This is a genomic window from Nocardia sp. NBC_01499, assembly GCF_045040275.1.
Classification (GTDB): Bacteria; Actinomycetota; Actinomycetes; order Mycobacteriales; family Mycobacteriaceae; genus Nocardia.
Genome location: NZ_CP109426.1, coordinates 1205479 through 1666851, shown reverse-complemented (window position 1 = coordinate 1666851; position 461373 = coordinate 1205479). Strand labels below are relative to the sequence as shown.

Below are 461373 nucleotides of genomic sequence, written 5' to 3'. Positions count from 1 at the left end.
CTTGCAGCACAGGGAAATTGTCTTCGTTCGAACTCTGGAGGTATCCGCCGTCGAAGCTCGTCGGTGCGGCCGCCTTCAGCTTGAACAGGTGCGACGCGTTGTTGAGGTTGCTGTCGAGCGCCCCCTCGTTCCCGATCGCGCCCGTCGTGGTGGCGGGACTCGCCGCCGCCGCTCCGATCAGGCCACCGCCGAGCGCGGCCGCCCCCACCGCGACGACACTGCCGCCGAGCAGCGCTCTGCGCCCCATCGCGCCGTTGTTGTTGTCCTGCTTCACATTCAAGTCATCTGACATGTGATCATCTCCTGACGGACAAGAACCGGGTGTAGTTAGTTAGCACCTCTAACGTTCAAGCTAACCTTGCCGCCCACGCGTGGCTAGGTGACATGTTTCATATATGCGCAAACAGCCTGTGTGCCAGTAGAATCCGATCCTGATAGCCGAAACCGGTTGGGCCGCTGTCTATTCGGGGTCTCTGGATGTTTCGTCGCACCACTGTTGCGCTCGCCGGACCGCTTGGGTCTCGTGCGGGCTGGCGTGTCAGGGGGCTTTGGCTAGCTCGCCGATCTGTTGCTGGCGATGAGGGCGAGAGCGCCGTCGAGGGCGCCGCGCAGGGCCTGGGGGTCGCGGCGGGCCTGGGCGAGCAGTAGGCCGCCCTGGAGGCTGGCCAGGGTCGAGGTGGCGAGCCAGGCGACGTCGGTGTCGGGACGCAGCTCTCCGGCGTTGGCCATGGTTGCCAATCCGGTGCGGATGGCGGTCTCCCAGCGGTCGAATCCGGATGCCAGTACGGCGCGGATGCTGTCGTCGCGTTCGCCGAGTTGGCCGACGAGGTTCGCGATCGGACATCCGCCGATGCCGCCGCGCTGCCGCTGGAGTTCGACCAGCGCGTCGGCCCACCGCACCAATCCATCCCAGGTGCCGAGCCCGGCGAAGAGGTCGTCCTGGGCGCCGAGTACCGCGTCGTTGGTGGCTTCGGCCACCGCGCGCAGCAGGTCGGTCTTGTCGTCGAAGTAGTGGTAGAGCTGGCTGCGCGAGGCGCCCGAGCGTGCACCCACCTCGTCCAGGCTCGCCCCGAGCGCGCCGTACTCGGCTACCACGTCACGTGCGGCGGACACGATGCGCTGCCGGGTCTGACGACCTCTCTCTGTGCTCGGCGCTGTTCCCATCGGCACAGTATCCCCGGACTGGACTTGACAGTCCAGTTGACCGTGGTCGAAACTACTCACTGGACTGCGTAGTCCAGTGAGTGTCTTACTCGACAAGCCACCAAGGAGGCCGCCATGCCTACCATCCGCCAACAGTCCGACGAGTTCAAAGCGGAAGTGGCAGAAAAACTTCCGGCCGAAGTGGCCGAGGTGTTCGACCGCAGCGTCGAGGGCTTTCTCGAACAAGGCATCCCCGCGGACGTGATCCGGCTCGGTGACAAACTGGAATCCTTCACCCTCGACGACGCCACCGGCACACCGGTCGGCCTCGATCAGATCCTGGCGACCGGCCCCGCCGTGATCGTCTTCTACCGCGGCGGCTGGTGTCCCTACTGCAACCTGGCGCTACGCACCTACCAGCGCGAACTCCTGCCCCGGCTCGGCGATTTCGCCGCGCGCATGGTGGCGATCAGCCCGCAATCTCCCGACGAGTCGCTGTCCACCGCGGAAAAGGCCGAACTCGAATTCACCGTGCTGTCCGATCCCGGCAGCCGGCTGGCCCACCGGCTCGGCATCGCCTTCCAGCAGGCCGACGACGTCCTGGCCGCACAACGCACGCTGGGCCTGAACCTGACACAGGTCAACGCCGAAGGCTCGATCCACCTACCCCGCCCCACCGTCCTGATCATCGACCAGGACCACATCGTCCGCTTCATCGACGTCCACCCCGACTACACCTCCCGCACCGAAGTCGCCGATATCGTCGCCGCGCTGGAAAACCTGCGCTGACCCCGGCCCGCCGTCCGTCCACTCGCGTGAGCGAACGGAAGGCGGGACGAAAAATGTTGCCGGACAAGGTATTCGGCGCGCGGCACTCGGAGGCTGTGCCACTGGGTTATTGAGATGCCATACGAAGTTGGCGCCAGGATCAGAGCGTGTTTCGAGGAACTCATTCGCGGCCGGATCGGATCGCGACGGCTCATCGAGCGCCCAGGGCTGGTAGCGCCGTAGTGGTCCGCACATCACCCGGTTCCGGTTCCGAGCGTCGCATGAATGCACGATAATCGGCACTCGCAGCCCACCGTATTCAACTCCAGCGCTTCCGCATTCTGTGCACGCTGGGGCGGCCAGCACCTACCGTAGGGTCGGTAGCGTCATGCTGATCTTCTTACTGGCACTTGCCGGGTTCGCCTTCCTCGATTCCCTGCACGTCTTGAACATAGGGATCACCGCTGCGGTGGTCGTCGACGGCCGACTGAGTCGTCGTTCGCCCGTCCCGGGTGCGTTGAGTTTCATCGCGGGAATCTTCGCTGTCACAACCGGTTTCGGTATCTGCGCCGTACTCGGATTGAGCTTCCTGACCGATCTGGTCCACTTCGACGTCACGCCGACGATTCGTTACTGGGGAGAACTCGTCGCCGGTGTAGTTCTGCTGATTCTCGGTGGTGTTCGGTTGCCGAGGAGCGCGGCAGGGGCAATACCGCCCTGGGCGATCGAGGCACGACGGCGCCCTTGGCTGCTCGGGTTGGTTGGAGCCGGTGTCGGCCTCGGCCAGGCACCGACCGCAGTTCCGTACCTGGCGGCGCTGGCGATGCTCTCGGTCCGTGAACCACGACCCGCACTGTGGCCATTGATCGTGATCACGTACTGCCTGATCGCTCTATTGCCGCCGATCCTGGTTCTATACACCGCGACACGACGCTCAGCCCGTGCGCGCCGGTTCTACCGTGTCTTCATCCGGGCTCTGCACCGTTTCGGTCCGATCTCGGTTCGCGTTCTCTTTGTGGTTTTCGGAGCCGTGCTCGTTCTGGGCGCGCTCCGGAACTACTCCTCGCTGTAGTGAACTGATGACCGGCTCTTCCGTGGTCGGGGTGCTGTCTGTCGGCCGGGTGTGGGAAGGGGCGTCGTTAGTGGGTTGGGACCGGTATGTTGGCTACGTATCAAGGGTTTTCATGGGAACGGTGACGTCGCGACGAGGAGGCCGCTGATGCCCGGTCAGGACGATCGTGGTGAGGTGCGGTTGCGGCCGGATCAGGCGCATCCGGCCCGCATGTATGACTACTATCTCGGCGGCAAGGACAACTTCGGGGTTGATCGGGAATTCGCGGCTCAGGTCGCGAAGGTGTTCCCCTCGGCGGGGCCGGCCGCGCGGATCAATCGGGAGTTCATGCATCGCGCCACGCGCTGGATGGTCACCGAGGCGGGTATAGATCAGTTCCTCGATATCGGCACCGGTATTCCCACCGAGCCGAACCTGCACCAGGTCGCGCAACGACTCGCTCCCGAGGCGCACGTGGTCTATGTCGACAACGATCCGCTGGTGTTGACCCACGCGCGGGCGTTGATGCAGGGCACCGCGCAAGGGCGCACCGCCTACGTTCAAGCCGATGTCAACGACCCGGCGTCGATCCTGTCCGCACCGCAGTTGCTCGAGACCTTGGATCTGAGTCGGCCGGTGGGCCTGAGCATGATCGCTCTAATCCATTTCGTGACCGACGAGCAGGACCCGCACGGCATCATCACCACCCTGATGAATGCCCTGGCACCGGGCTCGTTTCTCGCACTCACCACAGCCACACCCGATTTCGCCCCCGACACGTTCGAACGCATCACCACCATCTACCGCGAAGCCGGAATCCGCGTGCAGTTCCGCAGCCGTGACGAATTCGCCAGCTTCTTCACCGGGTTGGAACTGGTCGAACCCGGTGTCGTGGTACCGCACCGCTGGCGGCCGCCCGAAACCGATTTCCCCGGATCGATCGACGCGGATGTGTCTGTATTCGCTGGGCTCGCCCGCAAATAGACTATTGGGGGACATTAGCTGTGCAATGCGCAGCGGCGCGCGGATCGGGCACTCGGTAAGCGACGGTTGCGTGCGTTCGACTGGCAACTTCCGAGATGCACTGTTGGACAAGTGATCACGGGGAACTGAGGTGACTCTCCTCTCGGCCGATGCCGCCGTCAGTTCCCCGTGATCAATCGACCAACAGCAAGGGGTGTTGGTGATGGTCGTCGGCATTGATGCCGACGAACGTTCATCGGTAATGCCGGATGTTGCTGAGCCGCAACGGGTCTGGTTCGGTGTGGCGGATTCGAGCAGCGCGGGATTCCATTGGTGACCCATGGGCGGGGTCTTCTACGCTGGGCGTGTGGATGTCATTGAAATGCTGGTGCGGGTGAGTGGGGGTCTGCCGTGACCACCGCCCTGATCGTCGGAGATGTCCAGCGGGGCATCACCGGCGGCTATCCGTTCACCCGCGAGGTTGTTGAGCCGCTGACCGAACTGCTGCCGCGCGCTCGCGCCGCTGGTGTTCTGGTGGTGTTCGTGCACTTCGCCTTTCGGCCCAACGGGGCCGACTTGCCGTCGGGTAACGCGCTGTTCAGATCGTTCTACGAGGCGGGGGACGCATTCCACGAGAAGTCGGCTGGAGTCGAGATCGATTTGCCGGTCGCGGCGCAGGATGTTGTCGTCCTGAAGCGCCGTGCCAGCGCGTTCGCGGGCACGGACCTGGACCTGGTACTTCGGGCGCGCGGCGTCGACACGCTCGCGGTCGCCGGCGTCGCGACGAGCGCGATGGTCGCCGCTACCTGCTACGACGCGGCAGACCGTGACTATCGGGTGACCGTCCTGCGGGATGGCTGTGCCGACGGCGATCCGGCCATGCACGACTTCTTCATGGACGCCGTCTTTCCCAGCCGCGGGTTCGAGGTCGTGCCATGCGCCAGTTGGGATTTCACGGTGGTGTGACGAGCGAATTGTATTGCGGGGCCGGAGTATTCGGCGGATGATCAGCTGGTGAGAACAGATGGGGAGGCTACCTCGTTGGTGGACCTGTCGTGGCTGTGGCGACCGCGCAGCGTGATCGTCGTTGCGCAACTGCTGGTCAGCTTGCCGATGGTGGTGGTAACGACACTGCTGCTCGGGTGGCTCGGCCGAACGTTGGGGTGGCCGCAGTGGATCCTTCCGGTGGCCTGGCTGATCTGGTGCGTCATCGCCCGCTACCGGCCGGTCCGGGTCCGGCTCGTCTCGCGGATGCGCGCACCGACTGCTGACGAAGCCGCGCTGCTCACTGCGGCGTGGGCGCCGGTCGCACGCGCGGGCGGGATGCCGAGCGCGAAGTATCCGTTGCTGGTGCAGGACAAGCCGTTGCGAACGGGACTGGTTGTCCGCCCGCGGGCGATGATGGTCGTGAACGCGACGGCGCTGACCGAATCGGCGCCGAGAACCCTGTCCGCTTTGTACGCGCATGGACTGGGCCTGCAGCTGATCGGCCCGTCGTACGCGCATCGGCTGACGGCCCTGTATCGCAGGCCCGCCGCATTCGTGCTGGGGATCGCCGCGGCGGTGGTCCCGTTGGTGATGCTCGTGAGCTGGGGCGTCTTCGCGGCGGCTCGGGGTAGGGCCGACGTCAAGCGCGACCTGCCCAAGGGGGTCCGTGCGGGCGTGGAGATGGTGGGGTACCTGGCCATCGCCGGGGCGGTACTGCCGGTGTTCGGCGTGCCGGTTGCCGTGGCGATGGTGGTGGTGTGCGCCCTGGATTCCTACGGGAAGGAGTACCTGGGGCTGTACCGTGCGATCGTCGCCGACCGCGTCGCGTTCTGCCTCGGCTACGGCTGGGAACTGTACGACTACCTGGCAGCCCATCCTGACCAGGACCGCTTCCGGCGGTCCTTGCCGTGGAGCCGCGGCCGCCTTTGGTACTTGGAGCGGCGAATGTCAGCCGAGGGGGAGTCGGCCTGAGCGGTCGGCACGTCTCGCCGGAAGCCGAGCTGCTCGGGCCGGTCACTTCCGGCAATGCCACGCGCAGCGCCCATGCGGCGCCAGTCCAAACCGAATCTAGTTCTGCGTCGCGGCCGTCCATCCGGTGTCTAGAAGCGTGAAGATTCGGTCGAGTGCGGACTCGGCATCGTCTCGTCCGCTCACGAGGGTGACGGCTTCGAGGGCGAAGTGGGCCAGCGCCTGCGCGGCGGGGTCGTCCTCGGGTAGTCCGGCGTCGGCCGCGATCGCCGCGGCCAGGGCGTTCTCGTGGCGCAGGTGTATGCGGCGAAAGTGCTCGCGCAGCGCCGGAGTGGTGTCGATCAGGCGGCGGAACTCGCTGAAGCGAGGGTCGGTGTGGACCTGTCGGGAGCGCTCGTCGTGCAGCAGCTGGCGCAGCGCCTGTGGGATGGACCGGCCGGCGGGGCGCTCGCGGACGGCGGTGACGAGCGCTGCCTCGCGGTCGGCGTCCTGATCGAAGACCAGTGCTTCCTTGCCGTCGGGGAAATGCTTGAACAGCGTGGCCACCGAGACGTCGGCGGCATCGGCGATCTCCCGCACACCGACCGCGTCGTAGCCGCGCTCCAGGAACAGGTTCACCGCCGCGTCCGCCAGAGCTTGGCGGTTAGCGGCCTTCTTGCGCTCGCGGCGTCCTGGTTCGGTCACGTTCCTACCTTAGCGCACGGGTAGAACGGATTGAAAAGTAGAACAGCTATACTTTTAGAACGGATTCACTTATGCTGTTGAGGACAGGCTGGGATCGGCGGCGAAAACCACACCGCCGCAAGAAGTTCGGAAAGGATCCACCCTCATGACCACACCCCGTATCGCCATCATCGGCGGCGGCCCCGCGGGCTTGATGTGCGCACGTGTCCTGCAGGGACACGACATCCACCCGACGGTGTACGACGCGGACGCCGCCGTGGACTCCCGTGACCTGGGCGGCACGCTCGACCTGCACGCCGACGCGGGCCAGATCGCGTTGGAAGACGCCGGGCTGATGGACGCTTTCCGAGCGGTGGCCCGGGTCGAGGGCCAGGCCAAAAGCCGCCGCGACCAGCACGGCACCGTCCTGGCCGAATTCACGCCCGCCGAGGGCGACGAGGCGGCTCCCGAGATCGACCGCGGTCAACTGCGCACCATGCTCTATGCGCATCTGCGGCCCGGCACGGTCCGCTGGGGACACAAACTCCGGCAAGCGATCCCGACTGAAGGCGGGGCGCACCGACTGGAATTCGCCAACGGCGCCAGCACCGAAGCCGACCTCGTCATCGGTGCCGACGGCGCATGGTCACCGGTTCGTCGACTGCTCACCGACGCGGTGCCGCAGTACCTCGGCGTCTGCTTTCTCGACGCCCGATTCGACGACGTGGACACCCGTCACCCCGAGATCGCCGCGATCGTCGGCGACGGCCACATGTTCTCCACCGACGGCGACGGCCGCGCGGCGATCGTGCAGCGCAACAGCAACGGCGTGGTCCGCGGTTACGTAGCCTTCCGCGCCGAACTCGACTGGCATGTCACCGCGGGCATCGACGTCACCGACCGCGCGGCCGTCCGGTCCTACCTGTTGCGGGAATTCAGCGAATGGTCCCCGCTCATGCGCCCACTGATCACCGACAACGACAGTGACTACGTGCTGCGCAGCTTCTGGGCCCTGCCCGCGCCACTGACCTGGAACCACGTCCCCGGTGTCACCCTGATCGGCGACGCGGCCCACCTGATGGCACCCTTCGGCGGCCACGGCACGAACCTCGCTCTACTCGATGGCGCGGAACTCGCGCACGCCATCAAGAAAGAGAACAGTCTCGACGACGCGATCACCCGCTACGAGACAGCGATGTTCCTGCGGTCCGGGGAACTGGCCGTGAGCTCGAACACCGCACTCACCCGGTTCTTCGCGACAACCTCCCCCGATACGCCGCACCTGCCCCCGGACCACGCGCAGGAACACAAGAACTACCAGGCCAGGGCGGCCGAATATCGACGCACCCACGCTTGATCGCCCTTGCGAGGAGTGTCGTTCAGCGGAGTTCCTCGACCAGACCGATGATGATGCCCTCGGGGCCGCGGACGTAGCAGTACCGGTAGATGTCTTCGTATTGGGCCACCGTGCCCACGAGTTCGGCGCCGTGGGCACGCAGGCGGTCGAGGGCGTCGTCGACGTCGTCGGCGACGAACGTCAGGCGAGGGATGCCCGGGGTGTTCACCGGCGCTTTCGGTGCGGTGTCGGTGGTCGTTGGCGAGTGGAACGTCGAGAGTTCGACCCGGCCATGGCCGTCCGGGGTTCGTACGACGGCGATGTCCGCTCGGACGCCGTCCAGTCCGAGCAGGTCGTCGGCCCATTGGCCACCGACTGTTGCTTCGCCCTCCAGTTCCAGGCCCAGTTCGACGAAGAACGCGATAGCGGCCGCGAGATCCTCGACGACAATGCCGACGTGATCCATCCGGATCGTCATGATGTTCTCCTTAGGTTCGTTACGGCCCATTCTGTCCGGGTTGATCGGGTCCGTACTCCTGGGACGGAGCCGCCCGAGCGCCCTCGACATCCACGACGCATGAAATTCCGAACGCATCGGAGAACTCGGTCAGCCGCGGATGTCCTTGATGCAGTAGCCCTCTGGACCGTAGGTCAGTTCGAACACCAAAGGCTGGAGGCTCCCGGACGAATTCGTCACCGGCACCGATACCTCGACCTCGTTGTAGATGTTCGTTATCAACGAGGCACCCGCACGTGCCACGAGACCCCAAAACCGCGCATGGGAGCAGGTCGTGTTCGTTGCCGAGGTGCAAGTAGCGCCGTCGGCCGCGTTCGGTTGAGCGGCACGCGCGTTGGGCGCTGAGGCGGCGGAAACAGGCGTCACCGGGCACTGCCTTGCATCGAGTGCAATCATGATCGGCATGACACCTTCGGTCTACCTCATCTCCGGCATTCAGGCGGCCGGAAAGTCGACGGTGGCGCAGGCGCTGGCCGAGCGGTTGCCCCGGTCGGCGCATGTGCGTGGGGATACGTTTCGGAGGTTCGTGGTCGGGGGACGCGAGGAGATGAGTCAGGAGCCGTCGCAGGAGGCGCTCCGGCAGCTCTGCCTGCGGCATCGGCTTGCCGCGAAGACCGCCGATGCCTATGTGGCGGAGGGGTTTACGGCGGTCTTGCAGGACACGATGCTCGGCGAGTTGTTGCAGTACACCGTGGATCAGATCGAGACGCGGCCGCTGTATGTGGTCGTGCTGGTGCCGCGAGCGGAAGTTGTCGCGGCTCGGGAGGCCGGGCGGGCAAAGCAGGCTTATGGCGCGTTCACTGTCGCGGAACTGGATTCGGCGTTGTGGCATACGCCGCGCATCGGATTGTGGTTGGACACTTCGTATCTCACCGTTCAGGAGACGGTCGATCAGATACTGACCCGCGCGGAGCCGCTGTCGCAATGACCCCGCGCGGGTCTCCCCGCCGTGGGTGACCACATCACGCTAACGATCGACAAGCGTTCCGGGTGCCGATACCGGTAGGCAAGAATTTGCTATGCCACAGAAGGCATTACAGCGTGTGCGGCGCGCTCAGCGGCGTGAGCGGCTTGGTGGCGGGTCCTTCGAGGGGGGTGCCGTCGGGGGCGAAGCGGGAGCCGTGCAGCGGACAGTCCCAGGACCGTTCGGCGTCATTCCAGCGGACGATGCCGTAGAGGTGCGGGCAGACGGCGGACAGCTCGGTGGTGGTGCCGTCGACCGTGCAGGTGGCGGTGGGGCGCAGGCCGCGGCGTTCGACGGTGCCGCAACCTTCCGCGGGCGCCTGGTTGGTGGTGTGTGCGGCCATGCGCAGCCACCCGGTCGTGAGCTGTTGGGCCACAGCGCTGTTCGCGAAGCCCGCCGAGGGCAGCGACTTGAGTTCGCCAGGACGCCAACTGGCCAGTGCGTCCGCCCAACTCGGTGGTTTGCCGGTAATGCGCCCGGCCAATGCCAAAGCGGCGGCGACACCGTTGGTGAGGCCCCATTTGGCGTATCCGGTGCCGACCAGAATGTTGTCCTGTCCGGGCAGCAGCGGGCCGACGTAGGGGAGTTCGCCGACCGGCGAGTAGTCCTGGGCCGACCATTCCTGCATGGGTTCGGCTGTGGGGAACCAGGTTTGCGCCCAACTCAGCAGATCGTCGACCTTCTTGCGCTCCGACCTGGTGCGTCCCACGACGTGCCCGTTACCGCCGACGAGCAGAACGTCGCCGTCCGGCGTCGGCGCGTAGCGCAGCGAGCGGGTTGGCTGCCCCGCACTGATGTACATATCGCGCGGAAACGGCTCGTCCAGCCGGAAGGCGGCCAGGTAGGAACGCTGCGCGGTGAGCCGGGCGAAGAACCCGCCGCGATCGAGTATCGGTGTGCCCGTGGCCAATATGACGGTTCCGGCGCCGAGATCGCCGTGCTCGGTTTCGACGATGAGGTCGCCGTTCGGTCCTTTGCGCACCCCGCGCACCGTGGTCGACTCATAGATCTGCGCCGCATGTGATTCGACCTCGGCCGCGAGCGCGGCGAGCACTGCCATGGGATCGACCTGAGCCTGATCGGCCAGCCGCACCGCGCCATAAGCGGGGAAAGGCACATCCAGCTTGTCGATGAGTTCGGTGGGCAACCCGGCCTGCTGCGTCGCGTCGAATTCCGCACGCACCGCACCGATTTCGTCCTCGGATTGTGCGTAGGTGAGTGCGGCGACGTGCTGGACCGCCACCCCGTGCTCCGTGCAGAACCGCAACAACCATTGCTGCCCTTCGCTATTCGCCGCGACATACTCGCGCAGCGTGCTCGCGGTATGCCGCCGTCGAATCCGCTGGGCCCGAGTTCCCTGGAGCAGACTGACCTTTCCGGTGGTCGCGCCGGTGGTACCCGCGCCGACCCGGCTGCCTTCGACCACCGCTACTTCGACGCCGCTCTCGGCAAGCAGCAGCGCGGTAACCAGGCCGGTGAGGCCGCCGCCGATCACGACGGTGTCGAAGCGTGATCCCGGCGTTAATCGCAGACGCGCCGGGACCTCGGCATCGTTCAACCATAGTGATGTCATAACCACGGCATAGCCGGTGCGCGGACAGGCAAACCTGCCGGTTGTTGTACGGAAATCGGGTATCTGAACCGGAGAAATTCCGAGCGGCATGTCGTTTCTTTGCCTAAGATCATCCCATGAATTTGCGCGCAAGGGGACATGGGCTCGAATTCCCCGGAGCCACCGGGGAATTGAACGCGATCACCGATGTACCGGGTGTCGAGGTCGGCTACCGGACGCTGATTCGCGGCGAGGATGTGCGCACCGGCGTCACCGCGATCCTGCCGCGCGGCCGCGAGCGAGTGTTCACTCCCTGTGCCGCGGGCTGGTATTCGCTCAACGGCAATGGCGAGATGACCGGGACCACCTGGCTCACCGAGACGGGCTCGCTGGCACTGCCGATCCTCATCACCAACACTCACGCGGTCGGCACCTGCCATCGAGGGATCATCGACTGGCTGGTCGGCGCGTTCCCCGAACTGCCGAACGACTGGTCGCTGCCGGTGGTCGCCGAGACCTGGGACGGCTACCTCAACGACATCAACGGCACCCATGTCACCTCCGCCGACGCCGTGGCCGCCATCGCTGCCGCGGCGGGCGGGCCGGTCGCCGAGGGCAGCGTCGGCGGCGGAACGGGCATGAACTGTTACGGATTCAAGGGCGGCAGCGGCACGGCTTCGCGCCGAGTCGGCTACGGCAAGGACACGTATACGGTAGGCGCCTTCATCCAAGCGAATTTCGGTGCCCGCAAAGAACTTACGATCCGCGGCGTCCCGCTCGGCGCGCTGCTCGCCGAGGACAACCCACTGGGTGAGTGGTTCGCGCCGCAGGGCTCCGGCTCGGTCATCGTCGTCATCGCGACCGACGCACCACTGCTGCCCGGACAGCTGACCGCGCTGACCCGCCGGGTGCCACTCGGCTTGGCGCGCACCGGAACCAGCGGCTCCCACTTCTCCGGCGACATCTTCCTCGCCTTCTCCACCGCCAACGAGGGCGCGCTCACCAGTACCTACCCGAACGGTGAATCCCCTTACGAACAACTGACATTCATCCCGTGGGGCCAGCTCAACCCGTTCTACGACGCGGTCGTTCAGGTCGTCGAGGAGGCCGTGATCAACGTGCTCTTCGCCGGTGAGACGATGATCGGCCGCGGCGGCCACCGCTCGCCAGCGCTGCCGGTCGAGATGGTGCTGGAGTTGCTCACCGCGAAGTGACGGCGTCCTGCCGCAGCTCCGCCCGCATCAACTCCGCCTCGGTCGCCTCGTGCACGGCGAGCCAGCGCACGAACTCCTCGAACGACTCCCTGCGGTCCTGCCCTGCCGTCGACAGCAGGTCGTCGAGGAGCTCGCGCATCCGGTTGTGTTGCAGAACAAGGAGTTCCACGATGTTTCTGTGATGACGCGATGTCATGTTTTCGCCTACTTCGGGACCAGGATGCCGGTCAGATCGGCCTTGTTGATCGGGGTATCCGGATTCGCCTGTGCCGCGCACATCAGCTTGATCGATGCGATGGCCGCGTCGATCGTCGCGTCCTGGGTGGTCGGCGTATCGCCGTTGCGTTCCTGCTCGAGGAACTTGGTGACGGTGATCCGCTGCTTGTCCGGATCCTGCGCGGAGAACTCGGTGCACGGCGTGCTGCCGCCCTTGTTGACGAGCTTCTTCGGCTCGTCACCGCAGCCGCCGATGAAAAACGCTACGGCAAGGACGAAGACAAAGAACTTGGTGGTCTTGATCATGATCAGCCTCCGAATCCGACTAGGGCACTGGCGAGATCGGCTGTGCCGAGCGCGTCGATCGCCTGCTGGCGCACGTCCGGGCAGTTCTGCTTGGTGATCTGGTCGACGATGCCTCGGTCCTTGATCACGGTGTCGTTGAGGCCGCCATTGCGGGCGGCCCAGTCGTGCACCGTGGCATTGAAGGCCACCCGGCCGCTGTCGCCGTCGGTACGCCACTTGTCGATGTCTGGGCGCATCATGTCGCACAACTGTTTCTCCGCCGCGGTGGAGATATGGTCGTCCGGATTGGGCACCTGCGCGGAGACCGACGGCATCGTCAACACGATCGAACTGTGCGAAGTGGGGGTCGCCGGAGCCAGCGCGTCCTTGGCGTCGTTCGAACACGCGGCGAGCAGCGGGGCGGCCGCGAGCGCACCGGCGACCAGCAGTGCGCGCAGCACCGGCCGATGGCGATATCGGGTCATCAATGGCCGGCCGGATCGCTGAGTTTCAAGCCCTCGCGGTTCTTGAGGCGACGATGTTCGGCAACAACCAGGAGTACGCCGAGACCGACGCACACCACGGTCGCGATGGCGCCGATGATGGCCCAGCCCGCGAACCCGTATCCGGCCGCTGTCAGCGTCAAACCGAGGCCGACCAGGCCGAGCGCGACCAGAATGATGCCGGGCCAATTGCGGGTGTCCTCGATGGATTCACCGGCGTGGGTCCGCGTGGTCCTGGTGTGATCCGGGAAGTTGTCGTCGGGGCCGCCGTGGTGCTCGGCACCGCTGTGTCCCGCGGTCGTTTCGTCCGGTCCGGGAAGCATAGGGATCCTCTCTGGTCCTACCACCGAAAAGGGGGCAGTCGATCGGATACCCGGACGAACCGGTATCAATCGGTGGCGCGAAGTAGCTGCTCGGTGGCGGCGACGATCGCGATGTCCGGGATGGCGTCGAGGTCGTGGCGGCCGCAGGGCGCGGTCTGATCGCCGAGCACGACGGTCGGCACGCCGTAGGGCGCCCAGCGCCGGGCCGGGACGACCGGCGCGAACAACGAAACGACCGGGGTCGCCACGGCTGCGGCCAGCGGCGCGGCACCGGTGTTCGGCGCGACCACCGCGTCGGCGTCGCGCAGCACGGCGGCGAGACAGGCCAGATCGGTGGCACCGCCGAGATCGCGGGCGTGCCCGTCGGCGACGGTATCGGTGAGCGCGCGTTCGGCCACGCTTCCGGTCACCACCACCCGATGGCCCGCGTCCGCCAGCGCGGCGGCCACCTGCCTGCTGCGCGGCGCCGACATCCGGCGGGAGGGCTCCGTCGCGCCGGGATGCAGCACGACATAGCCTGGGCCACCGGTCAATTCGGCGACCTCGGGGAGGTCTTCGCGGACCCGAAGCCGGTGACCGACGGGCGGATATCCCGCCGCGACGGCCAACGATAGAGCCCGAATCTGTTCCGGCATATCGTCTTTCACCCGATGACGAACGTCGAGCAGCGATCCGGCATCGTCGGTGGTTATCGCGCTGATGCGCGGCACGCCCGCCATCCGCAGGATCAGCGCGAGCGGCAGCGGCGACTGGTGCAGCGAGGTGCTGATGATCGCCTCGTCCGGCTCGAGCATGCGCACGCATTCGATCAGGGCCCGCACGGCCGCGCTGGTCAGCGGCGGCGGATCGGCTTCGACCCAGGCGGCCTCGAATTGGAGCACCCGGTCGACGCCGGGCAGCAGCGCGGCGGCCGAGCTGCCGCGCGGACCGGCGAGGAAGGTGACAGACTCGGCTCGGCGGGCGACCGAGCGCACCGCGGGCCCGGTGAGCAGGACATCACCGGCGCTGTCCAACCGCGCCACCAGTACGTGGCCGGTCATCGGGGCCGCAACGTCGCGACGCTATCGGCGAGCAGCCGATCCCAGCGGCCTAGGAATTCCTCGATGCCGAAATTCGCCTGCGCCCAATGTCGTGCGGCTTTTCCGGTCAGCTCGGCGAACACCGGCTCGTGCATGAACTGCCTGATCGCCTCGGCCAGAATCGCGGGCTCGGGCGACACCACGCCCGCCTCGGCGGGGATCGACGCGGACGCTTCGGTCGTGCCGAGCGCGACGATCGGCATGCCGAGATACATCGCCTCGATCACCGACAACCCCAGCGACGTCCAGCGCGGCGTGTGCACGAACACGCGACGGCGGGCCACCTCCGTATGCAGCAGGTCCTGAGTGAAATCGCCTGCGCCGCAGACCCGTTCGGGCGATACCCGCAGCGCGGTGTGCACGCCTTCGGTGCCGGTGCCGTACACGTCGATCGGGGCGGCCTCGGACAACGGGCCGAGCAGGTCGGTGCCGGTGATCCGCCAGCGCGGCATCGGTTCGTTGATAATCGTTGCGGCCCGGTGGAGTTCGCCGGTATAGAGCAGGCCGGGATCGCGCACGCCGTGCGGGATAACGGTGGTCGGGCAGCGGCCGTTGTCCCACATCAGCCGGTTGAAGTGGGTGACGTGCACCAGCGGGATATCGGTGCGCTCGGCCAGCGGATGCGTGGTGAGTGCCGCGTGCTCGTGCGGAGTGTCGTGCTCGACATAGACCGCGGGCAGGTCGGTGCCGGGAGACCGGCGCAGCCATTGCGAGACCAGGTCTAGTTCTTTAGGGCGTTGCAGGACAACGACATCGATGTTCTCGTCGGCCAGATCATCCGGCGCGATATCGATCGTGCCCGGCCCTGAGCGGCCCCGCGCCCACGCGCTGCCCGGTGCGCCGTCGCGACCGTCGTACGGCACCAGGTAGCGATGCTCGCCCTGCACGAACGAGTTCATCCAGGGGCCGTGCACATGCCAGACAAGAACGTTCAGCGGACCGGCCGCCCCGTTCGGATCAGTCGTCGGAGCTTCCATACGGCCCGGGTGCCCGCGTCGGGAAATCCGAAACACACGCTCTCCATCGATTGCCGATCACGCGCTGGCGGGCTGCAATTCGTAGACGCGGCAGGCGGCGTGGATGACCGGCTTGGCGACATTGCGTACGGGGACGCCGCCCGGAGTCGTTCCGTGCTCACTGCCCGCGTGCGCATGCCCGTGTAGCGCCAGGTGGGCGCCGTATTCATCGATCGCCTCGCCGAGCAGGTACGAGCCGAGGAAAGGGTAGAGCTCGAGCGGCTCGCCGACCAGGGTGTCGGTGACGGGGGAGTAGTGGGTGAGCGCGATGATCACGTCGGTGGACAGCTCGGCCAGCGCCGAGCCGAGTGATGCCGCCAGATCCACTGTGTGCCCGGCGAATTCGCGCATCTGCCGCTCGCCGAAGATACCGGCGCACTTACCGGCGAAACCGCCGCCGAAGCCCTTGGTTCCGGCGATGCCGAGGGTCCGGCCGTTGATGTCGAACGTGGCCGAGGTGCCCTCCAGGACGACGATGCCGTGGTCGGTCAGCAGTTTCGCGATGTCGTCCTCGGCGTCGCTGTGATGGTCGTGGTTGCCGAGCACCGCGACCACCGGCAGGCCGAGGTCGGCGAACTCGGCGACCACCACCCGCGCCTCGTCGAGGGTGCCGTGATTGGTCAGGTCGCCAGCCAGTAGCAGCACGTCCGCCCGCTCGGGCAGTTCGCGCAGTTCAGGCCGGATCAGGCCGCCTGATTCGGTGCCTAGATGGACATCGCCGATCGCCGCGATCCGCATGAGGCTTCAACTCTTTCCGTCTTCGGTGGGTCTTGACGCCTGCGTGCTGGGCGCGCATGGGGGTGGTACCCGGCGTCTGCCTGGTTAATCGTCGGCGGGCCGGGTATCCGCGTACCTGCGCGAACGCGCGGTCCGGTAGGAGATGACCGACGATGGATTCGTCTCGACGATCGAGAAGGCGGGGAGCGCTAGTGCCCGGAAGCGATGAAACCTGGAACCGGGATGCGCGTGGCGAGACCGAAACCGAACGGCTGGACCGCAATTGGAACAATCTCGTCCAGGAGCTTCGGGTCGTGCAGACCGGGGTGCAGTTCCTCATCTCGGCCCTGTTGATCGTGCCGTTCCAAGCGTCGTTCGGGACGCTGTCGCATCCGTTGCGGGTGCTCTATCTGATCACCCTGTGCGCCGCCATCGGGGCGACGGTGTTCCTGGTCGCGCCGGTGTCCTGGCATCGGATCCTGTTCCGGCGGCATCGCCTGGGCAACGTGGTCGCCGCGGCGCACCGGTGCGCGATGGCGGGCATCAGCCTGCTCGGCATCGCGTTGACCGGGGCGATGGTGTTGGTGGTGAGCATGGTGGCCGGGACGGTCGGAGGGGTGATCGCCGGGGTGGGGATCGCGGTGCTGTTCCTGGTGGCATGGTTGGTCGCGCCGTTGTTCTGGCGCGGACCCAGCAAGCCTGCCGAGTGAGCCTGTCGCCGCCGAGCGAGCCTGCTGACTGAGCTTGTCGACGCCGAGCATGCCTGCTTACTGGGTCTGTCGACCTTGCCCGCCGAGCGAGCCCATCGACGGGGCCCGTCGGCGTGGCACAAGCGGTGGTGGAGCCGTCAGCGGGCCGAGACGACGTCGCCCGCGTGCGCGGGTGCGGCCCGGTGATAGGCAGTGAGCGTTTCCAACGCGACCTGATCCCACGCGTAGCGACTCGCGGCACGCTGATACCCGGCCGCACCCCAGGTGTCGCGCAGGGTCCGGTCCTCGAGCAGTTGCCGCACCGCCCTGGCCACGGTGAGCGGATCCGGTGGCGCGACGAGCCGACCGGTGACCCCGTCGACGATGGTGTCGAGCATCCCGCCGACCGCGGTGGCGACCACCGGCTTCCGGCACGCCATCGCCTCCAAGGGGACCATGCCGAACGGCTCGTACCACGGGGTGCTCAGCACCACATCGGCCGAGCGATACCAGCGCGGCAGTTCGCTGCGGCGGACGTGGCCGAGCATCCGAAGTCGGTCCTGCACATCGTATTCCATCGCGATGCGGCGCAGTCGCCTGCCTTCGCTGTCGTCCTCGATATCGTCGCCGACCGGTCCGCCCGCGATCACCAGTTCGGTATCGGGCAGTTCCTGCAGCGCCTTGATCGCGACGTCGAATCCCTTGCGCGGCACCAACCTTCCGACCGAGAGGACGCGGTGCAAGCGGTGCCGTTGCCCGCGTTCGGCGGTGGCGCCCTCCGGGGTGAAGGCCGAAAGGTCCACTCCGCTCGGCACGGTCGAGATGCGGAACCGGGGGACGCCCATCCTGGTCAGCTCCATCACCTCGTCCGAGGAGGTGGCCACGATATGCGCCGCACGCCCGGCGATGAGGCGCTCGAAGCGAATTCGCGAGCGCGGACTGCTATCGGCAAGTCCTTGATGACGCCGCCGCACGGTGCCGAGTGCGTGGAAGGTGACCACCACCGGAATCCCGTGTGCGCGTGCGGCCAATTCCGCGGCGAGCCCGGACATCCAGAAGTGCGCGTGCACGATGTCCGGGGTATCGAGGCCCCACTGCCGCTGCAGGAAGCTGCCGAAATCGCCTAGGTGCGGCAGGCTTTGGTCGCGCGGCAGCGGTTCGGCCGGGCCAGCGGTCACGTGCACAACGCGGTAGCCCGCGTCGGTGACCAGCTCCGGCGGGAGTCTCGGATCGTCGCGGCGGGTGTACACGGTGACGTCGTGTCCGCGCCGCACGTAGGCCGCGGCCAACTCCGCGACGTGGATATGCTGGCCGGTCGCAGTGGTTCCGAGCCCGGCGAGGGGGCTGGCGTGCTCGGAAACCATGGCAATCTTCACGATGTGCTCCGTTCTCACCACGGGTGACGGGCACACGGCGGCGCTGCACGGTGCCCGCGACCAGGCATCGCGTGACATGTGTTGAATTCGGGTATGCCCCAGTTATGCCCGTGCGGGCGAGAACGAAACCACCGACCCCACTTCGCAATACGAGACGCGATCAGATCATGGACACGACGATCCCGAACGCGACCGCCGTGAAAACGACCACTAGCAGCATCGTCGCGACCATCGCCGCGACGCCGGTGCCGGGGAAGTGGTGGCTGGTCGACGGCTCGGGCGCCGACAAGCCGGCGGTCTGCGCCGTCTCCGGTGGGGTCGAGCCCGGCGGTACGCCACCGCCCGGCTCGAGGTCGGGTGTCGTCATCGGGTCGGGGTCCATCCACTAGGCCTACCCGGTCTGCGGACCAGCAATCCGGGCCTGGTTTGCCAGCGCGGATTACGGGCAGTCGACCAACAAGAGGACTTCCGCGCGCCCACTGAACAGCGCTCGGAGCCCCGCGCACTCGCCTGAATCTGTGACATCGGCTACAGACCGTGCAACACTGTAGGGAGGTTGAGACTACAGCCGACCCCGGTTCGACGCAGGGCGCACCACACCCGCCGGAATCCGGACGATGGGATCGTAGCGACAACCTATTCGCGATGTTGCGACAGTTGTTCGCCCCTTTGGTCTCCTCATCGGCCGATCCTGTCGCGTAGGACTGGAATTGCCCCCTTATACGGGAGGTTCAGTTATGTCCGCTAGTTCCGCACTGCATGAGCACGCCGAGGGCGTGCACCGGAACGGCTCGGTGCCGCGCGTAGACCGCCGCCAAGAATGTGTGGTGGTCCGCGTCGAAGGCGAACTGGATGCGGCCGCGAGTCCGCAATTCTTCGCCACGATCGAACGGGCGGTTCGCTCGAACTGCCATGCCGTGGTCATCGATCTGCGGGCAGCGCGATTCCTCAGTCTCCGGGCCGCGAGCGCGCTCGGTTCGGTCAGGCAACGTGCCGCGTCCGACGGCACCGATGTGCGCATCGTCGCCGGTCAGCAGGCGATCGAGCGGTCGCTGGAGGTCTCCGGCGTGCGGCCGCTGTTCAGTAACTATCCGTCGATGCGCGCCGCGCTCGACGGGTAGGGATCAACTGATTCACGATCTGGCGTGGCGCCCGCCGATCTGGTCGCGTGGCGTGCCCGAACGACGGATACTTGCGCTGTGACTGAAATGGGGCCGGTCCAGCCCGAGGATTCTCGTGCGCTGGATCGGGTGATCGGATTAGGGACACCGCAGAGTGTCGGCAGTTTTCGTTTCTGGTTCGCCGATCAGCGGTGGGAATGGTCGGACGAGGTCGCGACGATGCACGGGTATTCGCCAGGGAGCGTCGCACCGAGCACCGACCTATTGCTGACACACAAGCACCCCGATGATCGCGCCCAGGTGGCCAACGCACTGGCCAAGTCGATCGAGCACGGCGAGCCGTTCTCCAGCAGGCACCGCATCATCGACACGGCCGGCGGTATTCACCACGTCATCGTCGTCGCCGACCATTTGTTCGACGACGACGGCCAGGTGGCGGGAACCGCTGGCTACTACATCGACGTGACCGACGCCCTCGAACACCACAGGCAGGAAGCGCTCGACGACACGCTGCCCGAGCTGTGGGCCTCGCGCGCGGTGATCGAGCAGGCCAAGGGCGCGGTGATGCTGGTCTACGGCGTCAGTCCGGAACAGGCGTTCCGGGTGCTCAGCTGGCGCTCCCAGGAGACCAATATCAAGCTGCGCACCCTGGCCTCGCGGCTGGTCGCCGACCTCGGCTCGCTCACCGGCTCGACCGTCGGGCTGCGCACCCAGTTCGACCACCTGCTGTTGACCGCGCACGAGCGGATCGATGCCGGCTGATCTCGCCCGTACGTTTCGGGTGCACCGCGGCGGGTACGACGGTAGGGATGAGGAGCGCCGCGGCCTCGGAGTTCTGGCCTGTCGCGGGGCTGGGCAGCGGGCGGCCCGGAAGAACTCGGATCGGCGATAGCCGACGGCTCCGGGTTTGGCTGCGAGAGCAAGGTGGTGATGGGCATGGGGGAATGGACTTCCCGATCCTCTACGGAAACAACGACAATCGGTGTCCGAATCCCCGCGCAGCTGGAACAGTTGACGATGCTGCGCGCGCTCGCCGAGACGGTCGCCCTGATCGCCGACTTCGCCCTCGATGAGGTCACCGATATTCGCCTCGCGCTCGATGAGGTCGCCACCTCATTGATTCTGGACGCGGTGCCCGGCTCCAGCCTCGACTGCGAATTCACCTATGACACCAGCCAGATGTTCGTCCATGTCGCCTCGATAGCCACCTCGGAATCGGTGGTGGGGCAGGCCGGATTCGGCTGGCATATCGTGCGCACGTTGACCCATTCGATCGCCGCCGCGCAGGCCCCGTTCGACGGGGTCATTTCCGGGTATCCCACTGTTGTCGACTTCAGTTGGATACGAGGGGCATCGGATGCCGGGTGAATCGAGATCGCGCGGCGACAGCTACGACAATATCGAGCCACTCTTCGAGAAGATCGCCGCGTTGCGCGAGGACGACCCGCGGCGCGAGACTATGCGCGAGGAGCTGATCGGGCGCTGCCTACCGCTGGCCGAACACATCGCGCGTAAATTCGCCGGGCGCGGTGAGAATTTCGATGATCTGCTGCAGGTCGCCAGGCTCGGTCTGGTGCAGGCGACGGATCGGTTCGATGTTACCCGTGGTTCGTCGTTTCTGGCGTTCGCGGTGCCGACCATCATGGGCGAGGTGCGCAGGCACTTCAGGGACAACACCTGGTCGGTACGAGTTCCGCGGCGTACCAAGGAGATTCAGCTCAGTATCGGTTCGACGGTGGAGGCGCTGTCGCAGCGGCTCGGCCGGATGCCGCGGGCGCGGGAGATCGCTCAGGAGCTGGAAGTCGACATCGTCGAGGTCACCCAGGCGCTGATCGCGGGAAACGCCTATCAGTCGTCGTCCATCGATGCGGTGGCAGGCGACGATATCGAGAACGCGCCGCTGCCGCTGCTGGAAAGCCTTGGGGCAGAGGAGCCTTCCTTCCATCTGGTGGAGGACTACCTCGCCGTTCGGCCATTGATCGAAGAGCTGCCAGAGCGTGAGCGTCAGGTGCTGATCATGCGGTTCTTCGAGAACAAGACGCAGACGGAGATCGCGGACGTGCTCGGGGTTTCCCAGATGCATGTCTCGCGGATTCTGTCGCGAACTCTGAATCAGCTGCGCGAGCAGGCATTACGGGACTGAGAGTCCGGTCAAGGCTTTTCGAACCATTCTACCGAAATCATCCCGCATGTGGAATTCCTTGCAGCGTAGATGATTTCGACGTGACGCGCAGTATCAGCTATTGCTGTTAGGGATATGTTGCCCGTAAGTTTCTATTTGGCAGCACATTTCAACTCGCTGTCATGTTGTTCATTGGTTCACTGTCTTTCCTCAAAGGAGTGCGTAATGCTCAGCAAACTGTTTTTCGCGCGGGCGACCCTGGTTGCGGTGAGTTGTACGGCGGCCGCGATGGCGGTCGGCGTCGGCCCGGCACAGGCCGCGAGCTCGACCACGGTCAGCCCGGCCGGCGCCGCCGTCTCGGCGACCAACCAGGGGCCTGTGACCGCAACGGCAGGTGCGGTCACGGTCACCTGCAATACCGTCACCGCGACCGGTTCCGTGCCGGCGGCACCGAACAACCAGAACTCGGGCGGCGCGGTGACGGTGCAGATCGGCGCGCCGACCATCACCGACTGCTCGACCAATCTGCCGGGCCTCGACGCGACCGTAACCACCAGTGGCACTTGGACGGTGGCGGTGCAGAACGGGTCGCCGATCGTCGGAAGCCTGACGATCCCCAAGGGCGGAATGACGATCAAGAACTCCGGGATAGCGTCCTGCACCGCCGTGGTCGCGCCGGACGGACCCGCGACGGTGAACGGCACCTTCACCAATGGCAACCCGTCGACGGTGGCGGTCAGCAACGGTTCGGCGCCGATCAACGTGACCGGTGACGTCCTCTGCCCGACGAATGAGACAACGGGAACGGTGTCGGCCACCTTGGCGCTGAAGAACACCACCGATCCGTCGCAGCCGATCACGGTCGGCCCTTAAGGATCCGATCAGGCCAACAGGGCCCGCGTACAGGACGTTGTACGCGGGCCCTTCGTCTGCGTCACGGCGGCAGGTGTGGCCACTGGGTAGGTTCCCCACTTGCCTGCGGTGGTATCTAGGCGAGCCGATACAAACAATGCGGCCCGGATTGCTCCGGGCCGCATCGCATTTCGCTCTGTGAGATCAGCTGCCCGTACCCGAGCCGCTCGTGATCATCTTCAAGATAAGCCCCAAAACCGTAGTGCCGGAGCCGGAGCTGAGAAGACCGATCGGGTCCTGAACCGTGGAAGCGGACGGGGCACTCTGGCCCTGTTCGACGGGTACTGCCGCCGCGATACCCGAACCTGCGGAAACGATACCGGCCACCGCGAGGGCAACGCCGAACGCGCGCACTTTGCTCATCTGACTTCTTTCCCTTGCGAAACTGCAGTTGAAGACAGTCTCGGAACCAACCAAACATGCTGTAACACAAGGGTTATCATGTTTGTTGGCGGTGCGCGAGAGCTTGATCCGGCACGAACCGCTCGATCGGTCATGCCCGGAATGCGAACGGGCGCTTAATGATCGATCATGTTTCCGGCGCGCTGGTCTCAGATCGTTGGCTGTCCTGTTCCCGCAGTAGGCTGCGTCGGCGGGAAGGGCCCGCCCGGCTCCGGTACCGGCGGGAGTGGGCTTGGGCCGCCGGGATTTGGCGGAGCGGGTGCCGGGTCCGGACCGGGCACCGGCGGAACCGGATTCGGCGGAGCGGGTGCCGGATCGGGACCTGGCACCGGTGGAATGGGATCGGGATTCGGCATCGGTGGGACCGGGCTCGGCTCGGGAGACACTGGACTAGTCATCTGTTTCCTCCTCGGGTCCGTGTTACCCACCCGCGCCCGGCTGAATCGGCCGCGGTCGCCACCGTGTTGTGGGTGACTCGCCTCACAGATGCGCTGGTGGTCAGCATTTTTCGGGGCGCTTTTGCCCGATTCTGCGGTCGAGTGGCCGACAGCCGGTTTGCACGAAGTTCACGTCGGGTACGTGAAAGAGAGCCGGACATACGATGCCGATGGCTCAGGAGCTCGTTTATGAACGATCACCGACTAGGCACCCGGATTCCGTACGCCGGACCGGGGAGCGCAAGGTCGCCGAAATACTCGCAGGAAATCCAGTCGCCCGAGCGGATGGATCGCATGCGCGCCGCAAATGTGGAACGCACACGCGTCACCAGGAACCACGACATCATCCGGCAGTGGGCGGAGCGGCGTGGTGCACGCCCCGCGACCATGCCGGGTAGCGAAGACAACGGGCAAATCAGGGTGTTGCGCTTCGATTTTCCGGGATATGGGGGCGCGGTGCTTCGGCCGGTGGATTGGGACGAATGGTTCGCCACCTTCGACGCTCGGCACATGCATTTTCGCTGCCAGGATCGGCGCGCGGACGGGACGCCGAGCAATTTCAACCGCCTGGAACGTCCGACTCGCGAGGATCGCTGAGTTCGGCCCGATCGAGCGGCAAATCATCCGCTGACCGAGCCTCGATACACCATCGCGGCGGAGCGGATGAACAGCTAGTGGCTCCCATGTGTCGGGCATCACGTAACGGTTGCGTAACGAGTGCGATCGGGACAAGAGTGGAGAGTAGCCAGCCAGACGCTGACCGACTGGCCGGAAGGGAACTCGACATGCGTGCAGAACTCGCGGCCATCACGGTGGCGGCGTTCGGCAGCGGCTCGGCAGCCGCCATCGGCGTGAGTCCCGTCACCGGCGGCACCGAGGTCGAACTCGACCAGGTCGAGAGCGGTGCCAGCGCACTCCTGAGCCTCGGCCCGGCTATCGGCGCACTGCCCCCGAACTACCCGCCGCGCGGCAAACAGGTTCTGGGCGAAGCGATTTCGGCCAAGGCGCAGGAGTCGACCCGGTCGCCCAGCAGCGGCGCGATCCGCACCATCGTCGGTCCGATCACCGCACCCGCGGCGATCGGTGTGCGGCTCAATGGCTATTGATCGAGCGTCCAGTCGACGTTTACCCCACGGATTGCTGGGGTATTTGGAACATCGGCAAGGTGCTCGAACAGCGGAATGTCGCGTCGGTATGGGGATGCGAAGTTCCGTACCGGTGACGCGTTTCGCGTGTCTGCAAAGGATAGGTATTTGAGCGAGCGCAGCGAGCGAACAATGGGCACAGCCGCCATCGCGGTCACGGCGGAGCCGAGCGTCAGCGAGGTGGAGGCTTTGAGCGAGCGCAGCGAGCGAACAATGGGCACAGCCGCCATCGCGGTCACGGCGGAGCCGAGCGCTAGCGAGGTGGAGGCGTGAGCGCGAACCTGATGATCGTTGAGGATGACGACAGGGTGCGTGGTGCGCTTCGGCTCGCCATGGAGGACGAAGGCTATGACGTCGAGGAGGCGGAAGAGGCCGAGGACGCGCTCACCCATCTGCGCAGCAACGGTGTTCCCGATGTGATGATCGTCGATCTGATGCTCGGCGGCATGGATGGCTTCGACTGCATCCGCGAGATCCGCCGCGAGCACGACGTGCCGATCATTGTGGTCAGCGCCCGTGACGATACCCACGATGTGGTGGCCGCGCTGGAAGCCGGTGCCGACGATTTCGTGACGAAGCCGTTCGAGATCAAGGAGATCACCGCGCGGATGCGCGCGGTGCGTCGCCGCGCCCGCCTGACCGTCGAGCGCGACGCACCGCAGGAGATGGTGCTCGACGCCGATCCGGACACCCCGCTGGTACTCGCGCAGGACGGCGGCGTCGTCCGCCGCGGCGACGAGGAGATCCGGCTCACGCTCACCGAATTCCGCCTGCTGTGTGAGCTGGCCGAAGCGCCGGGCCGGGTGCTCAGCCGCACCGTGTTGCTCGAACGCGTTTGGGACCAAGGGTTTTTCGGTGACGAGCGGATCGTCGACGTGCACATGCGTCGGCTGCGCACCAAGATCGAACGGGATCCGTCCGAGCCACGCGTTGTTGTCACTGTGCGCGGGCTCGGCTATCGCCTCGATGTCCAGCGCTGAGCGCTGGTTCGATCCGAAACGCTGGAGTCTGCGCGGCCGGGTGACGGCCATGTTCGCGGCGATCGCCGCGCTCATGTCGCTGGTGCTCGTCGTGTCGGTGTTCACCATCAGCCGCAGCTATCTGGAACACGCGCAGGCCGGCGGCACCGACCTGCAGTCGAATCTGAACCTGCTGCGCAATGTGCTGATCGGCTGCGCCGTGGTGGTGACGCTGATCGGCGCCGCCGTCGGCTGGTGGGCGAGCAGGCGCGTGCTGACGCCGCTGCATCAGTTGGCCGCCGCGGCCGCCAAGATCGCCTCGGGTGATCTGGATCTGCGCCTGTCCGACACCCGTGACCAGGATCTGGCCACGACGGTGGAGTCGTTCAACAGCATGGTCGACTCGCTGCAGCGCCGGATCGAGCGCGAGCATGTGCTGTTCGGCGATGTCAGCCACGAGTTGCGCACGCCGCTGACCACCCTGATGGCCAGCGTCGACGTGCTGAACCGGCACCGCGAGGATCTACCGGAACGTTCCCAGCGCGCGCTCGGGCTGGTCACCGTCGAGGTGGATCATCTGCGGCGGCTGCTCGACGATCTGCTGGCCTTGGCGCGAGTCGAGGCTGGTATGCATCGCGGCGATATGGAACCGCTCTCGGTGCGCGATCTGCTGACGCACACCCTGGCCGAGCGGCGGTACGCGCCGGATCTGCTGACCATCCACGACGACGTCGTGGTGCGCGGCCGCAAGCTGGAGCTGGAACGTGCGGTGGGCAACCTGCTGCGCAATGCCGATCTGCACGGCGGCGGCGTGGTCGCGGTCGCCGCGGACCGGCGCGACGGCGCCGCGGTGATCATTGTGGACGACGCGGGGCCCGGCGTGCCACCGCTGGACCGGGTTCGTATCTTCGAACGTTTCGCCACAGCGCGCAGCGGTCGTCGCTCGGCAACGGGCACCGGCATCGGCCTCGCGCTGGTCGCGGAAACCGTCACAAAGCACGGTGGCCAGGTCGAATGCACCGATCGGCCGGGCGGCGGCGCCCGGTTCGTCGTCACCATGCCCGGACTCGAAGCAATCGAGTCGTAACACAACCGTAATGAAGTCGACCAGGCCACCTCAAAGTTGGTTCGTAAGCCTGGATAAGTACTGCGGACCCGACCAGGGAGTTGTATGTCACTGCCAACGTTGAACACCGCGGAGCTCGAACGAATCCGTGTCGAACAGGCCGCGGCCGCGCTGGGAAACGCCCCGGCCCGCAAACAGACCGGCCCCGCCGTCGTACTGCGCGCCCCACGCGTCAGCGACGGCGCTCAGCTGTGGCGGATCGCCAAAGACTCCGCCGTGCTCGACACCAATTCGAGCTACGCGTACGTGCTGTGGTGTCGTGACTTCGCGGCAACCTCGGTCGTCGCCGAGGTGAACGGCCGCGTCGTCGGCTTCGTGATCGGCTACCTCCGGCCACAGGCGCCGGACACGGTGTTCGTCTGGCAGGTGGCCGTCGATCAAGCCCAGCGGGGCAACGGAACCGGTGCGCAGCTACTCAACGCATTGCTCAACAACGTTGCCGCACAGGGAGTTTCGAAGCTGGAAACGACGATCTCGCCGGACAACGCCGCATCGATCGCCCTGTTCACCTCGGTGGCACGGCGCCGCGATGCCCGAATCACCAAGCATCCCTTGTTCGACGCGGGTGTCTTCCCGGACAGCCACGCGCCCGAGGATCTCTATCTCATCGCACCGAACGCTCGCACAACGCAGGAGGACCACCGATGATCAACGCCGATACGAGCATTTTCGAAAGTCTGGAATCGAACGTCCGCGGCTACTGCCGCAACTGGCCGACCGTATTCAGCAAAGCCAAGGGCAGCTGGTTACGTGACGAGAACGGCAACGACTATCTCGACTTCTTCGCCGGCGCTGGCGCGCTGAACTACGGCCACAACAACGACGTGCTCAAGCAGCCGCTGCTGGACTACATCGCGGGCGACGGCATCACGCACGGCCTCGACATGTCGACCACGGCCAAGCGCGACCTGCTGACCACCTTGCGCGACACCCTGTTCGTGCCACGCGGCCTCGACTACAAGGTTCAGTTCCCCGGGCCGACGGGAGCCAACGCCGTCGAGGCGGCGCTCAAGCTCGCCCGCAAGATCACCGGGCGGGAAACGATCGTCAGCTTCACCAACGCCTTCCACGGCATGACCCTCGGCGCGCTGTCGGTCACCGGCAATGCGGCCAAGCGCGCCGGCGCCGGTGTGCCGCTGGTGCACGCGGCGCACATGCCCTACGACGGCTACTTCGACGGCACCACCGCCGACTTCCAGTGGATGGAAAAGGTTTTGGACGACACCTCGTCGGGCTTCGACCGCCCCGCCGCGGTGATCGTGGAGACCGTGCAGGGTGAGGGAGGCGTCAATGTCGCTCGCGCCGAATGGCTTCGGCATCTGGCCGGGCTCTGCGAGGCCCGCGAGATCCTGCTGATCGTCGACGACGTGCAGATGGGATGCGGCCGCACCGGGCCGTTCTTCTCCTTCGAGCTCGCCGGGATCACCCCGGACATCGTCACGCTGTCGAAGTCGATCGGCGGCTACGGCCTGCCGATGGCGCTGGTGCTGTTCAAGTCCGAGCACGACCAGTGGTCGCCGGGCGAGCACAACGGCACCTTCCGCGGCAACAACCCGGCGTTCGTCACGGCGAGTGTCGCGCTGCGGCACTACTGGTCCGACGGCACACTGCAGGCCTCGACGCTGGCCAAGGGCGATCGGGTCGCCAGGACGCTCGGCGAGCTGGCCGACAACGTGCCCGGTCTCTCGACCCGCGGTCGCGGCCTGGTGCAGGGCATGGTGTTCGACGACGCCTCGCAGGCGAGCAAGGTCTGCCAGGTCGCCTTCGAGCGCGGCCTGCTGGTGGAGACCTCCGGCTCCACCGACGAGGTGGTGAAGTTGTTGCCGCCGTTGACGATTACCGATCAGGAACTCGACCACGGCCTCGGCATCCTCACCGGCGCCATCGACACCGTCTGCAGTGGAATGGGAGCAATCGCATGATCGTGCGCAGCACCGAAGAGATCACCGATACCGAGCGCGACGTGGCGGGCGAGGGGTGGCGCAGCAAGCGCATCATCCTCGGCGGTGACGGCGTCGGCTTCTCCTTCCACGAGACCACCATCGAGGCGGGCACCACCCACGAGTTCCATTACCGTTACCATGTAGAAGCGGTATGGCTGATCGAGGGCACCGGCAGCCTCACCGACCTCGACAACAATGTCACCTACGTGCTCGAGCCCGGTTCGATGTATCTGCTCGACGAACACGAACGGCACCGCCTAGAGGCGCGCACCAAGATGCGAATGATGTGCGTGTTCAATCCGCCGGTCACCGGGCAGGAGGTCCACGACAGTAGCGGCGCATACCCGTTGGTCGCAGCGACGATCGGGGGATAGGCGGTATGGTTTTGCAGCACACCGAAACTCGACCCGAGACCGGCCGAATCGATCGTTACCCGACTCGGCTCAGCACCCAGGGAACGCATCTGGATCGCAAGGATCCGACGGTGTGGGGCCGGGTCGAGAGCCCGGAGCTGGCGAGCTTCGACACCAATGGCTTCGCCAGCGTCGACGACCTGCTCACCCCCACCGAGGTCGCTGACTTCAGCGCCGAAATCGGCCGTCTCGCAGGCGATCCGGCGCTGCGTGATGACGACAGGGTGATCGTGGAGAAGTCGTCGAAGCGGGTGCGTTCGGTCTTCCAGGTGCACCGGCTCAGCGCGGCGATCGCCGACCTGACGCGCGAGTCCAGGGTCGCCGGGCTGGCCAGGCAGATCCTCGGTTCCGAGGTCTACATCCACCAGAGCCGGGTGAACTACATGCCAGGGTTCCGCGGCACCGGCTTCTACTGGCACTCGGATTTCGAGACCTGGCACGCCGAGGACGGCATGCCGGCGCCGAGGGCGGTGAGCCTGTCCATCGCGCTGACCGACAACTATCCGATCAACGGCAGCCTGATGGTGATGCCCGGCTCGCACCGGACGTTCGTGCCCTGCCTCGGCAGCACGCCCGCCGAGCACTATCGGGAGTCGTTGCAGGAGCAGGAAATCGGGGTGCCGACCCAGGACGACATCACCACGCTGGCGAACACGTACGGCATCAGCCAGTTCACCGGCCGGGCCGGATCGGCGCTGCTGTTCGACTCGAATCTGATGCACGGCTCGTCCAACAACATCACCCCGTTCCCGCGCTCGAACATCTTCCTGGTGTTCAACAGCGTGGAAAACACCCTGGTAGAACCGTTCGCGGCACCCGCGCCGCGCCCCGGTTACATCGGCAGCCGCGACTTCACGCCGCTGCCAGCCTGATTCGGCCACCGAAGGCGCCCGTGGAGTCCGACTCCGACGGCGCCTTCGGTCGGAGTCGGACACTCGCCGCGCGCCCCGAGCGCATCGGCGGTACGATCCTCTCGGCCATCCGCCGTTGTCTCCCCACACGGCCCGATCCGGCCCCGCATCCGGCAAGCCCGCCAAAGTTTCTTCCGGCGTGTGCAAAGTTCTGGACAACACGACGGCGTTGGCGTTCGCCACAAGATCACTCCTCGCCCCGGCGCCGCGTGATCGCGACCACGCGCCGATCAGGCCGCCGACCGACGCTGTGCGCGTGGCTTTCTCGATCCAATACCTGATCAGGGCTGGCCCGGCGCCGTTTTCGCGGTAATTGTGCAGAGTGCTGTCACGTGCCCGCACCTCGCACAAAAATGGGCGATCGACCAGTTAAGCGGCAAATCATGGGCAACGCGTGCAGTGCTTGACCTACTTGTTACCGATGGGTACAACTACGTAACCATGCCGACGCATACCGCTCGGTCGGCCCATGAAGAATTGCACGCAGTTGGTAACGGACGTCATCACTATCGATGCGGAGTTCGCGGCCGCACGCAAAGCACTGTGGGACTTTTTCATGGACCCGCAGACCTATACCCGGATGTTCCTCGGAATCGGAGACTGTGATCGTGCGGAAACCTCGGACACGCACCCCGTTCTCCTGATCCGTGCGCGGCACGCCGGCAACGAGCTCACCGTGCCCGCGCTGCGGCTGGTGATCGGCAAGGAGCTGGAGACCTTCGAGCTGCAGTGCCCCGGCCTCGGCAGTTTCGCCGCGGTGCGACTACGCGGCGAGCAGGAGCAGACCCGGATCACCATCACCTACTTCGGCGCGGCCAGGATCCATCCGTGGATCGCCGAGCAGGACAACGAACAGGTGATCGCCTGGACCATGGCCGGCCTCGACCGGATCGTCGATGCCATCATCGGCGCACCGACGTCGGTGCTGGTCAACGGCGAGGAGTCGGCGGCGAAACAGCAGGTCGGTACGCTGCGGCAGATGGTGTCGACCGGTGTCGTGCGCACCTACCGGCCCGACCGCGCGCTCAAGCAGATGGGCGGGCTTGCCAAATGGGGATTCACCCTGGCCGGTGGTTACGCGGCCGCCGCCGGGCATTCGCCGAATCGCTTGGCCGTGGTGGATGACGTGTCCGCTTATACGTTCGGTCAAATGCACGATCGCACACACAAACTCGCGTCGGCGCTGACGCTGCTCGGCATCGGCGCGCGCGACAAAGTCGGGCTACTCTCGCGCAACCGCGTGGCAATGGTCGAGTGCATGGTCGCCACCGGCAAATTGGGTGTGGACACGGTGCTGCTGAATACCGGGCTGTCGGCCAGGCAGATCGAGGACGTCGCCGACCGGCACGGGCTGTCCGCGATCTTCCTCGATGACGAATACGACGAGCAGTGCAAGTACCTGGCGTCCGGGGTGCCTCGGTTCGCCACCGGCCGGGAGTCGGTATTCGAGCGCAACACCGTCGACGACCTGATCGCGCTCGAGGCGCCGACCTTTCCCCGGCCTTCGCATCCTGGCCGGTTGATCGTGCTCACGTCGGGCACCAGCGGGACGCCCAAGAGCGCACAACGCCCGCAGCCCAAGGGATTCGGGACGGTCGCGGCGTTGCTGTCACGCATTCCGTTGCGGATGGACGAGACCATGCTCATCCCCGCGCCGCTGTTCCACACCTGGGGGTTGGCTGCGCTGCAGATCAGCACGCCGATCCGCGCGAGTGTTGTACTGCCGGAACGGTTCGACGCCGAGGACTGTCTTCGGTTGATCGAGGAGCACGCCGTCACCTCGCTGATCGTGGTTCCGGTGATGGTGAACCGAATCCTGGATCTGCCGGCCCACATTCGCGATCGCTACGACACGTCCAGCCTGCGGGTGGTCGCGAGTTGCGGTGCGCCCCTTGCCGGTCCGACGGTGCTCAAGTTCATGGACAGCTTCGGCGACGTGCTCTACAACGTCTACGGCTCGACCGAGGTCTCCTGGGCCACCATCGCCGATCCGGCCGATCTGCGCGCGGCGCCGACCACTGCTGGCCGCCCGCCGCTCGGCACGAAACTCGCTGTGCTCGACAAGGATCTGCGTCCGGTGCCGCGCGGCGTGACCGGACGCATCTTCGTGCTCAACCACATGCTCTTCGACGGCTACACCGACGCCAAGCCGCCGACCGAATCGGGCGGCATGCTCGACACCGGCGATCTCGGCTACCTCGACGCCGACGGGCTGCTGTTCGTGGCGGGCCGCGACGACGAGATGATCATCTCCGGCGGCGAGAACGTCTTCCCGCGCCCGGTCGAGGAGGCGTTGTCGCATCTGCCGCAGGTCAGCGAGGTCGCGGTGGTCGGCGTGCCGGACAAGGAGTACGGCCAGCGGCTTGCCGCGTTCGTGGTGACGCGGGAAGGGTTCGGGCTGGATCGCGACATGGTCCGCAACTACATCCGGCATCGGCTCAGCCGGTTCTCGGTGCCGCGCGACGTGACGTTCCTGGAGGCGCTGCCACGCAACGCGACCGGAAAGATCCTGAAGCGCACGCTGATTCAGCCGAGCTGAGCGCGGGCCCAGCTCGGCTGCCTGGGTCAGGGTAACCGGCGGATCGTCTCCGGGGTCAGCTCGGCGATCGTCGGGTAGCCGTCGACCGCCATCAGCAGATCCGCCTCGGCGAGCAGCGAGCGCAGCACGTGCACGATGCCGTCGGCGCCGCCGAGCGCAAGGCCGTAGCAGTACGGGCGGCCGATGCCGACGGCGGTCGCGCCGAGGGCCAGCGCCTTGACAATGTCGGCGCCGGAACGGATTCCGGAGTCGAACAGCACGGGCAGACCGTCGGCGGCCGCGACGACATCGGGCAGGTGCTCGATCGCGGGGATACCGCCGTTGGCCTGCCTGCCGCCGTGATTGGAGCAGTAGATGCCGTCCACGCCCGCGTCTTTGGCGCGGCGGGCGTCGTCGGGGTGACAGATTCCCTTGAGTACCAACGGAAGATCGGTCAGCGACCGGAGCCAGGACAGGTCGTCCCAGGTGACCGGGCTGCCGAACTGCGAAATCCAGGTCAAGATGGCGGTTTTCGGGTCCTCCTCGGGACTCTTCGCGAGCATCGCGCGGAACACCGGGTCGCTGAAGTAGTTCGCCAGGCAGTGGCCGCGCAGCTGCGGGAAGTTCGAGGTGCTCAGGTCGCGCGGGCGCCAGCCGGGCACCCACGTATCCAGTGTCACCACAATGGCTTTGAAGCCCGCGGCCTCGGCGCGGCTGACCAGGCTCTGCGCCAGGTCGCGGTCGGTCGGTGTGTAGAGCTGGAACATGCCAGGGGTGTCGCCGAATTCGGCGGCCACCTGCTCGAGCGGATCGACCGTCAGCGTGGAAGCCACCATCGGAACGCCGGTGCGCGCCGCGGCCTTGGCGGTCGCGAGGTCGCCGTGACCGTCCTGCGCGCAGAGTCCGATCACGCCGACCGGGGCCATGAAGATCGGTGACGGAAGCTTCATGCCGAAGAGGTCGATCGTGAGGTCGCGCTCCTTTGTGGCGCGCAGCATGCGGGGGATGAGACCGAGCTTCTCGAATGCCGTCGCGTTGGTGCGCTGGGTGAGTTCGTCGCCCGCGCCGCCCGCCACATAGGACCAGATGCCCGGCGGCAGCGCGGCCTGCGCCTTCGCCGCCAGTTCCGCGAAGGTCATCGGCAGGTTCGGCAGCACACCGCCGAGGCCCTGGAAGTAGATCTCGTACTGGTAGTCACCGAAGTTGCCGGTCACGGCGCTCCCTTCCTCGTTTGATACATGAATGTATCCGATACATTTGTGTAGCGGTGTGAGTTGGCCGGTGTTCGCAATGTCGCGTAAAGGACCAGCCAGCGGTTCGGGTCGATCAGGCCGACCGGTTCGTCCTGCGCGATTCCCGCGGCAGTACACGCGGCCCGTACGGTGTGCGCCGGGAACTGCTGGCGCAACGAGTTCGCCAGCGAGCCGCCGACGCCCGAGAAGCCGAGCTCAACCACTTGGCGGTAGTCGGCTTGCGCCGAGTTCGGCAGGAGTGGGCGTGGCCGTCGGTGCAGGTGCAGAATCGCGGTGTCGACGCGCGGCACCGGATGGAAGCTGTTGCGTCCGATGCGTGCACCCAATGTCATTGCGACAGTGGGCCAATGGGTAACGGTGAGTTTGGTCCAACGGCCGTAGTCGCCGGAATGCTTACGGGCGAACTCCCATTGGGTGAGCAGGGTCGCCGAGGTGAGATGTTCGGCCGCCAGGCACCAGCGCACGAGGTCGGTCGTCACGGCGAAGGGCACGTTGGCCACCACCGCGAATGGCTCCGCTGGTTCGCGCACCGTTCGGAAGTCCTTGTGGAACAGCATTATTCGATCGTTACCGGCATAGCGCCTGCGCAACAGGTCGACGTAATGGGCGTCCTTCTCGTACGCGCGTACCCGGCCTGCTGAGCCGAGCAGCTGCCGCGTCAACATGCCGTCGCCGGGACCGATCTCTAACACGAGATCCTCGGCGGTAACGCCCGACGAACGCACGATCAACCGCGCGGCACCGGCATCGGTGAGGAAGTTCTGGGACAAGCGTTTACGGGTGTCCGCTCGCGTAACTCGGGCACGCGGCAGCGAACGATTGCGGGACATGGGTGTCCTCCGAACGGAGTGGTCGAATCAGGGAATGTGATTCGCCCGGACCCATGCCAGAGCACAGAAATACCGACGGTCGCTATCGACCGCCGATGCCGAACCCGATCGGAGCTATCGGGACATCGGAGCAGTGCGGTGCGCTGGCAGAGCCAAGGCCTCCGCGCGCAGCCGCAGGTAGTACACGCCGACCGCGCACGCTCCGTTCATCGCCAAACTGCCCATGCCCGCAAGATATCGCACCGCCGCCGCGCCACGCGAGCGGTTTACGCACCCGTGCGGCTAGGCCGGTTCGAGCAGAGTCCGGCGCAGGGCGGCGACCAGGTCGTCGTCGACACCGAGCAGTTCCGTCGTATATCCGCGCGCGGAACCATGTTCGGTCGCCAGTGCCGCGAGGAACAACCGCATCACCTCGGCGGGCGCCCGCCCGTAACCGGGCCAGGTCAGCTCCCTGCCGGGATTCGCGGCCCGCCAGTCCGCGATGAAGCGTTCGGTGGCGAGCTCGGTGCGGGCGAAGTCCTCGATGATCTGCTCCTCGGGCACGCCGAGCAAGGTCAGCACGAGTGCGGCGAGCAGCCCGGTGCGGTCCTTGCCTGCCGCGCAGTGGAAGACCACCGGGCCGTCCGCGGTGGCGAGCACCTTCAGTGCCTGGCGGATTTCCGCCACGCCGTCATAGGCGACCTCGAGGAACCGTTCGGCGAGGTACGGGCCCACCGGGATGTCCGGGGCCAGACCCGCCTGATCGTAGGGGCGATGTTCGATACTGAGGTTGTGGTAAACGAGTGACTCGTGCTGGGGGACTCGACCTTTGGCCTCGATCTCCCAGGGATAGCGCAGATCGATGACGGCCGTGACACCGAGGTTCAGAAACCGCTCCCAGTCCGCGCCGCGCAGCTTGCCGAGCGAGTCGGAGCGATACAGACGCCCCCAGCGCAGTACCTGTCCGTCCTCGGTCGGGTAGCCGCCGAGATCGCGGAAGTTGTGTAGTCGTTCGAAGGCGATGTGTCTGTTCACCGGATGGACTCTATGTTCGCCGCCCCCAACGGGCTTCGCGGATATTCCGGAGGCGGGGGTGGCGGACCATAGGGCACACTTTGATCATGAACCTGCGTTCGGTAGGCGATCTGGTCAGGGTGACAACGGCGGGCGAGAAGGTGGACTATCTGCTGTTCTGGGGGCATCAGCCGGAACGGAGCGGGCGGATCGGGGCGAGCTGCCTGAGCCAGTGGTGGCCCGCGTCGTTCGTGGTCGACGGGACGGAGTTCGCGTCGGCCGAGCACTACATGATGTGGGGCAAGGCGCGGCTGTTCGGTGACGCGGAGAATGCCGAGCGGGTGTTGGCGGCGCGGACGCCGAAGGCGGCGAAGGGGCTCGGGCGGGAGGTCCGCGGCTTCGACGGAAGTCTGTGGAGCGCGCACCGGTACGAGATCGTGGTGCGCGGGAACGCGGCGAAATTCGGGCAGCATCCGGAGCTGCTGGAGTATCTGCTCGGGACGGGGGATCGGGTGCTGGTGGAAGCCAGTCCGGTGGATCGGATCTGGGGGATCGGGGTGGCGGCCGACGATCCGAGGGCGGAGGATCCCGCACAGTGGCCTGGGCTGAACCTGTTGGGCTTCGCGTTGATGGACGCGCGCGCGGAACTACGCGGCGGTCAGCCGACCGACTGATCGGCCTTCGTGACGCGTTCCTCGTCGGCGCACGCACGCCAGACCCGGGCCTCGGCGTAATTGCCTTGCCGGTCAAGGAGTTCGGCCAGGCCCGCCATCGCGCGCGGTTCGCGCCGGTCCGCCGCGGTACGCCACCAGCGTTCGGCGTCGGCTAGGTCGCCGCGGCGGAAGCGGACGACGCCGAGGTCGTAGGCGGCGCCGGGATGGCCGGCGTCGGCGGCCTGTGCCCACAGTCCGCACGCCTGGTCTTCCTCGCCGCGGCCGTACATGGCGACGCCGAGGTCGTAGAGGGCGGTCCGATAACTGTGGTCCGGTTCGGGGGTCTCCTCGGCCGGTGGTTTGGTCTGCATCGGGCGGGTGGGTGCCGATTGCACGCCGGGGCCGTACTGGGCGTCGGAGCCGAGGTGCGGCATCGGGGCGGGTCGGGTGTCGGAGCTGGGGTGTGGCGTGGGGGCGGACTGGATATCGGACCTGGGATTAGGCGTGGGGGCGGACTGAGCGCCGGACCTGGGATTCGGTGTCGAGTCAGATGAGTCAGATCTGAGACTCTGCGTCGGGGCAGGCTGAGCGTCGGATCTGAGATTCGGCGTCGGGGCGGGCCGGGTGTCGGACCCGGGATTCTGTGTGGGGGCAGGCTGCGCGTTGGGCCTGGGGTGCGGTGTCGGGCCGGAGTGGGCGTCGGGCCTGGGATTCGGCGTTGGGCCGGGCTGCGCGTCGGATCTGGGATTCGGCGTTGGGCCGGGCTGCGCGTCGGATCTGGGATTTGGCGTTGGGCCGGACTGTGCGTTGGGCCTGGGATTCGGCGTTGGGCCGGGCTGCGCGTCGGATCTGGGATTCGGCGTTGGGCCCGACTGTGCGTTGGGCCTGGGATTCGGCGTCGAGGCGGACTGCGCATCGGACCTGACGGGCGGGGTGGGCTGAGCACCGGCGTGCGAGTTCGGCTGTGGGACACCGGGTTGCGCGGTATTCGGGACCGGCGGCGGGTTGGGCGCGAAGCCGCCGCCGGGGTTGGTCTGCGCCGACTGCATGGTCGGCGGGTGGGCGTTGTTCTGGGTGGCCTGAGGGTATGCGCCGCTCGGGTTGGTCGGCAGGTTCGGCACCTTGGTCGGCAGGTTCGGCATCGACCGCAGCGGATGGGTGTGCTGGGCGTCCGGGGCGGGTTGCGGTTCCAGCTGCCTGGTGATCGGGGCGGTCTGCACCTCGACGACGAGGTTGGCGAAGTTGGCCGGCCCCTCGCCGATGCTGCACCACAGCACGATTCGGCCGTCCGGGCTGTTCTCGATGACGATCCCGTAATTGCCGACCCAGGACTTCTGCTCGCCGAACGCGTCGACCCAGACGGGTGTCAGCGTCACCAGGGTGACCGGAGCGGTGCCGATCACGTCGAAGCTGATGCCGCCGACCAGGGCGTCGGACCATACGTCGACACCGGCCAGGCGGCGACCGTTCAGCGCGACATAACCGTCGACCACCGACAATCCCATGCCGAGACCGCGCAGCCCGGCCGGGGGAGCGGCGGACAGCAGCGTCACCGTGATCGCCGTCGGCTCGGGCCCGACCTGCTCGGTGTACATCGGATAAACCTTGCTGCCACGCAGAACGATCGGCTCCGCACTCTGATATCGGGCGGCGAGCGGCCGGTCATCGGGCGAATTCCGAGCGGCCCATGACGAATACGGCTCGTTCATCGATGCCCGCCTTTCCGCCGAATGCGTCGTCCCGTCCTTGCGCTGTTGCGGCGGGGTATACCGTACTCGCCGAAGCCGGGAATGGCGCAGCAATCAGTCGGCCCCCTTAACGGGACAGCAGTGTATTGATACCCAAGAGTTCACAGGTTATGCGGGATGCCGCGTAATAGCGACGGGCGATCACCCTGACCGGGCGACGACGTGCTCCAGCGCGGCCCGCACCACCACGATAACGGCCGGGACCTTCTCGGGCGGAACGGCGGCGCGATGGCTAGGGCGGGGTGCGGATTTCTAGCCAGGAACACCGACGCGCTGACAGAGTTCCCGAACGTCGTCGCGCATTCCGGATGGCGGATGCTTTGCCAGGGCGTGCAGCATCTCGCGGGCGTAGCCGTTGTACCGGATCGTTTCGGGTGCGGTGCGCTCCGACTTGTCGAGTAGCGCAAAGACGGCAGTCGACTCGTCGCGCTGGGAGTGCCCGCGTGCTACCTCGATGAAATGTCGGCTGCGCCGCGGCAGCGAGACTATCCGGTCAGCGTCGAAGCCGTTGGACGCTTGCAGCGCTTCACCGGGTCGGCGAAGTTCTACGCCGAGCGTGGTCGCGTGTGCCGCCATGACTGGTATCGAGAACGAGGTTTGTACATGCCGATACGCGGGACCGAGCTGGCGGGCTGTCCGGTCGGCGCGTTCCCAGTACTCCCAAGCTTCGCCGTAGCGGCCTCGGCGCGCGTGAACGTAGGCGATCTCTGCGTCGAGGGCACCGGCGATCCCCCGCCAGTCGCCGGAGGTCTCGTCTCGATGGAGGTATGGCGAAAGTCGGTCTATCGCGTTGCGCGCCAACGCTATCGCCTCGACCCAGCGGCCCGAGTCCCGCAGCGCCTGCACCATCGCCCATGCGCTGCACGCAATGATGTACGGGTCGTCGGCTTCGTACGACTCGTTCAGCGCGCGGTCAGCGACGAGCCAAACCAGCTCAGGCGCAGGCTGATACGCGACGTAGAAATCTGCGAGCTGATAGACACCGGCCAGGGCGCGCCGAGCAGCCCGGCGCTCGTCTCCGGTCGAACGAGCCGCGCTCTGCGCGTCTCTGATCAATCCGGGCAGTAGCGCACCGAGCTGAGTCCGGTGATCCGGGCTCGCATGTCGAACGTGCCATGCCTGCCGTAGCCGCTCGGCCAGATGTTCTGAGCTCACCGCACGTTCCGGTGGGCTCAGCCGGAAGTCCGTCAGCGCCGCTTGCACAGCGTTCAACGTCGAATGTCGCTCACCGGCGAACACCGACACCGGCACAGCGTGGTCATTGCCGGTCAGTTCGGCCAGATCTTCGAGTTCAAGTGCTCGTGCGATCCGCAACAGCATCGGCAGCCGGGGAGTCTGGATGCGGCCGTTTTCTACCGCTTTCAGCCACTCGGTCGACCGGCCGACCAGACCGGCAAGTACAGGCCTCGACATACCGACGCGCGCACGCTGCGACTTGATCCGCTTGCCGACTGGCGCACTGTCGTCAGAGCTGTACACCCGCCTCACACCTTCCGCCGGTTGGTTCGAGTAGTTCAAGCGTAGCCGGACATAAGCGGATGGGCGGGGGGTACGAACCGTACCTGACCGCACATAAACAGGCATTTAGCGTGCTTCTTAGCCTCGCCGCCGGGTCGATCCCGGACTCCCCGGCGGCGGGTGCTCACCAACCGGACATCGAACACAGCCGGGGTGAAGTGGTGGGTTCAACTGGTGGCGGGAATCCGAATCGGACGGCCCGTCGGTGCAAGAGATCGTGGACCGCGTCCAAGCGGAATGGCGAGCCGAGCGCCGACGTATGGCGGGCCGAGGGGATCACCCCACCGACGCGGCTCTGTGGCCGCAGGGATCGCCGCATGAGGCACCCGACCGACCTCTGAGTGTGCCCGAGGCACACGGCATCATGCAGTGCCACAGGGAATGCCGCGCCGACGAGTGTCCGCGCAAGGCCGCAGCACGGCAAACCTTGATTGCCGCCGGGCGCATGAAGCCGGATGCGTCACGGGAGTACTGAGCTAGGCGGGTTGGGACTGCCAGGTGCGGTGGAAGGTGCGCAGCATGGCTGGGTAGACCAGGAGGTGGCGGAGGGGGCGGATGGCGGCCAGGTAGAGCTTGCCGAGGGGGCCGTTCGGCTTGACCAGGATGGCCATTTGGCCGCGGTAGCCGCCGGTTTCGTTGGGGACCCAGCCGATGTGCATGATCGCGTGCACGGTGCGGTTGGCGATTTCGGCGGCCCATTCGTTGTCGGTCAGGAAGACGGAGTGGAAGGGGACGCTCTGGAAATTCGGGCCGGGTGGTGCGTCGCGGAGATCGGCGGGGAGCCGGTCGCGCAGGGAGGGCACGCGACTGGCGATGCCGGTGTCCGAATTGTCCCAGCCGAAGAGTGCGCCGAGTTTCCAGCGGATCGCGAAAAGGACGCGGTAGGCGAGGGAGAAGTCGTTCGGATCGTTTTGGGACGCGATGAGTTGCACGAGGCGTGGGAAGTCGTCGGGGCCGCCGGGAGTGGGTAGGGCCCAGACGTCTTCGAGGTGGAAATCTTTGGTGAATTCGTGAATGCGCCAGGGTCGGGAGGTGTGGGCGGTCTTCGGGAGCGGCATTGCTCAGCCTCGATCCAGGTTGTACCGGTAGACGACTGCGCTCAGCCTGAGCATACCGAGCGGTTCTCTGTGGTAAGCGAGATTTCAGTCGGACGATCCGACACCGGCGGCATACACGACAGCTACACATCCACCTGGGCCGGCGGAAAAGCCCAGCGGGCGTAGGTGTTTTCGGGACGGACGGTGATCACGTCGCAGGTTTTGACCAGCGGATCGGCAGTGCCGTCGAGGTGGTCGAGGGTCGGGGTGATCACCGCTTCGGCTTCGCTGACCAGGACGGCGGTCTGCAGTTGATCGATGCGGTTGTCGGTGTCCGCGTCGAAGAGAATGGTTCGGGCCAGGTCGTAGCCGAGACGCTTTGCGAGGCTGCGGATTTGGGATTCGTCCCAGGACTGCTGCCGACCCGAGATATCGCGGCGCAGGTAGCCGAGTGCGGTGGGGTTCGCTGTCATCAGCACCCTCCTCGCAAGTAGGAATATGACCCGGCATAGCGCGTCATATCAGCAGCTCGCCCCCGAGCACCCCCAACCTAACTCCCATTCCGCCGTCGTGGATACAGAATTCGGGGACTGGGGAACATTTTCTTGACGGCAGGTTCGGGCGTGCGCTTGTCCGAGCCGCGTGCTCTGGTTGCTGTGATGTGTTGTGCGACAGTCGGGTTCGTTGGTGTCGAAACCCGGTCAGACCTGTTCGGTCTCGAAGCGCGCGACCTGGTCGGTCAGCTGATCCGTGGGAATCATGGATTCAGTCTTCCACTCGCACCTGCGGGAATGTTGCCGAAACCCGGTAACCGCATCCGTCCTACGCCGAGCGGGTTTATGTGTAACCGACGGTTACAGATAACTTCGGGAGGATTCTGGGGCGGATTTCAGTCGCGGATCGAATCACGCGGGGCCCCAAGCTGTACTCAGCGTACCTGCTACGTCCCATAGACGCCACCTTCGCGATAACCCCGTGAAACCGACCAAGCGCTTGCTACGCTCCCGGCATGATCTCCACGGCGGTGTGGGGCACCGGCAATGTCGGCCGGGCGGCCATTCGAGCCGTCGAGGCGCATCCGGCGCTCGAACTCACCAGTGTGCTCGTGCACAATCCCGACAAGGTCGGGCGCGACGCCGGAGAGTTGAGCGGTCTCGACTATCGAGTCGGCGTCGCGGCCAGCGATGACATCGACGCGGTGCTGGCGACGCGTCCACGGGCGGTCGTGTACGCCGCGTCCGGCGATATCCGCCCTGATGACGCACTCGCCGACATCATCCGCGCGATCCGCGCGGGCGCGATAGTCGTCACGCCGGCGCTGTACGCGCTCTACGACCCACGCAACGCACCGGCCGAGATCCGCGACCCGGTGCTCGCCGCGATCGCCGAGGGCGGCGGCTCGCTGTTCGTCTCCGGTGTCGATCCCGGCTGGGGCAACGATGCGCTGCCACTGTTGATCAGCGGCCTCGGCGGCACCGTCGACGTGCTCCGCTGCCAGGAGATCTTCGACTACTCCAGCTACGATCAACCCGACTCGGTCCGCTACCTGGTCGGCATGGGCCAGCCGATGGACTATCAGCCACCCATGCTCGCGCCGACGGTGCCGACCATGGTGTGGGGCGGGCAGATTCGACTGATGGCGCGGGCGCTCGGCGTCGAACTCGACGAGATCCGCGAAACCCTGGACCGGCGGCAACTCGAAACCACGATCACCACCCGATCGATGGGCGAGTTCGCGGCGGGCACCCAGGGCGCGGTGCGCTTCGAGGTGCAGGGCATTGTCGCGGGCGAGCCGCGCATCATCATCGAACACGTCACCCGCATCCATCCGTCCTGCGCGCCGGACTGGCCGGCGCCCGCCGACGGCGACGGCGCGCACCGGGTGATCATCGAGGGCCGCCCGCGCATCGAGGTCACCATCGAGGCGACCGACGAGAACGGTAATCGCGCCGCGGGCGGAAACGCCACTGCTGTAGGCCGTTTGGTGAGCGCGATCGATTGGCTCGCCGCTGCCGAACCCGGACTCTATGACGCGCTCGATATTCCGCTGCGTCCGGCAGTCGGCAAACTCGGAAGGAAACATCCATGATCATCGATATCCCCGAGGGCAAGGACCCGATCGGTTATGTATGGGGCGAAATGGTGCCCGGTATCGGCGTCGCCGCCGCTCAGTTCTCGATGTCGGTGTATTCGCACAGCACCCTCGGGTTGCGTGAATTCGAGGCCGCCCGCCTGCGTATCGCGCAAATCAACGGCTGCCTCTTCTGTCAGGATTGGCGCACCGAACGCGACGGCAAAAAGGTGGAGCCCGAGTTCGCCGACGCCGTCACCGAGTGGCGCCTCACCGAGGCTTTCGACGAACGCACCCGTCTCGCCGCGGAATACGCTGAGCGCTACGCCCTCGACCACCATGGCATCGATGACGAGTTCTGGACCAGGATGCTCGCCGAGTACTCCCAGGCCGAAGTCGTGGAACTGAGCATGAGCATCGGCTCCTGGCTCGCCTTCGGTCGCCTCAATCGGGTACTCGGCCTCGACACCGCCTGTGTGCTGCCGGGACATTCGGCCGCATAACAAACGATCACTCGGTTCGCTTGGACGGCAACGGCGTGTCATTCGCGGCATCGTAAAGCTGGTATTCCAAATTACCCTCGACAGTCAGCAGCGCAGTGGCACAACCAGCTACGACTTCGGCACCCAGGCGGGCTGGCCGTCGATGAGCCCGGTCTCGAACAACTCCGGCGCGTCGATGACAGCCTGCAGAAGGTCGTGTGCCTCCTCCAGCGAAAGCATGGCGGGGTAGCGGATGTATTCGAGGCGCGCGACGATTCGAACGTGGAAAGCGTGCCGAAATTCGTTGTCGTCGACGTAGGTCAGCGCGACGCGTCCATGCCAGGCGATGTCGTGGCCGCCGTCCGGCCGGCGCGTGAAAATCACCTCCTGGTCGGCGACGGAATCGTGGCCGAGCAGGTAGATGTTGAAAGCGAGATATTCGAGCTGATCGACTTCGGCGAGCGGGAGCGGATCGGCCGTCAATCGTTGTGGCGTCAACGATTTCAGATGGAATGGATTTCCGGGCGTGGCGGCGAGGAAACCGGTGCCGTCGTCCTCGCCCCAGTAGGTGGACGACAACGTGCAACCGCCGGAGTTTCGCCACACCTGCGGCGACGACCAATCATCGGCACCGACAGCACTTTTCGGTGAGCCCGCTTCGTCATACTTCGCCGACCGCAGGTGCAGGTCGAACCATAAATTGCCGTTCTCGTCGATCCGCCCGGTCCACGCGAACTCGTCGATCGCATGTCCTGCCGGCCACGGGTTTCCCGGAAACACAATCCGCCCGATGGCCGGATTGTCTTCCAGGTCGATCCTTTCCATGTGACGAACCTAGCGACCGGCACCGACAAACCGCGAACCAGTCGCCGGATCCTCGGGTACTACTGGTGTTCGGTGGCGGCGATCGCCTTGTCCAGCTCGGCATCGATCAGCGGCCACGAGGTCCGGCCGAAGTCGGCGTGGCTGCCCTGGATCCCGGTCAACCAGAGGTTATTGGTGTGCTTGGCCAAGCCGGTGATCAGATAGGGCCCGTCCGCATTGGATTGGAACACCTGCAGCACCGGTACCGCGAGGTAGTCGTACTCCGGGGCGGTCGCCAACCTCGTCGGCATATTGGCGCGGTAGATCGAAACTCCGGAAACCAGGTCGGCGTTCGTCAAATGGATCGGTGGGTCGCCGATCAGCGCGATCGCGGCGTTGAAGGCCGCGAGGTCGACCCCGCTGCCAGCCCAGAACTCGGGCAGGGCCGGTGTCGTCATCGCGGCAAAGTAACTCAGCTCAGGCATCATCGCCACGAATTGCGCTGGATCACGACCGGATTCGAGTACCGCGTAGTGCTCCAGATCCAGGCTTGGTGCACCGATCGAACTGAGCGAAGCGATCCGTCCCGGATAACGGTGCGCGTATTCGGCGGTGATGTACGAACCCCACCCGATGGTGAAGGTGTGTACCGCATGACCCGGCGCGGTCTTATCGATGACCGCGCCGAACTCTCCGGCAAGGTTCGCCAGGCTGTTCAACTCATCGTTCGTGTCGTGCCCGGACAGCCCCGCACCGCGATGGTCATAGCGCACCACGTGATACTTGGCGGCGAGCTTGCGGGACGCCACTTCGAATATCGACGAGTCGCCCGGCCAGCCGCCGGTGGTCACGATGGTGGGTGCCTGGTCGGCGCTCGGCCCATATTCGTAGATGGAGATCGGGATGCCCTGATACTCGGCGAAGCTGTGTCGCGGTTCGGCCGACGGGTCTGCGGTTGGGTCCGCCGAGGCCGGAGCTACCGCGAAAGCCGTTGATAGTGCGGCCAGGATGATGGTGCAGGCAGCCGTCAGCCACCGCGTGTTGACGAGTTTCATCGCCGTGCCTTTCGAAGTCGGTCGTTGATCTGATGCCGGGGCGCGCCCTGTCGCATCAGCGACCGGCCACGCGCCCCCGGTTAGCCGGATGGACGGGCGATCACGCTCCTCGTGGTCAGGCCCTGCAGCGGCGGAATGGGTGCGGCCGACCAGGTCGAGGTCGTCGTCGGTCGATGGCTCGGCTGGGTGGTGGACAGCGCGGCATAGAAATCGAGGTGCGCGCGGGCCGCGTCGGCCCAGCGATACCGGGACGCCACCGCGCGACCGCGTGCCCGCCTGGCCGGATCCGTGGGCAGCGCCGCGCGCAACGCGGCCGCCAACTGGCCCGGCGTCGACACATAGTCCACGGCGTCGTCGAAGACTTCCCGCAGCACCGGAAGATCGCGCGCCACAACGGGTACGCCCGCGGCGAGCGCCTCCATCGCCGCCAGCCCGAAGCCTTCCTTGCGCGAGAAGAACGGCACCGCGGCCGCGGCGGCAACCAACGAGGGCAGATCCGCATCGGCCACCGCGCCGAGGATCACCGGGGCGAGACCGAGTTCGTCGGCGCGCGCTGTGAAGCGAGCCCGGTAGTCGCGGTAGTCGAACAGCGTCTCACCACCCGCGAAGACCAACTGGAGGTCCTGATCCGCCAACAACGCGAACGCCTCCAGCAGATCGATCGAGCCCTTACGCGGCTCGATGCCACCGACCGCAAGCACATAGCGCCCCAATCGGTTCCGCCAAGCCTGCCGCTGTCCGGCGGCGTCCGGTCCGGCCGCCGCCGCGAATCGCTCGAAGTCGACACCGTTCGGGATCACCGTCGGCTCGAATCCCCAGCCCGCACGGACCTCGGCGGCTACCGCCGCGGAGACGCAGATCCTGGCGTACGGCTCGATGATCGCCCGCTCGTGGCAGGCCGCGAGCTCGGGCGTGCTGAACTCGTCGAGGTGATGGATCGTGCGGATGCAACGACCGGCCGCGTTGGCGCTGAGGCAATCCTGCGCGTGCACGATGTCGTACCGGGCGGCATCGAACGCCGCACGCAAGGTATCGATGGAGCGCAGGATCCGCTGCCCGACGGATTCTGCCTCGATCGCGACGAACGGAACGAGCTCGAGCCGCACCGCGTCCTCCACCGGCCGGAAGAAGCCCGGGTCGCCGTCGCGGGCCAGACTCCACACCGTCACGTCGGCTCCGGCCGCGGCGAGCGCCTCCGCCAGATTCAGCGTATGTACCACGCCGCCACGCGGTTTCGTGGAATAGGTGAGCAACGCGATCCGCATCATCCGACGCCTTTCTCGTCGACCAGGTTGTGATAGGTCTGCACTCGGCGTTCCTCCAGATGCCGCAGCACTCGCCTGGCCCGGTCCACCTCGCGATCGATGTCGATATCCGCAACGGCCAGGCCACCTTTCGACCATGTCCTTGCCAAAACGTCGCCGCCGGGACCGACCACTTTGGCCTGTCCGAGAAACCGCAGCGATCCGGTGACGCCGGTCTGGTTCGACGAGGCGAGCACCACCTGGTTCTCCGCGGCGCGCGCCATATCGTAGAGATCGAAGAGCCTGGCCTGCCGATCGTTCGGCATCCGCGAGGCCCGATCGGTGACACTGGCGGGCCACGCGGACAGCACCGCGAGGGTGCGCGCGCCGTCGAGGGCGAGGGTGCGGGCCGACTCGGGGAAGGTCTTGTCGTAGTCGATGAGCATCCCGATCCGGCCGACCGGCGTATCGAACGCGGTGAAGCTGTCGCCCGCCGCGTACGCCAGATGTTCGCCCGCTGGCTGGTGCACCTTGCGGTGATGGCCGAGCAGGCCGTCACCGGTCAGGCAGGTGGCCGCGTTATATCGCAGCTCACCCGCGCGCTCGGCGTACCCGACGCACACGGTCATCGGGCCGGCCATCGAGCACAGCAGCTTGATCTCCGGCCCGTCCGGGTCCAAGGCGACCGGGGTGGTCACCGGGTTGCGCAGATCGCCGATGTAGCCGCCGAGGGTCGCGTCCGGCAGCACGAGCAGGTCGACCTGCTCGGCGGCGAGCCGCTCGATGATCCCACCGAGTTTGTCCAGCGCACGCGCGATGTCCGAGCCGAAATGACCGGCCAGTGCGGCAACTCGCGTAGTGCCCATCGCGTGCTTAAGCCCGGACCGAACTCGGCGTCAACGCGCCGATGCGGTCGGCGAGGTACGCGGCGTCGCGGGCGACCGCGGCGAAACGGCCGGAGCCCCAGGTGTGTTGCCAGGGCAGCCCGATGAAGTACAGGCCGGTCGCCGTGGTCACCCCGCGGTTGTGGCACGGATGTCCCTCGCCGTCGAACACGCCGACGCGCAGCCAGCGATAGTCCGTCCGGAAGCCGACCGCCCAGACGATCGAGGTGATACCCGCTGCGGCCGAGACGATCTCGGTTGTCTCGTGCTCGGGACGCCAGACCGGTCGATAACGGGCCTCCCGTGGCGCGTCGATACCTTCGCGTTCGATGTAGGCGTCGATCGAATCCTTGATGCTCTCCGCGACCGCGTCCGCCGCGTCGAGCGATGCCGCCAACGTCGGCGCGAACCGCATCGTGGCTTCCGATACGTCGATCAGCCTGCCGTACAACGACATTCCCTCCGAGGCGAACCGGCGTAGGTCGATGTCGCGTCCGCCGTCGCGGCCGGTCACGTAGTGATTGGTGTTCTCGCGCTTGCCGATACCGCCAGGCTGGTCCTCGATAGGGATGTCGTAGTGGCCCATATCCTGTAGCCACGCAACGCAATCCCGGCCTCGATAGAAGCGGGCAACGCGCGGCGCGCTACCGACCACGAGATGCACCTTCCGCCCCGCCAGATGCAGGTCTTCGGCGATCTGAGCCCCGGACTGCCCGGTCCCGACCACCATCACCGCGCCATCGGGAAGATCAGCGGCGCTGCGGTATTCGGAGGAATGCAGCTGCCGGATCGAGGACGGGAGCTTCTCGGCGAGCCGGGGAATCGCCGGAATGTGGTATCCGCCAACGGCGATCACGACTTGCCCGGCGTGCAGCGGACCCGCCGAGGTCTCGATGTCGAATCCGCCGAAGGGGGAGTGGGTAACCGCGGTAACCGCGACGTGTTCGCGCACCGGTGCGTCGAATGTCGCCGCGTAGCCGCGCACGAAGTCGTACACCTCCTCGCGCTTCATGAAGCCGTCCGGCTCCGAACCTTCGTAGCGGTAGCCGGGCAACACGCACTGCCAGTTCGGCGTCACCAAAGTGAAACTGTCCCAGCGACTGTCGCGCCATTCGTGGGCGATCGTGTCGCGCTCGAGCACCACGTGGTCGATGCCGCGCCGCACGAGATGCCTGCTCACCGACAACCCGGCTTGGCCGGCGCCGATCACGACCACGTCGTGCTGTGTCCGCTCAGGCATCGATCGCCTCCAGTGCCGGAGGCATGCCGACGACGCCGAATTCGGCGACCACCGTGCGATAGAGGTCGGGTCGGCGGTCGCGCAGGTTGTACATGCCGCTATTGCGGGCGAGCCCGAGCTTCTCGTCGAGATCGATTGTCGCGGTGGCGAGTCCGGGCTCGGCGCCCGTCGTCGCCAGCAGTTCGCCGCCGGGCCCGACGATCTTCGCGCTACAGACGAAGCGCAGTGATCCGAAGGTGCCCGCCTGATTCGAGGCGACCCAGATGAGTTGGTTCTCCAAAGCACGGGCCCGGTCGTAGATGTCGAAGCGCTGCTTCCAGCGGTCGTCCTCGAGGTTGTCCACGGTGGCGGTGCGCGCCGACGGCCAGGCGGACAGCGACGTGACGATCTCGGCGCCGTCGAGCGCGAGCAGCCGCGCCGCCTCGGGAAACGCCTTGTCGTAGCAGATCTGCATGCCCATCCGCCCGATCGGCGTGTCGAACGCGCGATACTCCGATCCCGCTGAGTAGCACAGGTTTTCACCGAGCGGCTGGTGCACCTTGCGGTAGGTGCCGAGCACGCCGTCGCCGCTGAGCGTCGCCGCCGTGTTGTAGCGCGTTGCACCGTCGGCCTCGCAGAAGCCGAGCGTGATGACGAGATCGCCCGCCATCTCGATCACGCGGCGCAACTGCGGCCCGTCGATCTCGAGCGCGGGCGGCAGGCTGCGCAGCCTGCGCTGTTTGGCTTCCTCCGATTCGTCACCGCCGCCGAGGCTCGGCAGGTAACCGCCGAGGCAGGCCTCGGGCAGCACAAGCAGCTGGCTGCCGCGTGCCCGCGCCTGCTCGACCAGTCCGGCGATGGTGCGATAACCCGCTTCCATATCGCGGCCGAATTCCGCAGCCGCCACCGAGATCGTGACGTCGTTCATGATTCTCCTAATCCGGTGACGGTGCCGTGCACCGCACGTGTCGTGACGCCGTCGGGCCAGCGCAGGCCGACTCCCGGCGCCGAGGTCAGTCGTCCGCAGATGGCCGACGCGGCGGGTCCGGCCGATCCGGCGGACGTGCCAGGCCGGTCGGCGGTGATCATGGCGAACCCGGGAAAGCAGGTGAGCCATTCGCCCACCGAAGCGCCTGCGGGCCGGGGTATTCGGGCAATGTCGATCTCGGCACCGAGTCCGCTTGCCTCGGCGAGCATTCCGGCGGTGCCCGCCATACCCGCCATGCTGACATCCTTCGCCGCGTTCGGGCTGGTCCGCGCGACGAAGCCAGCCAGTAGGCGCAATTCGTCGCCGGTCCGCCGGGACGTCGAATCCCACTGCTGCCCTTGATATCCGGACCGCCAGTTGCCGCCGAGATCCGCGGTGACCCGCAACGCATCGCCGAGCCGCGCCCCGCCGCCGCGCACCGGACGCGCGGTGCGACCAAGCGCGGTCACCGAAAGTGCCGCTGGCACACCGAGTTGCGTATGCCCACCGAGCACCGGGACGCCCCACGCCGCACTCGCCCGCGCCAGGCCACGGATCACCCTGGTCAGGATCGATCGATGGGGTGCGCCGACGGCGTCGAGCAGTCCGACGGGCGCGGCTCCCATCGCGGACAGATCGTTGAGATTGACAAGCACCGCGCACCATCCGGCCCACTCCGGATCGCGCTCCACCATCGAGGGAATGATGGCGTCACAGGCGGCGATGAGGTCGCTGCCCGGCACCGGCGCGCCGTCGTCGCCGCGAAAACCGTTGCCGCCCAGACTCGACGGCAATCCGCGCAGCGGCGCCAACGCGGACGCGAGCAGCGCCTTGGTGGTTTGGGCCAGTCGCTCGATTCGATCGATCGGCCACCGCATGTGCACGTGCGGGCTGTGCGCGATCTCGATGTCGGCCAGCCGCACCCAGCCCAGCCGCGCGAACATCGCCTCGTGCCTGGCCTGCACCGTTGCCTCGAACCGCAGCACATTGTTCGACTCGGCATCGGCGGCCGCCGCCCGCACCAGGGCCGGTCCGACGCCGCGGGTTCGCCTGCGTCCGTCCACCACCAGCCTGCTGCCGGTCCACCAGCCGAGGTCGGGATCGGTCGCGGGAGCGAGCCGGACACCGCCCAGCACGGCGCCCTCGGCATCGAGCGCCACCAGCACCCTGGTTCGCGGATCGTCATCGATGTCATCGATATCGGTGCGGGCGAACAGGCCCTGCTCCGCGACGAACGAGTCATGTCGCAGCGCTCGATATGCGGCAAGATGTGCCGCGTCGGCAGGCTGGATCAGGAAGTCCGGCTCGGTGGGCCGGCGCGGCGCCGGGCCGGTCAGCACCGTGAAATCCACGTCCGAGAGGGTCATCGGTCAACCTCCCGCGTTCTGCAGCACGCTGCACGCCCCGCAGGCCGCGCAGCCCGCCCGCTGATCCGCGCCGAGCATCCCGGCCCGCCGCAACTCCTTCGCGACCCGGACGGTCACGTCCGCCAATACGTCGGGGCGCGGCGCGGTCGCACCGTCCACGTCGACGGCGAGGGTGCCGAGCAGCGGGCGAAACGGAACCACGAACGGGTACACGCCCATGTCGATGAGTTCGGCTGCGCCGGCGACCAATTCGTCGGGATCCTCGCCGAGACCGACCAGCAGGTAGGTCGAGACCTGGTTGCGGCCGAACACGCGGACGGCCTCCGCCCACGCCGCACGGTAATCGTCCAGCGGCACCGTCGCTTTGCCGGGCATCCAGCGCCGCCGGACCTCGTCGTCGAGCCACTCGACGTGGATGCCGATCGCGTCGGCACCCGCCGCACGCAACTCCGTGAGCGTCTGCAGGTCGCCGGGCGGCTCGCACTGCACCTGGATCGGCAGTTGCGGCACAACGGCTTTCACCGCCCGAACGCACCGGGCCAGATGGCGCGCACCGCGATCCTTCGCCGCGGAAGTACCGGTGGTCAGCACCATCTGGCCAACACCGTCGAGTCGTACCGCCGCCTCGGCGACCTCGGCCAGCTGATCAGGACGCTTTACCGCGATCGTGCTGCCCGCCGCCAGCGACGCTTCGATCGAGCAGAATCGACAACGTTGGTCCTCGCCGTAGCGAACACAGGTCTGTACCACGGTGGTTGCCAACACATTCGAGCCGTGCAGCCTGGCGATCTTCTCGTAGGACACCCCGTCGGCGGTGCTGAGGTCGTAGAACTTGGGGCGCCGAACAGGCTCGATCTCCAGGCCCATGTCCGTGCCGTCGAGCAATAGCCGGTTGCCTTCGACGACGTACGGGCTGTCGGCGCGGATCGGGATGGCGGCGCCGACCCCGCCGATCAGCACGTGGCCGTCGTCGCTCGGCCCGGCACCGGAACGGCGCCGCACCGGAGCGTCGACTCGGATACCGAGCAATGCGATATCCACCCGAGTTGACAGACCATTCATGACCGCACCTCAGAGTTGATAGGTGGAATTGATGATCGCGCCCTTGCGGGCATAGTGGATCAGCGCGTCCTGCACATCGAGCGGATGCGCCGGAATGACACCGGCGATCAGATCTTCCTCACGAGCACCGTGCAGTGCCAGGCCGAAGCGGCAGCAGAACACCGTCCCGCCCTCCTTGATGAAGGTGCCGAGCGCGTCGTTGATGTTCTGTTCGCCAGGGAAGCCGTTGTCGCCGGTGGTCGGAAAGCCGCGGTTGGCAATGGCATTGACGGCGCCGGGACCGTAGAAGTAGATGGCGGATTCGAAGCCCTTGCGCAGCGCCCTGGTGGCCTGCAGGATGGCGACGAAGCTCACCGACGATTCGTGCGCGATGCCGTGCACCAGGGTGAAATACGTTTCGCCCGCCTCGGCCTGGTAGTCGGGGAATATCTTGGTCGAGCCATAGATGTTCGTGCCCTTGGGCAGTGCCGGGTGTGGAATCTCTTCCAGTGACTTCTTTATGTTCTCCTCGATCACCTTGTCGACATCGGCGGTCGTCAACGGTGTGGACATTGGCTTCTCCCTCTGCGGAAAGTGACGGATGTCGACAGGGGCGGCCGTGCCAGGGAACCTCCGCCTCGGGCAATCACCCGATTTCGTATTCGTCAAGTTGACGTCTCGGATATTGCCGATTGGTTACGTCTGGAACAATCGACGATTGCGCAATACTCACCGGCTCGCGTGCCATCTACGGCATTAATACGTTGTGTGGCAAGCGATTACGGTGCTAGGCGGATAAAGGCGTTGTCGAGTGGCAGATCGACTTAACCGCCAGGAATCCGAAACGCCGGAATTCGCCCGATAAGAGTTAACGACCAGGGAGCATGCGGCGACGACACGTAACATCACCGAAACCGGCTCGACCGTAAAAACAGATCGGCCCGCTCGACACAAGCGAGCGGGCCGATCCGGTACAGCAGTTCGAACTCAGGCGTTGACCACCGTCTCGCCCCCGGCATCCGGGGCCTCCTCGACCGTGCGCTTCGGCCCGGTGAACCAGTTGCGTGCGGAAACCAGCCACCAGATGCCGATCGCACCGACAACGCCGACCAACGCGATCGGGGCGTAATTGACCGTGTTCCAGGTGAATTCGCTGTTCCACGGATAGCCGCGGTCGTCGGTGGGCAGGATGAACAGCAAGCTGATCAGCACGATCCAGATCAGCGCGACGACCCCGACCGGGCGATACCAGCGGCCGAGTTGCCAAGGGCCGGTACGGAATCGGGTTCCGTGCACCTGGCGAAGCAGGATCGGTATCCCGTAGGCGATGTAGAGGCCGATGGTCGCCACGGAGGTCGCGGCCGCGTAGGCGGTCGGCGCGTTCTCGGCGGGCACCAGCATCGACGGAATCAGCAGCACGAACGCGAACACCGAGATGAACAGCACCGCGTTCACCGGCACCTTGCGTGCCGAAAGTTTCGACCAGAGCGCCGATCCCGGCACCGCGCCGTCGCGGGCGAACGCGAACAGCATGCGCGAGGCCGAGGTGACCGAGGCGTACCCGCAGAACAACTGCGCGATCGCGGCGATGATCAACAGCAGCCCGGACCAGAACGAGTTGAGCGAGTTCTCCAGGATGTAGATCACCGGGTAGCCGCTGTTCTTGGTCGGATCGAGGGCGTCGTCCAGATTGGGGATCGCGAAGGTCACCGCCATGATGAGCAGATATCCGGCGATCGCCGACACCACGATGGTGTTGATGATGCCCTTCGCCGCCATCCGCGAGGCATCATGGGTTTCCTCGGACATATGCGCGGACGCGTCGTACCCGGTGAACGTGTATTGCGCGTGCAGCAGGCCGAGCAGGAAGCTGAAGGCGACACCGCCGAAGCCGACCGCGCTGTTGTCGACGGTTTTGGTGAACACGAACTCGACGCTCTGATGATGGTTCGCGCCGAACGCGAGCACGAGCACGAATATCGCCACGCCGCCAACATGCCACCACGCGGAGACGTTGTTGATCACCGCGGACAGATGCGGCCCGATCGCGTTCAGCACGGCGTGCAGCACCAGGATCACCACGAAAACCAGGAAGATCGCGGTCCGATCGGTGCCGATATCGATGCCGATCACATTCAGCACCACGGTCGTGAAGATCGCCGCCCCATAATCGATGGCCGCGGTCACCGCGATCTGGCCGATCAGGTTGAACCAGCCGGTGAACCACCCCCAGACCGGCCCGCCGAGCTGCGCCGCCCACCAGTACAGGCCGCCGGAGGTCGGGTAAGCCGAGGCCAATTCCGCCATGGCCATGCCGACGAACAGCACCATGATCGAGACCAGCGGCCAGCCCCAGGCCATGGTAATCGGGCCGCCATTGGCCAAACCGATTCCGTAACTGGCCAATCCGCCGGTCAGGATGGAGACGATGGTGAAACTGATGGCGAAGTTCGAGAATCCGGACCAGGATCGGGCCAATTCTTGTTTGTAGCCGAGTTCGGCGAGCCGACGTTCATCGTCGGACGGAGACGGTTGTTCACTCATGGATAGCTCCCGGGTGTAAACACTGCCCTCACACAGCGTTTGCCAGAAGATCAGTCTGAAGTAAACCCGGGTCAACCGCACGGCAACCAGGAATACCGCAGCAAATCGCGGCGACCCCCTCCGTCCCGCGATGGCGGGTCGGCCGTAGCGTGAGTGTATGGAACGACTGGTGGTCATCGGTGGTGACGCGGCCGGAATGTCGGCGGCGTCGCAGGCACGCAGGCTGCGCGGCGCGAGCGAGCTGGAGATCGTTGTCTTCGAGCGAGGCCGGTTCACCTCGTTCTCCGCGTGCGGCATCCCGTACTGGGTCGGCGGCGATGTGCTCGAGCGGGACGCCCTGATCGCCCGCACGCCCGAGGAGCATCGATCCCGCGACATCGATCTGCGGCTGCGCACCGAGGTGGTCGAGATCGACGTCGCGGGCAGGCGGGTGCGCGCCCGTGAGCTCGAGTCCGGCACCGAATCATGGACGGACTACGACAAACTCGTCATCGCCACCGGTGCGCGTCCGATCCGTCCGCCGCTGCCAGGCATCGATGCCGAAGGGGTGCACGGCGTGCAGACGCTCGATGACGGACAGGCGCTGATCGACACCCTCGAACGCATCGAGGGCAAGCGCGCGGTGGTGGTCGGCGCCGGCTACATCGGTGTCGAGATGGCGGAGGCGCTGATTCAGCGCGGCTACGACGTCACGATGGTTCATCGCGGCCCAGAGCCGATGTCGACGATGGATCCGGACATGGGCGCGCTGGTTCGAGATGCCATGTGCGGCATGGGTATCAAGGTGTTCGGCGACGCCGAGGTGACCGAGATCCGCACGGACGAGCACGGTCGCGCCAGCGCGGTGGTCACCGACAGCGCCGAATACCCCGCGGACGTGGTGGTGCTCGGCATCGGCGTGCGCCCGGACACGGGTTTGGCCGAGGCGGCGGGCCTGCCGGTGGGGGAGTACGGCGGGCTGCTCACCGATCTGGCCATGCGTGTGCGCGGTCACGAAAACATTTGGGCGGGTGGCGATTGCGTCGAGGTGCTCGATCTGGTGTCCGGTCGCGAACGCCATATCGCGCTCGGCACGCACGCCAACAAGCACGGTCAGATCATCGGCGCCGTTGTCGGCGGCGGATACGCGACCTTCCCCGGCGTTGTCGGCACCGCGGTGAGCAAGGTTTGCGACCTCGAGGTCGCGCGAACCGGCCTGCGGGAGAAGGACGCTCGGGCATCGGGGCTGCAGTTCGTCACCGTGACCATCGAATCAACCAGTCGCGCAGGCTATTACCCCGATTCTGCGGCGATGACCGTGAAGATGCTCGCCGAACGCAACACCGGGCGCCTGCTCGGCGTGCAGATCGTCGGCCGCGAGGGCGCGGGTAAACGTGTCGACATCGCCGCCGTCGCGCTCACCGCGCGGATGACGGTCGAACAGATGACCGCCCTCGATCTCGGCTACGCGCCGCCGTTCTCCCCGGTGTGGGATCCCATCCTAGTGGCCGCGCGCAAGGCGGTGATCGCGGTGCGTGAGCGCGGGTAGCGCGCTCAGTAGTCGGCGAACAGCTCCAGCAGATCGGCCTTGCCGAACATGACGGCAGCCTCGCGGGCGGACGGGGTGCCACCGTCCGGATCGGCGCCCGACTCGACGAGCAGTCGCGCGATCTCGTTCTCCCCTTTGAAAACCGCACCGGCCAAAGGTGTTTGTCCCTTATCGTTGGCCCGATTCGGATCCGCGTCCCGATCGAGCAGCGCCTCGACGGCATCACGATGGCCGTGGTAGGCGGCGAGCATGAGCAGCGTGTCACCCGAGTCATTGGTCAGATCCGGCGGCACCCCCGCATCCACATAGGTGGCCAGCCCTGCGGCATCACCCTGACGAGCGAAGTCGAACAACTTGGTCGCCAGCTCGATGAGTTCCGGATCGATTTCAGCGCTCATTCGCCCATTCCTACCATCACCCCTCCTTGGCTTCCCACCGAAGGCCCCTCCCACCTGGTGTGCCGGCGGAGATAGGTCGGTATAGTCGCCGCGGATGAGTAGTGTCACCACCCGCGTTGAGCCTGAAGCCAAGAACCGTCGACTCGGCGTCGTGGCATGGCTGGCACCGGCCCTCTGTATCGCGTTCGCCGCGTTCTGTCTCCTGCTGCCCGTGTGGCCGTTCCACACGATCACCGGCGGCTTCATCGACCTACAGGTCTATCGCCTCGGTGTCGACGCGCTACGCCACGGCAACGACATGTACGGCCAGCTCCCGCAGACCACCATCGGCGCAGGGCTGCCGTTCATCTATCCGCCGTTCGCCGCGCTGGCGCTGAGCCCGTTCGCGCTGCTGCCCTGGCACGCGGCCGCGTTCAGCTTCTTCGTCTCCTCGGTGCTCGCGCTGGCGCTCACGCTGTACCTGGTCGCCCGGCGGGTGTGGCCCGGCGAGGATCAGCGCAGGCTGGTGCTGACGGTGACCGCGTGCGCGACGCCGCTGGCACTGCTGCTGGAGCCGGTGCACTCGACGCTGGACTTCGGTCAGGTGAATCTGCTGCTGATGGCCTTGGTCGCGGCCGACTGCCTGGCGATCACACCGCGCTGGCGGCGCGGCATGCTGATCGGCATCGCCGCGGCCATCAAGCTGACCCCGGCCGCGTTCGTGCTGTATTTCCTGGTGCGCCGCGACTACAAGTCGGCGGCGACGGCCGCGGCCACCGGCGCGGCGGCCACCGCGCTCGGCTTCGCCGTGCTGCCACACGAATCGGCGAAGTACTGGTTCGGCGGTATGGGCAATGTGTCCGGCTTGAGCGGGTCGGCGTTCCATACCAATCAGTCCATTCAGGCGGTGCTTTCTCGGTTGAAGGTGCCCGAGCCCGCGTTCACCGCGCTGTGGCTGATTCTCGGCGCCGCGCTGCTCGTCCTGGTGATCGCGGCCATGCGGCGGGCGGCCGACTTCCCGCCGCTCGCGCTGGCGATCAACGCGGTCTTCACGCTGCTGCTGTCCCCGATTTCCTGGTCGCACCACTGGGTATGGATCGCACCGGCCTGGCTGGCCGCCATCGGCTACGCCACCAGGCTGCCGCGCCGCAGGGCCATCGGCTGGTCGGTGACCATCGTCGTCATCACGGCGGTCTTCGTGTACGGCCCGCAGAACTGGCTGCCCGACGGCGAGCATCGCGAAACCCAGTGGACGCCATGGCAACACATCATCGGCAACACCTATGTGTGGTTCAGTGTCCTGCTCGTCGCGCTGTTCTTCGTGTCCGGCCGCCGGACCGCGCCCGCGCCGGATCCGGCACCCGAACTGGTGCCGCAGCACTCATCTTGACCACCGCGTTGTTTGCTGCCGGAATCCCCGGGTAGGGCGTCAGTGACGGCACCGAGCCGTCGCCGACAGAATTACTCGAGGCAAGGAGGGACTCATGGCCAACGCCCCACGTGGTTTTGCCGCCATGGACGCGGAGCAGCAGCGCAAGATCGCCAGCCAGGGTGGCAAGGCGAGTAGCGGCAGCTTCGACAACGACCCCAAGCGCGCCAGCGAGGCAGGAAAGAAGGGCGCGGCGGCACAGCCGACCGCGGCCAAGCGCCTCGGCGGCGAACGCAGCCACCTGAACCGATAGTCCCGACAGTCGATGGGCGAGGCGGCCGTCTCGCCCATCGGCCAGGCTGTTCGACGCCGCGCAAGTGCGGTGCAAGGGTGCCGCAATCGGGGATCGGCACAGTCGGAACCATGAACGAGACATTTGACGTGGTGGTGGCCGGGGCGGGGCCCGTCGGGCTGATGCTGGCGTGCGAATTGGGGCTCGCCGGGGTGAATGTGTTGGTGGTCGAGCGGCTCGCGGAGATCGATCCGACGGTCAAGGCGGGTGGGATCAATGTGCCGACCGCACAAGCGCTTTACCGGCGCGGGCTGCTGCCGGACCTGCTCGCCGAGCAGGCGAAGGCGTTCGAGGCGATGGGGATGTTCCTCGCGTCGCGGAGCAGGTCGATCAACCCCGAGCAGCCGACGGACGCGTCGAATCGGCCGCCGTTCGCCGGGCATTTCGCAGGCATCATGCTCGACATCGATCTCATCGATCTCGACCACTCCTCCTTCGCCCACCTCGGCCCCGCCGCCGAGGTGTATCTGGTGTCGCAGCAGAGTATCGAAGCCGTCCTCGGGCGGCGGGCCGCCGAGTTGGGCATCACCGTGCGACGCGGCGTCGAGCTAACGGATTTCGTTGATGACGGTAATGGCGTCACAGTCCGGGTCGGCGACAACACTATTCGCGCGGGCTGGCTGGTCGGTTGCGACGGCGGGCGCAGCCTCGTGCGCAAGCGAGCCGGATTCGACTTTCCCGGCCTCGGCCCTGAACTGACCGGCCATCAGGCCATCGTCGAGATGACCGGCGCCGAAGGCTTGATTCCCGGCTGGACAACGACCGATACCGGTATGTACGCGCACATACCGGCACCGGGTCGCATCCTTACCGTCGAGCTGGACGGCGGGCCCACCGACCGCAACGCACCGGTCACCGCCGCCGAGTTGCAGGCGAGCCTACGCGCCGTGTCCGGTGTTCCGGTGGAGATCACCGCCGTGCACTCGGCCACCCGGTTCACCGACAACACCCGTCAGGTCACCGAATACCGCCGAGGCCGGGTATTGCTGGCAGGCGATGCGGCACACGTGCATTCGCCGTTCGGCGGGCAGGGACTCAACCTCGGCGTCGGCGACGCGGTGAACCTCGGCTGGAAATTGGCCGCGGTGGTGCGCGGCTGGGCAAAGACGGACCTGCTCGACACCTACACCACCGAACGGCATCCGATCGGCGCCTGGGTGCTTGACTGGACCAGGGCGCAGGTAGCCCTGATGCGAACGGACAAGCGCAGCAGGGAACTTCGCACGGTGATGACCGAACTGCTCGCCACCCGCGACGGCGCGAGCACCGTCTTCCGGAAGATCTCCGGTGTGCTGCACCGCTACGACCTCGGCGGCGGGCATGATCTAGTCGGCGGGGCCGTGCCGGACCTCGAGCTGTCGGACGGGACCAGGATCGGTGAGCACTTCATCGACGGCGGGGCGGTTCTGTTCGACCTGGGCGACTCGGCCGAACTGCGTGCCGTGGCCGGACCATGGTCGTCGCGGACGCGGGTGGTCACGGCCAAGCCGGTCGAACCGGGTGAGCTGACGGCGATGCTGGTTCGCCCCGACGGGTTTGTGGCGTGGGCCGCCGACGGGGGAAATCAGGATGGCCTGGAAGCGGCGCTGACCCGCTGGTTCGGCGCTGCGACGTAGTCGCCGAGCAATGCCGCGCGCATTCATGCCAGCTCCAACCGAGGACCGATATGGATCGCGAGATACACCTGGTTGCGCAGCTCGTTGGCCTCCTCGTCGGTGAGTGTGCGCGTCAGCGGCCGGAGGACCAGTCGCACAACGGCGTTCGTCTGCCCCGGCTCGATTCCTAGGCGGTCCCTTGCCTTTTCGGACAGTTCGGCCCACGGTGTCCGTGCCGTGACGAGCACCGATTCGATGTCGTCGACTCGATCGTTCAGCACCTTTCGCACAGTGTCGCCGAGGGTTTCGTCATCGGTATCGTCGGCGATCACCACCGACAGGTCGCGGCGGATCGGCGGCAGCATCGAGACCGGCCGCCACGGCGACAGATCCCGCAACTGATCGGCGATCCGCGGATTATCGGACCGGAGGTAGCGGATGTCGGGAATTCCCTTGCGTAGCATCAGCGCTCGGTCCAGGCCCATGCCGAGCGCGGTGCCGGACCAGCGGCCGGGATCGAGCCCGGCGCCCGCGAGGACATGGTCGGCGATGAGCCCGCATTCGGCGAGTTCCAGCCAGTCCTCGCCGAGTCGCACGTCTACTTGCCGCCCTAGGGCGGTGTAGGGGTGCTCGGCGGGCGTCGTGCGCCACTCGGCACCGGGCAGCACCGCTTCCACCAAGTGGGCGACCATGTCACGCACGTCGTCATCGCCGGTGTCCGGGGTGGACCGCAGCCGCCAGAGATCGACCTGATGTGGTTCGCCAACATGGATTCGATCGACGACGTCCCTGCGGTAGACCAGGCCAGGAACGACGATGAGGTCATCGACGTCGGCCGTCACGTCAGCGTATTTCCGCAGTGTCTCGGGGATGTCGGCGCTGGTGTGACTGCGCAACATGGTGGTGGGACTGACATATCGGGAGTAGCGCACATCGCGGGTGACGTCGGCCGAGTCGTAGCCCAGCTTGTCGTAGTTGTCGACGACGGCGACGAGTGGAGAGTTGCGCACCACGCGCACTCTCGACGCCCACGCGCGCACGAGTGCGTCAACGGTCGCGTCCAGGAGCGCCTGCATGGCGTGCGGGCCCTGCCCGACATCGCTGAGGTCACGCACGGTCAGCGCGCGCGCCAGATCGAGCGGAGTGAGATAGGTAGGCATGCGTAATTCCTTTGGTAGCCGGTCGGATTCGGTGAAACCCCCGAACCGGCGACGGCCACAGGAACTACGCGAGCGGACGCACGCGGCAGACCCCGAGGCCGACTGTCGGCCCGGGGCGCAGAAATCGCCTGCACGCGTTCATGAGTCACAGCTTAAGGGATCGTCCGGCTGTTCGACCAGTGGCGTCTTGGCTACCGCCCGGAACCCGTCGACAAGCGCTCGGCGACGTCGGGGAGCCGCCCGACCATCGCGATGGTGAACTCGGCGAGCAGGTCGACGAGGCCGTCGCGGTCGACATCGAGGCCGCCGTCGAGCCAGACCAGGACCAGTTCCGCGGCGCCGCCGGTGATCAGCTGCGAGGTCGCGGCGACGGCGGTGTCGTGGCCCGCGGGCAGGTCGAGAACGAGGCGGGTCTGTTCGATGATGGCGTCGGCGACCCGGCGCATGCCGTCGAAGCGGCTGCGCATCAGCGCCTCACTGCCGTAGGCCTGGGCGAAGACGACCTTCGCCCGGCGCGGGTCGTCGGTGAGTTCGACGATGAGGGCGGCGACACCGGCGCGGATCTTGTCCGACGGCGTGCCATCGGTGGCGGCGACGGCCGCGCGCGCGGTGTCGAGGGCGGCGTCCTGGATCTCGAGCAGGAGCTCGGACGCGAGCGTGTCCAGGTCGGGGAACGCCTCGTAGAAGAAGCGGGGCCCGACCTTGGCCTGCTCGCAGAGACCACGCACGGTCAAAGCGGACAAACCCTGGGTGCCGACGATATCGAGGGCCGTATCCAGCAGCCGCCTGCGCCGATCTTCCCGGCGCTCGGCCGTCGATGTGCCGCGGTAGGTGCCGCTGAATGCTCGGGTCACCTGAGCAGCCTCGCACAGGCGAAGTCGGGAATCAACTGTTTACGGAAACGTGCGTTTCCGATATCGTCTAGGAGACCGCAGCGTCGCGAAGGGACGGCCGTCATGAGTCTTCTGGTTCCCCCGAAAGTCACCGATGTGCAAGGGGATGTCCGTCGCCTCCGTGCGCGACTCGCGAAGCGAGCGCAAACAGTGGGTGCGCGCGTCGCCGACCAGTTTCCGTCCGCCGCGTGCCCGCTGGCACAACCACCGGCGGGCAGCGGATTGCGGCCCGTGCCCGGCGACTTCGGCGCTCCCGGCATCGGTTACACCCTGCACGCGCTGAGTGATCCGATCGGACTGGCGCGCAAACGCTTTCAGCGCTATGGACCGGTGAACTGGATGGGCCTGCTCGGCCGCAGGACGCTCGGCGTCAGCAGCCCCGCGGCCATCGAGGTCGTGCTGATGGATCGCGACAAGGTCTTCTCGGCGCAACGCGGCTGGGAGTTCGTGATCGGCCCGTTCTTTCGCGGCGGGTTGCTACTGCGCGATTTCGATGAGCATCTGTTCCATCGCCGGATCATGCAGCAGGCGTTCACCCGCCCCCGACTGGTCGGCTATCTGGACCTGACCACCCCGCGCATCACCCGCGACGTCGCGGCATGGCGGCCGAGCGAGCACTTCCCGGTCTTCGACGCGATCAAGCAGATCCTGCTCGCGCAGGCCACCGAGGTCTTCGCCGGCGCCGAGCTCGGGCCCGAAAGTGTGCTGCTGGAACGGGCTTTCGAAGACGCCGTGCACGGCGCGACCGCACTCATCCGCACCACTGTGCCCGGCGGGGCCTGGGCGCGCGGCATCCGAGGACGGCGCGTCCTCGGCGAGTACTTCCGGCGCGAGCTGCCGACCAAACGTGCTGGCGAGGGCACCGACCTGTTCAGCGTGCTGTGCCATGCCGAAACCGATGAGGGGCATGCCTTCTCGGATGACGAGGTGATCGAGCACATGATCTTCGTGATGATGGCCGCGCACGACACCAGCACGATCGCGGCGTCCATGCTCGCCTACGAACTCGCCCGCCACCCGGACTGGCAGGACCGGCTGCGCGCCGAATCCCGCGCGCTCGGCAAACCAGCCCTCGACTACGGCGACCTCGATCGACTACCCGGCCTCGACCTGGCGTTCAAGGAGACGTTGCGCATGTATTCGCCGGTGGCGCAGCAGATTCGCGAAACCATCGAGGACACCGACATTCTCGGCTACTACGTGCCGAAGGGCACGCTCATCATGGTCGGCGCGTATCCGATGATGCGCACCGACGACTATTGGCACGACCCCGACGTGTTCGATCCGGAGCGGTTCGCCACCGACCGTCGCGAGGACAAATCGCACCGCCTCGCCTGGGCCCCGTTCGGCGGCGGCGCGCACAAATGCATCGGCCTGTACTTCGGCGGCATGACCGTCAAAGCCGTTCTGCACCAGATGTTGTTGCAATACAGCTGGACCGTGCGGCCGGGTTACCAGGTTCCGCTGGTCGCGGGCACCGGCCCCATGCCAGCCGACGGATTGCCGATTCTTCTGCAACGATTGTCCTCATGAGAATCACCGTCGACCGCACCCGCTGCGAGGGCCACGGCATGTGTGAGGCCCTGGCTCCCAACCTGTTCCGCGTGGCAGATTACGACGTCGTCGAGCTGCTCGCCGACGCCGTAGCCGACACCGACCGCGACGCGGGCCAACTCGCTGTGGACAGCTGCCCGATGGCGGCATTACACCTCAGCTGAGTCTCCACCCGACCCGGCGCGGAAACTCCTGGGCGCAGCGCGATCCCAGTGGGTGACATCCAGGCGAGATCAAGAGTTTGGAACCTTTGCGGCGAGGCATTCCCTGTCCGAATACGACAGGCTCGGCAAGGAGGTACAGGTGTCGTCTGGAGTGTTGATCATTGTGATCGTTCTGGTCGTTCTCGCGGCGGTGGCGGTCGCGTTATTCGCGTGGCCCATGGTGCGCAGGCAGCGGTTACGCAGCCGGTTCGGGCCGGAGTACGACCGGACGGTCGAGGAACACGACGACCGCCGAGCGGCCGAACGTGAACTGGCCGAACGGGAGAAGCGCCACGCCGAGCTCGAACTGCGCGCGCTGACGCCGGAGCAGAAGCAGCTCTACACCGCGCAGTGGGTCGAGGTGCAGGAGCGGTTCATCGACGATCCGGCCGAGGCGCTGCAAGCCGCCGATCGGCTACTGACCACGGTGATGTCTCAACGTGGTTATCCCACCGAGAATTTCGACCAGCAGGTCGCCGACCTGTCCGTTGAGCACGCGGCCCCGCTCGGCCACTACCGCGCCGCGCACGAGATCGCGAACCGGGCAACCGCCACCGAGGTGTCCACCGAGGACCGGCGCACCGCCATCGTGCACTACCGAGACCTGTTCCAGGACTTGCTCAATGGTGCCACCGGCGAGAAGAAGTCAGACGACAACAAGTCCGAGCACGACAAGAAAGCACTGTCATGAGTACCGAATACGAACGCACCGTGCATTCCGACAAGTCCACCGAGGATTTCCCGTCGAGCGAGCAGGAGGCACGGTCTTCGGCGTGGCAGGGTGACCGCGATAAGGCGGAGAGCGCTTGGGCTGCAAGCGAATCAGCGGATCAGGCGGCCGACGCCGAACACGCGAGTGCGACGGCAGGTGAGCACGAATCGGAGCATGCGGGCACGACCGACCTTGACGTCGAACCGGAGCACGTGACAACGACCGAGTACGACGCGCAGCCGGAGCACGCGACAGCGACCGAGTACGACGCGCAGCCGGAGCACGCGACAGCGACCGAGCACGATGCGCAGCCGGAGCATGGGGCTGCGACCGAGCACGACGCGGAGCACGCGACCACGGCAGAGCACGACGTGGCGCCAGAGCAGGCGACCGCGGTGACAACCGACGCCGAGGCGGATCGGACGACCGCTGCGACGAGTAGCGCCGAAGCGGATCAGGTCACGCCCGCAGCACCGGACCAGGCAACCACCTCGGGCAATGGCGCTGGGCAGCAACAGACTTCGCTCGACGACGTCGGCGCAGCACTGTTCGCCGACGCCGACCTCGACCGGCTCCGCACCCAGTGGCGCGAGGTCCAAGGCAACTTCGTCGACAACCCGCGCGACGCGGTCACCAAGGCCGATCAGATCGTCGCGGACGTCATCTACCAGCTGACCACCGCCTACGCGGAACGTAAGCGGGTGCTGGAGGAGCGCAGTGCCGGTCTGCAGGAAGCCGATACCGAGGAGCTGCGCCAGGCACTGCGCGGCTATCGGGGCTTCTTCCGTCGGCTGTTGTCGATCGAGTCGTAAGCGTCGTCCCTAGCGGAAAGCGTTGCCCATGAATTTGTTTCGATTGCCGACCGACCGGATCGACCAGGTGTCCGACTGGGTGGCCAAGCAGGTGAACGCGCGGGTGCCCGCGGCCGATCCGGCCGAGCGAGATCCCGAATTCATCATCGACACAGTGGGTCCGGGCTGGTTGTTCGCGCGGCTGTACTTCCGCGCTGAGGTCCGTGGTCTCGAGCGGATTCCCGCCGAGGGCCCGGTTCTGTTGGTCGGCAATCATTCCGGGGGCAACGTCTCACCCGAAGTACTGGTAGCCACTTTGGCTTTCGTGCGTCGGTTCGGTCCGCACCGCCCGTTCTATCAGCTGGCGCACGACATGGTGATGGCCTATCCGGTCATCGGTACCCTGTTGCGCCGCTTCGGCACGGTCGGTGCGGACCAGGACAGCGCTCGACAGGTTTTACGCGATGGCGCGGCGGTGCTCGTGTATCCCGGTGGTGACTGGGAGGTGCATCGCCCGACCTGGAAAGAGGACGAGATCGACTTCGCCGGACGGACCGGTTTTCTCCGATTGGCCTGGGAGGAAAACGTTCCCATCGTGCCGATGGTCAACATGGGTGCCCAGCAGACCGCGTTGATGCTGTCGCGAGGGGATCGGCTTGCCCGATTCCTGCGACTGGATCAGATGTTGCGGCTGAAGGTCTTTCCCGTCTCGCTCGCCCTGCCGTGGGGGCTCAATGTCGGCGATCTCGCCGGGCATATCCCGTTGCCGAGCAAGGTCACCGTCGAGTTCCTCGAGCCGGTCGACCTGCGTGCCGAGCTGGGGCCGGAGCTGGATCTTGACACGGCCTACGAGTATGTCACCGGCATCATGCAGGAAGCGTTGAGCGGCCTCGCGGAGGAACGCGGGCTGCCGATTGTCGGCTGACACCCGTTGGGCGGCAACGGATTCAGCTCGTGCCGGGCAAGGCCTGCGCGACGAACATGTAACTTTTCTCCTCGACCCGCCGCGCGATGCGCCACTGGCCGTCGATACGCGCGAACGTATCCAGGTACCACAACCCGCACAGCATCAGGCTCGACGGACCATCGCCGCCCGACAGCATCATCGGGTTGTGACACATGGTCCGTCCGGTGGCGGTGTCGCCGTCGACGGTGATCGAGGAGTTGCTGATCAGGTGTTGGAACGCGGGGAAGTTCGGCAACATGGCGGCGAGGAACTTCTTCGTCGCCGCCACGTCGCCGACCGAGCCGCCCATCGCGCTGTAATCGATGTGCGCATCATCGGTGAAGATATCGTCGAGCAGGTCCCACTGTCCGGTGTCGACCGCGTGGGAATACCGGACCATCAGGTCCTGGATCTCCAGGCGGTCCGATATCTCTTGTAGGGACAGCATGTTTGCCTCCGAATCGCGCCGATCTGCTAGGCGCTATGCCACCAGGCTCGGGCCAGGGAATCAATAGCCCGGCGCTCAGTGTCGCAGCGGTGGCGGAGGCGAGAAGAGGTTATGCCTTGTGCGGCAGGATGGTCAGTACGAGTACGAGTCCGGCCGCGATGCTTGCACACGCGAGGACCGTGGTGACCGCAGACTGCGTAAGAGTGGCGATGCCGATCGAAAAGGCAAGGCACGTAGCGAATGCCAGTACCGCGGTCCCCGGCTCCACGCCGGCGATCCGGGCTGGTCGGTGATCCGTCGATGTCATACCTTTCGCAATACCCATTCGGCACCGTTACGAAACCGTGACTGTTGAATCGCCACGTCAGGGGCGCACTCGTGGCGATTCTGGCCTGCGTCCTTGGCGACCCGGCTGCTGCGGGTCGATCGCATTCGGCGTGTCGGTCAGGGCTATTTGACCGAAATGGCCACCCACAAGGGGTTCTGCCGCAACAGTCAGGCGCAGTCCCCGGTGGGCGACTTCGCTTCGTCCGCCGGGTGATCGAGGTTCATGCAGCAAAACCCAGGAGTACCCATGATTCGCAAAATAGCCGCCGCAACAGTCCTCACCAGCGCGCTTCTCGGCGCGGGCACGGGCATCGCGCAGGCTGAAACCCCCACGCCGCAGCCCGCTGTTCAGCCGATCTCCGCAGGTCAAACGCAGGCCATCGTCGGAGGGCAGGTCGGTGCTGTTGTCGGAACTGTCGTCGGCGTCGGTGTCGGTGCGGTCGCCGGTGGGACCTTCGCCTGCATCGTCACCCTGCCTGTGTGCCCTGTCTCCGCGGTCGTCGGTGTTGTTGCCGGTGGTATTGCCGGTGGCGTGATCGGTGCGGCCGCGGGTGGCGCGGCGGGCAGTGCGCTCGGCGCGCAGATCCCGGCGTAGACGGCCGTCGAACGGGACATCACCGTGGGCGATGTCCCGTCCTGGCGCAGGCTTACTGGAGCGTGCCGTCGTAGTCGGGGAGTTTGTAGGTGCGTTCGGCGTGGCCACCGTTGAGGTCGGTCCAGTTGTTGCCGACGTTCTGGATGATCGTGTAGCCGTCGTCCTCGATCTGCGCGCGGTAGGCGGTCTTCAGCTCCTGCTTGCCACGGGAGTCGCCCGGCGTGCGGTGGTAGATGGTGTGTACGGGTAATCCGGCCCGCTGCAACGCGATTCGCGTCTTTGAAGGCCTGTTGGTCTCGGTGTAGTTCCGGTTGGTGATGTAGAAGATCTCCACCCCACTCTGCTCGGCCTGCTTCGCGAGTTTCAATGAGCCGTCGACCGCCGGAATGTTGTCGCGGTCGATCGCGAAATCGGTGGCGAGAGTGGTGTCATCGATGTCGAAGACGATAGCCAACTTGCCGCCCTGAGCGACCCGACCACTCATATCGGCGGAAGCGGTGGACAGCGCGGTGTCGACATCCCGAAGCCACTGTTCCGGATCGATACCTTCATAGCTCTGCATGCCATCGGTACGCGCGGCGGTAGCGGTCCCCGTGCCCAGGACGGTAAGCGTCACCAGCATGGCGACAGCGGTCAGGACGAGTCGTGCGATTCTCGACTGCACTCGTAAAACCTTTCCCTGCGTGTCGATCATTGTCATTGCCCCGGCAGGCTATGACCACCCCCTTACCCGCGCGAGCTACCCAGATGAACGACCCGTGAATCCCCAGGCAGCAACCCATAATCCCCAGATGCTGGGGAATCGGCATCGGCACACGCGGCCTACATCCGCTTCGCCTGAACGATCCAGATGGGCATCAGCGTTCGGCCGTGGTCGTCGGTTGCCGCGTTCGGGTGCTGTGCCGCGAACTCGCGGATGGAGTCGGTTGCCGCGAGTAGTTTGCCGCTGGTGAGGTCGGTGATTGCCCAGCCTCCGGTGGTCAGGGTGTCGCGAATGTTGGTTTGGGACACGGGGAGTGGGGCGGGCGTTCCGTCGATTGTTTCGTCGGAGAAGCACAGGATGTTCAATAGGGCGTTGGGTTTTGTGGCGCGGTGTAGGGCCGCGATGTACATGGTGCGTTGTTCGGTGGTGAGGCAGTGGTAGAGGGCACTGTCCAGGACGGTGTCGAAGCGGCTGTCGAAGCCGGTGAGGGTGGTGGCGTCGGCGACGGTGAAATCGACGTTCACGCTATGTGCGGCTGCTCGCCGACGTGCCTGCTCGATGGCTGGTGTTGCGGCGTCGATCGCGGTTACTTGATAGCCGCGTTGAGCCAGGTAGATCGCGTTGTTGCCGAGGCCGCAGCCGACGTCGAGCACGGTGCCGGATATTCGTCCGGCACGCTCGAGCGCTACGACCGCCGGTTGGGGTTCGCCGAGGTCCCAGGGCACGGTGGAGGTCGTGTACAGGTCATCGAAGTTGAGAGTCATGATGCAAGCTCACGTGACTGGGCGCGCAGCCACCAGTCAGCAAGCCAGTTCTCGCTGATTCCGTCATAAATGATCGTCAGATGATGGAATTCGCCATGGTAAGTGCCGACGGCGATGTCAGAGGGGGAGGTTGTCGCGGAGGCGGGTGGCGGCGGTGATGATGGCCGAGGATTGGATTCGGACGAGGCGGTGGACGGGGATGGGGTGGCCGGGGGCGTTGGTTTCGATGTCGGTGCACCACTTTTCGAAGATCGCGGCGAAATGAGTGCGCTCGGTGGCCACTTCGGCGGACGGGCGGTAGCGGGTTTCCTCGTCGAGTAGGCGCAGGAGCATGCCGCCGGCGCGGAGGCGGGCTACGCCGACCCAGACGTAGTCCTCGATGAAGATCTCGCCGAGGGTCGCGGTGCGCGAATCGGTGGCGGAGCGTTTGGCGGTGGCGTTCCCGCGTAGGGCTCGTACGGAGTCGGTCAGTGCGCGTTCGAAGGGGCTGTGGCCGGTCAACTGGTCGGATAGTCGATCGAGGGCGCCGAGCACGATGTCGGCGACCTCCTCGTAAGCGGTTGCGGTAGAACACAATGCGCTCGCCATGGAGTGTCCGCTCGGTGCGTCGTCGGTGACTCGGGAGTCGACCCAGATCGGCAATTCGCAGACCAGCAGGGCGGTTCCGTGCGACGCGGCGTAGTCGCGAATTCCGCCGCCGTACATCATCGCCAACGGTTCGACACCCTCGGCGGCCAACGTATCTGCTATCCGCTGGAACGAGGGGAGTTCGAAAACCCCTGGCGCCCAGGTTCTTGCGCCGGGCACGTCGGGTTCCCCTGCATAGATCGGCACGCCCGCCGCGGTCAGCTGATCAGTGAGCCCGGTCCAGTAATCGCGATCGCCGCCGGTCGTGTAAAAGAATCCACCACCGAAATCGGCGTTGTGCAGCGACACGATCAGTGCGGGGCTGGTCCGATCGATCAACCTCATCAGCGCGCGCGTCTCCGGAAGTGGCGCGCCGACAGCGGTTCCGCGCCAACTGGTCGGAAAACACCACTCCGGCTGCTCGGCCGCGGGCGGACGGTAGAAACCGCGCGCGACCCCGGTCCTGGTCCGCGCCTTGGCGAACCATCCTTCGTTGAGCCGGGTGCCATCGGGATCGAGACACAGCACGAAATGCCAGGTGGCGTCCAGGGTTTGCGCGTCGTCGGCCGCCAGCCTGCCGAGCAGATGGCGAATCGTGGCCATCCCGATGGGCTCGTTCGGATGCGGATTCCCGATGACGACCACCTGCTTGGCCCCCGATCCGACCAGCACCTCCCGAATCGGATCGCCCCCGCGTGACCTGCCTATCTCGGCGACCGTCACCCGATCCGGCACCGCACCGGCCAACCTATCGACGAATTCGCTCAATTCATCCACCGTCGGAAACGCATCGATCCGCTCGACCGCACCGACGATCTTGCTCACATCATCCACCACCGAAACCTCATCCTCCGCGCCCTTATCCATAGTGGGCGCGGTAGGCGGCCTACGGGCCAGTTTTCCCCCAGCAGAAGGGTTTCCGCAGGATTGGCACACCTCCTAACATCCGATGATCGAACCAATCATCGCTAGCGAGGCACTACGAAAGACGGTGGTGCGTCGGCGACTGCGGTGCCGAAATCCGGGCCGGGTTCGGCGCCCATGGTGAAGTCGAGGCGGCCACCGGAGAGGGCGAAGGATTCGGGCAGCCACGCTTTCGTGGTGTTCACGCCGTTCACCTGCAACGCACGAATGTAGGGGGCGGCCTGGTCGGTCTCGGGGGCGCTGATCGTGAACATCTCGCCGGACGAGCGCCGGACCTCGGCTTGCGTGAACGCCGGTGCGTGCACGAAAAGCTCAGCGCGGCCAGGGATTACCGGGTAGAGGCCGAGCGAGGCCCAGACGTACCAGGCCGACATGGTGCCGAGATCGTCATTGCCGACCAGTCCGTTCGGGGTCGGCCCGAACAGTTCGGTGCGGGCGCGGCGCACCACGTCCTGTGTCCGGTAGGGAAGTCCGGCCCACGCGTACAACCACGGCGTTTGCAGTGACGGCTCGTTGCCGAGGTAGGCGTAAGGGGCATGTGGGCCCGCGTTCAACTGGGTGAAGAAGGTATCAAGCCGACCGGCGGCCTTGGCGCGACCGCCCATGAGGTCGAAGAGGGCACCGACGTCGTGGAAGGTCATCCAATGGTATTGCGCGCCATTGCCTTCCACGTATCCGTCGGTGCCGGCCGGGTCGTACAGCAGGGCGAACAGGCCCTGGGCGGAGCGCGGTTGCAGCCAGCCGGTGAGCGGGTTGTACAGATGCTGCCAGCCGTGTGAGCTGCGCAGGAACTTGTCGCTGACCGCGGTGTCGCCGAGCCGTTGCGCCAACTGGGATATGCCGAAGTCGGCGATGTTGTACTCGAGGGTGTCGGACACCTGATCGGGAACCCAGCCGAGCCGCTGATACTGGTCGTTGGCCGGTCGCTCCGTGTACCCGGCCTTCTCGCCGACGCGTTCGGCGCCCGCCACCATCGAGGCGAGCGCGCCCTCGGCGTCGAAGTCGCGCGCCCCGAACGCGTACGCGCTGGCCACGACCGAGTGGTACGGATCGCCGTTCATCACCCCGGTGATGGTGTTCTGATGCGACCAGCGATCCCACACGTCGCCGAGAACGTGCGCGTTGTCGTACATCGACTGGGCGATGTCGGAGGCGACATCGGGCGCGAGCCACGCGAGCAATTGCGCCTCGCTGCGGTAGATGTCCCAGCCGGAGAAGGTGGCGTAGTAGTGATGTCCGGGACGCACCTGGTGTGTCGCGCCATCGAATCCGGTGTAGGTGCCGTCGAGATCGTCGAAGATGTACGGCTGCAGAAACACGTGGTAGAGCGCGGAATAGAAGGTGCGCAACCGATCCTGATCCCCGCCGGTGACCTGGATCTGATCGAGCCTGCTCCGCCATGCGTCGTGCGCGTCCACCCGGACGGTGTCGAAGTCCTTCGTGCCGATCTCGGCGGCGAGATTGGCGCGGGCGCCGTCGATGCTGACGTAGGACAGGCCGGTGTGCATCTGCACCGGCTGAGCGGAGTCGAATTGCAGGAAGAGGCCGGTGCCGAGGCCATTGCTCGCGATGTCGCCGGAATTCGTGCGTCGCGTCGGTGCCGCGCCACGGGTTGTGCTCGCGCCCGGCTTGATGACGTCGTCCTTCCAGCTGCCCGATGCCGTGATCGGGCGGTCGAAGGTGGCGCTGAAGTAGACGCGGTATCGGGTGCGCGCGCCGCAGAATCCGCCGGTCAGCGCCCAGCCGGACACGGTATTGCCGTCGATGGTGATCTCCGCGTCGTCGACGCCGTTGACCGAGCCGGTGACATCGAGCAGCAGCGTGCCCGGCTTGTCCTGCGGGAAGATGAAGCGGGCGACACCGGCCCTGGTCGACGCGGTCAGTTCGGTCTGCACGCCGCTGTCGGTGGTGACGCGGTAGTAGCCGGGGCTGGCCTGCTCGTTCGCGTGATCGAAGGTCTGCACATAGCCCGCGCCGTCGACGGCCGGTGACCGGCCGATGATCCCGCTGATCGGCAGGACCGGAAAGTCTTGTGCGCCAGTACAACCGGGGCCGGAGATGTGCGTCATCGAGAACCCGTACAGCCGGTTGTCCTCGTACTTGTAACCACCACCCGCGGTGCGTACCGTATCCGGGCTCCACTGCATCATGCCGAACGGTGTGACCGCGCCGGGAAAGGTTTCCCCCGCACCGCCGCCGTGCCCGAAATCGGGCCCGCCGTCCTGCGTTCCGACGAATGGATTCACATATTTACTGGAATCGGCCACTGTCTCAGCGTGCGCGACAACCGGGAAGAAAGGAAGCAAAAGGGGGACAACGATGCCGAAAAGACGGCGACGCGACATACCTCTCCTCGACGAGCGTCCGACAACGTTGCCCCGGTGCGTGCCCCATCCTGGCAGCCCGCCGCCCGTCTCGACCCTCCGACACGCCGCTGATCAGCGCATTTGTGGTAGGTCTCGATCTGCTGCTGCCGGTACTGGTCGGCGTGCTGTTGCTCGGTGAACGACCGAGGCTTCAGTTTTTTTAGGGCAGCGAGGACACGTGGATCCCCGCTGCCCTAGCCAACACACTGACCGATCTCATCCCCGGTGCGACACTCCGGTTGGTCGGCGACTCGGGACATCTCATGCACTACGACGCCCCGATTCCGCTGACCGACGAGATCAGAACCTGGCTCAGCCGCGACTGATCAGAGCAGCCAGGGGTTCATCGAGCAGACCGGCGCCGGGTGGGTGGCCGGGTTGAGCGCCCGCAGCGCGAGCGAGACCGCACGAGGGGAGTAGAGCATCGAGTTGTGATCGGAGATGTCCTGGACGCACCCGTCCTGCAGGAGCACATCGTCGACCACCGCGCCCTCGCCCGCCGTCAGGTACGTGCGGGTGAACGGGCTGGACACCTCGTCGTAGCGGTCGGCAACGATCGTGTACTCGACGCCGGACATCGTGTCGCCGCCCTCGTTGAGCTTGGTGAGCACCGGCGAGCCGATGAGCTGCTGAATGCCCGCGTGGCCGATGAGCGCCTCGGTCGGAGTCGAAAGATCAAGTCCCATCCGGTCTTTGAAGACGCCGAGCAGGTTGCCGAGGCCGCTGAGCGTGGTGCCGTGATTGGTCGCGCCGAAGGTGACGAGCTTCTTCACCTTGTTCGCCGCGGGATCACCGGCGTTCGCGCCGCCATCGAACTTCAGGTACTGGCGTGCCACAACGCCGCCCTGTGAGTGCCCGATCATGTCGACCTGTCCCGTGCCGGTGGCGGCGAGGACCCGATCGACGAAGGCGGCGAGCTGTTTCGCGGAGTCCTCGATGTAGCCGGTGGCGCCAATGGTCGGCTGGTTGAGCCCGGCGCCCGCGACGTTGGCGCGGCCGTAGTTGAAGGTGAAGACGCAGTAGCCGGCCTTGGCGAGTTGCGGGGACATGTAGGAGTAGGCGCCGAAGGCGCTGGCCCAGGTCCCGTGCACCAGCACGACCGGACGCGGGTGCGCGTCATCGGGCTTGCAGGCCCAGTTGTTGGACCCCTGCGGAGCGACGTCCGGATTGACGAGTCCATAGGCGAAGGCCGCGGCCTCATCGGTCAGCACCGGGCCGTAGCCAACGGTATCGGCGGAGTGCGTTTCCGAGACCGGGCCCGGATCCCCAACGGCCACCGCGGCATTAAGCCCTAACCCGACAATCGCGGCTGCCATGATCACCGCGACGCTGCGCGACGAACGGAGGATGCTTCTCATTTGCTGGTTCCTAGGAAGAGGGGTGCTTTGGCACAGGTTTATGGAAGGTGACTGCTGGTGAAAACAGAAACTGGTCGTACGACCAGTTGAGGGAAGATTAGAGGTAATTCGCTAGGAATTAGCCGTGACTACTTTCACGCGGCGTTCGTCGGCGCCGACCAGTGAGAGCCAACGCCCGGTCGACGTGCGAATCGCCACGCGGGACCGAGGATTTACTCACCCACAGTTCACCCAACGTTTCAGCGGTTCAGCACTGTCGAATGCGCGTTGTTGCGCGTGCGCGAAGCGCGATCGGACAACCGCGGCCGGAGTCGTCACAGCAGCGCGGAGGTCGGCGTATTAGCTGGTCACGCGCTCGAGCGCGACCAGTCTTGGGGCGGACCCGCGGGAGGCAACTCGGTGCCGTCGACCACGAGCCGGGGAATTCAACTGGCGCGGTGGTGGATGGGGCGGACCCCGGCGAGAGCGCGTAAGGCGTCGGCGCGGGAGATGGGCTGGTCGTCGGCGAGGGCGGCGAGTTCTACGGCGAGCCAGTCGCGGATGAGTTCGCTCATGGTGATGCCGCGGGCCTGGGCTTCGGCCTTGATGGATTGGTCCATATCGAGGGGGATGCGCAGGGATCGCACCACCATGATGTCCTCGCTCGGCGTCATCGGCGGCGGTACGTCGGCATCGCGCACCGGTGTGTCATCGAAGACGAGGCTGTCCATCAGCGCGTCCACCCCCTGCGGGGTGGCGGGGAAGTCGTTGTCGCCCATCACTGGTTCTCCTGTTCCCACATTTCGAACTCGGCCACCTGCTCCGGGCTCATCGTTCGGGCGGCGACGATCTGCCATTGCCAAGGCTCGGCCTGGCGCAGGCCGACGATCAGCGGGCGACCCGCGGCCGTGCGGCCCCAGATCGTCAGCATCTCGATGCCCGCCGTACCGCGGCCGCGGCGCGGCCATCGTCGCTGCTTGGTCAGCACCTGCATCACCTCGTTCGGAGAGATCCCGATGAGCATGTCCAACGCCCAATCAGGCCACTCGAAACCCACACTTCGCATAATACGCGCGTATTACGCCTGGTGGCTATAGGGCGTCTACCGTGCGCCGAGCTCGGAGCGGCGGCGGTCGAGCAGGCGCAGGATCATCGGGGTGAAGATGAGCTGCATCGCGAGGTCCATCTTGCCGCCGGGGCAGACGATGGTATTCGGACGTGACATGAACGAGTCGTGCAGCATCCCGAGCAGGTAGGAGAAATCGATGTTGTTCGGGTCGCGGAATCTGATGATCAGGAAGGATTCGTCGGCGGTCGGAATCGTCCTTGCGATAAAGGGATTCGAGGTGTCCACCATGGGGACGCGCTGGAAATTGACGTCCGTGCAGGAGAACTGGCGGCACATGTAGTTGAGGTAGTCGGGCATGCGCCGCAGGATGGTGTCGGTCACCGCCTCGGAGGTGTAGCCGCGAACCATCTTGTCGCGGTGCAGTTTCTGAATCCATTCGAGGTTGATCACCGGGACCACCCCGATGCGCAGGTCGGCGTGCCTGGCGACGTCCACCTCGTCGGTGACGATCGCGCCGTGCAGTCCCTCGTAGAACAGCATGTCGGAATCGGCGGGCAGTTCCTCCCACGGGGTGAACGTGCCCGGTTGCTGCCCATACGGTTTCGCCTCGTCGGCGTCGTGCAGGTATCGGCGGATCTTGCCGGATCCCGTTTCGCCGTAGTGGTGGAACAGCTCCTCGAGATCGTCGAAAAGGTTTGCCGCAGGCCCGAAGTGGCTGAACGCGTGGTCGCCGCGTGCCTGCGCCTCGGCCATGGCGGCTTTCATCGCCACGCGGTCGTAGCGATGGAAGCTGTCGCCCTCGACGAAGGCGACGCGTACGTGTTCGCGCCGGAAGATCTGCTCGAAGGTATGCATCACCGAGGTGGTGCCCGCGCCGGACGAACCGGTCACCGAGACGATCGGGTGCCTGCGCGACATCAGCCGGCCGCTCGAAACAGGCCTCGGGTGCCGTAAAGCGGCCAGGCGCAGGCACTGTCGTTGTGTTCGCGGTGATATCGGTCGATCCGCCGCACCTCCTCGGTCGCGCCGAAGATGAACGGAATGCGTTGGTGCAGGCTTTCCGGGACGACGTCGAGCACGCGTTCCCGGCCGGTGCTCGCTGAACCGTCGGCCTGTTCGATCAGGAACGACATCGGATTCGCCTCGTAGAGCAGCCGCAGCCGTCCCGGCCGCGTCGGGTCCTTCGAATCGCGGGGATAGAGAAACACGCCGCCGCGGGTGAGGATGCGGTGCGTTTCGGCGACGAGTGACGCGATCCATCGCATATTGAAGTCCTTACAGCGTGGACCCGGCTTACCTTCCAGGCATTCACCGACATAGCGCTGCACGGCCGGTTCCCAGAAGCGCTGGTTCGAGGCATTGATCGCGAATTCGGCCGCGGTGCGCGGGATCTGGATCATCGGGCGGGTGAGGATGAACTCGCCGAGCCCCCGATCGAGCGTGAAGGCGTGCACACCCGTGCCGACGGTCAGCACCAGCATGGTGCACGGACCGTAGATCGCGTATCCGGCGCACACCTGTTCCGTGCCGAGCTGGAGGAAGTCCTCGGCGATCGCGTCCATCCCGGGTTTGGGCGCGCGCAGGATCGAAAAGATGCTGCCGATAGAGACATTCACGTCGATATTGGATGATCCGTCGAGCGGGTCGAACAACAGCAGATACTTTCCCCGCGGATATCCGTCCGGCAGCACATACGGTTGCTCCAGCTCCTCGGACACCATGCCCGCGACCTGACCACTCCATTCGGTGGCACGCAGGAAGTAGTCGTTCGCGATGATGTCGAGCTTCTGCTGCACCTCACCCTGCACGTTCGTCCGGTCGGCGGAACCGAGCACCCCGGCAAGGGCGCCGATGGCGACCCGATTCGCGATGGCCTTGCAGGCGAGCGCGACCTCGAGGATCAGCGCGTTCAAATCGCCGCTTGCGCTCGGATGACGCCGTCGCTCCTCGATGAGGAATTGCACGAGCGTCGTGTGATCGGCGAGCATATGCCCGCACCTCCTAGATTAGTTCCGGAATCGCTAGTGCCCGTACCGCATCCGGTACCGTTCCTTCTCGTAGGCGCTGCTCTTGCCTCGGTCGACAATCCCCGGATCCAAACCGTGCTGGGTGAGCCGGAACCGCCGCCACACATAGCTGTGCGCCACCGTGAAAATGACCATCGGGACGGCCATGATCACGATCATCTGCCATTTGATGTGCATCGGGCCGGGAAAAAGCAGCACGAATCCGTACAGCGGCAAGAACGGCACGATGAAACGGACCAGATACCGCTCCATGGCCAGCGGGCCGGTCAAATCGTGCAAGACCCACTCGTGCAGATATGCCGGAAGTTCACGGCCGAGGTTATAGGCAATTCGCTGCCGCATTGTGGGAGTCTTCATACCTGTCGAGCATCCCCTTTCATAACGGCGATTCCATCCCCCTGCGGGGTGGCGTTCGGGGGGTGCCAACCCAATTCGCGATGCGCCGTCAAATGCTCGACCAGAAGTTCGGTCGACGCGGTCGCCGCCATTTGGGTGACGACATGCCATGGCCGGTGCAGGGGGGTGCCTGGGACGTTCAGTTCGACCAGCGCGCCGCAATCCAATTCACGGCGAACGGATTGGCGGGAAACAAGCGTGACCCCCAGTCCAGCCACCGCCGCGGCGACAACTGAACCGTGCGAACCAAGCATCAATTGCGGTGGCGCGACGTCGAGTTCGCGCAACAACGTCGTGGTGGTCTCCCGAGTACCGGAGCCCGGCTCACGCAATAACCAAGTGGTGCGCGCGATCTCGAACTCCTCGGCGACATCCGGCGGCCCGACGACGACCAGGGTGTTGACGGACACGGCCCGCACCCACGCGTTCCGTAGGTCGGCGGGCGGACGCCCCGCGACGACGAGATCGACCGCGTGCTGCGATAGCAACGGCCAAATGCGCTGTCCAGGAGCAACTTCCAGCCGCAACACCACGCCGGGGTGCTTGGCCCGGAACGAGGCGAGCAGCGCGGGTATCAACAGCTCGCCCGCGGTGACCACCGCCGCCATCCGGATCGAACCCTGCTCGGGATCGGCCCGTCCGCGCGCCGCGAGCACCGCCTCGTCGTGCAATCCGAGGATGCGGCGCGCGAAGCCGACGTAGGTCAGGCCGGCCGGGGTCAGCCGAACCCCGCGGCCGTGCCGGTGCACGAGGGCGGTGCCTACCTCGGCGCTGAGCGCACTCACCGCCGAGGAAACCGCCGATTCCGTGACCACCAACCGTTGGGCGGCGCCACGTACCGAGCCCGCGGCAGCCAGCTCGACGAGCGCGCGTAGCCGAGCGTTGGTGGTCATCGCTCAGGTGCGCTGGAGCTCGGTACGCAACCGCACGGCTGCCGAATTGGCGCGCACTTGCTCGGCGACCGCGGCTTGGCCGTCGGCGTATCTGGCCGCGTCACCGCGCCAGGCCAGTAGCGCGGGCGTGACCAGGGCGCGGCCGAACGAGAATGTCAATGGCCAAGGGGTGCGCAGATATTGGAGTGCCGCGAGATTCGCGGTGGCGCGTTCGGGCGGCTGGCCGCCGGACAGGAACGCTACGCCCGCGAGGTCATCGGGCCACGCCCGCAACACTTTTCCGGTCACCGCGGCAACGTCTTCCGGAGCGGTCCGGTCGGGATTTCCGGTGCCTTCGATGACCATGTTCGGTTTGAGCACCATTCCCGCCGGGTCGACGTTGAGCAGGTCGAGCGCCGATCGAACCGCCGCATGGACGGCGGCGGTGATCTCCGCGCAGCGCGGCTGGGAGTGGTTGCCGCTCATCACTACTTCCGGTTCCACGATCGGCACCAATCCCGCTTCCTGGCAGGCGGCGGCGTAGCGGGCGAGCGCCGACGCGTTGACGGCGATGGCACCGGCGGTCGGCGTGGTATCGGTAATCGTGTACACCGCACGCCATTTCGCGAACATCGCACCGCGCTCGACGTAGCGCGTGAGCCTGGCGGACAGACCGTCGAGGCCCTCGGTCACGGTTTCGCCCGGCAGGCCAGGACAGGGCTTGGCGCCGGTATCTACCTTTATGCCAGGCAGAATGCCGACGGCACGCACTGCTTCGGCGAAAGGAGTGCCGTCGCTGAAGTGCTGTTTTATCGTCTCGTCGCACAGAATGATGCCGGAAATTCCGTCGGCGAGATCGGGCGTGGTCGCCAGCAGTTCGCGATAAACACGCCGATTCTCCGCTGTCGCCGCGACACCGGCCTGCTCCAGCCGGGTCGACATGGTGCCGATGCTTTCGTCGGCGGCGAGTATCCCCTTGCCGGGCGCCATCAATTGGGTAGCGATTTCCCGGCATGTGCTCATGTGCATGTCCTCCCGATCGGTTCGGCAAGGATCAAATCTACGAGCGGGCGTGAGATTACACATCACCCAGTCGGGTGGATTCGGTGATGGCGCGAATCATGAAGTGATCGCTGAAGTGTGCGCGGGAAACTCCCCATGGACGGCTTCAGTATCCGCGAGGAGTATTCGAACCATGACAGACCGCTGGAACGCCGGAGTTATCCCGTACGCCGAAATGGGTTACTGGCAGCCGGATTACGTGCCCAAGGATTCCGATATCCTGTGCGCCTTCCGGATCACCCCGCAGCCGGGGGTGCCGCCGGAGGAGGCGGGCGCCGCAGTCGCGGGGGAGTCGAGCACCGCGACGTGGACGGTGGTCTGGACCGACCGGCTCACCAGCTTCGAGCACTACCAGGCCAAGTGCTACAGCGTGCAGCCCGTCCCGAACGCGCCGGGGCAGTTCATCGCCTTGATCGCCTACGATATCGACCTGTTCGAGGAAGGTTCCATCGCCAACCTGACCAGTTCGATCATCGGGAATGTCTTCGGTTTCAAGCCGCTCAAGGCGTTGCGCCTCGAAGACATGCGCATCCCGACCCACTATGTGAAGACTTTCCAGGGCCCCGCGCACGGGGTGGTCATGGAGCGCGAACACCTCAACAAGTTCGGCCGTCCGCTGCTCGGCGCGACCACCAAGCCGAAGCTCGGCCTGTCCGCCCGCAATTACGGGCGCGTCGTCTACGAGGCGCTGCGCGGCGGGCTCGATTTCACCAAGGACGACGAGAACATCAACTCCCAGCCGTTCATGCGCTGGCGCGACCGGTATCTGTTCTGCATGGAGGCGGTCAACCGCGCGCAGGCCGCCACCGGCGAGATCAAGGGCCACTACCTCAACGTCACCGCCGCGACCATGGAGCAGATGTACGAACGGGCAACGCTAGCAAAGGAACTCGGCTCGATCGTGGTGATGATCGATCTGACGGTCGGCTATACCGCGATCCAGTCGATGGCCAACTGGTCGCGCGCCAACGGCGTGCTGCTGCACCTGCATCGCGCCGGTCACGGCACTTACACGCGGCAGAAGACGCACGGGGTCAGCTTCCGGGTCATCGCGAAATGGATGCGGCTCGCCGGTGTCGATCACGTGCACGCGGGCACGGTCGTCGGCAAATTGGAGGGCGACCCGCACGTCATCGCGGGCTACTACGACACTCTGCGACTGGACAGCATCAAGGCCGATCCAGCGAAAGGCCTGTATTTCGACCAGGAATGGGCCTCGATGCCCGGCGTCATGCCGGTCGCCTCGGGCGGCATCCACGCTGGCCAGATGCATCAGCTGCTGCACTACCTCGGCGAGGACGTGGTGCTGCAGTTCGGCGGCGGCACGATCGGCCATCCGATGGGCATTGCCGCAGGGGCGGAGGCGAATCGGGTCGCGCTGGAGACGATGGTCAAGGCGCGCAACGAGGGTCGCGACTACTTCAAGGAAGGCCCCGAGATTCTGCGCAAGGCGGCATCGCGCAATCGCGCGCTGGACGCGGCCCTGGCGACCTGGGGCGATATCACCTTCAACTACGAATCCACCGACACACCAGACGTTGTCGCGACGCCGACCGCGGTCTGACGGAAGGACAGCGACCATGCGCATCACCCAGGGCACCTTCTCCTACCTGCCCGACTTCACCGACGAGGAGATCACCGCGCAGATCAGGTACGCGCTGGACAACAAGTGGCCGCTATCGGTGGAATTCACCGACGACCCGCATCCACGCAACATCTACTGGGAGATGTGGGGGCTGCCGATGTTCGATCTGGCGGACGCCGCAGGTGTGCTGCTGGAGGTAAATGCTTGCCGGACAACACATCCTGATCTCTACATCCGGCTCAACGCCTACGACGCCCGGCCGTGCAGGCAGACGACGGCATTCTCGTTCATCGTGCAGCGGCCCGCCGACGAGCCCGGCTTCCGGCTCGATCGGACCGAGGGCGCGGACCGGCGAATCTCCTACACCACCTTCGCCTACGCGACCGAGCGGCCGGTCGGCGGCCGACACGCCCGCACTTGATGGACGTGCCAGCGGGAACCCGTACGCCATTCGGCTCTTGGCCCGGCAATTCCGCTGGGCCACAGTCGGATACGGACAAGCCAGCTCCGGAGTTCCTGCCCGCCGACGCCGTCGTCGATCTCGGCGCGGCCCGGCGGCAGTCCGGCATCGACGACGTGCTCGGCGAACTCGACACGCAGCTGGTCGGTTTGACACCGGTGAAAACCCGCATCGCCGAAATCGCCGCCCTGCTGCTGATCGACCGGATGCGCGCCCAATTCGGTGTACTCGCGCCGAAACCCACGCTGCACATGTGTTTCACCGGCAACCCCGGCACCGGCAAAACGACCGTCGCGCTGCGGATGGCCGACCTGCTGCACCGGCTCGGCTATCTGCGTCGCGGGCACCTGGTCAGCGTCACCCGAGACGACCTGGTCGGCGAGTATGTCGGCCACACCGCACCGAAAACCAGAGAGGTGATCAAGCGGGCAATGGGCGGCGTCTTGTTCATCGACGAGGCCTACTATCTGTACAAAGCTGAGAACGAGCGCGACTACGGCGGCGAATCGATCGAGATCCTGCTGCAGGTGATGGAGAACAACCGCGACGATCTGGTCGTGATCCTAGCGGGTTACGCCGACAAGATGGATCTGTTCTTCTCCGCGAACCCCGGCATGCAAAGCCGTATCGCGCACCATATTTCGTTCCCGGACTACACCTTGGCGGAGTTGGCGGAGATCGCGTGCCTGATGACCGGTGAGCTCGGCTATTCGTTCTCCGACGATGCGCGGGTAGCGTTGCGCCAGTACTTGGCGCACCGCATCGGGCAGCCGTGGTTCGCCAACGCGCGCAGCGTCCGCAACGCGGTGGAGCGCGCACGGCTGCGGCACGCGCGGCGGCTGGTCGCGGGCGACGATACCGAGGTCGATCTGACCGCCCTCACTACGATCGAGGCGTCAGATCTGCTCGCCAGCAGGGTGTTTCGGTGACTCTGTCGAAGCAAGCGGGATCTTGACCGTCACTGTTGTCCCCGAACCCGGTCGTGACCGGATGCTCAACCGCCCGCCGACGAGCTCGGCGCGTTCGGCCATCGACAGCAGGCCGTAGCCGCCCATTTCATTGGCGCCCAACGGTCGTTCGGACGTATCGAAACCTATTCCGTCGTCGGCGATTTCGAGCCGCGCGATGTCGTCGTGCACCGCGAAGCGCAGGGTGGCGACGTGTGCGTCGGCATGTTTGACGACGTTCTGCAGGCATTCCTGCGCGATGCGATACAGCGCGAGTTCGATGTGTTCGGGCAACCGGTGGTCGGTGAGTTCGAGTTCCAGATCGATCTGCGGTATCGATCGGGCCAGGCTGGCCAACCCGCCCGCCAGACCCAGGTCGTCCAGCACCGGGGGCCGCAGTCCGCTGATCGCCGCCCGCGCCTCCTGCAGCGTCAGCTCCACCAATTCCCTTGCCTTGTCGAGCTGTTCGGACGCCTCCCGTTGGTCGTCGACGACCGCACGCGCAGCGGCGTCGAGGCGATAGGCGAGGGTCACCAGTCGCTGGGAGATGCCGTCGTGGATGTCGCTGGCCAGCCGACGGCGCTCGAGCTCTTGCGCCGCGATCATCTGCTCGGCGAAGTCCTCGTGCGCCCGCTCACGCGCCGCGAGCTGTCGATGCTGCCTGGCTTGCTGCAGCGCACCGGCGACGAGCCTGCCGAGCAGTACCAGCAATTCCATGTCATGGCCGCTGAATTCGCGTCGCTCGACGGTGTGCACGTCGAGGACGCCGACCAGTCCACCGGGATCGGTCTCCATCGGAATCGACACCATAGAGGTGAATGCCGCGCCGCCCAGTGCCGCGATCGGCTGGTACCGGGGATCGGTCTCTTTGCTATCGCTGATCACAGCTGCTTGGCGACGGCTGGCCACCCAGCCGGTGATTCCGGAGCCGAGTGCGAGCCGCACCCGTCCGATATGGCGATCGAACGGCGGCGTCGCCCCAGCGAGGGTCAGCGAACGGTCCGAGTCGTCCAGGACGTGCACGAAACAGACATCCGCCGCGGTCGACGCGACAACCATTCGGGCGACCGCGGCGGCCAGCGGCTCGATCGCCGGGCCACTGGACATCGCCTGCACTATGTCGAGCAGGACATCCCGATCGTCACGCGCTGAATACGCACCTGCCGTGGGCAATTCGTGCTCCGGGCCCGACGCCATTATTGGAATATGCCCTCCCGGAGGGCGGTCGCGACCGCGGTCGTCCGATCGCTGACGCCCAGTTTGCGGTAGATCGATCGCAGGTGGCTCTTGACTGTTTCGTCGCTGATGATCAGCCGTGTCGCGATGCCGCGGTTGGACAGACCGGTGACCATGAAGGACATGATCTCGCTCTCGCGCTGCGTCAGTCCTTGTCTTGCGCCGGGCCAGAATTCGTCGCGCTGCATGCGGGCGGCGGTGTCCACGGCACGCACCGCCATGTCCGGGTCGATCGCGGTCGACCCGCTGTGCACCAGCTCCAATTGCCGGACCAGTTCGTCACTGCTGATGCTCTTCAACAGATAGCCGGAGGCGCCGACGCGTAAGGCCTGGAACAGATACTGCTCGTCGTCGTAGACCGACAGCAGCACGACCTTGCGTTCCGGGTCGAGCCCGCGCATCGACCGGCACAGGTCGAGCCCGCTGATGCCCTGCATGCGGATATCGCAGAGGACGATGTCGGGTTCGAGTTCGGTAATGACGCGCAGCGCGTCCTCGGCGCCGACGGATTGCCCGACGACGACCACGCGCTGGTAGAACGACGCGAGCATGGCCTTGAGGCCCTCGATAACCATCTCATGGTCGTCGACCAGGACAACGCGTACCGGCCCGGTGGCGGACGTGACCATACCCTCACGATACGGCGGTATTCGGCCATGTCCATCCCCTTGTCAACCCCCCGCTTCGGGGTGACTGTGCTGGGCAAACGGCGAATAGCATGGGTGGTGACCCATGAGGAGTTCGGGATGGATACGTCCGCTCGTAGTGCCCGCCGCCGAATTCCGGTCGAGCAGCGGATGACTCGTGGCTGACAAGACGCTGCGGATCTTTCGCGCGAGCCGAAACATCCGGCGCCGCCCCATCATGCTCGCGATCGCCGGCGACAGTGCCGCGGGCAAGACGACCGTGACCGCGGGATTGGTCGAGGCCTTGGGCGCGCACCGCTGCGTGTGGCTGTCCACCGACGACTACCACCGATTCGATCGTGTTGAGCGGCAAGACAAACCGTTCACGCCGTTGCATCCGGACTGTCACTACATCGATATCCTCGGCCAGCATTTGCAATTGCTGGCCACCGGACAACCGATTCTCAAGCCCGTGTACGACCACGACACCGGAAGGCTAACCCGGCCCGAACTTGTTGAGCCCAACGAGTTCGTCATCGTCGAGGGTCTGCTGCCGATGCACAACAGCCTCGCCCGCGCCTGCTTCGACCTCACGGTGTACCTCGACCCGTCCGAGGAGATCCGGCGTGGCTGGAAGGTCAAGCGCGACACCGCCACTCGCGGATACACCGCCGAGCAAGTCCGCTCCGTACTGTCGCGCGGCGAACCCGAGTCCACCGAGTTCATCCGCCCGCAGCGGGCACACGCCGATATCGTTATCCGGTTCGCCACGATCGAGGGCCGCGCCGGTCCACCCGAAACGCCGTTGTCCGCCGAGCTGTTGCTGCGCCCGACGATTCAGCAGCCGGACCTGACCGCCATCCTGCAACCCGAACTGACACACGCGATTCACCTCCGGCTCGCGCGGGACACCGACGGCAAGCCGGTCGACAGCGTGCACATTCACGGTTACGCGAGCGCCGAAGACGGTGCGGCCGTGGAGAAATTGATCTGGCACGCCCTCGGCGACCCGGCCGTCCCAGCGCCGGACAGTCTCGGTCGAGTCGGCCCCGACGAACACAGCACCCCACTGGCGGTCGCGCAGATGGTGCTGCTGCATCATCTGCTGGCGGGCACACCGTAGGGCAGTGTGCAGCCCATGGTTTCTGCGGGTTGCGTCGTCGCGGGCCGGTGACATCATTGAATAGATGGCGCTGCGAGGGCCCCACCGTGATTCGCGAATTCCGTTCTTGGGCTTTAATTTCGACGGCCGCGGCTGACCTTGCACTGTGCAACCCAGGGCGGACGAGTAGATCACTGGCCGCAGAACGACTTGCGAGAAAGCCCAATTCATGGATGAGAACGATGTCGACCCTGCCAAAAGACCGATACACCCCGTGCTGGCCGTCATGGTGACCGGTGGCGCGTTCGGGCTCGTCGGCACTCTTTTCAGCGGCTTGGCCTACTTGAGCTTTCGTCAAACAGCGGCATCAGCGGTTCCGGTATGCGATGTGGGTAGTGGCCAGACGATGAAACCCGGCGACGTCTGCCAGCAGGTCAGCCGTCTCACCCACGATGTCCAGTCCACCTCGACCTACGGAGAGATGTTGGACAAGGCCAACCATGCGGCCCACGACGCGAACATTGCGCTGGCGTTCCTCATCGTGAGCGTTGTTCTTATCGCCCTGGCAATACTGGCGCTCTGCCTCGACAATGTCCTGACAAAGTCCGACGCGGACTCCTGACCGTGGCGTTGAATCCATCGTGTGGCGGATCGAGACCACCGGCAGCGGTTTTCCCGGACAGGCCGAGCAGATCAGCGCAGGAATGTGGCGGCCTCGGTCGTCAGATCCAGCATCGGTTGTGGGACAACGCCGAGGATGACGGTGGTGATCGCGCCGAACGCGATGACGGCGGTGGTCAATACGCTGCCCGGCGCGACGACGACTTCGGTTGCGTCCGAGGGCGGTTCCGCGAAGAACATGACCATGATGACGCGGATGTAGATGTAGGCGGCGATCGCACTGCTGAGTACGCCGACAAGGACCAGCACGGTGGCGCCGCCCTGGATTGCCGCAAGAAAGATCGCGAACTTGCCGATGAAACCACTGGTCAGCGGGATGCCGACGAGGGCGAGGAGGAATAGGGCGAAGGCGGAGCCGAGTAACGGGTAGCGCCTGCCGAGACCCGCCCATCGCGCGATATCGGTGACTTCGCCGGCGGAGTCACGCACCAGGCTGACGACCGCGAAAGTGCCAATTGTGCTGAGCCCGTAGGCGAGTAGGTAGAACAGGATGGCCGACGAACCCACGGAGTTCGCGGCGATCACCCCGATCAGAATGAACCCGACGTGTGCGATCGACGAGTACGCGAGCATGCGTTTGATATCGGTCTGCGTGACCGCGGTGAGCGCGCCGACCAGCATGGTGACGATGGCGATGCCCCAGAGCAACGGACGCCAATCCGACTGCAGCCCAGGCAGTCCCACCGTGAAGACGCGCAGCAACGCACCGAACGCCGCGACTTTGGTCGCCGCCGCCATGAACGCGGTGATCGCGGTCGGCGCACCCTGATACACGTCCGGGATCCAGGAGTGGAACGGCACCGCGCCGACCTTGAACAGCAGTCCGATCGACAGCATGCCCGCGCCGATCACCGCGAGCCCGCGGTCGTCGGGACGTGCGGCGACCGCGTCCGCGATACCGGCCAGCTCCACAGTGCCCGCGAAGCCGTAGAGCAGCGCGACACCGAACAGGAAGAAGGCGGACGAGAACGCCCCCAGCAGAAAGTATTTGAGCGCCGCCTCCTGTGACAGCAGCCGCTGATGGCGGGCCAGCCCGCACAGCACATACAGCGGCAGCGAGAGCACCTCGAGCGCGACGAACATTGTCAGCAGATCGTTCGAGGCCGGGAACAACAGCATCCCGCCGATCGCGAACATGGTCAGCGGAAACACTTCGGTGGTGACAACGCCCGCCTTGGTCGCCGCCAACTCGGCAACGCTGCCGGGGATGGCGGAGGCCTGCGGGGTGAAGGCGACGCCACCCGGATCGCCCCGGCGCTCGGCCATCACCATGACCGCGGGAATCGACAGCACCAGGATCGTGCCCTGCAGGAACAGCGTCGGCCCGTCGACCATGACCGAACCCATCACCGCCGCACCATGGGGCGAATCCGATTGCCAGGCAAGCACAACGACCGCGACGAACGCCGCGACCAATCCGCCGAGACCGAGCACGAGTTGGCTCAGGTACCTGCTGCCGCGCGGCCCGAACGTTTCGACGAGCACACCCAGTATCGCCACACCGAAGACGATCAGCATCGGCGACAGCTGGGCATACTCGAACGCCGGAGCCGGAATCGTCGATGTCATCAGTGCCGCAACAGATTCGCGTCGTCCACCGAGACCGAACGGCGCGCACGGAAGATGGTCATGATGATCGCAAGGCCGACAACGACTTCCGCGGCGGCGACCACCATGGTGAAGAAGGCGAAGACCTGACCGTTGAGATCGGCGCGCATTCGCGCGAAGGTGACGAACGCGAGATTGGCGGCATTGAGCATCAGCTCGATACACATGAACACGACAATCGCGTTGCGGCGCAACAGCACTCCGGCGGCGCCGATGGTGAACAGGAACACGGCCAGATAGAGGTAGTTCTCCGGGTTCACCGCGAAGCCTCCTTGTCGGCTACGGTGCGACGGCGCAGCGTTCGGCTGACCGACAGCTCGGAATGCGTTCCGTCGGGTAGCCGAGCCCCCATGTCCACCGCGTTGTGCCGCGCGTAGACGCCAGGACTGGGGAGCGGCGTGACCCGCTCACCGGCGCGGACGCGGCCGGTGGACATCTCGCGCTGACCACGGCGTGCGGTAAGGCGTTCGCGGTGGGCAAGCACCATCGCCCCGAGTGCGGCGGTGATCAGCAGTGCGCCGGTGAGTTCGAACGCCCACACGTATCGGATGAACAACAGCTGGGCCAAATCGGTGACGCTGCCAGCGGATTCGTTGCCCGAAGGCCGATTCGACCGCACCTGTCCGATACCGACGATCAGCAGCAGCCCGAATCCGGCGGCCACCGCCACCGCGGCGACGCGCTGCCCGCGCAGCGTCTCGACCAGCGAATCGGACGAGTCGACGCCGACCAGCATCAGCACGAACAGAAACAGCATCATCACCGCGCCGGTATAGACGACAACCTGGACGACACCGAGGAACACCGCGCCCTGCGCCACATAGAACACCGCCAGGATGATCATCGAAGCCGCGAGGAAGATCGCCGAGTAGACCGCCCTGCTCGCGCACACCACGCCGAGCGCGCAGACCACCGCCAAGCTGCCGAGGATCCAGAACAGCACACTCTCGCCCACGGACGCGCGGACGGCGGGTTCGGCGGCGAGCAGTATCGAGGTGGTCATCGATCGGACTCGTCTTCCGCGACAACGGGAATGGTGCCGCAGTAGTAGTCGGCGGCCGTCGCGCCGGGCACCATCGGATGCGGCGCCTCGACCATGCCGGGCGCCAATGGTGCCAGCAGCCGGTCCTTTTCGTAGGTCAGGCCGGCGCGGTTGTCGTCGGCCATTTCGTACTCGTTGGTCATGGTCAGCGCCCGCGTCGGACACGCCTCGATGCACAGGCCGCAGCCGATGCAACGCAGGTAGTTGATCTGGTAGACGCTGCCGTATCGCTCACCCGGCGAGTAGCGTTCGTCGTCGGTGTTGTCGGCGCCCTCCACATAGATGGCGTCGGCGGGACAAGCCCACGCGCACAGCTCGCAGCCGATGCACTTCTCCAAGCCGTCCTGGTAGCGGTTGAGCTGATGCCGTCCGTGGTAGCGGGGCGCGGTCGGCGCCTTCTGCTCGGGGTAATACTCGGTGTTGGGCTTCTTGAACATCGTCGAGAAGGTGACCCCGAAACCTGCGATGGGGCCTAAGAATTCAGGCATTGCTGCCCTCCTTTTGCCAAGGCAAGGGTGGAACCGGGAACCCACCTGCCATCGGATCGAACGGGACGTCGGTCTCCGTGCCGGCGGGAGAGCGGTTGGGGCGCAGTGCCTTTACGAGAAGAGCGAGCAGCGCAATGGCGACGAGAGCCCCGGCAATCACCAGCGCGATGGACCCGACGCCGTATCCCTCGTTGCGGGCCGCACGGACCGCGGCGACGATCATCACCCACACCAGCGACGCCGGAATCAGGATCTTCCACCCCAGATTCATGAACTGGTCGTAGCGCAGCCGCGGCAATGTGCCACGCAGCCAAATGAAGACGAACAGGAAGCCCCAGACCTTCGCCACGAACCACAGCAGCGGCAGCCAACCGGAATTCGCGCCCGCCCACACGCTCAACGGCCATGGCGCCTGCCAGCCACCAAGGAAGAGCGTGGTCGCCAATGCCGAGACGGTCACCATGTTGACGTACTCGGCCAGCATGAACATGGCGAACTTCAACGACGAGTACTCGGTGTGGAATCCGCCGACCAGCTCGCCTTCCGCTTCGGGCAAATCGAAAGGCGCACGGTTGGTTTCGCCGACCATCGACACCAGATAGATCACGAAGGACGGGAACAGCAGAAAGACGTACCAGTGGCCTGCTTGCGCGGCGACGATCCCGGAGGTCGACATCGTGCCCGAGACAAGGAAAACGGCGGCGAAGGACAGTGCCATCGGGATCTCGTAGGAGATCACCTGCGCGGTCGAGCGCAACCCGCCCAGCAGCGGGTAGGTCGAACGGGATGCCCACCCGGCCAGCACGATTCCGTAGACACCGATCGACGCCAGCGCGAGCACATACAGCACTGCCACCGGAAAATCGGTGAGCTGCAATGCCGTTCGATAGCCGAGGATCGATACTGCGGGCCCCATCGGGATGACCGCGAACGCCATCAGCGCGGGCGTCGCCGCGAGAATCGGCGCCAGGATGTACACCGGCCGGTCCACGCCGGAGGGCACGATGTCCTCCTTCAACGCCATCTTGACGCCGTCGGCGACGCTTTGCAGCGCGCCCTTCGGTCCCACCCGATTCGGCCCGACCCGCATCGCCATGCGCGCGACGATCTTTCGTTCGGCCAGCACCGCGAAGACCAGTGTCATCATCAGGAACACGAAAATGACCAGCGCCTTGGCGAGCATCAACCACCACGGGTCATGGCCGAACAGACTGAGGTCGGTCATCGGGCATCCCCGAGGCGTATCCGCACGATGCTGCCCGCGGTTACCGCAAGGCTGCGGTGCACAGCGGACCCGGGGGAGTTCAGCGGCAGCCACACCACTCGATCGGGCAGGTCGGTGATCAGCAGCGGGAGCCTGATGCTGCCACGATCGGTTGATACCGTGACCGAATCTCCGGTGGCCGCACCGATTTCGGTGGCGGTACGCGCGGACAGCCGCGCCACCGGGGTGCGGGCGGTGGCGGCCAGTTGCGGTTCGCCGTCCTGCAACCGGCCGTCATCGAGCAGCATCCGCCAGCTCGCCAGCACCGCGGAGCCGCGTATCGGTCGTGGTATCGGTGCCACCGCGGCGACGTCCGGCCCCTGACCCCGATATCCGGTCCACCCGCCGAGCGCTGTGAGTTCGGCGCGTGCGGTCGCCGTATTCGGCAGCGCCAGTGGGAGATTCATCGCGTTGGCGATCGCGTCCAGCACTCGCGAGTCGGGCATGGCTTCCGCCTTGCCCAGGGCGGCGTCGAAACTGCGGGCGCGGCCCTCCCAATCGAGGAACGTGCCGGACTTGGCCGCCACCTCCGCGACCGGAAACACGACGTCGGCACGTTGGGTGACGGCACTGTGGCGCAATTCCAAGCTGACCACACACGCGGCCCGGTCGATCGCGGCGAGCGCGGCCTTCGGATCGGGCAGGTCGTCCGGCTCCACGCCGCCGAGGAGCAGCGCACCCAGTGTCGCGCGCAGGATGGCGCCGGTATCGCGGCCGGGTGTCGCGGGCAGGCCCGGCACACCCCAGATCGCCGCGACCCGGCGCCGCGCCCACGCATCCGCGACCGGCCGACCGCCCGGCAACAAGCCCGGCAGCGCCCCGGCCTCCAGTGCGCCCCGCTCGCCCGCCCTGCGCGGTACCCACGCGAGGTGCGCACCGGTGCGGTCGATTAGCCGCGCCGCCGCCGACAACGCGCCGGGCACGGTCGCGAGCCGCTCGCCGACCATGAGCACCGAACCCGGCCGGGCCAGCAGATCGCGTGCGTGCCCGCTGTCGAGCGCCGCGGGTTCGCCGCCAGGGACGGTCTGCAACAGTCGGCCCGACATCTTGGTCAGGCCGTTGGTGGCATATGGGGCGATGGAGTAAACGGCGAGGCCGTTCTTACGCGCCGCCTTGCGCAGCCGCAGGTAGACGATCGGCGATTCTTCTTCGGGCTCGAAACCGGCCAGCAGCACGACCGGCGCGTGTTCCAGGTCGTCATAGGTAGTGTCGAGGAACCGTCCGGCGACTCGGGCCGCGAGGAAGTCGGCCTCCTCGGCGGAGTGCGGCCGAATCCGGAAGTCGATGTCGTTGCTGCCCAGTGCGATTCGCGCGAACTTGGCGTAGGCGTACGCGTCTTCCAACGTGGCGCGGCCACCGACGAGCACGCCGGCATTGCCGTGCGCCGTCAGCAGACCGGCCGCCGCCGTAGCGAGCGCCTCGGGCCAGGACGCGGGTACCAGCGTGCCGCCGTCGTCGCGGACCAGCGGTGTGGTGATCCGATCCGGCTGGCTCGCATAGGTGAAGGCCCATCGTCCTTTGTCGCAGTTCCATTCCTCGTTGACGTGCGGGTCGTCGCCAGCGAGACGGCGAAGCACGGTGCCGCCGCGATGGTCGGTGCGCTGGGCACAGCCGCTCGCGCAGTGCTCGCACACGCTCGGACTGGAGACGAGATCGAAGGGCCTGGCGCGGAACCGATATGACGCACCGGTGAGTGCGCCGACCGGGCAGATCTGCACGGTGTTACCCGAAAAGTACGACTCGAAGGGCTCTTTCGCGTAGATGCCAACCTGTTGTAACGCACCGCGCTCCAGCAGTTCGATGAACGGATCACCGGCGACCTGCTGCGAGAACCGGGTACATCGCGCGCACAGCACGCAGCGCTCGCGGTCGAGCAGCACCAGGGCGGACAGGTTGATCGGTTTCGGGAAGGTGCGCTTGCCCTCGTCGAACCGGGTCTCGGCCCGCCCGTTGGACATTGCCTGATTCTGCAACGGGCACTCGCCGCCCTTGTCGCAGATCGGGCAGTCCAGCGGATGGTTGATCAGCAGCAGTTCCATCACGGTGTGCTGTGCCTTGTCGGCAATCGGCGAGGTGAGCTGAGTGCGCACCGCCATGCCCTCGGTGACGGCTATCGTGCACGACGCCATCGGCTTTCGCTGACCGTCAACCTCGACCAGGCATTGGCGGCAGGCCCCGACCGGGTCGAGCAGCGGGTGGTCGCAGAAGCGGGGGATCTGCACGCCGACCAGCTCGGCGGCGCGAATGACGAGCGTGCCCTTGGGGACGGCGAGCGCGACGCCATCGATGGTGAGGCACACCAGGTTTGCCGGTGTTGTCGCGGGTTCGCTGGTGCGGGTCATCGCGCGTAAGCCGCTACGGGTCGTACCGGCTCGCTGAGTCGCGTTGCCATGACCGTGGATTGGTATGGATCGAACGGGCACCCGCCGTGCGCGATGTGGGCGATGTACTCGTCGCGGAAGTACTTCAGCGACGAGATGATCGGGCTGGCCGCACCGTCGCCGAGCGCGCAGAAGGACTTGCCGAGCATGCTGTCGGCGATATCGAGGACCTTCGCAAGGTCCGCCGCGGTACCGCGACCCGCCTCTAACCGTTCGAGGACTCGCACCAGCCAGTAGGTGCCCTCGCGGCACGGCGTGCATTTGCCGCAGGATTCGTGGGCGTAGAACTCGGTCCAGCGCAGCACCGCGCGCACCACGCAGGTGGTGTCGTCGAAGATCTGTAATGCCTTGGTGCCCAACATGGATCCGGCCGCGGCGACACCCTCGTAGTCGAGCGGGATATCGAGGTGGGCGTCGGTGAGGAGGGGGGTCGACGAGCCGCCGGGGGTCCAGAACTTGAGCCGATGTCCGGCGCGGACGCCACCCGCACAGTCGAGCAGTTCGCGCAGCGGGACGCCGAGGGGTGCCTCGTACTGGCCCGGGTTTGTCACGTGGCCGGTCAGCGAGTAGAGGGTGCAGCCGGGGGACTTCTTGCTGCCCATGGAGCGGAACCAATCGACGCCGTGTTCGATGATCGGTGGCACGCTGGCGATGGTCTCGACGTTGTTGACCACGGTCGGGCAGGCATACAGACCCGCGACGGCAGGGAATGGCGGCCGGAGTCGTGGCTGGCCACGTCGCCCTTCCAGCGAATCGAGCAGTGCGGTTTCCTCGCCGCAGATATACGCCCCCGCACCGGCGTGCACGATGAGTTCGAGGTCATAGCCGGAGTCGAGGATGTTGTGTCCCAGATATCCGGCGGCGTATGTCTCGGCAGCCGCGGCGTGCAGCCGCCGCAGCACTGGAATCACCTCGCCGCGAACATAAATGAACGCGTAGCCAGCGCCGATCGCGTAGGCGGCGATGATCGCGCCCTCGATCAGCGCGTGCGGTGTTGCCAGCATGAGCGGGATGTCTTTGCAGGTGCCAGGTTCGGACTCGTCGGCATTGACGACCAGGTAGTGCGGCTTGCCGTCGCGGGGAACGAACGACCACTTCGTGCCGGTCGAGAACCCGGCGCCGCCGCGGCCGCGTAGGCCGGAATCGGTGATCAGCTCGATGATTTCGGTGGGGGACATGCGTAGCGCCGTCGCCAAGGCCGAGTAACCGGCATGCCGCCGGTAGGTGTCGAGGGTCCAGGAACGTGGCTCGTCCCAGTAGCGGCTCAGTACGGGGGTCAGGAGCATGTCAGCCTCCGCTGGTTTCGTCGGCGGAAAACGCTTCGGCGGAAGACAATTCGGCGATGCTCTGGGCACGGGCCAGATCGAGCCCGACGAGGGTGGCGTGGCCGACGCAGGTGTCGTTGGCTCCGCCTCGCTCGTCGGGGAAGCCCGCGAGGATGCGCGCGGTGCGACGGAAGGTACACAGCGGCGCACCGCGACTGGGCGTGACCTGTTCGCCCGCGCGCAGTGCGTCGACGATCGCACGGGCCGAATCCGGAGTCTGGTCGTCGAAGAACTCCCAATTCACCATCACCACAGGGGCGAAGTCGCATGCGGCGTTGCATTCGATGTGGTCGAGGGTGATGGTGCCGTCGGTGGTCGTCGCACCGTGGCGCACGCCGAGGTGTTCCTCCAGCGCGGCGAGGATGGCATCACCGCCGAGGACCGCGCACAGCGTGTTGGTGCAGACACCGACGTGATAGTCACCGGTCGGACTGCGCCGGTACATCGAGTAGAACGTCGCTACCGCAAGGACTTCGGTGCCGGTGAGTCCGAGTTGTGTTGCACAGAACTCGATTCCGGCCGGAGTGACGCAACTGTCCTCGGCCTGAACAAGATGCAGCAGGGGAAGCAACGCCGACCGTGCCACCGGATATCGGTTGATGATCGTGGCGGCGTCGGCTGCCAGCCGGGCCACGATCTCGGCCGGGTAGGTCTCACCCGACTGGACCAGTTGCCCGTCTTCGTCCGGCCGTGGGCCGAGCTGAATGAATACCCGTCGCGCTCCGCTGGTCATCGGTCGACCCCGCCCATGACTGGATCGATGCTGGCGACCGAGGCGATGACGTCGGCGATCATGCCGCCCTCGCACATCGCCGCCACCGCTTGCAGATTGGTGAACGACGGGTCACGGAAATGCACCCGAAACGGCCGGGTGCCACCGTCACTCACCATGTGCACGCCGAGCTCACCGCGCGGCGACTCCACCGACACGTACACCTGGCCAGCCGGAATACGCAGCCCCTCGGTCACCAGTTTGAAGTGGTGGATCAACCCCTCCATCGAGGTGGCCATGATCGTGCGGACGTGCTCGGGTGAGGTACCCGATCCGTCCTTGCCGAGGGCGAGTTGGGCGGGCCAGGCCAGCTTGCGGTCCTCGATCATCACCGGACCCGGCCGCAGCCGATCGAGGCACTGCTCCACGATTTTCAGCGATTCACGCATCTCCGCGACCCGGATCAGGTAGCGGCCGTAGCAATCCGCGCCGGTGTCGGTGACCACGTCGAACTCGTAATCCTCGTAGCCGCAATAGGGTTCGGACTTGCGTAGGTCGTGCGGCAGGCCGGTGGCGCGCAGTATCGGACCCGTGATGCCGAGCGCCATGCATGCACTCAGATCGAGGTAGCCGACGCCTTTGGTGCGGGCCTTCCAGATCGGATTCTCGGTGAGGAGCAGCTCGAGGTCGCGGAGTCCCTTGGGTAGCGTGCGCACGAGTTCGCGGACCTGTGCCACGGCGTCGTCGGGGAGGTCCTGGGCGAGCCCGCCGGGCCGGATGTAGGCGTGGTTCATTCGGAGGCCGGTGATCGCCTCGAACACGTCGAGAATCCGCTCGCGCTCACGGAATCCGAAGAACATCACGTTCACGGCGCCGAGCTCCATGCCGCCGGTCGCCAGCGCGACCAGGTGTGAGGAGATCCGGTTCAGCTCCATGAGCATGACCCGGATGACGGTGGCGCGCACCGGAATCCGCTCGGTGGCGTCGAGGAGCCGCTCGACGCCGAGACAGTAGGCGGTTTCGTTGAAAAACGGTGCGAGATAGTCCATTCGGGTCACGAAGGTGACGCCTTGGATCCAGTTGCGGTATTCGAGATTCTTCTCGATGCCGGTGTGCAGGTAGCCGATGCCGCAGCGCGCCTCGGTGACGGTCTCGCCGTCGATCTCCAGGATGAGGCGCAGCACGCCGTGCGTGGACGGATGCTGCGGGCCCATATTGACCACGATCCGTTCGTCGTCGGCGCGCTGGACGGCGTCGACGATGTCGTCCCAGTCCCGACCGCCTGCCACGTAGACCTTTTCGCGCGTGGTCATCAGCCGTATGCCCTGCGCTCGTCGGGCGGCGGGATCTGCGCGCCGTGGTATTCGACCGGGATGCCGCCGAGCGGGTAATCCTTGCGTTGCGGGTGGCCGTGCCAGTCGTCGGGCATGGTGATGCGGGTCAGCGAGGGGTGACCGTCGAAGATGATGCCGAAGAAGTCATAGGTTTCGCGCTCGTGCCAGTCGTTGGTCGGGTAGAGGTCATAGAGCGAGGGAATGTGCGGGTCGGCGTCGGGTGCGGTGACCTCGAGCCGGATTCGGCGGTTGTGGGTGATCGACAGGAAGGGATAGACGGCGTGCAGTTCGCGATCGGTGTCCTGTGGGTAGTGGACTCCGCTGACGCCTAGACAGAGTTCGAAACGCAGGGCGGGGTGGTTGCGTAGGGCGTTGGCGACCGCATGCAGGTGGTCGCGGCAGACGTGCACCGTCAGCTCCTCGCGGAAGACTACGACCTGTTCGATTGCTTCGGTGCGACGGACCCCCGCGAAAGTCAGTGCGGCCAGCAGGTTGTCGAGGATGTCGTCGAAGTAGCCGCCATAAGGGCGCATCGTGCGGGTCGGCTGCGCGATCGGGTGGAGGAGGCGTCCGTAGCCTGAGGTGTCGCCACTGCCGTGTACGCCGAACATGCCGCGCCGCAAGCCGATCGGTGCGTCATCGCGTGGGCCGGTCATCGAGGTAGCTCCTCGAGTGCGGGGTGTGCGCTCCAATGGCCAAGGGGGATTGCCGGTTTCGAGGCAAGTGCCGCCTGCTCGGCCGCGCGCACAGCTTCGACGCGATTGACGCCGAGTGGCGTCTGTTGAATCTTTGTGTGCAGGGCCAGAATCGCGTGCAATAGCATCTCGGGGCGGGGTGGACAACCCGGCAGATAGATGTCGACCGGGACGATGTGGTCGACGCCCTGCACGATCGCGTAGTTGTTGAACATCCCGCCCGACGACGCGCAAACCCCCATCGCCAGCACCCATTTCGGCTCGGCCATCTGGTCGTAGACCTGACGCAGCACCGGCGCCATCTTCTGGCTGACCCGTCCGGCGACGATCATCAGATCGGCCTGCCTCGGCGAACCGCGAAACGCCTCCATGCCGAACCTGGCGATATCGAACCGCCCGGACGCGGTGGACATCATCTCGATGGCGCAGCACGCGAGGCCGAACGCCGCGGGCCACACCGAGCCCTTGCGCAGATATCCGGCCAGGTCTTCGACCGTGCTCAACAGAAAACCGCTCGGCAGCTTCTCCTCGAGTCCCATGCCCTCACTCCCAATTCAGGCCGCCGCGCCGCCACACGTAGGCGTAGGCGACGAAGACGGTGAGCATGAACAGAAACATCTCGACCAGGGCGAAGATGCCGAACGAATCGAAGCCGACGGCCCACGGATACAGGAACACGATCTCGATATCGAAGATGATGAACATCATCGCGATCAGGTAGTACTTCACCGGGAACCGGCCGCCGCCCAGCGGTTGCGGGGTCGGATCGATACCGCATTCATAGGCGGCCAGCTTGGCCCGGTTGTACCGCTTCGGGCCGATGAACGACGCCATCGTCACCGACAAGCTGGTGAAACCGAGGGCGATCGCGCCGAGCACGAGCACCGGCGCGTACGCGTTCATACGAGCGACATTCGCTGGGTGAACTGCGGCATAAGATGTGTCCCACTCTCGGACGCGACCGCCGTATGACGGCGTGCGATCAGAAATCCGCGGGTGCGACGCTGCCTGCGATTTCTCCTGCTTACTGTCTACCTGCCGGTTATCGGTGGCTGCGCCCCCGAGTCGGGGGGTGTGCCGGGTGAGTTGCCTCGGGGAAACCCGGCTGCGTTGCGGTGGGTCGCGCTGGTAGAAGTTGATGCGTGATCTATGCCGATATCCCGCTGACCGAGGACATCCGCGCTGCCGTCGCGGCCGAATGGGGCTGCAAGGGCGATGGCGAGCGGTTGTTCGGCGGTGAGGAATCGGCCGCGTATCGGGTCGGCGAGGTGGTGGTGCGGATCGGGGGAGTTGACCGCGACCCGGCGGAAGTCGAGTGGTGCAACGGCATCGCGACCGCCGCTGCCCGCACGGTGCCTGAGGCCGTCGCACCGCTGCCGCGCGCGAACGGGGCGACGGTCGAGGTGGTGGCGGGGCGTCCGATCACCGTCTGGCCGCTGATCGAGGGGGAGTGGGCCAGTAGCGAGGATCCGGTGCAGGTGGCCGAGGCGGCCGGGCTGCTGGCGCGCGTGCACCGTGCGCTGGTCGACTATCGGCCGGTGCCGCGGCCGAAGCGGTCGTTTCTGGAGGTCGGGCTAGATGGTGCGCCGTCGGATGAGTTGCCCGACCCTGAATTGGACTCTTGGCTCGCCGAGTTCAGCAGTACCGCTCGTACCCAGCCGCTGCACGGTGACTATTACGAGGGAAACCTCCTCGCGCGCGACGGGCACGTAACGGCCGTGCTCGACTGGGATGAAGCGCTGATCGGGCCGCCGGAGGTCGAACTTGCCTCCGCTGCAATGGAATTCGCGGATGTACTGGGGATCGACCTGTCCGGTGCCCTGACCTTCGTCGACGCCTATCATGCTGCGGGCGGCACGGCGGGCCAGCTGGACGACCTCGCGCTCGCGCAGCTGATGCGGCATCGATTGCGCAGGGAGGCAGTGTATTTCGGCCTCGCCGTCGCCCGTGGCGTCCAGCACGACGCGGACGACCTGGAGTATCACCGGCAGCGGATGGACACGTTCCGGCTGCTGCGGCCCTGAACCGGGATCACCGAAAACTGCAATATTCAACCGACTTTGGCGCGCTGGGGAAACCGACCGCCAATTATGTAGGTGTGGACGGAATTTCAGTACTTTCCCCACTTCTGTTGGGGAGCTTCGGGCGGGTATGGACGTCTTACAGTGAGATCTATCCGAGACCGGACACATTGTGAGGCATCCCATGTACAAAAAGTTAGCTACCGTCGGCGCCGCTATATTCGCAATCGCTGTACCGCTGGCGAGTTCGCCAGCCTCCGCGACGCCGGACTGGAACTTTCCGGTTCCGCCCGACAAGATTGTCATCGATGTCGCGACCGTCAATGGATCCGGTTGCCCACAGGGCACCGCGGCCGTAGCCGTCTCGCCCGACAACACCGCCTTCACGGTGACCTACAGCCAGTACACCGCGAAAGTGGGTGTTGGCGCCGGTCCGACCGACTTCAGGATGAACTGCCAGCTCGACCTGAAAGTTCATGTCCCGCAAGGCTTCACCTACGGGATCGCGCAGGCGGATTACCGTGGATTCGCCTCCTTGGAAAAGGGCGCGACGGCACTGGAGCGGGCCAGGTACTACTTCCAGGGGGATTCGCCGACCGACTATGTCGACCACAACTTCAAGGGGTCGTACAGTGACGACTGGCAGGCGACGGACACCACCGAGGTCGGGGCGATCGTATACCAGCCGTGCGGCGAATCCCGCAATTTCAATATCAATACTCAGCTGCGCGTCGACGCCGGTAGTTCGGACCCGAAGAAGACCACCAGTTTTATCACGATGGACTCAACGGACGGAAGTATCCAAACCACCTATCACTTCGCATGGAAGCAGTGCTGAGTGATATTCGCTTAGGACTTCGATATCGGTGAATCGACAAGGTGATCGGTGCGCGATCACCTTGTCGAACTATCTTCTCGACCGCCACCGGGTGCTGGGGATATCTCGAATCCGGGTGCAGGCCGTAGTTCCATTCCGGGGCTAGCACGATAGTCATGCGTGCGCGGCTTTCCTACTGTGGTTCCCGACCGGGTGCGTGTGTGGTGAAGGGAAGAAATCAGTTGAGTGCGAGGATGTTTCGGCGATGGTTCGGTGCGGCCGTCGTCGTCGGGGTTGTGGCCGGAACCATTGCCGGGCTAGGCGTATCAGAGGCCGCAGGCGGTGATTTGGACCGCTTCACCCAGCAGCGCCTGGACTGGCAGCCGTGCCACGACGACACCTTGGATAAGGCGGGGGCGCAGTGCGCCGATGTGACGGTGCCACTGAATTACGCTGAGCCGCAAGGACGCACGATCACCGTCGCGATCTCCCGGGTACCGGCCGCCGACCAGGCCAACCGGCGCGGGATCATGCTGTCCAACCCGGGCGGACCCGGCGGGCTCGGGTTGACCTTCACGGTGGAGATCAGTCAGGGATTCCCGTCCTATCAGTGGAACCAGTACGACCTGATCGGGATGGACCCGCGCGGGATCGGTCGTTCGACTCCGGTCCACTGCCGGTGGCCGTTCGGAACGTATGGTCAATCGGCGGGAGTCGACCTTGTCGGGTTCGGTAAATCCGTTGCGACACAGGCTGATTTGGCCGCGCGCTGCCAAGCTGCCGAGGGTGACAAGCTGCCGTACATCACCACCCGCAATACCGCACGCGATATGGACGTGATCCGCGCCGTGCTCGGGGCAGACCGGATCAACTATTTCGGCGCCTCGTACGGCACCTACCTGGGCGCGGTGTTCACCCAGCTGTTTCCGGAACGCAGCGATCGAATCGTGTTGGACAGCGCGGTCGATCCCGAACAGTGGGCTGTCGGCACGTTCCGGGACATGGGCGCGGCAGACGAGGCCGCACTCGACGCCTGGGCCGACTGGACCGCGGCCCGTGACGGTGAATACCGCCTCGGCGCCACCCGCTCCGACGTTCGGGCCGTGGTGACCGGGCTGATCGCCGAGGCGGCGCGACAGCCGATCCGGATCGGCAGCTACGACGTCGACGAGCACTGGTTGCCGACGGTGATCTTCGAGAATGTCGTCTCACCAAGCCATTTCGATGTGCTGGCGGGCATGGTGCGGCAGTTCGCCGACGCTGCCGCGGGTGCGCCGGTGCAACCAAGCGCGAAACTGCAAGCGGTACTGAGCCATTTCCTCGACGCGTCGTCAACAGACGAGGCGGACGATGCGGGAGCCGCCGTGCGCTGCGGTGACGTCTCGGAATCGCGTGACCCCTCCTGGTATTGGCACAATATCGAGGCCAGCCGTGTGACCCAGCCGGTGTTCGGGCCGTTGGTCAACAACATCTCGCCGTGCGCGTTCTGGCGCACGCCCGTCGAACCGCCCACCGCCGTACACAATTCGGTGCCCGCACTGATCCTGCAAGCCACCGGCGACCCTTTGACCGCGCACCAGCAGGCGGTCGGCCTGCACCGTGTCATGACCGCGTCACGCATGGTGACGCTCCAGGACGTCATCGTGCACGGCGTGATCACCATCCCGAGCACCTGCACCAAGCAGGCCCTCGACGCCTACCTCCGCGACCGCACCCTGCCAACCACCGACCTCACCTGCCACGCGGACTGATCGCCGACTGGCATACCGATCGTCCGAGGCGCAAGGATGGTCGGTATGCATGATCGGACCGAGCTGATCGGTGGCGTCGAAAAACGGGACATCCGCATAGTCGACTACCACCCCACCTGGCCAGAACGCTTCGCCGGAGAACGCGACCGCATCGCCGCCGCCCTTGGCGCCACCGCCCGCCGCATCGACCACATCGGCTCCACTTCGGTGCCCGGCCTAGCGGCCAAACCGATCATCGACATCCAAGTCAGCGTCCCCGACATCGAAGACGAAACCGCCTACCTCGAACCCCTCCTCGCCGCAGGCTACCGACTTCGCGTCCGCGAACCAGCCCACCGCATGGTGCGAACCCCTGAACGCGACGTCCACGTCCACCTATGCACAGTCGGCAGCCAATGGGAACGCAGCCAACTCCTGTTCCGCGACCGGCTCCGACACGACCCCACCGACCGCACCGCCTACGAAAACCTCAAACGCCGACTCGCCCAGCAAGACTGGCCCGACATGAACGCCTACGCAGACGCCAAGGGCCCCTTGATCATCGAGATCAGCACACGAGCCGAAGCCTGGGCCCAATCCATCGGCTGGACGCCCACGGATTGAGATGGACATCGATGAAGCCTCGGTGCGATTACTGCTGCTCGAGCAACACCCGGACCTTGCGCAGCTCGACCTGCAGCGCATAGACGCAGGTTGGGACAACCAAATGTGGCGCCTCGGTACGGAATTGGCCGTGCGGATACCGCGCACGGAACGCGCCCCGGCTCTGTTGCGTAAAGAGCGGCAATGGCTGCCCATATTGGCTGCGCGGCTTCCGCTTCCGGTCCCGACTCCGGTGCGGTTCGGCGAAGCGTCGGCACTTTTCCCGCAGCCGTGGACGATCGCGCAGTGGGTTCCTGGCGAACCAGGTGATCGCGCGGCGATCAGCCGTGATCAGCACGCCGCCGACGTTTTGGCGGGCTTCCTCGGCGCGCTGCATCAGCAGGCGCCCGTCGAGGCGCCGTCCAATCCGAGCCGCGGCGGTGTGCTCGAGGCTTACGTGCGCGACGCAGGTCCATGGCTCGACGCCACTGTGCCCAGCGGTGTGGCCGCTGACGTCCAACGAGTATGGGACGCAGCCGTTTCCGCCCCTGAATGGGCGGGCCCGCCGATGTGGCTGCATGGTGATCTGCATCCGGCGAACGTCGTCGTTTCGGACGGGACGCTCGCGGGTGTGATCGACTTCGGTGAGCTCTGCGCAGGCGATCCGGCGGCGGATCTCGCTGCCGCGTGGCTACTGCTGCCGGCGGGTGCCGCCGCGCGATTCTTCGACTCCTACGCGAACGCGGACGCGGCGATGATTCGGCGTGCGCGAGGGTGGGCTGTGCTGCTTGCGGCCTCTCTCATCAGCATCGGGCAGGCTTGGGAGCGGGGTCTTCCCGGCGGGCAGCCGACGTGGGGACGGGCGGGTCGGCTGGCGCTGGAGCGGGTGTTGGGGGACTGCTAGGAGCCCGCTTGCGCGGGGCGGTGGGACGTTGCGGGGACGTCGGGGCGGGTTTGCCAGGGGTGGGGGCCGGTGAGGGGGCGGTATTCGACGCCGAGGGCGTCCAGGCGGGGGAGGTGGTGGTCGCGGAGGCGGGGGAGGAATTCGGCGTAGTCGCGGGGTGGTGGGCTCCAGGCGAGTTCGGCGACGGCGCATAGGCGGGGGAAGGCGGCGTAGTCGACTCGGCGTACCGAGTCCAGGTGTTCGCTCCACAGTTGGGCCTGGATGCCGATGACCTGTGGTGCGTCGAGCGGGGGCTCGTAGCGGTATACGTCTTCCAGGGTGCGCAGGTAGCCGACGGGGATCGGCTCGTCGGGGTGGTCGGATTGGCGATGGTCGAGATAGAGGTGGTCTTCCGGGCACAGCACGACGTCGTGTCCGGCCGTTGTCGCGCGGGTGGCGGCGGATTCGTCGCGCCACGCGCCGATCACCATGGGGGGTAACGCGCCTGCGTCGAGTACCTCGTCCCAGCCGAATGCTCGTCGGCCCTGGGTGGCGAGATACGTTGCGAGGTCGGCGACTAGACGGCCGTGCGCCGGGGTCGCGCCGGGGACCTCGTCGCCGCCGATGCCGATGACCGGCGACGGGAAGATGGTCAGCACGTGGTCGAAGACTCGGCAGAGGAAGTCCAGGGTCTGTGCCGTTGGCTTGAGCAGTGAGGTGCTGATGCCCCAGGAAGTCCATACCTCCCACGGGGTTTCGGGTTCGGAACCGAGTTCGGGGTAGGCGGCGATCACGGCGCGGGCATGGCCGGGGATATCAATTTCCGGCACTACCGTGATAGACCGCTCGGTGGCGTAGGCGACGATCTCGCGGAGGTCGTCGGTGGTGTAGAAGCCGCCGTGCGGACGGCCGTCGCGTTCGGGGCCGTCGTGTCGGCCGACCATCGATCCTGTTCGCCACGAGGCGATTTCGGTTAGCCTCGGGTAGGCAGGAACCTCGATGCGCCAGCCCTGGTCGTCGGTCAGGTGCAAGTGCAGCACGTTGAGTTTGTGCACCGATAGCAGGTCGATGAACCGCAGAACCTCTGCCTTGGTGCGGAAGTTCCGTGCGACATCGAGCAGGCAACCGCGCCAGCGGAATCGCGGATGGTCCTCGATGACGCCGCAGGGCACGGTGTGCTGCCGCGTGCCGATTGTCGCGGCGCGGAACGCGTTTGGCCCCACGAGTTGCCGCAGCGTCTGCTGTGCGTGGTTCCGTCCGGCGTGATCCGCGGTGGTGAGTGTGATGCCACTCGGCGCGATCGCCAGGCGGTATCCCTCGGGCGGCAGGTCGGGGTCGGTGCGTGCGTTGAGTTCCGCAGGCCACGCGCACACGCCGGGCAGCGGCGTCGCGGAAACGGGGCGGGGGAGCAGCGTGTCGAAACCTGGCATGTCAGCCTTTCACCGCCCCGCCGAGCCCGGAGACCAGCTTGCGCTGCACGAGCACGAACAGCACGAGCGCCGGAATGGTCATCAAGGTCGAGGCCGCCATCACCGCGCCCCAATCGGTGTCCTCCGGCTTGAAGAACACCAGAATCGCCTGCGGCAGTGTCTGGTTCTCGGTGTTGGAGATGATGAACGTCTTGGCGAACAGGAAGTCGTTCCAGGCGTGGATGAACGACAGCACGCTGACCGACACCAGCCCGGGCGCCACGAGCGGGAGCAGGATCTGCCACGCGAACCGAAGACGGCTCGCGCCATCGAGTTTCGCCGCCTCCTCCAGTTCGACCGGCACCGCGGCGACGAACCCGCGCAGCAACCAGATGGCCAGCGGCAGGCTGAACACCAGATCCACCAGCATGATCGAGCCGAGTTCGTTGAGCCCCAGTGCCGGGACGGTGCCGCCGATCGAGCGCATCAGGAAGAACAGCGGAATCGTCAGCGCCTCAACCGGAACCATCTGCGCCACCAGGATCATCACCAGCAGCATCGTCCGGCCACGGAACCGGAAGCGCGTCAACGCCACTGCGGACAGGAACGACAGCAGCAGCGAAAACACTACGACGACAACGGCAATCAGCAAGCTGTTGAGGAAGAACCGGCCGAAGCCGTTCATCGAGAGCACCCGGGTGAAACTGTCCAGACTCGGCGCCAACGTCCACGGTCTCGGGTCGGCCGACTGGATCTCGCCCGGCGGTTTGAGCGCCGAGAGCACCATCCAATACAGCGGGAAAGCCACGAATCCGGCGATCACCACCGTAACCGCCTCGGCGACAAGGCGTCCTGGCTTGCGCGGGCTACGGAGCAACGGTCTCACTGCCACGGCGTGCTCCTGCGCTGGGACCGGACGTAGAGGCCGGTGATCGACAACAGCAACAGCGTCATCAGGACTCCGATCGCAGAGCCGAGCCCGTATTCCTGCCCGGCGAACGCCTTTTGATAGGCGTAGACATTGAGCACCAGGTTGCGCCCGGCGACACCGCCGCCATTGGTCATGACGTAGATCTGGGTGAACACCTTGAAGTCCCAGATGATCGACTGGATCGTCGCGATCAGCAGCAGCGGCCGCAGCATCGGCAGGATCACCGAGCGGGCCGACCGCCACGTCGACGCGCCATCCAGCGCCGCGGCCTCCAGCACCTCCTCGGGGATCGCCTTGATGCCCGCGTACATGGTCACCATGACGAACGGGAACGAGCACCAGATCACCTCGGCAGCAACCAATCCGAACGCGCTGAGGGTGCCGAAGGTCCACGAGTGCCCGTCCATCGAACGTAACCCGAGGCCGGAGAGTGCTTCGTTGACAATGCCGAAGTCCGCGTCGAACAGGAAAAGCCAGACGTAAGACCCGGCCATGGCGGGGGTCGCCCACGCGCCGAGCGCCGCGAGGAACAGCAGCATCCGCGGTAGCGCGCGGACTCGTGTCGCGAGGACGGCAAGCGCCGTGCCGACCACGAGCCCGCCGACCACACAGACCCCGCCGAACACGAAGGTGTTGGCGAGCACGATCCAGAATTGACTGTCCGAGAGGAGTTCTCGGTAGTTGCCGAGTCCGATGAACTCCAATGGTGCGGCGCCGGTGGCCTGTGCTTGGCCGTAGTCGTAGAACGAGATCAGCACGATCTGGTAGATCGGATAGATCAGCACGGCAGCGAGCAGTAATCCGGCCGGTGCCAGGTAGAGCCACGCGGTGACCGTGTCTCGGCGGAGGCGGCGCGGTTTCGCCGACGGACGCGGCGCGGAGGTAGTGACCGGTAGTTCTTGAATTGCCATGCGCGCCTACCTGAATGCCTTGTTCATCGCGGCGGCCGCCGCGTTCAACGCCGCCGACGGTTGCTTGGCCCCGGTGGCGATCTGCTGCACCGCGGTCGGCAGCAGGTTCTGGCTGTCGATCTTCGACCACGCCGGTGTGCTCGGCACGAACTTGGTACCGGCCCTCAGTGTTTCGACGAATGGGGTGAGGAACGCGTCGTTCGCGGCGAGCCGGTGCTGCACGCTCGACAGCGTCGGCAGATTACCCATCGCCACGTACATCTTTTCCTGATACTTCGCGCTGCCCAGCAATTCGACGAAGTCGACGGCGAGACCGCGTCGCATGCTCGCCCGGAAAACGCCGAGTAGGTTGCCGCCCGCGAAAGCCGGTGCGACCGAGCCTGTTCCGGCGCCGGGCAGGGGGATCACCGCGTACTTGCCTTTGGACGCACCCTGATCCATCGCCTTTCGGCTGAAGTCGCCACCGATCGTCATCGCGGCCTTACCACCCGCGAAGGCCTGCACGCTCTGAGTTCCGGTGAAGTCGGCGCATTGCGCGGGCGGGCAGATGTCGTCGTGGATCAGCTCCGCGTAGCGGGTGATCCCGTCCTTCGCCTGGTCCGAGTTGACCGTCGCGTTCCACATCGTGCCGTCGTTCTCGGCGAGTTCCCCGCCGTAGGCCCACAGGTACGGCAGCAGCGCGTAGGTGTACTTTCCGCCGACCGAAATGCCATATAGGTCAGGCTTTTTCGCGTGGATGCGGCGGGCGGTATCGGTGAGTTCGGCCAGCGTGGCCGGCGGTCGCAGGCCTAGCTCGGTAAAGATGTCGGTGCGGTAGTACAGCGCGCGGATGCCGGTGTACCAGGGCAGGCCGTAGGTCTTGTCGCCGGATTTCGCCGTTTCCAGGACCGATGGGTCGATGTCCTTGCCTTCCGGCCAGGCCGCGAGATCGGTGCCGAGGTCGGCGAACGCGCCGGTGACGGCGTATCCGGCGAGATCGGTGTTGCCGAACTCGGCCAGGTCGGGAGCGCTGGCCGGGTCGTTGAACGCACCGGCGAACTTCTCCGCTCGTCCGGCAACCGGCACCCACTGCACGTCGACATCGACGTTCGGCCGAGTCGCCCTGAACTCCGCGATCGCCTCGTTGACCACCGCTTCCTTCGGCGCGCGGTTCGCCTCGTCGAACAGCCAGACCCGGACGGTGCCGGTCTTCTCATCACCGCCCGACCCGGCCGGACCGGACTGCACCGGGGCGCAACCGGCGAGCAGGAACAGTGCCGCGCCGAGTGTGAGTGCGCGTCGCATGGCCCCGCCCGGCCGGAATTCACGGTGCGGCATCTCGGTTCCCCATCATCACCTGTTGCATATTCTGCAACGTGTATTGCGTTGTGTGCCACAATTTTTAGCATCAAGAGCGGACACATTCAATAGGCGGATGTGATGCGCGTCGCAGAGCTGCCGGTCTATGCGCGGGTGGCGTCGGCGAAAGATGTGCTGCGGCAAAAGCGCTGGGGCCGCGGTTCAGGTAACGGATTGGATACGAGTGCCGATCATCCGCATGTGCGCGTTTACTGCCGACCGATTCTCGGCGCGTTGGCAGCCCTACTGCTCATGATCCTCGCTCTGTTTCTGATGCCGACGAATGAACCACCGGTGCCCGCGAATGATCAGCAGGTGCGGATATTGCCATTCATGCCGACGCCGCCGACGACTACCGTCGGCGGAATGCCTTCTGCACCAAGCGATCAGCCCGAGCCGGGTCGTCAGTAGGCGTTACGCAGTCACCGGGTGGACGCGGTCCGCGCCGATCCGATCGATGCGGTCGCGACCCCAAGCGCCGAGTGGCTCCAGCGCGCTGTTGAGGGCGGTACCCACTGCGGTGAGCTGATATTCGACGCGCGGCGGCACCTCGCGGTAGACCTCACGGGACACGATCCCGTCCTCCTCCAGCTCGCGCAGCTGCTGGATCAGCATCTTCTCCGAGACGCCAGGCAGGCCGCGGCGGAGTTCGCCGAAGCGGCGGATGCCGTGGGTCGCCAGCTCCCACAGGATCAGCGCCTTCCACTTGCCGCCGACCACGTCCATCGCCGCGTCGATGCCGCAAAAGTATGGTCCGGATCTCTTTCCACTCATCGTCCGACCTCGCTACCTGTTCACACACCCATTGGTAAGTACCGGACTAAATAGTAGGTACTTGTCGCTATCGGAAGCAAAGAGCAATCTTGGTTTCAGCGCGCTGACCACCCCGTTCACGACTTTCCAAGGAGTTGACCCCGCAATGGCGGAAACCACGAACACCCCCGTGACAGTCCTCGGCCTCGGCGCGATGGGCCAGGCGCTGGCCGCCGCTCTGCTGAAGGGCGGCCACCCGACAACGGTGTGGAACCGCACTCCAGGCAAGGACGCCGACCTCGTCGCCGCCGGTGCGATCGGCGCCGCATCCGTTGCCGAGGCGGTCCAGGCGGGCGGGCCGATCATCGTCGTCCTGTTCGACCACGCCTCCGTGCACGCAACCCTCGACCCGGCGGTCGGCGACCTATCCGGCCGCCAGGTCATCAACCTGACCAGCACCACCCCCAACGAGGCCCGCGAACTGGCCACCTGGGCGGCCGCGCACGGCATCGACTACCTCGACGGCGGCATCATGGCGGTCCCGTCCATGATCGGACAGCCCGGCGCGTCCATCCTGTACAGCGGCTCTCGGATAATCTACGACCAGCACCTCGAAGCCTTCGAATTGCTCGCTGCCGCAGAATATTTCGGCGACGACGCCGGACTCGCCTCGACCTACGACTTCGCACTGCTCGCCAACATGTACACCATGTTCACCGGTTTCCTGCATGGCGCGGCCATGATGCGCTCGGTAGGCGTCACGGCCAGCGCCTTCGCCGAACGAGCCGTGCCCTGGGTGACCGCCATGGCCCAGATGCTCCCCGCCTACGGTCAGATCATCGACAGCGGCGACTACACCACCCCCATCCAATCCCTCGCCTTCCACAAAGCCGCCCTCGACGCCATCAACCGCGCCACCCGCGACGCAGGCGTCACCGTCGACTTCGTCGCCCCGATCAAAAACCTCATCGACCGCCAGGTAGCCGACGGCAACGGCACCCTGGAATTCGCCCGAACCATCGAAGAACTGACCTGACCACCCGGCAGGGCTTCCGGCCACCGCCCCCGGCAGCCCCCCCACCAACCCTCCGCAAAACACGTGGTCAACCCGCGATTTGGTCCACGCCGCGACTTCCTATAATCTTGCTGAGCACCACCGGTCCGGGTGGCGGAATGGCAGACGCGCTAGCTTGAGGTGCTAGTGCCCTTTAACGGGCGTGGGGGTTCAAGTCCCCCTCCGGACACAGTACGAGCTGAAATCCCTTGCAACGCAAGGGATTTCGGCTTTTCTCGTATCGGTAGGCGATTTGAACCCCCACGAGGCGGACGGTCACCACCAAGTGATGTGGTCTGAGGGCCCTAACGTGAATAAATGGGCTCAGGGGGCGCGAGTGTGCCGTCGATCTCAACTGGCACCCAACTCGAAGGACTGAACCAGTGGCCGACAAACCTATCGATGAACAGGCCGATGGACTCGACGATCTCGATGAACCCGGCGTCGAGGGGCTCGCACCCAAGTCGGCCAAAGACTTCGTCTGAGGCTTCAAGCCCGCTCCAGGCGTCGGCGTGAGGACCAGGTCGGGGCGCTCTTGGCATTTCAGCTCGGGTCATAGTCGCCATAACGTCGGGGGATGGGCGCGGCGGCGAGTTCGGTTGCTGCCTGTTGTAGTGACACTGCCGCCGGGTGCTCGGCGCCGAGTAGGGCGACTGTTTCCTCGTAGATCGGTTGGATCTTGTCTCGCAGTTCCCGAGACGTGGTCACGTCGATGGGGTCTGGTATCGGGGTTCCTTTCATCGGCTCGGGCATTGGCTGGTCGGCACGTCACGGGTCGTCGAGTGGTTGCTGAACGCGAACGGGTGGCCTTGCAGGCGGCCGGTCACGCTCATACTGACACGCCAGGTTCCTGCGTAACAGGCTGCGCGCACCTCGTAGGACCTGGAATTCGGCGGACCCGGCGGGATCGCCGAATCGGTGATGTAGGTGGCAGTCTCCCACCTACCGCCCTGCTGGTATTCCGGCGCCAGAGTCAGGATGTGCTCGTCGGGTGGCGCTCGCACTGAGCGACGCCGTTACTCGTGATCATCGGCGGGTAGACCGATGGCCGACGGTAGGTGAATTCAAACCCGGAAGACTTGGCGGAGACGAACTCGAGGTTTGCAGTAGACGTGGCCTCGGCCGGTGTGTTGCCGAGCGCGGCGGAGCCGAGCAATCCGGCGAAAATGATTGCGTTACAACGAGATAGCATGGGTTCCCCCATCTCCCTTCTGTCTGAGCGCCCTTCGCGCCCAGTACCCCTGTGTGGGCCTCGACAGCCCCGGCGACTTCACGCTCCGGGTCGAACCTCGTGGGGCGCAGTGGTCGTTCTCATCCGCTACGCGCACTTCGCTCACCACTTGGTGCTCACTGCCTCATAGGCGACACACAGCAACGGATCGCGCCCACTACGTCAGTGCCTGTCGGCCGGTGTCCGTCGCTAGGCTCGTGCACCCACTCGCGGTATCCCAGCATCGAATCGAATTGTGGTGAAGGCAAGGCGACCTCACCGCCGATGGGAACGACAGATACGTTGTGGCGGAACAACTCTGCGAACAGAGCAATGTCTCCGGGGATGTCCGGACAGACCAAGAATGTCCATCTTTTCGAGCGTGGGTGCGAGACGATCGGCCCGATATGGCCGTTGCGCTCCGTCAGGATGTGCGCCTTGACCAGTGCGCCGAGTTGCGCGGGCATCGTGATCGCGCCGGCGCTCCCGACCGTGAATTCGATCCGTGCGAACTCGGGCCGTACGCGGGCGGGCAAACCGCACGTGACTATGTAGAACTTGCACCGTAACTCCAAGACAGCAGCGCGCCGGTCAGGAAGGAGGTCGCTGTTCGCCATGCCGGATCACTCGGTCCCGGCCGCTTGTTGTCGTTCGTCGGAATCCCGGCAGACTTCAATCTCATATTGCGCGCCGAGGGATACTTATCGCAAGAAACTACTTCAAAGGGAACGATTGCACATTTAAACTTGCTCACACTAGATACGTTACTTACCAGGCTGAATGTCCCAGGATTGCTACCAGATTGACGAGCCTTTGGTAGTTGTTGCTCGCACTCCTGCCCCGAACACAAAACGCTGAATACCGACCAGATCGCGACCCTGGAGTTCACCTCGATCTGCCGAGGGTAAGAATGGCCGGCCAAGCTGTGCCAGATGAGATGCTCGTTCGCGTTCCGCGAATCGCTCTACGGCCGCGGCACCAGCCAAACCCGCCACGCCCTCGGCTATTCCGGCGCGCGCCTGATCGCCGCCCACCGCGGTTCTGAGCGTCAATGTCGGCAGCGCGGTTTGGGTCCCGACCGCCAGGCCGGTAGATGATCAGCTGGCAATGACCTTGTTCGACTTGGTGCGGTTGCACCGCCAGCACAAGGTCTGAAGGTTGTCGGGCGCGGTCAGCCCGCCCTTGGACACCGGCATGACGTGGTCCACTTCGAGCAGCAGGTGAGGCTCAGCTGCGAGTGAGATAGAGCAGTATCTACAGGTGTAGCGGTCACGCTCCTTGATCATCGTCCGTAGCTTCGAGGTCATCAGCGCCCGTTGACCCGCTACGCTCTTACGGAACTTGATCTTCTTCGACATCGTCTCGATCATCGCGTCGATCGTCTCTCGGTTGAGCGTGACAGTCGTGCGTTGCGAGCTATTCCCACCAGCACTGACGTACTCGAACCTGTACACAGGGTGAGGCACCGTGATCGGCGACAACTCGACCCCGACGTGCTTCATGAACTCGCCTGCGTAGTGCTTCATGATGAACTTAGGTGGGCTGATCGACTGGGTGATGCTGGCCTCGCGCTGCCCAAGGTTGGTAACGGCATCTTCGAGGCGAGTGATGCCATCGCCCAGGTTCTCTACGTCAGCCAGGTCGGTCTCGGTGGGCTTGATGTTGAAGTACTTCATGACGTACTTGATCGGGTCGGCGCTCGCGGCGCGGGCGACCTGCAATGAGCAGTTGTGCACGAACGGCGTCCGATAAGTGGCGGTGTTGCGGTCGCGCCGATACTTGTGCCGGCTGGTGTTCTGGAAATTTGCCAGGTGCGCCTGCGCTCCACTGGACGACCCACCGAGCGCGAACGTGCCTCGACTGCGTATCTCACCGACGTACTGCGCGAGCTCGTTGTGCTCAGCGACGAAGGAGGCGACCGCAGCCTTGTGGGCCAAAAACTCGTCGCTCGCGAAGTACCGCGTCATGCGTATATGCCGGACCAACAGCACCAGACCCCACGTCCCGAGTAGGACGGTAGCGATCGCTGCGATCGGTAGCCAGTTCGCTGCTGCCCACTCGATGACCGCCAGGATCAGCCCGAGGATCAGCACTACGACTACCAAGGCCGCGAATGCTGGCAACTAGGCCGTGTTTAACAAGTGGCCGTTGCCGAGCCAGATGTTGATGGCTGCGATCTGGGCGGTGGCCAGGTAGCGGACGGCGAGTTTGTCGTAGCGGGTCGCGACGGCACGGTGTTGTTTGAGCTGGTTGATGCCGCATTCGACGGCGTGACGCTGCTTGTAGATCTCGGTATCGAACGCGTGGGGCCGGCCACCGGAGGTTCCTCGCCGTCGGCGGTGGGCGAGTTGGTCGGCAGGGATGGCGATAGTCGCCTTGATGCCTCGTCGCCGTAAGTAGGCGCGGTTGGCGCGGGAGCTGTAGGCCTTGTCGGCCAACACCCGGTCTGGTCGCGTGCGGGTCCGCCCGGTCTCGAAACGGGGAACCTCGATCGCGTCGAGGACTGCCTCGAACTGCGGACTGTCACCCCACTGACCAGGAGTAATCAACAGCGCCAAGGGTTTACGGCCCTGCTCACACGCCAAGTGCAGTTTCGTGGTCCACCCGCCGCGAGAGCGCCCCAGGCCGTGGTCGGCAGGCTCGACGGTAACCCCGCCGGGCGCTTCGACCTGCAGATCCCCCTTTTACGCGCACCAGCGGCGTGCTGGTGGGCGCGGGCGATCGTGGAATCCACGCTGACCTCCCAGACGATGTCGCCTGCGGCCTCGGCGCAGATCTGCAACGCCGACAAGATCGCCGCCCACACCCCGCCGCGCTGCCAGGACCGGAACAATCCGTACACAGACTGCCACGGTCCATACCGCTCGGGCACATCCCGCCACGGTGCCCCCACCCTTGTCCGCCAACGGATCCCGTCGATGAGCTGCCGTTTCATCCACTTCGGCGGGCGCCCGGCCCTCTTACCGACCGGCAGCAGCGGCTCGATCGCCGCCCACTGCTCATCGGTGAGATCCGCACGCCTCGATGCCGCTACGCTGGTCACGAGGTCTCCGGAATTCGGTTCGTCTTGGTAAACAAACCATCTACCGGAGACCTCGCCCATCTCCCGGCAGCGACACGCGAAACCCCAACGCTTACAAGCGACTACGCGTCAGCGACGCCGCCATCAACCACTTCTTAAACACGGCCTAGATCGCCCTCCCCGGGAAGTGCTCACTGTGCGTGTTCTGACGGTAGCAAGCGCCCGATAGAGAAGTGGGAGAACAGGAATGTCTTCCGGTGAGCGGCGGTGGTCTTCACCCACCGCGGCCTGCCCCTCGCCGCACATTGTGAGCGCGATCCCGAACACGCCGCGCGGCAAGGGTATCGAAGGGCGTGTGCTTGGGTGCAAGGTCTCCCTAAGCGCTGGCGGTGTGCGCTGGCGACTGGAGTTCGCCTACGCGGCAATCTTGAACTCTCGGGATCGTCGGATCTCCTGATAAGAGTCATAGATGTCTTTGTTATGGGCTTTGAACTCCGTTGCATCGAACCGTGGTACGAGATATCTCTCGTAGAGCTCCGGGTCGGCGGCTTTGACGAGGTCCGGATTGATTCGGCGGGTTACCTTGGTCCATCCCCAGGCAGCAACTCCATCGATCCCGCTTGTGGCACCGATGGCGAGCTTGAGATCGGTCTCCACCTGGATCTTCTTGGCCGATGTACGGACAATGGCTAATCGCAACTCCTGTTCTTTCTGATCGAGTTCAATCCACTGAAGACGCAACTGGGTGGCGTGGTCGTCGCGGGGCAGTACGGTCGGGTCAGGTTCGACCTCTTCGAGTTCCTTGACCCTTCTCGCTTTGGGTATTTCATCGTCGAGGTATGTGCGGCAATGTTGGAACGCCGCTGCGGCCTCGACCTCGGTGAGACGTAGGACCTCCCCGCGAGGCGGGTTGGTACGTCGGTGATCCCAGGAGTCCAGGATGTGTCTCTCACCTTGCTTGTAGTCGTCGGTCTCGATCGCGTCGAACAGGATCAGGGGATGGGCGGAAGCGGTCTGCATCGGAGCCTTCCGCTGTTCAGGTGTTCGGGATGTAAATCCGATTTTGAACAGATCTTCAGTGCCGAACCGGTATGCGTAGACGTATCCCATTTCCGAGAACTCCTTGTGTCTGTGGATTTTCGGGCAGACACCCTGCCCGACTTGACTTGCCATATCTCGCACGCCTGGTCTATAGGGATGTGCGATAGACGGCTATGAGCGAATGTTCAAACCGGGCTTGGTTTGGCCACTGGCTTCTTGTTATCGGCTGTTGACGCTAGAAGATCCGAGCAGCATAGAGAGACCGGCCAGCGGTGGCGCTGGTGCCGTACGGCCGCAGCAACGTGACCGACATGCTCGGCGAGGGCCGGTTTGTCGGCGGGGAGTGACTCATTCGGCCCATCTCGTCGACTTGTGCATCACAACTCCTCTGCAGCGGACCTCCGTCAGCGGACCGGACACGCTGCCGCGATCCCCAAGTCTTACGAGATGAACCCACTAGGGCCATCCGCTGAACGACTGACATCCTGGTCCCGCCAGTCCGATAGCTCGAGTGGTCTGAACCGTCCCCACTTTCCGGCCGGCTTCATGGTTGAGTCATCACCGGCTGGGATGGCTGTTGTTGAGCGTAATAGGCGGCTTCGTACTCGACGGGTGGGATATGGCCGAGCAGGCTGTGCAGCCGCTGGTTGTTGTACCAGTCGACCCATTCCATCGTCGCGTACTCGACATCGTCGAGCGCCCGCAGTGGCCCGGTGAGAAACGGGCTGTCACGGGCGAGGGCTTCGGTCTTGAACAGCCCGATCGTCGACTCCGCCAGGGCGTTGTCGTAGGCATCGCCGATACTGCCGATCGAGGCCGCAATCTGTTCTGCGGCAAGGGTTTCTGCGAATCTTATCGAGGTGTATTGCGATCCCGCGTCGCTGTGATGGATCAATCCATCCTCAACGGCGTGACCATCGTGATCGCGCCGCCACAGCGCCATTCTCAGTGCGGTGGTGACCATGGCAGTGTCCTTGATCGTGGCGGCCTGCCAGCCCACGATGGAACGGGAGAAGCAGTCGATCACGAACGCCACATACACGAACCCCGACCAGGTGGGCACGTAAGTAAAGTCGGTGACCCACTTGCGATTTGGCTCGGTTGCGGTGAAGTCGCGGTCGAGAAGGTCCGGGGCGCGGCGATGACCGGCGCCTTTCCCGCCGATCGTGGTGCGGTGTTTGCCGCCGCGGACCACGCCCGACAGACCTTCGTCACGCATGAGTCGGTCGACGGTGCCGATCCCTACCTGGAGGCCCTGGCGGCGCAGATACGGGGTCATCTTGCGGCGCCCATACATTCCCTCGGGCGTGCCGATGGTGGCCAGCAATGCGTCGGTCAGGCGCGCGTCGGTCACTGTCCGCGCCGAAGCCGGCGCGGTTTTCCAGTTCCGATAGGTTCGTCCGGCGACCTGCACGCCCTGCTCGGTGAGCACGCGACAGATCGGATCGACCCGGAAACCCAGCCCCCGCATCTGATCGATGAACGCACAGATCACCGGCGGCGCGGGTCGATCTCCCGCGCGAAGAAAATCGAGGCAGCTTTCAGAATCTCGTTGGCCTCCTTCAGATCTCGGACTTCGCGTTCGAGTTCTTTGATCCGCGCCTGCTCCGCACTCGTCACACCGGGAGCCTTCCCGGTGTCAATCTGGGCCTGCTTCACCCAGACCCGCAACGACTCCGGGTGGACACCGAGCTTCGGGGCGAGCGCCTGGCAGGCGGCATACGCCGACGGATACCCGTCGAGGCGGTCCAGCACCATCTTCACCGCACGCTCACGCTGCTCGATCGGATAACGCTTGGGCATGGCCCACATCCTTCACAAGGAAAGAAGCGGCCGAAAAGCCGGGGCGGTTCATTGAAGGGCGCGGGACTGGGGCTTTTGCAGACCGGTGGCGTGGATTTGGGTGCGCGCGGCCTTCAAGTCTTAGAGGGTCATCGTGACGGTTTGAACGCGAAGGACTGGCAGCAGATCGGGTTGAGTTCGCTGACTGGCACCGTCGCAGGGGGACTCGGCGGAGGACGGCTGATCGCGGATTCCGGATGGCATCAACCGGATGCTGACCACTGCGACAACTGGTGGTACGAATTGCCATGGCCGGCAAGCTCGGACGGTTATCGACGACTCGCGTCGAGGATCGTGGCTGGATTGCGGGACGCTTACGGGATAACCGAACCGTCGAAGCTGGTGTACAAGGCATGGAACGAGCGCGACGGCAATCGGGAGATCGAATTGCCGCTCATCGGACTGCGATAGGGGAGAGTTTGACATGGCAGGTCTCGGTCCGGGCAACGGCTATCCAGTGACCGAGTGGCGCGCGTTGGGGGACACTGAGGTCGTTGATTTGGCCGCTGAGCTGCGATCACTGGTCTGGTCGTGGCGGATGGACAACCTCCTGAGGTTGTTGGTGGTGTTCGGATGGCAGGATCCGATCATCGAGTCGTCTGACTGGGTCCGGTTCGACTCGGGGCTTGGGCCTGGCAGCTGCGATGTCATCGGTAGTGACGGTGAGGCGGAGCGGATCGAGGTCGCGGTAACCACTCTCGCCGCCGATGACTCGGCTGGTCGAGCTGAAGTGCATGATGTGTTCGCCCGGATGACAGCCGCGCTGATAGCGACGCTCGGTGAGCCGACCGGGCGGATCCTGGAGGCGATTCCCGAGATCCGTTGGGCCGGTGCGGAAACAACGCTGCTGCTGACCGATCTGTTGCTCATGGTGCGACTGCGCTTGGTGAGCAACGCCTGGCTTGCCGACTACGACGAAGCAAACGGGCTACAGGAAATGTGAAATCGAGGGTCGCGACATCGGTGACGTAGATCGACAGGTAATCCATCCGCCCTAAAGCCGGAATATTCGAAGGAAGCGAAAAGGAAATTAAAGGCGGGATTGCCAAGACGATCGATAAGGGATATGAAAGAGCTAACACACCTGGTGGGCTCGGCGAACTGTTCGATCGTCAAGGCGAACGGAGCCGAATACCGGGGCGTCGTCCGGTACTACCGGCTCGCCTCGGATGTCTGACGGGTAGCCCCCTACCAGTGGGCTACCTCGACGTCCATGCTCAACACCCTGGCAGGGAAGCACCAGCCCACGGTGGCCAAGATGTCTGCGGCAGTTGCCACGACACGATCCACCACCACCGATCCGGAACTCGCGCAGCATGAATCACTGGAGAGCCGCTCGGCCCGGGACATGTCTGTAGACCGCTTTGGATTCGACGGAATATAGAGTCGAAGCGTATTTGCGAAGTCCATGGCAGTGGTTACCGGTTGCGGAGTTCGAAGGTGGGGTCATCGACGAGTAGGTCGCTGGCGCTGAGGTCGTGGTGATTGTTGGTGGCGATCGCGGCGACGAGTGTGGTGGGTTTCAGGTGGTGAGCGTCGGCGAGGGCGATGGTGTCCAGGAGCACCACACCGATCGCGCGGCCGTTGACCAGCACCGCACCGAGATACTCGTCCAGATAGGCGCGTCGCGGTGCCGGTAGGAAGTTTCTCAGCGCTGCGGCAACCACCGGTATCGGCAGAATGACGAGGACGTCATGGCTGAGGTCGGCGACGGTGAGTACCTCGTCGCTGGGGTTGACGTCGCATCGGTGACGGTTGGCGGCCGGCACCTCGCGGACCGAACCACAATCATCCGGTGGTCTCCTGCGAAGGAGATCGGTTGCCCCGCAACCTAGTCGAGTGCCTTGATCGTTGACCGATCAGACAGTCGTCCGTGATCGTCAACGGCCGTCGTGGCGCAATGAAAACATGCAGCCAGGTCTTCGGAATGGCAAAGGGGAGAGCCGAATACGGCGGAATCGGACCGGCGGTGTGTATCGAGTGCGGGTGTGGAGTGACGGCAACTTGAGATAAAGCTCGGTCGGTCAACGGGTTTAGCCTGAGTTAACTGTTGCAGCGCGAGTGGAGGAACGTAGCGATGGCTATTGATTTATGCAATAAGTCACCGAGCGAGTTGGCAGAGAAGCGGTCCGCCGAGTGGAGTGAGTCCGGCGTGGCGGAGCCTGTTCTACTCGACGATCTCGGATCCGAACAGCGGGATGCGTTGAATTACGCGTATCGTGCCACTTTGGGTAATGTCGATCCGCGGTTCGTCGCGGGTGATCCGGCCGCGTGGGCGAGCGACTTCGGCTATGCGCTGGATCGGGTGGCGATCCGGCTTGATAACCGGAGTAACGATGAGCTGCGCACACAGGCGCTGGAACATCCGGACCCGGTGATGCGCGAACAGGCACTCTACGAGTATGCCGATCGCGATCATGCCGATGCGCTCGAGTTGCTCGAACAGGCGGTCCGGCACGACACTAACCGGGAGCTCCGTTGGGACGCACTGTGGGCCGCCGAGAAGCTCGGTGGGCCCGAGGGAATCTCGATGTTGCAGAATTTCCTTCGCGATGACGATCCCGAAATCGCGGAGTGGTCCAAGCTTTTCATCAGCGAACTGCAGAGTGGAGATCCCGCCTTCGACGGCAGGTCCTGCCTGTTCACTCCAGGTCGCACTTTCGACGAAACCATTTACCTGCTGATCCACTGCGACCTTTACGTTCGGCTCGATGACACCAATACCCATTGGGGCAAGATTTCATTGGCACCGCAGGGCCTGGCGCGGATCTTCGGTCAGGCGCATGCCTGCCCGAATGTGGCGACGCGCGAACGGCAACTGGTGATCGCGAAAACGATCAGCGGTCTGCACAAGGATGGTTCGCCGCATTGCGACAACTATCTTTTCCGTGGCTTCACCGATCGGACGCGGCGGGATCGGGGGAACTTCTTCTTCGAGTCCCTTGTGCCCCGGACATTCTTCAAGTCGGGGCGCGCGGACGATCCGAGCGAGGGCATCCGGCAGGCGAACATCGGCTTCGCCAGGTACGGCACCTGGCACTTGGAACCCCGATTCCAAATCCACCAGGATGCGGCGATTCGCTACGTGCGCGGACGGTTCCAGGGCTGGGGTTTCGTCAACCTGGCGAGAATCGCGGGCAAGCCGTTGGCCGAGGTGCTGACACCGGGCAACGGCGTGCTCTCTACCTTGCACGATCCCGAAATCGGGCCGATGACCAACGCTTTCATCGCAGGCACGTTCAAGGGAAAGCTGAACGACTGGGACGGCGACGGACTCATCGATCTCAATTCTCGCGACGTCTACTCGACAGCCGAAGGCGAGATCGATATGGATCAGGACGGGATCGCGGACAGCCGTGGTCGGACCTGCTGCGACCACACCACCATCCTGCCTTGATCTCTGCGAAAGGAGCTACGATGTCCACTCCCACTGTGATTTACGGTCGTCCCGTCACAACCGAGGGAATCCCTAATGTGTACGCCGGTGCGGAGGTGATCCCCTGGGCGACACCGGATCCAGGGATCGATAACCTCGGCATCACATCGGTGGACACCTTCGCCGTGCCAGGCATGGGCGAATACGCCGTCGAATTCGAGGGTTTCGTCCGGGTGGTTCGTTCCACGCCGACCTCCCGCGAATGGGCGTCGGCGGAGGTCTACACCAACCTGATCGAGATGAAGATGGTCGGCGACAGTCCGGAACTCGGCCGTATCACGGTCTCGCTCAATCCGGAATGCCTGTCCGCCGGACAGATTCGCACACCGTTCGATCCCTACGCCGGAGAAGGCCCGTCCGCCAAGGCCTGCCGGATGGCCGTCGGTGCTGTGTTCGCTCTGCCGAAGCTTGGTCTGAAACTTGTCAACAAGGAGCCGATCATCCTCACCATCGATGATGTCCGGCAGATCCCGCCTGCCGGTGCTCCCGGTAAGGGCCAGATCTATCGGATGCTGCCGCTGAACGATATCGAGCATCTCGATGACGCGCCGGTGGCCTATGTGACCAGCCTGCGGTTCAACATGGGCGGCTACCTGACCGAGGAGCAGATCGGGAGCATGTGACACAACAGGAGCGGGTGGCCACGGCCACCCGCCTCTTTTGCCGACCGACCCCTCGATGAACAGGAGCGCAGCATCGATGACCGAACATGAGATCGGATTCGGCGGGCCGTGGCCAGCGCGTGCCGCCGAATTGACCAAGGAGACAGCCGATTTCCGCCCGCTGCAGGGTGGCGCGATGCGCATTGCGCAGGACCGGCTCGAACGCGTTGCCAGCACGGTATCGATAACGGTGCCACCCGACGAGGTCTGGCAGGCGATGACGAACCCGGCGCGAGTGGCCGAGTGGCTCGGTGTGTGTCGCGGTGATTGGGCGCGGGCCGACGAGGAGGTGCTGCTCGACTTCGAAGACGGTGAATTCTTCTGGTGCCGAACCATGGAATCGTCACCGCCCTCCCTTTCCGATATCGGCATGCTGCGATACCTGTGGCGCTGGGTCGGGATCGGCCCGGCTACTTCGGTCACCTGGACGGTGGTCCCAGGGCCGAACGGCACGACCGTGACGGTCGTAGAGGAGGCGGTCAACCCGCCGTCGGACTGGCGTTCATGGAACGGCATGGGCTGGCCTGGCATCCTCGACCAGCTGGCCGGACATCTGCGGACCGGCACGAACTGGCGGTGGCCGTGGCGGCGGATGGGTCCATACCTGCAGATTCCGCTCCCGCAACCGGCCTTTCCCGCCTGGGAGGCGCTGACCGATTCGGGTGCCGTCAAACACTGGCTGCAGCGCACGCATGGCTCACTCGGCGTAGACGACGAAATGACGTTGATGATCGGCGATGCGAGCGGCGCGGTGCGGCTGCGCGTCACCAAGCTCGTGGACGCGGCTCAAGAATTCCCCTCCTACCTGCCCTATCTCGAATTCGCCCTGCGCCGTCCGAACTGGCAGCAGGAGTTGGGGGGCCGGATCTGGATCGAGCCGGTGGGTTTGGGCGAAAGCCTGCTCCAGGTGTTCCATCACGGCTGGGAGTCGTTGACGATCGCCGACCCTATTGCCGAACGCAAGCTGCTCACCGACTTCTGGATCGCCGCCGCGGCGCGTGCCCAGAGCCTGTTCCAGCCCGCCGGGCCGCCTGCCGGGCCGCATGGGTGGTCGGTCGGCGGGTCACCCGACAATTGAACTCAGCGCCCAATCGAGCCTCAGCAGCGCTCAATCGAGCTCAGCGCCGCTTGCCAAGTGGTGGCGAATCGACGACGCAGTGCCAGGCACTGCTCCTCGGGCAGCCCGAGATCCCTTGCGGCCCAGCCGGTATGCGCAAAGCGGATACGAGTGTCGCGCTGCCCCCTTTGCAGTAGGCGCACGGTGCAGGCCGGCGGACGGGCGGCACCGGGGATCACGGTCGCGAACGACAACTCACGACCGGGGCCAAGCCGCCAGTCGACGACGCCGAAAGCCGACGGCGTCCCCTCGCCGTCCAATTGGAAGGTCCGCCCGGTGCCGTCCTGTTGCACGGGAAGCCACCGGTACAGTTCCGGTTCTTCGAGCAGAGGCGCATCCGGGTCGCAAAGCGTTGCGGCCCCGTCTATTTCGTGACGCCAGTGGTATCGGGTGCGCCGTCCGGTCGTGACGTAACCGGCGAGGCGGCCCAGAAAATCCGACCAGCCTTCGACCATCTCGACGGCCTCTTCCCTGGTGCGGGAGGCGTGGTGATCGCGCACGGCGAATACGCAGCCGTTCTCGGATTCGGCCAACTGCCAGGTGATCTCGTCGGTCGGCCCGACACCGAGGAATCGCCAGGCGAACACCTGCGTCCGGCCCGGCGTGGTACCGAGTGGGTCGATGGCGAAGAAGTCGCCGTCCCCGAAGTCGAGGCGCACCGGCGACGGACCGGACAGGGGGCCGTCCAGATCGCCCATCCACTGGGCGATCTGGATTGGATCACTCACCGCGGGCCAGAGTTCGGCACACGAGATCGGCAACCGCAGGCGCACCCGAACCGCATCGGTCACGAACTCGCCCTGGATATCCGCTGCTCGAATGGCAGGCGACGGTGTCTCGCGCATCTGTGCCCCTTGCAGGTCAGCGGAAGCTGATCGGTGCTCGCGCACTCTGGTCCGCACTTCTGTCGTGGTCGTCATTTCCTGCCGCGACCATACATCCGTTCACCACGGTCGGGCAGTCCACTCGCGCCTGTTTGTTGCCGTTGTGGTCGCGGGCATCGAAGGACCGGCGGACGACGATCGGGATCGAGGCGTTCCCGGCGCCGTCGGGCTTCACGATCTTGGCGTCGTCGACATTGCAGCCGAGGGTGTCCGACGCGAGGATCGCGCATTCGCCGACGTAAATTTTCGTATTGGGGTCGAACCCACTCGCCGTCACCGTGATCGTATCCCCGTCCGAGAGGTCGGACGACGGGGTGGCTGATATCGACGGTGCGGCTTCGGCGCGCGCCGGTGCTGCCGATAGTCCGGTGCCGAGCGGCGTTGCCAGGAGGATGAGTGTGCTGGCGAGTATCACTTTCTTCATCGATCACACCTCTCTCACGAATCGTCAAGCAGGACGAATGCTCTGTTGATGTCTGAAAAACTCACTCGGATCCCACTGCCTCTTTATTTCTTGCAACCGGGCATGATTCGCGCCGTAATAGAGCTCGGCCGAACCGAGCCCGGACGTATTCCATTCGGGATCGTCCAGATCCACATCGGGGTAATTGATACTGCAGCCGTCGGTTTCGGCGCCTGGTATCGGGACGCCACCGGTCTGGTAGTACAGATCTCGGTAGGTTTCACGCAACCACCTCAGGTGTCTGTCGTCCGCTGCGGCGTCGCTCCAGTTCGCCATATAGAGAACCGTCATGATCGAGCCACGATGCGCACACGCCGTCGCATCGGGAGCGACCCGATTCACCGCACCGCCGAAGGACGAGATGCCGAACCCGGATAGCGGATTCACCTGGGAATCATTGGTGAGTTGCCGGTACAGCGTGGCGCGCTGATGCTCGGTGTACGGTCGGCGGTGAATTGCTGATTTGTGCTCGGTGCGCTGTGCTGGATCACCGCTGTATGCGTCGAGCGCGGTCACTGCCGCGAGCCACGGCATCTCCGTGCGGTCGTTCACGACCATCGGGACCCCGAGTCTCGCATTGACCGCATCGAGAAATTCCGTCCACATGGTTTCGGCCCCTTGGATTGCCGGATCCAGCTGAACATCCATCAGGACGGCGCCGTAGCTGCGCCGCATGGGGAGAAGCCTGGCGAACAGCGAGGCCGCCGGGTCAGCGGCCGAGGCATGGGCCACATGCCACTCCTCGAAGTTGCCGAGCAGCCGGTGGAACGCTTCCTCGTCGATGGCCGCCCACGGCCACGACACCAGGCCGGTCCAGAGATCTCGCGGCGGGCGGGGCAACCCCGCGGTGTTCTGTGCGTCCGGTCCACGGAACCAATAGCGGGTCACGATGCCGAAGTTTCCGCCGCCGCCGCCGGTGTGCGCCCACCACAGTCCGCGATTCGGATCGTCGGATGCGTTGGACGCCACCACGATCCGAGGGTTTCCTGGATCGTCGAGCACCACGACCTCGACGGCGTGTAGATAGTCCGAGACGAGACCGAGGCGACGGCACAGTGGTCCGTAGCCCGCGCCCGCGACGTGCCCACCGGCGGCGACGGACAGGCATTGACCACCGGGAACGGTTACACCCCACCGCTCGAGCAGCACGGTGTAGAGCGCGCCGAGCCGAGTCCCCGCGCCGACCGCGATGGCGTTGCGGGCCGCATCCCATTCGATGGTATCCAGCCGGGACATATCGATGATCACTTCGACATCCGCATTGTCAACGAAGTTCTCGAAGCAATGACCGCCGCTGCGAACCGCCACCCTCGCTTGTTCTTCGACAGCCGAGCGGACCGCGTCGAGCACCTCGGCGCCGTCGTGCGGCAAATGGATTCTTTTCGGTGAGGAGGACCAGCGCGGATTGAAGCCGTGGCAATAACTGTCGTACAGATGGTCGGTCGGCGTGATTACATCTGAATGGACCATCGTTGAGCCTCCATGGATTGTCCCGAGGGCTGCCGGTTCGGATCAACGCCACCGCTCGAATTCGACAGTATCCATCGGCTGAGCGCATTGCTTATCGGAGGTTGCTCCGTGCGTCGTCATGGCGATCTAGGCCGAACGAAGCAAGTTGGAAGAAGGAGCAACATCCTCCGGTTACTAGCGTTGGTTCGAGAACGAAGTGCACACGGAGGAGGAATCATGGGTGTTCTCGGATTGCACAACGAATGTCCGCCGGTGAACTATTCAGCGGAGGAAGCTCCGGAAGTGGTCCGGGGATTGGTCATCGACGAGGTTGCGACAGCGCAGACACTCCGTGCGGTCGGCAAGGCCGTCGAAGCACTCGCCTGCATGGACGACGCGGTCCGGGAAGTCGTGACCGCTTGGGGCGCCGTCACCGAGACCGAGGGAGCCATTACCGACCTGTTCGCGCCGGTCACCGAGGGCACCGGAATCGAAGGGGCGATCAAGCGCGCATTTTCCGCCCTGCACGGAATGGGGGCGATGATCGATGCATCGGTGAAGAACTACCGTGAGCTGGAAGCGTATTCGGCAATGGCTCTCGCCAATGGCCGTGGTCACGGATTCGAAGGCAGCCTGAAACTCATCGGCGAAGGCGGGTTCGCCGTTATGGTGCGCAAGCGCATCGAGTTGCTGCGGAAACTCAAGACTCGCGTACTTTTGATTCAATCGTTGGAACCGACGTGTAATTCGATCGTGGCTGATAACAATTTCCCGGCATTCTTCACCATCTTCATGGAGCCGATGCGCGATCTGGCCGTCGCCTCGAGAGACGTCTACAGCGAGACCATCCGTGGTTCGCTCGCTTCGTACACCGCCATGCTGAGATCCTGCGAGCTGGTCGGCGACGATGCCGTGCAGGAGCCCACCGGTAACGGCGCCATGCCGAAGCCCGAGGGCGTGCGACTCGGCGCGGAATCCCGGCCGTGAACACCTGGTAACCACCCGTACCCCGCTGCTCGATCACTTCGTCCTCGGCGGCAGATCGCCGAGGACGAATCACTACTATCTTGGTATAGTGATCTCCGTTACATGGTCGACCGTCGCTCGATCGACCCTCATGATGTGATCAACAGAGTCCAGCACAGACGTCGGGTGGAAGGCCGCCCGGTGCAGGAAGGACTGCGAACTCATGGCTTCTCGCAGCGATGTCGAAGGAGCACGTGTCGAGGTCCGCGACCTCACGAAGACTTTTCCCGATCGACGCGTCAAACGAGCGGTGATCAGGGCCCTGGACAGCGTGAGTTTCGACATCGAGGGGGCGGAGATCTTCGGGTTGCTCGGCCCCAACGGTGCGGGGAAGTCCACCCTGGTGCGCATCCTCGCCACACTGAGCCGACCCGATTCCGGGACAGCCGCGGTGGCGGGGTACGACATCGTCCGCGACGGCGCGAGCGTGCGGCGGCACATCGGTGTCGCCTTGCAGGACACCGGAATCGACCCGACTCAGACCGGAGCCGCACTCCTCGAGCTGCACGCCCGCCTCTACGGGCTGTCTCGCGAGCGAGCCGAACACCGGGTGGCCGAGCTGATCGATCGTTTCGACCTGAACGAGGTTGCCACGCGGCGGATCTCGGGTTACTCGGGCGGGATGCGCCGCCGCTTGGACCTGGCGGTCGCGCTCGTGCACCGGCCGACTGTGCTGTTGCTCGACGAACCGACCACCGGACTCGACCTGGCATCGCGGCGCCGACTCTGGCAGGAGATCCGGGCGCTGCGCGACGAGGGCACGACAATTCTTTTGACAACTCAGTATTTGGAGGAGGCCGACAAACTGGCAGATCGAGTAGCGATCATCGATGGCGGTCGCGTCGTGCGTGAGGGTTCGCCCGCCGAACTCAAGCGCAGCCTGCGACACGACGTGATCGAGCTGACATTGGACGACGAGCAGACCGCTGAACGCGCCGCCGCCGCGTTACATGCCCCCTTTTCTCCTGGCATGACGCAGGTGCGCATCGGCGTCGATGACGCCGCGGTGGAAGTCGCGACGGTGGTGACGACACTCGCCGCGCAGAACATCACACCGACGGCTGTCAACCTCACCTCCCCAACCCTGGACGACGTCTTTCTGAATGCCATCGAGGGCCGGAACGCTCGGATCGACGAAAGCAAGGTTGTGCGATGACAGCTGCCACGCAATTCCCGTCGGCGGCGGGCAATAGGGAAGGCGCCGTAGGGCTTTCGGTGCCGGCCCAAACCCTGCTGCTGACCCAACGCGTGCTTTCCAGGGCAATCCGGGAGCCAGCGACCATTATCCCCAATTTGTTGATCAGCATATTTTTTCTGCTCATTTACAATGGCATGTTCGGGGAAAGCGCCGCAGTGTCCGAAATCACGGGTGGAAAGTATATCAACTTCACGCTGCCGGTCGCCGTGATCATGGTCGCCATCAGTGGTGGCGCCGCCGGTTTCAGCCTGCTTGCCGACAATGCGAGCGGATACATGAACCGCCAGCTCACCATGCCGATTTCCCGGTTCTCCATGGTGGCCGCCGCTGTGGTGCAGGGCGCGGTGCTGACCGTCGTGCTCACCGTGGTGATCATCGCCGTCGGCTTCGCGCTCGGGCTGGCACCGGCCACCGGGTTCGCCGGACTGCTCGTGCTGTTGGCGATCGCCGTGTTGTGGGGGCTTGGGTACGCGGGCTATTCGGTGACCGTGTCCCTGTTGACCGGAAAGCCGGAGGCAGCTCAAGCATTTACTTTCTTGTTTTTCCCGATCATGTTTCTAGCGCCGGTTTTCCTACCTCGCAGCGAATTGTCGGGTTGGCTGCGCACCGTGGCCGCTTTCAACCCCATGACATATCTCATGGAAGGTATGCGGGCATTGCTGATCACCGGCTGGGACACCACCGCCGTGGCGCGCGCCCTGCTCGCGGCCGTGCTATTTCTCGCGGTAACCATGTCGACGACGGCCTTTGCCGCATTCCGTGGTCTGCAGCGAACGTGATGGTGGATTGAAATAACCCAGAAACGGACATCGTTGCCGTCGCTCTAGACGGTGGGCACGGCCACCAACTACGATCACTGCATGACTATTACGCATATTCAACTGGTCTCTCGACCGGTTTCCGATCAGGAACGCGCGAAGTCTTTCTATGTCGATGTCCTCGGATTCAAGCTGATCCGCGAGAACCCTATGGGACCCGACCACACCTGGGTGCAGGTGGGGCTGGAGGGACAGTCCACCTCTCTGGTGCTTGCTACCTGGTTTCCCAGTATGACGCCGGGTTCCTCGAAGGGCATGGTGCTGGAGACGGACGATCTCGACGGCGACATAAAAAGGTTGCGGGACAAGGGCGTCACGTTTAACGGTGACGTCGAGGAAGAGCCATGGGGAAGGTTTATAACATTGGACGATCCCGACGGGAACGGGATTATTCTCCAGGCTACAGCCGACGGTCTCGAGTAATCAGGATACCGTTGGGAGGTGTCGCCGAATGGCACGACATTCGGCGACACCTCCACGGCGTACGTTCATCGCAACATCGTTGGCCTACCGCGTTCGCGATCATCAAGTGAAGCAATCTGGAGGAAAACCGGATTCGACTTGGTCGGTACCGTTGACTCCATTCGGAAGGCATCACTGTGAGGTGAAATGACATGGTTGCGCAAGCGGAGGCGAACAAGCAGGTCGTGCGGCGCTGGGTGCACGAAGTATTCAACGAGCATCGTCTGGACTCGGTTGAGAAGCTGAAGGTACCTGACTATGTCGACTGGAATCCTTATCCAGGACAAGATATCGCTCTCTCGGGTTTCAAAGCGGTGCTGCGTTCATACCTGGAATCGTTTCCGGATTTCAGATACGACGTCGATGAGGAGCTTGCCGAGGGTGACATCGTCGTCTGCATAGGCAAGTGGAGCGGCACCCATCGTGCTACGTATATGGGCATTCCGCCCACCGGTAAGCAGTTGTCGGCCCGCAGAATCGACATCGTCCGGCTCGCCGGGGACAAAATGACCGAGCGCTGGGGAACTGGCAACGAGCTCAAGATGCTGCGCCTACTCGGCGTGGCCAAGGACGCCGCACACTCCTTCGAGGGGTCGGACCTGGAAGTTCTCGTGCGGCGGTTCGTGGCCGAGGTACTGCAAGAAAAGAATCTCGCCGCCGTGGACGAACTGGTGCATCCGGACGCGCACGGCCGGGTGGTCGGGTCGCTCGTGCTGCTCGCGCTGACCGCGGCCCTCGACGACGTGCACTTCGCGGTGGGTGAGATAGCCGTCGACGCGACGGTCGCGCGCGCCGAATTGGTGGTCGAGGGCCGTCATGTCCGGGACCTGTGGGGCATGACAGGCCAGGGCGCCGATATCCGGGTCACGGCGGATCTGACACTCGAGGCACAGTCGGGTCTCATCGTCGATCTCGATCTCCGATTCGATCTCGACAAGCTGGCAGAACAGCTGGGTGTCGCGCGCGAATTGCTCGACGCCGGGGCACCGCGCATGCGGCCGACCGGGACCGCCGGAGATGGCCGATTCATCTTGCGCAGCCTGTTCAACGACGTGCTCAATGGCAGGCAATTGCACCATATGGACCGGCTGATCGCCACGGGAGCGACCGATTTCTTGCAGGAATCGCTGACCACGATGGCGCTCCTCCACGCATTCCCGGATTTCCAGTTCAATATCGAACGTGTCATCATCGACGGCTCGAGGGTCACCGTGCTCGCGGCCTTCGCTGGCACGCACACTCGGGAACTGCTCGGCACCGCTCCCACCGGAAAAGGTGTTATCACTCGCAGCATTTCGCTGTTCACGGTGGTCGACGGCGTCATCACCGATGCCATTTACAACTTCGATCTCCACACGCTGCTTTCCCAGCTGGACATATTCCCGGCGGAGGGGCGGTTCACCGATAGTGCGGTCTGAGGACGTGCATCGAGCATCGCGCAGGGTGCTGCGGCGTTGCTCCGGGTACATGTTGTTCGCGGCGCTGTTCCTGGCACCGATCCGGGCACGGGTTCAGCTGGTGCAGTGGATGGACGGCACGGAAAACTGTTTCGGCGAACGCAGTCTCTACCACAATCTCGGCTACTGGGCGGATGGCCCGGGAACCTTGGACGCGGCCTGCGATGCCCTGGCCGAGCTGATGGCACGGCGGGCTGATATCGGCGAGGGCAGCCGCGTGCTCGATGTCGGCTGCGGCTTCGGCGACCAGGACAGCTACTGGGTCGAGCACTTCCGCCCGGCGAAGCTGGTCGGCACGGACCTGATGGACTTCAAGGTCGACCTCGCACGACGGCGGGCAGCTGAGCGACTCGGCAGGGAAGCACCCGAGTTCACCACCTGCTCGGCCACGGCTCTGCCGTTCTCCGACAACGACTTCGACGCGGTGTTATCGCTCGAGGCTAGTTTCCACTTCATCACCAGAGCTGATTTCTTCGCCGAGGCAAGGCGAGTGTTGCGCCCCGGTGGCGTGTTGGTCCTGGCTGAACCCGCGCCGATCGACGGTACGCAGCCGAACCGGGTCGCCGAATATCTGCAACGCACGGTGGTCGCCGTGCCGAAGGAGAACCTGTACGGAGCGAGCCGGTATCAAGAGTTGCTCGGCCACAAGGGATTCGCCGACATCAGGGTGGAGTCGCTGCGGGACGAGGTGTACCCGCATTACATGCGTTACCTCGGCCGCCGCCTCGCCGATGCCGATATCGTGGAGCGGGTCAACCCTCTGGTCCGCGCCATGTGGCGCGGGTGGGTGGAGCAGTTCGATCGGGCCGGTGAGGTGGCAGGCCAGGACTACTTGCTCGTTTCGGCGGTGGCGCGATGACCCTGCGCGACATCGGCGTGGCAGCGGCGCGGGCCCGAGCCGGGCGCACCGAACCGCTGCTGGAAATCGACGACATCCAAGGCAATATCCTGGCGGGATTCGACACCGCCTATCAGGATTTCGTCTTTCTTCGGATCGTAGATGTCGGTATGACCAAGAAGTGGCTGACGCGATTGGCGCCGGCCGTGACGACGATGCGTCAGGTCCTGCGGCGGCGGTCGACCCCGGCGCGGCGCGATTCGGCGCCGATGGTCGGAGTCGGCTTCGGCTATCCGGGCCTCACGTTGCTTGCGCCGCAGGCGCAGGCGATGCGGGATGTGCCGTTCACACAGGGCCTGCACCAACGATCTCGCATGCTCGGTGATCCCATCGATGAGCGAGACCCGGGGCACTGTGCCAACTGGATCGTCGGCGGCCCGGCGACGCAGGCCGATATCGTGCTCGTCATCGCCTGCGACGACCGATCCGCCCGAGCGGCCGTGCCCGATCTCGCCGCCGAGGGCGTCGAGGTGATCCAGGTGGAATCCTGCGCCCGGCTGCCGGGACCGCCGGAGGGGCACGAGCACTTCGGTTTTCGGGATCCGATTTCACAGCCAGGTGTCCGCGGGCGGATATCAGCGGACCCTGATGTGCTGTTGCACCCCAGCGTCGACCCGGCCAGGCCCGACGAGGCCAAACCGGGTCAGAAGCTGGTATGGCCCGGCGAATTCGTCTTCGGCTATCCCACGCAGGATCCATTCGATCCGTGGCACCCGGGGCTGCCCGCACAGGCAGGGCCGACCTGGGGGCGCAACGGCTCGCTGTTGGTGCTTCGGCGACTGCGCCAAGACGTCGACGCCTTCGAGCAGTTCATCAGCGACGCGCTCGCGCAGGTGCATACGGTAGCGGAATTGGCAACGATGACACGGGAACAGCTGCGGGCGCGGCTGATGGGGCGCTGGCGGCACGGCACCCCGGTGATGTTGTCCCCGGCGGCGGAGAACCTCGACATCGCCTACAACGCGCACCGCGTCGACAACTTCGGCTACGCCGGAGACCGCGGTACCGATCCGCTCGGTCTGATCTGCCCGCAGGCCGCGCACATTCGCAAGGCGTATCCGCGCGATCACGAGACCTCCGTCGACACGAAGGCCAGTATGGAGACGCATCGAATCCTTCGGCGCGGCATGCCATTCGGTTCCGCGCACGCCGCCGATCGTGGACTGCTCTTCGCGGCATATCAGACCTCGCTGGAGCGGCAGTTCGAATACATCACCCGGTCCTGGCTCAACAATCCGTATCTGCGCGCCGAGGAGGAGGGCCACGATCCGATCGCTGGACAGTACAACCGGGCCGCGGTCGGTAGCCATGCGCGTGGGTTTTCGCTGCCCTACCTGCGAACCGACGGGGCCGTCGGCCACCTGCGCCTCACCCTGCCTCGGCAATGGACCGTTCCGACCGGCGGCGGGTACTTCTTCGTGCCCTCGATCACCGCCCTGCGCAATCACATCGGAACGCGGTGACGCGATCGGGGCGCGGTGACGCGATCCTCGAGCGCGAGTAGCGGCAGCGCGCTGAGCATGGGCGGATCGCAGATTCGACGCGCCCTGAGGTGGACCGGAAAGGTCTGTACACCGCCGGTCCGGCGCACCACCACCGGTGTGTCCGCGATCAGCCGTCCTACCGGACGTGGGGTGTCGAGCAAGGCGTCGAGCACCCTGGTGCCCGTTGGCACATAACTGGACAGGGTGTGGTAATTCCCCGCCCGAACCGCGGTGAGCCGCTGTGGTCCCGGCAGGATTCCGAGCGTGTGTCCCACCGGACTCGCCAGGTGCCGGTTGGCATCGAACAACACGGTCCATACCACTCCGGGACCGATCCCGATGACCTCCGCGATCAGGGATTGCCCGCCCCGCTCGGGCCGATCGATGCGTGCGGGATCGACACTGTCCACCGTTCGGTCGCCGATTCGTCTGGCAAGGATTCGGAAGGAGCTCGGTGACACGCCGACCATGCGCCGGAACTGAGTGCTGAACGTGCCGAGACTCGAGTAGCCGACATCGCTGCACACATCGCCGATCCGGAGCTGCGTCCTGGCCAGGAGACGTTGTGCCTCTGCCATTCTGACGGCCGCCAGGAATCTGCCGGGTGTGGCGCCGGTGATCCGATGGAACACCCGATGGAAATGGAACGGGCTGAACAGGCCCGCGTTGGCGTGATCGGATAATCGCTGTTCCCTGGCTGGATCGTCACGCATGTGCGTGATCGCGCGTCCCACCGAGGCCAGCCAGGCGGCGGCGACATCCCTGTCGACGCACAGGGGGAGTTCGGTGCCGTCCGCGCTCAGACAGTGCCCGTCCTGTGCGCAGAGCGCGCAGTGGCGTCCCGGGTCGATGCTGCACTCGTCCGTCGGACACCGCGCCGTAGATACTTCTAAATCATATGGTGAGTATGGGCGAACGAGCACAGTAATCACCTAGAATGTCACGTAGTGAAGGCCAGGGGTTGCAGTTCGGCTTGCGTACAGGTAAGACGGTGACCCCAAACCCCGGATTACTACTAATATATATATCTATTTGATTAGAAGCAATGCCCGCGCGCTCGACGGCACCCGATCACAGCGGCACGACCCCCTCGAGCAGAACAACCGCCGATCGCGTCGGCGTCTTTCCTCGGTATTGCAGTCCAGCCTGGTCGAACAGTTCGGCAAACTGCTCTTCGGTGCGCTCGCCCCCGTACATCGTCGCCAACATCTGCAGGTCCATCAGTAAGGTGTACGCCGCGCTCGGGTCATCGGAAATCGTTTGCTCCGCGACGATCACCCGTGCACCGCGATGCGCCACCGCGGCAATGTTGCGCAGTACCTCGATTGCTGTGTCGTCGCCCCACATGTGCAGAACGTGCTTGAGTATGTAGACATCCGCGCTCACCGGAACATGGCGTCGCGCATCGCCTGCGACAACTGTGCACCGATCGGCGAATTCACCAGAGAGGCTCGCGTCGAGATCGGCCATGGCTTGCTCGAGGTCGAACAGAATTCCGTGCAGCGACGGATTCCGACGCAGGACAGCCGAGAGCAGTGTGCCTTGACCACCGCCGATGTCAGCGACGCGCTTGGCTCCTGGCAATTCGAGTTCTTCGGCGATAGCGTCGATCGTGGTTCCGTTCAGCACCGACATAGCCTTGTGAAAGCGCTCACCGGATTCCGGATCGTCGGTGGCGAAATAGTCGAAGATATCCTTGCCGTAGATTCGCCGAAATGCCGGTTTCCCGGTGCGGACGGTGTCGGCCAAACCCTGCCAGGACCTGATATTCCACTCACTGGCGCTCATCAGCAGCAGATAAAGCATGGTATTCGGTTCGTTCGCACGCAGCACCCTTGACGTGCGGCTGTGCCCGTATCGATCATCGCCGTCGGTATGGAAGACACCGAATGCCGCCAGTGCTCGCAGCAGCCGATCGAGGGACCGCTCATGAACACCGAGCTTCGCGGCGAGGTCACGGATATGGACCGGCTTGTCATCGATGACGTCAGCCACTCGTAATTTCGCTGCCGCATGGACTGCGGGTGCCAGCGTCATGCTGAGCATCATTTGCCCGAACACCGGGTCGTAGTCGGCATCACCGGTGTAGACCTTGTCATCATTCCCTGGATTGTGCACAGCTCACTCCTTGTGTCCAGCCGTCATTGCGGATCGGGCATCACCTTGGTCATCGCGGCGGTCATGTCCCACACTCGTTCCGCCGCTGTCATCTCATAAGCACGGTCCGCCGCTTTTACGAGATCGGGATACCCGCGGATTTCCTGCCACCCATTGGGGCCGTAGAATTCACCACCGTGCACCGCCGGCATCGTTGCCGCAAAGAGAATCGGCGCCGCACCCATCCGGACCGGCTGAGTCAAACCGGGCACCGGAATCAAGCCGAACGGAGCAAGCAGGCGGTTTCGGCTACCTAAAGTGTTGGCCATCAAATGCGTGTATGCGACACCCGGATGTGCGGCGACACTGATCATCGCCATGCCTGCCCTTCGCGCGCGGCGGTCCAATTCGAAAGCGAACAGCAGGGCGGCGAGCTTGGAATCCGCGTAAGCCCGCAACGGGCGATACGCCTCGCCGCCCAGTCCGCCGCCGTTCAGGCGCAGCTCGGCTCGCCGATGCTCCAGGCTCGAGACGGTGACCACCCTCGGTGCCCGAGCAACCCGAAGGACTGGGCACAACAGCCAGGTCAGCGCGGCGGGACCGAGGTGGTTGGTGGCCATCTGCAATTCGAAGCCGTCCACTGTCCGGCGACATGGTGTGCCCATGACCCCGGCGTTGTTGATCAGAATGTCCAGGCCGTCCGGACACCGCTCGCCGATTTCTGCGGCCGCTCGGCGGACGGAGGCCAGATCGGCCAGATCCAGGACCGCCAGCTCGGCTGTCCCGCCGTCGGCGGCAGAGCTACGGGCGGCCGCCACGGCTCGGCGACCACGCGAGACATCGCGACAGGCGAGTAACACCCGCGCTCCCCGCGCGGCGAGCGCACCGGCCATATACAGCCCGAGCCCCGACGATGCTCCCGTGATGAGCGCAACCATCCCGGTACACGGCGGGACATCCTGTGCCGTCCAATACTTCGCCATCGCAGGCCGCGAGTTCAGTCGGCGCCGTGGCCTGCGACGGCGCGCATGCCGTCGCCGAGGCGGTGGGATTGCTGATATGGCTCGAGCGCACGACGCAAGCTTTCGGGCACCCTGGTCGGCTCGACCTGTAACCCGTTGCCGCGCATACAGGCGACCCGTTGACGACCGCGGGCCACCAGGTTTTCCACCCCGGTCTCGGCGTCGATGTCGAGGTACGCGAATTCGAATTCGATCTGCGTCTGGGTGAGGTCGACCAGTGTCATCCGGATCGTGAGGCGTTGAAATGCGGTCAGCTCGGCGAAGTATTCGCACTCGCACTTGATCGTGAAAAGCTTGAGGTCACGGTGGATTTCGTCGAGCACGTCGGGTGCGTGCTCCATCAGGAACATTTCCCGGCATCGGCCCTGCCAGCGAAAGTAGTGCACGAAGTAGACGTTGCCGACCAGGTTGGTTTCTTCGAAGCCGACGATGTGGGAGATCTCGTAAGCGCGCACGTGTCAACCTTTCTCGGTAACTGAGAACACGACGGGCAGTTGGGGCGTTGGTATCGCCAGCGTGGTGCTGAAGGACCAGATGACGTCGGTGCCGTGTCGGAAAGCCAGCCGATCGCCGACCGCCGGTTGACTGTCCAATACCAGCCTCGGTCTAGTGACCGTTGCGCCGAGTTTCGTCGCGGCTTCGCGTGCGCTCCAGACCCGCGTTGCGGCGGTGGCGAACGACTCGCCGGTAGCCTCGCGGCACATCGCCGCGAGCGCTACCCCTGAGCTGCCGAGAAGGTCGGCCCACTGGGTTGGTGTGCGAGTCTGGACCGGTTCGACGTCACAGCCGATCGGGCGCGCGGCGGCCACGGCGATGGTAAGGCCGGCCCCATGCGACGAGCTGACGTACCCGTCGGGTATCTCCGGTCGTCCGTCGGGCCGGTAACGCGGGATCACCGCGCGGCCGAGCGCCGCGGTCAACGCGCGTTGGGTTGCCTTCTGGCGGCTCGAGATTCCTGCGCGGGTGCTCTCGTCAGTGGCGGCTGCAGGCGGCTCGTCGCGAAGGATCGCCAACCGAACCGGCGAAGGCAGCAGGGGATCGAGCATCCGTTGCAGGTGTGGGCCGAGCAACTCGGGTATCCATCCGGTCGGTGTGGCGATCGGTGCGACCGCGGTGAGTTCTAGTGCCTCCCAGATCGCGACGAGTGCACCACGCTCGTCCCGAACGATGACGTCATACCCGTATTTCGATCCTTCGTTGGAGCGTTCGCGCGCGGAAAGCACGACAGTCCGGACGTCCGGCGCGACTGGGAAGGCAAGCACGCGTGCGACTTTCGAAGGCAGCAGGGTCGAGTCGGGGACGCAGACCTGAATGGCGTGCATGAATGCGTCGCGTGCGGCCGGGTCGCCGAGCACAAGCGATTTCGGCAACATGGGGGAGAACCAGCGTTCAGCACCGATGCGGATCCGTGCCGTGCATTGCCTGGCGGATAGCTGACAGTAGTCAGCGATAGACCGAAACATCGGCCCGTGGAACAGGATTCGGTCGTACACGTCGGTATCGACCACGATATCGAGACCGGGCGTTGCGGTGACGGTGTCGTCGGCGAGTTGCCGGAGTGGTTCGGCCATCGACGTCGGCGAGGCGAAGGCTGCGACATCCTCTTGCCGTGCGCGTCGGCATACGCCGCGGAAGTGGTCGATCTGGAAACCTGTTGTGTCGCAGCGGATTGCGACCCTGACGCTATCACCCGATCGCAGCGCCGCGACCCGGATCGTGGTGGCGCGGTCCGCTGTCACCACGATCGGGCGAAGGAATTCGAGATCGTGCAATTGGACCGGATGCTGTTCACCGAACAGCGCCGTCGCGGCTTGCGCCATTGCTTCCATACCCATCACCGCCGGGAACAGTGCGTCGCCGGAGAATCGGTGATCGGCGAGATACGGGTCGGTTGTTATCGACACGTCGGCGTCGGCGAGCAACTCGATCCCGGGGACATATAGGCGCGGACGCTCCAAAAACCGCAACAGCGGCAGCTCGATATCGTCGAACCGGATTGTCGGTAGCGCCCCGGTTCTACCGATCACGACCACACTGGTCGGACAGGCGGGGGTGCGCAGGAGATCCAGAATGACCTCGACACCCGAGTCGGTCGGGATCGGATCGATACCCTGACGGACCAGCGAATCCAGCACGCCGAGCCGTTCGCCCATCCCGGTCCCGGCCCATACCGACCATTCGATGGTCATGCATCGGCACGTCGGCAGTTCGTCGGCGAGTGCGTCGATGGTGGAGCGCAACCAGTCGTTGGCTATTGCGTAATGCGCCTCGCCGCGCAAGCCCGCGCGGCCGATGATGCTGCCGAAGCCGACAACCAGACGGAGCTCGGCTTGCGCGAGTGCGTCGAGTAGGTTGCGGAGACCGTCGATCTTGGGGGAGACGGTGCGGACGATGTCCTCGCTGGTCAGTGACTCGATCGAGGCGGGGGTGTTGATTCCGGCCCCGTGCATGATGCCGGTGATCTCGCCGAGATCGCGGCGAATCGCGGCGATGGCAGCGGCAACCTGGCTTCGGTCGGTCACGTCGGCGGCGTAATAGTATGCAGTGACACCGGATTCGCGTATGCGCGTCATATTGGCGGCGACATCGGGATCGTCCGCGCGGCTTCGAGCGATGACCGCGAGCACGCATCCAGTGTGCTCGGCAAGCGCGGCCGCGCACTCGAGGGTGATGCCGCGGGCGCCTCCGGTGACAACGACAACGTCGCTGGCGTCGAGTGGAAGAAGGGCGCTGTCCAGCGTCAGCTCACGAAGTACCGGTTCGGTTCGGTTGCCATCCGGGCTGTAGTGGACTTCCCTGAATGTTCTTGTCGCCGCGATATCGGCGCACACCAGTCGCGCGACGTGCTCGGGCGCCAGGTCTGCGGCCGCATGGATCACCGTCGTGCGCAGCGTCGGCGCCTCGAGATGAGCGGTCTTGGCGAGCGCGGCCGCATCGCGGCCGTTGCCGTCGTCGATAACGACGAAGCGAACCCCATCGCTGATCGCTGAGCGGGCAGCGATGAGCATACGGTCGATCGCGGTTTCGGCCGATTCGATAGCCGGTGCGCCCAGCCTCAGGATCACGCCATCGCTGAGGCGGGAGGTATCAAGTTGTTGCTGGATGGCAGCGGCGAGCCGATCGTCCCTTGGCGCGAACACACGCCACCGTCCAGGCTTGTCCTCGTTGTCGTCAGCGACGGGCGACACCGATGACGTGACAAGTTCGACGGTGAACGGTCGCACCCACATATCGACGCCGACCAGATCGTCGGCTGATTCCGCCGGTGAGTCGCCGTCCTGGCGAGCCATATCGTCGATCGCCTCGGCAAGCTCGATGACCGTCGCGGTGGCGACATTAGTGGTCGGTTCCGGGGGCCGGGTACCGAACCGCTTGGTCGCGTCAGCGACCAGCTGAGTAATGGTGATGCTGCTCAAATGCAGATCGTCGAGCGGGTGAGTGCCGGGGGTGATTTGCTCGATCGGGAGTTCGACGCGGTCCGCGATCAGTCTCCGCAACGTCAGCAACGACGATGGCTGGTCACCCGATGCCGAATCGGGCTGATCCCGAACGGCCGGAGGTGCCGCGCCGAGTTCTGCGGATTGCGCTCGGGGCAGGTAGGAGTCGGTCGGCGCGCGCTCACAGGGGTTCGCTATGAAGTCGAACCGTTTGTCGAGCGTGATGGGCCGGTTGAACCGTTCTGCGGTGAGACCGTGCAGATCGGGACGTGCGTCGAGGACATAGCACGCGGCGAGGGTGCGCAGGATTCCGGCGACGGAACTGCCGTCGGTCTCCATGGCGACCACCGGAACTTCGGGGCATACGTCGGCCGCCATGGCCGAGAGCGCCGCCCCAGGACCGACCTCGACGAGCAGATCGCAAGCCTGCGCGAGCCGCGACAATGCGGCCGCGAAACGGACCGGTGCGCGCACCTGTCGCTCCAACAGATCGGCGACAGCAGTACCTGGCTCGAGCGGCGCCGCAGTGACGGTCGAGACAACCCCGGGTCGCTCGACCGCGCGGATGTCGATCTCATCCAGGTGCTGGCGGAACAGTCGGGCCGCCGGAGCGACCAACGGTGAGTGGAACGCGTGCGAGACCGGCAGTGGCTGGCATCGCATCCCGGCTGCGCGCGCGCTGACCAGCACTGCGTCGACGGCGTCGGCCGGACCCGCGATCACCGTGTGTTTCGGACTGTTGTATCCGGCGATCACTACCGGATCGCCGTTCAACAGAGCCGAGACCCGACCAGCGGGCGCATGGATTGTCGCCATGCTGCCTGGCTCGTCCATCGCCGCGGCCCGCATAGCCTTCCCCCGGAACTCCGCGGTGCGCATGAGCTCGGTCTCGTCGAACACGCCAGCCCAGTGCAGAGCGGTCAATTCGCCCAAACTATGTCCGACGCAACCGACGACATCCACCTCGGCGGCGGCGAGCAGTCTCAGTCCGGCCAGCGACGCGGCCACGATTCGCGGCTGTGCATCGTCGGTCGCAGTACCTCCGGGGCGGACACCAACCTGTTCATACAGGTCAGCGATGACCGAGAAGCGGCGAGCGGGTGCGCCGCCGTCCCCGTGCCCAGGGGCGCCCTGCCCGGGAAACATCAGCCCGATGCGCGCAGCGGTTCCGGTATTCGCGTCGAGAAATTGGCCATGGCCCGCAGCGATCCGGTGCCGTTCACCGGCCGCCAGCGCGTCGGCGAGTTCGGTCAACCGGTCAGCGGCCTGTTGCTGCCCGGCGGCGACCACCGCCGCCTTGATCGGCAGTCGGGAGTCGATACGTGTCAGCTCGGTGGCGAGGTCGCCGAGTTCGGCGAACGAACAGCCTGCGGCGAAACCCGCGACCGCGCGGAGCTTGTCCGCCAGATCCATCGGCGTTGCCGCCGAAAGTACGAAGAGTTCCGCGTCCTGAGCGCTTCGATCAAGGCGGGTGCCGAGCGGGCGCGGTAGCCGTCGGCTCTCCAGTACGACATGGGTGTTGATGCCGCCGAATCCCAGCGATGACAGACCGGCACGCCGAGGATGCACGGTGTCGGGGTCGAGGGCGGCAACACTGTGTTCCGCGCCAGAATCCGGCCACGGAAGCGCAACGTCGGGAAGGCGGAGTCGGTCCCCGGCGTCGGCGAGGAACGGCTCGGCGCGGACAGTACCGGTGACCGGCGGAATGATTCCATGATGAACGGCGAGTGCGGTCTTGATAAGCGATGCGACACCGGCCGCCGCCTTCGTGTGACCGATATTGCCCTTGATCGTTCCGATCGCGACCGGTGGTCTGTCTGCGCTCCGTGCGGCGACGGCCTCGTTGAACACCTCGAGCTCAGTTCGATCACCGACCGCGGTGCCCGCGCCGTGGCCCTCGAGATAGTCGATCGTATCGATACCGAAGCCCGCCATCCGGTACGCGCTGGCGAGCGCACGGAGGTGACCGTTGCGTTCGGGACGGGTTATGCCGCCGCGACCGTCCGAGGAAATGCCCCAGCCTGCGATCGTCGCGTATATCCGCGAGCCACGGGAGATCGCGTCCTGCTCGCGGAGCAGCACGATGACGCCACAGCCTTCACCTGGCCAGAAGCCGTTCGAGTGCTCGTCGTATACGCGCATCCCCGACGTCGACAGTGCGCGGGTCTTGGCGAAGCCGACCAGTTCGAAGGGGTCTATCGATATGTCGACCCCTCCGACGACAGCGGCGTCGAGTCGACCGGCGATCAGGGCATCTCCCGCCTGCGCCACCGCTAAGAGTGACGACGAGCAGGCGCCATCGACGATGAAGCCGCCGCCCCCGAAATCGAAGTGATTACAAATGCGCCCGGCGATCGTATTCGCCAGGCCGCCGGCGAGGCTGTCTTCGGTAATCGCTGGGAATGGTGCTTTGTAATCCGTCTCGTACTCGTCGAGGAAGTCGGCGATATCCTCGGCAGGCCAGCCCTTGCGTCGCAGCGCCGCGGCCAGGGTGCGACGCACATACGGCCAGCGCAATCGCATGCCGGTGGCGCGTGTCATATCGCCGGTGAGTGTGTTTCCGAGGATGACGCCGGTGCGTTTGCGGTCCAAGCCCTCGCCCGCGGGAAAGCCCGCGTCATCGAGTGCCGCCGCAGCAGTGTCGAGTGCGAGCCAGTGCACGATGTCGGTGGACCGAAAAGTGCTTGCGGCGACGCGATGTCTGGTGCGATCGAATGTCCAGCCTTCGATGACCGCGGCATGTGTCGCGTAGTGACGGTCCGCCGCCGCGGGATCACTGGCGTAGTAGTCGGCCGGGTTCAACCGGACCTGGGGGATCGGCCGGAATGCTTGTCGACGGGAGAGGACGTTCTCCCACAGCTGGGCCGGCGTCGCCGCGTCGGGAAAGCGGCACGCCATACCGACGATTGCCAGTCGAACCATCGCTCATGCTCGCTTAACTCTGAGGTCGGGGGATAACACCGGTTCCGAGACGGTGGCCTTACGTCTGGCACCCTCGGCCCAAGTCGCGAGCCATGCATAGCTACCCCGTACCGCGCAAACGATCGTCAAGGCGAAGAACAAGGTGTATACGACGTCGAGGGCCATCAGCAGTCCGTACACCGTTGCGGCAGCGGCGCCGAACATGAATTGGGCCCGAGCGGGAAATGGTGTGGTTCCAGGATCGGTGATCATGTAATTGGTGAACAGGATGAACGCGGTGCCGGTCATCGTGCCGAGTGCGGCAACAAGAGCGGCGTCGAACAGTTCATGGCGAACAATGGCCTGGATCACGAAACCACCGAGCCAACCGACGATCAGCGGCACCCGGCGCACCAGAGTAGCGTTGATCACGGTGCCCGCGACGAGCAGAACGAGCGGGACGGCGATCCGGAACATCGTGTTGAGGTTCTCGCCGAATTCGTAGGGCGGTGCGATGCTGATCCAGGTGCTGAAACAAAGCAGCGTAAGCGTGATCCCGAAATTGGACGGATTCATGAAATGCCGCATACGCCCGGCGAACGGAGCTCGGAACACGTGCTTGCTTGTGATCGCGGCGACGACGGCGAACAAGATCGGCCAGAACTGATTGTTGGCATAGAGCAGCATGTTTACCGCGAGGGCAGTGATGTGGGCTGGCAGCAGGAACTCATAGACCCCGCGGAAGCCGTGACCGAGGAACCGTGGCGACGTGCGCTGGGTCCACGCGGTGATCATCTCGAACACGAAGTCGGTCACATAAGCCGACACCAGCGCCAGAATCGGCCATAGCGGCGGTTGTTCGAAGCCGAGAAGGGCGTACCCGATGATATTGAGAACAGTGAGTGAGAGCGCGAAGTTACGCAAGGCCAGATAACGCGTATCTTTTACGGGCGGTTGCGCGTCGTGTTGTCGGTCGACCGGAGCCTTGCCGTTTGTCGAGAGGATTTCGACCTGGTGCGTATTCTTCTTATCGCCGATGGTTGGTTTCCGGTTGAGCAAAGTCATGGTTGTGTGGTCCCCTCGGCGATCTCGGTGGCGGTGTCGGTCAGCATCAGCGCGTGTATGCCAGGCGTCAGCCGCAGCGTCTGGTGCTGCCGTGCACCGGTGTTGTCGAGCCAATCGATGTCGGCTGTCACCGGGCCGCTGGCCGTGCCGAGCCCGAAATGAACATCGAAGCTTCGTTTGCCGCTGTGGCCGCTGCCGCCGTCGAGTTGGCTACGCATGGTCCGGCCATCGGCGGTGTGCACCGTGACGGCCGCGTTGTAGGCAGGCTGTCCGATGACCGCGCCAGCTCCGCCGTAGGAATGCGCTGCCGGTCGGTAAAGGTGAAGCTCCAGCGGATTCCCCATGCGCGGTGACCGATTCGCGAAAAACGCGGGGGCGTCCCACTGGCGGGCGACCGCGAAGTCGAGCGTTCCTGTGCCGGTGCTATCGCCGATGGCGAGGCCGCGCGTCGGTATCGGCACGTTGGTGCCGACCTGATCGGTGATGTCGACGTATTTGCCATCGTTGCCTTTGGCGTACAGCGCCATGGTGTGCCCGCCCGCGATATCGTCGCCGGGGACTGCTCGCGGCCATGAGTTCGGGGTGTGCAGCAGGACGTCGTTACTGGTCGCCAACTCCTGCAGCCAGGGCCACCGGTTGTCGCCGCTGCCCTTGACGAAGCCGGTCGTCTGCAGCACGTCAAGGGTTCCCGAGTTGCGCAGGTCCGCGGCTTTGATATCCCAACCCCAGCCAGACCATGCCAACCCGAGCTGTTGTGCCTGTTGCGAGAACGGTGCGTGCCCGGCAGCGAGTTCTCGGCGCATGTCGTCGGCCGAGGCCGTGTCGTTGCGCCAGGCGAAGTTACTCTCCTGGATTCCCCACGGGGTCGTGATATTACTGACTATCATGTCGAATTTCCCGCGGTTGTACAGATCGGCGAAATCGACACCCATTCCTTTGAACGAGTCGTTCCCGAGCACAAATGATTTGGGATCGGTCCACGTTCGATTCCCCGTCGCGGTGGTGAAGCGGATATTGCCCGGCGTGGACCGGTTGTACAGCAGGTGATCGTGGCCGAAATCGTTGGCGATATAGAGCTCGGGAAGCAGATCGCCGGTCAAGTCGCCCGCTCCGAGCGCCAATGTCCAGCCGGTGGCATCAGCGTAGGGGATCGCTTGTTTCTCGTCGACATATGTCGGGTGGCCTGCTGGATCGTTGCCGTTCCAACGGTATACCCGTTCACCGGCCGCGTTCGTCGCGTTCGACATCGAGTCGTTCATGACGACGTCGGGGTGACCATGCGGGTCGAGCACAGCCGAGTTCGGGAAGTAGTTGCCGAAGATGATGTCGGGGTGGCCGTCGCCGTCGAAGTCCGCGATCGAGACAGCATTGGTGTTCCACAGTTCACCGTTGTAATGACCTGCGGCGCCGGCCGAGGGCACAACCTCGACCGGAGTGTACGACGCTGCCGTAGGCTCATCGCGATTCCCGTTGCGGTGGAAGATGATCGGCGTTCGTCCCCAGTAGTAGACCAGCAGGTCCAGCTGGCCGTCGCCGGTGAAATCGCCGGGCGCACAACCCATCGGGGCCATCGTCGAATCCACTACCAGCGGGTCAGGACGTAGAACGAACGGCGTGAAGCGGTCGTTCGGTGGCGCTGTCGGCGTGTAGGTCACGATCACCGAATCCGTTCGGGTATCGACGATGCACATCCCGTCGGAGCGCCCGTGTCCGAGCAGATCGTTGATGGCGATCGAAGCACCGACCGAGGAGACCCAGGAACGGATGTTCTGATATGCCGGGTTCACCTCGCGAACAGACTTTGTCGGCAACTTGTCGTATCCGGGTGGCATTGCGATCGCCATGGACTCGAGCTGATAATCCTGCGCCACCTTGGCTGGATCTTCGGTAGCGACATGGGCCTGCGCGATCAGAAAGATCGATACCAACGCCACTACCGCGCCGATTGCCGGCACCAGTGTTCTGATTCGAGCGTTCATGACTCGGCCTTCGCAGTTGTTTCGCTGACGGAGGAAGTGGTCGGCAACGGTGCCTCCGGGGGCCGGCACCGTTGCCGGATCCGTTCTCGCCAGACCTCGTAAGCGACTCGTCCGTCGACTGTCGGCTCCGTTGGCATAGCTTCGATCGCGATTCTGGAAGCGTCATCGACGTGCCGACCGGCGAGGATCTCTACGGCGGTCTCGGTATACGGGTGCACGATGCCGGCGCGAGCGCGTGCCTCGGCGGCAAATACCGCACCCTGTCCGATGTCTTGGCAGTAGTCAGCTGCCTGTTCGCGTAATGCGCCGAGTTCGCCCGCGGTGGCACCGCCCGCGTAGGTCGCCGCAAGGCCGAGCCCAGCGAACAAGTCCGAACGTCGGTCTGCGGGGAACCGGTCGATGATCGCGCACGCGGCTGCCGGATCGGCACCTGATACGAACCACAGGGCCCGCCCGATCCCCTGATCGATCGCGCGAGGCACATAGCTCGGGTGCGCGGTCGACACCGCGAGTCGGGCCGGGTCAGCATACTGCTGTTTCACATAGCGATCAGTATGGAAATAGGCCTGATGAAATCCGTAGCCATCCAAGGTGAGCCACATCAGCACCGGATCGGTCAGCCCGGTCAGCAACGCTCGGTGTCGTCGTCGCGGGAGCCTGGCGAGTGCCCAGCCGACGCCTACGTAGATCATGTAGCGGTGCTCGTCGGCTGCCGCGACGAAGTCGCTCACGTGATGGTTGTGGCCGATCGGAAGTCCATCACGGATCGCCATCGCCATCGCGGCACCTTCGAAGGCGAAACCTCTTCGCTCGCTTTCGATTTCAGATAACAGCTCGGCTGTTTCGGCGGCCGTGGCCCGCTCGGCGCCGATCCCGAATCCTTCGAGGAACGTCGCACCGGCCGTCTCCAGACAGGCTGCGGCGTATGGGTTGCGGGCGGGGAAGCCGCGGACCTTCAACGATGCTTGCCGCGCATCCGGCGTCAAGATCTTTCGGCGAAGCCGTCCCGGCAAAGAGACCATCTGAAGACCCCCTTCGTCCGCAAACCCTGTACTCAAGGTTGGCACTCGACGGCCGTCCGAGGCTTCTTCCCCGTTGCTCAATCTATAAATTAGAAGTAATCTACCGGCAGTCTCCCGTGTGCAAGTCGGCGTCCGACTCGGGGCGCTCGGTCGCCTACCTCGTCATCGGAAGGTGGTTGAGCTGTCGCTGCTGCAGGATTCGGTCGCACCACTCGACGAGGAGCACACCGCCCTCGCCTTGGCAGAGGCTTACGGCGAGGATGTCGACGACATCTTCGCGCAGCTGGACCCGCAGCCGGTCGCCTCGGGCGGCGTGGCGTCGGTATACCGGGCGCGGTATGGCGGATGCCATTCCTCGGGCAGCTCGACTTCGAACGGGAGGCCGACAATCTGCGGCGGTTGCGAAAGGACCTCTCCGGCTGCTTCGGTATTCACGCGGCGCCTGAGCTGATCTTCCCGCTGTTGTCCCTGTTGGTAATATTGCCATGTATAAATGTAGCTAACAGTCTTGAACGGCCTCGAGGGTGTCCACATGGGAACGAAGCGTTACGCGCAGATGTGCGCTATCGCGGCAGCGCTCGACGTGGTCGGCGAGCGGTGGACGCTGCTGATCATCCGCGATCTGCTGACCGGCCCGAAGCGATACAACCAACTGCTCGAGGAGACACTGGTCGGGATCGGACCCAATCTGCTCGCAGCACGGCTGCAGATGCTCATGGAGCACGGAGTGATCCAGCGTGAATCCGTGGCAGGCGACGGCCGCGGCGTCCAGTATCGGCTGACGCCCCGCGGCGAGGCACTTCGGCCGGTGGTCATGGGTTTGGCGTCATGGGGCCTGTCGCATATCGCCTCGTACGAGCAGGACGGCCTCGTGCGCGCCGAATGGGCGCGGTTGGCGTTGGAGGCGATGGTCGCCGTCGGTCCCCAGCCAGAGGTCGACGAATCATACGAGTTCCGAATCGGCGACGAAGTGTTCCACGTGCGCTGTGAAAACCACACCGCACGAGTCGTCGAAGGCAACCCGCCGAACGAACCCGCCCTGGTTGTCACCGCCGATCCGGAGACGTTCATCCGGATCGGTACCGAACAGGTCGCCATCCTCGACGCGGTGTTGTCGGGCCGGGTGGTAATCGCCGGTGACACCAACTCTCTGTCGCGTTGTCTTCGGCTGCTCGACCTCGAACTCACCTCGAGTTCGTCGGCCACCACCGACGCGGGGGTAGCCGACGTATCCTGACCGCGACGTTTCGTAGGGCGTGCGGGAGCGACCCGGTGATCATGGCCGATCGGGAGACTGTCTCGGATCATCGTCGCCGCGCCTTGGAACGCGAAATCCGTTAACGCACTGTGTATTTCGGACAGGATCGCGTAAGTCGTTGCGGCGGTTGCACTTTCGGCACCGGCGCCGAACCTGGTAAGGAACGTGGTCGGCGCGACTTTCAGGTAGGTCGGGGCAGTGGCGTTGCGCGAGAGGAACCTGCGGAACCGCAAGAACGCCGCTCGGGCGTTGGGTGTCAGGATCTTTCGACGGAGCAGTCCCGATGGCGAGCTCATGTCATGACCTCCTCCCCGAATCTATAGTTGAGCATCGCATCCGGGGGCCTGCCCATGCTTCTTCGTCGTTGCTCAACTGTCCGTATAGAAGTAATCTTTCGACCAGTGACCTTATAAGCCCCTCTCAGTTGCCGATGCTGCCGCCGAGCGTCACTTTCGCCTGTGCCGGGGCGCTGGAGAGGGGTCGGAGGGTAACGAGCGGGTTGCCGTGTCCGATTCTTCCCGACATCGCTCGTTCGTCATCGATAGGGGGAGCTCGTGTCAGATCATATTGCGGACAGCATCAGATACATGTGGGACAACTGTGGGCAACAGATCTCACTCGACGAGTTGGCCGGTATTGCGAAATATAGCAAATTCTATTTCGTAAGGAAGTTTCGATCGGAAACCAGATGCTCACCGGTCAGATTCCTCTCCGCCGTCCGGCTTGCGCGTAGTAAACAGCTGCTTGCGGACACGTCGACGAATGTTTATGAGATTTCGCAGTCGGTCGGCTACATGAGTTACGGAACGTTCACCTCGCGATTCACCGAGGCGGTTGGGCTTAGTCCGTCCCGATATCGGCGATACGTGCGCGGGGAACGGGCCAGCTTGGGGTGGGAGATATACGGCGCCGATTCGGAACGTCCGCATGATATGCCGAGTTTGACGATCAAGCTGTTCGATGGCAACGGCGACACGGTGCGGCGGGCATATGTTGGCATTTTCTCAACGGCGACGCCCGTGTCGTCCGCCGCCGCGTTGCTCATCGTCGAGAATCGAGATGTTTTCAGCATCGACTGCCTGCCTCCAGGCAGGTGGATATCCAGGGTGATCACGTCGTCCCGACAGGATTCTGTCGATTGTGGGATATGTCGAGATCTGCACATCGGCAGCTGCGAGTTCCAGCTTCGAAAAAAGGACAGAGTCGAAATCGATATCACGCTGACCGAGCAGACGATCCGAACACCTCCCTTTCTCCCCGCGCTACCGGCACCGTTGAGCGACATCCTGACCTCATCAATTGTTCAGTAGGCTTCGCCGGACACGGTCCGCTCGGGCACCCGCCCAGTAATGCCGCAAGGCAAGACGGTGGTGCTAAAATATTGCGATGGCGTCTGTGCGGGCAGGGACCAAATCTTCACCCCCCGTGGCAGTTCTCCATGAGGGTGAAATCGATGTACCACCGGCCCTCACGTCGAGGTCGAAGACCCTCGCGGTACAGGCGATGGCGGCGCTGGCCGAGGTCACGGCCTACACGAGCCCCCCAGCGCGAGAGGCAAGCTTGTACCGAGCCGGGGAGTTCTTGACAGCTTTCGCAGTAGCCTTGTCCGAGCATGAGCCGCCCGTTCGCGGAGAGGATCTGCCAGTCCGGTCGGTGAGCGAGCATTTCTTCCGGATCCGTGAAGCCGACTTGTCGCCGCACCAGGCAGCACTGCACGCGGCATTGATCTTCGCCCCGGGTGGATTGGGTGATCTTGCCGTCGCTCCCATGGCCGGTGCCGACCTGGCGTCGGAGACGGCCGCCATGAGACAGGTGCTAGCCGATCTGACGGGAATCCCCGGCAACGATATGGCAGCGGCTTCTTCAGCTGGACACCGCAGTGCCGGCAGCCCGCCGACGCAGACCGCGACTTGTGCGTCGGCAGAGGCTATCTGGAGCACCCGGTGGATCCTTGGGCATCAGATTCATGCGCAATTCACCCGATGCGCGGCAGTCGCGGTGAGGGACGCAATCCGGCGCCTCCCTGATGAGCCCGGATCCGGTGCGGCACAGCGGCTTCGGTCAGCAGTGGTGCTGGTACGTGGACTGCCTGCCGCCATGGCGCACGCCGCTGCGATGCCGGTCGAGTACTACCATGAGGTCGTTCGGCCGGCCATGATGGTTCCGGCGCAAACCACACCGCTCAGCGGGCGGATGCAGTATTCCTACAAGATCTACCGGAAGACTGTGAACGCCTTACTCGCAGCGCTTCCGCAGACGTACGCCGAGCTGGCCACGCACTCCGCCGAGCTGGCCGATGCTTGCAACGACCTCCTTGAAGCCGACCTCATCGACGCCGAACGTCATGTCACGTTGGCCTATAACATGGTGGACCTGCGTCGATCGATTGCCCAATCGAACGAAACCTCGCGCAACGCAGTCGGAGAACTGCGGCTGATGCGCCATCGGCTGGCCGCCCGATACGCACCTCACTTGCGAGTCGGAGACCAGTACATCGCCGCAACGATGAAGGCGATGCGGCACCCGCCGACCCGAAGCAAAAACTCCTAGATTCACATCGACTGCGTAGTCACCGACCGTAGGGGAGTCGTGACACCGACATCGGGGACGTCACCGACGTCGTGCGGTCACCGGCATCAGTGGCCGACATGATCGGTGGTCCACTTCATGGCGGCGTCGAACCAGTCGGGCGCGTTGGGGTGCAGGTTGATGGAGTGCCCAGCGTCGGGCAGGACGAAAGCGTCCAGTTCCGGGGCCGCGGTGTAGTAGCCGCGTTCGTGGGTCAGGACTGCCTCGGCATCGGCGCACGACCGATACTGCGCACAATAGATGCGGTCATTCCGGCCGACCACGAGCAGGACCGGCACCGAAATACCCTGAGACACCGTTGGCGATCCGGACACATCGTTGCCGGTGGCCAGTTCACTGATCGTGCCGACGCTCTTGCGCTTGTCGTCTTCGGCGATGACCTTCGGGTCGGCGTAGTCGGTGTCGTAGAACAGCGGCCCGCGTACGCCCTTCCTGGTGGTTACATAACCGGCGGGATAACCGGCGAACTTGGGCTCCTCGGCCGCTGGATGGTTGGGGTCGTCGGCACCGAGTGAAGGGGTCGAGTGCAGGTCACTGGTGAGGATGACCCCGTCGACGTCGCCGGGGAACCTAGCCGCGACAATCGCCGACTCGGTGGCACCCAAACTGTGACCGACCAGCATGGTCCTGGCGAATCTATTGCCGCCTGTTACCGCTGGCAAGGCCGTCAGTACCTGGTGGAGCGCGTCGGCTTCGCTGTCCACCGTGAGCGCTGCCGCGGGCGGAAGCTGAGACGGCGGCAGGGCGGATGAGCCGGTGCCGGGCCGGTCGATGCTCAATGTCGCGAAGCCCGCCGTGTTTGCCGCCCGGACATAGCTGTACCGATCCGGCTCGTAGGGAAAATCCCAGTAGTCGCTGCTGTAGGTGAAACCCGGAACCAATATCTGCAAGACCGTGGCCCCCGCGGGAACGCACAAACGCCCGCCCATCAGGTAGAGCGGCTGGCCCGCCCCCAGCGTGACCGGGATGGAAAGATCCCGGCACGAAACAGCCGGATGCGGCGTGGGCGGGACTCCAACGGCAGGGGTCGCGCCCAGGAGTCCGACCACCATGATTGTCACTGCCGTTGCGAGTCGTGCCGAGCGCATCCTGATCTTCTCCTACTGTCCGTTGAGGTGTCCGGGCCGATCGGGGGCAGCGACTCCAGGTACGTGAATCCCCGTGTCCGGCAAGCAGATCTGACTGTCAATGCATGTTCGATGTCGGCGGCAGCGGGGCGGATCGAAATGCCGACGTTCCGGCGGTCCGCTCGGCACACAATCACCGACGCCGACCTGACGCCACACAGTAAGGGGGCGGCATCGTTTCGGCACACCCGGCCCACCCTGATGCGGAGCGTGTACCGAATAGGGATCCGGCAGCCAGTGCCGGCGCGCAAGTCCGCCGCAGTCTTTGGTTCTGAGATTTGAGAAAACGGCTAGCAACATCCCGGGCTGGTCGGCGTGCTGGCTACGCGCCGACGGCTACAGTGCCCGATCATGCGTACCGAGGGAGATACCTGGGACATAAGCACCGGGGTCGGGTCAACGGCATTGTTCGTCGCCGCGGCGCGCGCCCTCGCCGGTCGCGGATCCGAGCCGCTGGCCGTCGAGCCCTATGCAGAGTTCTTGGTGCGCGAGGCAGGACCGGAGTGGGCGGATCTGCTCGACGGCAAGATGGCCGAGCATCCCCTGCTCGACCCAAGGTTCGGCGTCTACTTCCAGCTCTACCAGGCGGCACGAACCAAATACTTCGACGACTACTTCGCCACGGCCATGCGTGCCGGAGTACGTCAGATCGTCATTCTTGGCGCCGGTCTGGACGCCCGCGCCTACCGTCTGCCCTGGCCCGACGGCACGACCATTTACGAACTCGACCGCACCACGGTCCTGGAATTCAAGCGGCGGGCTCTGTCCTCCTGCGGTGACGAGCCGCGCGCCGACCGCCGCGAGGTTCCGGTGGACCTGCGTGAGGACTGGTCAAAGATATTGCGCGAGCACGGTTTCGATCCGAGCGAAGCAACCGCATGGCTGGCCGAAGGGCTGCTGTACTACCTGTCGGCGGCCGCAGGGGATCAGCTGTTCGACGATATCGAGCTGGCCAGCGCCCCCGGGAGCCGCGTCGCTATCGAGGAGCCGCCCACGGTGCCCGACCAGGCTCCAGCTGAACCGGCCGACCGTCCCTGCCACATGAGCAGCCAACCCGATTGGGCGGATCTGGTCTACAACGAGCAGGGCAGCGATGCGGTGGAATGGTTCACTGCGCGGGGCTGGGACGCCACGGGCGTCACCTTTCCGGATTACTTGGATTCGCTGGATCGGACGGCGGAGGCGGTTTTCAACGACCGGGGATGGAGCCCCTCGCTGATGCGGCTGATGACCGCAGTCCGTCCGCCGAGGCCAATATCGCGGTGATCGAACGCAGTTGATCGAGCAACGGCAGTATGTCCGCATCGGCACAGCCACGCCGGGCAGTGTCGATGACCTCGCGAAGCTCTCACGCGACGTCGCTAGCGAAGGCCCCGTTCGCCGACACCGACACCGCCACGGATCGACGGTCGGAAGACCGAGCCACGGCGACCAGTCCGGTGCGCCGGGCTCGACCCTGGTGAACCGGACGTTCGCCCGCCTGCTCGAACCTGCTGAGGACAGGGGGTCAGGCCTGTGATTCGCCGCCGTCGACGAACAGTTCGGTACCGGTGATGAACTTCGCCTGCGGCGAGGACAGGAAAACGACCGCGTCGGCGATCTCGCTGGGCTGCCCGAGCCGCCCAAGGGGGACACGCCGGGCTTCGTTGTCGAGCAATGCGCGTGCCTGATCGGGTTCGGTTGCCAGGCCGGCGAGTCCGGGGGTTTCGGTGGGTCCGGGAGTGACTGTGTTGACCCGGACTCCGCGTCCGGCGAGTTCTATTGCCCACACGCGGCTGAATTGGCGAATCGCGGCTTTGCTTGCCGAGTAGACACCGAACGCCGGGGTTGCCCTCGCGGCGGAAGTCGATCCGGTGATCACCACCGACGCTTCGGGATTGAGAAAGGGCAATGCTTTCTGCACGGTGAACACGGTTCCGCGGACGTTGGTCCCGAAGGTGTCGTCGAAGTCCTGCGGGCTCAGGTCTTCCAGCGTCGCGAACGTGCCGCCGCCGGCATTGGCGACGACGATGTCCAGGCCCTGGCCGCGTTCGGCGACCGCGGCGTAGACCCGGTCGAGGTCGTCGAGATCGGAGATGTCGCCACGGATGCCGGTGACCGCGTCGCCGAGCTCGGCGACGAGCGCATCGAGTTGTGCGCGGCGACGCCCGGTGACGAACACGTGCACGCCCTCGCTCGCGAGTCTGGTCGCGATCGCGCGTCCTATCCCGGAGGTTCCACCGGTGACGAGCGCTGTCTTGGCGTTCAACTGTGTCATGTCGACTCCCTACTCAGTTTTTGACGATACCGTCCAAAATAATGGTTATGGACCAAATCGTCAATAATGAGGTAGGGTCGGCGGTATGCCGAGACCGAGAAAGTTCGCCGAGGCCGAGGTCGTCGCCTCAGCCGGGGAGACCTTCGTGCGCAACGGTTATGGCGGAACCACGATCGATGACCTGCTGAAGGCGACCGGACTGGGTAAACAGAGCCTGTACAACGCCTTCGGGGGCAAGCGCGGACTGTTCCTGCGGGCGCTGCTGGCCAGCACGGCCGACGCCATCGCCGCGGTCGACGAAGCATTGGCCGGACCCGACTCAACGCCCCTGGAGCGGATCAAGGCGCAGATGCTGAAGGTGGCCCTGGTGCTGAGCGACGACGATCGGCAGGATTCGCTGTTCACCAAGGCCACCGTCGAACTGGGGCACCGCGACACCGACGTCGCGGCATCGGCACTGGACGGATTCACCCGGCTCGAAGGGATCTACCGGCACTGCATCATCGACGCTCAACACAGCGGCGAAATCGCCTCCGACGCTGACCCACACGCCCTTGCGGCCTACTTCGTCGCCGTCACGCGAGGTATGGAAGTGCTCGCAACCGCCGGGGTCGGCCGCGCCGAATTGACTGCGATAGCAACGACATCCTTAGCGGCACTGCCTCTCACCGAGCGCACTGGGACCGTGTAATCAGGACGCCCTCGACCAGCTGCGGCGAGCAGCCGTTCCAGTCCGGATCGCGGTCGGTGGGTTCACGTCGAGGTGCAGCGGCGGTTTCCCGCGCTTCGGCTCGGCGCTCCGACCGAACACCAGTGTGGGCCCGCGACCCGCCGAAGCCCCTGTTTCGTCGCTGTCTGCGGCATAGGGGCATTCTCCTTGTGTCGCAGCTTGATTGAAGCGCCGTCGGAGACGAGCCGAGCCCGGCCGAAACAAACGGGCCGGGCTCGATTGCAACGCGCAGATAGGTCGGTTTTTAAAGCGTCACTCGCAATCCGGGTACTGATGAGTTGCAACCCACTTGCCGCCCAGCTTTTCGCAGTCTTCCTTGGTGTTGGCGCGTCCTTTTTGCTCCTTCAGCTTCTCCTCTTTGTAGCAAGTCTTGAAGTCTCCGTAGGTGTCCCACTTCGTGATACAGGTGTCTACAGGATCGGCGGAGGCCGTCGGAGTGGCGACCATCCAACCCACCGCAGTCATGACGGTTGCGGCGAGCACAGCGGTAGCACGGGCGCGATCAAGACGCATAGCGGTTCCCGTCCGTTGAGGTGGACCAGCCTGTCCGGTCCACCGTACGTCACGTATTCGTACCTGTGACAATTCTGGATGGGAGTGACCTGGAGTCAGCCGGGGGATAAACGGCTCGGGGGAAGACGTGCCTATGGCCCGAAAGCGGGCGAATTATCTTGCACTGACCGGGTTGTCGAATTTTCTCACATCCCGGTTGAATATTCTTCGTTGGCCAACTCGTCTGTCAACGAGAGATAATGATTACGGTGCCGAAGCGAGTCGGATGCCGAAATGTTCTATAGCTATCGTGCAACGCCGCGCAAAATTATGATGGCAGCTGCAGATTTCCATCGGAGGTATGTATCATGAGCTATGGTGTCGACTACAACGCAATTTCTGTCAAGACACCCGACGAGATTGCGATGCTGCGTATAGCAGGAGGAATCTCGGCGAGGGTGCTCGAAGAGTTGACGCCACACATCAAGCCTGGTGTAACGTCGATGCAAATCAACGATATCGCCCACGATTTGATAGTCAATAAGTATGGTGCCGAAATCGACCGAGAAGATCTGTCAGGTTACGATTCCAGCGAATTTGCTGCTGTCTCCATCGCTCACAACGAGATCGCATTCAGTGGCGAACCGAGCGAAATTCCACTGCGGAATGGAGATCTGTTCGGCATCGATGTCAGCCTCAAGAAGGACGGTTGGTGCGGCGATACGCAGCGGATGTGGATCATAGGCGACGAGACCTCGGCACAGGCCCGATTGCTTGCCGCCGTTGGGTATCAGGCGATGTGCCTGGGGATCAGTCTGGTGCGTCCCGGCGCGGAGTTGCAGACAATCGCCAAACAGGTTCAAGCTTACGTCGAATCCTACGGCTTCTCGATGCTGCGGGTGGCGAGCGCGACCGGTCATTCGATAGGGCAGATCCATGCGGATGGCTGGCTGATTCCGTACTACGAGGATCCGCGGAACAACGGGCGCATACTGAAGAAGGGCATGGTGATTACCGTAGAGCCGTTCATCTGCGCGGGGAACGGCGAGGGTGTTCGCCTGTCGAATGTCACGCAGTCGGCAGCTTCGGCGGATGGTTCGTTGACGGTCTACTGGGAGCATGTGGTCGCGGTCACCGACACCGGATGCGAGGTGCTCGATCTGCGCGAGGGCGAGGACGTCACCTTCTATGATCACCGGTCTCGCTGGTAAGCCTTCATCGGATTGCCCGTCGATCGGACCTGCGTCTCGACGCTGATTATCGGTTACGGGCCGTCCGATAGCGCTTGGTCGAGTTGCCGGCACAGCCAATCGGAGAACGCCTTGATCTCGGCGGCTCGTGGGTGGTCATCTCGCCAGTTTATCCAATAGCTCAGGTGGGCGGGAATTTCGATATCACCGATCTGCACCAGCTGGCCGGAATGTAAATAAGGTGTCGCAACCAATTTCCGAATCATCGCCACACCTCGGCCTGCCAGAGCGGCGCCGAGCAGTCCGCCCGCGTCGGTGTATATCACGTCGGCAGGCGGTTCGGCGTAGATGCTCCCCGCAGCTTCGAAGAATTCCTTCCACGACCTGGACTCGAAATGCAGCAGAGGTCCTTCCTGCATCGTCTCGATCGTCAAGGATGGAAAATGTGTCAGCAGCTCGGGGCTACATACGGCGACGATCATATCGCCGGGTAAGCGCAGCGATCGGAATCCACGCAACTCGAGGGGGCGATGCCAGATACCGACGTCAACCGGTGCCGGATCCGGCGGTGACATCTCGGTATGCCGCCGGAGTACGAATCTGATATCCGGTCGCGAATCGGTAAATTCGCCTAAATGCCGAATGAGCCATGCATCGGCAAGGTCCGTCATCACGCTCAACTCCAACGGCAGCCCGCCGCTGCCATGTGCGGTGCCAGCAAGACTCAATGCCTCATCGATGTCGCGCAGACTGCGGCGCAAGCTGGCGGCGAGCTGCTCACAGGCGGCAGTAGGCCGCATCTGATTGCCGGTGCGGACGAACAGGGGTACGCCGACCAACGACTCCAGCTGACGTATCTGATGACTGACCGCGCTATGGGTGATAAAGAGCTCATTTGCCGCCAGCGTATAACTGCGTAATCGCTCTGCGGCTTCCAATGCTCGCAAAGCCGCCAAGCTTGCATGAGATCTCACCCGAGAAAGATACTATGCGACGGTCGGCAGCCGCACGGCCCCAGTGGCCGCATGCCACGGTTTAAGCCGAACGTCGACAATGTCAGCGAGAATAGCTCGGGCACTAGTGCGTCGCGCAATTGGTAAGTCGTTGGGTCTGTGAAGCGAGTCGTGTTGCGAGGCTTAGACCGGCTCTTCGTAGATGAGGGGTGTAGTTGCAGGCCTGGCTTGCGGGTCTTGGGCCACCCCATTTGCTGTCGTTGGGTGTTTCCACCGGGGAGCGGGGCCGTGGACGTTTGGGTCCGCTGCTGAGACTCTGGTCGGGCCGTGCTGATCGAGGTGGGTCAGCACATCGACCTTCGGTATCCGCCTCTGGGATGCTCCGAGGACACCCTCGGGGCCGACAGCCTCGATTGCTCAGGTATCAGCTCCTTTGGTGGCGGTGAGGCTAGTCGCGGTCGGCGGGACTCAGTCGTTGGTGGACGTCTCTGGTCCAGTCGTGCCATACCGGGCGGCGATGGTGCGCACGGCCTCCTCGACTACCTGAGCGACGCGTTCGGCGCTCACCTCCCAGCCCGGCACCAGCAGTGTCGGCCAGAAGACGTAGTTGGAGATCATGCCAAGGAACTGGGTGGCTGCGAGGTCAACGTCTTCGACCCGCACCGTTCCCGCCTCGTGCTCGGCCAGGAGGTAGTCGCGTACGGACTCGAAGTAGGGCATCTTCCCGTGCGCGAACTGCGCATGGGCCAGCTCGGGGAACCGCGGCAGCTCGGCGATGACGATCCTGAACAGGTCGGTCATCTGGGCACGGCCTAGCAGCTCGGCGTAACGGCGACCGATGATGCTCAGCCCGTCGACGACGTTGCCCGCTGGCGGAGGTTTCTCCTCGTCAGCGGTCGACCAGGACTCGGTCACGATGGCGTCGAACAGGGCAGCTTTGCTCGGAAACTGCTTGAACAAGGTGGCCCGCGAAACGCCCGAGTGCTCCGCGATCCGCGCCAGCGAGGTCCGGTCGTAGCCCAACTCGAGAAACAGTGCGGTCGCGGCCGTCACGATCAGCGCGCGCTTCTCCTGGGCGACACGCTGGTGATACGTCGTCACGACCCTGCTCATGGGCCGAGTATACGAGGTGAGTGGCTTGACTCACCACTGTCACCGACCTAATGTCGCAGTGGTGAGTCGCCCGGCTCACCATCGACCGGTCATCACTGATGATCCCGGTCAGCTACCCACATACCGAAGGAACATCTGATGTCCCGCTTCGACAACAAGACCGTGCTCGTGACCGGTGGCACCGGCGGCCAGGGCTCGAGCCACGTGCGCGCCTTTCACGCGGAGGGAGCGAACGTGGTGATCGGCGATATCGACGCCGAACGCGGCGCCGCTCTCGCCGACGAGCTCGGGACCCGTGCTCGCTTCACCCGCCTCGACGTCACCGACGAGAACTCGTGGACCGCCGCTGTGCTCACCGCCGAGAACGCCTTCGGCGCCCTGAACGTGCTCGTCAACAACGCGGGCGTGCAGAACCCGCCGGCGACAATCGAGAATACCGACCAGGCCACGTGGTCGCGCATCCTCGACGTCAACCTCACCGGGACTTTCCTCGGCATCAAGGTCGCCGCCCCCGCCTTGCGCCGCGCAGCAGGGGGAGTCATCGTCAACATCGCCTCGACCATGGGCGTGGGCGGTACGGCGCACTACGCGCCGTACGTCGCGAGCAAGTGGGCCGTGCGAGGCCTCACCCGAACGGCGGCACTCGAGCTCGGCCGTGACCACATCCGAGTGAACACCATCCACCCCGGCGTGATCGCGACCCCCTTCATCAACGAACCAGCAGCCGGCGCCACCGCGCCAATCGCCGACTTCTACTCACCCGAGCCGTTCGCCATCCCCCGACTCGGCGAACCGACCGACGTCACCCGGCTTCTGCTGTTCCTCACCTCATCAGACGCCTCGTTCATCACGGGCTCGGAATACGTCATCGACGGTGGACTGCTCCTCGGCCCCGCCCTGCAGACCGCGACCGCATGAGCACTCCAAACACGACCGGGTTGACTGGCTCCGCGCGGGACGCGGCTTTATCGCACCTGCCCAACCACATTCGACGAGCCATCGAGATCACCCCCGCCGCGGGCACCAGCGAACGGATCATCGACATCACGACAATGGGACGCCACACCGGCCGAGCACGCCGCATCGAGATCTTCTTCTACCGAGCCGCAGGCGCAACGTATCTGTGTAGCGGCGCCGCCGGTACCGCGACCGACTGGCATGCGAACCTTCTCGCCAATCCCAAATTCACCTTCCACCTCAAGAACGGGATCCGAGCAGATCTGCCCGCATGGGCCACCCCTGTCACCGAGCCAGCCGAACGTCAGGCCGTACTGGCGGAGATCGTCGCGGATCTCAATCAGCCCCACGACCCCGGCACCATCGGGCCGACTCGGCTCGAAGACTGGGCTGACAGTCGGCTGATGCGCATCAGCTTCCGGCCGTGATCGCGGACCCTCGACAGCTAACCTGCTCCCAGGGGCTGGGGTGTAGTCGCGGCTAGACCGGCGCCTCGGCGAGCTTGGGCTCGTCGTCACCGGCCAGCTGCTCGAGCCCGAGCGCGGGACGAGTTGGTGATCGAGCATCCGGGTTCGCGGCGCTGGACTTTCTTGACACAGCCATGAAGGTCGCCCGTTGGGACGCGACTTCAGCGAGGGGCCGAACGAGCGACGGCTTCGATGCCGTCAGGGGCTGCGCCTACATGGGTGTGATCGCCCGGACGACGAGCATGTGCTGTGGGCTCGGGCAGATCAGGTTGTCCCAAGGCAGCCACAGTGATTCGGTGTTGTCGGGCGGGTAGACGCGCAGCGTGTTCGTGCGCAGGGCAGCGCACTCGTTGATCTGCTTGGGATAGGAGATGAACTCGAATTGCGCTGCCCCGCCTGGTGCGAGCGTGACCGGGGCAGGCTGGGGCGCCTGCGGGCCCTGGTCCCGCGCGGCGGGTTCGCCTACCGGCTCTCCGGTGGGGCCGTTGGTTTGCGAGACACCCGGGAACCCTTGCAGGACACAGGTTCGCGAGCTGGAGTTGATGAACCTCAGGAACCAGGTCCCGCCCACCTGGCCGCCGACTCCCTTGTCCAGGCGAAGTTGAGCGGTCACGCATTTCGGAGGCGCGGTGTCGGCGGGAGTCGGCGGGTCTGCGACGGCGGTTCTGGTCGCGGGCACGGCGGTGGGCTCGGGGACGCTGCCGCCGGGCTCGGAGACGCTGCCGCCGGGCTCGGGGACGCTGCCGCCGGGCTCACTCGCGTGCCCCGGTTGGGTGGGCTGCTCGGATTGTGCTGAAGGCAGCGGGGTTCGGGTCGCCTGGGGCGGTGTCGAGGTCGGGTCGCAACCGCTGGCGGTAATGGCGACGCCGGCCGCGAAGCCGGCGACGATCAGTGATTTGATCCGCATAAGATCCCCCTGGAGTTCGGTACTGCAATCGTTCGGTATGCAAGCTGCACATCGAGGTGTGTCAGTCGCCGTTACGTCACGCGTCAGCAAGGAGTTGTGTAATCGGCGGCAAATCAACGCAGTTCGCCGCAGCGTTGTCCGAAACTCCCTGCTCCGGGCACCTTCGGTCAAAGTGTTAACGCCGGGCTGTGCGGACCGTGCCCCAGAAAGTGGGGGCGTCAGAAGTGCCGAGCCGAGCAGGCGCCAGCCGATTTTCAATCCATCGACCACGAGTTCCGCGATCGCTTAGGAGATCCGGTGTGGACGAACTGACATGCCGGGTTGTCCGATGCGTTCGGGGTCATGGTGCTGGACGGTGGGCGGAGAGGTTCTGCCGCTCAGGACTCAATCTCCAGCGAGATCTGCTGATGGAGCAGGTAGGCGTAGTGTTCGTGTCCCCTCCGGACACCAGTGCTGACTCGAGGATGGCGATTTCGGCTCCTGCTCAGGCGTGGTCGATCCAGCGATCGAACAGATCAAGCCTTGCAGGAACTGAATGCCTAGATTGTTGGGCGCGGCGCGCAATGCTAGCAGTTCGCTTCTCGTCTACGTCCACGCCAGGTTGGCCTTCGGCGAACCCGGAGCACACCGACCGTGGCGGGCAAGCAGACAAGCGCCCGCCGCCCAACGTTGGCGTTCGGGACGATCGCCGTGGCGTTTGAGTCGCTTGGCAGGACGGTCCGGACTGTTGCATCCGGCATGACCACGATATCGACGACCGGCACTGCGGCAGCGGGGCTTTCACACCGCGCGGCCTGGCCTGCCTTGCTGACCATGTTCCTCGGCAGCTGCACGCTGGTGACCGCGGAGTTCCTGCCGCCGGGTGTACTCACCGCGCTCGCGAACGACCTTCGAGTGCCCGAGGGGGTGGTCGGGTTGTCGGTGAGTGCGACGGCGCTGACCGCGCTGATTGCCGCGCTCGCGTTGGGGGCGCTTTTCCCGCGGGTGGATCGGCGGACGTTGCTGATCGTGTTGACCATCGCCGCAGCGGTGTCGAATGTTGTTGTGGCTCTTGCGCCGAATATCGCGTTGCTGCTGATCGCGCGACTGCTGCTCGGTGTTGCGGTGGGTGGATACTGGTCGATGGCGCTGGTTGTCGCCTCGCAGCTGGTGGTGACCGAACGGCTCGGTAAGGCGATGATGATCATCAACGCGGGGACCACCGTAGCCACGGTAGCCGGTGTGCCGCTCGGGGTACTGCTGAGCACCTATGCGGGCTGGCGGGCGACATTCGTCGTCGTGGCGGGGGCAACTGTTGCGACGGCGGTCGCGGTACGGCTGATGTTGCCGCCGATCGCGCCCAACGAGGGCATCGGATTCGCGGCGTTCGGTGCCGCGCTGCGGACGCCAGGAGTGGCGCTAGGCCTGGTCAGCGTCGTATCGATCATCGCAGGACACTTCGCCGGATACACCTACATCCGCCCTGCCCTCGACGAACTGCTGCATGCCCGTCCGGCAGTGATCCCGGTGCTACTCGCGCTGTTCGGCGTCGGTGGCTTGATCGGGAACTTCGTCCTCGGATCGCTGGCCGACCGGCGACTCGGCGTCCTGCTGGTAGCGGTACCCGTGGCGATCGGCGTCTCGCTGCTGGTGATCATCGCCGCCGGGGATCTTCCAGTCCTCGGTTACCTTGCCATGCTCGTCTGGGGCGGTGCGTTCGGCGGCATTCTCAATCTCGTGCAGGTGTGGGTATCGCGGGTGCTGCCAGCGCACATGGAGGCAGGCGGCGGGCTGGTCGTCGGCGGCTTCCAGGTGGCGATCATCCTTGGCTCCGCTGTCGGAGGCCGCGCCGTGGACAGCATCGGGCTCACCGCCACCTACGGACTCGCCGCGCTGGCCGCGGTTCTCGGCGGGGTACTGGTGCGGGTATCGCTCACCCGGGCACCGCGCTAGCCGACGAGCAACGAGCCAGTCGCCGCCACTGCGACGGCGTGTGGCCCGTATGCCGCCGGAACGCCCGCCCGAATGCGGTCTCCGACCGGTAGCCGAGGCGTCGGGCCACCGTTCCGATCGGCAGGTCGTTCTCCACCAGAAACCGTTGCGCCCGTTCGACTCTCAGCTTCGTCAGATACCGCCCAGGCGTGGACCCCGTCGCCGCCTGGAACCGGGCGGCGAAACCCGACCGCGATGCCAGTGCGACTCGCGCCAGCGCCTCGACGGTCCACTCCTGCCCGGGATCCGCGTGCATGGCGGCCACCGCCTGCGCCACCCCCGGCTCGTTCACCTTCAACAGCCATCGTTGCGGCGCGCATCCTCGGGTATGCCAGGACTCGATCGCCATCGACGTGATCAACGTGGCGACCCGGTCACCTTGCACACCGAACGGGTCGGGGCACTGCTCGACCAGGTGGCGCATCATCGCCGTGGCCAGCGGCGTCTGCTCGACGAAATCGGTCAGCAGCAGCCGCTGCGGCAAAGCGGCCATCGCGCTGCCGCTGCCGACCGGGTCGAGCCGCACGCGCAGTACCCGGCCCGATGCCAGCGCGTTGATCGCGAATCGGCCGTTACCCGGAACGAACAGGAAATCGCCGCTCGCCAAATCCTCTGTCGCGCTGAGACCTTCGACGCGGACGAGGCCATCGAGTACGACGAGCGCGCTGGGTTCGGCCATGAATTCCCACTGACCCGCCGTCAGCGTGAACTCGTCGCGTCCCGCGAAACGCCACTGCAACCCGGCCAGTACCTCATCGAGGCCGTGCACTCCCTCGACCTGCGTCACCGTGCACCCCCATGATGGAACTCCAATGCGATCACGGTACCAACGGCTGGAGTCATTTCCGCCGTGCGGAGGCGATGGTGGAGTGAATCGAGCGTATGGCGGGCCGGGGTTCGCAGACGTGCCGCACGACTACCCGCAGACACTCGGATCGCCGGATACGCCGGTGTAGAGCGCCCGAACATGCGACCATATACCCCGGTAAGCTTGAAATCAGTTGGGGTGCAACGGCTGTCACTACTTCAGGCAGGGAATCCATCATGACTAATCAAGAACAATGGGAAGCTGCTCTTACCGACGCACAGCGGGCAACCTTGGCGGAGTGGCGGGCACGGGACTTCTCCCAGTCGGCGAACGACGATTATCCAGATCCAGACGATGCCACCAGGTTCATCACCCTCGTGTGGGGTCGGCCCGTGATGACGCCGTGCCCGTTACAAACCAACGGCAAGCGGCAGGTTTTCAACCCAACCCTGAAGGTCTGCGACTTCTCGGAGAACGTCTCCATCGATGACAATCCCGCCTTCAGAGAGTGACGATCGGGTGAGCTGAGCCCGACCGAGCATCCAGGTCGGACGGACGTGCTGGAAACGAACAACCCCTCCGCGTAGCGCGACGGGGCTGGCAACTGTGGCCTTAGCTCGGTATGAGTGAGTCGTGGCTGGGGGCGAAGGGAGGTGCCTTCTCCGGGGAGGGTCGTCGAGGGGTGATGATCAATTGTGCGTGGTTACATGTGCTTCGACGAGGTCGTGATGGTGCGGGTGCACCGATGCTCGTTTGGGATCAGCCGGTCCTGGTTCTGCTGAGGCGGACCGGCGATCGGTCCCGGATTCGCCGCAGGATAGGCTACCGCCGCCGCTATGAAGTGGTTGCGTTTCGGATCTGGGGGGTTAGCGCGTCATGTCGTGCCGTCGAATGGTTTTCGCGGGTTTGCTGGTGGGGGTGGCGGTGGTCGCTGTGGGATGTTCCGACCGTCCGGAGGAGACGGCGGTGACCAGCAGCGCTGCTCCCACCACTACGGTCGCGCCGCGGCCGATGTCCGAATATCTGGTGAGCAATGCCGATACGCCGGAGATTACCTATGTGTTGCCCGCTGCGGCCGATGCTGTCACGCTCGGCACTGTCGGTGTCGCCTCGGGCCGGAACAGCCCGGAGTGCGTGGCGCGCAACGCGGCCATTCCGATCGTCGGCGCCGATCCGCTGGCGGCCGCGCTGGCCCGGGTCGAGACCGCCGACGGCAAGCCCCGCTATGACGTACAGATCGCAGTTCTGAACCGGGTCGTTGACATCGATGCGCTGGCCTCGACCATGCGGGCGTGCCCAGCCTTGGACGTCTCGGTGCGCAATCGCGATGGGTCGGATCAGGCCATTGACTGGGAGGTGCCCGTGGTCAAGGACATCGCCGGGGTTGGTTCAGTGCAGGAGATGTCCTACATCCGGGAACTGGGCAACAAGAGCACCGCAGTCTGACCGCGGCCGCCGTCGTGCGTTTCGTGACGGTTGGCAAGCGCACGGTGGTCGAATATATCAGCGGCAACATTGGCTCCTACCGGCCCGAAATGCCCGCTGAGAGCATTACTTTCGGGGATCGGCTGCTGGCCGCGCAGGTGGCCAAGCTGAAGCGCTGACCTACGGGTGAGAGCCCCTCGGTTGGCCGTCAGCAAGCGTTTCACATGGTCGGGCTGAGCTGGGCGCATCATCGGCTGTCGCGGTTGTCTCTTGCCGATGCCCGCTCAGTTCGCGGACCAAGTGGTGGCGCGAACGGGGTTGCTTGCGTCAGAGGTCAAGGACATGACGATTGCTCGTGGGCCTCGCCGACGACACCGAAATCCCCACCCGGCCACTCGCGCCCGCCACGATGACCGCAATCGTCGCCAATAGGTCGTAGTCGGGTTTCCTCTGGAAGAACTTGGCCGCTACAGCCGAACTTGCTGGTTCGACGATCAACGGGGCTGGATTAAACGATAACGATCGTTGGCGTTGAATCTTCGCGATCGGACCACGCATCGGCAACGGGATGCATTGGCGTGCAAGCGATCTCGTCGGCGGTCCGCTCGGTAGGCCCGAGTCGATGCATGCATCAAACGAGAACGATCGTTTGCGTTTGCCCGTCGGAGTCGTTAGGCTTGCTACGTAACGAGAACGATCGTTTGTGTTAGCCGGATCAGGTCGCTTCCTTGCTTGCCACGCATGGGCGGATCTCGCTCGAGTGGGCACGAGGGGCGGCCGTCAGTCCCGAGGAGGGCGTCATGGCGTCGGCATCAACCATTCCGGTTCTACCCATCCAGACCGAGGTGCTGATCGTCGGTGCCGGTCCAGCGGGCTTGACGTTGGCCGCGAGCCTGCGGCTGTTGGGTGTGGATCATGTTGTGATCGACCATAATTCGGCGATTCAGTCAGGGAGCAAAGCGGCGGCGGTGCAGCCGCGCGCGCTGGAGTATCTCGACCGGATCGGTGTCAGTGAACATCTTGTCCAGGCCGGCGTTCGGGGTCGCGGGTTCTGTGTGCACGACCGCGAAAACACGCTGCTGAGAGCCTGTTACGACGATCTCGATACGCCGTACCCCTATGTCCTGCTGATTTCTCAGCAGGACACCGAAAAGCATTTGCTCGAGCGTCTGGCTCAGTTGGGTGGCATGGTCCACCGTGATCACCAATTCCTCAGTGTCACTGACGATTTCCCCGGCATCGTGGCAACGATCAGCGGGCCCGACGGTGCGCTCCGTGCGATCTCGGCGCGCTACCTGGTCGGCTGCGACGGCGTGCACAGCGCGGTTCGGACGGCAGCAGGCATCGACTTCCCCGGTGCGGCGCCCGAGCAGTGGTTCGCCATCGCCGACGTGCATTTGAGCGGCGCTCCAATGGTCAAGCAGGACACCACCTTCTTCCTTTCACCGGCGGGCATGCTGCTCGTCTCGCCGCTGGCGGGCGGGCAGTACCGCATCGTCGCGCCGACGCCGGATCGCTCGGCACCGAGGCCCGCCGATATCGAGCGGCTGCTTGTCGATCGTGGGCCGCGCTCGGCCGATGTCCGGGTAACGGAGCTGGTGAGCGCCTCCACCTACCGTGTGCAAGAACGCGTCGCGCAACGCTTCCGTGCCGGGCCGATCTTCCTGGTCGGCGACGCCGCGCACACGCATAGTCCGGCGGGTGGGCAGGGCATGAACACCGGCATCCAAGATGCGGGCAACCTGGCGTGGAAGCTGCAGGCCGTGCTCAACAGGTTCGCGCCGGATGAACTGCTCGACAGCTACCACCGTGAGCGGCACCCGGTCGCCGCCGGACTCGTCGCCTTCACCAGCCAGTTCGCCAAATTGGCCACCGTGCGCGACCCGGCGGCGGGCCGACTCCGCAACGAGGTCCTCGCCGCGGCCGCCGCTGTACCAGGCGTGACCGAGTGGATTGCTGCCAAGCTCGCGCAGCTCGATATCGGCTACACCGAGCCGTCGGATCAAGGTGTTCATCGTGTCGGGCAACGGGTTTCGCCGACGATCGTGCCCTCGACCGGACTGCGCTGGACCCTGGCCCTGCCCTACGGAATCGAACCGCGCGTCCCCATCGAACCCGACGTACTCGCGGTGCGGCAGATGCGAGAACTGGACACCGCGTTGCTGATACGCCCCGACGGCTACCTCGCAGCGCACGGCGCACCGGCCGACGTGGCCGACCACCTGCTCCCTTATCTGCTCAACACCCGAGGATAGGAGATTCGGAGATGTCCGCAACAACCCTCATTCGCCAGGCCGCGGTGTTCGACGGCACGCGCCTGCTGTCGCGCCGAGATGTCCTGATCAGCGACGCGGAAATCGTCGCGGTCGGCAGCGACCTGCCGGTACCGGCCGATGCCACCGTCATCGACGGCACCGGCCGGACCCTGCTGCCCGGCCTGATCGACGCGCACACCCACACCACCAGCGTCGGCCAGCTGCGCCAGGCCCTGGTTTTCGGCGTCACCACCGAGCTGTGCATGGGTGGTGACGCCGCCACTTCCCGTCGCGTACGTGCGGTGGCACAGACTCGGGACGACGTGGCAGATCTGCGCATCGCCACCGTCGGCGCGACCGCGCCAGGCGGTCATCCCGGACAACTGGTCGAGATCGGCCTGTTGGCTCCGTTTCCCACTGTCGCGGGACCGGAGTACGCGGATGCCTTTGTGGCGCAACGGATCGCCGAGGGAGCAGACCACCTCAAGATCTTCATCGAGGACGGCACCGTCATCGGGCACGCGATGCCGACACTGAGCTCGGAGACGATCATCGCCCTCGTCGAGGCCGCCCACGCCCGCGGACTGCGCACCGCAGCACACACCTGGACGCGCAGCGCCGCACAGCAGGCGATCGCCTGTGGCGTCGATGTCCTGGCGCATGCCCCGTCCGACGGCCATTCGGATCAGGAGTTGGTCGAGGCCGCCGCGGCAGCGGGGAAGTTCGTGGTGCCGACGATGACGACCTTGGCCGGAATGAGCCTGACGCCAGTGGAATTCGAGCTGGCCGAGGATCCCAGACTGCGACCCTACGCCGACCCGGACTGGCTCAGCGCCCTCGAACACGTCCGGACCACCGAGCCTGCTCAACGTGTCGGACCGATCGCGGTCCAGGCGATGCACGGCGCGGACGCCGCGGTCCGGATGTTCCGGCTCGGCGTGCCACTGCTGGTCGGCACCGATGCCACCGGCGGTGCGGATCACCCGACCACCCACGGCATCAGCTACCACGGGGAACTGGCGCTGCTTGTGCGGGCCGGGCTCACCCCGGCCCAGGCGCTGACCGCGGCAACCTCCACTGCCGCAACGGCTTTCGCGCTCGAGGATCGTGGCCGCATCGCGCAGGGGCTGCGCGCGGATCTGCTGCTCGTCCGAGGCAATCCGGTCGAGGACATCACCGCTTTACGCGACATCGACACGATCTGGCGGCGCGGGGTCCGCGTCGACCGTCGCGCCACACTTTCCGCAGCGGAGTTGGTTCGATCATGACCACCGCTGACCTCCCGGCGCCGCACGGGATCCACCACATCAAGCTGCCGGTCACCGACCTGGCGCGCAGCACCGACTGGTACAGCGCTGTCCTCGGCGCTCGCCGCATCGCCGAGCTGGATCACCGCCGTCGCGACGGCACGCTGTTCGCGGTGATCCTCGAGGTGCCCGGACTGCCCGGCCGCCTGGAACTGCGGCTGGATCCGGCGACGGCCACGGCCTTGAACGGCTACGACTTCCTCACCCTCGCCCTCGCGGATCGGGCCGGTCTGGACACGATGATCACCGCACTGGACGCACTCGGCATCGACCATTCCCCACCGGTCGTTGCGCTGGCGGGCTGGTTGCTGGTGGTCCCCGATCCGGACGGACTCTGGCTGCGCTTCTACACCACCGAGCCACACGGACTCGGCGAAGCGGCGGTGGAATTCGACTCACCCTGGGTCGGCGCCAGCGCTCGCACCGAACCTGTTGGCGGCGAGGACAACTCGACAGTCTGCACCGTCGCGCGACTCGAAGCGCTACCCGGCCATGCGGAGGAAGTGCTGTCGCTGATGCGCACGGTGGCCACGGCGACCCGGCAGGAGCCCGGCTGTCTGACCTACCGGTTGCATCGAGCCACCGACGACCCGAACACGATCGTGGTCTATGAGTCGTGGGCCGACCAGGCGGCCATGGCCGCGCACCATCGGACAGCGCACATGGACCTGTTCAAGAAGTCCGCCGCCGATCTGGTGAACTGGCCGCCGCAAGCACAACTGCTGACGCCGGAGACCTAGCCGCACAGCAGAATTCGGGTCAGCGGGAAGTGGCGAGCCCGCTGATACCCGCGATCAGTCGTTGCGCCGAAGTGCCGTCGCCGAGATGCTCGAGCACGATCAGTCCGGGCATCAATGTGGTCAACAGTGCGGCGACGGCATCGGTGTCGGCGGTGGCGACGATGTAGCCCTCGGTCCGCCACCGACGGGCCAGTTCGGCGAAGTTCGCCTGGGTGCAGCGGTAGTAGTCGCGGACCAGTCCGCGCATCTGCGGGCGTCGCAGAGCCTCGGTCCATGCCTGCATGGCCAACTGCGACAGGTCGTAACCTTCGTGTTCGCCCCGTCGGTGCAGGGCGTCGACGAGCACGGTCACCGTTTGATCGGGGGTCGGCGTCGGCTCGGTAGCAACCAACTCGTCGAACAGGGAGCCGATGAGTTCGAGCGCCTCACCGGCGGTGGCGTCGATCAAGTCGTCCTTGCTGGGGAAGTACCGGTAGACCGCACTGATGGACAATCCGGTCGCCGCCACGATCTGGTCCATCGAGGTCGCGTGGAAACCGTCGCGCGCGAAGCAGGTCCATGCGCTGGTCAGCACATGTCGCCGCCGCTGGGCGAAGAGTTCGTCACTGATCCGCGGCATGATCGCAGTCTAAAACAAGAACGCTCGTTCGCGGGCCGAGCACGGTGCGACCAAGACTAGGGGGAAAGTCCCACCGAGTAGGCAGTGTGTGGGAAGTTGGATCCCCGAAAGCGGTGGACTCAGCAGCGAACGGACTCAGCGACCAGAATGGCCAGTGTATCCGCGCTGTCCGGTGCGGCGGTGCCGACAAGGAGTTGCTGTCCGGGCGCGTGCTGCACATCGAAGGCCTGATAGATCAGTTCGAGTCGGCCGCATCGTGGGTGGTCGAACGTTTTGGCCTTGCGGCCCAAACCCTGGACGTCGTTGTCGTGCCACAGTGCCGCGAATTCGGTGCTGGTGGCCAGGAGTTGGTCGATCAGCGCGACCGTCCGGACGTCGCGGAGGTGGCCAGTGGTCAGCCGTAGCGCGTGGACCGCGTCACGGGCGACGGCTGGCCAGTCGGCGAACAGGGTCCGGGCGGCTGGATCGTGGAACAGCGAGAACATCATGTTGCGGGGGTCGGCCAATGGTTCGAGCAACGCGTCGGCGACAGCATTGGCGGCGAGGATGTCGAGTCGGCGGTTGACGATATAGGCGACCGCGTTGGGGAAGGCGTCCATGAGACGGCGTAGTTCGGGGTCGACCACGTCTTGTTCGGCGGCCACTTCGGGGCGTGGGAGCAGACCGGCGAGCCGGAAGACATGCCAGTGCGCGTCGGCGTCCAGGCGTAATGCCCGCGCGATCGCGTCGATCATCTGCCCCGACGGTTTTGTTTCTCGCCCCTGTTCGAGCCGGGTGTAGTAGTCGGCACTGACACCGGCCAAGACAGCGACCTCTTCGCGGCGCAGACCTGAGACGCGCCGTGGACCGGCGACCGGCATACCGACCTGCGTGGGGGTCAGCCGGGAGCGACGGGTGCGCAGAAACTCGCCGAGTTCGTTGCCGGTCATCACCACATCCTACGACGGCCGTTCCTGGGTTCCGCACACCCAGGAAGCCACGACCTGGGCTTATCGCCAGCCAAGCCGCATGCTCGATACCGGCGGTGGAGCACCAGCGCCGAAATGCCGAGACAAGGGGTCATTGTGGGTGCGGTGTCGAGCAAGGTTGTCCTGATCACCGGGGCGAGCAGCGGAATCGGCGCGGCGATCGAATACGCGATCGCTCAGCCGCCCGAGGTCGACGTCAACGAAATCGTCGTCCGGCCGACGGTCCAGGGCTGACCCGTGACGATCACCGAGGAACAAGTACAGGCGTGGGTCGACCGATATGTGCATGCGTGGAATACCAACGCGGCCAAAGACATCGCAGCACTGTTCAGCCCGGACGCGGAGTATCACGAATGGCCCTACCGCACCGACTGGATCGGCCGTGACGCCATCGTCGATGGCTGGCGCGGCCGGCAGGAATGGCAGCGGGGCGGGTGGAATTTCGAGTGGTCGATCCTGATGATCACCGGAGACACCGCCGCGATCGGCGGCACCGGACACTACAAAGAACTCGGCGACTTCGCCAACCTGTGGACCGTCACGTTCGACAACCGCGGCAAATGCACGATGTTCCGAATGTGGAACAACCAGCTGTGAATCGGTCACGAAACAGCGGCTATGTCGGTGCTCGACACAATAACGAGGTGGTCCGGGGCGCTGGTTTGGCAGACTTGTCGTCGCCTGCTTGATCGGGCCCCATCGAATTCGTGAAACCCGCAAGGCGATGTCGATGCCCAGCGAGGCCGGCTTGCCGAGTGGATTCGGAACGTCAGAGCCATCTCAACGAGAGGAACAGCAATGCAGCTCCGCAGGACAGCGGTCACCCTCGTCATCTGGACTCTCGCATTCGGCGCGCTCACTGTCGCTGGCACGGCCACCGCCGCCCCGCAGCTCAGTTGCGGCGACGCCATACGGCAAACCCGAGCCGATCTGAGCCAAGCTGGTGAGCCGACAGACCGAAACGACTACGAAGGCGTCCGAGCGGCCGCGGTGACGGCTCGGGACAAGGACAACGGCACCACGCGCGACGTGTTCAGCAAAGACATCGATCAACTGGACCAAGCCTGCAAATAACGGCGACTGCCAATCATGTGCCAGCACAACTAATTCGGTGCGTAGTTGGCTGGCCCGTCGATACCAGGACCGCGCCACCCAGCCAATCCGGCAGGCGCTCGCCGAGATCCATCCCGCGCATGGATATGGCGCGGTTTCCTGGCCGACATTGATCGTCGCCGACTCGATGGATAAGGTGAGTCCTGTTTCTACCGCTCGCGCGCTGCACGATCAGCCGCTGTGTTCTCGGCTGGAGCTGGTCGGGCAAGGGGGACACCACCTTCCGCGACGGATTCCGGAGATCGTCGCTGCCAAGATAGGTAACTTTGTCGAATCGTTGGACTGACCCGGTGCGCGCAACAGTGCGGGGTGCGCGGGTCGGTGTGCACGACAGATTCCGGGCGTATTTACAGTCGGACGGCGTATCGGCGCCTGCGCCACCGTTGATCGCGCCGGATCACGGGCTGTGGCGACGCATAGTCGATGAGGTGCGATGGTCGTTCGCCCCGCCGCGGTACTGGCTCGAAGGTGTCGGCGCCAACGTAGTCCTGTCGCTGCTTTACCTGCTCATCGCACCGCTGGCCGGCAGCACCACGCATCGGCATGGGCTGGTGGTGCTGGTCGGTACCTATTTCGCCACGTTCATCCTGGCCGATGTGACTACCACGAATGTGCTCGGACTCGACGCCGAGCGGGTGCGATCGAGTATGGCGGGCGGTATGTCGTTGCGCCGGATCCTGCTGACCAAGAACCTGGCGTTGCTGGTCATCGTCGGCCTGCCGACCTTGATCTTGACCGCGATCTTCACCGTGGCAGATCAATCGTGGAAGGCGCTGGGTGTGACGTTGCCGGACATGGTATTACCGATTCTGGCGTGGCTCGGCGTCGGCAATTGCCTGTCCGTGCTGCTGGCGGTAGAAACCAGGACGCTGGTGCGGCGCTGGCGTGAACGCTTCAGCTGGCGGACGGTCCTGTGGATATTTCACCTGACCCTGCCCTATGGCCTCTACTATCTGGTGGCTCCGATCGACGGCACGCAGCGCGAAGTTCTGTTCCGCTTGGGGCGACACGTCAGCCCGTATGCGCGTTCCGGTCTGCATTCCCTTGTCGGGCTTGCCGTCTGGATCGTCGGCACTGTGCTCGCTCTGCTGATCGTGCGTTACCGCGGCCTTTGGGTGTACTGAGCCACACCACTTTCGGTTGGTTGTCGTCCGGCTCGACAAGACAGCGGTCGGCTCAGCGGATTCCGAGGTTCAACGGTCCTGGGCTCCACCATCCGGGGCGACGGGTGGGGGTGATGTCGAGGTGGGCTGGTGTCGCGGTCGCGTCGAGGGGGACGAGTCGCTCGATGTGGCCCCAGTCGCGTTTCCAGTCGTCCTTCAGGTAGGAGGGCAGCGTTTCGGATCGGGTCAGGAGTTGGGTGTAGCCGAGGACGCCTCCGGCGTCGTGAGCTTCCCAGTTGCCGGTCACCATGGCGCCCGAATAGTCCGGGGCAATGCGGTATTCGGGTATTTCGGCGACGCCGTCGCGATGCTGGAATGGTTGTTGGCACGGGAAGTGCAGGCCGACAAGCCAATCCAGCAGGACGGGGTCGGTGTGGCCGACGAGCGCGTCGAGGGTTCGCAGGTGCGGCACGCGCGGTGGTGTCACGGCCACCCACTGCGTGGGGTCGGAGCTGTCGACCACGGCAACGATGCGTACCACGTCCGCTTCGGAAGACAAGTGCCGCAATGGGATCCGCAGATTCCGCCAGGATGGTGGGAGCCCGCTCACATCGTCGGGGGCGATCGCGCCGAGAGCTCGCACGCCGCCGTCGCCGCCGGTGACACCGTATTCGAGGCGCACGTTCGCGCCGCCGACGGCGACGTTGTCGACATCGGTCGAGGCGATACGCCCGGCAGCGGTGATGGTGACGAGCTCGCCGCGGCTGCCGCTCGCGTCCGGTATCGGCAGCCGATACCAGTCGGAGATCAGCTTCTTCGTCGGCGCGGCCGGGCCGCCGTAGCTGCCGAGGATGGGGGTCATCGCCGGATCCAGGGCGTAGGGCAACGGGATTGTGCTGCCGTTGATGCCGGGTTTCCCTGGCGTGCCGGAACCGCCGCTGCCGCCGGTCGCGGAGCTGTTCGCGCCGGCCACGGTTTTCCCGACGGTTCCGCTCGCCGCGTCGGAGGGATCGGGGGTCAGGTCGTCGAGGTCGACACCGTCGGGGGTGAATCCGGACTCGGCGCTCGCGCCGAGCGCGGTGCTCGGATTGCCTGAGAGCGGTTGTAGCAGACCAGCATTCGGATCAGGTTCGACGAGGACGGCGTCGGCCAGTCCACACGGTTTGCCGACAAGGGCCGAAAAGTTCGATGTCGCGGGCGAATACGCGGGGTACCGCCGCACGGCGGCGTAGCCGAACGAGACGACCTCGAAGGCGATCATCAGCGCCACGGCGACGGCCAGCACAGGTATCCGTCGTCGCGAACGGCGTCGGGTCCGGCGGAATGGTTCACGAATGTGGAACCAGCCCGCGAGCAGCGCCAAGGCCACGGCTCCGGCCAGCGCTGCCGTGCCCATCGAGATGCCGTGCACCGCAACGGGTTTGTCCCACCAAGGAACACCGTAACCGGCCACGTACCACCAACCGTTCTCGCTCGCCAGCGCGAGGGCGAGCACTGCGCCGGCAGCGGCGGCGACCATCGTTGCGTCCCGCGCCGATCGCATTGACCGGGGCCCCACCGCGACGACCGCGACCACCGCGACGGCGCCGGCGAGCCCGGCGAACACCCCGAAATGGTGGGTGAATTTCGTCGGCGTGAACGCCATCAACGCGACAGCGCCGACGGTGGTGCCGACGATCCGCCGCGTCGGTCCGGCCGCGAGCCCCGGAATCCGGCCCTTCCGGTACAGCAGCGCCGACACCGCAACGGCAAGGGCGAGGAACATGAACAGCACCGCGAACCGGCGCGCCACCGACCCGTCCGGCGTCGACTGGAACAGCAGCCGGTACCTGAAATACTCGTCGTACCAATGGAACTCGGGCCCAACGACGGTGTGCGTCTGCCACATCGTCGTGACTTCGGACACCGGCAGTCCGGCGAACACGATCGTCAGCACGACCAGACCCGCCGCCGCGGCAGGCGCAAGCACCGCCGCGAAGCCCGACGTCCTTGCGCGCGCGACGACGAGCTGCGCCAGCGGGCGAGCGCCGGCCACCAGCGCCGCGAAACAGATCAATCCCGCCGGGTTGGTCACCAGAGACAGGGTGGCCGGAATCAGCGCGGCGACCGCTGGCGTCAGTCGTCGGGTGGCCAGCGCCCGCTCCATCAGCAGCCACGTCAGCAAAACCCCAAGGGCGACAGGTGGTTCCGGCCGAAGGCCATTGTTGTAGGGGAGCCAGAACGCCAGCAGTGCCCCCGCGCCGGCCCAGAGCGCGGCCCGCTCGGTCCGCGCGGCGATGCCGAGTCGCGGCACGATTTCGCGGCTGATCAGCAGCCAGCACAGCACGCCCGCGATGAGCTCGGGCAACCGCAGCACGATGCTCGCGGTCGAGACCCGGGCCAACAGCTCGAACACGTTGTAATAGGGGAGCCCCATCGGCGACTCGGGCACCCCGAAGTACGTGAAATAGTTCGCCAGATAGCCGGCATGCCCGAGGGCGCGGACCATTCCGTATACGTAGCCGTCGTCGGTGGTGCCCGCGCCGATGAAGTACCACAGCACCAGAATCCCGACGACCACACCATCGATCGGCCGCGGCCGCCACCTGCGCCACCGCGCCGCCCGACGGTGTCGGCGGCCGTCCAGGCGATCGAGCCGATACACGGCCACCAGCGCCAACGCGGTCGCCACCAGCGCACCGGCAATCGCACCCAGTTTCAACACCGTCGGCGAGGTGGTGAACCGCGAATCGATCAGCACCCGCACCTGCATGCCCGACGGCGCCGAGCCGGTCAGATCGGTGAACAACCCCACCAGCTGTGGTCGGTAATCGCCTTCCAGCACAACCGGATTGCCGCCGAGATCGACGGTGGTGCGGGCGCTGTCCGCCGAGATCATCAGTCGGCAGTCCGGGGGTAGCTCCGCGACCGCGGTATCGATCAACGTGCGATCACGTAACACCACCTGCAGTCGATTCCCTTGTGTCACTGCGACATCCAAGCCGTAGCGGCGCGCGGCACCGGATGCGGGCGGCACCGTGGACAGCAGGGTCGCACCCTGCGGACCCGGGGCGTTGATCACCGCGCACGGGACCTGAGCGTCCACCCGCAGCGGCGAGTACGACAGCAGCGGGGCAGTGACATTCGCCAATCGCGCCTGCGGCCACGAGAACGAAGCCTGTTCCTGGTTCACCGGCAGCAGCGGTACCGACACCGCCAGAAGCGCGCCGACCGCGCCGGCCAGAATCGCGATGATCCGCCACCGTCGCCCGGTGCGTGGTATGGCGATGTTGACTTCGTTCATGGTGCGGTCCTACTGCGGATTCGGATATTCGACGAGCTCGACGAGCAGACCGGTCGCCGGGCCCAGATGGACAAAGGCGATCCGCAGCCCGTCCTGCCCGCCCTGCCTCGGCTCGCTGTCCACCAGCACGGCGCCTCGGTCCCGGAGGGTGCGCAGCGCCACGTCGATGTCGTCGACCTCGAAGGCGATGTGGTGCAAGCCCGGACCCTGGCGACGGAGATGTCCGCTCACCTGGTCGCCCGGCTCGGCCGGTGCGACGACCTCGAGCGCGACGCGATCGCCAGCGCAGTGCCAGAACTGGCAGGTGACGCCGTAGGTCCGCACGACGTCCGTCGCGTCCGGGCGCATGGTCAACCTCCGCAGACCGGTCGCGGCGGAGTCGAGGTCCGGCGCGACCAGGCCGACGTGATCGATGCGGCGGATCATCGGACGGCCAGTGCGTCGGAGATCAATGCGGACAGTTGGCCGACGTCGGTGACCGCGAAATAGGCCCGCAGATCCAGCTGTACGCCGAAGGCGTCCTCGATATCGGTCAGCAGGCGCAGTGCGACGAGGCTGGTCCAGTTGTCCAGGCTCTCGAACTTCATCGCTGTCGTGATGCCGGGGTGCTCGGTGACCCGCTCGACAAGATCGACAAGGTCGACGGTGATATCAGACATCGGCGGGTTCCTCGTTTCGGTTCAGGGTGATCCAGTGCGGTGTGCGGGAGCGCGCGGCGGTCAGGTCGAGCCCGTACCGCGCGAGACCATCGGTTTCGTCGAGCAGGTCGAATTCGGTGACGAGGCCGCCCGCGGCCTGATTACGGTCACCGGACCGGTACAGCACTTGCAGCTCGCGAACTCCATCGCCGCGCGCGGCATCGATGAGATCGGCAAGCACCGCGTATTCGATGCCGCGGGAGAACACCCGGCAACTCATCACGAAGTTCTCGATAAGCCAGTGCTCCGGACCCTTTGCCACCCAGACCGCGCCGACAAGACCCTCGCGGCCGAATCGGTCCTCGACCTCGAAGCCGAGCACCAGATACGCGGCGGCACTTGCCATCTCGCGGGTGCGGTGCTCGGTATGGGCGCGCGGGTTGAGGTTGAACTGGTTGGTGCGCAGTCCGAGCTGGATCAGCCGAGGCAGGCTGAACTCGTCGGCGGGTGCGACCCGCACGCGCAGGTCGAGCCCGGCCAGATAGTCCTCGGCGGAGGCGAACGACGCGGCGAACTCTTCGCGGCCTGCCCGGGACCGGTACAACGACGTGCGGTCCCGGTCGGTGGCGACCGTCGCGAGGGCACCGAAGAACTGGGGTTCCAGCAAAGCCGAGCAGTACCGTGCCGGGTCGCCGTCGAGGTGCACGACGTCGATCTCGGGAATCTGCTCGCGGACCAGATCGCATTCGAACGGGCTGTCGTCGGCGAACACCACGCTGTCCAGCCCGATGTTCAGGGTCTGCACGATCTGGCGGATGTTGTGATCCTTCCTGCCCCAGTTGGCTATTCGCGCGACGAAGTCGTCGGACCGCAGGACCAGCTCGGGATGGGTGGCGAATACGTCATCTACCGCCGTCTGCTCGTTCTTGCTGCACACCGCGAGCAATACGCCCTGGCTGCGCAGGGCGGCCAGCGACTGTTGCAGGTGGGTGTAGCAGTTGCCGGGGTAGCGCCCACCGATCTGGATTCCCTCGGGGCCGTCGTCGCCGAGGACACCGCCCCACAGCGTGTTGTCCAGGTCGACGACCAGCAGCTTCTTGGCGAGTCCCGCGGTCGCCCGGCAGAACGCGGCCGCCTCCCGCGCATATGCCAGTTCCACGGCGGGCGTCCATGCCATCCCGGCGAAGTGGTACAGGCGATCGTCGCGCACCGGGCCGGGGTGGTCGCTGAGCAGCGCTTCGAAGTCGAGGACGTACACCGAGGGATGCCGCTCGGCCAGCCCGAGCAGCCGTCCGTTCAGCTCCCGCCATCGGCGCCCGAGTTCGGCCCGCCCGGCGAAGCCGATCACCGTGCGCTGCGCCGGCCGCGAGAGTGGAACCGTGTGCAGCACAACCGCGCTCGCCGACCGTACGGCGAAACCGGCCACCGCCTGTTCGAGTAGGGCGGATCGGTCCGTGATCTGCTCGGCGAGCACGGAAAGCTCGGCGGGATCCCACCGCTGCGGCAGCAGCGCGTGGTCGTGCAGTAGGCACAAGGTGACGTCCGGGTCGAACCGGGACAGGTCCGAGTCCGGATCGCTCAATTGCGCAAGCAGCTGGTCGAATCCGCTGACCTGGATCTGCGGCTCGATCCCGCTGTGCAACAGCTCGACGCGCAGCATCGGCGCGACATACTCGGCGGTGAAGGTCGCGGCGATCGCGACCCGCAGTGGTCGCAGGGTGCGGCCCTCGGGCGTCATGCGCGCGGTGGGGACATCGGCCAGCAGGCGGCCCGCATCCCGTTGCGCGGTGGGTAGATTCAGCTCCAGCAGTGCGCCGAGCGCGTCGAGCAGGGTCGGGTCCGGCGCCGCGTCCGGGTTTCGGGTCGCTCGGATTCGGGTCAGGATGTCGTGGGCGTTGTGCATTGTTCTCTCGTTTCTCACACCCGCAGCAGCGTGCAGATCCAGTGCATGCCGCTGCTCGTGCTGGTCAGTGCCACCAGGTCGCCGGCGGCGAGGTCCCCCTCGGCCAGCAGGTGCTGCAAGGTGAGCAGCTGGTCTGCGCAGCCGACGTGGCCGTGGTCGAGCGCGATCTCCGCGTTCGTCCGTGCCGTCGGAATGCCGAGTTCGGTCGCGAGTTCGGCGAGCTGGCGGGCGTTGTCGTTGAAATGGATCACCCGGCGCAGGTCGGCGCGGGTGCTGCCGACCCTGGCGCAGGCCGCGTCCACCACCTCGCGACTACGGGCCCGCAGGGTCGACAGGAAGGCGAACATCTTGCGGACGTCACCGGCGAAGAACTCGTCGAGCCGGTCCTGTGGACTCCGCACCCGCGGCGGTGCCGTCGCGTCCGGGGTGAACGGATGCGCGGCGGCGCCGACATCCATCCGCATGAAGTCCGCGTACGCGCCGTCGGTGATGAATTCGGTGGCCAGCCACCGGCAGGCACCGTGGTCACGCCGGAGCACGGCGGCCGCGGCGCCGTCGGAGTAGATGCTGGTATTGATCTCCATCCGATTCCAGTACGTTTCACACACCCGATTCGCGCCGATCAGCAACGCGGTGCGATAGCCGGGGTGCGCGGCGAACTTGCCCGCCACCAGGTCGAACGCCGCGACGCCGCCGCCGCACGCCTGGTTGATCAACACCGCCTCGGCGCGGTGTGCGCCCAACCGGGCCTGGGTCGCCGCCGCCGCGTCCCAGTACAGGTACTCGGCGAGGTCCGCGATCGCGAGCACGACCAGATCGACCTCGCTCGCCGCGACACCGGCCTCGGCGAGCGCCTCGAGCCCGGCCGCGACGGCGAGGTCGGTGAGTCCGACACCGTCAGGAGCCCGGTGGAACCGCCGATATCCCCAACCGCGGACCCGGTCGAGTTCCGCGGTGTAATCCGGTGCGGCACCGGCTACTTCGGACGGCTCCGGCAACGCTTTCCCGAAGGCGACGATCCCGAACGGGACGACCGGGCCGGACGGCGCGGCGTCGTCCGGTCCGGGTACGGCGTCGACCATGCCGGTCCGGGGAGCCGCGAAATCCGTTCGTGGCGGGGGTGTTTCGGCGAGCAGCACCGGGCCGAGCGTGGTCGCGAGCGGGGCGGGGCGGTCGAACAGCCCGCCGTCGCGTAACCGGCCCGGCCAGGACTCGTGCCGATCACCGAGTAGCAGACCCGCGTCCGCCAGTCCGGCGTCGGCCGTGACCAGCACGGTGTGCGATGTCGGCACGTCGAGCGCGGCGGCGATCACCGCGAGCTGCTCGGTGACCGGGCGCCCGTCCACGACAGACGTTTCGGCACATGCCACGAGCTCCGGGCACGCGGCCGCGATCGATGCCCACACGCCGGACGGGTTACCGGCGCCGCGGACGGCGAGCCGGATCCCGGCTCGCCGCAGTTCGCGGACCGGTTCGCGCAACGTCGCGGCGCCCTCGCCGAACACACTGTCCGCGTCGAATACCACGGCCTGACAGGCCGTGCCGTATCGAGTGCCGAGTATCCGGACGAGTTGTGTTGCGAGACAGGCGAACAGCTCGTCGCTATAGCGCCGGGGCCGCGAACCCGCCGGGTGGTAGGACAGGCGGGTGCCCACAGCCCTGATCGCTTCTTCGGCGTCGGCCAGGTACACGTTGGGCAGTGCGATAAGCTTGGCGCGCAAGGCTTCTCGGGCGCGCGTCGCCTCCGCTACCGCCCCGGCGGGTGCTCCGGTGTCGCCCACACCGAACGCCCGGTCCTCCGGCATCGGGGGAAGCACGAACAGCAGGGATCCACTGGTGCGTCCGACGGTGCCCGCCGCGGCATCCGCGAGGCCGAGCAGGTCCGCCGTCCACTGCGGACCTAGCTCATCGAACCGGGGCGCCACGATCAGCACATCCGTTGCGCTGCAGTCCGTTTCGCAGCTGGTGTCGAGGCCCTGCCGAATCTGGTCGACCGGGCCGGTGTGGAAGGTGGCGGGCAGCCCGGCGTCGTGCAGCGCCGTATCGAGATGGGCGACGAGCGGGTCGATGGGGTAGTCGGCAAGCACGCCGATCCGCAGCAGGCTGGCACTCATACCGTTGCCTCCTCGACCGATTTCAGCGATTCGTGGTCGGGCAGCAGTGTTTCGATCCGCCGGACGCTCGGCATGCGGAACCCGGCAATGGCGACCCCTACGCCGAGCACGCCGATCACCGCGAAGATCAGTCCGATGCCGCCGGCCTGCCCGGTGCCGAACAGTCCGCCGAACAGCTTGGCGCCCAAGGCGTCCGGCCGCATCCACGGCGTCAGCACGTTGTCGACGAGCGGGCCCGCGATGAGCGTTGCGATCGGAACGGTGAGTTCCTCGGTGAACTGCCGAGCGGCGAAAACGCGGCCCTGGAACTGCGGTTCGACCTTCTCCTGCCAGATGCTGTTCGTGTAGCCATCGATGATCGGAATGGTGAAGGAGACGAACATCAGCGAAATCGCAAGGAGGGCAACAATATCGGCGAACCCGTACATCAACCGGCCTAGTACGCTGAAGATGACGATCGCGCCGAGCACGCGCAGCATCTTGTCGCGCGGCACCTTCGTTGCGCCGAGCAGCACGGCACCGAGTACGCCGCCGAACGCCCCGGTGGTCATCACCACGCTGAGCGCGCCGACGCTGTTGCCGGTCCTGGTGAGCACGAGCGGGCGCAGCAGCACGTAGCCGAGCGAAGCCAGGATGTTGATCACGATCAACATCGCCTGCAGGTTGCGGAACGATCGGCTGCGGAGAATGTATTGGAAGCCGAACAGGCAGTCCTGCCACATCTTCGCCGGCGATGTGCCGGGTTGCCGTGGCGTCTGCGGAATCCCCACCACCAGCACCGCGGCGATGGCGATGCCGTAGGACACGGTGTCTACCAGCAGGATCGCCTGGATGTTCGTCGCGGCGAGCAGCGCGGCGGCCGCGGCGGGTGCGAAGAGCCCAGGCCCGGAACGCGCCACGAACATCATCGCGTTCGCCCTCGGGTACTGCCCACGCTCCATCAGCAAGGTGATGGTCGAGGAGAAGACCGGGACCTGGAAGGCCAGGAACGCGCCCGTGGCGAAGTTGACCAGGTACAACTGCCACATCTGCACCGAGCCGGTCATGAAGAAGATCAGCAGCACGCCGGTGGCCGCCGCCGATCCGAGGTCGCTCAACATCATCGTCAGCCGCCGGTTCCACCGGTCGATGCAGACACCGACGATCGGGCTGAATATCACCGTCGCGGCAAAGGACGCCAGCAGTACGCTCGCGAACTGGGTCGCGCTGCCGGTGGCATCCCACACCCAGATGCTGATCGCGAAGTTGGTCATTCGGGTGCCGACCACGGAGAGCAGTTGGCCTAGCCACACCACGGTGAACGTGGCGAATCCGGATTGTTGTCGTCGCATTGTCGTGCAGTCCTTTCGAAGGAAATCTCGGTGCTCGCCTCAGCCGAGGAGGCCGAGCAGCCTGGCCCGCAGGTCGTCGAGAAACGCGGCGGCGGTCTCATCGAGGTAGACATCGGCGCCGTATCCGAGGTCGAGCCGAAGTCGGCCACCGACGAGCAGTCCGCTCACCTCGAGGTCGTACGGCCAGACACCGGTGCTGTCCTCGGTGTCGCCGTAGGGCGCCGAGCACACGTCGAAGAGCTCCTCGACCTGCGACACCTCGTCGAAACCGAAGTTGCCCATGTAGTTGATCGCGATGCGCGGTTCGCCCATGGCGGCGAGCCGTTTTCGCAGCGCCGGATCCTGGCCGAAGAACTCGAGCATCCCGTAGCCGATCCCGTTGTTCGGCACCGTGGCGAGTTGTCCGGCGACGGCGACGGCCGCCGCCTCGGCCGAGCCGGACGCGGCCTCGGGAAGCCGCACGCGAATCGGATACATCACCTGGAACCAACCGGTCGTTCGGCTCAGATCTACGTCGGCGAACAGGTTTTCGCGTCCGTGGCCGGTTGTCGCCACCACGCACTCGCGACCACCGGTGCGTACCGCAACGGCCTCCGCGACACCCCAGACGATGAGGTCGCGCATGGTGACTCGCAGCCGCCGGGTGGCCTCCTGCAGCCCCGCGGTTTCCGCGGCCGACAGCACGGCGTTCATCATGCGACCGGTAGCGAGGGTGGTGACATTGCCAGGCCGATCCGGCGGTGGCGCCGTGTCCTTGTGCGGTGCTTGGGCGAGCCAGAACGGGATCTCGGCCGTCATGTCCGCGGTGGACAGACGTCGGGCCCACGCGCTGTAGGCCGTTGTCTTGGCGGGCAGGCAGGCCGTCTCGCCACGCTCGAGCCGCGCGCACAGGGTCTGCAGATCGTTCAGCAACAGTTCTCGGGAAATCGCGTCCACCACCAGGTGGTGCGCCACGATGAGCAATCGGTCCCGGCCGCGGCCGCCGGTGGCGAGGTGCAGCACCCGGCAGGTCGGGCCGTCGGTGAGGTCCAGTTTCAGCTGTTCCGCACCGGCGACGGACCGCATGGCCTCTGCCAGTTCGGAGGCGGGCAGGTCCGTCAGGTCGTGGCTGGTGAACGGCACGGCGGTGGCGACGTCGGCGTGGTGCTGCCACCGCATTCCGGTGGCGTCCCTGCGGAATCGCAGCCGGAGTGAGTCGTGGTGGGCGGCGAGCAACCGGACGGCCTCGGCCAGGTGCGCGACCGCGATGGGCCGACGCAGTTCGAGGTAGTAGGGGTGGTTGAACAAGGCCGGGTTCCGCATTGTGGTCGCCACGGTGTCGAACCACCACAGTTGTGCGGGGGTGAGCGGCACTTCGCCCTCGACGATCTCGTGCGCGGCCCGCGTGACCGCCCCACTGGTGGCCAAGTCCAGTTCGGCGATGGTCCGCCGCTCGGTGAGTTGCCGGGCGGACAGGTCGATGCCCGCCTCCGCGGCGTGAAAGGCCACCGTGATCGCCAGCAGCGAGTCGCCGCCCAGCTCGTAGAAGTCGTCGTGGATGCCGACCTCGGCCAGATTCAGCACCTCGGCCCAGATCCCGGCCAGTGTGCGTTCGCGATCGGTCCTCGGCTGAGTGGACAACCGCCGCGCGGACCGACGGAACCCGGACCGCACCGCCACCGCGATCCGTTCGGCGGTATTCAGCTCGGTCGCGATGTCGACCACTAGGCCCGTTGGGATGGGTTGTGGCGCAACAGATCCGATGGTCGGGCCATCGAGTGACCAGACATGCTCGACGAAGGTCGCCAACCCCGCACCCTCGGGCGCGCTACCGACGGCCGACCGGCAATCGGTAGCCGTCGCCGGGCTCAGACGCAGGCTCGACTCGGGTGCTTCGCCGACCGTGACCGTGCCTACGGCGACCAGTGCGGCCAGTTCCGGCGCGGACGGCGGCCTGGTCAGCACGACGCCGCGGCCGTGTCGGAGCTGATCGCGCACCACGCGGATCAGGTCGGCTTGCGCGGAGAATTCCGCCGGGTCCAGGACGAGTGCCGAGACCGGCGGATGGGTTCGGCAGTGTGCCCAGCGGGCGAGCATGGTCGCCGCCACCGTCTCGAATTCGGCGGAATACGGGAAACCGTCGCGGCCCAGGCAGGGATTCTCGACACCGTAGCGTTCGGCCCACCGGCTCATTGGGACCACCCGCACCTCGGGCTGTTCCGCGGCGAACGCCCGCAGTCGCTGGTCGAGACCGCCGAATATCCCGGCCCACCGGTCGTCCGCGAAACGCGGCGACGCCGGGCAGCTGCCGAGGACGAGTTCCGCATCGGTCCGCGCACGGTAGCGCGCTATCGCCGCACAGAGCTCGGCGAGAACCGCTTCCAGCGCGGTAACCGCCACGGGGACAGAGGGATTCGCGTCGGTGAGCCAGTCCTCCCACCGCAGCAGGACAACGTTCAGCGCGTGTCCTCGGAACGGCCCGTTCGAGTCGAGCAGCGGCCGGAGCACCTGCCCGGCGGGCGCCGAGGTGACGGCACGGACCGATGCGCCGAGCAGGTCCGACCAGAACCGCAGGGTCGGCTCGACGGGACCGAGCGGGAACGACGCGGCCAACCCGATCGCCGCGGCCGACTCGACGGGATCGGTGAGCTGTGGTGCGGGCGTGCCGATCACCGTGTCCGCGCGCAGGACCAACTCGGCCAACAGGTCGCCGAACCGCTCGACCAGTCGGGCGGCGTGGTTCGCGCTGAACAGTTCGGCGGAGTAGGTGAGGTCGGCCCGCAGTTGCTCGTCGTGCCAGTCCAGCGTGAACAGCGCGTCGAAGTCGGCGCCCGCGACTCCGGTCGGCAGCGGCACGACCTCGAGGCCGGACAGCGACAGTTCCTCGTCGGGCAGGTCGACGTAGTTGAGCACGCACTTGAGCGGGTGGCGTGATGAATCACGCGGCAGCCGCAGCGTTTCCATGATTGCCGGGAAGGGCAGTCGCTGGTGGGCCAACGCGTCGCGCACCGTCGAGTGCACGCGGCGGACGAGTCGACGGAATGTCGGCCTGCCGGTGAGATCCAGCCGCAGCGGCAGCAGATCCGCGAAGCAGCCGATGACGCCCGCGAGCTCGGCCCGATCACGCCCGGACGTCGGCATTCCGATGACCATGTCGGGCTGCCCGCTCTCGCGGTACAGCAATACGGTGAACGCGGCGAGGAGCACGCTGTACGGCGTTACGCTCTCGGCGCGGGCGAGCGCACGGACCGCCCGGCCGACGGCAACCGGGAGCCGCCGCACCGCGCGCCCGACCACCTCGTCGTCCTCGTCGGGATCGGGCCGATCGCCCGGAAGTTCGAGCGGCGTCGGCGCGCCACGCAGCTTCTCGCGCCAGTAGGCGATGTGTGGTTCGACGGCACTGCCGCCGAGCCAGTTCTGCTGGTCGTAGGCGAAATCGCCGAACTGCAACCGGGGTTGGGGCAACGTCGACGGCAGTCCGGCGGAGTAGGCGTCGTACAGGGTGACGAGCTCGTCGAGAAAGATGCTCCAGGATGTGTTGTCGCAGATGATGTGGTGCATCCCGATCAGCAGGTGATGCTCGTCGGCACCGACGCGGATCGCCTGGACGCGCAGGAGCGGGCCGGCGGCAAGGTCGTACGGATAGCCGCTGTGCTGGTCGAGGTAGTCGGCCACCAGCGCCGCGCGCCGGTCGCCCGGCACCTGCGAAAGGTCCACCGGCACACACCATGCCGACAGCCGAGGGTGCACGACCGGGTTCGGGCGGCCGCGGTGTGCGGTGAACGTGGTCCGCAGTACCTCGTGCCTGCGCACGATCTCCGCCACGGCGCGCTCCAACGCCGAGATGTCGAGCGCGCCACGCAGGTTCGCGGCGAACATCGTGTTGTGGCGCGCGTCCGCGCTGTCGATCTGGCCTGTCGCCCACAGCCTTTGCTGAATCGAGGACGCCACGGGTTCGGCTTCGGGTGGCATCGGCTCGATCGGCGCCTCGGCCGGTCCTTCGGTCTCCTCGAGGATCACGGCGAGCTGCGCGATGGTCGGGTTCGTGAACAGTGTTGGAAGCGAGACCACCCTGCCGAACTCCCGCTGCAGCCCGGCCAGGAGCTGGATCACCAGCAGCGAATGTCCGCCGAGCGCAAAGAAATTGGAGTTCGTCCCGACCGCATCGATGCCGAGGACCGCCCGCCAGACGGTCGCGATCCGCTTTTCCGTTGGCGTGCTCGGCTCGACGATCGGCGCCGAACTCGGCGGGTCAGCCACGGTCCGCACCGCGACCCGCTCGGCCACCGCGGCCGGGTCGGCGAGATACTCGGCGCGGTATGCCGCGCGCTCCGGTCCAGGTTCCGGGGTAGGTAGCCATCGGGCGGCCAGCGTGGCGAGTGCGGCGAAATACTCCGGGGTGTACCGCAGGTCGTCCTGGTCATGTCCAAGGGCACCCGGGTAGTCCTCGGCCCATTCCACATACATATTCGGAATCCGCTCCCGCAGCAGGGCGAGACGATCGTCGAGCCGGGCGAACAGCCGGGACTCGCCGTCCCGCGACGAGCTCGGGCACCGGACGAGGATCAGCCGCGCGTCCGTGCGCTGCCGGTAGGCGACCACCGCGGTCTCGAATTCCCGCATGGCCTTGTCGAGCACGGCTCCCGGCCCGACATTCGATGCCGACTGCCACAGCCAGTCCTCCCAGCGCAGCAGCCCGACCGTGGCCGTAGCGTCGCCGCCGGTCAGCAAGTGCTGGACCAGCTGTCCGTACGGGACAGGCTCGACCGACGCGGGAGCTCGGCAGAAGTCGAGCCAGAACCGCAGCGGTGCGGCAGCGAGGTCGACGACGAAGGTCCCGGCGAGCGCGACCACGTCTCTGCGCAGCTCGGGCACCGAGCCGAGTGTCGCGTCGGCCGCGTTGACCATCCCGGTGAGCACCGCGATGACCCGCTCGGTGAGCAGCTCGATCGTCTCGGCCAGGTAGAGATCGACGTTGTAGTCCACCACCAGATCGCATTCGCCGTCGCGTGGGGTGAGCGTGACGAAGAGATCGAAGTCGGTTAACTGGTTGTCCACCGGCACCGGCGCGAACTCGACACCGGCCGCCGAGCGCGTGCCGCTGCCGGGCTCGGCCACGGTGAACAGGATCTGGAACATCGGGTTGATGCCCGGATCGCGGGGCGGGCCGATCGCCTCGACGACTCGCGCGTACGGCGCATCCGAGTGCCGGTACGCCTCGCCCACCGTCCGGTGCGCGCGCTCGACCAGCTCCCGCACGGTGAGATCGCCTGCGAGATCCATCCGCAGCACCAGCATGTTGGCGAACGGACCGATCAGCTGCTCCAGCTCGACGCGCGAGCGACCGGCGGACGGCATGCCGAAGAGCAGGTCGGCCTGGCCGGTCAGCTGGTGCAGCGTCGCCGAGAACCCGGCCAGCGCAACCGCATTGAGCGTGGCACCGCAGTCGCGCGCCAGCATGCCCATGGCCGTGGTCAGCCCGGCGGGGAGCACCCTGGCGCACCGACCGCCGCGATGGGTTTGCACCACCGGACGCGGCCGGTCAGGGCGCAGGGTGGAGGTTGCCGGGGCCCCGGCGAGCTTGGCGCGCCAGTGCGTCAGCTGCGCGTCCACCGCGGCGCACGCGGCCGGTTCGCGCCCTTGCCACGCGAAGTCGCCGAAGCCGCCGGGCAATGTCGGGCGATCGGCGGCTGCGCCGCCAGCGAATTGGCGGTAATACTCGACCAGCTCCGCCGTGAAGATCTCACCGGACGACGCGTCGAAGACAATGTGATGCACGGTGGTCAGCAGCAGATGTTCCTCGTCGTCGAGCACCACCAGCCTGGTATCCACCAGCGGGCCGCCGCACAGGTCGAACGAGACTCGGCCCTGCTCGGTCGCCTCCCAGGTTGCCGCCGCCGCCCGCTCGTCGACGGGCAGGTACCGAAGGTCGATGACCGGCAGGTCGATATCGAGCGCGGAACGGACGAGCTGATACGGCCCGGTCTCGTTCTCGCCGAACACGATCCGCAGGGCTTCCTGGCGTGCCACCACAGCATTGACGGCCGAGCGCAACGCGCCGGTGTCGAGCGGTCCGCGCAGCCGCAGCGCGAACGGGATGTTGTAGAGGGGAGTGCCGGGATCCATGCGGTCGAGGAACCACAGCTGTTCCTGGGTGAAGGACAACGGAATCCGCTCGGGACGTGCGGGTTGCGTGCTCGCCTCGGCGAGCCGGAGCAGGAGCAGCTCCCGCTGATCCGGGGTCAGCTCGGTGAGCTCGGGCGAAAGGTCATAGGTCATGGGTTCGGTGTCCTCAGTCATTGCGAGTCCTCGCGCCGCAGCTCGGCAAGCTGGGCCCGCAGTTCCGTCGGCGACATCGCGCGGATCTCGGCCATCAGGTCCGGCAGCGGGCCGGACTCCTGTCGTGGTTGCCGTTGTGCGGCAAGGAGTTCTTCGATGGATGCGACAAGGGTGGCGATCGTCGGCGTGTCGAACAGCGCGCTCGCCGGCAGGTCGACACCGAGGGCTTCGCGGATGCGGGCGATGACCTGAGTGCCGAGCAGCGAATGCCCGCCCAGCTGAAAGAAGTCCTGATCGTCACGCACATCGGGGATGCCGAGCAGATTCGCCCAGATATCGCGGATCGCCTCCCGCGGCGACAACTTCGGGTGCGGCGCCGGGGCGGCGGGCACGGCCGGGCTCCCCGGCTCGATCCAATACCGTTCCCGCTGAAACGGATACGTCGGTAGCGGCACTCGACGACGGTGTTCGCCATCGGCAGTCCAGTCGACCTCGACCCCGGCCAGCCACAGCCTGCCCAGTGCGCTCGCCATGGCGAGCCGCTCGGGTTGCGGAGCTTTCGACTCGCCGAGCGAGGGGGTGCTGCGCGCGTAGGCGTCCCGGTGCTGGCGGACCAGCGTGGTCAGCGTCGTGCCCGGCCCCACCTCCAGTAGCGCGTGCGGCCGGTCGAGCAGCCGCCGGGCGCAGTCGGCGAAGCGGACCGGTTCGCGCAGCTGCCGCGCCCAGTATTTCGGGTCGCGCGCGTCGGCGTCACCGAGCCAATCCCCGGTGACGTTGGACAGCACCGGAATCTCGGGCGCGTGCAGCTCGAATCCGCTGACGTACTCGGCGAATTCGGCGGTGACCGGTTCCATCATCGACGTGTGGAAGGCATGCGATGTGTGCAGTTCCGTGCATTTCACGCCGTCCGCACGCAGTGACCGCGCGAACGCGGCGATCCGGCGCGGCTCGCCGGCCACCACGCACAGCCGCGGCGCATTGGCCGCGGCGAGCTCGACCCCGTGCGGCAGTCGCTCGGCCACCTCGAGCCGGGGCAGCGCCACCGAGAGCATCGCGCCTGGCGGCATCGACTGCATCCGCGCGCCCCTGGCAGCCACGATCGCCAGTGCGTCCTCGAAGTCGAAGACCCCGGCAAGGCAGGCGGCGACATACTCTCCGACGCTGTGCCCGACCATCGCAGCAGGCCGAATGCCCCGATGCTGCCAGAGCCGCGCGAGCGCGTACTCGACAAGAAACAGCGCGGGCTGGGTTATCCGGGTCTGCCGCAGCACCTCGTTGTCGCGGTCCCGGTAGAGCACGTCACGTAGGTCGAGGCCGAGGTGCTGGCGCAGCGCCGCCGCGCCGGCGTCTATCGACTCGCGGAAGACCGGCTCGGTCCGATAGAGCTCATCGCCCATGCCCGGGTACTGGGTGCCCTGGCCCGGGAAGAGAAATGCGACCGAACCGTCGGTGTATGCATCGGAGACGCTGTCGAGGTCACCGGCCAGCCGGGCGATCGCCTCGTCTCGATCGCGGCAGGCCACCGCGAGCCGGTGCTCGAAGCGGCGGCGGGTTGTCTGCAGCGTGTAGGCTACGTCGGCCAGCAGGTCGGCCGTCCGGATCAGGTGCTCGCGCAGGTGATCACGCGCCTCGGTCAAGGCCGCGCGGGAACGCGCCGAAAGCACCAGGATGTGTTCGGTCCGAACGGATTCGGCGATGGCGACCGCGGGGGCCTGCTCCAGGACGACGTGTGCGTTGGTGCCACCGATACCGAACGAGCTCACCGCCGCCCGCCGGGGTGAGCCGGTCACCGGCCATGGCTCGGCTTCGGGATTGACGTAGAACGAACTGCCCGCCATCGGCAGGTCAGGGTGCGGCGCGGTGAAATACGGGCTGGGTGGGACCACCCCGTGGTGCACCGCGAGACATGCCTTGATCAGCCCGGTCACTCCAGCGGCAACATCCAGGTGCCCGGTGACCGCCTTGATCGAGCCGAGCGCGCGGCGTCCCGCCGGACCGAACGCCCGGTGCAGGGCGGCGAACTCGATCTGGTCGCCGAGCGCGGTCCCGGTGCCGTGCGCCTCGACGAAGCCGATGGTTGCCGGGTCGACCCCGGCGGCTTGCTGAGCGGCCCGGATGACCGCGACCTGGCCATCCACACTCGGCGCGGTATAGCCGACCTTCGCTCGACCGTCATTGTTGACCGCCGAACCCTTGATCACCGCGTAGATCGTGTCGCCGTCGGCTACGGCGTCGTCCAGGCGACGCAGCACGACGATCGCGGCGCCATTGCCGCCGACCGCCCCGGTCGCCGCCGCGTCGAACGGGCGGCAGACGCCATCGGCGGCCATGATCCCACCGGGCTCGTGGCGGTACCCGGACCGCATCGGCAGCCTGACGTGCGCGGCACCGGCCAGCGCGACGTCGCATTCCCCGGTGAGCAGGGCCTGTCCGGCCACGTGCACTGCCACCAGCGACGACGAGCAGGCCGTCTGGATCGCACAGGCAGGGCCGTGCAATCCCAGGTGATAGGCCACCCTGGTGGCGACGCCGTCCTTGTCGTTGCCCATCAACAACTCGTATTCGGACCCAGCGGCATCGCCCGCGGCGAGCAGGTTCTTCAGTAGATAGGTGCTCATGGCGGTGGCGGCATAGACGCCGACCAGCTCGTCGTCCGTCCGAGCGAGGTGTCCGGACGACTCCAGCGCTTGCCACGCGCATTCCAGGAAGAGCCGTTGCTGCGGGTCGATCAACCGGGCGTCGCGCGGGGTATAGCCGAAGAACTCGGCGTCCAATCGGTCGACGTCGTCGAGAACGCCGTAGACGGGCACGTAGTCGGATCTGCCGTATTCCTGTGCGGGCACACCGGACGCGGCCAATTCTTCCGGCGTGAACCGCGACACCGTTGGTTCGCCGCGCAGGACGCGGTGCCAGAGGCGGTCGATGTCGGCGGCACCGGGGAACCGGCCGGCCAGGCCGACGATCGCGATGTCCAACCCAGAATTCTCGGTCATCTTTCCCCCTGTCCTACGCGCACCCGTCGGGCGCGCATCGCTGCGGCGCGTCTGTTCCCCGTGGTCGTCGATCGAGCACTCGATTCGCCTTCGATCAGGAACCGAGCCAGCTGTGCCACGGTCGGGTAGCGGAACAACTCGACCGCGGGCACCTTGACACCCATCGCTGCTTCGAGCCCGGTGTGGACCGGCACGAGCAGCATCGAATTCCCGCCGAGATCGAAGAAGTTGTCGTCCGCGCCGATCTTGTTCAGCCCGAGCACGGTTCGCCACACCGCGGCGACCGTCTGCTCCGCTTCGCCGCGCGGCGGACGGAACGCGGTGCCGAGCCGGGGGCGGTGCACGCTCGGCGCCGGCAGCGCGCGGTGGTCGAGTTTTCCGTTCGGCGTCATCGGGAGTCCGGGCACCTCGACGAACGCGGTGGGTACCAGGTAGTCCGGCAGGGTGCGCAGCAGCTCTGCGCGCAACGCGTCGGTGCTCGGTCCGTCCGCGTTCGGCTCGGCGACGAGGTAGCCGACGAGCCGCTTGTCGCCCGGCCGATCCTCGCGCACGACGACCGCGCAGCGCGCGACTCCGGCGCACTCGCGCAGGCGTGCCTCGACCTCGCCTGGCTCGACGCGGTGCCCACGAATCTGCACCTGGGCGTCGGCTCGGCCGAGGAACTCCAGTGACCCGTCCGGCCGCCAGCGCGCGAGGTCGCCGGTGCGATACATGCGCTGTCCCACGTCGGCGAACGGGTCGGGCACGAACGCGGCCGCGGTCAGCGCCGAGCGACCAAGATAACCCCGGCCGACGCCCGCACCGCCGATATACAGCTGCCCGGCAACCCCGGCCGGGACCAGCCGCAGCCGATCGTCGAGCAGATAGATCCGGCTGCCCGCCGTCGGTCGCCCGATGGGCACGGTCGGGCCGTCGGTGTAGCGGCCGCTGGTCGCCGTCACCGACGCTTCCGTCGGGCCGTAGGAGTTGTAGAACTCGCGACCGGACGCCCAGGCTCGCGCGACGTCGACCGGGCAAGCCTCGCCGCCAACGGTCAGCACGCGGAGCTCGGGCACCGCAGCCGGGTCCATCGCCTGCAAGGCGATCGGCGGGAGGTCGGCCACGGTGATCCGGTGCTCGCGCAGGGCGCGGACCAGATCCGGGCCGGGGACTCGATCGTGCCGCGACACCAGGTGCAGTTCGGCCCCGGCGCACAGTGCGGTCACCAGGTCGGAGACCATCACATCGAACCCGGTCGAATGGAATTGCAGGACCCGATCGTCCGGCCGGAGAGCGAGCAGATCCCGCATGGCCGCAGCAAGATTCGTCAGCCCGCGGTGCGTGTTCACCACGCCCTTCGGCCGCCCGGTGGACCCGGAGGTATAGATCAGGTAGGCAGCCGCCGCCGGCGGGACGGCGACCTTCGGTGGCGGGCACGGTGCGATGGCCAGCTCGTCCAATGCCAGCGCCGTTGTGCTCGGCGGCAACAGGGCCACGGTCGACGCGCGCGCGAGGACGATATCGACCCCGGCGTTGTCGAGGAGGTAGCGGATCCGCTCGGCAGGCAGTTCCGGGTTGAGCGGGACATACATTCCGCCCGCGGCCAGTACTCCGAGAAATGCCGCCACGGCGTCGGGGCACGTCGGCAGGCAGACGCCGACCGGCCGTTCGGCGGTGATCCCGTTGCGGTGCAACAGAGTTGCGATCTGGTTGGCTCGCGCGCCGAGTTCGCCATAGGTGACGCGGTGGCCTCGGCAGACCACTGCGATGCGTTCCGGTGCGATCTCGGCGATCAGCTCGTGCACCGGCCGCTCGGCGGACCGCGACGGCTTCGAGGTGCCCCAGGCGGTGATCATCCGGTGTTCCGCATCCGTCAGCATGGGTAGCTCCCAGACCTGCCGTTCCGGTTCGGCGAGCGCGGCACTGAGCAGCGTCTGGACATGTCCGGCCATGCGCTCGGCGGTGGCGCGATCGAACAGGGCGGTCCGATACTCCAGGCGCCCACTGATCTCCCGCTGTCGTGGTGTCAGCGTCAGTGTGAGGTCATAGGTGGCCGTGCCGGTGGACTGCTCGACACAGTGGACGGCGATCCCGGGCAGACTGAGCCGGTCCGCCCAGCCGTCCTCGACCGCGAACATCACCTGCGCCACGGGCGTGCGACTCGGGTCGTGCTCCGGGCGCAGTCGGTCGACCAGGGTGTCGAACGGCAGGTGCTGATGCTCGAACGCGGCGATCGCCCGGTCCCTGACCTGCCGCACCAGCGCTCGGAACGTGGTCGCGAGATCCACCTCGGCGCGCAGCGCGAGCGTATTGACGAACAGGCCGACCACGCCATCGGCGGACAACGCGGTCCGGCCCGCGACCGGGGTCGCCACCACGAAGTCCGGGTCAGGCCCGTAGCGGCGGAGCACGGCTTCCCAGGCCGCGAGCAGCACCATGAACGGCGTGGCACCGAGCTCGGCCGCCAGCTTCGTCACCCCGTTCGCGACCGAGGCCGGCCAGGTGAAGGCGAACTCGTCGCCGTCCTCGTCGACGATCGCCGGGCGAGGCCGGTCCAGCGGGAGGGTGATCGTCGGCGGTGCACCGTCGAGTTCGGTCAGCCAGAACCGGACGAGCTCGTCATCCAGCGGTTCGGCCGCCATATCGACGTGACGCGGGGCAGGGCCGACGTCGCGACCGGCATAGCACAGGGAGAGATCGTCGAAGATCAGTCCCATACTCCAGCCGTCGCAGACGATGTGGTGCAGCTCGAGGACGAGCACCCACCGATCGGGTCCGGCCGCGGTGAGCGTCGCCCGCACCCGTGGTGCGCCGTCGAGATCGAACGGCAGCGGCGCGGCGACGTCACCCACCCGCAGCCGCGTCACCGCCGGGGCCTCGGGCAGCACCAGTTGCCAAGGCTCGCCGTCGATTTCGACGAACAGCGTGCGAAGCGCCTGGTGCCGCGCCAGCACCTGGTCGAAAGCTGCTGTCAATGCGGGGATTTCGAGTGCACCGTGCAGATCGATCCGGAAGGTGACCCGGTACATCGGGCTGCCGGGCCGGAGCCGGTCGTGCAACCACATTCGGCGCTGTGCGGCAGTCAGCGGATGGAGGTCGTAGCGCTCCGGATGGCGCCGCAGGGCCTGCAGGAACGCTGCCTTCCGGTCGGCGGGGAGCGCATGCAGTCGCTGCGTCAAATCAGGCGTTGTCATCGGGAATTCCTCAGATCTCGAATTCGGCGAGCAGGTCGGCCACGCTCAGCCGGTCTGCCGGCGGGGCCGGGGCCGCGGCCTGGGGTGCTCGGGGGAGACCGTCGACCGCGCGAGCCAGCGCGCCGATCGTGTGGTGATCGAACACGGTTCGCAGCGGAACGTGTGCACCGAAAACCGCTGACAGCCGGGACCGCACCCGAGCGGCGGCCAGCGAATGCCCGCCGAGTTCGAAGAAATCGGCGTCCGTCCTGGTGACAGCGACACCGAGGACGTCCTGCCAAATAGCCTGTACCACTTGCTCGGTCGGCGTTGCGGCCACCTCCGGCCGGTCGCCAGGAGCCGCGGCGACGGGTGCGGGCAAGGCGGCCGTATCGACTTTGCCGTTCGGGTTCAACGGCAACCTGGCCATCGCCACGAACACGGCCGGTATCAGATGGTGGGGTACCCGCCCCGCGAGATAGGCGCGCAGGCCATCGACGCCAACGCCGGCACGCAGCACGACGTAGGCGATCAACTGTGCGTCCCCGCCCGCGTCCCGGCCGGCCAGCACGACGACCTCGGAAAGTCCGGGGTATTCGCCGAGCACGTCCTCGACCTCGGCCGGTTCGACGCGATGTCCGCGCACCTTGACCTGGCGGTCCACCCGACCGAGAAACTCGAGCTCGCCGTCGGCGCGCCGACGCACGAGATCGCCGGTGCGGTACATCCGAGCGCCAGGTTCGGCGGTGAAGGGGTCGGCCACGAATCGTTGCGCGGTCGCTGCCTGCCTGCCGAGATAGCCGCGGGCCACGCCGTCACCACCGAGGTACAGTTCGCCGGGCCGCTCGGCAAGCACCGGTCGCAGGTTGTCATCGAGCACGTATGTGCTGCTGTTCGCGGCGGCCCGGCCGATCGGCACGGTGGACTCGCCGCCGGACAGCCCGTTGCAGCGGTATGCCGTCGCGTAGGTAGTGATTTCCGTTGGGCCGTAAAGGTTTACGAGTTCGGTGTCCGGGCAGTGCCGCACCAGCGCGGTGATCGCGCGCACGTCGGCCTTCTCGCCGCCGAACGACAGCTGCCGTACGGTGCGGAACATACTCGGATCCTCGAGCGCCAGCTGCCGGAGCAGGGCGGTCGGCAAGAACAAGACGTCGACGCCGTGCGCCCGCAGTGCCTGGCCGAGCCGCTCGGGCACGAGCACCTCGTCGCGGCCGAGTCCGACCAGCCGAGCCCCGTTGAGCAGCGCACCCCACGTTTCGAGCGTGGCCGCGTCGAACGAGATATTGGCCGCCTGCACGGCAGTGTCGTTGTGCCGCACGGCAATCGAGTCCTGGCTGCGGACCAGCCGGACGATATTGCGGTGCCCGACCGCGACCCCTTTCGGGGTGCCGGTGGACCCGGAGGTGTACATGACGTAGGCCAGCGACTGCGGCCCGACCGATACGCCCAGCCGGCAGGGTGGCTCGCGATCGGTCTCGAGGGTATCCAGAAACACCTGTCGCCCAGGCAGTTCCACGGTTTCGCGGTGCGTCCTCAGCACCACCTGCACGCCGGCATCCCGGCACATGTAGTCGAGTCGTTCGGGCGGGTAGGACGGGTCGAGCGGCACATAGGCACCGCCCGCCTTCAATGTCGCCAAGGCGCCGGTGACCCAGTTCTCGTCGCGCACGCACAGGCCGACGCGGGCCTCCGCGGCGATCCCCGATCGGCGCAGGTAGTGCCCGAGCCGATTGGCCCGGATGTCGAGTTCCCGATAGGACAGTGCCACATCGCCATAGCGCACGGCCGGCGCCTCCGGTGCCCGATCCACCCATGCCTCGAAGAGTTCGTGAACGGTCCGTTCACGCGGATACTTATCACGAAAAAGACTGTCCGCCAACGAAATACACTCCTCGAACGTCGAAAAGGCTGTTCTCGCAGACTATTACGATGTCGATAGCGGTCGATATACCTAAATTTGGGTATCTTCAGCAGGTCAAGGCGGCCATGAGCTCATCGCGACCGTCGGCTCCGGTCTTGTGGTACACGGCCTTCAGGTGGGCGTTGACCGTATGCGTCGACACCGCAAGGGTTTTGGCGATAGTTCGCGGCGGATCTCCGGTGCAGAGCTGTTCGAGAATGGCTCGCTGGCGCGCGGTGAGCTCATACCAGTGGCAGAACGACGGCAACAGCAGGTCGCCTCGGGCGGCCTGCATGACGATGGCGACATCGCCGTCGTCGCCGGCCAGCGCCCGGCCGTGCACCGCGATCCAGCGGCCGGAACCGGTCGCCGCGGCACAGATCAGCGGCTTCGGGGCAACGCCTTGGCGTATCAATTCCCGTGTGCGGCAATATAGTTCCGGCGCGAACGGCTCCATGGCCCAACCGGCCAGGCGGCTCGGCAGCCAGAGCTGTTCGAGCCAGTAATGCGCCTCGTCGCTGATCCCCTTGACGGCATGGTCAGCTCCGACGGTAATGATCCCGGGCGCGGGCGGGACGGGCACGATCGGCGACGGCCGACCCCGCGCGAACTCACGGATGGCCGCGTTGAACGCCGGTCCGAGCTCGGCGACTCGGTTCACGTCCTCGTGGTCGAAGGGCCGGGCGCCCTCGGTGCGTAACAGCCCGAGAAACCCCCACACGCCCCGGCGATCCCGTAACAGCGCACGCAGTTCACCGCTCGCGCCATTCTCGGACAGCAGTCGCGCCGTGCGGCGTCCGCGAGCCCCGTTATCGCCGTCGACGCCGACCACCGCCACCGGCACCGAAAGCCGCTCCAAGTCCTCGGGCCGACACGGGTCACCACCCAGGTATCGGTCGAGCACGAGCGCCGAGAGCAGCCCGGAATCATAGCGATGCCAGCAGCTGAACGAGCCGAGCCCTAGCTCTGCCGCCGGGTTGGTGGATACCAGCCGAACCGCGTCGAAAGCCACGCATGAACGCAACGTCTCGGCAATCGCCGCACCAAGATCGTCCGGTCCTACCGCGTGCGCCGCCAGCCCGCGTAGGTCGCGGGTCAACCTGTCCATGTCTGGAGCAATTGTGACCATGCCATCCCCTGAATTCCCTTTCACGCGACCAAGACTGATGACCACCGGACCTCAGCCGGCATCACTCAGTTCTCGGTCTCAGGGCGTTCAATACAGATGAACGATGTTCGCTCCCCATAGGTTCACCGTCGTCACGTGATCAGGGGGCGATTCAGATCAGATCTATCGGCGAGATGCCCATATGCGGCGGTTTTGAGATCAAATGTGGGCGCAACGTCAGCATCTGGATCGGTGGGACGCAGCGATCGGAGGAAGTCGCAGACTTCCGCGTTGTCTCGGCTCCATCTCATCGGTGGGCCTTGACGAGTGACCAGCGATAGCCGGCGTTCGCGACACGGGCACGCTCGCGCCGAGGTCGAGAGCCAGCGTGATACCACCGGCGTAGTCGGCGTCGGTCAGTGGGATCCGGCGCTCGTTGAAGTTGATCTGATCGAAGATCGCGTTGATCGGATCCTTCACCCCGCGTTCCTTGATCGAGGAGACCTGCATCGGAACGCAACAAACTGTTGTCCCCGAAATGGCCTTGTACCTGCGCTGTTCAACACTTTGCCACGATCTGTCATGGCGGGCGGTTTAGGCTACGAGCCGTCGAAGATCGACCCGCAAGGGTGTCACTTCTCCGGCGGGTGTCCGCTACGTTGATCACGGGTTGAGGAGCGCCTGGAGCTGGCAAGTCGCGCGACTCCCGCCACCGTACTGACGATGGACCAGTCCATTGGTTTCAACCGTGCCTGCCGCCGAATAGCTGTCGCCTGCCAGGGTGATGGGACCACCGGTTTGCCATGAGCATGGGACCGGGTTGGACCCGGTCGCGGGCCGTGTGCTGATGGTGACTGACGACCGAGTCGCTGGTCAATCGGTTGCGGGCTTGCCGTGGCGTGGCTTCTGGCGTTGCCGGTAGGACTCGCCCTCGACGACGAGTTCGTAGGCGGCTGATTGCAGTCGGTCCATCGCTGATTGGGCCAGCAGCGGGTCGGCCATCATGGTCAGGATTTCGGGTGGTTCCCGGTTGCTGGTGATGATGGTGGAAGCTTTGCGGTGACGTTCGACGATCAGTTCGTAGAAGTCGTTGGTCTCGGTGGCTTCGAGCCGGTGCAGGGCCAGGTCGTCGAGGATGAGCAGGTCGACGCGGTGGAGTTTGCGCATCTCGTCTTCGTAGCTGCCGTCCAGGCGTGCCCCGCGCAGGCGTTTGAACAGCTTATCGCTGCGTTCGGTGTGAACCGAATGGTGGCGGCGGACCGCGATGTGTCCTAATGCGTTGGCCAGGAACGTTTTTCCGACGCCCACCGGTCCCATGATGAGGATGTTGTAGGCGTCGGCGAGGAACCGTAGCGAGGTCAGCTCCGCCCAGAGTTCGGAGTCGAAATTGACTGCGGTGGTGTCGTCCCAGGCTTGCAGCTGCATCTGCGGGTCCAGATGCGCGGATTTCGCGCGGCGTTGGGCGGATTGGCGGTCGCGGCGGGTGACCTCGTCGGAGAACAGCATTTCCAGGAAGTCGTGGTGCGGCAGCCGATTCGATCGCGCCAAAGCCAGGCGTTCAGGCAGGGTGTCGAGCAGTTGCCCGAGCTTGAGCCGGCGCATCAACGTTTTGAGTTCCGGTGAGATATCGATCGGTTTGACCGCCGGTGTCGCGGCGGGTCGGCGGGTGGTCATGACGGCCTCCTGATCTCGAAATCGGTTGTCGCGCGGACGAACCGGGACGGAGTCGGCGGTGGTGGCAACAGACTGAGCTGCTGGCCGACCGCGCTGCGGGTCAGCATGCGATCGATGACGCCGACATCGACGACCTCAGCGTCCAGGGCGCGGCGGCAGGCGTCGTCGACGGCGGCGGCGCCGTGACGGCGAACCAGCCCGAGCAGCCGGTAAACCTGGCGCATCTTCGTCCAGGGCAGCGGATGTTCCAGCACCTCCGCGGCGTAGATCCCGACATGAGCGCCATGCTCGGATGCCTTGCGCTGCAAGGTATTCAAGTCCCGCATCGCATAGACGCTGACTTCACTGGGCAGGTCGGCGGGATCGGTGTGCCGGCGGCCCGGCGCCATGACCGGGTGGACCTTGATCAGCTCTCCGCGCCAATACAGTTTCACCGTGGTCGAATCAAGGCGGGCATCCAGGCGGACCCCGACGAGTTCACCGGGAACGCTGTAGAGAGCTTTGGCGATCTGAACATGCCTGTCGGGAGCCACCTTCGGTCGAACCCAGGTCGGGATGTCGAACGGCTCCTGCGAGAGTGGTTTCAACTGCGGGGCCTCCTCGGCGGCGAACACCTCCGCCGGGCGCAGCCGGGTCGTGCCATGGATCCGCATCCCCGCCGTTTCCGCGCACCACTTGGCGGCTCTGGACCGGCAGTCCGACAGGTCCCGGAATTGTTCTCCGGCAAAGAAATTAGACCGCGCATAGGGCACGCAGCGTTCGACGCGGGGTTTGTCGCGGGGGCTGCGGATGCGGGCCGGATCGATGGCGAACCCACGCGTCTGGGCATACTCACGAAACGCGTCGTTGAGTTTCGGATCAGTCGAATCTGCTTTGTCCACAATCGTTTTCATGTTGTCCGGGATCACCACCGCGAACACGCCACCGAAGAATACCCACGCCGACTCGAACCCGTCGATCACATCGTTGAGGGTCTGCCGGTAGCTCGGATAGATCAGCATGTGCCGCGAATAAACCGCAGTGAAGATCAACCCCTGCACCACCCGACGCCGACCATCATCGGCATCGGTGAGCATCCCCAGCCTGCCGAAGTCGACCTGCACCTCAGCACCGGGTTCGCAATCGGCAACCCGCACTGTAGTCCGGCGTTTCCCGAACCCCAATTCTGTTGTCGCATAACGGTTCAAAGTCCGATATGACACCACCACACCACGGCGTCCCAGCAGGATATGGATTTTCGTCAACGTCAGGCCCTCATCGAGCCACGCCTTGATCTGATCATGTTGCGCGGCAATGGTTTCCCACGCATCACTCTTCCCGTTCGGGCGTTTGCGCCGAACCCCGGCTATCACCGCCGCGACTAGCTCATCGGTCAACTGGGCTGCATCACCCTCACGATCGAGCCCACACGAACGCGCCACCTCCACATACCGGCGCACCGTCTTGCGGTCGGTCCCCGACAACCGGGCCACCTCCCGCAAACCCAGCCCCTGCAGCCACAGCCGCAGCATCTCCACGATCTCGATCACCGAAACCTCCCGGTAGCTCATTGGGCCAATACAGCGGCCGAACGACCGGGAACCCCGCAGCCACGCCGGGTGGTCCCATAACTGGCAAAACCCCTACCCAGGTGGTCCCATCAGTGGCAAACAAGCGGTCCCATACTCATGGCAAAACCGTCTCTGAAGTGGTCCCTTCTCCCTGGCAGCCGACAAATAGCCGCGGCGTTCACCACTCGGATCGCCTCCTAACAACACCGTTGGTTGCCTGGCGGATACCGCAGGCCAGGCGTCGTTGCTGTCGTCAAGCACCCCACTCCTGAAATGCCAAGTGCCGCACTCGTTCCTCTGGATCGGGTGTGGCACTTGCTGTTTCCGTCATCGGCCGTCCCTTGTGGGGCGGCCTTCTGTATGAAATATCGAGGTATCCATTGTGGCCCCTAAAGACCCCGTGTACGGACCGACTATCGCCGAGAGTCAGGGCAAACCCAAGAATCAGGCCCCCGTGCAGGGTCCGTCGATCGCGGAGAGCCAAGGCAAGCCGCGGCAGGAACCTGCGCAGACGAAACCCGATACTCAGCCCGCGAAGCCGACCGAGCCCAAGGCGCTGACTCCTGAGCAGCAGCAGATGGCCCAGGGCCTGGGTTTGTTGCCCTCCACCCAGCCACAGCAGAAGCCTGGTGCGGCGAGCCTGCCCGATGTGATCGCGGTGGTCAACAACGGACCACCCAAGGACGGGCAAACTCTGACCTTGCCCAGCGGTACGACTATGCAGAGCAATTCGGTTCCGTTGGCGAACGGGTTGACCGGCAAGCAAACCACCGTCACCGTGCCGGGGGAGAAGCCTGCTCAGCCGCAACCGAATGTCGCCTATTCCCCTCAGCAGTTGGCCGGCTACTTCGCGACCGACTCGAAATACAGTCCCGAGCAACGCGACCGTGACATCGCACTGCTCAACCAGAGGGTTATGGGTCCGCAAACCGTCGAGGGCGCTAACGCGCTCAATCGCGCCAAAGCCGAGGCGGCCAACCGGCTCAACAGCCACTGGGACCAGGGCGCTCTACCGAAATTGGCCGACGGCACCACGGTCATGCCGGGACTGGGCTACAGCGCGGTCCAGTTGGTCAACGACCTGTCCCTGGCCAACACCACCGGCCCGCTCGATGAGCGCAGCGAACAACTCCGCAAAAACGCCCAAACCCGCCTCGGCCAGCACGCCTACACCAAACAGAACCAGGACGAAGACCAGTTCGCTGCCAGCCTGCAGTACGCAGGAGTCGATGACCCGGCCCGCAAAGCCGAGGTCAACCGTCTACTGGCCCTTGGTGTTCCCGCCGACAAAGTGCAGAACATGGTGTGGCGCAACGCAGTCGAGGCCCGCGGCCGCCTCCAGCGCACCAACACCCCGCTGCTGACCCCGGACCAGGCCAAGGCACTCGACGACACCCCCAAGCTCTACGCCACCGACCCACGCCGCACCGCTATCCCCGACAACTCGCCGTACTCCAACCCCAACCACAAGTTCAACGAAGGCGACTTCCGCAACTTCCTCGGCGAGATGACCGGGCTCACCGACTTCGCCGAGGGACTCGAGACCGGCAACTACGGCCAGGCCGCCAAAGGCGCGGCATGGGCCACGCTGACCTTGGTCCCCGGCGCCGACGTCGCCTTGCTATCCAAGATCGGCCAAGGCTTGCGGTGGGGAGGCAACAAGTTCCTCAGTGAAGCCGAAGCCGCCGCGATGGACGCCGAACGCATGGCCATCCTCAACGGCGAACGCGGCGCGATCGACACCACCGGGCGCGGCGCCCTGGGCGCCGAACGCGCAGGCACTCTCTACCACCCGTGGGACGCCAATCCCGGAAACTCCCTCTACGTCCCCAACCCCACCCGCCCCTACGAAACGGCACCCGGCACCGGGATCCGTACCGGCGAAGGCGCTACACCCGCCATCCTCGACTACCCCAAAACCGATCAACTGCCATGGAACACCCACGAGGGCATACACGTTCCGGCCGCGCCTGAGGTCAAGGTGCCACCCACGCGGGGGCCCAGCAACAACCCGTGGAACCGACCCGAGCCGGACGGTGTACTCGGTCCCGGTCTCAATGGTTTGGATCCGTTTCCACTCGGGCCACAGCGTCCACGCAACCAGATTCCACGCCGTGGCCCCGGTGAGCACGGTGGAGGTGGACGGGTGGACCCGGGCACAGCTGGTGCAGAGGCTGGAACAGCGCCTGTCAAGTGGGAGTTGCCTCCGTTGCCGCCGGGCAAGACCTTGCCCCCGGGCATCGAGCGAGGGATCGACAGCAAAGGACGCATCTTCTGGCGCGACATCAATAATAAGAATAGGCGTGCAGAGAAGGAAGAATGGGACAGTGCATCAACCAATATCGTGATGCGCGGGAAGCTGCTAGATGAACCGATCGGCTCCGTCGAAACGTTGCCTGCCCGAGAGCGATTCATGCTCGGCGAAGTGGACGTTATGCAGAACGCCGCAATGGCAGCCCGCAACACACACCAGGCTGAGCTCACACAGCTGATACACAACCGCAAGCTGATGTATAAGGAGGGCGAGACATTTCGGGAGGTCGAGATCAAGGATCTCTCGCGCTCAAAGGCCGAAAAGACGATCGAAAATCTTCGACAGTCCGGCCAACTTCCGGTGGGCGATCCCGACGCTGGCAGGCTTCGCGTCTTGGCTGGTCAACTCAGCGGTGAGAGGGGCAGCATCGACGGCTTGTCCGAGGTCCGTGGCGAGATCGGCGGCGACTATTACGTTCAGAACGTTGCCAATATGGAGATCATCTACCGAGGTTCGGGGGGATACACCGCAGATCGGGTCGCTATCGCCACGGCTCCGGATGGCACCAAGCGGGTAGTGCTGCTGGAGTACAAGGGCGGCGGCACCCCGGATAGCTTCAGCACTCGGCAGGTCAACGTCGGTCCGGGGCAGGACCTGAGCTTTGAGCAGGGCACCCTGCCCTACGCGCAGGACGAATTCTTGCGCCCGGGCTCGGGACCGATGCAGGAACTAGAAGCACGGTACCCGGCACTGGCGAAGGAATTACGCGAAGGCACAACGGATTTCGACTACATGGTGGTCCACACCGAACCCGGGACCGGGAAGATCACTGCCTATGGAGTCGATCCGCAGACAGCGAAGTCGTTCACTCTCAGGCAACCCGGCACCGCCTCCCAACCCCCAGCCAGCGGCAACGGCGTGGCCCCTATCGCGGGAGCGACACCGCTCGCTGGGCAGGCTACGACGTCGGGATCATGGATCGGCGATTTGGCCGCGACGGGTTTGAACAACCTGAACCAGTGGACAGTCGCGGCCATCCCGGCTGTCGTTGGGCCCTTGATCCCACTGTGGGCACCGTGGAACAACAAGAAGCTCGACGAGTCGATCGTAGTCAATATCAGCGACCCAGCAGCGGACACCGGGCAGCCCAGCGCTCGAGAAGTTGCCCTGACAACGGGGTATGGAGCCCATCTCTGATAGACGCCAGGCTCTCTCGAAATCTCCGAACTCTGACATCGTCGTCCGCCCGAGCAGAAAGTAACCTACATCCATGCATGCCGACATTGACGGCGCGATTCGGATCGCTCGTCTCGCCGCCGAGTTCGACTGGACCGGGAAGATCGATGACCTAGAACCCTTCTGTGCCGCAGCCGGATGGGAACTTGTCCAGGCAGAGGGTATGGACCCGTGGATCCGCACCGATTTCGCGGTCAACAGTCCCGTCGCCACGGTCGACCTGATGAAACGGCAGATCGACCTGCTGTCGATCTACGCCACCGATCTCGGCGACTCCGAGACTCCGCACGCTCTGGTCGAACGTGAGGTGAATGACTGCTTTGCCGAACTGGGCCAGGCATTGACTGACACCCTCGGCACGCCAACACGTCGCGAAACCGGCGAAGACGCAATGCTCGGATGGGACCTACCCAAGGTAGTCATCCGATTGACAACCAGCCTCGCCACGGTCTTGTTGAAGCTGGTCAGCCTTCAATACCAGGCCGAACTCGATGAGCCCGACCCCGAGGACGAGGACTGACAGCCCCACCTTGGCGCCCTGAGGCGCGATGTCGGTGCGGGTGGCGGATGGTTGCAGGCTCAGTACTGTCGGTAGACCGCAAGCGCATCGCCTTGTCGGCCATCGCCTCGCCCGACCCCGAGCAGGAAGTAACCTACGCGGCGTGTATGCCGATATCGAGGGCGCGATCCGTGTCGTCCGTCTCGCCGCGGAGTTCGACTGGACTGGCAAGATCGACGACGTCGAACCGTTATGCGGCGCTGCCGGGTGGGAGATCGTCGAAGAAGAGGGCAAGATCCCCGTCATCCGGACCGACCTCGCCGTCAACGACCCCTTCGCCTCCATCCACCGGCGCAAACGGCGGATGGATTACCTGTCGATCTACGTCACCGACGTCGCCCCTCCTGATTCCATACCCCTCGACGTCGAACCCGAGTTACGGGCTCATTTCACCGATCTGGGCCAAGCGTTGACCGAAACGTTAGGCGCACCAACACGTCACGATATCGGTATCGACATCGATGAGACGCTTCGATGGGACCTGTCGCAGATCGTTATCCGATTGGTGAGGAGCATCGGCGCGGTGTATGTCGACGTGGTCGGCCGCCAGTACCAGGCCGAAATGGATGAGCCTGAGCCCGAGGACGAAGACTGATACACAAGGGCCTGCGGGTCGACAGACCAGCTGCGACAACCATGTTCGTCTCGCAGTCAATGCCTTCACAGTCGGGATGAGCGCCTAACTCAATCCTGCATCTCCTTCCGACCAGAGCGGAAAGTGAGCCTACGCACATGCATGCCGATATCGAGGGCGCGATCCGCATCGCCCGTCTCGCCGCCGAGTTCGACTGGACCGGGAAGGTCGATGACGTAGAACCCTTCTGTGCCGCAGCCGGATGGGAGCTTGTTCAGGGAGAGGGTATCTCTCCGTGGATCCGCACCGATTTCGCGGTGAACCGGCCCATCGCCGCGGTCGACCTGATGAAACGCCGGATCGATCTGTTGTCGATCTATGCCACCGACGTCGCTGACGTGGAGGCTCCGTACGCTCGTGTCAAAGGTGAGGTGTATGACTGTTTTGTCGAATTGGGCCAGGCATTGACGGAGACCCTCGGCCCGCCGACACGTCGCGAAGCCGGCGAAGACGCCATGCTCGGGTGGGACCTGCCGAAGATAGTCGTCGAATTGACGACCAGCATCGGGGCGGTTTACCTCGACCTTGTCAGCTGCGAGTATCGGGCCGAACTCGATGAGTATTGCGCGGAAGACGACGACTGACCGCAGCTGCGACACGTGTGCTGACTGTCTGAGCTGGCCAGTTCGGTTGGGGCGAAGCGGTGTCAGGCTTGTGCGGAAGACGTCGCCAGATTCTTACTTGGCACGACGGATACGCCGCGGCGAGTCACTCGCACCCGTAAACCGTTGGTGTGAACCATGATCGAGCCGACTACGGCCGCCGCGCATGCGGATACCGCGCCGCAGGCGAGCAGGCCGATTCGTGGGCCCCACTCTTCGGTGACCCAGCCGATGATCGGTGCGCCGATGGGGGTGCCTCCGGTGAAGACGATCATGTGCAGCGACATCACCCGGCCCCGCATCGTCGGTTCGGTGGCCAACTGGATCGTGGAGTTGCTCGAGGTAAGAAAGGTGAGCCCGAGGAAACCCACGATGGTCAGCATCGCCGTGAACAGCCAGTACTGCGGCGCGAACGCCGTCACGGCCTCGAGGACGCCGAAGCCGAAGGCGGTACCGATCAGCAGGCGCATTCGGACCCGCGGGCGCCGCGAGGCCAGCAACGCGCCCACCAATGCCCCGACCGCCAGCGCGGTATTGAGCAGCCCGTAGCGCCCGGCGTCGATATGGAAGACGTGATAGGCGAAACCTGACAGCACGGTCGGGAAGTTGTATCCGAAGGTGCAGACGAACCCCACCAGCACGAGCGGCCCGATCAGCTCCGGACGAACAGCTACATAGCGCAAACCCTCACGCAGCTGTCCCTTTTCGCGTGACAGCCGCGGCACCGGGCGCAGCTGGTCGGGCCGCATCAGCAGCAACCCACCGACCACCGCTATGAAGGAGACGGCGTTGATCGCGAACGCCCACCCGGAACCGAGCGCCGCGATCACCGCACCGGCCAGCGCTGGGCCGGTCATCGACGCGGTCTCGAAGTTCACCGCGTTGAGGCTGACCGCATTGCGCAGTTGTTCTTGACCGACCATTTCGGCGACGAACGTCTGCCGGGTGGGACTGTCCACCACCGTGACCAGCCCGAGCAGCAAGGCCAGCAGGTAGACGTGCCAGACATGCACCGACCCGGTGAGCGTCAGGATCGCGAGCACAGCGGCCAGTACACCCATAGAGCTCTGGGTGAGCATCAGCAACCCTCGCTTACCGAAGCGGTCCGCGATCACCCCGCCGTAGAGGCCCAACAGTAGTACCGGCATGAACTGCATGGCGATGGTGATCCCGACAGCGAAGGAGCTGCCGGTCAGGTTGAGTACGAGCCAGTCTTGGGCGATGCGCTGCATCCAGGTCCCGGTATTGGAGACCACTTGTCCGGCGAAGTAGTAGCGGTAGTTGCGGACCGCCAGTGAGGCGAACATGCCACCCGCGCGGCGGGACAGGGGCACCACCGGGGCGGCAGTGTCCGGGTCGTATTCGCCGTCTCGGATCATCGAGCTCACTGCTATCCCCCTGCTGTTTGAACCCCGTGGTGTTCGGCCCGGCTGGAATGGTGGCCACCGACCCCAAAAGCCCACGCGTGCTGGGTAAGCCGACGTTCGCTGTCTCCTGGCTCCGGATACTGCGGCCCCACCCCCGACCTGGCCGACCACAACTAGCGCCGCCGCCATCAAACTAGTCGATGAGATTGCCTCCACGGGGCGGACGCCTGGTCTTCAGCCCACTCACTGGGAGTGTCGGGATAACGGCGGATCTTGATCTCGGTCCGATTGGCCGAACCTGATGGTTCGGCAGGAAGGACCGACGAATGTCGGAGACACTCGATGCCGTGACCAACGATGCGGTGGACACCAAGAAGCTGGCCCAGCAGCTGCTCGCTCAGGCCAAGGAACAAGGAATCGATCTGGTCGGGCCGGGCGGGCTGCTCAACCAACTGACCAAGACCGTGCTCGAAACCGCGCTGGAAGCGGAGATGACCGAGCACGTCGGCTATGAGAAGCACGACCCGGCTGGGCGTGGAAGTGGCAACTCCCGCAACGGAACTCGATCCAAGACCGTGGTCACCGAGATCGGTCCGGTCGACATCGATGTCCCGCGCGATACGAGTTCCTCGTTCGAACCCAAGATCGTCCGCAAGCGTCAGCGGCGACTGTCGGGGGTGGACGAGATCGTGTTGTCGTTGACCGCGAAAGGACTGACGACCGGCGAGATCTCGGCGCATTTCGCCGAGATCTATGGAACCTCGGTGTCGAAGGACACGATCTCGACGATCACCGACAAGGTTGTCGCGGAGATGGTCGATTGGTGCAACCGGCCCCTGGATCGCGTCTATCCGGTCCTGTTCATCGATGCCATCCACGTCAAGATCAGAGATGGTCAGGTGGCCAACCGCCCGATCTATGTGGTCATCGGCGTCACCACCGCCGGGGAACGCGACATCTTGGGTTTGTGGGCCGGCGAGGGCGGTGAAGGCGCCAAATTCTGGCTGCAAGTGCTCACAGAGCTCAAGAACCGCGGCGTCGCCGACGTCTGCATCGCCGTCTGTGACGGACTCAAGGGGCTGCCCGAGGCGATCAACACCGTCTGGGAACGCACGATCGTGCAAACCTGCGTAATCCACTTGCTGCGCAACAGTTTCCGCTACGCGGGCCGTCAGCACTGGGCCGAGATGAGCCGCGACCTCAAACCGGTCTACACCGCGGCGACCGAGGCCGCGGCCCGCGAACGGTTCGGCGAGTTCACCACGAAATGGGGTGGCCGCTACCCGGCGATCGTCAAACTCTGGAACAACGCCTGGACCGAGTTCACACCGTTCCTCGACTACGACGTCGAGATCCGGCGAATCATCTGCTCCACCAACGCGATTGAATCATTGAACGCCCGCTACCGGCGCGCGATCCGCGCCCGCGGGCACTTCCCCAGCGAGCAATCGGCGTTGAAATGCCTGTATCTGGTGACCCGTTCCCTGGACCCCACCGGTCATGGCCGGGCACGATGGGCGATGCGGTGGAAACCGGCCCTCAACGCTTTCGCCATCACCTTCGAAGGCCGGATCCACCCGACCGGGAACTAACCCACACCGAGACCGGATCCACCGTTAAACCGAAACTCCCCACTCACTCACTGGTAACGGTCATGTATTCGGTGAGTGCGCTATTCCCGGTGTAGCGGCCATGTGGTCCGGCTGGTGTGGGGCTCGAGTTGCGTTGCCGGTCACAGGGTTTCATCGGCTGTGAGTACGACGGAGTTCCACTGCGACACGTGTACGGTGGGGGTGTTCATCGATGTGTCAGTTCGTGGGTGGGCCCGTCGTTATGGATAGCTGACAACAGCACGCTGTCCGAACGGGTGGGTATGGCCACGTGGCAGGTTTGGACTTCGTGGGGGGACAGTGTGAGGGGCAGATTTGTTCGGTGGGCTGCTATCGGGGGAGTATCCGCGCTTCTGACGTGGATTGGTACGAGCGCAGCCGTCGCGGAACCGGCCATCGATCCTGGGCCGGTTGTCGTCAGCCTGCCTGCGCCGACGGGTCCCGCCGCGATCGGAGTGGTTGACCTGCATTTGCGTGACCAGTCCCGAGTCGACCCCTGGGCCGTCGATAACCACCAGCGCGAGTTGATGATCAGTATCTGGTATCCCGCAACGAATGCGGGGGCTACGCCGGTGCGGCCGTGGATGGCTTCGGGTGCGTTGCGGGCGTGGCGCCAGGATATGCATGACAGGCGAGGGATGCCGACAACGGGCTGGACTCCCGCGCCCAGCCACGGCCATCTCGGGGCCGATGCCGATCCTGCGGGTGGGCCGCGGCCGGTGTTGCTGTATTCGCCTGGCGCAGGTGTTCCTCGCGCGCTGGGTACCGTACAAGCCGAGGATTTGGCCAGCCACGGCTACATCGTCGTGAGTGTGGACGCGTTCGACACCGACGCGGTGCAGTATCCGGGCGGGCGGGTGGCGCTTCCGCCCATACCGGATCCGAATCTGTCACGCGAACAGTTGTTGGACCTTCTGTTGTCGATCCGGTTGGCCGATACGCGGTTCGTGCTCGACCGACTGGTCGACATCGCAGCCGGGCATGACCCTGATGTGAGCGGAACTCCGTTGCCCGCCAATCTGACCCGCATGATGGACTTGTCGAGGATAGGTATGTTCGGGCACTCGCTCGGTGGTGCCACCACCGTTGCGGCGATGCACGAGGACAGCCGGATTCGCGCTGGTGTGAACCTCGACGGTCCGGTGATGGGGACGGTCGCCGCCGACGGGCTGTCGCAGCCGGTTGTATTGCTCGGCAGCGACGTTCATCGTCGCCGCGAGGACGATCCCACCTGGCAACAGTTCCGGACGACCGGTGGTGGTTTGAAGCTGCAGTTCTGGCTCGCCGGCTCCGAGCACTCGTCGTTCACCGACCTCCAGGTCATCGCTCCCGCGCTAGTCGCGGCGGGTCTGTGGAAGCCCGAAGATGTCCAGGCGTGGGGATTGGCCGGTATCGGCACTATCGACCCGAACGACTCTGTTGCCGTGCAGCGAGGATTCCTGCGCACATTCTTCGACGCCGCCCTCGACAACCACACTGATCTTGCGGTAGCGCCCGAGGAGCTGCTCCATCCCGGATTGATCCCGATGCCCTGAACACCACCCGAAACTTGTCACGACCGACGCACTAACCGCTGGGCGCGCGTTCGTTCTTCGGTTCACAATGACTGTGAATCACAAGCCGGGCAACGCATTTGGGAACAGGAGTTACCGACATGACTACCGACCTGAGGATCCGGTTCACCGTCGACGACGAAGTGCTCTCACGCCTGTACACCGACGCCTTCGGCGGCGACTACACCCTGACCCCTTGGCGAGAACAACTCGAACGGCACAGCAGATCCTGGATCGGGGCATTTATCGATGAGCGCTTGGTCGGCTTCGTTCACGCAATTTGGGATGGCGGAAGACACGCGTTCCTCCTCGACACCATGGTTGCCCCCGACCTGCACCATCACGGTATCGGCACCACACTGGTCGCCGCCCTCGTTGATGATCTCCGCAGTCTCGGCGTCGAATGGCTCCACGTCGACTACGAACCACACCTCAGCGACTTCTATCGAAACGCCTGCGGATTCAACACCACCGAAGCCGGACTACTCCGACTGAACTCAATTGGGCAGGCAACATTTGCCGCATCCCTGCCAGACTGCTCGAATGATTGTCAGACTCGCACGAGAGCAGGACTTCCCTTCCTTCCTCAGCCTGGCAGCCCAGGTCGAGCATTGGTTCGGCCCCATGGTCAACGATCCTGGCTTCCATCGCACAGTGGAAAAGCACATCCTCCAGTCAGCAGCGCTCGTCGCGGTCTCCTCAGGTCTGGAAGTCCTCGGCGGCCTGATGTTCGGCACGAAGGCACCGAGCTACCACATTCACTGGCTCGTCGTCTCCGAGCAGCAACGCGGAAACCGCGTTGGCACAGCGCTATTGACAGATATGACACGCAGGTTCACGCAGGTTCCGGGGAACATCGAGGTGGTCACCTTCGGCATCGACCATCCAGGCGCAATCACCAGCGGCGCGCGAGCCTTCTACCAGAGCCTCGGCTTCACACCCGCCGAGGCGGCCACTCCCGGACCGGAAGGCGGTTCCCGGCAGGTCTATCGCCGAGCTATCACCTGATACACGCACCCTTCGCAAGGCCGAACACCTCATTAAGAGGGGTTTTGCCCAGCTCGAAGTAGCGGTGCCTTCCCGCGCGGACACCATCCGCGGATTGGGAAGGACACCACTGGTGAGGTCATCATCGGAATGGACCCGCACAAACGCTCGGCCACGATCGAAATCATCAACTCCGCAGCAGCGGTGCTGACGACGGGGCGATATGACACCGACAACGCCGACTACAGCGCAATGCTCACCGCTGCAAGGCGATACCCGGATCGGGTGTGGGCGATCGAGGAATGCAACGGTATCGGCCGACACCTCGCCCACCGCCTGGTCCATGACGGTGAAACCGTCATGGACCAGGCGGCAGTACCGTCCGAATCATGAGGGCACGATCGCGTCCCGCCTATTCGCGTCGCGAGCGGCTATCCGGTCGCGCCGTTCCTCGAATTTGAGGGTGCGTTGCTGGTATTCCGTCAGAAATGCATCGAGTCGCTCACGGGCCTGCTCGCCACGGGCGGTGAAGTCGTTGCGCTCGAACACTTTCCATAGCCGCAGCACGGGCATGATGACCTCGTCGAGGTGTTGGCGCATGTCGTAGATGCCGTGTTTGGCCATCAGCACGCCGTAACGGCGGAAGTTGGGATTGCCGGCGCCGGGCATCTGGAAGTTCATCAGCATGATGCTGACCGCCTCCATGGCCTGGTCCGGGGCGAGGTCCAGCGCCGCGCCGTACAGGTTCCGGTAGAAGATCATGTGCAGGTTCTCGTCGGCGGAGATGCGTTGCAACATTGTGTCCGCGACGGGGTCGTTGCACACCTTGCCGGTGTTGCGGTGGCTGATTCGGGTGGCCAGTTCCTGGAACGTCACATACGCCATGCCATACAGCACACCGGCTTCAGGGACCTGGCTTTGATCGAGGGTCGAGTAATCGATGGTGGCCAGTGGATCGAACCCGGTGGTCATCGCGGCCATACGGGCGTGTTCGAGTTCGACCGGGTCCACGCCGCGGGTGACGAGCAGATAGTCACGCATCGCGATGCCGTGCCTGTTCTCTTCGGCAGTCCAGCGACCAACCCAGGTACCCCACGCGCCATCCTGGGAGAAGTTGTCCGCGATCACCCGGTGATAGGACGGCAAATTGTCCTCGGTGAGCAGATTGGTGATCATCGCGGCCTTGGCCACCTCCGACAGTCGCGACTGCCCGGGATCCCAGTCGATACCACCCATCGCGGCGAAGTTGCGGCCCTCGTCCCACGGCACATAGTCGTGCGGATGCCACGGCTTGGCCAGCGACAGATGCCGATGCACGTTCTCCTCGGCGACCGGCTCGAGCTCGATAAGCAACTCACGCTGAGTCAGCTCTCTCCCCAACGACTTTCCCCTCTCGGACCAATCAGCAACAGGTGCGCGTTCGCTCGGTGAACGAGAACGGCAGTGCCGGTACGCTAAGACCTCCACCCGGGTGGAGGTTCAAGAGACTGTGACAGACGACATACAACGCGGCATGCTGGTGAGCATCGGAGAGCTGGCTCGTGCGACCGGACTTGCGGTACGAACGATCCGGTTCTATTGCGATGAAGGGATTCTGGAACCGCAACGCAGTGCGGGCGGGCATCGGATGTTCGACCCGGACGACGCAACCGAACGTCTGCTACTGGTCCGGCGACTGCGTTCGCTGGGTCTCGGACTGGAATCGATCACCGACGTACTTCGTGAGGAACGATCGATTGCCGAGGCCGTTGCCGCCGAAAGCGCCCGGCTTGATATCGAATTCAGGTCATTGGCATGGCGACGAGCGTCACTGCGGGCAGTCGAGACAGCCGTCCCGGCGCAGCGGGCCGACCGGCTTGCGTTGCTGGCGGCCGTGCAGGACGGTAGTGCCGCTCACGATTGCCTGGTGCGATTCTGGCGGCGCGTCCTGACCGGGCTGGCCCGATGCGACTTCGACAGCTTCGTGTGCGGGAATATTCCGCAGCCACCCGCCGATCCGTCGCCAGGTGAGGTTGTCGCTTATGCCGAGTTGACTGCGCTCGTTGCCGAAACTGGGCTGCATGGTGCTGTGGGCCAACAACTCTGGGGGAGTCAGCCGGAGACGATACGTGACCGTCGAGGATTGTTCTTCAGTGTGGGTGACGTGCTGATGGATGTGTTTCCGCTCGTATCGGATGGTGTGCGACCGCATGACGGCGACGAACTCGATAGATTTGTAGACGCTCACGCCAACGCGCGAGGCGAACGTGATTCTCCGCAGTTCCGCAAGCAGTTGCAGGCCGACGCAACCGACACCGACCACCGCATCCACCGCTATTGGTCACTGTCGGCCCAACTCTCCAACACACCCGCCACGATCGGACAGGCGCACCATTGGTTGCATGGCGCGCTGAACCGCTCGACTGGCCACGCCTCGGAGAACTAGCCGGGCCCAGTTTGCCGCTTGGGGTCCAACGTTCGTTCTGACGAGCCCTCTCTGTGTCCCTGCGCGGTGCGTGCTGGGATTCGAGTGGTCATCACCGGTATTCGTCGCTGCTGCCCGTGCCGGATGGAAATAACCACCTATCGGCGGTCATGAGCGGGGACGCAGACTCGGACTGACCTACTGAAATCGGCTACGAGCGCGCATTGAGAAGCCGTGTCGATCAACAGATTTGGACGGCTGACCAACGCGCGGGTTGCGGCAGATGCGGGCGTACCAGCGGACCGTCGTATCGCCCGCCAGAACCACCCGACCAGCGGCCATTACCGCGCGTTTTTCGTGATCATGATCTGTACGTGTCGATCCGAAGACGTAGACGGTGTTGTGTCCCTGTGGATGTCAGCTGGGTTGAAGGTCGACGCGCACGCAAACATCGGTGCTCGTTGGGTTGTGGCCCTCGGCACGCACAAGCCATGACAGGTCGATTGATAGAGCGCATCGAAGCGTCGGCTGCTCAGGCGACCGAAATCCCGTTGTCCCACCCGGAAAACGTGGAGGTAGCGGTTCCAGCCGTGCTCTTTGGGTGAAGTTCGGCCGTGGTCGGGTCGCTCTGCTGATGCAGAGCCTTCTGACAGGCGGCAACACCTGACCGTCCGGGGCGTGGTGGTCAGGAGGTGTGACGCTTTGGGAGCCATCAAAACCATTAACTACCAGCACTGTTGATCATTTTCGAACCGTTTGTCACAACAGGCAAGCTAGGCTTTAGCCACAGGCAAGAAACGAATCGGAACTCCTTCCCCACAGTTTCTCGCCATTCTCGATTACGAGAAATCTTGACGGTGCTGATAGCCCGTCATTCCCAGCTCATGCGGCACGCCTCCGAACAACTATCAGGTTGAAAAGCGGGTTCAGAGCGTTGCCGCATGCGACGCCCCCTTGCGCGCCCGTTTCCCGCGGGTGGTCCGCAGTCGCAGACGTTGTCGCAGCACGGGGGCGTTGTAGTCCCGCTCCCGGAGCGACTCCCCTCACTCCGGGGGGCGGGACTCCTCTAACTCATCGAAATGGGTTTCCGTACAGGGAATTCCGTAAACACATAGAAAGGCTGTTCGCGTGATCACTGTTCTGACGTGCCGCGGCACCGGAGAGCATCTAGGTGCGCCGGCGAACATGCTCTCGTGCGTCACGCGCAGGTTGGAAGCACCAAGTACTTGATCGGTCCCGATGTCGACTACCCGGCCAGTATTGGTCCGGCCAATCCGCGCATGCCCGCCCCGCGTGCCCGCCTTCTGTAGGCATCGATTGCTTTGAAAGGAACAAACATTGGCCACCTATGTCAAGACGCTAACAGGTGATAGTACCGCCCGATTCGGGTTCAGAGGGACTGATCTCGGCTTCACCGCGATCACCAACCACGGATACTGCATCAGTATCTTCGGCGACACCTTCGACGCAGCCACACCCGACCCGCCGGCCACTGGCTGGCGGTCGCCGGTCGGTTTGCGGCAGCATAATGCCGATATTCAGAACGGCATAGTTTGGGATAACTGCATCGGCGGCGCGAGGGCGAAGGAGATGATTCCCTACCGGCATTCTCCTGCCGAGACCCCCGGACAGCCGATCACCGAGATTCCCAACGATCTGATCCATCTGCCCGATGGTCGCTACATCATGACCACCTTCGGGGTTCGCAACTGGGCAAATTCTAGTGCCGGCGGAAGCTGGAGCACATGGTATTCACGCATGTGGACCTCCACCGAGACCAACGCCGAGAACTGGGAACGTACAAAAGACCTGGATACCGGCAAAGAGAACATGGATTTCCGGAACGACGCCAACACCCAATGGCGTTATTTCCAGAACAACACCATGATCATGTGGCCGGGTGAGGACTGGGTGTACATCTACGGCACCAATGAAGGCCGATGGAACGGGGGCGGTATTCACCTCATGCGGGTCGACTGGCGGTCGATGTGGAAGCCGTCCACCTATCAGTTCTTTGGTCAGGACCGTGGCGGCAAATGGGGGTGGCGCGTCAATGGACCCGTGATGGCCATCCTCATGCCGTCGGTGTCGGGCAATGGTATCGGCGAGATTTCGGCGCAGGTGATCGACGGGAAGGTCGTGCTGTCCTACTGCGACGGAGTGCTGGGTGTGGTTACACGCACATCGCCGCGTCCGGAAGGGGTCTGGGCCGACTATCGCAGACATATCGACAGCGACGCTGCCCCCTTTCTGTACGCCCCGGTCATACACCCCTACAGCCATCTTGACGGCAAGGCGCAGATGCTGTTGTCGCAATGGCCGCACGCCGAAACCCCGAACGGAAGCAGAAGTACCTTCTATGGCGTCAAGCAGTGGCAGGTCGACTTGTCTCCTTCGACTGTCGAACTACCGAAGAAGTTGGCGAAATCAGTAGGCGACCTGTCGCGGCAACCTGCCGATCTTGCCGGATACACCGGCCCGCTTGCCCCGCCACTGAGTTCGCTCGAGACACCGGATCTGGTGGCGTTTTTATCCGATCATTCCGAGGACAACACCATGGACCGCGCCGATCTCACGGCGGCGATCGAGCAATCCCGCGCACCCAAAGAGCGCTTGACGATCTAGCGGCTTCCATTTTCATCCAACAATGCGTCTGCTGCGGATCCGTGGTCCCCCCGCTGCGTGCGGTCGATACTGCGGATCTGAGACAAATGTACTTACACATAATCAGCGCAATTCATAGATTGCGGCTGTACCGGAAATAGTGACCCGCATGGCACCGGTAAGGGTGGTTTCGATTGCGGTGTACACGAATTCATCGAAAGGAAGGATGCGCTCATGAGCGCTTCGGAAGTGAAGCAGGTTCAGGATTTCATCGTGGGATTCTGTGGTCCGATCGGCAGTGATGTCAAAGACATTCGGGAACAGTTGTGCGGGCAGGGTTCGCGTGATAGCGGTCAGTTCACGGGCTGGCGGCAGCTGGGTGGCAAATCGGTTGTCGACGCGTTGGCCGATATTCGCAATCGGGTGCTGAAGTGATAGATCAGCTGCGGCTCCGCGAGGTCACGTCCGCGGGCTTAGGGGGATAAGCATGTCATGGACTGGAGATCCGGTATGGCTCGCCGACGTGCTTCGCGAGGAAGGCCTTCGAGTCATCGAGCATGACGGCTGGCGGAATCGCGGTCACGGTGACATGAGAGACCTTCGCGGGGTCGTGTGCCACCACACCGGCGGCGGTGGGGCCAGTGACTGGGAGACCGTGCAGAACGGCCGTCCGGACCTGCCAGGTCCGCTGGCGCACCTGGTCTTGGAGAAGGATGGCACCTACCGGGTGATCGCGGCAGGCGTGTGCTGGCACGCTGGACGGGGTTCCTGGCCTGGCTGGCCGACCAACGACGCCAACTATTACACGATCGGCATCGAGGCCGTCTCGGTTGGCAACGGACGCGACTGGACGGCGGCACAGCTCGACGCCTACAAGCGTGGCTGCGCGGCGATCCTGCGCCGAATCGGCCGTGGTTCGGGCGATTGCGTGGGCCATTGGGAATACAGCTCTGAAGGAAAAAAGGACCCGGCCGGCATCGACATGAATGCGTTCCGGCGCGAGGTCCAGGTATTGATCGACAGGAAGGATGCGCCCATGAGTGCTGCGGAAGTGAAACAGATTCAGGATTTCATCAAGGGATTCTGTGGTCCGATCGGCAGTGATGCCAAAGACATTCGGGAACAGTTGTGCGGGCAGGGTTCGCGTGATAGCGGTCAGTTCACGGGTTGGCGGCAGCTGGGCGGAAAGTCGGTTGTCGACGCGTTGGCCGATATTCGGAACAGGGTGTTGAGCCGATAGAGTTGGTCACGGCCTGATGCGACAGCGGAACGGTCGGCTTTCGACGGTGGACTTACCAGGGTATACACCGTCTCCACCGCCGTTCCGCTGTCTCATGTCACGGCACGCGGTACCGCACAAGGAAATTCGCTCGATAGACAGTCCAGACCGCGAACTGAGTGGCAGGGCGTCTAATCATGAACCCACAGCGACCAGACTCGGCGCGTGCGGGACTGGCCGCACATCGCGGCTCTGTTGTCGACGGTCCGTGCGAGTATTGTGTCCGGGTACGAGCACGGCTCGCCGACAGTCACGATCTCGGGAACGAGCTCTGGGACGTCCCGCCAATAATACTTCCCGGGTGCCATGCCGAGACAAACCAGCAGCGTACCGTCGGCGATCTTGGCGAACTGTTGAAATGCGGTGCATGACGCACCCTCGAATACGCCGGTTACGGGGGTCGGTGCCGCCGTGGCCTGGGGCGGCTTTGCCGGGGCGGTCGGTTTGACCGGTGGGGCCGGTGCCGGTTGCCGGGACGATTGTGGCTGGGGTGGTGCGGGGGTTCCGGTATCCGCGGGTGCCGCCGGAGATGTGGTGGTGGAGGCGGAGGTTGGGATCGCCCGGGGTGTCGTGGTCGTGGAACTCGCTGCCGACGGACCGTTCGATTCCCCCCCGCATGCCGCTGACGCGGAGCTCACCGCGGCAACTGCGATGAGGGTTCCGACGGTACGACATAGAACAGACCTTTTGGTATGCATGACTTGATCATCGGAGGTCCTCGCGTGCCGTTACAACGGGGTGCTTCCAGGTGTCCATATGAACGAAACGGCAACCACCACTTCGGGACTCGGCTCGATCCTGCGATGGCACGATGACGTACACCTCCACCAACAATAGCGTCGCCGGGCGGCGGGTAGGTGACGGGGGCTTCCCGGGCGCTGTTCTCCACGGCGGGTCCGTGCGAGCTCCTTGGCCCGATGGTCGTGAGTACTGGAGCGTCGGTGACCTAACCATCCTGTACGGCGGCATTGGTGAGGCAGCGACCGAAACGGCAATCCCCCACGCCGTGGAACCTGAAATATGAATTGATTCAGCACCGGCCGGTATGGCCGGAGGCTGACCAGCACTTGAAGATAAGTGTTTGGAATCAGTGGAGACAATATGACCTTGAACGAAGAAAAGGAGGCGCTGTGAGCGCTCGTTTCTGGCCGCTGGCGCGCGGCCATGTTGTGACCAGTCGTTTCGGTCCGCGCGACGACGGCTACCACTATGGTGTCGACTTCGGACGGCCAGGGGGTAGCGGAGGTCTCGCGGCGCACGCGGTGCAAGCCGGGACCGTCGACAAGGCGGGCCAGGCGTCCGGCTTCGGCCAGTGGGTGTGTGTCAGTCACGCTGACGGTGCAGGCTATACCGTCTACGGGCATGTGATCCCGGAAGTTAGGGCTGGCCAAGTGGTGGAGGCGGGGCAGCGGATCGCGAGGATCAACCCCGACAGTGCGACCAACGGTGGCGTCGCGCCACATTTGCACCTGGAATGGCATCGGGGGCGGGTTTGGGCGCCGCCCGGCGCCGACCGGGTAGATCCGCTCCCCATGCTTGCCGACGCCGCATACCCCGGCGAAGGAACGGATGCGCCCATGACTGCCGCGGAAGTGAAACAGATTCAGGATTTCATCAAGGGATTCTGTGGTCCGATCGGCAGTGATGCCAAGGATATTCGGGAACAGTTGTGTGGGCAGGGTTCGCGTGATGGCGGTCAGTTCACGGGTTGGCGGCAGCTGGGCGGAAAATCGGTGGTCGACGCGTTGGCCGATATCCGGAACAAGGTGTTGAACCGATAGATACAACCGAAGACTGAAACCATCAATCCAACCTGCCCTGAAGGCCCAGATTGACTTGCCGTCAGATCATCCGGAATAGCGTGCCGTTGACATCACGGTGTGCGTGCCGATGAGATAGGTGCGGGTCGCGTCGTTCGCCGTACGCGCGGCGAGCATGGCGAATGCCGCTACGACAGGCTGGGCGGGAGGCCCGGCGAGTGAACTGAAATGTCGCCCTCGGTCATCCTATTTCCGCAGGTCGATTTGCGTGTTCAGCGCGTGTGTCCCCTCCGGACCTGGTGCGAGCTGAAACCCCTTGCAAAACAAGGGATTTCGGCTTTCTCGTCTCTGTCGACGACTTGAACCCTCACACCAAGGCGAGGATGAGGGCGCCGAGCAGGGCCAGGCCGAAAGCAGTCAGGACGGCAAGCGGCAGCGCGCGGGTCAGCCCCGGTCCGACGGCGCGTGCGATGAAGTAGCCCGCGCCGCCACCGAGCGCCGCCAGCACCATTCCCTCGCCTTTGACCAGGTAGAACACCGATGCCAGTGCCGCATTGCCGACCTCTTCGACGCCGCGCGCATCGTCACCGAACGGGATCGGAAACCGGTAGACGATCCCGACCAGGGCCGCCGCGACCGGAGCGGTCAGTACGGCGGCGAGCAAACCCCACGTCGCCACCGCCCACCGCGCGGGCACCGTCGTCCGACCTTCCTCGAGCTCCATGTATGCCCACTCTCTGCTCTCCGTAGCTGAATCGTAGAGTTGCCGACCATTCGCAGGGTGTTCGACCGGGGCGCCGCGATACCGTCTGTCGTAGCGGCACTGTCGAAAGCGTTCGGGCGCAAGTAAAATGGCTTCGATACAGGGGGCGCAAGGAGGGGTTATGTCATCCGGTCCGCGGTATCCGAAGCACGGTCGACGTCGAGCCGCCCGAGTAGTCCGTACGGCCACTGTCTTCGCGGTGCTGACTACGCTCACGCTGACTCCCACCCAAGCCTTCGCGCAGCCGTACCCGATCTACGGTGCGATCCGGGTCGAATACGACGAGGCCGGTGGTCCCGCCTTCTTCGGCGAGGCGGTGAACGCGGAGTCCGATGCCGCCCGCGGGGGCCGCTGGCAGGCGTTCGAGAAGGACAGCTCGATCTATTGGCATCCACTGGTTTCCGACGGTCATGCCAATGAGATCGGCGGTGCGATTCGCGCCAAATGGAGCGAACTCGGTGCGGACAACGGCGCGTTGCGCTATCCCACCAGCCGAGAGCTCCCGACCCGTAAGCCGGGTCGTTTCAACCAGTTCGAGGGCGGCACGATTCACTGGTCGCCTTCGACCGGAGCGCACAACACCTGGGGAGCGATCCGCGACAAGTGGGCCACACTCTCCTGGGAGGACGGCACACTCGGCTTCCCGACCACCGACGAGTTCCGCGCCAAGAACAACGGGGCAGGACAGCATTTCGAGGGCGGCTCGATCTACTGGTCGGCTGACACCGGCGCCCGCGTGATCTCCGGCGCGATCAGAGACATCTGGGCGAGCCAGAATTGGGAGAACGGCCGCTACGGCTACCCGATCAGCGACGAGTACGACTACAACGGCGGCCGAGCCCAGGACTTCCAGGGCGGCCGTATCGAATGGCAGCCGCCCCGCTGACCAGATGCTTTGCCGGTGCGGCGGCGTCAGGCGGCGAAGACCTGGGAGTCGTCGGCAAACGCCTTGAACTCCAGCGCATTGCCCGCCGGGTCGATCAGGAACATCGTCCACTGTTCGCCGGTCTGCCCCTCGAAGCGCACATAAGGCTCGATGACGAACTCGGTGCCTGCCGCGCGCAGCCGATCGGCGAGCTTGTGAAACTCCGGTACCGCCAGGATCAACCCGAAGTGTGGGACCGGAACATCATGGCCGTCAACCGGATTGCTGATTCGCTGCACACTGCCCTGCGCCAGGTGCGTCACGAACTGATGGCCGTGCAGGTTCCAATCCACCCAGGTGGCGGCGCTACGGCCCTGCGTCAAGCCGAGCACCTCGCCGTAGAAGTGACGCGCGGCGGCTAGGTCGTCGACTGGCACGGCCAGATGGAACCGGGGGATCGGTGAGTCGTGGACGGTCATGAGGGGCTGCCTTTCTGAACGCGGGCCCCGGACTGGCAACCGGGATGATGTCGCAATGTTAACATTCATACAATCATGAGTATCGACACGAACAGGATGGCGCCTGCCCGCCGCCGAGGGCTGGCCGACGAGGTGGCAGACCGCATCCGAGAAGCCATCTTCGACGGGACCTACGAACTAGGGGCGCAACTGCGCGAGGTCGAACTGTCGAACGCCCTGGACGTCAGCCGCGGCCCGGTGCGCGAGGCGCTGCTGCGGCTGGAGCGCGAAGGCCTGGTGCGCAGCGCTTGGCATCGTGGCGCGACCGTGACGACGCTGTCGCCCGAGGACGTCATCGAGCTCGACAGCCTGCGCGGCGCACTGGAACAGCTTGCCGTCCGACAAGTCGTCGCGCAGGCCACCGAACAGGACATCGCGGCCGTCGAGAAGGTGGTCGACCGCATGGCGCACGCCAGGGACGAGCACGAGATGGTTCGCTGCGACATCGCGTTCCATGATGCCGTCTACGCGGCCGCCCGACACCAGCGTCTCGCGGAGGCATGGCAGGCGATCCGCTGCCAGGTCCACCTGCTGCTATTGACGCGGATCGGACTCAGCACAGCGGGCTATCTCGCCCACATCCCCGAAGAGCACCGCGAACTCGTCACCGCCCTGCGCGACCGTGACACGGAAACCGCCCTCGCGCTGTTCGCAACGCACCGACGCCAGGCCTTCGACATACTCACTGCACACCCCGACCCAGCAGATCGCTAGGTATCCGTGGCAACGCATTCGGTGGAGGCCTGGATGATCCTGTGGCCCAGCGTCTTTGCCGCTAACAGCCGGTGGTGAGCGCACCGGATAACCATCAGGCCCTGGAATGTTGACCGGATGGGCGTCCCGTGGGAGCCTCGGGCTATGCCCCCGCTCGGCTGCACGGACGAGCCAGAGATGAGGCGTCGGAATTTCCCGCCGGCCGACGCGGGTCGCAGGACCGCAGCCGGACGCGGGGACGGCGCTGAGCTGACGCATCCGGTGGTACGGACCGGCTTCGACCGCTTCGCTGCCGACGGCTACCAGCTGGTGGCCGGCAAGAAATTCGGGATCATCGCCAACCCCACCGCGATCGAGAGCGACCTCACCCACGAGGTCGACGTCATGCACGCCGCCGCGGCGGTGAACCTGACCGCGGTGTTCGGCCCGGAACACGGCTTCCGTGGCACCGCTCAGGCCGGCGGCGGGGAGGGCACCTACACCGACCCGAAGACCGGGCTGCCGGTCTACAACATGTACGGCACCGATGTGGCCGACACCGTGACGCTGGTACGGCAGTCCGGAGTGCAGGCGCTCGGCTTCGATATCCAGGACGTCGGCGCCCGGTTCTACACCTACATCTGGACGATGTACCTCGGTTTGGTGGCGGCGGCTGTGCTCGGCATCCCGTTCATCGTGCTGGACCGCCCTAACCCACTGGGAGGTGCCAGACCAAGCGGCCCGGTGATGCATCCGGGGCTCGAGACCTTCGTCGGCATGAAGCCGATCTGCCAGCAGCACGCAATGACCGTCGGCGAGCTGGCGCTGCTGTTCAACGACCATTTCGTGCCCGCCGATGCCGGCGGCAGGAAGGCGGAGCTGACCGTGGTCGCGATGCGGGGCTGGCGCCGCGGCATGTACTACGACCAGACCGGGCTGCCCTGGGTGATGCCGTCACCGAACATGCCAACCCCCGACACCGCGTTGATGTATTACGGGCTGTGCCTGTTCGAGGGCGCCAACCTGTCCGAGGGTCGGGGCACTACCCGTCCGTTCGAGCTGATCACCGCCCCTTACATCGACTACCACTGGCTGGACGCGCTCAACGCCGAGCTGGAAACCAACGGCGTGCACGGAACCCGGTTCCGCGAGGAGTACGTGCGGCCGACCTTCGACAAGTACGAGAACACGGTGTGCGGCGGCCTGCAGTGCTACATCACCGACCGCGGCTCGTTCGACGCCATCACCACCGCGGTAGCCATGCTGGTGACCGTCCGGCGCCGGTATCCCGACGGCTTCGGCTGGCAGTACCCGGGGCGGGACGCGATCTGGGTGGACAAGCTCTCCGGCTCGGACTGGATCCGCACCTCGGTCGACGCGGGGAAGGACACCGCCGAAATCGTGGCGGGCTGGCAGGCCGAGCTTGCGGAGTTCGCCCGACTGCGAAAGGAGTACCTCATGTACCCGGAGGATGACCCATCGTGAGACGACACCAGTTCCCGACCCCGTCCGCCCGATCATGACATCGGGGCAGGTCACGGTCACCAGTTCCGGTGGGCCGACCCTGGCGGAGCTGGTACCGCACGGGGGCCCGGTGCTGCGCTACGGCACCCCGGCACAGGCCAGGCTGCTGACGCAGTATGCCGACCAGACCCCGGTGGACGCCGCGGCGGGGCTGCGGCCAGGAACCGGCGCCGACGGCCACCCGATGTACCCAGGCGAGGTCGTGATCGCCGGGCGCGACGGTGTGATCGCGGAGTTCGCTGCCGACGGCTACAACCTGCTCTACGCGAACCACCAGGGTGACCTGCTGCCGAGCGACCAGTGGCGCGCGACCACCACCGACACCATCTTCGACCTGGCCTCGCTGACCAAGCTGTTCACCGCAACGGTGGTGGTGCAGTTGATGCAGCGGGGCCGGCTTGCGCTCGATGACACCGTCGTGAAGTACCTGCCGGACTACGCGAGCAACGGCAAGAGCGACATCACGATGCTGCAGCTGCTGACCCATACCTCCGGGCTGCCGCCGGACCCGAGTCCGCCGCTGTGGACCTACGCCACGCACGCCGAAATGATCGCCGCGATTCTGGCCACCGTGCCGCAAACCCCGGCCGGGACGGCTTATCTCTACTCGGACCTGAACTTCTTGACACTGCAGTTGGTCGCGGAGACGATCACCGGCCGCACCCTGGACGTGCTGGTCCGCGACGGTATCAGCGCCCCGCTGCGGATGACCGACACGATGTTCAACCCGCCGGCCGCACTGAAGCACCGGATCGCTGCCGAGGAGTACCAGCTGGTACCCGACCGCGGCCTGGTCTGGGGCCAGGTGCACGACGAGAACGCCTGGGCGCTCGGGGGAGTGGCCGGGCATGCCGGGCTGTTCTCCACCGCGCACGACTTGGCCATCTTCGCGCAAACCCTCCTGAACGGCGGCAGTTACGGCGACTGCCGGATCCTGTCCAGGGACTGGGTCATCAAGATGCTGACCAACTACAACCAAGCATTCCCCGGCAACGACCACGGCCTTGGCATCGAGCTCTACCAGCATTGGGAGGCAGGGGCGCTGGCGACGCCGTATAGCTTCGCGCACACCGGTTTCACCGGAACCTCGCTGGCCGGTGACCCGACCACCGGTGCGTTCGTCATCCTGCTCGCCAACAGGGTCCACCCGAGCCGCGACTGGGGTTCCACGAACCCGGCGCGGTGCGCGGTCGCCTATGACATCGCGCGCGCGATAGCGGTGCCGCCGACCGCCGACCGCTACGCGTGGTTCGGCGGGATGGCCGACCAGACCACCAACAGCCTGGTACTGCCGATCACGCTGCCCGCGGCTGCCCGCCTGGAGTTCGCGCTCTGGTACGACACCGAGCCCGCCTGTGACTACTTCTACCTCGAGGTATCCAGCGACGGCGGCACGACATGGCAACAGGTCCCGTTCGCGATCACCGGCGACCGCCTGAACGTGACCACACCCGGCCAGGTGAGCGGGTACGAGGGCCGACAATGGCTGACGGCCTCCGCCAGCCTCGCCGGACTGACCGGCCAGGTACAGCTGCGCTGGCGCTACACCACCGACACGCTGTACCACGGCCGCGGTGTCTACATCGATGCGATCCGGATCACCGCCGGACCCGAGCTGATCTTCGACGACCGGATCGAAAGGGACACAGCGAAACTCGTCCTCGACGGCTTCACCGAAACCACCGACTGACAACCGCGCCACCACTCCGGCATCGGCCTGCTCTCCATCGATACGGAGGCTCGCAGCTCGAACCGCATCGTACGAGGTCGTGGCGACCACCCGCGCCGTCCACGGACCGGGCATGGTTGTGCTGGATCTGGTGGCGACGCTCGCGGTCGGCGGGGACTGCGTGGCGGATCTGGCGGTGCTGCGGACCCGGCGGGGCATGTGTCAGCCGGAATTAGCTGATGGCCTGGTTGAACTCGGTCAGCACCTGGGGCAGTGCCTGCAGTGCCGTCGCGCCGTGATCGATATCGCCGAGATCGGTCATCGTTGCCTGGCCACCTTCGGCACGGATCGCGTCTTCGCAGTGGGTGGCGTTGGCTATGGGCACGTCTCGGTCTCCGCGGGAGGCGAACAGTGTCACGGGTACCGGCGGCCGCCATTGACAGCTCGAGTCCGCGACCTGGATCGCGGCGGCCAGTGTGCCGCTCGGGTTGCGCAATCGGGCCAGAAACTCCGGGGTGAACAGTTCGTCCAGGTTGACAGGCAGCGTGGCGAGCACCTGGTTGGCAGGCTGACTGCCATCCAGTGATCGCTCCACAGTCTGATCGTAGGGTGACCTGAATGCCTCGCTCGGTGTGTTGTATAGGTGGTGCAGCCGCTGCCACGCGACGGTCAGATAGGCCAGGTAGGCGGATGCGTGGTTGATGCCGCCCTGCGGTCCGGTCACGGCTGTCCGCAGGGAGCCGCTGAAATCGTGCGGGCCGCTGATCGGTGCCAGCGCTGCCGGGCGCAGCCCGGGGACTCCGCCACGGGACAACTCTCGCCCGACGGCCATTGCCGCCGGTCCGCCCTGGGAATGGCCGCTCAGCAGCACTCGTCCGTCGATACGGTGTCCGGCTTGCTCGCCGAGTGTTCGGGTCGCGCGCAGGGCGTCCACCGACGCGGTAACGGTGCTGGGTAGATCGTCGTAAGGATGGAGGCCGGGTCCGGTGCCCAAGCCCAGATAGTCCGGTGCGGATACCAGGTAGCCGTCGGCGGCGAACAGCACAGCCGTGGCCCTGTTCGAGCTGTCCGCGGTCATCGAGGCGGTCGACGCGCGCGAGACGGTGGTTCCATGCTGCCAGGACACCAGCTGAGGCCGCGCGGAGTCGGTCTTCGGCCGCGCGACAAGGGCGCTGGCTTTGGTGGGCTGCCCGGCTGGATCGATGGAGGCATATTCGATGCGCAGCATAATCACCCCGAAACGCACCTTGGAGGCGTCTACACCCTGATCGCGCAGATACGCACGCACTTGGTCGGGATTCATCTCGGTCAGCGGCACGGTGTTCAACACCGTGCCCCGCTCGGTCGAGCTGATGGATGACGTGTTTGCCGCAGGCGGCGTACGGCCACCCTCCTCGCTACAAGCTCCTGCGGTGAGCAGTACGGCGACGGCGGAAAGACTGGCGACGGCGCGTTTTTGAATCACCGGTACAGACTCGCGCCACCTGCGACTTGCCGACATCACTCCCGAGGACTCACATCGGCTAGCTCCCTGGTATCAGCGTTGGGGATTCATCGAAACACCACCGCTAGTTCGACTTGTTGTACGCCGCGACGACGTCGGCCGGGATTCGGCCACGTGTGGACACGTTGTGTCCGTGCTTCCTGGCCCATTGGCGTATCGCCCCTGATTGTTCACGGTCGACCACGGAAGCGACTTTCCCGTTGCTATTCCGCTTGGTGCGACCGGTCTTACGAGCCTTCTCGATCCAGGGATCGAGGGCTACCCGAAGCTTGCCCGCGTTAGTTGTGGACAGGTCGATCTCATAGGCCTTGCCGTCGATTGAGAATTGAACTGTTTCACTCGCTTTGGACTTGCCGTCGAAGTCGTCGATCAGAGTGACAGTGACCTGCTTGGCCATGGTCGCATCCTTTAACGTAGTTACGAGTATTGGAAGAAATGTTAACGGTATTCGCAAGGAAAGCCAAATAAGCCGTCAATCGCCTCGGTCTCGGGTGTCCGAAATCGAGTGGAATGTACGAGTTCGTAGTTCGATATTCAATCTTCAAAACATGAGTTTACCTGCACAGTTACGGGCGCAGTCAGGTTATGGCCGCGCAAAACCGCTGATTCGCGTGACCTGTCACGCTCAGCGGTGATTCGAATCCATACAATCGGCGCTGATCATCGCCGAGACTCACCACACGAGCCGTTCGGGGGCGACAACGCGAGGCGAAAGTGCGGAATGCGATCGATCAAGCCACCGATCACGACGGGGAACGACCCTGGGCAGCCTGATGGAACAGCCGAACCGGACAAGTGCACTGCATTCAGTGGCCCGCGAGGAACAGGGGCTCCAGGTGACGGCTAGAAGTTTCCGCTCAGGAAGGCGTGGCCGAGTTCGTGGCAGTCCGCAGAGCGTGGTGTTCGGCTCGCGCTTTCAGCGGAGCGTCACCGGCAGCGTTTCCAAGCGCTGGAATTGGATGCTTCGGCGCCAACGCAGGCTTTGCCGGTCAGCCGCGAGGGCGATATCGGGGTATCTGGTCAGCAGCTGCGTGATGGCGATCCGTGCCTCGGTACGGGCGAGTTGAGCGCCGAGGCAAAAGTGGATGCCGTGCCCGAAAGGTAGTGACCGCCGGGGTTTTCGCGTGCTGTCGAAGATTTCGGGGTTATCGGTGGCGTTGGGATCGTGACCGGCCGCGAGGAGGGACACCATGATCCATTCGCCCGCGGCGATGTCCTGTCCACCGAGAGTGACGGGCTCGGCGGTGAGCCGCAGCGTTGCTGTCGGTTGTGGCGGGTCGATGCGGAGGGTTTCGTCGATGATCGCCTCGAGCGCTTGCGGGCCGGTGCGCGCTCTGTCCAGTTCGGCAGGGTTTTCGAGGAGGTTGAGCACAGTATTGGCGATCAGGCTTGTCGTGGTTTCGTGGCCCGCGATGAGCAACAGCGCGATCGTGGATGTCGTCTCGTTCAGGCGTACCTGGCCGCGGCGCATCTCGTCGACGAGAATGCTCAGCAGATCGTCGCGGCGCCGGAGTTTGTGACTGGCGAAGCTGGTCAGGATTATCTGGCTGAAATCGAATGCGGCCCTGTTGAGTTCGTTGACACTCGAGGAAAGGACATCGCCGAGGACTTGTGAGGACTTGCCGATGCGCGCGGAATGGCGCGCGGGTATGCCGATGATCTCTGCGATGATCTGCACCGGTAGCGGCACGCCGAGAGCCGGAACCAAGTCGACGGGCTGAGTTGGATCCATGGTGTCGATGAGCTTGTCGGCGATATCGGTGATGCGGGGGATTCGCTCGGCGATGGCGCGCGGCGTAAATGAGTCAGCGGCAACGCGACGAAGGCGGTCGTGGTCGGGCGGGTCGGTGGCGAGCATGTGCGTGAGCATGTACGAGCCGAGGGTCTGGTCGATCCGCTGCCGCAAGGTTCGGGGACCACCATTGCTACGCAAGCCAACCATTGTTCCGGGGGTCTTGATCACGGCTGGATGAGTGAGCACTGTTCTGGCGAGCTCGTAGTTGGTGATCATCCATCCGGTGACTCGGTGCGGCGCCGTGAACCGGTGGATCGGGCCTGCGAGTGCGAGTTGGCGGACGAAAGCGGCGGGTTCTTGGAAGTAGCGGTCATCGAACGTCACATCCTGGACTGTCGTCACCCCACGGTTCTACCATCGGCCGCCGGTAGACGTGAAGTGAGCTGGGCGGCTTTCGCCGAACATGATCATGTATGTGTTCGAACATGTTGGCTGCCAGCATGATTCAACGAACCGCGCGAGCCGGATGTGCGGGCTCGTTCATGCCACGGGTGTGCGATATGAGGTGCGTGAAGCCGCCGGTCGTCGTAAGCTGCGACCCGTGAGTAGTCGCGGTTTGAGCACTCGGATCAAGACCAGACTCAGACGAGAGACGAGGGGTGGGGATCCTGACTTCTACGCAGGACGCGTCGTCGCACTAACCGGTGCGGGGTCGGGCATCGGGCGCGAAATGGCGATCGAGCTCAACCGCAGGGGCGCTCGCTTGGCGCTGGCAGGCAGACACAAAGAGAATATCCGCGAAACGCAGAAGCTATGCGCGGCTCCCGGCGACGTCGAAGTATTCGAGGTCGACATCTGTGACCGCGTGGCAATGGCGGCCTATGCCGCAAACACGATCGACCGGTTCGGCCGTTGCGATGTCCTGCTCGCCAATGCGGGCATTCTTCATGTCGGCAGCGTCGAGTCGACCTCCTACGCGGATTTCGACACCGTCATGGGCATCAACTTTGGCGGAATGGTCAACAGCGTCAAGGCTTTTCTGCCTCATCTACTCTCCACCGGCCAGCCGGCCCGGATCGCCACCGTCTCGTCCGCGCTGGGGCTCATCGGCTCTGCCGACCACGCGCCCTACTGCGCCAGCAAATTCGCGATGCGCGGCTTCACCGAAAGCCTGCGGGCGGAGCTCGCGCGGACGAATGTCGCGGTGACTGCCGTGTACCCGGGCGGTGTCCGGACGCTGATTTCACGGTCCGCGCTGCTGGCTCCCGACGTCGACCGGGAAAAGGTCGTCAAAAGATTCGAGGAACACATCGCTCGTACCGACGCGGACCAGGCCGCTCACACTATCCTCGCCGGCGTCGAGCAGGGCCGCGCTCAGGTTGTGATCGGTGCCGACGCGTGGCTGGCCGAGTTCGCCGCCCGTATCGCAGGCCCGCATTTCGGCCAGGTCATCAAACTCGTGTCAAAACTGTGATCGCCATCGGCTCAACTGCCAACCGATTGTGAAGTCAACAGTGTTCAGGTTCTAGGGGGGTACCGATGGCAACAAAATGGTTGCTGCTCGAGATGTTCGATGACCGACGACCGACCGTGATCGCGGTAGGTCGAAGTCCGAAAAAGTTTGTCCCGCTCGATCGCATCATCAACCACCGACTTACGCTGTCGGAGACGAAGGCCGCCATCGCGGAAGTCGCCGTCACGTATCAGCAGGTCGATCGTATTTCCTCGGATGGCAGCCGCCGCACCGTCGCTGTCCCGCTGCTGATCTCGGCACAGCGGCTGCATGGCGTGATGGTGTGGTCCGGGCCGCCGAACGAGGCTCTGCCACAGCGTGATCCAGCTGGCGCCTGGTATTTCAACATCACCGAAGGTACATCGACGCGAAGTGATGATCTGCTTGACCTGATGGGTATTCCGGTCGAGGAACGTGATGCGATCCGGGAGCACTCGATTGCCGCGGTCTTCGCGGACCCGCTCACACCGAATTACAACGAGCAGGGCACCGCGCTGGCTCGCATTGTGCGGGCCGACGAAGGCCAAGAAACTCAGCAGGTATGGACCATCCGGCGTCCTGACGGAGAGCTCCGAGGAGCTCACTATTCCTGTCGAATGGTCCACAAAACCGGATCCGGCGGCAACGTTGAGCGACTCCTGCGGGGTATCACGCACGATATCGGTCCGGCGACCGAGACAGCCGTGGCGCCACCTCCGATCATTCTCGAGCACCGCGTGCTGGCGGTAGCCGCCGATGACGGCGAATACCGCGTCATCATGAACACCCGAACACTGCAGATGCTGCGGTGGATGGGGCCACCGATGCCGGGAATCGCCTGGGAGGCGCTGGAAGACGAGCCAGCGCCTGCCATTCACCCTGATGACGTTGCCGTCGCCCGCGTGATGTCCGACGGTCTCCGTGCTGGCCGCACGGCTGGTCGGGTGCGCGTCCGGTCACTGGACGGGGGTTGGACTGCTTTAGCCGCGAAGGCGGTGCTGATGCCGCTGGATCAGAGCACTACCGCCGCGCTGGTTACGATCAGGCTCGCCGATCCGAATGGGTCAGGCCGCACTACAGAACCGTACGTCTAGCTTGTTTTGTAAGAAGAGCGGACTCCGTTATGCAAGGTTCCAATTGCGTTGGGGAAGAAGTTCTTTCGGTTGAGAAACCGTTGCACACCGGCCAGTCTTCGCACTACTGTTACCTGCAGCGCGCCCGCACCCCGTAGGGGCGGGACTCCTGTCGGCATCGACGATTGTGCCGCTTGTGCGTTCGACAGCCCTCAGTCGCTGACACATCGTCAGCGGAGGGTACTTCGACGTGGAAGCGAGCACTGTGATTGCTGAATTCGTAACTCTCGCATGCAGGAGTATTGAGCTGGGCGACTCCGGGGTGCCGCGGCGTACCGGCGCGGGACGGGCATGACCGGGGTACAGCTTCGTCTACGGCCAGACGCGGTGAAACAGCCACTGCGGCAGTGCGTTTCGACGGCGGTTCGGCAGAGCCGTTCGTTCTGACGGTGAAACTCGATACAGCACACGGCTTGCCGATCGGAAGTCTGCCGCGCATCGGATCCCCGATATCGGCAGTCCTATTTCAGACTGCGGGTCGGGCGGTGCATCGATCTCCAAAATATGGAGGGGAGAGATCGATGCACCGCCCGACCTGCAGTCATGCGGATACCATCCGGGCATGGCGCGCGACCTAGTATCTGCTCAGTGCCGCGCGCTCGTCCAGGTGCGCGCGACGAATCGGAATCGGTCGCCGCGATAGAGCGAACGTGTCCATTCGATGGGGCGCCCGAGCTGATCGGAGGCGCGGCGTTGGATCAGCAGGGTCGGGGATCCGACGGCGACGTCGAGCAGGTTCGCTTCGTCGGGTGTGGTGAGCGCGGTTTCGACGGTGTCCTCCACCGCGGCTACCTCGACCCCGTAGCAGTCGCGCAGGGTCGCATACAGGGAGCCGTGTTCGGCGAGGTGGCGGCCGAGGTTCGGTAAGCGATCGACGAGATGGGCGATCTCGATCGCCAGGGGTTCGCCGTCGACCGAGCGTAATCGCTCGAGGCGGTGGATCCGACGTCCGGGCGTGATGGCGAGTTGTTCGGCGACGATCTCGTCCGCTGGCACCTTCGTCAACGTCAGGATTCGTGAATCAACTTGCAGCCCTTGGTCATTGATGTCATCGGTCAACGACGTCAACTGCTGCAGGTGCACCACCTTCGGCGGTGCGACGAAGGTGCCGCTGCCCTGGATTCGCCGCAGCAGTCCCTCGGCGGCGAGTTCGGCGAGCGCCTTGCGCAGCGTGGTCCGCGAGGTCGCGAGTTGTTCGGCCAACACCCGTTCCGGCGGGAGTGCGGTCGACGCGTCCAGTGTGCTGATGAGCTGGCGCAGCGCCAGTTTGGTGTCGTAGTAGCGCGGCTGCGCTCGTGTGGCTTCCGGAGCGGTCCCCGCGGCGTTACCCATGGCGCAGAACCTACCGCGCCGTCCCCAAGTTGACGCGGGAATTGGTGTATGCCAATCTCGTCACCGGCAAATTGGTGTACACCAATTACTTCCCTGATCAACGGTGAGAGGCGAAGAGACATGCGGTTCGTGGCCGAGCTACGGGCGTCGCCCCGTCTGGGGGTCCTGGTCGGCACCGTTGCCGCCAGCGTCGGGGTGATCTATGGCTACGACCTGTCCAACATCGCGGGCGCGCTGCTGTTCATCACCGATGAATTCGGCCTGACCACCCATCAGCAGGAACTGCTCACCACCGCGGTGGTGATCGGCGAGATCGCGGGCGCCGTCGGTGGTGGTGTGCTCGCCAACCGGATCGGCCGCAAGAAATCGATGGTTCTGGTCGCCGCGACCTATGGCGCGTTCGCGCTGCTCGGTGCGTTGTCGACCGCGCTTCCGATGCTGATGGCGGCTCGATTCGCGCTGGGCATCACGATCGGCATTTCGGTGGTCGTTGTGCCGGTCTTCGTCGCGGAGTCCGCGCCTACCCGGGTCCGCGGCGCGATGCTGGTGGCCTATCAGGTGGCGACCGTGATCGGCATCATCGTCGGATATCTCGCCGCGTATCTGCTGGCCGGCTCGCAGAGTTGGCGTTGGATGCTCGGGTTGGCGGCGGTGCCCGCCGTGCTCACGACGGTGCTGTTGCTGCGACTGCCCGACACCGCGCGCTGGTATGTGATGAAGGGGCGGACCGAGCAGGCGCGCCGGGTGCTGCAGCGCATGGAACCGGATCTGGATCCCGATGCCCAACTCGCGGAGATCGAGCGCGGCCTGCGGGAAGAATCCGGCGGTGCGCTGCGCGAGATGTTGCGCAGACCGTATCTTCGGGCGACCGTCTTCGTCGTCGGACTCGGTTTCTTCATCCAGATCACCGGGATCAACGCGATCGTCTACTACAGCCCGAGACTGTTCGAGGCGATGGGCTTTCGCGGACATTTCGCGTTGCTCGTGCTGCCCGCGCTGGTGCAGGTCGCGGCACTTGCCGCGGTGTTGGTCGCGCTGGTGTTGGTCGATCGGCTCGGGCGCAGGCCGATTCTGTTGTCCGGCATCGGGATGATGATCGCCGCCAATGCTCTGCTGATCGCCGTCTTCCTGGCCGGATCTGATTTCGGCGGTGTGCTGACCGTGCTCGGGTTCCTGGGTGTCCTGCTGTTCACCGTCGGTTTCACCTTCGGATTCGGTGCGCTGGTCTGGGTTTACGCGGGGGAGAGCTTCCCAGCGCGGCTGCGATCGACCGGATCGAGCGCGATGCTCACCTCGGACCTCGTCGCGAACGCGATTGTGGCGGGGGCATTTCTGACCATGCTCGAATCCCTCGGCGGGGCAGGCACATTCGTGGTCTTCGGCGTGCTCGCGATAGTGGGCTTCGTGTTCGTGTACAAGCTGGCGCCGGAGACCAAGGGGCGGCAGCTCGAGGAGATCCAGTACTACTGGGCCAACGGTGGGCGCTGGCCCGCTCCCGTCGGTCAGGATGTGCGCTCGTGACGGTCACGCTCGGTCTCGACATCGGCGGCTCCAAGACGACGGCGGTCCGGGCCGAGGACGGCGTTGTCGTCACCGAGGCTCGGGCCGGCAGCGCCAACATGGCCTCGGTCGGTGTGCACGAGGCCGGACGCCAGCTCGATCTCATCCTCGAACGGGTCGGCGGTTACGGTGCCCGCGCCGTGTGCGCGGGAGCGGCGGGCGCCGACACTCCGGAGGGCCGCGCCCGACTGCGAGATCTACTCGCGGAACGTCTGCCTGATGCGATGATTCGAGTCGTGCACGACAGCGAACTCGTGCTCGCGGCCGCGGGGCTCGACCACGGTGTCGCGCTCATCTCTGGCACCGGTTCGGTCGCCTGGGGGCGGCACGACGGCCGTATCGCGCGTGCGGGTGGCTGGGGATATTTGCTCGGCGACCAGGGGAGTGGCTATTGGGTGGCGCGCGAGGCGGTGCGCCGCGCGCTGGCCGGGATCGACCGGGGTGAACCCGCGGACCGGCTCGGGCAGGCGCTGGCCGCCGAATGCGGGCTGCGTTCGACCGAACAATTGCTCGACCATTTCTACAACCACACCGACCGCAGATATTGGGCGCGCCGCGCGCACGTTGTCATCGAACTGGCGGAGATCGGTGATCCGATCGGCCGCGCGATCGTCGCCGAAGCGGTGGCTGATCTGACCGAATTCGTTGTCACCGTCACCGACCGCCTGTCCTGCGACGGGCCGGTGGTCGTGGCGGGCGGGCTCGTGGTGCACCAGCCGCTACTACAAGAAGAGTTGCGTCGCGCGCTCGCCGAACGCGGTATCGACGATATGCGAGTGCTCGATACCGACCCGGTGCACGGTGCGCTGCGACTGGCGCGGCAACTACTGGACCGAGGCGCGGCGGCACTGCCCGGATAAGCCACCACCTACATCGAGGAGCGACATGACCGACCACGACAACCCCGGCGCGCTCATGGCGAGCGAGATCGCCGAACAACCCGCGGCCTGGCAACGGCTGCTCACCGAGGGCACCGACGCGATCCGCGCCGCCGCCGCCCGAATTGCCGAGTACCAGCCACGATTCGTACTTTTCGTCGCGCGTGGCACCAGCGACCACGCGGCGCTGTACGGCAAGTACCTGGTGGAGATCCACCATGCGCTGCCCGCCGGGCTGGTCTCGCCGTCCACCATGACGATCTACGACAGCGCACCGGAACTGCGCGACGTGCTGTTCGTCGCGGTGAGTCAGTCCGGTGGCTCACCCGACCTGGTGCAATCGGTGGAGGTCGCGCGGCGCCAGGGTGCCTTGACCGTGGCGCTGACCAACAATCCGGCGTCCGCGCTTGCCGCCGCCGCCGAGATCCACGTCGACGTCCTTGCCGGTCCGGAACGCGCGGTCGCGGCGACCAAGTCCTACACCGCGGAACTGCTCGCGCTGTATCTCATGCTCGACTACGCACGCGGCGGGGACGGCGCGGGCACTGCCGAGCTGCCTGCCCTTGGCACCAAGGTGCTCGAGTCCGGTGCGTCCCTGGCGGCCACCGCTGAGCGCTACCGGTTCGCCCAGCGCCTGATCACCTCCGCGCGCGGCTATTCCTACCCGACCGCCAGGGAGGCGGCGCTGAAACTGATGGAGACGTCGTACCTTTCGGCACAAGCGTTCTCCGGCGCCGATTTGCTGCACGGGCCGCTGGCCACCGTCGACCCCTCGGTTCCGGTGCTGGCGATCGTCCCCGACGGCGCGGGCGGGCGGGCGATGCTTCCGGTGTTGTCGCGGCTTGCCGAGCTGCGCGCCGACGTCTTCGGTGTCGGCACCGCCGACGCGATCGCAGATCTGTCGGCGGGTGTCGTCCTGCCGACCGGTATTCCCGAACCGCTCTCGCCGCTCGTGGAAATTCTGCCCTTGCAGCAACTGGCCCTGCACCTGGCGATCGCGCGCGGCGGCGACCCCGACCGGCCGCGCGGACTGAAAAAGGTGACCGAAACGCTGTGACGACGCGGTCCGCACCTGATCGAAGCCGTGCCGTCCTGACCTGTCCGGCGAGCGCGCCGAGCTGATCGATCATTCGGGCAGCGACTCGGCCTGCCTGGCGATACGATGCGAAAGTTGCTGTGCGCCTGGATGTTCTCAACATCGGTGTTGTCTCAGGTGCAACGATGCCTGGAGGAGTCTTGACGTCAACAATTGCGACCGCTCCGCACAGACTTCCGCTGCTGGGGCATTTTGTTCCGCTGCTGCGAGATCCGGCGGGTTTTGTGGCCTCGCTGCCGGCTTACGGTGACCTGGTTCGCATCGGCATGGGGCCGATCACGGCGGTCATGGTCTGTGACCCGCAGCTGACACAGCAGGTCCTGCGCCACGATCGCGTCTTCGACAAAGGCGGGCCGGTGTTCGATCGCGCCAGGGAGGCGATCGGCGATGGCCTTGGTACCTGTCCGTACTCGAGGCATCGTCGGTTGCGGCGTCTGATGCAGCCCGCGTTCCACCCGTCTCGTATCGCCGAGTACGCGTCGGTCATGAGCCAGCGGATTATCGAGATCGCCGAATCCTGGCGCGACGGGCAGATCATCGATGTCCGAGCACAAATGAAAACGCTCACCTTGCAGGTGACCACCGCGACGTTGTTCGCCCATTCGGTGCCAGAGCCGAGTCTGCGGCGCATATTTCGCGACGTCGATACGGTCGTCGACGGCGTGATGCGGCGGGCGATCATGCCGGGCCCGCTGCTGCGGTTGCCGATCCTCGGCAACCGCGCGTACTGGCCGGCGATCACCCGTTTGCGTGCCGTCATCGGCCAGGTCATCGCCGAGCGCCGCGCCGCGGACATTCACCCCCCGGACCTGCTCTCGGCAGTGGTCGACGCTCGCGACACCGACGGCGGCGGACTGAGCGACCCCGAGATCGTCGACCAAATCCTCACCCTGTTCGTGGCAGGCACCGAAACCACCGCCAGCGCCCTGCAGTGGGCGCTATACCTGCTCGACGAGAATCCCGACCTTGCCGCGCGGCTGCGTATCGAGCTCGATACCGTCCTGGCCGGGCGACCCGCACGCTACGACGACCTGCCACAGCTGCCGCTCACCGGCCGAATCATTACCGAAACCCTGCGCGTGCGGTCACCGTTCTGGCTCGCCACCCGCACGGTCACCGAGGACACCGAGCTCGGCGGGCATCCGTTGGCGAAGGGGGCGATCGTGGCTTACAGTCCCTACCTTTTGCATCATCGCGCCGACCTCTACCCCGAACCCGACCGTTTCGACCCCGACCGGTGGGACCCCGCCGTCGCGACCCCGGCGCAACGCAGCGCCCTGATTCCCTTCAGCGACGGTGCCCGCAAATGCATCGGTGACACCTTCGCCGTCACCGAAGCCGTCCTGGCGCTGGCCACCATTGCCACCCGTTGGGAACTGCGCGGCGTACCCGCCCAAGACACCAGCCCCGCCCTGTCCTCGATATTGCGCCCCAGAAAGCTGCGTATGCGTGTCACCGCCCGGCACGCCCCCGCGGTCTCCTGCGCGGTCAGCGATCTCGAGGTCCTCGGAACTTCGCCGACCCCGGGCCGCGGGACCGGCAGCGACAACGATCAGTGATCCCGGAACCGAGATGACCCGACAGTGCTCGAGCGAGGACCTCATGACCGACATCCCCACCACGCACCGCGCCATCGCTCCCGACGTCCGCTACGTGATCCCTAGGATTGTCAGCGGTTTACGGAGCGAGGTTCATCCGCTCTACGACGGGACGGTCGCTTCGGTGAACGCGCGGTTCCGCCCGTTCCTGCTGGACTACTTCGAGGAGTACGAGGGCGAGAGCCGCCGCACCGACAAATTCCTCGGCCAGAGCCACCCCTACTGGGGAGCCTTGTGTTTCCCGCACATCCGCGAGGAGCGGTTCTTCGGGTTCATGACGTGGATGCTCGCCACATCCCTGGTGGACGACTCCTTCGCCGACCCGCGTATCCACCAGGTGCCCGGCGAAGCGGAGGCCCTGAAGCAGTCCTACGTCGCCCTGCTGCGGGGGGAACCGTACGAGGAGAACCGGCGCACCCGGGCACTGGCCGCCGCGGTGTCGCACTACGACGGTGCCTCCTCCCCGTCAGTAATCAACCGCATGCTCGGCGCGCTGGTCGACGTCATCGAATCGAGCATGCGGGAACTGGAGGGCGGGGTATCGGCCAGCTTCACCGATATGGACACCTATCTGCGGTTCCGCCGCACGAACGTCTACGGGGAGTGGCTGAAACCGATGACCGAGTGGGGGCTTGGAATCGACCTCGACGAACACCCGACCGAAGCCGGTGCACTCCGGCATCTGCACGATCTGGTCATCGACCACTGGATCCTGGTCAACGACATCTTCTCGTTCCCCAAGGAACTCGAGGCCGGGGAAGACATGAACTGCGTCTTCCTCCTCATGGACCGAGAAAACCTCTCGCTGCAAGAAAGTCTCGACCACGCGGCAGCTCTGGCCACGGCGACCGAACAGGAATTCATCACTGCCAGGGGCACACTGCCCACCGAGCACCTCGCACACGACCACGACGTGCGGCGATATCTGCTGGAGTTGGAATACATGATCTCCGGCAACCTCCAGTTCCACCGCTGGACGAGCCGCTACCACGGCTACACCCGAACCGACCGCCAACAGGACGGCTCCGCCGAGCAGACGTCACTGTACCGACGCGGGGACACGCACAACCCCCGGTAAACCCGCAGCGGCAGTGCGCTTTTCGACACCATCCTCGACTGCCAGGCCGTGCGGCGTCGTTCGACCGCCGGCTGAATCGCCAGTGATCGCAATCTGATTGGCTGGGGCGGAGATCGCCTCGGTCCTCTCCTGCTCGCACGATGGTGCCTCGGGTGCGGTGCGTTCCGGTGGGGGCAGGAATGGCATGGATGTTCCATTCGGTTGGCGCGGTTGTTCAATGGTGGGTCGGGGTGGCTTTCCTAAAGTCTTTTCATGAATTCCATCAGTTACCCTGCGTTTCCGGTCCAGTGCGACATCCGAGTGCGGCAGGGCGATCTCGGCCGGAACGGGGCTGTGAGCACGGTTGGGATGGCTCGCTGGCTGGAGGATGCGCGGATACGGGTGACGATGCCGCAATTCGAACGGCTGGTCGGAGCCGGTGGTTTCGAGCCGCACCAGATCATTCTCGTCAGCCAAAGTGTGCAACAGCTGGCGCCGGTCTATGGCACCGACGCTGATATACAGGTGCGCACCGGAATTCGTCGCATCGGGCGGTCATCGTTCACTTACGCACAAGCGGTATTCGCCGACAGCGAGCGGGTGGGTGGTGGCGGGGCCACGGTGCTGAATCTCGGTCTCGCGGGGCCGCTCGCGCTTCCGGACGAGTTGATCGCCGATCTCGCCGACCTGTCCGTCCCGGATTCGAGCGAGACAGCGGCGACCCGTCCGGCCACCGAGCGCCGGCGACGAGACCACTACGCGTTCTTCGCTGCGCTGCGCGCGCGGATCGGCGACGTCGACGCCAACCAGCATGTCAATTACCTCGCGCTCACCACCTGGTACGACGAGGCTGTCGCGGCGTTCACGACCGCGGCGATCGGCGAGGACGGGCCGGTGCCCGACCTGTCGCCGTCGTCGTATCGAATCGACTACCTCGGCGAGGTCACCTATCCCGGCGAATACGAGATCGGCGTTCGGGTCCGCTCTTTCGATGTCGATGCTGTGCGCTATGAGCTCGGGATCTTTGGCGGCAGCACATGTTTGGGCATCGCGGACGCCGTCGGAGCACGAGGTGTGCTGTCCAGCGGGTCCTTAGGCCCCGGTGGCCCGCGCTGACCGGGCGTATTCGACGGGCGTCTGGCCGTAGCGTTTCTTGAAGGCACGGATGAAGTGGCTGCTGTCGGAGAATTGCCAGTGCGCGGCGAGTTCGGCGACGCTCGGTGGCCGGGACCGCGCGGTGAGTGCGAACCGGGCTTCCTCCAGCCTGCGGTGGCGGATGTAGCTGGTTACCGATTCACCCGCCGTGGTGAACGCCCGTTGCAGGGTGCGCACGGAGACGTTGAGTTCCCGTGCCAGCAGTGCGACGGACAGCTCGGGATCGGCGAGTCGACGGTCCGCCGCTATCTTCGCCGCGTGGATGAGTGCGGGCCCGAGTTCGGGTTCCGCGTCGTCGAACCGGCCGGTCGCCACCGCCTTGGCCAGTTCGATCAGCGCGTCGTGGGCGGCGCGCACACCGGCCGGGCCCAGGTCGGTCACCGTCGCGTTGACCATGCTCGTGTGCGCAAGCAACAGGCGCATCTCGGCCGTGTCCGCCGACTCGGTGACGCTGCGGTTTCGCAGCCGTGGATCGAACGCGACGGAGGGCAGCGTCAGGATCTGCACCGTGGTGTGTGGCACCGCCCCGAAATGCAACGGCGGGCCGTGCCGCAGCAGGAACTGCCCGGCCCGCACCGTGTGTTCGGCGCGATCGGGTACGCCGCCCAACGACCATATTCCGCGCCGCACCACATACATCCGTACCTGATCCGCATAGCCGTACGGTGTACCTGCCGTCCGGATCGTGGACGCGCTGTCGAGATCGGTGATCGCCACATCGCGCACCTTCGCCACGCGGCTCCTGACCCGGAAATCGCCGGTCGTGGCCTGGCTGAAAGTCGGCAGCGGGAAGGCGTCGCCGACCTGTGTCTGCCACCCGTGCCGGAAGACATCGAACCCGCGCGAAACGGCGCCCGCCACGGTGGAGTCCAGGGAGAAACCTCCGTGCGAGTCGGCGACCTCTGCTCCAGTGCTGTCCATCACCTGCCGATCCGTTCCGTGTTCGCTGCTCGGAGCCTATTTTCGCGCGCGCCCTAGTTCAAGCCCGGTGCGCCTTCCGCTGCGGTGGGAGGTCGTGGCGCGGATGTTCCATCCAGACGGCGGCGTGATCCAAGACCGCACGGTGCCGATCTTCCTACGCTTCGAAGGTAGCCCGATCGTGGCATTGGCATGCGGACGAGCTTGTGAGCCAACAGAATTCGGTCGCCTGAGGAGTCATCACATGGAGCACGAACCAATTGTTCTCGACATCACCGGTACCGATATCCAAGGCGAGTCGGCCCGGATCCGCCGACGCGGGCCGATCACTCGGATCGTGCTGCCCGGCGACGTTCCCGCCTGGTCGGTGACCGACGCCACGGTGCTGCGCCGGCTGTTGACCGACTCCAGGGTGTCGAAGGACGCGCGGCAGCACTGGACCGCATACAACACGGGGGAGATCCCCGCGGATTGGCCGTTGCGCTCGTGGGTCGGCGTCGACAACATGTTCACCGCCTACGGGCCCGAGCACCGGCGGCTGCGAAAGCTGGTGGCCCCGGCGTTCACGCACCGTCGGACGATGGCGATGCGTCCGCGGATCGAAGCGATCACTGCCGACCTGCTCGACCAGCTGTCGGCGAGCCCGCCCGGCGCGGTGGTCGATCTGCGGCAGCGGTTCGCCTACCCGGTACCGATCCGCGTGATCAGCGAATTGATCGGCGTCCCAGATCATTTGGCCGCTCCGCTGCACGCATGCGTGGACAGGTTCTTCGACACCTCGGACACCCGCAAAGACCCGCCTGCCAACTACCTCGAAATGTACGGGCTGGTCAGCGAACTCGTCGCCTACCGAAGAGCCGAGCCCGGCGATGACATCACCACCGTGCTGACCGCCACCTACGACGAGGACGGCACTCAGCTGACCGAGAAGGAACTCGTCGACACCCTCATGCTTATCGTCAGCGCGGGGCACGAGACCACCGTAAACCTGCTCGACCAAGCGATTTTCGCGCTGCTGACCCAGCCGAGGCAGCGGGCCGACGTGCTCGACGGAAAGGTGGGCTGGGCCGAGGCGGATCAACTGAGATCCAGGATCTGTTGTGGCGCAGCACATCCGGGCTAGTGTTCGGCTTCAAGGAGCGCGAGCAGTCCGGGAAACCTGCTCTCGACGTCTCTGCGTCGTAGGCGGATGCCCTTGCGGTTGCCGTAGTCGATCTCGTTGATGAGGCCTGCTTCGCGCAGGACCCGGAAGTGGTGGGTCTGGGTCTGCTTCGAGATCGGGAGATCGAACGAGTTACAGCCTCGCTCGCTGTCGCTGCGGTCGGCGGCCAACTGCGTCATCACCGAACGACGGTGCTCGTCAGCGAGAGCGCGAAGCACCACGCCAAGCTCGAGCGCATCGACCTCTGGACCGACCAGGTTCGTTCCGGCCACCGACACCTCCTTCAGGTACGTGTTGCATCGTACCTTAGTGGCGTGATCTACTCGAGTACGAAATTGATCGTACCTAGACGGCCGGGAATGTGGTCGTCGGCGTTCCGAGAGGTCTTGTCATGAAGAAGCCCGAGGTGCTGATAGTCGGTGCCGGAATCGCGGGGCCCGCGCTCGCGTACTGGCTCGCCCGGAATGGATACCGGCCGACCGTCGTCGAGCATGCCAGACAGCTGCGCTCCGGTGGCAGCGCGATCGTCGTGAAGGGGCCCGCGATACCGGTCGCCGAGCGTATGGGCATCCTTCCGCCGCTGCGCGAGCTCGCCACCCGCAATCGGTCGCTGACCCTGCTCGACCCGGCAGGCAAACCAGTCCTGCGGCTTCCCTCCTCCTCGGGAGAGTCGCCGACGGTCGAGGTGACCAGGGCCGACCTGTCCGAGGTACTGCACCGGTCGGCGCGCGGCGATGCCGAGTTCGTGTTCGACGACACGGTCACCGCACTCGATCAGGACGAAGGCGGGGTCGACGTCACCTTTCGACGGTCCGCGCCACGGCGTTTCGACTTGGTGATCGGTACCGATGGGATGCACTCCACCGTACGGCGTCTGGTGTTCGGGCCCGAGCGGCAGTTCGTGCGCGACCTGGGTCTATACGGCGCGACCGTCCCGCTGGAACCCGACGCCATCGACGACCCGAGCGAGCTGACGATGCTGACCGTGCCGAATCGGATGCTGGTCGTCCACCCCTCGCGCACCACGCCGCTCGCGATCTTCACCTTCCGGGCCGCACGGCCGGCGCCGCACGACCGCAAAAACATCGCGCTGCACAAGCAAACCGTGGCCGACGCGTACGCCGACGTGCGATGGCGGGCACCGGAACTCGTTGCGGCGTACCTCGACCACCCAGCCCCGTACTTCGACCCCTTGACGACCGTCCGGATGCCCTCGTGGTCCCGCGGACGGGTCGTACTGCTCGGGGACGCGGCGGCGGCCACAGCCCTGCTTGGCGACGGGTCAAGCATGGCGATGGCAGGAGCGTATGCCCTCGCGGAAGAACTCGCCGCCCACCACGGCGATCACGCCCGCGCCTTCGCCACCTACGAGTCGCGGCTGCGCCGCGAAGTGCGACCGCGACAGCGACGCGTCGGCCTGCTCGCCAGGCTCCTGGTGCCGAGCACCCGATCAGGCCTCGTGGTACGCAACACGGTGGGCCGCGCGGTCGGTCGAACGAACGGGATCACCTCTCGCGAAACCGCAAACCGGTAGCAGCACGGGCCAGCCAGTGATCCACCAGCCAACACCGGTCCTCATCAGGATCGCGTGCCGAGTCGCTCGACTGGGCGGGTTCGGCTGTTGTGCAGCCAGTTCAGGTATTCGGAGAATCGTTCGACATAGGACAACGGTGTCGGTGCCGCGGCCATGGCGTCCGCGTGCTGTCGCACTTGCCGATAACGGTCGAGCCTGTTGTCTTGGTAGGCGGCCAATGCCGGTGCGATATCGGCGCGGCCGAGGCAGTCACCGAGCACGCGCGCGTCCTCGATACCAAGCGAGGCACCGGACCCGATGTGCGGAGACATGGCGTGTGCCGCGTCTCCGGCGAGCACGACCCGGTCACTGGCCCAGCGAGAAATGGCTGGTACCACGGCGACCCGGCTGTGCAGGACCGAGTCTTGCGGGGTGGCCATGACGGCCGCGCGCAGTGCGAACGGCCAGGTCCCGTCGTGCAGGTTCGATACCCTGGCGAGGGCTTCTTCCTTGCCGTTCATGGTGGTATCGGCGGTGGTGCCGAATTGGGCGATCACCCAGCAACAAGAACCGTCGGCCAGGCGCATGAGCGTCCCTCGGGTGCGGTCGCGCCCGAGCACGGGATAGCCATCGCCGATCTCGCCGTCGAAGGGCAGCACCGCCCGCCACACATGGTGACCTCCGTAGTGACGGCTTTCCGTACCCGGGACGAGAATCGCGCGCACCCGCGAATTCAGGCCGTCGGCACCGACGAGCAGATCCGCGCGTTCGTGGTCGCCATCGGCGTAGTACACGGTGACGCCGTCACGATCTTCGACGTAATCGACGAGTTCCTTGCCGGTTCGCAGGTCGTCCGCACCGACGGCGGAGGCGAGTAACGCACTGAGCCTGGGCCGATAAACCGTCCTGGCCGGTGGAATTTCGGTCGTGACGAACTCGGCACCGGAGAAATCGCGAAAGCGTGCGAGACTTCGTTCCGTTTTGATCTCGGCCAGCCGCGCGCCGAGACCGAGTCGTTCGAGTTCCCGGATCGTGTGCGGCCAGATCCCGAGAACGGCGCCGGTCTCCCTGATCCGCGGCGCCCGCTCCCGGACCGCGACCTCGAAACCCGCCCTGCGCACGGAAAGCGCGGTGCTCAAACCGACGATTCCCGCCCCGGCGATGATCACCCGGCCCATCGCAGTCCTCCTACAGAAAATAAGTATTCAGAGAATTACCGAACAATTGTCAGGAATCGTTCACCACGTATCGAAGTGCATTACGTCCGCGATCGGCTTCCGGTTGACCGGACGGAACGGACGGGCCGGCCATCCCACCGCCATGGTCACACCGATGATCTTGTGATCTGGCACATTGAGCACTTGTCGGACGCCCCTGGTGTTGAGGTGATGTATGCCGGTCGGGGCAACCCCCAAGCCAAGCGACCTTCCGGCTACGAGCATGTTCTGCGTAGCCCCGTAAATAGCGGAGAATTGGTAGCGGTCCTCTCTCGGGTCGCCAGGAACGTACGATGATCCACAGACGAAGATTAGAATCGGAGCCTCTCGCAGAGTGGTCAACAGGTGATGTCCACCCTCTCCCATTCGGCGTTTCACCGGGTCGGCAGCACTTGCCAGCCTCCCGCGGACGGCATCGAGTGACGAGATGTCGGGAATGATGGTCTCCTGCAGACGCGCACGCTGTTCTGGTGACTTGACCACAATGAAGTCCCAGAGTTGCGAGTTCTCCGGACTCGACGCTCTAGTGCCGGCCCAAATCAGTTTATCGATCAGCTCGTCTGGTACCGGATCTTCGGACAACCACCGCATGGTCATCGCCGACCCCATCGCCTCGAACACATCCATGCTCTACCCCCACGATTTCGCATTGTCGAAGTCGAACAGAGCCGACACATTGCTGTAGAGAATCTTCTCGATTTCCTGGTCGGACAATCGGGATTCCTTGATGTACTCGAACGTCCGCCTATAGGACTCGACCGTCAGCAGCGCGGAGAAGTCGCTCCCCGGCACGAGGTGCTCGGCGCCGAAGGCTTCGCAGGCACACCGGAGAGCGGCTTGTGAACCCCAGCCGACGGTGTCGTAGTAGAGACTGCGAGCCATCATGCTCGGTGGGCTGAGCAGGTCTGGCGTGCTCGCTTGGCCATCGAGTCGTGCCAGCTGCATCGGTATCAGGCCGCCCAAATGAGGAATTATGATTTTGATATTCGGATAGCGAGCCGGGATGTTTCGCTTGATCAAATGAAGCACGATGGCGGTGTCCTCCAGGGACGCACCGGCCGCCGTCGTGAAGCCGTAGTCATTGATAAATGGTGAACAGATGCCGTTTTGACATGGATGAAAGAAAAGGGCCGTGCCACGCGCGTTCATCTCCGCATACAGCGGTTCGAATTCAACTTCGGCGGTGGAGCGGTTGAACACTGAACAGCTGAAGGCCACGCCGACCATGCCCAACTCGTCCAGGCCGCGCCGCATTTCCTCGAGTGACGCATCGATATGTGGCAAGGGCAGCGAAACGAAGGCGGAGAATCGGTTGGGACGCGAATTGGTCAGCTCGCAGTAACTGTCGTTGAGCATATGTGCCGCCTCGACTGCCAACTGAGATTCCGTCGCGTAAGGTGCAAGGCTGCCAGGAGAGAGAATCTGCCGTTCTACTCCGGCATCGTCCATCATGTCGATACGCTGATTGATCATCCCCGGTTCATCGGACATTGCCGCGAATATCTGACGTGCGTCTGGTGTCGCAGGCGCGGTTGGCTTCCCAGGTCTTCCGGTCAACGTTTCCAACATGGGTCGATACGAAGTGGGCAAGTAATGGGCGTGTACGTCGACGATCATGTGTGTCGGTCCTCTACTAGGCGATCTCGGCGAGGGCGGAGGCGAGAGGCTCGAGTACCGCCGGGTCGAGCGGCGGCCGCAAGGGAATGATGGCGAGCCCAAGCCCTTCCTCTCCCAGCGCGGCGGCCGCTGCGGCGGTGGCTCCCACGTCTCCGTCGTATATCACGGGGCTCGACAGGAGAATCTCGCTCGGATCTCTACCAAGGTCGTGGCAGTGGGCATGGAGAACGTCCCTCTTCTTGGCGAATTCCTGTGGGGTCCCGCCGAGAAAGCTCCAATGCTGAGCGAAGCGGGCCGCCGTGCGGAGGGTGCGCTTTTCTCCGTTACCCCCGATGCAGATGGGCGGGTGGGGGCGCTGGACGCCTTTGGGTTCGTTGCGGGCGTCGGCGAGTTGGTAGTACTTGCCCTGGAAGGTGGTCACCTCCTGGCTCATGAGGCTGGTGAGCACCTCGCAGGCCTCCTCGAATCGGTCGCTGCGCTCCGCGGGCGTACCGAGCGGAATGCCGTAGGCGGCCGATTCCTCTTCGTTCCACCCGGCTCCTATCCCTAGCTCCAGCCGACCTCCGGAAATGATGTCGAGGGCCGTCGCCATGTTGGCGAGGACGGCGGGATGTCGGTAGGGGATCCCAGTGACGAGGGTTCCGAATCGGAGCCGCTTGGTCGCCTGGGCCAGGGCGGTCGTGACCGTCCAGCCTTCCAGGCACGGCCCTCGGCTGTCGGAGAAGATGGGATAGAAGTGGTCGAAGGTCCATCCTGATTCGAACACCTCGATGTCGTCGGCCACCCGCCAGACGGTCAGTATCTCGGCCCAGGTGGTGTTCTGGGGTGCAGTCCTGAAAGCGAATCGCATGCCTTGCTGCGTCCTGTCTGCTGGTTCCTTCGTTGCTCAGCGCGGGTCGTCCGACATCGAGTGACTCGATGCGTCGAAGTCCGGCTAGCTTGTGCCCTAGATTCGGGCACCGTAGTCATTGAGGTCCGAATTTCGACCCTATGAGGCCGTTATTCGGACTAACTCAAAGTACGTCCATTGAAGGAGAAAAGTCAATGACGGAAGTACCGTGCGGGTTGGCTCGGTATGACCTCAGCGACGCCGGCCTGCGGAGATGCCGTTCGGGTCGTCGGAGGGTCGCTGTAGTTGGGCTGGCCACCGGCGCAAAATCGGGACTTCGAAGGTGACCGGGGTCGCTGCCACGAGGCCCGGACGCTTGCGCGGCGTGACGCAGGGGATAGGCCCCTTGTGACAACACATAGACTCCGAATATCGGCCATGTTGGTCGATATTCGGACAATGTGGCATCATGATGTCCGAGTCAAGGAGGTTCATGTGCGCGAGTTCGACGCGCTGGATACAAAGATCTTCGGACTGCTTGCCGAGAACGGGCGCATGTCCAACCTCGAGGTCGCCGCCCAGGTCGGGGTGTCGGAGAAGACCGTACGCCAGCGGATCCGCCGATTGATCGAGCGTGACGGCATGCGGGTCGTAGCAACGATGGACCTCGAGGCACCTCCGTCGCGGCTCATCGTCCTGGTACGGGTCGAGTCGGGCCAGCGGTTCGTCGTCGCCGACCGCTTGGCGTCGTTGCCCCAGGTGGATGCGGTCCACCTGACCACAGGGGCCTACGAGCTGATCGTCCTGGCATCGTTCGAATCCGACAGCGACGCGCTCGAGTTCTACGTCCGCCACGTCGAGCAGGGCCCTGGAATCGCGGAGTCACTCTCGACGCACGTCGTCGAGACGATCACCCGAGGCACCGCTACCCGGCCGGACCTCTTCGCGCAGTTCGACAAGCAGGCGTCGAATGTCGGCAGCATGTCCGAACTGCTCGACCTCGCCTGCGACGTGGCGACCGCGTCGCTGGGCGCCGACCGAGTCCACGTGGCCACCGGGCCCGCCGATCCGACGCTGTCCGCGTGGCCGGCCACGATGCGCTGGCGGGGTCTGTCCTCCCGCTACGTCGAAGAAATCCGCATCAAAGGTCAGGCCGAAGGGGTCATCCTTCCCAACATCGTCAAACACAACCAACACGTCTTCGTAGCCGACGCGCAAACCGATCCGCTCTTCCACTCCGTGACCGATCTCGTTCTCTCCGAAGGGTTTCACAGCTGGCTCGGCATGCCGGTGCGCACCGGCGACACCCGACGCGGCACCCTCTGCCTGTACTGGAACGACATCATCACTTACCGGGAAGACCTGGTCCGCCAAGCCCAGCAGCTGGCCGACACCCTCGGCAAACACCTTCCGCGATACTCGTCCGAGTCATCACCGGCCTGAGGTTCCCCGTCGCCGAGCCTCCGATCAGACACGGCGGCAGGCCGTCGCGGAGCGTCGCCCGTGGATCGGTCTGCCGTCGCCTTAGCCTGAGGTGTTCGATCCCGGACGGACGATACCCGCCGCCGCGATTTCCACGGTGGAATCCAGGTGGCCGGGGATCGTGAACTCGAGGAGGTTGTGTCTTTTTGGCTGTGCTGATCCCGCGCGAACGTCCGAAGCGTTGGTCATTCGACGACATCGTCGTCACCGACCCGCCGATTATCCGTCGGGCGATCGGCGCGGCGAGCATCGGCAACATCACCGAGTGGTACGACTTCGGCGTCTACGCCTATTTCGAGCCGACCATCAAGGAAGTGTTCTTCTCCCATCTGGGCGACACCGCGGGCACGGTCGCCACCTTCGGCCTGTTCGCGGTGGCGTTCCTGGTCCGCCCGTTCGGCGGTATGTTCTTCGGCCCGCTGGCCGACCGCATCGGCCGCAACCAGGTGCTTGCCACCACGATGATCCTGATGGCACTTGGCACCTTCGCCATCGGCTGCATCCCGGACCAGAACTCGATCGGCATCTGGGCGCCGATGCTGCTGCTGTGCGCGCGGTTGTTGCAGGGCTTCTCCACCGGCGGTGAATACGGCAACGCGATGACCTTCATCGCCGAGTACGCGCCGGACCGGCGGCGCGGGTTCCTCGGCAGCTGGCTGGAATTCGGCACTTTCACCGGATATCTACTCGGCGCGCTCGTCGTCACGCTCGCCGACGCAACCCTGAGTCACGACCAGTTGCTGGCGTGGGGCTGGCGGTTGCCGTTCTTCGTCGCGCTGCCGCTCGGTGTCGTCGGTGTCTATCTGCGGATGCGTTTGGCCGACACCCCGGCCTTCGCCGCGCTGGAAAAGGAATCCGAGGAGCGCGAGAAGTCGAACAAGACCGGCGACGAGGCCAAGATCTTGGCGAAGCTGTGGCCCTACGTCCTGGTCTGCATGGGTCTGGTCGTGGTCTGGAACGTCCCCAACTACATGCTGACCTCCTACATGCCGACCTACGTCACCTCGACGGTGCCCGACGCGACCGGCGGTGGAGTGTCCTCGTCGACCTCGCAGTGGCTGCAGATCGCGGTGATGGCCGTCGCGCTGCTGACCATTCCGGTGATCGGCTTGATCTCCGATCGGGTCGGCCGCAAACCGATCATCTGGACCGGTATCGCGGCGCTGATCGTGCTGTCGTTCCCGATGGTCCTACTTGTCCGCACGAACAATGCGTTCGCCGTTTTCGCGGGCCTGCTGATGATGGGGCTGACGCTGATCTGCTTCAGCGCGACGATGCCGTCCACCCTGCCTTCGCTGTTCCCGACAAAGGTGCGTGGCGCGGGTCTGTCGGTGGCGTTCAACGTCGCCGTGTCGCTATTCGCGGGCACCACCTCGGTGGTGGTCGGCGCACTCGTCGGCGTGACCGGCGATTTGAACTGGCCCGCCTACTATCTGATCATCGCGGGTGTGATCGGCGCGGTCTCGGTCCACTTCCTCCAGGAACCCAACGGCAGGCACATGTGGGGTTCAGCGCCTGCCGCGCAGTCCGAGGAGGAGGCGGCGGAGTTCGTCGGCTCGCAGGCGCCGTCGTAGTTCGCCTTTTCGCCCTTTCCGTCAGCTCGCGACATACTGACGTGCTCCGGCGCGGCCTCGCGATCGAAACCCGTGGATGGTCTCGGTCACCACGTTGACCTCCATTCTGTACTGAACGGTAAATAGTTCTCTTGACAACGCTGTGCGGAGGGGGGACAGTGAATTCAGTACCTACTGGTACATAATTAAAGTAGCGTGGGGCGATCGCGGATTGTGGTCCGCGCGCCACTGCGTCGCGTGTCGAATTTCGACTCTGAACAGGAGTTCGATCATGTCTGAAAGTGCTTTGACGGCAGAGGTTTTCGTCACTCCGACGATCCCGGCGGAGACCGGTGTTCCCGGGGTGAGCTCGATCTGGTCACCCATGTCGGCCACCCTGATCTCCGGGGCACGCGACGCGGTCCTCGTCGACGCCTTCCTGACCGAGGATCAGGCCCGGGACCTGGGGGACTGGATCGAGGCGTCGGGAAAGAATCTCACCACCATTTACCTGACCCACGGCCACGGTGACCACTTCTTCGGCATGACACCACTGCTGAAACGTTTCCCCGGTGCCCGTGCCGTCGCTACTCCCGGCACGATCGCGCACATGCGCCAAGAGCTGGAACCCGAGTTCTTCCAATCATTTTGGGGCTCAACCTTCCCCGGTCAAATCCCGAGCAACCTCCAGGTGGCCCAACCCCTGACCGATGGTGTGATCGACCTCGAAGGACACGAATTACGCGCCGTAGAGGCGGGTTACAGCGACACTCACGACACCACATTCCTGCACGTCCCCTCGCTCGACCTCGTCGTCGCGGGCGACATCATCTACAACGGTGTACATCAATATCTCGCTCAAACCAGCAAAGCCACACGGCAACAGTGGATTTCAGCTGTCGACCAGGTCGAAGCCCTGCATCCGAAACGAGTTGTCGCCGGGCACAAAGCACCGGGCGCCGAGGATTCGCCACAGGCGATCACCGACACCCGCGCCTACCTCACCGATTTCGACCTGCTGTTCGACAAGGCCAGCGGCCCAGCCGAACTCATCGATGCGATGCTCGCCCGCTACCCCGACCGCATCAACCCCGACGCCTTGAAACTGTCCGTACGAAGGGTCTTCGCCAGGGAACGCGCACACACCCCTACGTGATCGCTCGTCCGAACCGCCACTCGCCAGCCACATCTCGTGCGTCAACAGCTTGGTCGGCGAACATCGGCGGCTGCCGCCAGACGGGCGAGATCAGCCGTTGAACAGCCGGGCGAGCACCTCGCGAGCGGCGGCATCGCGGGCGGCCAGTTTGTTCAGTTCCTCGGCAAGTACCACGAGCCACTCGTCGATGCCGATCTGCTTGCGGCTGATGACCACACCGCGCACGACGCTGCGCACCTCGGCTTCGACGCCGCCGCGCCGACCCTGGCGCAGCTCCAGTTCGCGTTCCGGTGCGTGCACCCGCACGGCGACGGCCTGGCCGGGTTTGCCGCTCATCCGGTCCGCCATGCTGCGCCGGTAGTCCACCTCGACCATGCCGTCGGGCAGTGCGTCGCCCAATACGCTCGTCAGCACTCGGCCATAGGATTCGACATCGCTGCGGTCGGCCCGCAGCGCCGCGATCATCATGTGCATGTCCCAGATGGGGTTGAGCTCGCCGCCGGTCACGAATCCACCAGTGGCAGCACGAGTTGCGGCTTGGCGATGTGGTGGTCGTCGCGCAACGGCCGGATGGCGGTGCCGATGGAGAAGAATTCGGTGGTATGTCCGCCCCAGCGGTGCGGTAGCGACAGCAGCTGCACCCCGACGATGCCCTCCGCGTTCAGACTCTCCGCCTCCGCCTGCATCCGGGACATGGCCAGCTCACGCGCGTCGTAGAGCGCCTCGGTGAATTGCGGGATCTCCACGTTCTGGCCGATATTGCCCAACGCTTGCCAAAACCGTTGATGCGCAATGTGATAGACGCACGTACCCATCACCATGCCCAGTGGTGCGTAGCCGGATTGAATCAGCGTCCAGAAGTCCTGGCCGGACAGATCGGAGGTGAACGGTTTGTTCTGGTTGTTGCGCCAGGCGCCCGGCTCGTCGGCCTTCACCGCGGTCCCGATCGCGATGAACTCGGCGAGGTCGCTGCCGAACTCCTTGAACTCGATATCGAGCCGAACCCCGACGATCCCGTCCGCGCCGAGCACGTCGGCCTCGGCTTCCATCCTGGTCATCGCCAGTTCTCGCGCGTGGTACATCGCGCCGGACAGCGTGTCCAGCTCCTGGTTCTTGTTCCACCGGCCGAACTGGAAACCGACATGGTAGATACTCGAGCCGAGCACCATGCCCAGCGGGCGGAAGCCGGCCTCGCGGACCAGCAGGAATTCGTTGACGCTCAGGTCCGAGGTGAACAACGTGGTGCTCTGGCCGGGTCGCATCTCGGTCAGGCGGCGCATCGCATCCTCGGGGATGCTTTGCCGCTCATCGGCACTGCTCATTTCTCACCTCTGCTTTCTCGTGTTGCGCTGCTGCGATGTCCGCAGAGGCATGACAGTCAGCGCGTTGCTCGGGGCCCGGGGGCCGGTATGGAACTGGGATATCGCGGTGCCGAAGACCGTCGACTCCGCGCCGAGCAGGACGGTGTTGTTGTTCTCCTGCTCCCAGGTTCGCAATTGGATATTCGACACGATGGCCGCGTTGGGATAGGTGTCGCGGGCATGGCGTTCGAAGGCATCCCTGGCCAGGTGCCGAACCCGGGTGATGAGCTCGGTCGGCCCGCCCACCTCCGTATTGCCGGACATGATGCGCATCTGGCTCCGGCTGCGCCAGTCCAGATACTGCGCCTGCACCGCGATGCCGATGGCGATCCGGGCAGGCACCCACCCGGCATGCATCAGCTTGGCCACGTCTTGACCGGGAAGCTCCGTGGTGAACGGCTGCCGGGGCCGGTACCGGGACTGGGCACGGACGGCAGTGCCGAGGGCGACGAACTCATGGTTGCTCTGTCCAAGCTGACCGCGGGTCAACCGCACCGCGACCACGCCGTCCGCGCCCATCGCGGACGCCTCGGCGACCATCCGGGCCAGCGCGGTGTCGTACCCGTGATACAGCGCGTCCACGTAGGGCCGAAAGCTCGTCGCGCTCAACCCGTACGACATCCCGTAGCCGCCCGCGCCGATCCATCCGATCTGCTGCACGATGCAGCCCATGACTTCCCCGACCGGGGTCAGCCCCACCGATTCGATACCGACCGCGCCCGCGACCGGCAGCAGCGACGTGCGGACACCGGAGGCTGCGAAGCGGGCCAGCCGGTCACGCGCCGCCTCGGGCAGCCACGCACCTTCCTTGCCCGTCACCGGCAACCTCCTCCTCGCACTGCCATCCTGCCACGCCCGCAGCTCGAACGCGGCCGGTTCATGTTGCGCCCCTCCGCATTCCAGGCGAGCCTACGCCGGGAGAGGGTGACTCGGTGGGCTGCCGCATTGTCAGATGCGGCAGCCGGATATCGCCGAGCGAGATAAACCCGGAAAAATCGACGGACTTCCTTCGGGGTAGTTCCACCGAATAGTTCCGATGTACATTCAGCCCTATATTCAGGTATGACACGAAATTGTCGTTGAATTCGAGAGCCGATGTCGACGTGCTCACAGAATTGACGCGAGTACATCCTCAGCGTGGGGGATCGCTATCCGGCCGCTGGGGATCCCACGCTCGGGGGCAGCACCCAGGCACGGCCTCTGTGGCGCCGTCGGGTCGCGGTGCGGGACCCTCGAGTGGACATCGGTAGGTTACGAAGGGATTGTTGACCTATAACGTAGTGTGTGCGTAGTGAGTGAAGAGGGTGGAAGGCGGGGATGTCTCAACCGCTAGGTTACGATGCTTGCGAAGACGCTGTCGATCTCGGTATTCATGTGCGTACTTTGCCATCGGTAGAGCCAATCGTGATGTGGGTTCCCGACATTCGATCGGTAATCGTACAGGCCAAACTGTCCCCGGTGAAACGCAATGAGGCGGTTGCGCACGGAGTCGCGCACGCCATACTCGAGCCCAAGTGGATGGTTCGGCGTACCAGGATGGGGCGGCTGCCGAGGATCACGGTGGAGCTCGCTGTGCACGATCTCGTCGGACGTCGATTGATTCCTGTCGAGAAACTTCAAGAAGCGTTGTCCCGCTTCGATTCGATCGAACTCTGTGCGGCATGGCTCGGCGTCAGTGTTCCGATACTGACGCACCGTCTGCTCAATCTCAAGCCATCGGAACGCCGACACATTCAACCCGGTCGTCTCGACCGCTTGTCATGGGCGGGTACGGAGGTGATTCCGAGCGGCATCACCTGCGTTTGGGTCGAAGCGCCACCCGCATCACTGTTTCCGCGGCGCGCACGCCGTCGCACTTGAGTCGAGGCGAATGTTGTCGCCACCTGACTGTCAGCGGGTATAGCGGGCCTTGAGTCCCGCTACGTAGCCGGCCACGAGGTGGAGGTCGTACTCGGACAGTCCGGAGAGATCGACGATGCCTCCCTGCGGTAGCGCGGCCGGTTCGGGCTCGCCGGGGGATTCCAGGCCGACCTTGACCAGTAGCGCTCGGGGGTCGAGCCCTACTACCTCGGCCATTGATTGCAACGTGCCGGCCGTGGTGCTCGTCTGGACCTTGTCGTCCTTCTTGTACTGGACTCCGCTCTCGATCTGCGTCCACAGGCTCGTGCTGATGTTGGCGAGTTGGGCCGCCTTCTCCCGCGACAGGGTCCGTCGTTCACGGGCCTCCCGCAACGCCTCGCTCACCTCCGGCGGCACCGGCGCGCTCCGTCGTCTGCTCATGGCATTGATCCAATGCTGTTCGTTGGTTGTAATTTAACCCCCTATGCAAGCAGTCTAACACGTTTGGCCTCACCCTCGGTCGAGCGTTGTCGGTCCGGCGAACGCACTGGCAGTGCGTCGATTTATCCGCTTGTAGGCGGGCTGGTGCCATCAGGAGTCGGCCGTTGGGGAGTCGGTGGCGCGACGGGCGCAACTCATGAAGCGAGGTCGATCACCGACAGTACTACTTGCAACGTTGTAGCGGGTCGGTGGGTAGGGCCTTCGCTACCCCCTCGCCGAGCTCCCTTCGTGGCGCCTTGTGTGCGGGCTTGCGCTGCCCCTTCGTCACCCCCTCCCGTATACGGAAGCCTGACAACGAAACCGGAGCCTCTGTCGAGGCTCCGGATGGGCGTGGATGTATGCAAGATTGCCCCGCCTAAGTCTCATTTGCGCACGCATGCGCGCTGATTTTCTCCAGATCATGGTTGCAACTAGTTGCAACGATAGGTAGCGTCTAGAACGTTCTCGGAGCACGCGGCTCGCCGAGTCTGCTTGCGGGACGGCCGTTTTCCTGTGCCTACCGGCTCCCTCCACAGAAAGTCATCCCATGGTTGTGTTCGTCGATGAGGTGCCCGCTCCAGTAACCCGTGCCAGAGAACGGGCGAACCGGGAGTTCGCCGAGGTGCTGCGCGCGAATCCTGGTCGCTGGGCGCGTTATCCGTGGCCTACGCGTTATCCGCACTCGACCAAGCATCGGATTCGGCACGGCCACGCCGCTGCGTTCGGGTCCGGGTTCGAGGCCGAGGTGCGCGGCGGGGTCGTGCTGGTGCGGTTCAACCCCGATGCCGCGCGGGGACGCGGCCATGCCGCGTGAGTACGCCAAGCTCCGCATCGACATCTGGGCCGATGAGGACTGGAGCGAGCTGAGCGAGTCCGCTCAGCATCTCTATCTACGTTTGCTCGCGCATCCCCGGCTGTCGAAATGCGGTGTCACCGACTGGCATCCCGCTCGACTGGCCTCGAAGACGAGGGGCGCCACACCGACCCACATCCTCACGGCCGCAGCGGAATTGGTTGAGAAACAGTTCGTCGTGGTCGATGTCGACACCGAGGAGATCATGGTGCGCACCCATATCAAGCACGACGGGATCATGCGGTCGGTCAACGGGGCGATCGGGGTGGTCAATGACTACGCTGACATCAGTTCGCCGACATTGCAGGCCGTGGTGGTGTTCGAACTGCGGAAGCTGCGAGACCGGTTGCCGGACCTGGCGTGCTGGTCGGCCGCCGAACCGCGCGCACATCGGGTGCTCGCGCTGTTGCGCAGGCCGGCGGCCGATCCGTCCGCGTTGCCGAACCCGTTCGACGAATCGGACACGACCGCAGTGGGTTTCGATGACAACGCCGAGTCCGGCGCCGCGCTGTCCTCCCGTCGCCGCCCGACCACGCTTCCGCACGGGTGGGCGCCCGATGCGACGCTGGTGGAAACCATGCTTGCCGAATGTCCGGGTGTCGATCTGCAGGCCGAGCATCGCAAGTTCGCCGACTATTACCGTGCTACCGGGCGCACGATGGTGGATTGGTCTGCCACCTGGCGCAATTGGATTCGCCGCTCCGCCGAGTCGCGCGGGCGTCCGGCCGGGGGGTGGATGACCGCCAGGGAGCGTCAGCACAGCCAGGCCGCCGCGGACTTCCAGGCGGCGCGTGCTCGCGAGCAAGCCAACGACGCGGCAATGACATCGGGTGTCTTCCCGCGTGACCCCGAGCGAATGTCATTGACCCTGTTGGGCAATCCATTCGAGTCAGCTCCGGCAGAACAAGGAATGTAATGCTGGTTGAGTCGGAGATCATCGCACTGATCTCGCTGATCGCGGGCTACGACAACCGCTTCTCGAATGACGCCTGCACCCGGGCCGCATGGGGATTCGCCGCGCGGGACGCACGTTGGGATTTCGGCGCAGCCTGCGCCGCGATACGGCTGTACTACAGCCGCCCCCTCCGTCCAGACGAAACGTTGCCGCGCATTGCGCCCGGCCACCTCACACACCTGATCCGCGCCGTCCGTCCGGGTGGGCACGGGCCACCGCCCGCCGCCGTGATCCTCGCCGATCGCGGTCCCGGCTCCAGCGCCGAACACCGTCGTCGAGTCCGCACCTATCTCAACGAACGACTCGACTCCCGGCGGGTGTCTCGCCGTCGTGCTCCGAAGAAGGTCGCCACACCATGACAGCCTGTTGGGCGTTTCGAAAATTGTCATCAGTGCGGTGATAGTCTTTGTGCCACAACGGAATTCAAAACGTTCTGCGATAACTTTCGCGGACAGACACAATCGCGGCATGCCCCCGGCTAACTAATAGGACTCGCGGGACGAGCCTGCCGCATTGCCGCCCGCCGATGCGCGGCCTCCCGCATTTCCCCTCTCGCGGTAGCAGGCCGCGGCATCGGCGGGCTCCGAGCCTCGCCTCCGTGCATATCCGGAGGCGAGGCTCGGTTTAAATGATTCACTCTGAAGGGGCGCATAATGATTACCGTTTTGACCTGTCGGGGCACCGGGGAGCGCCGGGATTCGCCAGGCAATATGCTCGCCGCCGTTACCGGCGAACTCGACCGCGCCAGATATCTGATCGGACCCGATGTCGACTATCCGGCGAGCGTCGGCCCGGCCAATCCGTTGGCCGGGCTCGACGGGTGTTCGGAGGAACAATCCATCGACGATGGCGTGCGAGCGTTGGTGGTAGCGATCCGCGCCACGCCGAACCGCGTCGGACTGCTCGGCTACAGCCTCGGTGCGGAGGTTGTCACGAGATTCCTCGAAGCCAAGGCCCGCGGCGAATACGCCGACTGCGATGTAGCCTGGGCCGCCAACGTGGCGAATCCCTTACGCCGCGAGGGGGATTCGATCGATCCGGACCCGGTGGGATTCGGCATCAACGGTCAACATGGACCGTGGCCTGAATGCATCCCGACCTGGGAAGTCGCCAATCCCGCTGACGGCATCGCCTCCTGTCCTGCGGATTCGCCCTTGCGTACCCTCGCCGACGCGGTTTCCGCATTCAGTTTCGCGCAGCTCGGCGGCTGGACGCAGGCACTGGTCGACCGGATACGTGCCAATCGGTGGCAGCCGGCTCGGCTCGGCTGGTGGCTGCGCCCGGTGCGCACCTGGCAGCTCTGGTCGCAGGCCGCGGACTTGATGGACGGGTACGTGCGTGGCGGCGAGCACACCCTGGCATATCAGCGTGCTGGATACTGCGACCGGCTTGCCGCCATTCTCAATACTCGAGGCTGATTCGACGACCACATTCGCACGGCCGTGGGTTACTAGCTACCAGAGCGGTCCCCGTCGACGGTATCGCGGTGGGCGGTGCTTCGACCGGTATCGACTGAGTAGATCGTCGACCAGCCGAAGATCGTGGCTCGACAGCTGTGTGAGGTCGATGCATTTGTATCCAGACAGCACCGCGGCCTCTGTGCCGAGAGAGGCTGGGGCGGAGTCATACTCGGATGCCCATTCGGCTCGAGCCGTCTCCAGTGCTTCGTCGAACTCCTCTGGCACGTGGCTTCCTGTCTCTCGCCTTGGGCCCAATTGGTCCGGGGCCTGCAGTCAACGAGCTGCGGCGTCGGAATTGTCGCATGAGTGCCGCAATATCCGCCACCGACGGACCACATCATTGCGGTGCGGAGCCCGAAACGCCGGACATGCCAACATAATTCACGAGGCAACGACGGCCACCGGCGGCGACTCCCCGATGCGGCCGTGCGGTTGGCCTGATCAGGCACGACACGATCATCTGTTGGGCGTTTTATCACTTTTATGAGTATTTGCCGCTGCGGTGTCGGATCCATTGTCTTGGCCGCAATGACATTCGCAAGGCGCGCCCCGCCCTCGGGCACCTATTCGTCCGAGGGCAGGGACTTCCCTTCCTACGGCAATGATTGCGGTCAGGCGGCGCGCTGCTCGGCGCGCTTACAGCCGCCGCAGCGTCCGTTGGATTCGTGCACCACATAGCCGGGGCGTTTGCGTCGCCGTGTGGTCATCGGCCGCTGGCACGACACGCAGCGGTCGGGGCGAACATAGATCTCTTGGCCGAGGGCAAGCAGGAGGCGGCGGCGGGTGGCGGTGTCGCCCCGGCAGACGACGCCGGCCATCACCACACCGTCTGCGACCGAAGGGGTTTCGTCATCGACGAGGGTTCCGGCACTGAGGGCGGCTTGGGCGCAGGCGCGAAACCGTTCGCGGGGGCAGTGCGCGATGCACACTCGCTGGGCTGCGACCGTGGCGGGCAGTCGGGCCCAGTCGAATGCGTGGGCAGGTTCAACGAAGCCGGGTAGGCCGAGGCAAGGGGGCTCGGCTGCTGACGGTGACATGGCCGATGGCGTTGACATGCCTCAGAGCGTACAAAAAACTCGATAAATTGCATACATTGAATAGCTGGATATTGAGGTACTACGAGGATTAGTTGAGTTATATTGTTTGCAATCGTGTGCAATGAATATGTTAAGTTACTGTCATGCCTTCGCTTAACTTGTCCGGCCCCGATGCCGAAATCGCCCGTCGCGTAGCTGAATTCGGCGGCCGCAGCCGGTGGATCGCCGGGACGCTCGCTGCCGCGGCTCGTGCGGAACGTGAATTCGATTCCGGCGCAATCGCATCGGCGTGCAGGATCGCCGCATGACCCGCGAGCCCCTCGACCCGATACAACGGGACGACGTCATGCGCGCGCTCGCCGCTGTCCCCGGGCTGCTGGTCGAGCTGGACACAACCCTGTCCCGCAGCGACGCCGTCGGTGCCGCCAAATCCGCCGGCACGGCGAGCGCGGGAGCTCGCCAGCGGGCACTGCCGTATCACAAAGGCGCGTCCGACGCCCACGCCGCGCTCGCTCGAACCCTGCGTTACTACGCTCTGCGCGTCTCTTTCCTCGCCCGCGAACGAGCCCCGCGCACATCCCGCGACCAGGCAGTGTTCTTGCGCAAGCAGCTCCCGCGCATCCCCGGCGACGCACCGGTACTGATCGGGATCCACCCCGCCCTGCCTGCGGCCGTCGACGCGGCGCGGGCGATCATCGACCGGCCCGCCGAGCGGCTGTGCATCGGTCTGTGTGACTGCGGCACCCGGCTTTACGCGACGGACGGGCAGTCCACGGTGCGATGCCTTGGCTGCGACCGCGAGCATTCCGTCATGGAACGCCGCGTGGACATGCTGTCCCAGGCGCGCGACATGGTCGGCACCGCAACGGAACTCGCCAGGATACTGCCGTGGTTCTCGGGGAAACCGGTGACGGCCAACGCTATTCGCCAATGGGCCGCCAGGGGCAAGCTGACCGGCCGCCATGTGGGCGGGGAAATCGTCTATCGCATCGGCGATGTGCTGCGCGTGCACGAAGCCGGCCGTTGGTGATCGGCCGGATCTCGGCAAGTGTTGGGCACTTGCCGGGGTCCGTCACAATGTCGGCGTTACGCTGAGCGCAGCGAAAACGATTGTGCCGCAACATCACATCGGCACGAGACGCTGATTCTGCCTTCTGCTGCCGCACTGCTCGGCGAAGGCTGCCGTTCACCCATCGCGAAGGAAAGGGGGTGATTCTGGTGCTCACCATTATCGAAGACATCATCAAGCTGATCGGCGACCTCATCCCGCTGGTTCTGCCGCTGCTCGGCCTGTAGTCCAGCTGCCGCCGCCATTCGATACCCCACACCGGAGATACCCATGAGGCACCACGACGATCGCGTCAGCGCGACCGATCAGCCCACCGCGGCGTCCGAACCCGTTCACGCCACGCCAACGGGCCGGCTGACCTGCGAGGTTCGCGTCGTGCTCGCGGACGAGGAGACGAAGTGACCACCCGCCAGCCCGGCGAATTCCCGGACTTCGAACAGTTCCTGTGCGATTTGCTCGCACCGATCGCCACCACCATGCCCACGCTCCCGTCGACCGCCGCGCAGATCCAGTCCGCCCTGCCGCTGATCTGGGTGCGCAAGACCGGCGGCACCCTCGACATCAACGCCATTACCTATAAGGCCCAAGTGCAGACCGTCGTGTTCGGCAACAATCGCCAGCAGGCGCAGGCCATGGCCATCCAGGTGCGCGACGCGGTGCTCGGCGCTCCCGCCGCCACCACCTCCGACGGCGTGCTGATCGACTACGTCGAGGAAATCACCTCCAGCGAGCCGAAATTCCACGCCCCCATCCTGCGCCGCAGCCGCGGGCTCACCGAGGTCCCAGACCTCGACCCGCTCAACCAGCTTGTCGATCTCGCCTTCAGCATCGAAGCCAGGCGACAGTAAGAACGAGATCGATACTGCGCCTGGCTTTTACACTGACCGCGTGCTGAGACTGCTGTTCCTCGTCCCCGTCCTCTGCTGGCTCCTCGCGGCTCGCTCCACTCCGGTCCGCATCGGCCTGAGCCTGATCCTGACGGCCATCGCGTGCGCTCAAATCGCCTTGACCGAGGGCTGGATCATGTCCGACAAGATGGTCACCACTACCACCGCGCTGGCGGTTGTCGTGGTCTGCCTGTTCGTGGGTGGGTTCATGCTCGATGAACCGGGCCAATCGGTGCGCACGATGGTCGGCGTGGTGTTGAGCGTTGCCTGGTGTGTCCTCAGCTTTTTCGTTGTGCTCGTGATCGTGGTGCTGCGCGGCCTGATCAGTCCTATGGCAGCTATGCCGTCCAACGACGTTCTGTCATCGCTACCTTCTGGGCTTGTGGTCTCGAGCGACACCACCGAAGAATGCGTCGGCCGTCCGACGAGGGAGTGTTGGCGCACATTCGAGATCGGCGGTTCGGCCACGATCCCCGATACGGAAGTCCTCAAACGCGTCCTGGAGTACCTCCACAGTGCACGCGGTTGGTCGCTCCATTACGACGAGACTCGCCAAGGATGGACCGATTGTCATACCAGCGGCTGGTGGCTCGACCGTCAAAATGTATGCGTCTGGGCGTACGGCCCTCGGGTACACGTTGGCAATACGACACCGGGGCCTAACGGACCTGCAAACGGGCAAACGCCCGCCACCGTTTCATTCCAGAGCTGGTCAGACCGGAATCCCATCCTATGAGGTCGGCTGGGATCGTCGATCCCAGCGCGCTGCCTCATAGGAAAGGTCGCAATACGTGACAGACCCAATGGCCAATTTCATGACCTGGATGGCTTCCCGCCCGAGTTTTTCCCCCATCCAGCCGCAGAAGTCCGGGCCGGTGATCAACAAGTTCGCCGACCGGTGGATCAACGACGCGGCGACTTATGGCAGGCAGGCCGGTGTCGATCCCCGGCTGGTAGTCGCAATTATGTTGAACGAGGGCGTCGATTTCAACAGCTCCGAAGGATGGGCTTTAGAAAAGGCGACTATTGATGCCGGGCGGAAAAACTCGATAGCGGGGTGGGCAAGGAGGCATGCGCCGGAAGAATGGTACGGCAATCCCGATGGAATGTCGCTTGGCATCGTCAACATGAAGAAGCCCGCCTTCGACGCCGTCAAAGCGTCATTCCCGGACCAGTTCAAGGACGCGGAATGGACCGACCTGGCGACTGACCACGACCTCGCAATCAAGGCCTTGACGTACAGCCTGGCGCGCTACGACAAGTCGTACGCCGACCAGGTTTCGACGGACATGAAATCGACCTACAGTCAAAACCAATTTCTGGCCGCAGCCTACTATGCTAGCGACGGTGCGATCGGACAAAATATCGCCAAGGGGTACCTGGGGCACGACGGCGCAAGCTATGCGGACGGTGCTCGAAATAACTTCGCCGAGGCCAGTAATCTTGTTTCTCGGTTATACACCGAAGTCTCGACTGTAGACGGTGGTGTATCCAATCCCGGTATGCCTTCCGTTTCGCGCGAAAATCCGGCCACCCTGTGGTGGGATTACGAACACGATCGCCCGGGGAATTTCGCCGAAGGCGGCGACGTGGATTCGGATCGAACCGAGACGCCCCCTGGCGAGTCGCTGTACAACGGTATGTTCGCTCTGGACGGCGTGTCCGGCTCGCGATTTTGGAATGGAATGGCCAGCGCTCTCGGCGAGACCGCCTACGAGAGCATCGAGAAGGCGATCGAGGCTGCCGATCCTGCCGCGGGCGCCGCGTGGGAAGCCGTCAAGACGGTCGCCCAACCACTGCAGAGCATCGGCTCCACCGCTGGCAAGCTGCTGCGGATTCACGGGCGCATCCCGAACCTGGATCCCCATGTCTACGGTAACGACGGTCCGCTCTCGACCGCCGGCGTCGGCACCCTGTTCCACTTCCTTGACCCGCTGAAGGGCTACATCGGCGGCAAGATCTTCTCCGGCGTGTCCGAGCAGGCACAGAAGGCCTTGTCCGGCAACAACAATGATGACTCCGGCGACGACAGCTCGTCGGACGGTCAGCAGAACCAGCAGCCGCCGAACGATCGCATCGGGCCAACGGACACCGGCGCTGCGGACATCGGCCAGCTGGCCAGGACGGCCTTGCAGAACGCCGGACGCGTCATCACCAGCTTCACCACTCCGGCGATCATTGCTCCGCCGAACGCGCTCGGCACGAACGTCCAGGTGAATCGGGCATTCAGCATCACCATGGACCTGCCCCCCAACGATCCGCTGTTCACGCGGGATCGGCGCAACGATGCCGTGCTCGCCTTCGGGCGGCGCTGAATTACGTGACCGCACAGCGGGATTCCGTGACCGCATAGCGGGTCGCCCGCATATTCACCGGTCCTGCCCAAGCAGGTATCGGTCGTCCCCGCGCCTTTGCCGGGGGCGATTTCACGGCACCCAGCTCGGGTGTCTTCTTCACAATCCCGCCCCGGCTCGCCGGGCCTTCACAATGGAGACACATTGACTGCCACTACCTTGACGGCGTTGAAGGCTGCCCAGCGCTCGCTGCTGCTCAAGCCGCTCGACGCCGCCGTGTTCCTGGCGCCCTACGGCACCCAGGCCCCGCTGGGCGGTTTCACCGACGCCAGCGGCAACCTGCAGACCCTGCCCGCGGGCTTCCAATCGATCGGTCTGATCGACAAGAAGACCGGTATCGCGTTCTCGCGCGGTATCACCGCCGCCCCGATCGAGTCCTACGGCGAGCTGCAGGCGGTGCGCAACGACATCACCAGCGACATCACCGCACTCGAGTTCGAGCCGCAGCAGAACGCGACCGCGTTGAACCTGCAGCTGACCACCAGCGCCACCCTGGCGTCGATGCAGCCGAGTGCGACCAATGGTGAGGTGTGGTTCGCCCAGCCGTCGGCCGAGAACATCACCTACTACTCGGCCATCGTGATCGGCAAGGACGGCAACGACTCGCTGCCGACCTATGTCATCAAGGTGCTGCCGAAGGTCGCGGTGTCGAAGTTCGGCGGCGAGCAGTGGGTGCCGACCGGGGTCATGTCGAACAAGCTGACCATGGTCGCCTTCAAGGACGACGTCGCTGGCTTCGCGGTCGCGCACTCCTATGCCGGTGCTGGCTGGCAGAAGCTGGTCGCGGCCAGCGGCATGCCGTACGTCGTTTCCAAGCTGTATGTTGCGCCGACCGGTGCGCAGACCCTGACCAAGGGCAGCAACCAGGCGCTTCAGCTGCTGGTGACCGACCAGTTCGGTGGCGTCGTGTCGCCGAACCTGCTGACCTTCACCGCGGGCACCGGCCTGACCAGTGCGGTGAGCATCAGCTCGACCGGTGTTGTCACACCGACCGCCACCGGCGGCTCCGGCACCATCAGCATCGGCTTCACCGCACCGACCGGCTGGCCCGCCGCGACGGCCACCCCCGTCGTCACCGGCACCATCACCGTTCAGTAGCAGCGGTCCGCACACGTGGATGCGTGCCGTGTTTCTCCGGTCGCGGCACGCATCCACTTCCCCTGTCCTTCATCCGGAGAAGAAAGCGGGTCACCGTGTCCGCCATCCCTGCCCATTTCCCCGTCACCATGACCGACGGCGAGCGCGAATACCTCGTGCCCAATGCCACGGCCTACATCAACGCCGTCTTCTCGGACGGTCACCGTCTCGTAGCGGAGGCCGAAGCGCCTGTCGCCGAGGCGAAGTCGCGCAAGCGCGCCTGACATCCCTGTAGTTCCAGCACAACCGGAGAAGAGTGAAAGTGGCAACACCCGAGAAGCAGTCCGGCGCCGCCGAATCCGACGGCGTTGGACGGTTCCACCAGCTCCAGCGGGAGCTGTCCCCCCGACACCGGGCCGCGTACCGGCTCACCGCGGACATCGCCATCCCGCCGGTCACCCGTGGCCAGTTGAAGGCGCTGCGCTCGACCCGCGATGACGACGAGCAGATGGCGATCGTGCTCGGCGAGCACGCCGCGGCCGTGGAAGAGCTGTTCGCCGACCGCCCGGTTGACGAATGGTTCGCCTTCCAGCGCGATCTCTACGCCCACCTGTTCGGTGCGGGCGCCGCGGAGCTGCCGGGGGGATCCGAGGGCTCGTAGAGTTCTGGGAACGGTTCGGTGCCGCGCTCGACTACGACCTGCTCGAGCGCGGCATCGATGTCCGGGACTGCTTCGGGCCCAACGACATTCGAACCCGGCACTGGCACACCATCATGGCGTTCAAGGACCGTCTGCCGACCGGGAGCCACTATCGCAGCGCCTTGCTGATGGACCGCGAACTGGCCGAAGAACACCTCGAGGCCGAGGAAACACTCGGCGAGGACGACGTCGAGGAGGCGCCGTCGGGTCCACGGCCGGAGGGCTACACCCTCGACACCTACCTGCTCATGGCAATCATCGACGCCCTCCAAGGCGTCCAGGCGACCATTATCGCCGCGGCGGGCGCCGACCCACCCGCCGTCAGACCGCTGCCGCGGCCGATGTCCGCGCTCGAGATCGTCCGCGAGGATCGCCGGGAAGCATCGATGCAGACGCTGATCGACTTGTTCACCGCACCACCGGTGCCCGACACACCGGAGGAACTGGTCGACGATATCGATGACGTCGACGACGCTTGTTGGTAGTGACTGTGGGGGAGCGAATCCCCTTCCGCCAGAATCCGATAGCGACCGGCGGTCGCGGTCACGTTGTCCGCAGGCACCCATTGTGGTCCAGCGCGATAGAGACAACGGTGGTCGCGCCCGCCGGCGCGTTCTCGGGCCAGGAGGGGCCCGAACCATGTTGGGGGCCAGGAGATCTACTGGCTACCCACACATTCTCGTTCTCGCGGTCGAGCCACCAGCCCGCCGTCTGGCAGGTGGCCCAATTGCGACCCTCTGTGCCGCTGTAATCGACGTCGAGCGTCAAGCCGTGGGCGTCGTGCAGATGCCGTAGGACCCGGTCGGCGACATCGCTGTCGGGAGTTCCGTCGGAGCTGCCGATGGACAGCGTGCGCATGCAGTACGGACCCGAGTTCGTCGACGAACACCGGGTCGAATCCGCAAGGACCACAAGCCCGGACGGTAAGGGCAGCAGTTGGTCCGCCGCCGGAGCCGGCACCGGCTTTCCACCGTTGCCGCCGGGGCCATCCAGCGTTCCCGAGCACAGCATCATCACATACACCACGCCGAAAAGGCTTGCGGCGCTGTAGAGAACCGTCAGCACACCACCGATGGAACTGCGTTTCGATGTCGTGTCGCTTGCTTGCCGGTCGGCGATCAGGCCAAGTATCAGTACGCCGACGCCGACAAGAATCAACAGCACCTCGACGCTGTATTGGTAATGGCGCAGCCGCCACCCCAGCAGCGATACCACCAGCTCGACCACGGTGATCACCGCCAACGCGAGCCCTGCCTGTAGGCGATGTCGAGGCGATCGGGCGGCCAGTAACCAGCAAACCAACGGAATGGCGAAGATCAATCGGCCCACAGCGGCAGCCTAGCCATCCTTGTCCAACGCCGCCACCGCACCGGGCGCGCCGATTCTATTGTGTGCCAGCGCGTTACAAGAGTGCGCGGTAGGGGCGCCGCGCCCGTCGGGCCGATTGGTTCCTGCGTCGCTGACGGATCTCGGCTACCAGGGAACCTGTGCGTCAGTTACGAGATCAGGAGAAGAAACCGATGGTGGATATGTCCAACGAGGCATCGTGGAACGCACCGGCGCCGAAGTTCGATTTCAACCCGAAGGGTCATGGTGCCGACGGTTTCAAACCGGCCGAAGTGCGCTGGGCGGAATCCGCGGTGGACTGGGGTAATGAGGCCGGAATAGATCCGCGCCTGGTGATGGCCACCCTGTTCGAAGAGGGCGCGCGCAATTATGAGGACTCGAAGGCGTGGCGAGATCATGAACAGGACCGCCTGGATTTCAATTGGGTAAGGAAACATGAGCCAACGTGGTCCTGGCTGCCGCATGGCTTACAGGGAAACCCCGAGGGCAATTCCCTTGGACTTACGAACATTAAAGAGCCTGTCTTCGACATACTCAAGAAGGAGTACCCCGACAAGTTCGGCTGGCGAAAATGGGAGGACCTGGCGACCGACCAGGAGCTGGATATCGAGGCAACCGCGTATGTGCTGAAGCATTATAAGGACAAGTACGCTGCCAGTGTTTCGCCGGAAATGAGAAAGTCCTACAGCCTGAACGAGTTCCTTGCCGCAGCCTATAACGCGGCGGGGGAAGATGAAGAGAACATTCCTATCTGGCTGAGCAACAACAGGATCGGCGACGTCGGCACCCACCACTACAAAGAGTTGATGGGTAGTGACAACTGGCTCGCCGGCCAAACGGTGCTGGCCAGCATGTACACCTGGGCGGAGACGGGCAAGCCCATCAGCGCGAGTCCGGATCAGCCGAACTCGCTACTCGGCTCCTGGCTCGGGGCGGTCGGCGGCGTCGTTAATTCGATCCTGCGTCCGGCACGCGGCCCGGTTCAGATCGCCGATGAGGTCGATGCGAACCCGAATCGTCGAGCCGCGGTGAAGTACGCCGATGACTGGGCTGTGCAGAGTAACTGGGTGTATCCGTCCTCCGACGGGGACGGCGGCGACTGCACGGACTATGTGTCACAAGTGTTGCATTCCGGCGGATTTCAGTACGATCCGTCACGTGACGGCGACAATAGCGGGGTAACCGACCGGTGGCATCCCTACATTCGCGGGAAATATGACCACTACGGTGACGGCGACCCTTCGCACCCGGCAGGCGATTCCCAACCGGGCCCGTGGTTGGCTGCCAAAGGTCTGCTCAACTACATCCAGATGGGTTACGGGAACCAGCACGGCGGACCGACGGGAACAGAGTTGCCGTCGATCGAAGTCAATCCGATCACCGGGAATCCCGATCCCCGCGCGTTGACAAATGCCGGGCTCCGTCCCGGAGATATCGTGTTCGTCGACTTCGGCCAAAAGAAGCCCGACGGTCAGCCGGAGGGTGTCAGCCACGCCATGGTCTACGCCGGTCACGGCCCCGCCGATCTTCCTGACGGCAACAACCCAGACGGATCGCTGCACTATCGGCACTACGAGGACGCCGATTACGTCGACTACCACAGCAGCAACAAATACCATCGGTTCTGGGCCATCCCCTATGTCAACGACAAGGAGCGGGTCGTTACGGGCCAGACCGTCACGTATCACCCTGTGCACATGCGATACCCGGGCGACGACCAGCCGGCCACGACCGGCCATGCCGCCGGCGGATCGATCGGCTCCAGCATCGCCGCGCCCTCGATCGCGCCGATGCTGGTCCCGACCAAGCCGTTGCCTGTTCCGCCGGGGTTCGTCGGAAATCAGCGAGTGCTGCAAGACCGCCGAATCAATCTGGTGATCAGTCAACCGGGCAGCTCCCGCGACGGAGCTCAGGCGGATTCTCGCGCCATCCTTGCGCATTCATCGCTTACCCGACGCTGACGTCGAATCTAGTTGCTACGCTGCGGCAATCGCGTTATCCCGCATTCGTCGAACATGCGCGAACATGACAGGTGTCCATGTCTGGCCCGCGTCACGGGTCAGCAGGAGACGGCGGTCCTCTTGGTTGGGACCCATCGGGACGCCTCCTCGCCGGAGCTGCAGCACGTAGCCTTGCGTGGTGCTGGTAAAGCCGGCATTGTCGCCGACACCGAAATCGGTTGTCCCGTAAGACGGTTTGTAGGATTCGGCCCAGTGGCCGTACAGGAGGCCCTCGACACGAGTGCCTGCCCCGGCGTCGCCATCGGCCCGTGCAAAGCCCTCCGCCTTCTCAGCCCGCAACCAGCGCAGACACCACGTGTGTCGTTGCAGTACTAATACTCCAGCCGCACTTCGTGATGTTGTTGGGTAGCATACGGTTTCGTGCTGGTTGATGAGGATCTGGCTGCGTGGACGGCCGGGTTGGATGAGTTGTTTGCGCGGGTGGCGGGCCGGTTTTTGCGGGCGGAGCCGCGGTTGCGGGCGCGGGCGTATGTTCGGGGGCTGTTGGCGCCGTTGGCGGGAAAGAACAGTTGGACGCTGGCCGAGGTGGCCGGTGAGGCGACACCCGACGGGATGCAGCGGCTGCTGAACATGGCAGCGTGGGATGCCGATGGCGTGCGCGATGACGTTCGGGCGTATGCGGTTGAGCATCTGGGCGACCCCGATGGCGTGCTGGTTGTCGATGAGACCGGATTTCTGAAGAAAGGCGTGAAATCGGTTGGGGTGCAACGGCAATACTCGGGCACTGCTGGGCGGATCGAGAATTGCCAGCTCGGTGTGTTCTGTGCTTACACGAGCGTCAAGGGCCGCACTCTGATCGATCGGGAACTGTATTTGCCCAAGTCGTGGACCACCGACCGGGAACGCTGCCGAGCGGCCGCGGTGCCCGAGGAGGTCGACTTCGCCACGAAACAGGTTCTGGCTCAACGGATGCTGGCTCGCGCTCTGGATGCCGGCGTGCCTGCCCGGTGGGTCACCGCCGACGAAGCCTACGGGGGTGATTCGAAGTTCCGCAGGTGGCTCGAGCAACGCCAGATCGGGTATGTGGTGGCCGTGCCCAGCAGCGCGCCGATCGTGAGCCTCGGGGGCGACTCGCGCGCGGACCGCCTCGTCGCCGACGCGCCGCAGAACGCATGGAAACGCCTGAGCTGCGGAGAAGGAGCGAAAGGGCCTCGGTTGTTCGACTGGGCTGTGGCCACACTGCCCACTGAGAGCGAGGCGGGCCCGGGGTGGCGACGTTGGCTGCTGGTCAGGCGCTCGCTGACCCGCAACACCAAGGGCGAGCTCGAGATCGCCTACTACCTGTGCGGTGCACCGATCGGCACCAGCGACGCCGAGCTCATCCGGGTCGCCGGCGCCCGCTGGTCGGTCGAGGACTGTTTCCAGACCGCGAAAACCGAGGTTGGTCTCGACCAGTATCAGGTCCGCCGCTACGACGCCTGGTACCGCCACATCACCCTGGCGATGCTTGCCCACACCTACCTCGCCGTGACCGCCGCCATCTCCCCAAAAGCATTGGCAGCGGCCTCATTCCACTCACGCTCGGTGAAATCAAGCGTCTCCTGGCACACCTGATCACCCCGAACCTCGCCCAACTGCGACGCTGGTCGACCTGGCGACGAAGACACCAACACCGCGCCAAACAAGCCCACTACCAGCGAAGACAGACCCAACATCACGAAGTGCGGCTGGAGTACTAACCGAGGTCGGTGATGCGCACCGGTGCCCATGAGCGGCCGGTGTCATGAGTTGCCAGCAGTGTTTGCGGCGGATCGGCACCTTGGTACGGCCCCGATCGCTTCCCGGCGAGAACGAATCCGTCGGTCTGCGTGATGAATCCGGGTCCGCCGTCTCCGGCGATGGCCATCCGGCCATACATGATGGCATGGCCCTCGGGCGGCGGAACATAGGTCTGCGTCCACTCGTGCCCACCGTCATGTGAGGTCTCGATCACGTCGTTGTTATTGATGACAATGTCGTCCCCAGTGGCCGCGGCCAACAGCCCGAAGCCACCGCCGGGCGGAAGGCCGACGGCATCGAAAGTCACTGCGCCGTCGCGAGAGACGTACAGCTGGAAAGTCATGTGCTCGGGATCGGGACCCGAGGTGCACAGCACGATGATGTCGGTGCTCGTCGGAGCCAGGATGCCGTCGGCCGCCGCATGCGGTCCGGTGCAGGGAAAGGTCCAGTGCGACCACTGGCCGTCGATGAATTTCGTTCCGCCGCCGGTGAACAACGGTGGAGCGCTTCCGGCGCCGGGTGCTGTCTGAGTGGCGAATTCGAGGAGTCTGTTGACACTGGTGCGAATCGAGGACGACATTGTCCACTTGTCTTGGGAGACAGGGCTGCTGAGCACCTGAACCTCGTCGCGGCCATACGGCGATCTGGCGAATTCGACTGTGCCGCCGGAAAACCTCATGTCCACGAGATGACTGCCCGAGTAGTCGTCGGCGTCCAGCACCGGGAAATCCACCTTCTGCCAGGTCACGCCGGCGTCGTGCGTCGACCACAACGTGGGGCCGTCCGACACCCAACCGTCGCGCGGCGTCGCGAACCGGAGGAATCCGGCTGCACTCGGCAGCGCCGGCCAGTTCTCCGGGCGCCAGGTATGGCCACCATCGGTGGTGTGTTCCACCAGTGCCCGGCATTCCGGCCCGATACTCCCGCACGGCTCGAGTCTGCCGAGAACCCACCCTTCGTCAGGCGAGGCAAAACTGACCGACAGGGGATCGAAGGCACGAGGTGCGGGTGGCTTGTGCGGTATCCGCGACGTGATCACCACGACGAGGGTGACCATGAAGACCGCGCCAAACCCCACGACGCCGAGCCCGATGAGATGCCGTCGCCTCATGCTTGCCCATCCAGTTGTCTGCAATATCAAGTAACGCCCACCATAGCAGCCGGTATTTGTTGTCAGGCCTGGGCGGAAACTCATGAGGAGCCAACAACAATGTCAGACAACAGATCCGATCAAGTCCGTACGATGACACCGATCGACGAGACCGCTGCGGCTATTCAGACAATGCTGCGCGCATTCATCGGGCCGAAACCTGCTCAGCCTCTTCTCCGGTTCGCCGACCAGGTTGACGATGATCCCAACTTTATCCCAAAAGATACCAGCCACCCGGACCCTGCGCCCGCCGATGGGTGGAGCGGCGGCCTTCCGTCGACGCCGCCACCCGTTACCGGCGACAACGTGCCCGGTTACCGCGACGGTATTCACGCGCAGCCGGGATGGGGGACACGTTCGCAGAGCTGGCTGAGGAGAAGGGAGTTCGAGACCTTTGAGGAGGCTACCGTAGCCGCCTTTGAATTCATGCCGATGGCGAGGAGATTCTTCCAGCATTTCTCGGACGACAACAATGGAACAGCGCTCAAAATGCACCCTCGCGAAGTCGATGAGGGCATCTTTCACACCAAGTGGGGCCTGAGCACGCTCTTCTACGGGCAAGACGTTGCCTTGCAGGCGGTGCCGCACGGGGTCGACCCGCGCAGCACCGAAAGCAACCCGATGATGGACTATTTCACGGTACCCGGTTACCAGTACGATCCGGACCATCCGGATCGCCCGAACGCTCAATTCCATCAGAATGGGATCTTGGACGCCGTCAATGAGAAGGTCAAGTACAGGCAGGCGCATCCAGGCGAGAATGACCTTCCGTTCACCGTCGGCTGGATGCGTACGCCGTATGATTGGCAGAATCAGGACAACGATGACGTCAGTAATGCCCTCGGGCATTTCTGGACCGGCGCATCAGGAACCATCCACTTCAATGACGACGGCACCTACGCCGTTAGATTTACGGGGAACGTGTGGAAGCATTACAAGTTTGATACGCGAATTCCGCTGCCTGACGATGGTAATGATGCAAGCCTGAAAATTGCGATGAATAATCGTATGCGCGAAGCGCAGGGTGCCGGCGTCGGCCAGAATTTCATCGCCTATGGATCGACCATACCGATGATCGCCACGGGCAGTATTGTCAACGGTCACGCATCTTCCGACTTCGCCTATTACCCGGAGGGTGATCCGAACGAGTCACGCCAAGTGCATTTTCCGCAAGACCGGTACGATGTGCTCAACAAGCCGAGGGAGGATCATTCGAAGGACTACTGGAAGCCGCTGACGAATTTGTTCAAGGCGCACGGCGGTGAGATATCCCGGGGCGACGTGAAGGGCCAGGGTTCGTCGATCGGTGACAAGATTCCCGCGTATCTTTCCGACGGCGAGTTCGTGGTGAGCGCCGCATCGGCGTCCGCGAACCGTCCGCTGTTGAAGGCGATCAACGACGACCCGTTGTACATGACGAAGTACGTCAAGCACGTGGAGCAGGCGGTCGCCGCGGCGTTGACAAAGGTCCGTGCTGTGCCGAGCGCCGTCGGCGAGCAGGTGGATCAGTCGATGACGGTGCACATTTCGGCCTACGACGTGCACGAAGCATTCGCGAAGGCCAAGCTGTGGCAGCAGCGGCACGATCTCGTCGACACAATGTGATAGCGGGAGAAGGGCGATTACGCTCTCGTGACGAAGCGACCCTCGATCCAGTCATGGACTGGTGGGCCGGGCTCGATGACGACACTGTGGTTGCGATTGCGCTGGCCCAAGCGTGCGTCCTGGCCGTACTTGTGCATCGTGAGGTTGAGCCTTCGGGGGCGAAAGAGTGCTCCGCCGCAGATCTTGCAGTGTAGGTCCGGGATCGGCGGCGCCTTCCGTCGTTCCTGAAGCACGGCGATCACAAACCAGCCGACGAGGCCGAGCGGCAGTGCGCAGGCGATGGATACCCACCAGGGCATTTCCTTTATGAAGACAAAGGCCGCGACGGCGGTGCCGGTCCAGAAAACTTTCCATTGAGATTCTCTGGACATGAAACGGAAAACGACCCATAAGATCAGGGCCTCCCACACGGTTACTGCGGCGATGATGGCAATCGCGTTACTCATATCGGATCCGTTCCTTCTGCATCCCGCAGGAACTATAGCATGCGCCGGCTCGTATATGGAACTATTGTGATACTTCTCGAAAGGTCAGGTTGCAGAATGGGCGATAATCAAACACAACATGGCGATGGATCATTCGCCGGTTACGGTACCTCGTTCAATATTATCAGAAATGGCGATGGCAAGGTCCTGCAAGTCGACATTCAAGGATCGAGCAGTGTCAAACAGATCAAGGTCGAAGACGATGGCAGCTACACGCTGATACCGGTACATCCGGATTTGTCGCCTGTTAATTTCATGCCAACGCCCGATGATCTCAAAGCGGGGGCTCTCAATGCCGGGGTTACCATAGCGATCGACACCAAGCGGGCAATACTTCAGAAGTACGCGGGGGACGCGCACGCCTCCTCGCTTTTCGACAAGATTGTCGGCGATATCAAGGTGGGCGACCGCCTGGTTCTCGGCAGCGTCGCTGGTCTTGCGGTGGCCACCGCGCTGCTGCCGGTAGCGATTTTGTCCGATATGCGGGGTGACAAGAACACGTTGGGGGAGGCGATCTTTCGTGAAGTCCCGTCCACGCTCGCGGGTGCGGCTGTCGGCGCAACCCTCGGTGGTCTGGCCGCGGGGATCGCGGAGGGAGCTGGCGCCGGGGCTTTCGCTGGACCAGTCGGCATCATTCTGGGCGGTGTCGCCGGCGCTGCGGTCAGTTTCGGTATTTCCAAGGAGATCCAGAACGAGATAAACGCCGGTAAGGCACCGCACGCCGACCAGCTGTTGTTCCTTCCGGACGACCCGGACTATCTAAAGGCCTACATTCACGACCGTAGCTCCGCTCATCCGGATTGGAACCTGGTTGGTTATCCACCGTCCGGTGTCGACTTGAATCAATTCAATGCATGGAAACAATCCATCCTCATCGCGAATCAGAAGCTGACGAAAGAGCTCCATCCGGAGATGGCCGTAACGCAAGCCTATTATCTCCACGTCGATCCGGAGACGGACGCCCGCTACGGCGTCACCATGGACAACATCGATGGTCCATGGATACGACCGAGGCAACCGGCGGTGAAAAGGTTGCCGGTTCCTGCCTCGGATTCCCCGTCGACCGGTGATCTTGAGCATATTCCTTATTCTCGGCCAGGCATACCGAACATGGGATTCGGCGGTGCGGGCTCGGCTATCTTCAACTCGCCACCGATTCAGCGGTTCCTGCCTGCGCTCGCGGACCTCATCTGGCAATTCGCGAGTCCACACGCCACCGGCGGCGATATCAAGGGCCCTGGTTCGACGATCGGTGACAAGATCCCGGCGTTTCTGTCCGACGGTGAGTTCGTGGTCAATGCGGCGTCGGCGAACGCGAACCGGCCCTTGCTGAAGGCGATCAACGATGATCCGCTGTACATGAAGAAGTACCTGCAGCAGATGGAGGGCATGGTCGCGGCGGCGCTGACGAAGGTTCGTGCGACACCGAATGACCGCGGCGAACGGGTGGATCAGTCGATGAACGTCCACATTTCGGCGTACGACGTGCACGAGGCGTTCGCCAAAGCCAAGCTCTGGCAGCAGCGGCACGCGATGATGGACTGACCAGGCGCACCGAGCGTCCTCTGTGAGCTGTCGGACATGCCGACCGGACAAATCCGCTGCGCTGAATTATTGTGAGCCGCATGATGTTTGCGGTCAGGTTGGCTATGCCTCCTCGCGGTGTTACCACAGTGCGGGCGGCGAGCAAGTAGTAGTGCCGGTGGGGGGTAGACGCGCCGCAGCGCTCATAGCGGCCGCACTTGTGGTGCTCACGCTGGCATCCTGCGGCGAGGATTCGGAACGGTCGGCTGCCGACACGTCCATATCGGGCTTTCAGCCTTCGTCGGCCAGTTTCGTTTCAGCACAGGACGGTTGGGTGCTCGGTTCGGCGCCGTGCGCCGCTTCCCGTTGCGTGCGGCTGCTTCGGACGACCGACGGCGCGACAACGTGGCAGGCCAGACCGGTGCCGGAGGCCGTGGTAGCCGACCACGATTACCCGCGAGAGGGGAGCACCATCCGGTTCGCCGATCAACGCAACGGTTGGATGTTCGGCACCGGGCTTGGGCGTCGGACCGGATTGTGGGCCACTCACGATGGCGGCGTGACCTGGCAGGCCAGCACGATGCCGGTCGGGATGGTAACGGGGCCACTGGTTTTGGCGGCGGCTGCGGGCACTGTGCACGCGGTCGTTTCCGATGACAACGATCTGCTCCATGTCGTGACCAGCCCGGTCGACAAGGATCAGTGGTCGGACACGTCCGTAACGATCCCGGCCGGTGGCGGCCCCGCACCGAGTCCCCGGATAGTGCTGCGGGACGACTCGGGGTGGATCGTGGAGAACAACCCCATGCGTGCAGGCGTGTTCGGAGTGCCCGGTGGCGCCCGTTTGGTCGGGGGGCGATGGACAACGTGGCAACCACCATGTGCGGACACGGCCGGTGTCTGGCCTGCGGCGACCTCGGTCGACCTGCTTGCCCTGTGCGGCTACGCCGAACACGGCAGCGGACAGACAGTGCTGCGCTCCGCCGACAACGGCAGCACTTTTTCAGCCGAGGGCCAGACGCCCGGAGGCAGTTCGGCACAGGGCTTCGCGGAATCCGGCGACCGCCGCGTTGTGCTCGCCGCCGGTGCTGAGCTTCTTGTCTCGACCGACTGTTGTGCACAGTGGACGACGGCATATTCGAGCAAGGAAGACGGTCATTTCCGTGACCTTGAACTGACCACACCGACATTCGGCGTGGTCATGCAATGGACCTCCGACAACGGCCGTCTGCTCGTGACTCGCGATGGGGGAGGTTCGTGGACGACTATCCGCTTTGCGGGCTGAACCAGAGGATCCAAACATAGGCACGATCAAGGATGCGCATGAGATCGAGTTGACGACCTCCTTCGAAACGGTTGACCGTCCAACTCCCGCAAGCGGGTATGGTGCGATTGCTGGTCGCGGTTCGGAAGGAATTACATTGTGCGTAAGTCGATTTGGGCTGTTCTCCTGATCAGTGGCGTGCTGCTGTCGGCTTGTGGATCGAGCGATCACGACAGCTTGGGGACGACATCCGAGTCGACCGCGCACCCGACGGCCGGATCGTCGGCACAGCCGCCGACGTGCCCAACGGCCGCCGCGGGAACGGCCGGACGGTACACCGTCAGCACCGGCAAGGTGCGTGAGCAGACCGCGACATTGACCTATGACGTAACGCTGCCGCAGCTTGCGGATGGTGACGCCGCAGTGCGCGAGCGATTCAACTCGGCCATGCACGGACTGCTTTCCGACGCGGTGGCGGGCCGGGTCGGTACCGTCGGCGACGGCGCGCTCCCATTTCGCTGTGCGGAATCCAGCCGTGTCACCCGTATCGGAACACATGTCATTGCAGGGGTGTTGATCACCTTCCGCAACTTCGGTGGCCCCCATCCAGACAATCAGGTCGGCACCGCCGTTATCAACACCGACACCGCACAGCCCATTCACCTGTCGTCGGTGTTGCGCGACCCGACGCAGGCCTGGGGAACCCTCGCCGCCCTCGTCCCGAGTCTGATCCCCACCACAGAGCCGGAACTATCCGCACCCGCGGCCAACAGCGACTCGTTCGCCGAATGGACACCATCGCCCGACGGCTTGACCGTCTATTTCCAGGTCTCCCACGCAGCGGGGGACTTTCACCCGGTGCTGATCCCGTGGTCGCGTATCCAGGATCTGTTCAATCCGGCCGATCTCGCGATCCTGTCGAGCTGAGAGTCGCCTGCCGCGCCGCCTGTTGGTCACATCGCGGCCATGTCACGATCCACCCGATACGCTGACAGCATCAGCGAGTCATGTTGCCGCACTGCCGGTTTCGGCCACGTCGAGGCACGCTCTGGCTCCGCGTAATTCCGCGTACCGGTCGGCTGGTCCCACTTCAGTCGAATTCCTACAGAAACAGAGGTGAACTTGTGGCGCCCAATGCTGCCATGATTACGTTGACGGGAGTCGATGGCTCTACGTGGACTCTCGCCGGCCAGGGACGCGGCCGGGAGGGAGTCGAACTCGGTACGGCGCCAAGCGGTTTGCATGACGCGCCGGTGACTACGATCTGGAACCAATCGGCGTTTCAGACCGGATCGTCCTACGGCGGGTACCGGACCAACAAGCGCGACTTGGTGTTCGGCGTGAATATCGCCGAAGCGGCGGGTCGTACCTGGGAGGCCGTGGACAGCGCCTGGCGCAAGGCGTGGGCGTACGACCGCGACTGTGTGCTGACCATCACCACCGACTTCGGCGCGCGTTCGCTGTCGCTACGGATGTCGGAGCAGCCGGACTTCAAACCGGTGAAGGATCCGCATCTCAAGCAGTGGGCGAAGGTCGTGATGACCTGCACCGCGGGCAACCCATGGTGGGTGGAGAGCGACGTGACGGCGACCTGGGTCTCGCCCGCCGACACCACTGGCAACAACGGAGCACAGTCCGGCACGGTGACGGTGTCGAACCCGACAGACCAGCCGATGTGGCTGCGCTGGGTGTGCTCTGCGCCGGGACGATGGACGCTGCCGGACTGGTCATGGGCCAACGACGCCTACGCCGCGCGGACCGTCCCGTTGCCGCAGACCAATGCCGGCCAGGACCTGACCATCGACACCGACCCGATGGAGGAGATGATCGTCGCGCGCAACAACACGCCGGTCTGGGCGCAGATGAACGGCGTCAGTTTCCTGTATCCGGTGCCGCCGTACACCCCGGCGACCGCCCTGCCGGTTTCGGTGAAGGGCGCACCCGCGGGCGCGTCGGTGCTTGCGGTGCAGCCGCGTAACTGGTCGCGCCCGTGGGGGCTGCAGTGACCTACGTGACCGATCTTCCCGAAATCTATTGCACCGCACAGGCTGCCAAGGCGCAGCGCAAGGCACAGCGGTATGCCAGGCCCTTGGTCCGGCTGTGGGACGGCAACTGGGTACTGCGCGGTGTGTGTGGCGCGGAGATCAGCGCTGACTTCCGTTGGACGCTCAACGACACCGGCGTCGGCATCCTGGTACTTCCGTACGACTATTACCTGGCCCGGTGGGCCATGGACATGTACAACGACGACCCGCGTTCCGGTCGCACCACGCAGAACATCCACATCACCGTCGACAAGGACGGTGCGCGCTGGGACGGGCGGCTGGAGAAGGCCGTCCTCAAGACCGACGAACAGGGCGTCACCACAGTCGAATTGAGCTTTCTGCATTCCTACGAGGAGCTCAAGCACATCATCTGCTGGTCCAACCCGTTCCTGCCGGAAGCCGTGCAGTTCCCGCGTGAGTTCATGCTCGCGGGTCCGAGCATCTGGGTGCTCAAGACCGCGCTGATGTTGAATCTGCTACGGCTGCAAGGCGGTTCGTGGGCCGTGCCGTCCGATCCGATGGACTCGGCGCAGTGGGGCAATCTGGATATGTCCCAGTGGGCGATCGCTGTGCAGCCGACTCCGTACAACACCGACACCTCGGTGTGGACGATCTTCGGCTCCCGGTTCAAGAACTGGCACGATTGCGCGACAGGCACCTTGCAGACCGGTGAGCTGATGGTGCAGACGCGCCGCTGGCTGCAGGGTGATCCGCTGCCGTGGCCTGGTGCGAACCTGCGTTCCGGGTGCCTGGTTGTCGATATCCTCGACAAGTCCGGGTTCACCAGCAACACCTCGCTCGGCGGTAGCGTGTGGGGCGGCCTCGAGCACATCATCGAAAGGTTCGAGAAGGACGCCGACGGCGTCTTCTACGACGAGATCGAGCATCGGCTGCCGGACCCGGACGCGCCGCCCGCCGCCTACCAGACCCCGGGCTACCTGGGCACGCTGCCGTCCAACCCGTGGGTCATCTATCGGCAGAACGACCATTGCGGCATTCAGACATCGCAGTTCATCGTGCAGCCGTCCAGCGCGGTGCAGGTGGTCGTCGGTGGTCACTCGGCTCCCGGTGTGAACGAGGCGATTTCGTCGGCGATCCAATTCGTCGGCTTCCTCATGGGTGGTTTCCTCGGTGTTGTTCCCATCGCAGGACCGGTCCTTGCCGCGCTGGCCGAGGGTGCCACCGAGGTGGTGAACACGATCGCGATGGCACTGTTCACCGACACCCTGCTCGCGTGGCAGCGGCACCGGGACAGCAGCCGGGTGCAGGCCTCGGGATGGTCGCACTACTTCGAACATTTCGAGGCGAGCGCCGACCGCGCCTACACCCTCGGCGCACTGCTGACGCTCGGCGAGGGCATGTGGAAAACGCGCACCCACCACACGCACAAGTTCACCGTCGCCGACGGTCAGCCGTATCTGATCGGCGACGCAGGCCGGGGACACTTCTTCCTCGGTGACCGCGTCGGCTCCACCGTCAAGGGCATGCCCGCAGGCAAGATCTACGTCGACCAGGTCACCGAGCTCGAACTCGCGTGGTCGCGAAATGCCAGCCCGCAGTGGCAGATCACCCTCGGTACCGACAAGGATCACGACATGCCGTTCGCGCAGTCGATGCGTGTCATGGCCGACATCGTCGACGAAATCATGTCCCTCGCCGTGCAGATGTAGATCCGCACCACCTTCGCCCCTTCGACGCGAATCCCGCAGCTATTCGGCTGCCCCACTTCACTTTTGGAGATATCCATGTCTATTCCGTTGCACGAGCATTGCGACCAGGCCAAGGCGGAGGAGGCGTTCGTGTGGGCGCTTGTCGGACTTCCCGGTCCGCGCAACTCGCCGCTGATGGTGCACCCCGACACCCTCGGCGAATGGTCGAAACATCTGTGGGACTTGGGCTTTCGACACTACCCGGAGGATCAGGCGAAGGAATTCCACCCGCCGGCGCGGGGACATCACCACTGGCTCAACGGTTCGGGCCAATGGCTGCCGCAGGGCACGCCACGAGTGCATGTGCCCGATCTGCCGGAGGTTACCCAGCTGACCGCCGAGGAGCGTGCGCACGTGGTGCGGCAGCTGCGCGATTCCGGCGATTTGGCGCATCTGGTCGACCGGCAGGAGCCTCCCGCGCAGGCGGCGGACGCGGATGAGCCTGCGGCGCAACCCTGATCGACGATCCAGCGCAGCGCCCGGCCCGCCGCGGCCTGACTCATCTTCTTCCTCTTCGAAAACCGGAGTGTCCCATGGCTATCCCTCTGCACGACAACTGCGACCCGAACAAGCCCGAGGAGGCGTTCCTGTGGGCGTTGGTCGGCCTGCCCGGCCAGCAGCGGGCGCCGCTGATGGTGCACCCAGACGTGCTGCGGAAGTGGTCGAAGCACCTGTGGGAGCTCGGATTCCGGCACTACCCGGAGTTGCGGACCAAGGAATATCATCCGCCGGCGCGCGGCGTCGGTCAGTGGCTGGCGGGCGCTGGGCAGTGGCTGCCGGAGGGCACCCCGAAGGCCGCGCACTCGACCGCGCCGAACATGGCCGAGCTGACCGCGCACGAACGCGCGCGGATCATCGAGCAGCTGCACGCGAACGGCGACCTCGCGCACCTGACGGATCTACGTAAGCCGACGGCTGCGGACACCGGCCGCATCGACACCGAGGCATCATGACCTCCCCCGATAGGCACGTACCGTCCGGCGCGTACGGTGGTTCGGCGTCGTCGGGCAACAGTATCGCCAACTTGCAGGCCGTCACCTGGGCAGGCGCGCGGGACGCGGTCATCGCCAATGTGATGGGCGCGTTCTCCGACGTCGGCACGGCGAGTACGGACCTGAACGGCAACGCCCATGCCGCGTTGTCCGCGGCGAACACCGCCGCGCAGAGCGCGGGCAACGCGCAGCAGACGGCCGTGAATGTGCAGACAACGACGGCGTCCAACGCGTCTGTTGTCGCGGGCATGACCGCCGCACAGCAGGGACTGAGCTATGGCGGCACCGTGTTCACCGACCTCTTCGACCGCCAGTCGCTGCAACCCGGCTACCACACATTCACCACCGGCCAGGTCGCGAGCCCGGTGATCACCAACGAGCAGTGCGGACTGCCCAGCGTTGGTAACCAGGGCTCGGGCAACGTGATCGGGCTGTCGACAACCACCACCCAGACCGACGACCAGGCGGTGTCGGTGGTGATGGGCAGTGGCGGCGGCTGGGGTAGCCCCGAGACGTTCCTCATCGCTCGCGCGGCGGCGGATCTCAGCACGTTCGCGTGCGCGAAGGTGTCCTCGGGTCGCGTGGTGCTCGGATTCGGCATGCGAACGGACGACACCACCACCATCTCCGAGGCCAGATGTCTTGCGGTGCGGGTGAATACGGGCGACACGGTGCTGTTGGAGGCGATCGGCCCGCTCTACACGCTGTACGTGAACGGCCTGGAGATCCTGCAATGGCCCGACGGCGCGCAGATGACGCCGGTCGGTGCCGCGAACCGCTCGTTCGGGTTCGGCGTCTCGTACAGCACCGGCCGGTTCGGTGGACATTTCTCGTTCAATGCCGCCGGGGTGACGGCCGTGGATATGAAGCCACCGCCGACGGTCGGCACGGGGTGGTCATTGCAGATGGCCGCCCAGGGCAGTGTCGCGGCGCCAGCGGGCTCGAATCTCTTTCCCGCTGGCACTTTCAGCGGCCCGGTGACGTCCAACAACGTCACCGTGCTCGACCAGGGCTCGGGTCGAATCCAGATCCAGAAATCCGGCTGGTACAGCGTCACGGTGAAGTACATCGTGAACGGCAACCTGCCCACGATCCGTGCCGACGTATGCACGGCCGCCGGCCCCGGCGTTGCCCTGATGGTGGCGCGCAAAGGTCCAACTACGCCACAGGATCCGAGTTTCAACGCGGGCGCGACCTTTGTGCTCTACCTGCCATCGGGTTACGTGGTGGCACCCGGCTACTACATCCCTAGAAGCGTCAACATCCTCGGGCCGGCAACCTGTTTCGACGGTGCCCTGCTCAGCTACTGAACTGTAAGGACATTCGATGACCTCCCCCGACAGGAAAGTTCCCGCCGGCGCGTATGTCGGGTCGTCGGCGCCGAACAACGTCGCCAACCTGCAAGCGGTGAACTGGGCCGGTGTCGAAAAGGCGACCGTCGCCGATCTCTTTGCCTCGTACCAGGGTGTGAACACCGCCAGCCAGAACATGAACGGCGCCAACGCGACCTCGGCGGCCGCGGCGAAGGCCGCGGCGTCCGGCTCGGGCACCGCGCAGTCGACAGCATCGGCAGCGCAGAACACCGCGGCCGCGAACGCCGCGTCCATCGCCTCGCTCCTTCCACCACCGCCAGCGTCGAGCACGCCCGGCCGCACCCTCAGTGACAACTTCGGCAGAGCGACGCTCGGACCGAACTACAACCCGATCAAATCCGGCCCGGTCATGGACCTGACCATCGTCAATAACCAAGTCGAGCTCGATCCAAGCGCCGGTGGTACGCCTACCGGCTCCGTGATCGCCCTGAATACCAGCATCTTGCAGACCGACGACCAGTCGGTGTCGCTGGTGATGGGGGCGGCCAACAGTTCCGCCCGCTCCGCCACCGGGATCGTGCTGCGCGCGGACCCTTCTCTCGTCACGTTCGCCTACGCCTGGATCTACTCGAGCAAGATCTACATCGGCGCCGGCACGCGCGGTAACGGCACCAATACCTACAGCGACTGGACCTCGATCGCGGTGACGGTCAACACCGGCGACACCGTGACCTTCACCGCGGTCGGCAGCAACTATCAGGTGCTCGTGAACAACTATCCCGTCGTTGGCTTTTCGGATACGGCGGGCACCGTCCCGATCGGCTCCGGCTACCGATCCGTTGGCTTCGGGTGTTCGTGCAACGCGGGGTATCTCTCCTTCGCCGTCGCCTCGATGACCGCGGCCGACCAGCAGCCCGCCGTTGCCGCGGGCACCGGGTGGAGTCTGTTGCGGGGCAGCACCATTGGCGCCACCCGCCCCCCGGGCGCCGGGATGCGGGTGACCGGGGTGTACGACACCGTCCGGCAGGCCAACAACGTGACGATCGTCAGCCTGGGCGCCGGACAGGTCCAGATCAACCGCGCGGGCTGGTATCTGATCGCCACCGCGTTCAATGTCGCGAGCCTCGATTACTCGATGCGCACCGAACTGTGGAGCGCGCCGAGCCTCGGCGGGAATTGGAGCATGCTGCGGGCCGGTGCGGTCGGCAATCCCGCCGATGTCGACGGCGACGGCAACAGCTCCGCCAATAGCACCGCGACCAGTGCCTCGTTCGTCGTCTACCTCCCCAAGGGTGCCGTCGTCGCGCCGGGCTTGTCCACCAACACATCCAACTCGCTGGTCGGTCCGTTCACCTGCTTCGACGGCGCACTGCTGAACTGGCTCTAGTACGGAGGCACCATGACTTCGCCCGACAAATCCGTCCCGGCGGGCGCCTACACCGGCACCACGGGTGGCAACATCTCGGCACTGCAAGCCGTGACCTTCGAGTCGGCACAGGCGTCGGTTCTAGCGACCGTCGCGAACGCCTTCTCCGGCGTCGCTGGCGCGGGCGGCAACATGAACCTGGCCACGCAGAATGCCTTGAACGCGGCCGTCAACGCGCAATCGAACGCGGGAACCGCCAACTCGACGGCGGACGCCGCGCGCGGCTCGACGGCCGCCAACTCCACGGTGATCAACGGCCTGCTTGCGACTCAGAAGGCGCAGCCCGGCGGCGGCAGCGTGTTCGTCGACTCCTTCGATCGGCCCACGCTCGGTCCCGGCTACCTCACGTTCAAGGTGGGCCCGGTGGCCGATCTGGTGGTCGCCAACGGAGAGGTGGGTCTCGCCCAGGACGGCGACCAGAACAGCGGCTACGTCGTGGCGGTGAATACCGCCCACGCGACCGAGACCGACGATCAAGCGGTGTCGGCTGTGATGGGCACCGACCGTAGTTCCGATCTCGCCGGAGCTATCCTCCTCGCGCGTGCGGCCGCGGACCTGTCGACCTTCGTGTGGGTGGTGGCCAACCGCACCACGATGTCGCTCGGCTGCGGGACCCGCACCGGCGGCAACTTCACCTTCACGACATGGGTCGATGTCTCGGCGCCACTACACACCGGCGACACCTTGACACTCGACTGTGTCGGCAACACCTATCAGGTGCTTGTCAACGGCGCGGCCGTGGCCTCGACGACCGACACCGACAAGGTGCAGCCGATCGGACCGGCGAATCGACAGTTCGGGTTCGGTAGTCAGTATCGCTGGACCGGCCTGCGTTGGTCGTTCTCGTTCAATATCGCCGGACTGACCGTCGCGGACCTGGCCGCTCCGGCCGTGTCCGGCACTGGATGGAGCCTGCAGTGCCTGTCCTCGGTCAGCGCGCCGAGCGGTGAAGTCCGTTTTCCGGCAGGCACTTTCGACACCCTCCGGCTGCCGCCGAGCAATGTGACGATCGTCGACCAGGGCCGTGGCCAAGTGCAGGTGAACAAGGCGGGCTGGTACGTCATCTCGATCGCGTACTACCTGGCGAACCCGATCGCCAGCCCGATCGGCTGCGATCTGTGGTGGGCTCCTGGCCCGGCAGGACCATGGGCGGTCTTGCGGTCGGGATACAACATGGCCTCCGGCGCGACCAATTCCGCGGCCGCCGAGACGTTCACGGTCTATCTCCCGGCGGCATCGCTTGTGTGCCCGGGATATTCGACCGGCGCGAACAGCACCATCACCGGACCGAACACCTATTTCGACGGCGCGTTCATCAGCTACTGACGCCAGCAATCCACGGAACCGCTATCCATTCGGAGGCAGGCTTGACGATCTTCGGCATCGACATTTCCAACAACAACGGCGCGGACATCGATCTGGCCGAGGTTGCCCGCGAGGGCTTCGGCTTCGTCCTCGGCAAGGTGTCGGAGGGCGACGAGTTCGTCGACCACACCTGGCCCGCCTATCGTGCTGCGGCGCATGCCAATGGGCTGCTCGTCGCGGGATACCACTACCTGCGCGCGGACTGCGCGGTGACCGCTCAGGCCGAACTGTTCGTCACCCACCTCGGAGACGCGGCGGCGATGGTCGATTTCGAGGCCAATTCCGGTGGTATCGACACCTTTTGGGCGTTCGTCACGGCGGTGAACTCGCTCGGACGCACGATCAACCTGTCCTACATTCCACGCTGGTATTGGCAGCAGATCGGCTGCCCGGACCTGTCGCAGGTGCCGGGGTTGATCCAGTCCAGCTATGTGGCGGGCTCAGGGCCAGCGTCGGCGTTGTATCCGGGCGATGGCACCGGTTTCTGGAATGGCTTCGGTGGCAAGGCCGTCGACATCGTGCAGTTCACCGATCAGGCCTCCGTCGCAGGTCATCTTGTCGACGCGAATGCCTTCGCGGGCACATCCGACCAACTGAAGGCCCTGCTCGGGCTGACACCATCCACGACAGAGGGAGTTCTCATGGCGCTGACCGACGCACAGCAGGCGGACCTGCTGCAGAAGGTCCAAGAGGTTTGGGAGCAGTTGCGCGGGCCCGACGGTCAGGGCTGGCCACAGCTGGGTAAGAACGCCGAGGGGCAGAACGTGACCCTCGTCGACGCCATCGCCAGGCTGCGCGATGAAATCGCCGGGCGCACTGTGCCGACAGGCACCGCTGGCGACGTATCGGCCGCAGCGGCCGATCAGCCGAAACCGGCTGCGTAGCAACCTATTACATGAACTCGGCGTGATCTGACTGTTGGTCTCTTCGGTCAGCATGTCGCATGCCTGTTGTTACGATGGACGTAGTCGCGAATTGGGTTGCGGCCAAACGTATTCCGGCCGCAATCAGTCCTTCTTCCCGGCCATCCCTTCACTCCAGTCATGGCGCCATGCCCGCCGTATGACGTGATCTTCGAGGAGCATTTCATGGTGCCGACCGATGCGCAGACCAGTGCCGGTATCCAGAGGCAGAGTGCCACGGGCGCATTCGTGGCTCGCAATGCGAAAGCTGTGGTGTCGGTATTCGGCGGCGTAATCAATATTCTCGCGGTATCGGCGGCGCTGATACAGATCGCTCCGCCCAATGTCGCTGGTGTCGGCGCGGCGCTGTTGGCGGTCATGGAGACGCTACGCACCGTGAATGTGTGGCTCGTCCGAAACGAGCCCGCACTCGAAGCGAAAGCCGTTGAGCTCGCGGGTGTGTCGGGTTCCGGGGCGGCCTGATGCCATTCATCGATATCCACACGGCGCTCACCGCGGCGCTGTTCCTCGGTGGCACCGGCATTTCGGCGCTGTTCGCCTGGCTGCGGGTGCGCAAGTTTCAGCCAACCGAGAACACGCGTTACGAGGTGGCTGCGGCGAAGGACATCAACGAGATGGCGCTGACAACGCTGTCACGGGTGTCGACCGAGCTGCACGACGTCACCGTCCGTCTCGATGCGGTGGAGGCGGCGCAGGAGGCGTCGATCCGCGAATTGAACCGCGTCACTGGGCTTTTCCGGGAGGCGTTGGGCGTGTTGCGCGGCGTGATCGAGGCGGCGCGCGCTGGCCGCATTCCGGATCTGCACATGTCGCGCGAGTTGATGGACGAAGTAGAACGCGACGCCGGGTGACGGGGTCTTCCCATGCGGCGACCACCGTGCTGCTCGGCCTTACCGAAGGAACCACATGACAGCACCAATCGACCCGGGATTCCTCGGGTATCAGCCGACCATCGAACCACTGAAGCTGACCACCGGCGCCAACTTCGTGCAGATCATCCAGCCGTCCGGCGGGGCGCCGTTCCCTTCGGGCACAGCGGTTTCCATCAACCTGGTGTCGCCGAGCGGAACATCGCTCGGTTCGTGGCCAGCGGCGATGACCTCGACCCAGGCCAGCTGGAACGTCCCTGTTGCCACGTGTGACGCGATCCCCGCGAACTCGCGCTACACCATGGTGATCACCTTTCCGACCCCGCAGGCGACCAGTTACGCCTGGTACGAGGGCGCCGTCATCCGCACTTAGCACACCGTCGAACCAGTTCATTCACCTCATCAAGGAGCGATCCATGTCCGTAATCGTCACAAGCACCCAGGCGTACCTGGCCAACGCGTACACCCAGATCAACGGCAGCACCGGCCTTTTCCTCTCGATCCACAACGCGGACCCGGGTCCGACCGGCACCCCGGCCACCGAGGCCTCCGGTGGCGGCTACTCCCGCCAGCCGGTCAAATGGAACCCGGTGACCACCGGTACGGCTACCGGCCAGCAGGTGACCATGACGGTGCCGCAGGGCACCTGGACCTACGCCGGTCTGTGGACCGCCGCGAACGGTGGCACCATGGTCGACCGCGTGCAGATCGCCAACACCCAGGTCCCTGGGACGAGCACGCTGCTGGTCACCCCGAGCTTCACCATCAGCTGATCGACGCAGGCCGTCCGGACGCAGCCGCGGCGCCGGTCATCTCGGGTTCGGGGTGACCGGTGCCGCGCGATCATGAACCACAATCGGAGGCACAGTTGAGCTCTGCATCCGCGGCGATCGTGGCAATGCTGCCCACGCCGCCCACCAATGTCGTTGCGGCGCCGAGCGCGCCGACGATCACCCGGCCCGTACCGGCCCCGCCACTTGTCGTCATCGACAGTGCCAGGGTGCCGGTCATTCCCTCGTTCCTCCGCGCGAACTTCGCTGGTACCGGTGCGTTGGCCGCCTCGTACACGGGCTCGAGCATGGTGCCCGCGCAGGGCGGCGCAATCGGTGCGTTGGCCGCCACCGTAACGGTCAAACAGCCGATAGTCGCCGTGTTCGGCGGCACCGGCGCCCTCGGCTATTCGTTGGCCTTCGGCGCGGGCACCACTCGCGCACTTCCCGCGCAGTTCGGGGCTACCGGCACCGCGGCGGCCACCGATGCGGCCTACGGTTGCACCGCAACGCTCGCGGTGACGGTGGATACGGTGAGTTGCCCCATGCTGGCGACCTTCGGCGGCTCGGGTCTGCTTGCCACCAGTTCCGGGCCGCCGCCCACCGTCAACGCGGCGGCCAACGGTTCGGGCACGCTATCGGCCATTACTGGCGTTTACGCGACCTTCGGCGGTACCGGCACGTTGGCGCTCAGTCAGTTCGCTCCGTCGGGAATGATCAAAAACGGCGACGGCAGCGGACCAACGTCGGCCAGCTGGACACAGATCACCGACTGGACCGCCGATAAGGTGACCTTTCCCGGCTCGAAGGTGTCCTCGAACGCGCTTGTGGCACAAGGTAACAAGGCCAACGCCACGGTTTCTGCGAGCATCGCGTGGACCCCGGGAGCCGCCTTCAACACGAACGTCCTCGGCATACGCATCAGGCGAAACGGCACAACGATCGCCGTCACCGCCGGTTCCTCGAGCAGTCCGGCGCAGGCGAGTGCGGTAGTAGCGGTGTCGGCAGGCGACCTGTTCACGGTCGAGCTGCAAGACACCTCGCCCAACCCGAAATTGTGGACGACCAACATCACCGGCGGCAGTTCCAGTGCATTGCAAATCACCTAGTTCCCCAGCGAGGATTCCATGATCTACACAGTGACGCTGCCTGCTCAGGCCGCAGCGGGTCCGGATGCGGTGGTCGTGGCGGGCGTGTACTCGCAGGCCTTCTACAGCGGCGATACCGTCACCGATCTCCAGATCGTCGCGCCCGCAGCGTATCCGGCGACCACCGGTACGGCGGCCGGCAATGTCACCATCAGCGTCCGGCAAAGGCAGAACGGCGTGGTCGTCGCCACTCTCGGCACGCTCACCCTCGGCGCGGGCACGACGCTCTCCGCCGAGACGGCTGTGCCGATTCCCGTTGGTGCGCAACCGATTCTGCAACCCGGCGACATACTCGACGTGGTGCTGCACCAGAACGGCACCGGGCAGGACCTCACGGCAGGGTTGATGGTCTCGATATTCATCAGCTGAATGCCGCGCCCGATGCGGGACTGGCCGCCTCCGGTGCCGAGGTTCCCTCGGCGTAGTCGGGTCGTTAACCTTGGTAAATAGTACGTCTCGGATGGAAGCGTCTGTGCGGGATGAATACCGCGGGAGCGGTGGGAGGCGGACGTCAGTGTTGTTGGGAGCGTGGCCGATATGAGTCGTGACCGCAGATCGCTTGCTGACAAGATCGACGCGCTGTTCGCAGAGCGCTGGCCTGCCGGGAGTCGTGCCGCGACCGTGGACGTGGCAGCGTTCGTGGCTCGAGTGACCGGCCGTGACATCGACCGGCAGTACATTTATCGCATCCGTGTCGGCAAGGTCCGCAAGGTCGATGGCGCGGTACTCGAGGCGATCGCGCAATTCTTCGGCAAGCCTTTGGGTTATTTCTCTGCCACCAGCGATGACGAGGTAGCGGCGGTCCTTCGCGAGTCCCGGCTGCAGTTGTCAGGTTTGCGTACGATAGGCGATCTGACGCCTGAGGCACACACCGAACTGTGTGGGCTATTGGAGATTGCGCGCCAGGTGCTTGGCGACGAGGCGGGACCGGAGAGATAGATGCGTACGCGGCGATACCGCATGAATGATCTCGCAGTGCGGATCGTGCCGACGCCGTACACCATGGCGGGCCTGGTTGATCGAGCCGGGCAGGTCCTCGGCATGCGGTTGATCGTGCTTCCGAAGGTGCGACGCGGCACCGCGCTGACCGGAATGGTTGTGCACGATGGCGATTGCGGGGTCATCCTGGTGCCCGCCGACGCTACCGAAGAGTTCCAGGTCCACATTCTGGCGCATGAACTGTGGCATCTGCTGCAGGGGCACAACTGCACGCAGCAGAAGCTGCTCGGCTACCGTGCGACCATGAAAGCGCGTCTCCAGGAAGCCATGTGCGAGCGTTTCGCGCGCAAGGTCGGGCTGGAGATCAAGCGACGGCAGGCCGGGATGTCCGAGCTGATGCCTGAGCCGGCGCGGGGCCTGGCGGAAGCGTTCGGCGCGATTTAGCCGCCGGCGTTGCGGATAACAGAAAACGAGATTCGGGATCACAAAGCAGTGGGCGAGATAATTGCGGGGGTTTCCTGGCTCGGTTTCCTTGCCGGGATGGTTGTGTTCGGACGCGGGATGTGGCGGGGCGTGAAGACCCAGCAGCTGCTCGGGATCGGCATCGCTTGCTACGCGTTGACCATGCGGCTGTTCGCGCGGCTCGGCGTTTCCGGTGTACGCGTACCGATGACCACCGAGGAGCGGGTGTGGGCGGCGACCTTCGCGGTAGCCGCTGGAACCGCGATGTTGGCACTGCTGCTGATCATCGTGAAACAGCAGCAGGACTCACCCAAGACGTACCAGCGGCGGGTGATCGGGTTGTGCGTGTCGGCGGTCGTCAGCACGGTGGTACTTCGCGCGGTCACCTGGCTGCCCGGCCCGGAGTTGTTGCCAAGCAACGACTTTCTCAATGCCTACGGCGCCGATTTTCGCGTCGTGGTCTATGAGCTGATCTTCGCGGCGTGGCTAGGACTACCGCTGGGGGCGTTAGGGGTGGTCGTGTTCCGCTTCCAGCGTGGGGTCACCCGCTGGGCGACGTTTGCGGGCTGTGTATTCGGTGTCGGTTGGGCGGGTTGGAAGGTGGCAGGGACCGCGGCCCGATACTGCACCGGCAATGTCATCGCATTGGAATCACCGGTCAGCGTTGCGACCGGGTTGACGGCGCTGACGTTACTGGTCGGTGGGCTGCTCAGCGGACAGATCGGTGGTGCGTTGCGGCGAGCCCGCGAAACCCGGGAGTACACGCTGGCTCGCCGCGCCGACGACGAACGTCACGCCACCCCGGCCCCGGATTCCACGAACTCACCTGTCGCGTAAGCAGTTTGGATCTGACGCTTGTAGACCTTGCCGCTGTCGTCCCTTGGCAGCGCCTCGACGATGCGGATATGGGTGGGGACCTTGTAGTTGGCCAGCTGAGAGGCCAGCGCCGCACGCACCGTGGTTTCGGTGAGGTCCGCGCCGGGCCGCGGCTGGATGTGCGCGGCGACCACCTCGCCGAGGTCGCCGGTGTCGGGGACACCGAACACCGCGACGTCCTCGACACCGTCGAGGGCGATGATGGCGTTCTCGATCTCGGCGGGATAGATGTTGGCGCCGCCGCGGATAACCACTTCGGAGTCGCGGCCGGTCAGGAACAGATAGCCGTCGCTGTCGAGGTAGCCGAGGTCGCCGACCCACAGCATGCCCGGCACCGGCGAGGACGGCGCACCGAGGTTGAGGTATTCGAAGGCAGGCCAGTAGTCCGCGCCACGCACGTACACGCGCCCGATCTCCCCGGCGGGCAACGGGTTTCCGTGCTCGTCGGCGATCGTGACCGCTGACCCGTCGGCCGGGCGTCCGACACTGCCCTGGTGGGCGAGCCACTCACTGGCACCGATCCAGGTGATTGTGCCGACTTCGCTGCACCCGTAGAACTCCCAGAGTGCCTCGCCGAACAACTCGATGGCGGCCCGTTTGAGGGTGGGCGGGCACGGGGCGGCGGAATGGATGACATGGGTCAGGCTCGACAGATCGTAGGTCGCGCGTTCCTCGGCAGGCACGCTCAGGATGCGCGAGATCATCGTCGGCACGATCTTCACCTGCTGAATACGGTGCGCGTCGACGAGCTGCAGGAACCTGCGCGCATTCCATTTGGGCATGATCACGATATCGGCGCCCATCCGCAATCCGAGCACAGCCAGCGCGTTCGGACTTGTGTGATAGAGCGGCCCGGCCACCAGCATCGACACGCCGGGCGCCAGGCCAGCGCGCTGCGCGTTCGCCCCGGCGATAGTGAGCAGCTGCTGCGACGTCATCTTCTCGCGCGCAACACCTTTGGGTTTGCCGGTGGTGCCCGAGGTGTAGATGACGCCCATGCTCTCGGCGATTGCCCCCTCGATATGCCCGACCGGGTCGGGGTGCGCGACGATCAGTTCCTCGAGCAGCTCATGACGGCCGGTGGGCTCGGCAAGCCGTTGCTCCCAGCCGCCTTCGGCGAGCAGCTCGGCCGACATAACGATCTCGATGATTCGGGCGGGACTGCCGGTGAGTTCGCGGGCTGCCTCGACCACGGGCACGAACTCGGTGTGCGCGAAGATCATTCGGACGTTCGCGTCGGTGAGGACGTGCGCCACCTCGGGGGCGGTCCATCGGGTATTGATCGGCAGCGGGTTGGCGCCGGTGGCGGCGATACCGACCGAGACCTCGAGGAACTCGATGTCGTTGCGGGCCATGATCACACACTTGTCACCGCGCCCGACACCAGCTGCCAGGATCGCGGATCCGAGCTGTCCCGCACGCGCGAGCACGTCGGGCTGGGCGCGGTGGCGGCTACCGCAGGTCAGGGTGGGGGTCTTCGACGAAGCAACGGTCATGGTGGCGAGTCTGCCATTGGCGCAATCATTTATGAGCGCTGGACCGGATCTCGGGGATGGACGGCTTCCTTCGAGCGCTCGGGGCTTTGCCTGCTTCCGATCTTGTGATTTACTCTCCCTGGAGATCAAAAATGATCGTGGAACAGAGAGCGGCGCAACGGGAGTGCGCCCAGTGGGGATGATGCTGCACCCGGACTCGCACAAGACCACCAGGGGCGGTGGGGGATCGGGCCAGCGGAGGGGAGTGGCCCGGTTCTTCAGCGGTGATCGACCCGACTCCGCACAGGGGGGCGGGCCTCGGCGAAGGGGGGAGTAGCCGAGGCCCGCGAATGTCGACCCGGGGGGAGGGGCCGACGGCAAAGATCTTACGTGTCATGGACTTACGCCGCCACACGGCAATCGGCGAGCGGTCGACCGACTCCGATCAACACGGGAAGCGCTGACCAACTTCGCCGACGCGAACAGCTGCTGCGCGCGCTGACGGCTGAAGATTGGCTGAAAGGTCGGGCTGATCGGCTGAGTTCGTCGCGCTGATGGTCGGATACTCGGCTTTATGGTGACGCAATCGGCACAGTGGATGAGCACCGCGCGCATGCTGCGGCGGGCCGGTTTCGGTGCTTCGGGGGCTGAGATCGACTCCGTGCAAGGGTTGGCGCCCGCCGACTACCTGCGCACGGCGTTAGTCGCCGACCCGGACGCGGATCCTGGTGCACGGGAAACTCCGCTACCGGAATTCCCTGAGACCGTCGCGCCGGGTAAGAACGCGTCGCTCGATGTCAGGAAGCGGTATAACGCCGAACGTACCGATCAGCTCGGCGCCTTGACCGGGTGGTGGCTACGGCGGATGGCCGCGGTCCATCAGCCGATTCACGAGAAGCTGACGTTGTTGTGGCACAACCACTTCGCGACATCGGCGGCCAAGGTCCGCGACGCGGCCGCGATGGCCGCGCAGAACCAGCGGCTGCGAACCTCGGGCACCGGCGACTTCGGCGCGCTCGCGTACGCCATGATTACCGATGCGGCCATGCTCAAATGGCTGGACGGCGTGAGTAATTCGGCGAAGGCGCCGAATGAGAACCTGTCTCGGGAGTTCATGGAACTGTTCGCCCTCGGACACGGCAACGGATACACCGAGACCGATGTGCGCGAAGGCGCTCGCGCGCTGACCGGGTGGACGATCGACGGCGACGGCGCCGTCACGCTGAAGCCGGGGCGCCACGATCCCGGTCCGAAAACGCTGCTGGGAGTGTCCGGTTCGCTCGGTGCCCGCGAGTTCTGCGATATTGTGCTCGGTCGGCCCGAATCCGCACGCTATGTGGCCGGGCGGATGTGGCAGCAGCTCGGCTCCGACGCGCCGCCGTCGCAATCGGCGATCGACCGCGCGGTCGCGGCCTACGGTCCGAACCGCGACATCGCGAGCTTAGTGGTCGCGATCCTCACCGACAACGAATTCACCACTGCACGTGACACTGTCGTGCACGGACCGATCGAATGGCTCATCGGCGCGGTGCGGGCGCTTGCGGTACCCATCGGCAGCGACGCCGACGTCAGGAAGCTGACCGGCGTGCTACGCAACCTCGGACAGGTGCCGTTCTATCCGCCGTCGGTGGGCGGCTGGCCACACGGCCAAGCATGGATGTCGACCGCTGCCGCGCAGCGCCGACTCATCGAGGCGTCCAGTCTCGTGAAAAACGCCGACTTGAGCCGGATTTCGGCCGCAGCCCCCGCTGATCGTGTGGACGCGGTCGGCTATCAGCTCGGTGTCGGCGCCTGGTCGGACCGCAGTGCCGCGGTGCTGACGTCGGTGCGCGACCATCCCGCCGAGCTGACCGCGATCGCCTTGAACACCCCTGAGTACCTGACCAGCTGATCCGAAAGTCACTCGACCATGGCGCAATTCAATCGCAGACAGTTCCTCGTCGGCAGCAGCGTGCTCGGCGCGCTCGGGGTGGCCGGTGGGTCGGTGATCAGCTGGGACGAGCTGCACCACCGAGCGGCGACCGCGCCGCTGTCGCCCGGCACCGGGGTTCTGGTGCTTGTCACGATGTACGGTGGCAACGACGGCGTCAACACCGTGATTCCCTACGCCGACAACGCCTATCACGACGCGCGGCCGGAGTTGGCGTACCGGCCCGAGGACGTGCTGCACCTCGACGGACAGCTCGGACTGAATCCGGCGATGAAAGGCTTTGCCCAGCTGTGGAATACCCGTAATCTCGCGATCGTCCGCGGCGTCGGATACCAACATCCTGACCATAGCCACTTCCGGTCGATGGACATCTGGCAGACGGCGTCGCCCGACAGCCCGGTCCAGACCGGATGGATCGGTCGCTGGCTCGATGCGACCGGTGACGACCCGGTGCGCGCGGTCAATGTGGGCCCGGTACTGCCGCAGCTGGCACTGGGGGAGAAGTACACGGCTGCGGCGCTCGATCCGACCACGACGCCGCTGCCACGCGAATTGTCAACGGCCCTGGCCGGACTCGCCGCCACCGATCCGCACGACAGTCCCGCCCAAGGGTTCGTCTGCGCGGGCTATCGCGCCGAACAGGCTGTGACGCGGACGTTCTCCTCGATCGCACCGAAATCGCCAGCGCCCGAGGCTAATCCGCTGGCAGCTCAACTCGCACTCGTCGGTCAGTGTGTCAAGGCGGGGGTGCCGACCCGAGTCTACTCGGTCAGCTTGGGCGGGTTCGACACCCATGCGGACGAACGCCGAACCCAGCAGCAGCTGCTCGGCCGTCTCGACGAAGCGGTATCGGCGTTTCTCTCCGACCTGCATGGTCACCCGCGCGGCCGCGACGTGGTTGTGCTGGCTTACAGCGAATTCGGGCGCCGCGTCGCCGCCAACGCCTCCCAGGGCACCGACCACGGCACCGCCGGGCCGGTTTTCGTCGCGGGGGCGCCGGTGAAGGGTGGCTTCTACGGCGACGAACCGAGCCTCACCGACCTGGACAACGGCGATCTGAAAACCACCGTCGATTTCCGCGACGTGTATTCCGAACTGCTGCACCGAGTTCTCGCGACCGACCCGGGCCCAGTCGTCGGCGCCGCCCGCCATGAACTGGGATTGATCACCTGAGCCGACGGCATTGTGACGGTCAGAGTTTGACGACGATCTTGCCGGTGTTGGTGTTCGATTCCATCAGACGGTGGGCGTCGCGGATGCTGTCCAGGCCGTCGAAGACCGCACCGACGTGCGGGCGGAAGACGCCGTCGCGGATGCCGGAGGCGATCCAGTGGTTGACGCGGCGGCGGCCGTCGGCGGTGGCCGACAGGTCCATGTTGGCGTAGCCGTGGATGCGGAGGGGCCAGTTCATGGGCATGGCCATCGGGCGTTGGTCGAGCCAGCCGTAGACGACGATCGTGCCGTTATGTGCTGCCGCGGTGCTCAATTCGGCCAGGCCGGGGCCGCCGACGGCGTCGAAGACGACCTGCGCGCCGGCGCCGTTCGTGATGCGGCGGGTCTCGGCAACCACATCGGTTGCCGCGGCGGCGATTACGTGCGCCGCGCCGTTGTCGAGGAGGTGTCGGCTCTTCGCGCCGGTTCGGGTCACCGCGATGAGGATGGCGCCGATGCGGGCGGCGGTCTGCAATGCGGCGATGCCGACGCCGCTCGAGGCGGCGGTGATCAGTACGTGGTCGCCGGGGCGCAGCCCCCCAGTTTCCAGCATGCCTCCGTAGGCGGTGGAGTAGGTCAACCAGGTCGCCGCGCCGGTGACGGCGTCCAGGCCCGCCGGACGCGGGACCACCGAATTGACCGGCAGCACAACGCGTTCGGCGTACACACCGGCCGAACTCATCTCGATATTGGGCCCGGTCGAAACCTCGTCCCCGACAGCGAATTCGGTGACGTCCGGGCCGACCGCCTCGATGACTCCGGCGGATTCGTAGCCGAGCCGAGAGCCAGGGAGCGTCGGCAGATAGTAGTAAGTGCCAGCCCGGAACAGCGCCTCCGCGCGGTTGAGGCCGAGCGCTTCGATACGGATGAGGACCTCTCCGGGTCCGGGTGCGGGGAGCTCGAGATCTTCGATGGTCAGCACCTCGGGGTCGCCGAGTTCGTGGAAGACGACGGTACGTGCGGTTGTCATGCCATCGACGTTATGCACCGGATGAGAGATGATCTATGCGCCAAAGTCTTGCGGCGATGTCCATTCGTCTTGCGGCGATGATGACGGCTATCGTTCAGATATGGGCTTGGATGTTCTCAGCGGTGCCGTCGCGGCGATGCGCACCGGCCGCCCGCACTCCTCGCGCCAACACAAGTTCGCCCCGTGGGGGATGCGCTTTCCCGCCTCGGATGGCACCGGATTCCATGTCGTGCTGCAGGGTTCGGCATGGTTGATCCCACCTGGCGAGGAGGGCGAGCCGATTGCACTCGGCCCTGGCGATATCGTCTTCCTGCCGCACGGCCGCGGCCACGCACTGGCCAGCGATCCAACCGCGGCACTGCGCGAGGTGCGGCCGTTGCCGGACGGATCCTGGCCGCAGCCGGTGCCCGAGCCGCACGCACCCGACGCTCCTGTCACGGTAATGCTGTGCGGCGCATACCAACTCGACCGCCGACGCGCTCATCCACTGCTCGCCGACCTACCGGATGTGGTCCACCTGACCCCGCGGGTCGGCACCCACCGGTCCCTGCGCGCGGCGATAGAACTGCTCGGCACCGAACTCGAAGAGTCCCAACCCGGTTCGGACGCCATCATCACATCGCTGCTGGACACTTTGCTGCTCTACATTCTGCGCGCCTGGTGGTTGGACGCCAAGGACGACACGACCCCGCACAACGGTTGGGCCGCCGCATTGGTCGATCGCCCCGTCGCCGCCGCCCTGCGCGCCATCCACACCAACCCCGAAATCCCTTGGACCGTCGAGGGACTCGGCGCCCTCGGCGGCCTGTCTCGCGCCGCCTTCTCCCGCCGATTCACCACCCTGGTCGGCCGTTCCCCACTCGCCTACCTGACCTGGTGGCGCATGACCGTCGCCGGACGCCTGCTCCGCTCCGACGACACCCCACTACGCACCGTGGCCCAACGCGTGGGCTACACCTCGGAATTCGCCTTCGCCAAGGCATTCAAACGTGAATACAGCATGGCGCCGGGCCGCTACCGCACCGCGCTCCCTGGCAGCACGTGAAGCTCGGATCAATTGCTGGATCCCCCGTTCATCAGGACTTCCTCGCCGGTGATGAAGAACGACTTGTCGCCTGCGAGGAATTCGGCGATATCGGCGACGTTCTCGGGTGTGGCCAATGCCCCGATCGGCACGCTGTCGAGCAAGGTCTTTTTGTAGGGGTCGTCGTCGTTGACCCCGGTGAAGATGCCTGCGCCGTCGATAGGGCCGGGGACCAGGGAGTTGACCGTGATCTTGCGGTGGCCGATTTCCTGTGCCAGGACCCTGACCAGATATTTGGGTGCGGTTTTGCTGGTGCCGTAGAGGCCCAAGCCGGGGTGTGGGCGTGAGGTCGAGCTCGAGGCGATATTGATGATCCGACCGCCATCGGCGACGTGCCGGGCGGCGGCCTGTAGCACGAAGAACGGGCCTTTGGTGTTGACGCGGAACAGTAGGTCGAAGTCCGCTTCGGTGACCTCGACCAGCGGGATATTGACCTTTTCGATGCCGGCGTTGGCGACAACGATGTCGATCTTTCCGAATGCGTCGAGTGCCGCCGTGAACAGGCGCTCGATTTCAGTGACGTCGGAGACGTCGGCCTGCACGGTGATCGCTTTCACGCCCGCGGCGTGCGCGGCCGCCTTGACTTCGTCGGCGGCCGCGGCGTCGTTGGCGTAATTGATGATGATGTCGGCGCCCAGTTCGGCGTAACGCAAGGCGATGGCCCGGCCGAGGCCGCGCGATGAGCCGGTGACGAGGGCGACTTTCCCCTGAAGGGTCATAATCGAAGCCTGCTTTCTGAATCCGAGCGGCGCTTACCGGTCGGGACGAATATCAGCGATGCTCGGGCAGCAGTACCGAGCGGAAGCGAGCCTGGGACATGCCCTGGAATGCCGCCTCCGCGTCTTTGAGGGCGTAGGTCTGCACCAAGGGGCGAATGTTTTTCAATGCCGCGAACGCGAGAGTGTCCTCGGAGTCCTTGGCGTGGCCGCTGTACCAGCCGTTGACCGAGCGTCGGCCGAACAGCAGCAGTTCAGGATTGATGTCGAGGCTCTGGTGGTCGGCGGCGATCACGACGAGCCTTCCATTGGGGCTCAGTCCCTGGACAAGGTCGGCTTGGGCAGGGCTGGAGCCGACGGTGGAAAGCGCCACCGCTGCACCGCCCAGTCGAGCCAATGTCGCTCCGGCGCTGCCGTTTTCGCTGTCGATGTAGTCGTCGGCACCCAGTTCTCTGGCTACATTTTCCTTGGTGCGGCCGCGGTTGATGGCGATGGTGCGAAAGCCCATCTTGTCGGCGAACTGGATCGCGAGGTGGCCGAGTCCGCCGACGCCGTGGATGGCGACGGTGTCGCCCGGCTGTGCTCCGGAGTGCCGGAGCGCATTGAAGGTCGTGATGCCCGCGCACATCAGCGGCGCGGCTTCTTCGAAGGTCAATGCGGCGGGGATGCGGGCGAGCGCGTCCTGGGGGACCAGGGTGTATTCGGCGTAGCCGCCGTCGTAGGACAGACCGACGATCTTGCGATCGACACAGTTGGCGAAGTCGCCCCCGCGGCAATGCGCGCACACGCCGCAACTGCCGCCGTGCCAGCCGATGCCGACCCGGTCGCCGACCTGCCACGCGGTCACGCCCGAGCCGACGGCGTCGACCTCGCCGGCGATTTCATGACCGGGCACGCGCGGCAGCGCGACACCGAAGAGCCCTAGCCGGGCCATGTTCTCCCCACCGCAGACGCCGCAGGCGTGCACCTTGACCCGGACCTGGCCGGTGCCGGGTTCGGGAATGGGGATTTCGGCGGAGACAAATTCGGCACCGGCTTTAACCGCTTGCATCGCGTGCATGGTCGACCTGGTCATGGTGGAACTCCTCGTGTCGTCGTGCTGGTCGCTCGATAGCCTGGGCGGGGCCCGGGAAGATTGACCAGCGGATATCGTCGGTAACGACTCGACGGTAGCACCGATACGGTATCGGCGCTACCGTCTATCTGTTACCATTGATATCAATGAGTGACGTGACAGCAAACTCAACCCGTGAGCGCATCATTGCCGCCGCCGCCGACTTACTGGCCGTCGGCGGTGTCGAGGCGGTCTCCACGCGCGCGGTCGCCGCCGCCGCCAATGTGCAAGCACCCGCGCTCTATCGGCTGTTCGGCGATAAGCAGGGGCTGCTCGACGCGGTAACCGCGCACGGATTCGAGCAATACCTGGCGCAGAAGAAGAGCCTCGCGCCCACCGACGATCCCGTGGAAGACCTGCGGCGTGGGTGGGACGGCCACGTCGAGTTCGGCCTGACCCATCCCGCCTTCTACGTACTGATGTACGGCGTACCCCAGCCCGAACGCCGACCCGCCACCGCTGCCGAGACCAACCGCTTGCTCCGCGCCGTGCTCGAACGTATCGCTGTCGCAGGCAGATTGCGGATGCCCGCCGACGCCGCCGCTGGCCTCATCCACGCCACCAATACCGGAGTCACTCTCTCGCTTATCGCCACCCCCAGCGGTGACCGTGACCCCGGACTTTCCGCGCGCACGCGCGAGATCGTCCTCGCCGCCGTCACCGCCGTCACCGCCGACGCCGAGCAGACGCCGGAGGCGTCGTTGGCCACTCGCGCCTTGAGCCTCGAAGCGACACTCACCGATCAGGCTCACCCGTTGAGCGCTGCCGAAACCGCGCTCCTGCGCGAATGGTTGCTACGCATCGCCGATCGGTAGCAAGCCGGGTGCGGTTACGAGTACTTGTAGAAACCCTCACCGCTGGCTATGCCGAGCTTGCCCTTGTCGATGTAGTTGTCCTTGAGCCACGCCGCGAGCTTCTTTCCGTCCTCGTCGCGGTTGACCATGATGTTGTACGGGGTGTTGAGGCCGATGATGTCGAGCATCTGGAATGGGCCGTACGGGGAGCCGGTAGCGATTCGCCAGGTCTTGTCGACGGCCTCGGGTTCGGCGTAGCCGCCCGCGCTGAGCGTCATCGCGGCGTTCAGCAGTGGCACGAGCAGCGAGTTGAGCACGTAACCCGCCTTCTCCCTGTGCAATTCGATCGGCACCATGCCGATCGCGGCGGCGAACTCGGCCACCGCCCGGAACACCTTGGGATCGGTATCCTCGGAGCCCATCACCTCGGCGGTGTTGAAGCGCCACACGTCGTTGGCGAAGTGCAGTGCGAGGAATCGGTCGGGACGCCCGGTGGAATCCTTGAGGTCGCTCGGCAGCAGGGTGGAGGAGTTAGTGGCGAAGATTGTCCGCTCCGGCGCCAGTTCGCCCAGCTTTCGGTAGGTCTCCTGCTTGATCGTCAGCACCTCGGGCACCGCTTCGATGACGAGGTCGGCGTCCTCGACGGCGGCGGCGAGGTCGGTGGTCAAAACGATGGCGTCGGCGGACTTTTCGGCTTTGCCGTCGCCAGCACCGTCGACTTCGGCGCGGTAGGTCGACACCAGTTTCGCAAAGCGGCCCCGTGCAGCTGTGAGCGCCTCGTCGTTGATGTCGTACGCCGTGACGTCGAATCCACTGAACGCCGTGTGGAACGCGATCTGTGAACCGAGGACTCCGGTTCCGAGGACGGTCACCTTGCGGATGGTCATGGTGTGCTCCTTCCAGCCGGAGGCGAGGTTCGCCTCTCGACGGTCACGAGCGCTGAGGATAGTGGACGTTCGGTGCGGCCGAACCTGTCCGGATGTGCGCCGACCTGCGGTCCGATGTCTGGCCGAGCACCACCACCGCATCATCGGCAAGCCCCTACTGCCGAATAGGGGAATCATCAGAACTGATCTCGTTACTCAAAGCCCTGCTACAGCAGCATAATTCGCCATACACGCCGTGTGAGATAGGAATCTGCGTGATTTAAACAGTTCAATCCCAAGCTCGAAAGGTGTAGGGGCGGTTAGGATCAGGGCGCTAGCAGCGTTCGTCCCTCAACTCTGAAGGTGATCCGATGAAAAGTGCTGTTACGGAATCTGTTTCCCCGCATGCCGTTTCGTTGAGCGATGCGGCCGCCCAGACGCTGGCGACCGAGACAAAGACTGTCCCGCAGATGGAGTCGATCACCCCGCGGTGGCTGGTTCCTCTGCTGGACTGGGTTCCGGTCGAGGCCGGCCTTTACCGGCGCAACCGTGTTACCCGCGGGGACACCGTCGCCATTCGGAGCGGCGACTTCGACGAGTCCTTGCTGCCGGAGACCTTCGTCGACTACGAGACGGAGCCTCGGGAATATCGGCTGAAGCCGGTGCACACGGTCGTCAACGTGCACACCCGAATCGCGGACCTGTATTCGAATACCCACGACCAGACCGCCCACCAGCTGCGGCTGTCGATCGAAGCGGTCAAGGAGTATCAGGAGAACGAGCTGATCAACAGCCCGGACTACGGGTTGATCGCCAATGTCGCTGACAAGCAACGGATCTCGACCATCGCCGGGCCGCCCACCCCCGACGACCTCGACACCATGATCGCGCGAGTGTGGAAGGAGCCCGGCTTCTTCCTCACCCATCCGGAGGGGATCGCGGCGTTCGGCAGGGAGTGCACGCTGCGCGGTGTTCCCCCGATGACCGTGAGTCTGTTCGGGTCGCAATTCCTGACCTGGCGCGGGATTCCGATCATTCCGTCGGACAAGATTCCGCTGGCCAAGGGCCGGACGAGCATCCTGTTGATCCGCCCCGGCGAAACGCGCCGCGGCGTGGTAGGCCTGTACCAGCCCGGACTGAGTGGTGAACAGGGACTTGGGCTTTCGGTAAAGTTCATGGGTATCGATCGCCGTGCCATCGCGTCCTATCTGATGACGCTGTACAGCTCGCTGGCGATCCTGGCCGACGACGCGGTGGCATTGCTCGACGGAGTCGAGGTGAACAAGTTCCATGACTACGCCTCGAACGGACGGCACTGACCACCCCGGTTCGAGCGCGGCGAGCAACGGTGGCGGCGGGCGTAATTCGCTGCCGGACGAGGCGGCACTGAATCGCCTTGCCGGAGAGATCTTCTCGGCGCTGCCCGGACCACCGCAGCGACCGAACGCGCGGATGTCCGACTCGGCAGACCGATCGCCGACCCCTGTGGTGGGCACCGATCCGTTCTTCGCCGCCCTGCCGATGATGACGGAACTGCTGTCGCCGCAACCGATTCCGGCGCAGGCGTCGGCGTCACCGGTGTTCTATTTTCTGGACCGCCCCGAGGCGACCGAGGCGACCGAAGCGGCCGACTCGACGCTCGCCTTCGACCCGCACCCACCGTTCGACGTGTACTCGGTGCGCAACGATTTCCCGATACTCCGGGAACGGGTGAACGGCCATCCGCTGGCGTGGTTCGACAATGCCGCAACGACGCAGAAGCCGCGCTCGGTCATCGACCGGATCTCGTCGTTCTACGAACACGAGTACTCCAACATCCATCGCGGCGCACACGAATTGGCCGCGCGCGCCACCGACGCCTACGAGCACGCCCGCGACGTGGTGGCGCGTTTCCTGGGCGCGTCCTCGGCCGAAGAGATCATCTTCGTCCGCGGCGCGACCGAGGGGATCAACCTGATCGCGCAGGCCTGGGGCCGTGCCAACATTCGCGAGGGCGACGAGATCCTGATCTCGCACCTGGAGCACCACGCGAATATCGTTCCCTGGCAGTTGTTGGCCGCCGAGACCGGCGCGCGATTGCTGGTCATCCCGGTCGATGACACGGGGGAGCTGCTGCTGGACGAGTACACGAAGCTGCTCTCCGATCGGACCAGACTCGTTGCGGTGACCCATGTCTCGAACGCGCTCGGGACCGTGACGCCCGTCCGGCAGATCATCGAGCAAGCGCGGCGGGCCGGTGCCGTCACCGTCGTCGACGGTGCACAGTCGGTGCCGCATACGAGGATCGATGTGCGGTCGTTGGATGCCGACTTCTTCGTGTTCTCCGGCCATAAGGTGTTGGGCCCCACGGGGATCGGCGTGGTGTACGGCAAATCCGCGCTGCTGCGGGACATGCCGCCGTGGCAGGGCGGCGGGAATATGATCACCGATGTCACGCCGGAGCGTTCGCATTATCAACCGCCGCCCGCCCGGTTCGAGGCAGGCACGGGCAGCATTGCCGACGCGGTCGGGCTCGCCAGTGCGCTCGAATACCTCGAACACCTCGGTATCGACGCCGTCGCGCGTTACGAACACGACCTGCTTGCCTACGCCACGCGGCGGGTGGCGGCGGTGCCCGGTGTGCGGCTGGTGGGTACCGCTGCGGACAAGGTGAGCATTCTCTCATTCGTCATGACCGGTCACACCCCGGTCGAGGTGGGAAATGCCTTGAACGAGAAGGGCATAGCGGTTCGCGCCGGACATCACTGCGCTCAACCGGCCCTGCGGCGGCTCGGCCTGGAAGCCACGGTCCGACCGTCCTTCGCGTTCTACAACACCCACCAGGAGATCGACCGCATGGTCGCCGCCCTCGAACAGTTGGCCGTGCGCTCCCGGCCGTAACGGCGGCACTTCTCGGCGCCCTGGGGGCCAGACCTCGGTGGTCGGGTCATCGGGGACTGTCGGCGCGCAGCGAACCTCGGTCGCGCAGTTGCGCGGCCGAGCGCTGGTGGCGTTCGCGGCTGAGCGTGAGGAAGCGGTGCACCGCCGCGAGCTCGATGTCGTCGAATTCCGCCAGTTCCGTATTCGCTTCGGCGAGTCGAGCGCTGAACAGGTCGTTCACGATCGCGACGCTGCGCTCGGTGGGCGTGATCAGCACCCGCCGCCCGTGCGTCGGATCGGGTTGCCGGTGCACATACCCGGCCGCGATGAGCCGATCCGTCAACGCGGTGACCGAACCGGGCGTCAGGCCGAGTAGCCGGGCCAGTCGCCGGACCGGCTGCGGACCGTGCCGAAACACGAGATCCAGGCACCGTAGATCGGTGCGCCCGATGCCGAGATAGTCGGCAAGCGCTTGATCGTCGGCGTCGATCTCGGCCTGCAATTCCGCCATGGCGTGACCGATCGCGGCGGTCAGTTCGGTGCGGTGGTGGTTCTGGGCGCAGGCCATCGTTCTCCTGTAGTGTTTGATTATCAAACACTCTAGACGATGCGGATTCGTCCGCACACGGAAGGCAGGATCGCGATGAACGATCGGAACGGCGACAACCGCCCCTCGGCGACCAATTCGGCACTCGGCAGCTTGGTGTCCTGGGTGGCAGGCAAGGATTCCGTCAAGAAGGGCCGCTCGCCGCTGGACGGAGCGGTTGGCGAGTTGGTGTCATGGTTCACCGGCAAAGGTGGACGAAAAGGCTAGGGTCACTGCGACAGCATGGGGATCGGGCTCGGCTCGGCGACCGTCACCAGAACAACGATATCCGCGTAGGGCGCGTCGCCGTGGCCGAGGCGATGGGCGAAGCGCGCCATGGGAATTCGCCACCGGTACTTCGCGGCGATCGCCGATTCGACATGGGGCAGCAGCGTGCCCGCGGTCACCAACTGGGCTTGGCCCTGCAGCTGGTGGGAACCGAGTGCGGGGGTGCCGCGCCGGTCGCCGGGCTGAACGAGTACCCGGCCATCGCGGGCCAGCTCTTCGGCTTCCTGGGACTGCGACGACACCCGGAAAACGAGCTGGGTGTCGCCGATCGGAATAACCAGTCGCGGCACGGTGGTCAGCTGCCGCGGACCGGTAACTCGGGTCACCAGAACGGTTTTGGCGTCGCGCCAGACGTTCGTGGCGGTCGGACGCACACCGCCCCATCCCGACTGTAGTCGAGCAGCGGGTCGCGCTACCTGACCGTCGGGGGTGAGGTCGACGAGGGTATCTGTCATCGCGTTCGTTCCTTTCCCTTGATCGATCGGTGTCAGGTTCCCGGCGACTCAGGCGGGTCCTCGTTCGTCAGCCATACCCCGCCACCTTGCGCTCAATCCCGTTCTACCACTTGTACCGCAGCCTTACTCGTGACCGGACCCGGCAAACCCAACACCGCCGCCGCGGAAGTGCTCGTTCCGAACCGCATCCCATCGGGTGGCGCGCATACTGGAAGAGATTGGCGGCGAAGGGGTTTCCGATGTCCACGATCTCACCGCATCTGGTGGTCAAGAACGCGATCGATGCCGCGCGGTGGTACGGCGAAGTGCTCGGCGCCGAGGAGATCAGCAGGCTCGAGCTGCCGGGCGGGCAGGTGCTCACCATCGGGTTGCGGATCGGGGACACCGAGGTGCACCTCGCCGACGAGCACCCCGATATGGGAATAGTGTCGCCGGTGACGCTGGGCGGCACTTATATGGCGTTGCAGGTCGAAATCGATGACGTCGATGCGACATTCGAGCGGGCACTCAGCGCGGGCGCCACCCAGTTCCATCCCCTGTCCGACACGTTCTACGGTGACCGGGCCGGGCAGTTCATCGATCCGTTCGGCCACCGATGGGGTGTTTTCAAACACATTCGTACGGTCGCACCTGAGGAGATCGCCGCGGCCGCGGCCGCGATGTTCGGTGGGTAAACGCTGAACCGTCGGCTGGCTCCGTGGGAGATCGATCGTGGCCGGGTTACCCGGCGTGGTCGAGGGCGCGCAGGGCGGCGTCGACGAGGGTGCTGGCGGTGCGGGCGCACAGGGCGACGGCCTTTTCCGGTGGTAGAGCGCGGATGTCGATGAGGACCATGAAGGCTTCCCAGCCGACGACCGTCGCCACGGCGGAAACGAGTTCGTCGAAGTCCGGTGCTGGCATGCGGTCGCGCATCGGTGCCAACGCCCATTCGATCCAGCGGACTCGGCTGTAGCCGCGGCGGGGTGTGTTCGGTGCGGGTGGGGCGGCGTCAATGGTGAGTTTCACCAATCGTCGTCCCAGCGGCAGTGATTCGACGATGTTGACACCAAGGGCGTTGGTCAGCGCGGCGACTCGGACGCGGGGGTCGGTGGAGGTGACGTGTTCGAGGGCGGTGTCGGTTTCGTCGCTGAGCAGGCCGAGGGTCGCGTCGAGCATGAGCTGGTCGAGGCTGGGGAAGTGGAGGTAGACCGTGCGCCGGGAGACCTCGGCGGCGAGCGCGATGTCGTTGACGGATGGTTCGGCGCCGTCGCTGATCAATGCCATCGTCGCCGCGACGATGGCATTTCGGGTGCGGCGACGTTGCGCAGCGCGGCCCGGCCCTTCGGCCGCGGAGGTAGCTCGGGTCATCGGTTCCGGTTCCTCGGTTCTGTGTCTTGACAGAGGGTGCTGCGCAGTCAATATACTCATCTGCAGTAAGTGCACAGCAGTGTATTGAGTGCACTGGGAGGAAATAAACCATTTGGCGCGGCGGCTTCCGCCGTTGAAGTGGTTGCCGGACAACGTATTCAACGAGCACGATGCGCTGCGGGGTGGGCGTCGACTGCGGACTCGAACCGACGGATGGCTGGTTCGTCGAGAGTGGGAGACGACGTGGTGATCGAACAGGTGACAGGGGAGCGGGATCGGCGTGCGCGCCACGGGTTTGCCGACACGCGCGCGGAAGTCCACATCCTCGGTCCGGTGCGGGTAGTGGACGACGGTCGCGATCTCGGCGTCGATCGTCGACTGGAGCAGGCGGCGTTGGTCCGGTTGGCGCTGGCTCGTGGCGTCCCGGTGCCGGACGCGCGGCTGGTGGCCGACCTGTGGGGCGATGAGGATCTACCGCGCCCGATAGCGCGGCTGCGCGTGTTGATTTCGCGGCTGCGGTCGGCGTTGGGGGAACACGGTGCGGCGGTGACCCGGTCACCGTCCGGATACCAGACCACCGTCGCCGTCGCCGATTTGATCGCCGCGGAGGCGGCCGTGGCACGGATGCACACGGCGCAGCGCGCGGGCGAGCATGCCGCGGTGCGTTCGGCCGCCGAAGCCGCCTTGCGGTTATGGCGTGGCCCCACGCTGGTCGACCTGACGTCCGCGCCGTTCGCCAACGCGGAATCCGCCCGGCTCGATCAGTGGCGGTTGAGTCTGACGGTGGCCAGGCTGGACGCGGCGCTGCACCTCGGTTCGGGTGCCGAAATCGCCACGGAGCTGGCCGCATTGGTGCGGGAGCATCCCCTGCACGAACCACTGGCACGGTTGTCCGCGCTGACCCTGTATCGGACCGGTAGTCAAGCCGACGCCCTCGATCGGCTGCATCGGTTGCGCCGCGCGTTGTCCGATGAGCTCGGCGTCGATCCCACCCCGGAAACGACCGAACTGGAGCTGCGCATACTCCGCCACGATCCCGCACTACAGCCGCCGAGGGCGGCAACCACCATTGGAACCTCAATGGACACAACGTATCCGGCACCCACCGACGCATTCATCGGTCGGCGCCAAGAGCTGGCGGCGGTACTGGAGAGTCTGCGACGGCCGGCGGTGGTGACGCTGCTCGGCGGGCCGGGCAGTGGCAAAACACGTCTCGCGCTCGAGGCCGCGCGCGGCGTCGCCGCCTCCGGTCGGCCGGTGGTCTTCGTCGAGCTGGCGTCACTGCAGCGTCGCGACACCATCTATCAGGCGATCGCGGTGGCGGTTGGCGCGGCGCCGGAAGGCTGCCAGGAGAACGTCTTTGCCGCGCTGGCCGGAGCCGTGCTTGTGCTCGACAACGCGGAGCACCTCAGCTACGAGGTGGGGGCGATCATCGAGGAGCTTGCGGCGCGAGTACCGGGGCTCACCTTCCTGATCACCTCGCAGCGCGCGGTCGAATTGCCCGGGGAGGTCCTGATCCGGATCGGCGCGCTGGACCGCCTCGCCGGGCTCGCGTTGTTCGCCGAACGGGCGATGTGCTCGGTCACCGCGGCCGATCAGTCCGAGGTGATCACGGTGTGCGCGGCGGTCGACTGGCTCCCGCTCGGCATCGAACTGGCTGCCGGCATGACCAGGACCTTCACCATTTCCCAACTCGCCCAACGGATCGGCGGGCGCATCCGGCTACGCATGGGCAGCCGCCGCATCGCCGGTGCCGGTCGGCACAGCAGTCTGCGTGCGGCCCTTGACTGGAGTCATGAGCTGCTCGATCCGGTGGAACAGGCAGTGTTGCGCCGGATTTCGGTATTCGCGGGCGGCTTCGGGCTCGAGGCCGCCGAACGGGTGGTGCCATACGGCATAGTCGAAACTGCCGACGTCGCACCGGCATTGGTGAGCCTGGTGGACCGCGGTCTCGCCACGGTGCTTGTCGACGGCGCGGACCGTCGCTTCGTGGTCTTGGAAACGGTGCGCGACTATGCCTCGACCATGTTGGCCGCCACGGGAGAAGCGGCGATTGTTCGGCAGCGACACATGGCGTGGTGCTTGGATCTGGTCCGTGCCGCGGGCGACGAATTCGATTCCGCCGCATCGGTAACCGCGGCGTTCGCCGAATGGTCCAACGTGCTCGATGCACTGGAACACGCCGTGGGTGCGCCCTTGGCCAGCAGCGGACTGCGGCTGGCGACCGCCATGCACACGCCGGCCAGGGTGGACAAGGCTGCCGACGGTCTCGGCAACCACTCGCTCTCCCTCGACAGCGGCTACCACCGGGACATCATCGATATCGAACGCGGTCAGCTCGGGGCGGCGTGCCAGTCGAATCCACCGACCTTGCACGCCTTGCGGATCGAGCGGAGGAACCCCCACCACTAGGGCGCGTGCGCTGGGCCGTGCGAGCCCGGCCGATCGACCGAGCCGCCTGCCTACCAGAGGATTGGACGGCAGGCAGGCTGAACGGTCAGAGCAGTCCTAGGCGGCGTAGGTCGGCGACGTACTTGTCCACCAATGCGGCCGTAGGGCCGGCAGGAACCGGCGGTTGAGACTGTGTCGAACAGCATCAGGACCGTGCGCATCAGCTGCTCGCCTCCGGTCGGTCGGCCGTCTCGGGTACCGCAGTGGCCGCCTTGGGCGCAGCGGTGGCTTCCTTGGGCGCAGTGGTGGCCGCCTCGGCTGCAGCGGTGGCCGCGTGGGCCTCCATCGTGTCCCTCGGCGCGGAGGTGGATTCGGGTGTCCAGGACAAGGTTTCGCTCACCGCGCTCAGGTACAACGAGTGCGGCATCAGCCACACGAGGCCATTGCGGAGCGCGACCTTCAGCGGGTTGCGCCATTGCGCGACTCGCCCGGACGAGGCTGAGGCCCGTGCCAGTTGCTGGGTTCGGCCACGTCGTGCCACGTCGTAGTCGGCTATCACGGATTCCACGGTGGACTCAGTGGCGGCGAGCTTGCCTAGCGTCGCGGCGTCCTCCAGTGCCTGTGCCGCGCCCTGCCCGAGGTCGGGGGTGATCGCGTGCGCGGCGTCACCGAGCAGGATGACCCGGCCGCGGGCATACGTGGGCAGCGGTGTCTCCAGCGAATGAATATCGTGCTGTAGCAACGATTTCGGTGCGGTGGCGGCGATCAGTCGCGGGATCGGGTCGTGCCAGTCGCGGAAGCGTCGTGCGACGGTCTCGATGCTCGCGTGCGTGTGCGAGTTCGGCGGGGCTGACAGCGTGGCGTACCAGTAGACCCGCCCACCGGTCAGCGGCATGATGCCGAATCGCTGACCCCGCCCCCAACTCTCGACCAACGAGCGGCCCACTTCGATGTCGGCGGCGGCCTCGGCTGATACGACGCCGCGCCAGGTGAGGTACCCGGCGTAGGCCGGTCCTAGATGGTCGGGGAACAGTTGGGCTCTTGTCGGACTGTAGATGCCGTCCGCGGCGACGAGGAGTTCGGCACTGAGCGTTGCGGTTTCGCCGGTGGGACGCCGGAACGTCACGGTGCCGGTGTCGGGATCCACCTCGGTGACCTGGTGGCCGGTGCACAGGTTGGTACGCCGTAGCGCTTTGATCAGCATGGTGTGTGCGTCGGCCCGGTGCAGCATGTACCCGGCGACCCCGAACCGGCGGCGCAGCTCGGTGATGTCGCCGCGCAACAGCCACCGCCCCGATGCGGTCCGAATCCCCGTGGCACCCTGCGCGCTATCCAGCGCCCGGAGCCGGTCGGACAGGCCGAGCCAGTTCAGCGCTCGCACCGCGTTGGGCGCCAGCATCAGTCCCGCGCCGACTGGGCGGAACTCCTTCGCTCGTTCCAGCACCGTCACCCGCCAGCCGGCGCGCTCCAGGCCGAGTGCCGCGCTCAATCCGCCTATGCCGCCACCGATTACGACTGCCGTGCTCATGCCTGCCTGCTCCCGACCTCGTGCGATGAGTTGTCCACGCGGCTGGGTGACGGGGCCGCGGTTCCGGGTGTGGTCAGTCGTTGTGCGCGGTAGGCGAGGATGATCATGATCGCGGGGAAGAGCAGGTCATAGACCAGGACGCCGCCAGTGTTGCCGGGTGCGCGGTCGCCGTGGGCAAACCATTGATAGACATGGCCGATCAGCGCGCCCCACAAGAACATTCCGGCACCGAGGCCGATGGTGATGCGTTCGCGGGTTGAGGCCGAGACGGCGCGAAAGCCCATGATGGCGAGTCCGAGGTTGGCGAAAGCGATCTCGAACTGGAACGGGGTCGAGTCGAAGCCGATCGCGGTCGCCATCACCTTGGGGACGGTCAGGAACGTGATCGTCATCCAGAGGCTGCCGCAGCCCAAGGCGACCACGGCCCACCACCGCTGCCAGGTCTCCAACGCGGCTTGGCGGGACGGACTGCGCCGGGTGGCAACGAGTGCACCGACGACCGCGATCAGCGGCCAGATCAGGGGGACGGAGGTTTGGGCGAGGTAAGACATGTCGTTCATGCCGATAATGTTGCATGGTTAATATTAACTAGTCAAGACTCTGATCGGCCCGAATGTGGACCGCGGGCTTGCTGGAAGTTGTCCGGGACTCTGGTATTACGCATGACTGTCCGCGACTGCCGTTGTGGGCCCGGATCTCCGACGCATCGTCGGCATCAAAGAAGTCCGGCCACGCGGGCTCGACACGAAATACATTCCGCCGGTTAGCGGTTACTCGGCGTTCGGCACCGGAAGGCGGGCAGGCGACTACGCCTCGGGCGGTCCGTCGGGCAGACGACTACGCCTCGGGGAGACCGCCGGGCAGGCGACTACGGCTCGAGGAGCTTGGCCAGCGCGAGGGTGTCCTGTAGGTAGCGGTCGTACGGGAATCCGGCTGCGAGCAAGGCGTTGCGTAGCTCGTCGGCAAGCGGTCTGCCGGTGCCGTGGAAAGCGTTGCGGCCCGCCTCGGTGGTGCGGACCAGTCGACGTCGCTTGTGTTCGGGATCGATCTCGACCCGCACGAATCCGGCTTCCTCCAGCGGCCGCAGTGCCCGGCTGATCGCCGGGTCGGACACCGAAAGTGCCTGTGCCAGTTGATGTTGCGTCACCGGTTCGATGTCTTCCAGTGCGCCGAGCAGCCGAATCTGGCTGTAAGTCAGCCCGCCGGAGCTGTCCACGCGCCGCCGTGTCGCGTCTGCGAGCAGCGACACCACGCGATGCAACAAGTCCCCGAGTCCATCGTCCACACGTCGAGAATACCAGAGTCTTACCTTGTTAATATTAACGCGGGGCGCGGGAGGCTGCCACCAATGCTTGGGGCTTTGATCGACAGGCAGGGCGATGGTTGGATCTGCCTGTGTCTGAAACCACCGCACGTATTCGTCGTCGCTCGGCGACCGTCCTCGCGGCGTTCGCCGCCGCGGCCACCTGCCTCGGCGTGCCGCAGGCTGGCACCGCGAGTGCCGCTCCCGCGGTGACCCTGCCGCCGGTACATGGGGGTTTCGACTACCAGATCACGACGCCTTACGCGCCGCCGTCGGGCGTGACGATCGTCAGTCGCGATCACAGCGCCGAACGGGCCGACGGGCTCTACAACATCTGCTATGTCAACGGTTTTCAGGTCCAGCCGGGGGCGGAGCGTGAGTGGCAGGACGACCTGCTGCTGCGGGACAAGGACGGCAAGGTCGTCTATGACACGAGGTGGAAAGAGGCGCTGCTCGATATCCGCACCGCCGACAAACGCACCCGTATCGCGGACAAAGTCGATCAGTGGATCGATGAATGCGCGACCAAGGGTTTCAACGCGGTCGAGGTCGACAACTACGACAGCTACAGTCGATCGAAGGGATTGTTGACCACCGACCAGGCGGTCACCTTCATCGCCGTGCTCGCCAAGCACTCGCACGACCGCGGTCTCGCCATCGGCCAGAAGAACGGCGCCGAACTCGTTGACCAAAAAGCCGCTGCCGGACTGGATTTCGCGGTGTCCGAGGAATGTGGTGACACCGAGGAGTGCGGTGACTACGCGACCGCATACGACAACCACGTCATCGATATCGAGTACACCGAACCCGGCATGTCGGCAGCGTGCGCGGGGTACGGAAGCAAGCTGAGCATTGTGCTCAGAGACGTCGAGGTCTCGGCTCCTGGCGAACCGGATTACGTCAGGAAGACGTGCTGACAACCAGCGAGACGGCGCGCGGCTGTCGACTTGTGTTCGCGGACAACAGTTCTCGCGAGGTCCCGTCTGTGTGATCGCTCCCGCGTCCGGTGGTTTCTCCTGTGCGGGGGTGCGGCCTGGAACGGCCGCACCCCCTGGACGATCAGGCCTGGGTGTACTCGGCCGCGACGTCGACGATCCAGGTGACGCCGAAGCGGTCGGCCAGCATCCCGAAGGCGGGCGCCCACTGGGCGGGGCCGAACGGCTCGATCACGGTCGCGTCCTTGGCGAGGCCCTCCCACACCGGGGTGACCTCATCGACGCTCTCGCCGCGAACGGAGAGGAAGAACCGCTCCTCGGTGATCGTGGTGCCGTTCTCGCGGCGCGTGGTGGGCGCGCCCGGCCCGGTGGGTGCGTCCCGGCCGGGCACGTCGTAGGCCATCACCCGGAAGCCGTTGTCGGCGACGACCTGGCCGAACACGACGTTCGTCGCGCCGGGCAGTTCGGCGGGCATCCCGAAGTCGGCGTAGGTGGCGATGGTGAGTTGCCCGCCGAACACCGACCGGTAGAACTCGAGGGCTTCGCGGGCCTGGCCGTGGAAGTTCAGGTGAGCGACAGCGTTGAGCGACATAGTGTTCCGGTCCTTCACGAGTGGTTTCGGCACCGGCGACTTCCGGTGACAAAGTCCAAGGTGTCACCAGTACCGGTCAGGGAACGTCCGCTATTCGTGGCAGCCTGGAAACATGCCGCTCGCTTCTTCGACGACGACCTCCAGCAGGTTGCTCTCGCTGCTGTCCCTGCTGCAGGCCCGCCGCGACTGGCCGGGAGGTCTGCTCGCCCGACGGCTAGGTGTCAGCGACCGGACGGTACGCCGCGACGTCGACCGGTTGCGCGAGCTCGGTTATCCCGTCCAGGCGGTCAAAGGGCCCGACGGTGGTTACCGACTCGAAGCGGGTCACCACGTGCCGCCGTTGCTGTTCGACGAGGACCAGGCGGTCGCGCTCGCGGTGGCGCTGCGAATCGCCGTCGGAACCGGCGCTGGCATCGAGGAGGCCGCCGCGCGGGCGCTGACTACCGTGCGCCAGGTCCTGCCGTCCCGGTTGCGCCAGCGCGTCGACGCACTGGAGATCAGCGCGGCCGAGCGCGCCGCCGATCCCCAGGTCGACACCGGCGTCCTGCTCACGCTGAGCGCCGCCGTCCGCGCCGGTGCGGAACTGCGGTTCGACTACCGTTCCCCGGGACGCCCCGAAGACCCCGAGCCGCGACCGCCCCGCCGAGTGCAGCCACACCACCTCGTGGTCCGAACCGGCCGCTGGTACCTGGTCGGCTGGGATCCCGAGCGCGCGGACTGGCGGATCTACCGCGCCGACCGAATGACACCGCGCATCCCGAACGGCCCCCGATTCCCACCCCGCGAAGTGCCAGGCGGCGACGTAGCCCGCTTCCTGTCGGCCCACTTCAAGGGCTCCGACAGCACGGACACCTGGCCCTGCCGCGGCGAGGTGATCCTCGACCTCCCCGCAGCCAAGGTGGCCCCGTTCGCAGGCGACGGCATCGTCGAGGAACTCGACACCACCCGCACCAGACTGACCACAGGATCCTGGTCCTGGCCCGCCCTCGCCGCGGCACTGTCCCGCTTCGACACCGAGATCGAAGTGATCACCCCACCAGAACTGCGCGCGGCATTCGCCGAACTGTCCCGCCGCGCCGGGCGCGCCGCGGGAACCGAATAGGACGACTCGCGACACGCTGATTGTGTCGGACCCTCGCCCCATACTGATAGTCATGGGGTATGAAGCCGTACGGGGGCATTCGCGTAGGGGACGGATAGGCGGGAGTTACGTGCGGGGATCCCTCCGCTACACCGACCGACGCGCACCCCAGCGGCCGGGCCGCTACCGGTCTCCGTACTTCCACGGCTACCGCAGCGCCTCGCCCATGCCGATCCTGTGGGCCCTCGGAGCACTAGTGGGCGGCGTGGTCCTCCTGCTGGTCGTGCTCACCCTCACCCATATGGGATCCACTGACAGATCGACCGACCCCGCCGTGGTGCCCTCGACCGTCGCGCCCGCACCGCCGACTACCCCGCCACCCCAATGCTTCCCGTTCCAGGCGTCCTGCTGACCGAAAGACGACCGAGATACCCGGACAACCACGCTGGCTTGGCGTTGCCGCAGGTACTAGCTTTGGCGCTGAATTGTCTGAGCGAGAGGATGATTCGAGTTCGACCCAAGCTGCCCGTCAGTCGCGGACAACCTGGCCGGACTCGATGTTCGCGCGCCACTGCATCGGCGCCTCTCCCAGCAGGCGGTTTCCCGCCGGGGCGAGGCGGTGCGTGGCTCCCGATAACGGTCGGCGCACCAGTGATCATCTCGTACAGCGACATTGACGTATCTGTTTGCTATCGCCCATGGCTTGTCCGGTCGGGTTGAATGTATAGTTGGCAGAAGCAACTAGTTATTGGTGCTAAGCAAGTCCTGTAGGTGCAAGAAGGTGAATCGCGATGACCGCTGCCGGTCTCGAGCCAACGGCCGCCGCCGTTGCGCTCGATGACGCCGATCGGCTCAGCGCACAGCTGGTCCGGTTCGTGCGACTGATCAACCGGACGAAAACACAGCTGTCCAAACATGGGCCGGACGGTTTGGAGCGGCTCGCCTACTCGGTGCTGTTCTGCCTGGTGCACGATGGGCCGCAACGTACCGGCAAGCTCGCCGAGCAACTGCACTCGGAGATCTCCACGATCAGCAGGCAGACCAGATCGCTTGTGGAACACGGCCTTATCGAGCGTCGGGCCGATCCGATCGACGGCCGCGCGTGCGTGCTCGCGGCCACCGCGCAGGGTGTGCGGATCTTCGAGCAGAACCGCCGACACCGCAACCTCTGGATAGCCGAACTGCTGGCCGACTGGCCTGTCGAGGAACGATCCGTGCTGATCGACCTGCTCGAACGGTTCAATACCGCGATCGAAACCACCCCGCCCCGTACGGCCGAACCACAATAGGTTTTCAAATATGACGAATACGACCACCCAGGCACCGCCGGACTTGGTTTCCGGTGCGAGAGTGACACTTTCGCACCGGCAGATCATGACGATCCTGTCCGGCCTGTTGCTCGGCATGTTCTTGGCCGCACTGGATCAGAACATCGTGAGCGTGGCGATCGTGCGAATCGCCAACAGCCTGCACGGTTTCGACGAACAAGCCTGGGCCACAACGGCCTACCTCATCACCGCGACCATCAGCACGCCGCTCTACGGCAAACTCGCCGATATCTACGGGCGGAAGCCGTTCTACCTCACCGCGATCGGGATCTTCGTGCTCGGCTCGGCCGCGTGCACGTTCGCGACCTCGATGTATGAGCTCGCCGGATTCCGTGGCTTCCAAGGCCTCGGCGCGGGTGGTCTGATGTCGTTGGCGTTCACCATCATCGGCGATATCGTGCCGGCTCGCGAACGGGTGCGCTATCAGGGCTACTTCATGATGGTCTTCGGCGGCGCGACGGTGCTCGGCCCGGTACTCGGCGGCTGGTTGTCCAGCTATGACAGCCTCGGCGGGATCGACGGCTGGCGCTGGGTGTTCCTGGTCAACGTGCCGATCGGCGTGATCGCGCTGGCCGTGGTCTTCCGAGTGCTCAATGCGCCACATCAGCGACAGAATTACCGGGTCGATTGGTACGGGGCGTTGGCGCTGGCGGTCTGTGTCGTGCCGCTGCTGATCGTCGCCGAGCAGGGGCGCGGCTGGGGCTGGGGGTCGAGTCGCGCGATCATCTGCTACGCGATCGGGGCCGTCGGACTGCTGCTGTTCGTCTTCATCGAACATCTGATGAAGGACGCGGCGCTGATTCCGTTGCGGCTGTTCAAGAGTTCGACGTTCAGCGTCACCATTGCCGGTGGCTTCATCGTCGGCATCGCGATGTTCGGCGCGCTGTCCATGGTTCCGCTGTATTGGCAGGTGGTGCGCGGCTATTCGCCGACGAAGGCGGGTCTGCTGATGCTGCCGCTGGTGGCGGGCATCATGATCGGCTCGCAGATCGCCGGGCGCATCACCAAGATCACCGGCCGATACAAGTTCCTGCCGGTGGTCGGTACCTTCGTCATCGCTTGCGGCGCGGCACTGTACGCGCAGGTGCACTTCGACAGCCCGGTGTGGCAGCCGCTGCTCTACAGCGGCATCATCGGGTTCGGTCTCGGCGGCTGTATGCAGACGCTGATCATCGCGGCACAGAACGCGGGCCCGCCCTCCGATATGGGGGTGTCCACCGCATCGGCGACCTTCTTCCGACAAATGGGCGGCACGCTCGGCGTCGCGGTGTTCCTGACGATCATGTTCAACCTGTTGCCGCACAAGATCATTGACGCGTTCGGCGGGCACCTGCCGCCGGGATTCGCGGCGTCCCAGCTCGACAGCCTGCAGAGCAACACCAGCGGTATCGCCGCACTGCCGAGCATCGTGAAGCAGCCGATCCTGATCGGCTTCACCAACTCACTGCACGGGGTCTTCTACTCCGCTGCCGCGGTGGCGCTATTGGCCTGTGTGGTACTGCTTTTCATGAAGGAGATTCCGCTGCAAGATGCCGGTGCGCCGACTCCTGAGCCGAGTGAGGCGGCCAAGGCGAGCGCTGACCCGTGGGACGAGGCGCAGGTCTGGGAGGGCGCCGCCCAGGCGCTCAGCCAACCCGAACCGGTGCTGGCTGGCGCGGTCGGGCGCGGCAACGGTAGCCGGGCACAGCTTGGCCCGGCGGCGGTTACCCAACTGGCCGTGGTGAATTCGGCGGTCGGCTTCTCCGCTCCCACCGGAGAAGTCGGTTCGATCGGCGGCGGCATCCACCGCGAGGACGGCCGCGCGGTCACCGGTGCCGCACTGACACTGATCGACCAACGCGGCCACCAGGTTTCGCGCGCGACCGGCGGTTCCGACGGCGGCTACCGCATCGGCGCGCCGGCCGCGGGCCGATATGTGCTGATCGCTTCGGCGAGTGGGCTGCAGCCGGTGGCGGTGAACGTCACCATCGGCGCGCAGCCGCAGGCGCTCGACCTCACGCTGCTCGGATCCGGTGAACTGTCCGGCGTGGTGCGCACGGCCGGGCGCCACGAACCCATTCCCGCCGCGACCGTCACGCTCACCGATATGCGCGGCGAGGTCGTCGGCGCCGCGGTCACCGGCGCTGACGGCGCTTACGTCTGCTACGGCGTGCTGTCGGGCACCTACACGCTGGTGGCGGCCGCCGAACGCATGCGGCCGAGCGCGATCACGCTCACCGTGCCCGACAGCGGACTGCTGCAGCACGACATCGAGCTTTCGCCGATGTCGGTGCTGGCCGGGTCGGCATCGGCCAACGGGCGGGTGGTGCCGGACGCATACGTCACGGTGCTCGACGCGACCGGCGCGCCGATCGCCACCACCCGCACCGACGAGAACGGCCAGTACGTCCTGCGCGATCTACCCGAGGGGCAATACACCGTGGTCGCCCGCGGCTATCCGCCCGTCACCAGCCAGGTCACCCTCGCCGGTGACGAGATCACCCACGATGTGCGACTCGGCTACGAGGATGCGGAGGCAGCGAGCGTGACCACGGAGGATCCAGGCTTCTCGGAGACGGCTCGGCCATGAGTGGGCTGACAGCACGTATCCACACCGCGGACGGGTGGCCGGTGCCGGACGCGGTGTTGACGGTGACCGATATGAGCGGCCGCCAGATCGCGCGGGCGGCCACCGATGCCACCGGGACGGCGCTCACCGAGCCGGTGCCCCCCGGCATGTACACCGCCGTCGTGACCGCCCCCGGGTTCCGGCCGGTGGCGCAGATGGTCCGCGCCGCTGGCGACGGCCGTGGCCGACTCGGCGAGATCACCATGGAGCCGGAGGCAGGTGTGGTCGCCACCCCGCCGCCGGGACCGTGGACCATCGATCCGGTGCACTCGACCGTGATCGTCACCGCACGTCACCTCGGTATCGCCAGCATCAAGGCCCGCTTCGCCGAGGTCAACGGCCGTCTGAACATCGCCGAGACGTTCAGCGAGTCAACCGGTTTCGCCGAGATCAAGGCCGCGAGCATCGACACCGGTATCGGCATGCGCGACGACCACCTGCGCTCCGCGGACTTCCTCGACACCGAGCGATATCCGGTAATCAGCTTCACCGGCAACAGTTTTCGCCGAACCGGCGGCGACACCTGGGTAATGGCAGGCGAACTCACCCTGCACGGGCAGGTCCACCCGATCGACCTCGATGTCACCTACGGCGGTTGCGGTCCCGACCCGTGGGGCGGCGTCCGCGCCGCCTTCCACGCGGAAACCCTGTTGCACCGCAACGATTTCGCCATCGACTACAACGTCCTCGTTCGCGCGGGGGTCGCCGCCGTCGGCACCACCGTCAAGATCGACCTCGATATCGAAGTGGTGCAGGGCGAGCAGCTGCCGCAGATGTAGCGAACAGCTTTCGCGAAAACCCGTTGCCCGACCACGGCGACCACTGCTACCTTTCTGGGGACCGTGCGAGAGAACGAGGAGGTGGTACCCGTGAACGCAGTATCGACATGGGTGCTCCCCGTTGGAGTCATGGTCGGGCGATAGGTCGTCCGGGAGCGCCGTTTATGAGCACTCCCGAAAGGCACGACCATGCAATTCACTTCTGAACAACGCCTCGATGACGACGTCCTCGAACGCGAATTCACCCTCGGCGAGATCCCCGGCATCCTGTGGACGCCCGCATCCGCATCCGAACCGGTCCCGCTGATCCTGCTCGGCCCACCTCCCCTCGGGCTGCGCAAGGTGTACCCGCGACTGCTCGCCCGAGCCAAGTACGCCGTGGCGGAGGGCTACGCCGCGGCAACCATCGAGCTCCCCTGGAGCGGTGAGCGGCCCCGTTCGGTCGCCGCCGATCAAGCCCTCGCCGACCTGCATCGGGCGCTGGCGGCCGGCGGGCGGGTCGACGACGAGATCGTCGACCGGCTCATCCTCCCGCTGGTCGACAAGGCGGTCCCGGAATGGCAGGCCACCCTGGACGCCCTGCTCGCGCTGCCCGAAATCGGCGGCCCGGTCGGGTATTCGGGCGGGGTGATCTCCATCGGCGTCCGGCTGGCGGTGGTCGAGCCGCGCGTCTCGGCCGCCGTGCTGTTCGCGGGTAGTTTCGTGCCGCGCGCCATCATCGAGGAGGCCAGGCAGGTCACCATCCCGCTGCACGTCCTGCTGCAGTGGGACGACGAAGGAAACGACCGGCAGATGGCCTTGGACCTGTTCGACGCCTTCGGCTCCAAGGAGAAGGCGCTGAACGCCAATATGGGCGGGCACACCGGCGTCCCGCAGCACGCGGGCGAGGCGGGGAACCAGTTCTTCGACCGGCACCTGAAGTGAGCAGGGCCGTCGGATCAGCACCGAGATCGCCACTCCGGTAAGCGTTCTCGCAGGTCTCGGCGATTGAGTTGACGGGCGGCGCTGGTCTCCAGCGCCGCCCGTTATCTGCTCAGCGTGTTCGGCGAGTGCCCCACGTGCTCCTCGGGGCGAACAAGATGGGCTACCAGGGAACGGTCTTGCCCTGCCAGTCGAGGAATCGCACGCCGGGGGTCCCCAGCTGGGCGAGCATGACGTTCACCAAGCCGGGGATGGTGTCGTCGATGCTGTACGGAGCGTCCGGTCCGCCCAGGTCGGTGCGGACCCAGCCCGGCGCCATTACCAGCAGTGTGCGTTGCTGTTCGGGTTGGCGGACCGCGAAGCTGCGCATGAACTGATTCAGGGCCGCTTTGCTGCCGCGATAGACCTCGCGCAGCCCGGTCTCGTTATTGGCGATGCTGCCCTGCCCGGAGGACATGGTTCCGATCAATCCGGTGGCGGTGACCAGGTCCTGCAACGACTCGATCACGCGCATCGGGCTCAGCGCGTTCGTCAGCATGACGGTGTTGAACTCTTCGGTCGTCACCTCGCCGATGGGAATGTTTTCATCCCGGGTCGTGGTGCCCGCGTTGACGAACAGGATGTCCAAAATGGTGCCGTCCAGGCGCTTGCGAAGCGCCGCGATCTGGTCCTGGTCGTTGATATTCAGCGTCTCGATCCGCACCCGGTCCGCGGCCGTCTCGGCGAGATCATGGAGCTTGGTTCGCGGTGAGTCAGGCCGCACGGTGCCGATCACGTTCCATCCCTTGTCCACGAACTGCTCGGCGATGGCGTGACCCAGTCCGCGTCCGGCAGCGACGATCAGGATCGTAGGGGAGTGGTTCGAGGACACGCAGCCCTGCCTTTCATAGGTTCGTCACTGCCGCAACAACTTTCGAGCGACATGTCGGCGGCATTCGAGTGCTTCGCGGGCGAATGCTGACGTTACTTGAAGGGCTGGGCGGTGGCAGCATGGGCGCATGCTCATCGTCATCGGCGGACTTCCCGGCACCGGCAAGACCACGCTGGCGCGGCTACTTGCCGCGCGAATCCGTGCCGTGTATCTGCGCGTCGACACCATTGAGCAGGCCGTTGTCCGGTCCGGCTTGACGAAGCATCCGGTCGGACCCGTCGGTTATGTCGTCGGCTACGCCCTGGCGCGGGAACAACTCCAGCAGGGGCTCACCGTGGTTGCCGAGTCGGTGAACCCCCTGGCCATCACTCGCGACAGTTGGTTGGGCGCCGCACAGGATGCCGGTGCTCCCGCGGTCGAGGTGGAGGTGGTCTGCTCGAATCCCGTTGAGCATCGAGAGCGCATTGTTTCGCGGTCGGTCGACATCCCCGGCCTGCCGCTGCCGGGGTGGCCGGACGTGCTCGATTACGACTACCAGCCGTGGAACCGGGACCACATTGTCCTCGACACGGCTGGCGAAAACCCCGACGAGTCCCTGTACCGACTGCTCCGGAGACCCGAGTTCGGTGCACTACGAACCGAGTCCGGATAAGGCTGCGCCGCAGGGCGATTCAGCTGCCGCTGTTTCTGGAGATCGCGCCCCACGCCGCCGTGCCGAGGAACAACACGATGCCGATGATGGCGAGCCAGAACAGGCCTTTGATGACGAAGCCAAGTACGGCGAGGACGAGCCAGATCACCAGCAGGATCGCAATCAGTGTCAACATCGGCTCAGCATGTCACCAAAACCGTTCCGCTGCGAGCAATGACGCCGCATAGATGTCATTTGGTGAAGTACCACTCCTCGGGTGCGCGCGCGGTCTGCACCGCAGGGAACGACACACCGCCGACGTTCTTGGCCACGACCTCCATGTAGGTTCGCAGCGGCATGTTGATCTGGCCGGGCAGCGTTTTCACCGCGTAGTCCTGATAGTTGGCGAACGCGGCCTTGTCGTCGGAGTGCAGTGTGGCGTTGATCAGTTCGGTGAGCTTCGGATCGTTGTAGTTGCCGATGTTCTCGCTCGCTCCGGGCAGCAGGAGCTGGTCGCCCGCGGGTACCGCGTCGTACTCCTGGTAACCGAAGTAGCCGATCTGCCAGTCGCAGGTCGGGCCGGCGCCGTGGCAGTTGCTGACGTCGTCCATCACCGTGTTGAACTCCTGGCCCTTCAGGTCGAACACGATGCCCGCCTCGGCCGCATCGGACTTCCACTGCTGCACCACCCGGCCGTAGATGGGATTGCCGGTGGAGTACTCGAAGGTGAACTGCAGCTTCGTGCCTGCGGCAACGCCGTCACCGCACTGGTTGTCCGCGATGCCAGGGCTGGTGCAGGTCATCACGCCGTTCTGCGCGGTCCAGCCGTGACCGGTGAGCAGCGCCTTCGCCTTGGCCTTGTCGAAAGCGTAGGGGCCGGAACCGCGTTCGGCGTCGGCGATGTACGGGTTCTCCGGCTTGATCGGGATCGGGCCGGTGGTGATCGCGCCGTAGCCGCGCATCGCGGAGTTGACGTCGGTTTCCTGATCCAGCGTCAGTTGCAGGGCCTGGCGGATGTAGAGCTGCTTGAATGTGGCGCCGAATGTCGGGTTGGCCATGTTCAGGATCGATGTGCTCCAGCCCCAGCCGTAGGCGGGCACCAGGTTGTAGTTGGCCTGCAACGGATTGGTGTCCGGCAGTTCCTGCGACACCTTCTTCTGCGGCAGGCTGGTCACTTGCACCGAGCCAACCGAGATGCTGTTTCCCGAACGCAGCGTGTTGTACTCCGCGTCGGTGCTGGTGAACGGTTCCATTTTGTAGTGCGCCAGATGCGGCTTGTCCGGCCCGCTGTAAGCCGGGTTCGGGTCGAATTCGATGTGGCCCTGCGCGTCGAAACCGGTCAGGTGCCATGGGCCGTCGACGACCTGCCAGAGCGGATCGGTGGCGTAGGTCGAGAGGTTCTTGCTCTTGTCGTAGAGGTATTGGTAGACGGCGTCGCACTTGGATTGATCCTGGGTGCAGCCACCGCTACCGGCCGCCGCCGAGTCCGCGGTCTTGTCCCACGCCATCGGCAGCGGGGCGACCTGCGCTAGCTCTTCGCCGGTGAACCAGGTCGGCGAGTAGCTGCCGTTGAGCTCGAAGGTGACTTGCTGTGGACCGGTCTCGGTCACCGATTTCACGTTGTCCGGGAACTGGCCCTCGACGTACTTGGCGAAGTTCTTCTTCTCCGCGAACAGCAGGTGCATCCAGAACAGGACGTCCTTGGCGTTCACCGACTCGCCGTTGGACCACTTGTACGGCTTGATATCGATGGTGACGGTGGCGTTGTTATTGCTGAACTTCGGCGGTTCGGCCAGGCTCTTGGTCGCGTTGACGCTGGTGTCGCCATTGTTGTCGCCGAACCAGTACAGCTGGCGGTACATCAGCTGCTGCAGGTCACCCGTGGCGTAACCACTGTTGTGGGCCGCGTCGTAGAGCGGGAAGATCCAATTCGGTTCCGTGCCGGGCGCTTCCGCGAATACCGCCGTGCCACCCTCCTGTGGCGTCCCACCCGAACTTGTACTCCCCGAACCACATCCGGCCAGTAACGACGTCGCGACCAAGACCGCGCCGACGGCGCTCGCCAGTCTTTTCACCTGCATCCTCGGACATCCCTTCCCTCTGTGGGGCACATACTCAGTCTTTCGTTGGGGCACACTCTCCGTGAGTTGTCCCAGGTCGTGGTCATACGGGGACGGCCGAACTCGCCGGTGGCGGCTCGATCGCCGAGGCTGCGGAATCGTTCAGTGGGAAATGGCATGCGGCTTGGTGGCCGGTGGTGCCGAATGCCCGCATTTGTGGTTCTTCGTGTGTGCAGATCTCTTGTGCCAGTGGGCATCTGGTTCGGAATCGGCACCCTGATGGTGGGTTGCGTGCCGAGGGTAGTTCGCCTTTGATCACGTCGTGCTCGGCTCGGGTGGCCCATGGGTCGGCTAGTGGGATGGTGTTGATCAGGCCGCGGGTGTAGGGGTGGCGTGGGTTTCGGTAGACCTCGTCGGCGGGGCCGTTCTCGACTAGTTTGCCCAGATACATCACCCCGATCCGGGTGGATAGGTAGCGCACTACGGACAGGTCGTGGGAGATGAATACGTAGGTCAGGCCGTGGCGTCGGCGTAGGTCGCTCATCAGGTTGAGGATTTGGGCTTGGATCGAAACGTCGAGTGCGGATACTGGTTCGTCGGCGACGATCAGTTTCGGGGCCAGTGCTAGTGCTCGGGCCATGACGATGCGTTGGCGTTGGCCGCCGGAGAACTCGTGGGGGTAGCGGTCGGCGGCGGTGGTGGGTAGGCCGACCTCGGCGAGTAGGTCTCGGACCTGTGTGTCGCGTTGGGTGCGGGTGCCTACGCCGTGGATGACCATTGGTTCGGCGACGATGGCACCGACGCGCATTCGTGGGTCCAGTGATGCGTAGGTGTCTTGGAACACCAGGTGTGTGTCTTGTCGTCGTTGTCGTAATGCTTTGCCGTGCAACGAGGTCAGTTCGGTCCCGTCGATTCGGACGCTGCCGCTGGTCGGTGTCTCGAGGCCGACGATGCAGCGTCCGAGGGTTGTTTTGCCGCTGCCGGATTCCCCGACCAGGCCGAGGGTTTCGCCCGTTTCGACGGAGAAGCTGACGTCGGCTATCGCGGACACCGTGCCGACCTTGCGTTGCAGGATGGCGCCTGTGGTCACGGGGAAGTTCTTGACCAGGTGCTGGATTGTGAGCAGAGGGAGGGGCGTCGGCGGAGCTGAGGGGGTGTACCGATGCGGGGGAATGGCAGTAGGCGGAGCTGGGTTGGGTAGACGCTGGACGTCGGCTGTGGGCGGAGCTGAGGAGGTGGGTAGTTGTTGGACGTCGGCAGTGGCCGGAACTGCAGGAGTGAGTAGATACCGGACGTCGGTAGTCGGCGGAGCAGGCGCCCGACCGCGTTCGCGCATGGCGGCACCACCGGTTGGCTCGAGGATTTCGGGGTCGCCGACGGGATGGAAGCACGCATAGTCGTGCCCGGCGACATCCCCACGCAGGACGGGTTCCTCGGTGCGGCACTGGTCGGTGGCGTGTCGGCAGCGTGGTGCGAACCGGCATGCCTGTGGTGGGGTGAGTAGGTCTGGTGGTAGGCCGGGGATGTTGTAGAGCGTGTCGCCGTGCTCGGCCGAGTTCTCTGGTAGCGCTTGGAAGAGTGCTTCGGTGTAGGGGTGGCGTGGGTTGCCGAACAGTGATTTGGTGTCGGTGAGTTCGGCGATGCGACCGGCATACATCACCGCGACGCGGTCGGCGCGTCCGGCGACCACGCCGAGGTCGTGGGTGACCAGGATGACTGCCATACCCACGCGGGTGCGGAGGTCGTCGATCAGTTCCAGGATTTGGTGTTGGATGGTGACGTCGAGTGCGGTGGTTGGTTCGTCGGCGATGAGCAGGTCGGGTTCGCAGATGAGCGCGCGGGCGATCATCACGCGTTGACGCATGCCCCCGGAGAGCTGGTGGGGGTAGTCGTTGAGTCGTTCGGCCGCGCGCGGTAGACCGACCAGTGTCAATGCCTCGATCACGCGGTCGCGTCGGGTCGCGGACGACAGGCGCGCCGCACCGGCGTGATCGTTCCAGTGCAGCTCCAGCGGTTCAGCGACCTGTCTGCCGATCGGGATGGTCGGGTTCAGCGAGGTCAGCGGGTCCTGGAAGACCATCCCGATCCGGGCGCCGCGTATTCGTCGCAATTCGGGTTCCGACATCTGTGCGATGTCCTCGCCGCCGAGCAGGATCCGTCCTGAGGCGATCTTGCCGCCCTCGGGCAGCAGCCGCAGGATCGACAGTGCTGTCATTGTTTTGCCGCAACCGGATTCGCCGACCAAGCCGAGCAATTCGCCACGTCCGACGTGCAGGGTTACGCCGTCGACCGGGTGCACGACCCCGTCACGAACGTTGATTGTGGTGTGTAGGTTGTCCAATTGGAGGACAGGCGTGTTGGTCATGTCAGCGTCTCCGCAGTCGGACTTCGAATACGTCGCGTAACGCGTCGCCGAGGAAGTTGAATCCGATGACGACGAGCATGATCGCTACTCCCGGGGGCAGGATCATCCACCAGTAGCCGTTCTGCACGAAGTCGGTGCCGTTGGAGAGCATGTTGCCCCAGTCCGCGTGTGGGGGCGCGATACCCAGGCCGAGGTAGCTCAGGGCGGCGACCAGCAGGATCGCATCGGCGACTTGGAAGGTCGCGTTCACCACGATGGTGCCGATCGCGTTGGGCATGATGTGGCGCAGGACCGCGCGGCTGTTGGTCCCGCCCATCATTTTGACGGCCTGCACGTATTCCCTGGTGCGCAACGACAACGTTTCACCACGTACCAGCCGTGCCGGTGTCAGCCAGGCGGCGAAGGACACCACCACGATGAGTAGCCCGACGGTCGCGGTGAAGATCGAGGACAGGATCAGCAACAGAAACAGTGTCGGTATCGCCAGCAGGGTGTCGACCACACGCATCATCGCCGAGTCCAGGAAACCACCGACATAACCGGCGATCGCACCCCACAGTGTCCCGAACACGGTGGCGATGATCGCGGCGGCGACACCGATCTCGAGTGATCCCTGACCGCCGACCATGAGCCTGCCGAGTTCGTCGTAGCCGACATCGTCGGTGCCCAGTGGGTGTGTGGCGCTGGGGGGTTGGTTGGCGTCGGCGAGGTTCGTCGCGATCTGATCGGTGTGATAGAACACCGGGCCGAGAAAACAGAACAGCAGAAAGAACACGATCAGCCCGAGCCCGGCCACGGCCAGCTTGTTCTCCAGCAAGGTCTGCACGGTCGTGCGAAACAGGGAACGTGCCCGGCCGGTCTGTGCGACGCGGGGCTCGTTCGGTTCGCCGGGCGGCGAGAGGATGTCGTCGGTCATCAGTACTTCACCCTCGGATCGAGCACGGCGTAACCGATGTCGGCCAGCAGCGAGCCGACGACGGTCGCGACCGCGACGACCAGGCCGATGCCGAGCAGGATCGGATAGTCGTGCACCTGTGCCCCCTGGACGAAGATGAAACCCATCCCGGGGTAGTTGAAAACCTGCTCGGTGATCAGCGCACCGGCGAACAACTGCGGCAAGGTGAGCCCGAGCAGCGTGACGATCGGAATCAACGAGTTGCGCAGCACATGCCGCACCATCACCTGGCCATCACTCGCACCACCGGCCAGCGCGGTGCGCACATAGTCCTGGCTCAGGTTCTCCATCACCGACGAACGCACGTAACGGCTGAAGGACGCGACAGTGATCAACGCCAGCGTCGCCACCGGCAGTATCAGACTCGGCGCCTGGCTGAAGATCTCACCGAGGGTGTTACCGTTCGGGCCCGCCGGTGAAAACCAGTGCAGCTCAATGGCGAACAACAGAATCAGCAACTCACCAAGGAAGAAGCTCGGCATCGCGTAGAACGCGAACGACAACCCCGTCACGGTGTAATCGCCGAGGGTATCGCGCTTGCGCGCCTGATAGACCCCGATCGGCACGGCCAAGACCAGCGCGACCGCGGTCGACAACGCCATCAGCACCAGAGTCTTCGGCAGATGCTCAGCGATGACATCGGTGACCGGCTGGTTGAGCTTGTACGAATACCCGAGGTCACCATGCAGAACCCCACCCGCCCAATGGAAGAACTGCACCACCACGGGCTTGTCATAACCGTTCTGCTGCTTGAACGTATCAATCTGCTGCTGCGTCGCCTTCGGACCCAGGATCGCGCGGGTCGGGCCGCCCGGCAGCATCTGCAGCAGAGTGAACGTGAGGATGGCGACCAGCACGACCACGATCAGCGACTGCACGAGGCGGCGCAGGAGATACCCCGTCATAGCCGCCTACCCAGTGCCCGGCCGAGAAGGATCGACGGAAGCACGGGCGACAGAAACGACATTGTCGCGAATGCGACCAACCGCCCAGCCGATACCATGCGCGAATGTTAGCCATGTGAAACGTTCGCGTCCATACAACTGCTCACCCAGATTCCTTGTGCAGCATAAGTTTTGTTTGGCGGCGCTGATCAGCGACGATATGGGGTCCGGTCTGGCAAGATCGGGATGCTGTTCACGCAGCGGACATCGCACCAGCGGCTCATCGAGAGCAACGTCGCCCAGCACGTCGGCGTTGTGGGGGGTGCTGGACGAGGCGGTGCTGCGTCGGCCGATCGGTGGCAAGCAGCTGCCGCCCGAGTCGGGTGAGATCGACTGCGGCGGTGGCGCCTTCGGCCCGATCGTCGGCGGGCACCGAGCCCGTGACGTAGCCGGTCCATGGTTCGGTCCCGGCAGGACAACCGAAATCACATCTACCGGCTAAAGAAATCAAGCGAATGCAATTCGGCGACTTTGGGCCTGTGCACAGTCGGCCCCGCAGCGTCGGAAAATCATCGGCTGATGATGCACGAGTCGCTGATTATTTCGGCAGCCATCGCTGAGTGTCTGCGTATTCGCTACTCGGCTCACCGGCCGACGAATTACCAAAACCCGCGAGGCCGCACCGGTCTGCCGATGTTGTGCTGCGCGAGCCGAGCTCGACATGCCTTGCGACAGCACAGATTTGGTGAGTCGCGCACCACTATCTAATTGTTACGAGCATGTTCTCAAAGTATTGCGTTCAGCTCACGCCGGGGGCGACGATTTATTGGTTCCACACAACCGATGCAAGGAGTTGTTATGGCACAAGAAACCAGCGAGACCACGCGCGAGGACGTCCCGAGCCTTCGGGATATCGACGCGCTTCAGATGCGTGTCGATGAGGCACGGCAGGACGCGCAGAGCGCGCGTCAGTCCGCTCAGCAGGCCCAGAGCTTGGCTCGGCAGGCGCAGCAACAAGCACGTCAGGTTCAGCACCAGGCGCACTCGGCGCACAGTGAGGCCAACCAGGCAAGTCAGCAGGCTCAGCAAGCCCGCCAGCAGGCCATCCAGGCGCAGAACCAGGCGCAGCAGGCGCAAAACGAAGCCGACCGGGCGCAGAGTCAGGCCCAGCAGGCACAGAGTGAAGCCGGTCAGTCGCAGCAGCGGGCACAGACCGCGCAAGACCAGGCCGATCAGGCGAGCCAGCTGGCGCAGCAAGCCGAAGACCAGGCGACTCGGGCTCAGGACCGGTCCGGTCAATGGGAGATGCAGGTGCATCAGCTTCGGCAGCAGACACGCCAGTCCAATCGCTAGTCACTGAATACGGCGACCCAAAGGGTCAACCCCGTAGTGACCTTTTGGGTCGTCAGTGAGAGGTGCGCGGATGAGCGATGCGGTTCCATCCTCGGTGAACGTCGAGGTGATCGTGCCCGAGGCGATGAGCGCCGGGGTGTACGCCAACGGTTTCACGTGCTGGTACAACCGCACGGATTTCACCATCGATTTCGTCGTATACCTGCCGACAGATCCCGGCGTCGATGCGAGCGGCAATCCCGTAGTCCGTCAACCGGTTCAAGTGGTGTCGCGCGTGAAATTCCCGCCCGCCATGATCTTCCGCCTGATGCAGAACTTGAACGACAGCATGAGCAACTATGAGCAACAATTCGGCGCGATCGTCCATTTAGGAGAATAGGAGAGCAAATGACGCTTTTTACCAGTGGCATCAAAATGGTGGGAAGTCCCAACGATTCGATGGTGGTGACCGACCCCGCCGTACGGTTTCGACCCGATCGCATCATCGGCCGTCGATACCTGATCACAACATCCGCCCCGAAAACTGGAACTGGTACGGGCAACGACGCATCGCCCGCCAGTGAATCGACTCGCTGAGCGCACGGGCATCGCCGAGGGAGATTTCGATCATCGCCGAACACTCTGACCGTCTCGCGCGGTAGCTCGCATGAGCCTGTCGGCTCCGAGGGGCGCTGCCAATCGGATCACCGCCGGACGGACGAGGTCGTGGAGAGTTCGGTTGCGCGCGTTCGGTGGTCGCACGGAACGCTCGCTCGTGCCGCGGGCGCGCGTTGGTCCGGCGCATGCGCGGCGGTGCGGGCTAGGGCGCGTCGGCGCCGGTAACGTTGGTGTCCATGTCGACGGGTGGCAGTAGTACCACGGCGGTTCTGGCCGCGTTGGGGGCCAACGCTGGCATCACGGTCGCGAAGTTCGTCGGTGCGGCGCTGACGGGGTCGTCGTCGATGCTGGCCGAGGCGATGCATTCGCTGGCCGACACCGCCAACGAGGGTCTGTTGCTGGTTGGCAAGCGCCGCGCCGCGCATCCGCCGGACGCGGTGCATCAGTTCGGCTACGGCCGCAACCGCTACTTTTACTCGTTCGTCGTCGCGTTGGTGCTGTTCACCATGGGCTCGTTGTTCGCCATCGACGAGGGCATCACCAAGATCCGTCGTCCGGAGGAGCTCAGCTCGCCGGTGGTCGCGATCGCGATTCTGCTCATCGCGATGGCATTGGAGACCTTCAGCCTGCTCACGGCCCGGCGTGAATCCCGGCCGCTCAAAGGGCGGGGGAGTTGGTGGCAGTTCATCCGCTCGTCGCGCAATCCCGAACTGCCGGTGGTGCTGCTGGAGGACAGCGGGGCGTTGGTCGGTCTCGCCTTCGCGTTCACCGGTGTGGGATTGACTGTGCTGACCGGTGATTCGCGCTGGGACGGTGTCGGCACCCTGGCGATCGGCGTCCTGCTCGGCGCCATCGCCGTGGTGCTCATCGTGGAGATGAAGAGTCTGCTCATCGGTGAAGGTGCCACCCCCGACGAAGACCGCGCGATTCGCGCGAACCTGGTCGACGGCACCCGCATAGATCGCGTAATCCATATGCGCACAGAGTATCTCGCCCCCAATGAACTCCTCATCGCCGCCAAGATCTCGATCGTTCCCGGCCTGACCATCGACGATGTCGCCACCGCCATAGATGCCGCCGAAGCCCGCGTCCGCGCCGCCGTACCCACCGCCGACGTCATCTACCTCGAGCCCGACCTCTATCGCCCGCAGTCCGAACAGGTTGCGCCACAGCAGGTTCCGAAGTAGGCGTACGAACTGCCGCTAAGCGCGCGGCGGCCTGAACTGCCGCTAAGCGCGCGGCGGCCCGGGCTGCGCTAAGTGTGCGACGGCCCGGCGGCGCTAGACGTGCGACGGCTTGAGGTGGCGCTGAGCGCGCTACGGCCCGAGGTGGTGGTAAGCGCACGGCGGCTCGAGGTGCTGCTAAGCGCGCGGCGGCCCGAGGTGGCGGTTAGCGCGTGACGGCCCGAGGCGGGCGGTAAAATGTGCGATAGCCCGAGCTGCGGGTTAGCGCGCGACGGCTTGAGGTGGCGGTAAGTGCGCGACGGCCCGAGGTGGCGGTTTGAGCGCGGCGGGTCGAGGGTCTTCCGTACGGCGCGATCAACCGGTTCGGGGCTGCACGGTCTGGCGGCGTCGGTGCTTCGGTGAGGCAGTTCCGGAAAAGCGCCGACCGCGCGTCCTCAGCCCTGCGCCGATCGTGCTGCCCGCTGGCGGCGCAAATGTCCCATTCCCCATGAATTAGGGTAGGCAAACCATATTGATCGCAATCGAAGGTAACCGACACACATGGATCGCGCCCGCAACAGGACGCTCCCGCTCGCGATGGGGCTGGTGCTGCTACTGGCAGTGCTCGCGTTCGCGGTGATGCTGAGCATCGCCGTCGGCTCGCGCGCGTTGACGTTCACGACCGTGGTGGACGCCTTGCTCCGCTACAACCCCGCCGATGTCGATCACGCCGTCGTGCGCGATCTTCGGTTGCCGCGCACGGTGATCGGGGTGCTGGTCGGTATCGCGCTTGGACTGGCCGGATCGATCATCCAGGGCGCGACTCGAAACCCGCTCGCCGACCCTGGACTGCTCGGTGTCAACGCGGGCGCGGCGCTGTTCGTCGTGCTCGGGATCAGTGTGCTCGGCGTGAGCTCGGTGACCGGCTACGTGTGGTTCGGCTTCGCGGGCGCCGCGGTCGCGGGCGGGGTCGTGTACCTCGTCAGCTCGCTCGGCCGCGACGGCGCCACGCCGATGAAGCTCGCGCTCGCCGGAGCCGCGGTGACCGCCGCAGTGCAGTCGGTGACCAGTGGGCTGCTGCTCACCGACACCACCACCTTCGATCAATACCGCTTCTGGCAGGTCGGGTCACTCGCCGAGCGCGACCTGCCGACCGTTGGGCAGGCACTGCCGTTCCTCGCCGTCGGCATCCTGCTCGCGGCGATGTCGGCGCGCATGTTGAACGCGCTGGCGCTCGGCCCGGACGTTGCCCGCGCGCTCGGCCAGAATGTGCTGGTCGCCCGCGGTGTCGCCGCGCTCGCGGTGGTCATACTGTGCGGCGCGGCGACGGCCATCGCCGGACCCATCGCCTTCGTCGGCCTGATGATCCCGCACGCGGCCCGGCTGATCACCGGCCCCGACCACCGTTGGCTACTGCCGTACGCCGCGGTGCTCGCCTCGATCCTGCTGCTGGTCGCGGATGTGGTCGGCCGCGTCATCGCTCGACCCGCCGAGGTGCAGGTCGGTGTCGTGACCGCGGTCATCGGCGGGCCATTGCTCGTCGTGCTGGTGCGCCGCCGAAAGTTGGTGGCGGCGTGAGCGAATGTCAGCGAGAGCACACGGTGCTCAGCACTAGCGAGGTGGCGGCGTGACCGCCGTCGACGCGGCCGCGCTGGCCGCCGTCACGCACGCACGACGCAGTGGCAGAACTCGCGCACGCCTGGTAACGCTCGCATTGCTCCTTGCACTGCTGCTGGTTTTCGCGCTGACGCTCACCGTCGGCTCGTATTCGGTTCCGCTGAGCGAAGTTCCGGGCATTCTGCTCGGCGGCGGCACCGGGCAGGACGCGTTCGTGATCACGCGGCTGCGATTGCCGCGAGCCGTCGCGGCGATGCTGGTCGGTGTCGCGTTCGGTATGGGCGGCACGCTGTTTCAGCGATTGCTACGAAACCCGCTGGCCAGTCCGGACGTGATCGGCGTTTCCCAGGGCGCGAGCGCTGCCGCCGTCGCCGGTCTGATCGTCTTCGGACTGTCCGGCGCGGCGTTGTCACTGGCCGCCTTCGTCGGCGCGGTCGGCACGGGCGCGGTGATCTACGGCCTCGCGCGGCGCGGCGGGGTGAACGGGTTTCGCCTCGTGCTGGTCGGCGTCGGTGTCGGTGCGGTGTTGACCAGCGTCGTGTCCTACCTCATGACCTGGGCCGATGTCGCGCTCGCCCAGCAGGCGCTGGTCTGGATGATCGGCAATCTCAACGGCCGCGGCTGGAATCATGTTGTGCCGCTGGCGATCGCGCTCGCGGTGCTGATACCCGCCGCCGCGCTGCTCGCCCCCGCGCTCAACGGATTGCAGCTCGGTGACGACGTCGCGGTCAGCCTCGGCCTGCGGGTGGAGCACACGCGTCTGCTGTTGCTGCTGATCGCCACCGCCAGTGTGGCTTTCGCGACGGCGGTCGCCGGTCCCATCGCGTTCGTCGCGTTCGTCGCGAACCCGATCGCCACCCGGCTGACCGGCGGCGGTCGTACGGCGTTGATACCGGCCGCGCTCACCGGCGCGCTGGTCACGCTGACCGCCGATTTCGTGGCACAGCATCTGCTCGGCACCGCACTGCCGGTCGGGGTGGTGACCGGCGCTGTCGGCGCGCCGTATCTGCTGTGGCTGCTCGCCTCGGCCAACCGTGCCGGGCGAGTCTGAAAGGGCTCGGCGTGTCTAGAAAAGGGCTTGGCGTGTCTGAAAGGGACAGCGTGACACCAACTTTGCACACCGAGAACCTGCGGCTCGGCTATGGACCGGTGACGATCGTGAACGACCTCACCGTGCGAATCCCCGAGGGCTTGGTGACGATGATCGTCGGCACCAACGCGTGCGGGAAATCGACATTGCTGCGCGGCCTGGCACGGCTGCTCGCGCCCGCCCATGGTGCGGTCTATCTCGGCGGCGAGCCGATCTCCTCGTTGCGAAGCAAGGATGTCGCGCGGGTGCTCGGCCTGCTGCCACAGTCCCCGGTCGCGCCCGAGGGCATTACGGTCGCGGATCTGGTCGGTCGCGGTCGCTATCCACATCAGGGCATGTTTCGCCGATGGACGCCAGCGGACGACGCGGCGGTGGCACGCGCCATGCAGGTCACCGACACCGTCGAGCTGGCGTCGCGCTCGGTCGACGAACTCTCCGGCGGCCAGCGGCAGCGGGTGTGGATCGCCATGGCGCTGGCCCAGCGAACCCCGATCATGCTGCTGGACGAGCCGACCACCTTCCTCGATATCTCCCATCAGGTGGAGGTGCTCGACCTGCTCGCGGATCTCAACCGCGCCGACGGCACCACGGTGGTGATCGTGATGCACGACCTCAATCTGGCCGCCCGCTACGGCGATCACCTCATCGCCATGAAGGGCGGCAGCATCGCCTGCGAGGGCGCCCCCTCGGACATCCTCACTGCGGCATTGGTCGAGGACGTATTCGGCATGCCGTCACAGATCATCTCGGACCCCGTGTCCGGTACCCCGATGGTCGTTCCGATCGGACGACATCGCTCTGGCAGGTCCGCCGCGCCCGCCGCCCGCTCTTAGGAAAGGAATCACACAATGGTCCGATGGACGAAAGCGGTTGTCGCGGTTGTCGCCGCCGCCGCGCTGCTCACCGCATGCGGGTCCGACCCCGCCACCACTCCCGCGGGCGCGGGCGATACCGGTCACGGTGACAAGAATGTCGCCACCGGCGGGGCGCAATTCGCCACCGCCGATACCGAGACGGCCAAACTCAAGGCCGACGTCGGGCCCGGGGTGTTTCCGCGCACGGTCACCCAGGCGATGGGACAGACGCGCATCGAGAAAAAGCCTACGCGGGTAATCGTTCTCGACTCCGGCGAGCTGGACGACGTTCTCGCACTGGGTGTTACGCCAGTCGGCATGGCCACCACCGCCGGACAGCAGGGGGTGCCGTCGTATCTGGCCGACCGGGTGCGGAACATCGCGACGGTCGGTCCGACCAACACACTCGACCTCGAGAAGATCGCCGCATTGAAACCAGATCTGATCCTGGGCAGCAAGTTACGCGTCAGCGATCTGTATCCACAGTTGTCGGCCATCGCGCCGACCGTATTCTCCATCCGGCCCGGCTTCCCGTGGAAGGAGAACTTCCTGTTGGTCGGCGCCGCACTCGGCGCGGAGGAGCAGGCAACCAAGCTGCTCAACGACTATCAAGCCAAGGCGAATCAGGTGAAGGCCAAACTGCCTGGCGCACCGACGATTTCGCTCGTTCGCTTCCTGAGCGGCAACATCCGCCTCTACGGTAACAAGTCCTTCATCGGCGTCATCCTCAGCGATGTCGGCCTGTCGAGACCGGCCAATCAGAACGTCGATGAGCTGGCGGTGCAGATCTCGAAGGAGAACATCGACCAGGCCGCCGCCGACTGGATCTTCTACTCGAGTTACGGCGCCGACGTCTCACCGGACCAGAAAACCGTGACCTCAGGGCCGATTTGGCGCAACTCGAGCGCGGTCAAGGCCGGGCACGCGATCGCGGTGGACGACGAGGTGTGGTTCCTCGGACTCGGTCCGATCGGCGCGATGCGGGTGCTCGACGACCTCGGCAAGTTCCTGGCCTGAGCACCGCCTATTGACAGTCGTGCGGGTCGGTCGCCAAGGTCTTCAGCATCTTTCGCGAAAGCCATTCCCCGGCGGTGGTCGCGCCGCAATGCTACGTTGGCGCGCCCGTCACCAGCCGGTATACGGTCGTGCCGTCGCCGGCCTTTCGACAGGACACGGCTTGGAAACCGCTGGCCATCAAGTCGCTGAGGACAGCGCATATGCGGCGTCGCAGCGCAACGCAGTCGCGTCCGCATTGGTCTTCGTACACCGTCGGAATGGCCAACAGCATCGTCCCCGGGGCGCCATGCGGATCGAGTTCCGGGCTGCCTGGGGTCAGCCCGGACGGCGGCTGCGGCCAGTGCTGGGCAGGCTTGGTGAGTTCCCAGCGAGCGATTATCCGGTCGGTGGGATGGCCGCGGTCGCGTCCGGAGTCCTCGATGCCGTAGAGATTGGGGGCGAATCCGCAGCCGCGCGCGCCGAGGACATCGAGGTAGAAATATGCGTTCGCGGCGCGCAGCGGGTCGTAGGCCCACTGGATGGTGCGTAGTCCTCGGGTGAGTGAGATATTGCGCAAGAAATGCATCAACGATCGGCCTATGCCACTGCTTCGCCGGTCGGCTCGCACTACCAGTAACTCCATGTAGTGGTATATCGAAGAAATGTGTCCGCCGCCGTCCAGATCCAGGCCTGGGAAGCCGTAGCTGAAGCCGACCAGTTCCCCATTTATCCGCGCTCCGAGCGCGATACTTCCATTGTGGGCCAACGCGGTGAGCAGTCGGGGGCTTGGCGCGGGGTCTTCGGGGCGTAAAGCGAAGACATCCCGATAGAGCGCTATGGGGTCCGACAGGCTGCCGGGCTCGATCAGTTCGCTGACGATCAAGTCGGTTATCGCGGTCATGTCGCGAGGATACCGAATGGTTCCATATGGAAGTGGCAAGAGCGGGTGCGGGTTCACCATTCAGTTATCAACTGGCAATCAGGGCTGAACCGGCGCTGCCCGGCTGCGTTCAGCGGAGTCCGGCCACGCGGGCGAGCTCGTGAACTTCCTGGCGCACCAGCCGGTTGTCCTGCTTGACCAGATATTGCAGCGTCGACTGCGTGTCCGAGCCGTAGCGAAAGTCTTCGGGGCAAACGTCGGCGGCCTTGCCGAGAGCGGAGGAGGCGCCGGCGTAGTCGTTTCGGCGAGCGCAGGCATATGCGCCCGCCAGGTGGAATCGCATTCGTCCGCTGATCGGGTGGGCATCCGGAACGTGCTGCTGTGCCGCGAGTTCGGCGGCCTGTTCGCAATTTCCACCCCAGAGCATGATCTCGAGGCGGGCAATGAGGGATTCGGTGGGGCCGAACGGAATGTCATACGTCCTGTGATCGGTATCGAACTGGCTCGCCCTGTGTGTCGCCGCGGTCGTCAGTCGGTCCGATTCGGCGACATTCCCCGCAGCGGCGGCGCCTTTCGCGGCGAGCAACTGCAACGCGCCGGTCAACACGGTTTTGTCGACGGAGTCGGCGACATCCGTCAGATGGTCGGCGGCGGTCATGGCGTAGTCGTGGCATTCCTGTGCCTGTGATAGTCCGAGCATGCCGTTTCCGGTATGCCAGGCACACGCGGCCAGCTGCCACGGATTCCGCAGTTGTTCGGCCACCATCGTCGCCCGATCCGCCGCGGTAAAGGCAAGCTGATGCGAACCGATCCTGGTAAGAAATCGACGGGATAGATGATAGCTCTGTAACAGCAATTCTCCGGCATCGTCGTCATGCGACAGCAAGTACTGTATGCGAGCCGCGGTCAAAACCTTGGGAAGGGATTCCGCTAATTCTGTATACCGGGTCGGTGAGTGTTCCCAGATATTCTGGCATCGATGTAATCGATCGGTCAGATCGGTAAGGGATTCGGTATTCGCTGCCGTGCCCTCGTTGGTTCGAATGGCCGGATAATTGATAATGCTGCGTTTCAATGATTCGGCGAGCTGGTCCCCTGCTTCGACGCCAGCGGGCGCCAGCTGTGGCGGGAGCGCGATGAATTCGCGCACATCTTTGATGTGCAGTGCTTCGGCGAGCCGGAATATCAACGCCACGCTGTCCAGTGGTTTGTTTCCCGACTCGATCAGGCGCAGCCACTCTTCACTTCGACCGACCAGTTCTGCGAGAGCCCGGCGGGACAGGTCGCGCTGGCGTCGTAGCAATTCGATCCGCTCACCTATGGTCAACAGGCCTGTTTTGAGACCGGCGGTGCTGCTCACGAATCCTCCCCGTTCGGCGATCGAAAGGAACCCGGCAATTATTGCGGCCAATTCGCTCCCGTCCGGTAACTGTCCGGTGGCTGTCGGGAATTCGCGATGGCGTCTGTACTCTGATGTTTTACCCACCCATCGGCGAAATAATCTGTGGAACTTCCAGTTCCGGCCGACGGCTCAGGCCAGGCCCGCGGCGGCGAGTAGCTTCGCGAGATCGCGTCTGGTCAGGTGATGGTCATGGCGGGAGAGCTGTTGCAGGGTACGGTGGGCCATCCAGTCGTAGCGGAGGTCTTCCGGACTCGCCAGCTCGGCCTGCTGCAGCGCCAGGGTCGCGGCGAAGTCTTCGCCTTTGCGGCCGTAGGCATAGGCGGTGGTCAGGTAGTAGCGGGCGCACACATCGACGGTGGCGTTGTCCGGCAGCTGGACGTCGGCCGCCAGCCTGATCGCTTCGTCGACTTGACCGAGGCGCAGCGCGATATCCATTGCGGTGATGGTGACCTCGGGGACGCCGAACCAGACGGTGCGCAGGCAGGCCGCCCGATCGAGTTGTTCGGCGATGCGGGCGGCTTCGGCGATGAGCTGCTTGGACTGCTCGAGGTCGGCCGCGCCCGCGGCCCCCTCGGCCGCCAGCAGTTGCAGCGCGCCGTACACCGGGCTCTCGGTTTCCGCGGACCGGTTGGCCGCGGCAAGGCGTTGTGCGGCGGCCAGCGCGTAGTCCCGGCTTTCCGAGTGATAGCCCATCGATAGCAGTGCGCTTGCTACATGCCACGAACTCGCCGCGACGAGAACCGGCTGCGCGGGTTGGGTGAGGATGCCGATCGGCCGGTCGGCGACGAGCCACGCGAGGTGGTAGTCGCCCACCCGGGTCAGCACGAATCGGGCCAGGTGATAGGCCTCGACCAGGAGTTTGCCCGCCTCCTCCAGTTGTCCGTTCGTGCTCGCCTGGGCGGCGGCGCGGATCGACCGTGCCGAGGTCAGCACCTCGGGTAGCCGGGCGGCGAGTTCGGTGTAGCGATGACCAGAACCGAGCCAGCTGTACCAGCATCGGTCAAGGCCCGCGCGCACCGACTCGAGGGTCGGCAGCTGGCTCGTGGCCGCCGTGGCGAAGACCTGCGTCGACGGGTGATCCATGATGGCACGGTTGAGCGCGGTGAGCTGCAGACTCATTTCGCCCATGTCGCGTGCCCCCGAGCGGCTCGATGAAGGCAGGCCGATCAATTCGATGGGATCGTCGAACCGCAGGACTTCGGCCAGCCGGTACATCATCTCGATACTGTCGAGGCGGCGGCGGCCGCGCTCGATCTGGCGCAGCCACTCCTCGCTGCGTCCGGTCAGCTCGGCGACGACTCGGCGGGATAGCCCCAACCGTCGACGGCGTAACTCGATTCGTTCGCCCGCGCTGAGCGCTCTGTGATTCACGACCATCTGAACCCTCTTCCCCGGTGGCTCGTGATCGGGTGTCGCTCTCGCTTTCGCGGGTTGTGGCTGCTGAAGAGGATAGTTTAACCGAAAAAGTTTGCGGGGAAATGTTTTCCGGCCCGGGCGTGCGCGTGCAGGTGTACTTGCGTCCGCCAGGGCGCCGCAGAATGCGCTGACGGTTTGCTGGAGGCCTGCCGACCGGACGAAAGCGCTGGTCGTGCTCGCCGAACCTGATCGAGGAGGGCGGCTGCGGGGCCTGTCGAGTGGGGCGGTTCGTTCGGTCGTTACCCGGCCGTTACCGACCGAGGGGAGTCTTCGGCCTGGTTGTCGCGGGTCGGCCGAACGGATCCGAGTCGCTGCATCGTCAGGCCGGTCATCTGCGACAGCAGTGTGCCGTCCGGCGCGATCGCGCGAACTGTCGCCGATCCGGTCAGATCGCCGAGCAGCCGGATGTCCGCGCCGTATCGCTCGGCCAGGCCGATATCGTTGGCGGATTCGGTAGCCAGGTCGATTCGGGCGATGTCGCGGGGTACGAAGATCGGCTGATCGGTATCGGTCCCGGCGGCCAGTGCGAACGTGCGCAGCATCGCGTCGAGCAGCAGCCACGGGATTCGCATGGTGTCGAGGAAGCCCGTCGAGTCCGGCGGGAGCGACCACCGACCGAGTGCGCGCCGGTCGGCCGTCCGGATGTCGGTGAGGTTGGCGAACATGCCACCGATGCGGACCGGTGAATCGGCGAGGCAATACGGGTCCGGTACGGATCGCCCGACCAGGTCGGGTACCTCGGGCCGGAGGTTTTCGGTAGGTGAATCGGCCGATTCGACAATGACTTCCGTGCGGAAGAAGCGTCGCAGGGACGGCGCGCCGTTCGCCGTGGCGACCTCGGAGGTCAGTTCGACTGTCACCGCCGGAGTGGTCTGTGCTCCGCTGGCGACCAGCGCGGCGGTGATCCGCAGCTCGACCGGCCGACGTCCGGCGAACGGTTTGAGGAAGGCCTCGAATCGAGTGTCGCGATACTCGCGGACGGTGGTGCCTGGAAGCAAGGCCATGGCTGCCCTTGCCGCGATCTCCAGCATCAAAGTTCCCGGCACGGTCGGCTTTCCGTCGACCATATGGTCGGACAGGTAGTCGTCGCGAACGGGATCGAACGTGTAGTGCCAGCAGCTCTCGGTCACCTCGGCGTGCGCGTCCTCGACTACGCTGTACGGTCGTTCGCCGCGCAACATGCGGAGCTCGTGGTCACCGAGGGCGACCGCGCAGCCCGCACCGGCGGCGAGCTCGGCCAGGAACAGGGCAGTCCCCTCGTCGGTGCTGATCGAGCTGAGTCGTCCCTGTCGTTGCAGGTACGCACGGTTCAACTGGTCTGAACGAAGTCCGGTCTGTCCCCACAGCGGGAAGGCGATGGTGAATTCGTGATCGTCGCGCTGCGCACAGGCGGCCAGGAAATCATTGGCGGCGGCGTAGTCGACGTCCCCAGGCAGGCCGATCGCGCCCGCCACCGACCCGATGTTGCACCAGCGGACCGGCGCATGCTCGGCCAGTGCGGCTCGGAGATGCTGATAACCGAGGACCTTGGTATCTCGAACCGAGCGGAAGCTCGTCAACGACTTGTTCTCCAGCAACGCGGGCGCGGACAGTCCTGCCGCGTGGATTACCAGGTCGAGTCGGCCCGCGGTGGACAACACGGTCGCGACCGCGGCCCGCACCGCATCGGGGTCGAGTACGTCGCAGGAAAGACAATGCAGCCGGTCCGCGCCGAGCTGACCGACGAGTTCGCGGTAATCGCGTTGGCGGGCAATGGCTTTCATGTGGGCGTCGGCCTGCGCGACGATGGATCGGATGGGTCTGGCCGGGTCGTCTTCGCGAAGACGCCGGATCAGGGCCGCTCGCACGTCTGCCGGTGCGGTGCCATTGGTCTGCCCGGCGATGTCGGTCGGATCTGTGCGCGCGAGCAGCCATACCGTGGGTTTGGCGTGTTCGCTGAGCGCGCGCAGCATCGCGATCGGTAGCCCACCGGTTCCGCCGGTCACCAGGATTACGGAGTCGTCGCCGATCGGCAGGCTCGTCTCGTCCGCGGGCAGCGCCGCCGGGGTGAGGACGTCGCGATATCGGATCCCTTCGCGATACCACACCACCGGTTCGGTTGCGGCTGTTGATCTTTCGTGCGCCAGGAAGCGCAGGGCCGCGGCAGGTGGTGCCTCGGTGAGTATCGCGGCGATCGACGCGTCGGTGCGTTCCCACGCCAGGCTCTTGACGAAGCCGGTGAATAGCGCCGCATACGGACTCGGCCGACCCGTGCTCGGCTGACCGGGCAGCAGCACCATGAGCGAGCTGTCCGCTGTCCACCGTGTCCACAATCGTTGGGCGGCAACGAAAGTGAGATCGTGCAGCCGTAACTGAGCGGTCAAGTCCTTGCCCGTCCGTAGCGACGGCGATGCGTCGGCGGCGCAGATCACCGTCAACGCGGGGGTGGCCTGGTCGATCAATGCCCGCACGCGAGTGTCGCTCGGATCGTCGACGTCGGCGCACAGCACCGTTGCCTCGGCCTGTTCCAGTTCGGCGCGCAGCCGCTGTGCCGATTCGGCGGAGTCGACCAGGACGACACTGCCCGTCGGAATTGCGTTGTGTGCCACCAACGGTGGCAGGTGCGGCGCGGCAACCAGCGCGGGAACGTAGCGCTCGGTGAGATGTGCCGGGTGCCGCCGCGCTACCTGGACTCGATCCCCGTTCGGCAGCGACAACTCCGACATCGCGGCCGGGTTCTCGACGGCACGAAGCAAGGCAACCGCCCCTGCGGCGCCGAGATAGTCACGGGTGCCGGCGGACTCGCCTGTCGCGGTAGCGCCATCGCCGTCCGCGAAACTCACCCGCGCCACGATCGGCCAGCCGCGTCGCTCGGCCTCCTCGGTGGTGGCCAGTGCGATCAGGAAGGCGCCTTCGGCCAGCGATTGCGCTGGCCGACCGAGAAGTTCGGCGAGCTCGGCGCTGGAGTTGCCGTTGAGCGCAAGCAGCAGCGCGAGATTCAGGTCCCCGGTTCGCAGATACCGTCGAGCGGTGCTCAGGGCCGCCAGCGCCGAGTCGTCGCCCGCATCGATGGCGACGCTCATCCCGCGCAGGTTGTGCCTGCTGGTGATCCGGGACGCGATGACGTTGGTCATGACACCCGCGTAGGTGTCCTCGTTGCACTCCGGCACCCGGTCACGCACCGTAGCGAGCACCGACTCGGCGATCGGGGTAAGAGCCTGTGCCGCATCGGATTCGGCGACAGCGTCGAGCACATCGTCGCCGTAGGTGCGGGTGAACGCAGCGGTGAGCGCGACCGGAACACCGGTGTGCGCGGTGATGACGCCGGTCGACTCGCGCACCTCGGCCCACAGTTCGCCGTGCTCGCGAAGGAACGTGTCCGCGACCTGAATGGCCATCAGATGGCAAGGATCTATGGTGGCGATAGTTTTGGGAGTCAGCCGTATTTCGGCCGGAGTTGGTGCCGGATAGGGGACGGCGAACCGCCGCTCCGGTGCGTCGCTGTCGCCGCGCAGCCAGGCGGTGATCCGCTCGCGATCGGGGCTGCCAGGAAGGTGGGCGCTCCACGCGACCACGGCCAGATCCGTACTGCCGGTGGGACGTCCGGACCGGATCGGGTTGCCGTTCGTGCGGTCGGCCACCAGCAGGTGACCGTTGGTGCCGCCGAACCCGAACGCGGATATCCCCACCAGTCGCGGCGAGTGCTCGTCGGCGGGGAAGGCGATATCGCGGGCGGACACGCGCGTGCGGTCGATCTGCACGTCCGAGGGCGGTGCGGTGAAACCGTACTGCCCCGGTATCCGTTCGGCCCGCAGCGCCTCGGTGGCATGGATCAACGACACCGCGCCCGCTGCCCAGCCGGTATGCCCGACCACCGCCTTGTTGGAACTGCACGGGTAGCCGTCAGGGGGAGCTACCGCGGCCAATGTCTGTAGCTCGGTGCGATCCCCGGCGGTGGTGCCGGTGGCATGTGCGATGATCCAGTCGACCGCCGAGGGCGCGGTCTCGTTGATCGCGCGGGCGCGTTCGATGGCCAGCCGCTGTCCGGCCGGGTTCGGGGCCGCGATCGCCTTGCCCCTGCCGTCGGCGGCGGCGCCGAATCCGGTGAGCACGCCGAGGATTCGATCGCCGTCGGCGCGGGCACGCGACAGCAGCTTGAGCGTGACCATGGCGGCGCCGTCGCTGAAGAGGGTGCCGTCGGCCGATGCGTCGAAGGAGCGAACCGCACCCCCGCGCGACAGGCCACCGAGTTTGGCGAACATTACCGCCACGGTCGGATTCAAGACCTCGACCCCACCGCAGTAGGCGATATCACAGTCACCGGCCAGCAGTGCTTTGACGCCGAAGTCGACCGCGTAGAGCGATGAGGCGCAGGCGGTATCGATGACCGTCGCCTCGGCGACCCGGTCGAGGATGCCGTCGATGGCCGCGTTCACCACCATGCTTGGCAGCACCGGCTGACCGGCGCGGGCTCGGGGATAGCGGCTGCGCAGCACTTCGCGCAACCGGGTCGCGGCCGCCGGGCCCGCGGCCTCGTCGACCGCGCTGCCGAAGGTTTCGGTGACCAGATGTTCGGCCAGGGTCTGGCTACCGCCCGGCCAGGCCCCCACATAGACGGCGCAACGATCTGTCGACGCCAGCCGCACGCCGTCCCTGGCCTGGAACAGACTGTGCCGCAGCCAGCGTGTCGCTTCGTCGAGGATGGGACCGTCGGCCGCCTCCTCGGCAGCGAGGGCCGGGTGCGGTTGAAAATCGTGCAGGTGGCCGCCGACCCGACAGTAGGTGCGATCGACGGCGGAGCGGTCGGGAGAGTAGAAGTTGTCGAGGGCGAATCGCTCGCCAGGCTCGGTGAATACCGACGTCGGCTGTGTCAGCAAACGCCAGAACTCCTGTGGGCTGTTGGCGCCCGCGATGGCCATGCCGGTGCCGACCACCGCGACGAGCTGGTCCTCGACCTCGCCGGATTCCGGTGGTGGCGTAGGCGGGTCCGCGCTCGGCGCGGCGACCGCGGAACTCACCGGCCCGGCCTGCGGTGCCAGACTCGCGGATCCGAGGGAAAGGCCGCCGTCGGCGAGCAGCACCTGGCCGGTGATGAACGACGCGCGATCCGACGCCAGGAACAGCACGAGCTCGGTGAGGTCGGCCTCGGTCGCCAGCCTGCGCATCGGCGTCGCCGCGAGCACCGTCTGCCGGAAGACATCGCTGTCGGGGAAGAGGTGACTGGTCGCGTTGTCGATCAGGCCGGCCGACGCGGTGTTCACCCGGATGCCCGCGGCGGCGAATTCCACTGCCAGATAACGGGTCAACGCCTCGACGGCGGCCTTGCTCACACCGACCGTCGCGTAGTTGCCGATGACAAGGCCCGCACCGATGGAGGACAGATTCACTATCGAACCCGGCCGTCCGGCCATCAGCGCCGCGGCCGCCTGCGCGCATCGCCGACTGCCGTCGAGGTTGACGGCGAGAGCTTTGGACCAGTCGCTGTTGCGCAAGGTCGGCATCGGTGCGAGCGTCCCGCGTGCGGCATTGTTGATCAGAATGTCGAGCCCGTCGTGGCGATCGGCGATTCCGGCGAACATCGCTCGAACGGACTCCTCGTCGGCCACCGAGCCATGGACGAGCTCGGCGGAACCGCCCTGCCGGAGTATCTCGGCGAGCGTTGCCGACGCGTCGGTCTCGGAATGAAAGTAGTTGACCAGAACATGCGCCCCCTGCTCGGCCAGCCGCAGGCATATCGTGCGTCCGATACCCTTGCCGCCACCGGTGACCAGCGCGGTCTTGCCGGCGAACTCGTCGCTCATCGCGTCACACTCCCGTCTTGATCGGCGTCGGCCCGGTCCTGTCGGCGAGCGTGCGCAGCAGCTCGGCCAGTTCGGTCAGGGTCGAGAAGGACGTGACGCGCACCTCGGCGGGCGGCTCGGGCAGCCCGAATCGCTGCCTGGCCAACCGGAACGCTTCGATCTGCTTGATCGAGTCGATCCCCAGATCCGCCTCGAGGTCGACATCGGCATCCAGCAGGTCGACCGGATAGCCAAGGGCGTCGGCGTAGATCTGGCGGATCTGCGCGAAGAGTTCGTCCGCCGCGGGCAGCGCGGCAGGCGCGTCGGTCGAGGTCGGCGCGCTGCCGTTCGTGGCTTCGGCGACCGGATTGACGACCGGATTGGCGACCGGATTGGCGGCCGGTGCCGGGACGGCGTCGCCCGAGCCGATCGCCTGTCGGAACTGCACGGCCGAATACCGTTGCCGCAGTGGCGCGATCGTCTCGGCCGCAGCGGGCAGGCAGGCCGGAACCATCGAGGTGAGGGTGTCCCGGCCGCCTGATTCGACGTAGTGGCGCACGCCGTCGCGGTACAACCGCAGCAGCCCGTCGTAGAACAGCACCGGCTTGGTCAGGTGCCGTGCCACCCAGGCGCGGATGTCCTCGGCGGACTGCACGTAACGGCCGAGCACCGGGGAGTAGACCGGGATCTTCGGCTCGGCGACCGCGATGTCGTCGACGGCGCGGGCGAACGCTTCGGCGGCATCGCGCAGCAGTCGATTGTGAAAGGGCTTGGCAGCGCGCAGACGAGTCGCCCGGATGCCCGCGGCGGCGGCGAGCTGCTCGACCATGACAAGGGCCGTGGTCGACCCGGAGATGACGCACTGATCCGGACCGTTGTCGACCGCGACGACAGCGCTCGGTTCGTCGATGAAGCCGGTCAGGTGTCTGGCGCGGGCACTGCCGACCGCGAGGGCGATCATGCCACCGTCGAGGCTCGAAATGTCGCGCAGGGCTGCTGTTCTGGCGAGGACGAGCCGGGTCGCGTCGCGCACGGTGAGGGCGCCCGCCGCGGTGAACGCGGACACCTCACCGAGGCTGTGCCCGACGACCACGTCGGCGTGCAGGCCCGCCTCGACCAGGATCCGATAGGTGACGATACCGCTCGAGAACAGGGCCACATCCAGATCCGGTGACCGATCGGCCACCAGGTCGTCCAGCGATGCGGCGTCTCGATCGATCAGCAGCCGGGAAACCGGGGCATGCCCGTGCTCGTCGCACGCCTCGTCGATGTGATCCAATGTTTTTCGCGCCGAAGGGAATTCGTTGATCAGATTTGCCAGGAGACCCGGAACATAAGATCCTTGCCCGGGGAACATGAAGGCGGTACGAGCACTCATCGGTGACTTCCTTTGCGAGGTTACGGTTCGGGCAGTTCGAAGGCGGCCGCGAGATCGGTTATGTGCGGGAACAATTCGTCGCAGAGCGCACGACGGTGGTCCCAGACGTGGTCGAGCAGCGGCGTCGGGACGAGTCGTTGATCGGCCAGGAATCCGGCGTTGCGCTGAATCCAGGACAGCGCGTACAGCTGTAGCAGCCGATCGACCGGTGCTGGTGCGCTGTGACAGGCGATCTGCAAGAGCTCCAGGACAATACGATCCGCTCGAGCCGCGGCGGCCGTCTGGGCAAGGGCGAGATTGTCGTTCCATGCGGTGAACTGGTCGTGCCCGGCGCGGCGGGCCGCTTTCAAGCGGCTGTCCAGGCGATGGTGGTAGTACCGTTCCGCGGTGCGCGCCAACGAAACCCAGACGCGCGGCGAGGTCAGATCCGCGGCATCGGCCGGTCTCGTCTGCGGGCCCGGCGGCCGGTACTGCCGGGGGTCGGCCATGGCATGTGCGGTGTCCATCAGGATCAGGTCGTTGTCGCCGCCCGCGCAGAAGTACGAGTTGACGAAGCCGTGAAACGCGTTGAGGCGGTTGTTCGCAATGAAACCGGTTGCGCCGCAGTGCGTGCGGCAGCTCGCGGTCACGTCCAACGCGAGTCGAGTGGCGAATACCTTCAGCAGGGGGAGTTCGGTGTCGACCGAGGCCCAGGGTGCCCAGGTCGCCTCGCCGGCCGGTACATCAGGTGTCGCGGCACTTTCGCGGACGACGTGCCTGCTGACGATGGTCAGGGTGTACGCGGCCGCGAGCGCCCCGAGTACCGCTTCTTGTTGGTTGCGATAGCGGATGAGTCCCTGTTCCGGGGCCAGCCGTCCCATGGTCAATCGGGTTGCGGTGTGCGACTCCAGAATTCGTGCCGAGTCCTGGGTGACGGCGGCGCACGCCGCGATGACGCCGCGCCACACGTGCGGTGCCCCGATGCGCATGGTGCGAGCGAGGCGATCCGGGGCAGCGCCCGCGTCGTCATGGAACCGGCCGTCGGCGTCGATGGTGGCGCCATCACTCAGCCAGGCGTGCAACGGAATACGCATCCGGTCGAACCGCACATAGGCGAAATCACAAGGCAGCGCGAAGGTATCGGGCGCCGGAGTGATCTGTACCCCGGGCCGGACGGTGCCGTCTGGACCGCGCAGCGGAACGACGAACACGAACACGCCCCGTTCTCGTCCGCCGACAATCAGCTGTGCGTAGACCGCGCCGGTCTTCGGTACGCCGGGATGGCCGGTGCTGTTGGGAAACTTCCGTGCGTCGGCATCGGGGGTGTGCAGGATGAAATCACCGGTATCGGGGTCGAACGAGGCCTGCGTGCGCGGGTGCAGGTGGCTGTTGCTGCGGGCGCCCTCGGTCAGCAGGGCCGAGCCGAAGGCGTCCATCGACTCCAGCGCGGCCAGCGTCTCGGCGAGTCCTTCGCGGGCACCGCCGGGCACGGACCGCAGGATCGGCGCGAGCACCAGCGTGTAGTGCACCAGCAGAATATGAAACATGTCGGGGTCCGCCAGCGCGGCCCTGGCAAGCAAGGCGGACAGTAGGTGCGGCGCGTCGAGCAGTTCGGTGGCCGGCGGCGCGGTCCGGCCCGCATGCCGCGCTCTGGCATAGACCAGGCTCAACCGTTCTTGCCGGGAGATGCCGTCGGGCCAGGCGCAGAACGCGTCGGGGATCGCTTGGTGTAGCAGATCCCGAGGATCGCCTTGTGCCACAAGTGATTCGGGACCGGAAAGGAAGCGCCGCAGTACTGATCGCAGCGAACCGGTCGCGGTGCTCGGCGCGAGATCGTGGTCGATGGACATCGTCGTTCCTTTCCTCACCGCTGGTGCAGGGCGACAGGGGATTTCGACGGTGTGCCGGTCAACCAGGACAGATCGCTGGTCAACGGCGCCAGGGTGTGCGCCGCGGGCAGGGTGGCGTGCACGCACCGGCACAGGCCGTCGCCCACCCCGAGTTCGATGAACCGTGTGCCGTGCTGAGAGCCGGTGTGCTCCAGCGCTTCCACCAGATCGACGGGTTTGGTGACGCAGTCGACGAGAGCTTCGCGTAGGTCGTCGGTGTCGGCATAGGTCCGTTGACCGACCGGCGAATGCACCGGAACGCGCAGCGGGCGCTGCACTGTCCGGCGCAGTCCGGTGCGGAATCGGTCCGCGACGACGACAAGTCCCGGATGGTGCGAGGCGTAGGGCACCGCAAGCCGCACCAACCGTGGACCGTCGCCTTGTCGCTCGAACAGCGCCGCGATCGCCTCCGCTGGTCCGCTGACGATGGTCTGCCTCGGACTGTTGACACACGCCACAACCAGTTCCGAATGACCAACCGCGGCAAGCAGATCGCGAGTCTCGTGCGCGGAGGCGAGCACCAGAACCATGGCGCCGCGGCCCTCGAAGCCGCGGAACGCGGCATTGAGCGCGCACACGGCGCGGGTGCCATCCGGCACGTCGAAGACGCCCGCGCACACCAGGGCGCCGATCTCGCCGAAGCTCTGTCCGACGATGACATCGGGGCGCAGTCCCGCCGCGGACAGCAGTCGATCGAGGACCACCGAGATGGTGTAGCTCGCGAGCTGTGGGATGCCCGGCGCCATCGCCCGGTTCGCGGCGTCGCTGAGCAACACCTCGCGAAGCCCTTGTCCCGCACCGTCGGACGCGCGTTCGACGGTGCCGACGATGTCATCGATGGTCGCGCGGGCGGCACCGTCGGCGCGATACAGGTCGTGCAACGCGCAGCGCGGATCGCCGCCCTGCCCGGGGACAAGGAAAACGGTGCGCTGCGCCGGTGTGGTGGCGTTCTCCTTCATCGATCGACCTCCTCGTCGTCGATGCCCCAGGTGAGGACGGTGCTGCCCCAGGTGACGCCCGCGCCGAAACCGACGATCAGTACTCGGTCACCGGCGTGCAGCCGTCCGTCGGCGTCGGCCTTGGCCAGCGCGTACGGCACCGACCCCGCCCCGATATTGCCGACCAGGTCGCCGACGATGATCAGGCGGTCGATATCGAATCCGGCGTCCGCGCAGGCTTTTCGCAGCAACACGGGATTGGGTTGATGCGTGACGATCACGTCGATCTGGTCGGCGGTCATACCTGATCGCCGCAACGCGCTCGCGGCCGCCTTGGGAAAGATCTCGAGAATGAAGTCGCGTACTGCCTTGCCGTCCATGTGGATGTGATGCTGTCCGCGTTCCACGGTGGCCGTGCTGGCCGGGTGGCGGCTGCCACCGGCCGGGATGAGCACGTCGCCCGCGTGGTCGCCATCCGAGCCGAGCTCGATCTCGCCGAAGCCCAAGCCTTGGGCGACCGGTCCGAGAATGGTCGCGCCCGCCCCGTCGCCGAACAGCACCGCGGTGGCGCGGTCCGCGGGGTCGAGGAAGTGCGAGTATGCCTCGACGCCGACCACCGCCGCGCACCGGCCGCCGGTATCGGCGCGCAGGTAGTCGACGGCGACCCGAGTGCCGAACAGCCAGCCGGTGCACGCCGCGGACACGTCGAAGGCCACTGCCTGATGCGCTCGCAGCAGTGCCTGCACCCGACAGGCCGTAGACGGGCCGAGCTCGTCCGGCGTTGAGGTCGTCACGATGATCAGGTGCAGATCGCCGGCGTCGAGCCCGGCCGCGTCGAGCGCGTTGCGCACCGCCTGGGCGGCAAGATCGGAGGCGGCTTGATCGACGCCGGAAACGTGGCGTTGGTGTATTCCGGTGCGCTCGACAATCCACTGTGGCGTCACACCAGCGGGTTCGGCGACTTCCGCGTTGGTGCGCACTCGCGGCGGAACGAATCCGCCGGCGCCGAGTACTCCGATAGCGAAATTTCTGCTACCAAGGTGTGCCTTGCTGTTCGAGATCCGATCGAGATATCCGAGATTGTCGCCTGCCATCGGTATCACTTACTTTCCATTTCGGGAAAACGATCTCTGGAACGTACTACCGGCGACCGGCCGCCTGCCCTACTCGGAATGGGGCCAATGCCGTCGAATCTGTGGTCCCGCATGTCGTTCTCGTTCCGTCACCCAAATTCCGACGTGACGTGGTACCAACTTCTGTTGTCGGTCAACACCCACAACCTTTGTTGGATCGTCGGCCTGGTCGGCGTCCTATGTTCGATGGACTCGACGGCAATGTGAACCAGCAGGCGACAGCCCTGGATCCGCATTGCGGTGTTCTGACTACCCAGGAGATCTCATGCGGAAGGCGGACGGATTCCGTACCGGCATACTAGATCTGGGCCTGCAGCCCCGAATCGCACCTGACCTGACGTTCCGCACCAATCGTTGGCTCGCCGCGGCGGGCCAGGCGGATTCGCTGTTCGTACCGGATCATCTGACCGGGTTGTTGCCCGGCTCGATCTGGGCGCCGCGGCACCTCGGGGCGGCACGGCTCATCCCCAGGGCGAACGCGCATTACGATCCGTGGACCGCGCTCGGATATATCGCGGCGCAGAACAGTCTCAAACGGCTGCGGCTCGGTGTCGGCGTCACCGACGCCGGGCGACGCAACCCCGCGGTCACCGCACAAGCCGCCGCCACCCTGCATCTGCTGAGCAGGGGGCGGGCGATTCTTGGCATCGGACCGGGCGAACGCGAAAACAATGAGCCGTACGGGGTTCCGTGGCACGCGCCGGTGGCCAGATTCGAGGAGGCCCTCGCGACGATTCGGCTGCTCTGGGCATCCCATGGCCGCCCGGTCACCCGAGATTCGGAATACTTCCCGCTGCGCGATGCGATCTTCGAGGTCCCGCCCTACCGCGGCACCAGGCCCGAGATCTGGATAGGCGCGCACGGCCCGCGCATGCTGCGGCTCGCTGGGCGGTACGCGGACGCCTGGTTCCCCGCTTATCCGCAACCGGTGCCCGAATACCGGAACAGTTTGGATCGGATGCGGACAGCGGCCTCCGACGCGGGCCGAGATCCGATGTCGGTGACGCCGGCGGCGATGATCTTCGTGATCACCGGATCGACTCGCGCGCATGTCGCGGAAACCGTCGATTCGGTGGGCGCGCGAGCGTTCGGTTTATGTATTTCCGCCGATATGTGGGCGCGCCACGGAGTCGAACATCCGCTGGGTTCCGATTTCACCGGTATCCAGGACCTGCTACCCCAACTGCTGGACGAGGACACCGTTCTCTCGTATGCGGAGAAGGTCCCCGGATCGTTGGTCAGGGACTATTGCGTGACCGGGACCCCGGCCGAAGTCGAGGAACGTATCGTCGAATTGCGCGACAACGGTCTCAGGTATGCCGTGCTTGTCGACCTCAGCACCTTCCATCCCGATATCAAACGCGGGCTCGCCGCGTCCATTCCGTTCCTGCGCATCCTCCGAAGGCTACGCAGGCTGTGATCGTTGCCTATCCGATTCGAGGGAGGAGCACCGGAAATGATCACCGAATCAACGCATCACACCCAGTGTCGCGCACCGTGCGGCAGGCTGGTCGACGACGATCATGTCGAGGATTCCGACGGGGTTCGGGATGATCGTCCGGGTCGACCGATACGCCTGCGGATGCCACTACATGCGCTGCGACTATCACGATGGGAGCATCGGCGAACGCACGATCCGCCACGACGGCAAAGTGCTCCCCACCGAGCTACGGCCGGAGCAGGGGGCCTGACGAAAAGTCTGCGCTCTTCGGCTGATCTGAGACTCGCGGCCGCGCTATCGCTGAACCGAACGTAGTGCTGGAATGACGGAACGGCCCAATTCCGCAAGGGCCGCAAGGGGATCAGGGCCGAGTGGGGGACCGAACGAGATGTGCCTGGCGCCGAGCGCGTGCAGTTGCAGGCAACCCTCGATCACCTCGTCGGGCGACCCGACGACGGCCAGGCTCATCATGCGGTCATCGATGAATTCCACGGCCTTACCGAGATCCCCTGCGCGAGCGTATTTTCCGGCCGCACGGAAGTCGGAAGGTTGCAGACCCGCCGCGGCAAGGTGATCCGGTGAGAAGGACTGGCCGTAATAGGCGAGTTTCTCGGCCAGCGCCCGCCGGGCGGCATCGCGCTCTCCGACGGATACCCAGATGCACGCGGGCAGATCGAAGGACGCTTCGTCGCGGCCGGCCTCGTGCAGGCCCGCGTGGACATCGTCGCGGATCTTGCCGTACAGATCCGGGCGGGGGAGCAGTGGCAGCGCGCCGTCGGCGACCTGACCGGATAGCCGCCGCATCTGTGGTCCGGTCGCTCCGACATATACGGGTACCGGGCTGGTCAGCGGGAAGCGAAGCGCGGACGACTCGCTCCACCACTCCGGCAGATCGTCCGCCACTGTGTCGGAGTGCCCGAGCAAGGCGCGCAAGGCCGTAACCGATTGCCGCACAGTCGACATCGGCTTGCTCCGCCGCAGACCGGCCCAGCCGAGGAAATCGGTCGCCCCGGCGCTCACCCCCAGGGCGAACCGGCCGCCGGAGACCTCCTGGGCGGTGGCCGCCACCATCGCTATCTCGGTGGTGTGCACCGTGTATGGATTCATGATGCCGATGCCGAGTTGGATGCGTTCGGTCCGCGCGGCGAGGGCACCTATCAGCACGGGCGCCGAGCGCAGCAGCAGGTCGTGCGATATCCAGAGTTGGTCAACGCCTGCCGCTTCGGCGGCCGAGGCCAGCCGGAGGAGTTCTTCGTAGGACAGGTCGTTATTGACGCGGATCGATGTCTTCATTTCTCGCCTGTTTTTCCAGAAGTATTGTGCGGCAATGAGATCCGCGCGGCTCGGGCGTGCCGAACGAGGTATGCTGTCCCGGCGCAGCTCAGCGCGGCAATGATCAGCGCGCCGAAGAATCCGGTCGCCGATGGGCCTGCCACCGCACCGAGCACGGCAACGCCGATCACACTGCCGACCTGACGAGCCATGGTCAGCAAAGCCGATGCCGCTCCGGCCCGGCCGGTGGCGGCGATACGCAGCATGTCCGCGGTCGCCGACGTGATCGCGATATCGATGCCGAGACCGACGAAGAACGATGCCCCGACGGTCAGCCCAAGCGCATGGGATCGCACGCCGGCCGCCATCGTGAGGAACGCGCCCGCGATCACCAGCAGTCCGGTCAGCATGGCGGTGCCATTCGACGATCGTTGTGCGATCCAACTGCCGCACTTAGCGCCGAACACTGCCCCGGCGGCCTCCACCGTGATCACCACACTGGTTTGCAGCGGTGACAACCCCTCGACTCGCTGCAGAAATCCGGCTATCAGAAAGAGCTGCCCGTAGAAACCGAAGTTGACCACGAACGCCACCACGGTGGTGGCGCGCGCCTCCGGATGACGCAGCAGCGACAGTTGCAGCGCGGGGTTGGGATAACGACGTTCGACCGCGGTGAAGCCGATAGCCAGCAGCACGCCGACCGCCATGAGCACCGGCCCCGTGGTCGAGTCCCACTCGATCACCCCGGCCACGAAAGCGGTCAGCGCCGCCAGAAACACGCTCTGGCTCAACAGATTCAGACGATTGCGCACGGTCCGCGTCTCGCGCAGGCACCGCCTGGACAGGATCAGCGTGCCGAGAGCCAGGATCATGTTCGCCCAGAACAGACTTCGCCAGCCGAAGGCGGAGACGAGCACACCGCTGCAGACCAGCCCCGCCACGGCTGCGGTGCTCCCGACCGTCGCCCAGATGACGACCGCGCGAGCCCGACGACCGTCGTCCAGATAACTGGCTTTGAGCAACGACAACGAACCGGGCATGACCGCCGCCGCACCGACCCCCTGGAGTGCCCGGCCAACGATGAGCAGTCCCGCCGAATCGGCTACCGCGCACAGCGCCGACCCCGCGGCGATCAACACGGCCCCGCTCAAATACATCCGCCGGGCACCCCACCGGTCGGCGAGGGTGCCGCCGGTGAGCAGCAATGCCGTGAAGGCCAGGACGTAGGAGTCCACGATCCACGGCGCCAGCCCGGCACCGATACCGAGCTGTTCCCGCAACTGCGGCAATCCCACCGTGACAATGGTGTTGTCGAACGTGACCATGGCGAAGCCGAGGCACAGCGCGACCAGTATCCACGTCGAAGGCGTTGCGGCCACGCCGAATCCAGGAGCGCGGAGACGGCCGGACGCAACGGTGCCGGGTATGAGCACCACCGGAGCGGGCTCGTACCGCGACCTCACAGATCCTTCGCCGCCGTCGCGGTGAGGTGATGGGCACCGACCAGCTGCCGCCCGCGGGCGGCGACCAGGGCGTGGCGGGAGATCACGACCGCGTCGCGCCAGCAACCCTCCAGCCCGTTGTGCCGATGTATCGCCGCCGAGCCCGCGGCGTCGAACAGCTCGCGGCACACCTGCTCCGCGGTATCGACCATCTGACAACAGGCCGAGCGCAGCAACGCGACCTGCTCGGTGCGAACCTCGCCGATCGTCGCGCTGGTCCACGCGGCCCGCGTCGCACTGTCGAGCAACGCCACCGCGGCCTGCACTCGTCCGTGCGCACGGCCGTACGCCGCCTGCGCGATGGGCTGCTCGGCCAGCGGTCCTGATCCGTAGCGCGTGCGGGTGGTACCGGCCAGTTCCGTGAAGGCGGCGAGCGCGCGGTCGGCGGTTGCCCGCGCGACTTCCGCGATGCAACCGGCCAGCAGCGCGTAGAGCGGGTATCGGAATATCGGTGCGTCGATGACCGGCGGTCCGGTCAGGTCGATGCCGTGCGCGTGGGGCACCTCGGTGTCGCAGCTGAGGGTGTAGGACGCGCTGCCGCGCAAACCCAGTGCGTCCCAATCCTTCTCGATGTCCAGCGCCGAGGGTGGCACCAGCCACCAGCGGGTGACCGAGACCCCGTCGGGTTCGGTCGTGCGCGCCGCGAGCGCTGCGAGGGTCATCGACGGCGCGCCGGTGACCAGCGGCCAGCGGCCGCGCAGCCGGACCCGTTCACCGTGCCGGACGGTGCTGCCTGCGGGCACCGAGGACCCGCCGACCACCAGGGTTCGGTCGGCGAAGTCCTGCGTCACGGACGGGTCGAGGCGGGACAGAAACGCACCGGCCGGACCGTGGATCGCGGCCACCCAGCCAGCGGCCGGATCGGCGACGGATACCTCGCGCACTGCCTCCAGCAACTGCGGAGCCGTCCATTCCAGACCGCCGAACTGGATCGGCAGCGCGGCGCGCGGCAGGCTGGACTCCGCCAGCTGTTGCCACACCTCCGGATGCAATGTCCCGTGCAGCTCCCCGTACTCCCGGTGCGCCCGCGCGGCCTGGGATAACTGCGCCACCGCCTTGGTTCCGGCATTGACGGGAGGTCTAGTGAATGTTGTCATCACGCTCTCCAACGCGAAAAAGCCGGTGCGACCTGGGCGGACAGCACCCGACCTGGCTTTCGATCGACACTTGATATGCCGTTGTCTGACGGTACATGCCGTTAGTTGTTGTGCCATAAGTTAGGAGTAAGTTCCGTGGCGGTGGTCGATGACTCGAAGCGCGATGCCGGGCGTCGATGCGCAGTTGGCGGTCGAGGCTGGTCAACACGTGCACTTGATGGTTTGCTGTAAGTTGTCTGGCTATCTGCGAGATGGTTTCGCACGCTGACGTCGTTATCTCCCGGCCGAGTACGACGAAGGGACCACGATGAGCACAGAACTTGCTGCCGCCGACGCGATCTCGCCCCCGTCGGCACGGGTCAGGGCGATGCCCGCGATCAGCCGTGACAGCGAGGCGGGCCGCGCGGCACGGGTGCGCGCGCCGAGGCGGTCGGCGGGGGAGTGGGATCCGAGCGGTCGCACGGTATCGGCGCTCGGCAGGTTGCAAGCCCAGGAAGCCGTCCGTGACACGGAGTTGCTGCCGTTGCGGTACGCCAGGATGGCGTCGTCGCCGTGGGCGTATCTGCGGGGTGCGGCGGCGGTGATGGCCGCGGACCTGGCCGCTCGCGAGCATTCCGGATTGACCGTGCAGATGTGCGGGGACGCGCATGTCCTCAACTTCGGGCTGTGGGCGTCGCCGGAGCGGCAATTACTCTTCGATGCGCGCGACTTCGACGAGACACTGCCCGGTCCGTTCGAGTGGGACATCAAACGCCTCTGCACGAGTGTGTATGTGCTCGCCGCCACCGAGGGGATCGAGGCATCGACGGCCGATGCGGCAGCGCAAGCGGCAGTCGACAGCTATCGATCAGCAATGCGCCGCTACGCCCAATCTGGTGAGTTGGAGGTGTGGTACGACCGGATCACCGCGGATGTTCCGTTGCGGAATCTCACTTCTCAGTTCGCCAAACACGCTAAACGGACGATCGGCAAGGAGAGCAAGAAGCGCTCGCAAGAGGGGACGGCCCGTCAGCTGGTCACCGAAGAGAACGGGCGACGCCGTATCGCCGATGATCCGATCAAACGCCGCCATATCGAACTCACCGATGCGGACGAGATCAGTATCTACGAACAGATCTTCGACACCTATCTGGCCTCGATCCCACCCCACCTGATCCGGCTCGTCGGGCGATTCTCCCGCCTGGATACGGTCCAGCAGGTGGTCGGCGTCGGCAGCGTCGGAATGCGCGTCTACCTGCATCTCATGGAGGGCGACAGCGGAGAGCTGGTGTTCTTCCAGATGAAGCAGGCAACCGCCTCGGTATACGAGGAGTTCCTCGGTCCGAGCGAATTCGACAACCACGGCGAACGCGTCTGCGTCGGTCAGCGTCTGATGCAATCCGCGAGCGACATCTTTCTCGGCTCTGTCCGCGTAGACGGGATCGATTACTACACACGACAATTCCGCGACATGAAGATCATCCCAAGCGGCAGTCAGATCGCCGGCTACTTACCCCAGTTCGCCGGTACCTGCGGCGCGGCCCTTGCCAAATCCCACGCCCGAAGCGGCGAACCCGAGGCAATCGACGCGTATATCGGAAAAGGCGCGGCGTTCGCCTCCGGAATCCTCAACTTCGCACGTGGGTACGCAGACCAGACACACACCGACCACGCCGCGTTAGTGAAAGCCATCGAGGCAGGCGAAGTAAAAGCAGCTGAGCAAGGCTGGTGAAAGGACCCGCCCGCAATCGTGCCGTCCACCACTCGCCCCTGAACAACCTGTCGTAACGCGAGAACCCGCCGCTGGCCTCCAAAGATCAACGGACCGAGACTATTTCAGCGCCCGCACTGTCGCGGCAAGCACAGCCTGGGGTGACTGAACGAGACGGCGGGTGGACCTCGATCTCGCGCGGGGAGTGGCTGTCTCCCATCTGAGTGGCTCAGTCGGATGACGGGGCTGAACTCCTTGGCGCGCAAAGGGTTCGGCGGATGGCGGTGCGGAGCCAGTGGTGGGCGCCGTCGGCGGTGTGGCGGGGGTGCCAGGCCATGCTGATGGTCAGGGGTGGCAGGGGTAGGGGGATGTCGAGGAGGTGGAGGCCGAGGGCGGTGGCGTCGTCGGTGAGGGGGGAGGGGGCGGTGCCGGGGAGGGCGGCGGGGACGAGGCAGACGATGTCGGTGCGGGCGGCGAGGGTCATGGCGGCCAGGTGGCTGGGGAGCACGACGCTGACCCGTCGTTGGAGGTTCTGTTCGGCCAGTGCGGTGTCGAGTGGGCCGACGAACCGGCCGCGGCGGCTGACCGCGACGTGTTGGGCGGCGGCGAGCCGGGCCGGGGTCAAAGGTTCTTCGGTGAGGTGGTGGCCGGACCGGACCGCCGCGACCATGCGCAGACTGACGAGTTCTTCGACCTGAGTTTCGGGATCTACGTGGTCGATTGATCCGACCTCCAGATCGATTCGGCCGTCGCGGAGTGCGGATCCGGCCTCCAACTCTTCGGCCCGGAGCCGGAACGAGACCCCCGGCGCTTCCTGCTGGGCCAGTCGCAGCAGTCGAGGTGCCAGTGCCGCGCCGACCAGGTCGGCAGCCTGGAGGGTGAACGTGCTGTTCAGGCTGGCGGGATCGACGCTGGTGCCTGGGCTGAGCAACGCTCCGAGACTGCGGACCACCGCGGCGGCTTCATCGCGCAGGGCCTCGGCACGCGGGGTAGGAACCATCGCCTGTCCGGCCCGAACCAGCAGCGGGTCCTGGAGGATGCGGCGCAACCGGGCGAGGGTGCGGCTCATGGCGGCGGGTGAGGTGTGCAGGCGGGCGGCGGCGCGGGTGACGCTGTGCTCGGCAAGCAGTGCGTCCAACGCGATGGCGAGATTGGCGTCGATAACCGGATACTGGCTGTTCACCTGCATTATTCCATTTCAGTCAATGATTCAATGCTGAAGTTCCCATTGTGGCAAAGCTTGGTTCTCCGCAGGATGACGGGTGTACCGATTCACCCGAACTGCGAGGTTTTCATGATCGTCATTACTGCCCCTACCGGAAACATCGGCCGTGCCCTGCTCGCCAAGCTCCTGGAGACCGCCCCCGCCGCGGGTGAGCAACTGCGGGTGATCGTGCGCGATCCCGAGCGACTCCCGGCCGCCGCGCGCGGACACGTCGAGGTGATCACCGGCTCGCACGGCGACGCCACGGTCCTCGACCGGGCCTTCGACGGCGCGGACGCCGTCTTCTGGCTCGTCCCCCCGGACTCCTCCCAGACCCCGCACGACGGCTGGAGCGGCTTCACCGGCCCCGCCGCGAAGGCGCTCGCCACCCACGGCGTCCGCCACGTCGTCGGAGTCTCCGCGCTCGGCCGCGGCACCCCGGTGGCCGACCGCGCCGGACTGGTCACCGCCTCCCTCGCCATGGACGACCTCATCGCAGGCACCGGCGTCGCCTACCGGGCCCTGGCCAATCCGTCCTTCTTCGAGAATTTCCTGGAGGACGCCGACTCCATCCGCGACAACGGCGTGTTCATCGACGTGGTCGACGCGGACCGCAAAGCCCCTCTCGTCGCTGTCGCCGATATCGCGGCCGTCGCCGCGGGCCTGCTGCTCGACCGCTCCTGGACCGGCACCGACGACGTCCCCGTCCTCGGTCCGCAGGATCTGTCCCCCAACGACGTGGCCCGCATCATGACCGAACAGCTCGGCCGCCCCGTCCGCTACGAACGTCAGCCGTTCGACGAGCTGCGCACCACCCTCGTCGGCTACGGCCTCAACGAGGAGTTCGCCCAGGGTGTCGTCGACATGAAGCGGGCCAAGGACGAGGGCCTCGACGCCGGCGTCGCCCGCACCCCGGACACCGCGTCGCCCACCAGCTTTGAGCAGTGGTGCGCCGAGGTCCTCGCGCCCGCTGTCCGATAATCCCAAGCCCGCCTACACCTTTGGAGACATCTGATGTCCGCTGAAAAGACCGAACCGCCGGTCACGGCGTTCATGCTCGTCAAGACAACACCCGAGTGGATCGCCCTGACCGTCCAGGAACGCCTGCACGCCTTCACCACCCAGGTCCTGCCCGCCATCGAGGCGAAGACCTCCGGCGTCCGGTCCCGTTTCTACGACACCGAGTTCTACTCCGTCCGCGTCACCGACGTCTGGGTATGGGAAGCGGAAGACCACCACGCCTACCAGCTCCTGATCGACGCACTGCGCGAAACCCCGTTCTGGGACCGCTATTTCGAGGTCGTCGACCTGCTCGTCGGCACCGAGAACGGCTACGCCAGAACCTACGGCCTCGAACCCGTCGCCACCATCACCACCTGAACCACCGCGCGGCCGGGCCGATGTCAGCCGTCGGGAGGACATCGGCCGACGCGGGTAGTCGCACCGTAACGCGCAGCCCGCCACCGGGGCGCGGGGTGAGGGCGAGGGTTCCGCCGTGCGCTTGGGTGATGCTGTCGACGATGGCCAGGCCGAGACCGACGCCTGCGTGGTGCGTGCGGACGCGTTCGCTACCGCGCTGAAACGGCTCGGCCAACGTGGCAACCAACCCTGGGGTGAGCAGGTCGCCGGTGCTCTCGACAGTGAGCACAACAGTATTGGGGTAAACGCTGGTCGTCACCCACGCGATGCCATGCTCAGGCAGATTGTGGACGATCGCGTTGTGCACGAGATTCATCGTCAACTGCAACAGCAGGGCGTGTGAGCCGACGGTGCGGGACATCTCGCCGGAGGTCTCGAGGGTGACGCCGTGTTTCTCCGCGAGGGATAGCAGCGTTTCCGTGGCTTCCTCCGCGATGAGGGACAGATCGACGTGTTCTCGGGTGAACGACCGTTGATCGGCGCGGCTGAGCAGAAGCAATGCTTCAGTGAGGTCGATCGCCCGCGTGTTGACGGCGTGCAGGCGATCGACCAGTTCGCCGGTATCGCGGCCGCGATCGGTGCGGGCCACGTCGAGCAGTGTCCGCGTGATCGCCAGCGGGGTGCGCAGTTCGTGGGAGGCGTTGGCCGCGAACCTCTGCTCCTCGGCGACGTGCGCCGCCAGCCGTTCGAGCATGGTGTCGAAGGCGTCGGCGAGTTCACGGAACTCGTCGCTGCGGCCCGGTAGCCGAATGCGGTGGGAGAGTGAACCATTCGCGGCTATACGGGTGGCGGCGGTGATGCGAGTCAGCGGGGTGAGCATCCAGCCGGCGAGCAGCCACCCGCCAAGGAGACCGAAAGCCAGCAGAAATGCCATCACGATGGTTACGAACGGAGCGAAGGCGCGCAGCAGGACGGAGCGGTGGATCCAAAAGTTACCGTTGGTGGTGATAAACCCGTCGGGTAGATACCACAAGTAGAAGACGCACACGGCGGCGAACAGCAAGGCGCCTACGAGCATGATGAAGCCCGCGTAGCTGAGGGTGAGTTTGAGGCGAACACTCAATCCGGGGGCTCTATCCATCGTCACTCCCGGTGCTGATGCGGTACCCGACGCCGGGCACGGTAGCGATGATCCAGGGTTCGCCGAGCCGTTTACGCAGCGCCGAGACGGTGATGCGCACGGCGTTGGTGAATGGGTCCGCGTTCTCATCCCACGCCCGTTCCAGCAACTCTTCGGCGCTGACGACTCCCCCTTCGGCAGCGACGAGAACCTCGAGCACCGCGAACTGCTTCCTGGTCAGCGCGACATAGCGGCCATCGCGATAGACCTCGCGGCGAAACGGATCCAGCCGCAGGCCAGCGATCTCCCGCACCGGTGGTCTGTGGTGGGCGCGCCTGCGGTCGAGTGCCCTCAGCCTGAGGACGAGTTCGCCCAGTTCGAAGGGTTTGGTGAGGTAGTCGTCGGCGCCGAGCCCGAACCCGGTCGCCTTGTCGTCGAGCCGGTCGGCGGCGGTGAGCATCAGGATCGGCATGCCGCTGCCGGCGGCGACGATCCGTTCGGCGATCTCGTCGCCGGACGGACCTGGGATATCGCGGTCGAGCACGGCGATGTCGTAGGTGTTGACGCTCAGCAGCTCCAGCGCGGTGTCGCCGTCACCGGCGAGGTCGGCGGCGATCGCGTCCAGGCGCAGGCCATCGCGGATGGCCTCGGCCAGATAGGGTTCGTCCTCGACGATCAACACACGCATAGACCCCCGATCCTCCCAGCCGGGGGATATCGCTGGCATATCGAAAACCACATACGCGCTGGCAACGCCGCGCTGCCTTGACTGAAGGCATGAATCACAGCGAACCGGCGCGAACAGCGACTCGCCGCCTCCGATCGACCATCCTCGCTGCCGTTGTGGTCGTCAGCGCGCCCATCGGTGTCCTCGTCTACCACTCGCTGGCGTCCCAATCCTTCTCGGCCGCATGGCCTGTCGACATTCCGCAGGGCGACCAGAACGGTCCGCCCGGTGCTGGTGGCGCGGTCCCCGGCGGTGTGACGGTCTTCGATGACGAAACCCCGTCCGTGGCCAACCTCGCCCCTGATTTGCTCGCTGCCCTGCGCCGAGCCGCGACCGATGCCGCCGACGACGGGGTCGAGTTCGTCGTCAACAGCGGCTGGCGTTCCCCGGAGTACCAGCAACAACTACTGCGTGCGGCGGTCTCGAAGTACGGCTCGGCATCCGAAGCCGCCCGCTGGGTGGCCACCCCCAACACGTCCGCGCACGTGTCGGGGCACGCCGTCGACATCGGGCCCACCGCGGCCGCGACCTGGCTGTCCACCCACGGCACCGAGTACGGGCTGTGCCAGATCTACCGCAACGAACCCTGGCACTACGAACTTCGGCCCGAGGCCATCGAGCATGGCTGCCCACCCATGTATGCCGACCCCACCCAGGACCCGAGGATGCGGCAGTGATCACGGAAGCGCCCGCCGCCACCACGCGGGCCAGCCGAAATCCGCTGACGCAGAACACATTCCGATTCTGCTTCGTATACTTCGGCTTGTTCTGCCTGCTCCTCACGCTGATCCCGTTCACGCTGCTCGGCATCCTCGGTCGCTGGGTCCGCAGATACATCAGTCCGTGGAACATGACCCTGACGAACCCCCTCACCGGTTGGGTCGGCAGAACGTTCTTCGGCGTCGACGCGGTGCTGCACGAGGACTCCGGAGCCGGCGACCAGGCGGCCATGTGGGTGCTGATGCTCTGCATCCTGGTGGTCGCGGTGGTGGCCACCGCGGTGTGGACGGTCGTCGACCGTCGTACCTCCCACCCCCGCCTGCTGGCGTGGTTCACGCTGTTCCTGCGGCTGTGCCTCGGCGGGCAGCTGCTGTCGTTCGGGTTCGCGAAGCTGATCCCCACCCAGATGCCGGGCCCTACACTGGCCCAGCTATTGGAGCCATACGGTGACCTGAGCCCGGCCTCGGTGCTGTGGCTGCAGGTCGGCAGCTCCTATCCGTATGAAATGACCCTCGGCGCGGTGGAAGTCGCGGCCGGGCTGCTGCTGTTCGTGCCGCGGACCGCGGTGCTCGGCGCCGCGTTGAGTCTGGCGAGCATGGCCCAAGTCCTCCTGACGAACATGACGTTCGATATACCGGAAAAGCTGCTCTCCTCGCACCTGCTACTGATCAGCCTGGTCCTGCTCGCCCCGCACCTCCGGCGACTGGTCAATGTGTTTGTACTGCAACGCCCGTGCGAGCCGCTGACGCAACCCTCGCTGTTCAAAGACGACCAGAAGAACCGCATCGCGGTATGGATTCAAGTGTTCCTCGGCATCTGGGTCGCGTTTGGTTGCGGCTATGACCACTGGGTGGTCTGGCAAGATCAGTACGGTGCCGGCAGCCCCAAGTCCGAGCGGTACGGCATCTGGAACGTGCAGGACTTCACCCTCGACGGACAGCCGCTGCCGCCCCTGACGACCGACGAGAATCGTTGGCAGCGGCTAGTTTTCGACAACCCGGGGACGGCAACCTACCAGCGGATGAACGGTGAACTGGTATCGGCGCGCGCCGAGTTCCTCTCCAACGGACAGCTGGAACTCACCGCGATGACGGACACCACCGGCGGGACGGCCGGGCGTCAACCACCATTCGCGACACTATCCGCCGAGCAACCCACCCCGGACCGGCTGTTACTCCGTGGGACGCTGTACGACCGCCCGGTCGCGATCACCCTGGAACGGGTGGACCCGAACAGTTTCACCTTGCGCAGCCGCGGATTCCACTGGGTGCAGGACTATGCGTACTTCCGCTAGCCGAGTGCGACCGACAGCAGCCAGCCGCGTCATAGTTCGACATCGAGCGAATTGATGCATGGACCGTTGCGGAGAGCGGGATATCATCAGATTTGCGCGGTGTGGTTCGTGACAAGAGACGGGCGCGGTACCGCCGGTTGTCTTCGGGAAGCGGGGTATAGGTCATGGTGACGGAACCTGTCCGGATCAGGGGTATCGACTCGCGGGTCGCCGATCGCGGCCCGACGGCGTTGCGTATCGCGGTCGGCGGTCAATTGCGCAAATTGCGCGAATTGAAAGGCATTACGCCGGTCGAGGCGGGCGAGTACATCCGGGGTTCGCACGCCAAGATCAGTCGGCTCGAACTCGGCCGCACCGGCTACAAGGACCGCGACATCCTCGATCTGCTGACCCTCTACGGCGTCACCGAAGAGGATCAGCGCGAGATGTTCCTCGAGCTGGCTCGCAAAGCCAACGAGCCGGGCTGGTGGCATCGCTACAGCGATCTGCTCCCGTCCTGGTTCGAGACCTATCTCGGGCTCGAAGGCGCCGCGCAGACGATCAGAACGTTTGAGGGCCAGCTGGTTCCGGGGTTGCTGCAAACCGAGGACTACACCCACGCGGTCATCGAGGTCGGCCACCAGACCGCGGAGGCGTCACGGCGGGTAGAGCTGCGCACGAAGCGTCAGGAGGTCCTCGACCTGCCCGCCGGACCCAAGTTGTGGGCGGTACTGGACGAGGCGGTGCTGCATCGGCCGATCGGCGGCAAGCAAGTCCTGCGTGAACAGATCGAGCATCTGGTGGAGATGTCGTACAAGCCCGGGATAACGATCCAGGTGCTGCCCTACGACGCCGGCGTGCACGCGGCGGCGGGCAGCTCGTTCACCATGCTCCGTTTCGCCGAGCGCGAGCTGCCCGACATCGTCTACCTGGAACAGCTCACCAGCGCGTTCTATCTGGATCGCAGCGAGGATCTGCAGCTCTACCGCGAGGTGATGGATCAGGTTGCCGTGCAGGCCGAAATGCCAGAGGAGTCCCGCGCGCTGCTGGTCAAGGCGGCCGAGAAGCTCTGAATCGCGCCGGGCGCGTCGCAGCGAGAAGTCGCTATCCGGTAAGCCGCACCGCGGCCGCGATCAGGTGCACTGATCGCGCGCCACGGCGAAGAGTAGACACCGGCGCCGCGGTTTTCGAGACCCGAACTCCGCGCCGCCGGTATCGGTATTCCCAGACCCGACTCCCGCTGACCGCGTCGGATCAGCCGGTGATGGCCTGGACGACCTTGACCCCGACCAGCGCGACCGCGACGAGCAGATAGCCGCGCAGCGCCAACATCCCGGCCATCCGCAGTGGCGAAAACGCCGGGCGCTCCAGGGTTTCCAGCGCGGGGGTGCGCCAGGCATCGCGGTCGTGTTCGAGGATGGCTTTGCGCTCGGCCCGCGAGAGTCTGGTGGCGTCGAGCTCCTCGACCTGGTCGGGATCGAGCCCGCCGAGTTCGCGCGCGGTCTGTTCGGTCTGTTCGCGCAGGCTGCGATGGCGGGCGTAGGCGATGCCGACACCGCCGAGCATGCCGATGAAAACGCCTGCGCCGAAACCGATTTCGAGGGTGCGGGTGGACATGTCGGGGAAGAAGGTTGCCGCGGTCAAGGCCAGTGACAGCAGCACAAGCGCCCACACGATGATGCCGGCGATGACGTTCTGCCGGGTCGTATTCACCCATGGTCCAAGGACGGCCTTGTCGTTGCACAGCAACACCAGGAACACCGTCGCCGAGGGCAGCAGCACGCCGGCCAATGCCTGCACGCCCTGAGTGAGCAGGCCCAGGACGTTGTCTGGGCTGAACGAGATCGCCCCCGCGACCGCGAGCAGCAATGCGTAACCGACGTAGAACATCGGCGCCTCGGAGATCTTCCAGTGCAGCGAGTGTCGACGGCCAAGGGTGTCGCCGAGGGTGTAGGTGGTGGCAAGCCCTACCGCGTTGGCGCCGATGAGCGAGGCGTCGAGCAGTAGGATCGCGAACAGCGCGCCGACGGTGTGACCCATGTTGTCGGACAGGCTGTGTGCGACCGCGCCCGCGTCGGTGAAATTGCCGATCGCATCGGATCCGGCCAGCCCGAACGCGGCGGCGGCCATGATCGCGGTCGCACCGGCCATCACCACGACGATGCCGATGCGCAGGTCCCAGCGCTCGTAGCGGATCCACTGCGGGGTGATGCGCTTGTCGACGATGTTGGACTGCTGGAAGAACAGCTGCCACGGCGCGACGGTCGTGCCGACGATCGCCACGATCAACAGCAGCAGCGTGGAGTTCAAACCACCGGGGAACGACGGGACCAGCCCCTTGGCGGTGTCACCGACGCTGGGATGCACGAGAAACGCCAGCGGGAACATGACGATGTTCACCGCGATCAGCCCGAACAGGAACCGCTCCCACCGGCGAAACGATCCGCCGGCGACCACCGCGAACAGCAGCACCGCCGCCAACGGCACCGAGATCGGCTTCGGCAGCCCGAAATAGCCCAAAGCCATAGAGACGCCGATGAATTCGGTCACCAGCGTGAGCGCGTTGACGATGAACAAGTCGCCGATGCTGAACGCGCCCCAGAACTTGCCGAACCGGGAGAAGATCAGCTTGGCGTGCCCGACTCCGGCCACCGCGCCGAGCCGGACCACCATTTCCTGGTTGACGTAGAGCACCGGAATGAGCAGCAGCAGGGTCCACAGCAGGGCCATGCCGTAGTTCTGGCCCGCTTGCGCGTAGGTGGCGACCCCGCCGGCGTCGTTGTCGCCGACCATCACGATCAGTCCCGGCCCCATGATGGCAAGCAGCATCCGCAGCCGCTGCCCGCGGGTGCGGCCCTGGTGGGTGTCGTGTTGGCCGATGGTGCCGAGCGCGCCGACGATGTCTCCGGCATGTGCCGAATCCAGTGCCGCCGGTGCGGCATTCACCGGTGCCGCCGTCGCGGTCGCGCTGACGTTTCGACGGTTCGCGCCGTTGGAGAAGAAGGCCATCGCCATTCCTCGCTTCCTGAATCTGTTGCTGACGTGCAGCACTTCGAGTTCGCCTGCGGCCCTGGAGATTCCATGCGCCGCACGAGGATTACCGGTGGTAGTGGCCGCCGAGTGAGGCGGTATAGATCGCGGCACCGGTGCCCGCCGAGCGCAGGTTGTGGCGCTCCTGCGGGGTCAGGGTGTGGCGGGCCTTGATCCGGCGGGCCGAAGCGCCGAGCGCCGATACGTGACGGGAGAATGCGGTGAACGTCATGACGAGCTCCTCGAGGAAAAGCCAGCCGCCACAACCGATTTCGCGCACGCCGAAGACACCGGAGTACGCGCGTCGACCCGCTCGCAAAGCGAGCAAGTCTAGGACTACTTCGGAGTCAGGCAGTAAATGGGCCGCAGCAAGCTGGGAACGAAACAGATGTCGTATCCGGATTCGGATACGGACTATCGCCGGACTTCATGGTCGTCCCTCACCTCCTTGCTGCTGGGACGCGCGGGGGCGTCGTTACTCATCGCGTCAGACCACGCACAATGATGGGGCGGGAACCAACGCCGAAACAGCGAGGTAGGCACCCCTCTCGTCAGAGCTTCGGCACTGAACGACGTATCCCGCCGGTGGGCGGGAAGCCACTTCGGATTTCCCCTTAATCCGGGGAGATCTGTCCTAACCCTGGGCGTCTCTCGACGTCGTCGGATCAGTGGCCTGTGTTCGAACAGGAGCCTCGCCTAGCGAGGTGCTGACTTGGCAACTCTGGACCCCGATCGGGCGAAAGTCAAATCGAGGCCGGTCGGTTCGCTGTATCCACGGTGAATCGTTGGCGTTCAACAGGTTTCGCGATTGGAGTTTGCTGGCAGGACCGCGTGAGCCGGGCCGGGCAGCTGTCATCGACGCGAAAGATACTGGTACACAGTAGTTCGCTGTTGCTACACCGGACGGAGGCTCACGGTGCGCTCGACGCGTTTTCCGCGCTGGTCGCTATTGTTCTTGGCGGCGCTGGCGTTGTTCGCTGCCGCGCTGGTGGTCGGCTTGCTCGTGAACGGTGTCAACGACCTGACGAGGGCCCCTACCTGCGACGGTGCGGTGATGGGTCAGCTCGACGGGTGTGAGGTGTTGCACGGCGGCGTCCGCGGCGCGGGAGACGTGCAGATCTACTGGCCCGGCGGGCTGATGGGCGGGATCGCTCGCAGCATCCCCGCCGATCGGCACCTGCAGAGCCGAGCCCAGATGCACAGCGACGCCCGCACCGCCGGCATCTTTCAGGTGCTCGCGGGCTCCGCGCTGCTCGTTGCCGCCGCCTTCGTGCCGGGGCGGTTGATCATTCGCCGGTGGCAGCGTTCGCGTTCGGTGGGTTAGGTGGTTTCGCGAGCCTGAGCCTGGGCGCCGGTGTAGTCGTACAGTGGGTACCGAGCGCACGATAAGGGGAGGCCTGGACTTGTCCGCAGCACTGGTCAAGGGGCAGAACGGCCCGCTGCCCGGCAACGAGGTAGTGGTCGCGATTCGATTCGGCGCGGCAGCGGATCTGTCCGCCCTGCTGGTGACCGAGGCGGGCAAGGTTCGCTCCGACGCCGATTTCGTCTTCTTCAACCAGCCGCGCGGACCGGGGGTGCAGCTGCGGCCCGCGCCGTCCGGTCAGCCTGCGGCGCTACAGGTTTCGCTCAACGCGGTACCCGGCGATATCGCCCAGATCCGTGCGGTGATCAGCCTGGACGACACGTCGAGCACCTTCGGCCGGTACCCGGCGCCGACCGCGATCGTGTCCGACCTGAACGGTAATCCGTTGTACGAGTACCGGATCGAGGGTCTGGACAGCGAGACGGTCGTGATCGCCGTCGAACTCTACCGACGAAACAACGCTTGGAAGGTGCGTGCCGTCGGGCAGGGCTACGCCGGCGGATTCGCGGCACTGGTCACCGACCACGGCGTCAGCGTCGATGACGCCCCGGCGCCCCGGCCCGCGCCGATCACGTCCATTCAGCAGGCACCCAACTCTCGGCAACCGACTGCAGCGGCCTCGCCGCCCGCGTCGTATCCACCATCGCCGCCCCCGGCGTACCCGTCGCCGCAGGTATACCCGTCGCCGCCGCCCCAGGCATACCCGTCGTCGGCGCCTCTGGCATACCCGCCGTCGCCGCCCCCGGCGTACCCGTCGCCGCCGCCCCAGGTATACCCGTCGTCGCCGCCTCCGGCATACCCACCGTCGCCGCCCCCGGCGTACCCACCGGCCCCGGTGTCGGGCTTCCCCGCGCAGGGATCGGGCTATCCACCGCCGCTCACACCGGGCCCGCCGCCCGTCCAGCCCGACCAGCGACAGCCCGGCGAGGTCAGCCTGAGCAAGGACCGCCCGGTCACCCTGGAGAAGGGCCAGCGGGTCACCCTGCGCAAGGACGGCGGCGTCGCGCTGAGTTTCATTCGGATGGGTCTGGGCTGGGACCCGGTGAAACGGGGCGGATTGTTCGGCGGCCGAGCTATCAATGTGGATCTCGACGCATCGGTCGTGCTGTTCGCGGGCACCAATCCGGTCGACGCCGTCTACTACGGACAGCTGACCTCCAAGGACGGCTCGATTCGGCACCAGGGCGACAACCTCACCGGCGAGGGCGAGGGCGACGACGAGGTGATCCTGGTCGACCTCACCCGCGTCCCCGCCCATGTCACACTGCTGCTGTTCATCGTCACCTCCTACCAGGGCCACACCTTCGAACAGATCCAGAATGCGTTCTGCCGCTTGGTCGACAACTCCACCGACACCGAACTGGCCCGCTACTCATTGCGCGGCGGCAACATGGCCTTCACCGCCATGGCGATGGCCAAGGTCTTCCGAGTAGGCAACGACTGGAAAATGCAGGCCATCGGCGAGGGCTTCCAAGCCAAACACCCCGGCCAAGCAATCCCCCAACTCGGCCGATTCATCACGACCCGCTGACCACCTCGGTTGCCACGCGCTGTACATCGCAGACAGTGACTGGCACTGTTCGCGTCCGTCGCGGACCGGATCTGTGCCAGGGTGGCTTCCGTGTTCAGTATGGGAACGGCGCGGGTGCGGTGGCGGCCGGAATCGGGGCGGCTGGTGACGGTGATGGCCGTCGGTTTCGGGTTGACCGTGGTGATTACCCGGCTTTATCTGATGGCGTCGGGATATCCGAAGATCGGTGGCAGTACCTATCACATCGCGCATGCGCTGTTCGGTGGTCTGCTGTTGGTCATTGCCTGTCTGATGCTGCTGCTCTCGGCTGGGCGAACCGCGTTGCACACCGCGGCCGTGCTGGCCGGAGTCGGGCTGGGTCTGTTCATCGATGAGGTCGGTAAGTTCATCACGACCGACAACAACTATTTCTTCCCGCTGGCAGCGCCGATTATCTACCTCGCGTTCGTGCTGATTGTGTTGATCGCGCGTTATGCGGCCCGCACCCGCGTGCGGCCGCCGGAGCTGGTCGTTGCCGACATCACCGAGCAGATCGGTCAGCAGATCGGCGCGCGGCTCAGCCCGGAGCGGCGAGCCGGCCTGCTCGCGCAGGTGCAACGGGTGGACCGCGACGCACTCGGACCGGACCTGATCGAACTCTGCGACGCGCTGACCGACTATCTGAACACCGTGCACGACGACGGCCATCCCACGCTGACGACCCGGATCGCCCGCGCCGCAACCCGAGTCGAGGCCGCACTGCTGCCGTTGCCATTGCTGAGGGTCGTGTTGATCGTGGTGATGATCTGTCACGCCATCTGGACTCTGGTACACCTGATCCTGGTCGGCGTGGTGGTCTACGGATGGAAACTGCCCTGGGATCAGCTGGACAGGATGCTGGATGTGTCCCAGCATCACGGATGGAAATCCCTGGTGGGCCTAGGGATTGCGGCGGGCGCCGAACTGTTGGTCGGCATCGGTTACGCGGCCGGATCCGTGGCGTGGCTGCGCGGACGCGACGAACTCGGCACACAGCTCGGCATCTGGTCGAGCATTGTCTCCCTGGCCGTTGTCAACGTGCTCGCGAGCTACTTCAGCCAGTTCCTCACCGTATTCACCGCGATCGCCGAGGCTGTCCTGCTGTGGTTGCTTATCCGCTACCGCACGCGAAAACGCCGCGCGTGAAGGCGGTTTCGCGGATTCAGCTCCACACGCCACTGTCGACGACCCAGATTCCATGGTCGCCACGCGTTGCCGGTTGGGCGAGGTGCAAGGCGACTTTGCTGCCGTCATGATTGGTGATGAAAACGACCACCGGTGCACCGGTTTCGGCTTGGACGTCGGACCAGCCGAATCGCTGCTGCGCGAAGGTCTTTGCGACCTGAACCCGATCCAGTCGCCACGGTTGATGTCCGTTGTCGACTGCTTGCTGTAGATCGCTGGCTTGCTGTGTGGTGAGGCCTTCACCGGTGAACGTCGTCCCGGACGGCGGGTGGGTGTTCGCCGCGGGTTGGGTCGATGTGACCGGTGCCGCTGTCGTGCCCGGTGCCGATGTCGACGGCTGTGTAGGGGCGGACGCCGAGGAGACGGGTGTGTCGCTGACCGTCGTCGAGGCCGGTGATCGGCCGGTGGACGCGGGTGACGACGTACTCGCGCAGCCGCTGAGCACGATGGCGCCGGTGAGAAGGCCGAGGAGTATCACCGCGATCCGCTGGGGCGGTGGGTACAAAGTGCGGTTGGGCGTGGTGATGTGCATGGGTTTCCCCCTCAGTTCGGAACCGGCACCCCGACAGCGGTACTCGACAGACCGCTACCCAGATATCGTGCCGCCCGGAACAGAACGTTAACGGCACGCGCCTCGCCGCGCTGGTTCGTGCGGACTACTTCGCGGCAGCCAGCTCCATGAACCAGTGCACGGCCGCACCGGTACCAGCCTTTCCGGAACCACCGTGATCGACCGGCCCGAGATCGGTGACCGGCGCGTCGACACCGTGTTCGCGCAGCGCGGCTTGGCATTTCGCGCTGTTATCCGTGGCCACGTCGCGATCCTTACTGCCCGTGAACAGACGGACCGGCATCTTCGGTGTCCAGTCACCGCATGTGCTGTCGGCGGTTTGCAGCGCGTCGGAGAATGCGCCGGTCGGGTTGCGCAGCATGTCGATTCCGTGCGGGGTCAGTAGTTCGTCGACATTCTGTGGCAGCGCCTTGACGATGTCTTCGTCGGTATGCGAACCATCGAAGAGTTGGGTGACGATTCCGTCGTAGGGCGCCTTGAACACCTCACTGGGCGACCCGTACAACCCGTGCAGACCCTGCCAGGCCACCAGCAAGTAAGACGCGTAGAAGACACCCGACGTCGGATCCAACGAATTGTTCAGCAGCGCAGGGAATTCAGCGGCCCGCAGGTCGAAAGGCCCACTGATCGCGGCCACCGCGGCACCGTGGAACCACGCGTCGGCACCACCCTGAATCGCCCCCGCCAACGCCATGGAAGCCGGTCCGCCCTGGGAGAACCCGACGATATCGACCTCGTGCCGAAACTGGCGATCGACGCTCCCTGCGTGTGTTCGCGCCGCCCGCAACATATCCAACGACGCCGTGGTCTCGGACGGCACATCCATATACGGATGTGAACCAGGCCCGCGGCCGAGACCGAGGTAATCCGGTGCGACAGCGGCGAACCCGGCCCCGGCGTAGCTGATCGTCGCGGCCAGATCGCCGCTGTCGGCGGCCACCGAGGGCGCGAAAGCCTTTGTCGCCATGGTGCCATGCTGGTATGCCACCACTGTCAGGTCGTGACTGTCGTTGTGCGGCAAGGCAAGTAGCCCGGTCGCGGTCGTCTCCCGGCCCGCCGGATCTACCGTGCGATACTCGAGCGCATACGTGTCGACACCGAATCGCACTGCGCTGGAGTCGAACCCGTCTGCATTGAGTACGCTGGTCACCTCATCGGCGGAGAACGAGCGTAACCGTTCGGCGTGCACGAGTCCGCCACCATCGGAGTCGTCCTTTTGTTGCGGTGCCGAATTCGCGCAACCCGCCGCAAGCATTGACGTTCCGATCAACAGTCCCGCGATCAATCGAATACTCCGCGCCGATCTCGCCCCTGACAAAGTCATGGCAAAAGTTGATCGCCGAGAGCGGGACCTGGTCAATCACCCCGCGGGTTGACACTCGTTCGCCGCCGTCACCCGCGAGTATGAGATCGTCCGTGCCGTCGCCTCACGGCACCTCCACAGGCGCACTGCCCGCCGTCCGTCGAGACACCCGCGTCACCGCCTCGACCAGGACCGCCACCACGATATTGATACCGAGCGCGGGCAGTCCGGTATTCACGTTCGCCAGGTCGACCTTCCAGAACGTCGCCCAGACGACGAACGCCTCACCGACCACGATGCCGCACAGCACCGCCGCCTTGCCGAGCAACGGACGCTCGGCCAGCCCGGCTACCACACCGGGAGCGAATTGGACCAGGCCGCTGAAGGTGATCAGCAGCAGATTGGCAAGCGCATTCGGCCGAGTCAGATCCAAAACCAACGCCAACGCCAGAATGAGCAGGACCGCACCGTGATTGGCGAGGAACTGGACGCGTGGACTGCCGACGCGAATCACGTTGCGCGCCACATTCGATGACATCGCCAGCACCATCGCCGACGCGGGTACCATCGCCGCCGCGGCTCCCGCCACCGCGATCAGGCCGAGCAGCCAGTCGGGCAGGGCCTGCGCCGCCACCGTCAACAGCGCGCTATTGGCCGACGCGTCTTTCGACAGCGCGAGGATGGCGACGAATCCGATGATGATCGGCGGCACCAGCACGATCTGATAGAGCGGAAGCATTATCCAGTTGCGGCGCAAGCTCTTCGGGCTGCGTGCCGACAGCAACGGTGGCCAGAGGGACGGAAAGGTGAAGAACGCGATGCCGATGAGGCTGGCCAGCATGCTGGTGATCCACCACACCTGATCGTTGGGTCCGGCGTGCACCGTCAGCACCGTCGGATGCAGGCGCGCCACTTCGTGGAACGCGGGCCCGATCCCGCCCGCGACGTGCAGCGGCACCGCGACCGCGACGATCGCGACCGCGACGAGCATCAGCACATCCTTCAGATACGAGGTGGCAGCGGTGCCGCGAATACCGGCCCGGAGCACGAAGGCCGCCGTGAGCACGGTTCCGACGACCATGCCCCAGGTGCCGGAACCGCTGTCGTGCGTGACCAATTCGATGATCAGTCCGAGCCCGGTGATCTGCAGTTGCAGATACGGCAGCATGAAGATCACCGAGGAGATCGCGACCAGCGTGCCCAACACCTTGCTGTCGTAGCGTTCCTCGTAGAAGTCGGCTTGCGTGAGATAACCGTGCTGACGCCCGAGCCGCCACAGCCTCGGCCCGATGAAATACCAGACGATGCAGGCCAGCGCGACGTATGGGACGGCGTAGGTGACGGCGACGCCGCCGGTGAACGCCAGGCCGGCCAGGCCGAGGAAGGTGAAGGTGGTGAAGGTCTCGCCCGCCTGCAGAAACCACATGGTGACCGCGCCGAAACGTCGTCCGGCAACGGACCATTCGGCGAGGTCGACGGCGGCCGTGCGGCTGCCGAGGGAACCGACCGCGGCGATGACCACCATGCCCGCGAGCGCGACGACCAGCGCGGTATTCACGACGATTCCTCCCCCGACTCGTCGTCCAGGCGGCGGGTGCGTCGCCACTCGATGGCCGCGAGGGTCGGCACGATCGCCAGCGCCCAGAGCGTGGTCCACACCAACATCGCGGGGAGACCGAACCAGAGCCGGTCGGTGTTGACGAACGGCAGCCAGGGCGTGGCCACCAGCGCTGCCGTCGGTATCGATGGCAGCAATACGAGCAAGTCCCGGTTACCGTGCACCGACGGCCTCCCAGGTGGCAGGGCGGATCGGCATCTCCCGAAGGCTACGCGAAACTCGGTGTCACAAAACCGGTTTCGCGGTTTCCGGGTTGCGCTGACGCCCTGCTCTAGATTGCTGGCCGGGCCCGCTCGGCTGGTTGTGGGGGATACTCGGGGGATGGGGCAAGCGCTGCGAGAGTTGGATCCGCGGGCGTCGGCCGCGGCGACGTTCGGTGCGGAACTGCGCGCGCGCCGACTGGCGCGCGGACGCTCGCTTCGCGAACTGGGACAGCTTGTCCTGGTCAGCGGCGAGTTGTTGGCGAAGGTCGAGAAGGCGCAGCGGCGTCCGCGCCCGGACTTGGTGCAACGGTTGGATGCCGTGCTTGATACGCGGGGCGAGCTCGAGCGGTTGGCCGCGCCGTTGTTCGTCGCCGCGGCTCGACCGGCGATCGATCGGCCGCGGTTGTCTCCGGGTAACGCGGAGCTCGAGTTACGACGGGTGATCGACGAGGTGCGCGCGGTCGATCACACGCTGGCGGCGGATCGGCTCGCCGAGCTCATGGCATTCGCCGAAGCGGCTGCCGCGGTGGACGGTTCGGGGCTGTCGGCGCCGGTGAAGACGTCGCTGCGGCGCACGCTGGCCGAAGCTGAACAGCTCGCCGGGTGGATGCTGTTCGATCGCGGCGATCAGCCGGGCGCTGAGCGGATGTTCGCCCGCGCCAAGAGCGCGGCCCAGCTCGCCGGCGCCGCGGATCTCGTCGCGTATGTGCTCGGCCCGAGCGCGGCGTACTCCAGTATCTGGTGCGGTAATCCCGAGTTGGGTGCCGAGCGCGCGTACGGATCGTTGGCGTGGGCCCGGCGCAGCGGCAACCGGAGGTTGACGGCGTTCGCGGCCGCGGTGGCGGCACGCGCGCACGCCCGGCTGGGTGAGGACGACCTGTGTCGCCGGATGCTCGACGAGTCGGAATCGGAGTTGAACCGGCACGTGGCAGACGGATCCGACCCGGTCTGGCTGTCGGTGTTCGACGACGCGACCCTGGCGGGGTATCGGGGGTTGTGTCTGATGGACCTCGGCGAACCTCGGGCGGCGATCACGGCGCTATGGCAGGAAGAAGTGGCCAGTCCGCCGCAATACGTGCGCAATCGCATCATCTGGCGGCTCGAGAGTGCCCAGGCGCATCTGCGGCTCGGTGAACTCGAATCCGCCGGTGCCGCCATCGAGAAAGCACTCGACTACGCCGGGCCCGGCGCGATCACCCCGAGGGTGGTGCGCGTGTTCCATGGCGTCGATCTGCGTTTGCGAACGAGTCGGAGTAGCCGGGAGCTGGCCGTCACGCGGGAACGGTTATCCGGTTTCATCGTGGCGAACGAGTGAAGGGGTAAGTGGCCCAGCGTAATTCGGTTCCCGCCGCGGTGTGGATGACGGTCAGGCGTTCGCCTCGGTAGCGACCTTCGACCGCCCGGTAGCGATCCGGAGCCTCGGTGATGAAGCGGGAGTCACTGTTATCCGGATCCGAGGCAAGGTGGGCGTGCAGGCCGTCGTGGCGCCAGCTGAACACGTGCTCGTCGGCTTCGGACCACCAGCGGCCGAGGATCTCGCGGATCTCCTCGGGACACGGCGGTGCCGGTTTCCACGCCGGTGCGACCGGCGGGTGCGCGGCGGTCGCTTGGTCGGCGATGTCGGCGACGAGATCGGACAGGGTGATGCCGCGCGTGGCGTTGGTGCACGCGGCGACCACGATGCCGGACTCTCGATCGGTGGCCAATGCCGCATGAAATCCGGGCATGCCCCCGAGATGACCGGCCAGTATGTGGTCGGTGCGGCGATCGAGGATCAGTCCCAGTCCCCATCCCTGGGTCCACGTCTTGGTGTCGACCATGACCTGCAAGGTGTGCATCGCGTCAACGACCGATGTGGGCACGACATCGGGTTCGGCGCCGATGAGCGCGTTGCCCCAGCGCAACAGATCGGTTGGGGTGGACCATAATTGGCCGATGGCGGCGGCCGCCGCCATGTCCATGACCGGTTCACGGTGGTAGGCGTCGATGAAGGGGTCGATGCGATAGCCGACCACCGCGTCCGGCGGTGGCGTCCAGGTCGTTCGGCTCAAACCCAGTGGTGCCAGCAGTGTTTCGCTGATCAACTCGGCGCAGCGACGGCCGGTGATGTGTTCGATGACCGCGCCGATCGCGGCGTAGCCGAGATTGGAGTACTGCCAGCGCTGTCCGGGCTCGGCCACCATGTCCACGCGGGTGAACGCCTCGCGGAGTTCGGGTTCGGACGGTCCTCGCATCGACTCCCACATGTCGACGGGGACCTCGCGTTGCAGGCCACCGCAGTGGGCAAGCAGCATGCGCAGCGGTACCTGTCCGAACGAGCTCCCGGAAAGGTAATGCCCGACCGGCGCGTCCAGGTCGAGGCGCCGCTCACCGACGAGCCGCAGCGCCATGGCCGCGGTGAAGGTCTTGGTGATGGAGCCGATGCGGTACACGCTGTCGCGGCTCGCGAGGATGCCGTGCTCGACATCGGCGAAACCCGTTGCGGCCGCGGCGAGGACGACATCGTGGCGCGCCACGGCCACCGTCAGGCTCGGCAGGCGGTGCGCGCCTTGCAGCTGGGTGACACGGTCGGTGAGCGTCTTTTCGAGTTCGGCGTCCATAACCCCTCCGTTCGTCACCAGCATCCCACGCCCCGCGCAGGTAACGATGCGTACAGATTCCGTTGTACGCATCAGCCGTCTTCTGTCGCGGCGATGTTGCGACGACCCTGAATAGCAGCACCCGGCACCGGTCGGCAATGTTGCCGGTCCGCGCCGGGTGTGGCCCGGCCGGTCGCCTTATTCGCGGAACAGCACTCCCGGCCGGTACACCGATGTGAACTTACTCGGAGGGGTGATATCGGCGTACCGGCCCGGAGGTGGCCTCACCGCGCCATCGTCCGGAGTTGATATCGAGCGAGCTTTCCGGTCGAGGTGGTCGGTAGTGCGTCGACCATCTCAATTCTGCTGGGGCGCTTGAACGGTGCCAATTCGGCGCGCATGGCGGCCAGCACCGCGTGGCGCACTACTGCGGCATCCGCGTCCTTGGATACGACATAGGCGATTGCCTCATCGAGGCCGTCCTCGGTAAGACTGGCAACGACGGCGCAGTCGGCTACGTCACGGACACCGTGTATGACGTTTTCTATTTCAGCGGGTGCGACCTTGTGACCGCCGAGATTCAGCATGTCGTCCGTCCTGGCCAGATAGTGGACCGAGCCGTCGCTGGAGATCAGTGCGATATCGCCGGTGTAGACGCCGCCATCGGTGAACGTTTTCCGTTCGGCCGCTGGCCGATTCAGATATCCTGCGGCAACGGTTGGCCCCGCGATGTGCAATCGCCCCTCGATGCCGTCCGCAAGCACCTGTCCGTCATCGTCGCGGACCGTAGCGACCGCACCGGGCACCGCGAAACCTGTTGTACCGGGTTCTGAACGGTCGGAGGTGGCGATCACGATGTGCAGCGCCTCGGTCGCGCCGAGGCCGTTGACAACGGGGATGCCGAGTAGCCGCTCGGTCGATTCGATCAATTCCCCGGGGCAGCGCTCTCCAGCCGTCACGGCTATCCGCAAACGGTGATCGGTCATCTCCCCATTGCCGAGGATGCGGGGCAATGACGCGTAGATCCGCGGCACCGAACAAAGCACGGTAGGCCGATGGGCGCGGACGGCGCTCGCTACGACGTAGGGGTCGATGCCGCCACGAAGAAGGACCGTGCACGCACCCGCCTGCAATGGCAGCAGTACCGAGTTGCCGAAGCCGTAGCCGAATGACAGTTTGGCCGTCGACAGCACGGTGTCCGCCGGAGTGAGCGCGAGAATCCGTCCGAACCCGGACGACACTTCCAGCAATGCCGCGGCCGAATGGCGAACTCCCTTCGCGACGCCCGTGCTCCCTGATGTGTACTGCACCAACGCTTCCTGGCTCGACACCCATTGCGTCCTGGCTGGCACCTGCCCCAGTTCGGGTACCTTTGCGAAGTCCTCCAGAACGAGCGTGCTGTCGAACTGTTCGATCTCCGACAGTAATGTCGCGAGGCCTGCCCGTTTCGCCGACGGGACGTCGAGGTACGTACCTGCCGCGCCACTGTCCTCGGCAATGAAGCCTATTTCCTTCTCGGTCAAGGACGGGCTGATCGGCACCGGAATACAGCCACACCACCACATTCCGACAATCGCGGCGATAGCTGCTGCCGAATCGTCGGCGATCACGAGACATCGCGACCCGGAACGGATGCCCTGATCCGTCAGCCGAGCGGCGAACATTCCTGCCGCATAGTAGAGCTGGTGATACGTCACCTGTCCGATGTCAGGATCGATGTATGAAATTCGGTCCCCATTGCCAGCAGCGACATGCTTACCGACGAAGGATTCGACAAGATCTACTTCCCGCAACGCCGACATCGCTACCGATCCCCGGCGAATGAGTTCACAACGCGGGTCGCGTCGCCGAGGCTCATGATCGACGCCGACTGGTCGACATCGAGCTCGATGTCGAACTCCTTCTCGATCTTCAACAGTATTTCCGCTTTGTCGAGCGAGTTCGCGGCCAGGTCGTCATACAGATCCGCGCCGTCATCGATACCGGCGTCATCGATCTCCAGCACCGTGGAAATTATGCCGCGTACTCTGCTTGCCGTATCAGGATCATTCGGCGAAGACATAGTGGAGTCCTTCCCATCGGTGACAGTGTTCGAGGTCTGCTCGTGCACCATGGCGGCCAGCCGGTCCAGACCGATATCGATCTGCTCCGGGGTGAGCGAGCTGCACGACAACCGCAACTGGTTGAGGGCCACGTCGCGAGCGTAGAAGTGGCACATGGGCGTCCACAGCACACCGTGGTGCGCGGCGGACCGCTCGAGGAGTTCGTCGTCGACCGGAAATCCGACATCCATTACCACGAAAAAGCCGCCCCGCGGGATGTTCCAGCGCACCCGGGAATCGGCGAACCGAGCAGTCAAGCCGTCGAGCAGGTAGTGCAGGTTGCGGCGGTATACCTTGATTTCCGCCGCATTGGCCCGAATCATGCTGCAGTCGTGTTCGAGCAGTTTTCCGCCGATGATCGCCTGAGCGATCGGTGAGGTGTTCACCGTGAGCATGCTCTTGATCTTGGCGAGCTGATCGGCGAATATCCCCGCGGGCTGCCCGCCATCGGTCACCGGCTGATCGGCGACGACGAAACCTATCCGAGCGCCGGGAAGCCCTGTCTTGGCAAAGGATCCGAGATAGACAACCTGGTTCCGGCTATCCAATGCCTTGAGGGTTGGTACGTGCGCGTCATCGGTCGCGTGGAACAGGCCGTACGGATTGTCTTCCAGCACAAGCAGATCCATCTGCTCTGCGCGATCAAGCAGTTCTCGGCGGGTCGCCGGATCGAGGCTGATTCCACTGGGATTGGAGAAATCGGGAACCAGATACAGCGCTCTCGGGCGTAGACCGGCCCGTTTCGCTGCGTTCACCTGGGCGGTCAGATCATCGAGATCGATACCGTGCTCGCCACTGGCTACCGGTAGCACCGGCAGATCGACCAGCCGTGCCGCGCCGGTGAATCCGACATAGGTCGGCGAGACCGCCAGCACCACGTCCCGCTCGTCGGTGCGCAGCGCACGCAGTACCAAGACCATGGCCTCTTGGCAGCCGACCGTGACGACGATCGACTCAGGATCGATGTCGATACCCTCATCCAGCCGCAGCTGCTCGGTGATCAGTTCGTGCACAATGCCTTTGGTTCGCCCGTACTGGAACAGCGTCTGACGAATCCGTGCCTCGGAGTAGCCGCGGCGCTCCCGCAGGTAGCGGCAGTAGGTGTCGAGATAGCGTGGCACAGCGTCGATCTCGAACAATCCCTCGAAGGGGCGCCCGGGCGCGAAGGACACGGCATCAGGGAAACGATTGGCTATCTCGTTGAGGAAGTTCATCGTTTCCAACGAGGGATCGGTCAACGCCGGGTGCAGGTCGTCGAGACGGAGTTCGGTCATCGCGACATCACCCCCTTCTCGGCATGACTCGGCTTGGCATGTCTCAGCGCGGCCGCCGCGACGAGATCGGGACATCCGGTGAGCCGCATCGCGGTGTGCAACTCCGCCCGCAGCATCGACAGCGTCGCGCTGACGCCGGTCTCCGCGCCGACGGCGAGCCCCCACAGCACCGGCCTGCCGAGCAGCACCGCGCTGGCGCCGAGTGCCAGCGCCCGCAGAACATCGATCCCGCCGCGAATCCCGCTGTCCAGCAACACAGTGCAGTGGTCACCCACCGCCGCACGGATGTCGGGCAGTGCGTCGATGCTCGGGATCGCGCCGTCGAGTTGGCGGCCGCCGTGATTGGACACGACGATCGCATCGACGCCGTGTTCAACCGCCAGTGCGGCGTCGCGTGGGTCGAGCAGCCCCTTGAGCACGATCGGCAGCCGGGTGTTCGCGCGAAGCCATTCCAGATTCGCCCAGTTCAGCCCGGGATCGAACAGTTCGCTGGTATGTGTTGCCACCGCGGAGGCGTCAGCTGACCTGGTCTGCGCCAGACTAGTGGCCGCCTCCGGCAGCTGGACGGCTCTGATGTCGGCGGGCAGGGCGAAGCCGTTGCGGATGTCACGGAGTCGGCGTCCCATCTCCGGTACGTCGACGGTGAGTATCAACGCCGAGCATCCGGCGTTTTCCGCGCGGTGCACCAGATCGAGCATCAGGGCGCGATCACGCAGCCAGTAGAGCTGGAACCAGGTATCGGCGCCGGTATCGGTAATCTGCTCCACCGCGACGGTGCTCAGTGTTGTTACGGTGAACGGGATTCCGGCTGCCGCGGCCGCGCGTGCGGTGGCCAGCTCGCCGTCGGGGTGCAGCAGTCGCTGGTAGGCCATGGGTGCCACGGCGACCGGCATGGTCAGTTCGCGCCCGAACAGCGTTGTGCCGCAGTTCGGTTCGGCGACATCGACAAGGACGCGGGGCACCAGGTGTACTGCGTCGAAGGCCGCTCGGTTGGCCGCGAGCGTCAGCTCATCGCCGCTGCCGCCCGCGATGAAGTCCCAGAGGTGCACTGGCAGTTGCTGTTCGGCCGATCGCCCGAGGTCGGCGATCGAATGTATCGAGGCCATCGCGGTCATAGGGCTGGTGCGCCATGGTTCGCGTGGTCGAGTTCGACGGCCGTGTACAACGCCTTGATGTTGCCGCTACCGAATGTTCGTGCTCCCCGGCGCTGGATGATCTCGGAGAAGTAGGTACCGCGCGGGTGCGTGGAGCGGGTGAAGATCTGGAAGAGCTGGCCATCGTGATCCTCGTCGACCAGGATGTCCAACGCCTGCAATTCGGACACGGTGTAGGTGTCCAGCTCCAGGCGGTCCACCAGAAGTGTGTAGTACGTGGCCGGGGTGTTCAGGCAGGCAACACCGCGATCACGCAGTGCGGCAACGGAAGCCACGATGTTGTCGGTGCTGAACGCGAGATGCTGGACGCCGGGTCCGCCGTGGTCGCGCAGGAAGCCGTTGATCTGTCCCGGTGCGGTCGCGCCGTCGGGCTCGACGATCACCAAAGTCACGGTGTCGGACTCGTTTTGTACCACGGTCGACAGCATCGCCTGCTCGCCGATGACGACGCGCTCCTCGTAGATCGCGTGGAAACCGAGTACCTGCCGGTAGAACTCGACGGTGGGTTCGAGTTGGCCGGACTCCACGCACACGGCAATATGATCCAGCGCCGACAGTCCGGTGTTCGCATCGGCGCGACCGGAGGTCGGGGCAGGTCGCAGACCCGGGGGCATGCGGTGTGCGCCGTGCGGATCACGCTGGACGAAGGTGTGCACCACATCGCCGAACGTGCCGATACTCGCGGTCACCGTGCCGGTGTCGCGCCGCACCGCAGGCTCCCGCACCGGGCGGGCGCCGCGCGCGACGGCGGCATCGAACGCGGCGTCGACATCGGAGGTGGCCAGCGCGATATCGGCGATACCGTTGCCGTGCTCGGCGACGTATCCGGTGGCCGGGTGGTGACCGGTATATCCCTCGGTCAGCACGACGGCGATACTGCCCTGGCGCAATTCCACCGAACCGCTATCCGCGGCGGTAAGTGCGGGATCGGTTATTCCAGCCACCGTAAACCCATAGCCATCAACCAGTTTCGCGGTCTCTGCGGTGAGATCGTCCACATAGAATTCGACATGATTTACCGCCAGCTCGGTCAGGGCCACGGGCAACTTGCCGTTCATCGCGTATCTCCTTGCAGTGGTGCGGATGTCAGCGCAGAGCAGATTCCTGACCTCGCCGTCGTCGAACGTGGTGATGGTCGGCCCATGCTATGTGATCAAAGCCGATTCCGGCTGGTCGGTCCGAATCCGGCATCGGTGGCCGGAAGCTGGGCAAACACCATGTCGCCCAACAAAAGTGATGTTTATGTGATGTTCTGATTACACACCGAATGACAGCTGACTGATCTCGGAGTGACAGTTTCGCCGACGACGTCGAAAACCGTTGATAAGCACTATGATCAATGGCTCCTACGGAGGAGGTGGCATACGTGACCGCTGATGACTGGCTGCGCCATGTGATCGAGATAGTCTGCGAAGGACTTGATTTCGCCGAGGCGCAGCAGTGGCGACGGCGGATCGACGCGGAGTTGCTACGGTCAACTGGGACGAAAACCCTTTCGGTGGTGCACGACTGGCACTCGCACTCGCTCGGTCCGATGTTGATCGAGGCGAGCGCGCGGTGGGCAGAGTCGGCGCAAGCGCAGGAAGCATTGCGGACGTTGCACACTCGGGCATCGGCCGGTGAGCCGATCGCCGAAACCGAGTGGGCTGGCGCGCTCGAACCCGCGCTGCGGCAGATCTACCGGCATGCCTACCCCTATGCGCAGGCGTACACCGCCGCGTCGGCAGACGCGAGTTCCTATGCCACAGCGCACGGTTACGCCGAGGCGGAGGCAACGCGGTTCGGCGACAGTTATGCCGAAATGCACACCGATGCCAATGCCCGCGTCTATGCCGAGGCGAATGCGGCCGCGAATGCCATGGCGACCGCGGCCGCGTTCGCGGCCGGTGATGTGCACGCCTACGCCGCGACCTACCCGTTCGCCCGGATCCGTGCCATCGTCCTGGCCTGCGCCGGAGACGACGCGGCACGATTGTCGACCATGTGGAACCGGGTGGGTGCCGGGCTGTCCGACAGCCTCGCGCGCGCGGACTGTCACTGACCGGCTCACCCGGATCCGGCGTCAACCCTTCAGCGGACCACCATTGATCGCCACCCGCTGGCCGTAACGGGTATGCGGATAGTAGTCGTAGGTCGCGTGATGCTGGACGCAGCGGTTGTCCCAGAACACCAGGGTGTTCGGGTACCAGCGGACGCGGCAACTCAGCAGGGCCCGGTCCGGCACCATCCGGAACAGCATGTCCAGTACCGCCCGGCTCTCCTCACGGGAGAGCTGCGGGATGGACTCGGTGTAGCCCTGATTGACGTAGAGGACCTTGCGGTCGGTCTCCGGATGCCGCACCACCAGCGGATGTTCGTTGCGCGGAATGACATAACCCGGCGGTGCGACGAAGTCCTTCAACGCGACGTGTCCGTCGTGGATGGCGGTCAGGTCGTCGAGAAACTCGCGCATGGCCGGTGAGAGCATCTCGTAGGCAAGATGCATGTTCGCGAACATGGTGTCACCGCCGCTGACGGTTTCCGGGACGCGCGTCAGATAGAGCATCGATCCGAGCGCGGGCTCGGGGTTGTCGGTGCCGTCGGCATGCCAGCCGTTGCCGGCCACATTCTCCGCCTTGACGTCGGTGGCGATCTCCAGGATGTACGGATCACCCTCGGGCGGCGGCGGATTCACCGGCCGCAGCTCACCGAAGTAGCCGGCGAAGCGCTTGTGATCGGTGGCCGAGATGATCTGATCGCGGAAGACCAGCACATGATGATCGAGGAACGCGGTCTTGACTTCCTGGAGCTGCTCCTCCGAAAGTTCCTGTGCCAGATCAACACCGGAGATCTGCGCGCCGATGATCGGGGTCAGAGTGTCGACCTCGATGGTGCGGTAGTCCCTCGGGGGTCTGGTGGTGATGCGTTCGATGGCATCGAATTCGTACTGCTGCACAGATTCCTCCTGATGGGGGATGGTTGGGTTTACAGTCCTCGGTTCAGTAACTCGCGCAACACGATTCGGCCCCACGCCAGGTTGCCGTGGATCTCGTCGTCGGCCTGGCACAGCTCGCGGCGCTGGAAACCGCTCGCGTCGGTGATGCGGGCGCGGAGGTCGACCACCTCGATACCGAGGGCGGCGACCGCGCGGCGGATGGTTTCCTGAGCGGCCAGGAATACCGCCGGATCGGACAAGGGTGGCACCCGTTGCGGCGGCAGCACCGCGAGCACCCGCAGCCCGAGGGCGCTGGTGTGCCGGTAGAAGGCGAGCGCGTCGCGGACCACGGCCGTGACGATGGCGTCGAACAGCGCACTGCCCAGGAACTCTGGCTCGAACGCGTTGTCGCGCAACCGATACAGCGCCCAGTTCTCGGTGGTTGCCACGAAATGCGCGGCGAACCCGAAGGTCGTCACCAACGGCACGGTCAACTCGCCGAGTGTGGCAATACCCAGCTCGTCGAGGAACTTTCGGTAGTACTGCTCGGCCTTGGGCTTGCCGAAGACGACATCGTCGGCGCGGGGTTCGAAGAAGTCGTCGGTGAATTCGCGCCCGGCGCCGATCGGGCCGCCGAGGAACGGAATTCGGGCGGCCGCCGCGGCCCGGCCGATCGGCCCGGCATGCGAATCCCCGAGCAGCAGAAACCTAGCGGGGGCTGTAGTAGTCGAGTACGGCGTCGTCACAAACGTCTCCTCCCGTCAGCTCTGCGCGGGTTCGAGTGAGCTGTGGTTCGACGGCCCGGCCGGTGAGGGCGGACAGGAGATGGCCCATGACGAAGTCGACGCCCGCCGGAGTCACCGCGCGCAGATTCGGCGCGTAGAACGCGCTGCGGAACGGCGCGCCGGTGATCAGCTCGTAGGACGGGAAATAGTCGATGTCGGCGCATTCCCGAGCGGCCTGCCCGGTTACCGCGCGGAGCAGGGATTTGGTGTGCGCGTTGGCGACGAGCACGTGCTCGCCGGTCGCGGTGGCGGTGATCGGTTGCGGCGATACGGTCAGCAGTATCCGCAGCCCCGGATTTGCCGCGCGGGCCAGCGCGACAGCCTCGGTCAGATCGGTGTACACCTCGCCAAAAGTGCTGTTGTGGAAGACATGTCGCTGCGGATCGAAGGTGCCACGCACGGTGCCAGGACAGGCCGGATAGGTGGTGTCGTGGATAGCGTCGCGCCAGGTCTCGGTCAGCCCGAGGGTGATGATGAAGCAGCTGGCCGTGGTGACCGCGGCGCGGATCGCGGTGAGGGTGGTGGCCCGCGCGTCGAGCATCTGCTGCGCTGAGGCGTATCCGTCGGCTTGAACGGCGGGCCGGTACGGATCGTAGAACCGGCCGTCGGCCTGCCAGGCATCCGGCGGCGGCACCGAATGCTCGAACGCCCAGGACAGCCACTGCCGCAGCACGGCGGCGGTGTAGATATTGCCGGTGCGGAACGAGAATTCGCCGTAGTGGCCGGTCCGGCGCTGCTCGGCGGTCAGTCCAGGGGGCGCCGGTTCGGCATCGAACCAGTTCATTCCGTGCTCGATCAGGGCAGAGCCGAGCCGGGCAGCGAAACAGGAACCGGCGGTGATGATCGGATCATCTTGGCCGAGTGCGAATTTCGGTGCCCAGACTTCCTCGATGGCGGATATGTCGGGCTCGGCGACGGCGGGCCGCCAGAATGCGCGAACCGGCAGAGATCGATAGGGATTCATGGTTCTCCGATCGTCGCGTTGCTGGCCGCGGTCGCGATGTGTACCTATGGCCAACGCGACGGCACGGCCTGTCATGGTTCCGTCGAACCGCAATCGTCGTATCAGGCGGGCATGCCTTCGATTACGAGATAGTTCGGGGACTGTGGGATGGGATCTATGGCACCGAGTTTCAGTCCGGCCGCCTCGAACAGCCGCTGATAGTCCTCGATCGTGCGCTCCCGGCCGGTGAGCATCATGAACTGGATATCGGTCATGGCCGCCGCCAGATAGGCGGGCGCTTTGGCGCGCAGCGCGCTCGCGGTGTCGAACACGGTGCCGCGTAGGCCAGGGTTCGCGGCGAGGATCGCAATTCGGTACCCATAGCGGTCAGCTCGAAGCGATCACCGTCGAGGTGGCGCACGAACCCCAGCGCGCGCAGCATTCGGTGCATGTTGTCTGGATCGCTGCTGGTCGCGTCCGCTGTCGTCGCTTCCTCGGTCATCGGAACCTCGCTGTCATCGAACGTGTTGCTGGACGGTCATGTTAGGTGCTGCACGCCGGTAAACAAACGTTGTCGTCAAGGAAAACCCTGTCTTACAACGAAATTGATGTTTATGTGACGCGGGAATTATTTTCGGCGTGAGAGCATCCAGGTTCGATGATCACCCGACGATGGTTGGCGCTTGCCTGAGGCCCGAATCGGGCTCGGCTGGAAAGAGTTTGGAGATCGTATGAACTCATCGCAACGCGCGGCGATCGTGACACGGCATGGTGTGGAGCAGGCTCCACTCTCGTTCGGGCAACAGAGACTGTGGATCCTCACGGAGAACGGCCAGGCCAGTGTCGCCTACAACGAAGCGGTGGCATTCGAGCTGCGGGGGCCGGTTGACCACGATGTCCTCGGCCGCGCACTCGACGCGCTGGCCGCCCGCCATGCGGCGTTGCGTACCCGCCTTGTTCCGAATGGCGTTGCGGTGCACCAGGTGATCGACCCGCCCGAGATCGGTTTCTCGCTCGACATCGAGGAGCTGACCGAATATCGCGACGCCGCAACGCGTCTGGCCGAACTGCGCGTGCGCAACGCCCGCGCACCGTTCGATCCGGTGCACGGTCCGCTGGCCCGCGCCCACCTCGCGGTGCTGGCGCCGGATCATCGGGTACTGCTGATCACGGTGCACCACATCGTCTATGACGGCACGTCGCGGACCATTCTGCTGCGCGACCTCGGTGCGCTCTACGCGGCGATGCTGCACGGTGCCGAAGCCGACCTGCCTCGGCTGCCACAGCAGTACGCCGATCATGCCCGTTGGCAGCGACAGTGGCTGGCCGGCGCCGAGCCCGCCGTCCAGGCCGCCTACTGGGCGCGCACCCTGGCCGGCGCCCCGCCACTGCTCGAGTTACCGACCGACCGGCCGCGCTCGCCCGAACAAGACCATCGCGGTGACCGGGTGCGGTTCACGCTCGACGAGCGCCTCACCACCGGTCTGCGCGCGCTGGCCCATGCACACGGCACCACCGTGTACGCCACGATTCTGACCGGGTGGTCGGTGCTGCTTTCCCGGCTGAGCGGCCAGACAGACCTGGTCATCGGGGTGCCGACGGCCAACCGAGGGCGCGGCCGACTGTCGGATGCGATCGGGTTCTTCGTCAACACGGTCGCGGTGCGTCTCATCCTGACCGAATCGCCGACTACCGCAACGCTTCTCGATCAGGTCCATCGCACTCTGCGTAGTGCGCTCAAACACGTCGACCTGCCCTTCGAACAGGTGGTGGAGCTGATCAACCCGCCGCGCAGTCCGGCGCACACACCGCTGTTCCAGACGGCGTGTACACAGTTTCCCCCGCTGCGCGGGCTGTTGACTCTGCCAGGCGTCGAGGTCGAACCACTCGACATCGACGATGCCCCAGTCAAATTCGATTTGGCACTCGGACTGGCGGAGGAGGACGGCCGGTTCGTCGGCGAGATGGAATATGCCACCGCACTTTTCGAGCGCGCGACGATCGAACGCTACGTCCGCTATCTGCTGCGCATACTGCAACAGATGCTCGAACACCCCGACCGCATGGTCGCGGACCTGGCACTGCTCGACGCGGATGAGCAGCGAACTGTCTTGGAGCAGTGGAGCATCGGCGAGCAGACGATGCCCTACGGCCCGGGTGGCGTCGTCCGCCGATTCGAGGATCGGGCGGATGAACGCCCCGACCAACTCGCCCTCGTCTGCGGAACCGAACAGCTCGATTACGCCACGCTGCGCCGGCGGGTGCACCGTCTCGCGCACGCCTTGATCGCCCGCGGCGTCGTCCGCGATCAGGTGGTCGGCCTGCACGCGCGCCGCTCGGCCGCGCTGGTCGTCGGCATGCTCGCCATTTTCGAGGCGGGCGCGGCCTATCTGCCGCTCGACCCCGCCCAGCCGCCGGACCGGCTGGCCGCCATGGTCGCCGACGCCGAGCCCGTACTGGTGCTCAGTGACGCCGAGTCCCGTCCGCCGGGGTGGCTAGCGGTGACGGCGGTCGAGCAGGAGTCCGACCGTGACGACGACCCCGCCGTCGAGGTCGCGTCGGCGAATCTGGCCTACGTCATCTACACCTCGGGGTCAACGGGCAGGCCCAAAGGCATCGCGGTGCCGCATCGCGGCCTGGTCAACCTCCTAGACCAGTGGCTGCAGCGGTTCGGCGCGCTGCCTGGCGTACCCGCGTCGGCGTGGTCGAGCATCGGTTTCGACGCCTCGCTGCAGGAGATGCTGCTGCCGTTGACCACCGGCGGGATCCTGCACGTGGTGCCCGAGCAGTTGCGGGGCGATCCGGCGGAGCTGCTGGACTGGCTGCGCGAGCACCGCATCGAGCAGGCCTTCCTGCCACCCGCGTACATCCGATGGATCGACGAGGATCCGCACCGCCGGTTGGCCGGATCGGCGTTGCGGCAGGTGAAGTCCGGCGTCGAGGCGCTCTCGGAGATGGCGCTTGCGCGGTTGCGGCAGGTGCTGCCCGGCCTGCGTGTCCTCTACGGCTACGGTGCGACCGAGACCACGGTCTACAGCTCCGCCCACATCGATCCCGAACCGCGGCAACGCCCGTGCCCCGTCGGTCGCCCGCTGCCCGGCACCCGCATGTATGTCTTCGATCAGCGGCTGCGGCCGGTGCCAGCCGGGGTGGTCGGCGAGGTTTATGTCGCCGGGGCCGGGGTGACCCGGGGATATCTGAATCGACCTGACCTCACCGCCGAACGATTCGTCGCCGATCCGACGGCGGACGGCGAGCGCATGTATCGCACCGGCGATCTGGCCCGCTGGCGCCACGACGGCACCGCCGAATTCGTCGGCCGCAGCGACGATCAGGTCAAGGTGCGCGGTTTCCGCATCGAGCCGAGGGAAGTGGAGACGGCGCTGCTCGCGGTGTCGGGCGGACGCGAGGCGATGGTGCTGCTCGACCGCGCGCCGAACGGGGAACCGCGCCTGATCGCCGCCGTCGCCGGGGCGCAAGCGGGCCGATCCTCGCACGGATGGCGGACAGCACTGTCGAATCGATTGCCGGACTACATGATTCCCGCCATCGTCGCCGAGGTCGATCCGTTCCCGATGAACCGCAGCGGGAAACTGGACCGTCCCGCGCTGCTCGAGCGGATCCGGGCCGAACACGCGGCGCGCGTGAATACGACCAGCCCGCGCGAGCACGTGGAGATGGCGTTGTATCGGATCTGGCGGCGCGTGCTCGTGCATCCCACCATCGGGATCACCGACAACTTCTTCGATGTCGGCGGCACGTCGATTTCGGCGATCAGCGTGGCCAATGCCATTGGCGCCGAGTTCGACCGGCCGGTGCCGGTGCAGGACCTCATGCGCTATCCGACGATCGAGGCGTTCGCCGCGCATCTGCGCGCGGAGGTCGACCTCGCGCCGGACAGCACCGTCATCGACCTGCGCACGGGCACCGGACGACAGCGGGTGGTGTGCGTGCATCCGGCGGGCGGCACCGCCTTCTGCTATCTGCCGCTTGCCGCGGCACTGCCGGAAACGACGACCGTGCAGGGGTTGCAGTCGCCAGGGATCGACCCGGGACAGACGCCGCTGCCAACGGTGGAGGCGATGGCCGAGCGGTATCTGCGGCTGATCGATCCGGATCCGGCGGAGTCGGTGGTGCTGTGCGGGCTGTCCTACGGCGGCCTCGTGGCCTATGAGATGGGCCGCATGCTGATGTCGCAGGGGCATGCGCAGGTGAGTGTGATCTTGCTCGACACACACGGCCTGTCCGATCCCGCGGCGATCGAACCCATTGAGGGCGCGGAGTTTCGGGAGAAGCTGGTCCGGTTCAACGGCATGTACCCGGGTATCGATGACGCGCAGATCGAGCGATATCTGCGCATCTACAACCACAATCGGAGGACCGGGTGCAGCTATCTGCCGCCGGTGTCGCAGGCGAGGGTGGTCTTCATGCAGGCCGTGACGGGGACGGCCGATACGCCGGAATACGCTGCGGCCGCGGGCTTCTGGCGTGAGCGGGCCGGGGGCGGGCTGTCGGTGGTGCCGGTGCAGTGCGGTCACTGGGAGATGCTGGAAGGCGATCAGCTGCCGCTGGTTGCCGAGCTCATCGTCGGCGAGCTGGCGCAGCTGTCGACCTCGCTATCGGTCGTGGAGTCGTGATGGGCGGCGATCCCAGCCGACCCACCGTGGCGAGTGTGGCTGCCGCTGTACACGATCAGGCTCAGCGCACCCCCACCGCGGTCGCGCTGCGCGACGATGGCCACAGCCTGGACTACGCGACGGTCGACGCACTCGGCGCAATGGTCGCGCAGACTTTGGCGGACAACGGCATTCGCCCCGGCGATGCCGTAGCCGTGGCGCTGCCACGCGGATGGCGGCTGGTCTGCGTCATGCTCGGCATTCTGCGACTCGGCGCCAAGGTGGTGCCCCTGGATCGGCAGAGCCCACCGGAACGGCGCCGCCACATTCTCAGCGATTCCGGCGCGGTGGCGGTCGTGCACGACGACGGCGTCGAGCTGCCGGAATCGATACTGTCGCTGCCGGTTTCGGTGCTGCTGACCGGTGAGCGGGTGGTGGCCGGGCGGCCTGGCGCACCGGGCCGGTCGTCGTTTCTCTTCTACACCTCGGGAACGACCGGACTGCCCAAGGGTGTCGAGGCGCCCGACGCGGGAATACTGCGGCTGGCCAGGCCCGGATACATTCCGATCGCGCCGGGTACGCGCTACGCCTGCCTATCCAATCCGGCTTTCGACGCGCTGAGCTTCGAGGTCTGGGTGCCCCTGGTGACCGGTGGGTGCTGCGTGATCATCGATGACGAGACCGCGCAGACGCCACATGAGCTGGCCGCGGCCCTGCGCCGCGAACGCATCGACACGCTGTTCACGACGACGGCACTGTTCAATGCGGTGGTCGACGCCGTCCCCGATTGCTTCGCCACGATCGGGCAGGTGCTGGTGGGCGGGGAGCAGCTCAATGCCGCCCTGATCCGCCGGTGGTATCGCGACAACTCCACCGCGAGAACCCAGCTCCACAACGTGTATGGACCAACGGAGACAACGACTTTCGCACTGTGTCATCCGATTCCGCAGGAGTTCTCCGGCGATCTGGTGCCGATCGGTCGGCCACTGCCGGACACCGAGGCACTGGTGGTCGTGGTCGGGACCGAACGGGCCGCCGTCGCGGGCGAGGTCGGCGAGCTGTATCTGACCGGCGCGGGTGTCGCGGTGGGGTACCGCAATCTGCCCGAGGAGACCGACCGGCGTTTCCTGCGCCTGCCGTGGCACGACGGCGGTCGCGAAAGATTCTATCGCACAGGCGATCTGGTGCGGTACACGGCGGACGGGGACATCGACTACGTCGGCCGCGTCGACCGGCAGGTCAAGGTGCGTGGTTTCCGTATCGAGCCGGGGGAGGTGGAGCGTCAGCTCTTGGCGCACCCGGGAATACGGCACGCGTACGCGTGCACCCGCCGCGCCGCCGCGCACCGGCCCGAGGAGTTGCTTGCCTATCTGGTGACCGAGCCGGGGCTGTCGTTCGAGGTGGTGGATCGTCACCTGGCCGCCACCGTGCCGACCTACATGCGGCCGCATCGCCTCTACCGTGTCGACGCCCTGCCGTTGACGGCCAACGGCAAGGTCGATCAGGCCGCGCTGCTGAGCCGCGAGGATCGGCCGTGGCGCGCGGACACGGCGACATCAGAGGTCGCCGGTTGGCAGCGGGCGGTGCTGGACGTGATCGGGCAGGTGCTTGGCCTGCCGGACCCGCGATTGGCGGATCGGTGGATCGCCTGCGGCGGTGACTCGTTGGCGGCGTTGCGGTTTCGGCACCTCGTGCAGCGGCGCTGGGGATGCGATATCTCGCAGCGACTGGTGCTGCAGGCGGATTTCGCGGAACTGGCCGCGGCCGTCGACGCGGCACGCGGTGCAGGCTCGGCGTATTCGGCGCTGCCCGCGTCCTCCGATGCCGTCACGGCACCGGCAACCAGCGAACAACAGCGACTGTGGCTGCTACAGCAGCGGTCACCGCGATCGCGGGCATACACAGTCGCGCAAGCGTTCCGGGTGGACGGCGCGGTGGACGCCGAGGCCCTGCGGCGCGCCTTGCGCGCGCTGGTGGCACGACATCCGGCGCTGCGGACAGGGTTCACGGCCGCGCCCGAGGGGCTGCGGCAGGTAGTAGGCGACCCGTACGACCCGTGGATGGCACCGGATGCCGTGGCGGGCCGCGACGAACACACGCGACGCGACTTCATCGACCGATTCTTCGGTGTCGCTTTCGATCTCGCGCAACCGCGCATGCTCGCCGCGTGCTGGCTCGCGCACGACGGCGGCGGCATCCTGCTGCTTCGGCTGCACCACATCGCCGTCGACGGCTGGTCGCTCGGCGTGCTGTTCGCCGACCTGTCGGCCGGATACGCGGGCGAACTGCCCGAAACCCGGTGCACGGCACCGACTCCGCTCGACTTCGCCGCCTGGCAGCAAGAATGGTTCGCCAGCAAGGCATACCGGGCGCAACGGACCGAATTGGCCGGCTACTACGCGAATGTCGAGGTGGCGAACGATCCGCTGTGCCCGGTGCGCGATCGGCCTTTCGCCGCCGGACGATTGCTGCACACCTGCCTCGACGCCGAACGCCACGACCGCGTGGATCGGTTGTGCGCCGATCTTGGGCTCACTCGTTTTCAGGTGTTGCTCGGTGTATTTGCGTGGAGCTTGTACGCGGTGACCGGACGGACCCGGTTGCGAATTGCCGCGCCCGTGGCCAATCGGGCACTGTCGGAATTCGAGTCCAGCGTGGGGATGTTCGCCAACACGGTGCTGTTGCCGCTGGCTGTCCGGCCGAGCGCGGAGGCGGTCGACGAGCTGCGGCGGCTGGGGGAGTGCGTCAGGGAGATGATGGACCGGCAGGACGTGGCATTGGCCGACGTCCTCGCCGACACCGAATTCGCCAGCGGTGCAGCACCGTTCGATACCTTGTTCGTCTTGGAGAACACCGACTTCGAGGCGCTGACCCTGCCCGGCTGCACGACGCGCCCGCAGTGGTTCGCCGCGGCCGAGGCCAAATGCCCGCTGACCCTGTCGGTGGTCGAGCGCGCCGACGGGACGGAGCTGCTGTGGGAGTACGCCGAGGACCATTTCGATGATGCCGAGGTGACGGCGCTTGCCGACCTGTTCCGGCGCGGCCTCGACCTGGTACTCGATAACGGCACCGCGAAACCGTCCGATCTCGCGGCGCCTTATCGCCGTGGTTTGCCCGAGACCGGGCGCGGTGCGTCGATGCCGTTGTCGTTCACGACGGTGGCCGAGGGGTTCGCCCGACAGGTCGCGCTGACGCCAGACGCACCGGCGCTGGAATCCGGCGGACGCACGGTGAGCTACGCCGAGCTCGATGCCTTCGCCGCCACGCTGGCCACGGATATCCATGCACGCCATGCACTGTCGATAGACGGTCTTCGTTGCGTCGCGCTGTTCTTCGAGCCGTCGATCGAACACGTGGTTGCCCTGCTGGCCCTGGCTCGCCTGCACCTGACCGCGCTACCGCTCGACCCCTCCTACCCATCCGCTGTCCTGCGCCAAATGCTCGAACAGGCCGAACCGCTATGCGTACTGCTGTCGCCGAGCGCAATCCCGGCATGGGATGCCATCGATAGCGGCGAAATCGCCCGCCACCCGGTCATGTTGGATACCGGCGCGGCGCCGAGCGACGAATTACCCTGCGGTACAGACGCATCAGACGGAACGCGGCCGCTGTACATGCTCTTCACCTCCGGCTCGACCGGGCGGCCGAAGGGTGTGCAGGTGCCCGATCGCACGCTGTGCAATTTGCTGCAGTGGCAAGCGGATTCGGGTGGGCTCGGTGCCGCGGCGGTGACGCAGCAGTTCGCCGCGTTGTCGTTCGACGTGTCGTTTCAAGAGATCTTCTCGACGCTGTGCGGTGGGGGATACCTGCATCTGGCGCAACCGCAGTGGCGCAACGATATGCCCGCCCTGTTGGACCAGCTGGATTCGGCCGGTGCGGAGCGGATCTTCTTGCCCTACGTGGCCTTACAGCTTCTGGCCGAGCACGGCGTCCAGTCGGGGCGCTATCCGACTCGGCTGCGCGAGATAGTCACGGCCGGTGAGCAATTGGTGTCCACCGAGGCGATTCGACGGTGGTTCGCGGGGATGCCGGGGGCGCGGCTGTTCAATCAGTACGGTCCGACGGAAACCCACGTGGTGAGCAACCTGTGCCTGAGCGGGGATCCGATGCGGTGGCCGGAACGGCCCGCGATCGGGCGGCCGATCGACAACGCGGTGTTGCGGGTGGTGGACGAGGCCGGTCAGGTGGTGCCGCCGGGAGCGGTGGGGGAGCTGCTGATCGGTGGTCTCATGGCGACGCGATGCTATCTGGGGTATGCGAACGCCGACCGCTTCGTCGGGGTGCCGGAGGTCGGGCTGTGCTATCGCAGCGGCGATCGGGTATTCGTTGACCGAGAAGGCCTGCTGCACTTCGTCGGTCGTGCCGACGAGCAGATCAAGGTGAGCGGGCATCGGGTCGAGTTGGGCCAGATCGAGGCGGCACTGCTGCGGTATCCCGGGCTCGTACAGGCCGTGGTGGTGCGCGACGGTGACGCTCTGGTGGCCTGCCTGCAGTGCCGCGACGCGGTCCCCGAGGTGACCGCACTGACGGCGCATCTGGCGCGGCTGCTGCCCGCTCCGGTCCGCATCGACCGCTTCCGGCTGGTGGCAGAGCTGCCGCGGACACCGAGCGGCAAGCTGGACCGGCGTGCCGCCGCGAGCGCACCGGGCGAGGACTTGAATCGGACGGTCGCGGCAGCGGCGTGGTCGGCGCGCGAAGCCGAGCTCGCGGCGGCGTTCGAGGCGACGACCGGCGCGCCGATCGGGTCGGAACAGACCTACTTCGACGCTGGCGCAACGAGTCTGGCGTTGATGCGGTTCCATCTGCACTGCAGTACGGAGCTGGGTCTCCGTTTCACCGTTGCCGACCTATTCGAGTACGTCACGATCGGCGCGCTGGCACGGTTCGTGGACGGGTCGACCGCGCGCGTCGCGCATGTCGCACGGGCGCTGGAGGTGGACGGGTCGATTGCGCGCGTCGCGCATATCGCACCGGCATCGCAGGTGGACGGATCGACCGCGCACACCGTACCGGCATCGGAGGTGGACGGGTCGATTGCGCGCATGGCGCATGTCGCACCCGAGGTGGCCCCGGCCGACGATCCGATCGCGGTCGTCGGCATGGCGGTGCGACTGCCCGGTGCCGAGGACTTGGCCGCGTTCTGGAATATGGTGCGGACAGCCGGGCGTGGCGTCGAATTCTTCGACGCCCCAACGGGTCTGGTGGGCGCGCGAAGTCAGATGGCAGGTCTGCTCGCCTTCGACCCCGGCCATTTCGGCATCAACCGTCGCGATGCCGCGCTGATGGATCCGCAACAGCGCCACCTGCTGATGAATTGCGTTCAGGCGCTCGCGCACGCTGGCATCGCCGATCCATCCGATCGCCGCGTCGGCCTGGTCGCCGGATGCGGGGAGAACACCTACTTCCAAACCATGCTGCGCGAGGCGGACCCGGCGCTGCTGCCCGACGAATTCCAGCTCGCGCTGCACCACGACAAGGACTTCCTCGCCACCAAGGTGGCCTACCATCTCGGGCTGACCGGTCCGGTGTTCACCGCGCAGGCGGCGTGCGCGAGTTCGCTTGTCGCCGTGCACCTTGCGGCCGGGATGCTGCGCAACGGGGAGGCGGAGGTGATGCTCGCCGGCGGGGTGCTCGTCGATACGACGCTCGCGGGCGGCTACCGATACCGGCCGCAGCACATCTTCTCGCCCGACGGGCACTGCCGTCCGTTCAGCGATGACGCCAGCGGCACGGTTGGTGCGAGCGGGGTTGGCGTGGTGGTGCTCGAGCGGCTGTCGGCGGCGCGGCGCAATGGCCACACCGTCTATGCGGTGCTCACCGGCTCAGCCGTCAACAACGACGGCTCGGCCAAACTCGGGTACAGCGCCCCGGCGCTGGCCGGGCAGCGCGAGGTGATTCGAACCGCGTTGCGCCGCAGCGGCCGTCGCGGCGACGAGGTCGCCTACGTCGAGGCGCACGGCACGGGGACCAGGCTCGGTGACCCGGTGGAGGTCGGCGCGCTGCGTCAGGCGTTGGGTGTGACCGAATCGGGTGGCTGCGCCCTGTCGTCGGTCAAGAGCCAGCTCGGCCATTTGGGTGCGGCGGCGGGAGTGATCGGACTGATCCGCGCGACCCTCGCGGTCCACCACGGTTTGATCCCGCCCACACTGGATTTCCGGGCCCCCAACCCGCAGTTCGGCACCGACCTCGACCCGTTCTACATCCCCGCCGATCCGCGACCGTGGCCGACGAACCGGCCACGGGTGGCGGCGGTCAGCAGCTTCGGCATCGGTGGTGCCAACGCGCACGTCGTACTCGAGGCCGGTCCGGATGGCACGCTCAATCTGGAATCTGTTGCATGCCTGATGCTTTCGAGCAGTAGCGAGGAGGCGCTTCGGGCCGACGCCGCGCGGGTCGCGGAGTATCTCGACGCGCACCCGCAGACCTATCCGCAGGTGCTGCGTCATCTGCAGGCGGGCCGACCCGACCGGCGCTGGCGGATGGCCGCGGTCTGTCCCGATGCGGCCGCCGCGGTGCGATGGTTGCGGGCGGGCGCGGCCGTCGCCGTTGACCCGGTTTCCGACGCGGTGTCGGCCACGTTGCCGACGGCCGAGCTGGTCGCGGCCTGGTTGTCCGGTCGGCCCATTGCGTGGCGGCCCGGACCGGCGCAGTCGCCGTGGGATTTCCCGCCGCCCGCGTTCGATCTCGCAGACTACGACTTCTCGCGCGCGAAACAGACCATGCCCCAGCTGGATTCGATCGACGAGACCGGACCTCGGCGGCTGCCGGAGGCCGACTGGCTGCATCAGCCGCACTGGGTGCGGTTGCGCCGCGCCGACATCGGACCGGCCTCGCCACGAAATCGACTGCTGGTCTTGATGACTGACGGTCCGGCTGACCCCACGGTGGTCGCGGCCTTCGAGCAAACGCACCGCCGCGTCGTGCAGGTCGTCGCCGATGGTGCGGGAGCGGACGTCATCGAGGTCGTCCCTGCGGACTCGGACTCGCTTCGGCAGGTGCTCGACGTGCTCGCCGATACCGACTGCGACGGGATCGACTGGGTGCACGCGCTGCCGTTGAGCGTGGACGGGCCAGTGGGACTGGGCAGTGTCGCGCGAGCGAGCTGGGCGTGTATCGATACGCCAGCCGCGTTACTGCGGGCAGTGGCGGAGCACCGTGTCGCACAACGTGTTCGGGTGTGGTGGTTGTCGGCGCAGGCGCGGCCGGTCGATGGTGTGGTGCGGCGGCCGGAGACGAATCTGCTGGCCGGGGTGTGCGAGGTGGGGACACAGGAGAGCGGTGTGCCCGGCTCCTGGATCGACCTGCCCGGCACCGCTCTGGACGAATGGGCCGCAGCGCTGGCGGAACTGACGAGTGGATTCGATGGCGAAGCCGCGGTGCCGAAACATCTCGCACTGCGACAAGGGTATTGGTGGCAGCAGCTGGTGTCACCGGTCGCCGCGGCCGCGGCGGCCACAGCGCCCGCCGTCGCCGGTGTGTATCTGATTCTCGGCGGGACCGGCGGCGTCGGCGCGAGTGCGGCGGACTGGCTGTTGGAGAACGGCGCGGACCGAGTCGTGCTGCTGGCGCGGCATGCCCAGGTTCCAAAAATGTTGGCGCCCTGGGCCGATCGGGTCGAGACGATCGATGCGGATCTGGCCGAGAGCGATCTCGACGTGCTCTTGCACCGCATCGGGGATCGGCTGGATCGGCTCGACGGCATCGTGCACGCGGCCGGTGTTGCGGCCGGTGGGTTGATCGCGCGTCGCGATCCCGAGGTGGCGCGGCGGGGGTCCGCGGCCAAGCTGCGGGGAGCTCTGCTGATGGAGCGCCTGATTCAGCGGTACCGGCCAACCGTCGCCGTGTACTGCTCGTCGATGGCGGCTCGGTTCGGCGGCATCGGCCAGCTCGACTACGCCGCCGCCAACGCGCTGCTGGACGGGTTCACCGGGTATCGCGGCGCCGCGGACGAGACAACGCAGCGGGTGAGCATCGGCTGGGATGTGTGGCGGGAGACGGGAATGGCGGTGCGGGCCTTGCCAACCGACGCCCGACATCGCGCACACCTGGCCGTCGGCCTCACCGTCGCCGAGGGCCAGCGGGTGTTCGCGCGCGCCCTCGGTGCGCGGCTGCCGCAGCTGCTGGTCTGCACCACCGACCTCGACGACGCCCGCTCCTTCTACGCAGCCCCCTCGGCCGATGCGACACCGGCGGGCAGCGGGGTTGCGGTCGAGTCGGCGCAGCGGCTGCTACGTGCGGAGCTGTGCGATGCCTTGGGTGTGGACGATCTCGATTTGCACGCGTCGCTGTACGACCTGGGCGCCGACTCGCTGACCATGCTCGATCTGCTGGACACGATCAAACAGCACTTCGGTGTCGACCTTGACCTGGCCCGGCTCAGCCACCGGGTGAGCATCGACGAGATCGTGACCCGGCTCGTCGAGGCGGCCGGAGCGGCCGGGCCGGAGGACGTCGTGCTCGATGTCTGGCAGGAGGGCAGCGGACGGGACGTGGTCTGCCTGGTGCATCCCGTCGGCGGCGACATCCAGGCGTATCGAGCGCTCGTCTCGGCGCTGGCACCGCAGCTGACCGTCTGCCTCATCGCCGATCCGGCACTGCGCCAAGCCACCGCGCCGACCTGGACGCTGACCGAGCGAGCCCACCACTACTACGCCGCCCTACGCACCCGCTTCCCGGCCGAGGAATGGCGGTGGCAGCTGGCCGGATGGTCCTTCGGTGCCTGGGTGGCGATCGGCATGGCCGCCGAAGCCGAGGCGGCGGGCCAGTCGGCCCGGGTGCTGCACCTGATCGACCCGCCACCGCCGGGCGCAAGCGCGCTGGTCCGCGCGTACGACGAGGCGCGCCTGCACGACGTGCTCGCCAAAGAACTCGACCACGCCGGTGCCGCGGCGGCTACCGCCTACGCCGAACGCCTGGTCCGCTGCTGTCGCGTCAACCTGAACAGCATGGTCGATCACCACCTTCCGCGCCTGGCCAACACCCCGAGCCAACTCTGGCTGGCCGAACAGATCGGCATCGGCGATCCGACTTCGACTGCGCTGCAGCAAGAGTGGCCAACCCACCTGACTGCACCCACCCGGTGGCACTGGCTGGACACCACCCACTACGGCATCGTGCGGCCGCCCTACACGCAGACCATCGCCGCGGCGATCAACGAGGGGGCGGTAACACGAGATTAGTTCCGAGCGCCTGAATGTCCTGTGGCACAGGACATTCAGGCGCGCGTGCTACATGAGTCAGAGCTACTTGACGATGGTGCACTTGAGTGACTTGGACACCTTCTTGCCGTCTTTCGTGGTGATCGTTACGCCGACCTCCGCGATCTTGCCGACAAGGTCACTGGTCGGATTGAACTGGGTCTGCTGAGCGTCTGCGGGCCAGTCGTAGCCGTCGGGGTACGTCGGCAGCCATTTCGGCCATGTCCAGGCGTAGGTCGCGTCCATCGGCTGTACCGGCTCGCCGTTATCGTCGGTTGCGATCGCGGTGATCATGACGGGCCGACCTACGACAAGGTCCGCTGAGTCACCGTTGACGCCCGCACCACCGAGAAATTGGATCTGCATGATTCGCTCCGTCCATCCTTGATGAGACTGTCTCACTCCGCCGCTATGAAGCCGCTCAGATAACTGGCGAGTACCGGTACGCACGAAATACCCGGCACCACTTCATGATCCACCCGGCGCGAACATCAAGCCTCGGTATCCGCAAAGTTCGTCGACCAGAGTTCGGACTCGCCCGAGCGACACGCTGCGGGACCATATGCAGCGTCACCGGATGGCGCGCGTCGGCTCGAACCGGTGGAGTCATCGCGTCGTCGACTGCGGAAACCGGGGCGGGTGAGTGGCGTCCGTGCTCAGCGTCCCGACGCCGTCCGCGGATGATGGCGCTAGTGGCGATCGACAGGTTCGAATTCGATTGGCGCGGTGGATGAACCGGTGTACGGCAGGTCGTTGTCGGCCCAGTGGGCCATGCTGGCAAGGACCGACTCGAGGCGTTGCCCGGCCGGCGTGAGTTGGTATTCCACGCGGGGTGGCACCTCGGCGTAGGCGGTGCGGGTGACCAGTCCGGTGAGTTCGAATCGCTGCAATCGCGAGGACAAGGTTCGCGCCCGATCTGATCGATCACAACCCGGTTCCCGGCACGTCATCGGGGATCGTGGGCATGCGGTTTCTGATCGGCGAGGTGCGCGACGGATTCACCGGAACGCGTCACGAGATCGTGTTCCAAGAGGAGCTGCCGAGCGGCTGGGTGGTCAACCACTGGCGGATGACAGCCGTACACACCGGCGACGCCTTCGGCATCCCTGCGAGCCAGCGCCCGGTCTCGCTGACCGGCACCGATATCGTCCGTGTCATCGACGGCCGGATCACCGAGATCTACCACGTGGAAGAGCTGCTGCAGATGCGACTACAACTCACCACGTAGCGCGGCGGGGTGGTCAGCACCTTGCGCGGACCACCCACGCTCCGTCGTCGGGTTTGGGTGGTCGTGGTTTCGAAACACGGCCTAGCCATGATGCGTTGCGCCATAACGCAATCCGTCGTACAGAATCGTGGCGATACGTACCGCGTCATCCTTCCAGTCGGCGGTGCGGATTCCGCAGATGCCGCCGAGTGCGCACCACTTAGGGCGTTGGATCATCGTGGGCCGGGTGTGGCGCTCCCGCTCGTGGTCAGTGCGGCGAGCACTGCGGTTGTGTCGTGGTAGTACGGTCGGAACTCGGTGATCAAGCCGTCTCGGAAGCTGATCCATTGCAGCAGTGAGGTGTTCAACGTTCGCCCGGTGCGCCGAGCACGCAGGCGGCCTCGGCTGTAGACCACGACTCGATCGTCGTCGTTGACGAACTGCTGCTCGTCGAACCACAAGCCGTCCCAGCTGTCACTCATCGCGGCGATGAATTCCCGAAAACCCTTGTGTCCATGCCATTCACCGCCGTAGGGCAGGCTGGACGCCTGGCACATGACCACGTCCGAGGCCAAGTGTGTGGCCATCTGCTCGAACTCGGCACCCTCGGTGAGGTAGGCGGCCTCGGCCGCGTAAAAGGCTCGCAGAGTGGTCATCACATCGACTGTCATGCTCCCGATCCTCGCGGCCACCAGTTCGCCAGGCTGGCGAGATTCCGACATCGCGATCGGCACTTGCCTGCGTTCGGCTGGCAACTCCCGAGATGACTTACTGGACAAGCGATCACGGGGAACTGAGGTAACTCTCCTCTCGGGAAATCCCGCCCTCAGTTCCCCGTGATCATCCGTCCAACAGCGGTCGGTGCCGTGGACGCACCACTGTCTCGACGGTGGGTCAGCGTCGAGTTGCCGAGCGTCGCCGGATCACCGCGATACCCGTCAGCGCGAGTGTGCCTGCCAGGCATAGCCAGGCGAAGATGTCGCCGGTGAGCTGGTAGAGGGTGGTGGTGCCGTGGGTCGGGACGTCCACGATCCATGGGGCGTGATCGACGGTGGTGTCCTGGGTCGAGATGGGTTGTCCGTGGTGGTTGTAGGCGGCCGACCAGCCGTTGAAATCCTGCCGGACCAGCGAGTAGCCGTTCTCGATCGCGCGCAGGCTCGACATCTGGGTGTGCAACCGGCCGAACTCTGGCCAGTCGCCGCCGGGCACCAGCATGATGTCGGCGTCGGTGTGCATCATGGCCGGAAAGTCCGCGTCGTAACAGATCACGTTCGCGATTCGACCGTACGGCGTGCTCACGACGGGCACTTTTCCGTCACCGGGCGTATAGGTCTCCAAACCCGGAATCGGATGGGACTTCTCATAGGTCCAGATCAGCGTCCCGTCCGGGCCGATGAAATGTGTCTCGTCGCGGCCGTAGGGTGCGGTCGGCAGGTAGACGTTGACGGAGACGTCCAGATACACCTGCTCGGCTCGGGCGACGGCCTGCGCGGCGGCCAGGAACGCCGGTTCGTCCGAGACCGAGATCCTGGCCGCATTCTCCGACCAGAGAACGATTTTCGCGCCTGCTCGAGCGGCTTGCCTGGTGTTGTCGAACAGGCCGTCGATGACCGCCTTCGATTCCGCCGGCACCGTGGCCGGATCGAACCGGGGTATGGCCATCGGGTCGAATCCGGGTTGGCCGAGTGCCTTCATTTCCGCGTCCAAAGCCGCCGTGCTCGGGTTGATACCCGCGATGCGTACGGTCTGGGCGGTAGCTACTGGAAAGAGCGCCAATCGTGCACTGCCGCCGACGATTACGACGCCGAGCACGGCCGCGTAGACGACTGGCACGCGGACGGTGCGCCAGGACAGCGGGCGCTCCCACACATGGTTCACCACGGTGGCCAGGGCGCCGATGATAAACCCGATGGAGTACGGGCCGGTCAGTGAGATCACCTGCAGCAGAGCTGGATTGGTGTACTGCGTGTCGGCGAGCAGACCGTAGGCCGTGCCGAACGGACCGAAAACGCCAAGCACGAACTCGCACGCGGCCAGCGCCATCGGGAACAACAACAGGCTTGCCACCATGCCGAGCCGCGGCGCGAGCAGGCGGTCAACCAGGTAGGGCAGGGTGAGTACGGTCCCGAAGGCCAGCCCGCCAAGTAGGGTCATTCCCGTCAGCGGAACGGCCACGTGCCACAGAAAGAACATCGCGGCCCCGACGCTGGCCAGCCAGACCAGACCCACTCCGACGGCCGCCCGGCTGGTCCTGGAAAAGCGCAGCAGCAGAATCGCGAAAAGCCATGCGGCCAACGGGATATCCCATCTGCCGTTGACCGCGAACAACGACAGGACCGCGCCGGCGCCGAGCCACAGATAACGCCACCGATCCGGCGGTCGCCCGATCCTCGGCGATGTGCTCGACGGCGCGTTGGCGCCAGTGTCGACGGGGTCGGATCGCAGATTGCTTGTACCCGTGGTCATTCGAGATCTCCTGAGTCAAACACTTGGAGCATCCAAGCATTGGCAGTCTCTCATGGGGATGCTTGGAGTTGTCAAGTGTTTGAATGACCAAGTATTGTCGGGTTGTGGCAGAGCGTGCGGACGAATCGCTGGTATATGACGTGCTTGACCTGGTTTTCGCCGTGGCCGAGCAGACCAATGCCCTGCTCGCCGACACCGTCGGCGACTTGGGGCTGACCGCGGTCATGGCCAACACCCTGTGGAAGATCGAGCCGTCCGCTACTCCGTCGATGCGGCAACTCGCCGCCAGCCTTGGCTGCGATCCGTCCACCGTGACGTTCCTCGCCGACCGCCTCCAGGACAAGGGCCTGATCACCCGAGAGGTCGATCCGGCGAATCGCCGGGTCAAGATCGTGACCCTCACCGAGCGCGGCCTCGAAGTACGGCGACGACTCGCGACGGCGATGCGCACCCGGTCATCCATTGCCCACCTCAGCCCGACCGAGCAGCGCCAACTCAGCCGACTATTGACCAAAGCCGCACGAGCGAAACCGGCGGAAACCAAAGCCCCCACAGCGCGTCCGTGAGATCAACCGCGGGTCAACGTTCGTGCCAAGGAGATGCGCTATGAGCCCGTTGCCGTCCGAGAGCGGCACCGGCCGCATTTCGCCCGTCGCCGCGAGCGTCCTCGAGCGAGCCGAGCAACTCGTCCAGCTGCTTCGCGACCTCGTCCGATGTGACGCGGTGATGTTGACGGCCTCGAACCCGTTCGCGTCGAGTCCGCGGCATGAGGTGCTTGCCGCCGACGGCTACTCGGGGGCGTATCCGGCGCGGAACGCGAGTTCTGGCTCGCCGCCTACCGTGCGAACTACGCCGGTGATGCCGGGCGCCACCGCCTGCGCGTCAGCACGGTGAACCTGCGGGACCGCGACGGGCTGCACGGCAGGCTCGACGACGTCCGCTGCCCGGTCCTGTGGTTGCACGGCACCGCTGACCAGGTGTATTCCGTGGAAAACGCCAAGGAGAAGATCCGGATGTTCACCCGTTCCCCCGAAGCGCGTCTGGCAGTCGTCGAGGGCGGGCAGCACTTCCTGAGCGCCTCGAATCCCGCGGAGGTCGACGACGCCGCGCTCGAGTTCGTGCGGCGCTGGGCTGCGCTATAACCCTGCGGCGCAGGGGGTTTCTCTTATTCTGTCGACCTTGGGCCATGGCTCGCGGTCGCGTGCGAGACTTTCTGCATGGCAGCAGTTTCCGCACCTCCGCCGGGGTTTCATTCGGTGACACCACGCATGGTGGTCGATGACCAAGTTGGCGCGGTCGGGTTCCTGCGGACGGTATTCGAAGCGGTCGGCGACGTCGAACCGGATCGACCGACCGAGGTCCGCATCGGCGACTCGCTGGTCATGGTGTCGGTAGCGGGCGAACGCGAGGTGTTTCCAGCGTTCCTATACATCTATGTCGATGATGTCGCCGCGACCTATCAACGTGCGGTGGCTGCGGGTGCCGCCACCGTGGAGGCACCGCTCGACACACCGTATGGCGACCGCCGCGCCATGATCCGCGACCCGTTCGGCAACGTCTATCAGATCGCGAGTCGGCGCGAGACCCCCGCGTGAGATCGAGCGGGCCGCTCTTTTCGCGGCGGCCGGGGCTCGCTCGTCCCCTGAACTTGGACAAGGCCGCCGCCGACACGATCGCGGCCATCGCGATGCGCTGGTAGCGGATGTCTTGAGCCGCAGCGGTGCTCAACCGCCGACCGCGTCTGTCATGCCTCCGCGGTATTGCTGAGTCGTTCCGTCGGACCGCCGTAGGCGATGATCGTCGTTCGTTTCGCCAGCAACCAGCTGTGGTCGATCTTGTGGAAGGTGTCTTCGTAGTGGCCGACATTGACCGGGGGTCGGGGCGCCGCCATGCCTCCGCGGTAGCCATCGACGCGATACGTGGTGAAGTAGGTTGTGGCGGAGGCTATCTCCGGGGAGGAGACGGTCACGAGGATGTTCGTGCACAACCGTCGGGAGAGCCGATCGGCTGGTCGCGACCCGAAGTAATCGCGCAAGGCCTCGCGTCCCTGCACCCTCCGATCACCGGCAGGCCATTCCCAGACACCGTCCGGCGTGAACAGCTCCGCGACACTGGATGGGTCGCCGAGGTCGAGCCGCCGGACGAACTCGATAATCAAACGCTCACAGGCCCGTTCGGCGATCATCAGGTTCACTGCGTTCGAGTCGATACCCATGCTGTTGTCCTACCATTTGGTGATATTCCAGCGCGACTAAGTTTTCGTGACGGATCCACGGCGCGGGGGACTGCACGATGCTGGGCAATTGCGAGCGCTGGGCAGGCAAGTTACGAGAAGTACTGTTGGACAAGTGATCACGGGGAACTGAGGTAAGTCGCTTCTCGGGCGATGCCGCCCTCAGTTCCCCGTGATCATCCGACCAACAGTGGTCGGTGTCGTGGGCGAATGGGTGCGCCAGTGGCTGTGGAGCGAAGTGGCTTCGGAGGTTTTAGGGCGGACGATTCGGGGGCGGTCGAGCGATGTGCCGAGGTTTGATTGCTTGGTGGGGCGGGAGTTTCGCCCTGAGCGAAGCAAGGAGATTCGCTGCGTGGGGACCTGGTCGCTTACCTCCATGTAATCAACTGACCTCCGGGTACGTACTTGCTCGCGAAGCTGGGGATGAATGAGGTTGGGGTGGATATGTTTTCGAACTCCTGGAGGTTGGGATAGTGGCGAGGGAAACGTCGGTGACGGTGCTCGGGCTCGGTAGCATGGGGCGGGCTGTGGCGTCTGCCCTGCTCGTCGGCGGGCGGACGGTGACCGTGTGGAATCGGACACCCGGCCGTGGCAACGAATTGGTCGCGGCTGGCGCGCATTCGGTGTCCGATATCGCCGAGGCGGTAGTTGCGAGTCCGGTGGTGATCGTCATTTTGCTCGATCACGCATCAGTGCACGCGACCCTCGACCCGGTCGCGAAGTCCTTGGCGGGTCGACAGCTGCTCAATCTGACCAGCACCACTCCCGAGGAGGCGCGCGAGTTGGCATCCTGGGCTGACTCGCACGGCATCGATCTGCTCGACGGCGGCATCATGGTGCCCCCGCATCTGATCGGCGCCCCCGGCGCCTCGATCCTGTACAGCGGGTCGCGCACCGTCTTCGACGCACACCGCGCGATGCTCGAATTACTGGGTAGCGCAGACTATTTCGGGGCCGACGCCGGTGTGGCATCGGCCTACGATTTCGCGTTACTCTCGGCGATGTACGGGATGTTCGGCGGTTTCTTCCACGGTGCCGCGCTTGCTCGCTCGGCAGGCCTTTCGGCGCGGCAGTACAGCGAGCGCGCCGCCGCGCTCCTGACGGCCATGGCGCAGTCACTCTCGGCGCACGGCGATCTGATCGACACGGGCGACTACCGCACCGACTCCCAAAACATCGCCCTGCACAAACCCGCGGTCGACGCCATCCTGCGCGCCACCATCGACGCCGGTCTCGCACCAGATCTGCTCTCGCCCTTGCGAACTCTCATCGATAGGCAGATAGTCACCGGACACGGCGGACTCGCGCTGTCGCGGACCGTCGAGGAAATCGGCTGATCTAAATCCGGATAGCGTGGATGCGAGTGAACGAATCCGGCGGCGTCCACATCGCCCGGTTGGCGGGCGCGACCCAGGTGACCCGTTCGGTCGTGGTGGCCAAGACGCCGGACGCCGCGTGCACCAGTTGACCGTCGGCGTGTGCGTGGACGCCGTGGTCGAGCCAGCTCGGACGTGCGATACCACTCTCGGGAACGTCGGTGGGGGCGTGGCGGATTGGCGAGGTTCCGGCATCGGTCGCCACTTTACCAGCCGATACCGCGCGGCATGATCCTCCACTTGCCCCGACGGCGGGACCTCACATGATCGGCACTATCGGATGTTCCAGATACGTTGGTGGCCAACAGATCTGCGGGCGGCGATGGTTCGTTCGGATCGCGCGCCCCGCGGCATCGGCGGGTAGCGCGTGCCTGGATCAGCAGCCGGGATTTCGGTCCTGACTGCCGCGTGGATCGATGTCGACGGATGCGTCCGCACCGTTGTCCTCCGCGAAGTCTTCGAGGTGCCCGAGGTAGCGCAGGGGAAGCGACCAGCCACTCACCTCCCCGAGAGCTACTTCGTAGTGCAGCATTGCTTTCCGCAGGCGTTCTCCTTGGCGGACAACAGCAACCGGGTCGTTCGGGCTTTGCTCACACACTGCGGCATGGGCGCGCAATTCCGTGCAAACGTTTTCGGCTGCACGGCTCAGAACCGAGTCTGTCACGGCTGCCATCCCTCCACTGAACCTTGCCAGTTCAGCATTCCATCTCCCATTAGTCCCCGCCAAGGGGTTTCGTGGCATGGCTGACAGTCAGCATGTGCGCATGTTGGGAAGTGCTGTCGGCCAGCCAGTTCGGGCGGCGCGGGTCGAGCGGCAGATCGGCGTCAAGGCGGGGGTCGCCGGGTGGCGTCGATCGCCGACTGGGCTGCGGTGGCGATCTGAAATCTAGCAACGCTAGACAAGCTAGCCGGGTAGTGTTACCGTTGCTCCAGTTTCTAGCACTGCTAGAAACTGGGAAGTCGAACTGTCGGCAACAGCTTTGCGCTTCCCGTAGCCAACAACTTCCGGCTGATTGCCGGGCACACCTGATATCGCATTCACTGAGGAGTAACTGACATGACCTTCACCAGCAACGAGCAGCAGTTCCTCGCGGAGGCCGGCATCGGTCGGCTGGCCACGGTGTCGCCCGACGGCGTTGTGCAGAATAACCCCACCAGCTATCGGGTGAACGCCGACGGCACGATCGACATCGGCGGCATGCGGATGCGTGCCAGTCGAAAGTTCCGCAATGTCGAGGCAGGCAGCAGGGTATCGTTCGTCATCGACCAACAGGTTTCCTTGGAGCCCTACGTGATTCGTGGCATTGAGGTACGCGGCACTGCTGAGGCGCTCGATGACGAGGAGCCGCCGTTCGAACCCCAGGAACGCGCGGTCATCCGCATTCACCCCGACCGCGTCATCTCCTGGGGTATCGACGGCGGATCCTTCGACTTCGCCAGTCGCGCCGCCGAGTAGTCCGCGGGTGAACGGCATGCGTGCGTTGGAAAGGCTTGTCGACCAACGGATCTGGACGGCCAACCATCGCGCGCTCCGCGGCGGTAGGCGCGTGTCGAGTTCTTAGCCTTCCGCAGGACGCTGGTGACCGTATTCGAGGTCGGTACCGGACTGATCGCGAACCGCGGCCTCGTGGCTGGACGCAGGCCAGACCGTGACACCCCGGTCGTGCCACACCACATCGAATTCCGCGCCGAGGTTTGCCTGTTCCACGAAGTCGCTTTCGTCGTACTCGATGGTGACCGCATCTCCAGGGCGCAGCCAGTAATCCCGGGCCCAAGGCTCGAGCCAGACGACGAACGGCTTGTCGGAGTCCGAATTGGTGAACCTGATCTTTGGCATGGCTGCAGCGTATGACGACGGCGTCAGCAGGACCGTCTGCGGTAGACGCCCTGCGTAGCAACGGCCTCCGCTGCGCGATCGCCCCGCACCAGCTGCACCGATTCCGTGCCTCGGATCGATTCAGCAGGACGATTCGTCGTTCAGTTTGATTTCCAAGTTGATGGTGCTCATGTCGTAAGGCTTGCCACTGTTGACGTATTTGGCGGGCACGGAGAGCGTGAGCAGTCGGCACTGCTGCGGGGGTGTGGCATTGCAGCTGGTGTGAATGTGAACTTCGGGGGTTATGGCGGATGTGCTGTTGACGGTCAAAGTCAGCGCGAAGGTGCCGTCGTCGGCCGGGTACCCGTTGTGGACGTCGTCTTGACCGAGGCGCTTGTTGACGAGTTGCACTTGAGATTGAGTTGCGGTCGAGGGCTGGCCGTTGCAGAGCAGCTTCCCCTTGATCGAGACGGTCTGCTGATCCATTGCGAGCTCTTGGTGCAGATGTGTTGTGTTCGAGGGGAACGGGACGGCCGCAGCGGTGCCGGGCAGCCATGCCATGGCCGGGCCCAGGGCGACGAAAGCAGTGATCGATAGGAGATGACGCATTGTGCAGTCCAATCTTCGACAGAGGTAGGGACGCGACAACGCGGAACAGGACCGATGGTCCACGCTCCGATGCTCGGTGGTGACGTTTCGCTGGGCTGATGTTTGCCGGGTGCACGAGGTGCTCTCGGCCCGTTGATCTTGCGGAGAAGCGTACGGCCGTGCCGAATCTCGCGATAAGTGACGCACCCCCTGAGACCGAATCGTGTCAGACTCGTGAAGTAAGTCTCGGGGAGGAACGCATCATGGACATCGACACTTTATTGACCACCACCCGTTCGGTTCGGCGCAAGCTGGATCTGGATCGTCCAGTCGAGCCGGAGGTCCTCGCCGAGTGCCTTCGTATCGCACAGCAGGCACCGATCGCCGGTGTCTTCGTCGAGGAGTTCCGCTGGCTGGTCGTCGATGATCAGCAGGCGAAAGACCAACTGGCGCAACTGATCCGATCCGCAGGCGAGAAGTCCCAGGCCGCGTACGGTCACCTGGTGACGCCGTCAACGCTCACATCGGGGCGGCACCTGCTCGCGGTGCTGGAACGCATTCCCGTCTATGTTGTGGCGTGCCTGCGTGGGCGACCCGCTGGCGACAACGGGGCACTGACGGCCTTCTACGGTTCGGCATATCCGGCGGTCTGGAGCCTGCAGCTGGCATTGCGGGCGCGAGGGCTCGGGAGCACCATCGTCGGCTACCACCTCGGAGAGCACGAATCCGAAGCAGCCCAGATCCTAGGCATACCAACCGATGTCACCCAGGTCGCCATGCTCGCCATCGGCTACACGACCACAACCACATTCCGCACCGCCACGCGCCCGCCCTTGCAAGAAATCACCTACTACAACCGGTGGGGTGCGATGGGATAACCGGCTCGCACAACTGCCGCGCGGCCCTAGCGGACGTCGGGTAATCGGCTGCTTACCGGGCACTCCTGGCGGCCGGGCGGCTATCCGAGATGATCTCTGCGCGTTGATCTTCAAGCCCGACGTGTGGTCGTTTCGAACCGCGCGGGTCGCGGCGGAAGAATCCGTTCCGGAACGCGTGGGCCGCCGCTATCGAGGACGTTGCGGACATGGATGGTGCGCCTGTGGCGCTATTTCGCGCTGTTCGCTCGGGCATGAACGAGCCCGATGCCAAGCGCGACAGCAATGATGATGGCTGCCAGGGTCAGCCAGGTTGCGCAGTCGGGGTGGATCAGGGACTGCGCACGCAACGCCTGCCATGCGGTCAGGGCGACCAAGCCCGCGTAGCCCGCGGCGAGGATGCCGATGAGCGAGGCGCGTGTTCGGTCGCCGTGCAGCCAGGCATGTCGGCGGCCGAGCCGGGCCAGTATCGGCATGCCACCGGTGCCGTCGTCGGCGCCGACGGTGTGCTTGCCGAGTAGTTTCACTACCTTGCCGTTAGCGTCGGTGACCAGCTCTGTGCCCGTGAACGCCATCAGATTGCCGAACGACATGCCAACGACGGCAAGTCCGAGACCGGCGTGAATGGCGCGTGCGGTAGGCCGATCCGCGACGCGCTGCCAGCCGATGACCGCGGCTACGGCCAGGCTCGCCAGAATCAGGCTCGGTCCGGCGGAGAAGAACACCCGTTGCCCGATCGTGTTGATGGGTCGGTGGCGGTGTTATGCGGCAGCATCAGCAGCCAAGCCAGGGTTGTCCCGTAGCTGGCGAATGCGAATCCGAACTCGAGCGGCTTGAGCCAGACGGACTCGCCGAGAATGGTGCGATCGTCGATTGCCATGGCGCACAACGAGATCAGGACGAGTGCCGTCATCGCGGCGATCACGATCATGAGCGGGCCGTGCAGGCGAGGTAACGTCCGGAGCCGGCCGAGGGCCGTATTTGCGATCACGCCGTGACGGTATGAACCCACCGCCTACGCGGACATCACATCCCGGTATGGCATGCGGTCGGTACCGCAGTATGCCCGCATCCAAATGGACAGTATTAGTACCACTTTGGGCGTTCGATGGCGTAGCGGTAGTGCCCGGGTCAGTACTCGTTCTTGATGACGAAGTAGGAGCCGCGGATGGTTCCGGCCAGTTTCGACTTCTGGCGGGCGAACTTGAACGAGGCGAGTTCCTCGGGGATCTCCATCCCGTCGGAGAGCTTGAACCCGACCGCGCGTTTCCCTGAATCGTCGACGGTGTACATCACGTTGATCGACAAACCGCTCTCGTAGAAGACGTAGGCGATCCGAATGTTCTCGACCTGGAACGCGGTCGCTTCGAGCGGGCGCGAGGCGACGACGATGCCGCGTTCTTCCTCGAGGATCCGATGCACCCAATCGATGGTCGAGGTGGCGTTGCTCGCGGGCTCGACGGTGAAGACGTGGTCGTACTTGTTCTTGAAGTACCGGGCCTCGTTCGCCCGCAAGCCGGCGAGTGCGGCCGCGACCGGCGACGACTCCAGGCCGACGGTCGATACGGTGTCGAAGTCCACGGTATAGGGCATGGCCAATTCCTCCGTGTTCGTGTCCGGTCGGTGGCGTCGGACATCGTCCACCGCGGGTCGGATTCAACGTATGCGCTGGTAACGAAGGTAGCCGACGCGGGAGCTTCATGGCAGCAGGCGGTAGTCGTGGCGGCGACGGGATCAGGAAAGACGCCATGGTGGATTGCGGCGGTTTTCCCCGGCGCGGAACAGGCACAGTGGGTGCCCGTCGGGATCGCGAAGCCGTGCCTCCCGCCATAACCATGGCTGGTCGCTGGGCGGACCGTCGAACACAATGCCTGCCTCCATCAACCGCGCGCATTGATCGTCGAGGTCATCGGTTTCGAAGTAAACAGTCACTTGCTCATCATCTGGGACGGACTGGACGAGATCGACCGAGAACGTGCTGTCTCCGTCCGGACATTCGAATCGCAAGTAATGGTCGGTCTTGACGATCAGTCTCAGTCCGAACAACAGATAGAACCGTTCGGACCGAGCGAGATCGGTGCTACCCAACGTGACCTGATTAAGTCGCATCCACTGACTGTGCAACCTCGAGTGCGGTCGAGGTCAATAGTGTTGCGCGTCCCCGACGAGACCGATGAGCACGATCGCTCCATTCCAGCCTGGCCGGACAACCAGCGATCGGCGCCTGATATGCACGCCGATCGCCGGTGAAATGCCCTGTGCGGCAATCGATCAGCGCACCGCCGAGAAGGTGTCGGGGGTGAAGCCGAGCGTCGCGAAGTAGTCGTCTTCGGTTTCCGCGCGACGGATCAGCTCGACCGACCCGTCCGGGTGCAGCAGCAACTCTTTCGGCCGGAGCCGACCGTTGTAGGTGGACGCCATGGCGTGTCCGTGCGCACCGACATCATGGATGAGCAGCAGGTCGCCCTCGCGGGTGACCGGTAGCTCGCGTTGCTCGGCCAACCTGTCGATGTTCGTGCACAGCGACCCGACCACGTCCACCGTTTCGGTCCGGTCCGCCGCGGCGTAAGGCGCGGTGATGTGGTGGTAGACGCCGGAATAGACCAGGGAACGCAGCAGTGCGGTCGCGCCGACGTCGACACCGACCAGCTCTCGCCACTTCGACATTCGGTTCACCACGCGGGTGACCAGGACCCCGTGCGGGCCGGTGATCAAACGTCCGTTCTCGAAGCAGAGCTTCGGGCGCCATTCGGGCGGCAGCTGATCGAGCCGCTGACGGAGGTGGCCCGCCAGCTCGTCGAGGTCGAGGGGTTGCTCGTCGGGGCGGTACGGAATGCCCATGCCGCCACCGACATTGAGGATCGTGACGTCGATGTCGAGCTTTTCCCGTAGTCGCGTCGCTTCCTGTGTCAGCACGTCCAGCGCGTACAGCGTCGGCTCGCTGGTGCGGAAGTTGGCGGCGATCATGATGTGCAAGCCGATCGAGCGCACGCCGTGGTTTACCGCGGTAGCGCACACGTCGAGGAGCCGGTCCGGTCTGATGCCGAACTTGGCGCTGTCGGGGTGTCCGAACAGGCTGGTGTCGAACCCGTCCGCGAGCCGCCCGGGATTGATGCGGAAGCCGACCGCGGCCGGGACCGCGTCCGCTTCGATGAGCTTGTTCAAGACCGATTCGTCATCGATATTGACGAAGACATCGGCGTCGATGGCGGCGCGCAGTTCATCGATGCTGGTGTTGTTGGAGGTGAAGAAGATATCGCGGCTGCTCGCACCGGCCGCCAACGCCAGCGCGACCTCGGGCAGGGAACTGCAGTCGAAACCGAACCCGTGCGAGGCGAGGAGTCGCAGGATGGCCGGATTGGGTAATGCCTTGACCGCGAAGTACTCCCGGCAGTCCAGGCCGGAGAAGGCGGCGTTGAACGCTCGGCAGGTTTCGTCGATGCCTTGTGCGTCATACAGATAGAACGGCGTTCCGAAGTGTTCTGCCACGGCGGGCAGATCGACCCCGAGCCGTTCGGTGAAGCCCGTGCTCATCGGCATGGATCAACACCCGCCGGTGAGCATAGGCGTGGGTTCGGCGATCGTGTCGAATCCGTGGGTGGTCATCCAGGGATCGTCGAAGACCTTGGACAGGTAGCCACGACCGCCGTCCGCCAGCAGGACAACGACAACGTGGCCGGGGTCGAGCCGCTCGGCCACGCGCAGGGCGGCGACCACGGCCGTCCCGCTCGAACCGCCGACCAGCATGCCCTCGGTCCTGGCCAGGCGGCGGGCCATCGCGAACGACTCGGCGTCGGATACCGCGATGACCTCGTCGACGACCTGCGCGTCATAGATCTTGGGCCAGAACTCCTGACCGATGCCTTCCACGTGACACGGCATCGCGCGAGCGCCCGCGTAGATCGAGCCCTCCGGAACGGCGCCGATCACCTGGACCGGGCCTGAATCCCGCATGCTCGACACCGTTTTCAGGTAGCGACCGGTGCCGCTGATCGTGCCGCCGGTTCCGATTCCGGTCACGAAATGGGTTATCAGGCCGTCGGTGTCGGCCCAGATCTCCGGGCCGGTGGTGGCGGTGTGGCTGGCCGGACCGGCCTGGTTCGAGTACTGGTCGGGCATCCAGGCGCCGTCGATCTCGACTGCAATCCTTGCGCTGACCGAGTAGTGCGACTCCGGGTGGTCCGGCGCGACCGTGCTCGGGCAGATGATGACCTGGGCGCCATAGGCTTCGAGCACCTTGCGCTTTTCCACACTGACCTTGTCCGAGCAGACCACGACGCAGCGATAGCCGCGGCGTTGGGCGGCAAGGACCAAACCCACCCCGGTATTTCCCGATGTCGGTTCGACGATCGTGCCGCCGGGTCGCAGGGCTCCCGATGCTTCGGCCGCTTCGATCATCCGCAGCGCGATCCGATCTTTGACCGAGCCGCCGGGATTGAGATACTCCATTTTCGCGAGCACCAATGGGCCTGCCTGGGAAGGGATCTGGGACAGGCGCACCAGCGGGGTATTACCGATCAAGTCGGTCATGGAATCAGCGAACCGCATTGCGAGACGGTCTCACGGCTGCCTCATGATCCGCCAGGACAACCGCGCAAAGTTGCCATAACGGACATGCTTCGACAGAGCGCCGTTGGGCGGTCGTTTACGTTGCTAACGGAAGTTTTTCACTATCGGTGGTCAGCCTGACTTGGCTGAGTGTTTCTGCTCTCGCAGTGCCGTGTTGGTTCGAAGTTCAGCGGTGTCGGGAATCGCCCGCCCGCCCGCTGGCAAGCTTGGAGAGTTCGTGAATATGGGGATCGCCCGCACCGCGGAACAACACACGTCACGTCGGGACAGCGGGGGATCGGCGACCGATCCTTTCCGCGCCGTGCTGGCACATGCGCGGAGCAATCCGACGGCAACGGCGGTGATCGCCGGGACGCGGTCGCTGAGTTATCAAGATCTGGCGACCGAGATGACCGGCCTGCTCGCTGTGTTGCAACGCGCGGGTGTTCGTGACGGCGATCTGGTCGGGCTGTGCATGGCGCGCGGGCATACGGCAATCGTTGGCATGCTTGCGGTTTCGGGCGCGGGGGCGGGTTATTTGCCGCTTGATCCTGGATATCCGGCCGCTCGGTTGGCGGGGATGCTCGAGGACGCGCGGCCACGGGTCGTTCTGGTCGAGGCGGACGCGACGCTGCCCGAGCTGCCCGCCGATACCGTGGTGTTGCCCGTGCCAGCGGACCTGCTCGCGGCCGAAGCAGCGCCGGTCGACCCGGGGCCGGCGGCGCCTGCCTACGTCATCTTCACCTCGGGCTCGACCGGGCGCCCGAAGGGTGTGGTCGTGCCGCGCCGAGCCCTCGCCCATTTCTGCGCCGCGGCGGCGCGGCGGTATCGGATCGGACCCGGCGATCGGCTATTGCAGTTCGCGCCGTTGACCTTTGACGTCAGCGTGGAAGAGATCTTCGTGCCGCTGAGCGTCGGCGCCACCGTCGTTGTCCGCGACGATGAAATGATCAGCCGCCCAGACCTTTTCCTCGCTCAGTGCTCGGCACTGGGGATCACGGTGCTTGACCTGCCCACGTCCTATTGGGTCGAGTTGGTGGGGGCCATCGATCGAGGTGAAGCGGAACTGCCGTCCTCGGTCCGGTTGGTGATCATCGGTGGCGAGGCGGCTTCGGTTGCCGCAGTGCGACGGTGGCACGCGTGCGTCGGCGACGCGGTCACGTTGTTGAACGCTTACGGCCCCACCGAGTGCACGGTGTCGGTTACCGTCGCGGATCTCACGCATGTCTCCGACGAGGACACGGTGCCGATCGGTCTTCCGCTGGCGGGTGTGCGCTGCGAGGTGGTCGACGCCGACGGTGTGCCGGTCCTCGACGGAGAATCGGGCGAGCTTGTCATCGGCGGGTCGCTGGTGGCCACTGGATATCTGAACCGGCCTTCGTTGACAGCGCAGCGCTTTCCGACGAGTCCGGATGGAACGCGCCGCTACCGCACCGGCGACCGGGTCCGTCGCCGCGACGACGGACAGTTCGACTACCTGGGCAGGCTCGATCAGCAGGTGAAGATCCGTGGTTTCCGGGTCGAGCCGGGCGAGATCGAGGCGGCCCTGTGCAGGCTGGCCGGAGTCATAGATGCCGTCGTTCTGGTTGAGCAGCGCGGTGACCGGCCGGTCCTCGTTGCGCACCTGCTCTCCGACAACGGCAAGGCATCGATCGAGGACGTGCGCCGCGGGCTCGCCGCGGAGTTGCCTGCCCACATGGTTCCGGCGGTGTTCGTCGCGCACGCCTCCTTCCCGACCACGCGGCAGGGCAAAGTCGATCGTGACGCCCTTGCGTCCGGTTCGCCGGGCGAGGCCGTTCGTGATGTGCGCGTGGTTGGTTCGCCGGGCGAGGTCGATCGTGATGTGCGCGTGGTTGGTTCGCCGGGCGAGGCCGATCGTGAGGCGCTCGCGGCCGGTTCGCAGGGCGGAGTCGACCACGACGCACTGGCGACCGATTCGATGCCGCAGCATCGGCCGACGATCCCTAGCGCCGATCCCGTCGCGGCCGGGGTTATCGCACTGTGGCGGAACCTGTTCGGCGGCAACGTGATCGACGACGAGGACTTCTTCAGCGCTGGCGGTGACTCGCTGCTCGCCATCCGCCTGCTCGCTGCGCTGCACCGCGAGTTCGGGACCGAGCTGACTCTCGGCCAGTTCTACACGGCCCCAACACGATCCGCGCTCGTTGATGCCGTCCGGAACTCCGCTGACGCCCCGCCGACGCCGTTGGATGCGCAAGTCCCGACCCCGCGCGTCGTCGACATGAGCCCACTGCAACGGGAGTTCTGGATCGGCACGCAGCTCGCGGCCGACCAACCCGTGCATATCCTCGGCATCCGTTACAGCTGGACCGGATCGGTGCGACCGGAACTGCTGCGGGCGGCGCTGGCCGTGCTGACCGATCGTCATCCGATGCTGCGGGCCCGCGTCCCTTCACCCGAGCACCCCCGGTTCGTCATCGAACCGACGGCGACGATCCCGGTCGACGAGCACGATCTGCGCGCACTCGCCCCGGCCGACCGCGCGGAGCAGGCCGAACGGCTACGCGCGCAGGCCATGCGGACGCCGTTCGATCTCACCGTCGCCCCGCTCGCCCGGATCATCCTGCTGCGCAACGGGATTGACGACGAGCTAGTTCTCATCGTCAACCACGTGGTGTTCGACGGCTGGTCGGTCGGCGTGTTCGGAACCGAACTCGCCGCGATCTACCGCGACCTCGACGCCGGAATCACCCCGGCAACCAGCCCGAAACCACTGCCCGAACGACCCGAACCCGGCCCGTCCCTTGCCGAATACTGGCACGAGCGGCTGGCCGGTGCCGACCTGGACGCCACCCCGCCGACCGATCGCCCGCGTCCACCGACACGGACGTTCGACACCGCCCGCGCGATCCGACCCATCGACCCGTCGCTGGTCGATGAATGGCAGCGCTTCGCCCAGGAACACCGAGCGGGTCTGTTCGTCGTATTGCTCGCCGGGCTGCGGGCCGTGCTCTACCGCTACACCGGTAAGCAGGACATCACCGTGCTCACACCGGTTGCCCGACGCGCGAGCGCGGCACTCGAACAACACATCGGCATGGCGATCAACGTGCTGCCGATGCGCGGAACCGTCGGCGGCGCTTCGACATTCGCGGAGCTGACGGTCCAGGCGAGCCGATCGGTAATAGCAGACCTCGAGCACGGCGACCTGGCGCTGCACGAGATCGTGACGGCCGCGGACCGCAGAAACCTGGCCAATGCCGACGACCTCACCCCGGTCGTATTGATCATGCACAACGCGCCGTCATCGACCGATTCGACGCTGCGCTACACCGGCGACCTGCCCGCCGAGGTCGCCCTCGACCACCTGACGATCGGGTTCGACAGCTGGGCAACAGGACCGACCCTCACCGCCGACTACGCCACCGACCTCTATGACCGCGAGCGGATCGAGGCGCTGCTGACGCACCTGCAGACTCTGCTCGAGGCCGCGGTCCGCGCCCCGCACACCGCGGTCGCACAACTGCCCATGCTCACGGCGGCGGAAAAGCACCGAGTTGTGCACGCCTGGAACGACACCGCGATCGAACTGCCCGAGGCAACCGCGATCCATCAGCTGTTCGAGCAGGTTGTCGCCGCGCACCCGGACGCACCCGCCCTCACCCACCTCGACGCGACGATCAGTTATCGCGAACTCAACACCCGAGCCAACCGGCTGGCGCGTTTGCTGCGCGCCCGCGGCGTCGGTCCAGGTACCCGCGCCGCCATCTGCCTTGACCGAGGGTTCGAGCTGTTCACCGCGATGTGGGCGGTGCTCAAAGCAGGCGGGGCATACGTTCCGCTCGACCCGGCCTACCCGGCCGACCGACTCGGGTACATGCTCGCCGACAGTCGGGCCGCGACCCTGATCACCCGCCTCGACCTCGCCGCGGCACCACCGGTCTCGGACGAGGTCACGGTGGTCGCGCTCGACCGCGACGCCGCCGAGATCGCCGGACTCGACGACACCGATCTCGACCAGCTGGCCATCCGCGACGACCCGGCCTACGTGATGTACACCTCCGGCTCGACCGGCCGGGCCAAGGGCGCGATCGTCGACAACGGCAATCTGGTGCACGCGGTGCGAATGTGGCAGCGCGCCTATGGAGTTCAGCCGTTCTGGACACACCAGCAGCAGGCCAGCTTCTCGTTCGACATGTTCGTCTGCGAGACGTTCCGAGCGCTGTGCACCGGCGGTAGGTTGGTGCTCGTGCCGAGGGAGGTGCTGCTCGATCCGGCCGAGTTCCTCGCGCTGATGCGCACCGAGCGCGTCGAGTGCACCGAGCTGGTGCCCGCCGTGCTGCGGATGCTGCTCGAACACGCCGAGTCCGTAGCCGAACGACTCGACTTCCTGAGGTTGTTGATCTGCGGCGGCGAGAAATGGCATGTGCGCGAGTACCAGCGCGCGCAGCGGTTGGTCGGACCGACCGGCCGGGTGGTGAACGCCTACGGCGTCACCGAGGGCACGGCCGACAGCACCTACTTCGACGGGAACGTCGACCACCTGCCGCCGGACGCACCGCTGCCGATCGGTCGGCCATTCCCCAACTGCCGGGTCTACGTGCTCGATGAGAACGGTCAGCCGGTACCTCCCGGCATCGTCGGTGAGCTTTACCTGGCCGGTCTCGGCATCGGCCAGGGCTACTTCGATCGGCCCGCGCTCACCGCCGAACGGTTCCTCGACGACCCGTTCGTCGGGGCTCCCGCCCGCATGTACCGCTCCGGGGACGCGGCCCGGTTCCGGCGCGATGGCACGGTGGAGTTCCTCGGGCGCCGCGACGATCAGGTGCAGGTGAACGGTTACCGGGTCGAGCTAGGTGAGGTCGAAGCTGCGCTCGCGGCGCTGCCCGACGTGATGGCGTGTGCGGCGGACGCGCGAACGCTGCCCTCTGGCTTCACCTACTTGGTGGCCTATGTGGTGCTGCGGGCCGGGGCGGAAGCGACCGAGCCCGCGATGAGGGACGCGCTCGCGGCGACGTTGCCGACGCACATGATCCCGAGCCGAGTCGTGACGCTGTCCGCGTTGCCCTTGAGCCCGAACGGCAAGCTGCACCGGGCCGCGCTGCCGGATCCGGCCCACCCCGACCACGAGGTCGGCGCCCGGCCGCGTACCCCGACCGAGCGGCGGATCGCGGCGGTGTGGGCCGAGGTGCTCGGCGTCGAGGAGATCGGCGTCGATGACAACTTCTTCGCCCTCGGCGGCGACTCGTTCACGGCGTTGCGGCTGGTCCGTCGGATCACGCCGACACCGGCACTGATCGAGTTGTACCGGCAGCCCACGGTGCGCGGACTCGCCAGCCTGCTCGACGAGCGGGCCGTGGGGACCGTCGATGAGGACCGCGACCTACTTCAACAGCTGACCGCGGCCAACGCGCCGACCACCGACGGTGTCACGGTCGTCGCGGTGCCCTACTCCGGCGGCAGCGCGATCGCTTACCAGCCGTTGGCCGCCGCCCTGCCCGCGCAATACGCCCTGTACGCGGTCGAACTGCCCGGCCATGACCGCACCCGACCGGACGAGCCGCATCGATCAGCCACCGAGGTCGCCGCCAAGGTGGTCGCGGAGCTGACCGCGATACCAGGGCCGGTCCTGCTGTACGGGCACTGTCTCAGTGTCGCCATCACCGTCGAGATCGCGCGGCAGGCCGAGGCGAGCGGCATCGACCTTGTCGCGGTAGGACTCGGCGCGGGTTTCCCGACCGCCCGGCTGTCCGGGCGACTGTTCGACTGGCTGCACCGGTTCCAGCGCTTCACCTCCGACCGCCACTACGTCGAATATCTGCGCGGGCGAGGCGGTTTCACCGATATCGACGACCCCGAGGAACTCGCCTTCGTCGTCCGCAACGTCCGGCACGACGAGCGCGACGCCGAGGACTACTTCGCCGCCGCCTACCGCGGCCCGGCCCCGATTCCGCTGCGTGCCCCCGTGATCAGCGTGATCGGCGAGCACGACCGGGTGACCGATTACTACCGCGAGCGATACCGGGAGTGGGAGCACTTCGCCACCGACGTAGAGCTGGTTGTGCTGCCCGAGGCCGGTCACTTCTTCGTCAAGTCCCACGCCGAGGACCTCGCCCGGATCCTCGTCGCACACGCCACCCAGAAACCCGAGCCGCACCCGGACGGCCCGCTCCTGCCCGAATCATCGGCCCCCGCCGCATCGGCTGCTGCCACTTCGTTTGCCGTCGTATCGGCTTCTGCTACAACGGTTTCCGTCGGTTCGGCAATCGCCGCTTCTGTTCCCGTCGTATCGGATGCTGCCGCTTCGGCCGCCGTCGCGCCGGTTGCTGCCGTATCAGTTGCTGCCGCACCGGTTTCCGCCGCTTCGGTTCTCGCCTTACCGGTTTCCGCTGCGCCGGTCGCCGCCCCTTCGGCTGCCGTCGGATCGGGTCCAGACGCATCGGTTGCCGCCGCATCGTCCATCGCCACTTCGCCCGCAATATCGCCGCCTAAGCGCCGATACGACCCGGGGCCGGACCTGCGTCGCTTCGGCATCGTCACCTTCGGCCAGCTCGTTTCCATGATCGGCAGTGGACTGAGTTCGCTGGCACTGAGCATTTGGGTGTATCAGCTCACCGGTTCCCTCACCCAGTTCGCGGTGATCGCGGCCGCCGCGCTGCTGCCGGGAATCCTGATCAGCCCGTTCGCCGGGGCGGCCGCCGACCGCTGGGATCGTCGCCGGACGATGCTTGCCGCCGACCTCACGGCCGCGGTGGCCATGGGGACGGTCGCGACGCTGGTCTACTTCGGCGGGCCCGCGCTCTGGCAGGTGTATCTCGCGGTCTCGGTGACCTCGCTCGCGGGCGCATTCCAACGACCGGCCTACCTGGCCTCGGTCAGCCAGCTGGTGCCGAAGCGCTACCTCGGACATACCACCGGGCTGACTCAGCTCGGCGTCTCACTCGGCCAGGTCGTTGCCCCGCTACTCGGTGCCGCGCTCCTGGCACCCATCGGCCTGTCCGGTGTCCTGTGGGTCGACGTGTCCACGTTCTGCGTCGGCGTGCTCACCTTGGTCGTCGTCCGTTTCCCCGACCGCATGGCACGACGCCGCGACGAACCCCTCATCGTCGAGCTCACCGCCGGATGGCGCTACCTCACTCGTCGCCCAGGCCTGCGGACCGCGCTGCGGTTCTTCGTCGTCGACCACGCTTGCTACGCACTGGGTTTCGCGGTGATCACCCCCATGCTGCTGATCGAGCACTCCGCGCTGGTACTCGGCGCCGCACTCACCGCAGGCGGCATCGGCGGCCTCACGGCCAGCCTGCTCATGAGCGTCTGGGGCGGCACCAGCCGACGGGTCAACGGGATGCTGGCCTGCATGGGCCTCTCCAGTCTCGGCATGTGCGCTCTCGGCGCCGGTGGCTCGTCGTTGGCGATCGCGGGCATGTTCCTGCTGGTCTTCGGCGAAGTGCTGGCCGAGGCGCACTGGATAGCCGTCGTGCAGAACAAGGTCGGCTTCGAGCTACAGGGCCGCGTGCTCTCGGTGTTCATCACCGTGATGATGCTGACCATGCCGCTCGGCTACCTGGTCGTCGGACCGCTCGCCGAGCGCTACGTCCAGCCCCTGCTCGAACCGCAAGGCGCCCTCGCCGACTCCCTCGGCCCGCTGCTCGGCACCGGCCCCGGCCGCGCCCTCGCCCTACTGGTGCTGCTAAGCGGGTTCCTCCAACTCGCATGGGTGGCCAGAGGCTGGGCCAACCCGACGTTGCGCCTGCTCGAGGACGACCTCCCCGACGCACTCCCACCGGCACGCCTCACCGACCGCGACACCCTGCAACGCCGAGCCGATACCCTGCTCGAATCGGCTGTGCCGAAGAGTGATTCGCGAACCGTGACATCGTCGACCCGCTAAATCAGTAGAAAGGCGTTGTAGTGCAACGGAATGCGTTGCACTACAACGGCTGGACACTTGGCAATGCGCACCTGCCTGGCGTGGCGTGCAATGGAACTGGATGCAGGCGACGGAGGGTCGGTGCCGCAGCTTGCGGAGGGTCACGCGGACAACGTTTTTGGATCAGGCGAGCCCGGATCGGTGCCAGTTGTGCGTCGCGTTTGGTCACGCATCGCGTGGAGTAGCGCGGGTACCGCAAGCAGTAGAGCGATCCCGCGGAGTCCGCCAGCGGCGAGGTACGGCGCGCGTAATCCGAGTAGGTGGGCCACCAATCCGCCGGTCAGGGCGCCGAGCGGAATCAGCCCCCAGCCGACCATCTTGTAGACGCTGCTCACTCGGCCGAATAGCTCGGTCGGCACGGTTTCCTGTCTGAGGCTGACGACCACGATGTTCCAGAGGGTGACGACGAAGCCGTTGACGGCCAGCATGCTTGCCAGCACGTACCCGTTCGGACTCAGCCCGATGCCAACGAAGACAACGACATTCACGGCGAGTGCGACGAGAAGGGCAGGGAGCGCACCGATCCGCTCGATGATACGTGCGATGATCAGGCCGCCGAGCACGCTGCCGATCGCGGCGCTCGCCAGCAGCAGGCCATAGCCGACGGTATCTATCCGCAACGTCTGAGTCGCGAGCAGGACGAGCACCACGGTGCCGACTTGGCCGCAGAATGTGTTGACGCCGAGCAGGATTGCGAGCGTGCGCAACAGCCGGTGCCGAGCCAACCAGCGCAAGCCATCCACGATCGGTCGATGCTCGACCGTCTGTCTGCTACGCCTTGGCAGTGTTGATAGCAGCACAGCGGACACAGCGAAAGTGGCAGCGTCCATCCCGAACGGCAGCGCCCCGGCCACGGCGAAAAGGAGACCACCCACCGGTGGCCCCAAGAACTGCTTGCCGACCGCAACCGCCGCCTGCTGATTACCATTCGCCTTGTGTAGCAACGACTTCGCGACAATATCGGGCAGGATCGCCTGGGAAGCGATGCTGAAAACGACGTCGCACGCCCCCAATCCGAAGGCGGCACCTGCCAGTACAGCGATGCCGACATGGCCGAAGACGACAAGGACCGCGACGGCGCCGACGATCACCGCCTGAATCGCCTGCGAACGCCACATGAGGCCGACCGGATCGCGTCGGTCGATGAGAGCGCCTGCTTGCAGGGACAGCAGCAACCAGGGCAGATACATCGCCGCAGCAACGACCGACACGAGTCGAGGGTCGCGGGTAATCGTCACTGCCAGTAGCGGAACCGCGGCGGCGAAGGCTCCGTCGCCGACATTGCTGATACCCGCCGCCCACCAGGATCGCCAGTAGGCGCGTGATAGACGTGGTGCCGCGTGTGTCCGGGTCATGTCGAGATCGTCTGGGTTTCAGACGCGGTCGCGACAGTATTTAGGTCAGTGCTACACACTCGAATGATGACGTTGAGCATCGATCTAGGCGTCGGCGAGTTGGCGGCCACGCGCTTCGCGATCTCGCCTCTGTCAGAGACGGTGTCCGGGCTGCAACAACTGGCGGGCCGTCAGCGGCAGACCGGCAACCTGCCATGGCTGCGATGGGCGGCAGACGAGCTCGCCGCGGCTCCACTCGACCTTCCACGCACGTGGCCGTTGATCGCGAACGGGCGAGCGAGCTGGCCCGAGTTCCTGGTCCCCGCGCCGATGGGCACCGAATCATCGATCACCGATGACCTGGAAGCACTGCAACGCACCAGCGCCGAGCAGGTGCGCGCCAGCCTTCGCCGCGTATTCGGGCACACGCTGCCGGAGAGCATCGCCGCACTCGCCGCGCGGCCGATCGCGGGATTGGGTGCGATCGCGGCGGAATTGCTTGCGGCACATGACCGGCTCATCGCACCGCACTGGCCACGCATCCGCGCGGTACTCGACGCGGACGTCAGCTATCGCGCCAGGCATCTGGTCACCGGTGGTGCCGAGAAGTTGTTCGCCGATCTGCATTCGGATCTGCACTGGCGCGACAGTCGGCTGATTCTGCGGCGAACGCGATGGCAGAGCGAACGTCCAGTGACCCTCGGACCAGGCGGGCTCGTCCTCATCCCCGTCGTCCTCGGCACTCCCGACGTGTTGATCAAGATGCGCACGTCCACGCAGACCACCGTGCGGTATCCGGCACGGGGCATCGGGGCACTGTGGACCGCGGGGAAGCAAGCGCCCGCGGGCAGCGCGGTCCGGTTACTCGGCCGAGTGCGGACCGAACTGCTCGAGACACTGCGATCTCCCGCGACGACCGCGGACTTGGCCCGCATGTTCGGTGTCACGCCCAGTGCCGTGTCGCAGCATCTGCGCGTCTTGCGCGACAGCGGGCTCATCGCACGGGAACGATCGGGGCGCAACGTCTTGTACGTCACGACTGCCCTCGGTATCCGCCTTCTCTCGGACTAGCCGACCGCGGCAAAGTTCAGTGCGAATCGCTGTCGACCTGGTCGCGAATCCAGGCGAGGTTCGCGCGCATGCCGTTCGCCCACTCCTCCAACCGCCGCGTGACGATCCGACCCTCCAGTTCCGGTGTCGCGGTGATCGCCGGAGTCAACCCGGACGGGGCAGGACCCATTCGCGCCCATTGGCGCACGATCACGCCGTCGCGGGCAGGGTCTATCTCGAAAGCCCAGGTGGCGCTGGTGGCGTCGTCCGGGCCGAGCACCCGCCAGACCCAGCGACGCTTGGGTTCGACCTCGACGACCTCGCAGACGGTTTCCCAGGATCCGAACGCGGGGTGGTCGTTTCGGCCACGGAATCGTGCCCCCGGCTCGACCCGGTCCGCGGTTCCCTCCCATTCGACCGATGCCAGCTCGGCGGAGCACTGCACCGGCAACTCGATGTCGGTGACCAGGGCCCACGCGGTGTCCGCGTCGCAGGGAATCCGTTCCGTCACTTCGATAGTGGGACAGTCTCGATAGCGCACCTGCACCCTTCCCTTCTACTTCGATTCGATCTCTCTATACGCTATGGCCACTATGGCCGAGGAGGCACGATGCGTATAGGTGTTCTGATCGAGCCACGGCTGCCCGGCGCGGTGGAGTTCGCCGTCGCGGCGGAACAGGCCGGGGCTTCGTCGCTGTGGGTCGCGGAGGTGTGGAGCTATGACGCGCTCACCGGCTTGGCGTATCTGGCGGCCAAAACATCGTCAATTCGGTTGGGGACGTTCGTAGTTCAGCTCGGCTCGCGCACGCCCGCGCTGTTGGCGACGTCGGCGTTGAGCATGCACGAGCTGTCCGGCGGACGATTCGACCTCGGCATCGGCGTTTCCGGGCCACGGGTCATGGAAGGGTGGCACGGCGTCCGTTTTCGCCGTCCGGTGCAGACCACGCGCGAGACGATCGACATCATCCGGACGGTGAGCCGCGGCGAACGCCTCGAGTATCCCGGTGAGATCTATCCGCTACCGCTGCCGGACGGACCAGGTCGGTCGTTGCAACCCCTGGTACGCCCGGCCCACGTCCCGATCTACAACGCGGCCATGGGTCCACGAAACCTGCGGCTGACCGGCGAACTGGCCGACGGTTGGCTCGGCAATGCCTTCATCCCCGAGGCTGCCGAGGTTTTCCTGGACCCGTTGCGCGAGGGCGCGATTCAGGCCGGTCGCGCGCTGTCCGATCTCGACCTGGTAGCGCCGGTCGCCGTTGAGATCACCGACGACGACCAGGCGACGGCCGCCGCGATCGACAAACACGCCGAGGGATACGCGTTCACCATTGGCGCCATGGGCGTAGGCGGCCGAAACTTCTACAACGACACCTTCACCCGCCTCGGTTTCGGAACAGCCATCGAGCGGGTCGTCGACCTGTGGCAGTCCGGCGACAAGGCCGCCGCACGCCGCGCCGTCCCCCGCGAAATCGGCGAACTGACCAACCTCATCGGAACCCCCGCGCGGATCGCCGAGCGATTGACGCACTACCGCGCCGCCGGAATAACCAGCCTGCTCGTCAAACTCGACGGCGACTACCAGCACCAACTGGCGACATTGGGTCAACTGATCGCCATCGAATCCCGCGGCACGGACTGACACAGCGACTCCCTGGTCAACGCAGGCGACGCCGCACTTCGAAGGCGAAGCAGAGTTCGGCGAGTTCGCGAGGACGCGTTAGTGATCTGCCGGTGTGCTCCTCGATGCTGTGCAGCCGAGCACGCACCGTGATGTGGTGGCAGCAGAGCAGATCGGCGGCGGCGTATAGCGATCCGTCCGCCTCGACCCACGCGTGAAAGGTCTCGAACAGCTCTTGCTGTTCGTCCTCGGCGAGGTCGTCGAAGGTATCGAACAGGGGCGCAACGAGTTTCGTTGCCACCTCGGGTGCGCTCGCGACGACAGCGGAGAGCATCGAGTCGTCCGAAGACTGGGATGGCGGAGCGCGCTTGCGCATCTCGAGGAGATCGAGGCCGAGGGTCTCGACCTCGGCGAGTATCCCGAAGAAGGCCGATCGGTCCGGTAACAGACCGGTGAGTATGGTATCTGGACCCTGCTGATCGGCGACCATGGCGGGGAACGCGGCCAGCGCGAGGGGACCGAGGTGGCCACTGATTCGCAGCGTGATCAGGTTCGGGTCGTCGCCCATCTCACCAGTGTCGTTGATGGGCAGGTGCGCCGGCATCACCCGAATCAGGTGAGCACCGATCCGGGATGACCGGCGGACAGTAGCCGCAATTCGCGGCCGCGCTGTACCGCCGTCGAACGATCGGTGACGCCGAGTTTGGCGTAGATGTTGCGGATGTGAGTGTTGACGGTGTTCACGGAAACCGAAAGGGCGCTGGCGATTTCGGGTCGGGTGAGGTTTGTCGGCAGGTAGCGGAGCAGGCGCAACTCGCTCGGACTGAGTTCGCCAGCAAGCTGGCGGGCCGCTGGAGTACCGCCGCGCACGGCATCGAGAATGTCGGCGATCAGAGCGGCATGCGAAGTGCCATGCGGCGGAAGGCCTTTCAGCAGCTTCCAGGCTCCGGTCATGGCGAACGGGAGAATCAGTCGTTCCGGCTCGGCCAGCTCGAGCGCATGCTCGACCGCCGCGCCCGCGGCGCGCGGATCATCGAGGGCGTCGCACGCGAGTGCGTCGACTAGGTGAGCTTCGACGAGGGTGAAGTCGTGATTCACTCGCGCCTCACCGTCCAGCACGACGCGCAGTGTCTGTCGAGCCGTCGCCGGATCTTGTTCGGCCAGTTGGACAACGGCGACGGCAGTGCGAATCTCACCCGTCTCGACGAGGGGCCCCGACTGCGCGGCGAGGGTGGCGTGCGCCTCGCCGAACATGCCGAGCCGAGCCTGCATCGCCATGATGCCGCCGAATACCCGGGGCGCGAGGGCATGCTGACCGGCCATACGCGCCTGCACTGCCGCGGCGAGTTCGAGTTCTTCGAGTGCGCGGCGGTGCCGTCCTCGACCGGCGTGCAGCATCCCCGAGATCAGGTGCACCAACAGCCGTAAACCCGGTTCGCTTCCGGCCCGCGTGACGTATACGGCGCGATCCAGCCAGTGCGCACCGCTGTCGAACTCTCCGGTCCAGATCATCATGCCCGCGAGCGTGGCAAGGGCTGGTGCGATGACCGGCTGATCCGCCCAGCCGTGCCGCGCGGCCAGCGCTATCGCCTCCTCGCAGCGCCGGGCGGCGACGGTGAACGAGGGCATGGTCGAGGAGAACGCGAGCTGGGCGCGGCAGGCGACCTCCAGGTAGGGTCGGCCGATCCGGTGTGCCAGGGCGGCGCCCTCGTCGAGGTGCTGTGCGCTATCGGCCAAACGTAGCGACCATGCTTGCGTCACACCGAGATTCAGCAGTGCGAGGGCCTGCAGATCGCTGCCAAGTGCGATATCGGCATTCGAGAGATCGGTCGTCGCGATGGTCGGCAGGGATCCGACCTGCTCGAGCACGCCGTCGAAGTGGCCACGCAGCCGGGCAAGCAGCAGATCCAGCGACGCGATCGCCATGCGCAGCCGCCGCTGTCGATCCGCGGGCGTGGTCGCGGCATAGCATCTGGCGACCTCCAGATGCGCGGCCGCCTCGCCCAGCCGCAGCTGGTCGAGATCCGAAATGGTATAGACGACAGCGAGTTCGGGGGAGTCCCCGTCCGCCCGCGCCGGGAAGGAACGCAGCAGCGCCTCGACGGTCCCGGCCCGTCCGTCCAGGGTGAGGCTGAGCGAATGGTCGGTGAGTAACCGTGCTGCCTCGGACCATTCACCGGCGGCCTGCAGATGCCCGATGGCATCGGCGATGTCACCGTGGTCGGCGAACCAGCGGGCCGCGCGCCGGTGTAGCCCCGGAATTTCGCCGGACACTGTGCGGCGCAGCTCGAGTCGGAGCAGCCCGCTGAAGAGGTGGTGGTAGCGGAACCAGCTGCGGTCGGCGTCGAGGGCGACCACGAACGCGTTGGCGTCCTCGAGCTCCAGCAGCATCCGTTCGGACCCGGTCGACTCGGTGAGCAGGTCGGCCAGCTCGCCGTTCACCTGGTCGAGCAGCGAGGTGCGCAGCAGCATGCGTTGGACGTCACCGGGTTGGCGCTCGAGCATCTCGGCGATCAAGTACTCCGCGACCGTCCGGTCACTGCCGGAGAACTCGGCGACGAATCGTTCGGGATCGGGATGATCGGTCAACGACAGTGCGGCGAGCCGCAATCCGGCCGCCCAACCCTCGGTGCGCTGATGTAGCAGGTCGATGACGGTGTCGGACAACGTGATTCCGGAAAGCTTCAGGAACTCGCGGGTCTCGGCCGCGCTGAAACGCAGTTGCGCACTGCGGATTTCGGCGAGCTCGCCGGCCAGGCGCAGCTGATGGAGGCGCAGCGGTGGATCGCGGCGCGCGGCAACGATCGCATGGGCCTGTGCGGGCAGGCTCGTCAGCAACCGCGTGAGCTGTTCGATGGCCGCGGGCGAATCGAGTTCGTGCAGATCGTCGATGACCAGCACGAACGGGTCGTCGAACGCGGCGAGTTCGGATAGTACCCGGTCCACCATGGCCGGCCCGTCGAAGGCGGGCGTGACGGGCTGCGGCTCGGTCACCGCCGCGGTGTCCGCCGCCGCGTGCACCGCGCCGAGCAGAGTCAGCCAGAACAGTTGCGCGTCATACGACCCGGGCCGTACCTGCATGGTCGCGATGCGGCGCGACCGGCCGGGACCCGCCGCCCACGCGTGCAGCAGCGACGTTTTCCCGCTGCCCGCGGGCGCGGCGATGAGGGTGACCTTGTGTTGCGCCGCCCGGTCGAGGGTGGCGACGAGATCGTGGCGGCCGATCAGGGCAGAAGCGGTCATCGTGGCCTCTCATTCCACCCATCCAGCGTAATCCGTGCGCGAGATCGGTGCGGCGCAATGGATTCGGCGGCGAATTCACCGGAATCAGGTGACGACGTCTCACCTGGCGCGCTGTGACGCTGAGCGGAGCGCGGCAATCCTACGAGGCGCGGCCATGACCGACAACAGAGCGGTAGGAAGTACGGAAATGAACAACGAACAGATCATTCGCAACGCCTACCAGATCGCCGAAGTGAAGGACCTGGACGGCTGGCTCGCGGCGTTCACCGAGGACGGGACATTCACCGACGAATCCGCGGGTGTCACCTATCTCGGCAAGGACCGTGCCTGGCCCGTCGAGAACTTCGGGCGCGCGTTCCCCGACATGCATCGCGAGCTGTATCAGGTCTACACCACCGGTGACATCGTTGTCGTCCAGCTGGCACTGCAGGGAACGCACCAGGGCCCGCTCAGCCTCGGCGAGGGAATGATCCTGCCGCCCACCGGAAATCGGATGGACGCGCCATGCTGCGATGTCTTCGAACTGTCCGACGGCAAGATCAAGCGCTTCGACTGCTACCCGTCGGGAACGGTGATGCTCACCCAGCTCGGCGTGCTCGGCAATCTCGGCGCCGCACTCCAACACTGATCGTCGGTCGGCGAGCGCGGGATAGACTCGATGCTCGAAGAACTGGAATACGGCAGCTACGTCCATCAGGCGTGAGAGTTGTACGGAGGTTCATCATGACGGAGAAATCCACCGTTCGAAGCGTGACCTACGATTTGCTGCGGAGCCTCGGGCTCACCACCGTCTTCGGAAATCCCGGCTCGACCGAGCAGACCTTCCTACAGGAGTTCCCGGCGGACTTCACGTATGTCCTTGCGCTGCAAGAGGCTTCGGTGATCGCGATGGCCGACGCCTTCGCTCAGGTCACGAAACACCCCGCGCTGGTCAACGTGCATTCCTCGGCCGGTGTCGGCAACGCGCTCGGAAACCTGGTCGCGGCCTACCACGGGAACACCCCGTTGATCGTCACCTCCGGACAGCAACACCGCGAAATGGTGATCGGCGAGCCTTATCTCAGCAACCGAGAAGCCACGACGTTTCCCAAGCCGTGGGTGAAATGGTCCTACGAGCCGGTGCGCGCCGAGGACGTCCCCGAGGCGTTCATGAAGGCTTACGCGATGGCGCTGCAGCCGCCGGCCGGTCCGGTCTACCTGTCGATTCCCCTGGACGACTGGAATCAGCCGCTGGCAGGGCCCGCGCGCGTCCGCACAGTGAGCGATCGGGTGGTCCCGGATCCGCGGCGGCTGCGGCAGTTCGCCGACCGAATCTCCGCAAGTAGGCGTCCCGCGCTGGTCTTCGGCCCGGACGTGGACCGCAGCGGCGGGTGGGATGGCGCCGTCGCGCTGGCCGAGAAGCTGCGTGCCGCCGTCTATGGCGCACCACTGTCGGACCGGGCGTCTTTCCCCGAGGATCACCGGCTGTTCCGTGGCCCGCTCGGCCTGTCGATGAAGGCCATCAGCGAACGGTTGACCGGTCACGATCTGGTCGTCGTGATCGGTGCCGAAGTGTTCCGCTACTACCCATACGTTCCCGGCCCCTATCTGCCCGATGGCACCGACCTTCTCCAGATCACCGCTGACCCCGCTGTCGCCGCGGGAGCACGCGTCGGCGACAGCCTGCTCGGTGACCCCAGGGCGGCCATCGAACTGCTCCTCGATTCAGTCGCGGACGGATCCGAACGAACCGCTCCGGAGCCGATGGCCCGACCCAAGCAGCTTCCGGAGGTGCCGAGCAGCCCGCTCACTCCGCCCGAGGTCTACGCCATCCTCAGCAAGGTCAGGCCTGCCGACGCCGTCATCGTCAACGAATCGACCTCGACCATGGCGCAGCAGATCGAATGGTTGCCAACTACCGAGACCGGATCCTTCTTCGCGACGGCCAGCGGCGGCATCGGCTGGGGGACCCCCGCCGCGGTCGGGGTCGCCCTCGGCGACCGCCATAGGGGAGTGGCCCGTCCGGTCATCGGACTGATCGGTGACGGGTCGTTCCAGTACTCCGTGCAAGCCATTTGGACTGCGGCCCAACACAATCTGCCGATCGTCTATGTGGTCATGCGCAACGAGGAGTACTCCATCCTCAAATCCTTCGCGGTGCTTGAGCAGACGCCCGGTGTTCCTGGACTCGACCTACCCGGACTCGACATCGGTGCCATTGCCCGCGGATTCGGTTGCCGCGCAGTCGATGTGAAGACCACTGAGGACCTGGAGCGGGAGTTTCAGGCGGCGCTGGCCGCCGGTACCACCACCGTCATCGTCGTGCCGACCGAACCGCAGCAGGCGATGCTGTGAGCGCGGGGTGTCACTAGCGCCGAGCCAGTTCTTCGCGTGCCGCGGCATCGAATTCGACACTCCCGCAGGCGATGTTCTCGGTCAGGTGCGCGCGGGTGCTGGTGCCGGGAATGAGCAGGATGTTGGGGGAGAGGTCGAGTAGCCAGGCGAGGGCGAGTTGGGCCGGGGTGGCGTTCAGGCGCTTGCCGATCTCGGCCAGTCGCGGGCTGGTGCGTATCCGCTTGCGCGCCTCGCGGGACATGCCCAACGGGCAGAAGGGAACGAAAGCGATGCTCCGGTCGGCGCATTCGGCCAGCACGTCGGACGACCCGCGCTCGACGAGATTGAACAGATTCTGTACGCACACGATCGGCGTGCGGTCCACGGCACGCAGCAGATGCTGTCGGGAGATGTTGCTCAGACCGATGCCTTCGATCAAACCGGCGTCGCGGGCGCGGATCATCGCCGTGAGCTGGGCATCGAAACGCTCGTCGGGCACCGCCGCGTCCATGACCCGCAGGTTGACCGCGCCGAGGCTCGGCACGCCGAGGGTCGCCAGATTCTCCTCGATGCCGGTGAGTAGCTGATCCGGGTTGTCGAACGGAAGCACCGCTCCGTCGGCGCCGCGCCGGGCAGCCACCTTGCTGACGAACACCAGATCGTCCGGATAGGGATGCAACGCCTCCCGGATCAGCTCGTTGACGGTGCCGGGGCCGTAGTACTGCGCGGTATCGATGTGATCGATCCCGGCCTCGACGGCAGCGCGCAGCACGCGCAGCGCCTCATCCCGATCGTGCGGCGGACCGAAGACGCCGTCGCCAGCCAATTGCATTGCACCGTAACCGATTCGGTGTACCTGCCGGGTGCCGAGCGGGAACGTCCCCGCCCGTTCGAGAGCGGCTTTGGGCATGAGTCCTCCTTGCGTTGTCGCAACGGATTCGAGGGTCGCAGCCGGGCTGGTGAGGGGTCATCACCGGATTCCGGTGAATCGGCGGATGGTACACCTAGGCTAGGGCGCCGGTCTGGCGCAGCAGGCTCAGCGCGTCCGGTCGGTGTCGGGTTCTCGCGTGCTCATGCCGGATCGACCAGTGAAAGTCCGTGTCGCCGCATGATTTCGGCGACCTTGCTCATATCGCGCGGGCCGGGCGGCAGTTGGCTGAGGTCGCGGTAGTACTCCTCCAGCCCCGGCGGGGAGACGACCGCGATAATGCGGGTCTCCTCGTCGAACGGGTTGTAGAACACGTGGGGTATGTTGCGCGGCAACAGCATCGACGCGCCGGGTGCCAGAGTGCGTGCGACACCGTCGAGTTCGATGACGACTCGGCCCGCCGTGCAGATGAACAGTTCGTCCTGGCGGGTGTGGACGTGGGTGGGCGGTCCGCCGAGGCCGGGCGGCACCACGTACTCGAACAGCGAGTACGCGCCGCCGGTGTCGCCGCCGGCCAGCCGCAGATAGATGCCGAGCCCGATCGCCCCCATATTCTCGCCACTGTCAGGCAATTTCAGCGCGGTGTCGTCCGCGCGGTTGGCCAGGGTCTGCTCGTCCACAACCGACTCCTTCGATCGTCGCGCCACCGGGGCCGCGCGGGGCTGGGTTTCCAGCGTGGCCCGGCCGCGCGCCGAGTCCAACGCTTCGTCTCCCTGGGCGGAACGATCGTTTGCGGTTCCCCGCCCGTGCGCCGACGCTGTGGTGACCGATACGTCAGGGGTCCAGTCATGCGAATCGCGATCATCGGCGCAGGTGTCGCCGGTCTCACCACAGCGAAGGTGCTCATCCAGGCCGGGCACGAGGTCACGGTATTCGAGAAGGCGCCGGATGTCGGCGGCGTATGGAGCGGGTCACGGCGCTATCCGGGCCTGACCACACAGAGCCCGAAGACGCAGTACTCGTTCTCGGATTTCCCTATGCCGCGCGACTTCCCGGAGTGGCCGACCGGCCCGCAGGTGCAGCAGTACCTCGCCGCCTACGCCACCGCGTTCGGTCTCGACGGGCTCATCCGATTGAACACCGAAGTGACTGCCGCGCAACCCGATACCGATGACCGCTGGACACTCAACTCGGTGTCGGTGACCGCCGAACCCGTCGTCGAGACCTTCGATCGCCTCGTCGTCGCCAACGGTGTGTTCTGCGAACCCGCTGTGCCGCAATACCCGGGCGGCGAGGAGTTCCGTGACGCGGGCGGAACGCTCTGCGCCGGAACGGCATTCCACGATGCCGAGCGGGCGCGCGGAAAGCGCGTCCTCGTCGTCGGCTACGGCAAATCGGCCTGCGATGTCGCGGTGCCGATCAGCGGGGTCGCGGCGAGCACGGATGTCATTGCCAGGCAGCTGCTGTGGAAGGTGCCGCGCCGGATCGGCGGCCGGGTCAACTTCAAACTGCTGCTGCTCACCAGGCTCGGCGAGGCGCTGTTCCGTTACGCACGGCTACGCGGTGTGGAGAAGTTCCTGCACGGGCCGGGCAAGGGGATGCGCGACCGCATGCTCAATTCCGTTGGTACCACCTCGATTCGGCAGTTCGGCCTGGATACCCTCGGACTGGTGCCGCCGGGGCGGATGGAGGACATCGTCCGGGGCGCAATCGGTTTGGCCACCGAGGGCTTCTACGAGAATGTCGCGGCGGGCACCATCACCGTGCATCGCGACCGCACCATCACCAAGCTGCTCGCCGCGGGCGGACGCCCGTTCGCGGAGCTGAGCGACGGCACATCGCTGCCCGCCGACCTGATCGTGTGCGCGACCGGATTCACCCAGGGCGTGCCGTTCCTGCCCGCCGGCGTGCGGGAACGGCTGTTCGACGAGCGCGGGAACTTCATGCTGTATCGGCATATCCTGCCCGTCGACGTGCCGGGCCTGTACTTCAACGGCTACAACTCGTCGTTCTTCAGCCCGCTGAACGCGGAAATGGCGGCGGTGTGGATCGCGGCGGATCTGGCGGGCCTGCTCGCGCTGCCCGGCCCGGACGCCAGGCGCCAGGCCGTCATCGATCGGCTCGCGTTCCTCGACTCGGCCACCGACCGGCACCACTGCCGTGGCACCAAGATCATCCCGTTCTCCATGCACAATGTGGACGAGGTGCTCGGCGATATCGGCCTCGACATTCCCGCGGCGGTCCGCGCCTGGCATTGGCTGGCCCCGGTCGACCCGGCCGCCTACCGCCGGATCACCCCGGCGCTGATCCGGCGTCAGCCCAGCGATGGTGACCGCGCACCCCGCCCGGCCTTGAATCCTTTATCGCGCAGGGCTTACCGCAGTGCCGAGTCCACCCGCGGCGCGGCGGCGAAGTAGGCCCGCGACGATGCGGCAGCGGCCATGCAGACCGCGGGCGCCATTCGATCGGCCCGCACCGAGGCGCTCGGCCCGGACACCGAGACGGCCGCGACGACATCGCCGAGCGGACCGAAAATCGGGGCGGCAATACAACTTACGCCGATATTGCCTTCCTCCCGCTCTGCCGCCCACCCGCGCGATGGGACGGCGGCGAGTTCCCGCAGGATGGCTGTCTTTGTCGTCAAGGTGCGCGGAGTGCGTTGCGGCAGAGTGGCATCCAGCAGCGAGTCGACGGTGCTCCGATCGGAGTAGGCGAGGATAGCGCGGCCGAGCGCCGAACAGTACACGGGAACGGCGCCGCCGGTCTGCGAGAGCATCGGCATCGGCCGGTGCCCGGTGATCTTCTCCACCACCAGGATCCGGCCGCCCTCCAGCACGCCGAGCTGCACCGTTGTCATCGTGGCGTTGTGCAGATCGTGCAGGAACGGCAGCACGGCCTCACGCAACTGCAGCCGGATCGGTGCCAGGCTGGCGATCTCGAACAGATGACTCCCGATCCGGTAGCGATTGCCGAACTTGTCCAGCCAGCCGAGCCCGACCATCCGTTCCGCCGCGCGGTACACGGTCGACCGAGGCAGCGCGCAGCGGGCGACAAGACCCGCCAGGCTCAGTTCGCGATGGGTGACGTCGAAGGTCCCGAAAATCGTTGCCGCACGCGCCAACCCGCTCATCGGGGTCTCGCGTTCGGCCGCTGCGCGCGTGGTGTCGTCTCGCACGTCGGTAACCGTTTCTCTCAGGGGAACGCATCGCTCACATGCTGTCCGTTACCAGCCAGGCTAGACCTCGAAAGCTCTGCGACGCTGGGATATCGGTAGGCCGTCGGGACCGTCTCGACGGTCGATGGCGGCAGAACGGAGACAATCTGATGGCAAGTAGCGGACGCGATTTCCAGGTGGCGGACTTTCTCGGCACCCTCGCGGACACGGTGGCGCCCGGTGCGGCTCGACCGGTCGTGGTGCACGCGGCCGAGTTGACGCCGTTGCCCGCCGATCAGGTGCACAACCCCACCGCACTGGCGATCGCCGGTCGGTTGCCCACCGTGACCTTCGAGATCTTCCGGCAGTCCATCCCGCCGGGGCTGAGCTCGGATATGCAGCGCCACCATCACGAGACCGTGCACTACGTCATCTCCGGCAGCGGGCACAGCGAGGTCGAGGACGTGACCGAGCCTTGGGCGAGTGGCGATTTCATCTATACCCCGCCGTGGACCTGGCACCGCCACTACAACGACTCCGCCACCGAACCGGTCGAATTCCTGACCATCGAGAACTCCCGGCTGCTCGGCGTACTCGGTGTGGGACGGCGGCAGAGCGCGGGGCTGGTGAGCGTCGCCGAGGCCCGCGCCCGATTCGGAAAGGAATCGCAATGAACCCGCTATCCGAACACATCGGCATCTGGGGCGAACTGTCCACCACCGCACATGAATTGCGGTTCGTTGACGTCGCCGGAGTTCGGACGCGAGTGCTGCGCGCCGGGGCCGGACCCGACCTGATCCTGTTGCACGGCACCGCCGGTCATCTGGAAGCCTATGCCCGCGATATCGCCGGTCTGGCCAAGGACTTTCGGGTGACGGTTTACGACATGGTCGGCCACGGCTGGTCCGACCTACCCGACTATCCGTACACCACCGACGTGCTCGCCGCGCACCTGATCGGCCTGATGGACGCCCTCGGCATCGAGGCCGCGCACCTGTCGGGCGAATCGCTGGGCGGCTGGGTGGCCGCCTGGACCGCCGCACATCATCCGGACCGGGTCCGGCGACTGATCCTCAACACCCCGGGCAACATCGCCGACAAGCCGGAGGTCATGGTGAAGATGCGCGAGAGCACCATGGCCGCGGTGCGCGACCCGAATTCGGCGACGGTACGTCAACGGGTCGAATTCCTGTTCCACCACAAGGAATTGGTGACCGACGAACTGGTGCACCTGCGCCGCGCCGTCTATCGCCGCCCCGGTTTCGTGCGGGCCGCCGAGAACATCCTGGTGCTGCAGGATCCGTTGGTGCGCAAGGACTTCGCGTGGCGCCCCGAGTGGGTCGGCGAAATCACCGCGCCGACGCTGCTGCTGTGGACCGATCACGACCCGACCGGCGGACTCGACGAAGCCGAGCTGCTGCTGACCTGGCTGCCCGATGCTCGCCTGCACGTGATCACCGATGCCGGTCACTGGCCGCAGTGGGAGAAACGCGACGAATTCCTGCTCGCGCATCGCGAATTCCTGTTGCTCGGCAAGGATCCGACGTGACCGAGATCGTCGGCCTGGTCGCCATCTCGCACTCGCCGTTCGCGCACCTGCTACCACCGGACGGGCCCGGCGCACCCGGTGCCCGTTTCCTCGCCGACGCCGACCGGGTCGCCGCGGCGGTGGCCCGGCTGGTCCCCGACGCGGTGGTCGTCATCGGCCCCGATCACTTCCACGCCAACTTCTACGACCTGATGCCGCCGTTCGTGCTCGGTGTGGAGCACGCGACCGGATTCGGCGATTTCGGCAGCAGGCCTGGCCCCTTGCCGGTGGCGGACAAGCTGGCCTGGTCGATCCAGCAGCAGGTCACCGCGGCCGGTTTCGATCTGGCGCTGTCCTACGCGCTCACGGTTGACCACGGCATCGTGCAGAGCTACGAAATGCTGTGTGGCGCAGCCGATATCCCGATGGTTCCGCTGGTCGTCAACACCAGCGCGCCGCCGTTGCCCGCGCTGGCCCGCTGCGTCCAGCTCGGGCGGGCACTCGGTGCCGCGATCCGGGCCGCCGACTTCGCGGGGCGGGTCTTGCTGATCGCCAGCGGTGGACTGTCGCACTGGCTGCCGTCCGCCGATCCCCGCGACCCGGAGCTCGACCGCGAGCGGCGCGCCGGCGTGATCCACGGCGGCCGCGATCCGCATGCCTTCGACGCGGTCCGCGAACCTCGCATCCGCGCCATGGGCGGCGACCCGGACGCCAGGGTCAACGTCGAGTGGGACACCTGGTTCCTCGACCGCCTGCGCGACGGCGACTTGGCGCCGATCGTCGCCCTCACCGACGCCGATCTCGAACGGGTCGCGGGCCGGGGCGGCAACGAGATCCGCAACTGGTTGATCGGCGCCGCCGCAGCGGCGGCACCTTTCGTCTGGACCAGTTACCAGGCCGTTCCCGAATGGATCACCGGAATGGGTATCGGGACAACCTTTCCGACCGGCTGACCCGAGCCGCGTGTGCCAGAGTTGATGGGGTCGTAGCGTTGCACATGCGTTTTACCTCACTTCGAGGCAGGAGACTCTATGTCGAACTGGACAACCGCCGACATCCCCGACCAGTCAGGTCGGACAGCGATCGTCACCGGGGCCAATACCGGCCTCGGCTTCGAGACCGCCGCCGCGCTGGCCGCCCGCGGCGCGCATGTCGTGCTGGCGGTACGCAATCTGGACAAGGGAAAGCAGGCGCAGGCGCGGATCTTGGCAACTGTTCCCGATGCCAGTGTCAGCCTGCAGCAGCTGGACCTGTCGTCGCTGGCCGCGATCGAAACGGCCGCCGACGAGCTGAAAGCCGCGCACGAGCGCATCGATCTGCTCATCAACAACGCGGGCGTGATGTACCCGCCCAAACAGTCGACCGAAGACGGTTTCGAGCTGCAGTTCGGCACCAACCACCTCGGCCACTTCGCGTTGACCGGCAGGCTGCTCGATCGGCTACTGTCCGTTCCCGGTTCGCGCGTCGTCACCGTCAGCAGCATCGGGCACCGCATCCGGGCCGCGATCCACTTCGACGACTTGCAATGGGACAACGGCTACAACCGGGTCGGCGCCTACGGCCAGTCCAAGCTGGCCAACCTGCTGTTCACCTACGAACTGCAGCGCAGGCTGGCCGCCGCGGGCGCGCCGACGATCGCCACCGCCGCCCACCCGGGCGGGTCGGACACCGAGCTGATGCGCCACCTGCCGTCGGTGCTGAACTCGGTGGCCGCGCGTCTCGTCCAGAATGCCGCGATGGGCGCCCTGCCGACTCTGCGCGCGGCCACCGACCCCGACATCACGGGCGGCCAGTACCTCGGCCCCGGCGGATTCGCGCAGAGTCGGGGTTACCCGAAAGTCGTGCAATCGAGCAAACAATCCCACGATGTCGCGCTGCAACGACGGTTGTGGTCGGTGTCGGAGGAGCTGACCGGCGTGGCGTATCCGCTCGGCTAGCGGGGTATTACCAACTGGGGCACGGACATTCGCCCGTAGGCCCGTCGACCTGAGACCATGAATCATGGGTAACGGTCAGGTGTACAGCAGACGAACTACGCGCGGTTTGGCCGTGCCGAGGTAGGTGACCCGTGCACGACGAATCCGATGTGGCGCAGGCGCGGGTGTTCCACCAATTGCTCAGTGCCGAGGCCGATTCCCTGACCTCGGCACTTCGGGCCACCGCGACCCGGCGCGGCACCGCGACCACGGAAGGGCGGCGCCTCGAACGAGATCTGCGCGAGGTTCACCGCTGCCTTGACCGTCTTCGCGACAACTTTCCCGAACTGGATGATCAATCGACGGCCCACGCGCACAGTCGAATCGTGCGTCCTTGACTATCGGCCGGATTTCCGCGCGGCACCGATGTGGCTGGGCAGCGTGGACAGGATGAGGTCGAGGCCGAAGTCGAAGCGTTCGTCGAATGCGTTGTCGCGCAGGTGTTCTTCGGCTCGGGACAGCGCTGGGTAGTTGCCCGTGGCGAGGGCGGCGGTCATCTTGGCGGTGTCGGCCAGCGGGTAGCCCTGTTCTTCCTGGACGATCCCGAGCGCGAAATACACGATGGTCCAACAGGTCCAGGCGGCCTGCTTCGGTTCGAGCCCGCCGTCGAGAAGTGCCTGCACGATCGCGTCGGCGACACGCAGCGTCCCCGCCTCGGAGACATAGGTGCCCGCGACGACGGCCGCGCCGTCGCGGTAGGCGAGCAGGGATTGGCGGTAGCGGTGCGTGAGTACGCGGACCCGCTCGTCCCACTCGTCCGGCAGGTCCGTGGTCGCGGTGGCCCCGACGATCGCGTCGGCCATCACCTCCTGTAACCGGGCTCTGGTCTTGGCGTGCCAGAGCACCGTGTTCATCCGGACGCCGAGGCGGTCGGCGATCGCGCGAATCGACACCGCGTCGTGGCCCTTTTCGTTGAGGATCACCAGGGCCGCCTCGACCACCGAGTCCTGGGCCAGGCCCGCTCGGGCGGTGCGTGCCGGTTGCTTGTTGGTCACTGACCCAGTGTAGGGCTCATGCGTGCAGCGGCTCGAACCCCGCGGCATCCAACGCGCCGGCAAGTTCGTCGGTGTTGTCGCCCACCCAGGCGAGATGGCCGTCGGGCCGAACGAGTGCCGCCGCGACGTCTGCCCACTGCGGCCGATCGTGGCCCGGGAGTGGCTTGACGACAACAGGATTCGCCAATGCGCCGAGCGTTCCGGTGAAGTCGATAACGAGATAGGTGCCGCCGCGCAGCGCCGCGAATACCGATGATCCGTCCGCGAGCGCGAAATCGGGTGCGCGCGTGCCGGTCAGCGGATGCGCGCCCGGCGCGGCCGGGTACGCGACGGCGAGCCCGGACAGCTGTTCGGCCAGCGGGCGCGCGAATCCCGGTTGGGTGGCGGCGAATTCGGAGAGCAGGGCGCGCAACTCCTTACCCTCGGGGGAGAAGGTGCTCATCAGTGCCGTCTGGGCCTGTGAGCTACGCAGGAGCGCGGCCCCGACCGGGTGGCGCTCGCTGTGGTAGCTGTCGAGCAGCCCCTCGGGCGCGCGCCCGCGCACCGTGGCTGCGAGCTTCCAGCCGAGGTTCATCGCATCCTGGATGCCGACATTCATGCCGACACCACCCGCGGGCATGTGCTGGTGGGCGGCGTCCCCCGCGAGCAGTACCCGCCCGTCGCGGTACCGCTCGGCCTGCCGGGACGCATTACCGAAGCGGGACAACCACACCGGGGTATGCATCCCCCAGTCGGTCCCGGTGATCGCGATGACCCGGCGGCGGACCTCGTCGAGGGTCAGCTCGCCCGGCCAGTCGGCGCGCACGTCTTGCGGGCCGATGCCCACCAGGCGGTGCAGTCCGCCTGGCAGTGGCACCCCCATGATGTGCCCAGCCTCGGTCCAGCTGGCGAATACCGGAACCTGCGGCGGTGCAACGAGTTTCACGTCGGCCAGCCAGCCGAAGACGCTGGCCTTTGTGCCGGGATAGGCGATCCCGGCCGCCTCGCGCACCGTGCTGCGCACGCCATCGCAGCCGACGACCCACTCGGCGGTGAGATCGGGCTGCCCGTCGATGTGCAACGCGACGCCGTCGGCCTGCCTGGTCAGCCCCGAAACCCGTTGTCCTCGACGGATATCGGCGCCTGCCGCGCGGGCGTGCTCCGCCAGCAGTTCCTCGGAGCGGGCCTGCGGCAACGCCAGCGTGAACTGGTACGGCGTATCGAGAACTCCGAAGTCCACACGGTGTTCGAGTAAGCCGAAGTGCCCGTTGGGGATTCGGATGCCCTCGGCCAGGAACCGTTCGCTCAGCCCGCGCGAGGCGAGCAGTTCGATGGTCCGTGGATGAATGGTGAGCGCCTTCGAATTCGGGTCCCGCTCCGCCCGCGCCTCCAACACCGCCACCGACACGTCAGCGAGCCGCAACTCCGCCGCGAGCCACAGCCCGACCGGCCCCGCGCCGACAATGGCGACCTCGTACTCAGCCACAACAACCTCCTAATTGGTCACTGACCAACAAGACTAGGTCACCGACCAAGGGCTGGCAAGCGGATCGGCGTGGCGGCGCCGGATGGATGTCGAGCGTGGAGTCTCGGAGTCCGAGCTGAACTTTTCGTAGTTATCTGTGGTTGAGCGAACTGGCGTGATAAATGTGTTGATCTTGCTAGTCATACTGCTACCACCAATTGCGCAGGCTGACAGGTAGATTCCGGTTGGTAGTGTTTTTCGGTAGAAGGTGGAGCGCGCATATGGTGCCCAGAAGACCTGACGAGAATGTGACGAGGTTCGCCGATCCTCATCCATTGCGGCTGCGCAACTTCCGACTGCTTTTCATAGGTCGTACGTTGTCCACATTGTCGGAGGCTTTGGTACCCGCCGCCCTTTCCATTGCCGTGGTACTTGCCACGGGTTCGGCGGCGGCCATGGGGATCACGCTGGCTTGCGCGACGATTCCGAGGGTTGCGCTGATGCCGCTCGGTGGTGTCCTCGCCGATCGGTTCCAGGCCCGACGCATGGCGATGGGGGCGGATCTCATGCGCGTCGCCACGCAGACCTTCGTCGGCGTCGAGCTGCTCAGCGCGTCGCCGGTGCTCTGGCATATCTGCGTCGCACAGACCCTGTATGGCGTGGCCTCGGCGTTTTCCATGCCCGCCCTGTCGCCGTTGGTAGTCGGCACCGTGCCGGAATCGTCCAGGCAACGCGCGAATGCGGTGATGGGCTTCACCAAAGGCGCGGCCTGGGTGCTCGGGCCCGCGCTCGCGGGCACCCTCATCTACCTGGTCGGCAGCGGCGGGGTATTCGTCCTGGACGGAATGGCTTTCGCGGTCAGCGCCGGGCTGCTCGCCATGACGACCGTGCGTCATCTGCCGTCCGCTCCCCAAACGCTGCGCGCGGATCTGGCCCAGGGCTGGCGTGAGGTCATCACTCGTCCCTGGCTTTGGGGCAGTCTCATCGCGCATTCGATATGGAACTTCGCCGCCGGGATCTTGATGACACTCGGACCGGTCATCGCCATCGTGCATCTCGGCGGTGAGGCCACCTGGCTCTTGGTGTTGCAGGCGGGTGGCATCGGCCTGTTGATCGGCGCGTTGCTGTCGGGGCGGCAACGACTGCGTCGTCCGGTGATGTGGGCAAACCTCGGTGGGGCAACCTATGCGATCCCGTTGCTGTTGTTCGCGATACACGCCCCGGTGTTCTTGATCATCATCGGATACGGAATCGCGCAGGCCGGGCTCGGCTTCCTCAACCCCATCTGGTCAACCGCTGTGCAGCAACAGGTTCCGGCGGATCGGCTCGCGCGGGTCGACTCGTACGACTGGCTGTTCTCGCTTGCCGCACAGCCACTCGGTTATGTGGTTGCCCCGCTACTCGCCGCGTGGTGGAACCCGTCGGTACCGCTGACCGGGGCCGCGGTCCTCGTCGCCGTGGCCTGCGTGTTCGCGAGCATGATCCCGTCGGTCCGTGCGCTGACATCCCGGGCACCGAGCAAAGAGAGCTCCCCGATACCGAATACGGTGAGCAATGGTTGACGATTTCTCCCACGTGGCTACGCTCCGTGCGGATTGGAGGGAGGCCCGCCGTGGGACATGTTGAGATAGGCCATCTTACGTACGTGCTGCCGGATGGGCGGCCGCTGCTGAACGATGTGTCGTTCCGGATCGGCAACGGTGCCAAGGCGGCGCTGGTCGGTCCGAACGGGGCGGGAAAGACCACCCTGCTTCGGCTGATCGCCGGTGATCTCGAGCCGATAGAGGGGGCGGTGGCGAGTTCGGGTGGACTGGGTGTGATGCGCCAGTTCATCGGCAACCTGCGCGACGATTCCACCGTCCACGATCTGCTGCTGAGCGTCGCGCCGCCGGGCGTGCGGGCCGCCGCGGCCGCTCTCGACCTGGCCGAGCTGGCGATGATGGAGAACGAGGACGAGAAGACCCAGCTGCGATACGCCAAGGCGATCACCGACTACACCGACGCCGGGGGCTATGAGATCGAGGTGCTCTGGGACACCTGTACGGTGGCGGCCCTCGGCGTTGCCTACGACGACGTGAAATACCGTGACATTGCTAAGCTTTCGGGCGGTGAGCAGAAGCGGCTCGTGCTCGAGGCATTGCTGCGCGGCCCGGACGAGACGCTGCTGCTCGACGAGCCGGACAACTATCTCGATGTGCCAGGCAAGGTTTGGCTGGAACAGCAGATCCGTGAGACGTCGAAGACGGTGCTCCTGGTGAGTCACGACCGGCAGCTGCTTACCAACGCCGCGGACCGGATCGTGACCGTGGAGTCCGGAAACATCTGGATTCATGGCGGCGGGTTCCTGACCTACGCCGAGGCCCGCAAGGCGCGCAATGAGCGGCTCGACGAGCTGCGTCGCCGCTGGGACGAGGAGCACGACAAGCTGAAGCGGCTGGTGCTGCTGTTCAAGCGGAAGGCGTCCACCAACTCGGACATGGCCTCGGCCTACCACGCCACCCAGACTCGGCTGCGCAAGTTCGAGGAGGCCGGGCCGCCGGAGCTGGCGCCGAGGGATCAGGTCATCAGCATGCGGCTGAAGGGCGGGCGTACCGGAAAGCGGGCCGTCATCTGTGAAAGCCTCGAGCTCACCGATCTGATGAACGCCTTCGACCTCGAGGTCTGGTACGGCGAGCGCGTCGCGGTGCTCGGGTCGAACGGTTCAGGAAAGTCCCACTTCCTGAGACTGCTTGCGGGCGAGGACATCCGGCACACCGGGGTGGCCAGGCTCGGCGCGAGGGTGGTGCCAGGCCACTTCGCGCAGACGCACTCGCATCCGGACCTGCTCGGCCGTACGCCCTGCGAGATCGTCATGACCGAGCACGCCCGGCTGAAGAACGAGGCCATGAAGCTGCTCGCCCGCTACGAGTTGGCGGGCCGGATCGCCGAGCAGCGGTTCGAGACGCTCTCCGGCGGGCAGCAGGCGCGGCTCCAGATTCTCCTGCTCGAGCTGTCCGGAGCCACCCTGCTGCTACTCGACGAGCCGACCGACAACCTCGACCTGGCCAGCGCCGAGGCCCTGCAGGAGGGCTTGGACGCCTTCGACGGCACGGTCCTCGCCGTGACCCACGACCGGTGGTTCGCCGCCGATTTCGACCGCTACCTCGTGTTCGGTGGTGACCGTGACGTCTACGAGTCCGACGAACCCGTCTGGGACGAGAAACGCGTGGCGCGAGGTTCGATGCGTTCCTGAAGTCGAGGCCTGGCGTTCCTCGGGTGACCAGTGGCGCTCAGTCGGCCACCGCCACCGGCGCGTTCGCCCGCGCCGTCGTGTCGAAGGCGTCGAGGTCGAACTTTCGCAGTATCCGGCGGAGTCGGAAACTGAAGTCCGGCCAGAGCATCGTGTTGGTGCCCTTCTCATCGAGGAACCAACTGTGACAACCGCCGGTGAGCCAGACGGTGCTCGCCATCTGCTGCCGCAGCTGGCGGTTGTACTCGACCTGTACGTCTCTGCGGACCTCGAACGATTGCAGGCCTTGCTTTTTCATCGTCGCGAGCGCGTCGATGATGTAGTTGATCTGGGATTCGATGACATAGATCAGGGAGGTGTAATTGGTTCCGGAGTTGGGGCCGAGCATGACGAAAAGGTTGGGAAAGTTGTTGAGGACCGTGCCTTTGTAGGCCTGCACGCTTTCGATGTCGGCTATCTCGGCGATTGTGCGTCCGTCCCGACCGGTGAACAGGTCGTATGTCGCGGAGTCCGAGACATTGAAGCCGGTCGCCAGCACGATGGCGTCGACCTCGCGTTCGGTATCGTCACTCGTGACGATCGAGTGCTCCCGAATCTCCTTGATGCCGTCGGTGACCAGATCGACGTCAGCACGAGCCAATGTCGGATAATAGTCACTCGAGATCAGCATCCGCTTGCAACCGAGGCGATGATTCGGAGTCGCCTTCCGCCGCAACTCCGGATCGCGGATCTCCAGCCACATCTTCACGCGCGCGACCAACTCGAAGAACCGTGCCGCCACTGGATATTTGGCCTGGGTGAAGACAAACCCCTCCCGCATCGAGTAGATGCCGGTGCGGATCAGCCGCTGCAAGCCCGGAATGTATTTGTAGGCAAGGCGTTCCGGCAGCAGATACCGGCGACCGAAATGCGGCAGAATCCAGGGGGCGGTGCGCTGGTACACGTCGAGATGGGCCACCTCGGGCGCGATGGACGGCACGATCTGCATGGCGGAGGCGCCCGTGCCGATCACGGCGACCCGCTTTCCCTGCAGATCGGCAGTGTGATCCCACCGAGCCGAGTGGAAGATCTCGCCCTCATACGTGTGAATACCCTTGATATCGGGCAGATTCGGATCCGAGAGCGGTCCGGCCCCCGCTACCACGACATCGGCGATGAACAGGCCTTGGCTGGTCTGAACCTCCCACTGTCCGGCCGCGTCATTCCAGCGCGCACCCGTCACTTCACAACCGAAGATGTGCTTGTCGCGCACCCCGTAACGCTCGCTCACCTCCCGGATATACCGGTGAATCTCCGGCTGCTTCGAAAACGAGCGCGACCAGTTCGGATTCAACGCGAACGAATACGAATACAACTGCGACGGAACATCGCACGCCGCACCGGGATACGAATTGTCCCGCCAGGTGCCGCCGACATCATTGCCACGCTCGAGCACGAGAAAATCGGTGTACCCCTCGTGGCTCAGCCGGATGGCCGTACCGACTCCGGAGAATCCGCTACCGATGATCAGCACGTGCGTGTGCCGCGGCGACGTATCGCGAGCAGCCGGATCGGCGACCTGTTGGTTCATCGACTCTGGGCTCATCGGGCCTCGTAGATGCGCTTGTGGCCGGAGATCTCGGCCAGCCGGAAGGGACGGCTCGTCTCCTCGAGGGTGGCGTGGTACATGCCGTCGGCGGGTGATTTGGCTTCGTGCAGTTCGCGATAGCGGTCGTAGCCGAGGATCTCGCGCGAGGCGATGGCGGCCTGGTTGGCCTCGGTCCTGAGGTGCTCGCGGTAGCCGGATTGCACAGTGCCGCTGAAGAATTCGGCGACGCTGCCCGAGCCGTAGCTGATGAAGGCGAGTGGCTTGCCCGCCAGGTCGTCGGCGTGGTCGAGCAACGACGACAGGCCGAGGTAGACCGACGCGGTGTAGCTGTTGCCGACGGTGCGGTTGTAGAGGGTCGTGTCGCGGATCGCGGCGTCGATCTCGGCCGGGTCCGCGGTGTGGCCTTGGCTCTCCAGCAGGTGCCGGTGCGCCTTGTAGGCCATCTTGGTGAAGGGCTGGTGGTAGCAGAAGGCGGCGAACTCGGTGAGGTCACGGCCGCCGCGGCGGCGGTAGTCGGTCCACGCTTCCTGCGTGGCCTTCTGGTAGGCGTTGACGGAGGTCTTGCCGTCGACCACCGCTTCGGTGCGGTAGTTGGGGCGCCAGAAGTCCATGATGTCGGCGCTGTAGAGCCCCGAGTACGGATCGAGTTCCAGGATGGCCGGATTCGCGCTGACGAGCATCGCGACCGCGGCGGCGCCCTGGGTCGGCTCGCCGGGGCTGTCGAGTTCGTACTTGGCGATGTCGGTGGCGATGACGAGCACGCGCTCCGCCGGGTCACGGGCGATCAGCGCCGCGGCGAATTGCAGCCCGGCCGTGCCGCTGTAGCAGGCCTGCTTGAGCTCGACAACACGCGCGGTGTTGGGCAGACCGATCAGCGGGTGCAGGTACAGGCCCGCCGACTTCGATTGGTCCACACCGCTTTCGGTGGCGAGCAGCACCGTGCGAATGTTGTCCACGCCGTGCCGATCGAGGATCGGCTTGGCGGCGGCCGCCGCGATGGTGACGATGTCCTCGTCGGCGGCGGCGACACTCATCTTGTCCTGGCCGATACCGAGATAGAACTTATCGGGATCGACGCCGAGCCGATCGGCGAGCACCGCGTGGTCGAGTGCGTAGTGGGTAGTGGCGAAGGAAAGATCGTGGATGCCGATCGGCGTAGTGGTCATCGTTGTACTCCATTGCTTGCGGTGGGCCGTTCGAATTGGGTATGGGCGCGCATCAATTCACCGCGATTGGTCTGTGCCGCCATCAAAGACAGTTCGCCGCACAGCACGGTGGCCGCCGTGATGACGGCGAGCCGACGGGCGTTGTCGCCTGGCTCTCTGTCCTCGCGGCAACCGAGACGGGTCAGGTTCTCGTCGACGAAACTCTCGTGTTTGCCGTTGCCGACCGTCCCGACAATGAGATTGGGCAGCGTGCACGAGAAGTAGAGGTCACCGTCGCGGTCCTCGGCGTGGGTAATGCCTTGCGAGCCTTCGACGATATTCGCGGCGTCCTGCCCGGTGGCCAGGTAGACCGCTAGCAGCATGTTGGCGTAATGCGCGTTGGCGGAACGGATTCCACCGGCCAACAGGGTGCCGATCAGGTTTTTGCGGATGTTCAACTCGACCACTTGCCGAGCGGTGGTGTGCAGTTTCTTCTCGACCAGTTCGCGGGGGACGAGGAGTTCGGTGATGACGTTCTTGCCGCGTCCGAGGATCCCGTTGACGGCGGTCGCTTTCTTGTCGGTGCAGTAGTTTCCGGAGATCGAGACATACCGCAGGCCGGGCACCGTTGCCAGGATGTGGTCCATCAGATGGTCGCTGGCGAGGGTGGCCATGTTGTGGCCCGAGGCGTCACCGGTGGTGAATTCGAACCGCAGGAACAGCAGATCCCCGGTGATCTGATGGTGTAGGTCGATGAGTTCGGCGTGCCTGCTGCTGCCCGCGACCACCTCCTGCAGTTGGACGAATTGGTCATTGAGCTGTTTGACGGTGGCGTAAGCGGTGGCGGCGTCGTCGGCTTCGAGCAGGATGGAGCGGGTCATCCGGTCGTCGACAAGGGTTGCCACCACACCCTTTTCGGTCAGTGTCGCGATCCGCGCGCCGCGTCCGACCGACGGCCACAGCGGCGATTCGTAGGTGGCGAGGGGAACGTCGACGAGGTCGTCGACGGTGTTGCCGGTAATGCGCAGCGGTCCCACCCACTGCAGCGGGACAGCCGCGTACGACATGTCATTCATGGGTGGCTCCTTTGTGGTCGTTCCGATTCGCTCCACCAGAGGTTCCGGTGGGCATAGGAGGCCGCGTCGATACCGCGCAGCCCACAGAAGGTCGCCACGTCGCCGGTGAGCAGCAGATCGCAGCCGGCCAGGTCCGCCGGCGTGCTGGCACCGAGCACGGTCAGAATGTGGCGCAGCTGGTCGAGCCAGGTCCGGATCGTCTCGACCAGCGCCGCGGTGTCCTTGCGCACGAGCGTCTCGAGAAACACTCCGGCCACCCCGGTCGCGTTGGCGCCCAACGCCAATGCGCGGGCGACGTCGAGCGGAGTGCGGATGCCGCCGGACGCCACGATGTCGATGCCTGTCACGCCGGCGCAGTCCACCAGGCAGTTGGGGGTGGACTGACCCCAGCTTTCGAGGAAGGCGAAGTCCGCGGCGCTGCGCCGATCGTTCTCGATGCGCGCGAAGTTGGTGCCGCCGCGGCCACCGACATCGGCCACCGCGACCCCGGCATCACGCAACCAGGAGACGGTCTGCCTGCTGAGACCGAACCCGACTTCTTTGACGACCACCGGAACGGGCACCTGGGCAGCGATCTGTTCGATCTGTCGCGGCCAGGACCCGAAAGACCGGTCGCCCTCCGGCATTACGATCTCCTGGACCGCGTTCAGATGGATCTGCACGGCGTCGGCTTCCAGCAGATCGATCGCCCGCCGGACCTGATCGACGGTGGCGGTCGCGTTGACGTTGGCCATGACGTAGCCGTGCGGATTCTCCTGCCGCAGCACCCGATAGGTGTCGGCGACCGCGTCGTCGCGGAAGTAGGCGCTCATCGAGCCCGAGGCGATAGGCACCCCGGTTTCCCTTGCGGCGATGGCCAATTGGCGGTTGATCTCGCCGGTGTTCGGGCTGCCTCCGGTCATCCCGTTGACGAATAGTGGGGTGTCCCAGCGCTTACCGGCGAAGTCGACGGCCAGTGACACGTCCTGGCTGTCGATGCCGGCGAGGGCGTGGTGGACGAAGGTGACCGAGTCGAAATCGTTGCTGCCGTCGCGATGTTGATTCACGGCATGGCGAACGTGGTCGTCTTTGCGGTCGGCAATCATTCGCTGGCCCCTTCGAATGGGTGTGTCCGCAGCGTCAGCGGCCGGATACCAGCGGTGACCCAGCGGTCGGTGAGTTCGGTGATCGCCGAGGTGCGGGTGCGCTCGATGAGCGCGATGCCGCAGTCGCCGCCGCCGGCACCCGAGGGTTTGGCCGCGGCGCCCACCGCCTCACCCGCATCGCACAGCGCCCGCAGGCGTGGCGTCATGATGCCGAGTCGATCCGTCGCGTCGAGTTCGATGAGAAGTGCTCGGGCGCGGCGTATCTCGGTTCGGATACCGGTCGAGTCGTCGGCCTCCAGCGCGACGACGAGTCGCTGGACGCACTGGTCGCTGCCGGAAAGGAACGCGGTCCGGTCGCCCCGCTGCCGATCGTTATTGCCAAGTCCCGCAACGAGTGTCGGTGTCGACGCGGGTGTCCCGGTCCAGCCGACCTGCATCGCGAGTTCGGTCGGCGTCGGCAGTGGGCGCACCGACAGGCCGGGCCACGGCGCACGCAGTGCGGCATCGACCCCGCCGTTCGCGACCAGCTCGGACACGTGGTCGCGGTCGGGGGAGCCGTACGTGAGCCAACCGCCCCAGGTGCTCGCGGCCACATCGCCGCCGGAGGCCCTCGGGTTCACCGAGATGGTGGCCATCATCGCCAACCGGTACCGGTCCATCGCGCTCAGGTCGAGCCGGTAGTACGTGCCGAGGGCCGCGATGGTCGCGGCGGTCACGGCAGCGCTCGACCCGAGGCCGAACTTTCTGCCGTCCTCGGCGCCGAGGTCGCTGCTGATGTCCAGCCGAAAGGGGCGGGCCGCGATCCCGTGCTCCACGAGCAGCCGATCGACGATCGAGACCGCCGCGAAGACGTAGGCGAACGCCGCGGGCACGCTCCCGTCAGCGGTCGAGGCAACCATGCCGTCACCGACGCGCTTACACGAAAGTGACACGCCGCCATCGAGTTCCGAATGCAGTGTGGTGTCACCCTCGGTCGCGCGCACGGTGGCCGTCGCGAAGCGGTCGACCGCGGTGAGCACCGCGAGGTGCCCCGGCTGCACGACGGCGTACTCGCCCGCGATGAACAGCTTTCCGGGGGCGCGACAGGTGATCATCGGTCCGCGCCCGTGATCAGGGCCGCGCCAGGGCCGAGATGCGCCGTCCGAGGGTCGACGAAGTCGCCGACCGCACGCAGGGCGGCGGCTACGCGTTGCGCGTCGGCGCGGGCACACAGCACGGTGACGTTCGGTCCGGCATCGATGGTGGCGTACGCGGCGACACCGTCGGCCCGCAGCGCCAACACTCCGTCCAGGACCGCGATCGACTGCGGCGACAGGTACCGGATCGCGGGCCTTGCCGCGAGCATGCTGGCGTGCATCCCCAACGCGTTGCGCTCGGCGATCTCGCCGACCGCTGGAAGATCCTGGCGCGCAATCGCTTTACGCATCTCGACGAGATCGATGGCGGACGAGTCGGCCCACGGCCGATAGAACGGCGAGGTGGCGCAGGTGCGCCGCATGGCCTCCCTGCTCGACACCGCCTTCGACGCGTTATCGACGACGGCGACAACCAAAGCCGGGTCGAGCGCGTCGCCGCCGATCGGTTCGGCATACGACGTGTGGTCACCGGCCGGTCCGTCACCGGCACCGGCATGCCACACGACGAACCCGCCGAAGATGGACCTGCTCGCCGACCCGGAGCCCCGGCGCGCCAGCCGCGACAGCGCACGAGGATCCGCGTCGAGCTGGTAGGCGGCGGCCGCCGCGGTGGCCAATGCGGCGAAGCCGCTCGCCGAGGAGGCCAGGCCCGCGCCGGTCGGTCCGGTATTGGTGGACACGACCATGGCGTGTTCCGTGCGCCCAGCACGGGTGCGGACGAGGTCGAGGAACCGCTCGACTCTGCTGTGCGCCTCAGGGGCCGCCGTGCTGCCGTTGAGCATGACGACGTCGGCGGGTCCGTCGATCAACCGCACCGTGGTGGTGGTCGGGTAGATATCCAGGGTCATCGACAGACTTCCCGTGACGGGAAGGAACAACGACTCGTCGCGTTTGCCCCAGTACTTCACCAGGGCGATATTCGGATGCGCGACCGCGACTGCCTCGTCGCCGATGACCTCGGTGTCGTGCAGCCGGTCGGCATCGATGTCTGATGCGGAGGTGAATGTCATTGGCGGGTATCCAGTTCCGGTATCGAGGGGGATATCGGGATGATCCAGGTCTGCACGGCGCCTGCCTTACGCAGCGCCGCGCTCACTTGCGCTGCGGCACTGCCTGTTTCGGTGAGCGCGAGAACGCAGCCGCCGAGACCTCCGCCGGTGAGTTTCGCGCCGAGCGACCCGGCGTCCATGGCGGCGGCGACGAGGGCGTCGATCTGCGGGGTGCTGACGCCCAGTTCCGCGAGGAGGTCCTGGAAGGCGAGCAATGTCTTGCCCAAGGGCTCGGCCTGCCCGGCGGCAAGCTCCGCCGCGGCGGAGCCGATCAGCTCGCCCGCACGGCCGAGTAACCGATTGGCGCCCAGGGGATCTCGCTCCAGCTTGCGACGTACGGCGGCCACCGCGTGCTGCGTGGCGCCGAACGTCCCGGAGTCGGCGAGCACCAGGGCGGCGTCCAGGCCGATGGTCATCGGTCGGGCCACGCCAGCGTGAAACCAGATCGGCCCCGCCGCAGAAACGGCGCTGGCGTCCACCCCGCTGGCTCGACCATGCGCGACCTGTTCGCCGCACTGCACCAGCTCGTAGACAGTCTCGGCGTCGATGCTGCGGCCGTAGAGATCGGCGACCGCTCGTACCGCGGCGCCCGCGCACGCGGCGCTCGAGCCGAGGCCGCGCGCCGGTGGAATCGCGCAGTCGACAACAACGTCGACGATCGCACCGGCCAGCCCCCACCGCCGCAACGCCTCCTCGACCGCGACCTGCGGCCCGGACAACGCGTCCGCTGGGGTCAGCGTATGCCCCGCGGTGAACCGAAACTGCTGGCCCGCAGGCGAATCGGCGGTCAGCGAACCGCCGGGCGCGGCGACCGCGCTGACCGACAACGCTGGCAGCGGAAACGCGATGGCCGGCGTGCCGTGCACAACGGTGTGCTCGCCAACCAGGATTGCCTTGCCGTGGGCGCGACCGGCGCCGCGGACGTTGCCCGTATCCGCAGCGGCATGTCTGCTGCGTTCGTGAACATGATGACTGGTCACGTCGATTCATCTCCAAACTCGGGCAGGGTCCGACAGCGCTTCCCCTGGCAGGGGGAAGCGCCAGGTGGTCAGGCCCTCAGGGCCGCTCATTCGGACGGCGGAACACGCTGCGCGGTGACGGGAAGAACGCGGGCACCTCGGCGGCGTAGGCGCGGTAGGCCGCACCGAAGCGAGCGATCAGGTCACGCTCCTCGAAATAGGTGCCCAACAGGATGTATCCGGTCAACCCGACCGCCCACAGCAGGTGCCCGGCGGTCATCGTGCTGGCGAACCAGAAGCTCAGCAGCAGACCGGTCATCAGCGGATGACGCACCAGCCGGTAGGGCCCGTGCTCCTGCAGTTGGTCGACCGTCGCGTCGGGCACCCTGGTGATGTACTGGCGATAGGCCTGGCTGATACCGAGCAGATAGAAATGGTTCAGCAGGATGGTGGCCGCGTACACCAGCACGAAGCCGAGCCAGAACCCGGCATCGAGCACCGTCCCGACCGTACCGTCGGCGGACCAGATCTGTTGCGGCAGTGGCTGCCACGCCAGGATGATCACCCACACGACCGTGCACACCATGACGATGTAGACGGTCCGCTCGAGCGCGTCCGGCACCCAGCGGGTGATGAACGCCTTGAACGAAGGACGGGCCATTCCGGAGTGCTGCAGGCCGAACAGGGCGAGCAGCGCGACGTCGATGATGAGCGACGGGACGGTCGACAGATGCGATCCCTTGTCGACGGTCTTGGGTAGCCACCAGCCTCCGGCGAACAGCAACAGCAGGGGCACGGTGATCCCCGCGAAGCCGTAGACGGCGAAGGCGATCAAGAACGGGACGAGCCGACGAGGGGCCGTCAGTACGTCCCGAACCTGAGATGGCCGTGTGGTCAGATCCATGCGAACCAGGGCAGGTACCGCGCGCGGACCTTACCCTCCTCCATCCGCTTGTCCAGCTTGACCTTCCAGCGCTCGCCGTAGGGCACGTTCAACCATCCGTTGCCTGGCATGACCAGTCGCCAGGCCGAGTTGATGGTCATCCAGTACGGCACGATGACGCCGGGATCGACCTGCCGCATGAAGTCGAGCTTGTCCGGGATCTGGCTCCAGTGCACACCGGGGTAGCGGTGGTGCACGCTGTGGTAGCCCTGGTTGAAGATGAAGAAGTTGAGGATGTTGCCCGCCGTGTTCAGCGACTTGCTCGGGTCGTCCTCGAACTCACGCGCTGGCGCGTGGGTCAGCCAGGCGAAGTAGCCGGAGTTCACCTGGGTGATGAGGAACGGCAGGATGTAGAACAGGGCGAATCGTGTTGTGCCGGTGGCGATCCAGACGGCCGCGATCAGCACGGCGGTCAGCGTCATGTCGAAAAGGAACTCGTTGCGCCGCTTGCGCTGTTTGGCATTGGCATCGGCGGCGAAGATCTTCGAGATGGTGTGCTTCTTGACGATGGTGCCGTAGCGGACCCAGTACCAGACTGCCTTGAGCCCGCGATCCATCCCCTCGGTGGAGGTGACGTCGCCGGGGCCGTCATTGAAGCGGTGATGGTTGAGGACGTGCACCTCGCGCATTTCCGCCGCGGTCAAAGAGGCAGGCAGGCAGCACATTATGTCGACGAACCGGTTGAACGTCCGCGACACCGACAACGGCCGATGGGTGTGCATGTGCAGCACGCCGATGGTGAGCGAGAAGTTCAGCAGTGTCAGCACGACGATCAGCGGGACCGCGATGTACCACTTGGTGGCGACCGGGGCGGTCAGGGCGAAGGCGAGGAAGGCGACCCAGAGCACGACGTGCAGCAGCGGGCCGATATTCGCCGGATGTTCGAGCTTGAACACTCGGCGGCTGAACGGAATCTGTTCGGACGGCGCGACATCCGCGCCGGATAAGGGTTTGGGATCGGGTGTAACGGTGCTCATCGGAGAACCTCCTGGAGGGGGTGGTGGTTCGGTGCCTTGGCGGGGTGAACACGGGTCAAACGCGGCCTCCTTGGGTGGGGACATCGAGGGCGGCGAGCTGGAATCGCATCGCGAGGGCATGCATCGCGTCGGCGTCGCGCGGTGGCATCCGTTCGAGGGCGGCGAAGGCAAGATGATCGGCGACCATCATGCGGCGCACCTCGGTGCCGGGGAGTTCGCCGGTGAGCGGCTCCTCCGGCAGGGCACGCACCAGGGCGAAGGTGGTGTCGACGATCAGCGGTGCCAACGTCGCCTCGACCGAGTGAGAGTCGGTGAGAGCCAATACATCCGGTGCCTCGAGTGTCCCCGCCGCGAGGTCGGGCGAGGCTTCGAGCAGCTGATGGATCGCGCCGTCGACCGAACGCAGCACACGCCGCAGCATCGTGGTCCAGTACCGGGGCGAGCAGGCGGCAAACACGGACGCGCCGAGGCGAAGCCGCCGCGGGTACGGCGCGGGTGCGTCGACGGTGCCACACAGGAAGGCGGTGGTCGTGATGGCCATGTAGGCCATCGCCGCTCGCGCGCCGACACTCGGGGTGCGCGGTCCCATCCAGTCGAGCAGCGCGAAGCTGCCAAGCGCGGGGGCCAGTAGCCGAAGCAGCACGGCGCGAGTCAGTTCCGCGTGGTCGGCGACGCCGTAGAGCGCCAGTTCGCCGTCGCGCAGGTCGTTGGCCAACTGGGCGGTGACGCCGACGCAACCGGCCAGCTCACCCAGTTCGGCCTCGACCTCGGCGCCCGCGTCCTCGGCGGCCAGCGAGCACGCGTACAGCACCACCCGTCCGAGCACGCCCTCGCTGTAGGCGGCCCTCGGCAGTGGTGCCTCGAGGTTGCGGGCCATCACGTCGCCGACATCGACCAGCATCCGGCCGACCCGTTCGCGGCCATCGATCGGCAGTGCCGACAGCAACGCCCGGATGTCCTGAATGCGTTCGGCCAGCACCAGATCGACGGCTTCGCTGTCGCGCACGGCCACCGCGTGCAGCAGCGGGGGAGCCGTGCCGACGGCACCGTTGAGGTACTCCACGGCGGCCCGCACCGCGCTGCTCGCCAGCGGGCGATCGATCAGGTCTTCATAGGCGTCGAGCACCCGACACGCGAGCAGGGCCGCGGTGGCCTCGGCCCGATGCCCCGCGGACAGGAAACTTACCGCGACGCCGAGGTTTCGGGCCGCCGGGATGAGTGCGAGCCTGGCCAGTTCCGCCGGTGAGTCCGCCGCCCGCAGCGTGTCGAGATCCGGCGCGCGGCGCAGGTGTCGCAGGCCGTAGACCAGGCTGCCGACCCGCCCCCCGATCATCGGGACACCACCCGGGTGGCGAGGTCGCGCAGGTGGTCGCGCCCGTCCGAGGGCGGGAACACGTCCAACGCCCGATTCGCCGTCTCGGCGGCCCGGATGGCGGCGTCGTGCGCGGCTTTCGTCGCCCCGCTGTCGACCAGTTCCGCTTGCAGGACAGTGCTGGAAGTGTGCTCGGAGAACCACATTTCGCGAGAATCGGGCCGCATGGCCAGCCACTCGATCACCGGCCAGGTCGGCACCCTGCGGTCAAGGTCGCCGCAGGCGTCCTTGCCGAGCGAGGCGTCGCCCTCGACGTCGCGGACGTCGTCCATGATCTGGAAGGCGAGGGCGAGCTGGTCGGCGTAGCGCATCACGGCGCGCAACCGGTCGTCGTCGAGTCCGCCCGCGGTGCCGCCGTAGGTGCAGGACAGCCGGAACAGCGTGCCGGTCTTCGCGCCCGCGACGAGTTCGTAGTGCCGGCGCAGGGCGGCGTCGTCCACGGCGGGTGGCAGGGTCTCGACGAGCTGGCCGAAGGACAGGTCGGAGAGCTGGTCGAGGTAGGTGACGCCGGGGACATCGCCGAGCCTGGCGAAGACCACCGGGTTGTCGGCCAGTACTCGCGCCAAGGTCTGTAAAGCGTTGCCCGCCAGGTGGAATCCGGCCCGCGCCGCAGTGCGGATGCCGAAGGCGGCCGGTACCGACGGTGCATCGCGGCGTAAGAGTGAGCCGTCGCAGATGTCGTCGTGCACGAGTGAGGACTCGTGGAACATCTCCATCACGCAGGCCAGGTCGACGGCGTCGGGCAGCGGGATGGCTTCGGCGTCGGGCAGCAGGCGGTGGCAGGCGAGCAGCATGCCGGCCCGGACCCGTTTGCCGGGTGCGACCAGGATGTGCCGGTAGATCTCATCGAAATCCCCACCGGTGACGAGGATTTCGTGTAACCGATCGGTGATCATGGTCGGCCGATCGATGCGCGGGCCCGCGGTGCCCACCTGTCCGGTGGTGGACTTGGCGGCGGCGCGCCCCCGGCCGCCCGCTTCCACGGTGGTCGACCGTCGAGACCCGGTTGCCACCTGGTCGCCCAGATGTTCCGTGCGCACAGCCAAGCGGGCATTCTGCCGGTGCCCTGGCGGTAACGTGGGATTTTCCATGGCGGTGAGCTCCTTTGGCGTCATCACGGTGGCCCAGTCGGGCGTACAGCCCGGCGATCAGGTGCCGGGCAGACGTCGGGTTACAGAAGTGGCAGCCGCGGGGGAGTCGACGGCAATGTCGTTTCCCTGGGTGCCGGTCCAGGTCGGTGGCCGCGGCCTCGATCCCTTCGGAGGCTTGGTCGACGTGCGAATAACGCATGGCGGCAACAACAATGGAGCTTTCACTGTCGAGATGACTGTGCTCTCGAGCAATGCGATAATCGGCCGATGTCCGGATAGGCGACGGCCGCGCAGTCGTCCGGATCGTCCTCAAGTACGGGAAAGTGCGCTGATAGCGCGAATCCCGTTTCCGTTTGCCGATCGGCTCCAGCATTGGGCCGACGGGCCGGAATCCCTTTCGCCACAAGTAAGTTGACGCCATCGCGGCGTGTGTCGGATCTTCTAAAGCATCGCCGTTGATACCGAAGCCACCGTCCTCCGTTGGGGATTGGGTGGCTGTCTAGCTGAGGACAATACCTCCGAAACATGGTGTCGTAAACCGGGATTCGTTAGAACTGTGTGAACTCGAGGCTGTCCGTGTTCGATCTTTACACAGTCGAAACATGGGTGGCAAGACTTCGTCCATGTTAGCGGTGAGTCTTCCTCGCGGGAAGCCCTATGTCGCCGATTGCGGCGTCGCCGCATGTCAGGCCGACGCGCTGACCAGGGCAACGGATCTCGCTCGGAGGCGTACGAATGGGCAAGTAGCACAATGATTCTCGACTTACGTGCAACTTACGCTCGGATGACGCGAATTGCGCTCGCATGACGCGCGTTCGAGCGCTACTGCCGGTATCATGATCATTCGGTGCCGGCGGCGAGAGGGGTAGAGTCGTGTGCTATGCGGCTGTGAATCAATCGAAAAGACGTTATCGACAACGAATCTCGGTTGCTCGCCGCTGTTGACAAGAAATCATTGATCTCGAATTCCCCTACCGCCTTAAGATCTTCGGAGTTACGCGAAAAGGGGAGACGGATGCGAACCCGCCGATTCGACCGACTTGGCTCGCTTGTGCTCCGATTCCGCTATGCCGTGGTAGCGATCTGGCTGCTCTCGGCCGGAATTCTGAATCTCGCTGTACCGCAACTGGAAACGACGGTCTTCGAGCACTCGACGCCGATGGTCCCGCAGGATGCGCCGGCCGCAAGGGTGCTCGGCGAGATGAGCAAGCAGTTCGGCGAGTCGGCCGACTCCGGACTCGCCTATCTGGTGCTGACCCGCGCCGACCCACTCACCGAGGTCGACCGAGCCTACTACGACAAGATCGTGGCCGCGCTGCGCGCCGATCACGACCACGTCGGATCCGTCATGGACCTGTGGTCGTCCCCGGTGACCGCCGGATCGGTGGTCAGCACCGACAAGAAGGCCGTGTACACCCAGATCCGACTGGTCGGCGACTCCGGCACCACCGAGGCAAGTCGATCGCTCGCCGCGGTGCGCGCCGTGGTGGCGACAGTCCAACGGCCGCAGGGTCTTTCGTCCGATATCACCGGGCCGACGCCAACGCTCGCCGACGAGATCGACGGCATCCACCGCGCGTTGACCATCATCACCGTGGCGACCATCGCGCTGATCACGCTGCTGCTGCTCGCGACGTACCGGTCGCTGTCCACCGCCATCGTCCCGCTGCTCACCATCGGCGTCGCGCTGGCGACCGCACGGCCGCTGGTCTCGCTGCTCGGTGCCAACGGCCTGCCGACGTCGATCTTCTCGGTGGCGCTGCTGTCGGCGCTGATCCTCGGCGCTGGCACCGACTACGGGATCTTCCTGATCAGCCGCTATCACGAGGGCAGGCGCGCGGCGCTGTCGCCGCACGAGGCGTACCGGGCCGCCTACCGCCGGATCATGCCGGTCATCGTCGCCTCCGGCCTCATCGTGGCCATGACCTGTGCGGTGATGACGGTGACCAGGATCGGTGTCTTCCGCACCATCGGCATTCCCTGCGCGATCGGCGTGCTCGTCACGGTGGGCGCGGCGGCGACCCTGACACCCGCGCTATTGCTGATCGCCGCCGATCGGGGTCTGGCCGAACCTACCGGCGGCGCAACCCGCTACTGGCAGCGACTGTCCGGTGTCATCACGGCCAAGCCCGCACGCATGCTCGCCGCGTCGCTTGCCGTGATCGCCGCGCTCGCCGCGGTGACGCCGACCCTGGCCATCAGCTACGACGAACGCGCGACCCAACCATCCGACACCCCGAGTAATCGCGGTTATGCCGCTGCCGCAGCACATTTCCCCGCCAACGAACTGCTGCCGAGCTATGTGCTGATCCGGTCCGACCATGACATGCGCAACCCCCGCGACTACGCCGCCCTCGAAACGCTCGCCACCGACATCGCCCGATTGCCCGGCGTCGCATCGGTCCGCTCGATCTCCCGGCCGCTTGGCACCCCCATCCCGGACGCCGCGGTCACCACGCAGGTCGGCATGCTCAGCGATCAGCTCGGCTCGGCCGCCGATCAGCTCGCCGCGGCGCGCCCCGATGTGCGCCGAGTGTCCGGTGCGGCGGCACAGCTGAACGACGGGGCTCAGGCCCTCGCTACCGGAATCGACAGTCTCGCAGTCGGTTCCGCGCAGGCCGGACAGGGGTCGGCGCAACTCGTCGACGGTTCACGCACCCTGGCCGATGGCATCGATCAGCTGGTCGCCGGTGCCGCGCAGCTCGACTCCGGGGTTGCGCGCCTGCAATCGGGCAGCACCGAACTGGTCAACGGGGTGGACACGGCGATGGCCCCGGTCAACGGCCCGCTGTCCGCCATCGACGGCCTGCGCGTCCTCGTCGCGGCCGACCCGCACTGCGCGGCGACGCCGCTGTGCGCCGCCGCACAGGCCGCGCTGTCGGCGTTCGACAGCAGCTCGGTCGGTGCCGCGGCGGGTGAGCTGGTTCGCCTCCGGGACGGCGTGCACGCACTGTCGGACGGGCACGCGCAGCTGGCCACCGGCATCGACCGATTGGTGACGGGTCTCGGTGCGGCGCAGGCGGGTTCGGCCGCGCTGAGGGACGGTCAGGTCCGATTGAACCAGGGCATCGGCGCCCTCGGCGGCGGCATCGGCCAGGCGAGAACCGGGGTCGAGGCGCTGAGTACCGGCGCGGGTCAGTTGCACGACGGTGTCACCCAGATGACCAGGGTGTACGACGAGTTGCCCGCCGGGCTCGATCAGGCCGTCGGCTACCTGCACGAGCTGCGCGACAATCAGACCATCGCACCGGGCGCGGGCGGATTCAATCTCCCCGACGCCGCCATGACCAACACCGACCTGTCCGCCGCGGCCCGATTGTTCCTGTCCCCGGACGGGCATGCCGCGCGGATGACGGTCATCGGCACCGCCGACGCGTTCAGCAGCGAGGGCATGGCGCTGGCCCAACGGGTGACCGATACCGCGCGGCACGCGGCGGCGCGCACGGCACTGGCCGACGCGACCATCGAGACCACCGGTCTGGCGGCCACCTACACCGACCTGCGGACGCTGGCCTTCCGCGATCTGGTGACCATCATCGCGGCGGCCTCGGTGTTGATCCTGCTGGTGCTCGCGATCATGCTGCGCAGCCTGATCGCGCCGCTGTACGTCTTCGGCACCGTGCTGCTGTCGTATCTGGCCGCCCTCGGGCTCAATGTGCTGGTGTGGCAAGACCTGCTGGACAAGCCGCTGCACTGGACGGTGCCCTCGATGTCGTTCATCGCGTTGACCGCCGTCGGCGCCGACTACAACCTGCTGCTGATGTCGCGGGTACGCGACGAGCTGTCCGCCGCACCCGGCTCGGGTCTGCGGGCGGCCGTCGCGACCGCGCTCACCCGCACCGGCGGCGTGATCACCACGGCGGGAATCGTTTTCGCGCTCACCATGCTCGCGCTGACGTTCTCCGACATCAGCA

Annotated in this window: 423 protein-coding genes, 1 tRNA gene, 5 pseudogenes and 1 riboswitch (2 of these 430 cut by a window edge); of the genes and pseudogenes, 213 read left to right on the top strand and 216 right to left on the bottom strand. The window is 65.5% G+C overall.

Annotated features, from left to right (window positions below; genetic code table 11):
- A protein-coding gene (locus OG203_RS07580; RefSeq protein WP_405164960.1) for a cupin domain-containing protein crosses the window boundary here: on the bottom strand, window positions 1–292 show its 5' portion. 419 nt of this gene lie to the left of the window's left edge; only the first 292 of its 711 coding nucleotides appear in the window; its start codon is at window positions 290–292; the stop codon falls past the left edge of the window.
- Window positions 293–552: 260 nt separating this feature from the next.
- Window positions 553–1113, bottom strand: coding sequence for a TetR/AcrR family transcriptional regulator (locus tag OG203_RS07575; protein WP_405164959.1), 561 nt, complete (start codon window positions 1111–1113; stop codon window positions 553–555).
- Window positions 1114–1278: 165 nt separating this feature from the next.
- Here OG203_RS07575 and OG203_RS07570 point away from each other — a divergent pair, with 165 nt between their 5' ends.
- The 5 genes from OG203_RS07570 to OG203_RS07550 all read left to right on the top strand — a co-directional run bounded on the left by OG203_RS07570 (window position 1279) and on the right by OG203_RS07550 (window position 5884).
- Window positions 1279–1932 carry a peroxiredoxin-like family protein gene (locus OG203_RS07570; RefSeq protein ID WP_405164958.1) on the top strand — a complete coding sequence of 218 codons (654 nt, stop codon included), beginning with the start codon at window positions 1279–1281 and terminating at the stop codon, window positions 1930–1932.
- 367 nt (window positions 1933–2299) lie between these two features.
- The gene (locus OG203_RS07565) at window positions 2300–2983 is read left to right on the top strand and encodes a GAP family protein (protein ID WP_405164957.1); all 684 of its coding nucleotides are present in this window, start codon (window positions 2300–2302) and stop codon (window positions 2981–2983) included.
- Between the two features lie 147 nt (window positions 2984–3130).
- A complete protein-coding gene (locus tag OG203_RS07560; protein WP_405164956.1) occupies window positions 3131–3946 on the top strand; it encodes an SAM-dependent methyltransferase in 816 nt (271 codons plus the stop codon).
- A 390-nt stretch (window positions 3947–4336) separates the two neighbouring features.
- On the top strand, window positions 4337–4891 hold the full coding sequence (locus OG203_RS07555) for a cysteine hydrolase family protein (protein ID WP_405164955.1): 555 nt from the start codon (window positions 4337–4339) through the stop codon (window positions 4889–4891).
- 48 nt (window positions 4892–4939) lie between these two features.
- Window positions 4940–5884 carry a hypothetical protein gene (locus tag OG203_RS07550; RefSeq protein WP_405164954.1) on the top strand — a complete coding sequence of 315 codons (945 nt, stop codon included), beginning with the start codon at window positions 4940–4942 and terminating at the stop codon, window positions 5882–5884.
- Window positions 5885–5980: 96 nt separating this feature from the next.
- On the opposite strand, the gene OG203_RS07545 is transcribed toward OG203_RS07550, so the two are convergent.
- Window positions 5981–6565, bottom strand: a complete 585-nt coding sequence (locus tag OG203_RS07545; RefSeq protein ID WP_405164953.1) for a TetR/AcrR family transcriptional regulator — start codon at window positions 6563–6565, stop codon at window positions 5981–5983.
- A 145-nt stretch (window positions 6566–6710) separates the two neighbouring features.
- Between OG203_RS07545 and OG203_RS07540 the strand changes: the two genes are divergently transcribed.
- Window positions 6711–7901, top strand: a complete 1191-nt coding sequence (locus tag OG203_RS07540) for an FAD-dependent oxidoreductase (protein ID WP_405164952.1) — start codon at window positions 6711–6713, stop codon at window positions 7899–7901.
- A 22-nt stretch (window positions 7902–7923) separates the two neighbouring features.
- Here the strand turns inward: OG203_RS07540 and OG203_RS07535 are convergent, their stop codons facing one another.
- Together OG203_RS07535 and OG203_RS07530 are read right to left on the bottom strand one after the other, a co-directional pair.
- A complete protein-coding gene (locus tag OG203_RS07535) occupies window positions 7924–8358 on the bottom strand; it encodes a VOC family protein (RefSeq protein WP_405164951.1) in 435 nt (144 codons plus the stop codon).
- A gap of 129 nt (window positions 8359–8487) precedes the next feature.
- On the bottom strand, window positions 8488–8640 hold the full coding sequence (locus OG203_RS07530) for a hypothetical protein (RefSeq protein ID WP_405164950.1): 153 nt from the start codon (window positions 8638–8640) through the stop codon (window positions 8488–8490).
- 160 nt (window positions 8641–8800) lie between these two features.
- Between OG203_RS07530 and OG203_RS07525 the strand changes: the two genes are divergently transcribed.
- A complete protein-coding gene (locus OG203_RS07525) occupies window positions 8801–9325 on the top strand; it encodes an AAA family ATPase (RefSeq protein WP_405164949.1) in 525 nt (174 codons plus the stop codon).
- A gap of 106 nt (window positions 9326–9431) precedes the next feature.
- Here the strand turns inward: OG203_RS07525 and OG203_RS07520 are convergent, their stop codons facing one another.
- On the bottom strand, window positions 9432–10934 hold the full coding sequence (locus OG203_RS07520; protein ID WP_405164948.1) for an FAD-dependent oxidoreductase: 1503 nt from the start codon (window positions 10932–10934) through the stop codon (window positions 9432–9434).
- Between the two features lie 116 nt (window positions 10935–11050).
- Here OG203_RS07520 and OG203_RS07515 point away from each other — a divergent pair, with 116 nt between their 5' ends.
- Window positions 11051–12127: a P1 family peptidase gene (locus tag OG203_RS07515; protein WP_405164947.1), complete on the top strand. Its 1077-nt coding sequence runs from the start codon at window positions 11051–11053 to the stop codon at window positions 12125–12127.
- Here the strand turns inward: OG203_RS07515 and OG203_RS07510 are convergent.
- The 7 genes from OG203_RS07510 to OG203_RS07480 all read right to left on the bottom strand — a co-directional run bounded on the left by OG203_RS07510 (window position 12114) and on the right by OG203_RS07480 (window position 16287).
- Window positions 12114–12296, bottom strand: a complete 183-nt coding sequence (locus OG203_RS07510; RefSeq protein ID WP_405164946.1) for a hemerythrin domain-containing protein — start codon at window positions 12294–12296, stop codon at window positions 12114–12116. The genes OG203_RS07515 and OG203_RS07510 overlap by 14 nt on opposite strands.
- 35 nt (window positions 12297–12331) lie before the next feature.
- Complete coding sequence (locus OG203_RS07505; protein ID WP_405164945.1) at window positions 12332–12649, bottom strand: hypothetical protein; 318 nt, start codon at window positions 12647–12649, stop codon at window positions 12332–12334.
- 2 nt (window positions 12650–12651) lie between these two features.
- Entirely contained in the window at window positions 12652–13113 is a 462-nt protein-coding gene (locus OG203_RS07500) for a hypothetical protein (RefSeq protein ID WP_405164944.1), read from the bottom strand.
- Window positions 13113–13454, bottom strand: a complete 342-nt coding sequence (locus tag OG203_RS07495) for a hypothetical protein (RefSeq protein ID WP_405164943.1) — start codon at window positions 13452–13454, stop codon at window positions 13113–13115. The genes OG203_RS07500 and OG203_RS07495 overlap by 1 nt, the downstream gene beginning before the upstream one ends.
- Window positions 13455–13519: 65 nt before the next feature.
- Entirely contained in the window at window positions 13520–14494 is a 975-nt protein-coding gene (locus OG203_RS07490) for a glycosyltransferase family 9 protein (protein ID WP_405164942.1), read from the bottom strand.
- Complete coding sequence (locus OG203_RS07485) at window positions 14491–15510, bottom strand: glycosyltransferase (protein ID WP_405164941.1); 1020 nt, start codon at window positions 15508–15510, stop codon at window positions 14491–14493. Before OG203_RS07485 ends, OG203_RS07490 begins: the two co-directional genes overlap by 4 nt.
- Window positions 15511–15567: 57 nt before the next feature.
- Entirely contained in the window at window positions 15568–16287 is a 720-nt protein-coding gene (locus OG203_RS07480) for a metallophosphoesterase (RefSeq protein WP_405164940.1), read from the bottom strand.
- Between the two features lie 152 nt (window positions 16288–16439).
- Here OG203_RS07480 and OG203_RS07475 point away from each other — a divergent pair, with 152 nt between their 5' ends.
- On the top strand, window positions 16440–16976 hold the full coding sequence (locus tag OG203_RS07475; RefSeq protein WP_405164939.1) for a DUF6328 family protein: 537 nt from the start codon (window positions 16440–16442) through the stop codon (window positions 16974–16976).
- A 137-nt stretch (window positions 16977–17113) separates the two neighbouring features.
- Here the strand turns inward: OG203_RS07475 and OG203_RS07470 are convergent, their stop codons facing one another.
- On the bottom strand, window positions 17114–18331 hold the full coding sequence (locus tag OG203_RS07470; protein ID WP_405164938.1) for a glycosyltransferase: 1218 nt from the start codon (window positions 18329–18331) through the stop codon (window positions 17114–17116).
- A gap of 160 nt (window positions 18332–18491) precedes the next feature.
- Window positions 18492–18698 (bottom strand): DUF6480 family protein, encoded by a 207-nt coding sequence (locus OG203_RS07465; RefSeq protein ID WP_405164937.1) that lies wholly within the window; start codon window positions 18696–18698, stop codon window positions 18492–18494.
- 370 nt (window positions 18699–19068) lie between these two features.
- Between OG203_RS07465 and OG203_RS07460 the strand changes: the two genes are divergently transcribed.
- The 5 genes from OG203_RS07460 to OG203_RS07440 all read left to right on the top strand — a co-directional run bounded on the left by OG203_RS07460 (window position 19069) and on the right by OG203_RS07440 (window position 22447).
- Complete coding sequence (locus OG203_RS07460; RefSeq protein WP_405164936.1) at window positions 19069–19452, top strand: STAS domain-containing protein; 384 nt, start codon at window positions 19069–19071, stop codon at window positions 19450–19452.
- A gap of 87 nt (window positions 19453–19539) precedes the next feature.
- Window positions 19540–20214 (top strand): PAS and ANTAR domain-containing protein, encoded by a 675-nt coding sequence (locus OG203_RS07455; RefSeq protein WP_405167789.1) that lies wholly within the window; start codon window positions 19540–19542, stop codon window positions 20212–20214.
- A gap of 174 nt (window positions 20215–20388) precedes the next feature.
- Window positions 20389–20820 carry an anti-sigma factor gene (locus tag OG203_RS07450; protein WP_405164935.1) on the top strand — a complete coding sequence of 144 codons (432 nt, stop codon included), beginning with the start codon at window positions 20389–20391 and terminating at the stop codon, window positions 20818–20820.
- Complete coding sequence (locus OG203_RS07445; protein ID WP_405164934.1) at window positions 20810–21595, top strand: RNA polymerase sigma factor SigF; 786 nt, start codon at window positions 20810–20812, stop codon at window positions 21593–21595. Before OG203_RS07450 ends, OG203_RS07445 begins: the two co-directional genes overlap by 11 nt.
- A gap of 204 nt (window positions 21596–21799) precedes the next feature.
- Window positions 21800–22447, top strand: coding sequence for a hypothetical protein (locus OG203_RS07440; RefSeq protein WP_405164933.1), 648 nt, complete (start codon window positions 21800–21802; stop codon window positions 22445–22447).
- A 183-nt stretch (window positions 22448–22630) separates the two neighbouring features.
- Here the strand turns inward: OG203_RS07440 and OG203_RS07435 are convergent, their stop codons facing one another.
- Window positions 22631–22849 carry a hypothetical protein gene (locus OG203_RS07435; RefSeq protein WP_405164932.1) on the bottom strand — a complete coding sequence of 73 codons (219 nt, stop codon included), beginning with the start codon at window positions 22847–22849 and terminating at the stop codon, window positions 22631–22633.
- Window positions 22850–23514: 665 nt separating this feature from the next.
- Between OG203_RS07435 and OG203_RS07430 the strand changes: the two genes are divergently transcribed.
- The 10 genes from OG203_RS07430 (at window position 23515) to OG203_RS07385 (ending at window position 32361) form a co-directional block, all read left to right on the top strand.
- Entirely contained in the window at window positions 23515–23922 is a 408-nt protein-coding gene (locus OG203_RS07430; RefSeq protein WP_405164931.1) for a hypothetical protein, read from the top strand.
- Between the two features lie 188 nt (window positions 23923–24110).
- Entirely contained in the window at window positions 24111–24431 is a 321-nt protein-coding gene (locus tag OG203_RS07425; protein ID WP_405164930.1) for a hypothetical protein, read from the top strand.
- Window positions 24432–24578: 147 nt separating this feature from the next.
- Window positions 24579–24743: a hypothetical protein gene (locus tag OG203_RS07420; protein ID WP_405164929.1), complete on the top strand. Its 165-nt coding sequence runs from the start codon at window positions 24579–24581 to the stop codon at window positions 24741–24743.
- Complete coding sequence (locus tag OG203_RS07415; protein WP_405164928.1) at window positions 24740–25450, top strand: response regulator transcription factor; 711 nt, start codon at window positions 24740–24742, stop codon at window positions 25448–25450. Before OG203_RS07420 ends, OG203_RS07415 begins: the two co-directional genes overlap by 4 nt.
- The gene (locus OG203_RS07410; RefSeq protein WP_405164927.1) at window positions 25437–26516 is read left to right on the top strand and encodes an ATP-binding protein; all 1080 of its coding nucleotides are present in this window, start codon (window positions 25437–25439) and stop codon (window positions 26514–26516) included. The genes OG203_RS07415 and OG203_RS07410 overlap by 14 nt, the downstream gene beginning before the upstream one ends.
- Window positions 26517–26600: 84 nt before the next feature.
- A complete protein-coding gene (ectA, locus tag OG203_RS07405) occupies window positions 26601–27203 on the top strand; it encodes a diaminobutyrate acetyltransferase (protein WP_405164926.1) in 603 nt (200 codons plus the stop codon).
- On the top strand, window positions 27200–28477 hold the full coding sequence (gene ectB, locus OG203_RS07400) for a diaminobutyrate--2-oxoglutarate transaminase (protein ID WP_405164925.1): 1278 nt from the start codon (window positions 27200–27202) through the stop codon (window positions 28475–28477). The genes ectA and ectB overlap by 4 nt, the downstream gene beginning before the upstream one ends.
- The gene (locus OG203_RS07395; protein WP_405164924.1) at window positions 28474–28872 is read left to right on the top strand and encodes an ectoine synthase; all 399 of its coding nucleotides are present in this window, start codon (window positions 28474–28476) and stop codon (window positions 28870–28872) included. The genes ectB and OG203_RS07395 overlap by 4 nt, the downstream gene beginning before the upstream one ends.
- A gap of 5 nt (window positions 28873–28877) precedes the next feature.
- Window positions 28878–29783 carry an ectoine hydroxylase gene (gene thpD, locus OG203_RS07390; protein ID WP_405164923.1) on the top strand — a complete coding sequence of 302 codons (906 nt, stop codon included), beginning with the start codon at window positions 28878–28880 and terminating at the stop codon, window positions 29781–29783.
- Window positions 29784–30309: 526 nt separating this feature from the next.
- Window positions 30310–32361, top strand: a complete 2052-nt coding sequence (locus OG203_RS07385) for an AMP-binding protein (protein WP_405167788.1) — start codon at window positions 30310–30312, stop codon at window positions 32359–32361.
- Window positions 32362–32387: 26 nt separating this feature from the next.
- Here OG203_RS07385 and OG203_RS07380 read toward each other — a convergent pair whose 3' ends face one another.
- The 3 genes from OG203_RS07380 to OG203_RS07370 all read right to left on the bottom strand — a co-directional run bounded on the left by OG203_RS07380 (window position 32388) and on the right by OG203_RS07370 (window position 35437).
- Window positions 32388–33554, bottom strand: coding sequence for a lactate 2-monooxygenase (locus OG203_RS07380; RefSeq protein ID WP_405164922.1), 1167 nt, complete (start codon window positions 33552–33554; stop codon window positions 32388–32390).
- Window positions 33551–34423, bottom strand: coding sequence for a 23S ribosomal RNA methyltransferase Erm (gene erm, locus OG203_RS07375; RefSeq protein ID WP_405164921.1), 873 nt, complete (start codon window positions 34421–34423; stop codon window positions 33551–33553). Before erm ends, OG203_RS07380 begins: the two co-directional genes overlap by 4 nt.
- A gap of 282 nt (window positions 34424–34705) precedes the next feature.
- Window positions 34706–35437, bottom strand: coding sequence for a tyrosine-protein phosphatase (locus OG203_RS07370; RefSeq protein WP_405164920.1), 732 nt, complete (start codon window positions 35435–35437; stop codon window positions 34706–34708).
- Window positions 35438–35523: 86 nt separating this feature from the next.
- On the opposite strand from OG203_RS07370, the gene OG203_RS07365 reads away from it, so the two are divergent.
- Entirely contained in the window at window positions 35524–36090 is a 567-nt protein-coding gene (locus OG203_RS07365) for an NADAR family protein (protein ID WP_405164919.1), read from the top strand.
- On the opposite strand, the gene OG203_RS07360 is transcribed toward OG203_RS07365, so the two are convergent.
- The 4 genes from OG203_RS07360 to OG203_RS07345 all read right to left on the bottom strand — a co-directional run bounded on the left by OG203_RS07360 (window position 36075) and on the right by OG203_RS07345 (window position 40845).
- Window positions 36075–37778 carry a hypothetical protein gene (locus OG203_RS07360; RefSeq protein WP_405164918.1) on the bottom strand — a complete coding sequence of 568 codons (1704 nt, stop codon included), beginning with the start codon at window positions 37776–37778 and terminating at the stop codon, window positions 36075–36077. The two genes, OG203_RS07365 and OG203_RS07360, sit on opposite strands and share 16 nt — an antisense overlap.
- A gap of 291 nt (window positions 37779–38069) precedes the next feature.
- Entirely contained in the window at window positions 38070–39296 is a 1227-nt protein-coding gene (locus tag OG203_RS07355) for a helix-turn-helix domain-containing protein (protein WP_405164917.1), read from the bottom strand.
- Window positions 39297–39811: 515 nt separating this feature from the next.
- The gene (locus tag OG203_RS07350) at window positions 39812–40393 is read right to left on the bottom strand and encodes a DUF2867 domain-containing protein (RefSeq protein WP_405164916.1); all 582 of its coding nucleotides are present in this window, start codon (window positions 40391–40393) and stop codon (window positions 39812–39814) included.
- Window positions 40394–40515: 122 nt separating this feature from the next.
- Complete coding sequence (locus OG203_RS07345) at window positions 40516–40845, bottom strand: hypothetical protein (protein ID WP_405164915.1); 330 nt, start codon at window positions 40843–40845, stop codon at window positions 40516–40518.
- A gap of 536 nt (window positions 40846–41381) precedes the next feature.
- Here OG203_RS07345 and OG203_RS07340 point away from each other — a divergent pair.
- Window positions 41382–42461, top strand: a complete 1080-nt coding sequence (locus tag OG203_RS07340; RefSeq protein ID WP_405164914.1) for a dihydrodipicolinate reductase — start codon at window positions 41382–41384, stop codon at window positions 42459–42461.
- Window positions 42458–42946 (top strand): carboxymuconolactone decarboxylase family protein, encoded by a 489-nt coding sequence (locus tag OG203_RS07335; RefSeq protein ID WP_405164913.1) that lies wholly within the window; start codon window positions 42458–42460, stop codon window positions 42944–42946. Before OG203_RS07340 ends, OG203_RS07335 begins: the two co-directional genes overlap by 4 nt.
- 108 nt (window positions 42947–43054) lie before the next feature.
- Here OG203_RS07335 and OG203_RS07330 read toward each other — a convergent pair whose 3' ends face one another.
- The 10 genes from OG203_RS07330 to OG203_RS07285 all read right to left on the bottom strand — a co-directional run bounded on the left by OG203_RS07330 (window position 43055) and on the right by OG203_RS07285 (window position 54050).
- The gene (locus tag OG203_RS07330; RefSeq protein WP_405164912.1) at window positions 43055–43750 is read right to left on the bottom strand and encodes a hypothetical protein; all 696 of its coding nucleotides are present in this window, start codon (window positions 43748–43750) and stop codon (window positions 43055–43057) included.
- Window positions 43751–43809: 59 nt separating this feature from the next.
- The gene (locus OG203_RS07325) at window positions 43810–44784 is read right to left on the bottom strand and encodes an alpha/beta fold hydrolase (RefSeq protein ID WP_405164911.1); all 975 of its coding nucleotides are present in this window, start codon (window positions 44782–44784) and stop codon (window positions 43810–43812) included.
- A gap of 80 nt (window positions 44785–44864) precedes the next feature.
- A complete protein-coding gene (locus OG203_RS07320) occupies window positions 44865–46049 on the bottom strand; it encodes an MSMEG_0565 family glycosyltransferase (protein WP_405164910.1) in 1185 nt (394 codons plus the stop codon).
- Window positions 46049–46894 carry a carbon-nitrogen hydrolase family protein gene (locus OG203_RS07315; protein ID WP_405164909.1) on the bottom strand — a complete coding sequence of 282 codons (846 nt, stop codon included), beginning with the start codon at window positions 46892–46894 and terminating at the stop codon, window positions 46049–46051. Before OG203_RS07315 ends, OG203_RS07320 begins: the two co-directional genes overlap by 1 nt.
- A 7-nt stretch (window positions 46895–46901) precedes the next feature.
- Entirely contained in the window at window positions 46902–48152 is a 1251-nt protein-coding gene (locus OG203_RS07310; protein ID WP_405164908.1) for an MSMEG_0569 family flavin-dependent oxidoreductase, read from the bottom strand.
- Window positions 48145–49059 (bottom strand): carbon-nitrogen hydrolase family protein, encoded by a 915-nt coding sequence (locus tag OG203_RS07305; RefSeq protein ID WP_405164907.1) that lies wholly within the window; start codon window positions 49057–49059, stop codon window positions 48145–48147. Before OG203_RS07305 ends, OG203_RS07310 begins: the two co-directional genes overlap by 8 nt.
- The gene (locus tag OG203_RS07300) at window positions 49056–50465 is read right to left on the bottom strand and encodes an MSMEG_0567/sll0787 family protein (protein WP_405164906.1); all 1410 of its coding nucleotides are present in this window, start codon (window positions 50463–50465) and stop codon (window positions 49056–49058) included. Before OG203_RS07300 ends, OG203_RS07305 begins: the two co-directional genes overlap by 4 nt.
- 3 nt (window positions 50466–50468) lie before the next feature.
- Window positions 50469–51527 (bottom strand): MSMEG_0568 family radical SAM protein, encoded by a 1059-nt coding sequence (locus tag OG203_RS07295; protein WP_405164905.1) that lies wholly within the window; start codon window positions 51525–51527, stop codon window positions 50469–50471.
- A gap of 9 nt (window positions 51528–51536) precedes the next feature.
- On the bottom strand, window positions 51537–52079 hold the full coding sequence (locus tag OG203_RS07290) for an MSMEG_0572/Sll0783 family nitrogen starvation response protein (RefSeq protein ID WP_405164904.1): 543 nt from the start codon (window positions 52077–52079) through the stop codon (window positions 51537–51539).
- Between the two features lie 414 nt (window positions 52080–52493).
- Window positions 52494–54050 (bottom strand): amino acid permease, encoded by a 1557-nt coding sequence (locus OG203_RS07285; RefSeq protein WP_405164903.1) that lies wholly within the window; start codon window positions 54048–54050, stop codon window positions 52494–52496.
- 157 nt (window positions 54051–54207) lie between these two features.
- Between OG203_RS07285 and OG203_RS07280 the strand changes: the two genes are divergently transcribed.
- Window positions 54208–55578: an FAD-dependent oxidoreductase gene (locus tag OG203_RS07280; RefSeq protein WP_405164902.1), complete on the top strand. Its 1371-nt coding sequence runs from the start codon at window positions 54208–54210 to the stop codon at window positions 55576–55578.
- A 5-nt stretch (window positions 55579–55583) separates the two neighbouring features.
- On the opposite strand, the gene OG203_RS07275 is transcribed toward OG203_RS07280, so the two are convergent.
- Window positions 55584–55976: an ankyrin repeat domain-containing protein gene (locus OG203_RS07275; protein ID WP_405164901.1), complete on the bottom strand. Its 393-nt coding sequence runs from the start codon at window positions 55974–55976 to the stop codon at window positions 55584–55586.
- A 94-nt stretch (window positions 55977–56070) separates the two neighbouring features.
- Between OG203_RS07275 and OG203_RS07270 the strand changes: the two genes are divergently transcribed.
- The 3 genes from OG203_RS07270 to OG203_RS07260 all read left to right on the top strand — a co-directional run bounded on the left by OG203_RS07270 (window position 56071) and on the right by OG203_RS07260 (window position 59292).
- Window positions 56071–57345 (top strand): glycosyltransferase 87 family protein, encoded by a 1275-nt coding sequence (locus OG203_RS07270; protein WP_405164900.1) that lies wholly within the window; start codon window positions 56071–56073, stop codon window positions 57343–57345.
- 94 nt (window positions 57346–57439) lie between these two features.
- Window positions 57440–57637 carry a general stress protein gene (locus tag OG203_RS07265; RefSeq protein ID WP_405164899.1) on the top strand — a complete coding sequence of 66 codons (198 nt, stop codon included), beginning with the start codon at window positions 57440–57442 and terminating at the stop codon, window positions 57635–57637.
- Between the two features lie 110 nt (window positions 57638–57747).
- On the top strand, window positions 57748–59292 hold the full coding sequence (locus OG203_RS07260; RefSeq protein WP_405164898.1) for an FAD-dependent monooxygenase: 1545 nt from the start codon (window positions 57748–57750) through the stop codon (window positions 59290–59292).
- Between the two features lie 23 nt (window positions 59293–59315).
- On the opposite strand, the gene OG203_RS07255 is transcribed toward OG203_RS07260, so the two are convergent.
- On the bottom strand, window positions 59316–60431 hold the full coding sequence (locus tag OG203_RS07255) for a hypothetical protein (RefSeq protein ID WP_405164897.1): 1116 nt from the start codon (window positions 60429–60431) through the stop codon (window positions 59316–59318).
- A 191-nt stretch (window positions 60432–60622) separates the two neighbouring features.
- Entirely contained in the window at window positions 60623–61285 is a 663-nt protein-coding gene (locus tag OG203_RS07250; protein ID WP_405164896.1) for a TetR/AcrR family transcriptional regulator, read from the bottom strand.
- A 102-nt stretch (window positions 61286–61387) separates the two neighbouring features.
- Here OG203_RS07250 and OG203_RS07245 point away from each other — a divergent pair, with 102 nt between their 5' ends.
- The 5 genes from OG203_RS07245 to OG203_RS07225 all read left to right on the top strand — a co-directional run bounded on the left by OG203_RS07245 (window position 61388) and on the right by OG203_RS07225 (window position 65509).
- Window positions 61388–62857, top strand: coding sequence for a cytochrome P450 (locus tag OG203_RS07245; RefSeq protein WP_405164895.1), 1470 nt, complete (start codon window positions 61388–61390; stop codon window positions 62855–62857).
- A complete protein-coding gene (locus tag OG203_RS07240; RefSeq protein ID WP_405164894.1) occupies window positions 62854–63042 on the top strand; it encodes a ferredoxin in 189 nt (62 codons plus the stop codon). The genes OG203_RS07245 and OG203_RS07240 overlap by 4 nt, the downstream gene beginning before the upstream one ends.
- 139 nt (window positions 63043–63181) lie before the next feature.
- Window positions 63182–63772 carry a hypothetical protein gene (locus OG203_RS07235; protein ID WP_405164893.1) on the top strand — a complete coding sequence of 197 codons (591 nt, stop codon included), beginning with the start codon at window positions 63182–63184 and terminating at the stop codon, window positions 63770–63772.
- Window positions 63769–64605 carry a hypothetical protein gene (locus tag OG203_RS07230; RefSeq protein ID WP_405164892.1) on the top strand — a complete coding sequence of 279 codons (837 nt, stop codon included), beginning with the start codon at window positions 63769–63771 and terminating at the stop codon, window positions 64603–64605. Before OG203_RS07235 ends, OG203_RS07230 begins: the two co-directional genes overlap by 4 nt.
- Before the next feature lie 28 nt (window positions 64606–64633).
- Window positions 64634–65509 (top strand): lysophospholipid acyltransferase family protein, encoded by an 876-nt coding sequence (locus OG203_RS07225; protein ID WP_405164891.1) that lies wholly within the window; start codon window positions 64634–64636, stop codon window positions 65507–65509.
- A 22-nt stretch (window positions 65510–65531) separates the two neighbouring features.
- Here OG203_RS07225 and OG203_RS07220 read toward each other — a convergent pair whose 3' ends face one another.
- Window positions 65532–65978, bottom strand: a complete 447-nt coding sequence (locus tag OG203_RS07220) for a nuclear transport factor 2 family protein (protein WP_405164890.1) — start codon at window positions 65976–65978, stop codon at window positions 65532–65534.
- 574 nt (window positions 65979–66552) lie between these two features.
- Between OG203_RS07220 and OG203_RS07215 the strand changes: the two genes are divergently transcribed.
- On the top strand, window positions 66553–66900 hold the full coding sequence (locus OG203_RS07215; RefSeq protein WP_405164889.1) for a hypothetical protein: 348 nt from the start codon (window positions 66553–66555) through the stop codon (window positions 66898–66900).
- A 52-nt stretch (window positions 66901–66952) separates the two neighbouring features.
- Here the strand turns inward: OG203_RS07215 and OG203_RS07210 are convergent, their stop codons facing one another.
- The 12 genes from OG203_RS07210 to OG203_RS07155 all read right to left on the bottom strand — a co-directional run bounded on the left by OG203_RS07210 (window position 66953) and on the right by OG203_RS07155 (window position 79008).
- Complete coding sequence (locus OG203_RS07210; protein WP_405164888.1) at window positions 66953–67564, bottom strand: HAD family acid phosphatase; 612 nt, start codon at window positions 67562–67564, stop codon at window positions 66953–66955.
- 158 nt (window positions 67565–67722) lie between these two features.
- Window positions 67723–68367: a class I SAM-dependent methyltransferase gene (locus OG203_RS07205; RefSeq protein ID WP_405164887.1), complete on the bottom strand. Its 645-nt coding sequence runs from the start codon at window positions 68365–68367 to the stop codon at window positions 67723–67725.
- 117 nt (window positions 68368–68484) lie between these two features.
- Window positions 68485–69861 (bottom strand): M14 family zinc carboxypeptidase, encoded by a 1377-nt coding sequence (locus OG203_RS07200; protein ID WP_405164886.1) that lies wholly within the window; start codon window positions 69859–69861, stop codon window positions 68485–68487.
- Between the two features lie 101 nt (window positions 69862–69962).
- On the bottom strand, window positions 69963–72263 hold the full coding sequence (locus OG203_RS07195; protein WP_405164885.1) for a GH92 family glycosyl hydrolase: 2301 nt from the start codon (window positions 72261–72263) through the stop codon (window positions 69963–69965).
- 347 nt (window positions 72264–72610) lie between these two features.
- Window positions 72611–73642, bottom strand: a complete 1032-nt coding sequence (locus OG203_RS07190) for an esterase/lipase family protein (protein WP_405164884.1) — start codon at window positions 73640–73642, stop codon at window positions 72611–72613.
- Between the two features lie 425 nt (window positions 73643–74067).
- Window positions 74068–74400 (bottom strand): hypothetical protein, encoded by a 333-nt coding sequence (locus tag OG203_RS07185; protein ID WP_405164883.1) that lies wholly within the window; start codon window positions 74398–74400, stop codon window positions 74068–74070.
- Window positions 74400–74687: a hypothetical protein gene (locus OG203_RS07180; protein ID WP_405164882.1), complete on the bottom strand. Its 288-nt coding sequence runs from the start codon at window positions 74685–74687 to the stop codon at window positions 74400–74402. Before OG203_RS07180 ends, OG203_RS07185 begins: the two co-directional genes overlap by 1 nt.
- A gap of 36 nt (window positions 74688–74723) precedes the next feature.
- Window positions 74724–75608: a phosphoribulokinase gene (locus OG203_RS07175; protein ID WP_405164881.1), complete on the bottom strand. Its 885-nt coding sequence runs from the start codon at window positions 75606–75608 to the stop codon at window positions 74724–74726.
- A complete protein-coding gene (locus OG203_RS07170) occupies window positions 75608–76678 on the bottom strand; it encodes a class 1 fructose-bisphosphatase (protein ID WP_405164880.1) in 1071 nt (356 codons plus the stop codon). Before OG203_RS07170 ends, OG203_RS07175 begins: the two co-directional genes overlap by 1 nt.
- Before the next feature lie 33 nt (window positions 76679–76711).
- Window positions 76712–77059, bottom strand: coding sequence for a DUF5313 family protein (locus tag OG203_RS07165; protein WP_405164879.1), 348 nt, complete (start codon window positions 77057–77059; stop codon window positions 76712–76714).
- Window positions 77060–77070: 11 nt separating this feature from the next.
- A complete protein-coding gene (locus OG203_RS07160; protein ID WP_405164878.1) occupies window positions 77071–78006 on the bottom strand; it encodes a LysR family transcriptional regulator in 936 nt (311 codons plus the stop codon).
- Between the two features lie 3 nt (window positions 78007–78009).
- Window positions 78010–79008, bottom strand: coding sequence for a class I fructose-bisphosphate aldolase (locus OG203_RS07155; protein ID WP_405164877.1), 999 nt, complete (start codon window positions 79006–79008; stop codon window positions 78010–78012).
- Window positions 79009–79180: 172 nt separating this feature from the next.
- Between OG203_RS07155 and OG203_RS07150 the strand changes: the two genes are divergently transcribed.
- From OG203_RS07150 to cbbX, 3 genes are read left to right on the top strand one after another with little or no spacing between them, the layout of a single operon-like run.
- Window positions 79181–80611: a form I ribulose bisphosphate carboxylase large subunit gene (locus tag OG203_RS07150; RefSeq protein WP_405164876.1), complete on the top strand. Its 1431-nt coding sequence runs from the start codon at window positions 79181–79183 to the stop codon at window positions 80609–80611.
- 16 nt (window positions 80612–80627) lie between these two features.
- Complete coding sequence (locus OG203_RS07145; RefSeq protein WP_405164875.1) at window positions 80628–81053, top strand: ribulose bisphosphate carboxylase small subunit; 426 nt, start codon at window positions 80628–80630, stop codon at window positions 81051–81053.
- Window positions 81053–82021: a CbbX protein gene (gene cbbX / locus OG203_RS07140; RefSeq protein ID WP_405164874.1), complete on the top strand. Its 969-nt coding sequence runs from the start codon at window positions 81053–81055 to the stop codon at window positions 82019–82021. The genes OG203_RS07145 and cbbX overlap by 1 nt, the downstream gene beginning before the upstream one ends.
- On the opposite strand, the gene OG203_RS07135 is transcribed toward cbbX, so the two are convergent.
- Together OG203_RS07135 and OG203_RS07130 are read right to left on the bottom strand one after the other, a co-directional pair.
- Window positions 81989–83236 carry a GAF domain-containing protein gene (locus OG203_RS07135; RefSeq protein ID WP_405164873.1) on the bottom strand — a complete coding sequence of 416 codons (1248 nt, stop codon included), beginning with the start codon at window positions 83234–83236 and terminating at the stop codon, window positions 81989–81991. The genes cbbX and OG203_RS07135 overlap by 33 nt on opposite strands.
- A complete protein-coding gene (locus OG203_RS07130) occupies window positions 83236–83904 on the bottom strand; it encodes a response regulator (RefSeq protein WP_405164872.1) in 669 nt (222 codons plus the stop codon). Before OG203_RS07130 ends, OG203_RS07135 begins: the two co-directional genes overlap by 1 nt.
- Window positions 83905–84079: 175 nt before the next feature.
- Here OG203_RS07130 and OG203_RS07125 point away from each other — a divergent pair, with 175 nt between their 5' ends.
- On the top strand, window positions 84080–85024 hold the full coding sequence (locus tag OG203_RS07125; RefSeq protein ID WP_405164871.1) for a phosphoribulokinase: 945 nt from the start codon (window positions 84080–84082) through the stop codon (window positions 85022–85024).
- A gap of 208 nt (window positions 85025–85232) precedes the next feature.
- Entirely contained in the window at window positions 85233–85625 is a 393-nt protein-coding gene (locus OG203_RS07120; protein WP_405164870.1) for a hypothetical protein, read from the top strand.
- A 71-nt stretch (window positions 85626–85696) separates the two neighbouring features.
- Here the strand turns inward: OG203_RS07120 and nuoN are convergent, their stop codons facing one another.
- From nuoN to OG203_RS07060, 12 genes are read right to left on the bottom strand one after another with little or no spacing between them, the layout of a single operon-like run.
- The gene (gene nuoN, locus OG203_RS07115; protein ID WP_405164869.1) at window positions 85697–87253 is read right to left on the bottom strand and encodes an NADH-quinone oxidoreductase subunit NuoN; all 1557 of its coding nucleotides are present in this window, start codon (window positions 87251–87253) and stop codon (window positions 85697–85699) included.
- Window positions 87253–87552: an NADH-quinone oxidoreductase subunit NuoK gene (gene nuoK / locus OG203_RS07110; RefSeq protein WP_405164868.1), complete on the bottom strand. Its 300-nt coding sequence runs from the start codon at window positions 87550–87552 to the stop codon at window positions 87253–87255. Before nuoK ends, nuoN begins: the two co-directional genes overlap by 1 nt.
- Window positions 87549–88295, bottom strand: a complete 747-nt coding sequence (locus OG203_RS07105) for an NADH-quinone oxidoreductase subunit J (RefSeq protein WP_405164867.1) — start codon at window positions 88293–88295, stop codon at window positions 87549–87551. Before OG203_RS07105 ends, nuoK begins: the two co-directional genes overlap by 4 nt.
- Window positions 88292–88822, bottom strand: a complete 531-nt coding sequence (gene nuoI / locus OG203_RS07100) for an NADH-quinone oxidoreductase subunit NuoI (protein WP_405164866.1) — start codon at window positions 88820–88822, stop codon at window positions 88292–88294. Before nuoI ends, OG203_RS07105 begins: the two co-directional genes overlap by 4 nt.
- Window positions 88815–90047, bottom strand: a complete 1233-nt coding sequence (gene nuoH, locus OG203_RS07095) for an NADH-quinone oxidoreductase subunit NuoH (protein WP_405164865.1) — start codon at window positions 90045–90047, stop codon at window positions 88815–88817. Before nuoH ends, nuoI begins: the two co-directional genes overlap by 8 nt.
- On the bottom strand, window positions 90044–92428 hold the full coding sequence (locus OG203_RS07090; RefSeq protein ID WP_405164864.1) for an NADH-quinone oxidoreductase subunit G: 2385 nt from the start codon (window positions 92426–92428) through the stop codon (window positions 90044–90046). The genes nuoH and OG203_RS07090 overlap by 4 nt, the downstream gene beginning before the upstream one ends.
- A complete protein-coding gene (nuoF, locus tag OG203_RS07085; RefSeq protein ID WP_405164863.1) occupies window positions 92425–93753 on the bottom strand; it encodes an NADH-quinone oxidoreductase subunit NuoF in 1329 nt (442 codons plus the stop codon). Before nuoF ends, OG203_RS07090 begins: the two co-directional genes overlap by 4 nt.
- A gap of 1 nt (window position 93754) precedes the next feature.
- Window positions 93755–94525: an NADH-quinone oxidoreductase subunit NuoE gene (nuoE, locus tag OG203_RS07080; protein ID WP_405164862.1), complete on the bottom strand. Its 771-nt coding sequence runs from the start codon at window positions 94523–94525 to the stop codon at window positions 93755–93757.
- Window positions 94522–95817 (bottom strand): NADH dehydrogenase (quinone) subunit D, encoded by a 1296-nt coding sequence (gene nuoD, locus OG203_RS07075; RefSeq protein WP_405164861.1) that lies wholly within the window; start codon window positions 95815–95817, stop codon window positions 94522–94524. The genes nuoE and nuoD overlap by 4 nt, the downstream gene beginning before the upstream one ends.
- Window positions 95817–96494, bottom strand: a complete 678-nt coding sequence (locus tag OG203_RS07070) for an NADH-quinone oxidoreductase subunit C (protein WP_405164860.1) — start codon at window positions 96492–96494, stop codon at window positions 95817–95819. Before OG203_RS07070 ends, nuoD begins: the two co-directional genes overlap by 1 nt.
- Entirely contained in the window at window positions 96491–97072 is a 582-nt protein-coding gene (locus OG203_RS07065; RefSeq protein ID WP_405164859.1) for a NuoB/complex I 20 kDa subunit family protein, read from the bottom strand. The genes OG203_RS07070 and OG203_RS07065 overlap by 4 nt, the downstream gene beginning before the upstream one ends.
- A 4-nt stretch (window positions 97073–97076) precedes the next feature.
- Entirely contained in the window at window positions 97077–97436 is a 360-nt protein-coding gene (locus tag OG203_RS07060) for an NADH-quinone oxidoreductase subunit A (RefSeq protein ID WP_405164858.1), read from the bottom strand.
- A gap of 239 nt (window positions 97437–97675) precedes the next feature.
- Between OG203_RS07060 and OG203_RS07055 the strand changes: the two genes are divergently transcribed.
- From OG203_RS07055 to OG203_RS07035, 5 genes are all read left to right on the top strand, one after another.
- Window positions 97676–98557, top strand: coding sequence for a phosphotransferase enzyme family protein (locus OG203_RS07055; protein WP_405164857.1), 882 nt, complete (start codon window positions 97676–97678; stop codon window positions 98555–98557).
- A 181-nt stretch (window positions 98558–98738) separates the two neighbouring features.
- Window positions 98739–99392 (top strand): DUF4360 domain-containing protein, encoded by a 654-nt coding sequence (locus tag OG203_RS07050; protein ID WP_405164856.1) that lies wholly within the window; start codon window positions 98739–98741, stop codon window positions 99390–99392.
- A 233-nt stretch (window positions 99393–99625) separates the two neighbouring features.
- Complete coding sequence (locus tag OG203_RS07045; RefSeq protein ID WP_405164855.1) at window positions 99626–101122, top strand: alpha/beta fold hydrolase; 1497 nt, start codon at window positions 99626–99628, stop codon at window positions 101120–101122.
- A gap of 45 nt (window positions 101123–101167) precedes the next feature.
- Window positions 101168–101725 carry a GrpB family protein gene (locus OG203_RS07040; protein WP_405164854.1) on the top strand — a complete coding sequence of 186 codons (558 nt, stop codon included), beginning with the start codon at window positions 101168–101170 and terminating at the stop codon, window positions 101723–101725.
- Between the two features lies 1 nt (window position 101726).
- On the top strand, window positions 101727–102608 hold the full coding sequence (locus tag OG203_RS07035) for an aminoglycoside phosphotransferase family protein (protein WP_405164853.1): 882 nt from the start codon (window positions 101727–101729) through the stop codon (window positions 102606–102608).
- On the opposite strand, the gene OG203_RS07030 is transcribed toward OG203_RS07035, so the two are convergent.
- From OG203_RS07030 to OG203_RS07015, 4 genes are read right to left on the bottom strand one after another with little or no spacing between them, the layout of a single operon-like run.
- Window positions 102605–104017 (bottom strand): beta-N-acetylhexosaminidase, encoded by a 1413-nt coding sequence (locus OG203_RS07030; protein ID WP_405164852.1) that lies wholly within the window; start codon window positions 104015–104017, stop codon window positions 102605–102607. The two genes, OG203_RS07035 and OG203_RS07030, sit on opposite strands and share 4 nt — an antisense overlap.
- A 1-nt stretch (window position 104018) precedes the next feature.
- The gene (locus OG203_RS07025) at window positions 104019–104888 is read right to left on the bottom strand and encodes a carbohydrate ABC transporter permease (protein WP_405164851.1); all 870 of its coding nucleotides are present in this window, start codon (window positions 104886–104888) and stop codon (window positions 104019–104021) included.
- Complete coding sequence (locus OG203_RS07020) at window positions 104879–105838, bottom strand: carbohydrate ABC transporter permease (protein ID WP_405164850.1); 960 nt, start codon at window positions 105836–105838, stop codon at window positions 104879–104881. The genes OG203_RS07025 and OG203_RS07020 overlap by 10 nt, the downstream gene beginning before the upstream one ends.
- Window positions 105839–105844: 6 nt before the next feature.
- Window positions 105845–107155, bottom strand: coding sequence for an extracellular solute-binding protein (locus OG203_RS07015; RefSeq protein WP_405164849.1), 1311 nt, complete (start codon window positions 107153–107155; stop codon window positions 105845–105847).
- A 102-nt stretch (window positions 107156–107257) separates the two neighbouring features.
- Between OG203_RS07015 and OG203_RS07010 the strand changes: the two genes are divergently transcribed.
- Window positions 107258–107587 (top strand): hypothetical protein, encoded by a 330-nt coding sequence (locus OG203_RS07010; protein ID WP_405164848.1) that lies wholly within the window; start codon window positions 107258–107260, stop codon window positions 107585–107587.
- A 3-nt stretch (window positions 107588–107590) separates the two neighbouring features.
- Here the strand turns inward: OG203_RS07010 and OG203_RS07005 are convergent, their stop codons facing one another.
- On the bottom strand, window positions 107591–107950 hold the full coding sequence (locus tag OG203_RS07005) for a winged helix-turn-helix transcriptional regulator (RefSeq protein ID WP_405164847.1): 360 nt from the start codon (window positions 107948–107950) through the stop codon (window positions 107591–107593).
- 145 nt (window positions 107951–108095) lie between these two features.
- Here OG203_RS07005 and OG203_RS07000 point away from each other — a divergent pair, with 145 nt between their 5' ends.
- On the top strand, window positions 108096–108965 hold the full coding sequence (locus tag OG203_RS07000) for an NAD(P)-dependent oxidoreductase (protein ID WP_405164846.1): 870 nt from the start codon (window positions 108096–108098) through the stop codon (window positions 108963–108965).
- 123 nt (window positions 108966–109088) lie between these two features.
- A tRNA-Leu gene (locus OG203_RS06995) sits at window positions 109089–109173 on the top strand.
- Between the two features lie 353 nt (window positions 109174–109526).
- On the opposite strand, the gene OG203_RS06990 is transcribed toward OG203_RS06995, so the two are convergent.
- From OG203_RS06990 to OG203_RS06965, 6 genes are all read right to left on the bottom strand, one after another.
- Window positions 109527–109691, bottom strand: a complete 165-nt coding sequence (locus tag OG203_RS06990; RefSeq protein ID WP_405164845.1) for a hypothetical protein — start codon at window positions 109689–109691, stop codon at window positions 109527–109529.
- Window positions 109692–109720: 29 nt separating this feature from the next.
- Window positions 109721–109987, bottom strand: a complete 267-nt coding sequence (locus tag OG203_RS06985) for a hypothetical protein (RefSeq protein ID WP_405164844.1) — start codon at window positions 109985–109987, stop codon at window positions 109721–109723.
- 1303 nt (window positions 109988–111290) lie between these two features.
- Window positions 111291–112226, bottom strand: a complete 936-nt coding sequence (locus tag OG203_RS06980; protein WP_405167787.1) for an HNH endonuclease — start codon at window positions 112224–112226, stop codon at window positions 111291–111293.
- Between the two features lie 90 nt (window positions 112227–112316).
- Window positions 112317–113236, bottom strand: a protein-coding gene (locus tag OG203_RS06975; RefSeq protein ID WP_405162659.1) for an IS5 family transposase whose coding sequence is annotated in 2 segments (ribosomal slippage) — window positions 112317–112844 and window positions 112847–113236 — 918 coding nt in all. Because the reading frame shifts where the segments join, the coding sequence is not laid out codon by codon here.
- Window positions 113237–113629: 393 nt separating this feature from the next.
- Entirely contained in the window at window positions 113630–114388 is a 759-nt protein-coding gene (locus tag OG203_RS06970) for a GIY-YIG nuclease family protein (protein ID WP_405164843.1), read from the bottom strand.
- Between the two features lie 412 nt (window positions 114389–114800).
- A protein-coding gene (locus tag OG203_RS06965; RefSeq protein ID WP_405162070.1) for an IS3 family transposase occupies window positions 114801–116059 on the bottom strand; the annotation gives its coding sequence in 2 pieces (ribosomal slippage) (window positions 114801–115786 and window positions 115786–116059; 1260 coding nt in all).
- Window positions 116060–116110: 51 nt separating this feature from the next.
- On the opposite strand from OG203_RS06965, the gene OG203_RS06960 reads away from it, so the two are divergent.
- The gene (locus OG203_RS06960) at window positions 116111–116509 is read left to right on the top strand and encodes a TY-Chap domain-containing protein (protein WP_405164842.1); all 399 of its coding nucleotides are present in this window, start codon (window positions 116111–116113) and stop codon (window positions 116507–116509) included.
- A gap of 13 nt (window positions 116510–116522) precedes the next feature.
- Window positions 116523–117041, top strand: a complete 519-nt coding sequence (locus tag OG203_RS06955) for a DUF6301 family protein (RefSeq protein ID WP_405164841.1) — start codon at window positions 116523–116525, stop codon at window positions 117039–117041.
- Window positions 117042–117516: 475 nt separating this feature from the next.
- Here OG203_RS06955 and OG203_RS06950 read toward each other — a convergent pair whose 3' ends face one another.
- On the bottom strand, window positions 117517–117867 hold the full coding sequence (locus OG203_RS06950; RefSeq protein WP_405164840.1) for a hypothetical protein: 351 nt from the start codon (window positions 117865–117867) through the stop codon (window positions 117517–117519).
- Between the two features lie 308 nt (window positions 117868–118175).
- Here OG203_RS06950 and OG203_RS06945 point away from each other — a divergent pair, with 308 nt between their 5' ends.
- The 3 genes from OG203_RS06945 to OG203_RS06935 all read left to right on the top strand — a co-directional run bounded on the left by OG203_RS06945 (window position 118176) and on the right by OG203_RS06935 (window position 121274).
- Window positions 118176–119495 (top strand): HEAT repeat domain-containing protein, encoded by a 1320-nt coding sequence (locus OG203_RS06945; RefSeq protein WP_405164839.1) that lies wholly within the window; start codon window positions 118176–118178, stop codon window positions 119493–119495.
- A 20-nt stretch (window positions 119496–119515) separates the two neighbouring features.
- Window positions 119516–120157 (top strand): DUF6073 family protein, encoded by a 642-nt coding sequence (locus tag OG203_RS06940; RefSeq protein WP_405164838.1) that lies wholly within the window; start codon window positions 119516–119518, stop codon window positions 120155–120157.
- Between the two features lie 76 nt (window positions 120158–120233).
- Window positions 120234–121274 (top strand): SRPBCC domain-containing protein, encoded by a 1041-nt coding sequence (locus OG203_RS06935; RefSeq protein ID WP_405164837.1) that lies wholly within the window; start codon window positions 120234–120236, stop codon window positions 121272–121274.
- 20 nt (window positions 121275–121294) lie between these two features.
- On the opposite strand, the gene OG203_RS06930 is transcribed toward OG203_RS06935, so the two are convergent.
- From OG203_RS06930 to OG203_RS06920, 3 genes are read right to left on the bottom strand one after another with little or no spacing between them, the layout of a single operon-like run.
- Window positions 121295–122158: a hypothetical protein gene (locus OG203_RS06930; protein ID WP_405164836.1), complete on the bottom strand. Its 864-nt coding sequence runs from the start codon at window positions 122156–122158 to the stop codon at window positions 121295–121297.
- Between the two features lie 16 nt (window positions 122159–122174).
- Window positions 122175–122621 carry an enediyne antibiotic chromoprotein gene (locus OG203_RS06925; RefSeq protein ID WP_405164835.1) on the bottom strand — a complete coding sequence of 149 codons (447 nt, stop codon included), beginning with the start codon at window positions 122619–122621 and terminating at the stop codon, window positions 122175–122177.
- A 24-nt stretch (window positions 122622–122645) separates the two neighbouring features.
- Window positions 122646–124130, bottom strand: coding sequence for an FAD-binding oxidoreductase (locus OG203_RS06920; protein WP_405164834.1), 1485 nt, complete (start codon window positions 124128–124130; stop codon window positions 122646–122648).
- Window positions 124131–124346: 216 nt separating this feature from the next.
- Here OG203_RS06920 and OG203_RS06915 point away from each other — a divergent pair, with 216 nt between their 5' ends.
- The 7 genes from OG203_RS06915 (at window position 124347) to OG203_RS06885 (ending at window position 131431) form a co-directional block, all read left to right on the top strand.
- Complete coding sequence (locus OG203_RS06915; RefSeq protein WP_405164833.1) at window positions 124347–125096, top strand: hypothetical protein; 750 nt, start codon at window positions 124347–124349, stop codon at window positions 125094–125096.
- Window positions 125097–125298: 202 nt separating this feature from the next.
- Complete coding sequence (locus OG203_RS06910; RefSeq protein ID WP_405164832.1) at window positions 125299–126291, top strand: ATP-binding cassette domain-containing protein; 993 nt, start codon at window positions 125299–125301, stop codon at window positions 126289–126291.
- Entirely contained in the window at window positions 126288–127112 is an 825-nt protein-coding gene (locus tag OG203_RS06905; RefSeq protein ID WP_405164831.1) for an ABC transporter permease, read from the top strand. The genes OG203_RS06910 and OG203_RS06905 overlap by 4 nt, the downstream gene beginning before the upstream one ends.
- 81 nt (window positions 127113–127193) lie before the next feature.
- The gene (locus tag OG203_RS06900; protein ID WP_405164830.1) at window positions 127194–127574 is read left to right on the top strand and encodes a glyoxalase superfamily protein; all 381 of its coding nucleotides are present in this window, start codon (window positions 127194–127196) and stop codon (window positions 127572–127574) included.
- Between the two features lie 191 nt (window positions 127575–127765).
- The gene (locus OG203_RS06895) at window positions 127766–129031 is read left to right on the top strand and encodes an ester cyclase (RefSeq protein WP_405164829.1); all 1266 of its coding nucleotides are present in this window, start codon (window positions 127766–127768) and stop codon (window positions 129029–129031) included.
- Between the two features lie 4 nt (window positions 129032–129035).
- Window positions 129036–129929, top strand: coding sequence for an SAM-dependent methyltransferase (locus OG203_RS06890; RefSeq protein WP_405164828.1), 894 nt, complete (start codon window positions 129036–129038; stop codon window positions 129927–129929).
- Window positions 129926–131431, top strand: a complete 1506-nt coding sequence (locus OG203_RS06885) for a Dyp-type peroxidase (RefSeq protein ID WP_405164827.1) — start codon at window positions 129926–129928, stop codon at window positions 131429–131431. The genes OG203_RS06890 and OG203_RS06885 overlap by 4 nt, the downstream gene beginning before the upstream one ends.
- On the opposite strand, the gene OG203_RS06880 is transcribed toward OG203_RS06885, so the two are convergent.
- The 8 genes from OG203_RS06880 to OG203_RS06845 all read right to left on the bottom strand — a co-directional run bounded on the left by OG203_RS06880 (window position 131413) and on the right by OG203_RS06845 (window position 144975).
- Complete coding sequence (locus OG203_RS06880; RefSeq protein ID WP_405164826.1) at window positions 131413–132165, bottom strand: helix-turn-helix transcriptional regulator; 753 nt, start codon at window positions 132163–132165, stop codon at window positions 131413–131415. The genes OG203_RS06885 and OG203_RS06880 overlap by 19 nt on opposite strands.
- Before the next feature lie 358 nt (window positions 132166–132523).
- Window positions 132524–133570, bottom strand: coding sequence for a methyltransferase (locus OG203_RS06875; RefSeq protein WP_405164825.1), 1047 nt, complete (start codon window positions 133568–133570; stop codon window positions 132524–132526).
- Window positions 133571–133593: 23 nt separating this feature from the next.
- Window positions 133594–134532: an oxidoreductase gene (locus OG203_RS06870; RefSeq protein ID WP_405164824.1), complete on the bottom strand. Its 939-nt coding sequence runs from the start codon at window positions 134530–134532 to the stop codon at window positions 133594–133596.
- A gap of 14 nt (window positions 134533–134546) precedes the next feature.
- The gene (locus tag OG203_RS06865; protein WP_405164823.1) at window positions 134547–135026 is read right to left on the bottom strand and encodes an acyl-CoA thioesterase; all 480 of its coding nucleotides are present in this window, start codon (window positions 135024–135026) and stop codon (window positions 134547–134549) included.
- A 3-nt stretch (window positions 135027–135029) separates the two neighbouring features.
- Entirely contained in the window at window positions 135030–140930 is a 5901-nt protein-coding gene (locus OG203_RS06860) for an SDR family NAD(P)-dependent oxidoreductase (protein WP_405164822.1), read from the bottom strand.
- 3 nt (window positions 140931–140933) lie between these two features.
- Window positions 140934–141974: an enediyne biosynthesis protein gene (locus tag OG203_RS06855; RefSeq protein ID WP_405164821.1), complete on the bottom strand. Its 1041-nt coding sequence runs from the start codon at window positions 141972–141974 to the stop codon at window positions 140934–140936.
- Window positions 141971–143953, bottom strand: coding sequence for a CRTAC1 family protein (locus OG203_RS06850; protein WP_405164820.1), 1983 nt, complete (start codon window positions 143951–143953; stop codon window positions 141971–141973). The genes OG203_RS06855 and OG203_RS06850 overlap by 4 nt, the downstream gene beginning before the upstream one ends.
- Window positions 143950–144975, bottom strand: a complete 1026-nt coding sequence (locus OG203_RS06845; RefSeq protein WP_405164819.1) for a DUF1702 family protein — start codon at window positions 144973–144975, stop codon at window positions 143950–143952. The genes OG203_RS06850 and OG203_RS06845 overlap by 4 nt, the downstream gene beginning before the upstream one ends.
- Before the next feature lie 172 nt (window positions 144976–145147).
- Between OG203_RS06845 and OG203_RS06840 the strand changes: the two genes are divergently transcribed.
- Window positions 145148–145426, top strand: coding sequence for an AarF/UbiB family protein (locus OG203_RS06840; protein ID WP_405164818.1), 279 nt, complete (start codon window positions 145148–145150; stop codon window positions 145424–145426).
- 81 nt (window positions 145427–145507) lie between these two features.
- Window positions 145508–146212 carry a winged helix-turn-helix transcriptional regulator gene (locus tag OG203_RS06835; RefSeq protein WP_405164817.1) on the top strand — a complete coding sequence of 235 codons (705 nt, stop codon included), beginning with the start codon at window positions 145508–145510 and terminating at the stop codon, window positions 146210–146212.
- Window positions 146213–146250: 38 nt separating this feature from the next.
- Here OG203_RS06835 and OG203_RS06830 read toward each other — a convergent pair.
- A pseudogene (locus OG203_RS06830) lies at window positions 146251–146529 on the bottom strand (DUF1702 family protein); the annotation flags it as partial.
- Window positions 146530–146787: 258 nt separating this feature from the next.
- Between OG203_RS06830 and OG203_RS06825 the strand changes: the two are divergent.
- Window positions 146788–147543 carry a helix-turn-helix transcriptional regulator gene (locus OG203_RS06825; protein ID WP_405164816.1) on the top strand — a complete coding sequence of 252 codons (756 nt, stop codon included), beginning with the start codon at window positions 146788–146790 and terminating at the stop codon, window positions 147541–147543.
- 343 nt (window positions 147544–147886) lie between these two features.
- Window positions 147887–148783, top strand: a complete 897-nt coding sequence (locus tag OG203_RS06820) for a hypothetical protein (RefSeq protein WP_405164815.1) — start codon at window positions 147887–147889, stop codon at window positions 148781–148783.
- Between the two features lie 86 nt (window positions 148784–148869).
- On the opposite strand, the gene OG203_RS06815 is transcribed toward OG203_RS06820, so the two are convergent.
- Window positions 148870–149910 (bottom strand): alpha/beta hydrolase, encoded by a 1041-nt coding sequence (locus OG203_RS06815; protein WP_405164814.1) that lies wholly within the window; start codon window positions 149908–149910, stop codon window positions 148870–148872.
- A 390-nt stretch (window positions 149911–150300) separates the two neighbouring features.
- On the opposite strand from OG203_RS06815, the gene OG203_RS06810 reads away from it, so the two are divergent.
- Window positions 150301–151215 carry an SAM-dependent methyltransferase gene (locus OG203_RS06810; RefSeq protein WP_405164813.1) on the top strand — a complete coding sequence of 305 codons (915 nt, stop codon included), beginning with the start codon at window positions 150301–150303 and terminating at the stop codon, window positions 151213–151215.
- Between the two features lie 241 nt (window positions 151216–151456).
- Here the strand turns inward: OG203_RS06810 and OG203_RS06805 are convergent, their stop codons facing one another.
- Window positions 151457–152206, bottom strand: a complete 750-nt coding sequence (locus OG203_RS06805) for an SDR family NAD(P)-dependent oxidoreductase (protein WP_405164812.1) — start codon at window positions 152204–152206, stop codon at window positions 151457–151459.
- Window positions 152207–152291: 85 nt separating this feature from the next.
- On the opposite strand from OG203_RS06805, the gene OG203_RS06800 reads away from it, so the two are divergent.
- Window positions 152292–152897, top strand: a complete 606-nt coding sequence (locus tag OG203_RS06800; protein ID WP_405164811.1) for a TetR/AcrR family transcriptional regulator — start codon at window positions 152292–152294, stop codon at window positions 152895–152897.
- Window positions 152898–153188: 291 nt separating this feature from the next.
- Here OG203_RS06800 and OG203_RS06795 read toward each other — a convergent pair whose 3' ends face one another.
- Window positions 153189–153449 carry a hypothetical protein gene (locus OG203_RS06795; protein WP_405164810.1) on the bottom strand — a complete coding sequence of 87 codons (261 nt, stop codon included), beginning with the start codon at window positions 153447–153449 and terminating at the stop codon, window positions 153189–153191.
- A 347-nt stretch (window positions 153450–153796) separates the two neighbouring features.
- On the opposite strand from OG203_RS06795, the gene OG203_RS06790 reads away from it, so the two are divergent.
- Window positions 153797–154639, top strand: a complete 843-nt coding sequence (locus OG203_RS06790) for a M24 family metallopeptidase (RefSeq protein ID WP_405164809.1) — start codon at window positions 153797–153799, stop codon at window positions 154637–154639.
- A gap of 53 nt (window positions 154640–154692) precedes the next feature.
- Here the strand turns inward: OG203_RS06790 and OG203_RS06785 are convergent, their stop codons facing one another.
- Together OG203_RS06785 and OG203_RS06780 are read right to left on the bottom strand one after the other, a co-directional pair.
- Window positions 154693–155574, bottom strand: a complete 882-nt coding sequence (locus OG203_RS06785) for a LysR family transcriptional regulator (protein WP_405164808.1) — start codon at window positions 155572–155574, stop codon at window positions 154693–154695.
- Window positions 155575–156039: 465 nt separating this feature from the next.
- Window positions 156040–156684, bottom strand: a complete 645-nt coding sequence (locus OG203_RS06780) for a TetR/AcrR family transcriptional regulator (protein ID WP_405164807.1) — start codon at window positions 156682–156684, stop codon at window positions 156040–156042.
- 138 nt (window positions 156685–156822) lie between these two features.
- Here OG203_RS06780 and OG203_RS06775 point away from each other — a divergent pair, with 138 nt between their 5' ends.
- On the top strand, window positions 156823–157602 hold the full coding sequence (locus tag OG203_RS06775) for a glucose 1-dehydrogenase (RefSeq protein WP_405164806.1): 780 nt from the start codon (window positions 156823–156825) through the stop codon (window positions 157600–157602).
- Window positions 157599–158069, top strand: coding sequence for a nitroreductase/quinone reductase family protein (locus OG203_RS06770; RefSeq protein ID WP_405164805.1), 471 nt, complete (start codon window positions 157599–157601; stop codon window positions 158067–158069). Before OG203_RS06775 ends, OG203_RS06770 begins: the two co-directional genes overlap by 4 nt.
- A 52-nt stretch (window positions 158070–158121) precedes the next feature.
- Here the strand turns inward: OG203_RS06770 and OG203_RS06765 are convergent, their stop codons facing one another.
- Window positions 158122–158244 (bottom strand): hypothetical protein, encoded by a 123-nt coding sequence (locus OG203_RS06765; RefSeq protein ID WP_405164804.1) that lies wholly within the window; start codon window positions 158242–158244, stop codon window positions 158122–158124.
- Between the two features lie 75 nt (window positions 158245–158319).
- Entirely contained in the window at window positions 158320–159015 is a 696-nt protein-coding gene (locus tag OG203_RS06760; RefSeq protein ID WP_405164803.1) for a DUF4232 domain-containing protein, read from the bottom strand.
- A gap of 738 nt (window positions 159016–159753) precedes the next feature.
- On the opposite strand from OG203_RS06760, the gene OG203_RS06755 reads away from it, so the two are divergent.
- On the top strand, window positions 159754–160947 hold the full coding sequence (locus OG203_RS06755) for an MFS transporter (RefSeq protein WP_405164802.1): 1194 nt from the start codon (window positions 159754–159756) through the stop codon (window positions 160945–160947).
- On the opposite strand, the gene OG203_RS06750 is transcribed toward OG203_RS06755, so the two are convergent.
- A complete protein-coding gene (locus OG203_RS06750) occupies window positions 160928–161773 on the bottom strand; it encodes a helix-turn-helix domain-containing protein (protein ID WP_405164801.1) in 846 nt (281 codons plus the stop codon). The two genes, OG203_RS06755 and OG203_RS06750, sit on opposite strands and share 20 nt — an antisense overlap.
- Window positions 161774–162030: 257 nt before the next feature.
- Here OG203_RS06750 and OG203_RS06745 point away from each other — a divergent pair, with 257 nt between their 5' ends.
- From OG203_RS06745 to OG203_RS06720, 6 genes are all read left to right on the top strand, one after another.
- On the top strand, window positions 162031–162306 hold the full coding sequence (locus OG203_RS06745; RefSeq protein WP_405164800.1) for a chitin binding peritrophin-A domain-containing protein: 276 nt from the start codon (window positions 162031–162033) through the stop codon (window positions 162304–162306).
- Window positions 162307–162685: 379 nt separating this feature from the next.
- Complete coding sequence (locus OG203_RS06740) at window positions 162686–163240, top strand: hypothetical protein (protein WP_405164799.1); 555 nt, start codon at window positions 162686–162688, stop codon at window positions 163238–163240.
- A gap of 23 nt (window positions 163241–163263) precedes the next feature.
- Window positions 163264–163398, top strand: a complete 135-nt coding sequence (locus OG203_RS06735) for a hypothetical protein (RefSeq protein WP_405164798.1) — start codon at window positions 163264–163266, stop codon at window positions 163396–163398.
- 621 nt (window positions 163399–164019) lie between these two features.
- Entirely contained in the window at window positions 164020–165474 is a 1455-nt protein-coding gene (locus OG203_RS06730) for an FAD-dependent monooxygenase (protein WP_405164797.1), read from the top strand.
- Window positions 165475–165485: 11 nt separating this feature from the next.
- Window positions 165486–166742: an amidohydrolase family protein gene (locus OG203_RS06725; protein ID WP_405164796.1), complete on the top strand. Its 1257-nt coding sequence runs from the start codon at window positions 165486–165488 to the stop codon at window positions 166740–166742.
- Window positions 166739–167521: an antibiotic biosynthesis monooxygenase gene (locus OG203_RS06720; protein ID WP_405164795.1), complete on the top strand. Its 783-nt coding sequence runs from the start codon at window positions 166739–166741 to the stop codon at window positions 167519–167521. Before OG203_RS06725 ends, OG203_RS06720 begins: the two co-directional genes overlap by 4 nt.
- A 19-nt stretch (window positions 167522–167540) precedes the next feature.
- Here OG203_RS06720 and OG203_RS06715 read toward each other — a convergent pair whose 3' ends face one another.
- Window positions 167541–168140: a TetR/AcrR family transcriptional regulator gene (locus OG203_RS06715; protein ID WP_405164794.1), complete on the bottom strand. Its 600-nt coding sequence runs from the start codon at window positions 168138–168140 to the stop codon at window positions 167541–167543.
- A 119-nt stretch (window positions 168141–168259) separates the two neighbouring features.
- The gene (locus OG203_RS06710; RefSeq protein ID WP_405164793.1) at window positions 168260–169069 is read right to left on the bottom strand and encodes a helix-turn-helix transcriptional regulator; all 810 of its coding nucleotides are present in this window, start codon (window positions 169067–169069) and stop codon (window positions 168260–168262) included.
- Between the two features lie 144 nt (window positions 169070–169213).
- On the opposite strand from OG203_RS06710, the gene OG203_RS06705 reads away from it, so the two are divergent.
- The 5 genes from OG203_RS06705 (at window position 169214) to OG203_RS06685 (ending at window position 171345) form a co-directional block, all read left to right on the top strand.
- Window positions 169214–169342: a hypothetical protein gene (locus OG203_RS06705; RefSeq protein ID WP_405164792.1), complete on the top strand. Its 129-nt coding sequence runs from the start codon at window positions 169214–169216 to the stop codon at window positions 169340–169342.
- A 3-nt stretch (window positions 169343–169345) separates the two neighbouring features.
- On the top strand, window positions 169346–169705 hold the full coding sequence (locus OG203_RS06700) for a nuclear transport factor 2 family protein (protein WP_405164791.1): 360 nt from the start codon (window positions 169346–169348) through the stop codon (window positions 169703–169705).
- Between the two features lie 201 nt (window positions 169706–169906).
- On the top strand, window positions 169907–170182 hold the full coding sequence (locus tag OG203_RS06695; RefSeq protein ID WP_405164790.1) for a hypothetical protein: 276 nt from the start codon (window positions 169907–169909) through the stop codon (window positions 170180–170182).
- Between the two features lie 37 nt (window positions 170183–170219).
- Window positions 170220–170507 (top strand): alpha/beta fold hydrolase, encoded by a 288-nt coding sequence (locus OG203_RS06690; RefSeq protein WP_405164789.1) that lies wholly within the window; start codon window positions 170220–170222, stop codon window positions 170505–170507.
- A gap of 4 nt (window positions 170508–170511) precedes the next feature.
- Window positions 170512–171345 (top strand): hypothetical protein, encoded by an 834-nt coding sequence (locus OG203_RS06685; protein ID WP_405164788.1) that lies wholly within the window; start codon window positions 170512–170514, stop codon window positions 171343–171345.
- 52 nt (window positions 171346–171397) lie between these two features.
- On the opposite strand, the gene OG203_RS06680 is transcribed toward OG203_RS06685, so the two are convergent.
- The 13 genes from OG203_RS06680 to istA all read right to left on the bottom strand — a co-directional run bounded on the left by OG203_RS06680 (window position 171398) and on the right by istA (window position 199228).
- Window positions 171398–174607 (bottom strand): arabinosyltransferase domain-containing protein, encoded by a 3210-nt coding sequence (locus OG203_RS06680; protein ID WP_405164787.1) that lies wholly within the window; start codon window positions 174605–174607, stop codon window positions 171398–171400.
- Between the two features lie 9 nt (window positions 174608–174616).
- Complete coding sequence (locus tag OG203_RS06675) at window positions 174617–175033, bottom strand: VOC family protein (RefSeq protein ID WP_405164786.1); 417 nt, start codon at window positions 175031–175033, stop codon at window positions 174617–174619.
- On the bottom strand, window positions 175030–175266 hold the full coding sequence (locus tag OG203_RS06670) for an acyl carrier protein (protein ID WP_405164785.1): 237 nt from the start codon (window positions 175264–175266) through the stop codon (window positions 175030–175032). Before OG203_RS06670 ends, OG203_RS06675 begins: the two co-directional genes overlap by 4 nt.
- Window positions 175259–177148 carry an HAD-IIIC family phosphatase gene (locus OG203_RS06665; RefSeq protein ID WP_405164784.1) on the bottom strand — a complete coding sequence of 630 codons (1890 nt, stop codon included), beginning with the start codon at window positions 177146–177148 and terminating at the stop codon, window positions 175259–175261. Before OG203_RS06665 ends, OG203_RS06670 begins: the two co-directional genes overlap by 8 nt.
- A gap of 14 nt (window positions 177149–177162) precedes the next feature.
- On the bottom strand, window positions 177163–179262 hold the full coding sequence (locus tag OG203_RS06660; RefSeq protein ID WP_405164783.1) for a 3-oxoacyl-ACP synthase III family protein: 2100 nt from the start codon (window positions 179260–179262) through the stop codon (window positions 177163–177165).
- Window positions 179259–180593, bottom strand: a complete 1335-nt coding sequence (locus tag OG203_RS06655) for an MFS transporter (RefSeq protein WP_405164782.1) — start codon at window positions 180591–180593, stop codon at window positions 179259–179261. The genes OG203_RS06660 and OG203_RS06655 overlap by 4 nt, the downstream gene beginning before the upstream one ends.
- Before the next feature lie 39 nt (window positions 180594–180632).
- Window positions 180633–186872 (bottom strand): condensation domain-containing protein, encoded by a 6240-nt coding sequence (locus tag OG203_RS06650; RefSeq protein WP_405164781.1) that lies wholly within the window; start codon window positions 186870–186872, stop codon window positions 180633–180635.
- Complete coding sequence (locus OG203_RS06645; protein ID WP_405164780.1) at window positions 186869–189844, bottom strand: type I polyketide synthase; 2976 nt, start codon at window positions 189842–189844, stop codon at window positions 186869–186871. Before OG203_RS06645 ends, OG203_RS06650 begins: the two co-directional genes overlap by 4 nt.
- Window positions 189841–193017 (bottom strand): non-ribosomal peptide synthetase, encoded by a 3177-nt coding sequence (locus OG203_RS06640; RefSeq protein ID WP_405164779.1) that lies wholly within the window; start codon window positions 193015–193017, stop codon window positions 189841–189843. Before OG203_RS06640 ends, OG203_RS06645 begins: the two co-directional genes overlap by 4 nt.
- A gap of 10 nt (window positions 193018–193027) precedes the next feature.
- A complete protein-coding gene (locus OG203_RS06635) occupies window positions 193028–194875 on the bottom strand; it encodes an amino acid adenylation domain-containing protein (protein WP_405164778.1) in 1848 nt (615 codons plus the stop codon).
- A gap of 88 nt (window positions 194876–194963) precedes the next feature.
- Window positions 194964–196004, bottom strand: coding sequence for a helix-turn-helix transcriptional regulator (locus OG203_RS06630; protein WP_405164777.1), 1041 nt, complete (start codon window positions 196002–196004; stop codon window positions 194964–194966).
- Window positions 196005–196877: 873 nt separating this feature from the next.
- A complete protein-coding gene (locus OG203_RS06625; protein WP_405160806.1) occupies window positions 196878–197678 on the bottom strand; it encodes an ATP-binding protein in 801 nt (266 codons plus the stop codon).
- Window positions 197675–199228 carry an IS21 family transposase gene (gene istA / locus OG203_RS06620; RefSeq protein ID WP_405160805.1) on the bottom strand — a complete coding sequence of 518 codons (1554 nt, stop codon included), beginning with the start codon at window positions 199226–199228 and terminating at the stop codon, window positions 197675–197677. Before istA ends, OG203_RS06625 begins: the two co-directional genes overlap by 4 nt.
- Before the next feature lie 382 nt (window positions 199229–199610).
- Between istA and OG203_RS06615 the strand changes: the two genes are divergently transcribed.
- The 4 genes from OG203_RS06615 to OG203_RS06600 all read left to right on the top strand — a co-directional run bounded on the left by OG203_RS06615 (window position 199611) and on the right by OG203_RS06600 (window position 204495).
- A complete protein-coding gene (locus OG203_RS06615; RefSeq protein WP_405164776.1) occupies window positions 199611–202679 on the top strand; it encodes a hypothetical protein in 3069 nt (1022 codons plus the stop codon).
- A 73-nt stretch (window positions 202680–202752) separates the two neighbouring features.
- Window positions 202753–203238 carry a DUF6301 family protein gene (locus tag OG203_RS06610; RefSeq protein WP_405164775.1) on the top strand — a complete coding sequence of 162 codons (486 nt, stop codon included), beginning with the start codon at window positions 202753–202755 and terminating at the stop codon, window positions 203236–203238.
- A gap of 142 nt (window positions 203239–203380) precedes the next feature.
- A complete protein-coding gene (locus OG203_RS06605) occupies window positions 203381–203872 on the top strand; it encodes a DUF6301 family protein (RefSeq protein ID WP_405164774.1) in 492 nt (163 codons plus the stop codon).
- 137 nt (window positions 203873–204009) lie between these two features.
- Window positions 204010–204495, top strand: coding sequence for a DUF6301 family protein (locus OG203_RS06600; RefSeq protein WP_405164773.1), 486 nt, complete (start codon window positions 204010–204012; stop codon window positions 204493–204495).
- A 62-nt stretch (window positions 204496–204557) separates the two neighbouring features.
- Here OG203_RS06600 and OG203_RS06595 read toward each other — a convergent pair whose 3' ends face one another.
- A complete protein-coding gene (locus OG203_RS06595) occupies window positions 204558–205892 on the bottom strand; it encodes an MFS transporter (RefSeq protein WP_405167786.1) in 1335 nt (444 codons plus the stop codon).
- Window positions 205893–206206: 314 nt separating this feature from the next.
- On the opposite strand from OG203_RS06595, the gene OG203_RS06590 reads away from it, so the two are divergent.
- From OG203_RS06590 to OG203_RS06570, 5 genes and pseudogenes are all read left to right on the top strand, one after another.
- Complete coding sequence (locus OG203_RS06590; RefSeq protein WP_405162397.1) at window positions 206207–207472, top strand: IS256 family transposase; 1266 nt, start codon at window positions 206207–206209, stop codon at window positions 207470–207472.
- 638 nt (window positions 207473–208110) lie between these two features.
- On the top strand, window positions 208111–209025 hold the full coding sequence (locus OG203_RS06585) for an alpha/beta hydrolase family protein (RefSeq protein ID WP_405164772.1): 915 nt from the start codon (window positions 208111–208113) through the stop codon (window positions 209023–209025).
- Between the two features lie 119 nt (window positions 209026–209144).
- Window positions 209145–209459, top strand: a pseudogene (locus OG203_RS06580) (GNAT family N-acetyltransferase); the annotation flags it as partial.
- Between the two features lie 127 nt (window positions 209460–209586).
- Window positions 209587–210051 carry a GNAT family N-acetyltransferase gene (locus tag OG203_RS06575; RefSeq protein WP_405164771.1) on the top strand — a complete coding sequence of 155 codons (465 nt, stop codon included), beginning with the start codon at window positions 209587–209589 and terminating at the stop codon, window positions 210049–210051.
- A gap of 129 nt (window positions 210052–210180) precedes the next feature.
- Window positions 210181–210423 carry a hypothetical protein gene (locus OG203_RS06570; RefSeq protein WP_405164770.1) on the top strand — a complete coding sequence of 81 codons (243 nt, stop codon included), beginning with the start codon at window positions 210181–210183 and terminating at the stop codon, window positions 210421–210423.
- On the opposite strand, the gene OG203_RS06565 is transcribed toward OG203_RS06570, so the two are convergent.
- Window positions 210418–211410: an acyl-ACP desaturase gene (locus OG203_RS06565; protein WP_405164769.1), complete on the bottom strand. Its 993-nt coding sequence runs from the start codon at window positions 211408–211410 to the stop codon at window positions 210418–210420. The two genes, OG203_RS06570 and OG203_RS06565, sit on opposite strands and share 6 nt — an antisense overlap.
- A 133-nt stretch (window positions 211411–211543) precedes the next feature.
- Here OG203_RS06565 and OG203_RS06560 point away from each other — a divergent pair.
- The 6 genes and pseudogenes from OG203_RS06560 to OG203_RS06535 all read left to right on the top strand — a co-directional run.
- Window positions 211544–211744, top strand: a pseudogene (locus tag OG203_RS06560) (MerR family transcriptional regulator); the annotation flags it as partial.
- A gap of 192 nt (window positions 211745–211936) precedes the next feature.
- On the top strand, window positions 211937–212455 hold the full coding sequence (locus tag OG203_RS06555) for a hypothetical protein (RefSeq protein WP_405168217.1): 519 nt from the start codon (window positions 211937–211939) through the stop codon (window positions 212453–212455).
- Between the two features lie 1317 nt (window positions 212456–213772).
- Complete coding sequence (locus OG203_RS06550) at window positions 213773–215059, top strand: DUF4185 domain-containing protein (protein WP_405164768.1); 1287 nt, start codon at window positions 213773–213775, stop codon at window positions 215057–215059.
- A 213-nt stretch (window positions 215060–215272) separates the two neighbouring features.
- Window positions 215273–215473, top strand: coding sequence for a hypothetical protein (locus OG203_RS06545; RefSeq protein WP_405164767.1), 201 nt, complete (start codon window positions 215273–215275; stop codon window positions 215471–215473).
- Window positions 215474–215525: 52 nt separating this feature from the next.
- Window positions 215526–216278 (top strand): N-acetylmuramoyl-L-alanine amidase, encoded by a 753-nt coding sequence (locus tag OG203_RS06540; protein WP_405164766.1) that lies wholly within the window; start codon window positions 215526–215528, stop codon window positions 216276–216278.
- Window positions 216279–217447: 1169 nt separating this feature from the next.
- A complete protein-coding gene (locus OG203_RS06535) occupies window positions 217448–218098 on the top strand; it encodes a murein hydrolase activator EnvC family protein (protein ID WP_405164765.1) in 651 nt (216 codons plus the stop codon).
- A 346-nt stretch (window positions 218099–218444) separates the two neighbouring features.
- On the opposite strand, the gene OG203_RS06530 is transcribed toward OG203_RS06535, so the two are convergent.
- Window positions 218445–218801, bottom strand: coding sequence for a hypothetical protein (locus tag OG203_RS06530; protein ID WP_405164764.1), 357 nt, complete (start codon window positions 218799–218801; stop codon window positions 218445–218447).
- 238 nt (window positions 218802–219039) lie between these two features.
- On the opposite strand from OG203_RS06530, the gene OG203_RS06525 reads away from it, so the two are divergent.
- Window positions 219040–219726: an LGFP repeat-containing protein gene (locus tag OG203_RS06525; RefSeq protein ID WP_405164763.1), complete on the top strand. Its 687-nt coding sequence runs from the start codon at window positions 219040–219042 to the stop codon at window positions 219724–219726.
- A gap of 26 nt (window positions 219727–219752) precedes the next feature.
- Here OG203_RS06525 and OG203_RS06520 read toward each other — a convergent pair whose 3' ends face one another.
- Window positions 219753–220184, bottom strand: a complete 432-nt coding sequence (locus OG203_RS06520; RefSeq protein ID WP_405164762.1) for a VOC family protein — start codon at window positions 220182–220184, stop codon at window positions 219753–219755.
- Window positions 220185–220259: 75 nt separating this feature from the next.
- Between OG203_RS06520 and OG203_RS06515 the strand changes: the two genes are divergently transcribed.
- The 3 genes from OG203_RS06515 to OG203_RS06505 all read left to right on the top strand — a co-directional run bounded on the left by OG203_RS06515 (window position 220260) and on the right by OG203_RS06505 (window position 224130).
- Window positions 220260–220937 carry a GntR family transcriptional regulator gene (locus OG203_RS06515; RefSeq protein WP_405164761.1) on the top strand — a complete coding sequence of 226 codons (678 nt, stop codon included), beginning with the start codon at window positions 220260–220262 and terminating at the stop codon, window positions 220935–220937.
- Window positions 220938–221114: 177 nt separating this feature from the next.
- Window positions 221115–222401, top strand: coding sequence for an exo-beta-N-acetylmuramidase NamZ domain-containing protein (locus OG203_RS06510; RefSeq protein WP_405164760.1), 1287 nt, complete (start codon window positions 221115–221117; stop codon window positions 222399–222401).
- A complete protein-coding gene (locus tag OG203_RS06505; protein ID WP_405164759.1) occupies window positions 222388–224130 on the top strand; it encodes a serine hydrolase in 1743 nt (580 codons plus the stop codon). Before OG203_RS06510 ends, OG203_RS06505 begins: the two co-directional genes overlap by 14 nt.
- Before the next feature lie 211 nt (window positions 224131–224341).
- Here the strand turns inward: OG203_RS06505 and OG203_RS06500 are convergent, their stop codons facing one another.
- The 3 genes from OG203_RS06500 to OG203_RS06490 form a co-directional block, all read right to left on the bottom strand.
- Window positions 224342–225574, bottom strand: a complete 1233-nt coding sequence (locus OG203_RS06500) for an alpha/beta hydrolase family protein (RefSeq protein ID WP_405164758.1) — start codon at window positions 225572–225574, stop codon at window positions 224342–224344.
- 103 nt (window positions 225575–225677) lie between these two features.
- The gene (locus OG203_RS06495; protein ID WP_405164757.1) at window positions 225678–226010 is read right to left on the bottom strand and encodes an Lsr2 family protein; all 333 of its coding nucleotides are present in this window, start codon (window positions 226008–226010) and stop codon (window positions 225678–225680) included.
- 519 nt (window positions 226011–226529) lie between these two features.
- The gene (locus OG203_RS06490) at window positions 226530–227750 is read right to left on the bottom strand and encodes a cytochrome P450 (RefSeq protein WP_405164756.1); all 1221 of its coding nucleotides are present in this window, start codon (window positions 227748–227750) and stop codon (window positions 226530–226532) included.
- Window positions 227751–227811: 61 nt separating this feature from the next.
- On the opposite strand from OG203_RS06490, the gene OG203_RS06485 reads away from it, so the two are divergent.
- Complete coding sequence (locus tag OG203_RS06485) at window positions 227812–228822, top strand: SDR family NAD(P)-dependent oxidoreductase (protein WP_405164755.1); 1011 nt, start codon at window positions 227812–227814, stop codon at window positions 228820–228822.
- 80 nt (window positions 228823–228902) lie between these two features.
- A complete protein-coding gene (locus OG203_RS06480) occupies window positions 228903–229934 on the top strand; it encodes a GAF domain-containing protein (protein ID WP_405164754.1) in 1032 nt (343 codons plus the stop codon).
- Between the two features lie 624 nt (window positions 229935–230558).
- On the opposite strand, the gene OG203_RS06475 is transcribed toward OG203_RS06480, so the two are convergent.
- A complete protein-coding gene (locus OG203_RS06475) occupies window positions 230559–231305 on the bottom strand; it encodes a GntR family transcriptional regulator (RefSeq protein WP_405164753.1) in 747 nt (248 codons plus the stop codon).
- 120 nt (window positions 231306–231425) lie between these two features.
- Here OG203_RS06475 and OG203_RS06470 point away from each other — a divergent pair, with 120 nt between their 5' ends.
- The 6 genes from OG203_RS06470 to OG203_RS06445 all read left to right on the top strand — a co-directional run bounded on the left by OG203_RS06470 (window position 231426) and on the right by OG203_RS06445 (window position 238610).
- Window positions 231426–232826, top strand: coding sequence for a sugar porter family MFS transporter (locus OG203_RS06470; protein ID WP_405164752.1), 1401 nt, complete (start codon window positions 231426–231428; stop codon window positions 232824–232826).
- Window positions 232790–233725 carry an N-acetylglucosamine kinase gene (locus tag OG203_RS06465; protein WP_405167785.1) on the top strand — a complete coding sequence of 312 codons (936 nt, stop codon included), beginning with the start codon at window positions 232790–232792 and terminating at the stop codon, window positions 233723–233725. Before OG203_RS06470 ends, OG203_RS06465 begins: the two co-directional genes overlap by 37 nt.
- A gap of 55 nt (window positions 233726–233780) precedes the next feature.
- Window positions 233781–234800 carry an SIS domain-containing protein gene (locus OG203_RS06460; RefSeq protein WP_405167784.1) on the top strand — a complete coding sequence of 340 codons (1020 nt, stop codon included), beginning with the start codon at window positions 233781–233783 and terminating at the stop codon, window positions 234798–234800.
- A gap of 179 nt (window positions 234801–234979) precedes the next feature.
- Window positions 234980–236398, top strand: coding sequence for a cytochrome P450 (locus tag OG203_RS06455; protein ID WP_405164751.1), 1419 nt, complete (start codon window positions 234980–234982; stop codon window positions 236396–236398).
- A 43-nt stretch (window positions 236399–236441) separates the two neighbouring features.
- Window positions 236442–237515, top strand: a complete 1074-nt coding sequence (locus OG203_RS06450; protein WP_405164750.1) for a hypothetical protein — start codon at window positions 236442–236444, stop codon at window positions 237513–237515.
- Window positions 237516–237767: 252 nt separating this feature from the next.
- Window positions 237768–238610 carry a hypothetical protein gene (locus tag OG203_RS06445; protein ID WP_405164749.1) on the top strand — a complete coding sequence of 281 codons (843 nt, stop codon included), beginning with the start codon at window positions 237768–237770 and terminating at the stop codon, window positions 238608–238610.
- On the opposite strand, the gene OG203_RS06440 is transcribed toward OG203_RS06445, so the two are convergent.
- Complete coding sequence (locus OG203_RS06440) at window positions 238587–239570, bottom strand: helix-turn-helix domain-containing protein (protein WP_405167783.1); 984 nt, start codon at window positions 239568–239570, stop codon at window positions 238587–238589. The two genes, OG203_RS06445 and OG203_RS06440, sit on opposite strands and share 24 nt — an antisense overlap.
- Window positions 239571–239811: 241 nt before the next feature.
- Between OG203_RS06440 and OG203_RS06435 the strand changes: the two genes are divergently transcribed.
- Window positions 239812–240690: a cytochrome P450 gene (locus tag OG203_RS06435; protein WP_405164748.1), complete on the top strand. Its 879-nt coding sequence runs from the start codon at window positions 239812–239814 to the stop codon at window positions 240688–240690.
- Here the strand turns inward: OG203_RS06435 and OG203_RS06430 are convergent.
- Window positions 240687–241001, bottom strand: coding sequence for an ArsR/SmtB family transcription factor (locus OG203_RS06430; RefSeq protein ID WP_405164747.1), 315 nt, complete (start codon window positions 240999–241001; stop codon window positions 240687–240689). The two genes, OG203_RS06435 and OG203_RS06430, sit on opposite strands and share 4 nt — an antisense overlap.
- Before the next feature lie 119 nt (window positions 241002–241120).
- Here OG203_RS06430 and OG203_RS06425 point away from each other — a divergent pair, with 119 nt between their 5' ends.
- A complete protein-coding gene (locus tag OG203_RS06425; protein WP_405164746.1) occupies window positions 241121–242263 on the top strand; it encodes an FAD-dependent monooxygenase in 1143 nt (380 codons plus the stop codon).
- Window positions 242264–242307: 44 nt separating this feature from the next.
- On the opposite strand, the gene OG203_RS06420 is transcribed toward OG203_RS06425, so the two are convergent.
- Genes OG203_RS06420 through OG203_RS06405 form a run of 4 tightly spaced genes read right to left on the bottom strand, consistent with a single transcriptional unit; the run spans window position 242308 to window position 245926 of the window.
- Window positions 242308–243420, bottom strand: coding sequence for an FAD-dependent oxidoreductase (locus tag OG203_RS06420; protein ID WP_405164745.1), 1113 nt, complete (start codon window positions 243418–243420; stop codon window positions 242308–242310).
- 60 nt (window positions 243421–243480) lie between these two features.
- On the bottom strand, window positions 243481–244086 hold the full coding sequence (locus tag OG203_RS06415) for a nitroreductase family protein (protein WP_405164744.1): 606 nt from the start codon (window positions 244084–244086) through the stop codon (window positions 243481–243483).
- A 3-nt stretch (window positions 244087–244089) separates the two neighbouring features.
- Window positions 244090–245076, bottom strand: a complete 987-nt coding sequence (locus OG203_RS06410; RefSeq protein WP_405164743.1) for an amidohydrolase family protein — start codon at window positions 245074–245076, stop codon at window positions 244090–244092.
- A 16-nt stretch (window positions 245077–245092) separates the two neighbouring features.
- Complete coding sequence (locus tag OG203_RS06405) at window positions 245093–245926, bottom strand: LLM class F420-dependent oxidoreductase (RefSeq protein ID WP_405164742.1); 834 nt, start codon at window positions 245924–245926, stop codon at window positions 245093–245095.
- A 474-nt stretch (window positions 245927–246400) separates the two neighbouring features.
- Here OG203_RS06405 and OG203_RS06400 point away from each other — a divergent pair, with 474 nt between their 5' ends.
- From OG203_RS06400 to OG203_RS06390, 3 genes are all read left to right on the top strand, one after another.
- Entirely contained in the window at window positions 246401–247348 is a 948-nt protein-coding gene (locus OG203_RS06400; RefSeq protein WP_405164741.1) for an AsnC family transcriptional regulator, read from the top strand.
- Between the two features lie 191 nt (window positions 247349–247539).
- Complete coding sequence (locus OG203_RS06395; RefSeq protein ID WP_405167782.1) at window positions 247540–248961, top strand: MFS transporter; 1422 nt, start codon at window positions 247540–247542, stop codon at window positions 248959–248961.
- A 271-nt stretch (window positions 248962–249232) separates the two neighbouring features.
- Window positions 249233–250096, top strand: a complete 864-nt coding sequence (locus OG203_RS06390) for an MBL fold metallo-hydrolase (RefSeq protein ID WP_405164740.1) — start codon at window positions 249233–249235, stop codon at window positions 250094–250096.
- A 90-nt stretch (window positions 250097–250186) separates the two neighbouring features.
- Here the strand turns inward: OG203_RS06390 and OG203_RS06385 are convergent, their stop codons facing one another.
- The 3 genes from OG203_RS06385 to OG203_RS06375 are packed head-to-tail and all read right to left on the bottom strand — an operon-like array spanning window position 250187 to window position 252276.
- Entirely contained in the window at window positions 250187–250603 is a 417-nt protein-coding gene (locus OG203_RS06385; RefSeq protein WP_405164739.1) for a hypothetical protein, read from the bottom strand.
- The gene (locus OG203_RS06380; protein WP_405167781.1) at window positions 250600–251376 is read right to left on the bottom strand and encodes a heavy metal-binding domain-containing protein; all 777 of its coding nucleotides are present in this window, start codon (window positions 251374–251376) and stop codon (window positions 250600–250602) included. Before OG203_RS06380 ends, OG203_RS06385 begins: the two co-directional genes overlap by 4 nt.
- A gap of 45 nt (window positions 251377–251421) precedes the next feature.
- Entirely contained in the window at window positions 251422–252276 is an 855-nt protein-coding gene (locus tag OG203_RS06375; RefSeq protein WP_405164738.1) for a heavy metal-binding domain-containing protein, read from the bottom strand.
- A 498-nt stretch (window positions 252277–252774) separates the two neighbouring features.
- Here OG203_RS06375 and OG203_RS06370 point away from each other — a divergent pair, with 498 nt between their 5' ends.
- Window positions 252775–253317, top strand: coding sequence for a hypothetical protein (locus OG203_RS06370; protein WP_405164737.1), 543 nt, complete (start codon window positions 252775–252777; stop codon window positions 253315–253317).
- 30 nt (window positions 253318–253347) lie between these two features.
- Here OG203_RS06370 and OG203_RS06365 read toward each other — a convergent pair whose 3' ends face one another.
- Window positions 253348–253737, bottom strand: a complete 390-nt coding sequence (locus tag OG203_RS06365) for a helix-turn-helix domain-containing protein (protein WP_405164736.1) — start codon at window positions 253735–253737, stop codon at window positions 253348–253350.
- Between the two features lie 586 nt (window positions 253738–254323).
- Between OG203_RS06365 and OG203_RS06360 the strand changes: the two genes are divergently transcribed.
- From OG203_RS06360 to OG203_RS06345, 4 genes are all read left to right on the top strand, one after another.
- Entirely contained in the window at window positions 254324–254590 is a 267-nt protein-coding gene (locus OG203_RS06360) for a hypothetical protein (protein ID WP_405164735.1), read from the top strand.
- The gene (locus OG203_RS06355; protein WP_405164734.1) at window positions 254559–255545 is read left to right on the top strand and encodes a hypothetical protein; all 987 of its coding nucleotides are present in this window, start codon (window positions 254559–254561) and stop codon (window positions 255543–255545) included. Before OG203_RS06360 ends, OG203_RS06355 begins: the two co-directional genes overlap by 32 nt.
- Window positions 255545–255943 (top strand): hypothetical protein, encoded by a 399-nt coding sequence (locus OG203_RS06350; protein ID WP_405164733.1) that lies wholly within the window; start codon window positions 255545–255547, stop codon window positions 255941–255943. The genes OG203_RS06355 and OG203_RS06350 overlap by 1 nt, the downstream gene beginning before the upstream one ends.
- A gap of 294 nt (window positions 255944–256237) precedes the next feature.
- On the top strand, window positions 256238–257002 hold the full coding sequence (locus tag OG203_RS06345) for a PE-PPE domain-containing protein (protein WP_405164732.1): 765 nt from the start codon (window positions 256238–256240) through the stop codon (window positions 257000–257002).
- Window positions 257003–257655: 653 nt separating this feature from the next.
- Here the strand turns inward: OG203_RS06345 and OG203_RS06340 are convergent.
- Window positions 257656–258099 carry a hypothetical protein gene (locus tag OG203_RS06340; RefSeq protein ID WP_405164731.1) on the bottom strand — a complete coding sequence of 148 codons (444 nt, stop codon included), beginning with the start codon at window positions 258097–258099 and terminating at the stop codon, window positions 257656–257658.
- Window positions 258100–258385: 286 nt separating this feature from the next.
- Here OG203_RS06340 and OG203_RS06335 point away from each other — a divergent pair, with 286 nt between their 5' ends.
- A complete protein-coding gene (locus OG203_RS06335; protein WP_405164730.1) occupies window positions 258386–259111 on the top strand; it encodes a hypothetical protein in 726 nt (241 codons plus the stop codon).
- A gap of 56 nt (window positions 259112–259167) precedes the next feature.
- Here OG203_RS06335 and OG203_RS06330 read toward each other — a convergent pair whose 3' ends face one another.
- Window positions 259168–259422 (bottom strand): hypothetical protein, encoded by a 255-nt coding sequence (locus OG203_RS06330; protein ID WP_405164729.1) that lies wholly within the window; start codon window positions 259420–259422, stop codon window positions 259168–259170.
- Between OG203_RS06330 and OG203_RS06325 the strand changes: the two genes are divergently transcribed.
- The 8 genes from OG203_RS06325 to OG203_RS06290 all read left to right on the top strand — a co-directional run bounded on the left by OG203_RS06325 (window position 259421) and on the right by OG203_RS06290 (window position 264653).
- On the top strand, window positions 259421–259552 hold the full coding sequence (locus OG203_RS06325; RefSeq protein WP_405164728.1) for a hypothetical protein: 132 nt from the start codon (window positions 259421–259423) through the stop codon (window positions 259550–259552). The genes OG203_RS06330 and OG203_RS06325 overlap by 2 nt on opposite strands.
- On the top strand, window positions 259549–259998 hold the full coding sequence (locus OG203_RS06320; protein ID WP_405164727.1) for a hypothetical protein: 450 nt from the start codon (window positions 259549–259551) through the stop codon (window positions 259996–259998). The genes OG203_RS06325 and OG203_RS06320 overlap by 4 nt, the downstream gene beginning before the upstream one ends.
- A 40-nt stretch (window positions 259999–260038) precedes the next feature.
- Window positions 260039–260773, top strand: coding sequence for a hypothetical protein (locus OG203_RS06315; RefSeq protein ID WP_405164726.1), 735 nt, complete (start codon window positions 260039–260041; stop codon window positions 260771–260773).
- A 55-nt stretch (window positions 260774–260828) separates the two neighbouring features.
- Entirely contained in the window at window positions 260829–262352 is a 1524-nt protein-coding gene (locus OG203_RS06310) for a hypothetical protein (RefSeq protein WP_405164725.1), read from the top strand.
- 183 nt (window positions 262353–262535) lie between these two features.
- A complete protein-coding gene (locus tag OG203_RS06305; protein ID WP_405164724.1) occupies window positions 262536–263489 on the top strand; it encodes a hypothetical protein in 954 nt (317 codons plus the stop codon).
- A 95-nt stretch (window positions 263490–263584) separates the two neighbouring features.
- Window positions 263585–263752, top strand: coding sequence for a hypothetical protein (locus OG203_RS06300; protein WP_405164723.1), 168 nt, complete (start codon window positions 263585–263587; stop codon window positions 263750–263752).
- A 38-nt stretch (window positions 263753–263790) separates the two neighbouring features.
- The gene (locus OG203_RS06295; RefSeq protein WP_405164722.1) at window positions 263791–264129 is read left to right on the top strand and encodes a hypothetical protein; all 339 of its coding nucleotides are present in this window, start codon (window positions 263791–263793) and stop codon (window positions 264127–264129) included.
- Window positions 264130–264242: 113 nt separating this feature from the next.
- Window positions 264243–264653, top strand: a complete 411-nt coding sequence (locus OG203_RS06290; protein WP_405164721.1) for a hypothetical protein — start codon at window positions 264243–264245, stop codon at window positions 264651–264653.
- A 58-nt stretch (window positions 264654–264711) separates the two neighbouring features.
- Here the strand turns inward: OG203_RS06290 and OG203_RS06285 are convergent, their stop codons facing one another.
- Window positions 264712–265497, bottom strand: coding sequence for a hypothetical protein (locus OG203_RS06285; protein ID WP_405164720.1), 786 nt, complete (start codon window positions 265495–265497; stop codon window positions 264712–264714).
- Window positions 265498–265688: 191 nt separating this feature from the next.
- Here OG203_RS06285 and OG203_RS06280 point away from each other — a divergent pair, with 191 nt between their 5' ends.
- Both OG203_RS06280 and OG203_RS06275 read left to right on the top strand, forming a co-directional pair.
- Entirely contained in the window at window positions 265689–267476 is a 1788-nt protein-coding gene (locus tag OG203_RS06280) for an amidase domain-containing protein (protein ID WP_405164719.1), read from the top strand.
- 438 nt (window positions 267477–267914) lie between these two features.
- Window positions 267915–269215 (top strand): annotated as a pseudogene (locus OG203_RS06275) (IS701 family transposase).
- Here OG203_RS06275 and OG203_RS06270 read toward each other — a convergent pair.
- Window positions 269212–270366, bottom strand: a complete 1155-nt coding sequence (locus tag OG203_RS06270; protein ID WP_405164718.1) for a hypothetical protein — start codon at window positions 270364–270366, stop codon at window positions 269212–269214. The pseudogene OG203_RS06275 and the gene OG203_RS06270 sit on opposite strands and share 4 nt — an antisense overlap.
- Window positions 270367–270498: 132 nt before the next feature.
- Between OG203_RS06270 and OG203_RS06265 the strand changes: the two genes are divergently transcribed.
- Window positions 270499–272010 carry a hypothetical protein gene (locus tag OG203_RS06265; protein ID WP_405164717.1) on the top strand — a complete coding sequence of 504 codons (1512 nt, stop codon included), beginning with the start codon at window positions 270499–270501 and terminating at the stop codon, window positions 272008–272010.
- Between the two features lie 17 nt (window positions 272011–272027).
- Here the strand turns inward: OG203_RS06265 and OG203_RS06260 are convergent, their stop codons facing one another.
- Window positions 272028–272456, bottom strand: coding sequence for a hypothetical protein (locus OG203_RS06260; protein WP_405164716.1), 429 nt, complete (start codon window positions 272454–272456; stop codon window positions 272028–272030).
- Between the two features lie 96 nt (window positions 272457–272552).
- On the opposite strand from OG203_RS06260, the gene OG203_RS06255 reads away from it, so the two are divergent.
- The 20 genes from OG203_RS06255 (at window position 272553) to OG203_RS06160 (ending at window position 290081) form a co-directional block, all read left to right on the top strand.
- Window positions 272553–274040 carry a hypothetical protein gene (locus OG203_RS06255; protein ID WP_405164715.1) on the top strand — a complete coding sequence of 496 codons (1488 nt, stop codon included), beginning with the start codon at window positions 272553–272555 and terminating at the stop codon, window positions 274038–274040.
- Window positions 274041–274353: 313 nt separating this feature from the next.
- Window positions 274354–275304: a hypothetical protein gene (locus OG203_RS06250; protein ID WP_405164714.1), complete on the top strand. Its 951-nt coding sequence runs from the start codon at window positions 274354–274356 to the stop codon at window positions 275302–275304.
- A gap of 138 nt (window positions 275305–275442) precedes the next feature.
- On the top strand, window positions 275443–276210 hold the full coding sequence (locus OG203_RS06245) for a hypothetical protein (protein ID WP_405164713.1): 768 nt from the start codon (window positions 275443–275445) through the stop codon (window positions 276208–276210).
- 326 nt (window positions 276211–276536) lie between these two features.
- On the top strand, window positions 276537–277289 hold the full coding sequence (locus OG203_RS06240; protein WP_405164712.1) for a phage tail protein: 753 nt from the start codon (window positions 276537–276539) through the stop codon (window positions 277287–277289).
- A 5-nt stretch (window positions 277290–277294) separates the two neighbouring features.
- Entirely contained in the window at window positions 277295–278998 is a 1704-nt protein-coding gene (locus OG203_RS06235; protein WP_405164711.1) for a phage tail protein, read from the top strand.
- Window positions 278999–279073: 75 nt separating this feature from the next.
- Window positions 279074–279496 carry a DUF2744 domain-containing protein gene (locus OG203_RS06230; RefSeq protein ID WP_405164710.1) on the top strand — a complete coding sequence of 141 codons (423 nt, stop codon included), beginning with the start codon at window positions 279074–279076 and terminating at the stop codon, window positions 279494–279496.
- A 74-nt stretch (window positions 279497–279570) separates the two neighbouring features.
- On the top strand, window positions 279571–279990 hold the full coding sequence (locus OG203_RS06225) for a DUF2744 domain-containing protein (RefSeq protein WP_405164709.1): 420 nt from the start codon (window positions 279571–279573) through the stop codon (window positions 279988–279990).
- On the top strand, window positions 279987–281339 hold the full coding sequence (locus OG203_RS06220; protein ID WP_405164708.1) for a hypothetical protein: 1353 nt from the start codon (window positions 279987–279989) through the stop codon (window positions 281337–281339). Before OG203_RS06225 ends, OG203_RS06220 begins: the two co-directional genes overlap by 4 nt.
- A gap of 16 nt (window positions 281340–281355) precedes the next feature.
- Complete coding sequence (locus tag OG203_RS06215) at window positions 281356–282729, top strand: hypothetical protein (protein ID WP_405164707.1); 1374 nt, start codon at window positions 281356–281358, stop codon at window positions 282727–282729.
- A gap of 12 nt (window positions 282730–282741) precedes the next feature.
- Window positions 282742–284094, top strand: coding sequence for a hypothetical protein (locus OG203_RS06210; protein ID WP_405164706.1), 1353 nt, complete (start codon window positions 282742–282744; stop codon window positions 284092–284094).
- A gap of 41 nt (window positions 284095–284135) precedes the next feature.
- Complete coding sequence (locus OG203_RS06205; protein WP_405164705.1) at window positions 284136–285017, top strand: glycoside hydrolase family 25 protein; 882 nt, start codon at window positions 284136–284138, stop codon at window positions 285015–285017.
- 204 nt (window positions 285018–285221) lie between these two features.
- The gene (locus OG203_RS06200; RefSeq protein WP_405164704.1) at window positions 285222–285518 is read left to right on the top strand and encodes a hypothetical protein; all 297 of its coding nucleotides are present in this window, start codon (window positions 285222–285224) and stop codon (window positions 285516–285518) included.
- The gene (locus OG203_RS06195) at window positions 285518–285907 is read left to right on the top strand and encodes a hypothetical protein (protein WP_405164703.1); all 390 of its coding nucleotides are present in this window, start codon (window positions 285518–285520) and stop codon (window positions 285905–285907) included. Before OG203_RS06200 ends, OG203_RS06195 begins: the two co-directional genes overlap by 1 nt.
- Window positions 285908–285962: 55 nt before the next feature.
- The gene (locus OG203_RS06190) at window positions 285963–286298 is read left to right on the top strand and encodes a hypothetical protein (protein WP_405164702.1); all 336 of its coding nucleotides are present in this window, start codon (window positions 285963–285965) and stop codon (window positions 286296–286298) included.
- A gap of 43 nt (window positions 286299–286341) precedes the next feature.
- Window positions 286342–286698, top strand: a complete 357-nt coding sequence (locus tag OG203_RS06185) for a hypothetical protein (RefSeq protein ID WP_405164701.1) — start codon at window positions 286342–286344, stop codon at window positions 286696–286698.
- A gap of 95 nt (window positions 286699–286793) precedes the next feature.
- Window positions 286794–287804, top strand: a complete 1011-nt coding sequence (locus OG203_RS06180) for a hypothetical protein (RefSeq protein ID WP_405164700.1) — start codon at window positions 286794–286796, stop codon at window positions 287802–287804.
- An 18-nt stretch (window positions 287805–287822) separates the two neighbouring features.
- Window positions 287823–288212 (top strand): hypothetical protein, encoded by a 390-nt coding sequence (locus OG203_RS06175; RefSeq protein ID WP_405164699.1) that lies wholly within the window; start codon window positions 287823–287825, stop codon window positions 288210–288212.
- A 168-nt stretch (window positions 288213–288380) separates the two neighbouring features.
- Window positions 288381–288782, top strand: coding sequence for a hypothetical protein (locus tag OG203_RS06170; RefSeq protein WP_405164698.1), 402 nt, complete (start codon window positions 288381–288383; stop codon window positions 288780–288782).
- 36 nt (window positions 288783–288818) lie between these two features.
- A complete protein-coding gene (locus OG203_RS06165) occupies window positions 288819–289226 on the top strand; it encodes a hypothetical protein (RefSeq protein ID WP_405164697.1) in 408 nt (135 codons plus the stop codon).
- A 129-nt stretch (window positions 289227–289355) separates the two neighbouring features.
- Window positions 289356–290081, top strand: coding sequence for a hypothetical protein (locus tag OG203_RS06160; RefSeq protein ID WP_405164696.1), 726 nt, complete (start codon window positions 289356–289358; stop codon window positions 290079–290081).
- Here OG203_RS06160 and OG203_RS06155 read toward each other — a convergent pair.
- On the bottom strand, window positions 290036–291616 hold the full coding sequence (locus OG203_RS06155; RefSeq protein WP_405164695.1) for an AMP-binding protein: 1581 nt from the start codon (window positions 291614–291616) through the stop codon (window positions 290036–290038). The two genes, OG203_RS06160 and OG203_RS06155, sit on opposite strands and share 46 nt — an antisense overlap.
- 553 nt (window positions 291617–292169) lie before the next feature.
- Here OG203_RS06155 and OG203_RS06150 point away from each other — a divergent pair.
- Together OG203_RS06150 and OG203_RS06145 are read left to right on the top strand one after the other, a co-directional pair.
- The gene (locus OG203_RS06150) at window positions 292170–293486 is read left to right on the top strand and encodes a DUF1800 domain-containing protein (protein WP_405164694.1); all 1317 of its coding nucleotides are present in this window, start codon (window positions 292170–292172) and stop codon (window positions 293484–293486) included.
- A gap of 18 nt (window positions 293487–293504) precedes the next feature.
- Window positions 293505–294698: a DUF1501 domain-containing protein gene (locus OG203_RS06145; RefSeq protein WP_405164693.1), complete on the top strand. Its 1194-nt coding sequence runs from the start codon at window positions 293505–293507 to the stop codon at window positions 294696–294698.
- Between the two features lie 19 nt (window positions 294699–294717).
- On the opposite strand, the gene OG203_RS06140 is transcribed toward OG203_RS06145, so the two are convergent.
- Window positions 294718–295707 (bottom strand): zinc-dependent alcohol dehydrogenase family protein, encoded by a 990-nt coding sequence (locus OG203_RS06140; RefSeq protein ID WP_405164692.1) that lies wholly within the window; start codon window positions 295705–295707, stop codon window positions 294718–294720.
- 100 nt (window positions 295708–295807) lie between these two features.
- Between OG203_RS06140 and OG203_RS06135 the strand changes: the two genes are divergently transcribed.
- Window positions 295808–296752, top strand: a complete 945-nt coding sequence (locus tag OG203_RS06135) for an AraC family transcriptional regulator (RefSeq protein ID WP_405164691.1) — start codon at window positions 295808–295810, stop codon at window positions 296750–296752.
- An 8-nt stretch (window positions 296753–296760) separates the two neighbouring features.
- On the opposite strand, the gene OG203_RS06130 is transcribed toward OG203_RS06135, so the two are convergent.
- On the bottom strand, window positions 296761–297510 hold the full coding sequence (locus OG203_RS06130) for an SDR family NAD(P)-dependent oxidoreductase (protein WP_405164690.1): 750 nt from the start codon (window positions 297508–297510) through the stop codon (window positions 296761–296763).
- A gap of 52 nt (window positions 297511–297562) precedes the next feature.
- Complete coding sequence (locus OG203_RS06125; protein ID WP_405164689.1) at window positions 297563–298582, bottom strand: alcohol dehydrogenase catalytic domain-containing protein; 1020 nt, start codon at window positions 298580–298582, stop codon at window positions 297563–297565.
- A gap of 146 nt (window positions 298583–298728) precedes the next feature.
- Between OG203_RS06125 and OG203_RS06120 the strand changes: the two genes are divergently transcribed.
- Complete coding sequence (locus OG203_RS06120) at window positions 298729–299436, top strand: TetR/AcrR family transcriptional regulator (protein ID WP_405164688.1); 708 nt, start codon at window positions 298729–298731, stop codon at window positions 299434–299436.
- Between the two features lie 14 nt (window positions 299437–299450).
- Here the strand turns inward: OG203_RS06120 and OG203_RS06115 are convergent, their stop codons facing one another.
- Entirely contained in the window at window positions 299451–300302 is an 852-nt protein-coding gene (locus tag OG203_RS06115; protein WP_405164687.1) for a 3-hydroxyacyl-CoA dehydrogenase, read from the bottom strand.
- 350 nt (window positions 300303–300652) lie between these two features.
- Between OG203_RS06115 and OG203_RS06110 the strand changes: the two genes are divergently transcribed.
- Window positions 300653–301600, top strand: a complete 948-nt coding sequence (locus OG203_RS06110; protein WP_405164686.1) for a family 2A encapsulin nanocompartment shell protein — start codon at window positions 300653–300655, stop codon at window positions 301598–301600.
- Complete coding sequence (locus OG203_RS06105) at window positions 301572–303161, top strand: family 2A encapsulin nanocompartment cargo protein cysteine desulfurase (protein ID WP_405164685.1); 1590 nt, start codon at window positions 301572–301574, stop codon at window positions 303159–303161. The genes OG203_RS06110 and OG203_RS06105 overlap by 29 nt, the downstream gene beginning before the upstream one ends.
- A 46-nt stretch (window positions 303162–303207) precedes the next feature.
- On the opposite strand, the gene OG203_RS06100 is transcribed toward OG203_RS06105, so the two are convergent.
- Window positions 303208–303708, bottom strand: coding sequence for a MarR family winged helix-turn-helix transcriptional regulator (locus tag OG203_RS06100; RefSeq protein ID WP_405164684.1), 501 nt, complete (start codon window positions 303706–303708; stop codon window positions 303208–303210).
- 75 nt (window positions 303709–303783) lie between these two features.
- Here OG203_RS06100 and OG203_RS06095 point away from each other — a divergent pair, with 75 nt between their 5' ends.
- Complete coding sequence (locus OG203_RS06095; protein WP_405164683.1) at window positions 303784–303954, top strand: hypothetical protein; 171 nt, start codon at window positions 303784–303786, stop codon at window positions 303952–303954.
- A gap of 2 nt (window positions 303955–303956) precedes the next feature.
- Here OG203_RS06095 and OG203_RS06090 read toward each other — a convergent pair whose 3' ends face one another.
- The gene (locus tag OG203_RS06090; protein WP_405164682.1) at window positions 303957–304469 is read right to left on the bottom strand and encodes a hypothetical protein; all 513 of its coding nucleotides are present in this window, start codon (window positions 304467–304469) and stop codon (window positions 303957–303959) included.
- Window positions 304470–304708: 239 nt separating this feature from the next.
- Here OG203_RS06090 and OG203_RS06085 point away from each other — a divergent pair, with 239 nt between their 5' ends.
- Window positions 304709–305143 (top strand): VOC family protein, encoded by a 435-nt coding sequence (locus OG203_RS06085; protein WP_405164681.1) that lies wholly within the window; start codon window positions 304709–304711, stop codon window positions 305141–305143.
- A gap of 46 nt (window positions 305144–305189) precedes the next feature.
- Here the strand turns inward: OG203_RS06085 and OG203_RS06080 are convergent, their stop codons facing one another.
- Window positions 305190–305816: a TetR/AcrR family transcriptional regulator gene (locus OG203_RS06080; protein WP_405164680.1), complete on the bottom strand. Its 627-nt coding sequence runs from the start codon at window positions 305814–305816 to the stop codon at window positions 305190–305192.
- A gap of 243 nt (window positions 305817–306059) precedes the next feature.
- Here OG203_RS06080 and OG203_RS06075 point away from each other — a divergent pair, with 243 nt between their 5' ends.
- Window positions 306060–308228, top strand: coding sequence for a BTAD domain-containing putative transcriptional regulator (locus tag OG203_RS06075; RefSeq protein ID WP_405164679.1), 2169 nt, complete (start codon window positions 306060–306062; stop codon window positions 308226–308228).
- Between the two features lie 199 nt (window positions 308229–308427).
- On the opposite strand, the gene OG203_RS06070 is transcribed toward OG203_RS06075, so the two are convergent.
- The 3 genes from OG203_RS06070 to OG203_RS06060 all read right to left on the bottom strand — a co-directional run bounded on the left by OG203_RS06070 (window position 308428) and on the right by OG203_RS06060 (window position 311020).
- Window positions 308428–309735, bottom strand: a complete 1308-nt coding sequence (locus OG203_RS06070) for an FAD-dependent oxidoreductase (protein WP_405164678.1) — start codon at window positions 309733–309735, stop codon at window positions 308428–308430.
- On the bottom strand, window positions 309732–310295 hold the full coding sequence (locus tag OG203_RS06065) for a DUF6790 family protein (protein ID WP_405164677.1): 564 nt from the start codon (window positions 310293–310295) through the stop codon (window positions 309732–309734). Before OG203_RS06065 ends, OG203_RS06070 begins: the two co-directional genes overlap by 4 nt.
- A 308-nt stretch (window positions 310296–310603) precedes the next feature.
- Complete coding sequence (locus tag OG203_RS06060) at window positions 310604–311020, bottom strand: MarR family winged helix-turn-helix transcriptional regulator (protein WP_405164676.1); 417 nt, start codon at window positions 311018–311020, stop codon at window positions 310604–310606.
- Between the two features lie 110 nt (window positions 311021–311130).
- On the opposite strand from OG203_RS06060, the gene OG203_RS06055 reads away from it, so the two are divergent.
- Window positions 311131–311955 (top strand): endo alpha-1,4 polygalactosaminidase, encoded by an 825-nt coding sequence (locus OG203_RS06055; RefSeq protein WP_405164675.1) that lies wholly within the window; start codon window positions 311131–311133, stop codon window positions 311953–311955.
- Window positions 311956–312097: 142 nt separating this feature from the next.
- Here OG203_RS06055 and OG203_RS06050 read toward each other — a convergent pair whose 3' ends face one another.
- Window positions 312098–312565, bottom strand: coding sequence for a VOC family protein (locus OG203_RS06050; protein WP_405164674.1), 468 nt, complete (start codon window positions 312563–312565; stop codon window positions 312098–312100).
- A gap of 112 nt (window positions 312566–312677) precedes the next feature.
- Here OG203_RS06050 and OG203_RS06045 point away from each other — a divergent pair, with 112 nt between their 5' ends.
- The 6 genes from OG203_RS06045 to OG203_RS06020 all read left to right on the top strand — a co-directional run bounded on the left by OG203_RS06045 (window position 312678) and on the right by OG203_RS06020 (window position 319285).
- Window positions 312678–313667, top strand: coding sequence for a helix-turn-helix transcriptional regulator (locus tag OG203_RS06045; RefSeq protein ID WP_405164673.1), 990 nt, complete (start codon window positions 312678–312680; stop codon window positions 313665–313667).
- A gap of 109 nt (window positions 313668–313776) precedes the next feature.
- Window positions 313777–314058: a hypothetical protein gene (locus OG203_RS06040; RefSeq protein ID WP_405164672.1), complete on the top strand. Its 282-nt coding sequence runs from the start codon at window positions 313777–313779 to the stop codon at window positions 314056–314058.
- Between the two features lie 379 nt (window positions 314059–314437).
- Window positions 314438–314935, top strand: a complete 498-nt coding sequence (locus OG203_RS06035; RefSeq protein ID WP_405164671.1) for a MarR family winged helix-turn-helix transcriptional regulator — start codon at window positions 314438–314440, stop codon at window positions 314933–314935.
- 10 nt (window positions 314936–314945) lie between these two features.
- Window positions 314946–317543, top strand: a complete 2598-nt coding sequence (locus OG203_RS06030) for an MFS transporter (RefSeq protein ID WP_405164670.1) — start codon at window positions 314946–314948, stop codon at window positions 317541–317543.
- On the top strand, window positions 317540–318361 hold the full coding sequence (locus tag OG203_RS06025; RefSeq protein ID WP_405164669.1) for a YceI family protein: 822 nt from the start codon (window positions 317540–317542) through the stop codon (window positions 318359–318361). Before OG203_RS06030 ends, OG203_RS06025 begins: the two co-directional genes overlap by 4 nt.
- Window positions 318362–318550: 189 nt before the next feature.
- Window positions 318551–319285, top strand: coding sequence for an alpha/beta hydrolase (locus tag OG203_RS06020; protein WP_405164668.1), 735 nt, complete (start codon window positions 318551–318553; stop codon window positions 319283–319285).
- Between the two features lie 160 nt (window positions 319286–319445).
- On the opposite strand, the gene OG203_RS06015 is transcribed toward OG203_RS06020, so the two are convergent.
- Entirely contained in the window at window positions 319446–320153 is a 708-nt protein-coding gene (locus OG203_RS06015; RefSeq protein ID WP_405164667.1) for an SDR family oxidoreductase, read from the bottom strand.
- 127 nt (window positions 320154–320280) lie between these two features.
- Between OG203_RS06015 and OG203_RS06010 the strand changes: the two genes are divergently transcribed.
- Entirely contained in the window at window positions 320281–320805 is a 525-nt protein-coding gene (locus OG203_RS06010) for an AAA family ATPase (protein WP_405164666.1), read from the top strand.
- A gap of 19 nt (window positions 320806–320824) precedes the next feature.
- On the opposite strand, the gene OG203_RS06005 is transcribed toward OG203_RS06010, so the two are convergent.
- From OG203_RS06005 to OG203_RS05985, 5 genes are all read right to left on the bottom strand, one after another.
- Complete coding sequence (locus tag OG203_RS06005; RefSeq protein ID WP_405164665.1) at window positions 320825–320980, bottom strand: hypothetical protein; 156 nt, start codon at window positions 320978–320980, stop codon at window positions 320825–320827.
- 55 nt (window positions 320981–321035) lie between these two features.
- Window positions 321036–322859 (bottom strand): ABC transporter substrate-binding protein, encoded by a 1824-nt coding sequence (locus OG203_RS06000; RefSeq protein ID WP_405164664.1) that lies wholly within the window; start codon window positions 322857–322859, stop codon window positions 321036–321038.
- An 88-nt stretch (window positions 322860–322947) separates the two neighbouring features.
- A complete protein-coding gene (locus tag OG203_RS05995) occupies window positions 322948–325209 on the bottom strand; it encodes a dipeptide ABC transporter ATP-binding protein (protein WP_405164663.1) in 2262 nt (753 codons plus the stop codon).
- Window position 325210: 1 nt separating this feature from the next.
- Complete coding sequence (locus OG203_RS05990; RefSeq protein ID WP_405164662.1) at window positions 325211–326125, bottom strand: ABC transporter permease; 915 nt, start codon at window positions 326123–326125, stop codon at window positions 325211–325213.
- Window positions 326125–327069, bottom strand: coding sequence for an ABC transporter permease (locus OG203_RS05985; RefSeq protein ID WP_405164661.1), 945 nt, complete (start codon window positions 327067–327069; stop codon window positions 326125–326127). Before OG203_RS05985 ends, OG203_RS05990 begins: the two co-directional genes overlap by 1 nt.
- Window positions 327070–327906: 837 nt before the next feature.
- Here OG203_RS05985 and OG203_RS05980 point away from each other — a divergent pair.
- The 7 genes from OG203_RS05980 to OG203_RS05950 all read left to right on the top strand — a co-directional run bounded on the left by OG203_RS05980 (window position 327907) and on the right by OG203_RS05950 (window position 334739).
- A complete protein-coding gene (locus OG203_RS05980; RefSeq protein ID WP_405164660.1) occupies window positions 327907–328401 on the top strand; it encodes a hypothetical protein in 495 nt (164 codons plus the stop codon).
- A 70-nt stretch (window positions 328402–328471) separates the two neighbouring features.
- Window positions 328472–328780 (top strand): DUF3467 domain-containing protein, encoded by a 309-nt coding sequence (locus OG203_RS05975; protein WP_405164659.1) that lies wholly within the window; start codon window positions 328472–328474, stop codon window positions 328778–328780.
- Between the two features lie 454 nt (window positions 328781–329234).
- On the top strand, window positions 329235–330185 hold the full coding sequence (locus tag OG203_RS05970) for a cation diffusion facilitator family transporter (RefSeq protein WP_405164658.1): 951 nt from the start codon (window positions 329235–329237) through the stop codon (window positions 330183–330185).
- Window positions 330186–330722: 537 nt separating this feature from the next.
- The gene (locus OG203_RS05965; RefSeq protein ID WP_405164657.1) at window positions 330723–331739 is read left to right on the top strand and encodes a FecCD family ABC transporter permease; all 1017 of its coding nucleotides are present in this window, start codon (window positions 330723–330725) and stop codon (window positions 331737–331739) included.
- A gap of 49 nt (window positions 331740–331788) precedes the next feature.
- The gene (locus OG203_RS05960; protein WP_405164656.1) at window positions 331789–332829 is read left to right on the top strand and encodes a FecCD family ABC transporter permease; all 1041 of its coding nucleotides are present in this window, start codon (window positions 331789–331791) and stop codon (window positions 332827–332829) included.
- 50 nt (window positions 332830–332879) lie between these two features.
- Window positions 332880–333701 carry an ABC transporter ATP-binding protein gene (locus OG203_RS05955; protein WP_405164655.1) on the top strand — a complete coding sequence of 274 codons (822 nt, stop codon included), beginning with the start codon at window positions 332880–332882 and terminating at the stop codon, window positions 333699–333701.
- Between the two features lie 15 nt (window positions 333702–333716).
- Window positions 333717–334739 (top strand): ABC transporter substrate-binding protein, encoded by a 1023-nt coding sequence (locus OG203_RS05950; protein WP_405164654.1) that lies wholly within the window; start codon window positions 333717–333719, stop codon window positions 334737–334739.
- Window positions 334740–334830: 91 nt separating this feature from the next.
- On the opposite strand, the gene OG203_RS05945 is transcribed toward OG203_RS05950, so the two are convergent.
- From OG203_RS05945 to OG203_RS05910, 8 genes are all read right to left on the bottom strand, one after another.
- Window positions 334831–335619: a GNAT family N-acetyltransferase gene (locus OG203_RS05945; RefSeq protein ID WP_405164653.1), complete on the bottom strand. Its 789-nt coding sequence runs from the start codon at window positions 335617–335619 to the stop codon at window positions 334831–334833.
- 109 nt (window positions 335620–335728) lie between these two features.
- Complete coding sequence (locus tag OG203_RS05940; RefSeq protein WP_405164652.1) at window positions 335729–336958, bottom strand: helix-turn-helix domain-containing protein; 1230 nt, start codon at window positions 336956–336958, stop codon at window positions 335729–335731.
- A gap of 171 nt (window positions 336959–337129) precedes the next feature.
- Window positions 337130–338371, bottom strand: a complete 1242-nt coding sequence (locus OG203_RS05935; protein ID WP_405164651.1) for a helix-turn-helix domain-containing protein — start codon at window positions 338369–338371, stop codon at window positions 337130–337132.
- A gap of 284 nt (window positions 338372–338655) precedes the next feature.
- On the bottom strand, window positions 338656–344196 hold the full coding sequence (locus OG203_RS05930; protein ID WP_405164650.1) for an SDR family oxidoreductase: 5541 nt from the start codon (window positions 344194–344196) through the stop codon (window positions 338656–338658).
- A 4-nt stretch (window positions 344197–344200) separates the two neighbouring features.
- Complete coding sequence (locus OG203_RS05925) at window positions 344201–345553, bottom strand: acyltransferase domain-containing protein (protein WP_405164649.1); 1353 nt, start codon at window positions 345551–345553, stop codon at window positions 344201–344203.
- Window positions 345554–345573: 20 nt separating this feature from the next.
- The gene (locus tag OG203_RS05920) at window positions 345574–347382 is read right to left on the bottom strand and encodes an acyl-CoA dehydrogenase (protein WP_405164648.1); all 1809 of its coding nucleotides are present in this window, start codon (window positions 347380–347382) and stop codon (window positions 345574–345576) included.
- Window positions 347383–347396: 14 nt separating this feature from the next.
- Window positions 347397–348380 carry an ACP S-malonyltransferase gene (locus OG203_RS05915; protein ID WP_405164647.1) on the bottom strand — a complete coding sequence of 328 codons (984 nt, stop codon included), beginning with the start codon at window positions 348378–348380 and terminating at the stop codon, window positions 347397–347399.
- On the bottom strand, window positions 348377–349453 hold the full coding sequence (locus OG203_RS05910) for a 3-oxoacyl-ACP synthase III family protein (protein WP_405164646.1): 1077 nt from the start codon (window positions 349451–349453) through the stop codon (window positions 348377–348379). The genes OG203_RS05915 and OG203_RS05910 overlap by 4 nt, the downstream gene beginning before the upstream one ends.
- Before the next feature lie 304 nt (window positions 349454–349757).
- Between OG203_RS05910 and OG203_RS05905 the strand changes: the two genes are divergently transcribed.
- Both OG203_RS05905 and OG203_RS05900 read left to right on the top strand, forming a co-directional pair.
- Entirely contained in the window at window positions 349758–350912 is a 1155-nt protein-coding gene (locus OG203_RS05905; RefSeq protein ID WP_405164645.1) for an LLM class flavin-dependent oxidoreductase, read from the top strand.
- Between the two features lie 103 nt (window positions 350913–351015).
- On the top strand, window positions 351016–351183 hold the full coding sequence (locus OG203_RS05900; RefSeq protein ID WP_405164644.1) for a hypothetical protein: 168 nt from the start codon (window positions 351016–351018) through the stop codon (window positions 351181–351183).
- 44 nt (window positions 351184–351227) lie between these two features.
- On the opposite strand, the gene OG203_RS05895 is transcribed toward OG203_RS05900, so the two are convergent.
- From OG203_RS05895 to OG203_RS05885, 3 genes are all read right to left on the bottom strand, one after another.
- The gene (locus OG203_RS05895; RefSeq protein ID WP_405164643.1) at window positions 351228–352226 is read right to left on the bottom strand and encodes an LLM class flavin-dependent oxidoreductase; all 999 of its coding nucleotides are present in this window, start codon (window positions 352224–352226) and stop codon (window positions 351228–351230) included.
- A complete protein-coding gene (locus OG203_RS05890) occupies window positions 352223–353584 on the bottom strand; it encodes an MFS transporter (RefSeq protein ID WP_405164642.1) in 1362 nt (453 codons plus the stop codon). The genes OG203_RS05895 and OG203_RS05890 overlap by 4 nt, the downstream gene beginning before the upstream one ends.
- Before the next feature lie 80 nt (window positions 353585–353664).
- Window positions 353665–354804: a hypothetical protein gene (locus tag OG203_RS05885; protein WP_405164641.1), complete on the bottom strand. Its 1140-nt coding sequence runs from the start codon at window positions 354802–354804 to the stop codon at window positions 353665–353667.
- Between the two features lie 307 nt (window positions 354805–355111).
- On the opposite strand from OG203_RS05885, the gene OG203_RS05880 reads away from it, so the two are divergent.
- On the top strand, window positions 355112–356515 hold the full coding sequence (locus tag OG203_RS05880; RefSeq protein WP_405164640.1) for a DUF2252 domain-containing protein: 1404 nt from the start codon (window positions 355112–355114) through the stop codon (window positions 356513–356515).
- A 208-nt stretch (window positions 356516–356723) separates the two neighbouring features.
- Here the strand turns inward: OG203_RS05880 and OG203_RS05875 are convergent, their stop codons facing one another.
- Window positions 356724–357683 (bottom strand): LysR family transcriptional regulator, encoded by a 960-nt coding sequence (locus OG203_RS05875; RefSeq protein WP_405164639.1) that lies wholly within the window; start codon window positions 357681–357683, stop codon window positions 356724–356726.
- A gap of 105 nt (window positions 357684–357788) precedes the next feature.
- On the opposite strand from OG203_RS05875, the gene OG203_RS05870 reads away from it, so the two are divergent.
- The gene (locus tag OG203_RS05870) at window positions 357789–358679 is read left to right on the top strand and encodes an NAD(P)H-binding protein (protein WP_405164638.1); all 891 of its coding nucleotides are present in this window, start codon (window positions 357789–357791) and stop codon (window positions 358677–358679) included.
- A gap of 33 nt (window positions 358680–358712) precedes the next feature.
- Window positions 358713–359078, top strand: coding sequence for a darcynin family protein (locus tag OG203_RS05865; RefSeq protein ID WP_405164637.1), 366 nt, complete (start codon window positions 358713–358715; stop codon window positions 359076–359078).
- On the opposite strand, the gene OG203_RS05860 is transcribed toward OG203_RS05865, so the two are convergent.
- Window positions 359068–360198: a sensor histidine kinase gene (locus OG203_RS05860; protein WP_405164636.1), complete on the bottom strand. Its 1131-nt coding sequence runs from the start codon at window positions 360196–360198 to the stop codon at window positions 359068–359070. The two genes, OG203_RS05865 and OG203_RS05860, sit on opposite strands and share 11 nt — an antisense overlap.
- Window positions 360191–360865 (bottom strand): VanSc-type vancomycin resistance response regulator transcription factor VanR, encoded by a 675-nt coding sequence (gene vanR-Sc / locus OG203_RS05855; RefSeq protein ID WP_405164635.1) that lies wholly within the window; start codon window positions 360863–360865, stop codon window positions 360191–360193. The genes OG203_RS05860 and vanR-Sc overlap by 8 nt, the downstream gene beginning before the upstream one ends.
- 89 nt (window positions 360866–360954) lie before the next feature.
- Between vanR-Sc and OG203_RS05850 the strand changes: the two genes are divergently transcribed.
- From OG203_RS05850 to OG203_RS05840, 3 genes are all read left to right on the top strand, one after another.
- Window positions 360955–361581 carry a M15 family metallopeptidase gene (locus OG203_RS05850; RefSeq protein WP_405164634.1) on the top strand — a complete coding sequence of 209 codons (627 nt, stop codon included), beginning with the start codon at window positions 360955–360957 and terminating at the stop codon, window positions 361579–361581.
- On the top strand, window positions 361581–362918 hold the full coding sequence (locus OG203_RS05845; protein ID WP_405167780.1) for a DoxX family protein: 1338 nt from the start codon (window positions 361581–361583) through the stop codon (window positions 362916–362918). Before OG203_RS05850 ends, OG203_RS05845 begins: the two co-directional genes overlap by 1 nt.
- 164 nt (window positions 362919–363082) lie before the next feature.
- Window positions 363083–363970, top strand: coding sequence for a helix-turn-helix domain-containing protein (locus OG203_RS05840; protein WP_405164633.1), 888 nt, complete (start codon window positions 363083–363085; stop codon window positions 363968–363970).
- A gap of 181 nt (window positions 363971–364151) precedes the next feature.
- Here the strand turns inward: OG203_RS05840 and OG203_RS05835 are convergent, their stop codons facing one another.
- Entirely contained in the window at window positions 364152–365906 is a 1755-nt protein-coding gene (locus tag OG203_RS05835) for an NRAMP family divalent metal transporter (RefSeq protein ID WP_405164632.1), read from the bottom strand.
- Between the two features lie 88 nt (window positions 365907–365994).
- Window positions 365995–366159, bottom strand: coding sequence for a hypothetical protein (locus OG203_RS05830; protein ID WP_405164631.1), 165 nt, complete (start codon window positions 366157–366159; stop codon window positions 365995–365997).
- A 304-nt stretch (window positions 366160–366463) separates the two neighbouring features.
- A riboswitch (M-box (ykoK) riboswitch) is annotated at window positions 366464–366638 on the bottom strand.
- 205 nt (window positions 366639–366843) lie between these two features.
- Between OG203_RS05830 and OG203_RS05825 the strand changes: the two genes are divergently transcribed.
- From OG203_RS05825 to OG203_RS05815, 3 genes are all read left to right on the top strand, one after another.
- Window positions 366844–367251, top strand: coding sequence for a hypothetical protein (locus OG203_RS05825; protein ID WP_405164630.1), 408 nt, complete (start codon window positions 366844–366846; stop codon window positions 367249–367251).
- A gap of 79 nt (window positions 367252–367330) precedes the next feature.
- Window positions 367331–368821, top strand: a complete 1491-nt coding sequence (locus OG203_RS05820) for a TerD family protein (protein WP_405164629.1) — start codon at window positions 367331–367333, stop codon at window positions 368819–368821.
- 90 nt (window positions 368822–368911) lie between these two features.
- The gene (locus OG203_RS05815) at window positions 368912–369985 is read left to right on the top strand and encodes a hypothetical protein (RefSeq protein ID WP_405164628.1); all 1074 of its coding nucleotides are present in this window, start codon (window positions 368912–368914) and stop codon (window positions 369983–369985) included.
- A gap of 16 nt (window positions 369986–370001) precedes the next feature.
- On the opposite strand, the gene OG203_RS05810 is transcribed toward OG203_RS05815, so the two are convergent.
- From OG203_RS05810 to OG203_RS05795, 4 genes are all read right to left on the bottom strand, one after another.
- Window positions 370002–370556, bottom strand: coding sequence for an acyl transferase (locus OG203_RS05810; protein ID WP_405164627.1), 555 nt, complete (start codon window positions 370554–370556; stop codon window positions 370002–370004).
- A gap of 124 nt (window positions 370557–370680) precedes the next feature.
- Window positions 370681–371850 (bottom strand): alpha/beta hydrolase family protein, encoded by a 1170-nt coding sequence (locus OG203_RS05805; RefSeq protein WP_405164626.1) that lies wholly within the window; start codon window positions 371848–371850, stop codon window positions 370681–370683.
- A 172-nt stretch (window positions 371851–372022) separates the two neighbouring features.
- Complete coding sequence (locus OG203_RS05800; RefSeq protein ID WP_405164625.1) at window positions 372023–373456, bottom strand: sodium:solute symporter; 1434 nt, start codon at window positions 373454–373456, stop codon at window positions 372023–372025.
- Entirely contained in the window at window positions 373453–373680 is a 228-nt protein-coding gene (locus OG203_RS05795; RefSeq protein ID WP_405164624.1) for a hypothetical protein, read from the bottom strand. Before OG203_RS05795 ends, OG203_RS05800 begins: the two co-directional genes overlap by 4 nt.
- Window positions 373681–373837: 157 nt before the next feature.
- On the opposite strand from OG203_RS05795, the gene OG203_RS05790 reads away from it, so the two are divergent.
- Window positions 373838–375034, top strand: a complete 1197-nt coding sequence (locus tag OG203_RS05790; RefSeq protein WP_405164623.1) for a helix-turn-helix domain-containing protein — start codon at window positions 373838–373840, stop codon at window positions 375032–375034.
- On the opposite strand, the gene OG203_RS05785 is transcribed toward OG203_RS05790, so the two are convergent.
- From OG203_RS05785 to hppD, 5 genes are all read right to left on the bottom strand, one after another.
- Entirely contained in the window at window positions 375015–376319 is a 1305-nt protein-coding gene (locus tag OG203_RS05785; protein ID WP_405164622.1) for a serine hydrolase domain-containing protein, read from the bottom strand. The genes OG203_RS05790 and OG203_RS05785 overlap by 20 nt on opposite strands.
- A gap of 263 nt (window positions 376320–376582) precedes the next feature.
- Window positions 376583–378100, bottom strand: coding sequence for an AMP-binding protein (locus OG203_RS05780; protein WP_405164621.1), 1518 nt, complete (start codon window positions 378098–378100; stop codon window positions 376583–376585).
- A 2-nt stretch (window positions 378101–378102) separates the two neighbouring features.
- Window positions 378103–379674, bottom strand: a complete 1572-nt coding sequence (locus OG203_RS05775; RefSeq protein WP_405164620.1) for an aminotransferase class I/II-fold pyridoxal phosphate-dependent enzyme — start codon at window positions 379672–379674, stop codon at window positions 378103–378105.
- The gene (locus tag OG203_RS05770) at window positions 379671–380780 is read right to left on the bottom strand and encodes an alpha-hydroxy acid oxidase (RefSeq protein WP_405164619.1); all 1110 of its coding nucleotides are present in this window, start codon (window positions 380778–380780) and stop codon (window positions 379671–379673) included. Before OG203_RS05770 ends, OG203_RS05775 begins: the two co-directional genes overlap by 4 nt.
- Before the next feature lie 5 nt (window positions 380781–380785).
- On the bottom strand, window positions 380786–381886 hold the full coding sequence (hppD, locus tag OG203_RS05765) for a 4-hydroxyphenylpyruvate dioxygenase (protein ID WP_405164618.1): 1101 nt from the start codon (window positions 381884–381886) through the stop codon (window positions 380786–380788).
- 308 nt (window positions 381887–382194) lie between these two features.
- Between hppD and OG203_RS05760 the strand changes: the two genes are divergently transcribed.
- Complete coding sequence (locus OG203_RS05760; RefSeq protein ID WP_405164617.1) at window positions 382195–382869, top strand: hypothetical protein; 675 nt, start codon at window positions 382195–382197, stop codon at window positions 382867–382869.
- 21 nt (window positions 382870–382890) lie between these two features.
- On the opposite strand, the gene OG203_RS05755 is transcribed toward OG203_RS05760, so the two are convergent.
- The 4 genes from OG203_RS05755 to OG203_RS05740 form a co-directional block, all read right to left on the bottom strand.
- Window positions 382891–383763, bottom strand: a complete 873-nt coding sequence (locus tag OG203_RS05755) for a TauD/TfdA dioxygenase family protein (protein WP_405164616.1) — start codon at window positions 383761–383763, stop codon at window positions 382891–382893.
- A 29-nt stretch (window positions 383764–383792) separates the two neighbouring features.
- The gene (locus OG203_RS05750; protein ID WP_405164615.1) at window positions 383793–384488 is read right to left on the bottom strand and encodes a hypothetical protein; all 696 of its coding nucleotides are present in this window, start codon (window positions 384486–384488) and stop codon (window positions 383793–383795) included.
- Window positions 384451–385491 (bottom strand): GSCFA domain-containing protein, encoded by a 1041-nt coding sequence (locus OG203_RS05745; protein ID WP_405164614.1) that lies wholly within the window; start codon window positions 385489–385491, stop codon window positions 384451–384453. The genes OG203_RS05750 and OG203_RS05745 overlap by 38 nt, the downstream gene beginning before the upstream one ends.
- A gap of 101 nt (window positions 385492–385592) precedes the next feature.
- Entirely contained in the window at window positions 385593–385802 is a 210-nt protein-coding gene (locus OG203_RS05740) for a hypothetical protein (RefSeq protein ID WP_405164613.1), read from the bottom strand.
- A gap of 399 nt (window positions 385803–386201) precedes the next feature.
- Between OG203_RS05740 and OG203_RS05735 the strand changes: the two genes are divergently transcribed.
- Both OG203_RS05735 and OG203_RS05730 read left to right on the top strand, forming a co-directional pair.
- A complete protein-coding gene (locus tag OG203_RS05735; protein ID WP_405164612.1) occupies window positions 386202–390107 on the top strand; it encodes a non-ribosomal peptide synthetase in 3906 nt (1301 codons plus the stop codon).
- A gap of 35 nt (window positions 390108–390142) precedes the next feature.
- Window positions 390143–399265, top strand: a complete 9123-nt coding sequence (locus OG203_RS05730; RefSeq protein ID WP_405164611.1) for an amino acid adenylation domain-containing protein — start codon at window positions 390143–390145, stop codon at window positions 399263–399265.
- Window positions 399266–399328: 63 nt separating this feature from the next.
- On the opposite strand, the gene OG203_RS05725 is transcribed toward OG203_RS05730, so the two are convergent.
- Together OG203_RS05725 and OG203_RS05720 are read right to left on the bottom strand one after the other, a co-directional pair.
- The gene (locus OG203_RS05725; RefSeq protein ID WP_405164610.1) at window positions 399329–399649 is read right to left on the bottom strand and encodes a hypothetical protein; all 321 of its coding nucleotides are present in this window, start codon (window positions 399647–399649) and stop codon (window positions 399329–399331) included.
- Window positions 399650–399972: 323 nt separating this feature from the next.
- The gene (locus tag OG203_RS05720; RefSeq protein WP_405164609.1) at window positions 399973–400185 is read right to left on the bottom strand and encodes a winged helix-turn-helix transcriptional regulator; all 213 of its coding nucleotides are present in this window, start codon (window positions 400183–400185) and stop codon (window positions 399973–399975) included.
- On the opposite strand from OG203_RS05720, the gene OG203_RS05715 reads away from it, so the two are divergent.
- Window positions 400164–400511, top strand: coding sequence for an ester cyclase (locus OG203_RS05715; RefSeq protein WP_405167779.1), 348 nt, complete (start codon window positions 400164–400166; stop codon window positions 400509–400511). The genes OG203_RS05720 and OG203_RS05715 overlap by 22 nt on opposite strands.
- Window positions 400512–400592: 81 nt before the next feature.
- Here OG203_RS05715 and OG203_RS05710 read toward each other — a convergent pair whose 3' ends face one another.
- From OG203_RS05710 to OG203_RS05700, 3 genes are all read right to left on the bottom strand, one after another.
- Window positions 400593–400727: a hypothetical protein gene (locus OG203_RS05710; protein ID WP_405164608.1), complete on the bottom strand. Its 135-nt coding sequence runs from the start codon at window positions 400725–400727 to the stop codon at window positions 400593–400595.
- The gene (locus OG203_RS05705) at window positions 400724–401161 is read right to left on the bottom strand and encodes a nuclear transport factor 2 family protein (RefSeq protein ID WP_405164607.1); all 438 of its coding nucleotides are present in this window, start codon (window positions 401159–401161) and stop codon (window positions 400724–400726) included. The genes OG203_RS05710 and OG203_RS05705 overlap by 4 nt, the downstream gene beginning before the upstream one ends.
- A 223-nt stretch (window positions 401162–401384) precedes the next feature.
- Window positions 401385–402956 (bottom strand): nitrilase-related carbon-nitrogen hydrolase, encoded by a 1572-nt coding sequence (locus OG203_RS05700; RefSeq protein ID WP_405164606.1) that lies wholly within the window; start codon window positions 402954–402956, stop codon window positions 401385–401387.
- 104 nt (window positions 402957–403060) lie between these two features.
- On the opposite strand from OG203_RS05700, the gene OG203_RS05695 reads away from it, so the two are divergent.
- From OG203_RS05695 to OG203_RS05680, 4 genes are all read left to right on the top strand, one after another.
- Window positions 403061–403522, top strand: coding sequence for a MarR family winged helix-turn-helix transcriptional regulator (locus OG203_RS05695; RefSeq protein ID WP_405164605.1), 462 nt, complete (start codon window positions 403061–403063; stop codon window positions 403520–403522).
- Window positions 403523–403562: 40 nt separating this feature from the next.
- Entirely contained in the window at window positions 403563–403850 is a 288-nt protein-coding gene (locus OG203_RS05690) for a hypothetical protein (RefSeq protein WP_405164604.1), read from the top strand.
- On the top strand, window positions 403847–404098 hold the full coding sequence (locus OG203_RS05685) for an alpha/beta fold hydrolase (protein WP_405164603.1): 252 nt from the start codon (window positions 403847–403849) through the stop codon (window positions 404096–404098). Before OG203_RS05690 ends, OG203_RS05685 begins: the two co-directional genes overlap by 4 nt.
- Before the next feature lie 75 nt (window positions 404099–404173).
- The gene (locus OG203_RS05680) at window positions 404174–404551 is read left to right on the top strand and encodes a VOC family protein (RefSeq protein ID WP_405164602.1); all 378 of its coding nucleotides are present in this window, start codon (window positions 404174–404176) and stop codon (window positions 404549–404551) included.
- A gap of 149 nt (window positions 404552–404700) precedes the next feature.
- Here OG203_RS05680 and OG203_RS05675 read toward each other — a convergent pair whose 3' ends face one another.
- Window positions 404701–405171 (bottom strand): nuclear transport factor 2 family protein, encoded by a 471-nt coding sequence (locus tag OG203_RS05675; RefSeq protein WP_405164601.1) that lies wholly within the window; start codon window positions 405169–405171, stop codon window positions 404701–404703.
- Window positions 405172–405662: 491 nt separating this feature from the next.
- Here OG203_RS05675 and OG203_RS05670 point away from each other — a divergent pair, with 491 nt between their 5' ends.
- Window positions 405663–406526: an NAD(P)-dependent oxidoreductase gene (locus OG203_RS05670; RefSeq protein WP_405164600.1), complete on the top strand. Its 864-nt coding sequence runs from the start codon at window positions 405663–405665 to the stop codon at window positions 406524–406526.
- Window position 406527: 1 nt separating this feature from the next.
- Here OG203_RS05670 and OG203_RS05665 read toward each other — a convergent pair whose 3' ends face one another.
- Both OG203_RS05665 and OG203_RS05660 read right to left on the bottom strand, forming a co-directional pair.
- Window positions 406528–406770 (bottom strand): hypothetical protein, encoded by a 243-nt coding sequence (locus OG203_RS05665; protein WP_405164599.1) that lies wholly within the window; start codon window positions 406768–406770, stop codon window positions 406528–406530.
- A 171-nt stretch (window positions 406771–406941) separates the two neighbouring features.
- Window positions 406942–407229, bottom strand: a complete 288-nt coding sequence (locus tag OG203_RS05660; RefSeq protein ID WP_405164598.1) for a hypothetical protein — start codon at window positions 407227–407229, stop codon at window positions 406942–406944.
- A gap of 393 nt (window positions 407230–407622) precedes the next feature.
- Between OG203_RS05660 and OG203_RS05655 the strand changes: the two genes are divergently transcribed.
- Entirely contained in the window at window positions 407623–408021 is a 399-nt protein-coding gene (locus OG203_RS05655; protein ID WP_405164597.1) for a PPOX class F420-dependent oxidoreductase, read from the top strand.
- Between the two features lie 102 nt (window positions 408022–408123).
- Here the strand turns inward: OG203_RS05655 and OG203_RS05650 are convergent, their stop codons facing one another.
- Entirely contained in the window at window positions 408124–408402 is a 279-nt protein-coding gene (locus OG203_RS05650) for a hypothetical protein (protein ID WP_405164596.1), read from the bottom strand.
- A gap of 120 nt (window positions 408403–408522) precedes the next feature.
- Complete coding sequence (locus OG203_RS05645; protein WP_405164595.1) at window positions 408523–408990, bottom strand: hypothetical protein; 468 nt, start codon at window positions 408988–408990, stop codon at window positions 408523–408525.
- Window positions 408991–409232: 242 nt separating this feature from the next.
- On the opposite strand from OG203_RS05645, the gene OG203_RS05640 reads away from it, so the two are divergent.
- Window positions 409233–409847 carry a nitroreductase family protein gene (locus tag OG203_RS05640; protein WP_405164594.1) on the top strand — a complete coding sequence of 205 codons (615 nt, stop codon included), beginning with the start codon at window positions 409233–409235 and terminating at the stop codon, window positions 409845–409847.
- A gap of 227 nt (window positions 409848–410074) precedes the next feature.
- Here the strand turns inward: OG203_RS05640 and OG203_RS05635 are convergent, their stop codons facing one another.
- The 6 genes and pseudogenes from OG203_RS05635 to OG203_RS05610 form a co-directional block, all read right to left on the bottom strand.
- On the bottom strand, window positions 410075–410569 hold the full coding sequence (locus OG203_RS05635; protein WP_405164593.1) for a hypothetical protein: 495 nt from the start codon (window positions 410567–410569) through the stop codon (window positions 410075–410077).
- Window positions 410542–410775 carry a hypothetical protein gene (locus OG203_RS05630; protein WP_405164592.1) on the bottom strand — a complete coding sequence of 78 codons (234 nt, stop codon included), beginning with the start codon at window positions 410773–410775 and terminating at the stop codon, window positions 410542–410544. The genes OG203_RS05635 and OG203_RS05630 overlap by 28 nt, the downstream gene beginning before the upstream one ends.
- Window positions 410776–410975: 200 nt before the next feature.
- On the bottom strand, window positions 410976–411437 hold the full coding sequence (locus tag OG203_RS05625) for a phage tail protein (protein ID WP_405164591.1): 462 nt from the start codon (window positions 411435–411437) through the stop codon (window positions 410976–410978).
- Window positions 411438–411578: 141 nt separating this feature from the next.
- Entirely contained in the window at window positions 411579–411953 is a 375-nt protein-coding gene (locus tag OG203_RS05620; RefSeq protein WP_405164590.1) for a VOC family protein, read from the bottom strand.
- A 162-nt stretch (window positions 411954–412115) separates the two neighbouring features.
- Entirely contained in the window at window positions 412116–413384 is a 1269-nt protein-coding gene (locus OG203_RS05615; protein WP_405164589.1) for a diaminopimelate decarboxylase family protein, read from the bottom strand.
- Window positions 413385–413411: 27 nt separating this feature from the next.
- A pseudogene (locus OG203_RS05610) lies at window positions 413412–414392 on the bottom strand (pyridoxal-phosphate dependent enzyme); the annotation flags it as partial.
- A 244-nt stretch (window positions 414393–414636) separates the two neighbouring features.
- Here OG203_RS05610 and OG203_RS05605 point away from each other — a divergent pair.
- On the top strand, window positions 414637–422244 hold the full coding sequence (locus OG203_RS05605; protein ID WP_405167778.1) for an amino acid adenylation domain-containing protein: 7608 nt from the start codon (window positions 414637–414639) through the stop codon (window positions 422242–422244).
- A 140-nt stretch (window positions 422245–422384) separates the two neighbouring features.
- Here the strand turns inward: OG203_RS05605 and OG203_RS05600 are convergent, their stop codons facing one another.
- Window positions 422385–423638: an MFS transporter gene (locus OG203_RS05600; RefSeq protein ID WP_405164588.1), complete on the bottom strand. Its 1254-nt coding sequence runs from the start codon at window positions 423636–423638 to the stop codon at window positions 422385–422387.
- A 66-nt stretch (window positions 423639–423704) separates the two neighbouring features.
- Here OG203_RS05600 and OG203_RS05595 point away from each other — a divergent pair, with 66 nt between their 5' ends.
- A complete protein-coding gene (locus OG203_RS05595; protein WP_405164587.1) occupies window positions 423705–424688 on the top strand; it encodes a DUF5937 family protein in 984 nt (327 codons plus the stop codon).
- Window positions 424689–424704: 16 nt separating this feature from the next.
- Here the strand turns inward: OG203_RS05595 and OG203_RS05590 are convergent, their stop codons facing one another.
- Window positions 424705–425178, bottom strand: a complete 474-nt coding sequence (locus OG203_RS05590; protein ID WP_405164586.1) for an SRPBCC family protein — start codon at window positions 425176–425178, stop codon at window positions 424705–424707.
- Window positions 425179–425277: 99 nt separating this feature from the next.
- Here OG203_RS05590 and OG203_RS05585 point away from each other — a divergent pair, with 99 nt between their 5' ends.
- Window positions 425278–426309, top strand: coding sequence for an LLM class flavin-dependent oxidoreductase (locus OG203_RS05585; protein WP_405164585.1), 1032 nt, complete (start codon window positions 425278–425280; stop codon window positions 426307–426309).
- Window positions 426310–426325: 16 nt separating this feature from the next.
- Here OG203_RS05585 and OG203_RS05580 read toward each other — a convergent pair whose 3' ends face one another.
- Window positions 426326–426856 (bottom strand): helix-turn-helix domain-containing protein, encoded by a 531-nt coding sequence (locus OG203_RS05580; RefSeq protein WP_405164584.1) that lies wholly within the window; start codon window positions 426854–426856, stop codon window positions 426326–426328.
- Between the two features lie 44 nt (window positions 426857–426900).
- Entirely contained in the window at window positions 426901–429531 is a 2631-nt protein-coding gene (locus OG203_RS05575) for a LuxR C-terminal-related transcriptional regulator (RefSeq protein WP_405164583.1), read from the bottom strand.
- A 154-nt stretch (window positions 429532–429685) separates the two neighbouring features.
- On the opposite strand from OG203_RS05575, the gene OG203_RS05570 reads away from it, so the two are divergent.
- Window positions 429686–430159: a nuclear transport factor 2 family protein gene (locus OG203_RS05570; RefSeq protein WP_405164582.1), complete on the top strand. Its 474-nt coding sequence runs from the start codon at window positions 429686–429688 to the stop codon at window positions 430157–430159.
- A gap of 95 nt (window positions 430160–430254) precedes the next feature.
- A complete protein-coding gene (gene mdlC / locus OG203_RS05565; protein ID WP_405164581.1) occupies window positions 430255–431865 on the top strand; it encodes a benzoylformate decarboxylase in 1611 nt (536 codons plus the stop codon).
- Window positions 431866–431878: 13 nt separating this feature from the next.
- Here mdlC and OG203_RS05560 read toward each other — a convergent pair whose 3' ends face one another.
- Together OG203_RS05560 and OG203_RS05555 are read right to left on the bottom strand one after the other, a co-directional pair.
- Window positions 431879–432754 (bottom strand): oxidoreductase, encoded by an 876-nt coding sequence (locus OG203_RS05560; protein WP_405164580.1) that lies wholly within the window; start codon window positions 432752–432754, stop codon window positions 431879–431881.
- A 161-nt stretch (window positions 432755–432915) separates the two neighbouring features.
- Complete coding sequence (locus tag OG203_RS05555; protein WP_405164579.1) at window positions 432916–433392, bottom strand: cupin domain-containing protein; 477 nt, start codon at window positions 433390–433392, stop codon at window positions 432916–432918.
- Between the two features lie 168 nt (window positions 433393–433560).
- On the opposite strand from OG203_RS05555, the gene OG203_RS05550 reads away from it, so the two are divergent.
- Window positions 433561–435129 carry a flavin-containing monooxygenase gene (locus OG203_RS05550; protein ID WP_405164578.1) on the top strand — a complete coding sequence of 523 codons (1569 nt, stop codon included), beginning with the start codon at window positions 433561–433563 and terminating at the stop codon, window positions 435127–435129.
- Here the strand turns inward: OG203_RS05550 and OG203_RS05545 are convergent.
- The gene (locus OG203_RS05545) at window positions 435087–435887 is read right to left on the bottom strand and encodes an IclR family transcriptional regulator (RefSeq protein ID WP_405164577.1); all 801 of its coding nucleotides are present in this window, start codon (window positions 435885–435887) and stop codon (window positions 435087–435089) included. The genes OG203_RS05550 and OG203_RS05545 overlap by 43 nt on opposite strands.
- Before the next feature lie 149 nt (window positions 435888–436036).
- Here OG203_RS05545 and OG203_RS05540 point away from each other — a divergent pair, with 149 nt between their 5' ends.
- The 5 genes from OG203_RS05540 (at window position 436037) to OG203_RS05520 (ending at window position 439708) form a co-directional block, all read left to right on the top strand.
- Window positions 436037–436540: a cupin domain-containing protein gene (locus OG203_RS05540; RefSeq protein ID WP_405164576.1), complete on the top strand. Its 504-nt coding sequence runs from the start codon at window positions 436037–436039 to the stop codon at window positions 436538–436540.
- Window positions 436537–437415: an alpha/beta fold hydrolase gene (locus OG203_RS05535; protein WP_405164575.1), complete on the top strand. Its 879-nt coding sequence runs from the start codon at window positions 436537–436539 to the stop codon at window positions 437413–437415. The genes OG203_RS05540 and OG203_RS05535 overlap by 4 nt, the downstream gene beginning before the upstream one ends.
- A complete protein-coding gene (locus OG203_RS05530; protein ID WP_405164574.1) occupies window positions 437412–438347 on the top strand; it encodes a catechol 1,2-dioxygenase in 936 nt (311 codons plus the stop codon). The genes OG203_RS05535 and OG203_RS05530 overlap by 4 nt, the downstream gene beginning before the upstream one ends.
- A 78-nt stretch (window positions 438348–438425) precedes the next feature.
- Window positions 438426–439331, top strand: a complete 906-nt coding sequence (locus tag OG203_RS05525; RefSeq protein WP_405164573.1) for an SDR family NAD(P)-dependent oxidoreductase — start codon at window positions 438426–438428, stop codon at window positions 439329–439331.
- A 131-nt stretch (window positions 439332–439462) separates the two neighbouring features.
- The gene (locus tag OG203_RS05520) at window positions 439463–439708 is read left to right on the top strand and encodes a hypothetical protein (protein ID WP_405164572.1); all 246 of its coding nucleotides are present in this window, start codon (window positions 439463–439465) and stop codon (window positions 439706–439708) included.
- Here the strand turns inward: OG203_RS05520 and OG203_RS05515 are convergent, their stop codons facing one another.
- Entirely contained in the window at window positions 439709–440365 is a 657-nt protein-coding gene (locus OG203_RS05515; protein ID WP_405164571.1) for a TetR/AcrR family transcriptional regulator C-terminal domain-containing protein, read from the bottom strand.
- Between the two features lie 16 nt (window positions 440366–440381).
- Window positions 440382–441830, bottom strand: coding sequence for an FAD-dependent monooxygenase (locus tag OG203_RS05510; protein ID WP_405164570.1), 1449 nt, complete (start codon window positions 441828–441830; stop codon window positions 440382–440384).
- A 260-nt stretch (window positions 441831–442090) separates the two neighbouring features.
- Between OG203_RS05510 and OG203_RS05505 the strand changes: the two genes are divergently transcribed.
- Together OG203_RS05505 and OG203_RS05500 are read left to right on the top strand one after the other, a co-directional pair.
- Window positions 442091–443371 (top strand): MFS transporter, encoded by a 1281-nt coding sequence (locus tag OG203_RS05505; protein WP_405164569.1) that lies wholly within the window; start codon window positions 442091–442093, stop codon window positions 443369–443371.
- Between the two features lie 50 nt (window positions 443372–443421).
- Window positions 443422–445041 (top strand): ABC-F family ATP-binding cassette domain-containing protein, encoded by a 1620-nt coding sequence (locus OG203_RS05500; protein WP_405164568.1) that lies wholly within the window; start codon window positions 443422–443424, stop codon window positions 445039–445041.
- A 37-nt stretch (window positions 445042–445078) separates the two neighbouring features.
- On the opposite strand, the gene OG203_RS05495 is transcribed toward OG203_RS05500, so the two are convergent.
- From OG203_RS05495 to OG203_RS05445, 11 genes are all read right to left on the bottom strand, one after another.
- Window positions 445079–446608 carry a flavin-containing monooxygenase gene (locus OG203_RS05495; protein WP_405167777.1) on the bottom strand — a complete coding sequence of 510 codons (1530 nt, stop codon included), beginning with the start codon at window positions 446606–446608 and terminating at the stop codon, window positions 445079–445081.
- Between the two features lie 11 nt (window positions 446609–446619).
- Window positions 446620–447792, bottom strand: coding sequence for a hydroxymethylglutaryl-CoA synthase (locus OG203_RS05490; protein WP_405164567.1), 1173 nt, complete (start codon window positions 447790–447792; stop codon window positions 446620–446622).
- Window positions 447789–448847 carry a hydroxymethylglutaryl-CoA reductase gene (locus OG203_RS05485; protein ID WP_405164566.1) on the bottom strand — a complete coding sequence of 353 codons (1059 nt, stop codon included), beginning with the start codon at window positions 448845–448847 and terminating at the stop codon, window positions 447789–447791. Before OG203_RS05485 ends, OG203_RS05490 begins: the two co-directional genes overlap by 4 nt.
- Complete coding sequence (gene fni / locus OG203_RS05480) at window positions 448844–449932, bottom strand: type 2 isopentenyl-diphosphate Delta-isomerase (RefSeq protein WP_405164565.1); 1089 nt, start codon at window positions 449930–449932, stop codon at window positions 448844–448846. The genes OG203_RS05485 and fni overlap by 4 nt, the downstream gene beginning before the upstream one ends.
- Entirely contained in the window at window positions 449929–451026 is a 1098-nt protein-coding gene (locus tag OG203_RS05475; RefSeq protein ID WP_405164564.1) for a phosphomevalonate kinase, read from the bottom strand. Before OG203_RS05475 ends, fni begins: the two co-directional genes overlap by 4 nt.
- On the bottom strand, window positions 451023–452078 hold the full coding sequence (mvaD, locus tag OG203_RS05470; protein ID WP_405164563.1) for a diphosphomevalonate decarboxylase: 1056 nt from the start codon (window positions 452076–452078) through the stop codon (window positions 451023–451025). Before mvaD ends, OG203_RS05475 begins: the two co-directional genes overlap by 4 nt.
- Window positions 452075–453097 (bottom strand): mevalonate kinase, encoded by a 1023-nt coding sequence (gene mvk / locus OG203_RS05465; RefSeq protein WP_405164562.1) that lies wholly within the window; start codon window positions 453095–453097, stop codon window positions 452075–452077. Before mvk ends, mvaD begins: the two co-directional genes overlap by 4 nt.
- A 76-nt stretch (window positions 453098–453173) precedes the next feature.
- Complete coding sequence (locus tag OG203_RS05460; RefSeq protein WP_405164561.1) at window positions 453174–453980, bottom strand: methyltransferase family protein; 807 nt, start codon at window positions 453978–453980, stop codon at window positions 453174–453176.
- The gene (locus OG203_RS05455) at window positions 453971–454996 is read right to left on the bottom strand and encodes a fatty acid desaturase (protein ID WP_405164560.1); all 1026 of its coding nucleotides are present in this window, start codon (window positions 454994–454996) and stop codon (window positions 453971–453973) included. The genes OG203_RS05460 and OG203_RS05455 overlap by 10 nt, the downstream gene beginning before the upstream one ends.
- Before the next feature lie 55 nt (window positions 454997–455051).
- Complete coding sequence (locus OG203_RS05450; RefSeq protein WP_405164559.1) at window positions 455052–456329, bottom strand: hypothetical protein; 1278 nt, start codon at window positions 456327–456329, stop codon at window positions 455052–455054.
- Window positions 456326–457408 (bottom strand): polyprenyl synthetase family protein, encoded by a 1083-nt coding sequence (locus tag OG203_RS05445; protein ID WP_405167776.1) that lies wholly within the window; start codon window positions 457406–457408, stop codon window positions 456326–456328. Before OG203_RS05445 ends, OG203_RS05450 begins: the two co-directional genes overlap by 4 nt.
- Before the next feature lie 1066 nt (window positions 457409–458474).
- Between OG203_RS05445 and OG203_RS05440 the strand changes: the two genes are divergently transcribed.
- Window positions 458475–461373, top strand: partial view of an RND family transporter gene (locus OG203_RS05440; protein ID WP_405164558.1) — the 5' portion only. The gene runs 188 nt beyond the window's last position; the window shows 2899 of its 3087 coding nt (coding positions 1–2899); the start codon lies at window positions 458475–458477; its stop codon lies off the right edge, out of view.

Excerpts from the sequence above, each read along its gene's own strand:
- OG203_RS06595 (WP_405167786.1), bottom strand. The coding sequence starts at position 205,892 with ATGATCCGAGACGGCGAATACGACCCGGACACTGCCGCCCCGGTGGTG.
- OG203_RS07325 (WP_405164911.1), bottom strand. The coding sequence starts at position 44,784 with ATGAAACTCGTCAACACGCGGTGGCTGACGGCTGCCTGCACCATCATC.
- OG203_RS06140 (WP_405164692.1), bottom strand. The coding sequence starts at position 295,707 with ATGACAACCGCACGTACCGTCGTCTTCCACGAACTCGGCGACCCCGAG.
- OG203_RS06150 (WP_405164694.1), top strand. The coding sequence starts at position 292,170 with ATGGTGACGCAATCGGCACAGTGGATGAGCACCGCGCGCATGCTGCGG.
- OG203_RS05880 (WP_405164640.1), top strand. The coding sequence starts at position 355,112 with ATGAGCACAGAACTTGCTGCCGCCGACGCGATCTCGCCCCCGTCGGCA.
- OG203_RS07035 (WP_405164853.1), top strand. The coding sequence starts at position 101,727 with ATGGACATCGATGAAGCCTCGGTGCGATTACTGCTGCTCGAGCAACAC.
- OG203_RS06135 (WP_405164691.1), top strand. The coding sequence starts at position 295,808 with ATGGGCTTGGATGTTCTCAGCGGTGCCGTCGCGGCGATGCGCACCGGC.
- OG203_RS05650 (WP_405164596.1), bottom strand. The coding sequence starts at position 408,402 with ATGCCAAAGATCAGGTTCACCAATTCGGACTCCGACAAGCCGTTCGTC.
- OG203_RS06775 (WP_405164806.1), top strand. The coding sequence starts at position 156,823 with ATGTCCCGCTTCGACAACAAGACCGTGCTCGTGACCGGTGGCACCGGC.
- OG203_RS05550 (WP_405164578.1), top strand. The coding sequence starts at position 433,561 with ATGCGAATCGCGATCATCGGCGCAGGTGTCGCCGGTCTCACCACAGCG.
- OG203_RS05485 (WP_405164566.1), bottom strand. The coding sequence starts at position 448,847 with ATGAATGACATGTCGTACGCGGCTGTCCCGCTGCAGTGGGTGGGACCG.
- OG203_RS06460 (WP_405167784.1), top strand. The coding sequence starts at position 233,781 with ATGGCGAGCGAGATCGCCGAACAACCCGCGGCCTGGCAACGGCTGCTC.
- OG203_RS06770 (WP_405164805.1), top strand. The coding sequence starts at position 157,599 with ATGAGCACTCCAAACACGACCGGGTTGACTGGCTCCGCGCGGGACGCG.
- nuoI (WP_405164866.1), bottom strand. The coding sequence starts at position 88,822 with ATGCCTGAATTCTTAGGCCCCATCGCAGGTTTCGGGGTCACCTTCTCG.
- OG203_RS06800 (WP_405164811.1), top strand. The coding sequence starts at position 152,292 with ATGCCGAGACCGAGAAAGTTCGCCGAGGCCGAGGTCGTCGCCTCAGCC.
- OG203_RS05705 (WP_405164607.1), bottom strand. The coding sequence starts at position 401,161 with ATGACAGTCGATGTGATGACCACTCTGCGAGCCTTTTACGCGGCCGAG.
- OG203_RS07200 (WP_405164886.1), bottom strand. The coding sequence starts at position 69,861 with ATGGATAAGGGCGCGGAGGATGAGGTTTCGGTGGTGGATGATGTGAGC.
- OG203_RS06080 (WP_405164680.1), bottom strand. The coding sequence starts at position 305,816 with ATGACCCGAGCTACCTCCGCGGCCGAAGGGCCGGGCCGCGCTGCGCAA.
- OG203_RS07540 (WP_405164952.1), top strand. The coding sequence starts at position 6,711 with ATGACCACACCCCGTATCGCCATCATCGGCGGCGGCCCCGCGGGCTTG.
- OG203_RS07395 (WP_405164924.1), top strand. The coding sequence starts at position 28,474 with ATGATCGTGCGCAGCACCGAAGAGATCACCGATACCGAGCGCGACGTG.
- OG203_RS07000 (WP_405164846.1), top strand. The coding sequence starts at position 108,096 with ATGGCGGAAACCACGAACACCCCCGTGACAGTCCTCGGCCTCGGCGCG.
- OG203_RS07270 (WP_405164900.1), top strand. The coding sequence starts at position 56,071 with ATGAGTAGTGTCACCACCCGCGTTGAGCCTGAAGCCAAGAACCGTCGA.
- OG203_RS06005 (WP_405164665.1), bottom strand. The coding sequence starts at position 320,980 with ATGTTGACACTGATTGCGATCCTGCTGGTGATCTGGCTCGTCCTCGCC.
- OG203_RS06065 (WP_405164677.1), bottom strand. The coding sequence starts at position 310,295 with ATGAACGACATGTCTTACCTCGCCCAAACCTCCGTCCCCCTGATCTGG.
- OG203_RS06095 (WP_405164683.1), top strand. The coding sequence starts at position 303,784 with ATGAACGATCGGAACGGCGACAACCGCCCCTCGGCGACCAATTCGGCA.
- OG203_RS07495 (WP_405164943.1), bottom strand. The coding sequence starts at position 13,454 with ATGCTTCCCGGACCGGACGAAACGACCGCGGGACACAGCGGTGCCGAG.
- OG203_RS07060 (WP_405164858.1), bottom strand. The coding sequence starts at position 97,436 with ATGAACGCGTACGCGCCGGTGCTCGTGCTCGGCGCGATCGCCCTCGGT.
- OG203_RS07285 (WP_405164903.1), bottom strand. The coding sequence starts at position 54,050 with ATGAGTGAACAACCGTCTCCGTCCGACGATGAACGTCGGCTCGCCGAA.
- nuoE (WP_405164862.1), bottom strand. The coding sequence starts at position 94,525 with ATGACCAGCGGAGCGCGACGGGTATTCATTCAGCTCGGCCCACGGCCG.
- OG203_RS06410 (WP_405164743.1), bottom strand. The coding sequence starts at position 245,076 with ATGATCGTCGACGTACACGCCCATTACTTGCCCACTTCGTATCGACCC.
- OG203_RS06145 (WP_405164693.1), top strand. The coding sequence starts at position 293,505 with ATGGCGCAATTCAATCGCAGACAGTTCCTCGTCGGCAGCAGCGTGCTC.
- nuoH (WP_405164865.1), bottom strand. The coding sequence starts at position 90,047 with ATGACCGACCTCAGTCTGTTCGGCCATGACCCGTGGTGGTTGATGCTC.
- OG203_RS05970 (WP_405164658.1), top strand. The coding sequence starts at position 329,235 with ATGTCGACGGGTGGCAGTAGTACCACGGCGGTTCTGGCCGCGTTGGGG.
- OG203_RS06970 (WP_405164843.1), bottom strand. The coding sequence starts at position 114,388 with ATGGCAAGTCAAGTCGGGCAGGGTGTCTGCCCGAAAATCCACAGACAC.
- nuoN (WP_405164869.1), bottom strand. The coding sequence starts at position 87,253 with ATGACATCGACGATTCCGGCTCCGGCGTTCGAGTATGCCCAGCTGTCG.
- OG203_RS06740 (WP_405164799.1), top strand. The coding sequence starts at position 162,686 with ATGGTTTTCGCGGGTTTGCTGGTGGGGGTGGCGGTGGTCGCTGTGGGA.
- mvaD (WP_405164563.1), bottom strand. The coding sequence starts at position 452,078 with ATGACATTCACCTCCGCATCAGACATCGATGCCGACCGGCTGCACGAC.
- OG203_RS05810 (WP_405164627.1), bottom strand. The coding sequence starts at position 370,556 with ATGCACATCACCACGCCCAACCGCACTTTGTACCCACCGCCCCAGCGG.
- OG203_RS07525 (WP_405164949.1), top strand. The coding sequence starts at position 8,801 with ATGACACCTTCGGTCTACCTCATCTCCGGCATTCAGGCGGCCGGAAAG.
- OG203_RS05620 (WP_405164590.1), bottom strand. The coding sequence starts at position 411,953 with ATGCGACTTAATCAGGTCACGTTGGGTAGCACCGATCTCGCTCGGTCC.
- cbbX (WP_405164874.1), top strand. The coding sequence starts at position 81,053 with ATGGACGTGCCAGCGGGAACCCGTACGCCATTCGGCTCTTGGCCCGGC.
- OG203_RS06870 (WP_405164824.1), bottom strand. The coding sequence starts at position 134,532 with ATGGCGAAGTATTGGACGGCACAGGATGTCCCGCCGTGTACCGGGATG.
- OG203_RS06405 (WP_405164742.1), bottom strand. The coding sequence starts at position 245,926 with ATGCGATTCGCTTTCAGGACTGCACCCCAGAACACCACCTGGGCCGAG.
- OG203_RS06645 (WP_405164780.1), bottom strand. The coding sequence starts at position 189,844 with ATGACCGAGAATTCTGGGTTGGACATCGCGATCGTCGGCCTGGCCGGC.
- OG203_RS05535 (WP_405164575.1), top strand. The coding sequence starts at position 436,537 with ATGAACCCGCTATCCGAACACATCGGCATCTGGGGCGAACTGTCCACC.
- OG203_RS06745 (WP_405164800.1), top strand. The coding sequence starts at position 162,031 with ATGACTAATCAAGAACAATGGGAAGCTGCTCTTACCGACGCACAGCGG.
- OG203_RS06835 (WP_405164817.1), top strand. The coding sequence starts at position 145,508 with ATGGGAACGAAGCGTTACGCGCAGATGTGCGCTATCGCGGCAGCGCTC.
- OG203_RS07190 (WP_405164884.1), bottom strand. The coding sequence starts at position 73,642 with ATGAGAAGCATCCTCCGTTCGTCGCGCAGCGTCGCGGTGATCATGGCA.
- OG203_RS06230 (WP_405164710.1), top strand. The coding sequence starts at position 279,074 with ATGTCTATTCCGTTGCACGAGCATTGCGACCAGGCCAAGGCGGAGGAG.
- OG203_RS07365 (WP_405164919.1), top strand. The coding sequence starts at position 35,524 with ATGAACCTGCGTTCGGTAGGCGATCTGGTCAGGGTGACAACGGCGGGC.
- OG203_RS06185 (WP_405164701.1), top strand. The coding sequence starts at position 286,342 with ATGTCCGTAATCGTCACAAGCACCCAGGCGTACCTGGCCAACGCGTAC.
- OG203_RS07070 (WP_405164860.1), bottom strand. The coding sequence starts at position 96,494 with ATGACCGGCCCACGCGATGACGCACCGATCGGCTTGCGGCGCGGCATG.
- OG203_RS06175 (WP_405164699.1), top strand. The coding sequence starts at position 287,823 with ATGATCTACACAGTGACGCTGCCTGCTCAGGCCGCAGCGGGTCCGGAT.
- OG203_RS06530 (WP_405164764.1), bottom strand. The coding sequence starts at position 218,801 with ATGGAGCTCGAGGAAGGTCGGACGACGGTGCCCGCGCGGTGGGCGGTG.
- OG203_RS07455 (WP_405167789.1), top strand. The coding sequence starts at position 19,540 with ATGGGGCCGGTCCAGCCCGAGGATTCTCGTGCGCTGGATCGGGTGATC.
- OG203_RS06895 (WP_405164829.1), top strand. The coding sequence starts at position 127,766 with ATGGTTGCGCAAGCGGAGGCGAACAAGCAGGTCGTGCGGCGCTGGGTG.
- OG203_RS06335 (WP_405164730.1), top strand. The coding sequence starts at position 258,386 with ATGACCCGCGAGCCCCTCGACCCGATACAACGGGACGACGTCATGCGC.
- OG203_RS06120 (WP_405164688.1), top strand. The coding sequence starts at position 298,729 with ATGAGTGACGTGACAGCAAACTCAACCCGTGAGCGCATCATTGCCGCC.
- OG203_RS05460 (WP_405164561.1), bottom strand. The coding sequence starts at position 453,980 with ATGGATCTGACCACACGGCCATCTCAGGTTCGGGACGTACTGACGGCC.
- nuoF (WP_405164863.1), bottom strand. The coding sequence starts at position 93,753 with ATGCTCCTGACCCCCGTACTGAGCCGCTACTGGGACGAGCCACGTTCC.
- OG203_RS06200 (WP_405164704.1), top strand. The coding sequence starts at position 285,222 with ATGGTGCCGACCGATGCGCAGACCAGTGCCGGTATCCAGAGGCAGAGT.
- OG203_RS06955 (WP_405164841.1), top strand. The coding sequence starts at position 116,523 with ATGGCAGGTCTCGGTCCGGGCAACGGCTATCCAGTGACCGAGTGGCGC.
- OG203_RS07360 (WP_405164918.1), bottom strand. The coding sequence starts at position 37,778 with ATGAACGAGCCGTATTCGTCATGGGCCGCTCGGAATTCGCCCGATGAC.
- OG203_RS05630 (WP_405164592.1), bottom strand. The coding sequence starts at position 410,775 with ATGATCGTGATCGCCGCGATGACGGCACTCGTCCTGATCTCGTTGTGC.
- OG203_RS07150 (WP_405164876.1), top strand. The coding sequence starts at position 79,181 with ATGACAGACCGCTGGAACGCCGGAGTTATCCCGTACGCCGAAATGGGT.
- OG203_RS06720 (WP_405164795.1), top strand. The coding sequence starts at position 166,739 with ATGACCACCGCTGACCTCCCGGCGCCGCACGGGATCCACCACATCAAG.
- OG203_RS05700 (WP_405164606.1), bottom strand. The coding sequence starts at position 402,956 with ATGACCACGGGTACAAGCAATCTGCGATCCGACCCCGTCGACACTGGC.
- OG203_RS06020 (WP_405164668.1), top strand. The coding sequence starts at position 318,551 with ATGCAATTCACTTCTGAACAACGCCTCGATGACGACGTCCTCGAACGC.
- OG203_RS06815 (WP_405164814.1), bottom strand. The coding sequence starts at position 149,910 with ATGCGCTCGGCACGACTCGCAACGGCAGTGACAATCATGGTGGTCGGA.
- OG203_RS06170 (WP_405164698.1), top strand. The coding sequence starts at position 288,381 with ATGAGTCGTGACCGCAGATCGCTTGCTGACAAGATCGACGCGCTGTTC.
- OG203_RS07290 (WP_405164904.1), bottom strand. The coding sequence starts at position 52,079 with ATGTCCACACCGTTGACGACCGCCGATGTCGACAAGGTGATCGAGGAG.
- OG203_RS06035 (WP_405164671.1), top strand. The coding sequence starts at position 314,438 with ATGACCGCTGCCGGTCTCGAGCCAACGGCCGCCGCCGTTGCGCTCGAT.
- OG203_RS05735 (WP_405164612.1), top strand. The coding sequence starts at position 386,202 with ATGAACTCATCGCAACGCGCGGCGATCGTGACACGGCATGGTGTGGAG.
- OG203_RS07090 (WP_405164864.1), bottom strand. The coding sequence starts at position 92,428 with ATGACCCGCACCAGCGAACCCGCGACAACACCGGCAAACCTGGTGTGC.
- OG203_RS07160 (WP_405164878.1), bottom strand. The coding sequence starts at position 78,006 with ATGACCACCAACGCTCGGCTACGCGCGCTCGTCGAGCTGGCTGCCGCG.
- OG203_RS05560 (WP_405164580.1), bottom strand. The coding sequence starts at position 432,754 with ATGCCCAAAGCCGCTCTCGAACGGGCGGGGACGTTCCCGCTCGGCACC.
- OG203_RS06390 (WP_405164740.1), top strand. The coding sequence starts at position 249,233 with ATGTCTGAAAGTGCTTTGACGGCAGAGGTTTTCGTCACTCCGACGATC.
- OG203_RS06650 (WP_405164781.1), bottom strand. The coding sequence starts at position 186,872 with ATGACTGAGGACACCGAACCCATGACCTATGACCTTTCGCCCGAGCTC.
- OG203_RS06680 (WP_405164787.1), bottom strand. The coding sequence starts at position 174,607 with ATGAACGAAGTCAACATCGCCATACCACGCACCGGGCGACGGTGGCGG.
- OG203_RS06370 (WP_405164737.1), top strand. The coding sequence starts at position 252,775 with ATGTCTCAACCGCTAGGTTACGATGCTTGCGAAGACGCTGTCGATCTC.
- OG203_RS05850 (WP_405164634.1), top strand. The coding sequence starts at position 360,955 with ATGAATCACAGCGAACCGGCGCGAACAGCGACTCGCCGCCTCCGATCG.
- OG203_RS06105 (WP_405164685.1), top strand. The coding sequence starts at position 301,572 with ATGACTACGCCTCGAACGGACGGCACTGACCACCCCGGTTCGAGCGCG.
- OG203_RS06670 (WP_405164785.1), bottom strand. The coding sequence starts at position 175,266 with ATGTCTGATATCACCGTCGACCTTGTCGATCTTGTCGAGCGGGTCACC.
- OG203_RS06675 (WP_405164786.1), bottom strand. The coding sequence starts at position 175,033 with ATGATCCGCCGCATCGATCACGTCGGCCTGGTCGCGCCGGACCTCGAC.
- OG203_RS06195 (WP_405164703.1), top strand. The coding sequence starts at position 285,518 with ATGCCATTCATCGATATCCACACGGCGCTCACCGCGGCGCTGTTCCTC.
- OG203_RS05900 (WP_405164644.1), top strand. The coding sequence starts at position 351,016 with ATGTCGAGGATTCCGACGGGGTTCGGGATGATCGTCCGGGTCGACCGA.
- OG203_RS05805 (WP_405164626.1), bottom strand. The coding sequence starts at position 371,850 with ATGCTTGCGGCGGGTTGCGCGAATTCGGCACCGCAACAAAAGGACGAC.
- OG203_RS06070 (WP_405164678.1), bottom strand. The coding sequence starts at position 309,735 with ATGAGCACGGCAGTCGTAATCGGTGGCGGCATAGGCGGATTGAGCGCG.
- OG203_RS05910 (WP_405164646.1), bottom strand. The coding sequence starts at position 349,453 with ATGGCAGGCGACAATCTCGGATATCTCGATCGGATCTCGAACAGCAAG.
- OG203_RS07515 (WP_405164947.1), top strand. The coding sequence starts at position 11,051 with ATGAATTTGCGCGCAAGGGGACATGGGCTCGAATTCCCCGGAGCCACC.
- OG203_RS05790 (WP_405164623.1), top strand. The coding sequence starts at position 373,838 with ATGGGGCAAGCGCTGCGAGAGTTGGATCCGCGGGCGTCGGCCGCGGCG.
- OG203_RS06860 (WP_405164822.1), bottom strand. The coding sequence starts at position 140,930 with ATGGTTCGACTGGCAATCGTCGGTATGGCGTGCCGCTTTCCCGACGCG.
- OG203_RS06110 (WP_405164686.1), top strand. The coding sequence starts at position 300,653 with ATGAAAAGTGCTGTTACGGAATCTGTTTCCCCGCATGCCGTTTCGTTG.
- OG203_RS07310 (WP_405164908.1), bottom strand. The coding sequence starts at position 48,152 with ATGCCTGAGCGGACACAGCACGACGTGGTCGTGATCGGCGCCGGCCAA.
- OG203_RS06920 (WP_405164834.1), bottom strand. The coding sequence starts at position 124,130 with ATGGTCCATTCAGATGTAATCACGCCGACCGACCATCTGTACGACAGT.
- OG203_RS07345 (WP_405164915.1), bottom strand. The coding sequence starts at position 40,845 with ATGACAGCGAACCCCACCGCACTCGGCTACCTGCGCCGCGATATCTCG.
- OG203_RS06470 (WP_405164752.1), top strand. The coding sequence starts at position 231,426 with ATGCGGTTCGTGGCCGAGCTACGGGCGTCGCCCCGTCTGGGGGTCCTG.
- OG203_RS06030 (WP_405164670.1), top strand. The coding sequence starts at position 314,946 with ATGACGAATACGACCACCCAGGCACCGCCGGACTTGGTTTCCGGTGCG.
- OG203_RS05605 (WP_405167778.1), top strand. The coding sequence starts at position 414,637 with ATGGGGATCGCCCGCACCGCGGAACAACACACGTCACGTCGGGACAGC.
- OG203_RS05780 (WP_405164621.1), bottom strand. The coding sequence starts at position 378,100 with ATGTCGGCGTTGCGGGAAGTAGATCTTGTCGAATCCTTCGTCGGTAAG.
- OG203_RS07300 (WP_405164906.1), bottom strand. The coding sequence starts at position 50,465 with ATGACCCTCTCGGACGTGGATTTCACGGTGCTGACCGGCCCGGCGCCG.
- OG203_RS05915 (WP_405164647.1), bottom strand. The coding sequence starts at position 348,380 with ATGAAGGAGAACGCCACCACACCGGCGCAGCGCACCGTTTTCCTTGTC.
- OG203_RS07050 (WP_405164856.1), top strand. The coding sequence starts at position 98,739 with ATGTACAAAAAGTTAGCTACCGTCGGCGCCGCTATATTCGCAATCGCT.
- OG203_RS07225 (WP_405164891.1), top strand. The coding sequence starts at position 64,634 with ATGAATTTGTTTCGATTGCCGACCGACCGGATCGACCAGGTGTCCGAC.
- OG203_RS05995 (WP_405164663.1), bottom strand. The coding sequence starts at position 325,209 with ATGACCAACACGCCTGTCCTCCAATTGGACAACCTACACACCACAATC.
- OG203_RS05575 (WP_405164583.1), bottom strand. The coding sequence starts at position 429,531 with ATGACCGCTTCTGCCCTGATCGGCCGCCACGATCTCGTCGCCACCCTC.
- OG203_RS06220 (WP_405164708.1), top strand. The coding sequence starts at position 279,987 with ATGACCTCCCCCGATAGGCACGTACCGTCCGGCGCGTACGGTGGTTCG.
- OG203_RS07135 (WP_405164873.1), bottom strand. The coding sequence starts at position 83,236 with ATGGCGTCGGGCCCGGAGCACGAATTGCCCACGGCAGGTGCGTATTCA.
- OG203_RS05840 (WP_405164633.1), top strand. The coding sequence starts at position 363,083 with ATGGTGACGGAACCTGTCCGGATCAGGGGTATCGACTCGCGGGTCGCC.
- OG203_RS06450 (WP_405164750.1), top strand. The coding sequence starts at position 236,442 with ATGACCGACATCCCCACCACGCACCGCGCCATCGCTCCCGACGTCCGC.
- OG203_RS05770 (WP_405164619.1), bottom strand. The coding sequence starts at position 380,780 with ATGGCCTCGATACATTCGATCGCCGACCTCGGGCGATCGGCCGAACAG.
- OG203_RS06570 (WP_405164770.1), top strand. The coding sequence starts at position 210,181 with ATGGACCCGCACAAACGCTCGGCCACGATCGAAATCATCAACTCCGCA.
- OG203_RS05975 (WP_405164659.1), top strand. The coding sequence starts at position 328,472 with ATGAGCGATGCGGTTCCATCCTCGGTGAACGTCGAGGTGATCGTGCCC.
- OG203_RS05725 (WP_405164610.1), bottom strand. The coding sequence starts at position 399,649 with ATGCAGATCCAATTTCTCGGTGGTGCGGGCGTCAACGGTGACTCAGCG.
- OG203_RS06130 (WP_405164690.1), bottom strand. The coding sequence starts at position 297,510 with ATGACCCTTCAGGGGAAAGTCGCCCTCGTCACCGGCTCATCGCGCGGC.
- OG203_RS06255 (WP_405164715.1), top strand. The coding sequence starts at position 272,553 with ATGGGCGATAATCAAACACAACATGGCGATGGATCATTCGCCGGTTAC.
- OG203_RS06730 (WP_405164797.1), top strand. The coding sequence starts at position 164,020 with ATGGCGTCGGCATCAACCATTCCGGTTCTACCCATCCAGACCGAGGTG.
- OG203_RS05580 (WP_405164584.1), bottom strand. The coding sequence starts at position 426,856 with ATGGGCGACGACCCGAACCTGATCACGCTGCGAATCAGTGGCCACCTC.
- OG203_RS07130 (WP_405164872.1), bottom strand. The coding sequence starts at position 83,904 with ATGGTCACGTCCGCCACCGGGCCGGTACGCGTTGTCCTGGTCGACGAC.
- OG203_RS05450 (WP_405164559.1), bottom strand. The coding sequence starts at position 456,329 with ATGATCGGGGGGCGGGTCGGCAGCCTGGTCTACGGCCTGCGACACCTG.
- OG203_RS06540 (WP_405164766.1), top strand. The coding sequence starts at position 215,526 with ATGTCATGGACTGGAGATCCGGTATGGCTCGCCGACGTGCTTCGCGAG.
- OG203_RS05905 (WP_405164645.1), top strand. The coding sequence starts at position 349,758 with ATGCGGAAGGCGGACGGATTCCGTACCGGCATACTAGATCTGGGCCTG.
- OG203_RS05625 (WP_405164591.1), bottom strand. The coding sequence starts at position 411,437 with ATGCCCTATACCGTGGACTTCGACACCGTATCGACCGTCGGCCTGGAG.
- OG203_RS06365 (WP_405164736.1), bottom strand. The coding sequence starts at position 253,737 with ATGAGCAGACGACGGAGCGCGCCGGTGCCGCCGGAGGTGAGCGAGGCG.
- OG203_RS06380 (WP_405167781.1), bottom strand. The coding sequence starts at position 251,376 with ATGCGCCGCCTGACCGAGATGCGACCCGGCCAGAGCACCACGTTGTTC.
- OG203_RS06485 (WP_405164755.1), top strand. The coding sequence starts at position 227,812 with ATGATCATGTATGTGTTCGAACATGTTGGCTGCCAGCATGATTCAACG.
- OG203_RS06415 (WP_405164744.1), bottom strand. The coding sequence starts at position 244,086 with ATGGATGTGTTCGAGGCGATGGGGTCGGCGATGACCATGCGGTGGTTG.
- thpD (WP_405164923.1), top strand. The coding sequence starts at position 28,878 with ATGGTTTTGCAGCACACCGAAACTCGACCCGAGACCGGCCGAATCGAT.
- OG203_RS06925 (WP_405164835.1), bottom strand. The coding sequence starts at position 122,621 with ATGAAGAAAGTGATACTCGCCAGCACACTCATCCTCCTGGCAACGCCG.
- OG203_RS06625 (WP_405160806.1), bottom strand. The coding sequence starts at position 197,678 with ATGACCACCCGCCGACCCGCCGCGACACCGGCGGTCAAACCGATCGAT.
- OG203_RS06710 (WP_405164793.1), bottom strand. The coding sequence starts at position 169,069 with ATGACCGGCAACGAACTCGGCGAGTTTCTGCGCACCCGTCGCTCCCGG.
- OG203_RS07005 (WP_405164847.1), bottom strand. The coding sequence starts at position 107,950 with ATGAGTGGAAAGAGATCCGGACCATACTTTTGCGGCATCGACGCGGCG.
- OG203_RS05540 (WP_405164576.1), top strand. The coding sequence starts at position 436,037 with ATGGCAAGTAGCGGACGCGATTTCCAGGTGGCGGACTTTCTCGGCACC.
- OG203_RS06585 (WP_405164772.1), top strand. The coding sequence starts at position 208,111 with ATGCATGACAGGCGAGGGATGCCGACAACGGGCTGGACTCCCGCGCCC.
- OG203_RS06435 (WP_405164748.1), top strand. The coding sequence starts at position 239,812 with ATGGAGCACGAACCAATTGTTCTCGACATCACCGGTACCGATATCCAA.
- OG203_RS07425 (WP_405164930.1), top strand. The coding sequence starts at position 24,111 with ATGCGTGCAGAACTCGCGGCCATCACGGTGGCGGCGTTCGGCAGCGGC.
- OG203_RS06850 (WP_405164820.1), bottom strand. The coding sequence starts at position 143,953 with ATGAACGCTCGAATCAGAACACTGGTGCCGGCAATCGGCGCGGTAGTG.
- OG203_RS06475 (WP_405164753.1), bottom strand. The coding sequence starts at position 231,305 with ATGGGTAACGCCGCGGGGACCGCTCCGGAAGCCACACGAGCGCAGCCG.
- OG203_RS07565 (WP_405164957.1), top strand. The coding sequence starts at position 2,300 with ATGCTGATCTTCTTACTGGCACTTGCCGGGTTCGCCTTCCTCGATTCC.
- OG203_RS06090 (WP_405164682.1), bottom strand. The coding sequence starts at position 304,469 with ATGACAGATACCCTCGTCGACCTCACCCCCGACGGTCAGGTAGCGCGA.
- OG203_RS05690 (WP_405164604.1), top strand. The coding sequence starts at position 403,563 with ATGAGCCCGTTGCCGTCCGAGAGCGGCACCGGCCGCATTTCGCCCGTC.
- erm (WP_405164921.1), bottom strand. The coding sequence starts at position 34,423 with ATGTCCCGCAATCGTTCGCTGCCGCGTGCCCGAGTTACGCGAGCGGAC.
- OG203_RS06930 (WP_405164836.1), bottom strand. The coding sequence starts at position 122,158 with ATGCGCGAGACACCGTCGCCTGCCATTCGAGCAGCGGATATCCAGGGC.
- OG203_RS06575 (WP_405164771.1), top strand. The coding sequence starts at position 209,587 with ATGATTGTCAGACTCGCACGAGAGCAGGACTTCCCTTCCTTCCTCAGC.
- OG203_RS07490 (WP_405164942.1), bottom strand. The coding sequence starts at position 14,494 with ATGACCGGCCACGTACTGGTGGCGCGGTTGGACAGCGCCGGTGATGTC.
- OG203_RS06510 (WP_405164760.1), top strand. The coding sequence starts at position 221,115 with ATGAGGCGTCGGAATTTCCCGCCGGCCGACGCGGGTCGCAGGACCGCA.
- OG203_RS07175 (WP_405164881.1), bottom strand. The coding sequence starts at position 75,608 with ATGTCGCGCAGGCACCCGATCGTCTCGGTGACCGGTTCGTCCGGCGCG.
- OG203_RS05600 (WP_405164588.1), bottom strand. The coding sequence starts at position 423,638 with ATGACCCGGACACACGCGGCACCACGTCTATCACGCGCCTACTGGCGA.
- OG203_RS06125 (WP_405164689.1), bottom strand. The coding sequence starts at position 298,582 with ATGACCAGGTCGACCATGCACGCGATGCAAGCGGTTAAAGCCGGTGCC.
- OG203_RS06515 (WP_405164761.1), top strand. The coding sequence starts at position 220,260 with ATGAGTATCGACACGAACAGGATGGCGCCTGCCCGCCGCCGAGGGCTG.
- OG203_RS05455 (WP_405164560.1), bottom strand. The coding sequence starts at position 454,996 with ATGAGCACCGTTACACCCGATCCCAAACCCTTATCCGGCGCGGATGTC.
- OG203_RS06755 (WP_405164802.1), top strand. The coding sequence starts at position 159,754 with ATGACCACGATATCGACGACCGGCACTGCGGCAGCGGGGCTTTCACAC.
- OG203_RS06355 (WP_405164734.1), top strand. The coding sequence starts at position 254,559 with ATGCCGCGCGGGGACGCGGCCATGCCGCGTGAGTACGCCAAGCTCCGC.
- OG203_RS07010 (WP_405164848.1), top strand. The coding sequence starts at position 107,258 with ATGCGCGTCGCAGAGCTGCCGGTCTATGCGCGGGTGGCGTCGGCGAAA.
- OG203_RS05830 (WP_405164631.1), bottom strand. The coding sequence starts at position 366,159 with ATGACGTTCACCGCATTCTCCCGTCACGTATCGGCGCTCGGCGCTTCG.
- OG203_RS06340 (WP_405164731.1), bottom strand. The coding sequence starts at position 258,099 with ATGTCAACGCCATCGGCCATGTCACCGTCAGCAGCCGAGCCCCCTTGC.
- OG203_RS05585 (WP_405164585.1), top strand. The coding sequence starts at position 425,278 with ATGCGTATAGGTGTTCTGATCGAGCCACGGCTGCCCGGCGCGGTGGAG.
- OG203_RS07205 (WP_405164887.1), bottom strand. The coding sequence starts at position 68,367 with ATGACTCTCAACTTCGATGACCTGTACACGACCTCCACCGTGCCCTGG.
- OG203_RS06900 (WP_405164830.1), top strand. The coding sequence starts at position 127,194 with ATGACTATTACGCATATTCAACTGGTCTCTCGACCGGTTTCCGATCAG.
- OG203_RS06260 (WP_405164716.1), bottom strand. The coding sequence starts at position 272,456 with ATGAGTAACGCGATTGCCATCATCGCCGCAGTAACCGTGTGGGAGGCC.
- OG203_RS07015 (WP_405164849.1), bottom strand. The coding sequence starts at position 107,155 with ATGCCGCACCGTGAATTCCGGCCGGGCGGGGCCATGCGACGCGCACTC.
- OG203_RS06845 (WP_405164819.1), bottom strand. The coding sequence starts at position 144,975 with ATGGTCTCTTTGCCGGGACGGCTTCGCCGAAAGATCTTGACGCCGGAT.
- OG203_RS06280 (WP_405164719.1), top strand. The coding sequence starts at position 265,689 with ATGGTGGATATGTCCAACGAGGCATCGTGGAACGCACCGGCGCCGAAG.
- OG203_RS07450 (WP_405164935.1), top strand. The coding sequence starts at position 20,389 with ATGGGGGAATGGACTTCCCGATCCTCTACGGAAACAACGACAATCGGT.
- OG203_RS05965 (WP_405164657.1), top strand. The coding sequence starts at position 330,723 with ATGGATCGCGCCCGCAACAGGACGCTCCCGCTCGCGATGGGGCTGGTG.
- OG203_RS06910 (WP_405164832.1), top strand. The coding sequence starts at position 125,299 with ATGGCTTCTCGCAGCGATGTCGAAGGAGCACGTGTCGAGGTCCGCGAC.
- OG203_RS06345 (WP_405164732.1), top strand. The coding sequence starts at position 256,238 with ATGATTACCGTTTTGACCTGTCGGGGCACCGGGGAGCGCCGGGATTCG.
- OG203_RS07240 (WP_405164894.1), top strand. The coding sequence starts at position 62,854 with ATGAGAATCACCGTCGACCGCACCCGCTGCGAGGGCCACGGCATGTGT.
- OG203_RS05615 (WP_405164589.1), bottom strand. The coding sequence starts at position 413,384 with ATGCCGATGAGCACGGGCTTCACCGAACGGCTCGGGGTCGATCTGCCC.
- OG203_RS07165 (WP_405164879.1), bottom strand. The coding sequence starts at position 77,059 with ATGCGGCAGCGAATTGCCTATAACCTCGGCCGTGAACTTCCGGCATAT.
- OG203_RS06155 (WP_405164695.1), bottom strand. The coding sequence starts at position 291,616 with ATGACCGTTGCTTCGTCGAAGACCCCCACCCTGACCTGCGGTAGCCGC.
- mdlC (WP_405164581.1), top strand. The coding sequence starts at position 430,255 with ATGACGGAGAAATCCACCGTTCGAAGCGTGACCTACGATTTGCTGCGG.
- OG203_RS06505 (WP_405164759.1), top strand. The coding sequence starts at position 222,388 with ATGACCCATCGTGAGACGACACCAGTTCCCGACCCCGTCCGCCCGATC.
- OG203_RS07500 (WP_405164944.1), bottom strand. The coding sequence starts at position 13,113 with ATGACCCGATATCGCCATCGGCCGGTGCTGCGCGCACTGCTGGTCGCC.
- OG203_RS07335 (WP_405164913.1), top strand. The coding sequence starts at position 42,458 with ATGATCATCGATATCCCCGAGGGCAAGGACCCGATCGGTTATGTATGG.
- OG203_RS06660 (WP_405164783.1), bottom strand. The coding sequence starts at position 179,262 with ATGAGTGCCAGCCTGCTGCGGATCGGCGTGCTTGCCGACTACCCCATC.
- OG203_RS07280 (WP_405164902.1), top strand. The coding sequence starts at position 54,208 with ATGGAACGACTGGTGGTCATCGGTGGTGACGCGGCCGGAATGTCGGCG.
- OG203_RS07030 (WP_405164852.1), bottom strand. The coding sequence starts at position 104,017 with ATGCCAGGTTTCGACACGCTGCTCCCCCGCCCCGTTTCCGCGACGCCG.
- OG203_RS07430 (WP_405164931.1), top strand. The coding sequence starts at position 23,515 with ATGAACGATCACCGACTAGGCACCCGGATTCCGTACGCCGGACCGGGG.
- OG203_RS07185 (WP_405164883.1), bottom strand. The coding sequence starts at position 74,400 with ATGGGCGACAACGACTTCCCCGCCACCCCGCAGGGGGTGGACGCGCTG.
- OG203_RS06360 (WP_405164735.1), top strand. The coding sequence starts at position 254,324 with ATGGTTGTGTTCGTCGATGAGGTGCCCGCTCCAGTAACCCGTGCCAGA.
- OG203_RS05490 (WP_405164567.1), bottom strand. The coding sequence starts at position 447,792 with ATGACCACTACGCCGATCGGCATCCACGATCTTTCCTTCGCCACTACC.
- OG203_RS05655 (WP_405164597.1), top strand. The coding sequence starts at position 407,623 with ATGACCTTCACCAGCAACGAGCAGCAGTTCCTCGCGGAGGCCGGCATC.
- OG203_RS07535 (WP_405164951.1), bottom strand. The coding sequence starts at position 8,358 with ATGACGATCCGGATGGATCACGTCGGCATTGTCGTCGAGGATCTCGCG.
- OG203_RS06440 (WP_405167783.1), bottom strand. The coding sequence starts at position 239,570 with ATGGACAGCACTGGAGCAGAGGTCGCCGACTCGCACGGAGGTTTCTCC.
- OG203_RS06420 (WP_405164745.1), bottom strand. The coding sequence starts at position 243,420 with ATGGGCCGGGTGATCATCGCCGGGGCGGGAATCGTCGGTTTGAGCACC.
- OG203_RS06790 (WP_405164809.1), top strand. The coding sequence starts at position 153,797 with ATGAGCTATGGTGTCGACTACAACGCAATTTCTGTCAAGACACCCGAC.
- OG203_RS05645 (WP_405164595.1), bottom strand. The coding sequence starts at position 408,990 with ATGCGTCATCTCCTATCGATCACTGCTTTCGTCGCCCTGGGCCCGGCC.
- OG203_RS07145 (WP_405164875.1), top strand. The coding sequence starts at position 80,628 with ATGCGCATCACCCAGGGCACCTTCTCCTACCTGCCCGACTTCACCGAC.
- OG203_RS07265 (WP_405164899.1), top strand. The coding sequence starts at position 57,440 with ATGGCCAACGCCCCACGTGGTTTTGCCGCCATGGACGCGGAGCAGCAG.
- OG203_RS07320 (WP_405164910.1), bottom strand. The coding sequence starts at position 46,049 with ATGCGGATCGCGTTGCTCACCTATTCCACGAAACCGCGTGGCGGCGTG.
- OG203_RS06115 (WP_405164687.1), bottom strand. The coding sequence starts at position 300,302 with ATGACCATCCGCAAGGTGACCGTCCTCGGAACCGGAGTCCTCGGTTCA.
- OG203_RS06350 (WP_405164733.1), top strand. The coding sequence starts at position 255,545 with ATGCTGGTTGAGTCGGAGATCATCGCACTGATCTCGCTGATCGCGGGC.
- OG203_RS07120 (WP_405164870.1), top strand. The coding sequence starts at position 85,233 with ATGGATGAGAACGATGTCGACCCTGCCAAAAGACCGATACACCCCGTG.
- OG203_RS06520 (WP_405164762.1), bottom strand. The coding sequence starts at position 220,184 with ATGACCGTCCACGACTCACCGATCCCCCGGTTCCATCTGGCCGTGCCA.
- OG203_RS05475 (WP_405164564.1), bottom strand. The coding sequence starts at position 451,026 with ATGATCACCTGTCGCGCCCCCGGAAAGCTGTTCATCGCGGGCGAGTAC.
- OG203_RS06630 (WP_405164777.1), bottom strand. The coding sequence starts at position 196,004 with ATGGACAGGTTGACCCGCGACCTACGCGGGCTGGCGGCGCACGCGGTA.
- OG203_RS06010 (WP_405164666.1), top strand. The coding sequence starts at position 320,281 with ATGCTCATCGTCATCGGCGGACTTCCCGGCACCGGCAAGACCACGCTG.
- OG203_RS07440 (WP_405164933.1), top strand. The coding sequence starts at position 21,800 with ATGCTCAGCAAACTGTTTTTCGCGCGGGCGACCCTGGTTGCGGTGAGT.
- OG203_RS06780 (WP_405164807.1), bottom strand. The coding sequence starts at position 156,684 with ATGAGCAGGGTCGTGACGACGTATCACCAGCGTGTCGCCCAGGAGAAG.
- OG203_RS07570 (WP_405164958.1), top strand. The coding sequence starts at position 1,279 with ATGCCTACCATCCGCCAACAGTCCGACGAGTTCAAAGCGGAAGTGGCA.
- OG203_RS06290 (WP_405164721.1), top strand. The coding sequence starts at position 264,243 with ATGGCGTTCAAGGACCGTCTGCCGACCGGGAGCCACTATCGCAGCGCC.
- ectB (WP_405164925.1), top strand. The coding sequence starts at position 27,200 with ATGATCAACGCCGATACGAGCATTTTCGAAAGTCTGGAATCGAACGTC.
- OG203_RS07330 (WP_405164912.1), bottom strand. The coding sequence starts at position 43,750 with ATGGAAAGGATCGACCTGGAAGACAATCCGGCCATCGGGCGGATTGTG.
- vanR-Sc (WP_405164635.1), bottom strand. The coding sequence starts at position 360,865 with ATGCGTGTGTTGATCGTCGAGGACGAACCCTATCTGGCCGAGGCCATC.
- OG203_RS07560 (WP_405164956.1), top strand. The coding sequence starts at position 3,131 with ATGCCCGGTCAGGACGATCGTGGTGAGGTGCGGTTGCGGCCGGATCAG.
- OG203_RS05950 (WP_405164654.1), top strand. The coding sequence starts at position 333,717 with ATGGTCCGATGGACGAAAGCGGTTGTCGCGGTTGTCGCCGCCGCCGCG.
- OG203_RS06610 (WP_405164775.1), top strand. The coding sequence starts at position 202,753 with ATGCATGCCGACATTGACGGCGCGATTCGGATCGCTCGTCTCGCCGCC.
- OG203_RS07475 (WP_405164939.1), top strand. The coding sequence starts at position 16,440 with ATGGATTCGTCTCGACGATCGAGAAGGCGGGGAGCGCTAGTGCCCGGA.
- istA (WP_405160805.1), bottom strand. The coding sequence starts at position 199,228 with ATGAGCTACCGGGAGGTTTCGGTGATCGAGATCGTGGAGATGCTGCGG.
- hppD (WP_405164618.1), bottom strand. The coding sequence starts at position 381,886 with ATGAACGGCAAGTTGCCCGTGGCCCTGACCGAGCTGGCGGTAAATCAT.
- OG203_RS06330 (WP_405164729.1), bottom strand. The coding sequence starts at position 259,422 with ATGGGTATCTCCGGTGTGGGGTATCGAATGGCGGCGGCAGCTGGACTA.
- OG203_RS06445 (WP_405164749.1), top strand. The coding sequence starts at position 237,768 with ATGAATTCCATCAGTTACCCTGCGTTTCCGGTCCAGTGCGACATCCGA.
- OG203_RS06810 (WP_405164813.1), top strand. The coding sequence starts at position 150,301 with ATGCGTACCGAGGGAGATACCTGGGACATAAGCACCGGGGTCGGGTCA.
- OG203_RS05870 (WP_405164638.1), top strand. The coding sequence starts at position 357,789 with ATGATCGTCATTACTGCCCCTACCGGAAACATCGGCCGTGCCCTGCTC.
- OG203_RS07040 (WP_405164854.1), top strand. The coding sequence starts at position 101,168 with ATGCATGATCGGACCGAGCTGATCGGTGGCGTCGAAAAACGGGACATC.
- OG203_RS05860 (WP_405164636.1), bottom strand. The coding sequence starts at position 360,198 with ATGGATAGAGCCCCCGGATTGAGTGTTCGCCTCAAACTCACCCTCAGC.
- OG203_RS06760 (WP_405164803.1), bottom strand. The coding sequence starts at position 159,015 with ATGCGGATCAAATCACTGATCGTCGCCGGCTTCGCGGCCGGCGTCGCC.
- OG203_RS06495 (WP_405164757.1), bottom strand. The coding sequence starts at position 226,010 with ATGGCCAAGCAGGTCACTGTCACTCTGATCGACGACTTCGACGGCAAG.
- fni (WP_405164565.1), bottom strand. The coding sequence starts at position 449,932 with ATGATTGCCGACCGCAAAGACGACCACGTTCGCCATGCCGTGAATCAA.
- OG203_RS07045 (WP_405164855.1), top strand. The coding sequence starts at position 99,626 with ATGTTTCGGCGATGGTTCGGTGCGGCCGTCGTCGTCGGGGTTGTGGCC.
- OG203_RS05945 (WP_405164653.1), bottom strand. The coding sequence starts at position 335,619 with ATGACCGCGATAACCGACTTGATCGTCAGCGAACTGATCGAGCCCGGC.
- OG203_RS06325 (WP_405164728.1), top strand. The coding sequence starts at position 259,421 with ATGAGGCACCACGACGATCGCGTCAGCGCGACCGATCAGCCCACCGCG.
- OG203_RS06765 (WP_405164804.1), bottom strand. The coding sequence starts at position 158,244 with ATGGCTGTGTCAAGAAAGTCCAGCGCCGCGAACCCGGATGCTCGATCA.
- OG203_RS06665 (WP_405164784.1), bottom strand. The coding sequence starts at position 177,148 with ATGCACAACGCCCACGACATCCTGACCCGAATCCGAGCGACCCGAAAC.
- OG203_RS06210 (WP_405164706.1), top strand. The coding sequence starts at position 282,742 with ATGACTTCGCCCGACAAATCCGTCCCGGCGGGCGCCTACACCGGCACC.
- ectA (WP_405164926.1), top strand. The coding sequence starts at position 26,601 with ATGTCACTGCCAACGTTGAACACCGCGGAGCTCGAACGAATCCGTGTC.
- OG203_RS05710 (WP_405164608.1), bottom strand. The coding sequence starts at position 400,727 with ATGATCCAACGCCCTAAGTGGTGCGCACTCGGCGGCATCTGCGGAATC.
- OG203_RS05525 (WP_405164573.1), top strand. The coding sequence starts at position 438,426 with ATGTCGAACTGGACAACCGCCGACATCCCCGACCAGTCAGGTCGGACA.
- OG203_RS05865 (WP_405164637.1), top strand. The coding sequence starts at position 358,713 with ATGTCCGCTGAAAAGACCGAACCGCCGGTCACGGCGTTCATGCTCGTC.
- OG203_RS06795 (WP_405164810.1), bottom strand. The coding sequence starts at position 153,449 with ATGCGTCTTGATCGCGCCCGTGCTACCGCTGTGCTCGCCGCAACCGTC.
- OG203_RS05920 (WP_405164648.1), bottom strand. The coding sequence starts at position 347,382 with ATGTCCATCGACCACGATCTCGCGCCGAGCACCGCGACCGGTTCGCTG.
- OG203_RS07505 (WP_405164945.1), bottom strand. The coding sequence starts at position 12,649 with ATGATCAAGACCACCAAGTTCTTTGTCTTCGTCCTTGCCGTAGCGTTT.
- OG203_RS05930 (WP_405164650.1), bottom strand. The coding sequence starts at position 344,196 with ATGAGCGACGAGTTCGCCGGCAAGACCGCGCTGGTCACCGGTGGCGGC.
- OG203_RS07340 (WP_405164914.1), top strand. The coding sequence starts at position 41,382 with ATGATCTCCACGGCGGTGTGGGGCACCGGCAATGTCGGCCGGGCGGCC.
- OG203_RS06880 (WP_405164826.1), bottom strand. The coding sequence starts at position 132,165 with ATGCGTGACGATCCAGCCAGGGAACAGCGATTATCCGATCACGCCAAC.
- OG203_RS06885 (WP_405164827.1), top strand. The coding sequence starts at position 129,926 with ATGACCCTGCGCGACATCGGCGTGGCAGCGGCGCGGGCCCGAGCCGGG.
- OG203_RS07465 (WP_405164937.1), bottom strand. The coding sequence starts at position 18,698 with ATGACGACACCCGACCTCGAGCCGGGCGGTGGCGTACCGCCGGGCTCG.
- OG203_RS06270 (WP_405164718.1), bottom strand. The coding sequence starts at position 270,366 with ATGAGGCGACGGCATCTCATCGGGCTCGGCGTCGTGGGGTTTGGCGCG.
- OG203_RS06025 (WP_405164669.1), top strand. The coding sequence starts at position 317,540 with ATGAGTGGGCTGACAGCACGTATCCACACCGCGGACGGGTGGCCGGTG.
- OG203_RS05570 (WP_405164582.1), top strand. The coding sequence starts at position 429,686 with ATGACCGACAACAGAGCGGTAGGAAGTACGGAAATGAACAACGAACAG.
- OG203_RS07305 (WP_405164907.1), bottom strand. The coding sequence starts at position 49,059 with ATGAACGACGTCACGATCTCGGTGGCGGCTGCGGAATTCGGCCGCGAT.
- OG203_RS06945 (WP_405164839.1), top strand. The coding sequence starts at position 118,176 with ATGGCTATTGATTTATGCAATAAGTCACCGAGCGAGTTGGCAGAGAAG.
- OG203_RS07295 (WP_405164905.1), bottom strand. The coding sequence starts at position 51,527 with ATGAATGGTCTGTCAACTCGGGTGGATATCGCATTGCTCGGTATCCGA.
- OG203_RS07220 (WP_405164890.1), bottom strand. The coding sequence starts at position 65,978 with ATGCTGTCCCTACAAGAGATATCGGACCGCCTGGAGATCCAGGACCTG.
- OG203_RS07460 (WP_405164936.1), top strand. The coding sequence starts at position 19,069 with ATGTCCGCTAGTTCCGCACTGCATGAGCACGCCGAGGGCGTGCACCGG.
- OG203_RS07445 (WP_405164934.1), top strand. The coding sequence starts at position 20,810 with ATGCCGGGTGAATCGAGATCGCGCGGCGACAGCTACGACAATATCGAG.
- OG203_RS07170 (WP_405164880.1), bottom strand. The coding sequence starts at position 76,678 with ATGCTCGCCGATCACACGACGCTCGTGCAATTCCTCATCGAGGAGCGA.
- OG203_RS07230 (WP_405164892.1), top strand. The coding sequence starts at position 63,769 with ATGAGTACCGAATACGAACGCACCGTGCATTCCGACAAGTCCACCGAG.
- OG203_RS05875 (WP_405164639.1), bottom strand. The coding sequence starts at position 357,683 with ATGCAGGTGAACAGCCAGTATCCGGTTATCGACGCCAATCTCGCCATC.
- OG203_RS07275 (WP_405164901.1), bottom strand. The coding sequence starts at position 55,976 with ATGAGCGCTGAAATCGATCCGGAACTCATCGAGCTGGCGACCAAGTTG.
- OG203_RS07350 (WP_405164916.1), bottom strand. The coding sequence starts at position 40,393 with ATGCCGCTCCCGAAGACCGCCCACACCTCCCGACCCTGGCGCATTCAC.
- OG203_RS05745 (WP_405164614.1), bottom strand. The coding sequence starts at position 385,491 with ATGAATCCCTATCGATCTCTGCCGGTTCGCGCATTCTGGCGGCCCGCC.
- OG203_RS06915 (WP_405164833.1), top strand. The coding sequence starts at position 124,347 with ATGGGTGTTCTCGGATTGCACAACGAATGTCCGCCGGTGAACTATTCA.
- OG203_RS06590 (WP_405162397.1), top strand. The coding sequence starts at position 206,207 with ATGTCGGAGACACTCGATGCCGTGACCAACGATGCGGTGGACACCAAG.
- OG203_RS07435 (WP_405164932.1), bottom strand. The coding sequence starts at position 22,849 with ATGAGCAAAGTGCGCGCGTTCGGCGTTGCCCTCGCGGTGGCCGGTATC.
- OG203_RS07260 (WP_405164898.1), top strand. The coding sequence starts at position 57,748 with ATGAACGAGACATTTGACGTGGTGGTGGCCGGGGCGGGGCCCGTCGGG.
- OG203_RS05640 (WP_405164594.1), top strand. The coding sequence starts at position 409,233 with ATGGACATCGACACTTTATTGACCACCACCCGTTCGGTTCGGCGCAAG.
- OG203_RS06215 (WP_405164707.1), top strand. The coding sequence starts at position 281,356 with ATGACCTCCCCCGACAGGAAAGTTCCCGCCGGCGCGTATGTCGGGTCG.
- OG203_RS05835 (WP_405164632.1), bottom strand. The coding sequence starts at position 365,906 with ATGGCCTTCTTCTCCAACGGCGCGAACCGTCGAAACGTCAGCGCGACC.
- OG203_RS06425 (WP_405164746.1), top strand. The coding sequence starts at position 241,121 with ATGAAGAAGCCCGAGGTGCTGATAGTCGGTGCCGGAATCGCGGGGCCC.
- OG203_RS06715 (WP_405164794.1), bottom strand. The coding sequence starts at position 168,140 with ATGCCGCGGATCAGTGACGAACTCTTCGCCCAGCGGCGGCGACATGTG.
- OG203_RS06050 (WP_405164674.1), bottom strand. The coding sequence starts at position 312,565 with ATGTCGCTCAACGCTGTCGCTCACCTGAACTTCCACGGCCAGGCCCGC.
- OG203_RS07195 (WP_405164885.1), bottom strand. The coding sequence starts at position 72,263 with ATGTCGCGTCGCCGTCTTTTCGGCATCGTTGTCCCCCTTTTGCTTCCT.
- OG203_RS07155 (WP_405164877.1), bottom strand. The coding sequence starts at position 79,008 with ATGAGCACATGCCGGGAAATCGCTACCCAATTGATGGCGCCCGGCAAG.
- OG203_RS07315 (WP_405164909.1), bottom strand. The coding sequence starts at position 46,894 with ATGGGCACTACGCGAGTTGCCGCACTGGCCGGTCATTTCGGCTCGGAC.
- OG203_RS07485 (WP_405164941.1), bottom strand. The coding sequence starts at position 15,510 with ATGGAAGCTCCGACGACTGATCCGAACGGGGCGGCCGGTCCGCTGAAC.
- OG203_RS05990 (WP_405164662.1), bottom strand. The coding sequence starts at position 326,125 with ATGACCGACGACATCCTCTCGCCGCCCGGCGAACCGAACGAGCCCCGC.
- OG203_RS06940 (WP_405164838.1), top strand. The coding sequence starts at position 119,516 with ATGTCCACTCCCACTGTGATTTACGGTCGTCCCGTCACAACCGAGGGA.
- OG203_RS07105 (WP_405164867.1), bottom strand. The coding sequence starts at position 88,295 with ATGACCACCTCGATACTGCTCGCCGCCGAACCCGCCGTCCGCGCGTCC.
- OG203_RS06855 (WP_405164821.1), bottom strand. The coding sequence starts at position 141,974 with ATGACTTTGCTCAACCGGAAACCAACCATCGGCGATAAGAAGAATACG.
- OG203_RS05785 (WP_405164622.1), bottom strand. The coding sequence starts at position 376,319 with ATGGACGCCGAACTCGAAAAGACGCTCACCGACCGTGTCACCCAGCTG.
- OG203_RS06100 (WP_405164684.1), bottom strand. The coding sequence starts at position 303,708 with ATGGCCTGCGCCCAGAACCACCACCGCACCGAACTGACCGCCGCGATC.
- OG203_RS06085 (WP_405164681.1), top strand. The coding sequence starts at position 304,709 with ATGTCCACGATCTCACCGCATCTGGTGGTCAAGAACGCGATCGATGCC.
- OG203_RS05595 (WP_405164587.1), top strand. The coding sequence starts at position 423,705 with ATGACGTTGAGCATCGATCTAGGCGTCGGCGAGTTGGCGGCCACGCGC.
- OG203_RS05495 (WP_405167777.1), bottom strand. The coding sequence starts at position 446,608 with ATGAACCAACAGGTCGCCGATCCGGCTGCTCGCGATACGTCGCCGCGG.
- OG203_RS05925 (WP_405164649.1), bottom strand. The coding sequence starts at position 345,553 with ATGAGTGCTCGTACCGCCTTCATGTTCCCCGGGCAAGGATCTTATGTT.
- OG203_RS05675 (WP_405164601.1), bottom strand. The coding sequence starts at position 405,171 with ATGGGTATCGACTCGAACGCAGTGAACCTGATGATCGCCGAACGGGCC.
- OG203_RS05775 (WP_405164620.1), bottom strand. The coding sequence starts at position 379,674 with ATGACCGAACTCCGTCTCGACGACCTGCACCCGGCGTTGACCGATCCC.
- OG203_RS07480 (WP_405164940.1), bottom strand. The coding sequence starts at position 16,287 with ATGCGGATCGCGGCGATCGGCGATGTCCATCTAGGCACCGAATCAGGC.
- OG203_RS06600 (WP_405164773.1), top strand. The coding sequence starts at position 204,010 with ATGCATGCCGATATCGAGGGCGCGATCCGCATCGCCCGTCTCGCCGCC.
- nuoD (WP_405164861.1), bottom strand. The coding sequence starts at position 95,817 with ATGACCACGCGCGAAAAGGTCTACGTGGCAGGCGGTCGGGACTGGGAC.
- OG203_RS05680 (WP_405164602.1), top strand. The coding sequence starts at position 404,174 with ATGGCAGCAGTTTCCGCACCTCCGCCGGGGTTTCATTCGGTGACACCA.
- OG203_RS07215 (WP_405164889.1), top strand. The coding sequence starts at position 66,553 with ATGATTCGCAAAATAGCCGCCGCAACAGTCCTCACCAGCGCGCTTCTC.
- OG203_RS06805 (WP_405164812.1), bottom strand. The coding sequence starts at position 152,206 with ATGACACAGTTGAACGCCAAGACAGCGCTCGTCACCGGTGGAACCTCC.
- OG203_RS06905 (WP_405164831.1), top strand. The coding sequence starts at position 126,288 with ATGACAGCTGCCACGCAATTCCCGTCGGCGGCGGGCAATAGGGAAGGC.
- OG203_RS06695 (WP_405164790.1), top strand. The coding sequence starts at position 169,907 with ATGCAGCTCCGCAGGACAGCGGTCACCCTCGTCATCTGGACTCTCGCA.
- OG203_RS07410 (WP_405164927.1), top strand. The coding sequence starts at position 25,437 with ATGTCCAGCGCTGAGCGCTGGTTCGATCCGAAACGCTGGAGTCTGCGC.
- OG203_RS07180 (WP_405164882.1), bottom strand. The coding sequence starts at position 74,687 with ATGCGAAGTGTGGGTTTCGAGTGGCCTGATTGGGCGTTGGACATGCTC.
- OG203_RS05980 (WP_405164660.1), top strand. The coding sequence starts at position 327,907 with ATGGCACAAGAAACCAGCGAGACCACGCGCGAGGACGTCCCGAGCCTT.
- OG203_RS07020 (WP_405164850.1), bottom strand. The coding sequence starts at position 105,838 with ATGGCAATTCAAGAACTACCGGTCACTACCTCCGCGCCGCGTCCGTCG.
- OG203_RS07065 (WP_405164859.1), bottom strand. The coding sequence starts at position 97,072 with ATGGGACTCGAGGAGAAGCTGCCGAGCGGTTTTCTGTTGAGCACGGTC.
- OG203_RS06225 (WP_405164709.1), top strand. The coding sequence starts at position 279,571 with ATGGCTATCCCTCTGCACGACAACTGCGACCCGAACAAGCCCGAGGAG.
- OG203_RS06935 (WP_405164837.1), top strand. The coding sequence starts at position 120,234 with ATGACCGAACATGAGATCGGATTCGGCGGGCCGTGGCCAGCGCGTGCC.
- OG203_RS07520 (WP_405164948.1), bottom strand. The coding sequence starts at position 10,934 with ATGACATCACTATGGTTGAACGATGCCGAGGTCCCGGCGCGTCTGCGA.
- OG203_RS05895 (WP_405164643.1), bottom strand. The coding sequence starts at position 352,226 with ATGAAGACATCGATCCGCGTCAATAACGACCTGTCCTACGAAGAACTC.
- OG203_RS06045 (WP_405164673.1), top strand. The coding sequence starts at position 312,678 with ATGCCGCTCGCTTCTTCGACGACGACCTCCAGCAGGTTGCTCTCGCTG.
- OG203_RS06265 (WP_405164717.1), top strand. The coding sequence starts at position 270,499 with ATGACACCGATCGACGAGACCGCTGCGGCTATTCAGACAATGCTGCGC.
- OG203_RS05505 (WP_405164569.1), top strand. The coding sequence starts at position 442,091 with ATGGTGCCCAGAAGACCTGACGAGAATGTGACGAGGTTCGCCGATCCT.
- OG203_RS07245 (WP_405164895.1), top strand. The coding sequence starts at position 61,388 with ATGAGTCTTCTGGTTCCCCCGAAAGTCACCGATGTGCAAGGGGATGTC.
- OG203_RS06655 (WP_405164782.1), bottom strand. The coding sequence starts at position 180,593 with ATGCGACGACAACAATCCGGATTCGCCACGTTCACCGTGGTGTGGCTA.
- OG203_RS06640 (WP_405164779.1), bottom strand. The coding sequence starts at position 193,017 with ATGACAACGCCTGATTTGACGCAGCGACTGCATGCGCTCCCCGCCGAC.
- OG203_RS06725 (WP_405164796.1), top strand. The coding sequence starts at position 165,486 with ATGTCCGCAACAACCCTCATTCGCCAGGCCGCGGTGTTCGACGGCACG.
- OG203_RS05885 (WP_405164641.1), bottom strand. The coding sequence starts at position 354,804 with ATGACAACATTCACTAGACCTCCCGTCAATGCCGGAACCAAGGCGGTG.
- OG203_RS06190 (WP_405164702.1), top strand. The coding sequence starts at position 285,963 with ATGACAGCACCAATCGACCCGGGATTCCTCGGGTATCAGCCGACCATC.
- OG203_RS05985 (WP_405164661.1), bottom strand. The coding sequence starts at position 327,069 with ATGACGGGGTATCTCCTGCGCCGCCTCGTGCAGTCGCTGATCGTGGTC.
- OG203_RS07255 (WP_405164897.1), bottom strand. The coding sequence starts at position 60,431 with ATGCCTACCTATCTCACTCCGCTCGATCTGGCGCGCGCGCTGACCGTG.
- OG203_RS06545 (WP_405164767.1), top strand. The coding sequence starts at position 215,273 with ATGAGCGCTTCGGAAGTGAAGCAGGTTCAGGATTTCATCGTGGGATTC.